The organism is Streptomyces sp. NPDC051064 (assembly GCF_044455985.1).
Lineage (GTDB): Bacteria > Actinomycetota > Actinomycetes > Streptomycetales > Streptomycetaceae > Streptomyces.
This window is the reverse complement of the sequence record NZ_JBITFK010000006.1, coordinates 109,056-556,332: the sequence shown is the minus strand read 5'-3', so window position 1 is coordinate 556,332 and position 447,277 is coordinate 109,056. Positions and strand designations below refer to the sequence as shown.

Sequence of the window (447,277 nt, the reverse complement as noted above, 5' to 3'; positions counted from 1 at the left end):
TCCCTCAAGCTGTTCGCGGTACGTCCCTTCACCGGCGCCGGCGTCGTCAACGCGCTCGTGATGTTCGGGATGATCGGCTCCGTATTCACCCTCAGCCTCTTCTTCGGCAGCGTCCAGCAGCTCTCCGTCCTCGACATCGCCTGGCGGATGCTGGTCTTCAACGGCGTCTCCGTCGTCACCGGCCCGCTCGTCGGCCGTTTGATGGGCAAGGTCGCACCCGGCGTGCTCCTGTGTGTCGGCCTGCTCGGCGTCGGGGGCGCCATGCTGTGGCTGACCGGCCTGGAGACCGACTCCGGGTTCGGCGCTATGGCCGGGCCGCTCGCCCTGTTCGGCCTCGGCATGGGCTTCGTGATGACGCCGATCAGCGCGGTCGCCGTCGGCAGCGTGCCGCACCACCTGGCGGGCATGGCGGGCGCGGGCAACAACACCCTGCGGCAGCTCGGTGGCGCGCTCGGTCCCGCGGTCCTCGGCGCCGTACTCACCAGCCGGCTCACCTCCGCGCTGCCCGGGCACCTCGCGGACTCAGGGCTGACCGCCGCCGACCAGCAGCGGGTGGGCGAGGCCCTCGCGGAGGGTGGCGTGGGCGCCGCGGGCCACCTGGGGCTCGCCCCCGAGGCGGCAGGCCCCGCGCTCGGAGCGATCGGCGCGAGCTTCACCGACGCCGTCCACGTCTGTATGACCGTCGGTGCGGCCGGGATGCTGGCGGCCCTGATCGCCACGGCCACCCTGATCGGCTTCCGCCGCCCGCAGGCGGCGACGCCGGCCCCCGCCGGTGAACCGTCCCCGGCACCCGCCCCGGAAGCAACCAACGGCACGCAGCTGAACCAGGCAGGTCAGGCATCCGTCCAGGAGGGTCCCGCCCTCCATGGCCACGTCCGCAGCTCCACCGGTGCCCCCCGCCCCACGGTCACCCTGATTTCCCTGACGGGGCGTCAACTGGGCCGGACCGTGGCCCGTTCCGACGGTGCCTACGAGCTCGCCGTACCCGGCGCCGGCACCTATGTGCTGATCGCCGCAGCCGACGGGCACCAGCCACAGGCGGCCACCGTCGTCGTCGGCGACGAGCGGCTCGCGTACGACATCCTGCTCTCCGGCGTACAGGCGCTGAGCGGGGTCGTCAGCGGCGCCGACGGGCTCCCGGCCGTCGCCGCCACGGTGATCGTGACCGATGTGCGCGGAGAGGTGCTCGGCACCGGACAGACCGGCCCGGACGGGGAGTTCGCCTTCGGAGAGCTGCCCGCAGGCGAGTTCACGGTCGCCGTGAACGCGGTGGGGCACCGGCCGGCAGCCGTTCCCGTCATGGTCGGCGACGGCGGATCCGGCCGGGTGGAGATCGCCCTCGTCGCGGGCGCCCGGCTCCAGGGCGCGGTGCGATCCGGTGCCGACCTGCGCCCGCTGCCGGACGCCCGCGTCACGCTCGTCGACGCGGCGGGCAACGTCACCGCGACGGCCACCACCGGCGCGGACGGCGTGTACGCCTTCGCCGACCTGGACTCCGGTGAGTACTCCGTCGTAGCCAGCGGCTACCCGCCCGTCGCCACCGCGTTGCGCGTGACGGACTCCGGGGCCGATGCCCTCGACATCGAACTGTCCCACCCCGTGACCTGAGCCCGTCCCCGCCCCGTGCCTGCCCGGAAACCGTTCCCCCGGGTCCTGCGTGACCACTGGTGTTGCCGGCTGAGGTGGGGGGACCGAATGAGGGCTCGGACGATGGTGAGCGTGGCGGTATCGGCCTGTGTGGCGCTGGTGGGGTGCGGTCCGGAGGAAACCCGGGAGGACGCGGACGCTTAGTGGTCTCGGCAGGCAAGCCGATCAGCAGAAATGGATCTTACCTGCGGGAGTCTGCAGCCCTCGCCAAGGCGACTGGGCAGCATGGCCGCATGCCCACCTCGCCGGAGACGACCAAGTCCTCCCCGCCAGGTGTGGGGGCTCAGGAGCCCGGCGTGGCCAAGTAGTCGCCGTGTACTAGGTCATCGAGCAGCGTCGGATGGACGGGAGACCAGCCGACCAGTTCCTGTGTGTGCGCACTGGAGACGGGCGCGTCGTAGCCGTAGACCCTGGCCATGAACGGGCTGACGTAGTGCCCGGCAGCCTGGTCGGGGGTCAGCGAGACCGTCGGCAGGCCCAGGCCCCGGGCGATGGTCTGCGCGATGTCCTTCATGGTGACGCCGCTTTCGGCCGCTCCGTGCAGCACACTGCCCGCAGGAGCCTTCTCCAGTGCCAGTCGGAACAGAACCGCGGCGTCGAGCCGGTGCACCGCGGGCCACCGGTTGGTGCCGTCGCCGACGTAGGCCGAGACGCCGGTCTTTCGTGCGGTCGCGATGAGCATGGGGATGAAGCCGTGATCTTCAGGGCCGTGGACGGTAGGAGCGAGGCGGACCACGCTCGCGCGTACTCCCGGGCGGCGAAGTCCAGACAGGCTCGCTCGCCCGCGATGCGGAAGGCGGCGAGCCCGGCGGTATCGGGCTCGTCCTTCTCGGTGGTCTCCCGGCCGGAGGGCATGACCAGCGTGCCAGAGGTGATGACGAGCGGCTTGCCCGAGTGTTCCAAAGGCCGGCCGAGGGCCTCGATCGCCGTCCGGTCGCGCCTCATCATGTCGTCGCGGTCGGAGAAGTCCCCGCCGTAGGCCATGTGTAGGACGCCGTCGGCGGCTTCGGCGCCGCGGCGCAGGCTGTCGTGGTCGTCCAGGGAGCCGCTGTGTGGTGTGGCGCCCAGCGACTCCAGCCGGGCGGCGGCGGCATCCGAGCGCGCCAGGCCAGTGACGTCGTGGCCGGCCGCGACGAGCTCGGCGACGACGGCGGGGCCGGTCTGGCCAGAACCACCAGTGACAAAGATGTGCATGAAACGCTTTCTCTGTGGGTGTGTGCATCGGGGCCGTTGAACGGGTCCCGTGTGGGTGAGGCGGGACTGCCTACGAGGTGCGCGGTGCTCGACGGAGACCTTGATCACCTCGACGGCGTTCGGACCGCAAGGCCGGGGTCGCTGCAACCAGCGATGAAAACTTCCCACTTGACGCCAGTGACTGGCGTTACGTAGCGCCAGTCGCTGACCTTACGTAGCGCCAGTCACTGACGTCAAGCAATGTCAGCAACAAGCGTCTGCGGTATCTTCGAGGGGTGCCACGAAGCGGAGTAGAAGCGCGCCGCCGCCTGCAGCAGGCGGCTCTGGAGCTGTACCGGGAGCGCGGGTTCGATCAGACCACCACAGCTGAGATCGCCGCCCGGGCAGGCGTCAACGAGCGCACGTTCTTCCGGCACTTCCCTGACAAGCGCGAGGTGCTCTTCGAGGGCGAAGCCGACCTACGTGCCGCGCTGACGCAGGAGGTCGCCGACGCCTCCGATGGCCTGCAGCCACTCGGCATACTGCTGTGCGCCTTCCGGAAAGCCGGACGAATCCTTGAGGACAACCGCCCGTTCTCCGAGCCACGGCTAGCGGTCATCGCCAAGACCCCAGCCCTCCGAGAACGTGACTTGGCAAAGGCCGCAGCCCTCACCGAAGCCGTAGCGGAGGCGCTACGTCAGCGCGATGTCCCCGACCGGCTGGCCAGCCTGGCCGCACAAACCGGCTGGGCCACTTTCCACCACGCTGCCCAAGCCTGGATTGACGACCCCTCACAGAGCTTGGACGCACATCTCCTCCAAGCCTTCGACGATCTGCACGCCCTCTCCGCGACCGTCTCACCGGACCAGGCGCGGCCTGAAAGCTGATACCGCTCCGCCAGCGACCACCTGTCGCTGCGAGCAAACGGCTTCCAAGACCTCGACGAGAGTGGGAGCCGAACCCACCAGCACCTGGCTTCGCTTTCTACCTCGCCAGCAGCGACAGGCACGAAGACACCCTGCTGCTCACAGGCAGCTCCGCAGCAGCCCCGAGGAAGCCCTGGGACTGCGCTGCAGCCTCTACCTCGCCATACCCGAAATCTGACCGATTGCTACTCGCAACAACGGCTCCGGAGTCAACCCCCGAAGGACTTCCGGAGCCGACCACTAACCTCGATCTTTCGTGACGGTCCGCTGGTTCTCCGGCGGGCCGTTTTGGTTTGTCGGAGTCTGGTGGGCAGGCCGGTGGCCCGGCTGTCGCGTCGGGTGAGCGTCGGGTTCCACGGTCCCGATGGGTTAGTGCTGCTCGCAGGGACGGGAGTTGCCTGGTCAGCCGGGGTTGGGAAGGGCTGCGAGTCGTTGGATTGCGGCGGTGATGAGGTCGGTCCAGGGCCAGTGGTGGGCGAATCTCAGATGCCGGCGACGGGCGGTCGTGGTGATCTGAGTGGCAGCGGAGAACAGGCGGAGTCGCAGCCGGCGTGGCTCCCATCTGCGGGCGTCGCCGGTCAGAGCGAGCATGGGCATCCAGGCGAGCAGGTCAAGGGCGATCTGAACGATCTCCAGCCAGATCTGGTTCTGCGCCGTCTTGTGCAGGGGCAGGTTGCGCAGGCCGGTGGTCCGGGCGGCGCGGATGCGGTCTTCGGCGCGTGCCCGCTGGCGGTGCCGTAGTTCGAGTGCGGCAATGGGGCTGTTGGTGGTGTTCGTGGCGAACTCGGTGAGCCGCAGTCCGTCGGTGTCGGTGAACCGCAACTGTGCGCCGGGGTGCGGGCGTTCCTTGCGGACGATCAGCCGCATTCCCTGGGGCCAGCCCTTGAGTGCGTCGCCGTCGAGTTCGGCGACCCATGCTCCGTGTCGGATCTCGCCGTCCGGTTCGACGGCTGGTGTCCAGGCGGTGGGCGGGACGGTGAGGACGGCTTGGTGGATGTGGTGGGTGATGGTCATGCCTACCGAGTACGACAGCCACCTGCCGCGTTGGGCGAGCCAGGCGGTGAACTCGTGGGTGCCGCCGGCGGAGTCGGTGCGGATCAGTGTCCGGCGTCCGCGCCGGTACTTCTTCGGGAGCTGGGCCAGGGCGAGCCGGGCGGTGGCGATGTGGTCGGCGGCGGTGTTGAGCCTGCGTTCCCGGGCCGCAGGAGCGCGGCCACCGGTTCCCCGGTCCCGCTTTTCCCGTGGTCAACGAAGGCCGTCAGGGGGTGGTGTCCGAAGGTTCTCTTCCAGGTCGCGGTGGCGTCCTGTTTCTCGGAGTGCGCCAGTACGAGCACCCCGTCGATGTCCACGATCACCTGCCCGCCGGCGTCCGGAGCCGATGGGCCGGCCAGTTTCCACGCGTGTTCGCGGGCTTGGGCCCGTGCGGTTCGGATTGCGTCCAGTGCTGTCGGCCCGGCAGAAGCGAGGGCATCGATGAGGCGGGACACGGTGGGATCTGAGGCGACCGTACCGAACACGGCCGGTTCGGCCCGCAGCATGCCCGTGTCCGCCAGACAGTCCCCACCGAGCGCGACCGCGAGGGCCACATCCAGCAGGATCTTCCCCGGATCATGCACCGCCCGCGGCTTGCGCCACGGTGTCAGTGCCATCGATATCGCCTGATCCAGACCGGACTTGCGGACCGTCTCCACCAGCAAGACGCCTCCCGCTTGCGCGACCACCGTGCGGCCACCGCCCCCGACGCGAACACGAGGATACGAACCGATACGCTTCTTCACCTGGAGAGTGCTTCTTTCCGTGGAACCGACAGGACCCTAGACAAGTCCCATCGTTGCAGGTCAGGAGTGCTCTCTGCTTATTTGATCAGGGCGTAGACGAGCGCGCCAGCAATACGCGAAGCTGACTAGCGAGAACGAGGATCGTCCAGGTCCCTGCTCCCGCTCCGGTCAAAGACGCTTTCAGGTGAGCGGGCGCGCCAGGTCACATTCGCATGCCCACGTTGAGCGGTGGTCGGGCGGGCGGCACGGGCGGTCAGTTGGCCGCCCTGTATGCGCCGAGGTGGGAGCGGTGCCGGTCCACGATACCCTCGACGATCTTCATCAGGCGGTCTCCCGTCTGATCGATGCTTCCGTTCTGTGTGCTGACCTGCGCCCCTTCGAGTACGAAGGTGATCTCGGCCGCGGCCTGTTCGGGGTCGGGCATCTGGGCTTTGGTGCACATGCCGATCAGCCTGCGTGTCTGGTGGGCCTTGTGGTCCTCGATCACCTGCCGTGCCGGATGAAGGCGGTCGGGCAGCTCGGCGAGGGAGTTGATGAACGGGCATCCCCTGTATGACATCGTCGGCAGCCCCTCGGCGATGAAGCGGGCCAGGCCCAGAATCTGCTCCTCGGGCCGGTCGGGGTATTCGGTTTCCACACGGTCGAAGGCCGCCTGATAATCGGCGGCGACGATCCGCAGCCACTCCGCGACCAGCGCGTCCTTGGTCTCGAAGTGCCGGTAGATCGCCATTTTGGTGGTCTCGGCCTTGTCGGCGATCGTCTGGACCCCCACCTGCCGGATCCCTTCTCTCAGGAAGAGCTCTTCGGCCGCGTCGAGGATGCGCTCACGAGGCGGCAGCTTCGCCACTCTGCTCGGCCTGCTGAGGGTCGATGCCATGACTACTCCGTCACTCCGAACGTGGGGTTCACAACCCCCTACGGTACCAGCAAGACCCCTTCGATACCGTACGGTATCGTTCGACACTCGACGGTATCGGTCTTGTCAGGGAGTGACAGTGAAAGTTTCTGAATACGTGAGCTTCGACGCGGTCGGGCTGGCGGAGCTGGTGGCCAAGGGCGAGGTGCTCCCCACCGAACTGGAGGCAGCCGCACGCGAGGCTGTACAGGCTGTCGATCCGCGGATCAACGCCGTCGTGGAGACCTGGCCGTCCGACGACGAACCTGTCCCCGGCAGCGCACCCCTGGCCGGCGTCCCTTTTCTGATCAAAGACATCGCGGTGGCCATGGCCGGCAGGCGAATGGAGCTGGGAAGCCGTCTGGCGGCCGGTAACGTCGCCGGCTCCGACTCCTCACTGATGCTGCGCTTCCGTCGCGCCGGCCTCGTGACGTTCGGGCGCACCGCGACACCGGAGATGGCCTACGGCATCTCGACGGAATCAGCGTTGTACGGCGCGACCCGCAACCCGTGGGACCTGGAGCGGAGCGCGGGCGGATCCAGTGGAGGTGCGGCCGCCGCTGTCGCCGCAGGGGTGGTCCCGGTCGCCCATGGCACCGACGCCGCCGGATCGCTCCGTGTCCCCGCCGCCTGCAACGGCCTCTTCGGGATCAAACCCACCCGTGGCCGGGTGTCCATGGGGCCCGGCGTCGACGAGGTCTTCAACGGCCTGGCCGTGCACGGCAGCGTCAGCCGTACCGTACGCGACAGTGCGGTACTGCTCGACCAGATACGCGGCCCGGAATCGGGCGACCCCTACTTCGCCCAGCAGCCGTCACGGCCGTACGCGGAGGAAGTCACCCGCCATCCGGGCTCGTTGCGCATCGGTGTCCTCGCCCAGGCGTGGGGAGGACACCGCACCACTGCACCGGTGACCGACGCCCTCTCCCGCACCGTGCGGTTGCTTGAATCCCTCGGTCACCAGGTGGAGGAGGCCGAGGTCGACCTCGGCGCCGACTGGGAGGAATTCGTCCTGGCCAACGCCCGGCTCATGACGGTGAACCTCACCACCCTGGTCGACGGGTTGGCCGCCGCCTTCGGCCGTCCCATCGACTCCTCGACCCTTGAGCCGGCGACCCTCGCCGGCTACCACTACGGGCAGCGGGTCGGCGGCGCGCAATTCCTCACCGCTCTCGCGATGCGGAACCGGGTGGCCCGAAGCCTGGCCCGGTACTTCGACGCGTACGACATCCTCCTCACGCCGACCCTGCCGGAGCCCCCCTTGCCTCTGGGCACTCATACCGAGGGTGCGGAGACACTGGACGGCCTCGGCTGGATCGAGCGCATCAACGACCTGTCGCCGTTCACCATGCCGTTCAACGTGGCGGGCACGCCCGCCATGTCCGTACCTGCGACGGCCGACGCCGGGACGGGGCTTCCGGTAGGTATGCAGTTCGCCGCCGGATACGGCCTTGAAAGCCGGCTCTTCCGCCTCGCCGGCCAACTCGAACAGGCAAGTCCGTGGTCAGGCCGAACTCCCACGGTATGGGCTGGGAACCACCCAGGCCGCTGAAGAACGCTCCTGGCACGCTGCAGCGAGACATCGAAGGATTCTTGTCGGTCTCAGGACCCAAAATTCTCGCGGCGCACGGGACGGATGCCCTCAATGCCGAGGCGAAGCCGCGAGTATGCCGACCTCGACGATCTGGGGCGGCCCTCGTGGTTGCCCCCTTCATGGTGGTGACCCGGCCTCGGAGGATCCTCTCGCACATGCGCTCGCGATCGATCCGCCTGCGGCCCACAGCACGGGAAAGAACATGACCTCCATGCCGTCGGGTCGCGAACCCAGGCGGGCAGGCCGTGAGAAATCCGAGGCGAATGCGGCGCTGATGAAGGAATTCATTCAGACCTGAGCGGCCGCGACACCACGACGCATGAACAGAGATCCCTTGAAGGAGTGTCCGCCATGGTTGAGCGCATCGACGTACGCATTCCCCTGCCCGACGGCATCGAACTGGCCGCCTGGCTGTTCCTTCCCGAGAACGCCGAGAAGCCGTTGCCCGCCATCACCATGGCCCACGGTTTCGGCGGCACCCGCCATCACAGCATCGAGCACACAGCCCGCCGCTTCAGCGAGGCCGGCTACGCGGTACTCCTACACGACCATCGCAACTTCGGCGACAGCGGCGGCACACCCCGCCAGGACATCGACCCCTACCAGCAGATCGCGGACTGGCGATGGGCGATCACCTACCTCGGCACACGCGGGGAAATCGACGAACAGCGTATCGGAGTATGGGGATTCAGCTACGCCGGTGGTCACGCCCTGGTCCTCGGGGCGACCGACCGCCGCATCAAAGCCGTTTACGCCCAGGCCCCCACCGTCAGCGGCTACGAGACCGGACTGCGCCGCGTCCCGCCCCACGAGGTACGCGCCCTGGAAGAGCGCTTCCATCAGGACGAACGCGACCAGTTGGCCGGCAAGCCGCCCGTCTACGCACCCTTCGTCGACACCGACACGAGCCATGGCCCCCCGGCGGCCTACCCACAGAAGGGTGCGGCCGACTTCTACCTGCACCGGGCACCGGACGACACGTGGACGAACGAGGTGACCCTTCAGTCCAGCCGTCGCGCCCGCGTCTACGAACCCGGTCAGTGGATCTCCCGCATCGCCCCCACCCCCCTGCTGATGCTCGTGGCCAAGGAGGACGACGTCGCCCCCGCTGACATTGCCCTCGACGGCTTCAACCGCGCTCACGAACCGAAGAAGCTCGTCCTCACGGACGGCAACCATTTCCTGTCCTACATTCAGCAGTCCGAATTCGCTTCCACGGTCGCGATCGACTGGTTCGACACCCACCTCAGGACCGCCGAGAAGCACGATGCCCGCCCCGACCGGTGAGCCCGCTTCGCTGCGTCCAGCCTCGGCACGGACACTCGGATACCACCCGATACGCTCACTCACCTGAAGAGTGCCTCTCCCCGTGCGGCTGACAGAACCCTGGATGAAGCACATCGTTGCAGCTCAGGGGCACTATCCACTCATTCGGTCACGGCATGGACGAGCACGCTGACGAAAGCGCGAGGCTAAGCCTTCGCAGTCGTTCGCGTCCTCCCAGGCGGAAGAGCCGTCGGCCACGCCGTCGGCGTCCGCCCCGCCCGGGAAGCCGACGGCGGCGCCGACCGGCGACACGCCCGCGCCCAGGACGGAGGAGGGCGCGATCCAGCGTTACGGGCAATACCTCCACGCCTGGGCCGTGAGGACATCGACACGGTCTGCGAAGTGGCTGGGCCCGCCGCGCGGAAGGCGCAGGACCAGGGGCTCGGGCCGTGCACGTCGACGTACGCCTTGTGGTCCAGATGATCTCGCCCGAGCAGAAGAAGGCCCTGGAGACCGCGACGGTCGACCCGCAGCGCATCGTCGTGCGTACGCCCGACGAGATCGAGATGCCGGTCGAAGCGGTCAGGGCCTCCGTGACCTTCTCCGAGAGCGACCTCGGCAGCTACACCCTGGAGTCCATCGAGGACGACTGGTACATCACCGACTGAGAGCGAAGAGGCAATGGCTGCGACCGCGGTCCGTCATACCGGTTCGACCGGGAGCCACAGTTCGCAGGTCGCGGTGCTGAAGTCCTCCGCGCGCTCGAGGACCGCGACGATCGAGGGTCCCGGCCGGAGACGCCAGGGGTTGGAGGGGAACCACTCGGTCGCGGTCGCGGCCCAGGCCGTCTGCAGGGCCTGCGGATGCGGTCCGGCGGTGCGGAAGACCGCCCACCTGCCGGCAGGCACCTCGATGGCGTCGAGGTCGTCGGGGGCCGACGTGTCCCGGGAGACGGCGACCCCGTGCAGGTAGGTCAGTTCGCTGCCCTCCGTCCCGTCGGGGTCGAGGTCGTCGCAGACCTGCAGCAGGCCCCCCGGTTCGGTATCACCGAGGGCCTTGAGCCGGAGGTGCTCCTCCTGCGGCAGTGCGGTGATGTGCTGCTGGATGTGCGGGTTGACGCCCTGGTGGATGAGCGGAACCCGGGCCGCGTGTCCGACCAGCCGGAACCCGGGGCGGTCTACGAGACGGGTGTCCATGGGGGTGCTCCCTTCGACGGTCAGGCGGATCCTGAGCCGTGGTTGTGTGCGCAGGGGGCCTCCGTCGCGGCGCACGTCACGGGGACCGGCGCCGTGCACCGCGCGGAACGCGCGTCCGAACGCCTCGGTCGAGCCGTAGCCGTGCCGGACGGCGATACTCAGCAGATCGGCCTCGCCGCGGACGACCTCGGCAGCGGCGACGGTCATGCGGCGCCGGCGCACATACTCCGACAGCGGCATGCGGGCCAGTGACGAGAACATCCGTCGCAGGTGGTACTCGGTCGTGCCGAGCCCCCTGGCCAGTCCGTCGACATCGAGCTCCTCGGCGAGGTGCTCCTCGACGAGATCGACAAGCCGGTTGAGTACCGAGATCACGAGGCCCCCTTTCGATGTCCACCCTGCCGGATCCACCCCGGCCGCACCCGACCTTTGCGGTCCGATCCGATCAGGTGCCCGGGCGGACACCTGACTGACGACCGCTGCGGACGCCCGGTGCGCGCACGGGGACATGCAGGGCGCGCCCGGCCGGTCGGCTTTCGGCTTCGGGGAGTGATCTCCCGGGAGACGTGCTGGGCCCAGAGGGCCGTGTGCACCTGCTCGGCACGCCGGGGCAGATGGCCGATGTGGTGGGGCAGTCCGGTGCGCGTGCCACGGTGCTCCGTCCATCCGTCGTAGAGGTGGTGCCGGCCGCCAGATCGAGGCGGCCTCGGCGAGGTCGATGTTCCAGTCGTACTGCTCGCTGCCGGCGGAGATCTCGGTGAAGCCCTGGGTGCAGGCGACGATCTTCGAGGCGTTCAGGGCCTGCTCGACCTGGTCGGCGAAGGCTGCCGCGAAGGGCTTACCGGTCGCCGTATCGACGTGCGGGAGCACCTCTGCGGTGATCTCGATGAGGTAGGAGTTCAGGCGCCCGCTGTTCCAGGTGCGGAAGAGCGGGGGAGTACGCCCAGGAGGGTCGCAGTCAGGGCCGCCCTCAAGTTGTCCTTCAGCTCCAAGTGGAAGCGGGCCAGTTCGGGATCGGCCTGGTAGGCGGCCTGCAGACTGGGTGGGGGTGTGCTGTACGCCGACAGCGCGCCGGCCATGACCATGGTTTGCAGGCTGAACAGTGTTGCGTTCTCGCCCAGCTCCGGCAGGTACTTCTGGATCAGGGCCGTCATGGTTGTCAGGCGGTCCAGGGAGGCGCGCTTGTAGCGTGCTACGACCTCGACGGAGACGTTGTGTTCCAGGACGCTGCCCTGTGCGCCGAAGAGGTCGCACAGCACCACTCGGCCGGAGAGTGAGCGGCTGAGGATCTCGGCCACCGCTGCCGCCCGCTCGGCCATGGGCAGTTTTTCGTCGATGACGGCCAGCTCACCTGCCAGTTCCGTCAGCCACTCCTGCAGGAAACGGTCCAGCAGTTCCAGCAGTACTGCCTCGCGCGACTCGAAGTAGCGCAGCACGTTCGGCTTCGCCAGGCCCACCCGGCGGCTGAGCTCGTTCAGGGTCACCGCGGCCACAGGCATCTCGTCGAGCATCGCCGACGCCATGTCGAGGATCGCCCGTCGGCGGATCTCCCGCTGCTCTTCGGTTCGCGCCCGCTGGAAAGTCACGATCGCCACCTTAACTTAGGTACCTGCGGTACGTTGACAACGTACCAAGAGTACTTTAATGTCGTCGGTACAAGATACCTTCGGTACTTTAGTTGGGGAGCCTGACATGGGTGAGAAGTGGACGACGGCGAACATTCCGGACCAGCGCGGGCGGGTGGCCGTGGTGACAGGGGCTAACACCGGACTGGGGTACGAGACCGCCAAAGCGCTCGCTGAGCGCGGGGCGTCCGTGGTACTCGCCGTGCGCAACGTCGAGAAGGGCGAGCAGGCCGCGGCCCGCATGACCGGCGACGTGACCGTGCAGGCGTTGGACCTGACCTCGCTCGACTCCGTCCGGACCGCGGCGGCGGCGCTGCGGGCCCGGCTCGACCGGATCGACCTGCTGATCAACAACGCCGGCGTGATGTACACCCCGAAGCAGACCACCCGGGACGGCTTCGAGATGCAGTTCGGCACCAACCACCTCGGCCACTTCGCGCTCACCGGGCTGCTGCTGGACCTGATGCTGCCGGTGCCCGGCTCGCGCGTGGTGACGGTCAGCAGCACCGGCCACCGCATCCGGGCCGCGATCCACTTCGACGACCTGCAGTGGGAGCGGTCGTACAGCCGTGTCGCCGCCTATGGTCAGTCCAAGCTGGCCAACCTCATGTTCACCTACGAGTTGCAGCGCCGGCTCGCCACGCATGGCACCACCGTCGCGGTGGCCGCGCACCCCGGCATGTCCAGCACCGAGCTCGCCCGTAACACCCCCGCGGTCGTTCGGCTTCCGCTCACCTGGCTCGCGCCGCTGATCACCCAGACGCCGGCGATGGGCGCGCTGCCGACCCTGCGCGCCGCCACCGACCCCGCCGCGCTCGGCGGCCAGTACTACGGTCCCGGCGGACGCAACGAGGTCAAGGGCCACCCCCGGCTGGTCACCTCCAGCCCGCAGTCGTACGAGGCAGCCGTCCAGCAGCGGCTGTGGGCCGTCTCCGAAGACCTCACCGGGGTGAGGTTCCCCGTCGTTCAGTCCAAGCAGCACTCGTTTCCCTTCGGATCGGCCCTCGCGAGTTAGCCTGCGCCGGTAGGAGGCGCCGGCTCGTCGCGGCACAAGCGGGTGGCGCCGAGACCGACGAGGCGCTCGCACTCCCCATCGAGGGCGGCCATCTGTTCGTCGCCGTGCAGGGCGGGTGCGGTGCGTACGCCCACGTGCGGCGGTGCTCCGGGTGGGCCGGGCCCACCCGGAGCATCAGGTCCAGGGCTACGTGTGGTTCAGGCGTCCTGCCCCCGGTGGCCGCCCAGCTTGCGGGAGGCGTTGGGCCGCGCGAGAAGTTCCTGGGCCTTGGCCGTGGCGCCTTCGATGGCGTCGGCGCTTGCGGGGAAGCGCAGGGGCGGCCGACCTGGCCGAATCGGCGTGGGCTCTCGTACGAGGACCGGCGCGGGCAAGTTCAACCCGTACGGCACCTTCCGCATCTTGGCGGATGAGTGGCTCAGCCACTGTTCAACGCTCGCAATCAGCAGTTGGGCGCTGGCTTACGTGTGGCGGGGCGGAGCACCAGAATCCGGGGCCAAGGCCCCGGCTGCCCCCAGCCCCACGCCTGCGGGGCGAGACCGGTGCCGCCCGGTTACGCTCGATGACGTGCTGCGGAACCGATCTACGGAGGCTCGCATGACCCTTGCGTTCGAACCGCGAGATGTGGCTCCTCGTCTCCTCGTCGGCGCGTTCATCCTGAATTCCGGCCTGAGCAAGTTGAAGGCGGACGAAGACACCGCTCAGGGCCTGCACGGCATGGCCTGCACCGCGTATCCCTTTCTCAAGAAGCTCGAAGCCCGTCGCTTCACCCGACTGCTCGCCTGTGCGGAGATCACCGTCAGCGGGGCACTTCTTGCTCCGTTCGTGCCGACCCGGCTGGCCGGGGCGGTGCTGACCGGTTTCTCCGGAGGGCTTGTCGGTCTGTATTTGCGGGTCCCGGGGATGCGACAGGAGGGCAGCCTGCGTCCCACTCAGGACGGCATCGCGCTTGCCAAGGACACCTGGATGCTCGGAATCGGGCTCGGTTTCCTGAGCGCGGGGCCGCGCCGCCAAGGCGCGGCGGCTTCCCACAGCTCTCGGCGCCTGTGCCGGCGCTGACAGTCCGGAGTTCCCGTTGCGTCTTAGGTAGCGCAGGCGGGCGGCCAGGCCGCGGTCGCGTGCCGAGGGCCATCCACCGGCCGGCCATCTGCGGGAGACCTTGCGCACGGACGCCCGTGTGAAGGTCGTCGCGCCGCGGCCGGTGGGAGCCGGCGCTGCGCGCAACTTCGCCCTGAACGAGGTGACCGCCGGCTGGCATGCGCGCGCCAGGCGTCGCGGGCCGAGCGGGACGTACTCAAGCACGGCGGGGAACAGCAAGTTGAGCGAACAACTGCCGGTGATGAGGGGGCTTCGGCCCCCTCATCACCTCGTGTGTCAGCCGGCCTCCTGGGCGTGGGTTCGCCAGAGGTCGTTCTGGGCGCTTGCCTTCTCCTGGAGTCGGCCCACTCCGTCCGGTCCGAGATCGTCGAGCGGTACGAGGGCAGTTCTTCATGACCACGAGATGTCCGTTCTCAGATCCTCAGGATCCAGTGTCTCGTGTGTTCAACATCCGGGGTCAAGGCCCGTCAGTGAGAACGAGCGGCCCTGGCCGCTGATGTGCTTCTCCTGGAACCGAATGTGAGAGCGGTATGTCCTATTGGACTTTACCGAGGCACGAACAGAGTGGCCACCGCTGTTCCGGTGCTCGATCACGTGGCTGACAGGCGATGGAACGTTGTTTGCTCGGCGTGCGGCGGATGGCCGACGACAGGTCAGGCTTGATGCTCTGGTCCTCTCATGGGCCAGCCCTCAGAGTCCGTGAACCTGAACCTTCAGGCTGCGGGCGCGCTACAGAACACCTTGCCGCGCCTGTCGTCGACCCACCGTGAGCGGCACCTACGGCATCATTGCGGCTGTGAAGGAGCCGGAGTCGAACTGGTTGATCGCTGACTGGGCGGCGTCGTGGGACGTGGAGAAGATGCCCGCGTCCTGCTTCGCTGCGGCCGAGGCCAACGTCACGGGCTGACCGATCGGGACGTAGTTGGCGCCGTCGTAGGAGTACGAGGCGCTGAACGAGGTGCCCGACCGGGTGAGCTTTACCCAGATGGGGCGGTAGATGTCGACGCCGGCGCGGGCGTCGGTGTCCAGGTACCCGTCACCGTTGGTGTCCCACTCGAACACGACGCCGTTGCGGGCGGTAACAGCGACGACGGCGTACCCGGCCGAACTTCCAGCCTTGGTCATGTCGTTGCGGACCATGACCCCGGACTTGGCCCAGGCGTCGGCGTCGTTGACGGACACGACCCGGGTGGACACGCTCGAGTCGGCCGCGAACGAGCCGGCCCGGTAGATCGAGCCGAACTGGTCGTCGTGCTGACCGCCGGCGCCCCACACGTCGGCGCCCGCCGCCGCGATCCCGAATCCACCGCCACTCTGGCCGAAGTACGAGCTGACGGCCGAACCTCCGGAAGTGCGGAGGCCGGGTGCGACCGGTGCACCAACCGCGCACCCGCTGAAGCCGAACTGGTTCGCGTTGAGCGACGTCCGGTACTGCGGCGCGACCCCCGCCTGGCATATCACGTCTCGTGCGCCCGCAGGCCAGTTGGCGCCGGTGACCTTCACGTTGTTGATCAACTGGTTGTTGTGAGCCGCGGCGTTCGGCGTCGAGGCTCCGCCTGAGTTGTACCAGTTGTTCTGGATGACGTTGTCGCTGGTGTTGTTGCGGAGGCTGTACGCGTTGGTGAAGAGGAAGGAACCGCTCTGGACGACGTTGTTCTCGTACGTCATCGAGCGCGAGCCCTCGTCGAGGTAGAGGCCGACTCCTGAGATGTTGAACAGGTAGTTCTTGGCGACCACGGTTCCCGGGCTGGCGGAGAGGTTGTAGACCGATCCGCCGTCGGCGAAGCGTGCCTTCGTGTTGTGCACGAGGTTGCCCTCGACGTGGTTGTCCTTGAGCGTGGTCGGCGTCGTGTAGAGCGTGTTCCACTTGTAGTAACCGCGGTCGACGTAGTCGTTCGATCCCCCGGCGTCGTTGATGCCCCAGCCGTAGCCGGTGTCGATGCCGTCATAGGGGACGTTGGAGACCTCGTTGTGCAGGATGCGGGCGTTGGTGACGTAGGTGCTGAGTATGCCGCTGTTGTCCTTGTAGTCCACCGCCACGCGATTGATCGTGTTGTTGGCGATCTGGATGTTGCGGTTGGTCATCCTCGGGTCGCTGGGGTGGTGCGCGTCAGGCAGTACGCCGCCGACCGCGACGCCGTGCCCACTGTTCTCCATGAACCGGTTGCCGACCACGTCGATGTTGTTGGTGCCCAGCCCGACGCCGGTCGTCGTGGCGTTGGCGTCGTTTCCGATGCCCAGCGCCGACTGGCCGAGGTTGGTGAACGTGTTGCCGGTGAACGAGATGCGCCTGGCGGCGGAGACCTGCACGGCGGCGGGCTCCTGGTACCAGCTGGTGCGTGCTCGTTCGAACATCTCGCAGCCGCGCGAACAGCTGGTGAAGGCGTCGGCGGGGCGGTAGTCGTAGGCACCCTTGATGAAGAAACCGTTCTGCTGGTCCGCGTACCCGTCGGTCGAGGGGCCGAGCCAGGAGGTTCCGGAGAACTGGATGCCGTCGAAGGCAAGACCGGTCACGGGCTCGTCGTACGTCCCGCCGATGCTGACCAGTGTCTCCAGGCGGGGCAGCTCGATGTCGAGCTGATTGGGGTCGACCCCGTTCGCCGGCTTGTAGTAGAGCTTCCCGACGCTCGGATCCATGTACCACTGGCCGACCTGGGTGAGGAAGCTCAGTGAGTTGTCGAGGTACCAGCTCGGACCGGCCAGGAACGAGTTCTGGACGGTGTCCCAGCCCCACGTGTTGTTGTCCCACGCCGGCTGCGCCATCGTGATCTCGGTGGCACTGATGCTCTGAACCGGCGAATAGCGGTTCGTGAAGTCGCCGAGGGACTCGAACTCGATGCGCCCCTGGCCGGGGAGCGTGGCGAGGTAGCTCAGGGCCGGGTTCTTGATGGTGAGACCAGTCGCGGTGGGAGTGACGTCCGCGTTGGCCAGGCGGATGGCGGCGCGAGGGGCGATCACGCCGTTCACGTAGAGCTGGCGGGTGTCGAGGCCGCTGGGGGTATCCGCCTCCCAGATGCCTGACCCTGCCCCGGACTTGGACCAGCCGGAGACCTTCGAGGCGCCTGTGATGACGGGGTGGGCGCCCGGGGCGGCGGCCCAGTGGACGGTGTGGTCGCCGCCGTCGTCGCCGGGTCCGAACCGCAGGGGCTCGGAAAGGCGGTAGGTGCCGTCGGCAAGCTGAACGACCACGTCACCATGCTTGGCGGCCGGTCCGACAACATGCTGCGCCCGCTCCAGCGAGCACGGCTGCGACTGGCTGCAGTGTCCAGCGTCCTTGCCGTCCGGCGCCGCGAAGTACTCCGTCCGGGGCGCGGCTTGCGCCTGGAGAGGAATGAGCGCCGATGCGATGACGGCGCAGGCGCCGAGCGCCGCAAGGGTGCCCGCCCTGCGTCCCCATCGTCTGCTCACCGAGCGTGTCGAGTCTGACGTCGATGTCATGTTCGATCGCTTCCTGTGATAAGGGCCTTGATGCCCGCCACAGAGTTAGCATACGTATGATGTTTGCGACAAGATGCATACGACGTTTAACTCAGGCTCTGGAGAACCGACTTGTCCGGACCGGGTCGGGGACGAGCCCTGTGACGTGCAACTCCTCCCACAGCGCCTCCGGGATCGCCGCCCGATACCGCGCGACATTGCTTCGCACGTGTTCCTGAGTGCGCATCCCTGTCACCACCGAGACGACCGCGGGATGGCGCAACGGGTATTGGACGGCGGCCACGGGAAGCTCCACACCGTGCCGCTCACAGACGGCGGCGATGCGGGCGGCACGTTCGACTACGGCCCGCGGCGCCGCCCCGTAGTCGTAGGTCGCCGAGCCGTCCACGGCCGTGCTGCTCAGCAGTCCGGAGTTGTACACCGCCGCGGCGACGACGCCGACGCCGCGGGCGCCGGCGACGGGCAACAGGTCGTCCAGCGCCGATTGATCGAGAAGGGTGAACCGCCCGGCGACCATCACCACATCGACGTCGGTCCGCCTCACGAACTCGGCCAGCATCGCCGCCTGGTTCATGCCGGCGCCGATGGCACCGACGACGCCCTGGTCCCGGAGCTCAGCCAGGGCAGCGATCCCGCTCGACGATGCCGGCCCCCAGTGATCGTCCGGGTCGTGCAGGTAGGCGATGTCAAGCCGGTCCGTCCCGAGCCGCGCCAGTGACTCCTCCACGGAACGAAGGATCCCGTCGCGGCTGAAGTCCCAGACCCGTCTCTTCGTCGCCGGCACGACGAACCCGTCGTCGTCGATCCGGTGAGCCGTGTCCGGGCTGTCCACGAGCAGGCGCCCGACCTTCGAGGAGATGACCGCACCTCGCCGAGCGTCCGCATGCAGGGCGTCCCCCAGGCGGCGTTCGGACAGCCCGAGGCCGTAATGCGGCGCGGTGTCGAAGTAGCGGATCCCTTCCTCGGCAGCGGCTCTGACGGCGCGATGCGACTCGTCGTCGGTCATCTCGGTGAACAGGTTGCCGAACTGGGCTGCACCCAGGCCCAACTCCGTGAGCTGGTGCCCGGTTCCCAGTCCTCGGGTCGGCAGCGTCTGTTCCGTGGATGTGTGGTCGCGCGGCGATGGCTTGCTGGTCACGAGGTCGACTATAACGGCGGACAGCATACGTATTATGTTTCCTGTTAGCCTTACGCAGGGCTGTGGGCCGGTGCGGCCTGCGGCATGGCGAGGAGGAGCCGATCGGCATGTTGGCGGCAAATTACATAGGCGCGCGCACGATCACGGTCGAGGAGCGGGAACCGGCTGAGCCGCGTGCGGGGGAGGTCCGAGTCGCCGTGGCGTACGTCGGAATCTGCGGCACGGACCTCCATGTGTTCCACGGGGACATGGACGGCCGGGTCAGCAGGCCGGCGACGATCGGACACGAGATGTCAGGCACGATCGCCGCCCTCGGCGCCGGCGTGGAGGGCTGGTCGGTGGGTGATGCGGTGACTGTCATGCCGCTCGCCTGGGACGGAACTTGTCCGGCCTGCCGTGCGGGGAACGAGCACATCTGCCAGAACCTGGACTTCATCGGCATCGACACCCCCGGAGCCCTTCAGGAGTACTGGAACGTACCGGCGTCGACACTCGTGCGGCTGCCCCCGGAGATCTCGCTGCGAGACGCCGCGCTGGTGGAGCCCATCGCGGTGGCAGTTCACGACGTACGACGTTCCGGACTTGCCACAGGCGACAAGGCGGTCGTTGTCGGTGCGGGCCCGATCGGCGTTCTGATCGCGATCGTCGCCGCCGCGTTCGGTGCCGAGGTCGTGGTCGCCGAGATCGACCCGACCCGGCGGGCCGCCGCCGAGGAGATGGGGCTGACGACGCTGGACCCCTCGACGGTCGATCAGGTCGCCTGGGTGGAGGAGTGGACGGACGGCGCCGGAGCCGACGTCGTGTTCGAAGTCTCCGGCTCGGCCGCCGCCGTGCTCGGTGCGACCGGCCTGGCGAAGGTCCGTGGCACGCTCGTGGTGGTGGCCATCCACTCGCAACCGCGGCCCATCGACCTGCACCGCGTGTTCTGGCGGGAGCTGAGGTTGCTCGGTGCACGGGTCTACCAGCGCCACGACTTCGAGCGCGCCGTCGAGTTCTTGGCCGAGGGCGCCATCCCGGCCGAGAAGCTCATCACGGGCATCGTGCCCCTGAGCGAGCTCGAATCGGCCTTCGGTGTCCTCGAGGCCGGGCAGGCGATGAAGCTGCTCGTCGAGGTGAGCGTGTCATGAACCCGTTCGACCTGACCGGCCGCCTCGCTGTCGTGACGGGGGCCAAGCGTGGAATCGGGTTCGCCGTCGCCGAGGCTCTGGCCGCCGCCGGTGCCGACATCATCGGACTCTCCGCCACCCTCGATCCCGCGTCATCGGCGATCGGCGACCGCGTGCGCCGACTCGGCCGTGAGTTCTGGGGACACCGCGTCGACTTCGCGGACCGGCGACAGGTGACCCGGTTCGCCGAGGAACTCGCCACAGGCGAACGCCCGGTGGACATCCTGGTCAACAACGCCGGGACCATCCGCCGCGCTCCGGCCGCCGAGCACCCCCTGGAATGGTTCGACGAGGTGCTCGAAGTCGATCTCACCAGCACATTCGTGCTCAGCCAGGCACTCGGGCGGCGGATGCTGGACGCGCGGTACGGGCGCATCGTCTTCACCGCCTCCCTGCTCTCGTTCCAGGGCGGGATCAACGTGCCGGGCTATGCGGCAGCCAAGTCCGGGGTGGCGGGCCTGATCCGGGCGCTCTCCAACGAGTGGGCCGGATACGGTGTGACCGTCAACGGCATCGCCCCCGGCTACATCGCGGCCGACAACACCCAAGCACTTCAGGACGACCCCGACCGGTCCCGCGCGATCCTCGAGCGGATACCGGCGGGACGGTGGGGAACGGCGGAGGACATCGCAGGCGCTGCCGTGTTCTTGGCGTCGGACGCCGCGCGCTACGTCTCCGGGACGATCCTGCCGGTCGACGGTGGCTGGCTCGGCCGATGAGGCTCTTCGAACCCCCGTCGGTGGTGGGGGCAGGCTGACCGGCACGTGCTGACCTTCGGGGAGATGCTGGGGCTGTTCTGCGCCGCCGACGCCGGCGACCTCGCCGAGGTGGCCGACGCCCGCATCTCGACCGGTGTGCGGACAACAACGTTGCCGTAGGCCTCAGCCGGCTCGGCATTGAGGCGGTCCGGGCAGGACCAGTGGGAGCCGACGCCCTCCGTCAGCGGGTTGTTCGCGACATCGGAGGGCAGGGCGCCGAGGCCTGGGCCCGCGAGAGCGTCGACGAGGTGGTGCGGCCGGCGCAGCGGTCCGGAGTGCGCGTGTCCTTCGACGTCAACCATCGCTGCCCGCCGTGGAGGACAGGGAAGCACGCGCCGGTGAAAGACGTGGCGGCCGCCGCGGACCTCGTGTTCCCAGGCGAGGACGCGGCCACCCTGCTCACCGGCACCCGGCCGAGCGACCCCGCACAACTCGTCGCCGCGCCCGCGCATCCCGGTCCGTCGACGACGGTGGTCGAGCGGGTTCGGCCGGCGGCATCGGCCACCACGACGGAGCTGTGCTCGAGCGCACCGCCCTCGCGGTCCCGGTAGTGGACTCGGCGCGTGCGGGCGACGCCTTCGTCACGGCTTCCTTGCCGGCTACACCCAGGCAGCCGGCATGGCGGCCTGCCTGCTGCCAGGAGATGGCCGTCGTGCTCGGCGCGGACGTGGTGCCGAGGCGGCGGGTCATGAGCAGGGTCATCGATCAATAGACCATCGCCTCGGCGCTGGTGGTGCGGCGTGCGTAGTCGCGTGCCGGGCGGCGGCTGCGCATCAGGTGGGCGAAGAGGCGCCCGACCATCCACGCTTGGGCAGGATCACGAAGCCGTGTATGTCGTCGCTGCGCTTGACGATCGTGAGGACCAGGGCGAAGCGGTGGTGCGCGTCGGCAACCCGCTCGAGCAGGACCCGGACGGCGGCGCGGTCGCCGGTGCTGCGGCAGCAGGGTCGGCTTTGTGCCCGCAGCCGACGGCAACCACCCGCAACGGGAATACCGTCCGACGCGCACCGCTCAAGACCGGAACGACAACAGCGGCTCAATACCGATGACAAACATAATACGTATGTCCTATAGTCCTGGCGCGGAGTCGTCAATGAAGTCGACAAGACAAGGACATCCCATGGTTGAAATCCACTCTGTGGCGCGTTCGCGCCGTAAGGCGTCGACCGTCGCCGTAATGTGCGCCGCAACGGCGCTCCTGACCCTCGCTGGTTGCGGCGGCGAAGGCAGCTCGGCGAACGGGGCGTACGGGTTTCCCGAAGCCAAGCAGGAGGCCTCCTCGACGATCACGGTCTGGGCGGACGCGGACCGACAGGCGGCCGCGAAGGCGTTCCAGACGGAGAACCCGGACACCAAGATCAAGGTCGTCACCTATGACGGGTCGGCCAACGGGTCCAACTCCTTCCGGACGAAGATGCAGCTCTTCGACCGCGCCGGCAGTGGCTGGCCCGATGTCGTCTTCTCCAGCCAGAACAACGACGCGGCATGGGCCAGCCAGAAGAGCGGCGGCAAGCAGGCGTTCGCGGCCGTGCTGGACAAGGGTCTGGTCCCGAAGGACACGCTTAGCAATTTCACCGAGGGCTCGCTCAACCCCTGCACGGTGGACGGCCGTGTGTACTGCCTGCGCAACGACCTCGCCCAGGCGGTGCTCTGGTACGACAAGTCCCTGCTGGAGAAGTTCGGCTACGCTCTCCCGACCACATGGGAGGAGTACCAGGCGCTCGGGGAGAAGGTCGCCAAGGAGCACCCCGGCTACATCGTCGGGACGGCCGGGGATGCCTGGACGCCCGAGGTGTTCATGTGGGCGAGCAAGTGCCAGGCCAATGACGTGACCGGTCCCAAGTCCCTCACCGCGAAGACCGACTCGACCGAGTGCAAGCGGGCGGCCTCGATGCTCGACGCCCTCCGCCAGAACGGGACCGTGCCGGTGGTCAGCGTGTTCACTCCCGAGTTCCTGAAGAAGTACTCAGGCAAAGTGCTGATGATGCCGGGTCCGGCCTGGTACGCCGGCGCGATCTTCAACAACCCCGAGTCGCTCAACGTGTCGGCCGGGCGGCTCGGCGTCGCCGCGCCGTTGCCATGGAAGGGCGAGAGCGAGGCCGCGACGGGCAACGTGGGTGGCGGAACCTGGTTCGTCTCCAGCCATTCGAAGAACCTGAAGGCCGCAGAGAAGTTCGTCCAGTTCGTCACCACGGCCGACGCGTATCAGGTCGACGCCGCACCGGGTTACCCGGCGTACGCGCCCGCCGCACAGAAGTGGATCGCCAAGCAGGAGGCGAGCAAGTACTACGCCACCCCGCTGCAGCCGGTGGTGACCGCAGCGTCGCGGGTCTGGGACGGCTGGGGTTACCCCACGTTCAGCCAGGAGGCGATATGGGCGAAGACGATGACCCCGGGGATCACGGGCGGCAAGTCGATCGTGGACCTGCTGCCGACCTGGCAGCAGGCGATCGAGAACCAGGCCAAGGTCAACGGATACGCGGTGAACTGAAATGACCCTCGCTCCTCCGAGTGACCATCTGACCGCAGACGTCTCTGGGCGTCAGCGGTCACGCCGGGGTAGCGGCCGGCCAACTGGCCGCGCCTTCGACCGCAGTCCGATCGGCTATCTCTTCGTCTCGCCCTACGCGTTGTTCGCCATCGCCTTCGGGATCGTCCCTTCGCTCTACGCCGTACTACTGGCCTTCACGAACGCCGATGGTGGATTCGCAGGCTTCGACAACTTCACCAAGGTCCTCGGCGACTTCCGGTTCTGGCCGGCCGTGTTCCACGTGACCGCCTATCTCCTCATCTGGCTCCTCGGGCTGGTCTTCCTCGTCGTCGGCCTGGCGTTGGTGGTCCACGCCGTCAGTACGCGGTGGGTCAGCCCGACCCTGCGCTTCGTCTACTACCTGCCCGGCGCGCTCGCGGGCGCGTCCAGCGTCCTGTTGTGGCTCTTCGTACTCGATCCGACGGCGAGCCCGGTCAGCGGTCTGCTCAGGGTGATGGGGTTCGACAGCTTCGTGCAGGTGATCCAACCCGGCAACCTTCCGGCGATCTTCGCGATCATCGCATTCTGGACCGGAGCCGGCGGGTGGATCATCATCATGTACGGCGCCCTCAACAACATCAGCACCGATGTGATCGAGGCGGCCCGCATCGACGGTGCGAACGCCGTCCAGATCGCGTTTCGGATCCAGCTTCCGATGCTGCGCAAGTGGGTCGCGTACATGGGCGTCATGTCGCTCGCGGCCGGCACCCAGCTGTTCGTCGAGCCACAGCTGCTCAGCCAGGCCAGCAACGCAGTGGTGCCCAACGACTACTCGCTCAACCAGCTGGCTTACCAGTACGCGTTCCAGCAGAACGACTTCAACGGCGCGGCCGCAATCTCGCTGATCCTGCTGGTCGTCGCACTCCTGCTGTCCTGGGTGTTCGTGACCCGCGGCGGCCTCTTCGACAAGGAATGACCATGACAGCACTCTCCGCCGAACGCCGCCGGCCGAGCCTCAGCGGGTGGAGCGGACGGTCCATCGCCGGCGTCCTGCTCGTCGTCTTCGTCCTGTTCTTCGCCGTCCCGATCCTCTGGCTGCTCATCGCGGTCACGAAGTCCTCGAAGGCGCTCGTCGTCGCCGGTCCGTTCTCGCTAGGGTCGTGGTCGGACTTCGTCGCCAACTGGCATCAGCTGTTCGACTTCCAGGACGGTGCGGTGACCACCTGGATCGGGAACTCCGCGCTGTATGCGATCGGCGCTCTGGTGATCACGCTCCTCGTGAGCATCCCTGCCGGCTACGCGCTCGCGCTCACGGAGTTCAGGCTTCGGCAGGCACTGCTCGTGCTGACACTCGTTGTCATGCTGATCCCCAGCACCGCACTGGTGCTGCCCATCTTCCTCGAGCTGAACAGTGTCGGTCTGATCGGAAGTCCGCTGTCGGTGATCCTCCCCATGTCGTTCTTCCCGTTCGGCGTCTATCTCACCTACATCTACTTCTCGACCAGCATCCCTCGTGACATCCTCGCAGCCGCGCGCATCGACGGCTGCAACGGGTTCCAGGTCTTCACCCGAGTTGCCCTTCCGCTGGCCGCCCCGATCGTCGCCCTGGTGGCGTTCTTCAGCTTTGTGCAGAACTGGAACAACTTCTTCCTCCCGTTCGTGATGCTGCCCTCCAGCGACGGCTACCCGATCCAGGTCGGGCTCACCTCGCTGCTGGCGGCTACCCCGGCTTTCAATCCCAGCTCCGCGGGATCCGACTCCGTTCAGCTGCCCACCTTGGCGCTGGGGACGATCGTGTCGATCCTGCCCGTCCTGGTCGTCTTCCTGTTCTCCCAGCGATTCCTTGTCGCGGGCATGACAGCGGGGGGAACCAAGGAATGACCGCTCGCACATGCAAGGAGAACCACCGCCGATGAAGATCACCGGGTACCGCAGCCTGAGCACCGTTCACGACTGGGGCAGAATCACCGGGGACGTCAACGGTGTCCAGCCCGGCCACGCCACGCCGGTCCCCGTCCTCATCATCGAGACCGACACCGGCATCGAAGGAGTAGGCCTCGGATCCCACGCCGACATCGCCCGTGTCTTCCCCGCGATCGAGGGCGATGACCCGCGGTCGGTCGTGGCGCTCTACGACCGAATGCTCGACTGGGTGTTCAAGGCCGGTCATTCAGGATCCACTTTCGGAACCATCGGGGCCGTCGACATGGCCCTCTGGGACATCAAGGCCAAGGCCGCTGACGAGCCGCTCTGGCGGACCCTCGGGGCACGCGAGCGCTTCGTCCCCGGGTACGCGTCCGGTCTCGAGTACGGCCTGACCGAGGACGAACTCGCCGACCTCTATGGTCGGTTCGCGGACCGCGGGTTCAAGGCCGGCAAGCTCAAAGGCGGCCGCGACCTCGACCGCGACCTGCCCCGGCTGGAGATCATGCGCGACGTTCTCAGCCGCAACTCCCGCCGGCCGGCGCTCATGTTCGACGCCAACGAGTCGTGGAACCACGCCCAGGCGGCCCGGTATGTCGCGGCCATCGAGCAGCGCATGGACCTCACCTGGGTGGAGGAGCCGCTGCGCCGGTGGGATGCGGCCGGCATGGCCGCGCTGCGCGGGAAGGTGCGCGCGGCGATCGCAAGCGGCGAGAACCTGACCGGGCTGGAGCAGTACCGCCCCTTGCTGGACGCCAACGCGGTCGACATCGTGCAGGTCGGCAACGTGTGGGGGATCACCCACTTCCTCCGCGTTGCGACGCTCGCACACGCCCACGATCTGCCGGTGAGTCCCGTCGCGTACAACGCGAACCCGGTGGCGCACGCCGCCGCCGCCGTGCCGAACCATCTGGCCTTCGAAGTCCAGGATCTTCTCTTTCCCGTCGGTCTCGACGTCGACCAGCAGTTCGACGACGGAGGCATCGTCCTGGGCGATCGCCCAGGCATCGGGATCGTGGTCGACGAGTCCCAGATGTCACCGGCCGGCGCCGCGACGCCCGGGCCCGCGGCGACCGGACCGCACATTCGGCCCGAACGCGCTGCCCTGCGGCTGGTGGCCGAGCCGGACGTGATGGATGACCCGACGCACCGCGGAGGCCGACCCTCGTGACCCGTCGACCTGAGCGCAGGGCCTTCGTCGTGGGTGTGCGGCCCGAGAAGCGCGAGGAGTACCTGGCGCTGCACCGTGCCGTGTGGCCGAGCGTCGAGCGAAAGCTCACCGAATGCAACGTGCGCAACTACAGCATCTTCATCTTCGGCGACATCCTGTTCGCCTACTACGAGTACGTCGGCGAGGACCACGAGGCAGACATGCGAAGGATCGCCGACGACCCGGCTTCGCAGGAATGGTGGACGCACACCGACCCGTGCCAGATGAGGATCGCCGAGGAGCGTGATCCCGGGGCGCTGTGGCAGCCTGTCGAGGAAGTGTGGCACCTCACATGACTGCCGGCATCGACGCCCATGTGCACCTGTGGGACCGAGCCGTGGACCCGCAGGACTGGATCGACGCGGAGACCATGGCGCCGATCGCCCGCGACTTCGGCGCCTCCGATCTGAGCGAGATGTTGGCCTCGACCGGACTCGACGGTGCCGTGGTCGTGCAGTCGAGCAACAGCCTCGACGAGAGCATCCGGCTCGCCAAGCTGGACTCATCAGCCATCGCCGGCCTCGTCGCGTGGGTCGACCTCGCGGCGGAGGTCGGACCTCAGCTCGACCAGATCCGCAAGAACGCCGCTGTCCCCGTCGTCGGGGTGCGGCATCTGGCCCACATCGACCCGGACCCTGAGTGGATGATGCGCGAGGAGGTCAGCGCGGGCTTCGCCGTACTCGAGCGTGAGGGCCTCTGCTTCGACCTCGTCGTTCGTGAGTGGCAGCTCCCTCAGGCAACCCGCTTGGCCGCGCGCCACGGCGGACTCCGCTTCGTGCTCGATCACCTGGGCGGTCCGCCCGAGCCCGGGCAGGACAGGAGTACGTGGGCGTCGCGGCTGCGGGAGCTCGCGCGGCAACCGAACGTCGTCGCGAAGGTCTCGGGACTCACGTCGGGCCTCGCCCCCGGATCATGGCGTGCAGCCGATCTCGCCGCCCCGGTGACGATCGCCCTGGGATCCTTCGGCCCTGAGCGTCTGCTCTACGGCTCCGACTGGCCGCTGGCTGAGCTCGGCGGGGGTGCGGCGCCCTGGAAGTCCGCTCTGGAAGCCCTGCTCGACGGGCTTTCCGCCTCGGAACAAGCGCGTGTATTCGGCGGCAACGCTGCCGACGTCTACTCGCTCTCCTGATCGAGCGCCCGACCACGCGCCCGTGGCGCGTGGTCGGGCAGCCGACGACGCTCCCACGAGGTGTGGATGTGATCGTGCATCGCCTTCTGGGCCGCCGCGACGTCCTTCCTCGAGATGGCATCGACGATCGCCGCGTGTTCCTTCAGCGTCAGCGCGAACGCATCAGGCGGGTCGATGCCCTGGTAGCGGTTGGACTCCGTGGCTCGCTTGTACAGATGCTTGGCGATGTTCTCAGCCAGCCGGTTGCCGGAGATCTCCATGAGCGCGTAGTGGAACACCACATCCGCCTGCCGGAAGGAGTCCGTCTCGGACTGGCTTTCACGCATCGTGGTCAACGCGTGCTCCAGCCTCCGCAACCCATCTGCGCTGCGAGAACCGGCAACCGCGCCCGCCATCGCCGACTCGAGGCTCGCCCGCACGATCGTCAGTTCGTCAAGGACACCGAGCGTCTCGTCATTGTCGATCAACGCGGACAGCACCACCGGATCGAGCATGTTCCAGTGGCCCGGCGCCCGCACCTGGGTGCCGCGACCCTGGGAAACGATCACCAGGCCCTTCTCCTCGAGCCGCTTCACCGATTCACGCAACACCGTGCGACTCACGCCGAAGTGTTCGCTCAGCGGACCCTCCGGAGGCAGCAACTCGCCTTCCTTCAACTGGCCCGTCACGATGAGGTCGACGAGCTCGGCAACGACTGCAACACCCAAGCGGCCGGCGGGCAGGCGTGGCGGGAACAGACGGGCTGCGGGCTGCGGCTCGGTTGGCATACGTATGACCTTATCGCTCAATCAATCTGCGGTCGAAGAGCCTCCTGGTCCACGACATGCCGTCGATGTTCAACGGGCGGGACGCAGAGGCGTTCGTGACGTACAACCTCGAAGTCGTCGGCAGCGGCATTCCGAGTCAGGGTCTGGACCAGGCGGCCGCCGAAGTCACCGGCACGCGACCGCCGCGCGAGGGTCGCAGTCGGTGCAGACCGGACTGCGAGCCAGGCGCGGGCATGCTCTCCGCCCGTGACGAGGTCGACCACCGGGTCGCCGGGCTGGCTGCCGGCGCCGACGACTATGTCGTCAAGCCGTTCTCCATCGCAGAGCTCGCCGCCCGCCTGCACACCATGGTGCGCCTGCACGAATCGACTGCCGAGCGGCCCTTGGCCATCGGCGACGTCACCATCGAGCCCGCCCGGCGTACGGCCTCCCCGGCCGGGCGGGATCTGCAGCTGACCACCCGCGAGTTCGACCTCCTGCTCGCCCTCGGCCACGGGCCCGTTGCCAGGTCCTGTCCCGCTGCTGGAGCAGGGCTGGGGCTACTCAGCGATCGGAATCGGAGGAGCTCGGCCGCCGTTTCCTGTCTCTCCGGCAGAAGGACGACCACCCCCTGCAGTCTCCTGCTGGGCGGCCGAAGCGCGCAGGTCGGCTGTTCTGGCGTTCAACGTACTGGGGCGCCACAACCGGCTTGCTCGGATCCTGGCGAATTCCTTGGAGGAGGCTGCGGGGCCCGGCTGGAACGCCGATACCAACTTCGATGTCCGTCTCCAGGACGTCCCGCTCACGAATCGGCGTCCGATGTCGTTGTGTACCGCGCGGACACGATCGACATCACGCCCACCCGTCGAGTGGCCTACTCCGACCGCGACCAACGAAGCCTCCCGGGGGACATCCCGGGGACTTTTCGGGGACATTCCGCCAGGTGAGCAGGGAAGGCCCTGACAGCGCTGAAAGGTACGAACGCGCTGGTCAGGGCCCACAGCCTCAGCACTCGACGATGTTCACCGCGAGACCGCCGCGCGCGGTCTCCTTGTACTTCACGTGCAAGAAGAACAACTGTGCCGGGCGGGAGTGGATCGGGCGTTCCTCTCGTTTCGCCGCGGTGCGATGAGGGGAGCGAGGCCCCGTCCGTCACTCTGACCCGTTCAGCGTCCCGATCGCGCCTGGGGCAAACCGCGCCGTCTTCAGTTTTGCCGGTGTCGGTCAGCTTTCGACTTCGGTCTTGTCGCCGCCCCAGAGGGTGTGGAAGGTGCCGTCCTGGTCGGTGCGGTGGTAGGTGTGTGCGCCGAAGTAGTCGCGCTGGCCCTGGGTGAGGGCGGCGGGGAGGCGTTCGGCACGCAGGGAGTCGTAGTAGGCGAGGGTGGCGGCGAAGGCGGGGGTGGGGACGCCCTGGGTGACGGCGGTGGCGATCACGGTGCGCCAGTCGTCCTGGGCGGCGGCGATCTCCTCGGCGAAGCTCTTGTCGGAGAGGAGGCTCGGCATCCGGGGCTGGGCCTCGTAGGCGCTGGTGATCCTGTCGAGGAACGCGGCCCGGATGATGCATCCGCCGCGCCAGATCGAGGCGATCTTGCCGAGGTCGATGTCCCACTCGTACTGCTCGCTGCCGGCCGAGATCTCGTGGAAGCCCTGGGTGTAGGCGACGATCTTCGAGGCGTACAGTGCCTGCTCTACCTGGTCGGCGAATGCCGACGCCTCGTCCTTGCCGAGTGTGCGGGGGGCCGGGCCTGCGAGGTCGCGTGAGGCGTCGCGGAGGTCGGCGTGGCCGGAGACGGAGCGGGCGAAGACGGCCTCGGCGATGCCGGAGACGGGAACGCCCAGGTCGAGGGCGATCTGCACGGTCCAGCGGCCGGTGCCCTTCTGCTCCGCCTGGTCGAGCACGACATCCACGAAGGGCTTACCGGTCGCCGCGTCGACGTGTGAGAGCACCTCTGCGGTGATCTCGATGAGGTAGGAGTCCAGGCGCCCGGTGTTCCAGGTGCGGAAGATGTCCGCGATCTGCGCGGGGGAGTACCCGGCCACGTCGCGGAGCAGGTGGTACGCCTCGGCGATGAGCTGCATGTCCGCGTACTCGATGCCGTTGTGGACCATCTTCACGAAGTGTCCGGCGCCGTCGGGACCGATGTGTGTGACGCACGGGGTGCCGTCCTTGGCCTTCGCCGAGATCTTTTCCAGCATCGGCCCGAGCGACCCGTACGACTCCTCGCTGCCGCCCGGCATGATGCTGGGCCCGTCGAGCGCGCCTTCCTCGCCGCCGGAGATGCCGGTGCCGACGAAGTGGATGCCCTGTTCGCGCAACTCGCGCTCCCGGCGGCGCGTGTCCGCGAAGTGCGCGTTGCCTCCGTCGATGATCACATCGCCGCGTTCCAGGAGAGGCGCGAACTCCGCGATCACCGCGTCCGTGGGCTCTCCGGCCTTCACCATGATGACCAGGCGTCGTGGCCTCTCCAGGGCTGCCACGAAGTCCTCGGCACTCTCTGCCGCGGTGAAGTCACCCTCGTCGCCGAACTGTTCGACGAGTTCGTGGGTGCGGGCGGCCGTACGGTTGTGCACGGCGACGGTGTATCCGTTGCGCGCGAAATTCCGGGCCAGATTGCGCCCCATGACGGCGAGTCCTGTGACACCGATCTGCGCTGTGCTGCTCATTGTGGCTCTGCCTGCTTCCGGTCTCGTGGCCTCCGGCACTTGGGCCGGCCACCATGATGGAACGGGCTGCCGAGCTTACGAGGTGCGGACGACCGCGGGCTGAGAGGCTGCCATGGTGTCGCCCATGTGGCCGTGGACGTGACACGCCCACGGCCACCGTGGTCAGCGGCCGGCCGCCCCGCGGCGCCGCGTGGACGCGTCCGTCAGGGACGGGGGCCGGTAGCCCTCGTCGGCCGCACTGGACGAACCGCAGCGCCAGGTGGGTCAGGGACGGTCCCGTTCCCTCGCGCACGGGCGCGCGAAGGGCGGCCGCGTCAGCGGCCGGGGCCAGGAGGCCCCCCGGTGCACGGCACCGGGGGCCTCGTGCGTCACCGCGCCTGTTCGGCCGCGGCGGCAGGCGCGTCGGTGTCGGATTCGACGAGGAACCCGCCGGACTGGTGGTACCAGAGCTTGGCGTACGCACCGTCGGTGAGCAGGAGTTCGTGATGTGTCCCCTGTTCCACGATGCGACCGTGGTCGAGCACGATGAGGTGGTCCATGGCGGCGACCGTACTCAGCCGGTGCGCGACGACGAGGGCGGTGCGGCCCTCCATCAGTTGCCACAGTGCCTGCTGGACGAGGGTCTCGCTCTCGGAGTCGAGCGCACTGGTCGCCTCGTCCAGCAGCAGGATCGGCGCGTCGCGCAGGATCGCCCGGGCGAGGGCGACCCGCTGGCGCTGTCCGCCGGAGAGCTTGACCCCGCGTTCCCCGACCATCGTGTCGAAGCCCGCCGGGAGCTGGTCGGCGAACTCGGTGACATGGGCCGCGTCGGCGGCAGCACGGATCTCGGCGTCGGTCGCGTCAGGACGGGCGAAGTGGATGTTCTCGCGCAGGGTGCGGTGGAACATGGCCGGTTCCTGCGGGACGTACGCGATCAGGCTCCGCAGGTCCGACTGGCGCAGCCGGCTGATGTCCTGACCTCCGATCAGGATGCGGCCGGACCGGACGTCGGCCATCCGCAGCAGCAGCCGGGTGAGCGTGGTCTTGCCGCCGCCCGACCGTCCGACGAGGCCGATTCTCGCCCCGCTCGGAACGTCCAGTTCGAGGCCGTCGAAGATCGGGTCGCCCCCGTCGTGGGCGAAGGTGACGTTCTCGAAGCGGACGTCCGCGGCCTTCGGGGCCAGCGGCTCGGGGGTCGCGGGGTCGATCACGGTGGGCTGCACGAGGAGCAGCTCGGTGAACTGGGCGGCCTCGGTCATCGAACTCTCGAGGCGGCGGTAGATCTGATTGAACTCGAACATGATGCGGGTCGAACCGGTGTAGTACGTGAAGGCGACCACGATCGCCTCCACGCTGCCGCCGCCGGCGCCGATCCCGACGGCGAGGAGCAGGCCGAGTCCGTTGGTGAGCACGGACAGCGGTGCGACGAGTGTGTCGATGCGGAGATTGCCGTAGTCCCACGAACGCAGCGTCAGCCGCCGGGACTCCGCGACCCGTGACCGGTGTTCGGCGGCCTCACGCTCCTCCGCCGCGAAGGCGCGCACGGTGTCCATGTTCATCAGTGCGTCGGACACGTGGCCCGAGACCCGCGCGATCGCCTCCTCACGCCGGTTGACCAGCTTCTGGCGGCGCCGGATGAGCGGCGCGGCGCACACGGCGGTCAGCGTGATCATCGTCAGCAGGCCGGCCACCAGCAGGGGGTCGTAACTCCACAGGATCACCGTGCCGAACAGCAGCGGGGCCAGGCTTCCGACGATGTTGAACGTGAGGGTGTCGACGAACTCCTCGAAGCGGGAGGCGTAACTCAGCACCCTCTTGGTCAGGGACCCGGCGAAGTTGTCCTGGAAGAACGAGGCGTCCTTGGCGAACAGTTCGTCCATGCCGGTGACGTACAGGTGCTCGATGCCACGGGCGTCGACGCGATTGAGGCAGTGGAGTCCCGCCCGCCACATGGTTTCCGCCAGGAGCAGGACTCCGGCGAACACGCCGACGTAGGGGAGCGCCTCGCGGATGCCTATGGCTCCGTCCTCCGCGATCCGGCCGACGAGCTTGGCGACCACCAGCGGCGCGACGTACGTGATGCCGATGTTGCCGAGGGCCGGGAGCGCCAGTGCGGGAACGGAGAGTCCGCGCTGGCGGGACAGCTCCCGTAAGTAGTTGCGGAGAGCGAGCCGGACCGGGCCCCTGTGCGGTCCGGTGCCGTGAGACTGCTGCGATTCCATGCCGACCTCATGTCGTTATGTCGTTTCGCGGGCAGTTGCTCCGGACTTCACCGCGGTGGGGGCTCCGCCCTGAAGGGCGCGGCACCGTACCGGGCGGAAGCGCTCGCCGCCCGTCCGTGGCGAGAGATCCGGAGAAGAGAAGTCTTCCGTGGCCGGGTGGCCGGCGTCCAAGCGTTTTCGGGGGGACGGGCGGCGCAGCGTCGCATTCCGGCCGGTCCGAGGGTGCTGAGAAGCGGACAAGCCGGGTCACGACCAGCTGTCGCCGTCGATGACGCGGGCTCGGTCGTGAACCCGGTCGAATCGACGATCGTCGCCGTCGCGCGCGTGCCCGTCGGAAGGGCGGCCCCGGGGGCGTCGGTCAGCAGACGGCGTGGCCGGTTCCCCCTGCCTGGCCGCCGCGGCCGGGCAGCCGGTCATGGGGCGGATCATTCGGGCCGCGCAGGATGCATCGGGCGGCTCATTCGGGCCGCGCAGGATCCATCGCCCCAGCACCGGCCTCGTCGGTGCCATGGGCACCCCGGCATCGAACCTGGCGGTGCGCCCTCAGGGCACCGGCTCCTCCCCGAACAGGTCCGTCTCCTCGGGGATCAGGTGCATCGCCGCTTCCTCGGCCGATGCCGCCGCGCCGTCGATGCCGACATCCTGCGCCGTGAGGGTGGACGGCACATGCCCGTCACCCTCCTGCGTGAGCCGGCCCGCGCGGTCCGTTCCCACTTCGGTGTCGTAGAGCTCCCCGTCGCCGTCCGCCAGATCCCCCGGACCGTCCTGGGCCGGGGCGATGTCCTCGGGAATCTCTCTGGTCAGGCGCCTGTCGAGGGACTCGCCCGTGTGCTGCTCCGAGGCGGTGGTGCCCTCGTCGTCGACCGCCCAGGGCCGGTCCGGCGGGGAGTAGCCCTCGTCCAGGACGTCCTCGATCGCGGACGTGTCCAGGGTGTCCTCGAGATCCAGCAGGTCATCGGGGTCGGAGGCCTCCGGCTCCTGCGGCTGGTAGACGTCGTCCCCCCGGTCGCTGTCAGTCATGGCGTGGTCCCTTCCTCCGGGTCCCCTATTTGCAATTCCACTCCGGTCCGGCGAGGGACGCAACGGAAGCCGTTTTCCGTCAGTGGTGACGCTGTTTCAGATGACAATGAAAACGATTGTCGATAACGTGTGTGTGGTCGGGCCGGAAGCCTCCGCGTCAGGGGTGACCCCTGCCCGCCCGCAATCCCAACGGCACTGTGAGAAGGGGGAGCTCGTGGCTCATCTGTTGGTTGTCGAGAGCTGGGTCGGATCGATGAGCAGACTGCTGCCACGGGCCCTGGGGGAGGGCGGTCACCACTTCACCTTCCTCACCCGCGATCTGCACCACTACCTCCGGGCGGCACCGGAGGGGACGGGGCATCCACTGCTCACCGCCCGTAACGTCGTCACGGCGCCCACCAACGACGTCGACGCGCTGCTTCCCCAGGTCGAACGGTTGCACGGTGCTCTGCGCTTCGACGGGGTGGTCACGTCCTGTGACTACTACCTGCCGACCGCAGCCAGGATCGCCGCCCTGCTGGGTCTGCCGGGTCCCTCAGCCGACGCCATGGAGAACGCCTGCCGCAAGGACGCCACCCGTCGCGTCCTGGCCGCCGCCGGTGTCCCAGGCCCCCGCTTCGCGGTGTGCGCGGACGGGGCGGAGGCCGCCGTGGCCGCCCGGGACATCGGCTATCCGCTGGTGGTCAAGCCGGTGGACCTCTGCGCGGGCATGTTCGTACGCAGGGTCGACGACGCGGAACAGCTGGCCGCGGCCTGCCAGGCGCTGGCGGGCTTCCCGCGCAACGCCAGGGGACAGCGGCGCGCACCCCACATCCTGCTCGAGGAGTTCCTCCACGGCCCCGAGGTGAGCGTCGAGACCGTGACCTGCCGCGGCGTCGCGCACGTCGTCGGCGTGACGGACAAGAGCGTCGGCGGGGCCCCGGCCTTCGTCGAGACCGGCCACATGTTCCCGGCCGCCCTGGATCCGGACGACCTGGCCGCCGCGACCGGCACCGCCGTGAGCGCCGGGGCGGCGCTGGGGCTCGACGACGTCGTGGCGCACACCGAGATCAAGCTGACGGCCGACGGCCCCCGGGTCGTGGAGGTCAATCCCCGCCCTGCGGGCAACCGCATCACCGAGCTGGTCCGCCACGTCACCGGGATCGACCTCGCCGCCGCCTGCGTCGATGTGGCGCTCGGCCGGGAACCCGACCTCCGCCGCCGTGACACGGGGCTGCGCAGTGCGGCCATCGGCTTCCTCGTCCCCGGAAGCGCGGGCACCCTCGCGTCCGTGGAGGGAGCCGACGGGGTGCGGGACGCCGACGGGGTCCTGGAGGTCCAGGTCGCCGAGGCGGGCCGCACGGTCGAGGCGGCGGACAGCAACAACGCGTATCTCGGGCACATCATGGCGGGCGACGCCGGCGGACTCGGCGCACGGGCCCGCGTCGAGGCGCTGCTCGCGGACGTACGCCCCCGGCTGGTGCGCTCATGACGACGACCTCGCCCGCCCAGGCCCCGTGTCTCGGCACCCTCCTCCAGCGGGCACTCCACGGCGAACTCGGCCCGGACCCCCTGGCCCGCCGTATCGCCGTGGCCTTCACGACGTCCCAGGCCGTACGGCACGACGGGCGGCGTGGCGGATACCGCAACGAGGTCCTCAGCCTCCGGCTCGGCCGCGCCGTCGGGTCGTGCGCGGTCGAACCCGGGGCGCTTCCCGCCGGAACCGTCGAGGACTGCGCCGGCGCCGACGTGGCCGCACTCCTCGCCCACCCGCTGCTGCCCGTGCGCGTCGCGGCGCTGGACGCCTACCTGATGGACGTCATGCCGCACACGCCGTCCCACGGCGCGCAGCCGGTGACCATCCCCGCCGGAAGCTCGCTGGAGCGTTCGCAGGCGCGGGCCGCCGCCGTGACCGACCTGCTGGACCTGGAGCCGGGATCCACCGTCCTCGTCGTCGGGGTCGTCAACTCCCTCCTGGCCGAGCTGCGTTCACGCGGACTCGCCGGAATCCCCTGCGATCTGAAGGGTGGCACCACCGAGTGGGGCGAGCCCATCACACCGGACGCCCTCGGGGAGATCGGCCGCTGCGACGCGGTGCTGGCCTCCGGCATGACACTCGGCAACGGAACCTTCGACCCGCTGCGCCGGAGCTCCCAGGAGCACGGGAAGCCACTGGTCATGTTCGCGCAGACCGGAAGCGCGGTCCTGCCCCGCTTCCTGGGCGCCGGCGTGACCGCCGTCAGCGCGGAACCGTATCCCTTCTTCTGGCTCGACGGCGGGCCCGGCATCATCCACCGCTACCGCGCGGACGACGGAGGCACCTCGTGACCACGGCATCCCTGCCCGCCCTCGCCCCCAACCGCGAGCTCCTCTCCCTCCTCGGCCGCACCCCGCTGGCCAGGATCACCACCGGGCTGCCCCTGCCCCACCCCGGCTTCTGGGCCAAGCTCGAAGGACACGCCGTCGGCGGGATGAAGGCACGGGCCGCCGTCTCCATGCTCCTGGGCGCTGAGGAACGCGGCCAACTGCTCCCCGGCGCACCGGTCGTGGAATCGACCTCAGGCACACTCGGCATAGGACTCGCCTTCGCCGGGCAGGCCCTCGGGCACCCCGTCGTGCTCGTCGGCGACAGCGAACTCGAACCCTCCATGCGGCAGTTGCTCCGCTCGTACGGCGCACGCCTCGAAATCGTCGACCGCCCGGCCGTGCACGGCGGCTGGCAGGGCGCACGCCTGGAGCGACTGCACGACCTGCTCGGCCGGCTGCCAGGCGCCTACTGGCCCGACCAGTACAACAACCCTGACAACACCGCGGGTTACGCCTCGCTCGCGGCCGAACTGGCCACCCAGCTGGACCGCCTCGACATCCTCGTCTGCAGCGTCGGCACCGGGGGTCACAGCGCCGGGATCACCGGACCGCTGCGCAGGCACTGGCCCGGCCTGCGCGTCGTCGCCGTCGACTCCACCGGATCCACCATCTTCGGCCAGGCAGCCGCGCCCAGGCTGATGCGCGGTCTCGGCAGCAGCATCCACCCGCGCAACGTCGCCTACGACGCCTTCGACGAGGTCCACTGGATCGGCCCGGCCGAAGCCGCCGACGCCTGCCGGCGCCTCGCCCGGGGCAACTTCGTCAGCGGTGGCTGGAGCACCGGCGCCGTGGCCCGCGTCTCCGCCTGGGCGGCCCGCACCCACCCCGGGGCCACCGTCGCCACCGTCTTCCCCGACGGGCCCCACCGCTACCTCGGCACCGTCTACGACGACGACTTCATGACCGCCCACCAACTGGACCCCGCCCGCGCGGTCGGAACCCCCGTCGACGTCCCGCACCCGCGCGCCCCGCATACCGGGGGCTGGTCCAGGTGCACGACCGTCACCGATCCGCTGGCGGAACGACTGGAGAGGCAGCCGTGAAACTCACCCAGCACACCGTTCGGCTCGTCCTCGCCGAGCCGCTGCGCATCTCGCGATCGACCATGACCGCCCGCGACGCCGTGCGCCTCACCATCGAGCACGAAGGGCTCAGCGGCCATGGAGAGGCTGTCACCAGCGTCTTCTACAGCCTCGACACGCCCGCCCTGCAACGCCTCGCCGCCCGTACCGGAGAGCGGCTCACCCGCTTCGCCGGACCGGAGACCGCGCTGCACGCCCTGCGCGTCGGCGAACTCACCCCACCCGGCACCCCGGCCGCCGTGACCGCCGCCACCGAGGCGGCCCTCCTCGACCTGGTCGGCAAGCGCACCGCCACCGCCGTCCACCGCTTCCTCGGCTCTCCCGCCGCACCGAGGGCCGCCACCGCCCGCACGATCTCCCTCACCTCCCCGGGGCGGGCAGCCGCCCAGGCCCGCAGGCTGGCCGAAGCCGGATTCTCCGTCATCAAGATCAAGGCGGGCGACCCGGACGAGGAAGCCGATCTGGACCGGGTACGCGCCGTCCGCGCCGCCGCTCCCACCGCCCGGCTGCTCCTCGACCCCAACGGTGCCTGGTCGGCGGGACAGGCACGCACGCTCCTGCCGCGGTTCGCCGATCTCGGCGTCGAAGCCGTGGAACAGCCCCTCACCCCCGGTGACCCGGAAGCCCTCGCGCGGCTCGCCGCCCGCTCGCCCGTCCCCGTCATCGCCGACGAGGACGCGGTCACCTACGAGGACGCGCGGCGGCTCGCCGGACGCGTCCACGGCATCAACGTCAAACTCGCCAAATGCGGTGGTGTCCACGCCGCTCTCCGTATCGCCGCCCTGATCGAGGGCAGTGGCACAGACCTGATGCTCGGCTGCCTGACCGCCAGCACCCTGGGCATCGCCCCCGCCGTCCACATCGCCGACCGGGCCCGCTGGACCGACCTCGACGGCCACCTCCTGCTCGCCCACGACCCATGGACCGGAATCGGCGGTGACGACGGCTTCGTCGCCGCCAACGGGCTCCCGGGACTCGGCGTACGGCCCCGCGCCGAAGCCGGGGTCTGGAGCGCCGCCTCATGAGGACCGTGCACGAGATCTGCGGATTCCCGCTCGCCATCCGGCTGCTGCTGGTCAATCAGCTGGGCGTCAACACCGGCTTCTACCTCCTCATCCCCTACCTCGCCACCCACCTCGGCGACAACCTGGGCATGTCGGCTGCCGTCGTCGGCATCGTCCTCGGCGTACGCAACCTGAGCCAGCAAGGCCTCTTCCTCATAGGCGGATCCGCCGCCGACCGGCTCGGAGCCCGAGGCGTCATCATCGCCGGATGCGCGATACGCACCGCCGGCTTCGCCCTCTTCGCGCTCGGTGACGGACTGCCCGTGCTGCTCGCCGCCTCCGTACTCAGCGGAGTGGCCGGCGCCCTGTTCAACCCCGCCGTCCGCACCTACCTCGCGCAGGAGGCGGGGGAGCGCAGGGCCGAGGCCTTCGCCCTGTTCAACGTCTTCGCGACGACCGGTGCCCTCATCGGACCGCTCCTGGGCAGCGCCCTGCTGCTGGTCGACTTCCGGGCGTCCGCGCTCACCGCTGCCGGCATCTTCGCCCTGCTCACCGTCGCCCAGGCCCTGGTGCTGCCCGCCCGGGACGTGCCACCGGCCACGGGCAGCGTCACCTCCGACTGGCGGGAAGCCGTCGGCAACCGTGCCTTCCTCGCCTTCGCACTGTCGATGGTCGGCATGTTCACCCTGGAGAACCAGCTCTATCTGCTGCTGCCGGCCGGCGCCCGCCAGGCCACCGGCTGGGACGGAGCCGCCGGACTCGTCTTCCTCGTGGGGACGATCGCGGGCATCGCCTTCCAGTTGCGGATCACCCGCGCGCTCAAGAACCGGGGGACCAGAGGACGCTGGATCGCCACCGGCATGGTGCTGATGGGGCTCGCCTTCGTACCGCCGATGCTCGTCGCGGGCACGGACACACCGCCGGACGGCGCCCTGGACGCCACCCTGCGCGCCCTGCCCGTGCTGGCCGGCGCCCTCCTGCTCCACCTGGGCGTCATGACCGCGCAGCCCTTCGTCATGGAGCTGATCCCGGGCTTCGGCAGGCAGGCGCTGACGGGAACGTACTTCGGGATCTTCTACGCGGTCTCCGGCATCGCGGCGGCCGTCGGCAACGCGGCGGTCGGCTGGGCCATGGACGCCGCCCGGCGAGGCGGGGACGACAGCCCGGCCGAACTGCTCCCCTGGGCCTGCTGCCTCGCGGCCGGGCTCCTCTCGGCGGCCGGAGTGACCTGGCTCCACCGCAAGGGCACCCTGCCACGGACACAGCCCGCGCCTGTGGCGGTGACGGCATGAAGCACCGTACGGGGAATCTGCTCACCGACCGCCCCGAGCTGTACGAGGCCAGATTTCCGGACCCCGAACGCCTCGCCGGACGCTGGGCGGAGGACCTCCTGCGACTCCACGGCGCCGGGCCGGCCGTCCTGGACCTGGGCTGCGGGACCGGCCGGGACGCCGCCGTCCTCCACCGCGCCGGACGCCGCGTCACCGGTGCCGACCTCTCCGGCACGATGCTCGCCCACGCCCGCGCCCACCACCCGGGCCCGGAGTACGTACAGGCCGATCTCAGCCGTTTCGATTTCGGTCAGCGGGTCTTCGACGCCGTGCTGTGCCTGGACAGTTCGCTGCTCTACTGCCACACGAACGAGCAGCTCGACGGCTTCCTGGCGTCCTGCCGGCGCACCCTGGTGCCCGGCGGCCTGCTGGTCGGTGAGATGCGCAACGGCGCGTACTTCCTCGGCCGGGACGCACCCCCCACCGCGCCCGCCGTATCCCGCTTCACCTGGCACGGCACGACCTACCGCTCGTCCACCGCACTGCGCGTCGACCGCGCCGCCCAGCTCCTGCGGCGCACACGCGTCTGGACCACCGACGACGGCGGCCCGCCCGTCGAGGAGCACTCCGCGTGGCGGCTGCTCCTGCCCCAGGAACTGCGCCACTTCCTCACCGCACACGGCTTCGACGTACTCGCCCTGCACGACGGCCCCGGGCCACGCACCGAACCGGCCTGGCATCCGGGAGCCGGCCCCGGCACAGCGGCCGACGGCGACCGGCTCCACCTCGTCGCGAGGAAACGGGCACCTGCATACACCGGCAATTCAGCACATCCAGCAACGGGAGAGCAGCCATGACCGCATCAGCCGACAGACACGAGCGCTTCCCCGGTCTGCGCAGGCGCGGCTTCCTCGCCGCCGCCGGGGGAGCCGCAGGACTCGGCGCGCTCACGCTCGCCGGATGCTCCGCCCCGACCGCCACCAGCTCCGGCAAGGGCGACGGCACCCCCCGGCGCGGCGGACGGGTGCGCGCCGCCTTCGCCGGGGGCGGCGCGAGCGAAACCCTCGACCCGCACCTGGGGAACCTCTTCGCCGACGCAGCCCGCGGCAAGGCCCTCTTCGACAAGCTGGCCGACTACGGCGCCGACCTGGCCGCGGTCCCACGGCTGGCCGAGACATGGGAACCGAACACCGGCCTCGACCGCTGGACCATCACCCTGAGGCAGGCGGAGTTCCATGACGGGAAACCCGTGACGGCCGCCGACGTCCTGTACAGCTACCGTCGCATCGCCGACCCGGCGAAGGCGTACCGCGCCCGCGCGTCCCTGGAGCCCATCGACCTGAAGGCGAGCCGCGCCACGGGGGAGCGGACCGTCGAGTTCGTGCTCAAGCGGCCGACGGCCGAATTCCCCAACGTGATAGCCGCCTTCGGCACCTTCATCGTGCAGGACGGCGCCACCGGATTCGACCGCGAGCCCATCGGCACCGGCCCCTTCCGCTTCGTCTCCTTCACCCCCGGCCGGTCCACCGTCCTGCGGCGCAACGACACCCACTGGGAGGGCGCCCCGCACCTCGACGAGGTCGAATTCGTCGTCGCCAACGAGGAGTCCGCCCGCATCAACGCCCTCCTCGGCGGCCAGGTCGAGTATGCGCACGAGCTCAACCCCGCCACCGGGCGCGCCCACGAGAAGGCCGGCGCCGTCGAGATCGTCCGGCTGCGGAACAGCGCCATGCAGGCGTTCGCCATGAAGACCGACCGCCCGCCCTTCGACGACCCCAGGGTCCGAGAGGCGTTCTTCCTCATCGCCGACCGCGAGGAACTGGTGGACGGCGCCCTGTCCGGCGCGGGCGAGAAGGGCAACGACCTCTTCGGCAAGGGATACGAGTACTACGCGGACGAACTCCCCCAGCGCGAACAGGACATCGGCCGTGCCCGCGGACTCCTCGCACAGGCCGGTGCGCAGGACCTGAGGGTCACACTCGACACCTCCGCCGTCGCCGCCGGCTTCACCGAGGCCGCCGGCATCTTCAGGGACCAGGCGGCACGCGCCGGAGTCACCGTCGACGTACGGATGGGGAGCAAGGACTCCTACTGGAAGGACATCCTCGACTCCGGCACCCTGTGCTGCTACCGGTCCGGGGCCATGCCCATCGAGTCCCACATCTCCCAGCGGCTGCTCACCGACTCCACCACCAACGCCACCAGGTGGCAGGACAAGAACTTCGACGCGCTCTACCGGCAGGCCCAGTCCACCAAGGACAGGACGGCGCGGGCGGCCCTCTACGGGCGGATGCAGCGACAGCTGCACGCCGAAGGAGGCTTCCTGGTCTGGGGCTTCGGCGACTGGATCCTCGGCACATCACGCTCCCTGCGCGGTGTCGCGCGCGAAGCACCCGCCAACACCCTGGACTGGGCACGCTTCGACAAGGTCTGGCTGGCGTGAACGGACTCCGTTCCTGGATCGCCCGGCGGCTGCTTCTCGGCGCCCTGCAGACCGCGGCCGTCGTGCTGCTGGTCTTCGCGCTCACCGAGGCACTGCCTGGCGACGCAGCGGTGGCCTTCGCCGGGGACCAGCCCGACCCGCAGCGCATCGCGGCGGTCCGCGAGGCGATGGGGCTCGACCGCCCCGCCCATGAGCGGCTGGCGGACTGGGTCGTGGGGCTGCTCCACGGCGACTTCGGCACCTCGCTCACCTCCGGGCGGCCCGTCGCCGGATTCCTCACGGACGGCTTCGGCCCCACCCTGCTCCTCGCCACCGTCGCCGTCCTGCTCCTGGTCCCGGTGGGGGTGGGTCTCGGTGTCCTCGCCGCCCGCCACGAAGGGCGGTTCACCGACCGGCTGATCAGCTCCGCGACCCTCGGGGTCTACGCGGTGCCCGAATTCGCCCTCGGGGTACTGCTGGTGAGCGTCTTCGCCCTCCGGCTCGGCTGGCTCCCGCCGACCGCCGTCGGCTACGGCACAGGGCTGCTCGCGCACCCCTCCGTGCTCGTCCTGCCCGTCCTGGTCCTGCTCGCCCGGCCCGTCTGCTCGCTGGCCCGCCTGGTCCGGGCCGGCATGATCGAGGCGCTCGCCGCCCCGTACACCGCCCATGCCGAGCGGTACGGGATCTCCGGCGCCCGCATCCGCTACGGGCACGCCCTGCCCAACGCCCTGGCCCCCGCCACGCAGCAGCTCGCCCGCACCATCGACTGGCTGCTGTGCGGCGTCATCGTCGTGGAGGCCCTCTACGTGGTGCCCGGACTCGGCACCGTCCTCATGAACGCCGTGGCGGACCGCGACATCCCCGTCGTGCAGGGACTCGCGGTGGTCTTCGGCCTCGCCACCGTCGTGCTCAACCTCGGCGCCGACCTCGTCACCCACCGGCTCGCACCACGCTCGGGGGTGGCGGCGTGAGGCGGCTCCGCAGATACGGACCCGGGGCCGCCGTCGCCGCGGTCCCGCTCGGTCTCGCCCTGGCCGGGCCGTTCCTCGTGGGAGAGCCTTCGGCCCGCGCCGCCTCCTTCACCCTCGGCGGCGGCCACCTGCTGGGCACGGACTTCGTCGGCCGGGACGTCGTGCACCAGGTGCTGCTCGGCGGACGGCCCGTGGTCCTCGTCGCGCTGGCCGCCACGGTCCTCGCGTACCTCGTCGCCCTGCCGCTCGGCCTGATCAGCGCGCTCACCCACCGGAGGTGGCTGGAGGAAGTGCTGATGCGTCCGCTGGACGTGCTGCTCGCCGTTCCCTCGCTGCTCATGATCCTGCTGGTCGCCGCCGTCTTCCCGCCCGGCGCGGCGGGACTCGCGCTGCTGGTCGCCTTCGTATCCGTCCCGGACACCACCCGGATCGTCCGGGCCGCCGCCGCCGAGGCGGCGTCCCGGCCCGCCGTCGAGGCGCTGCGTATGCAGGGGGAGAGCTGGTGGCGCCTCGCCGTCGGATACGTCGGGCGGTCCATCCTGCGCACCCTGGCCACCGACGCGGGAATCCGGCTGACCGGCGTGCTCTACCTGGTCGCCACCGCCGCCTTCCTCGGCATCGGGGTCGCCCCGGACGCCGCCGACTGGGCCGTGATGGTGGACCGCAACCGCGCCGGACTGCTCATCCAGCCCTGGGCGGTCGTCGTGCCCGCCCTGCTCATCGTCGCACTCACCATGGGCAGCAACCTGCTCGTCGACGCCGCCATGGAGAACCGCACCCCGTCCCGGAAGGGCCGTCGCCCATGAACGAGAACCCCGTGATCGCCTCCGCCACAGGGCTGACCGTCGAGGTCGACGGGCGGGCGCTCGTCGACCGGCTCTCGCTCCGGATCAGGACCGGCACCGTCACCGCCCTGGTCGGCGCGTCCGGCAGCGGCAAGACCACGACCGGCCTCGCCCTGCTCGGCGAATATCCCGCGGGCGCGCGGGTGACGGGCGAGGTGGCCGTGCACGGCGCCCGGATCGGCTACGTCCCCCAGCACCCCGCGGCGGTCCTCAACCCGGCCCGCCGCACGGGCGCCCTCCTGCACGACATGGCACGTCAGCAGGTGCGGGACCTGCCCCGGCCGCAGCGCCGAGCCGCGGCACGACAGCGCGTCACCCGAGCCCTCGCCGACGCCCAGCTCGACGGCTGCGACGAGGTGCTGAGCCGCTATCCGCACCAGCTGTCCGGCGGCCAGCAACAGCGCGTCGTCCTGGCGCAGGCGCTGCTCCTCGGCGCCCGCGTCATCGTCGCGGACGAGCCCACCACCGGGCAGGACGCCCTGACCAAGCGCCGCATCGTCGACCAGCTCGCGGCGGTGACGACCCGGGGCATCGCTGTACTGCTGCTCAGCCACGACCTCGACGTCGTACGCGAACTGGCCGACGAGGTCCTGGTGATGCGCGGGGGCCGCGTGGTGGAGCAGGGCACGGCCCACCGGATCCTGGACGCCCCCACGCATCCGTGGACCAAGGAGCTCCTCGCCGAACCGAGAACCCTGCCGTACGCGGACCCCGGGCGCACCGGTGCCGAGCTGCTGAGCGTCAGCGGACTCACCGCCCGCCACCGCACCGGCGGCGCCCGCGTCCCCGTGCTGAGCGTGGACCGGCTCTCGCTCCGCAGCGGCGAATGCCTCGCCGTCGTCGGACGCTCGGGCAGCGGAAAGACCACCCTCGCCCGCTGTATCGCAGGGCTCCACCGCGACCACACGGGGCAGATCCTGCTCGACGGCACCGCGCTGCCGCGCAGCCTGCGGGACCGTAGCCGCGAGCAGCTCGCCGCCGTGCAGTACGTCTTCCAGGACGCCCGGGCCGCCTTCGACGAACACCGGCCGGTCCTGGACCAGGTGGCCCGCACGGCGGTACGCCTGCACGGCACCGGACACCGGGAGGCGACGGCGGAGGCCCGGCGCGTGCTGACGGACCTCGGACTGGACGCGGGTCTTGTCAGCAGGCTGCCGGGCCGGCTCTCCGGCGGCGAACTCCAGCGGGCGGCCCTCGCCAGAGCCCTCCTCGCGCGGCCCCGGGTGCTGGTCTGCGACGAGATCACCTCGGGGCTGGACCCGGTGGCGCGGCGCTTCCTGCTGGACCTGCTCGCCACGTCGATCCGCCGCAAGGACGGTCCGGGCGTCGTGCTGATCACGCACGACCTCGAGACCGCGGCCCCGGCCACCCGCGTGGCGGTGCTGGACGGCGGAGAGGTGGTCGAGGAGGGCCCCCGGGAACAGATACTGACCGCTCCCCGGCACCCGTTCACGGTCTCGCTGCTCGGTGCCTCGCGGGGGCGGGGGACCGCCGTGCGCCCCTGAAGCGGAACCGTGCCCACCCGTCCGGCCGTACAATCGCCCTATGGGCTGCACCGGAGTCACAGGGAAGTGCCTGCACAAGGCCTCCCCCGGTGTGCCCGCGAGCTACCGCCTCGCCCTGCACGGACACGGCTAGCGACCTTCAGCGGTTGTCACCGCCCGTCCCGCCTTCTCCCCGCGTCCGCGCCTCACGCGCCACGTCTCCACCTCTTACGCGTTCCACCACCGCAGCTTCGGCGCACCGCCGTCGCGGCGTTCCGGCGACGGCCGCACCACGGCTCGAGCCACCCCTCGAAGGGACCACCTTGAAGCTGAGCGAGCTGCTGGCCGGACAGACCCACCACATCCTCCGGGGTGACCCGGAGCGGACGCGCATCACCGCCGGAACGGCATTCGACGTGGACCGGGTGGCGCCGGGATCGCTCTTCATCGCGGTGCCGGGGCACCTGGAGGGCGGCCCCGCAGCGGTGGCCCCCGCCCTCGCCCGGGGCGCTGTGGCGGTCCTGGTGGAGGAAGGCTGCGTACCGCCGGCGGCGGCGGAGGACGCCTGTGTCGTGCGGGTGCCCGACACCCGGGCCGCGGCCGCCGTCGCCGCCTCCCGCTACTACGGCGAGCCGGGGCGCGGGATGGACATGGTGGCGATCACCGGCACCAACGGCAAGACCTCCGTCTCGTACATGGTCGAGTCCGTGCTGCGGATCTCCGAGGGGGCGAGTGCCGGGGTCATCGGCACGGCCGGCAGCCGCATCGGTGACGAGGTGATCCCGATGCCCCGGTCGGTGCTGTCCACCCCCGAGTCTCCCGATCTGCAGTACCTGCTGGGGTGCATGCGTGACCGCGGTGTCGGCACCGTCGTGCTGGAGGCCACGTCCATGGGTCTGCTGACGCACCGGGTCGACCGCACGTTCGTCGACGTGGGGGTCTTCACCAACCTGAGCCAAGACCACCTGGACGACCACGGCACGATGGAGAACTACCGGGACGCCAAGCTCCGGCTGTTCCAGGGACTCTGCGAGCACGCCGTGGTCAACGCGGACGACCCCGTGGGAGCCCGGATCGGGACGATGATGCCGGGCGCGGTGACCACGTACGCCCTCGACACCGAGGCGGACTACCGGGCCACCGATCTGGTCGTCGACGCCTCCGGCACCCGCTTCACGCTGCATCACGACGGCCGCAAGTACCCGGCCGCAATCCCCGCACCCGGCAGGTTCTCCGTCTCCAACGCGCTGGCCACGGTGGCGGCCTGCCACACCCTGGGGCACGACCTCGCCGGGCTCGTCTCCGCGCTCGAACGGATGCCGCAGATCCCGGGCCGCTTCGAACGTGTGACGACCGTCGACGGCACATCGGTGATCGTGGACTACGCCCACTCCCCGGACTCGCTGAACAAGGTGCTCGGCACCATCCGCGGCTTCGCCCGGTCCAAGGTCATCACCGTCTTCGGTTGCGGCGGGGACAGGGACACCACCAAGCGCGCCGAGATGGGCGCGATCGCCGGGACCTACTCCGACCTGTGTGTCCTCACCTCGGACAACCCGCGCGACGAGGACCCCGAGGCCATCCTGGACCAGGTCGCCCCCGGCATCGAGTCCACCGGCACCCCGTACGAACGCCTCGCCGACCGCCGCCGGGCCATCGCCTTCGCGCTCTCGGAGGCCGAACCCGGTGACATCGTCCTGATCGCGGGCAAGGGCAGCGAGCCGCACCAGATCGTCGGTGACCTGCTGCTGCCCTTCAGCGACATGGCCACCGTGCGGGAACTCGCCGACATCCCGGCCGTACGGACTCAGCCCGCCCTGCGGTAGGTCAGGGCGAAGTCGTGCTCCCACTCACCGCCGTCGAAGCGGACCTCCCAGGCGCCCGTGATGGTGTTGCCGTCCTCGCTGAACGTGCCGGTGAAGCGCTGGCGGAACTCCAGGGGAGTGAAGTCGGGCGACTCCCGCGTGAGCGTCCACACCCCGTCGTCGAAGCTCATCGCGTAGAGGCGGGCCACGCCGCGTGAGTCGAAGTAGTGCTGCGTGTACGCGCCGGTCCCGGGATCGGCGCGTACGACCATGAGGCCGTCCGGCGCCTCGGGCACCGGAATCTCCGTGTGCTGCACCAGGAAATGCCCGTCGAGGGCCCACTCGAACCGGGTACGCGCCACCGGGCCGTCCCCCGCCGGGCCGGGTGGCGACGGCCGGCCCTCGGGGAAGCGCGGTTCCAGATGCCATTCGCCGACGAAGACATCCAGGCGTGCCAGCACTTCCGGCCTGTTCCCGGTCATGACGATCCCTCCGCTCCGACGCCGCGCGTCCTTGTCCCTCTCACGGATACGTCCGATGTCCTGCCTGCCACGACGGCCCTCACTCCGGCCACGGCGATTCGAGAACGGCGCGTACGAAGTCCCCGCGCTCGAAGCCGGGAACGTAGTGCTGGAGAACATCGGCCTTGATGTTGCCGAACGTCGTCTCCGGCTTCGGAGCGACCCCTTCGGTGAACGCGGCGAGAATCCGCCGCTTGAAGTCCGGCCGTGGATGGAGCGTGACGATCGCGGCGCGGTCGGCGTCGGAGACGCCCTCGTAACCGATGCCGAGGACGTCGTACTCCACACCGGCGCTCACCAGTGCCACCTCGGGCTCCATGAAGGCCGGGATGCCCGGAGTGGTGTGCAGGGCGATGGCCGTCCACACCCGCCGCACACTGTCCTCCGGAACCCCGTGGGACTGAAGGAAACGGCGCGCCTCGTCGGCGCTGTCCACCTCGAAGCGCCGGCCGCTGGATCGGAAGCGTTCACCGAGCCCCAGGTCGTGGAACATGGCGCCGATGTACAGCAGTTCCGGATCGAAGGAGAGATCGCGGCGGCGTCCCTGCAGTGCGCCGAAGAGGAAGACCCGGTGCGAGTGGTGGTAGACGAGTTCGCCGGTCATGTCGCGTACGAGCTCGGTCGCCTCGGTCGCGAGCCTCGTATCCGGCACGTGTTCGGCTGCCGGGGACGGGTCGCTTGCCATGGGTGTCACCGAGCTTCCTGTGCGACGGGTCGGGTAGGCGCCTCCAGGATCGGCTCTTCGGGTGGCGGCGCCGGTGCCGACAGGCCGTGGACCGCCCGACTGATTCACATCGTGGACGTGTGGATCGGGGCCGTTCAGGTGTTGGCCCGGGCCGCCCGTCCGGTGCGAGGCTGACACCGGGCCCCGACAGGGGCGGAACGGGGAGCACCGATGGAAGAGTTCAGGACGAAGTCCGGAGTGGTCGCCGGACGGCGGGCCGGCCGAGATCCGGAGGTCGTCGTACTCCGCGGAATCCCTTACGCCGTACCCCCGTTCGGTGCGGCAAGGTTCCGCGCCCCCCGCCCGGCGGCCCCATGGGACGGAGTCCGGGACTGCGCAGGATTCGGGCCCGTCGCCCCGCAGTCCGCCGAGCTGCCCGGATCGCCGGCCTGGTCACCGGGGGACGAGGACATCCTCAGCCTCAACATCTGGACCTCCGGCGGCAGCGGCGACACGCTCCCCGTGCTCGTCTGGATCCACGGCGGCGCCTACGCCTTCGGCTCCTCCGCCCAGCCGGACTTCGACGGAACGGCCCTGGCAGGACATGGACTCGTGGTCGTCACCCTCAACTACCGGCTGGGCTTCGAGGGGTTCGGTCATGTCCCGCCCGCCGACGGCGAGGAACCCTGTCCTGACAACCGGGGTCTGCTCGACCAGATCGCCGCTCTGCGGTGGGTACAGGACAACATCGCTTCGTTCGGCGGTGACCCCGGCCGAGTCACCGTGGCCGGACAGTCCTCCGGAGCGACCTCGGTCGCCTGCCTGATGGTGATGGACGGGGCGCGCGGCCTGTTCCGCCGCGCCATCGCGCACAGCGCCGTGAACGCCTGCGCCTCCCCGGAATCGGCGGCCCGCACCACGGCGGAGGTCGCCGCTGCGGCCGGTGTTCCCGCCACGTACGGAGAGCTGGTGTCCGCCTCCCCGAAGGCGCTGGTCGATGCCTCCGACCGGGTGACCGACCGATACCGGCGCAACCCCGGATCCGGAGCGCGGCACTACGACCCCGCGATCTACGGCCCCGTGGCGCGGAGCGCCACCCTGCCGCTCGACCCGCTCACGGCGTTCGCCCGCGGCGCCGGCCGCGAGATCGAACTGCTGGTCTGTCACACGGCGGAGGAATACTGGCTGCTGGACGAGGTCGGAAGCTGCGCGAAGGTCGCCGAGAAGCAACAACTCGAAGCTTTCGCATCGGACTTCGGGATCCCGGATACGGTGCTGGACGGCTATCGCGGGCTCGCGCCGGAGGCCTCCGTGCACGACACCTACCTGGCCGTGTACGGGGATCTGATGTTCGGCGAGTACAGCTGCAGACTGGCCGAGGCCCACACGCGGGGAGGCGGGAGGAGCCGGCTCTCGCGCTTCGTCCGGCAGCGCGACGGCCGGGGGATGCCGGTCAGGGCCTGGCACTGCGCGGACATCCCGTTCGCCTTCGGGACCGTGGACGACGCACACGTCCACTTCCTCATCGGGGGGCCTCCGGGGGCAGCCGAGCGCGCACTCGCCTCACGCATGACGCGCGCCTGGGCGGAGTTCGCGGCCACCGGCGACCCCGGCTGGCCACCGCTCACCTCGGGGGGCGGGCCCGTACGGCTCTGGGGCACCTCGACGGATACCGCCCCCGCGGGCCGGTGGGATGCGTTCCGTGCGCCATGGCGCGCCTCCGGACTGCCGCTGCTGATGCCCTGACGTTCCGGAACAGCCGCCGCATTCGGACGACGTCATTGGCATGGACCTGCCCGCCGAACTGGACTACAGTCCGTAGCGACAGCTCTGAGAGCGCTCTCAGGCGGCTGTCGGACGCTTCCTGTTCCACCCCCACGATGCTGGAACAACAGAAGGGGCACTCCCTTGAGACATACGACGATGGTGCGGACCGGTCTCTCCGCACTGCTCATCATCGGCACCTGGGCGACCGCCGGCCTCACCCAGGCCTCCGCAGCGGACTCCGCTTCCTCGGCCGAACCTCAGGCGTCGGCCGGAATCATCACGGCCATGCAGCGCGACCTCGGGCTGACGAAAGGTCAGGCGGAGTCGCGGCTCACTGCGGAGAAGGCGGCCACGGCTCTGCAGGGAACGGCACGGAACGCCGCCGGGACGTCGTTCGGCGGCTCCTGGTTCGACGCGGACAGCGGCCGGCTGACCGTCGCCATCACGGACAGTGACAAGGTCGGCGCCGTCCGGGCCACGGGCGCCGACGTCCGGGTGGTCGGTCACACGGCGCGCGAGCTCGACGCGGTCAAGAACAAGCTGGACGCGCTGTCCGCACCCAGCGGCGTCAGCAGCTGGCACGTCGATCCCCGATCGAACAGCGTCGTGGTGAGCGTCGTCGCCTCCGAACAGGGTGACAACGATGTCCGGGCGTTCGTCGCGAAGGCGCGCAAGGCGGGCCCCGTCACGGTGAAGCAGACCGCCGAGGCCCCGCAGACCTTCGCCGCGGGAACGGTCGGCGGCGACCCGTACTACACCGGCAACGTCCGCTGCTCCATAGGCTTCTCGGTGCGCGGCGGCTTCGTCACGGCGGGCCACTGCGGCCAGGCGGGCGGAGCGGTCCGGGGCTGGGACAACTCCGCCATCGGCTCGTTCCAGGGCTCGTCCTTCCCCGACAACGACTACGCCTGGGTGAACGTGGGCAGCGGCTGGTGGACCGTGCCCGTGGTCCTGGGCTGGGGCACCGTGTCCGACCAACTGGTCCGCGGCTCCAACGAGGCCCCGATCGGCGCGTCCATCTGCCGCTCGGGTTCCACCACCCACTGGCACTGCGGCAACGTCCTCGCCAAGAACGAGACCGTGAACTACAGCCAGGGCGCCGTGCACCAGATGACCAAGACCAGTGTCTGCGCCGAACCGGGCGACTCCGGCGGCTCGTTCATCAGCGGCGACCAGGCGCAGGGTGTCACGTCCGGCGGCTGGGGCAACTGCAGCGGCGGTGGCGAGACCTGGCACCAGCCCATCAACGAGATCCTCAACCGCTACGGGCTGACCCTCCACACGGCCTGACGGTGAACCCCGCCGGCCCCGGGTCCGGCGGAACGCGACCGGTCTGCTGCGGCAGCAGGGTGGCCCCCTGCCGCAGCAGACCCATGCACTGCGGTGTAGGCCCAGGGTGGCCGGCCGCCCACCTGCGCCTCGGGGCCCGGACGGGGTTCGGCGTCGTCGTCCGGACATGGCCCACGGCCCCTACGTGGCACGTGGCTGACTCCCGTGCCGAGCGGGCGAGGGCGGCAGCGTTGCCGGTATGGGGGCGGCCACGTTACCGACGGCGAGCTTGAAGTCGGGGCAGTCGACGATCGGCTCGTGGTCGCATGCGGCCGCGTGGCGCAGGCTGTCACGAAGACGCGTGAGCCGGCCGACCTGCTCGTCGAGGGCGCGGGCCCTGGCGGCCATTCGGATGCGCAGGTCGGCGTCGGAGGGCCGCGCCACGAGGAAGCGGCCGATCTCGGCGATCGAGAGTCCGGCGCCGCGAGCGCAGGTGATCAGCGCCAACCGGTCCAGTACATCCGGCCGGTACGTACGGCGCAGGCCGTTGCGGCCCGCCGCGGCGATCAGTCCCTTCTTCTCGTAGAACCGCAGGGCGGAGGGCGCGAGCCCGGATCGCTGGGCGACTTCGGCGATGTCAAGCAACGCAACTTCCATCAAAGCTCCTTGACTTGAAGCGTGCTTCAAGTCGCAGTCTAGGCGATATGAAGATTCATCACTTGAACTGCGGCTCGGTCCGCACGATCGAAGCGACCTACGAGGGCCCGCAGCCCGCGCCCGCCGTCAACCACTGCCTGCTGGTGGAGACCGACGCCAACGGCCTGGTCCTGATCGAGACGGGGCTGGGCCTCGGTGACGTCCGGGACCCGGCGGGCACGCTCGGCGACGACTGGGTCGCCATGGCCCAGCCCGCGCTCGACGAGGCAGAGACGGCCGTCCGGCAGATCGCCCGGCTGGGTTACGCCCCGTCCGACGTCCGCCACATCATCGTCACCCACCTGGACGTGGACCACAGCGGCGGCCTCCCCGACTTCCCCGATGCCCACGTCCATCTGCTCGCCTCGGAACTGACCGCGGCGCGCGCCCAGTCGCCCAGCTTCCGCTACCGGCCGGCCCACTGGGCCCACGAACCTCGCTGGGTTCCCTACGGCCCCGATTCCGATGAGCAGTGGTACGGCTTCACCGCATTGCAGGCGAAGGGGCTGCCGCACGAGATCAAGCTCGTCCCACTCGGCGGTCACACCGAGGGACACACCGGCGTCGCCGTGCAGTACGGCGAACGCTGGCTTCTCCACTGCGGCGACGCCTACTACTACCACCGCGAACTGGGTGCCCAGAAGGAAGTGCACCCCGTGCTCGACACCGTTCAGACCCTTTCGCAGGTGGCGCCCGATCTGCGGCTGGGGACCCAGGCCCGTCTGCGTGAGCTGATCCGTGAGCACGGCGACCAGGTCGAGGTCTTCTCGGCGCATGACCCGTGGGAGTTCGCCCGCTACGTGGATGATGGTGGGCCGACGGCCCGAACGGTCCCGCTGTTTCCCGGGGCCACCGGGACCACATGACCGGGCTGCCCAGGAGCGGGTGATCGCCGGTGCGCATCGGCAGTCGTGCCGATCGGCAGCCCGGGCATCACCCGCGCCGCTCCTACTCCGTCACGGATGCCGAGACCTCGTGCTACTCGGCATCGCATTCGGACTGGGCCTGACGAGACAACGCGGCCATCCCGCCGAGGGGCGGAGAGCCGCCGGTGCGGGCACCCGGCCCGGCCACCAGCGGGGCCTCCGCCCGTACGCCAGCGCGGAACGCACCACCCGCAGGCGGACCCCGGCGTAGGCGTGCGTGTCCGGGCCGTCGCCGTGCGGCCGGCGCAGCGCGGGCCGGGCATGCCTGCCGTGCCCGGCCCCGGGGCGGGGAGCGCCTTGCCGTACAGGGCGCGTTGTACCGCGGCGTGCGCCGCGAGCACCCTGCGGTGCCGGCCGAGGCCCGGTGGCAGCATGAGGTGGGCCAGGCGCACGAGGCGCGGGTAGTGCTCGACGAGCGCCGCCTCGGCCTCCTTCACACCGGGGCGCGCGCCGGTACCGGGGATGCGAAGAGGTGGGGGATGGAGCGGCATGGGGGTGGGGGCCTCCCGAGCCGTGGGCAGAGAACCGTCACCCCGGCAAACGAGCCGATCGTGGGACGGTCGCATCGGCCCCGTCGCACACCCTCACCGTCAGGGAGAGCCCTCCGGGCCCTCGTCGCCCGAGCTCAGTTCCTCGGCCCGCAGGGCCAGATCCTGCAGCACGTCGGCAGAGGTCACGTCCTCCTGTCCGGAGTCGTGGATCTGGGCGAGCGCGATGAAGGCCAGCGTGAACGCTCCTACCAGCTGTTCGACGGCGCCGCCGACCTCGCGGCCCACCAGGGCGGCCATCTCCTCGACGGTGGCGTCGGAGGGGATGGCGATGTGCGGCATCGTCTCGTTGAGAAGGGTCGTCACCATGTTCTCGCCCGCGGCGGGGTCGCCACCGCCCGTCTCCTCATCGGCGTGGCGCTGCATCTCGCCCGCCTCCGTGAGGATGCCGATCACTCGCTTGAGGACTTCGCTCTGCTCCATACGGTGAGCATATGCGCCTGACCTCTCACGTCCGATCGCCCTCCGGTGGTGTGCCGAACGGCGGATGCCCCCCGGACACCGGCAGGTGGGGCTGCCGGACCGGGGGCCCGGGCCGTCGCCCGGGGAACGGGCTCAGGCCGCCTCGCGAGGCCTGTCGCCCGAGAGCTCGCGGATCAGCTCCGCATAGCGCCGCCCGCTGCTCTTGACGGGCGGCGCTGGGTCGCGTGGTCGACGTGGACCAGGCCGAAGCGCTTGTCGTAGCCGTAGGCCCACTCGAAGTTGTCCAGGAGCGACCAGGCGAAGTAGCCGGCCAGCGGTGCGCCCTTGTGTACCGCGCGGGCGCACGCGGGGAGGTGCTCCTCTAGATAGCGTGCGCTCCGGGTCGTGCACCGAGCCGTCGGGCCGGACGACGTCACGGTAGGCCGAGCCGTTCTCGGTGACGTAGATCCGGCGGGCGCCGTACTCCTCGGTGAGGCGCAGCAGCAACTGCTCAAGGCCCTCGGAGTGGACCTCCCAGTCCATGGCGGTCTCCCGGGCGCCGGGCAGTCGTACCTGCCGGGCGTGGGGGACCGGGCCGTGCGCGTCATCGGTGACGTTCTGGCGGAAGTAGTAGTTCAGCCCGATCCAGTCCAGCGGCGCCGCGCGGACGAGGCGACACAGATGACGAAGAAGGACTGGAGCAGGGCCTCACCGATCGGCGCGTCGAAGTCGACGGCGATCTTGTAGTTGTCCAGGCCCGTCCAGGGCGCCGCACCCCAGTTGTTGATGAAGAACTGGGTGAGCTGGCGAAAGCTCATCACGATGCCGAAGATCATCGGGATCAGATGGATGAGGAGTTCGAGCAGGACGGCCGGGAGGAGCAGGAGGTAGGGCAGTCCGCCGCGGCGGATCCGGTCGGGGATGCGCGGCATCCGGCGCCGCGCACCCCCGCTGCCCCGGCTCGTACCACTGGTCGACTTGTCGACTCCGGGGTCGGTGGTCACGGTGGCGGTCATGGACAGAGCCTCACTGCTGCATCGTCTGCTGGGCCTTTTCGAGGCGCGCCTTGACTGATTCGGTGGTGACGGGGGTGCCGGCCGCGGCGTCCGCGAACAGCTCCTTGACCGCGGTGCCCACGGCCGTCTCGAACTGCGACTCGTTCGGCACCCGGGGGAGCGGGGCGGCACTGGTGGCGAGGGTGTCGCGCAGGACCTTCAGCTCCGGGGCGGCGAAGGCGGGGTCCGACTGGGCGGCCTTGACCGGCGGGATCGAGCCGTAGGTCTTGCAGAGGATCTTCTGTTCCGCGTCGCTCCTCATGAACTTCACGAACTTCTTCGCGCCGTCGATGTTCTTGGTGTTCTTGAACACCGCCATGTTGATGCCGGCCACCATGGAGTTGGTCTGCTTGCCCGCGCCCGGCGCACCGGACGGCACGGGGACGGGGGTCGCACCCCAGTCCTCCGGCTTCATGCCCTGGGCGGCGAAGGTGGTGGCGGCGGCCTGCCACAGGATCATGGCCGTCCGGCCCTTGGCGAAGTCCGTCAACGACTGGTTCTGGGCGTACTCCGCGTTGCCCGGAGCGATGATCTTGTCCTTCGCCATGAAATCGACGTACTGCTTCACGGCGGCGACGGCGCCGTCCGAGGTGAAGTCCGCCTTGCCCTCCTTGTCGAAGAAGTCCGCGCCGTGCTGCTGCCCCAGGACGAACGTCTGGTGGATGTTGTTGGACAGGTTGGAACCCTCGGCGTCGAGGGTCCACTTGCCGTCCTTGGAGAGCTTCTTCCCGTCCTCGACGAGCTGGTCCCAGGTGGCCGGCGGCGTCGTGATGCCCGCGTCGGCGAACATCTTCTTGTTGTAGTAGAGGGCGTACGACAGGGAGTAGAGCGGCACCGCGGCGGGAGGCTCGCCCTCCTTGCCGGCGGAGGCGACCGCCGAGTCGATGAAGCGGTCCCGGCCGCCGATCGCCTCGAAGTTCTTGTCGTCCCAGGGGAGCAGGGCGCCGGTGGCCTGCAGCGACGCCGACCAGGTGTTGCCGATGTTCAGCACGTCCGGGCCCTGACCCGACGTGGTGGCGGCGAGGATGCGGTTCAGCAGGTCGGCCCAGGGGACGACCTCCAGCTTCACCTTGATCCCGGTCTCCTTCTCGAACTTCCTCAGCTCGGGAGTGAGGATCTTCTTGTCGGCCTCGATGTTCGGCCCCTGGTTGGACGCCCAGTACGTCAAGGTCTTCGGCGACTCGTTGCTGCCGCCGCCCGAAGTGGTCCCGCCTCCGCAGCCGGTGACTCCGGCGGCGACGGATATGGCGAGGGTGACGGCTGCTGCGGCTCTGAGGTGACGCATGAAAGGTGGCCCCTTTCCGGGGAGGGTGCGGTTCGGGATCCGAACGACCCTTCCGGTCTTAATTTAAGGTGTGATTTAAGAGGTGAAGAAAGTGCGCGTCAAGAGCCAGGGCCGGGGTATGTTGCCGGGGCGAAGGGAGCAACATGGCTGAGCGCAGCAGACGGACCGTGCGTGACCTGCGAAGGGGGAATCGGGCGCGGGTCTTGCAACGGTTGTATTTCGACGGCCCGCTGAGCCGTCAGGAGCTGGGGCCCGCGACCGGGCTCAGTTCGGGATCCATCAGCAACGTGGTCGCCGAGCTGGCCTCCGAAGGGCTCCTGGAGGAGGCGGGCATCGTCGACTCCGACGGCGGGCGCCCCCGCACCCTGCTGCGGACCGCCCCGGGCGGAGGACTGTTCGTGGGCATCGACATCGGGGAGACCCGGGTGCGCGTCGAGCTCTTCGATCTCTCACTGACGGAACTCGCCCGCACCGACCGCCTGCTGGCGCAGCACGGATACGACGTCGAGCGCATCGTCGGCCACGTCCGGTCGGGCGTGGCCGATGTCCTGCGCGACGCGGGCGCCGACCCCCGCATGCTGCTCGGCATCGGCGTCGGGGTGCCCGGGATCATCGAACGCGACGCCCCGGAGGCCGCGGGCGGCCCGGGAGCGGTCGTGCACGGTCAGACCATCGGATGGAGCGCCGTCCCCTTCGAGCGGCTGCTCCGTGAGGCCGTGAACGTGCCGCCCGAGGTGCCGTTCTTCATCGACAACGGCGCGAAGACGCTGGGGCAGGCCGAGATGTGGTTCGGCGGCGGCAGAGGCGCGGGCGCGGCCGCTGTCGCCCTGATCGGCTCCGGGGTGGGCGCGAGCGTCAACCGGGGTGACATCCTCGACGAGGACCTCTCGAACGCGGCCCTGGAGTGGGGCCACACCACGGTGCAGCTGCGCGGCCGCCGCTGCCGCTGCGGCTCCATAGGCTGCCTGGAGGCGTACGCCGGTGCGGAGGCCATGCGGGAGCGCTGGCAGGAGGCGGGCGGCCCGCTGCCCCCGGACGCCGACGACGAGACCGCCCTCGCCGCACTGCTGGCGGCCGCCTACCCGGGTCGCGGGGGCGCTGCCCCTGACCCGGTGGCGGTCTCGATCCTGGACGAGACGGCCGAGTGCCTCGGCGCCGCCCTGGCCGACCTGGTCAACCTCTTCCTGCCCGAACGCATCCTGCTCGGCGGGTGGGCGGGCCTGCTCATCGGCCCCCATCTGCTCCCGGAGATCCGCCGGTACGCCCAGGAGTACGCCCTCGAGCACGCGGTCGCCCGCACCACGATCGACCTGGGCCACCTGGGCCCGGACGCGGTCACGGTGGGCGCGGCGACCCTGCCCCTGTCCGACTTCCTGGCACGCGGCGGTACCCGTCCTGCGCCCCAGCCCCTCCGGGACGCCACACCGGCCCCGGACCGGGCGGCGACGGGCCGCCGCCGGACCGTGGCGGGCTGACCCGTGCCCCACTCCGCCGACGGGTCCCCTCCCGCCCGGCACGGCGGTGAGTCCGCCCGTGCGTTGAACCTCCGGGTGGCGGCCGAGTGCCGCCGCAGACGGTGCGGGCGCGCATCCGGTTCCTGCTGGAGACGCTCTTCGCGCTCGACCGCCGGCCTCGCTCCTGGCGGCCCGGCGGGCCGGGCACGGCGCCGTCCTGGACGCGTGGGGGGCGGACCTGCACCTGATGCGCCATCGCGTCCCGGAAGCCCGCGAGCCTCTCCTGTCCCGCGGGGACGTCCAGCGGCCCGCTGATGGTGGCGATCCGGCGGCAGCCGCGCGCCGGCATATTTCGGCGCTGCACTGCCGCAGATACGCCACCACCTCGTCCCGGGCCCGCGAAGTCTCGGCGAACATCAGCGCCGGGCGCATCCCGCGATAGAGCGCTCTCCCATGGTTGCGGGAGAGGTCGGACGGCGGGAGGGCCCCGGCCCTCGGGGTGGTGGCGCCGGGGTGCGCGGGCGGCGAGCGGCAACTGTTCACTTGTCACCGCCCTTTGTATGCCCATAAGTTGGCCGCTTGCGACGTGTCCTACTGCAGTGGGGGAGCCTGATCATGGCCGCGAACGGACGGCACCGCAGATACCAGCCCAGCCGGATCAACCGTGCCTCGCTCACGGTGACGGCGGGAGGCGCGGGAATCGCGCTCCCGCTCCTCACGGCTGCCTCGGCCGGGGCCGCCTCGACCGATGTGTGGGAGAAGGTCGCCGCCTGCGAGTCGACCGGCAACTGGCACATCAACACGGGTAACGGCTACTACGGGGGCCTCCAGTTCACCCGGTCCACCTGGGCGGCGTACGGGGGCAGCGCCTACGCCGAGCGGGCCGATCTGGCGACCAAGGACCAGCAGATAGCCGTCGCCGAGAAGGTGCTCGGAGGGCAGGGGCCGGGAGCCTGGCCGACGTGTTCCGTACGGGCCGGCCTGAAGCAGGGCGGCGACGCACCCGACATCGTCCCGCAGTCGCAGCGCCAGATCGCAGTCGAGTCGGCCGGGCAGGACGGAGCGCAGGAGTCCGGCCCCGCGAAGAAGGCCGCCGACACCGCGGCGAAGGCGTCGCCCACCGCCGTGCCCGGTCAGCGCGAGTCGTACACCGTCGCGCGCGGTGACTCCCTCTCCGGCATCGCGTCCGCCGAGCGGGTCCAGGGCGGCTGGCAGCGGCTGTACGCGGCCAACCGCACCGTGGTGGGCGCCGATCCCGACCTCATCCTCCCCGGGCAGCGGCTGAGCCTCGACGTGGCAGGGGCGCCCCCGGCAGCCGCACCGAAGCAGAATGCGGCTCCGGAGCAGCAGAAGACCGCCCCGAAGCAGCAGACGGCCCCCAAGGCCGCAGAGAAGGCGGCGCCCCGGGCCGCCGCCCCCAAGGCCACGGAGAAGGCCCGGCCCAAGCCGGCGGCGAAGCCCGCGGCCCAGCCCGAGAAGAAGGCGTCCAAGCCACGGTCCGCCCTCACCGCCCCCGTGTCCGCCCGCACCGGAACGCCGTACCGCCAGGCCGGTTCATGGTCCAGTGGCTACCACACGGGCGTCGACTTCCCGGTGTCCACCGGCACCTCCGTGAAGGCCGTAGCCTCCGGGAAGGTCGTCTCGGCCGGCTGGGCAGGCGCGTACGGCTACGAGATCGTCATCCGGCACAGCGACGGCAAGTACAGCCAGTACGCCCACCTCTCCTCGCTCCACGTGCGCGAGGGCCAGCAGGTCGGCAGCGGCCAGCGGATCGCCCGATCGGGATCCACCGGCAACAGCACCGGCCCGCACCTGCACTTCGAGATCCGCACCGGCCCCGGCTACGGATCCGACATCGACCCCCTGGCCTACCTCAGGGCCGGCGGCGTCAGCGTCTGAACGGTCCCCGTCCGGCTCTCTAAGTCACCTCGGCGAGCAGAGCCGGCGGCCGGCCGGCCGCCGAACTCCACGCGCCCGCCGCCGTGGTCCAACGGCAGTGTCAGCGGGAGGGAGAGCGCCGTCGGGGCCGGGAAAGGGTCCGGCAGTACCGCCGCCCCCTGCGTAGTCGCGGGCTTCGCCGGTTCCGGCAGCACGACCGTATGAGGCACGTCCGGGGCGTCGCCGCCTTCCGGCGTACGCTCCCCGGACTCCTCCCGATCCGCCGTACGCCGCTCAGCTCCCACCCGCTCCGTGGTCAGCAGCACCAGACCCGCCGCCGCCAGCGCACCGCAGCCGAGGGCGAGCAGGGTGCCCGTCATGCCGTAACGGAACTGCTCCCCGAACATCGTGATGCCCACGGCGGCCGCCACGACCGGGTTGACCACGGTGACCGTCGCCAGCGGCGCCGTCAGCCCGGCACCCCGGTACGCGGCCTGGGAGAGCAGCAGCCCCGCGGCTGCGAGCCCCGCGATCGCCAGCAGCGTCGGCAGCCCGGACGTCACCGAGCCGGAGGTCCACTCCACGGCCACGGTCTTGGTGAACACCGACGCCATGCCGAAGGCGACACCGGCCCCGACGGCCAGCACCACGCTGCGCAGCATCGGCCGGTGCAGCCCCTTGGCGAGGACCAGGAGGACCACCACGGCACCGGACGTCCCGGCCGCGAGCATCAGCTGCTCAGACCCGGCCAGCGTGTGGGACCCGGCGCTCCCCGTGAGGGCCAGGAGGCCGGCGAGACCGACCGTGGCCATCAGGGCGCCGCGCCAGGCCGTCCGTCCCGCCCTGCGGTGGACGAAGACCGCCGCCATCGGCAGCGCGAACACGATCGTCAGGGCGCCGAGGGGCTGTACGAGGCTGAGCGGCCCGTACGCCAGGGCCACGACGTGCAGCACCGCTCCCACACCGTTGAGCGCCACAGCCACCCACCAGGTGCCGTTGCGCAGGGGTGCGTACGAGCGGCTGCCACCGGCCGCGGCCACGCGCTCCTGGACGATCGCCCCGGCCGCGTAGGCGACCGCGGAGACCAGTGACAGCAGCACGGAAAGCGCGAGGGAACTCATGTACACCACGATGTCCCGTCGGAGCCGCCGCGTCGTCGTTCCTGAGGCGGCGATTCGGCGTACTGCTCCGGTAGTACGTCCATCCCTCCAGGGTCCTCCTCCTGACGGTAGTCCTGCTTGCCCGAGGGCTCAGAAGTTCACCGGGGAGGTGACGCCATGCTTTCGTACCACCGCACCGTGTGTCCGGAACGCGCCGAATCTTCCGTCGTTGCCGGACCGGGGGCCGTGTCGTCGTCGAGCCCGCTCAGGTGCTGAGCATGAACTCGGCACGGATGCGTTTGCCGACGGGCACCCGCTCCGCCGTGACCCGGTCGCAGAGTGCGACCACGATCTCCATGCCATGACCGCCGAGACGGGCCGGGTCGGGGGAGTAGAGCACCGGGAGCGCCGTGCTGCTGTCGTACACCGTGACGCTGATGCGCCGCGCGTCGCCCTCCAGCTCCAGCAGATACGGACCGTGGCTGTAGCGGTCCGCGTTGGTGATGAGCTCGCTGACCGCCAGCATCAGATCACTGCGGGTGTGCTCACCGAGGACCGCGAGCCACTCCGCCACGAGCCGTGCCAGGAAACGGTCGGCGAGCGCCCGGGCCTGCGCGATGCACCCGGGTTCGCCGTCGAACACCTCGGCGGTGAGCAGAACCTCCGTGGACGGTGACCCCTGGAAGGGGTCGTCCGGCCGTGAGGTGGCCTGTTCGTTCATGTGCTCCAGCCAAGGCGCCGCAGGGGAGGTCGTGGACCTCTTCTCGCCGTTCGTCTACCCGCGTCGAGAGATCCCACTCCGGGAGATCCCTGCAGATCTTACGCGCGCCGGGGCAGCCGGACCACGCTCACGAAGAAGTCGTCGATCTGGCGTACCGCCCCGATGAACTGCTCCAGGTCGACCGGCTTGGTGACATAGGCGTTCGCATGCAGTTTGTAGCTGCGGAGGATGTCCTCCTCGGCCGAGGACGTGGTGAGGACCACGACCGGGATCAGCGCCAGTTCCGGGTCGGTCTTGATCTGCTCGAGCACCTGCCGGCCGTCGTACTTGGGCAGATTCAGGTCGAGAAGGACCAGGTCCGGGCGCGGGGCGTCACTGTGCTCACCCTGACGGTAGAGGAAGTCCAGCGCCTCCTGTCCGTCGCGGACCACATGGAGGGTGTTGCGGATCTTGTTGTCCTCGAACGCCTCACGGGTCATCAGTTCATCACCCGGGTCGTCCTCGACGAGGAGGACTTCGATGGGCTTGTCGGCGTCGTTCACAGCGGGTCTCCCGACCGGGGGGTGAGCGGGGCGGGGGCGAGCAGCTCCGCCGTGGTGTGCGTGGGTGCCTCAGGCAGGACGGGCAGGGTGAAGTGGATCAGTGTGCCCTCGGCGGGCTCCGGGTCCAGCCAGATCCGGCCACCGTGGAATTCGATGATCTTGCGGCAGAGGGAGAGCCCGATGCCGGTCCCCTCGTACTCGTCGCGGGCGTGCAGCCGCTGGAAGATGACGAACACCTTGTCCGCGAATTCCGGCGGGATGCCGATGCCGTTGTCCGCGACCGTCAGATGCCAGTCGTCGCCCTCCCGGACACACGTGACCGTGATTCGGCACGGCACGTCCCGCCGACGGAACTTGACCGCGTTCCCGACGAGGTTCTGCCACACCATGGTGAGCGAGGTCGGGTCACCCAGCAGCTCCGGCAGCGGGTTCTCGCGTTCGAGGACGGCTCCGGACTCCTCGACGGCCAGGGTGAGATTGGACAGGGCCCGGTCCAGGGCCGCGTCGAGGTCCACGGGCTTCCAGCTCTGCTGCACCCGGCCCACCCGGGAGAAGGTCAGCAGGTCGTTGATGAGCACCTGCATCCGCTTGGCCCCGTCGACTGCGAAGTCGATGTACTGCCGGCCGCGTTCGTCCAGCTCCGAGCTGTACCGCTTCTCCAGCAGCTGGCAGAAGGAGGCCACCTTCCGCAGCGGTTCCTGGAGGTCGTGCGAAGCCACGTAGGCGAACTGTTCCAGTTCGGAATTGGACCGGCGCAGCTCCGTGGTCTGCTCGTCCAGCAGGGTCTCCCGCTCCTTGGACTCGGCCAGATCGGCGGCCAGGCGCCGACGCATCTCCTCGGCCGCCGCGGCCACCGCCCTGACGTCCGACGGGCCGCGGACCTCGATCCTGCCGGTGAAGGCGCCTGACCGTACCTTGTCCGACGCGGCGGTCAGCTCGGCCAGGGGCCGGCCGACCACGCGGCGCAACAGCATGCTCAGCGACACGACGGCCAGCACGAAGCCGATCACCAGGGCGATGAGCACCCGGTCGCGGGTGGTGCGCGCGTCACCCAGCTCGGCGCGGGCCGTGTCACGCGCGTCGTCCAGGTGGCTCTGCTGGGTGGCGTACAGACCGCGCAAGGCGTCGAACTCCGCCTTGCTCCGCAGGATCGGTGCCGAGGACTCACCGGCGGGCCCGTTCGCCCGCACCGCTGCGATCAGCGGCTCCGCCCGAACGGTCCGCCACTGCTGGGCGGCCCGCTCGAGCCGGTTCAGGTCCTCGGCGTACGGCTGTTCGTCCCCCATGAGCGAGCGCACCCGGGCCAGCCGCTCCCGCTCGGCCCGCACGCCCGTCTCGTAGGGGTCCAGGAAGGAGGCGTCCCCGGTGAGCGCGAAGCCGCGCACCCCGGTCTCCTGGTCGAGGAGCGAGTTCTGCAGCTGGAACGACGCGGAGCGGGCGGGCTGGATGCGGTCCACCAGATCGGTGGTCCGGTCGGAGATGCGGGAGAGGACGAGCCCGCCCACGACGAGGCAACCGCAGACCACCAGCACGAAGCCGGCCAGGATCAGATGGACCCAGTTCTGCACCGACAGCCGGGATATCGGGCCGGTCGTGCCGGCCCCTGGTTCCTCCGAGCTCATGCGTCCGCCTTCCAGCCCAGGTGCAGGACGGCGACGTCGTCGGCCAGCCCGCCGTACGGAGACGCGCCTTCGGTCGCCTCGGCGACCAGCGCGTCGACGAAGGCGCGGGGTTCGAGCGCGCCGTACTTGCCGGCCATGGCCAGCAGCCCGTCCTCGCCCAGCCGGGACTTGGGCCCCGTGCGTCCTTCGAACAGGCCGTCGGTGAACAGGACGAGCTCGCTGCCGGGGGCGAGCTCGAGCTCCGTGATCGTCCAGCGGCCCGCACCGGGCAGCAGCCCGAGGGCCATGCCCGGGTCGGGCTCCACCCAGGAGACCTCCGTGCCGCTCCGCATCAGCAGCCCGGGATGCCCGGCGCGCGCGATGTACACCCTGTCCCGGCTCGGCGGGAACACGAGCGAGGTCAGGGTGGCGAACACATGGGGATCGGATCGCTCGGCGACGAGTATCCCTTCCAGCAGACCGATCTTCTCCGGCTGCGAGACACCGGTCAGCACCGCGGTACGCCAGGCGACCCGCAGACAGACCCCCAGGGCGGCCTCCGCGGCACCGTGCCCCGAGACATCGCCGATCACCGCGTGCACCACGCCGTCCGCGGTCTGCACCACGTCGTAGAAGTCGCCGCTCAGCAGCCCGTGGGCGCGCCCCGCCTCGTAACGGGCGGCGACCTGGAAGCTGTCGTCCAGCAGCAGCGGGATGGGCAGCAGCGCGCGCTCCAGCCGGGCGTTCTCCTGGGCGATCAGACGGCTGGTCCGCATCGCTGCCGCCGAGCGCTCGGCGTGCTTGCGCTGGAGGGCGTAACGGACCGCGCGGCCCAGCATCTCGGGATCGATCCGGCCCTTGACGAGATAATCCTGGGCGCCCTGCGCCACCGCGGAGAGGCCCGTGTCCGACTCGTCCAGGCCCGTCAGCACGATGACCGCCGCGTCAGGGGCGGACTCGACGAGCTGACGGACGGCGTCGAGGCCGTTCACATCGGGCAGGTGCAGATCCAGCAGGACACAGACCGACGTACGGCAGTCCAGCAGGAACCGCCGCGCCTCGGCCAGCGTCTTGCACCACGTGAGCGGGGCCTCCAGCTCGCTGTCGGTGAGCATCTCCTCGACCAGGAGCGCGTCCCCGGAGTCGTCCTCGACCAGGAGCAGGACACCGTCGACGTCCCAGACGGACGTGTCGGCACCGGCCGGTGCGCTGTGCTGCTGCGGGATCACATCAGGCTGATGCACGCGCGCAGAGGTGTCCAGCGACGAGTCGGCCACGCTCCACCCCCTATCGACGGACGGCACGGACAGTCACGGCCGTATCCGCAGGGAAGCATATGTGACTGAGGCCCGGCACTCGGCCGGGCCTCAGTCAATCCGTGCGTACGTGCGTCAGGCCTCCACGCTCATGCCCTCGCGCAGCCGCTGGACGATCCTGCTGAGCAGGCGTGACACATGCATCTGGGACACGCCGAGCTCGGCGCCGATCTGCGCCTGCGTCATCTCCTGACCGAAGCGCATGCGGACGATCCTGCGCTCCCGGTCGTCCAGCTGCCGCAGCAGCGGAGCCAGGGTGTGCAGATTCTCGACGCTCTCCATCCCCGGGTCGTCGTCCCCCAGAAGGTCGGCGTAGGCGCGCTGGTCGCTGCCCGACTCGCTGTCGGCGTTGGGGGTGTCCAGCGAGCCCGCCGAGTAGCCGTTGGCCGCGACCAGACCCTCGATGATCTCCTCCTCGGGGAGATCGAGGTGTGCGGCGAGCTCCGCGACCGTCGGGTCGCGGTCGAGCTTCGCCGACAACTGCTCCTTGGCCTTGGCCAGCTCGACCCGCAGCTCCTGCAGCCGTCGCGGCACATGCACGGACCAGGTCGTATCGCGGAAGAACCGCTTGATCTCACCGACGATGTACGGCACCGCGAAGGTCGCGAACTCGACCTCGCGCGACAGGTCGAACCGGTCGATCGCCTTGATCAGACCGATCGTCCCCACCTGGATGATGTCCTCGGTGTCGTCACCGCCCCGGTTGCGGAAACGCGATGCGGCGAAGCGCACCAGGGAGAGATTCATCTCGATCAGGGTGTTGCGGGCGTACTGGTATTCGTGGGTCCCCTCCTCGAGGACCTGGAGGCGGTCGAAGAAGAGCTTCGACATGGCCCGGGCGTCCTGAGGCGCCACCTTGCCCGCGTCCTCGATCCACGGAAGCGCAGCCGCGTCGGAAACCGCACCCGCCTCGTCACATCGCGTGGCCGCGCTGCCGATCGCTTCGGTGGTTCGCACTGACATGGCCGTCATCGTGTCGCCCTCCCTGGTGTCCGGTGCAGTGTCGGGCGCATGCCCCGAGATCCGGAAGTAATGCCACCGAGTGCCGAAGATCTTCCGGAAAGATGTGAACGGGCCGGATGGAGCCGCCAGATGTAACGACCCGTGACCGCGTGGCTGCTTCTTGTTCGTGTTCACGGTCGATGTGTGAGTCACGCCTCGTTCCGGGCACCTGTGCTTCCGGAAGCTGAGGAGGTCTCATGAGCGACACCCGCACGGCAGGCGGACCCACTGTCACGACACGGATCCCGGCGCGGCTGGACCGGCTTCCGTGGTCGCGTTGGCACTGGATGATCGTGATCGGCCTGGGAACGGTCTGGATCCTGGACGGACTCGAGGTCACGGTCGTCGGCAACATCGCCAGCCGGCTGTCCGAGGACGGCAGTGGACTGGCCATCACCGACGCCCAGGTGACCGGCATCGCCGCCGCGCTGTACGTGGCGGGTGCCTGCTCCGGCGCGTTGGTCTTCGGATGGCTCACCGACCGCTTCGGGCGCAAGAAACTCTTCCTGATCACCCTCGCCGTCTATCTGGCGGCCACCGCGCTCACGGCCATCTCCTTCTCGGCTTGGTGGTTCTTCCTCTTCCGCTTTCTGACGGGCTTCGGGATCGGCGGCGAGTACGCGGCGATCAACTCGGCCATCGACGAGCTGATCCCCAGCAAGTACAGGGGGCGCGTCGACCTCATCATCAACGGCAGCTTCTGGCTCGGGGCCGTGGCCGGCTCCCTCCTCTCCGTGCTCGCGCTGAACACCGACATCTTCCCGAAGGACATCGGCTGGCGGCTCACCTTCGCGCTGGGCGTGGTCCTCGGACTGGTCATCCTGCTGGTGCGCCGTCATGTGCCGGAGAGCCCGCGCTGGATGTTCATCCACGGGCGCGACGACGAGGCGGAGCGGCTGGTCGACGGCGTGGAGCGGGAGGTGGAGGCGGAGACCGGGAGCTCTCTTCCCCAGGCCGAGCCGCCCATCACCGTGCGGCAGCGCAAGAGCATCGGATTCGGCCTGATCGCCCGGACCGTCTTCCGCTCGTATCCCAAACGGGCCGTTCTCGGGCTCGCCCTCTTCATCGGACAGGCGTTCCTCTACAACGCCATCACCTTCGGCTTCGGCTCGATCCTCGTGAAATTCTTCGATGTCTCCAGCGGTGTCACCGGGTACTACTTCGCCGTCATCGCCTTCTGCAACTTCCTGGGACCGCTCCTCCTCGGCCGTCTTTTCGACACGGTGGGACGGAAGCCGATGATCGCGGGGACGTACATCCTCTCCGGCCTGCTGCTCTTCGGCACCGCATGGCTGTTCGGCTCCGGCCTGCTGACGGCCGTCACCATGACCGGCTGCTGGTGCCTCGTCCTCTTCGTCGCCTCCGCCGGCGCCAGCTCCGCCTATCTGACGGTCAGCGAGATCTTCCCGATGGAGACCCGGGCGATGGCGATCGCGTTCTTCTACGCCGTGGGTACCGCCGCAGGAGGCATTACCGGCCCGCTGGTCTTCGCGGACCTGACTGCGAGCGGCGTGGTCGGCGAGACCGTCCTGGCGTTCTGCATCGGAGCCGCCCTCATGGTGGCCGCGGGTGTCGTCGCGTACTTCTTCGCGGTGGCGGCCGAGCGGAAGTCCCTCGAATCCATCGCGACCCCGCTCTCCGCCGAAGCCGGGCAGGCCGCCGGACCGACCTGAGCAACGCCCGACTCATGGCAGACTTGACCGGGGCATTCCGCCCGTGCGCGCCTGCCCTCGCCGGCTCCCGGCCGGACCACTCCCCACCGAAGCCCGACAACGGCATGAGTGACGAGTGACAGAGGAACGGCAATGACGGTGACAGAGGACAGCCAGGAGTTCGCTCCCGGTATCGACGAGCTCGGTCCCGGTATCGACCCGGAGCGGCTGGCCGTCTGCCTGAGCGTGCTCGACGAGCTGAACACCATCGAGGTCGACCACCCCGACGCCATCGCCGTGCGCCGGGCCACCGCGGGCATCTACCGCACCGTGAAGCAGCGCCGCCGCCAGGAGCGCCGCGCAGCCAAGACCGCGCACGACAAGGCCGTCACCGAGGCCACGGCGACCGGCTCGGCCGAGCGCATCGACGACGAGACGCAGGGCGTCCTCCCGTCCTCCTCGGCCACCGCCGAGATCGCGGGCATACTCCAGCGCCCCAGGTCCTGCTACATCTGCAAGACCCGGTACGTCGAGGTGGACGCCTTCTACCACCAGCTCTGCCAGCAGTGCGCGAAGGAGAACCGCAGCCGGCGGGACGCGCGCACCGACCTCACCGGCCGTCGGGCCCTGCTCACCGGTGGCCGTGCCAAGATCGGCATGTACATCGCGCTTCGGCTCCTGCGGGACGGCGCCCACACCACCATCACCACGCGCTTCCCCAACGACGCCATCCGCCGCTTCAAGGCGATGCCGGACAGCGACGAGTGGATCCACCGTCTGAAGATCGTCGGCATCGACCTGCGCGACCCGGCTCAGGTCGTCGCGCTCGCCGACTCGGTCGCCGCCGAGGGGCCGCTCGACATCCTGATCAACAACGCCGCACAGACGGTCCGCCGCTCCCCGCAGGCCTACAGCGAGCTGCTGAGCGCGGAATCCGCACCGCTGCCCGCGGGCGAACTGCCGGCCGCCGAGGTCATCGGGACCTTCGGCAGCGGCACCGTCGACCGGGTGGCCGCGCTGCCGGCCGCCCGCAAGGAGGGCCAGGGGCTCAGCGCCCAGGACGTCACCGACCTGGCGCTGGTCACCGGATCCGCCTCGCCGGCCCGCATCGCCGCGGGCACCGCGATCGACGCGGGGGGCCTGGTCCCTGACCTGCACGACACGAACAGCTGGATCCAGACCGTCGAGGAGGTCGAGCCGATCGAGCTCCTCGAGGTCCAGCTCTGCAACTCCACGGCGCCCTTCATCCTGATCAGCAGGCTCCGGCCCGCGATGGCCAGGACCGAGGCGAAGCGCGCCTACGTGGTCAACGTCTCCGCGATGGAGGGCGTGTTCGGCCGCGGGTACAAGGGTGCGGGACACCCGCACACCAACATGGCCAAGGCCGCGTTGAACATGCTGACCCGCACCAGCGCCCAGGAGATGTTCGAGAAGGACCACATCCTCATGACGGCCGTCGACACCGGCTGGATCACGGACGAGCGGCCGCACCCCGACAAGATCCGCCTCGCGGAGGAGGGTTTTCACGCCCCTCTGGACCTCGTCGACGGCGCCGCGCGGGTCTACGACCCGATCGTGCGCGGTGAGGAGGGCGAGGAGCTGTACGGCTGCTTCCTGAAGGATTACGCCCCCGCGGGCTGGTGATCACCCTCAGTCGGCTCCATACCTCCGGTCTCTCCAGTACCTCCCGTCACCTGCGATGACAGGTGGCACGGCGGCGGCCCCGCGGACTGCGGGACCGCCGCCGTTCTGTTGGCTGAAAGTGACCCAGGCCACACGTTCTGTCGAGCGCGATGGCGCTCATTTGGTTAGTCTGGGGTGAACGGACGCCACCAAGGGATCCACGAAGCTTCCTCGGCCGTCCTGGGACAGGTCTGTAAGCAGGCCGCCGTCCCACCCCGTACCGGCGCCACCGCGACCGAACTGTTTCTGCCCCTGCCCCGCACAGGGCGGTCGACACGGTTCTCACAGCCGCAGCGTCGCCACCGTCCCGGGGTTACGCGACACAAAGGAGTCCGCGGTGACACCTGACATGACGAAGACCGAGACGCGCCCGTCCGAACTGACCGGAGAGCGGGCACGCCGGCCCGAGAAGCTCCGGAACATCGAGGTGTGGGCAAGGTCGGCACCGATCAGGCTGGCCGGCTACGAGGACGATCTGGCCGAGCCGCACATCCTGCCCGGCATCGACTGACCGCGTCCGGCCCTCTTCGAGCAGCGCCTCATGCTTCTGCCCCCGTCCCCGGACGGGGGCAGAAGCATGAGGCGCCGCTGTCACCGGCGGGGCCCGGGGCCGGGTCCGCCCGGCCGGAGCGGAACGGGCCGGGCCACCGGTCTCATGAAGTCCCGTACATAGCTCCGCTCCCACCAGCATCCGGTGGCCCGCAGCTCCTGCCGGTCCGTGAACCGGTAGTGGAAGACCCTGGCCCGGATATGGGCCGGCGGGCCGTCGGGGAACGGGTTGTGGCCCAGCAGTCGCAGGGTGTCCCGGTCGCCGCGCAGCAGCCGTTCGACGAACGGACCGAACCAGGAGCGGGCGTAGGCGGGGGAGAGCGCCGCGAACCACATCATCCAGTCCAGCCGCAGATGGTACGGAGCGAACTGGCGTGGCAGCCGGCGCGGATCGCCAGGCTTGCCCCGGAAGCCGTACTCCAGCCAGCGTGTCCCCTCGTGGATCACCGGCTCGTCGGTGCCCTCGACCACCACCTCGAGCCGGATCCGGCTGATGCTCCCGAAGGCTCCGTAGGTGTTGACCAGGTGCAGTGGGTCGAAGGAGCGGTTCATCGCCTGCCGGCGGGAGAGCAGATTGCGCGCCGGACGGTAGCTGAGGACCAGGACGAGGGCGGTGACGAGGATGACCGCCACCTCGTACCAGAGGGGCGATTCCGGCTGTGCGGGGGGCGGACCGGCGATCAGCGACCAGTCGACCGCCGCGAGGGCGAGGACGATCGTCAGCCAGTTCAGCCAGGCGAAGTTCCCCGACAGCACCAGCCACAGCTGGGTCAGCACCATCAGCCCCGCCGCGGCGCTCGCCACGGGCTGGGGGGTGAAGAGCAGGAAGGGCACCACGAGCTGGGTGACATGGTTCGCCGCGGTCTCCACCCGGTGCGCGGGCTTCGGGAGATGGTGGAAGAACCAGCTCAGCGGTCCGGGCATCGGCTGGGTCTCATGGTGGAAGTCCAGACAGGTCAGCCGCCGCCAGCACTCGTCCCCCCGCATCTTGATGAGCCCTGCGCCGAATTCCACCCGGAAGAGCAGCCAGCGCAGCAGCCACAGCACCAGCACCGGGGCCGCCGTGGAGTCGTTGCCGAGGAACACGGCGAGGAAGCCCGTCTCCAGCAGAAGCGATTCCCAGCCGAAGCCGTACCAGACCTGGCCGACCTGGACGATCGACAGGTACAGCACCCACGGCACGGCCCACAGGGCCATCGCCGCGCCCAGCGGGAGGTACGCGTCCAGGCCGGCCAGGAGGGCGAGCGACACCGCGGCGCCCGCCCAGGCGACCAGGGCGAAGAAGCGGTCGGAGTAGTGCAGCCGGAACAGACCGGGCGCGGCCCGCCACGAGGTGTGCCGCAGCAGGTCGGGCACCGGGAGCATGCCGCGGGAGCCGATCAGCGCCCGGAACTGGAGCGCCGCGGCGACGAACGCGACGAGGTAGACGCCGGCGAGCGCCCGCTGGAAGATCAGCCTGCTCAGCCAGTAGCCGTCTGCGGTGAACCATTCCATCGCTTCCAGTATCCGGCGTGCCCCGCCCGTCAGGCGGCCGACACGGCGGCCCGGCGCAGTACGGAGGCGAGCCGTCGGGCGTACCACCGCTGGGCCACGGGGACGAGCGGACCCGCCAGCCGGGTGTACCAGGAGGCGGGCCGGGAGAAGGCCATGACGGTGAACCACACCGTCCCGTCGTCCGCCAGCTCCACGACGAAGCTCTCCTCCCCGCACTCCGGATGCCCCGTCAGGGTTCCGTACCCGAAGCCGGTGCGGTCCTTCTCGTAGACGGTCCAGACGATCTCGCAGGGGGCGGCGAGGCGGAGCGGCCCGATGCCCGCCGACACCTCGACGGTGACTCCGGCGGCGGCCCGTGCGGCGGAGGCGTTCACCCTGGCTCCGGTGGCACGGTGCGCGCGCCACTCGGTGACGGCGGCGCCCGCGGCCTCGAAGTCCGTACGGCCCCTGCCGACCGCTGCGCGGTGGTGCAGATGGTTGTAGCCGTCCGGGAGCGGTCCCAGCCGGGTCGCTCCTGCCTCGGGATACGTGAGCGTGCTCATGCGGTCCTGCCTTCCGGGTGGGTGAGGTCCTGGAGCCGGCGCCGGGCGAGCAGCGCACAGAGCGCGAAGCCGAGCGCGTTGCCGAGGCCGTGCGTGGCCGCCATCCAGGTCAGTGCGGGGTGCGGCAGTCCGGTGGCCTCGCCGAGCGCCCAGCTCAGCGCCAGCACCATGGTGACCGCGAGTACGCCTGCCGATACGGCCAGCAGGGCGCGGGTGACACGATCCCGTCCCGCGGCGGGGTGCGTGCGCCAGGTCAGGAGGGCGACCGTCCACATCCCGGCGGTGAGCACGACGGCCCCGGCCAGCTCGGTCAGGTCCCCGGTGAAGTAGCCGACGAGGACGAGGAGGGTGCCGAGCGGCACGCTCAGGGCGGCGAACCGGCCCGCCGCGCCGTCCTCCGCCCGGCAGGCGAGACCGGCGACGAGGGCGGCGGCGAAACCGGCGAAGTGGAAGTGGGGCACGGTCAGCGCCAGGATGCCGAGCCCGAAGCCGAACAGTTCGTGGCCGGAGCGCTCGGCGACGAGGGCGAGGGCCGCGACAGACGGGGCGACCAGCGCGGTGAGCAGGGCGGCCTCCACCGGACGCGCGCTGCGTGTGCGCGCGAGCCGGCGGGGCGCGTGGGTGGCGAGGAGCAGCGTCCCCAGCGCGTAGCAGAGGGCGAGCGCGGTGGCGACGCCGCCGCGTGGCAGCCACAGGGAGACCGCTCCGGGCACCGCGAAGAGCGGCCACAGACGCCGTATCCGGTGGAGCGAGGGGTCGCCGACGAGCCCCAGGCCCAACGGAACGATCACCAGCATGCCCAGCATCACGATCGGCCCGACCAGTACGGACATCGCGCCCACCCCCGTCCACACGCACGACCAACAAGAATTGAACGTGTTCAATTCGCGACGCCGAGCATAGGCGTCATCTTGAACGCGTTCAAGGTGCCGGTTCGGTCGAGGAATCGGACAAATGATGGCAGAGTGGCGCACATGGATGATCGGGTAGCGGGTGCCCTGTCACTCCCGGATGACTGGCCCGCCCACCCGGACCTCAGCCTCGCCCTGAACCGAATGGGCAGCTTCGACTGGGATCTGGACAGCGGCCTCATGCACATGGACGAGCCCGCCCTCGGTGTGTTCGACCTGCGCCCCGACGAGTACGACGGCCGTCCCTCGGGGCTCGCGCAGCGTGTCCCGGCCGACGAGGCGATCCGGCTCGACGCGATGGTCTCGCAGGCCCTCAAGAGCGGCCGCAACAACTACGGCGCGTACTTCCGCAGGACACGGAGGGACGGCTCCCTGTGCTGGACCCACACCCAGGGGTTCATCCGCCGCGACGGCACCGGGCGGCCCCGCCGCATCATCGGGATCATCCGTGACGCCACCCAGGAACTGGCCGAGTCCACCGCCCGCCGGACCGTCGACGAGGAGCGCCGGCGCCGTACGAGCCTGGTCGAGGGCACCACGGCGGCCCTGGCGCACGCCCGGACGGTCAAGGACGTCACCGACGTGCTGAAGAGTTCCCGCGGCCTGGCCAACCTCGGCGCCACCAGCCTCGTCATGGGGCTGCTCGAGTCGGGGCGTATCCATCTGGTGGCGGACGGCCCCGAGGGGGCGTTCGTGCAGGGCACCCGCTACACGCGCACCGACGAGCCCTATCCGATGAGCGAAGTGATCCGCACGCTCACACCGCGTTTCATCGAGACACCCGAGGACTTCGCGACCTCGTACCCCATCCTGTGGCCGCACATCAGCCATCTCGGCATCACCGCCGCCGCCTACATGCCGCTCATCGCCCAGGCCCGCCCGATCGGCGCACTCGGGCTCCTCTACGGCAACAAGGCCGGCTTCACCAGCGACGAGCGGAACCTGCTGGTGGCTCTGGGCAGTTCGATCGCCCAGAGCCTCAAACGGGCGATGCTCTACGAACAGGAGCACGACCTCGCCGAAGGGCTCCAGCAGGCCATGCTGCCGCGCCGCATTCCCGAGGTGCGGGGGGCCCAGGTCGCCGTGCGCTACCGCTCGGCGCGGCTCGGCAGGGACATCGGTGGTGACTGGTACGACATCATCTCGCTGCCCGGCGGCCGGGTCGGCGCCGTCATCGGTGACGTGCAGGGGCACGACACGCACGCGGCGGCCGTCATGGGGCAGCTCCGGATCGTGCTGCGCGCCTACGCGGCCGAGGGGCACAGTCCGGCCACGGTCATGGCGCGCGCGTCCGTCTTCCTCCATGAGCTCGACACCGACCGCTTCGCGACCTGCACCTACGCCGAGGCCGATCTGGCCACCGGAGTGGTGCAGCTGGTCAGGGCCGGACACGTCGACCCGGCCCTGCGGGACATCGACGGGAGCTGCCGCAGGCTGCCGGTCGACGGAGGTCTGCCGCTGGGCCTCTCCGCGGAGTTCGGACAGCTCGAATACCCGGTCAGCACCGTCGATCTGGACCCGGGCCAGACGATGATCCTCTACACCGACGGAATGGTGGAGCTGCCCGGCACCGACCTCGACGAAGGCATGCGGCTGCTGGCCGCGACGGTCCGCGACGGTCCGCAGGACCTCCAGAAGCTGGCCGACCGGCTCTGCGAGGTCGTCGACGAGCGCGGCGGTGAGGACGACATGGCGCTGCTGCTGCTGCGCCGCGACGCGGCCCACGCGCCCCACCCGGGAGGCCGGCTCCAGCAGCACGTCGCACAGAACGACCCGGAGGCGCTGACGTCCGCCCGCCACATGATCCGGGCCGCCGTGCGCGCCTGGGGAGCGAAGGGCCGGACGGACGAGGTCGAGCTCGCCGCCGACGAGCTCATCACCAACGCCCTGATGCACACCGACGGCGGTGCCATCGTCACCATCAGGATGCTCACCGGCCCCGAACGCCGCCTCCGGGTCGACGTCGAGGACCGCTCCAGCGCGCTGCCGCGCCGCAGGGACGCCGGGGAGTCCGGGGTCTCGGGCCGCGGACTCATGCTCGTCGACCGGATGGCCGATGTCTGGGGTGTGGAGTCCCGGGGCACCGGCAAGTGCGTCTGGTGCGAGTTCTTCATCCCGGAGCACCGGTAGCGAGACTGCCGCGGCAGCGGAAGACTGTAACAGTACGTAACATGTCCATACTTGACCGTAACCGATCGTGCGGGATTGACTGCGATCCCGCCGTTCCGCTGTCGAAGACGCGAGGCCCCGTTGACTACCGAGCTTCTGGCACCTCTTGATCTGGCTTTCTGGCACCTCGAATCCGAGGCCCATCCGATGCACCTCGGCGCGCTCGCCGTCTTCGACCCGGTACCGGGCATCGCCCCGCAGGACCTGCTCGAACTGCTCGGAGCCCGCGCCGCCGCGATTCCCCGGCTGCGCATGCGCGTACGCGACGTCCTGCTGCCCGTCGGCGGCGCGGCCTGGTTCACCGACAAGGACTTCGACGTGCAACGGCACGTCAGGCGGGTCGTGCTCCCCGAGGGCGACTTCATGGCGGAGACGACCCGGCTCGCCGGTGAACTCATGGAGCGGCCGCTGGGACGGGGCCTGCCGCCCTGGCAGATGTATCTCCTGGACAGCCCGGGTGACCGCCCGTTCGCCGTACTCGTGAAGCTGCACCACGCGCTCGCCGACGGCATGCGGGCCGTCGCCATCGGCGCCGGCATCTTCGACCAGATCGCCTCCGCCGGCGCGGGCCGCGGCGCGGTGCGCCGTCGGACACCCGTACCGCCCCGCTCCTGGCTGCCCGGCCCGTACGAGGCCGCGGGCATGGCGATCGACCGGCTCGGGGACGTGCGCAGGGCACTGGGGGTCGGGGCCTCCGTCGTACGCGCCAGCCGTCTCGACCTGCGCGCCGGCACGGCACTGACCGCGCGCTCCAGCGGCACGCGCCGGCTGGCCACCGCCGACCTCGACGCCGAGACGGTGCAGCGGATCCGCCGCACCGAGGGCGGTACGGCCAACGACGTCCTGCTCGCGGTCGTCGCCGGTGCGCTGCGTCGCTGGATGCTCGAACGCGGCGAGCCGCTGCCGGGCTCCGACCCGCGTGCCCTCGTCCCCGTCTCCCGGCGCCGGCCCGGCGGAGCGGCCACCGGCAACAGACTCTCCGCCTACCTCCTCGGGCTGCCCGTCGGCGAGCCCGACGCCCGGGAAAGACTGCGCCTCGTACGGACGGGGATGGACCGCAACAAGGTGGCCGGACCGCTGCGCGGGGCGGGCGCCGTCGCCGTACTGGCCGACCAGCTGCCCGCGCTGGCCCACCGGTTCGGAGCCCCGCTGGCGGGGAACGCGGCCCGGATGCTCTTCGACATCCTGGTCACCAGCGTGCCCCTTCCCCGCTCGGCGCTCTCCCTCGGCGGCTGCCCCCTGCGCGCCCTCTACCCCATGGCGCCGCTGGCCCGCGGACAGTCGCTGGCCGTCGCCCTGACGACGTACGGCGGAGGGGTGCAGGTCGGACTGGTCGCCGACGGGAAGGCGCTTCCCGATCTCGACCGGCTCGCCTGCGCGGTCCGCGAGGAACTGCACGACCTGCACTCACTCGTGCCCACAGTGCCCGCACCGGCCTGACGGCCGACGCACCGGGCCCTGTTGACGCGGCGGATTGATCCGATGAATATTCCTCTACGGACCATCAGGGATCACCGGCGGGGGCGGCAGGGCCATGCGGCGCATCAGACTCGGACGCAGTGCGGTCGAGATCACCGAGCTCGCCTTCGGGGCGGCTGCCATCGGCAATCTCTTCACGGAGGTCGATCCGGGGCAGGCCGCCGCCGCCGTGGACGCGGCGTGGGACGAGGGCATCCGCTACTTCGACACCGCACCGCACTACGGCCTCGGGCTCTCCGAACGCCGTCTCGGTGAGGCTCTGCGCGACCGGCCCCGGGACGCGTACACGGTGTCCACGAAGGCGGGCCGCCTGCTCGAACCGCTGCCCGCCGCCGAGACGGCGGCCAACCGTGGGCTGTCCGCCGGATTCGCCGTACCGCACACCCACCGGCGCCGCTGGGACTTCAGTGCCGACGGCATCCGCCGCAGCATCGAGGACAGCCTCGGGCGCCTCGGCCTCGACCGGGTCGACATCGTGTATCTGCACGACCCCGACGACCACAGGGAGGCGGCCTTCCGCGAGGGCTACCCGGCGCTGGAGAAGCTGCGCGACGAGGGCATGGTCGGCGCCATCGGGGCCGGCATGAACCAGACCGCGATGCTCACCCGCTTCCTGCGCGAGACCGACGTCGACGCCGTCCTCTGCGCCGGCCGCTTCACCCTCCTCGACCACAGCGCCCTCGACGCCCTGCTTCCGGAGGCCGTCGCCCGGGGCCGCAGCGTCGTCGTCGGAGGTGTGTTCAACTCCGGGCTGCTGGTCGACCCGCGCCCCGGCGCGACGTACGACTACACGGCGGCCCCCGCGCCCCTCCTCGAACGCGCCGTACGCATCCGGGCCGTCACCGAAGCGCACGGTGTTCCGCTGCGCGCCGCCGCCCTCCACTACTCGCTGGGTCACTCGGCCGTCGCGGGGGCCCTCGTCGGCACCCGCTCCCCGGACGAGGTGAGGGACGCCGCGGCACGGCTCCGCACACCGGTTCCGGAGGCGCTCTGGGACGACCTGCGCACAGAAGGGCTGCTGTGACATGACGCCCCCGCCGGTCATCGACGCCCACCACCATGTGTGGGACCTCGCGGTGCGCGACCAGGACTGGATCACCGGCGAGGAACTCGCCCCCATCCGCCGCACCTTCACCCTCGCCGACCTGGAGCCCGAGGTACGCGCCGCCGGGGTGGCCGCCACCGTGCTCGTCCAGACGGTCACCGTCGCCGAGGAGACCCCCGAATTCCTCGCGCTCGCCCACGACCACACGCTCGTCGCGGGCGTCGTCGGATGGACCGACCTCACCGCGCCCGACATCGCCGACACCCTCGCCGGACTCCGCGCCCTGCCCGGCGGCGACCGGCTCGTCGGAATCCGCCACCAGGTCCAGGGCGAACCCGACCCCGAGTGGCTGCTGCGCCCCGACGTCCTGCGCGGACTGCGAGCCGTCGGCACCGCCGGACTCGCCTACGACCTGATCGTCCGGCCCCACCAGCTGCCCGCCGCCACACGCGCGGCCGCCCTCCTGCCGGAGCTCACGTTCGTACTCGACCACGCGGGCAAACCGCCCGTGGCCCGGCGCACGACGCACCCCTGGGCCGGTGACCTGCGAGCGCTGGCAGCGCTGCCCAACACCGTCTGCAAGCTCTCCGGCCTGGTCACCGAGGCGGACCCACGGACCTGGACGGTGGAGGACCTGCGCCCCTACGCGGACACCGTCATCGAGGCCTTCGGACCCGGCCGGCTGATGTTCGGCTCCGACTGGCCCGTGTGCCGGCTCGCCGCCGGGTACACCGAGGTCCTGGACGTGGCACGCGAGCTGACCGTCCTGCTCGGGGAGGACGGACAGCGGTCCGTCCTCTCGGACACCGCACGGCGGGTCTACGGGCTGCGAACGCCCGCCGCCTGAACACGGCGCGCACCCGGCGGGCATGCGCGAGGTCGTTGCGGCAGGCTGGAGTCATGCCCGAACTGCCGGAAGTCGAAGCCCTGCGGGACTTCCTCGACGACCATCTGGTCGGCAAGGAGATCGCCCGCGTCCTGCCGCTCGCGATCAGCGTCCTGAAGACGTACGACCCGCCGCCCACCGCCCTCGAAGGCGCCACCGTGACGTCCGTGGCCCGGCACGGCAAATTCCTCGACATCACGGCCGGAGAGCTCCATCTGCTCATCCACCTCGCGCGGGCCGGCTGGCTGCAGTGGAAGGACAGCTTCCCCGCGACCCCGCCACGGCCCGGCAAGGGCCCGCTCGCCCTTCGGACGGTCCTCACCGGCGGCGACGGCTTCGACCTGACCGAGATGGGCACCACCAAGCGCCTCGCCGTCCACCTGGTGCGCGACCCGTCGGACGTGCCCGGGGTGGCACGCCTCGGGCCCGACCCGCTGGCCGACTCCTTCGACCGGGACGCGTTCGCGATGGTGCTCGGCGGGGCACGCCGGCAGATCAAGGGAGCCCTGCGCGACCAGTCGCTGATCGCGGGCATCGGCAACGCCTACAGCGACGAGATCCTGCACGTCGCGAAGATGTCACCGTTCAAGCTCACCACCGCCCTCGGCGACGACGACGTCACCCATCTGTACAACGCGATGCGCACCACGCTCCAGGACGCGGTCGAGCGCTCCAGGGGCGTCGCGGCGGGCCGGCTCAAGGCGGAGAAGAAGAGCAGCATGCGCGTCCACGGCCGCACCGGACAGCCCTGCCCCGTCTGCGGCGACACCGTGCTGGAGGTGTCGTTCAGCGACTCGTCGCTGCAGTACTGCCCCACCTGCCAGACCGGGGGCAAGCCCCTCGCCGACCGGCGGCTGTCGCGCCTGCTCAAGTAGCGGCCCGGTCACCGCCACCGGGCCTGGCGGGGAGCGCCACCGGGCGGAAGCCGGCGCGCGTACGCCGCCAAGTGGGCCACCACCACGTCGAACTCGCGCACCTGGACCGCACAAGCGGAACACCCGGCCAGATGCTCCTCGAAACGGCAGGTCTCGGCAGCCCCGAGCACCCCGAGCGCATAGGCTCCGGCGTCGCGGTGGAGTTCGATGGCGCGCATGCACTCAGGTACGCGACGAACCCGTGAATCACTCACGCCATCACACCCCTGAAGCACCTAAACTCCGGCCTCATGCTGCGTGTACTCGCCGTCGACGACGAAGAACCCGCCCTGGAGGAACTCCTCTACCTCCTGCGCGCCGATCCCCGCATCCGGAGCGCCGAGGGCGCCACGGGTGCCACCGAGGCGCTGCGCCGTATCGGGGGCGCCGTCGACGCCGGGCCCGATGACCCCTCGGCGATCGACGTCGTGTTCCTGGACATCCACATGGCGGGGCTCACCGGACTCGACGTCGCCCAGCTCCTGGCCGGGTTCGCCGCACCGCCGCTCATCGTCTTCGTCACCGCCCACGAGGGCTTCGCCGTACACGCCTTCGACCTCAAGGCCGTCGACTACGTGCTCAAACCCGTCCGCCGGGAGCGGCTGGCCGAGGCGGTCCGCCGCGTGGCCGAGCAGGTCGGTGAGCGCTCCGCGTCCGTCCACGACGCGGCAGCCGACCAGGTCGCGGTGGAACTGGGCGGGGTCATCCGGTTCGTGCCCGTCGACGACATCGCGTACGCCGAGGCGCAGGGCGACTACGCCCGGCTGCACACCGCGACCGGCAGCCATCTCGTCCGGATACCGCTCACGACCCTGGAGGAGCGCTGGCGCTCCCGGGGGTTCGTACGCATTCACCGCCGCCATCTCGTGGCGCTGAACAGGATCGACGAACTCAGGCTCGACGCCGGCAGCATGAGCGTCCGCATCGGGGGTGCCGAGCTCGCGGTCAGCCGGCGTCACACCCGTGCCCTCCGTGACCTCCTCATGCGGCAGACCGGCCGCTGACCTGGCTCGACCGGGAGAGCGGCCCTTCCCAGCCGGGCCCTGCGCCGCCTACACTCCGGCCCCATGTCCGCAGAGAGCACGCCCCGTCGCGAAGTGGTCATGGGCGAGCCCCGGCGGGTGCGACCGCTGCCCCGCTACCGTGCCCAGTCGGAGATCGACGAGCAGACCGCACTCGGGGGCGCGTACGTCCGCTCCCTGATGCGCAGCCAGCTCCGTGCCGGACTCACCGCCTTCGCGGTCCTCGCCCTCGTCGCCGGAACACTGCCCCTGGTCTTCGAGGCGCTGCACAGCAACGCCCTCGTCTGGGCGGTGCTCGGTTTCGCCACCTATCCGCCGCTCACCCTGGCCGCCTGGTGGTACGTGCGCAGGGCAGAGCGCAACGAGCGCGACTTCGCCAGACTCGTGGAAGGCCTCCCCGCACCGTGAGCGCACCCGGCCACCCGGCAGCGGTGGCGGCGGTCGCCCTCGTCGTCCTGGCCACCGTCCTCGTCGGCGGTTTCGGACTGCGGATCTCCCGCACCACCTCCGACTTCTACGTCGCGTCGCGCACCGTACGGCCGAGGCTCAACGCCGCGGCGATCAGCGGCGAGTACCTGTCCGCCGCGTCCTTCCTCGGTATCGCCGGGCTGGTGCTGGTGCATGGCCCCGACATGCTCTGGTACCCGGTCGGCTACACCGCCGGATACCTCGTGCTGCTGGTCTTCGTCGCCGCTCCGCTGCGCCGCTCGGGGGCGTACACCCTGCCCGACTTCGCCGAGGGACGGCTCGAATCCCGGCAGGTGCGCCGGCTGGTCAGCGTGTTCGTCGTCGGTGCCGGCTGGGTCTACCTCGTGCCGCAGCTCCAGGGCGCCGGGCTCACCCTGAAGATCCTCACCGGTGCGCCCGGCTGGCTCGGCGACGTACTCGTCGCCTCGGTCGTGGTGGTCGCCGTCGCGGCGGGCGGCATGCGCTCCATCACCTTCGTGCAGGTGTTCCAGTACTGGCTGAAGCTCACCGCGCTGCTGGTGCCCGCGATCTTCCTGGTGCTGGCCTGGCAGGGCGACGGCCGCCCCCGGGTCAGCTTCGACGAGCAGATCTCCGTCTTCCGCGCCGACCATCCGCTGTACGCGACGTACGGACTGATCGTGGCGACGTTCCTCGGCACCATGGGCCTGCCCCATGTGGTGGTCCGCTTCTACACCAGCCCCAACGGCCGCGACGCCCGCCGCACGACGGTCGCCGTGCTCGCCCTGGTCGGCCTGTTCTATCTGCTGCCCCCGGTGTACGGGGCCCTGGGCCGCCTGTACGCGCCCGAACTCATGCACGGCGGCGACGCCGACGCGGCCGTACTGCTGCTGCCCGCCCGGGTGATCGGCGGCGTCGGCGGCGATCTGCTCGGAGCGCTCCTCGCGGGCGGAGCGTTCGCCGCGTTCCTGTCCACGGCGTCCGGGCTCACCATGGCCGTCGCCGGAGTGATCACCCAGGACGTCCTGCCCTCGCGGGGCGTGCGGCACTTCCGGCTGGCCACCGTCCTGGCCATCGCCGTGCCCCTGGCCGGCTCGCTGGTGGTCAGCAGGGTGCCGGTGGCCGACGCCGTCGGCATGGCTTTCGCGGTTTCCGCGTCGTCCTTCTGCCCGCTGCTCGTCCTCGGCATCTGGTGGCGGCGGCTCACCCCGCCGGGCGCGATCGCCGGACTGCTGCTCGGCGGCGGCTCCGCGCTGCTGTCCGTGGCCATCACCGTCAGCGGCGCGGTGCGCCCGCCGGGCTGGCCGCACGCCCTGCTGGCCTGGCCGGCGGTCTGGTCCGTGCCGGTCGGCTTCCTCGCGATGATCCTGGTCTCCCTGGCCACTCCGGGACGGATACCGCCGGGCACCAACGCCGCCATGACCCGCTTCCATCTTCCGGAAGCGCTGACCTCGGGACGGGTGCGATGACCGGGGCCGGGATCGCCGTCATCACCGTGCTCGTCCTTCTGCTGTTCTCCACCGGCTTCCTGCTGGGCCGCACCGCCCGTCCCGTGCGCACCAGCGACGTGGGCACGCCCGTCGAGCACGCCACCTTCGAGACCCTGCACACGGCCTCCCTCGCCGCGCCCCCACTGCGCGCGGGGCTCACCGAGGAGAGCGCGCGCAGGTCGGCGCGCGGACTGCGCTCGTTGCTCGGCACCGATGCCCTGTGCCTCACCGACCGCGACCGGGTGCTGGTGTGGGACGGGGAGGGGGACCACCACGGCAAGGACGTGATGCATCAGGTCGAGGGGCTGCTGGCCAGCGGCAGGGGCACCGCCTTCCACAGCGACTGCGGTGACCTCGACTGCCCGCTGCGCTGGGCCGTCGCCGTCCCGCTGACGGTTGACCACCGGGTGCTCGGCACCCTCGTCGCCTACGCCCCCCGCGAATCGGCGGTCCTGGCCAGAGCCGCGGGGGAGGTGGCCCGCTGGGTCTGCGTACAGCTGGAACTCGCCGAGCTCGACCGCTCCCGTACGCAGCTCATCGAGGCCGAGATCAAGGCGCTGCGGGCCCAGATCTCCCCGCACTTCATCTTCAACTCACTGGCCGCGATCGCGTCGTTCGTCCGGACCGACCCCGAGCGTGCGCGTGAACTCCTCCTGGAATTCGCCGACTTCACCCGCTACTCGTTCCGCAGGCACGGTGAGTTCACCACCCTGGCCGATGAGCTCCACTCCATCGACCAGTATCTGGCGCTGGTGCGCGCGCGCTTCGGTGAGCGGCTCTCCGTGACCCTCCAGGTGGCCCCGGAGGTCCTTCCCGTCTCGCTGCCGTTCCTCTGTCTCCAACCGCTGGTCGAGAACGCCGTGAAGCACGGCCTGGAGGGCGCCGTGACTCCTTCACGGCCCCTCGACGCCGTCCGCGCGGGTGACGCCCCGATCCGCATCACGATCAGCGCACTGGACGCCGGCGCCGAGGCGGAGGTCGTCATCGAGGACGACGGCACCGGGATGGAGCCGGAGCGTCTGCGCCAGATCCTGCGCGGCGAGGGCGGCACCTCCACCGGTATCGGTCTGCTCAACGTGGACGAACGGCTGCGCCAGGTGTACGGGGACGACTACGGCCTTGTCATCGAGACGGGGGTCGGAGCGGGCATGAAGATCACCCTGAGGCTGCCCAAGTACCGTGCGGGCGTCCACGGTTCATGACCGCGCTGTCCGCCTGCCGCTCAGTACAGATGGACCGCCAGGTGACCCAGCGGCAGCCCCAGCTGCCACGCCGGCGTCCACACCCGGGTCTCAGCGTCCTCGTCCTCCTCGCCGTCGGCGTCCACCGGATCCCACGGCGGCGGCCCGATCGCGTCGAGGTCGGCCGCCAGCAGCTCGGTCTCCTCCAGCCACCGCCAGGCGGCCCGTGCCAGCGCGAGGTCGGGATCCGCGACTCCGGCCGGGGCGGTCGGCCGCGCCAGCGCCTCCAGGCGCGCGCAGACCCAGCGCCTCCAGGAGGCGCCGTACGCCGTCAGCAGCCGGAGCTCGTCCACCCGCGCCGCGGGGAGCTCGTCGGCGCCTGCTCCGTCGGAGAGGAAGATCGTCAGGGCGAGCGCGTCGCGTCCCGCACGGTACTCCAGGGTCGTCGGCTCCATCAGGTCGCCGGTCTCCAGGACCTCGTCGGCGATGTACTCGGAGTACATCCAGGCCATCGGGACCAGCAGCCCGCCCCCGCCGGTCCCCTCGTGGTGTTCGGGACGCATCCCGTCTCGCCTCTTTCGTCGACTCTGTACCGGGCTACACGCAGCATTGAACCGGGGGCACGCGCCCCGCGTGGGCAGAAGGGCAGGATCCGTCGGGAGATTCGAGGTGCCATGACCGCCGATCGCGGCGACGGCCCGCATGTGCGGCAGCTACTGGGCGCTTATGTGCTCGATGCCCTGGAAGCGGACGAGAGCGGTGAGGTCGCCCGGCATCTGCAGCAGTGCGAGGCATGCGCGGCGGCCTATGTGGAGGTCGCGGAGGCGGTGTCCCTGCTCGCACTGCTCAATGCGGAGGACCTGCTGGAGTAGCCGGGCAGATTGCGGCTGAGCAGCCGCAGCGCATAGTACGAGCGGGACTTGACGGTGCCCGCGGGTATCCCGAGGGCCTGCGCGGTCTCGCCCACGCTGAGCCCCCGGAAATAGATCTGCACGAGCACGGCCCGGTGCTCGGGGCTGAGCGTGCTCACGGCCTCGCGCACATCGAGGGCGTGGACCGCGGAGTCCGCGGTGTCGTCCTGGGCGGGGGCGCTCTCCAGCACCGCGTCGCTGACCTCCGTCGGACGGGCCTGGCGGGACCTGCGGGCGTCGATGGCCAGCCGCCGTGCGACGGTGAAGAGCCACGGGCGCATCGAGTCGTAGGGAGCGTCGAACGCCTCAGGATGCTGCCAGGCACGTACCAGCGTCTCCTGAAGCAGATCCTCCGCCCGCTGCCGGTCGCCGAACGTCAGGCCCAGCAGGAAGTGGAACAGGGCGGGCCCGTGTTCCCGCTGCAGCTGGGCGAGGTCCCGCTCATCGGTTGTCGCAGTGGTCATCGTGAACGTCCTTTCCCGAAGAGGCCCCTGACGCCTCGCTCCCGCCTGGCGTATACGAACGCATCGGCGCGTGAGGGAACAGGCGGTGCACCGAGGTGTGCGCCGAGCGGTCGCACGGAGCGGCGAGTGGTGCGGTGAACGGTCACCCGGCGCCGATACGGCCGATTCAGGTACTTTGGCTGCTTTGTTCTTGACTCGCCGGTATGAATATATGTGTATTCGGATGGCCGAAATCGTCCGAACTGGGAGTCGTGCAGATGACGAAGCGCATCCGACAGGGCGCGGCGATCGCCGTCGCCGGTCTCCTCGCCACCGCAACAGCCTGTACCGGCCAGCAGTCGTCGCCCCCCGGTTTCGCCGGGCGGCACCTCTCCGCCGAGCAGGGTGTGAACGGCGCGGGCGCCGCAGGAGCGGGGGGTTCGCGCGCTTTCACGCTGCTGGCCTCGGGCGACATCCTTCCGCACTCCTCGATCATCGACCGGGCCGCGGTCGACGCGGGCGGCAGGGGCTACGACTTCCGTCCGATGCTCAAGGGAGCCGCTCCGGCCGTCTCGGGTGCGGATCTGGCCATCTGCCACATGGAGACGGTGTACGGCCAGGACGGCGGCCCTTACACCGGCTATCCGTCCTTCAAGTCACCGCCCGAGGTGGCGACCGCACTGCGCGCCACCGGCTTCGACTCCTGCTCCACCGCCTCCAACCACACCCTGGACGACGGCGCCCAGGGGATCGGGCGGACGCTCGACGCGCTGGACCGCGCGGACGTCGCCCACGCCGGATCCGCACGCTCGGCCGAGGAGGCGGCCCGCCCCACCATGCTCAGAGCGGGCAAGGGCAAGAACGCGGCGAAGGTCGCGCACCTCGCGTACACCTACGGCACCAACGACATCCCGCTGCCCGCCGGGCAGCCCTGGGCGGTCAACCTGATCGACAAGGACCGGATCGTCGCGGACGCCCGGGCGGCCCGCGAGGCGGGTGCCGACGTGGTCGTCGTCTCCCTGCACTGGGGCACCGAATGGCAGGACGACCCCGACGGCGTCCAGCTCGGGCTCGGCCGCGAACTCACGGCCTCCGGCACCGGCGAACGCCCCGACATCGACCTGATCCTCGGCACCCACGCCCATGTCCCGCAGGCGTACGAGAAGGTCAACGGAACCTGGATCGTCTACGGCATGGGCGACCAGGTCGCCGGTGCCATGGTCAACCACGAGGGAGTCCAGGACCCGCGCGCCAACGAGAGCTCGATGGGCCGCTTCACCTTCGAGCCGCCCGCGAAACCGGGGCAGCGATGGGCCGTCAAGAAGGCCGAGTTCATCCCGCAGTGGTTCGACCCCGAGGCGGGGCGCGTGGTGGGCCTGGCTCCTGGGGCCGCAGGCCCGGCGGGGGAGACGGACGGCCGGCTGGGAGAGATCCGCGACCGGATCCAGGCCGTCGTCCTGAGCCGTGGAGCAGCCCAGGACGGTCTCGTGGCCGGCAAGTGACGTCCGCCACCCACCGGGGCGTTCATGGCCCGGCAGTGACCGGCGGGCACCCGTGGGGCGTCACGGCACGACGGTGACCGGCCAGCGCCCGGCCTTCACGAGCCGGACCGCCACCGAGCCGATGAAGCGGTGTCCGGCGGACTCCGACGCGCCCACGACCACGGCGTCCGCCTTCAGCTCGTCGGCGGCCGTCACGAGCCCGTTGTACGGATCTCCGTGGAACGTATGGAACTCCCAACGGACATTCCATATGTCCTTGAGCCGCTCGGTCGCCGTCCTGATCTCGCTCACCAGCCCCTCGGCGACCTCGCCGGTCGCGTCGGCCACGGGGGCTCCCAGGGCGGCGCCGGACGTCATCACCGGCTGGACGTAGACGAGGGCGAGCGTCGCGTTCTGCCGGCGGGCGAGGCCCGCCGCGTACGCCGCGGCCCGCATCGAGGACTGTGAGCCGTCGATGCCCGCGACGATCACCTTGGGGCCGTCGGTGCCGCGCTCGAAGCGGTGGTGTTGCTGGTCAGTCACGGGCCTGAGGGTAGCCGCTCGTGCCCCGCGCCCCCCGGGCGGGCGGTGGAACCAGGAACCTTCCCCTCCGGATTCCACCGAGGCACTCCATCCATCGGGTGCAAAACGCCACATCTCAGGTGTCGGCGTCAAGCGGGGGCGTCACTCCGTGCGAGCAGTTAGTCATGAAGCATGATCAGATTCCGGCGGAACGCCGCACCTTCCTGCGCCTCGCTCTCACACTGGGGGCTGCCATCGCCGTGCACGCCGTAGCAGCGGATCCGGCCGGGACGCCCGCCCGCCCCGGTGGAGAGCCCCTGGCCCCGGCCGCCGGGGCTCCGGCGGGGGCCCGGACGGCCCCAGGCGCCTACCGGCTGTGGCCCATGACCTCGACCACGCCGCCCCGCTTCCGGCCGGCCGCGCCGCCCGTCCGCACCCGGCCCTTCGAGGAGTTGCCGGAGCTGGGGAGCGACGCCATGGTGCTCAGCTTCGACGACGGCCCCGACCCCCGGTACACCCCGGACATCCTGGCCACGCTGCGAAGATACGAAGTCCGGGCGATGTTCTTCGTCTGCGGCGAGATGGCCACCGACAACCGCGACCTGCTCCGCGAGATGGCGGACGACGGGCATGTCGTCGGCAACCACTCCTGGTCGCACCCCCTCATCCCGAAGCTCTCCCGGGGCGCGATCCGCGACGAACTGGGCAGCACCAGCGAGGTGATCGAGAAGACCCTGGGATCCCCGCCGCTCTGGTACCGGGCCCCGTACGGCGCCTGGAACCGCAATTCCTTCGAGATCGGCGCCGCGATGGGCATGGAACCGATGGCCTGGACCGTCGACACGCTGGACTGGACCACGCCGGGCACCGACGCCATCGTCCGCCGGGTCAAGAAGGGTGCGGCGCCCGGCGTCGTGGTGCTGTCGCACGACGCGGGCGGGAACCGGTCGCAGAGCGTGGCCGCCCTCCGCCGGTACCTGCCGGCGCTCATCGAGAGGGGGTACCGCCCCACCGTCCCGCACCGCAGCTGACGGTGTGCGCCGGTGCCCTGACCGGCTACCGCGTCTCGACCAGCCGGGCGAAGACCACCACGTTCCCGTCGTAGCCGTTGGCCTTCGAGTACCCCCCGCCGCAGGTGATGACCCGGAGTTCGGCGTACCCGGTGTCGCCGTACACCAGGGGGCCGGGGAAGTCGTTCTTGGAGAAGACCTCGACGCCGTAGATCTCGAACACCGCGACCCGGTTGTCGTAGCGGGACACCTCGATCTGCTGCCCCTTGCTGAGGGAGCCCAGTCCGTAGAAGACCGCCGGGCCGGCCAGGTTGTCGACGTGGCCGACCACCACGGAGGTCCCACGCTGGCCGGGGGCGATGCCGTTCTGGTACCAGCCGGCGAGGTTCGGATCCTGGGCGGGCGGCGCCTCGATCCAGCCGGCCGGGTCCAGGTTCACATCGACCACGGGTGCGTCGACCTCGATCGACGGGATCTGGATGCGCTCGGCGGGGGCGTACGCGAGCGGCTGCACTGACTCGCCGTCGGCGGGGGCGGACACCGTGGTGTCCCGGGGGCCGGCCACCGAGGCCGCTGCGGCGGGCTGTGGCGGCCCGGGGGACGTCTCCACGCCGTTGCGCATGAGAGCGAGCCCGGTGAGCATCACCAGGGCGATGGCGCCCCACGGTGTGCGTCTGCTCCGCTCGCCGCCCCACTGGTTCCGGCCCATGGTTCTCCCTTCGTCGCGACACCGTCACGCTAGGCGCGGTTGCGCAAGGCGGCGATCAGGGAAGGGCGAACGGGTGGCGGCCGACCGGGCGCTTTCGTGGGCGTCTTCTCTTCGGAGTAATGAGCGGATAAAAATTCTGACGGTCCGTGACCTGCGGCTCCGTCAGATTCCGGCCCAGACCTCGGCGTGTCGGCTCACCGAGGTGGAGCAGTGCCGAAGTGCGACACCTGCGGTATTTGGTGAGGGTTCGTCATGGGACGCGTTCTCGTCAACTCCCGGGGACCAGACTCCGGGGCGCTTCCCGCTGGAGGTTCAAAGATGCGTGCTTCACGCACTCTCGCGGTGACCGCGACCGCATTCGCGGCGGTCGGGCTCGCTGCCCCGCTGGCCGCCGCCGGTGGCGGCCCGGGCAGTAACCCGAGCAACTTCCCGACCAATGTCAGGGTCGACCCGTCCTCGGTCCACCAAGGCGCCACGATGCAGGTCAGCGCGGAGGGCTGCGGCCGCTCCGGCGGCAAGGTGTGGTCGAACGCCTTCCCGACGGTGAACCTCTCGCCGGGCCGGGTCGGCTACGCCACGGCGCGCATCCGGAACAACGCGACGCCTGGTCAGTACAGCCTGTCTGTGAGGTGCAACGACAGCCAGAACAACTTCGGCGGCAACGGAGGCAATGGCGGCCAGGGCGGTAACGGCGGCCAGGGCGGCAACGGAGACGAGCGCGGCCAGGGCGGCCAGGGCGGCAACGGAGACGAGCGCGGCCAGGGCGGTAACGGCGGCCAGGGCGGCAACGGCGGCCAGGGCGGCAACGGCGGCCAGGGCGGCAACGGAGACGAGCGCGGCCAGGGCGGCCAGGGCGGCAACGGAGACGAGCGCGGCCAGGGCGGCAATGGTGGCCAGGGCGGCAATGGTGGCCAGGGTGGCAACGGTGGCCAGGGTGGCAACGGCGGCAACGGCGACCCGGTCGCGACGGCCCGCTTCACCGTGCTGCCCTCCCGGGGCGCGCAGGGCGGCCTCGGCGGCTCGATGGGCCCGAGCTCCGTCGAGATGCAGGTCGGCGGCGGCCTTGTCGCGGCGGCAGCCGTCGGCGGAGCCGTCTTCGTCGTCCGTCGGCGGATGAGCGATGCGGCGATCTGACGCGTCGAACCTCGCGCCCGGCCCGATACGCCCGTCGCCCCGAGTCCTGGATCAGGACCCGGGGCGACTGTCGTGTGTCTCGTATGCGAGCTGTCAGTGCTGGCGAGCGGTGCGGCGCTTGCGCAGGACATAGAAGGCGCCGGCCGAAGCGGCCGCCACCAGTGCGGAACCGGCGGCGATCTCCGCGGGGTCCATCGTGTCGACACTGCCGCCGAGCCCGCCCAGCACGCCGCTCGGAGAGGCGGTGGAGCTGGTCGTGGGGGCAGTGGTGGGGCTGGTCGTGGGGGCCGTGGTGGGGCTGGTCGTGGGGGAACTGGTGGCGCCGCTCGTGATCGTCAGGTTGGCGGACCGTGTGGTGGTGCCGCAGCGGAAGGCCACCTCGTAGACCGCGCCCCGCCTGGCGTCCCGGTCGACCGTGGCCGAGGCGGACCGCCCGCTCGGGATGGTGACCGTGTCGAACACGCCCGAGTACGCGGTCGCATCGCTGGTGCACCCCATGGCGCCGAGAGTCACCTGGCCTCCCGGCGCGACCGTCGACGGAGTGATGGTCGGCGTGAACGAGGTGGATGTGCCGCCGTTGAATACATCGGCCGATGCGGCCGGTGCCATCAGAAAGCAGGCGGCGGCGCCCAACAGGGCGACGGGTGCGACACGTATCGCGCGCATGGTGAATCCTCCGGGTCCCGAGGAGCAGCCGCGGAACGGATTTCCGCGAGGTATGGGAATGCGCCTCGATGACCGAAACGGTAGAAGTATCGCTTATCACCCGCGATCGGTGTCAGGCGAATGGGGCAGCCTTGTCCCCCGACCGGCTCTCCGGCAGAGGGGCAAGGCAGCGAGATACGCGCTCTATCCACCCGTGGCATGCGGGAACAGATCGACGAACGGGGCTGTGGTCGCCGAGATGCCCCGGCCGAAGGGGGCGTCGAAGTCCCAGATGAGGAAGAGCAGGAAGGCGATCAGGACGCTGAAGAGGCCCGCCAGCAGCAGTTCACGGAAGGTTCTGCGGATCTGCAGCGTGAAGATCAATCCGACCGTGACCACGGCCCCGGTGATCAGACCGAACCAGACGACTCCCGGCATGGTCGCGCCCGCGTTCTGCCCCCGGGCCCCCCGTGCGTCGTCGACGGCGGCCACCTGGTCCACCAGCGGCTGGTACGCCTGCCCTTCGTGGTCAGTCTGCGGCTTGTACTCCGTCACGTCGGCCCGCACCCGGTCGAGAAGTCTGGTGCCCTCCTCCGTGAGATTCCCGTGGTCCGTCATCGACTTCCATTCGGCGCCGACGACATGTGCCACATACGCGTCCACGTCGGCCCGGATGCGGTCGCGGACCTCGACCGGGTAGACCGCTGACCGGGCGCTCACCTCGTGCAGTGCCTGCGCCTCCAGGCGTACGGACTCCTGGGCGGCGCTGCGGCCCTCCCAGACGCCTGCGATGGCCAGGCCGAGCACGATCGCGTACACCACGCCGATCATCATCGTCATGTACTCGATGACGTCGGGCGTCTCGGACGGATCGTCGTCCTCGGCGATGCGCCTGTTGCTCAGGACGGCGATGGTCAGCACGACGGCGCACGCCGATGCCATCGCAATGGTCAGAACAAGCCATTCCGACATGGGTTCCCTTCTTCGGTTCAGCGGGACGAGCGGGGCCGCAGTACGGCCACGGCGAAAACGGCGGGCGCGGTGATGAGAAGGGTGAGCGAGACCAGTGACGGCCCGGTCCGGGGCGTCTTGCGGGGAGGCTTTCTGTAGGTGGGCAGCGCGACGGGCGCGGGGGGTGGCGGTGCGGGGCGCACGGTGGAAGGCGGTGGCGAGGGCTCCGGTTCCGGTTCGGGTTCCGGTTCGGGCGGCGCGGGTGCAGGGGGAGGTGGTGGCGGTGGAGGTGGTGGCGGTGGAGGCGGAGGGGGTGGAGGCGGAGGGGGTGGAGGTGGAGGTGGAGGTGGCGGTGTTGGAGGGGGTGGGGGAGGCGGAGGTGCTGGTTCGGGCTCGGGCTCAGGCTCGGGCTCGGCGATGACCGCCCCGCACCGTCCCTCGCCCGCCACGGCGACGGAAGAGCCGCCGTCCCCCTGCCCGATGGAGGCGACGGCGCAGTCGTCACCGGCCGCCGGCAGCGGGACAGCGAGCAGCAGGAGCAGGGTCGCGGCCGTCAGCCGCCATATGCGTGATCCGTACACGCCGGGGAGCATGTTCCCCTCAGCCGCCGAACACGCGGAGGACGGAGCCGATTCGCCTGATGGAGGGGACATTCGGCGATTCGCGTTTGCGCCCGCCGGAACGTGTCCGGGCTCCCGTTGAACACAGAGGTACCCGTCGCCCGTACCAAGGGCCACGGAAGACGCGGACTCGCGTCCCGGACGGCAGAAGGACAACGGGAGTCGACATGAATACCTGGCGGAACGCCTCGCTCGCGGTGACGGCGGCGGCCCTCTTGGCGCTGACGACGGCGTGCGGTCAGGAGAAGGGCACCGCGTCGCCGAACGGCCAGGCCGTGGGGAACGCCGCGCCCGCACAGCAGCCGGCCGACGGCGGCTACGGCTCGGACGGCGGCTACGGTTCCGGCGCGGCACCGGGTGGCACGGCGAAGGAGGCCGGGCAACTCGCGGCGTGGGACAGCAAGAAGCTGGGCAAGGTGCTGACCGACAGCGAGGGGTTCACGCTCTACCGCTTCGACAAGGACACCGCCGAACCGCCCAGGTCGAATTGCGAGAGCGACTGTGCGAAGGCGTGGCCCGCGGTGCCGGCGCAGAACGCCGAAGCGGCCGCGGGCACCGAGGCGTCGCTGATCGGAGAGGTGACCAGGGACGACGGGAGCAAACAGCTGACCGTGGCGGGTTGGCCCATGTACCGCTATGCCGAGGACACCCGGCCCGGTGATGCCAACGGGCAGGGTGTCGGCGGGACATGGTTCGCCGCCGCTCCGGACGGAAAGAAAGCGGCGGTGAACGCCGACGGAGCCGCCGGTGCCCAGGCCGGCCTCGCCGGGCTTTCCGTCCGCGAGGATCCGGAACTCGGGAACATCGTCGTGGACAAGCGGGGTATGACGGTTTACCGCTTCAAGAAGGACTCGGCGTGGCCGATGAAGTCCGCGTGCGCGGGCGAGTGTCTGAAGAAGTGGCCGGTCGTCGGTCCCGTGGAGAAGAATGACGTCGAAGGCGTCACCACGAAGGGATTCGTCACCTTCGACCGTCCGGACGGCGTCAAGCAGCAATCGCTCGACTGCTGGCCCCTCTACACCTTCTCCGGCGACGCGCGGCCGGGAGACACCAACGGCCAAGGCGTCGGGGGCACATGGTACGCGGTCTCGCCCGACGCGAAACTGGTCGGAGCCTCCAAGTAACGCCCGGAAGATCCCCCGTGGTGCCGGTCCGTCGCCGAATGCGCACACGCAGCGACGGATCCGCACATGCCTCCGGTGTGTGACCAATAACGGATCTCTAATTTCCGTTTCCACTCGCTCTCCTGGCGGTCGATCAGTAGCCTCTGGTCAACACTGACCATGAGCATGGCCGGATCGCCGTGGCGACTTGTTGGAGACATCGATGGAGCGTCCCGCCTGGGCACCGCAAGGCATTGACATCTCGGTGCCGAGCGTGTCTCGCATGTACGACTTCTATCTGGGCGGTTCGCACAATTTCGAGGTGGACAGGGAAGCGGCCCGGAAGGCCATGGAGTTCATGCCGGGCCTGCCCAAGGTCATGCAGGCCAATCGTGCCTTTATGCGGCGGGCCGTGCACTACGCCACTGCTTCAGGCGTCAACCAGTTTCTGGACATAGGGTCCGGTATACCGACCTTCGGCAATGTTCACGAAGTCGCCCAGGCTGCCGACCCCGAGGCCCGGATCGCCTATGTCGACCACGACTCGGTCGCGGTCGCACACAGCCAGGCGGTGCTCGAGGGCAACGAGCGGGCCGTCATCGCCGCCGCGGATCTGCGTAAACCCCGGGAGATCCTGGCGGACCCGCAGATCAACGGCCTCCTCGACCTGGACAAGCCGGTGGCGCTGCTCCTGGTGGCGGTGCTCCACTTCATCGAGGACTCCGACGACCCGTACGCGGCGGTCGCGGAGCTGCGCGACGCGCTGGCCCCCGGCAGCCTGCTCGTCCTGACCCACGCGTCGTACGAGGGGATCCCGCTCACCGAGGAGGAGGCGGGCGGGACGGTCGGTGTCTACCGCACCATCCGCAATCCGCTGATCATGCGTTCGCGCACGGAGATCAGCGGATTCTTCGAGGGGTACGAGATGGTCGAGCCCGGACTCGTGGCCATGCCCGAGTGGCGGCCCGAGTCCCCCGAGCAGCTCGCGCAGGAAGACCCGTTCGCCTACTCGGGCTTCGGCGGGGTTGGGCGCAAGGCGTGAGCATTCCCGCCCAGTCGTCAGGCGCGCCTGACGCGGAACCCGACGGCCCCGAGGGCCGGCTCCGGAGATTCGCCACCATCTGGAGCCGGGCGATCTTCCCGTCCACGGCCACCTCCATGTCCCGCCCGGAGTTCGAGGAACATCTGCTGCCGCTCGCCCGGGAGCTGAGCGGCATCCTTCACGCCCGGGTCTTCGACGCGGCACCCGCGCACGGCGTCGGAGCCTCCCTGGTCGCCGCGCACTGCACGGATCCCGACGCCCTCAGCTCCACGCTCGGCGTCGTCGACGCCTACCTGGTGCTCTACTGCGGCGGCAACGGACCGGTGGAGCTGTCCACCGAGGACAGCCGGGCCCGGTGCGCACGGATCCAGCACGCGCTCGCCGGAGGCTTCACCCAGGCGCTGCGGGAGCGGACACTCACCGAGCAGGAGGCGATCGCCCGCTCGGCACTCGCCGCTCGCTCGCACGCCGAGCAGGCGCTGCACGCGACCGAGGCACGCTTCCGCGCCGTGTTCAAGGACGCCGCTGTCGGGATCGGCATCGCCGACCTCGACGGGAACATCCTGGAGATCAACGACACCCTCACCAAAATGTTCGGCGGCCTCGAGAACCACGTCCGCAGCCACAAGGTGAACGAGTGGGTGCACCCCGAGGACTCGCCGTACGTATGGAAGTACTACGACGAACTCGTGCGCGGTGAACGCGAGCACTACAGCGTCGAGAAGCCGTACTACCGCAACGACGGCACCGTGCTGTGGACCAACCTCACCGTGTCGCTCCTACGGGACTCGGACGGGCGGCCGGAGTACCAGCTGGCCCTCCTGGAGGACACCACCGAGCGGCGGCTCCTCAATCTGCGGCTGCGCTACGAGGCCACCCACGACGCGCTCACCGGCCTGCCCAACCGGACGCTGTTCTTCGAGCGCCTGGAGAAGGCCCTCGCGCCCAGGGAAGACATGCGCTTCGGGCTCTGCTACCTCGACCTGGACGGCTTCAAGGCGATCAACGACAGCCTGGGCCACGCGGCGGGTGACCGGCTCCTGGTCGAGGTAGCCGACCGGCTGCAGAGCTGTGCGACCGCCCCCGGCGAGATGGTCGCGCGGCTCGGCGGTGACGAGTTCGTGGCCCTCACGACCGGGCCGCGCACCCAGGACGAGGTGCACGAGCTGGCCGGACGCATCCTCTCCGCGCTCGCCACACCCATCCGTCTTGACGGCCGGGAGTTGACCGTCCGGGGATCCATAGGCGTCGTCGAAGGGCCGTCGGGCGAACGCACCGCAGCCGAGGTGCTCCGCAGCGCCGACATCACGATGTACCGGGCCAAGGCGGCGGGCGGGAACCGCTTCGCGCTCGCCGACGCCGAGGCCGACGCCCGCGCCATCACCCGCCACGGGCTGACCACGGCGCTGCCCGCGGCGCTGGACCGCGGCGAGTTCTTCATCGAGTACCAGCCGCTGGTGCACCTGGGGGACGGCAGCGTGCACGGAGCCGAGGCACTGGTGCGCTGGTGCCATCCGCAGCACGGCGTGCTCAGCCCGGACCGGTTCATCCCGCTCGCCGAGCACACCGGACTGATCGTGCCGCTCGGCCGCTGGGTGCTGGAGGAGTCCGTCCGGCAGGCGAACTTCTGGCAGGAACGCCACACCGACGGCGGGCCTCTGCGGATCAACGTCAACCTCTCGCCGACGCAGCTGCACCACCCGAGGCTGGTCGCCGAGACCGTCGACGTGCTGGAACGCTCGGGGCTGGAGCCCGGCGCCCTCTGTCTGGAGGTCACCGAGTCAGCGCTGATCGGCGCGGACGACGATCTGCTCAAGCCGCTGCGACAGCTGGCGGAGATGGGCGTCGACATCGCGCTGGACGACTTCGGCACCGGGTACTCGAACCTGGCGAACCTGCGCCGCCTGCCGGTGAGCATCCTCAAGCTGGATCGTTCCTTCACCCAGGGCATGCAGCACCACCCGGCCGACCCGGTCGACCTGAAGATCGTCGAGGGCATCGTCTCGCTCGCGCACAGCCTGGACCTCGCGGTCACGGTCGAGGGTGTCGAGACCGGTGCCCAGGCCGAGCAGCTGCGACAGCTCGGCTGCGACACCGCCCAGGGCTGGTACTACGCGCGCCCCGGCGCCCCGGACCGGATCCACGCGCTGCTGCTGGCGGACGCGGTCTGACGGCTCCGTCCTCAGCCGGCGCCCGGGCCCGGCCCGCCGACGGCTGAGGACGCTGCGGGCGGCCCCGCCCCCAGGAGCATCCGCTGGAGTTCCCGCGCCGCGCGCGGCGGTTCGACGTCGCTGCGGTGCGCCAGCGCGATCGTGCGCCGCAGTCCCGGCGAGGCCAGCGGTGTCGTACGGAGATCCTGGCCGGCCCGCACGGCGACCATGCGGGGCACGACGGCGATCCCGAGCCCCGCCCGTACGAAGCCGAGTACGGCGTCCATCTCGCCGCCCTCCACCGTGAACGAGGGCTCGAAGCCCTCCGCCCGGCACGCGGCGACGGTCAGCTCCCGAAGGTCGTAGCCGTGCCGGAACATCACCAGCGGCTCGTTCTCGAGATCGGCGATGTGCACGGCCCCCTTCCGCCCGGGTGCGGGCCGGGACGCCGATGACACCACCACCAGGTCCTCGTGCAGCAGCTCCACCGTGGTGAGCGCCGGCGAGCCCGCCGGCAGGGGCAGCACGAGCAACGCGAGATCCAGGGCGCCCCGTGCCAGCTGCCGTACGAGGTCGTGGGAGCCGCCCTCCTCGATCAGGAGCTGGATCCCCGGGTGCGCGCCGTGGAAGGCGCGCAGCACGTCGGGCAGCAGGCCCGTGCAGACGCTCGGGGTGGCGCCGAGCCTGATCCGCCCCCGGCGCAGCTGTACGAGCTCCTGCACCTCGTGCCGTGCGGTGTCCGCGTCCGCCAGGATCCTGCGGGCGAGCGGCAGCAGCGCCTCGCCCGCGTCGGTCAGCGCGATGTTGCCGCGCGCGCGGCTGAACAGCTCGGCGCCCAGCTCGTTCTCCAAGGCCTTGATCTGCTGGGAGAGGGAGGGCTGCGAGACGTGCACCTCTTCGGCGGCCCGGGTGAAGTGTCTGGCCTCGGCCACGGCCACGAAGTAGGCGAGCTGCTGAAAGTGCATGCGGCCGATGATAGCGAACTCCATAGTCTGTTCCTATGGAGATGAGTCATTTCATGTCTTGGACTGATGATGGTCTTCGGCTCTAGCGTCGTGTCCATGGCATTGGCAACGCGGACGGACCGACGGCCGTCCAGGACGCGTACGCTCTGGGACTCGTCCGTCGGCAAGAAGACGATCATGGCTGTGAGCGGCCTGATCATGCTCGGTTATCTGGCGGTCCACATGCTGGGCAACCTGAAGATCTTCTTCGGATCCGGCGAGTTCAATCACTACGCGCACTGGCTCCGGACCCTCGGCGAGCCCTTCCTGCACTACGAGTGGGCGCTGTGGATCATACGCGTGGTCCTCGTCGCGGCCGTCGTCCTGCACGCCGTCTCCGCCTACCAGCTGAGCCGCCGTGACCTCAGGGCGCGCCCGACGGCGTACGTCCACAAGAAGGCGCGTGCGAGCTACGCGACGCGCACCATGCGCTACGGCGGCATCATCCTCGCGCTGTTCATCGTCTGGCACATCCTGGACCTCACGACCGGCACCGTGCACACCGGCGGATTCCAGGCCGGGCACCCCTACCAGAACGTGCTCGACACCTTCTCGACCTGGTACGGGAACGTCATCTACATCGTCGCCGTGCTCGCGCTCGGCCTGCACGTCCAGCACGGCTTCTGGAGTGCGGCGCAGACCCTCGGCGTGGGCAGCGCGACCCGGGACCGCGTCCTGAAGACCCTCGCCAATGTCCTCGCAGTGGTGCTGACGGCCGGCTTCGTCTCCGTGCCCGTCGCCGTGATGACCGGAGTGGTGAGCTGACATGAGCGACTACACGAACTACCGCACCGGCGACCCCGTCGTCGACGCCAAGGCGCCCGAGGGCCCCGTCGCCGACCGCTGGGACACCCGTCGCTTCCAGGCGAAGCTGGTCAACCCCGCCAACCGCCGCAAGCACACCGTCATCGTCGTCGGCACCGGCCTCGCAGGCGGATCGGCCGGCGCCACCCTCGCCGAACAGGGCTACCACGTCGTCCAGTTCTGCTTCCAGGACTCGCCCCGGCGTGCCCACTCCGTCGCCGCCCAGGGCGGGATCAACGCGGCCAAGAACTACCGCAACGACGGCGACTCGGTGCACCGGCTCTTCTACGACACCGTCAAGGGCGGCGACTTCCGCGCCCGCGAGTCCAACGTCCACCGACTGGCCGAGATCTCGGTCGAGATCATCGACCAGTGCGTCGCCCAGGGCGTCCCCTTCGCCCGCGAGTACGGCGGCCTCCTCGACAACCGCTCGTTCGGCGGCGTCCAGGTCTCCCGCACCTTCTACGCCCGCGGGCAGACGGGGCAGCAGCTCCTCCTCGGCGCGTACCAGGCGCTCTCACGGCAGATCGCCGCCGGCAACGTCGAGCTCCACTCCCGCACCGAGATGCTGGACCTGATCGTCGTCGACGGCAAGGCCCGCGGCATCGTGGCCCGCGACCTCGTCACGGGGAGGATCGACACGTACTTCGCCGACGCGGTCGTCCTGGCGAGCGGTGGCTACGGGAACGTCTTCTACCTGTCGACCAACGCCATGAACTCCAACGCCACCGCGATCTGGCGCGCCCACCGGCGCGGAGCCTGGTTCGCGAACCCCTGCTTCACCCAGATCCACCCCACCTGCATCCCGCGCACCGGCGACCACCAGTCGAAGCTGACGCTGATGAGCGAGTCGCTGCGCAACGACGGACGCATCTGGGTCCCGAAGGCCAAGGGCGACGACCGCCCCGCCGACCAGATCCCGGAGGACGAGCGGGACTACTACCTGGAGCGCATCTACCCCGCCTTCGGCAACCTCGTGCCCCGTGACATCGCCTCCCGTGCCGCGAAGAACGTCTGCGACGAGGGCCGCGGTGTCGGACCCGGCGGACAGGGCGTCTACCTCGACTTCGCCGAGGCCATCGCGCGCATGGGCCGGAAGAAGGTCGAGGAGAAGTACGGCAACCTCTTCGACATGTACGCGCGGATCACCGCGGAGAATCCGTACGAGACGCCGATGCGCATCTACCCCGCCGTCCACTACACGATGGGCGGTCTCTGGGTCGACTACGACCTGCAGACCACGATCCCCGGCCTCTTCGCCATCGGTGAGGCCAACTTCTCCGACCACGGTGCCAACCGCCTCGGTGCCTCCGCGCTGATGCAGGGTCTCGCCGACGGCTACTTCGTGCTGCCGTCGACCATCAACGACTACCTGGCCCGCAATCCGCACACCGAGGAGATCGACGCCGGCCACCCGGCTGTCACCGAGGCGGTCGCCGAGACCGAGGACCGGCTGAATCTCCTCCTCTCGGTCGACGGGGACCGGACCCCGGACTCCTTCCACCGCGAGATCGGCGAACTCATGTGGGAGTTCTGCGGGATGGCCCGCACCGAGGAGGGTCTCCGCAAGGCCCTCGACCGGATCCCGCAGATCCGCGAGGAGTTCTGGCGCCGCATCAAGGTGCCCGGCACCGGCGAACAGTTCAACCAGTCGCTGGAGAAGGCCAACCGCGTCGTCGACTACCTGGAGCTCGCCGAACTCATGTGCCTCGACGCCCTGCACCGCGCCGAATCCTGCGGCGGTCACTTCCGCGAGGAGTCGCAGACCCCGGACGGCGAAGCCGCCCGCCGGGACGAGGAGTTCTCCTACGCCGCGGCCTGGGAGTTCAGCGCCACCGGCGACGCCCCCGTCCTGCACAAGGAAGACCTCGTCTTCGAGTACGTCCACCCCACTCAGCGGAGCTACGCATGAAGCTCACCCTGCGCGTCTGGCGCCAGCAGAACGCCGAGGCGCCCGGCGCCATGGCCACCTACGAAGTCGACGGCATCTCGCAGGACATGTCGTTCCTGGAGATGCTCGACACCCTCAACGAGGAGCTCATCCTCGGCGGGGACGAGCCCGTCGCCTTCGACCACGACTGCCGCGAAGGCATCTGCGGCGCGTGCAGCCTCGTCATCAACGGCGACGCCCACGGACCGGAGCGGACCACCACCTGCCAGCTTCACATGCGGTCCTTCCACGACGGCGACACGATCGACATCGAGCCGTGGCGGGCCTCGGCCTTCCCGGTCGTCAAGGACCTCGTCGTCGACCGCTCCTCCTTCGACCGGATCATCCAGGCAGGGGGATACATCTCCGCGCCCACCGGCACCGCGCCCGACGCGCACGCCACTCCGGTGCCCAAGCCGGACGCCGACTCCGCCTTCGAGCACGCCGAGTGCATCGGCTGCGGCGCCTGCGTCGCGGCCTGCCCGAACGGCTCGGCGATGCTCTTCACCTCCGCCAAGGTCAACCACCTCAACGTGCTCCCACAGGGCGCGCCCGAGCGGGAGACCCGGGTCCTCGACATGGTCGCCACCATGGACGACGAGGGCTTCGGCGGCTGCACCCTCACCGGAGAGTGCGCGACGGCCTGCCCCAAGGGCATCCCGCTGCCGTCGATCACCGCGATGAACAAGGAATGGCTGCGCGCCAACCGCAAGGTGCGCCGCTGATCCCGTCCCGGCGGTGGGGAGTCAGCCCGTCCGCAGTGCCTTCGCCAGGTATGCGGCCGTACGGCTCCCCGCCGCCCGGGCGACCTCACGCGGTGTTCCGGTGGCGACGATCCGGCCGCCCCGGTCCCCGCCGCCGGGCCCCAGGTCGATCACCCGGTCCGCACCGGCCACCACTGCCATGTCGTGCTCCACGACCACCACGGTGTTCCCCGCGTCCACCAGCCCGTGCAACTGCCGCATCAGCACCTCCACATCGGCCGGGTGCAGCCCTGTCGTAGGCTCGTCCAGCAGATAGAGCGTGTGCCCCCGCCGGGCACGCTGGAGCTCCGTGGCGAGCTTGATCCGCTGAGCCTCACCGCCCGACAGCTCCGTCGCCGGCTGGCCGAGCCGCAGATAGCCGAGCCCCACGTCGAGCAGCGCCCGCAGGCTGCGCTCGGCCGCCGGGGTCCCGGCGAGGAACTCCGCCGCCGCCTCCACCGTCAGGTCCAGCAACTCGGCGATCGTGAGTCCGCGAAGAGTCACCTCCAGCGTCCGCGGGTTGTAGCGCGCGCCGTGACAGTCCGGGCAGGGAGCGTACGTACTGGGCAGGAAGAGCAGCTCGACCGAGACGAACCCCTCGCCCTGGCAGGTCTCGCACCGCCCGCCCGCCACATTGAACGAGAACCGCCCCGCCCGGTACTTCCGCTCCCGCGCGGTCTCCGTCTCCGCGAACAGTTTCCGCACGACGTCGAACAACCCGGTGTACGTGGCCAGGTTGGACCGGGGCGTACGGCCGATGGGCCGCTGGTCCACCTGCACGAGCCGGTCCACCGCGTCCAGGCCCTCCGCCGAGGCGCAGTCCCACGCCACCGGCGCGGCAGGGTCCTCCGAGGCCTCCGCCGGCCGCCGGTCGGCGAGTGCCCCGGCCAGGACCTGGCCGACGAGGGTCGACTTGCCCGACCCCGACACCCCGGTGACCGCCGTCAGCACACCCAGCGGGAACGCGGCGTCGACGCCGCGCACGTTGTGCAGGTCCACCCCGCGCAGCGTGATCCACCCCGAGGGCGTCCGCGGCTCGCGCTCCTGCGCCGGTTCCTCGTCGAAGAGGAACCGGCGGGTGGCGGACCCGGCCACCCCGGCGAGGTCCGCCGGAGGTCCGCTGTGCAGGACCCGGCCTCCGTGCTCGCCGGCCAGCGGCCCCACGTCCACCAGCCAGTCGGCCTGCCGCACCACATCCATCTGGTGCTCCACCACGAACACCGAGTTCCCCGCCTCCTTGAGCCTGCCGAGTACACCGAGCAGCGCCTCCGTGTCGGCCGGGTGGAGCCCCGCCGAGGGCTCGTCCAGCACATAGACGACGCCGAACAGCCCCGAGCGCAGCTGGGTGGCCAGCCTCAGCCGCTGCAGCTCGCCGGACGACAGGGTCGGGGCCGTACGGTCGAGGCTGAGATAGCCGAGCCCCAGCTCGGTGACCGGTCCGATCCTGGCCAGCAGATCGGCCGTCAGCACCCGTGCCGTGTCGCTCCCGCCGCCCGCCTCCAGCAGCACCTCGGTGAGGGCGGTCAGGGGGAGCGCGACGAGGTCGGCGATCGTGCGGCCGGCGAACGTGACCGCCATGGCCTCCGGCCGGAGCCGGCTGCCTCCGCACACCGGACACGGCGCGCTCGTCAGGAAGCGCTCCGCCTTCGCCCGCAGCGTCCGGCTCCTGGAGTCCGCGAACGTGTGCATCACATAGCGGCGCGCGCTCATGTACGTACCCTGGTACGGGCGCTGGATGCGGCCCGCGTCGCGCACCGGATGCACCGTCACCACCGGCTGCTCGTCGGTGAACAGGATCCATTCGCGGTCCGCCGGGTCCAGCTCCTGCCACGGACGCCCGATGTCGTAGCCGAGGGCGTCCAGCACATCGCGCAGATTCTTGCCCTGCCAGGCTCCCGGCCAGGCCGCGATCGCGCCGTCGCGGACCGACAACGACGGGTCCGGGACGAGCAGTTCCTCCGTGGTGCGGTGGATGCGCCCCAGGCCGTGGCACTCGGGGCACGCCCCGGCCGCCGTGTTCGGGGAGAAGGAGTCCGAGTCGAGCCGTTCGGCGCCGGGCGGATGGTCACCGGCGCGCGAGAAGAGCATGCGCAGTGAGTTGGAGAGCGTGGTGACCGTACCCACCGAGGAGCGTGACCCGGGCGCGGACCGGCGCTGCTCCAGGGACACGGCGGGCGGCAGACCGGTGATCTCACCGACGTCGGGCGCCCCGACCTGGTGGATCAGCCGGCGGGCGTACGGGGCGACGGACTCGAAATACCGGCGCTGGGCCTCCGCGTAGATCGTCCCGAACGCCAGGGAGGACTTCCCCGAGCCCGAGACCCCGGTGAAGACCGCGAGGGTGTCGCGCGGGATGTCCACGTCCACGTCGCGGAGGTTGTGTTCACGCGCGCCGCGTACCCGGACGTACGGATCATGGGAGGTGGACATCGGCGGTGCGGCTCCGTGGGGGATCGGTGGGGTGGGCATGCTTCTGCCGGTGATCCTCCCGCACGCGGACGGACCACCGGCAGCGCGGGGTGCCGGCCCTACACCATGGGGTCCATGCCGCGGTCCGTCATGGAGCTCTCCTGCTCGCTCTGCTCCCGCAGGCGGCGGGCCTTGTCCTGGAGCCGCTGCCGCTGCTCCGGATCGGTGGCACGTTCCGCGGCCTCGTTCAGTTCCTGCGCCTTGGCACGCAGCTGCTTGGCGCGGCCGCCGGACTCACCTGCAACGCTCATGATCACTCCTGGATCTGTGGGGGAGCGGACCCCACCAGCGAAGCAGCGCCCGGCCCCGCCTGCATCTCGAGCGGCTTCTAAGGTGGGCGTCGTGAGTGACGAGACCCGGCCGCTGGCCGTATTCGACCTTGACGGCACGCTCGCCGACAGCGGCCACCGGCAGCACTTCCTCGAGGGCTCGCGGCGCGACTGGGACGGTTTCTTCTCGGCGGCACGCCTCGACCCCCCGCTGGAGGAGGGTGTGAGCCTGGTGCTGGCGAGCGCCGAGGAGTGCGAGGTCGTCTATCTGACCGGGCGGCCCGAGAAGTGCCGCAGGGACACGCTGGCCTGGCTGGAGCGGCAGGGGCTGCCGAAGGGCAGCGTCCACATGCGCGGCAACGCCGACCGGCGGCCGGCCCGCCGTACCAAGCTGGAGATCCTGGAACGGCTGGGCCGGGAACGTGAGGTGCGCGTCCTCGTCGACGACGACGAGCTGGTGTGCGACGCCGCCGAGCGGGCGGGGTTCACGGTCGTACGCGCCCGGTGGGCCGTCGCGCCGCCGTCGATGAAGGACGCGCAGGAGCGCGAAGGGCGTACCTGACCTCGACCGGCCGCGGTGGCGCCCGGTCCGGTCCCGCGTCCGGACCGGCGTACCGGGTCAGGCCTTCTCGTCGAGGCGGAAACCGACTTTGAGCCCCACCTGGTAGTGGGCGATGCGGCCGTCCTCGATATGGCCGCGGACCTGCGTCATCTCGAACCAGTCGAGATTGTGCAACGTTTCGGAGGCTCTTGCGACGCCGTTCCGGATCGCCGCGTCGAGACCCTCCTCGGAGGATCCTACGATCTCGGTGACCCGGTAGGTGTGATTAGACATCTAATGTCTCCTTTCGTGGTTCCACGGTGCCTCACTCCCGGTCGGAGCGCGAGGTGTCCGCCCGGCGATCCGCGACGGGACGGGGCTTGACCTGCCCATTGGTCCATACCAAACTCCGGTCCATACACCCGTGCGAGCGCCGCCCGCAGTCCCCCCACCCGGGTTCTGTCATTCGTCGTGCCGTTTCGCAGAAGGTGACCCCCGTGAAGATCCGCATACTGGCCGGAGCCGTCGCGCTCGTTTCCTCCGTCGCCCTGAGCGGCTGCGGCTACCTTCCCGGTACGGGCACCGACAGCAGCACCGTGACGGTGTGGCTGATGAAGGGCAGTGCCTCCCAGAGCTTCCTGGACAGCTTCAAGGAGTCGTACGAGGCCGAGCACCCCTCGATCGAACTGGAGTTCGTCCTCCAGGAGTGGGGTGGCATCGGCCCCAAGGTCCTCAAGGCGCTTGAGGGCGATGACGCACCGGACGTCATCGAGGTCGGCAACACCCAGGTCGCCCAGTACGCGGAGAGCGGTGAACTGCGCGATCTCACCCTGGAATCGATGCGAGACCTGGGCGGCGAGGACTGGCTGCCGGGACTCGCGGAACCGGGCAGGGTCAACGGCGGACAGTACGGAATCCCCTGGTACGCGGCCAACCGCGTCGTGATCTACAACAAGGACCTCTTCGCGCAGGCGGGGATCACCGAACTCCCCAGGACGCGCGAGGAGTGGGTGGACGTCAGTGAGCGGCTGAACACGGACGGCCGGCAGGGCATCTACCTCGCCGGACAGAACTGGTACGTACTCGCCGGGTTCATCTGGGACGAGGGCGGCGAACTGGCGGACGACCGCGGCGGCGACTGGGAGGGCACACTCGACTCACCCGCCGCTCTGCGGGGCATGGACTTCTACAAGACGCTTCAGGCGCTCGGCGACGGGCCCAAGGACGCCGACGAGCAGACGCCCCCGGAGACCGATGTGTTCGCCGAGGGCGACGTCGCCCAGATCATCTCCGTGCCCGGAAGTGCCGCACTCATCGAACAGCGGAACCCCGAACTCAAGGGGAAGCTCGGCTACTTCCCCATCCCCGGCAAGAGCGCGAAGAAGCCGGGCGCGGTCTTCACCGGAGGCTCCGACCTGATCGTGCCCGAAGGCGCCGACCAGCGGAGCGAGGGCATCGAGGTCGTCAAGGCCCTCGCGGGGGAGCAGTGGCAGACCGAGCTCGCCCGGGCCATGAGCTACGTACCGAACAAGCCCGCGCTGGCCGGCGTCGTCGAAGGCCAGGAAGGGACCTCCGCGATGGCGGAGGGCGCCACCGAGGGCCGCGCCACCCCCAATTCTCCCTATTGGCCGGCCGTCGAGGCGGACAACCCGATCAAGCCGTACATGACGGCCGTGCTGGAGGGCGGCGATCCGGCGGAAGAGGCGAAGCAGGCGTCCGAAAGCATCACGTCCAAGCTGATCACCGGCTGACGGGGGCGAGGAGGGGCCGCCCAGGAGGGCGGCCAGGCCCGCCCGCGAGCCGGGGATTCAGCCGTCGCACATCCCCTCGCTCCGCAGCGGTCATGTCGAATCCAGCCGGCCACGGAAGAAGTAGGGGGCCGGGCCGTCGCACTCCCGCGGCAGCCGCAGGCCGCCCCGCTGATCCGTCCCCGGAGACCGCCATGACCGTGCTGCCGCTCACCTCCCCCGCCTCCGCACCCCTCACCTCCTCCACCCCCGCCGGCGTACCCGCGCCGCGTCCGGCCGCCGCCGGTGCCCCCTCGGGGTACCGGGTCTCCCTGGCCACCGGCGAGGACGACGTACGGGCCGCCCAGCGCCTGCGCCACCTCGTGTTCGCCGGAGAGCTGGGCGCCCGGCTCGACAGCGCCGAACCCGGCCTGGACAGCGATGCCTTCGACGCCTACTGCGACCACCTGCTGGTGCGCGAGGTGGCCACCGGCGAGGTGGTCGCCACCTACCGGCTGCTGCCGCCCGAGGGGGCGAGGCTCGCGGGCGGCCTCTACGCCGAGAGCGAGTTCGACCTGGCCCGCCTCGGCCCGATCCGCGACGACCTCGTCGAGGTGGGGAGGTCCTGCGTCCACCCCGCCCACCGGGACGGTGCCGTCATCGCCCTCATCTGGGCCGGTCTCGCCCGCTACATGGAGCGCACCGGCTACACCTGGCTGGCCGGCTGCTGTTCCGTACCTCTCGCCGACGGAGGGGCACTGGCCGCCCGTAGTTGGGACACCGTACGGACCCACCACCTGGCTCCCGAGGAGTACTGGGTCACCCCCCACCGCCTCTGGGACACCACGGGCCACCCCGGCGGCGGCGCGGGCGGCCGCGCCGGACTGCCTCCGCTGCTGCGCGGCTATCTGCGCCTCGGCGCCTGGGTCTGCGGAGCCCCGGCCCACGACCCGGACTTCAATGTCGCGGACCTCTACGTCCTGCTCTCGATGCGCCGTACGGACCCGCGCTACCTGCGGCACTTCCTCTCGCTGGCCCCGCTGCGATGAGTGCCTGGCTGCCCGTCGCCCCCTGCACCCCGCGCGACTGCGCACTCCACGAGGGCGCCAGGCGTCCGCCCGCCCGCGCCGTCGCCCTGCTGACCGCAGGATGCGCCCTCACCCTGCTGGGGGTGCTCTGCGTGCCGGCTGTGCTGCTCCTGGGACCGTCGTACCGTGACCTGCTGATCCGCCGGTGGGCCTACGCGGTGGTGCGGGCCTTCGGCGTACGCATACGGGTCACCGGGCACCCGGTGGGACGGGCCCGGCCACCGGCGGGCGAGCTCGTGGTCGCCAATCACGTCTCGTGGCTGGACATCCCGCTGGTGGCCGCCGTGTTTCCCGCCCGGATGGTCGCCAAGAGCGAGATACGGAACTGGCCGCTGCTCGGACCGCTCGCCGCGCTCGGCGGCACCCTGTTCATCGAGCGGGACCGGCTGCGGGCCCTCCCGCACGCCGTGCGGGCCGTCGCCGGGGCGCTGGCCTCCGGCTCGCGGGTCGCGGTGTTCCCACAGGGCAGCACATGGTGCGGCCGGAGCGGCGGCGGCAGGTTCCGGCCCGCCGCCTTCCAGGCGGCGATCGACGCCGGCTCCGCCGTCCGCCCGGTCCGCATCAGCTACCGGACGGCGACGACGAACGCGGCGGGAGCCGCCGCGTTCGTCGGGGACGACCCGCTCGCCGCATCGCTGTGGCGTGTGGTGACGGCGGCGGGGCTCACCGCCGAGATCCGGATCCTGCCGCCGCTCCGCGCGGACGGTGCACCCGGTCGGCGGGCACTGGCGCGAGCGGCTCAGTCCGCCGTGGCCAGCGACAGCGCGAACCTGCCGGCGGAGTCCGTCCACCACTGATCCAGCCGCAGTCCCGCCGCGGCCAGCTCGTCCCGCACCTTCTCCTCACGGAACTTCGCCGAGATCTCCGTGCGCAGTTCCTCGCCCTCCTCGAACTGCACCACGAGGTCCAGCTCCCGGATCTTGACCGTCAGCGCCCGGCGGGCCCGCAGCCGCATCTCGATCCACTCGTGGTCCGGGTCCCAGAGGGCCACATGAGTGAAGTCGTCGGGCGGGAAGTCCGCTCCCAGCTCACGGTTCACCACGGCCAGCACGTTCTTGTTGAACTCTGCCGTCACCCCGGCCGCGTCGTCGTACGCCGCGACGAGGGTCGCCTCGTCCTTGACCAGGTCCGTACCGAGCAGCAGCCCGTCCCCGGGGGCGAGCCGTGCCCGTACGGACCGGAGGAACTCCGCGCGCTCCTCCGGGAGCAGATTGCCGAGCGTCCCGCCGAGGAACACGACCAGCCGGGGGCCGGGGCTCTCCGGCAGCTCCAGGTCATGCGTGAAGTCGGCGACGAGCGCGTGCACGGACAGCCCGGGACGTTCGGCCAGCAGCGCTTCGGCCGCCCCTTCGAGGGCGCTCTCGCTGACATCGACCGGCACGTACGTGTGCAGCGCCGGCAGCGCGTCCAGCAGATGCCGCGTCTTCTCCGAGGAGCCGGACCCCAGCTCGATCAGGGTCCGCGCCCCGGACGCCGCGGCGATCTCACCGGCACGGGCGACCAGGATCTCCCGCTCCGCACGCGTCGGGTAGTACTCGTCCAGCCGGGTGATCTCCTCGAAAAGGTCACTGCCGCGCGCGTCGTAGAACCACTTGGGCGGCAGCGTCTTCGGTTGCCGCGTCAGACCGCTCAGCACATCGGCGCGCAGCGCCGCGTCCGTCGCGTCCGCAGGCAGGGTGCGGGTCAGCAGGAAGGGACTCACGCGGTGGGCTCCTTGAGCGGGGTCAGAAGGACATCGGTGCGCGTCGCGGCCAGCAGGGTGCGGTCCGGGACCTCGCGCCAGTACGGATCGTCGTCGTACGGCTCGGAGGCCACCACCGTGCGGCGGCCCGGCTCGTGGAGATACCAGAGGGAGTCGCCCCAGGTGGTCGCCACGATGGTGGAACCGTCGGTGATCAGCAGATTGAGGCGTGAGCCGGGGGCGGCCGCGCCGACATCGCGGACCGTGTCGGCGACCGCCTGGGCTATCTCGTCACCCTGCGCCGCCCGGTGGAGCACCAGGGCCCAGATCAGCGCCGAGTCGCTCCGCGCCGCAAGGGCGAGCAGCCTCTCGGGGGGCAGGCCCCCGGCCAGCGGTGCCAGGGAGCCCGGCCAGCCCCTCACCGCGCCGTTGTGGCTGAAGAGCAGGCGTCCCTCGGCGAAGGGAGCCGCGGCGGCCTCCCCGTCCGCCCCGGCGAACGTGGCGTCACGGACCGCGGCGAGCAGCGCCGTGCTGCGCACCACGCGGGCCAGATCGGCGAAGGTCTCGTCGCCCCAGACGGGCCCGGTGCGGCGGTAGCGGCCGGGCACGGGATCCCCCTCCGCGTACCAGCCGACCCCGAACCCGTCGGCGTTGACCGTGCCGTACCGCTGACGGCGTGGCTCCCAGGACTGACGCACGAGCCCGTGAGCGGGGGACACGAGCACCTCTCCCAGTGCCACGGGCGGCCCCAGGTAGGCGATATGACGGCACATCAGGCGTCCCTCGCCGTGCGGAAGCCGGAGAAGATCTGGCGCCGGACAGGGAGGTCCCAGTTGCGGAACGTGCCCCGGCACGCCACCGGGTCCACGGCGAACGAACCGCCGCGCAGCACCTTGTGCCCGGGGCCGAAGAACACCTCCGAGTACTCGCGGTACGGGAACGCGACGAAGCCGGGGTAGGGCAGGAAGTCGCTCGACGTCCACTCCCACACATCCCCGATCAGCTGGCCCGCGCCCGACGGGGACCGGCCGGCCGCGTAGGCACCGGCTGCGGCGGGCCGTAGATGGCGCTGGCCCAGATTGGCCCTCTCGGGTGTCGGGTCCTCGTCGCCCCAGGGGTAGCGCAGCGAACGCCCCGAGACGGGGTCGTGCCGGGCGGCCTTCTCCCACTCCGGCTCGGTCGGCAGGCGACGGCCCGCCCAGCGGGCGTACGCGTCCGCCTCGTACCAGCTGACGTGGAGCACCGGCTCGTCCGCCCGCACGGGCTCGGTCACGCCGAAGCGCCGGCGCAGCCACTGGCCCGCGTCCCGGTGCCAGAACAGAGGCGCGGTCAGGTCGTGTTCGCGGACCATCGCCCAGCCCTCGGGGGCCCACCAGCGCTCGTCGGTGTAGCCGCCGTCCTCGATGAAGCGCTGGTAGGCGCCGCAGGTGACCGGCGCGGTGTCGATATGGAAGGCGGCCACCTCGCGTCGGTGCGCCGGGCGTTCGTTGTCCAGCGCCCAGGGCTCGGTGGAGGTCCCCATGGTGAAGGAGCCCCCGGGGACCAGGGCCTCGGACGGCAGTGTGACGGCGCCGGTGGGTCCCGGAGGCTCCGGCGCGTCGAGCACCGCCGGTCCCGAGCGGAGCTGATGGGTGATCAGCATCGTCTCGTCGTGCTGCTGTTCGTGCTGAGCGACCATGCCGAAGGCGAATCCCGCCTGCTCCAGCGGGCGTCCCCCGCCGTTCAGCGGAGCGCCGCCGAGGATGTCCAGGGCCCTGCCCCGCACGTCCGCGGCGTACGTCCGTGCCTCCGCCGGTGCCAGCAGGGGCAGGGAGGGCCGGCTGGCCCTGGAGTGCTCGAAGGCGTCGTACAGTCCGTCGATCTCGGGGCGCATCGCCTCACGGCCGCCGACGGCCCGCAGCAGCCACAGCTCCTCCTGGTTCCCGATGTGCGCCAGGTCCCAGACCAGCGGCGACATCAAGGGGGAGTGCTGCGCGGTGAGCTCGTGGTCGTCGACGCTGTCGGTGAGGAGAGCGGTGCGCTCGCGGGCGGTGAGGAGCGCCGCGAGGGCTCGTTCGCGCAGCCCCTCCGCGTCGAATTCCTGGCCGGTGTGCGGAGCAGAGGTGTCGGTCATCGGACCAAGCCCTTTCCGTGCGGCGCCTGTGCCGGGTCGGGAAAATCGTCGGCCGGACATCGACCCCGGGCCACATAGCGGTCATGGAAGGCGGCGACCGTCCCCAGGACGTGGTCACTCGCCCCGATCCTGGGCAGCGCCTCCAGCGCCGCCGTGAAGCAGGCGGCGGCCACCACCGCCAGCTCCGGATCCCTCAGCCCGTCGCGGGCGGCGGCGGTCCAGAGCGGGTTGCGGGGCGCGGCCGGCATGCCCGCGGTCTCGGCCAGAGGTTTCACGGTGCGGTACACGGTCTCTGCTGCCTCCGGGTCGTCGAAGAGAGCGGTGGTGACGGCCAGGGGCACGAGCCAGCCGTCGGTGCCGGGCTGGGCGTCGATCATGCGCAGCTCCAGGTGCCCGCGCGGGCGCACCGGCGGGAACAGCGTGGTGAGGTGATAGTCCAGATCGGCCCGCACCGGCGGTCTCGGCCCACCGCCGCGGATCCAGTCCCGGAACGTCAGACCGTGCGGTACGGTCCAGGGGCCGTCGTCGCTCCGGACACACATCACCGGTGTGGCGAGCACATGCTCGGCCCAGGCGTCCCGGGGCGCGAGACGGCTCTGCGGCGCGAGCGTCCTGGCCGGATCGAGGCCGGCCCACAACGCCTGCCGGGTCGACTGCCAGCCGGTGCGCCGGCCCTGCCGGAACGGCGAATTGGCGAAGGCCGCGACCAGCACCGCGCCCAGCAGGTTCCCGAGCTGCCAGCGCCGCCCGTAACCCAGTGGGCCCGGCTCCTCCTCACCGGCGTCCAGGCAGACCTGGACGGACGCCGAGGTGCACATCATGGCGCGGCCCTCGGAACCCGACCGGTCGAGGGCGGCTTCCATGGCGTCGTACCGTGGCTCCCGCAGCAGACGGCGCGGCGGATGCCACGGGTCCACGCCCATGCCGGCCAAGGTCAGCCCGGCCCGGCCGAGGGTGTCGCGTACGGAGACCAGATCGGCGGCCGTGGCGTCGACGCAGGCCATCAGGGAGCCCGCCGGCTGGGAGCTGAGCTCCAGCTGACCGCCGGGTTCGAAGGTCAGGGCGGCGTCCAGCGGGGTCGCGCGCACGGCGTCGGCCGCGGCGCGGAGGCGGTCGTGGGAGACGGCGACCTCGGGATGTTCACGGTCGTGAATGAGCCATTCCAGCTCCACACCTACCGTCCGGGGCGGTCCCGTCTTGAAACATATGCCGCGGAGCAGATCCTCCGCTTCTTCCTCGCCGAGCGGCGCCGCGCCGACGGGCGGGCCGTGCTGGCCGAGAGTGTCCGGGGGCATGCTGGGCCTCCTCTTCGGGTGCTTGCTTCCCACCCAAACCCTTACCGGGAGTTCGCACAAGGGTGCCCCTGTGCGACGGAAAACCGGTTGCGTCCATGCCGCCACGGCGCCCAGCATGCCCCGTATGCACCACACGGGGGCGCGCCCATGAGCGCACGACTGCGAGGCATCGCACGAGAGACCGAGTCCATCGTCCTGGCCGGCCGGTACCGCACGCCCGAGGGGCGCGAGGTGACGATCGAGCGCGCCCTGGCCGCCGCGCTCTCCGGCACCCGGCTGTACGGGCCCGAGCCCGTCCACGTGGCCGTCCTGGACACCGACCGCAGCCCGGTCGTCGAGGTGACCGGCGAGACGAGCCTTCAGGCGGCACGCCGGATGGCGGACGAGTCGGCGACCAAGGTGGTGGTGCTGAACTACGCCTCCGCCCGCAATCCAGGCGGCGGCTATCTGAACGGCGCGCAGGCCCAGGAGGAGTCCCTTTGCCGGGGCTCCGCGCTCCATGCCACGCTGCTGCGGGCCCCCGAGTTCTACGCGCACCACCGCGCCGAACGCAGCGCCTTCTACACCGACCGTGTGATCCACTCACCCGGCGTGCCGGTCTTCCGCGACGACCGGGGAAGGCTCCTGGAAACCCCGTACTCCGCCGGATTCCTCACCTCGCCCGCGCCCAACGCCGGAGTGATCCGCAGCAGGGACCCTGACCTGGTTCCTCGCATACCCGCCACGCTGGCGAGCCGCGCCGAACGCGTGCTCGAGGTCGCCGCCGTCCGCGGGTACCGACGGCTGGTCCTGGGCGCGTGGGGCTGCGGCGTCTTCATGAACGACCCGGCCGAGGTGGCCGCCGCGTTCCGTGCCCTGCTCACCGACGGCGGGCGGTTCGCCGGCCACTTCGAGCAGATCGTGTTCGGCGTCCCGGACCGCGATCCCGACTCCGCCGTCCGGGCGGCCTTCGCCCGTGCGTTCGGGGGTCAGCTCCAGCCGTAGCGCTCCCGCAGCCGCCCCACGACCAGGTCGTACCTTCCCCGGTCCAGCTCACAGGCCTCGCGCCGCATCCCGTCCTCGTGCACCCGCAGGACCCGGTCCAGGTCCACCCAGGACGGCCGTCCCGAGCTGTCCCACGGCCCCGCTCCCAGGGAGACCCACTCGTGGTCCCCGTCGTGCTGCTTGCTGGACAGCTGCACGGCGAGAAGCGTCCCCCGCTCCTCCCGGGCCACGACGAGAACCGGCCGGTCCTTGCCGCGCCCGTCGTTCTCCTCGAACGGCACCCAGGTCCAGACGATCTCGCCGGGATCGGGATCACCGTCGCGATCGGGGGCGTACGAGGTGCGGACGGGTCCCGCATCGCGTGGCTCTGTCTCCGTGGTGGCGGCCGGGCCGCTGCGGCCGGGGAAGTCGGTCGTGCTGTCGCTGCTGTGATTGGTGTGCTGGAACGTCATCGCAACACCGTAGAACCTGTACGGCCCAGTCCGTGGAGCGGGTCGGCGAAACGGACCGCAGGCTCGACCTCATGATCATCCCCTTCGTCGTCCCGCTGTCCCGCGCCGTCACGGTCGCCGGACTCCTCGCAGCCACGCTGCTGCCCACGGCTTCTGGCGCTGCGTCAGCCCCGCTTCCGGAGCCGCCCCCGGCGCCTGCCACCGCGTCAGGCCCGTCCGTCCGCCCCTCCGCGCCCGCCCCGAGAACCGTGTCGGCGTGGCTGCCCTACTGGGACCAGGAGGGCGCCTACCAGGACGCACTGCGCCACGCCGGCCAGCTGCACACCGTCAGCCCGTTCTGGTACGAAGCAGTCTCGGCCGGCCGGATCGACCCGCACCCAGGTGCGGGCGAGCGCCGCGTCATCGACGGACTGCACCGGGCCGGGACGAAGGTCGTCCCCACGGTCATGGAGACGATGAAGTCCGGTGCCCTGGCGGCGATCCTCACCAGCCCCGCCCGGCGCACCGAGCACGTCGACGCGCTGATGCGCACGGTCGCCACCCGCGACTACGACGGCCTCGACCTCGACTACGAATCCATCGCCGCCACCGGCGACGCCACCTACGCCTCGGTGCGCGACGGGTTCACCGCCCTGGCCACCGACCTCTGCCGGCGCCTGCACACCCTGGGCAAGCAGTGCGTGATGACGGTCTTCCCGAAGACCGCCACGACCGGCCGTATCTGGGACTACGCGGCCCTCGGGCGTGTCGCCGACCGGATCCGCATCATGGGCTACAACCTGCACTGGTCGGGCGGTGACCCCGGGCCGCTCGCGGACACCCGCTGGTACGACGACATCCTGACCCGCGCCACCGCAGTCGTGCCGCCCGCGAAGCTGGAGATGGGCCTGCCCGCGTACGGCTGGGACTGGCCCGCGGACAGCGCGAGCACGGCCGCCACCAAGCACGTCACCTGGAAGGAGGCGGAGGCGCTGCGCGCCGGGCAGGGCGCCCCCTACCGGTTCGACGAGGCCTCCGGCACCCCGTACTTCACCTACCGCGACGGCAGCGAGTCCCGCGAGGTCTGGTACCAGGACGCGCGGGGGATCGCCGCCCACCTGCCGGTGCTGCGCAAGCACGGCGTGACGAACACAGCCCTGTGGGCGCTCAACTTCGAGGACCCGAAGATCTGGCCGGTACTCGCCGGCGGCTGACGACCCTTTACGGAGCCCCGGCCCACCGGCGGGCCGGAGCGGTCTGGAAGACTGCCGGACGCCATGAGCCAGTTATCCGAGCAGCCCGCCGGCATCTCCGTACCGACCAGCGCCGACGTGGCGCGGCTCGCAGGAGTCTCCCGGGCCACCGTGTCCTACGTACTGAACAACAACACGACCGTGCGGATCAGCGAACCCACCCGGCGCCGGGTCAGGGAGGCCGCCGCCGGCCTCGGCTACGTCCCGCACGCGGCGGCGCGGAGCCTTCGCGCCGGACACACCGGCATGGTGCTGCTGCCCGCCACGCAGGCTTCGGCGGGCCCCCTGTACCAGCGGTTCTTCACCGGGCTCGAGGCCGGCCTGCGCCGTCTCGACTACATCGTCGTGCAGTACGGCAGCGTCGGCCTGGACGCCGACGAGGCGGCCAGGGCCTGGGCGGAGCTCCGCCCCGTCGCCGTCGTGTCGCCCGGGGGCATCGCCCTCACCCCGTACGGCATAGGAGTGCTCAACCGCTCCGGGGCCAAGGCCGTGATCACCCTGGGCCCGCAACCGGTCGAGGGCGCGCACGCCCTCGTCATGGACCAGCGCGAGGTCGGCGGCTGCGCGGTCCGGCATCTGCTCTCGCGCGGACGGCGCAGGATCGGGGTGGTCATGCCCCAGGAACCCGGCCTCGCCCTGTACGCCGGCCCTCGCCTGGCCGGGGCGGTCCGCGCCGTGGAGGAGTCGGACGTGGACGCCCGCGTCCAGCCACTGCCCCTGCGGTACGACGAGGAGTCGGCCGAGGACCTCGCCGCCCGTTGGCGCACGCTCGGCCTGGACGCCGTGTTCGCGTACAACGACGAATACGCCATGCTGCTGATGAGAGCGCTCCAGGACGCCGGTGTCGACGTACCCGCGGAGACGGCCGTGATCGGTGCCGAGGATCTGATGCTCGGCAGGCTCCTGCGGCCCCGGCTCAGCAGCGTCACCATGGAACTGGCCACCGCGCAGCCACCGGCCGAGATGATCGACCGCCTGGTGCGGAACCCGGGCGGCGCACCTGAGCGCCACTATCTGCTGCGGGCCGCAGCGGTGACACGGGAATCCAGCTGACCGGTCTGGCCGGGCGGCGTTGCGACATGCGCGGGTGGCCGGGGATGTCTAGCGTCGACGGCATGAGCCATCCGCAGAGCTACGAGATCCTGCTGTTCCCGGAACCGGAGGAGCCCGTCACCGGGGCACCCGCGCCCGGCACCGCCATCCGTTCCGCGGTCGTGGCGGCCACCGGCGAAACCGGGACATCCGGCTATCCGCGCTATGCCGGGGGCGGCATGGAGGCGGACATCGACCCTGCCTCGCACACGGTGGAAGCCCTGCTGGTGGACGGCTCGGAGCTGGACTACGGGCTCACGGCCAGGATCGCCGAGCGCATCCTCGGTACGGAGGTGGCGGAGCCTGAGCAGGCCGGCACGGAGGTGGCGGAGCCTGAGCAGGCCGGTACGGAGGTGGCGGAGCCTGAGCAGGCCGGTACGGAGGTGGCGGAGCCTGAGCAGGCCGGTACGGAGGTGGCGGAGCCTGAGCAGGCCGGCACGGAGGAGGCCGAGCCCGAGCAGGCCGGCACGGAGCAGGCCCGGACGGACAGCTGAACCATCACCGGTGGCCGATGACGAAGGCCCGGCCGTCCGGCCGGGCCTTCATCACGTCTGCCGCACATCGACAGGGACTACTGCTGCGCCTGCTGTGTCTGCTTCTGCTCCTCGACGGACTTGCGTACCTCGTCCATGTCCAGATTGCGCGCCTGGCCGATGACGTCCTCCAGCGCCGACTCCGGGAGCGCCCCGGGCTGCGAGAAGACCGCCACGTTGTCACGGACGATCATCAGCGTGGGAATGGACTGGATCTCGAAGGCAGCCGCCAGCTCCTGCTGCGCCTCCGTGTCGACCTTGGCGAAGACCAGGTCGGGGTGGCGCTCGGACGCCGAGTCGTAGACCGGGGCGAACTGCCGGCACGGACCGCACCAGGAAGCCCAGAAGTCGATCAGCAGGAATTCGTTGTCGCTCACGACCTGATCGAAGTTTTCCTTGGTGAGCTCTACGGTGCTCATACTCTGTTACCTCTTCCTGGGACCGTTCGGACCTGTCCGGCACAACGGTGACGTCACTTGCGCTATTCCGCCTGCCCATGTGGCCGCCGCGCACACCCACGAGGACACTGTTCGCATGACTGTTGATGAGGGTGCACGGAACAGCGAATACGACGTCGTGGTCATCGGGGCCGGCCCGGTGGGGGAGAACGTGGCGGACCGCGCCAGAGCGGCCGGACTGAGCACGGCGGTGATCGAGTCCGAGCTCATCGGCGGCGAGTGCTCGTACTGGGCGTGCATGCCCAGCAAGGCGCTGCTGCGCCCCGTCGTCGCACGAGCCGACGCGCGCCGTGTACCAGGGCTGAGCGGCGCGGTGCGGGGGCCGCTCGATGCGGACGCCGTCCTCGCCCACCGTGACGAGCAGACCTCGCACTGGAAGGACGACGGGCAGGTCGCCTGGCTGGACAGTGTCGGTGCCGACATCTACCGGGGCATGGGCCGGCTGACAGGGGTGCGGCAGGTGTCCGTCACGGCCGCCGACGGGTCCGAGCAGCACCTGACCGCGCGGCACGCCGTCGCCGTCTGCACCGGAAGCCGGGCCGTCGTCCCCGCCCTCCCCGGCATCGCGGACGTCCGGCCGTGGACCAGCCGCGAGGCGACCAGCGCCAAGGAGGTCCCGGGCCGGCTCGTCGTCGTGGGCGGGGGAGTGGTCGGAGTGGAGATGGCCACCGTCTGGCAGGGGCTCGGTGCCGAGGTGACCATGCTGATCCGCGGCAAGCGCCTGCTCCCCAAGATGGAGCCCTTCGCGGGCGAGCTGGTCGCCGAGGCCCTGACCGAATCCGGCGCGCGGATCCTGACGGGAGTCTCCGCCAAGGAGGTACGCAGGGCGGGGCACGACGGCCCCGTCACCGTCGAACTCGACAACGGGGAGCGGCTGGAGACCGACGAGATCCTCTTCGCCACCGGCCGGGCCCCGCGCACCGACGACCTCGGCCTCGACACCGTGGGCCTCCGGCCCGGGTCCTGGCTCTCCGTCGACGACAGCTGCCTCGTGGAGGGCAGCGACTGGCTGTACGCCGTCGGAGACGTCAACCACCGCGCGCTCCTCACCCACCAGGGCAAGTACCAGGCCCGCATCGCGGGAGCCGCGATCGCGGCCCGCGCGCAGGAGACTCCTCTGCTGGAGACGGACCGCTGGGGCGCGCACGCGGCCACAGCCGACCACGCGGCCGTCCCCCAGGTCGTGTTCACGGACCCGGAGGCGGCGTCGGTCGGCCTCACGCTCGCCGAGGCGGAAGAGGCGGGCCACCGGGTCCGCGCCGTCGACTACGACCTGGCCTCGGTCGCCGGTTCCGGCTTGTACGCGCAGGGGTACAAGGGCCGGGCCAGGATGGTCGTCGACCTGGACCGCGAGATCGTGCTCGGCGTCACCTTCGTCGGACCGGGCATCGGCGAACTCCTGCACTCGGCGACCGTCGCCGTCGCCGGCGAGGTGCCGATCGAGCGGCTGTGGCACGCGGTCCCCGCCTACCCGACGATCAGCGAGGTGTGGCTGCGGCTGCTGGAGACTTACCGCGGTTGAGCGTGGCGGTTCCTCCCTGAGCGCCGGGGCGAGGACGCGCTCGCCGCAGTCAAGGCTGTGGGCGGGCGCGTCATCGCGTGGACGGACAAGTGAGAGGGTTCGCGTGCAACTGGCCTCCTGACGCGGCCCGTACACCGGCATCGGGAAGAGTCCCCCGGGTTCTGCGAGATGGTCTCCCCATGAGTGAGATCATCTTGGTGTCGGGTCCGGGGGTCGCCGCCATACCTGTTGCGGAGTGCGGTGAACGTCTCGTGGACGTCCGCCGGGGCGGTTCGCTGCTGATGAAGGCCGGGGGGCTGCTCCCGCAGGGCTTGCGAGGTCAACCCCGGCGCGACCGTCTCCCACACGTGGACACAGGCGCCCCGGGCGTCTCCGACCCGGCTGTCAGGACCGCCTGATACGGCCCTCCGGCGCTCTCACCACCTCATGGAGGGAGCCCGGCGGCCCGGGCGGCGCCGGCCCACCGTGAGACGGGGCCGGCGCCGCGGCGGGTCAGCCCGGCCAGACGCCCGTCAGACGACGCGTGGCGACGGCGCCCGAGCGGTCGACTGCCGCCTTGACCACGGCGAAGATGGCGCCCTGGAGAGCGGCGGCGACCAGGATCTGCTGCCAGGACCGGTCCTCGTCCGTGGCATCGGGTGCGTCGCCCTCACCCTCGATGACCTTCCACGTCTGCTTGAACGCGGCACTCGCGATCATGCCGCTCGCCGCACCGAGGGCCATCCCGACCGGCTTGTACGCCATCTTGGACACCTTCATCGGCGTCCTCGACGGTGGCGCACCAGCAGGACAACGGCGAGCAGCGCACCACCCGCGAGAAGCGGGTTGCGGTTGGCGCGTGCGAACGACGTGGCCCGGCCCGCCTTTTCGAGCAGCGGGTCGGGAGCCTTGTCCGCCGCGTACTGCCCTGCCCGGGTCGCGGTCTCCCGTACGTGGGACGCGGCCTCGGCCGCCTTCTCCAGAACGGGATCGGGCGTCTTGTCCTTCACGAGTCGCGTGGCCTGCTCCGCCTTGCCACGGACCTGCTCGGCCACCAGGGCAGCCTTCTCCGCGGCCTGTTCCCTGGCGGCGGCGGACTTCTCCCTCGCCTGTGCCTTGACGTCGGCCTTGGCCGCCAGTGCTTCGACGGTCTGCCCGAGTTCGTCGCGGGTGCGCTCGACCTGCTCGCGCAGCTCCTCGGGGTTGGAGGCGTCGGGGACGGGGGTCCCTATGTTGGTCCGGGATTCCTTGCTCATCGGTGTGCCTTTCCCTTGATCTCGGCCAGATCGGCCTTGACGCTGCCGGCGGTCTGCTCCGGGGCGGGGGAGCCGGCCTCGGCTATCTGCTTCTTTCCGGCCAGGGCGGCCGCCGCTGCGGCCGCAGCCAGCACCGCCGTGACGATGAGGGCCGACGCCCACAACGGCAGCACCAGTGCAAGTGCCGCGATGCAGGTCGCGACCAGCGCCTGGGCCGCCAGGATGCCGATGAGGCTCGCGGCGCCGTAGAGGCCACCGCCCTTCCCGAAACGCTTGCCCTTCTGGGTCATCTCCGCCCGGGCCAGCTGCATTTCCTCGCGGACCAGCTCCGAAATCTGCTGCGAAGCGCGCGAGACCAGGACACCCAACGAGTCGTCGGTGGTGTCGGTCTGCCGCTCTGCCGTGCTCATGGCCAGGTCACCTTGCCTTCCTCGATCTGTCGGGAACATCGGCTGCCCCAGGGCGCCGTCCGTCCGGTGAGGCAGGACGGTGGGCCTCGTTGCGCAGCCATGAAGGAACCTCCTCGTCGAGCCGTGTATGCGGACGTCTCGGCTCGACTACCCCGCAACTGCTCCAGCACCCGTCCCGCCGGTAAGGGCGTCCGGACCCGCCACACGCGTTAGTCCAACACCCGCCCCTCCTTTGTCCATGGGCGCGTTCACCCCGAGCGGCGCATCTTGGCGTGCACAGATGCCGTCCAGCGCCAGGAGAACGAGCATGCACGCACAAGATCCCGGACCGAGCCGCAGGACCGTGGTGGCCGCCACCGCACTGGCGGGGGCCGGACTGGCCCTCACCGGCCCGGGCACCGCGTTCGCGGCGCAGCGGGAGACCGTGCTGCGCTCCCGCGAACTGGAGGTGCGCGTCGATCCGGACTTCCCGCGCATCGTCTCGTACACCGACCGCGCCGGAGGCGCCGTACTGCACGGTCAGGAGGACCCGGTCACCTCCGTGCTGATCGACGGCACCGCCCGCACCCCGCGGGTCACCTCACGCTCCGGCCCCGACACGGCGTCGTACACCCTCGCCTTCGACGGCGGCACCGAGATCCGGGCCGAGATCCGCGTCGCCGGCCGCCGGGTCGAGTGGCGGGTCACCAGGATCACCGACGCACCGGACCTGCGCGTCGGCACGCTCCAGATCCCGTCGCTGGCGTTCCTTTCGGTACGCAGCGACCAGCCGGGCGCCGCGCTCCTCGCGGCCCGGATCCAGCTCGACAAGGCCACGAGCGGCGACACCCTGGTCCAGATCACACCGGACACCGCCCCCGACGCGGCGCCGACCGGCTGCGCGTACGCCGTCGTCGCCCATGACCGGCTCGGGGGCGCCCTGGAGACCAACACGACGTACGACAAGCCCGACAGCGCGCCGGGCGCCACCTGGGAGAACGGCCGGCTGTGGCGCCGGACCGTCAGGAAGGACGGCTATGTCAAGGCCGAACTCGCCTGCGGGCAGTGGACGCACAGGGCCGCGACCGCGCCTCCGGACGCCACCGAGCCGCTCCCGTACGCCACCGTGATCATCACCGGTGACCGTAACGGGGACGGCGTCGTGGACTGGCAGGACGCCGCCATCGCCTTCCGCGACATCATGGTCGACCCGCTGGGCGCCGAGGAGCAGCACCTGCGCGTCGTCCCGCACATCCCGTTCAACTTCGCCAGCCAGGCCACCAACCCGTTCCTCGTGACGCTCGACAACGTCAAGCGGATCTCCCTCGCCACGGACGGCCTGCGCCAGTACACGCTCCTCAAGGGCTACCAGTCGGAGGGCCACGACTCGGCCCACCCCGACTACGCGGGAAACCACAACGAGCGCGCGGGCGGCCTGAAGGACCTCAACACGCTCGTGCGCGAGGGGCGACGATGGGGGAGCGACTTCGGCGTCCATGTGAACGCCACCGAGTCCTACCCGGTCGCGCACGCGTTCTCCGAGACGCTCGTGGACAAGAGCAACGAACAGTGGGACTGGCTCGACCAGAGCTACCGGATCGACCAGCGTCGCGATCTCGTCTCCGGCGACATCATCAAGCGCTTCCAGGACCTCAGGGACGCGACCGATCCCGCACTGAACATGCTCTACATCGACGTGTTCCGCGAGTCCGGGTGGACCTCCGACCGGCTTCAGCGGGCCTTGCGGGAGCAGGGCTGGCAGGTCACCACCGAGTGGGGCCACGGTCTCGAACGCTCCTCCCTGTGGTCCCACTGGGCCACCGAGACCGACTACGGCGCGGACACGTCCCGGGGCATCAACTCCCAGCTGATCCGCTTCATCCGCAACCACCAGAAGGACGTCTTCGCCGACAAGTGGCCGACGCTCCTCGGGATACCGCGCACCGGCAACTTCGAGGGCTGGGTCAACAAGACCGACTGGAACACCTTCTACCGGCAGATCTGGACCGACAGCCTGCCCGCCAAGTACCTCCAGGCGTACCCGATCAGGAGCTGGGGCGCCCACGAGATCACGTTCTTCGGCCCGACGAAGACGTCCGTGGACGACACCGACGGCACCCGCCGCATCACCACCGACGGCCGGGTGGTGTACGAGGGGGGACGCTACCTGCTGCCCTGGGAGCCGCGCGAAGCCACCGACCCTGACCGTCTCTACCACTACAACCCGGTGGGCGGCAGCAGCACCTGGCGGCTGCCGCGCGGCTGGGCCGGCGGGTCGAAGGTCTTCGTCCACCGTCTCACCGACCAGGGGCGGGCATCCGTCCGTGAGGTGCCCGTACGCTCCGGCCGCGTCACCGTCGAGGCCGAGGCCGGGCAGCCGTACGTCGTCCACCGCACCCGGATGCCTGCGAACCGGGACCCGGAATGGGGGCAGGCGACACCCCTCCACGACCCGGGCTTCCACTCGGGCTCCCTGGACGGCTGGCACGTGGACGGCCCGGCGTCGGTCGAACTGAGCGCCCTCGGCGACTACGAACTGGTCGTCGGCTCCGGCCCAGCGGCAGCCGTCGGACAGCGGATCGCCCGTCTCGCACCGGGCACCTACGCCGCCTCCGTACAGGTGGAGGTGGGCGAGCGAGCGGGGGAGCGGCGACGGGCCGCGCTCACCGTGCGGACCGCCGACGGCACCACGGCCGAGAACTGGACGGACGCCTCCACCGCCGTCAACCTCGTCGCGGCGGACCGCAAACACGACACCCGCTTCCAGCGGATGTTCACGTACTTCACCGTGCCGGACGGCGGCGGTCCCGTGGACCTCACCCTGCGCGCCGAAGCCGGGGACGCCAGGGTCCGCTTCGACAACGTGCGGATCGTCGCCGCGCAGCACACCACCAAGGCAGGAGCCGTGGCCTTCGAGGACTTCCAGCACGTGCCCCAGGGCTGGGGGCCGTTCGTCAAGGGCGACGCGGGCGGCTCGACGGACCCGCGCACCCACATCGCACAGCGGCACGCCCCGTTCACCCAACGCGGCTGGAACGGCAAGGTGATCGACGACGTCGTCGACGGAACCCAGTCGCTGAAGTCGCGCGGGGAGAACGACGGCCTCGTGTACCGGACCGTGCAGCACACCGTCCGCTTCGAGGCGGGGAAGCGCTACCGGGTGACCTTCCGGTACGAGAACGAGAAGGCCGGCCAGTACGCGTGGATCACCGGCGTCGACGCACCGGCCTCCCGCGAGCTCGACCGCACGGACCTTCCCGTGGCCACCTCACCGGCCGTGCTGAGTCACGAGTTCACCGCGCCGTCCGAGGGGGAGACCTGGGTCGGTCTGCGCAGGACGGGTGACGACGGGACGGCGGAGTTCGTCCTCGACTCCTTCGAGGTGCGCGAGGTGTGACGGGCCGGCCGCCCCGTGCCCCGGCGCCCACGAGCGGGTCCGGGTGCGGGGCGGCGGCACCTCGGTGACCGTGGCCGCGCAGGCGACGGGCCGGGCCTCGTGCACGGGGATCATCCGCGTCCGCAGCTCGTGCCGAGGTCGACGCCGGTCAGATCGCAGCTCACGTCCCACAGCCGCGCCGCGACCGAGCGATCGGCGAGATGGTCCCACACCGCTTCACGCCGGGGCTCACCGCGCAGGCCGAGGACGCGCGGTCCCCACAGCCCGCCTCCGCACGCGGCCGGGTCGAGCACCGCCCGGACCGCGGGCCACGCGCCGGCGTCCTTGCCCTGGAGGAGAAGGGTCGCCGGTGCCGCGCCCAGCCGTGCGCCGGTGGTCCGCACATGGACCGGTGGCCGTGAGGGGGTGAGGGAGTCCAGCGCCCCGCCGGGATGGGCCAGCACGCTCGACACCGTGCTGCCGGCAGCACGCAGACGGCGGTCGAGTTCGAAGCCGAAGTACATCTGTGCCAGCTTGGAGCGTCCGTAGGTCCGCTTGGGCCGGTAGTCCTTCCGGGACTGCAGGTCGTCGAGGTCGAGCCGTTCGGACTTCGCCGCGAAGCTGCCCATGGTCACGACGCGGGCCGCCGGGGCGGCGGCCAGCAGCGGCATCAGCGCATGGGTCAAGGCGAAGTGCCCGAGGTGATTCGTGCCGAACATGAGTTCATGACCGTCCACGGTCTCCTGGCGTGGCGGGTCGTCGAGCGCGACGCCGGCGTTGTGGACCACCGCGTCGAGGTGCTCCACCCCCAGCGACTCCACCGCCGTTCCGAGCGACGAGAGGTCGGCGAGGTCCAGCCGTACGGCCCGTACCCGCGCGCCGGGGACACGCATACGGATCGAGGCCGTGGCGGCCTCGGCCCTGGCCGGACTCCGGCTGCCGAGTACGACGGTCGCGCCGGTCGCCGACAACTGCTCCGCGACGAAGTACCCGATGCCGGCGTTGCCGCCGGTGACCAGGAAGACGCGGCCGGTCGCACCGGGCAGCCGATGGACGTCCCAGTGCGGGGTGGAGGATGTGAGCGACACGGCGACGGGCTCCTTTGTTCTCGAAGGAGACTGCGGCTGCTCCCTCGGGCTGCTCACACGGTTCCAGTGGCCACCGACACATCGCCTACGGCTCACCGACAGCCCCGTCGGACGGCCGGCGATCCCAGGACGCGGTGCGGGCCCGTCGTCGCACCGTCGCACCGTCCCGCAGGCCCGCCCTCAGCCGAGAGTCAGCCGGCGGTCACCCGAGCGCTCCAGCTCCAGGACCCACACCTCGTTCGCACCCTCGCGCAGCAAGGGTCCCGGAACGTACAGCGACTCCTGGGGCCCCACGCTCCAGTAGCGCCCCAGGCAGAAGCCGTTCACCCAGACGAAGCCACGCTCCCACCCCGGCAGGGCCAGCCCGGCGTCACCCGGACCGCGCACGTCGAACGTTCCCCGGAAGAAACCCGCGGCGCCCTCCTCCGGGGAACGGAAGGGAACCCTTCCGAGTGCCTTGTCCTCGAACGCGTCCAGGGCGAGCCCCCGCGCCCGCACGCCGTGCAGGTACTGCCGCTCGTGCAGGACACCCCCCGTGATCCCCTTCGGCTCGGCGAGACGCGGCCCGTAGTTGACCCGCCCCAGCGACTCCACCCACAGCTCCACCTCCGCCGGCCCCGCGACCGTCCCGTCCAGCGCCGTGTACGAGCCGGCCTCGGCCGGGCCGCCTCCCAGTACCCCCGCCCGCGCCCCGTCGACGTACACCACCGCGCGGTCCCGGAGCCCGGTCACCCCGAGCTGATACGGCGGACGCGGCCCCGGCACCTCCACCCGATAGCGGACCACTCCCCGGTCCACCCCCAGCTCCTCGAACGTCGGTGGCACCGCCCGCTCGGTCTCCGGGCCTCCGAGGGCGTCCATGACGTCGCCCAGTGGTGCCCACTCCACGAGCTCGGCGCCCACCGGGCCGGCCAGCGCGGCGGGCGGAGCCGGCACGTCGGGCAGCGGGGCACCCCCCTCCTGGTGCCGCGCGAGGATGTCCCGGAACAGCCAGAACTTCTCGGTGGGGCGGCCGTACTCGTCGACGGGGGCGCCGTAGTCGTACGACGTCACGATCGACCGGAGCTCCCCGCCGTGCAGTTCCCCGGCACGGTTCGCCCCCGACCAGCCGCCGAAGTTCGTACCGCCGTGTGCCATGTAGATGTTGACGGACGCGCCGCACCGAAGGATCTCCTCCAGCGCCGAAGCCGCGTCGGCCGGCTCGCGTACCACCGGCTCCGCCCCCCAGTGCCCGAACCAGCCGCACCAGAACTCCATGCACATCAGCGGGCCGTCCGGTCGGTGCCGCCGCAGCGTCTCGAAGCCCTCCCGGGCCCCCGATCCGAAGTTCGCCGTCGCCAGCACCCCGGGTACCGAACCGCCCGTCAGCATGTGGTCCTCCGGGCCGTCGGACGTGAACATCGGAACCGTCACACCGAGGTCGCGCAGCAGCTCCGTCAGACGGCCCAGATACACCTGGTCGGAGCCGTAACTGCCGTACTCGTTCTCGACCTGCACCATGATCACCGGGCCGCCCCGGCCGATCTCCCGCCGCACCACCTGCGGCAGCAGCCGCCGGAACCACCGCTCCACGTGCCCGAGGTACTCCGGATCGCGGGTCCGCACCCTGGTGCCCAGCGTCCCCGTCAGCCAGTGCGGCAGGCCGCCGTTCTCCCACTCCGCGCAGATGTAGGGCCCCGGCCGCACGATCGCCCACAGCCCGGCCGCCTCCGCCGCGTCCAGGAACCGGCCCAGCGCCTCCACGTCGCGGTGGCGCCCCTGCTCCGGCTCGTGCAGGTTCCACGGGACGTACGTCTCCACACAGTTGAGACCCATGGCACGCAGCATCGCCAGCCGGTGCTCCCACTGGCCCTCGTGCACCCGGAAATAGTGCAGAGCACCCGACAACAGCCGTACGGGCCGTCCGTCGAGCTCGAAATCCCGCTCACCCACCGTGAACTCAGCCATGGTCCCCGCCTCTCGTTCCACCACCGCCCCCACCTCACCCCCTGGCGGCGGAGGGGTCCATGGACAAAGATCAGCTCTGTTTGGACACAACGGAAGGCCGGACCGACCGGACGGGGAGGAAACGGAGCCGGATGTACCACACCTGGATGCGCTATTTCACGCCGGGCCCCACCCACCACAAGCTGGGGCTGGTCTGCCTCGGAGTAGGCCTCCAGCACGGCACACTGCCCACCGTCGGGCCCCGCACCCTCGACCACCACGTCGCCGTGGTCATCAGCGCGGGCAGCGGCTGGTACCGCTGCCCGGACGGAGAACACACCCCCGTGACGGCGCCCGCGCTGATCTGGCTCGTACCGGGCATCCCGCATCACTACGGTCCCGACCCCGCCACCGGCTGGGACGAAAGCTTCGTCGACTTCACCGGCCCGGCCACCGTCGCGTACACCGAACTCGGCTACATCGAGACCGACCGCCCGGTCGTCCCCCTCGCGGACACCGCGCCCGCCCGCGCCGCCGTGAGCCGGATCGCCCGTGCCGCCCGCCTCGGCAACCCCCTCCTCGAAGTCGAGACCGGCGCCGCCGTGCACGAACTGCTCGTCGCCCTGCGACGCGCCCGCGCCGATGTCGGAGCCGACGGAGACCCCGTGCTCAACGCCCTCGCCCGCGACGCCTTCCAGCCCCTGTCCGTCGCCGAACACGCCTCCCGCCACGGCATGACCCCCGCCGAGCTGCGCACCGCCGTACGCCGGGGCGCCGGATGCAGCCCCAAGGACTACCTCCTCGGCATCCGCCTCGGGCGGGCCAAGGAACTCCTCGCCACCACCGAGCTCCCCGTGGCCGCTGTCGCCCGCCGCGTCGGCTACGACGACCCCGCCTACTTCTCCCGCCTCTTCACCCGCCGCGTCGGCATGGCCCCCGTCCGCTTCCGCGGCCAGCAGGGCCGGGCGGTCCCCGGCGGCTGGAGCGACCGGATCCCGGACCCCGCACACCCCCCGACCATCACCACCCCGCACGCGGCTGCTGACAGCCCCTCCCCGCTTTCCCCGTCCCGTGTGGCGGACGTCAGGGGCACGGCGCAGACTGGCGAGCAAGGACAGCAGTCCAGAGGGGCCTGGGACGATGGGTGACTACGCGGACCTTCCTGGTGTCAGGACGTGGTACGAGACCGAGGGGACCGGCATTCCGCTGGTCCTCCTGCACGGGGGCTTCTGCACCAACGAGACCTGGGGCGAGCTCCGCGCCGACCTCGCCGTCGCCTACCGCGTGCTCCTGCCCGAGCGGCGCGCGCACGGGCACACCCCTGACGTCGAAGGGCCGCTCACCTACCAGGACATGGCCGACGACACGGTGGCCTTCCTGGAGACGGTCGTGGGGGAGCCGGCGCATCTGGTGGGCTGGAGCGACGGGGGAGTCGTCGCGCTCCTCGTGGCGGCCGCCCGCCCGGACCTGGTGCGCAAGGCCGTGGTGATCGGGGCCAATTTCCGGCCCGGCCCCGAGTGCTTCGTCGAGCCGGCGATGCTCGACACGATGGCCCCGGACGGGGACGACCTGGCGTTCTTCCGGGAGATGTACGAGGCCGTCGCGCCCGACGGCGCGGGCCACTGGCCGGTGGTGGCGGCGAAGATGATCGACATGTGGCGCACCCAGCCGACGCTCACCACCGGGGACCTGGCCCGTATCGAGGTGCCCGTCCTCACCATGGTGGGAGACGACGACCTGATGACGCTGGAGCACACGGCAGCCCTGTACCGTGCGATCCCGGGGGCACAGCTGGTGGTCGTCCCCGGTGCCTCCCACCTGGTGCCGCTGGAGAAGCCGGCCCTGGTCGGCCGGCTGATCCTCGACCATCTCGCACAGGACGCGGTGGAGACGATGATGCCCGTCCTGCGCGCGCCGACACCGCCGTCCCACTGAAGAACCCGCTGTGCGCGACCGTGGACACCCGTCACCACCCGATCCAGGCATGTCGTCACGTCGACCGGTCCTGGCCGGTCGGGTTACCCGTCACCAGCGGCACCGTTGACACCTTCACCACCCGTCACTACCGTCGCGGCAGGTTTTCGGACGCGAGACGAGATTTCGAACGTGACGAAGAGGCAACTTCCCGCGCAAGGAGCCGCATCGACATGACGATCAGCAGCGCCGGACACGACGGCGAACTCCGCCGGGCCGGCGAAGGCGGCCACCGGAGCAGGTCCGGACCCTGAGGTCCCGTTCGGTACGCCGACGACATCGAACGGAACTCGACACGCCTACGTGCTGTGCGCCGCACCGACGCACCGCAGTACGGCCATTCCTAGGGGTCCACTGCATGCAGCAATCGCCTTCCCCCCACCAGCCGGCCGACCTGCCCCGGAGCGTCAGCCGTCGCCGGCTTCTGGAGGGCGGAGCCGCCGGCTTCGGCGCGCTCGCCCTCTCCGCCCTCCCCGCGTTCCTGCCCACCGGCCCGGCCGCACGCGCCGACTCCGCCCCCGCCGCCGTGAACCCGCCGGCCAACGGCTACCCGGAGTGGAACAACAACATCGCGGTCTTCGACGTCGGTTCGGAGCCGCCCCACACCACGCTCATGCCGTACGCGGACGTCTCACAGGCCCTGGCCTGTGACCGGACACGCTCCCCGTGGCGGCTCGACCTCGACGGTACGTGGAAGTTCGCCTACGCCGACCGCCCCGACGACCGCGACCCCGACTTCCACCGGACCGACCTCGACGACCGCTCCTGGGACACCATCCCCGTGCCGTCCTGCTGGCAGCTGCACGGCTACGACTTCCCGATCTACTCCAACATCACGTACCCCTGGTCGGGCGCCAACGGCCTGGGCGAGGACGCCCAGCCACCCTTCGCTCCGACCCGCTACAACCCCGTCGGCCAGTACCGCCGCACCTTCACCGTCCCCCGGGAGTGGGAGGGGCGGCAGGTCTTCCTGCAGTTCGAGGGGGTGAAGTCCGCACACTACGTATGGATCAACGGCAAGCCGGTGGGCTACCGCGAGGACTCCTACACCTCCGCCGAGTACGACATCACCCCGCACCTGGAGCGAGGACGGAACCAGATCGCGGTGGAGGTCTACCGCTACTCCGACGGCGACTGGATGGAGGACCAGGACATGATCCGGCTGAGCGGGATCTTCCGCTCGGTCCACCTCTTCTCCACCCCCACCGTTCACCTGCGGGACTTCAAGCTCGACACCCCGCTCAGCGACGGCTACACGGCCGCCGGACTCTCCGTCACCGCCTCCGTGCGCGCCTACGGCGATGCCCCCGGGACGGGGGAGTACACCGTGGAGACCCAGCTCTACGACGCCGACGGACACCCTGTCTGGTCCCGCCCGCTGAGGCAGCCCGCCGACCTCGGCTCCGCCCCGGCGGGACAGGACGTGACTGTACGGTCGACCAAGGCCGTGCCGAAGCCGGAACTCTGGTCCGCCGAGCACCCGAACCTCTACACCGCCGTGCTGCGACTGCGCGACCCGGCGGGCAGGGTGACCGAGACGCTGTCCCACCGGGTGGGCTTCCGGGAGTTCGCGATCGCGGACGGGCTGATGCGCATCAACGGCAAGCCCGTCTCCCTGCGCGGCACGAACCGGCACGAGATGCACCCCGTGCGGGGCATGGCGCTGACCCGCGCCGACATGGTCACGGACATCGAGATCATCAAACGGCTGAACATGAACAGTGTCCGCACCTCTCACTACCCGAACAACCCTCTGTGGCTGGAGCTGGCCGACGAGTACGGGCTGTACCTCGTGGGCGAGACCAACCTGGAGACCCACGGCATCCGCGACACCTACCCGGGGGACCACGCCGACTGGACCGAGGCGTGTGTGGCCCGCGCCAGGAACATGGTCCACCGAGACAAGAACCACGCCTGCGCCGTCATCTGGTCGCTCGGCAACGAGGCCGGCACCGGTTCTGCCTTCGTCGCCATGCACGACTGGATCCGTTCGTACGACCCCACCCGTGTCATCCAGTACGAGGGTGACGACCGGCCCGGGATCAGCGACATCCGCTCGGAGATGTACACCAAGCCCGACCAGGTCGAGCAGCGCGCCCGGGACACCACCGACACCCGGCCCTTCGTCCTGATCGAGTACTCCCACGGGATGGGCAATTCGAACGGCAACTTCAAGAAGTACTGGGACATCATCCGCCGCTTCGACGTTTTGCAGGGCGGCTGGATCTGGGACTTCGCAGACCAGGCACTCACCTGGCCCACGCCGCCACGCAAGCTGTTCACGGAATCCGGGCCCGGCGCCGTGACCGGGGAGATCCTCGCCCCCAGCGGCACCTTCGACCGGGAGAAGGGCGTGTACGGGGGCACCGTCTTCGCCCGTGACGCAGGCCTCGACATCACCGGCTCCCTGACCCTGGAGGCCTGGGTCACACCGAAGGTGACCGGCTCTCATCAGCCCATCCTCGCCAAGGGCGACACCCAGTACGCACTGAAGCAGACGGACGGCAACCTGGAGTTCTTCATCCACTCCGGCGGCCGGTGGACCACCGCGAGCTGGACGCTGCCGAAGGACTGGACAGGCACAGAGCACCACATCGCGGGTGTCTTCGACGCCGAGAAGGCCACCCTGACCCTCTACGTCGACGGCGAGACCAGGGCCACCAAGGCCGCGCCCCGGCCGCCCGGCAGCAACAACGCACCGCTGGCGCTCGCCACCGACGGGGAGAACCCGACCCGTGAGTTCAGCGGCACGATCAGGCGGGCGCGCGTCTACGCCCGTGCCCTGAGCGCGGCCGAGATCGCCTCCGGCTCCCGGCGGCCGGGCGACGACGGCGTGCGCTTCTGGTTCGACGCCGCCACAGTCGCCTTCAAGGAGCGCAGGCCCACCGAGCGGACGTTCCTCGCCTACGGCGGTGACTGGGGCGACAACCCCAACGACGGCAACTTCTCCGGCGACGGCATCGTCACCGCCGACCGCGGGCACACCGGCAAGGCCACGGAGATCAAGCGGATCCACCAGGCGATCGACGTGACGGCGGACGACGCTCCCGCCGGGCGGTTCACCGTGAGCAACGAGTACCTCTTCACCAACCTGCGGGAATTCAACGGTGGCTGGGCCCTGGTGGCGGACGGCGAGGTCGTGCAGCGGGGAAAGCTCACCCGCGCCCAGCTGGACATCGCCCCCCTGGCCCGCAAGGCCGTCACCGTCCCCTTCACGCTGCCCGACGACCCGGCGCCCGGCACGGAATACTTCCTCCAGCTGTCTTTCACCACCAAGGAGTCCACGAAGTGGGCGAAGGCCGGCTTCGAGGTGGCCGGGCAGCAGCTCGCCGTCGACGCGGGCAGCCCGGCCGTGACGCCCCGGCCGCTCGACTCCGTACGGCGGCTGCGCCACCAGGACGGCGACGGCTCCGTGACGGTGACCGGGGAGGACTTCTCCGTGACCGTCGACAAGGGCAGCGGCGTCATCACCTCCTACGAGGCGGGCGGCGACCGGCTCATCGCCTCGGGGCCCGCCCCGAACTTCTGGCGGGCCCCGACCGACAACGACATCGGCAACGGACAGCCCGCCCGGAACGGCACCTGGCGCTACGCGGGCAGCGGCCGGAAGGTGACGGGGGTCCAGGTGAGCGCGGTGGGCGACCGGGCCGTCGAGATCACCGTCAGCGGCACCCTGCCCACCTCGACGGAGTCCAGGTACACCACGACGTACACGGTCTTCGGCAACGGCGAGATCAAGGTCGACAACACCCTGCACCCGGGCGCCGCCGGCCTCCCGTACATCCCGGAGGTGGGCACCCTGCTCCTCCTGCCCGGCAGGCTGGAGCATGTGCGCTACTACGGCCGCGGGCCGGACGAGAACTACTGGGACCGCGGCAACGGAACCGACGTGGGCCTCCACACCTCCACCGTCCCCGGGAAGCGGACCCCCTACCTCCGCCCGCAGGAGAACGGCAACAGGACGGACGTGCGGTGGGTGGCGCTGACGGACGGCAGCGGCAAGGGACTGCTCGCGTCCGGCGAGCCGCTGATCGAGTTCAGCGCCTCGCACTTCACCCCGGAGGACCTGTCGGCCGGTGTCCGCCACGACTACCAGCTGACACCCCGTGACGAAGTCGTACTGCGGCTGAACCACCGGCAGATGGGGGTGGGCGGTGACGACAGCTGGGGGGCGCACACACACGACGAGTACAAGCTGTTCGCGGACCAGGACTACGCGTACACCTACCGGCTGCGCCCGCTGAGCAGCCCCGACGACGCGATGGCGGCGTCGCGCCGGCCGACGTCGACTGAGTCCGACGCGTAGCCCGGCGACGATCCGGACGCTTCGTCACCGGGAACGGGACGGCTGAACCGGACTCGGCACGACGGCCCGCCAGGTCTGCCCGGCGGGCCGTCAGCCGTGTACCGACGACAGCGGCTCCGGACCGGGCCTCAGATCCGCCGCAGCTGCCAGATCTGCGGCCCCAGCCCGTTGCAGGTCCACTGCTGGACGTTGGCACCCGGCGCACGGGAGCCCTCGGCCACGTCGAGGCACTGGCCGCTGGACCGGGAGACGAGCCGGTAGTACCCGCGGCCGACGCTCTCCGGACGCCAGTCCTGGGCCGACCGGGCGTTGCAGTACCACTGCCGGACGTTCGCACCGGGCGTCGTGGAACCGTTCTCCACATCCAGGCAGTGCCCGCTGTTGCGGCCGGTGAGGGTGAAGTGGCCGCCGCCGCGCGCGCGGAGCGTCCAGTCCTGCGGTCCCAGCCCGTTGCAGGTCCACTGCTGCACGTTGCCGCCCGGCGTCCGGGAGTCCGCCGCCACGTCGAGGCAGTGCCCGCTGGAGACGTTCTTCAGCCGGTAGAGCGCGCCGTCCGCCACACCGGCCGGGTCACCGCTGCCATTGAGGGAGCCCGTCGCGAAGTACGGCCGGCACACCGAACCGTCCCAGTCGGTGGCGATCTGCAGCAGCCGGCTTCCGTCGGCCGACGGAAGCAGCGGGGAGCTGTAGTTCTGGCAGTAGTTCACCGCGGGTTCGGTCACCCGCACGGGCGAATCGATCTCGTACCAGGGGCCGCTGCCGTTCTCCGTGTTGACGAGAATCGTACGGCCGCTGTCCGCGGAGGGGGTGCCGTCCCGGTTGAGCAGCCGCTGGCCCACCAGCAGGATGCGGCCGTTCGGCCCGCCGTCGGGTGACGGAGCCCACGCGATGGTCGGCGCGGCCCTGAAGTACTTGCCGTCGACCGTCTCCGGACGGTTGCCCAGGGCGGTAGGGTCACCCCAGTTCCAGCCGTCCGCCGACGTCCGGAAGTGCACCACGCACTGGTACTGGCCTCCGGGATTGCAGATCTCGAAGCTCATGAAGTAGGTGCCGTTCGGAAGCTTGCGCACCACGGGCATGCCCGGCCGGTCGGGTGTCCAGCTGCTGGCCACGGTGTCGTGGTGTCCCTGCCAGGTGACGCCGTCGTAGCTGCGTGACGCCACCAGCTTCTGACTGTGGGCGGGGTCCGTCTCGTCGGCGTAATGGCAGACGAGCGCGCCGTCGGCGGCAATGGAGAACTCCGGTTCCCACAGGCCGCCGGTGCCGCTCGCGACGGCACAGGCGGAGAGGTAGGACCAGGTCCGGCCCACGTCACTGCTGCGCCAGATGCGCAGCGCCATACGCCGGTCCTGCTCGTCCTGGCCCGCGGACGAGGCCCAGAGCAGCGTGCCCGGCGCGAGAGCACCCACCTGGCGTGGCAGCTCGAACAGGGTCGCGCAGCACAGTCCCTGGCCCGCCGCGGACTCGGGGTCGGCGACCCGGCCGACCTCGCGGAAGGTCGTGCCCCCGTCGGTGCTCTCATGGATGGCGCCGATGCCGTTGTCGCCGTCGAAGGTGACGACGCTCGCGAGCACGCGCCCGTCAGCCGCACCGCTGTGGGCGAGCCGCACGGCGCGGGGATACAGACCCGTGCCGTCGCGCAGGGGTGTGCCCGTGGCGGCGGGGGAGGCGGTGGTCCCGGGGGAGGAGCCGAGGGAGGCGCTGCCGGCCGCGGTCGGCACCGCGAGGGCCAGCAGGCTCAGTACCACGGCTACGCAGAGCAGGAGCCGTCGTGCTCCGGCCCGCGGGCGGGACGCGGCCGCACCGGAGAGCCGGTCGTTCCCTGGTGAGGTGTGGCAGTGAGGCCGTGGCCGGTGCATACGCATCAGGGATTCCTCTTCTCGGGTGACGGGCCGCAGCAGGCCCGGTGGAGGTGGCCGCCGAGGCGAGTCGGGCGATGCGGGGGCGGACGGGCATGCCCCTGCATCCCCGGCTCGGCGGCGTCGGAGTGCCCACGGGGAATGTACATCGATGTAAATGCGGGCCGTAAGGGTTCGGACGGATCGAGACTGTGGCACACCCGTGTGGAGGGCGGGAAGAGGTGGGGCGCACGTGGCTGATCCCCGGTGCGGCACGATGGCGAACAGGCCGGGAACAGCCTTCCTCTACTGCCGGGAGCCTGCTCCCGCCCGGTTCACCAGGTCGAAGAACGTGTCGCCGCGGACGACTTCGAACGGCTCGCCGAGCAGATCGCAGAGTTCGGCGATGTCGCTCGGTGTCCAGCTCCAGGCGTTGACGGCGCCGGCGATGAACAGCGGCGCGGCGCGGTCCCAGCCCTCGATGACGAACGGGATTCATCCGTCGCCTGCCGCATTGCGGGGGTTGTACGCGTAGACCAGGTCCATGCCGGTTCGGCGCAGGAAGTGCCCGGTGAGTTCCGTGTACGCGTCCAGGGGCCTGGCACGGGGCTCCCATGACACACGCCATGAAAGCCCCGTGGGCCCGGCCCGCGACGCACGACGAGAGCGTGCTCCCCGTTCGTCCCGGTGAGGGTCACCAGTCGTGGACCGTCCCGTCGTGCAGCCGGTTGACCGGGAGGTAGGCCGCCTCGTACGGGTGCGCGGCCGCCAGTTCCTCGTTCAGCTCCACGCCGATGCCCGGCGCCTCGCCCGGGTGCAGATGGCCGTCCACGAAGGTGTACGCGTGGGGGAACACCTCCTCGGTGAGCGCCGTGTGGCCCGAGTACTCCTGGATGCCGAAGTTGTGTACGGCGAGGTCGAGGTGGACGGCGGCGGCCATGCCGACCGGGGAGATGTCCTCCGGGCCGTGGATCGCACTCTTGATCTGGTACTGCGCGGCGAAGTCGAAGAGCTTGCGCAGCGGGGAGACGCCTCCGAAGTGGGTGACGGCGGAACGCACGTAGTCGATCAGCTGCTCGGTGATCAGGGACTGGTAGTCGTAGACCGTGTTGAAGACCTCGCCGATGGCCAGCGGTGTGGTGGTGTGGCGGCGGACCAGGCGCAGAGCCTCCTGGTTCTCGGCGGGCGTGCAGTCCTCGAGCCAGAAGAGACGGTACGGTTCCAGGTCCTTGCCGAGGCGGGCGGCCTGGACGGGGGTGAGCCGGTGGTGTGCGTCGTGCAGGAGGGGGAGATCCGGGCCGAACTCGGCGCGCACGGCCTCCAGCACGTCCGGCATGTGACGCAGATAGGCGTCGGTGTCCCAGTCCTCCACCAGTGGCCGGGCCTGCTGGTGGAGCACGGGGGAACCGCTGTCGTCCGTGCTCGACACGCCGTAGACCGCCTTCAGCCCGGGGATGCCGGACTGCACGCGTACGGCGGGGTAGCCCTCGGCGAGGCGGGCCCGGACCGAGTCGAGGAGTTCGGGGATGTCACGGCCGTTGGCATGGCCGTAGGTCCCCACACGCTCCCGGCTCGCCCCGCCCAGGAGCTGGTAGAGCGGGAGGCCGGCGGCCTTCGCCTTGATGTCCCAGAGCGCCACGTCGACGGCGGCGATCGCGGCCATCGTCACCGGTCCGCGCCGCCAGTAGGCACCCCTGTACAAGGACTGCCAGGTGTCCTCGATGCGGTGCGGGTCCAGCCCCATGAGGAGGGGCACCACGTGGTCCTCGAGATAGCTGACCACGGCCAGTTCCCGGCCGTTGAGTGTGGCGTCGCCGAGGCCGGTGAGACCCTCGTCGGTCGTCAGTCTGAGCGTGACGAAGTTACGGCCGGGGCTGGTGACGAGGACCTTCGCGTCGACAATTTTCATGGGGGTACTTTCTTCCGAATGCGGTGGTGAGGGGCCGTTCAGCCCTTGGATGCGCCGGAGGTCAGACCGGCCACCAGGTACTTCTGTCCGAGGACGGCGGCCAGCACGACGGGGACGGTGATGAGCGTCGCGGCGGCCATCAGGCCGCCCCAGTCGGTGCTCGCGTACGAGATGAAGTTGAAGAGGGTCACCGGCACCGTCTGGGTGCGGTCGTCGGCGAAGATCAGCGCGAACATGAAGTTGTTCCAGCTGAAGACGAAGGCGAGCAGGGAGGCGGTCGCCGTCCCCGGGGCCGCGAGGGGCAGCGCGATGCGGCGGAAGGCGCCGAACGCGCTCAGCCCGTCGGTGCGCGCGGCCTCCTCCAGTTCGACCGGCAGGCCGGCGAAGAAGCTGATCATGATCCACATGATGAGCGGGACGGAGACGAACATCTGGCTGAGGACCAGCACGGTGTAGGAGCCGACGAGTCCCATCTGCGCGAACAGGTAGTACCAGGGCACGAGCAGCGAGATCGCCGGCACGATACGCGCGACGAGGATCAGCGAACCGGTGCGGCGCATGCCGAACCGTCCGACCGCCCAGGCGGCGGGCACCGCGATGACGGCGGAGAGCACGGTGGAGACCACGCCGACCAGCAGGGAGTTGCCCATCGACCGCAGGATCTGCCCGGTCTCGACGATGCTGCGGAAGTTCTCGAGGGTGGGGCTGAACCACAGGCCCACGGACGGATCGGTCACTTGGACGTTGGTCTTGAAGGCGGCGGCGAACATCCACACCAGGGGCAGCGCGAAGACCAGCGTCACGAGGCCGATGGCGATGCCGCGCAGCCACGAGCGGACCGCGCGCCGGCGCAGGTGTGCCGGGACGGGCGTGGGGGTGACGATGGCACTCATGCGGTCTTCCTTCCGCTCCGGCGGCGCAGCAGCACCACGACGCCGATGATGAAGAGCGTGAACAGGACCAGGACGGCGGCGGCCAGGCCGTACTCCTGGTAGTCGAAGGTCAGCCCGTAGGCGTAGACGTTGAGGGTCTCCACCTCGAAGTCCGAGCCGCCGCCCGCACCCTTGGTGGCGTAGAGGATGTCGAAGGTCTTGAGCGCGTCCACCGCGCGCAGCACCAGGGCGGTGGCGAGCGTCGGTCCGAGCATGGGCAGCACGACGTGCCGGAACCGCTGCCAGCCGTTCGCCCCGTCCACGCGGGCGGCCTCCTCCGGCGCCTCGGGCAGCGTGGTCAGCCCGGCGAGCAGCAGCAGGGTCATCATGGGCGTCCACTGCCAGACATCGATGAGCATCAGGGTCGGCAGCGACTGGCTGACGGAGCCGAGGAACTCCTGCCGGGGCAGCCCGACTCCGGCGAGCAGATGGTTGGCTATGCCGTTGGTGGGGTCGAGGATCAGCAGCCAGAGGATGCCGATCGCCACCGGAGTGGTGAGCAACGGGATGATCAGAACCGTACGCACCCATCGCATGCCCCGGAACGGCTTGCGCATGAGCATCGCCAGGGCGAGACCGAGCACCGTCTCCAGGATCACCGCTCCGACGGTGAAGACCAGTGTGCGCTGCGCGGCGGGCCAGAAGCGGCGGGTGTCGCCGAGGGCGTCGGTGAAGTTCCGCAGGCCCACATGCTCCTTACCTGCGTTCACCGCGCCGAAGGCGTCGGTCAGGCTGAGGTTGACGGTGTAGACCAGCGGAAAGACGATCATCAGGCCGACGAACAGCAGTGCGGGGGCGAGCATCGCCCATTTCAGCCGGCGGTTGGCCTGTTCGAAGGTGCGAGGGCGGCGCGCGCGGGCCGGACGTGTGCCCGGCGCGGTGGCGGGCCGGGCCGGGGAGACCTCAGTGGTGGACATCAGGACTCCTTGTGGCGGTTGTCGCGGACGAGGAAATCGGCGAACTCCGCATCGGCGTCACGGGCCACCGGACGTACGTCGTCGCCGAGGATGCCCGCGACCAGGGGCCTCCCGACGATGTCCCTGGCCCGGCCGACCTGAAGGACCCGGGGCCGGTCGTAGCCGAGGCCCCGCTCCGCGTTGAGCCGCATGGCCTCGGCGAGATCCGGGGGGAAGGAGGCCAGGGACGCGGGGTCGGACCACACCGAGCTACGGGCGCCGGGGATGCCGTCCTTCTGGAGGGCGGCGGTCACCTCGGTACCGGCGGCCCACTTGATGAACTCCCAGGCTTCGTCGCGCAGCAGACTGAACTTGCTGATGCCCAGACTCCAGGACGGGATGTTGTGCGGCCGGGCGCCGGCCGGTCCGGCCGGGAAGGGTGCGAAGCCGACGGCCTCGCGCACGGTCGACACCTTCGGGTCGAGGAAGCTGCTGTAGATCGCGTCGGCGTCGATGTAGAAGGCCGCCTTGCCCTGCGCGAAGATCGGCATGGCCTGTTCGAGGCTCATGTTGGTGGCGCCGGGCGGTCCCGTCCTGGCCAGGAGGCTGCCGTAGTACTCGTACGCGGCGAGGGCCTCGGGTGTGCCGATACCGGACTTGCCCCGCACGACGAAGTCCCCGCCGTGCGAATAAAGGAAACTCGACCACTGGGACACGGCGCCGCTGCGCTGGCCCCGGCCGACGAATCCGTAGAACCCCTTCTTCTTGTCGGTGAGTTCCCGGGCCGCCGACATCAGCGCCTCCAAGGTGCGCGGCGGTCCCCCTAGGTCCTCCACCAGGTCCTTGCGGTAGTACAGCGCGGGGCGCTCCGTCACCACCGGGACGCTCAACACCTTGCCCGCCGTCACCGAAGCCTCGCGCGGGGCCTTTTGGAAGTCGGGCCAGGCGAACTCCTCGTCCTGGGTGACGCGGTCGCTCAGGTCGGCCAGCCAGCCGTTGTGCGCGAAGAGCAACTGCTCCTGGAGCGCGCGGACCATCATGACGTCCACGTCGGTGCCCGAGGCGTTGAGCTTCACGTTGTAGCTGCTCGCCAGCTGGTCCGCGGTGAGCAGGGTCATGGAGACCCGCCGCCCGATGCGCTCCTCGAACTCCTTCGTGCGGCGGCGGATCGCCTGGGACCACACGTGGTTGATCGCCATGATCCGCAAGGGTGTGTCGGCGGATGGCCGCCCGCCCCTGCTCGTACACGCGCCGAGCGCCCCCATCCCGGCGGCTCCCGCGACCCCTGCCGCCAGCCTGCCGAAGGAGCGCCGGCTGAGGAGCTGGCTGCTCGTGGACATCGTCGTCCTCGTCTTTCTGCGCTGTCGTGCGTCCTGCTCACCTGAGGCGTTTCGTCGCCGCGGGAGCTGCCGATCCGTCTGGCCCAACTGGTAGGACCAGTTGAACCAGACGGACGTTAGCAGGGGAGAGGCGTGCCGAACAGCCCTTGGACGGGCCGGATTCACCGGAAAGCGGGTTCGTGGGCGGTCAGCGGTGGGAGGCGCTACTCGGCTGTCCTGCCGGCGCCGTACCGGTTTCCGGTCCCGTCCAGCAGCGTTTCGATGTGGTTGCGCGCCATGATGTCGACCTGGATGTCGAGATCCTTGCCGTAGGTGCGCAGGCCGAGCATCAAGTGCTCGCGCATCCGCTCACCGGCCAGTTCCACGTCGCGCGCCTCGATCGCCTCGAAGATCTCGGGGTGGTGCGGAACACCGGGCTCACCGATCGAGGGGTCGGAGTTGGAGCGGAGCATCATCTCGAACATCATTCCGCTGATCGACGAGAGCATGATCCTGAGGACAGGGTTCTTGCTCGCCTCGGCGACGGCGTCGTGAAAAGCCATGTCGGCCCGGGCCTTGACGACGACGTCGCTCGCCGACTCCAGGGCGTCCCGGGCGGACCTCAGCGCCTCGATGTCCTCGTCGGTCGCGTGCTCGGCCGCCAGACGTACCGTCTCGACCTCGAGCGGCAGCCGGGCTTCGATCAGCTGCCGGACGGTGGGCCGGCCCGCGCGGTACAGGGCGTCGTACCCCCTGGCCTGCCCCGAGGTCTGCTCGCGCACGAAGGACCCGCGACCCGGCGCCACCTCGATCAGGTGCTGGGCCTCCAGTCGCCGCAGAACCTCGCGTACGACGTTCCTGCTGGCCCCGAACTGGGCGGCGAGCTCGCGCTCCGAGGGGAGTTTGGTCCCGACCGCGATGTCACCGGACCGGATGTCGTGCTCGAGTTCCCGCGCGATCCGTTCCGTCAGGAGACCACGCCGTTCGGGGGCCGCGGCCTGGCCGGAACGCGCGGGGAAGGAAGAGGCGGACGGCTGCATCCCCGCAGCGTACAGGCTGGTCATGAGCGGGCGGAGCAGGAATTCCCGCAGCCGGAGGAGCGGTTCGGTCTACGGCCTCCCGGGGACGGACCTGCCCGCCCGTGTGGCGTCCGCGCCCCAGCTCGCCAGCAGGCGCAGTGCGTCGGCGGACGCGGAGCCCGGCTCCGGGTGATAGGCGATCACCGACTGCTCCGCGTCGTCGGGCAGAGCGAAGGTCTCGAAGCAGAGCGTCAGCTCACCCACCAGTGGATGGTGCAGCCGCTTGACGCCGTGGCTCTTCTCCTTGACGTCGTGCCTGGCCCACAGCCGCCGGAAATCCTCGCTCTTCACGGACAGCTCACCGACCAGCGCGGAGAGACGCGGGTCGTCGGGGTGACAGCCCGCGTCCATCCGCAGGTAACTGACGATGTCCGCCGCCTTCTGGTCCCACTCCACGAAGAGGTCCCGGTACTCCGGCTTCAGGAATGTCAGCCGCGCCCAGTTCCGCTCCTGCGGCGGAAGCTGTGACCAGTCGCCGAAGACCGCCGCCGCCATCCGGTTCCAGGCCAGGATCTCGGAACGCCGCCCGATGACGTACGCGGGGACGCCCTCCATCGTGTCGAGCAGCTGACAGAGGGTGCCGCGCACCCGCTGCTGCCGCGTCGACGGCTTCTTCCTGTGCTGCTTGGGCTTCGCAAGGTGCGTGAGGTGCGCCTGTTCGGCGCTGGTCAGCCTCAGCGCCGACGCGATCGCACCCAGTACCTCCCCGGACACGTTCTGTCCGTTGCCCTGTTCCAGACGTGTGTAATACGCCACGGACACCCCGGCCAGCTGCGCGAGCTCCTCGCGCCGCAGCCCCGGGACCCGGCGATGGCGCCCGAAGTCGGGCAGACCCACATCCTCGGGCTTGAGCCGCGCCCGCCGGCTGCGCAGGAACTCGCTGAGCTCGGCGCGCCGGTCGAGGGCGTGCCCCACACCGTCACCGGGGACATCCGCGGACTGCCGCTCGGGTACAGACTGCTCCTCCATGGCTCCAGTATCCATGGTCGTACGCACACCATCCTGACCCCGCCAGTAGTAGGACCACTGGACGTAGGCAGAGCTGTGGCCTGGGTGAATGCGTGGAGACAGGGCAGGCTGGACGACGTGCCCGGACCGAAAGCCGCCGGGCGCAGGACCACTCCTTAGGAGAATTCCCGCATGACCACTGTCGCTGCGTACGCCGCCCCTTCCGCGAAGGCTCCGCTGGAGCGCACCACCATCGAGCGACGCGCGGTCGGCGAGTTCGACGTCCTGATCGACATCAAGTTCGCCGGCATCTGTCACTCGGACATCCACCAGGCCCGCGACGGCTGGGGCGAGGGCATCTTCCCGATGGTGCCCGGCCACGAGATCGCCGGCATCGTCACCGAGACGGGCTCCGGCGTCACCAGGTTCGCCGTCGGCGACCGCGTCGGCGTCGGCTGCATGGTGGACTCCTGCCGTGAGTGCGAGAACTGCAAGGCCGGCCTGGAGCAGTACTGCGTCAAGGGCAACGTCGGCACGTACAACGCCCTGGACAAGAACGGCGACCCCACGTACGGGGGCTACTCCACGCACATCGTCGTGGACGAGAACTACACGGTCCGTATCCCCGACGGTCTCGCGCTGGACGAGGCGGCGCCCCTGCTCTGCGCCGGCATCACCACGTACTCCCCCCTGAAGCACTGGAACGCCGGCCCCGGCAAGAAGGTCGCCGTCCTCGGCATGGGCGGTCTCGGGCACGTGGGCGTCAAGATCGCGCACGCGCTCGGTGCCGAGGTGACCGTTCTCTCGCAGTCCCTGCGCAAGCAGGAGGACGGGCTGAAGCTGGGCGCCGACCACTACTACGCCACCAGCGACCCGAAGACCTTCGAGGACCTGCGCGGCACCTTCGACATCATCCTGTCCACGGTGTCGGCTCCGCTGGACTTCGGCGCGTACCTCTCCCTCCTCAAGACGGACGGCGCGCTGGTGAACGTCGGCGCTCCGGAGGAGCCCATCTCCGTCAACCTCTTCTCCCTGATCGGCGGACGCAAGTCCCTCTCGGGTTCCGGGATCGGCGGCATCCAGGAGACCCAGGAAATGCTGGACTTCTGCGCCGAGCACGGATTCGGCGCGGAGATCGAGCTGATCGGCGCGGCCGAGATCAACGAGGCGTACGAGCGCGTGCTGAACAGCGATGTCCGCTACCGGTTCGTGATCGACACCGCGACCATCTGAGACCCGTCACCCCGATCCCGGGTCCTGCCCCGGGGTCGGGGTGCACGCGGCTCTCAACCGTCCCCGTTCCCAGCGAAGAGCGGCCACCAGTGCCTCGCTCGCCGAGCACCAGACCTGTCGGGCCCCGCCGAAGCCCTGTTCCAGGGACAGCAGTCCGCCGGCCGGCAGGTTGATGCCGACGGGCAGGCGCAGCAGATCGCGGTAACGGCCCCTGCGCGACGCCAGGTTCGGCTGCGTCTCCCGGTGGTGTCGATGAACACCGGCCGGCCCGGCGGGTCGACCTTGCCGGGTGGCCGCTGCCCGGTTCGTCGTCGCCTCTGACCCCACGACCTGATATGCCCCGTACATCGCTCGCTGTGGCGCTGCGGATTGGCCGGACCGGTGAGCACGCCGGACGGGAACGCCTCCGGCGAACCCGCGCATCAGAGGCTTTCCGCATGCCGAGACGGCCCGGCATGCGGAGGGTCCTCGTCCCTATATTCGTACGCATGTCTGCATCGGCCCTGTCACTGTGCCTCGCGCTCTTCGCGCACTCGGCGTGGTGCGTCGACGACGGCCTCTGTCGCGGCTGAGCCCCGCGTCGGCGGCGCGTGCCGCGCTGTCGACAGCCAATGCCGCTGTCCGCCGAGCATCATCCCGGAGACCTTCGTGACCACCGCGCCACCTGCCGGGCGGGCCGCGCCGCCGCGCGCACTGCCCGCCCTGTTCGACCCCTCTCCCACCTCCGTGCCGCGACCGGAGGCGCCGCCGCTGCCCCCGGTACGCAGGACCCCACTCGTCGTGGCCGGACTGCTCGCCATCGCCTTGACCGCGTACGTGTGGTCGGCGCACGGCGCCAAACCGGGTGTGCTGCTCCTGCTGGGGCTCGGACTGGGCGTCGCGCTCTTCCACTCCCGGTTCGGCTTCACCTCCGCCTGGCGGCAGCTCATCGCCGTAGGCAACGGCACCGGGCTGCGCGCGCACGCGCTGCTGCTCGGCACCACGGCCACCCTGTTCGCGCTCGTCATCGGCACGAGCACCGGGTTGTTCGGCTCGCAGCCGGCACCGTCCGGCGGAGCGATCGGCGTCGGTCTGGTCGTCGGCTCGCTGCTCTTCGCCGTCGGGATGCAGCTCGGCGGTGCCTGCGCCTCCGGCACCCTCTTCGCCGTCGGCTCGGGGCAGACCTCGGTGCTTCTGACCCTCGGTGGCTTCATCGCGGGGGCCACGCTCGCCGCCTGGCAGTTCGACCTGTGGAAGGACCTCCCCGCCTGGGAGCCGGTCGTGCTCTCCGACCACATCGGCTGGCTCGGCTCGTGGGCGGTGACGATCGCCGCGCTGCTGCTGGTGGTCGTGGTCACCCGACGCGTCCAGGCCCGACGTAACCCGCCGCCGCTCGGCGCCGTACCCTCGGCGCGCACCTCGGTCGTACGGGCCTTCCGCGGCTCCTGGCCGCTGGCCGCCGGCGCCCTGGTGCTGGCCGTCCTCGGCGCGGGAGTGCTGCTGGTGTCCGGCGGTGCCTGGGGTGTCACGAGTGCGTTCAGCCTGTGGGGCTCGGAACTGGTAGGCGCCCTCGGCGGCCACCCGGAGAACTGGACCTGGTGGCGGCAGCCCGGCAACGCGGAGATGCTGTCGGGCCCCGTGCTGGCCGACAAGACCAGCCTCACCGACATCGGCATCATGATCGGTGCGGCGGTGGCGGCCGCGCTCGGCGGTACCTGGGCCCTGCACCGTGGCGTCCCGTGGCGTACGGCTGTCGCCTCGGTGCTCGGCGGTGTGCTGATGGGCGTGGGCGCACGGCTGGCCGGAGGCTGCAACATCGGCGCCTACCTCGCAGGCGTCGCCTCGGGCAGCCTCAGCGGCTGGCTGTGGGGAGCGGTCGCACTGGCCGGCACCTGGATCGGGCTCAAACTGCGTCCCCTGTTCGGCCTGGGCAACCCCAAGCCGGGGGACGGCGTCTGCTGATCGCGGCCGCCTCCCGCAGGCCGCCGGACCTGCCCTTTCACACGGCAGAAGCCGGCGGCTCGGGGCCCTCCTCTACGATCACCCCCGTGTGCGCAAACGTCATAGTCGCGGAAGACGACGCGAAACAGGCCGAGCTGGTCCGCCGCTACCTCGAACGCGAAGGCCACGCGGTCACGGTGGTGTCCGACGGCCTCGCCGCCCTCGAACAGGCGCGGCAGGGGGCTCCGGACCTGTTGGTGCTCGACGTGATGATGCCCCGGGCGGACGGGCTCGACGTGGTCCGCATCCTGCGCTCCGAGAAACGGGAGTTGGCGGTCCTCATGCTGACCGCCCGGGCCACGGAGGACGATCTGCTGCTCGGGCTGGACCTGGGCGCGGACGACTACATGACCAAGCCCTACAGCCCGCGGGAGCTCATGGCACGCGTACGCACCCTTCTGCGGCGCACCCGACGGGACGGCGGACGCGAGGACAGCCACGTCCTGCGGGTGGGATCGCTCGCCGTCGATCCCGTACGTCACGAAGTGGCGGTCGAGGGCATAGGAGTCGAGTGCACACCGGGGGAGTTCAGGCTCCTCTCGGCGATGGCCGCGGAGCCCGAACGGGTCTTCACGCGCGAGCAGCTGCTCGCCGAACTCCACGGGTTCGACCGGTACATCAGCAGCCGGACCGTCGACGTGCACATCATGAACCTCCGCAAGAAGATCGAGCGCGCCCCCCGGCGGCCGGTCCGGCTCCTCACCGTCTTCGGAGTCGGCTACAAGCTCATGGACCCGCAGAAGGGCGCCCCGCGTGCCGAGGCGCGCTGAGCGCGGCGGACCGCGCCTGCGGCTCCCGCTGCGCAAGAGCCTCCTCGGCCGGCTGCTGGCGGTGTCGGCCCTCGTCGCGGCCTGTTCGGTCGCCGCGACCGCGTGGCTGGCCGTACAGACCACATCCGGTGCGATCGAGCAGGAGCAGGGCCGTAACCTCGCCGCGGACACCCGCGTCCTCGACGCCCTCCTCGCCTACGCGGCCGAACACCCCTCCTGGGACGGGGTGGGGGCCACCGTGAAGGAGCTGGCCGACGCGTCCGACCGGCGGATCACGCTGACGACGCAGAGCCGGCAGATCCTCGCGGACTCCGCCGCGGCATCCTCCTCGCCGCCTCCGGCCCTGCCTCCCCAGGCATCGGCGGTCGTGGACCCGCTGTCCGTGGCCGCCCCCTCCGAAGCCGATTCGGGCTCCGGCTCCGTGACGGTCGCGGCACCCGGCACGGACGGGGCGCAGCGCTCCGGCAACGACAGGGTCGACCCCCGGGCCGTCGGACCGTTCAGGCTGCCCGAGGCCGAACGTACGTCGTTGAGGCGTACCGCGGACGAGGCGGTTCAGTGCCTCAGCCGGTCCGGGATCGCCTCCGACGTCGTCGAGGGGCCCAGCGGGCGGCCCCGTATCCAGGTCGTGGGCAACGATCCGGACCGCATGCGCGGCAGCCAGTGCTCCACCGACGCCCTGGACAGCCCCACCACAACCGAGACGAAGGCGCTCACCGCCCTCAACGAGCTCGTCAACGCGTGCCTGGACCGGCAGGGGCGCGAGGCCGTACAGCTCGATCTCGACCTCTCGTGGAGGACCGACGAGGAGCCGGCCGCCGCGACGGCCGTCCCCGAGCCGACACCCGTGCCCAGCATCAGCGTTCCGCGGGAGGCCCTGCCGACACAGCTCTCCACGCCCGCGCCCCTCGACAGCGAGAACGACCGCGACATCGCCTCATGCGTCGGCATCGCCCGCCAGGAGCAGCTCAGTTCGTACGTCGCCTCACCCGCCCTGCTGTTCATCAGCGACCCGGGCGGGGGCGCCGTGCCCGGCTTCGAGCTCTCCCCTGCGAACACGGCGAAGATAACCGGGGTCGCGGCACTCGTCCTCGCCCTCACCGTCGGCGCCTCGATCCTCGCCGGAGTACGGCTCGTGCGGCCGCTCCACGCCCTCACCGGAGCGGCCCAGCGCATGCGGGACGGCGAGGAACCCTCGCATGTGGTGGTCGCCGCGGACAACGAGATCGGCCGGCTGGCCACCGCCTTCAACGACATGTCGGCGCACCGCGCCCGGCTGGAGGAACAGCGCAAGGTGATGGTCAGCGATGTCGCGCACGAACTGCGCACACCGTTGAGCAACATCCGCGGATGGCTTGAGGGTGCCGAGGACGGCATCGCCGATGTGGACGCGATGTTCGTCTCCTCGCTGCTGGAGGAGGCGGTGCAGCTGCAGCACATCATCGACGACCTCCAGGACCTGTCGGCGGCCGATGCCGGTGTCCTGCGCCTGCACCCCGAACCCGTACGGATCGAGGAGCTGCTCGCCCATGCGGTGGCCGCCCACCAGGCCCAGGCCGATGCCGCCGGGGTCGGCCTCACCGTGACCGTCCCGGACGGACACGGTGCGGTCCCCGAACTCACCGCCGACCCCGTTCGGCTGCGGCAGGCGATCGGCAACCTGGTGTCCAACGCCGTACGCCACACCCCGGCGGGAGGGCGGGTCACCCTGCGCGCCTACGCGACCGGGTCCGGGGAACCGCACGAGGAGGTGGTGCTGGAGGTCGCCGACACCGGAAGAGGCATAGCGCCCGAGGACCTGCCGTACGTCTTCGACCGGTTCTGGCGCGCGGAGAAGTCACGCAGCCGGCGTACGGGTGGCAGTGGCCTCGGGCTGGCGATCGTCCGCAAGCTCGTCGAGGCGCACGGCGGGTCGGCCGGAGTGGTCAGCACGGTGGGCGAAGGGTCGGTGTTCACCCTGCGGATGCCGCCGGCCGGCCCTGATCCGATGAACATGGCGGTCTGACAGCTTCCTCACAACTTCGCTCCAGTCTGTGGGCATGCCCGGCGCCCGACGCGCATCCGTGCGCGGGCACCACCAACGCCGAGCTGGAATCGGAGTTCTTCATGTCCCTTCGTCCGACCCTGCGCACCGCCGTCCTGGCCACTGTCGGCCTGGGCGCGGTCCTGCTGCCGTCCACCGTGGCCGTCGCCGATGCCACGCCCACGCGGGCCGCCGCCGAGCGCAGCGCGACCCCCACCCCCGCGCCCGAAGGCGCCGAACCCACCGAGCTGGCTACGCCCGTCCCCGCCGAGTCCGTGCCGGCCGGCACGGTTCCGCGCGGCGGCGTCGACGCCGGTGAGCGCCCGGCCCAGGGCGCCGGTGACACCGCGCTCTACGGTTCCGCGGCCGGAGCGGTGCTGCTCGCGGGCGCCGGTGTCCTCGTGCTGCGCCGCCGGTCCGCCGCACAGCGCAACGGCTGATCCCGCCCGGTGGCGTCGCTCCCTCAACGGGGCGGCGCCACCCGCCGTTCTTCCTCCCGCTTCAGCTCGCCCCGCACCCGGAGTGCTCATGCCCCTCAATCTGAACCCGTCATGGCGGACGGCCGCGTCCGTGACGGCAGCCGCTCTGCTGCTCGCCCCGCTCACCGGCTGCGGTGCGTCCGACACCCCCGAGCCGTCCGTCAGGGCGGCCTCCGACGCGCCCCCGTCCGAGGAGGCGCCCAAGGCACCGGCGCCCACGCGGCTGACCGTCCCGTCGCTCGGGATAGACAGCGCGCTGCTGCGGCTGGGACTCAACGAGGACGGCACGGTCGAGGTCCCGCCCGCGGACAAGGGCATGACGGCCGGCTGGTACGCGGGCGGAGCCGTGCCCGGCGAGCCCGGTGCGGCCGTGCTGATCGGCCACAACGACACACGGTTCGGCAAGGCCGTCTTCCACGACCTGCACGCCATCGACAAGGGGGCGGACATCGCCGTGTCCGGCGGGGGAGGGGAGGAAGCGCACTTCACGGTCACCGGGACGGAGACCGTGAGCAAGAACTCCTTCCCCACGCAGAAGGTCTACGGAGCCACAGACGAGCGCGTGCTCCGGCTGATCACGTGCGACGGGGCCTTCGACGCTGACGGCCACCCCGTGGACAACCTCATCGTGTACGCCGAACTGCGCTGACGGCGAGCCGGCCGGCCGCAAGCGTCACACCCACGCGCACGCACCGGAACGGGGGACGCGCCGGAGACGCGCGGGCTCGTGATCACGTGCCCCGAAGGAGCACCAGCGCCCCCCGATCCGCTGCCGGGGCACGACCGATACGACGGCACGAAGTCCCCGCACGGCCTCAACTCCTCGCCCACCACGGGCGTGCAGCCGTCGAGGGGTCGGCCGGTTCGAGTGCGTCACAGCGATCGAGGACGAGCCCACCGGGCATCAACTGTGCCCCATCGGGCAGTTCATCCTGTCCACGCGGCCGGTGACGCCCCGTCTCCCGCTTGTTAGCGTCTTGGCGTGAGACGATACAGCCCGCCGATATCACGCCCCGCCCCGGCGCCCTCGTGGAGCCGGCCCGGCACGTGACCAAGGACAGGGAAGGCACGGCGTTCCCCCACCCGGTGGGAACCACCGCGCACGACGACGGCCTTCAGCCGCGCCCCGCAGCACCGCACCCCGATCCGGCGGAGAGCCTCCTGGGGCGGCCCGGAGCGACCGGGCACGAACCCACGGGGGACGACACGGCAGAGCCCGGACCGAAGCCGCCCGCCACGGGGTCGGCCAACACCTTCCCGGCCGTCGACGCGTCCGACAGCCGCACGCCCCCACGACGTAGGCGCGGCCCCCGCCCCGTCACCCTGATCGTGCTGCCCAGCCTGGTGATAGTCCCCGGAGTCGCCATCTTCCTCGCCCTGACCGGCGGCCTCGACCTGGCCCCGCCGCAGGACCCGGGCCCGAGCCAGTCAGCTGTCAGCAATGTGGACGGCTCCTACGTCCCCTGGCTGCGCAGGGCGACGGCGGACTGCACGGGAGTGACCCCCGCACTCCTCGCCGCGCACATCGACCAGCTCTCCGGATGGCAGGACAACACCGCGAGCCTCTCCGAGCAGGGCATCGCCCGTTTCACGGACGCCGGCTGGAAGAGCTGGGGTCGGGACGACGACGGCAACGGCAGTTCCTCGCCGCGCGACGCCGGGGACGCGATCATGGCGCTGGGGCGGCAGGACTGCTCCCTGGCGGAGAAGGTGACCGCGCTCCGTACCAAGGGCACCGTCAACGGTGACGTCGCCGACCTCACGCTCGCCGCGTATGCGGCCGGGGTGGACCAGGTCAAGAAGGCCGGCAAGGTCCCCGCCCCGGCCCGCACCTTCGTCGCCGACGTCAAGAAGCGGCTTCCGCAGTACGACGCACTGGTCCGGCGGAACCCCGAGCAGAACGGCCCGGCCTCCGGCGCGCTTCTGGCGCCGCCCGTCACCACGCTCACCGTCACCTCGTCGTACGGTTCGCGCACTCACCCGCTGACCGGGGTCACCAAGCTCCACACGGGCGTCGACTTCGGCGCGCCGCAGGGCGCTCAGGTGTCCGCGGCACGGGACGGACGTGTCGAGTTCGCGGGCATGACCTCGGCCTACGGCAACCGCGTGGTGATCGACCACGGCACCATCGACGGAAAGCGGCTGGAGACCACCTACAGCCATCTGTCCGCCCTCCAGGTGACGACCGGCCAGAGCGTGACCACGGGCCATCCCGTCGGGCTGGTCGGCTCGACAGGTCTGTCCACCGGACCGCATCTCCACTTCGAGGTGCTCTTCGACGGCCAGTACATGGACCCGATCGCCTGGCTCGCCAACGGCGGCTGAGCCCGCCGCCTGTCACCCGAACATGGAACGGGCCGCCGGTGAACCGACGCCCCGTCAATAAGGAGCGGGGCCGGGCGGCCCGCCGGCTTCCTCGACCGTCGGTGCCTTCGGCCACGGCATGGTTCCGGGCCTGCCGATGGCAGTGTTTCTGCGCTCAACAGCATGGTGCTCCCAGTGAAGTTGCACGTCAGGGGGCCGGGACCGAAACTGATGACCACAGGGGGCGCTGCCATCGACCGACTCGCGCGCAACGTCTGCCAGGACTTCATGGACCCGAAGCGGAAGTCGGCGTTCCAGGAGTTCCCTGCTGCGCCGGCCGAGTCAGAGTCTCAGCCAGTCGATCGACGCCGTAGCCGCTGATCAGAAGGCGTTCCTTACGGTTGCCGGTGAGCAGTTGGCTCCAGTCGACGAAGCCGCCGTCGGCGACTTCCAGGTAGTGGCCGTCCACGCTGGTGCAGATCTTGAAGCACATGCTCGTGTAGTAGCCGCGTCCGGTCGTACGGTCCGGGTCCTCGATCACGGCGATGCCCGGCAGCGCGGCGAGATCACCGCGAATCCGATCGATGACCGGGCGGCACGCGTCCTCCAGGCAGGTGAGCCGGATCTCCGTGTGCTCCGCCCCGGCGGCGGCCAGCGCTCGAGCGGCGAACCGCAGATGGTCGGCCAGCTGCTGGTGTTCGAAGGATCGGTTGCCGGTATCCCGACCGGCGGTCACCAGGCCGAATATCTGGAAGTGGGCGAGCATCCCGGGAGCGTCGAAGTGCTGTGCCCGGGCCACTCTCTGACTGGCGGCCAGCCTTACCGGCACCGTTGAACGAGGATCGGCGGCCAGGGCCACCGAGCGTCGCAGGGATGCCTCCAGGGCCAGCGCATTCGTCGGGTCAGCTGCCACCTCGCTGCCGCGAACCGTTGCGATCACCTTGCGCGGATCCACGGTCGCGACGGCCGAATGGGCTGCCAGAGGCAGGACAGGGGCAAGCACGAGAGTCTCGAACCCGTCGGGCAACGCGGACACCAGAGCGTCCTCGGTACGGCGAAGTGCGGTGAAGCCGGTCGGTGCGGGTGCTACGAACCGGTCGTCGCGGTAGCGCCGCATCACCTCCGCCGGCGTGCGCTGCTCCGCTCGGCGCCGGAACACTTCGAGCAGCAGTGTGGTCAGATCGGCACCGGACATACCGTTGCTCAGCAGGTCCAACAGTCCGGGGACGCCGGGCCTTCCCAGCACTCGTCGTAAGGCCGGGTTGGCCGGGCTGTCTGCATCGGGCTCATGAGGCCTCATGAGGGCGATTATCGGCTGAAGGGTTCCGGACCGGCCACGGATTTTCTTGCACGCCGCCGGATACGCCGATGCGGAACAGGCGGGGCGATCGGCGTGCTCCTGCTCGTCGCCTGACCGCGCCAGGTGGCGGAGACGGTCAGCGGCGGTACGCGGCCGTCGCGATCTCGATGAACGAACGGATCAACGGGTTGCGGTCACCCTCGTTCCACACCGCCACCACCCGGCTCGGCGCCATGTCGGTCAGCGGCACCGCGGCCAGCCCCGCGGGCATGTCGTGGCCGAGCGGGGCCAGGCCGACCGTGCCGTTCCACAGCACGGCCTGCAGGCACTCCTGGACCACGCGGACCACCGGCCCCTCGCGTGGCTCGCCGCCGTTCCAGTACGACCGCCACAGCGGGTCGGTCCCCTGCGGGAACTGGAACCAGCGGCGGTCGCTCAGGTCGGCCAGCCGCAGGCTGTCACGGCGGGCCAGTGGATCGTCGGCGCGCAGGACCGCTCCCACCGGATCCGAACGCAGCTCCCGCACCGTCAGGGCGGTCTCGTCGAACGGCGCCCGGGTCAGGGCGACGTCGACAAGTCCGGCGCGCAGACCGCAGGTCGGGTCGGTCAGTTCGGCGTCGCGGATGCGGATGTCGATACCGGGGTGGCTGCGACGGTAAGCGGCGGCCAGCCTGGTCGCCGCCACGTCGGTGCTGTCGCCCAGAATGCCGACGGTGATGGTGGCGCCGGCGGCCGCCGCGGTCACGTGCAGGCGTACGCGGTCGGCGTGGTCGAGCAGGGCGCGCGCCTCATCGAGCAGCAGGGTGCCCACCGCGGTGAGGGTGACGCCGGCAGGCGAGCGGACGAGCAGCAGGGCCCCGAGCTCGGCCTCGAGCTGCTTGACCGCCCGGCTCAGCGGCGGCTGGCTCATGTGCAGTCGCGTGGCGGCCCGACCGAAGTGGAGTTCCTCGGCGACCGCTACGAAATACTGCAGGGTGCGTAGCTCCACGCTGCAACGATATCCGCAAGGTATCGACCTGGCGGAACAGGTCTTGGACAGTCGCAGGGCGCCGCCGGTGCACTGGAGCCATGAACATCGCATACTGGATCATCGCCGGGGTGCTCGCCCTCTTCTACCTGTACGCAGGCGCGCTGAAGGTGATCCGCAGCCGCGATCAGCTCCGCCCGATGATGGCCTGGGTCGACCGCGTACCCCTGCCGGCCGTCAGGGCGCTGGGAGTGGTCGAAATACTCGGCGCGACCGGGCTGATCCTTCCTCCGCTGACCGGCATCGCACCCTGGCCGGCGCTTGCGGCGGCCATCGGGTTCGTGCTCCTGCAACTCGGCGCGATCGTCGTCCACAGGACAGGTGAGGATCGCCGGATCACACTCAACGTCGGGCTCCTCGCGGCCGCGGCCGTGGTCATGTGGCCGGCCTCCACCTGGCTGTGACCGGGCGCAGACGCAGACCGGGTGCACGGAGAAACACGTTCGCCGGAGCCCGGGGTGCGGTTACGCGTGCGCCTGGTCCGGTTCTCCGCCGGTTTCCGCAGCGGCGGCTTCCTGCGGGGACCGCGTTCGTGTGCCCCAGCGTTCGACCGTGGGGCCGACCGCCCCCACGGCCGCGAAGAACGCGCCGAGGAGCAACCAGCCGGTCGTGCCCATCCCGAGCACGACGGTCGTGAGGAGGGCGGGAGCGAGCGCCTGGCCTGCGCTGAAGCCGAGCCCGAGAAGCCCTTGGTACTGGCCTTGGGCATGGTCCGGTGCCAGGCCGAAGCCAAGGGCGAAGCCGGCCGAGGACTCCCAGATCTCCCCGAGGCTGTGCACGGAGATCGCCGCGACCACGAGGCCGGCGGCCGCCCACGCGGGAGCGTGCGCCGTCAGGGCCATCATCGGACAGCTGAGGAGGAAGAGCAGCCCTGCCGTGCGGAACGCCCTGCCGCCGTCGAGAGGGGTTTCGATGCGGGATCCGATCCTGGTCTGCAACAGGACGCAGACTCCGGCATTGATCGCGGACACGGCGGCCACGGTCCAGCGAGGCGCGTCCGTGTGCTCCGAGATCCAGATTGGCAGAAGCAGGGAGACCACCGGATATTGGAGCCCCATGGCACCGTGGAGCACTGTGAAGGCCACGAACGGACGGTCGGTGAGAGCGATCCAGCGGCGGCCGTCCTGCGACGACGGCGCCAATGCCCTGTAGTGGGGGAGCAGGAACAGGAGGAGGGCGCACAGGGCGAAGCTGGCCGCGTTGCCGAGAATCAGCACGATGTAGGCAGCACGCGTGTTCGCCGCGACCGCGAATCCGGCACCCACGGTTCCCAGGACGACGCCCAGATTCACGTACGTACGGAGCTTCGCCCTGAACAGTGCCGGGCGGTCGGTGCCGACCCTGACCACCAGGGCTCCCCAGGCCGCGCCGGCAGTGGCTGCGGCAAGCTGGTCAACGGCAGCGATGACGGTGAGACCGGCCCAGCTCTCGACGAGCACGAGAGCGGACATCGCCACGGCCTGGACCGCCAGGGCGAGCATCATGACCGTGCGCGGGCCACGTCTGTCGGCCAGATGGCCGCCCGGTATCCCCGAGAGCAGGCCGATCAGACCGGCGATGGTGAGGGCGGCACCCACCTGCACCGCCGGGAGATCCACGACCAAGGTGAAGTAGAGCGCGGACGCCGTGTTGAAGAGCCCGTTACCGACCCGGTTCACGAAGCTGGCCAGGATCAGTACACGCTCCGACCTGTTGCTCCCCGCTATGTGAGCCATACGGCCGGGCGGTCGTCCCTTGGTCATGGGCGCAGGCTAACAGCGGTCGTACGCACGGTCAGCGGTGCGAATTCTGCGGGTGGGCGGACGAGGATCAGGCAGTGGCCGGGGCTTCAGGTCCGGCCCCCTGCGCCGACGTTCGTGTCCGGGGCAGGAAGAGATGGGTCTGGGCCAGACCCGACCGGGCTCAGCACCGCGCCCGCCAGGCCGGTCCAGCGCGGAGCGCCGGCGAGCGCTGAGCCGCCCGCCTGCCGCAGCTCTTGACGAGTACACGCATGCGGACCAAGAATGATCGCGCAGTGCGCATGACAACGTTGTCTACGTCCGAGAGGCGCTCATTCCATGAGATGGACCCACTGGATTCGCGGGGCGGGGGCGGTGGCCGCCACGGCCGCCCTCCTCGGCGGCGCCGTCGCCGCGCCTGCCGCGGCGGACGGAGAGGGGCACGCCGAGCGCGCCCGGCTCACCGATCTCGTCAACCCGTTCATCGGAACCGAGAACGAGGGCAACACCTACCCCGGCGCCGCGGTGCCCTTCGGCATGGTGCAGTTCTCGCCCGACACCGGGCACAACACCGGCTACGACTACTCGGAGACCCACATCAGGGGCTTCTCCACCGTCCACATCTCCGGTGTGGGCTGCGGCCTCGGCGGAGACCTCCCGGTGCTTCCGACGACCGGTGACATCACGTCGACGGACAACGCCGCATACGCGGCGGAGTTCAGCCACGACGACGAGAAGGCGAGCCCCGGCACCTACGAGGTCGGTCTCAAGACAGGCATCAAGGCCGAGCTGAGCGCCACCGAGCGCACCGGAGTGCAGCGCTACACCTTCCCCGCCACGGACAAGGCCAACGTCCTCATCAACGCGGGCCAGTCGCTGCACAAGACCGTGGACACCGACGTCGAGATCCTCGACAACCGCACCGTACGCACGGCCATCACCGGCAGCGGCTTCTGCCAGGACACCAAACCGTACACGGTGTACACGATCACCCGCTTCGACCGGCCGTTCACCACCTCCGGCACCTGGAAGGGTGACAAGGTCACCGAGGGCTCGAAGTCCTCGTCCGCGGCTGCCGAGCGCAACGGCGCCTTCGTGCGCTTCGACACCTCCGAGGACCGCACCGTCGAGGCGACCACCGCGATCTCGTACGTGGACGCCAAGGGAGCCGCCCTCAACCTGCGTGCGGAAGGCGGCCGTTCGTACGACCGCGTCGCACGCTCGGCCCAGGCCGCCTGGGAGGACCGCCTCGACGACGTCCGGGCGAAGGGCGGCAGCGAGACCCTGCGCCGGACCTTCTACTCGTCCCTCTACCGCTCGTTCCTCGCGCCGAACATCGGCAGCGACGTCGACGGCCGCTACACGGGCTGGGACCAGAAGATCCACCGTGCCAAGGGATTCACCTACTACCAGAACTGGTCGCTCTGGGACACCTACCGGACCCAGGCCCAGCTCCTGTCGCTGCTCGCACCGCACGAGTCCCGCGACATGGCGATCTCGGTCATCAAGATCGACGAGGACAGCGGCTGGCTGCCCAAGTGGGGCTACGGCACGGTCGAGACGAACATCATGATCGGCGACCCCGTCACGCCGTTCCTCACCAACGCCTACCAGCAGGGGTTGCTCAAGGGATACGAGGAACAGGCGTACCGCGCCCTGAACAAGAACGCCGACGACGTGCCGCCCGCCGAGTCCGCCCCCGTGGGCCGTGAGGCCAACAAGGAGTACCTCGCTGACGGTTTCGCGCCGTACATCAAGGGCCGGGCCCATGTGAAGCCGGGCGACTCCGACTACGACCACGGTGCCTCCGCGACCCTGGAGTACGCGCTGTCCGACGCGATGCTCGGGCAGATGGCGAAGGAACTCGGCCACGACGAAGACGCCGCGCGCTATGCGGAGCGGGCGCAGAACTACCGGAAGATCTTCGACAGTTCGACCGGCTTCTTCCGCGCACGGGACGCGAACGGCGCCTTCACGGGCCCCGCCGACCCGGCGCAGAGCGAGGGCTTCCACGAGGGCACGTCCTGGCAGTACCAGTGGCTCGTCCCGCAGGACCTGCCCGGCATGGTCTCCCTGATCGGTGGCACCGAGTCCGCCAACGAGCGGCTCGACTCGTTCTTCGCCTACGAGCAGTTGCTGCAGGACCCGGCGAAGACCGCCCGCGAGGTGTGGGTGAACGGACCGTACGACTACTACAACGCGGACAAGTACAACCCGCAGAACGAGCCTGACCTGATCGCCCCCTACACCTACCTCTCCACGGGGCAGCCCTGGAAGACGACCGACGTGGTGCACGCCGCGCTCACGCTCTTCACGGACACCCCGACCGGCATGACCGGGAACGACGACCTGGGGACGATGTCCGCCTGGAACGTCCTGTCCTCGATCGGGATCTTCCCGGTCCAGCCGGGCACCGACACCTGGGGCCTGTCGACCCCCGTCTTCGAGCGGGTGGACCTGACCCTCGACCGGCGCTACTACCCCAAGGGCCGGCTGACGGTGAAGGCTCCGGGCACCTCCGACTCGGCGCGCTACATCCAGTCGGCGCGGACGGACGGCGCCGCCTACGGCAAGACCTACCTGACCACCGAGGACATCCGCGGCACACGCGACCTGTCGTTCGAGGTCGGTACGGAGCCTTCCCGGTGGGGAACCTCGGCGGACGCGGCACCGCCCGCACTCAAGTGAGCCGCTGAACAACCTCTGTCCGCAGCCGGGCCGGCCGGGGCGCACCCAGCGCCCCGGCCGGTCCGGGCCGTCAGGACGTCGAGAGCTCGCCTCGCACGGCGCGGGCCGCGGTGTCGAGGTTCACCAGGGACGCGCGGCTCTCCGGCCGGTCGTCGCGGACGAAGGACCAGGCCAGCATCGTGGCCGGCCCGGTGGGCATGCCCTTGACGGGACGGCCGGTGAGGGACTGGGTGTACGTCGTCCAGCCCACCGCCATCGGCCCGGGGCGGGAGATGTCGCCGGCCAGGACCGGCGACGGACATAACGGGTGCCGTAGGACTGGACCCAGCCGTGCCGGGTCGCGAGACAGCCGGTCACCCGCTGCACCCACCAGCTCACGGGGCCGTACGAGGACGCGGTGCGCCAGGCCCAGGATGCGGATGGTGTCGGCGCCGGCTCACACGGGACCCGTGTTCCTGGCCCATACGCGCTGAACGGCCCGGTGGTCGATCAGCGTGACGCCCTCCCGGGCCACGGCATCCCGGGCCTCCGGCGACGTGAGGAACTCATGGTCCGTACGCCGCACATGGCGGTCGCTGTCGGCGCCCCGTGACGCCCGGCCGGCGAGACCGGGATGGACCGCCCATTCGCTGAGCCCGGCAGGCAGGTCGTGGAGCAGTCGGCCGTAACGCGCCGCCTTGCCCTCGACCGGGAGGGAGAAGCTGTCCAGGAAGTCATGGTCGATGACGGGCAGTCCCCTTCGCCGCATGGCCCGCAGCCCCGGCTCCAGCCAGACGCGGACGGCGAGGCCGTACTCGGCGGCCAGCCCCACGGCCAGGTCGAGGATGTCGTCGCGGCCTCCGTCGGCCAGGCAGTGGAAGTCCAGGTGGGTCGGCGTGAGGCCGGCATCGGCGACGGCGTCGATCTGCGCGCGGAACTCGGTCTCGACCTCGTCGGGCCGGGCGCGGCCGAGCAGGGCGGTCCGCCCTGCGGTTGTCGGCTCGAAGAAATTGCCCGCCGGGTCGAGCAGGGAGGGAACCTTCTCCCTGGCCGTCAGGGGACCCCAAGGACGGTCGGGCGTCTCGCACACCGTGGTGAGGTGGATCCCGAACGGAATCCCCGGCCTCCGCCGGAGCAGCCGCATCGCGTCCGCCGCCGCCGGACACACGGTCATGAGGCTGCACGAGCCGGCGATCCCCTCCTCGATCGACTCGATCACCCCTGCGTTGACCGCGGGGCACATGCCGAAGTCGTCGCAGTTGACGATCAGCAGGCGGGCATCGGCCGGGAACCCGAGAAGCCGGTTCCACCGCGCCGGCGACGTCACGATCGCGGGTCCGACGCCTTCTTCATCCATGCCCGCAGTCTGGTCCCCGACCTGACGGTTACGCACGCGGATTTCGTCGAAGCGCTTCGACTACAGCTCTCCAGGGACGCTCGGAATGTGCCCAGGGCTTCCTCCGTGGAACTCCGCTCCCTCGAATTCTCGCATGTGGACCCCACTTCTGGCGGGTCTATTGACACACCTACGCCGGACTGCCATCTTCGAAGCGTTTCGACGATCATGGCCTTGGGACGCCGTCCTGGCCCGAGCCTGAGGACAGCCCGTGGTGCTCTTCGACAATCCCGTGATACCCGGCTTCAGCCCGGATCCGAGTATCTGCCGCGTGGGCGAGGACTACTACGTGGCGACGTCCAGCTTCGAGTACGTACCCGGGGTACCGCTGTGGCACAGCCGGGACCTGGTGCACTGGCGGCTGATCGGACACGCCCTGGACCGTCCGTCGCAGCTGGCCCTCCCTGACACGGCTCCGTCGTCGTGCGGTGTCTACGCCCCCACGCTGCGGCACCACGACGGCCGCTTCTGGATGATCACGACCGTGGTCGCCGGTGCCGGCAACGTCCTGGTGACCGCCGAGGACCCCGCGGGTCCGTGGTCGGACCCCGTGCGGGTCGGCATACCCGGCATCGACCCCGATCTGGCCTGGGACGACGAGGGGGACTGCTGGTGCGTGTACTCCGACGGCGGGATCCGAGGGGTGCGTATCGACCCGGAGACGGGCGAACTGCTCGGCGAGCCGGTGGAGATGTGGTCGGGGAGCGGGCTCCAGTACCCCGAGGGCCCGCATCTCTACAGGATCGGCGACTGGTGGTATCTGCTGCTGTCGGAGGGCGGAACGGAACGCGGGCACGCGATGTCGCTCGCCAGGGCCCGCTCGCTGCCGGGGCCCTTCGAACCGCACCCGGACAACCCCGTCCTCTCCCACCGCAGCACCGGACACCCGGTGCAGAACACCGGCCACGGCGATCTGGTGCAGGCGCATGACTCCACCTGGTGGATGGTGCTGCTGGGCACCCGGCCCCGCGGCGACACACCGGGGTTCCACGGCATGGGACGGGAGACGTTCCTGGCGCCGGTGCGGTGGGAGGACGAGTGGCCGGTGCCGGGGCCACTGGAACTCCGCGCGGAGGCGCCGGGCCTGGCTCAGCACCCCTGGCCCGCCGAGCCGCACCGCGACGACTTCGACTCGCTGGTGCCGGCACCCTGCTGGGTGACTCCGAGACGCCGCGATCCGGCTGACGTACGCCTCGACGAGCGGCCGGGCCACCTGGTGCTGCACGCCCGGGCGGACGGCATGGACAAGCCCGGCGCGCTGTTCGTGGGGCGGCGCCAGCGCGACCCCGACTGCGAGGCGCGGACGCGGGTCGACGTCGGCGAAGGAGGCCGGGGCGGCCTCGCCGTGCGGCTCGACGAGGCCCACCACTACCAGGTGGAGACGGAGGACGGCGTGGTCCGTGCGGTCGCCCGCATCGGCCCGCTGCGCCAGACGGTCGCCGAACGGTCCGTGCCCACCGGACCTTTGACGCTGCGCGTCGACGTGACCACCACGGAAGTCCTGCCGCCCACCGTCACCGTCCGTCCCGAGGACCCCGATGCCGCCGCGGGCCTCCGCGTCGGCGGCCCCGACACCCTCCGCCTGGGGTACGAGACCGACGACGGCGCCTTCGAGATCCTCGCCGAACTCGACGGCCGCTACCTCACCACCGAGGTCGCGGGCGGATTCACCGGCCGGGTCATCGGCATGTACGCGACCCGGGGCACCCTCGCCTTCGACTGGTTCGAACTGCGGCCGGTCTGACGGGAGCGCCGCCACCCGGCCGCCGTCCGGGCGGGCGGCGGCGCGGGTGCTCAGCGAGCCAGGGTGGTCTCCAGCCACTGGAGGATCTCGGGCGTGACCGGGTCGGTGATGTCGGAGAACTCCTCGTGCTTCTTGAGGAACTTGGCCACGTACGGGCAGACCGGCACGATCCGCTTGCCCGTGTCCCGTACGTGGCTGAGCGCCTCCCGCACGAGCACGGAGGCCAGTCCCCGGCCCGCGAAGGCGTCGTCGATCTCGGTGTGGAAGAAGACGCGCTGCGCGTCGCGGTCGCGGTAGGCGGTGAACCCCGCGCTCGCCTCGTCGACCAGGATCTCGTAGCGGTGCCTGGCGTCGACGTTACGGACGACGGGGGCGGCGGCCTGGGTCATCGTGTGCTCCCTTTCGGGCGTGTCGGGTTGCCACGCGGTGCGATGGTGGCGTTGGGAAGAACCGGGGCGGGGATGCGGGCGCCGGGATAGCCGTCGACGTGGCCGAAACGGTCGGAGCCGGCCTCCCACTCCTCGCGTGCCTCGACGATGTCGTCATGACTGCGGCCCACGAAATTCCACCACATGACGATCTCTTCGTCGAACGGCGTTCCGCCCACGAGCACGGCCCGGGCGGGAGTGTCGGTCTCGTTGACCAGGGTGACTTCGCCGTGTCCCGGGCCGAGGTAGCCCAGTTCGGCCGCTCGCAGCAGCGTTCCGTCCAGACGGATGCTCCCCTGGTCGACGAGAAGGCCGTGCTCGAAGGCGGTGTCCGTGTCGAGGATCGCGGTCGCGTGCGGTTCGAGGACGATCTCGGCGCCGAGCAGAGGGGTGAAGGCCGGGACCGGGGAGGTGTCTCCGGCGAGGGAGCCGAGGAACACCCTGATCACGGCGCCGTCCCGGCGGACCGGGTCCGGCACATGGTGCCGGAAGTCGCGCCCCGCGTCCCGGTGCTCACCGGGAAGCGCCACCCACAGCTGGACACCGTGCAGGACCGTGGTGCCGGGGGTGGAGACCTCCGTGTGGCTGATGCCCCGGCCACCGGTCATCAGGTTGAGCTCTCCGGGGCGTACGAAGGCGTGACTGCCCAGGCTGTCGCGGTGCTCGATCTCGCCGCTGAACAGCCAGCTGACGGTCTGCAGGCCGATGTGCGGATGCGGGGCCACATCCATCCCGCCCGTCACGGCGACGTCGTCGGGGCCGTAGTGGTCGATGAAGCACCAGGCCCCGATGAGCGTGCGGGCCCTCTGCGGCAGCGTGCGCCGTACCGTCATCGCCCTCGGACCGCCCAGCGGTACGTCCCGCGCCGTCAGTACCTCCACGCCCGGGCGGGGCGCCTGGCCCCGGCCCCCGGTGCCCGGGGGCGGCGTGACCCGGTCCGTGCCGGCGCCGCTCATCGAGGCCCCCCCGGCGCTCCACAGGTGTTTGCATGTTCAACAATCATGCTTCATCATAAGCCGCCGCGCACTCGGGGCGCACGGCACGGCGAGGGGACGGGTACGTCCCGGTGAGGAGTCCAGGAATGAACGGTACCGAGGCGGAGCGTACGAAGAAGCGGGTCTACGTGGACAAGCAGAGTCCCGAGGCCTACAAGGCTCTCACCGCCACGGCCGAAACGGTGCGCACGGTCGCCCAGGAGGCGGGGCTCGACCGCACCCTGGTCGAACTGGTCAACCTCCGGGTGTCACAGATCAACGGCTGCGCGTACTGCCTGGACGTGCACACCAGGGCCGCGCTGCGGGCAGGCGAGACGACCCGGCGGCTGGGAGTGCTGGCCGCCTGGCGTGACACCGAGGTGTTCACCGCGCAGGAGCGTGCGGCCCTCGCTCTGGCCGAGGCGACCACCCACCCGGCCGACGCCGTCCTGCAGGAGGACGCCTACGCCACGGCACGCCTCACCCTGTCCGACGACGAGACGGCCGCGGTGATCTGGGTGGCCGTCACCATCAACGCCTTCAACCGGGTCTCCATCATGAGCAAGCACCCCGTGCGCGGTGTCCCCCGGCAGTGAGGCGGCCACGCTCCCTTTCACCGGGAGATGTACCGGAACGACAGCCCGGGGCGGCGTGACCGGAGCTCCGGCATCGTCGTGACGCTCGCGCACGTCCTGTCCGTGGGCGCGGTCTGCGTGGCCGAGCCGACGCGGAGATCACCCGCCCCCTCGACGATGTGAGGGGCCTGCGCCCGCTCACCGTGGGGCGTCCTGGGTGTCCGACAGCGGCTGAGCCCTCGGCCGACAGCTCCGTACGCCCGCCCCCGGAAGCCCGGGGGCGGGCGAGCCGCTCCGCCGTGCCCGGCTGTCCCCCTTCGGCGCCGTGGTTCCGCCCGCCGTCCGGGTGAAGTCCCCGCCGAACAGGCAGGGCGACGGGCAGGGATAGGGGCATCCGCGGTCCTCGCGGCCGGAACCAGCGGTGGACGCGGAAGCGGACAACCGAGCGAAAGGGGCTGTCCATGCTCGGTCCACGGGCGACGCGGGCAGGCACCGGCGGAGGCTCCGGGCCCCGCCCCGACCTCGGCGGAGGCCTCCGCCCGGGTGGTCTCCCGCACCCGGCGGACGAGGCGGCCGCGGCCGTCGACGCCGTCCTCGCGGAGCATCTGCACACCAGGCTCCGGGAGGCCCGGCGCGTGGACGCGGTGTTCGCCGAGGAGGTGGCCTCCCGGGTCGCCGCGTTCGTCCTGAACGGCGGCAAACGGCTGCGGACCGCCTTCGTCCGGTGCGGATGGCTGGTCGCCGGGGCCTCCGGCGACCCCGGGACCCCGCTGCGTATCGGCGCCGCCCTGGAACTGCTGCAGGCCTGCGCACTGGTCCACGACGACGTCATGGACGAGTCGCCGGTACGCCGGGGCGCACCCGCCGTGCACGCGGACTTCGCGCACATGCACCGGACGAGCCGCATGCGCGGTTCCGCCGCGTCCTTCTCGGGGACCGCCGCGGTGCTCGCCGGGGACCTGGCGCTGGCGTGGGCCGACGATCTGTTCACCGAGACCGCCCTGGCGTCCCTGTACGGCGAACAGCTTCACCGGGAGTGGCAGGCGATGCGAGGCGAGATGGTCGCCGGGCAGTACCTGGACATGCGGGCCCAGGCGACCGGCTCCTCCGACCTCGCCCGGGCCAGGAACATCGCTACGCTCAAGAGCGCGCTCTACACCGTGGAGCGGCCTCTCGCACTGGGCGCGGCACTGGCGGGCGCCGATGCCCGCGTCATGGACGGACTGCGGGCCGCCGGACGCTGCGCGGGACTCGCCTTCCAACTGCGTGACGACCTGCTGGGCGCTTTCGGGGACCCCGCCGTCACGGGAAAGTCCTCGGACGAGGACCTGCGGGCGGGCAAGCTCACCTGTCTCCTCGCCGTCGCCCTCCGGCTCGCCGCCGAGTCGGGCGACACCGAGGCCCTGGCCGTACTCGGTGCGGAAGGCGGCGACGGAGGCACGGTCGACCGGATGCGCGCCGCTCTGGAACGTACCGGCGCGCGGGCGGCGGTGGAGGAGGAGATCGCCGAGCTCTCGGCGTCGAGCCTGCGTCACTTCGCGGCCGCCGGGACGGACGCCCGTGCCCGGCGGGAGTTCGCCGCGCTGGTGGCCAGGGCCGTGGGCACCACCCGTGACGGGGAGGGCGCATGAGGACCGTGTCAGGCCCCACGGACCATGTGGTGGTGGTCGGCGCCGGCCTGTCCGGCCTCGCCGCCGCCCTTCACCTGCTCGGCGCGGGACGCCGGGTGACCGTCGTCGAACAGGGCTCCGGCCCCGGGGGCCGCGCGGGACGGGTGGAACTCGGCGGTTACCGGGTCGACACAGGGCCGACGGTGCTGACCATGCCGCACCTGGCCGACGAGGCCTTCGCCGCTGTCGGGGACAGCCTCCACCGACGCGTGGAGCTGATTCCACTGCATCCGGCCTACCGTGCCCGCTTCGCGGACGGAAGCCGGCTGGACGTCCATACGGACGGCGACGCCATGGAGGCCGAGGTCCGCCGCTTCGCCGGGGGAGCGGAGGCCGCGGGGTACCGCAGGCTGCGGCGCTGGCTGGAGCGGATGTACCAGGCGCAGATGCACCGCTTCATCGACACCAACTTCGACTCGCCCTTCCAGCTCCTGCACCCGGATCTCGCCCGGCTGGCGGCCCTGGGCGGCTTCGGCCGGCTCGACCCGCAGATCGGCAGATTCCTCTCGGACCCACGGCTGCGCCGGGTGTTCTCCTTCCAGGCGCTGTACGCGGGAGTCGCCCCGGCCCGTGCGCTCGCCGCCTACGCCGTCATCGCCTACATGGACACGGTCGCGGGCGTCTGGTTCCCGAAGGGCGGCATGTACGCACTGCCCCGGGCGATGGCGGACGCGGCCGCCGACGCGGGAGGAGAGTTCCGCTGGTCGGCCGAGGTGACCGGGCTGGAGCGCGCCGCCGGGCGGGTACGGGCCGTCCGGCTGGCCTCGGGCGAGCGGATCGCCTGCGACGCGGTCGTCCTGACACCGGATCTCCCCGTGGCCCACAGGCTCCTGGGCCGCGCTCCCCGACGCCCCGTGCCGCTGCGTCACGCGCCGTCGGCCGTGGTCCTGCACGCCGGCACGGACCGCACATGGCCCGAACTGGCGCACCACACGCTCTCCTTCGGTGCCGCCTGGGAGCGCACGTTCGACGAACTCACCCGGTCGGGACGGGTGATGAGCGACCCGTCGCTGCTGATCACCCGTCCGACGACGCACGACCCGTCACTGGCCCCGGAGGGCAGACACCTGCACTACGTCCTGGCCCCGTGCCCCAACACCACGACGGGCCCGTCGGCGGGCACCTGGCGTGGCCTGGGGCCGCGCTACAGGGACGCCCTGCTTGCGGAGCTCGAGCGCCGGGGGCTCGACGGCTTCGAGGCGTCCATGGACCGGGAGCTGCTGATCACGCCGGTGGACTGGACCGCCCAGGGGCACGCGGCGGGCACCCCCTTCTCCGTGTCCCACACCTTCGCGCAGACCGGCCCCTTCCGGCCACGCAACCTCGTACGCGGCTACGACAACGTCGTCCTCGCCGGGTGCGGGACCACACCCGGGGTGGGCGTGCCGACCGTACTCGTCAGCGGCAAGCTCGCCGCAGCCCGCATCACCGGCCTCCCCTCCGCGAAGAGCGCGCACCGTAGACCCCCAGTCCTCGAAGGGCAGAGCCGATGAACCACCGTGAACTGGACGCCGCAGGGGTCACCGGGCCCGCCCTGCGCGCCGCGTACGCCCGGTGCAGGCAGCTGAACGCGCAGCACGGCCGGACGTACTTCCTCGCCACCCGGCTGCTGCCGCTCGAACGCCGCAGCGCCGTGCACGCGTTGTACGGCTTCGCCCGGTGGGCCGACGACATCGTGGACGACCTGGACCGCCGGCAGCCCGCCGCCGAACGCGACCGCCTGCTGCGTCTGCTGGAGAGCGACCTGGCCCACGGACTGCGCACAGGAGGCGGGGAGGAGCCCGTGGTCAGGGCCGTGGCGGACACCGCACGCCGCTACGCCATCGACCACGGTCTGTTCGCCGACTTCCTGGTGTCCATGCGCAGCGATCTGACGGTCACCGACTATCCCACGTACGCCGATCTGTGCGCCTACACGCACGGTTCGGCAGGGGTGATCGGCCTCCAGATGCTGCCCGTGCTCGGGACGGTCGGGGCCAGTGAGGAAGCGGCTCCGCACGCCGCGGCGCTCGGCGTGGCCTTCCAGCTGACCAACTTCCTGCGGGACGTGGGCGAGGACCTGGACCGCGGGCGCGTCTACCTGCCGGCGGACCTGCTCGCCGCCCACGGCGTGGACCGCCGCCTGCTGGAGTGGAGCCGCCGCACCGGGCGGCACGACCCGCGCCTCCGGGGCGCCTTCGCCGAAGCCGACAGGCTGATCCGTTCCGTGTACCGGGAAGCGGAGCCGGGCATCGCCATGCTGGAGCCGAGGGCGCGTCCCTGCATCCGTACGGCCTTCGTCCTGTACAGGGGCATCCTGGACGCGATCGCCGCCGACGACTACCGGGTGACGTACCGCCGCGCCGTGGTGCCACGCCGACGGCGGGCCGCCACCGCGGCGGGTGGACTCGTACGGATCCTCGGGGCCCGGATGCGGACCCGCCCGCCCGCCGCGGTGCCGGACACGGTCGCCGGTGCCGAAGGGGCCCCGCGATGAACACCCGGCGGAGAAGCAGGTCGTGGACGACACCCCTGCGGGTACGGCGCGCGCCCCGCTGGGAAAGACAGGCCCCGACCTGGCGCGAGGCGAAGCCCACCGTGATCGCCGAGGCGCTGAAGCGGGCCACCGCCCGCCCGTCGGGCAACTGGTACGCCGTCGGAGCCTCCCGGGCGATCGGGGCGCGGGACCGCCCGTACAGCCGGTCGATCGCCGGACTGGAAGTCGTCCTGTGGCGGTCCGAGGACGGGGCGCTGCGCGCCGGCCCGGGGGAGTGCCCCCACCTGGGAGCGCCGCTGCGCGACAGCCGCGTGGTGTGCGGGACGCTCCTGTGCCGGTGGCACGGCCTGGCCCTCGACGGCGGGCCGTTCGCCGGGTGGGAACCGTACCCGGTGTACGACGACGGGGTCCTCGTCTGGGTGCGGCTGGACCGGGCGGGAGGTGAGCCCCCGCTGGACCGCCCGGTCGTGCCGCCGAGGCCGCGACCGGTGGACGCGGTGGACGCGGTGTTCACGGCCGTGGGCCGGTGCGAGCCCGAGGACGTGGTCGCCAACCGGCTCGACCCCTGGCACGGTTCGTGGTTCCACCCGTACGCGTTCGTCGGCCTGAAGGTGGCCGGCACCCCCGAGGACGGCGGGGGCGACGGGTTCGCCGTCGATGTGTCGTTCAAGGTCGCCGGCCGCCTGGTGGTGCCGGTGCGGGCGGTGTTCACCGCGCCCGGGCCGCGCACGGTGGTCATGCACATCACCGACGGGGAGGGCGCCGGGTCGGTGGTGGAGACCCATGCCACGCCGCTCACCGCGCCCGGCGCCACGGAACCGCGGACAGCGGTCGTCGAGGCGGTCGTCGCCGCCTCCGACCGGCGGGGATTCGCCCTGGCACGCGTCGCCGCGCCCGCCCTGCGCCCCCTGATGCGCCGGACCGCGGGCCGTCTCTGGCGGGACGACCTGGCCTACGCCGAGCGCCGCTGGTCGCTGCGGAGCACCGGGCGCTTCCCCGGCTGACCGTCAGCGCCGCGCGGCCAGGCCGGCGAGGGCGCGCAGGGCACGGGAGCGTCCGGCGCGCGGGACGGTCCAGAGCACCTGCCCCCGGACTCCCCAGCCGGCGAGGAGCGCGTTGGCGGCCAGGAATCCCGAGGTCGCGGCGCGCTCCATCAGGGCGACGGGGAGGCCGGTGCGGACCAGGTCGCCCGCAAGTGTGACGCCGGGGTGAGGCGTTCGCACGGCGGGCCGCCGACCGTAGCCGCCCACGGGGAAGAGGGGGCAGTCGGCGCGCCATTCGTGGCGGACGTCGACGACTCCGGCGTCCGCGGTCTCGGGATAGACCTCGTGCAGCCGGTCGAGCATCCGGCGCTGGACCTGCTTCCGCTCGGCGCCCTCGTCGACGGCGTACGCGTGGAGTTCGACCACGGAGCCCCCTGTTCGCGCCGCCCAGCGGGCCGACTCGCCCTCCCAGCGGTCGAGGACGCTGACGTTGTCGAGGCCGTCGAAGCCGCTGGTGCCGAGGAACCCCGCTCGGTGCTCGCGCACGGGCCGGTCGAGCCACAGCCGGGACACGAGGAACGGCGGCGCCGTGCGCAGGGCCGCGATGTCCGCGCGCCAGGACGCGTCCCCCAACTGCTCGGAGGCGCCCACGACATGGCGCAGGCCCCGGGTGTCCAGGGCGAGGACCACGGCCTGGTGGCGGTCGGCCGCCCCTTCGGTCTCCACGGTCAGGTCCCCGCCGGCGGCCGGCCGGACGCGGTGGACCGGGGTGCCGGTGCGCACCTCGGCGCCGAGCCGCCGCAGATAGCCCCCCAGCGGTTCCCAGAGCGCCTGGGGGAAGGGCTCGCGCGGCACGTCGAAGAGGAGCCCCTCGGACGACCCGAGGAAGTAGATGTGGAACATCAGCAGCAGTTCGGCGGCGGACAGTTCGCGCGGGTCGGCGAAGAAGCTGCGGGAGAACACCTCGAAGGCCAGGTGATGGGCCGCTTCGGGGAAGTTGATCCGGTGCAGGAACTCCTCGGCGCTGACCCCGTCGAAGCGTTCGTACACCTCGGGGACCCGCACGTCGAGGAGCGGCAGGGCCTCGCGGGGGTTCATCGCGACGAGGTCGCCCCAGCCGAACGCCGGGCTGAGCGCCACGAATCCGAGCGCGCTCCACGGCGGGGTCCTCGGCACGCGGGCGAAACTGTCCGACATCCCGTCCCGGTGCCTCAGCGGGTAGTCCGGCAGAGGGGTGAGCGCCGCCAGCCCGGGATCCGAACGGCGCAGCAACCCGCGCAGGTTGTAGTACTGCCGGAAGAACGCGTGGAAGCCGCGGCTCATCGTCAACCCGGAGCCGTCGGCGAGACGGACAGGCCACCCGGCGAGACGGCCGCCGAGCGCCTCGCCCCGTTCGTAGAGAGTCACCCGGACACCGCGTTCGGCGAGCGCGGTCGCCGCCGCGAGCCCGGCGATGCCGCCGCCGATGACCGCGGCCGAAGGGGCGTCGCCGGTGAAGCGCTCGCGCCCGGGTTCCGGCAGGAGCACCTCGGCCCGGCGGTCACGTCCGTGCCGGGCGGGACCGGGCCGGCGCCTGCGGGAGCTCATGACGCCTCGGGCCGTACGACGTCCACGCTCCGGGCCAGGAACACATGGACGATCCCGGTCTGCCGGCCGCCGACGGGCACGGTCCGCACGAAGGGGAATCCGGCCCTGGCGATCCGTCGCTCGAAGACGGGCGCGGTGTCGAAGACAAGGACGCTGCGCCACAGGTGGTGGTAGAGCGCGCGGTCGCCGGTCAGCGTGCCCGCCGGGACGATGACACCCCGGCAGACCGTGTTCCACACGGCCCGGTGCACGGGCGAGCCGCTGAGGCTGTACTCGTGGGCCAGCAGACGGCCACCTGGACGCAGGAGAGCGCGCACGGCATCGAGGACCGCACCGGGTTCGGCCACGTTGCGGAAGAGACAGTCGGCGAAGACGGCGTCGTACGAGCCGTCGTCGTCGGTGGTGGCGAGGTCCTCCGCGGACCGGTGCACGAAGCGGACGTCCGCGGGCCAGCGCTTCGCACGCGCCCGCTCCAGCATGCCCGCGGAGGCGTCGACCGCCGTGATCTCGGCGTACGGGGCCGCCCGCAGCAGCGCCCGTGCGGAGGCGCCCGTCCCGCATCCGAGATCGAGCACCCGATGTCCCCTTCCGCCGCGCGGCAGCCGGAGCCGGTGCGCCGAGCGGAGGAGGTCTGAGCGGTGGCCCGGATTCAGCGCGGTGAGCCGGTCGTACGTGTGTGACGCGTGATCGAAGGCGTGTGCCAGATCGTGGTCCCGCAGGAGGGTCATCGAGGGCTCTCTTCGGATCGGCCGGTGGCCCGGCGGGTGAGGAAGGGGAGTTCGGCCGCGGTGCGGAGCATCGGGCCCACAGGCGTACGCAGGCCGATCCCGAACTCCTCCCACGGCGTGCTCCCGCCGTCGAGGAAACGCAGCAGCCGCTCCGTGGGGATGCGGCGGAAGAGGTCGGTGAAGAAGCGCGGCCCGTCCACACGCCCGGTGTCGAGGGCCCGGAGCAGCACGGCGTCCATGGCGAGCGCCCTGCGGCCGTGCGGCGGCGGCACCCCCGGGGACCCGCTCTGCAGGGCGGCGGCGATGGCGCGGCTCTGGCGCTGCACGGCCGCGAAGGTGTAGCCGGTCGCCGGGCGGGTGGCGCCCCCGGCGGCCCCGATACGGAAGACGGCGCGGCCGGTCCTGCGGGGGAAGCGGGCGTCGGTCATGGGGATGACACCCTGCTCGGCCGACTCCACGGCGAACCGGCCGAGGCGCAGGACCTCCCCCGTGTACTGCCGCAGGGCCGCCCCGTACGCGGCTGTCGTGAGCGGGGCACGGGAGAACTCGGTGTATTCCACCAGCGCCAGGTCCGGTGCGAGCGGCAGCACGTAGCCGAACGCGAGACCGTGGCGGGGCTGCGGGACCCGGAAGTCCATGAGGTCCGCCACGCCGGGGTCGAAGCGGGGGAGGGCGGTGCGCACGAACCAGCCCCGGAAGTGCTGCAGCAGCAGTGTGCGGTGCGGCGGTGTACCTCGCACGGGCCGCGAGTCGAAGACGTATCTGCCGCGCAGGGTGAGCGATCCACCGGCGCCCGTCGTGCAGCGCACCGCGGCGCCGTACGGTGTATCGCGCACCTCGTGTGCGGTGGCACGCACGACGCGGGCCGCCGGGCACGCCGCCAGCCGGGAGTGGACCAGCCGTTCGAAGGGGCCGGAGCGCACCATGCGGTAACGCAGGGGTGCGGTGTCCGACTCGATGACGCCGCCGCCCGGCTCCCGCACCCGCAGCCGCTCCCAGGAGGCGACGACGGCGTCCTCGAACTCGCCGGCGCCCGCCTCCCAGTAGCACCAGGTGCGCTCCGGAGGGCGCAGCGGCCCGTCGGGGGCCTCGACCAGCGTCACTGCCGTACCGGTCCTGATGAGCCGGTCGGCCAGGCAGAGTCCGGCGGCGCCGCCGCCCACGACGACGGCGTCGTCCACGCGCCCCCGGAAGCGTCCGCTCACGTCCCGGGGGTCCGCGCCGCCGCACGGTCGGCCAGCACCTCGCGCGCCGCCCTGCTCCCGGAGGCCAGCGCGCCCTGCACCGAGCCGGTGGCCCGGTGATCCCCGCAGACGTACCGGCCCGGCGCGAAGCGGGTCGTACGGCTCAGCGGCCAGGGAGGCCGCATGGCGGGCAGGGCGCCCTCCACGGTGTACGCGGCGACCGTGTCCCAGGTGCTCGTGTCCACGTCGTACAGCTCGGCGAGGCGTGCGCGGACCGTCGTGTCCCCGCCGGGCGGGCCGGAGCCGAGCACGGAGGTCGACATCAGTGCCGTGCCCGGGGGAGCGTAGGAGGGGGCGACCTCGGTGAGGACGCAGCTGTTCAGGACGGCGAGGCCGCTGTCCACCAGGAGGGTCGGTTCGGTCAGCGGTGACCGCTCGGCCGCGTGGTAGTACGTCGTCACCGTACGGCTGTCCGGTACCGGCAGGCCGGGCAGCAGACGGGCGGCCGTGGCGGAGTCGGTGGCCACCACGACGGAGGCGGCCGGCCGCTCACCGCCGCCGGCCAGGAGCACCCCGAAGTCCGTGACCTCGGCGACGGCCGCACCGAGCCGGAGGGCGCCCTCCGGCAGCCCGGCGGCGAGCTGGGCAGGTACGGAGCCGATGCCCCGGGCCGGCAGGCAGAGCGTGCCGCGCGCCATGCTGCGCCAGACCAGGTGCAGGAAGCGTGCCGAGGTCTCCAGCCCCTCCTCCAGGAACACCCCGGAGAGGAACGGCCGTAGCAGGTCCTCGATCGCGCGCGGCGAGAGCCCGGCCCGCACGAGAGCTTCCGACGCGGTGCGGTCGGGCATACGTCCCAGGCGCTTCGCGGGAAGCAGGACGTCACGCGCGGTGAGTACGCCGAGGGCGGCGAGGTCACGGGCCGGGAGAACACGTCCGGACAGTAGTTGTGCCGCGTCCTCCGGCCGCCGGGTGGGGTCGGTGACCCGCACCCGCCCGGCGGGCGTACGGGCGATGAGACCGGGGGTGAACGGCCGCAGGCGCAGCGCGCGCAGGTCGAGGCGCCTCTTCACCTGTGGGTAGGAGGTGTTGAAGACCTGGAAGCCGCGGTCCAGGAGGAATCCGTCCTTGCGGTCCGTGCGCATCCGGCCGCCCACTCCGTCGGAGGCCTCCAGCAGCTCGACTCGGAGGCCGGCGCCGCACAGGTCGAGCGCGCAGGCCAGTCCCGCCAGGCCCGCGCCGACGACGACGGCGTCCGGTGCCGGCGGGTGCTGTCGGTTCGTCATCCGTGTCCCTCGGCTCGGCCCCATACGGCTGACGGGGTGTCAAGCCGATCACGTTCCGGGCTCCGAAGCCAGCAGCCGCCACGGGTATCGCCTCTTCGTGTGACCCGACTGCGCGCCCGTGGCCCCGTGCACCGGATCAGGAGCCGCCGCGCCTCTTCCGCAGGGCGCCGGACCTGTGCACGGCGGACCGGCCGGACTTGTCGCTCTCCACCTCGTACTGCGGTTCCTCCTCGGAGGCGTCGACGGTCCGCCCCGCGGCACGGGTGCGGCCCGTGCTCAGGTCGTCAGGTGACGCAGAACGGTGCCCATGGCGCGGTGCACGGCGTCGCGTGACTCGTCGGTGCGGTCGATCGTCTCGAAGGCGTGGTGGCCGTTCGGCACGTCGACCACTTCGATGTCGGCCCCGCACCGGTATGCGGCGGTCAGGAACTCCTCCACGGTGACCGCGATGTCAGCGGTCTCCAGCCCGGCCCGGACGAGTACGAGAGGCAGAGACCCCGCGTGTGCGACCGCGTCCGACGGGTGGAACCGCCGGTCGAGCCGCCCCCAGTTCGGCAGCGGCGCCATGATGGGGTAGTCGGCCGCCAGGCAACGCAGCCACGACGGGGGCTTGGCCATCCAGTCCGCGGTGAGCGGGCCGCTGCCGGAGAAGAACCACAGGGCGACCCGGTCCGGGTCCACCCGGGGATCGGCCCGGACCCGTTCCACCGCGTCCGCCACATCGGAGGCGGCCCGCTCGTAGTCGGTCACGGCGTGCAGACGGTGGTCCAGGGTCACCCCCACCACTCCGTGGTCGGCGGCGTACCGGGCGTATCCCGTGAGGACCGGCCAGTCCCGGGGGGTGGGGCGTGCCTCCGCGGGCACCGGGCCGCCGTGGACGAACACCACCGCCGGACGGGGGCCGTCGGTGCCGGGCGGCAGATACAGATCGATGCTGCCCGTCCGCTCGCGGGGCAGCTCGGGCACGTCCAGCAGGAACGGCAGCAGGTGTGAGGGCGGTTTCGTGGCGTCCACCGGGGTCAGCCGCTGCCCCTCGCCCGCCGCGGCCTCGAGCAGCGTCACCGCCAGTGCCGTGGGACTCGACAGCATCGGCCAGTGACCCGTGGGCAGTTCGAAGAAGGTGACCCGAGGGCCGGTCAGCGCCCGCAGGCTGGGTTCGCCGAGGTTCACACGGGCCTGGACCATCGCGATGCTCGCTCCGTTGCCGGTGCACAGCACCCCGGCCATGGGCACCTCGGCCGCCGCACCCGTCAGCCGCAGTGGCTGGAGCAGCGTGCCCAGGGGGTGCGGCGAGGCGAGTGCGGTGAGCCGGTCGAGCGCCGTGCCGGGCACGCCGGCGGTGCTGCCCCAGAGCTGCCACGCGTCACGGGCCGGAGACGGCAGCGCCGCGCCGGGCGTGCCGCCCTCGGCGGTCCGCAGCGCCTCCTCGCGCGTGCCCTGGTCGGGTACGGCGGCCAGGGCCGGGACACCGTCCTGGGGCAGCCCGGAGTCCACATACACGATCCTTGCGACCGACCCCGCCCGCCGGTCGGCGGCTCCCACGACCGGATGGATGCCGTAGTCGTGGCCGACCAGCACGATCTTCCGTCCCGCCCCCTGTCCGACCGAGTCGATCACCGCGAGGACGTCCGCGATGTGCGTCTCCAGGTCGATGTCCGTACCGGCGGACGGGCGGGCCCCTCCGAGCCCGGTCAGGGCCACCGCATGGACCTCGGCCCCCGCCGAGGCCAGACGCGCGGCTGTCTCGTCCCACACGTGCGGGCCGGTGAACACACCGGACACCAGGATGAACGCGGTCATGGTCTCTCCTCGATACGCCGTCGTCCCCGGACCGGCCCGATCGGCCGGCCCCTCTCGCGGGTACCGTAGGAACTCCCCCTGAGGGAGGTTCAAGTGTTCTCGTCGTACGACGGACTGTGCGGCATCGGTGAACTCGCCGAGCGGGCGGGAGTCAGCGTCAAGACGGTCCGCTTCTACTCCGACAACGGCCTGCTGCCCGAGGCGTCCCGCAGCGTCGGCGGTCACCGCAGGTACGGTCCCGACTCTCTCGAGCGGCTACGCATGATCCGCTCCCTGCGAACCATGGACCTGCCGGTCTCCGCGGTGCGCCGGGTCCTGGACGAGGAGGAGACCGCGGGGCGTGCGGGCGGAGCCCTGGAGGACGCCGTCGCGGGGCAGTTGCGCGAACTGGGCTCCCAACTGAGGGCGCTGCGCTGGCGAGAGGCGGCGCTCCGCTCGGTGCAGGAGTGCCCGGCGGCCGAACGCCCGGACCGGCTGCGCCTGATCGGCGCGGTGTCCGCGCCGCCGGACACCGGACCCCTGGCCCGCTTCTGGCGCGGCTGGCTGCCGCCGCGCATGCCGGCCAGGGCCGTCACCGCGTTTCTGGAGATCGCGGTACCGCAGCCACCCGAGGATCCCGATCCGGCGCAGGTGCTCGCCTTCGCCCGGCTGTACGCGATGGTGTCCCGCCCGTGCGGCGGGGACGAGCCGACCCAGCCCCACGCGCACAGAGCCGTGGGAGCCCGTGCGTCGGCCGTGCTGTACGCGGGCCTGGCCGAGGCGTACGACCTCGCGGCCACCGAGATGCGCCGGGACAGGGCGCCCTTCCCGGGGGAGGCGCTGGACGGCTTCGTGGACGCGTACGCGAGCGCCCGGAACACGGCGGACACTCCGGGCTTCCGCCGCGCTCTCGCCCGGCAGCTTGCCGCCGACCCGCGCATCGACCGGTACTGGGAACTGACGGCCGAGCTGGTCAGCCCACCGGCGGGCCGGCCCGAGCCGACACCCGGGTCCGCGCACGACTGGCTTCTCGCCGCACTGGACTCCCGGTCGGGGACCGCGCTGACCGCCTAGGAGCGTGTCCCAGTAACGGGCAAGCGGCTGGTTGGCCGTGTTCGGTGGGGCCGGTCGTGGCCGCCCCCGTTGCCACCGGTGAGCCCGTGGGTTGGGTCCTGTCCGTCGGACGTGGTCTGGCGGGGGCGGGGGTGGTCAGCTCGTTGCGGTGACCAGTCCGGCGGTGCCGACGTGTCGGAAGATCTTGCGGAGGTTGTGGCAGGCGGCCAGCAGTCGCCACTCTCCGCCTGCTTGGGGTGGATGCCGGTGTTCTGGGCGCACTGGTCGAGCATCGTGGTGTAGCTCAGCGTGGCATGGCGGCGGGCCTTGGCGGCGGCTTCGGCCTCGATCTGGGCGCGGGCGGCCTGCAGTTTGGCCAGGCGCTTCTCGCGGCGGTCCAGCTCGGCGGGCAGGTCGGTATCCTTGCCGTCGACGCCAAACGTGGCGTCCTCGGCGGCGTCGCTGGCTTCGGCGTCGGCCAGCAGGGCTGCGGACATCGCCTCCAACTGGGCGATCTCGGCCTCGGTCCGCTCCTCCTTGTCGATGAGCCGGACGTAGCTCATCGCCTTGTGCTTGGAGGCGCTGGCCTGGAGCTTGGTGCCGTCCAGGGCGACGCGGCCCATCTTGACCATGCCCAGCTTCTGCACGAGGTGCAGGGGCTGGGTGAACAGGTCGGCGAGCGCGTCCAGGTGGCGGCGGCGGAACCGGGAGATCGAGCGGAAGTCCGGGGCCTGGTCGGCGGCCGGGAAGCGGAACGCGATGTCGTCGGCGCACTTGCGCTCGATCGCCCGCGAGGAGCGGATGCCGGTGGTGTAGCCGTAGATCAGCAGGCGCACCATCAGCCGCGGGTCATACGGCGGATAGCCGCGCTTTTCGGTGTAGTCGGCCCGGACCGCCGACAGGTCCAGCACGTCGTCGACCAGATCAGCGACGAACCGGGCCAGGTGTCCCTCGGGCAGCCAGTCGTCCAGCGGTGGCGGCAGGAGCAGGACCTGGGTCGAACGCCCGGAACCGCTTGATCCACCGCCGCCGGACCGCCCGCGGCTGCTGCATCTCGACCGGCTCGACCTCGAACAGCCTATCCCCACCACGCATACAGGCATTATTTCGCATGAATGGAGGCGAACCGAGGGTGGGGCGCCGATGACGGCCCGTGCTCAATCTCCTCGCTTGTCCCGTGGCTCTTCGCGGTGGACCACTGGCTTCGTCAGGCTGTCTGGGAGCGGAAGCTGTGGCCGAGTTCGGGGCCGAGTCCGTAGTAGTGGCGAAAGTTGTAGATCAGCGGGCTCCACGCGGCTGGGTCGATGTGCTGGGAACCGGAAACGACGATCCGGGGATCGGCGTGCACCTTGAGCACATGGGCTTCGACGATGAGGAACTCTCCGGAGGCATCGGGTTGGGCCCGGGCAACGCGGGCTTCCAACTGCATCGGGCATTCGGCGACGCGGGGCGGCCGAACCAGCTCGGAGGGCTGAGGTCGCAAACCGGCGGCGGCGAACTTGTCCGGCTCGAAACGGAAGGAACCACGCTTGTGCACGGGTACCGGGGTGCGCCCGGTCAGCGGCGCCAAACGTTCCACCGCCGGCCACTGCGCGGGCGCGGGAAGGTTGACCACCAGATCATGGCGGCTGCGGAGATTGTGCGCGGTCTGTCCCTCGACGCCCAGACCGAGGACGATCACGTGGCCCAGTGCCCAGGCCGAGGACATCGGCGCAAGGTTGAAGGAGCCGTTCTCGTTCTCCGTGGAGAGCAGTACGACCGGCGTTCCGAAGTACAGGATGCTCGGCGTGAGGGCCACGTGTTGGGACGACAGGTCGGTGGGCACGCTGCTGGGCGTCGCGGTGTTCATGGGCCGACCGTAGGGCGCGGACTCTTCGGCGGTCGCCGAAGGATCGCAGGTAGACAATGGACAGCGATGAACAGCCATGACGCTCACGTCGAGAGCCCTGACCTGGCCGCCCTGGCCATATTGCTGGCCGACGGCACCCGGGCCAGCTTCTGCCTGGCCCTTTTGGACGGCCGGGCGTGGACGGCGATCGAGTTGGCGCGCCATGCCGCAGTGGCCGCCTCGACGGCGACCGGGCACTTGAACCTCCTGGTGCGCGGAGGACTGCTCACGCAGGAGCGCCAGGGCCGCCATCGCTACGTTCGCCTGGCCGGCCCCGACACGGCCGAACTGATCGAAAAGCTTGCCTCGATGGCGCCTCGACGCGCCGATCTGCCCCCGCTCACTGCCTGCTGCCAACCGCAGCCGGGCGCTGGCTCGCGCCCGCACGTGCTACGACCACCTCGCCGGTGCTCTCGGGGTCGCGATCACCGAAGCGATGACCGATCGGGGGCTGCTGGACTGGGAGCAGGGGCTGACTCTCACCAGCGACGGGACCGCCTGGCTCGCTGAACTCGGCATCGCACTACCGCCCGCCACGCGGCGCCCGCCGGTTCGCTCGTGCTTGGACTGGACCGAACGTCGTCCCCACCTGGCCGGCGCCGTCGGCGCCGCCCTGTGTCGTCACACCTTCGACGCCGGCTGGATCACCCGGATCGGCACAAGCCGCGCCATCGCTCTCACCGACGCCGGCCAGCGCGCGCTCAAGGACCATCTCGGTCTTGCCGACGAGACGCAGACTCCGATCAGGTAAACACCAGCCCCTGGGCCGGACGCTACGGCTACCCATGCCTCACGGCGGCACAGCCAGTCTTCGTTACTGACCCGCGCTCCTAGGGGAGCGGGCCGGTTCACGGACGTACGGTCAGGCCCTGGGCGGTGCCTTCCACGACCGTCACATAGGCGCGGGGCGACCTCGGAGACCGGCGTGCCGCCCGCCCCCATGCTCTCCAGGGTCTCCTTGATCCAGCCGGGGCTGATGAGATTCAGACGCAGATTCCTCGGCAGCTCAGGAGCCGCGTTGCGGACGAAGCCCTCCAGGCCGGTGTTGATGAGCGCACCCAGTGAGCCGCCGGCCAGCGGGGCGGAGAAGGTGCCTCCGGTCAGCGTGACCGACCCGCCGTCCCGCGGATGACGTACGGCTCGCCGGACGAGTGCGACCTGGCCCAGCAGCTTGCCCCGCACCCCGTCGGCGGCCTCCGCGTCCGTCACCGAGGCCAGATCCACCAGCGGGCCGTTGGCGGCGCAGCACACCACCGCGTCGAGACGGCCGACGGCGGTCAGCCGTCGGGGCGGATGCACCTCCGCCCCGACGGCCGTCCCGCACGCGCACTCTCATTGCGGCCGTCCCAGGGACCAGCCCGACACGTCGGCCAGACGCCCACGCCAGAGGGGCAGCCGCAGGGACCCTGTGCCACCGAGGACCAATGTGGCGTCGCTGAGATGAATCCAGCGCGGCAGCTGCGTGGTGCCGTCCCCGGTGCTCAGCTCTCTGATCCCTTGGTCCACCGTCTCCGGGAACTCCGCCATCAGGTTCGCGCCCTCACCCTCGACCTGGCGCAGGCTCCGCGCCCAGTCCGCCTTCCACGCCTCGTGGCCGATCACGTCTCCGTGGAGTACGCCACCGGCTACGGTGAGGGTGATCGGCAGGCTGGACCGCATTTCTCTGTCCAGTAGTTGGATCAGCAGCTGGAGCTGCAGATCGGGCACGGGCTCCGTCATCACCGCGGTCGTCTCCGGCCGTGTCTCGACAGACTCGCTCATGGACCACTCCCTTCACCTGACAAGCGGCAGGTGACAGCCCGTATGCCCCCGGCGGCAGCCGTCACACCCTCAGGAACCGGGTGATTGGGGCATCGCAAGAGGGGCACCCGCACTTCACCGCAAGCACACAGCACGATGAACCGACGGGAGAGAGTGATGTCGCACTACGACAGTTCGTCCATGGCCACTCCCAGGTCCGGGACCAATGGTCTCGCTGTCGCGAGCCTGGTCTGCGGAATCGTGGGGCTCGTCTTCTTCAGCGTGATCCTCGGCCCGGTCGCCATCGTTCTCGGCGCCTTCGGCCTGCGTCAGGTGGCCGCGAAGGGCGGTGCCGGCATGGCGAAGGCCGGACTCGTCCTCGGCATCATCGACGTGATCCTCTTCGTCGTCCTGATGGCCGTGGCCGCCTCGTCCGGCGGCTTCAGCTGGTACGTCGGCGGCTGACGGGCCGCGCGGGAAGCACGGACGGGCCACCACGGCTCGTGGTGGCCCATCCGTATGTACGCGTCACAGCCACCGGCGGATCGGCAGCACCGCGGCCTCCCGGATCCTCTGCGCGGGCGAGCGGCGTTTCCACCGCGCGCCGTCGATCAGGGTGCTCCGCTCCATGTCCTCATCGAAGTGACCGTCGAGCGTCGCGGTGAACTCCCGGTCCAGGACGGCGAGCATCACCTCTTCGTCGTGGTCGAGGGAGCGGCGGTTGAAGTTTGTTGACCCGATCAGTGAGGCGATGCCGTCCACCGTCAGCGTCTTTGTGTGGAGCATGGTCGGCTGATACTGGTAGATCTTCACACCGCAGGCGTTGAGCTCCTCGTAGTGGTGCTGCCCGGCGAGCCTGCACACCCGCTTGTCCGTGTGCGGCCCGGGGAGCAGGATCTCCACCTCGACGCCCCGGCGGGCCGCGTCGCACAGCACACCGATGAAGTACGGGTCGGGCGCGAAGTACGCCGTGGAGAGCCGGACCCGCTCCTCGGCCGACTCCAGAACGACGCGCAGGAGGGTCTGCATGTCCTGCCAGCCGAAGCCGGCGGAGCCGCGCACCACCTGGACCACGGCGTCGCCGTGATCCGCGGCGTCGACGAACCTGTCCCGATCGGTGAACAGCTCGTCGTGGCACTCCGCCCAGTTCTGCGCGAACGCGGCGGCCAGTCCGTCCACCGCCGGACCCTGCACGCGCACATGGGTGTCGCGCCACTCCTTCTCGTCACGGGCGTCGCCGCACCATTCCTCGGCTATCCCGACCCCGCCGGTGAACGCCGTCTCCTCGTCCGTGATGAGGACCTTGCGATGGCAGCGGTGGTTCTGCCTGAGCGGCGAGAGATACAACGGCTTGCGGAACCACGCCACCTCCACCCCGGCCTCGTCCATCATCGCCAGCTGGTCCTTCTCGATGAGCCGCGAGCCGAACCCGTCCAGCAGCAGCCGCACCCGCACTCCGGCGCGCGCCCGCTCCGACAGCGCCTCGGCGAACTCGCGGGCGATGTCCCCGCGCCAGTACACGAACGTCATCATGTCCACGGTGTGTTCCGCACCACGGATGAACTCCAGCATCGACGAGAAGATCTGGTCCCCGTTGCGGAGCGGAACGACCTTGTTGCCCTCGGTCGCGGCGATGCCGATCAGACGTTCCAGCCGCCGTCGGAGCCGTTGCGCCCGCGCGGCGTAGAGGTCGGCATCGGGTCTGTCGTGCGAGGACCGCTCATCTATGTGGCTGGACATCTCTCACCTGGTGGACCTGGGGCGACTGGGCAGGGCGACTGTACTCCTGGGGAGCGCCCACTCCGGTACGGCCCACCGAGGTCCGGCCACCTGCGGGCCGGCGGACGGCTCCGGGGCCCGACGCGCGACGGAGTTTCCGATCCACGGTGCGGCGCGGCCTTCTAGGATGCGTCCATGCCGGAAGCCCAGCCCCGCCCCGAGCCGTTCGTCCAGCAGACCGATCCCGCCGCGCTCGAAGACCTGCGCACGCGGCTCCGCGCGACGCGCTGGCCCGACGCGCCCGAGGACGCCGGGTGGTCGCTGGGGACCGATCTGGCCTACCTCCGTGAACTCGTCGCCTACTGGGCGGAGGACTTCGACTGGCCGGCGCAGGAGGCGACGCTCGCCCGGCTTCCCCGCTTCCGCGTTCCGCTGGGCGGCCTCGGGATCCACTTCGTGCACGCCAGGGCCGCCGCGCCTGCCGGGCAGGCCCTGCCCTTGGTCCTCAGCCATGGATGGCCGGACTCGTTCTGGCGCTACTCGAAGGTCATCCCGCTCCTCACCGACCCGGGCGCGCACGGCGCGGATCCGGCCGACGCGTTCGACGTCGTCGTGCCCGACATTCCTGGTTTCGGATACTCCGACCGGCCCGTCGGGCCGCCCCTCGACTCGATCGCCGTCGCCGGCCTCTGGGCCGAGCTCATGACGGTCCTCGGCTACGAACGGTTCGGCGCGGCGGGCGGGGACGTCGGCAGTCACGTGAGCCGCTTCCTGGGCCTGGACCACCCCGCACGGGTCGTGGCCGTCCACCGTACGGACGGCGGTCTGCCGAGGTTCACCGGCGACCCGGCAGACCTCGCGCCGGAGGAGCGGGCCTGGATCGAGTCCGCCACGGCCTGGGGCGGGACCGAGGGGGCCTACGCCGCGATCCACCGGACGAAGCCTCAGACAGCCGCCTTCGGGCTCCACGACTCACCGGCGGGCCTCGCGGCCTGGATCCTGGAGAAGCTCCGGGCCTGGAGCGACTGCGGCGGTGACGTCGAGCGGAGCTTCACCAAGGACGAGATCCTGACGAACATCACGCTCTACTGGCTGACCGGCACGATCGGCTCGTCCATGCGCATGTACCACGCGAACGCCGCCGTCCCGCCCGCACAGTACGAACGGAGGGTCGAGGTGCCGTCCGGCTTCTCGATCTTCTCCGGCGACGTCGTCCGGCCGCCGCGGGCGTGGCTCGAGCGCACGACGAACATGGTGCGCATGACCGAGCCCCCGCGTGGCGGACACTTCGCGCCGTTCGAGGAGCCCGAGATCTACGCGGAGGAGCTCCGGGCCTTCTTCCGCCCCTACCGCACGGCGGCGGGAGCCTGAGGGCGCCGCCGCCCCGGGGGACCATGTGCCCGTCGGCTCACGCCGTCGTCCCAGTTCTGTGACAGGGCGGGACCGGCCGGCTGAGGCGCCGTAAGTTGTCCTGGCATGAGCCCCCGTATCGCCGTGATCGGCAGTGGCCCCGCCGGCCTTACTTTCGCCCGAGTCCTGCACCGTCATGGCCATCCTGTCACCGTCCTCGAACGCGATCCCGCCGGCGACGCCCGTCCCGCGGGCGGCACGCTGGACCTGCACGAGGGCCTGGGGCAGCTGGCGCTGGAGAAGGTGGGGGTGCTGGAGGAGTTCCAGGCGCTGTCCCGTCCCGAGGGGCAGGCCATGCGCATCCTGGACGTGGACGGGACCGTCCTTCGCGACTGGCAACCTCGTCCGGATGAGCGGGCCAATCCCGAGATCGACCGCGGGCAACTCCGTGACCTGCTGCTCGGGCCTCTGGACGTCCAGTGGGGGCGGGGCGTGACGGAGGTGGTGCCGGTGAGCCGGGACGGCGCGCTGGTCCATTTCGCGGACGGGCGACAGGAGACGTTCGACCTCGTGATCGGTGCCGACGGTGCCTGGTCCCGGGTCCGCCCGGCGGTCTCGTCCGTGACGCCGCAGTACACCGGCGTCACTCTGGTCGAGACCTCCGTGGACGACATCGACACCCGCCACCCCGATCTCGCCCGGCTGGTCGGCGACGGTTCCGTGGCTGTCTACGGAGTGAACCGCGCGCTCGTCGCCCAGCGCAACAGCGGCGGCCACGTCAAGGTGTACGCCCAGTTCCGCGTGGAGCTGGACCGGCGCACGGACGCGGACCGGCTGACGGGTCCGGCCGATGTCGAGGCCGTGCGATCGGAGCTGCTGGCCCGGTTCGACGGCTGGGCCGCTCCCGTCCTCGACCTCCTCCGCCACGGCACCGCTTTCGCCCGCCGCCCCCTCTACGCCCTTCCCGTCTCCCACACCTGGGCCCACGTCCCCGGGGTGACGCTCCTGGGCGACGCCGCTCACCTGATGCCCCCGCTGGGGGCGGGCGCGAACCTCGCGATGCTGGAAGGCGCCGAACTCGGCGAGGCCGTCGCCGCCGCCGGCCCTGGAGATCTGGACGAGGCCGTCCGCGCCTTCGAGGAACAGATGTGGGCACGGGCCGGCAGATGGGCGGCCATCACGACGGCCGGTCTGGACCGCCTCGTGAGTCCGGATCCCTTCGAAGCCCTCGCCCTCTTCGACGAGGTCCAGCCCTCCTGACTGCCGGGCAGATCAGGTTGCGGGGTACGGACTGCCGGTCAGCAGCCGTGCCAGATGGGCCGCGTTGACGGCAAGGGTGCGCGTCGTCGAGGCGACCGCCTCCGGGGGACCGTCCAGGTCCTTGTAGTCCGTGCCCTGCACGGCCTCGAGCCCCACTCCCGGCCGGATGTCGTGGTCGGCCACACGGACCACCTCGCCGCCCACCCCGAGGCTCTCGAACTCGGCCATCACCTGGCCGGCGATGACATGGCTGCTGGAAGGGGTGGGTGAGGAGTGCAGGGTGCAGGCGAAAGCCAGAGCACGCATCGCTGGGAACACTCTCTCGGGCGGGGTTGCACGTCGGGTTCGGCGCCACTTGTCCCCTCCGACTGCCTGATCCACTCGGTAAGGCCGCAGAAATGCCCCGTACGGCACCACGGCTGTACCGGTCGTACCCGCGAGAGCTGGACATCAGAATTCGACGTCCACGGCCTTCCGGATCGACGCGCCCATATTGCGCTCCATCATCTGGAGGGATGCTTTTGCCAGATCCGGATGGATATGGGCGACGGCATCGTCGGGAATCGTCACACTCAGGTGGCGGATGTGGGCGTCGAGGGCGGAATACAGGACGCACTGCTCGGTGACCTGACCACAGAGGACCACACGGCCCACGTCCAGCTGCGACAGAAGGTAGGTGAGCGGCGTCTCGTAGAAGATCGAGTGCCTGGCCTTGACGACGAACAGCGAATCGTCGGCCGGCAGCACGGGCTCCACCAGCTCGCTGTACGGCCCCGACAATGTCGTATCGATGATTTCGCCGTGGTGGGACCGCCACTCCCCGAAATTGTCATTCACGTAGATCACCGGCACAGCCCCGTCACGGGCGCGTTCGATGAGGTCCACGATGCGGGGGAGTGCCTCGCGTACGGAGGGAATGAGGACCTCGGCATCCGGGTGGCTGTATGTGTTGAGCATGTCGATGACGATGAGGGCACTTCGGCTCATGGTTCCTCATTCTCGCCGTGCCAGGTCACGAGGCGCGGCGGCGACACGAGCCGGCGCTTCCGCAGGCTCACCGGGGCCGGGGCGCGGGCGGCCGCTTCCGGCAGACGGCGGCCCTGACGCGCCGAGGGCCTCACTGCCAGCAGAGACAGAACGGATGCCCCGCCGGGTCGGCGTACACGCGGAACCTGCGCTCACCACCCCGGTCGTCCAGGTCGAGGGGTGTCGCACCGAGCGCCAGCACCTCCTCCTGCGCGCGCTCGACATCCGGCACGTCGAAGTCCAGGTGTGCCTGCTGCGAGTTGCGGTCTCCTCGCGGCCACTCCGGCGGCCGGTGGTCGGCCGCCCGCTGGAACGCGATGTGGGCGCCGCCCGGAACGCGCAGGTCGTACCAGTCGTCGTTGTACTTCTTGATCTCACCGCCCAGAACGCCCTGGTAGAAACCGGCCAGGGACCAGGGGTCGCGGCAGTCGAGAGCGACGAGTGTGTACGTGGCGATGGGCATGTGTCCGGTCCTTTCCGTCGTGTCGCGTGTGAACCTCGGTGCCCCGCGCGGTCGCGTCCCAGGGCCCGCACCGTCCGCAAGGTCGGGTCGGCCGGGCCGGGGACGTTCATTCCCGCCTCGATACCCGACCGCAGATACCTGAGCAGGGGCTCGGTGAGCCGTTCGCCGGGGAGGACGGTGGGGGTGCCTGGCGGGTAGGGGGTTATCGTCTCCACGGCGTCGCGTCCCACGGCCTTCTCCACCGGACGTCCTCGGTGGCGGCGAAGTAGGCGTCCCCGGGCAGACACACCTGGTCCGGGAGCAGTTCAACCCCGCTCCGGGGATCTCGACGACGGGCGACGGGACGCATGAACCGCGCCCTTCCCTGGGATCCGTCGGGGCATTCACCGTCAGGGCAGCGGCGTACCGCCGGTCGCGTTCATGATCTCGCCGGTGATGAACGACGCGTTCGAGGACGCGAGGAAGACGTAGGCCGGCGCCATCTCGGCAGGCTGCGCGGGGCGGCCCAGAGGGCTCTGCTTCCCGAACTCCGTCGTGTCGGGCATGGTCGCGGGGATGAGCGGCGTCCAGACCGGCCCAGGGGCGACGGCGTTGACGCGGATTCCGTCGGACGCCAGCATCTGGGCGAGCCCTTGGGTGAAGGTGACGATGGCACCCTTGGTCATGGCGTAGTCCAGCAGATGAGGGCTGGGCTTGTAGGCCTGTACCGAGGTGGTGTTGATGATCGAGCCCCCTGCCGGGATGTGGGGCAGAGCGGTCTTGCACAGCCAGAACATCCCGTACAGGTTGGTACGCACCACCCGGTCGAACTGGGCGGTCGAGATGGCGGCGATGCCCTCGGGCTGAGACATCTGGTAGGCGGCGTTGTTCACCAGGACGTCGATCCTGCCGAACTCCGACACGGCCTCCTCGATGAGGGCCCGGCACTGCTTCTCGTCACGGATGTCGCAGGCGACCGCCACCGCCCTCCGGCCGGCTTCCTCGACGAGCCGGGAGGTCTCCTCCGCTTCGCTCTTCTCGGCGGGCAGGTACGTGAACAGCACGTCCGCCCCTTCCCGCGCGAAGGCCAGGGCAACAGCCCGGCCGATGCCGGAGTCGCCGCCGGTGACGACCGTCCTGCGGTCGAGCAGGAGACCATTGCCCCGGTAGGAGTCCTCCCCATGGTCCGGTGTCGGATCCATCGCGCCGGTCCGGCCTGGATGCTCCTGCTCCTGTTGGGGGAAATCGGGCTGCGGATGGCGCCGTGTCGGGTCCTGCGGCTGTTCGGCGTCTGTCACCGGTGTCTGCCTCTCTCCGTTGACGGCTACGGGTGTGCTGCCATGTGCCGCCGCGTTCCCCGGAGGCGGCTGGTCAATCATCTCGGGCGGATGAACGGCGGGCATGTCGGGCGGAGTGGCCTCGCTGGAACCGCGGAGACTGTAAATTCGAACAATGAGCTCCACCACCGAGCCGCCCCCTCACCCGTCGGGAGGCCGTGGCCGGCTCCTCGCGGTCAGCGATCTCCACGTCGGGATCGCCGACAACCGGCCCATCGCCGACCGGCTGCACCCGACTTCCGACGAGGACTGGCTCATCGTCGCGGGGGACGTGGCCGAACAGGCGGAGGAGGTCGAACGCGCGCTGGGACTGCTCGCGGGCCGATTCGCCCATGTGGTGTGGACTCCCGGGAACCACGAGCTGTGGACCGTGGACAAGGACCCCGTACGGCTGCGTGGCCACGCGCGGTACGAGCACCTCGTCCAGGTGTGCCGCGAGCTCGGCGTGACCACACCCGAGGACCCCTACCCTCTGTGGCAGGGCCCGGAAGGGCCCGTGGCGGTGGCCCCTGTGTTCCTTCTGTACGACTACTCCTTCAGGGCCCCGGGGACGACGACCAAGGAGGAGTCCCTGGCCCGCGCCCACGAGGCGGGCGTCGTCTGCACCGACGAATACCTGCTGCACCCCGACCCCTATCCGACCCGTGACGACTGGTGCCGGGCGCGAGTGGCACTGACCGAGCAGCGGCTGGCCGCGCACGACCCGGATGTACCGCTCGTCATCACGGGGCACTGGCCTCTGCTGCGCGAACCCACCTCCGTGATGTGGTATCCGGAGTTCGCCCAGTGGTGCGGAACGGAACTCACCGCCGACTGGCACCGCCGCTTCAACGTCGCGGCCGTCGTCTACGGACACCTCCACATCCCCCGGACGACCTGGCACGACGGCGTACGGTTCGAGGAGGTCTCGATCGGCTACCCCCGGGAGTGGCGGAAGCGGGGCCACCCGCGCGGGCTGCTGCGGCAGATCCTTCCGTACGACGGAGAGCGGCCCACGGCCGTGAAGGGCGACGCCTCGTGATCGAACGGCTCCTGCCCGCGTACGTCGCGTGCGCGGACACCTACGAGGCGGACGCTCCGGCAGGCAGCCTGTACCCGGAGGAGGCGCGGCTGGTGGCCGCGAGCGTGGACCGGCGCAGGCACGAGTTCGCGGCGGTCCGCGCCTGCGCGCGTCGCGCCATGGCCACCCTGGGGCTGCCTCCGGCCCCTGTGATGACCGGCCATCGCGGGGTGCCGCTGTGGCCGGACGGGATCGTCGGCAGCATGACGCACTGCGTGGGTTATCGCGCGGCGGTACTGGCGAGGGCGTCCGAGGTGCGCGCGGTCGGAATCGACGCCGAGCCCAACGAGCCCCTTCCGGCCGACGTGTGGGAGGCGATCTCACTCCCTTCGGAACGCGCGAGGGTGCCCCTGGACACGGACAGCCCGGCGATCCACTGGGACCGGCTGCTGTTCAGTGCCAAGGAGAGCGTCTTCAAGACGTGGTTCCCGCTCACCCGGATCGAACTCGGCTTCGAGGAGGCGGACATCAGCTTCCGCATGAGCCCGGATACCGCCACCGAAGGCACGTTCGTCGCGAAACTCCTGCTGACGGCGCCCGGGATGCCGAGGTCGTACGAGGGCAGGTGGCTGATCGACGACGGCTTCGCGGTGACCGCGATCGTGCTCCCGGAGAGTGCTTCCGTGTGACGCCGGGCGCGTCCCTTCTCACCGGACCGCGCTGTCGGACCACGGCGCTTCGTCTCCCGGGGAAGTGCCGGGCCAGTCGACGCGGTAGTGCTTCAGCCGGTCGTCCACCGCGACCAGACGCATGCCGGCCGATGCCATGACGCGATGGGATCCGACGTTGTCCAGATCTGCGTCGCCCTTCACGGAACGAACCCCCTTGGACCGGGCGAAGGCCAGCAGCGCTCTGAGCGCCTCGGAGGCGTAGCCCCGGCCGCGTGCCGAGCTGATGAGGCCGTATCCGATGGTGACCTGGCCTGCGGCGTCCGGTCTGCCGTGGAAGGCCACGCCGCCGATCGCCATCCCGTCCGTACGGCGTCGTATCTCGTACGGGCCGAAGGGCTGCGGGTTTCCGGTGCTCGCGCAGGCCGCCAGGAAGCGGCGGGCGCCTGCCCGGTCGCCCTCGTCGGGGTAACCGTACGCCCACCGTGCTCCGTCCGGAGGGGTGTGCGTTTCGCCGGTGTTCACCACCGCTGCCTGCGCGGCGGTCAGTGGATGCAGGGCGAGGCGGGTGGTCATGAGGGTGTCCAGGTCCATGACGCCTGACTATCAGCGGCCGGAAGGCGGGCGCACCCGAGTATTCGCGCCCGGCGGGGGGTAGCGGCGCTATTAACGTCGCTACGGTTCTGAGATAGCGACGCTACTGATTTGGCGTTAGCGTTGTTCCTCTCAGGGTTCGTGGAACCGTCGGCAACTTCTTTGCCACAGGAGCAACGTCATGACCGAGCAGCACACCACCCCCGCACGCAGGGTCGCGCTTGTCACCGGAGGATCGCGTGGTATCGGCCGCGAGAGTGTCGAGCGGCTGGCGGCGGACGGGTTCGCGCTCGTCGTCAACTACGCCGGGAACAAGGCCGAGGCCGAAGCGGCCGTGGCCGCCGTCGTCGCCGCGGGCGGCGAGGCGGTCGCGCACCAGGCGGACGTCGCCGACGAGGTGGCGGTCGCCGGTCTCTTCGACGCCGCCGAGGAGGCCTTCGGGGGAGTCGACGTGGTCGTTCACGCCGCGGGCGTCATGTCGCTCTCCCCGCTGGTCGACCTCGACCTGGACGAGCTGGACCGGATGTACCGCACCAACATCCGTGGGACCTTCGTCGTCGACCAGCAGGCTGCGCTCCGTCTGCGCGCAGGCGGGGCGATCATCAACTTCTCCAGCTCGGTGCTGGCGCTGGCCATTCCCGGATACACCGCCTATGCCGCCACCAAGGGGGCTGTGGAGGCGATGACGCTGATCCTCGCCCGTGAGCTGCGCGGCCGGGACATCACGGTCAACGCCGTCGCCCCCGGACCCACCGCCACCGCGTTGTTCCTGGACGGCAAGGACGAGGAGACCATCGCGAGGATGGCCGCCCAGCCTCCCCTCGAGCGGCTGGGAGCCCCCCAGGACATCGCGGAGGTCGTCGCCTTCCTCGCCGGCCCCGCCCGCTGGGTCAACGGCCAGGTGCTGCGTGCCAACGGCGGAATCGTCTGACCGGGCGGCCGGTCCGGCCACGCCCCGATACGCCGTGGGCCGACGTGCTGACGGGCAGGCCGCGGAGGGCGGGCCGCCCCCCATCATCCGGTACGCCCCGTGCAGCGCTTGATCGCGTCCCTCCGGTGAGTACACGAGCGCGCATCCTCGAAGTCGCGGCCCGGCTGGTCGCGGAGTCCCCCGACGGGGACATCTCCACGCGCGCCGTGTGCGAGGCGGCGCAGGTCGCAGCACCTGCCCTCTACCGGTACTTCGGGGACAAGGAAGGCCTGCTGTCGGCGGTCGTCGACCATGGCTTCGACGCCTATCTGGCGACCAAGCGGGAGCGGGGCGAGACCACCGATCCCGTCGAGGATCTCCGTAACGGCTGGGACAGCCACGTCGATTTCGCTCTCCGGAACCCGAATCTGTACCGGCTGATGAACTCCCCGGCGATGCGGACGCCGCCGGCGGCCGCCTTCGAGTCGCACCGCATCCTGACCCGGGACCTGGAGCGTGCGGCCGAACAGGGAAAGCTGCGGGTAGCTCCAGAACTGGCCACCCAGATGATCATGTCGGCCACGACGGGCGTCGCGCTGATGCTGGTCTCCCGGCCCACGACCTCCCAGGACGCCGGGGTGTCGGAGCGTGTCCGCGACGCCGTGCACGCCGCCGTCTTCACCCCGGACGCGCGAGCGAGCCGGTGGACACCGAAGTCCCCTCCGCCGCCGCCCGGCTGGGCGCCCTGCTGCGCCGGTCGCACGGATCCGGGCTCAGTACGGCTGAATCGGCGCTGATGACCGAATGGCTGGACCGGGTGTCGAACGCAGAAAGGTGACCCGGCCGGGGGAGTGGAGCGTTGCCCCCGGCCGGTCTCGCGTGTCACCCCTGGTTCGGCTGCTCCCGCGCAAGAAGCTCGGGGTCGAGGTCCCCGGTCATCGCCTGGGCCATCCGGAGATGGGGGGCCGCCTCCGCGTGCCGGCCCTGACGCTCGAGGGTGCGCCCGAGCATCAGCCGCGCATAGTCCTCGACAGGACTGCGCTCCAGCACCTCGCGCAGCTCCGCCTCGGCCTTGGCGAGCCTGGCCGAGTGGTAGTAGGAGCGCGCCAGCAGCAGCCGCGGCGCCACCTGCTCCGGTACCTCCTGCACCAGCCCGCCGAGGATCCGAGCCGCGGTCAGGTACTCCTTCGCCTCGAAGAACAGCTGGGCCCGGTCCCAGCGGTCGGCGGGCGTACCGAATTCGTAGTAGGTGTCGTCCACTTCTCCTCCTCGGCCGTAATGTCTTCAGACCTGTCAACACCGCACAGTGGTTGAACATTCCACTAAAATTTCCGCGTGGGGACCGCCGCTCCATGGCCGTACGGGAATAGGTTGTGCGCCATGAGCAATCTCGATCGCCAGGCCGCTCTCTCCGTCTGCGGAGGACGCGGCTTCGTCGTCGCCGAACCGGTACGTGAACTCCTCACCCCGCGCCATGTCCAGCTCGGCGAATCCACCGAGGTGCGCAGACTGCTGCCCAATCTGGGACGCCGCATGGTCGGCGCCTGGGCGTTCGTGGATCACTACGGCCCCGACGACATCGCCGAGGAGCCCGGGATGCAGGTGCCGCCGCACCCCCACATGGGGCTGCAGACGGTCAGCTGGCTGCACGAAGGGGAGGTGCTGCACCGGGACAGCCTGGGCAGTCTTCAGCAGATCCGGCCCCGGGAGCTGGGCCTGATGACCTCCGGCAGAGCCATCAGCCACTCCGAGGAGAGCCCGAAGCCGCACGCCAGGTTTCTGCACGGTGCCCAGCTCTGGGTGGCCCTGCCCGACGCCCACCGGCAGGTCGAGCCGCACTTCCAGCACCACACCGACCTGCCCGTCGTCACAGCGCCGGGCGTCACCGCCACCGTGATCCTGGGTGAGCTCGACGGAGCCGTATCGCCCGGCCGCATCTACACCCCGGTCGTCGGGGCCGATCTGGCCCTGACCACCGGCGCGGAAGCCCGGCTGCCGCTCGATCCCGACTTCGAGTACGCGGTGCTGTCGATGTCCGGCGAGGCCCATGTCGACGGTGTCCCGGTCCTCCCGGGGTCGATGCTCTACCTCGGCTGCGGCCGCACCGAACTGCCGCTGCGAGCCGAGTCGGATGCCGGGCTGATGCTCCTCGGCGGCGAGCCGTTCGAGGAGGAGATCGTCATGTGGTGGAACTTCGTGGCCAGAACCCACGACGATATCAGGCAGGCCCGCGAGGACTGGATGAACGGTGATCGGTTCGGTGCCGTACGTGGCTACGACGGCCCGCCCCTCCCGGCTCCCGCACTGCCCGATGTGCCCCTAAAGCCGCGTGGACGTGTGCGCTGAGCTGGGGGTTCTTACGGGTTCTTGGCTTTCGAGGTGTGCTCAATCATGCCTGTGTCGTACTGCGGGCGGGGGATGCCTGGAAGCGGCTGAGAGCGCCTCAGGGGGGAAGCCTTCCGCTGAACCAGCGTTCCCATCTGCGCCCGCGTCTGACCTTGTGTGCCAGGAACTGATCGATGGGTGGGCTCGAGAGTTCTGCTATCGCGCTGCCGGCACCTTCCTTGCCGGGCGTCGGCCTGCAGCTTCACCAGCCGACCAGATCCATGGACCTCCGAGCGAGCCAGTCCGTGAACGACACGGGCTGACCGCCCAGGTTCAGAGGCAGGATCTGGTCGCAGGTGGCCCGGCCGTCGAACCACAGTGAGCCCCGGTGCGGACCGGTGACAACGAGCAGGGTCGAGAACCCACAGCCGTTGTCCTGGATGAATACAGCGCCGGACGTCTTGCGCTCCTGGAACACCTCGTATTCGGCGTCCCACTGCTCACACGCTGCCTGGTAGGCGTTGTGGTCCGGGAAGTCCTCCGCCACTGGCTCGCGTGCGTCCAGCTCGTCCTCGTAAGCGCCGTAGGAGTCGGGATGCGGGAAGGCAGTGGTGAGCAGGTCGTAGTTGGTGTCCGAGTCCCCCTGCCAGCCCCAACCTGCCGGGGAACGGCGTAGGCGGTTCACCGCGCCGCCGGCGTCCTGCCGGAGCAAGTACGCGCGGTACTGGTCCGGGAATGCGATGCCCAGCTCCGCCTCCGCTTCGCAGATCTCGGCTTCGGACAGCGGCGCCGCCGGGCGGGCACCCTGCCGCGAGGGGGGAGAGCTGAGCTCGTCAAAGCGCCGCCCCCGGGCTATGCGTTGTGCTTCCGCTATCCAGTCCGTCGCCATACGGGTGAGGTTAGACCGCGGTAGGTCATGCAGAACGAACTGCCGCTCCCCTTACATCTCGAAGGGCCTGAAACCGCCACCGGAGAGCGGAGGTGAACAGGACGGAGATGAGGAGGAGGGGCGATGGAGCTCGTCGTTCTGCTGGTGCTGGTTGTGCTGGCACCGTCTGTGAAGAAGCTGGTCAAGAGCCTGGCTGCCCGTCATCGTGCTGAGGGGGAAGCAACTTTGATCCGGGCCCAGGGGTGGGCCGACAGTTCTCGGGCCCTTGCCAAGGCCGAGATCGTACGAGCGAAGGCAGCGGAAGTACCGCGGACGAGGAGCGTTGTCGTCCATCCTTTGAACCATCGCGAAGGAGCCGGCAAGCGACGGGGGAAGAAGCGCCGTGGTTGAACCGCGCCGGAGGGCAGCAGCCGCGCTAGCTGCGATGTACGTGGACAAGGAGAGAGATCTCTTCGCTCACGCTCGTCGGTGTCTTGCGCAAGAGAGCATTCCCGAGTCTCGGCTGGGGGCCGAGGACCTGGTGCAGGAGGCGATGGCCGTCACCTTGGCCAACTGCTCCAAGCAGCCGATCGACAACCTCGCCGGTTACGTGTACAAGGTCATCTCGAACAAGGTCCGCGACGAGAGCCGGCGGATCGGAGTGGCTCAGCCGATCGACACGACCCTCCACTCCGTGGATCAGAACCGCTTCATCCACGTCTCCGCTCTCGAAGAGGTCGGGCAGGACGACGCCGCAGGCTACCTCGATCTTGAGGAGGCTCTGCTGACCCTGCCGAAACAGCAGCAGCGCATGGTCATGCTCGCCAAGGGGTTCGACTACACCCATGCCGAGATCGCCGGCATCACAGGTGTTCACAGGGGGACGGTCGCCCAGCACGTCAGGCGGGGGACACGTGCGCTGACTCTCCTCCTCACCGGCACGGCAGGCAGCCTGGCCTTCGCGCTCGTCACCTGCTTCGCGTCCTTCGGCGGAGGCGAGCTCATTCCTGCCAGCAGTCCCGAGATCAGGGCTGCCGTTCGACGGTTTGATGGGTACTCGCCGTGGGCTACGACTCTCTCGGTACTGGTCCTGAGCGCCCTGCTGGGACTCGTCTGGACCATCAGGAGGGCCACCATTCGCAGGGCCGAGGCCAGGAATGCACACCTGCTTCGGATCGTCCGGCAGATGGAGGAAGTGCAGAGGTACGGAGGCGCACTCAGCAACCTGGGTCGCGAACCTACGGACGAAGAGTTCGCGAGGGAACTGGATGTCGTGCCGGAACTCATCGTGGAGGCCAGGCTCTACGTCAGCCACGAGCTCAAGGACGTCAACGGCAGAGGCGTAGACATTCGGACATGGACCAAACTCCATGACCCCAAGACTCACAGGGGATGACTTCGAAAAAATCTGGCCGACGCGTCATGCAGACCACGCTTCTGCTCCCCTGACCCCTGTGGGCCTTCACGACAGCAGTGCTCTGCTCGAGCCACCTGGATACCGCACCGGCCTCGTGCATCCTGCTCCCGCTGGCGCCCTCCTGGGCCGACCTGTGCGTGCCGGTGATCTGGCTGTCGGGCGCAGAGTAGATGTCAGTGAGGCGCAGAGTTCTGTCAGTGGCCCCGCGGCGCGTACATGATCACGGCCATGCCCGCGAGGCAGACCAGGGCGCCGGTGATGTCGTACCGGTCGGGACGGTAGCCGTCGGCGACCATGCCCCAGGCGATCGACCCGGCGACGAAAATCCCGCCGTACGCGGCGAGGATGCGCCCGAAGTTGTCGTCGGACTGGAAGGTCGCCACCACGCCGTAGAGGCCCAGCGCGATGACGCCTGCGCCCATCCAGATCCAGCCCTTGTGCTCGCGGATGCCCTGCCAGACGAGCCAGGCGCCGCCGATCTCGAAGAGGGCGGCGGCGACGAACAGGGCAACGGAACGAGCGACGGTCATACCGGCCGACCCTACCGACGGTCCGCGCCGCTGATCTTCAGCGGGTCACCGGACGCCTTGCAACCGCACCCGTCCCCACCAGCAGCCTTCGGCCCGCAGGCGCAGGAGCGGCGGCGCTGGCCGAACCACCAGGTTCCGGCTGCGAGCACGACCAGGACGGCGGCGAGGGCGGGCAACCAGCCCACCACCGCCCCGGCACCGGCGCCCACGACACCCGCCGCGATCAGGACGGGCAGCGCGCAGCACGCCACGCAGGCCAGGGCGGCAAGGCCCCCGAGCGCCTTCGGGGCGCGATGGGGGCGGGGGTCAGCAGCAGGGGCCGGCATGGCGGTTCTCCTCGGCGAGGTCGGTGAAGGGGATGGGGCAGCAGGCACTGCCGGCGCAGGCGGTCAGGTCGTCGCAGCCAGCCGCGAGGGCGTCGGCCAGCGCGGTGCGGATGGTGGTCAGGTCGGCGATCTTCGCGTCGACTTCGGCGAGCTTGGTCTTCGCGCGTTCTTGAAGACCGGAGACCGGGCGGCCGTGGCGGTGGCGGCCGGTTTCCAGCAACTCGGCGACCTCGTCCAGCGTGAAACCCAGGCGCTGGGCCGCTTTGATCACGCGCAGCGCGGTCACCGCGTCGTCGCCGTACAGGCGGTGGCCACCGGTGCTGCGCTGCGGCTCGGCCAGCAGTCCGCGGCGTTCGTAGTAGCGCAGGGTCTGGATGTTCACCCCGGCCGCCTCGGCGACCTGACCGCTGCGCAGGCCCTCGCTCACGGCCGTTCCCCGGGTCCGGCGAAGGTGTCGACCCGGTTGGCGAGTGCGCTCAGGACCGGCTCGTGCGCCTGGTCCACCGCGATGTCCAGGTGCACCCGAGCCTCACCGGCGGTGGTGGTGAAGGTGAAGAACGAGCAGCAGCCGCTTTCTCGCTCGGCCAGGTCACGGACCCGCTCCTCCAACCCGGCGCCGCCGGCCAGCTCCAGGCGCAGGCGCAGCGGTCCCGGCCGGGACATCTCTGTCAGCTGCTCGGTGAACAGCGCGTCCCACTCCGCCACCCGCAAGGGCCGCTCCGTCGTCGGCAGGGTGCAGGACTGCGGCACCCATTCCAGGTCACTCATCACGCTCACTCCCGTCACCACGTCCCCGAACGGTGGAAGGCGGGGACATCTCCGACGGTAAACCTGTACCTGGGTACCGGATGCAACCCGAGGGGTGGGCAGCAGTCCTGGCCGCCCACCCCTGCAAGCCTGCCGGGGGCCCGGAGACCCGGCGTCAGTTGCAGCAGTCGCAGCCGGGGCGGCAGCCGCAGGCGTCCGTCTCATGTCGCTGGGCGGAGATGGCGACGGCCGGGGCCGCGCAGCAGCCCTTGCCCTGCCAGGCGTCGCGGCCTTCCTTGACCGCGATGGCGGCGATGACCAGGGCGGCGCTCGGGTCGGCCCACGACCAGCCGAGGGTGGCGTTGAGGACCAGGCCCACCAGCAGGACGGCGGACAGGTAGGTGCACAGCAGGGTCTGCTTGGAGTCGGCGACGGCGCTGGCGGAGCCGATTTCGCGTCCGGCCTTGCGCTGGGCGGCGGACAGGAACGGCATCACGGCCAAGGAGAGGGCGGCGATCACGATGCCGGGGACGGAGCGTTCGGCCTCCCCGGTGCCGGCCAGCGCACGGACCGCATCGACGCTCACATACGCAGCGAGCACGAAGAACGACACCGCGATGATCCGCAGGGTGGTCTTCTCCCGGGCCTCGCGCACGGCGTGCTCGCGGGCGGAGAACTGCCAGGCGACCGCGGCGGCGGAGGACACCTCGATGACGGAGTCCAGGCCGAAGCCGATCAGCGCCGTGGAGGAGGCGATCGTCCCGGCGGTGATCGCGACGACCGCCTCGATGACGTTGTAGGTGATGGTCGCGGCGACGAGGAGCCGTATGCGGCGGGCGAGCACCTCGCGGCGGGCCGGGGAGGGCCCGAGGGATATCGCGGTCATCTCAGCAGCAGCCCTTCGTCTCCGCGTCGGGGCAGGACTTGTCCGCCTCGACCGCCACCACGGCGTTGCGCAGGTCGTCGAGAGCGTGCCCGAGGCGTTCGTCGGCCAGCTCGTAGCGAGTCCGGCGCCCGACGGGGACGGCGACGACCAGGCCGCAGTCGCGCAGGCAGGCCAAGTGGTTGGACAGCCGGGTGCGGGAAATCCCGAGGGCGTCGGCAAGGTCGGAAGGGTGGGCCGGGGCCTCGCGCAGCGCGAGCAGGAGCCGGCAGCGGATGGGGTCGGCGAGCGCGCGGCCGAAGCGGGCCAGCACCTCGATGTCGGAAGCAACAGTCAGCACCCACCCGACAGTACAGATAACAATGAATTCAGGGAATCCTGAACTGTTGAGGTGGTGGTGGACTGGTCAGGGGGCGGCCCGGACGGAGCCCGACGCCGTGGCGGCGGCTTCGTCGTACGCGGCCAGTGTCCGGTACAGGGTGGAGCGGGCCGACGCCGTGGTGCGCGGCGATGGCGTGACGGACTCCTTCGCGTCGCGGCGGGCGAGGGCGACGGCGAGCAGGTCGCCGTCGACGGCCGGCGGGCGGCCGCCGTGCTTGCCGTTCGCCGCGGCGGTGTCCAGCCTGACGAGCGTCCGTTCGTGGATGAACTCCCGCTCGACCTCCGCCATCGCGGCGAAGACCACGAAGAGGACCTTGCCCGCGCCGTGCGGGTCGTAGATGCCGGCGAGGGGGCCTGTGCGGATCTCCAGGCGGTGGCCGCGCTCGGCGAGGTCCTGCGCGCTGGTGATGAGCTCGACCATGTTGCGGCCCAGGCGGTCGAGCATGGTGACGGTGAGGGTGTCGGCCGGGCGGAGGTCGCCGAGGGCGGCGTTGTACTCGGGCCGGATCTTCTCCCGGGTGCCGACCTTCTCGACGTAGATGCGGACGCACTCGGCTTCCTTCAGCGCGCGGACCTGTCCGGCGAGGTCCTGGCCCTTGCTGGACACCCGGGCGTAGCCGATCCGGTCGCCGGTACGCTCCAGCGCGGCGAGCAGGCCCGGGTCGGGCTCGGGGCCAGCGGCCCGAGCTGATTGCAGGGCGGGCGCCCTGTTTCTGGTGAGCTGGAGGTCGTATGGGCCTGGACAAGCGGCGGGTACAGACGGCGGTGACCGGCGCCCCCGATTCGGAGTCGCCGGTTGTTCTGCCCATGGAGGCCATCGAGGTCGACGAGTTCAGGCGCCAACATGCTGGCGAGCTGGCGAGACCTACTGGTGCGGCCTCTGGCTGGGCGGTTGCGGGCAGCAGCTCACTACCCGACTTTGTACCAGCCGGGCCTGCCACTTTGCTCATCACCCGCACGCCAGCATCGCGTCCAAGTGCAGGCGCACGGCCTCAGGGGTGGCCAGCGCAGACCACCTATACATCAAACAAAACCTGCTCCGCTGGCTCGCTGACCAGGACAATCCCACCACCGCCGAGATCGAGCGAGCGGCGGACGGCACGGTAGCCGGCTCCGTCCGGTTCACCCCACAGGACGGAACCGGGCTTCGGGTACTGCTCTCCGACGACCACCGCCACCAGCTCGGCGACCAGAACATCCCCCACGTCCTGATCGCAGAGAACATGGCAGAGCACCTGGACAGCCCCCTGCTCCGCCACGGGTACGTCAACCTCGTCCGCTGCGTCCCCGACGGCACCCGCCGACGCCCTCAGATCGGCACCAAAACCTACGGGGGCACGACCTGGTACGAGCTGACCGAATGCGAACTCACCCCCGACGGCCTCACCACCCCCGGCGTCGAAGAAGTCCACCGCCAACGCGCCTCACGGCGCCTCCTCGGCCAACGCTCCGCCGCACAATCCGCACCGCAGACCGCCGCACCCGTCATCGGCGGCGCAGTCAACGATCCCCAGGGCTACGACCGGGCCACCGCCATGCGCGAACTCGAGGAAGCCACCACAGCCGGCCGCAGCGTCACACGCATCCGCCTGTGCCCGGACCGCGCAGAAGCGGCCACCCGCCAGGGCGCAACCCTGGAAGAGAACGAACTCATGCGCGCCGCCAGCGACACCCTCCTGCGCCTGGAACGCGGAGTCGGCCTCCGCCCTAGCCCAGCACCCAAGCGATCAACACCGAAACTGCGCCGTGTACAGACCCGAACCGGCCCCGTCCGGCCCCTCGAACCTCGGTTGCGCAGCGGCCCCGTAAGCGCCGGACTGCCGGCCCCACGCCGCACCAGCCCCGACAGCACTGCCCCGAGACCGAAGAAGGCGCCGCCACCCGCTGAACGACTTGACGCCCTGACCGAGCAGGAGAAGGCACATGCTGCACGGCTGAAGATCGGGGCAGCCGCTATGCCCAAGCTCCCGCCGGGAGACCAAGCTGAGCTGCTGTACCAGGTCGACCGCGAGACAGCCAAGGACGAGCCATTGCTGTCGACGACCCTCGCCGTCTCCGACCCAACGATCATTCCGGCATTTAGAACGGCCGCTGCACGCCTCGGGATCGATCTCCCGGATCATCTCGAAGACCTCCGAGACGTCCTTGAGGCCGACGTAGAAACGCTGCATGCTCTGTGGCGACACCGCTAGGCAGCCGCCCAGCCAGGGCCGCGCGATCACCGCACCCCACCTCGTCGCCCTCGTCCGCAACGGCGCCCGCTTCAAGAACGGTCACCTCGTCGAACGCCCCGAAGTCACCGCAGCCTGAACAACCCCACTGATCCACAACTCTTGACAATTACTCCGGCCTCCCGGGTATGGGTGGGGGTGCACTATCCGCACGATGTTCTCATCGGATTCGCCGTCGGCGCCCTCGTCGCGCTCCTCGCCACTTGGGCGGTGAGGCGCAGGCAGAGCGCGTTCGCCGCCCGTCTGAAGGAGGGCCCACTGCGTCCTCTGCTGGCCGCGGCGTAACCCGTCGCACATCAGCCGCGGCGGCCCCGCGCGCGGTCAGGACGCAACCGCTCCGGGCCACCGCGTGCGCTGGACAGGACAGGTCGGTCCGCCACGTAGGCGAGGCCCGGGGCCGCTCCCTCAGACGGAGGTAAATCCTGGTGCTGAGTCTCCGTTCAGGGCCCACAGAGCGGCGGTGTACCAGAGGAGGGCCACACCGAGCACGAGCAGGGCGCCCATCGCCGGAAGGAGCCAGCCGGGCAGGCGCCTGCTGCGCACGGCGATCACCTTCGCCACGAACGCACCGTAGAGCGCGCAGCCGGCGAAGGAGTGGATCGTGACCCGTGGGGATGTTGTCTCGATCCCGTAGGTCACAAGGCAGTGGTAGGCGATCGGCAGTGAGAAGAGGAAGATGAGGAACCCGAGCACGCGGTGTCCCAGCGGCACCGATCGGGGCGCGGAGCGGGCGCCTGGCACGCGGCCGTACATCCACAGGGCGAGGCCGAGCTGGATGAGGGTGAGGCCGAGTAGTGCGGTGCTGAGTCGGGCTTTGAGGTCGACTGCGGCAGTGCCGTGCTCACCGAAGAGTCCGTTGTCGTAGTTCGGTGTGTGGTGGGTCCCCAAGAGGTAGATCCCGACCCCGGCCGCGACAGGGGCCAGGACGGCGAGTACGGCGACGGGCGCGAGGCTCCTGCCGCCGTCGTCGCCGCGCTGCGAACCCGTGTGGTTCAGCCGACTCAGCTCTCGACCTTATTGCCCTTGACGTCAAGGACATACCACTCGGCGCCGAACTGGTTGAGGCCCTGGCCGTTCGTCTGGCCGTGCTTCGTGTCGCCGACGTAGTGGTAGAGGGGGTGTCCGTTGTAGGTGACCTGCTCGTCACCGCCGGAACGCTTGGTGACGTCGAGCAGCTTCTTGTCCACGCCGTTGCCGACCTTGGCAGCCCCCTTGGTGAGCAAGGGAGGCCACGCTTTGGCGCAAGCATCCTTGCAGTTCGACTTGTTCTTCTTGTCGGCGAGGAAGAGATAGAGGGTGTTGCCCTTGTCGTCCACGAGGATGCTGCCGAGCTTGCCGGCGGACTTCGTGTCCACGGTGGCCGGCGCCGAAGGCGAGGCGGTGGAGGCGGTGGGCCCGTGTCCCTCCCCCGAGGTGCTGTCGGAGCAGCCGGTCAAGACGGCGGCGAACAGTGCGGTGGCACAGGTGGCCGCTGTGGCGGTGCGTTTCATCGAAGGCTCCATGGACGAGAGTGCGGCGGGCCCTCTGTCTGTCCCCGCCTATGCCCGTCCGCTCACTGCATCCTCGTCAAGACCACTCACCCGGAGGCACTCCGAAGAGCCCGCGCGCAAGGAAGACGGCCTTCGCGCCACCCGATTTCCGCTCTATTGTCCACCGCCGTGCCGCCCAGTCCCCTTCCGCCGTTGCCGGCCTGTCCGCTACGGGCCATACGGCACCGCGAGGTCCACCAGCGGTCCCGCCGGTTTGGGCGCAAGGTTTTCCTGCGGATGGCGAGGCCGTGTGCGTCAGGCTGCTCGACGAGACCGAATGGGTCACCCGCAGCCGCGTCTCGACGAAGGCGACCGTGCTGACCGCCTCCTCGACCTCGCGCTGGCCCGCCTCAAGGAGTCCGGCCTGGTGCGTGAGCGCACCACACAGCGCACCGACTGCACCCATGTCCTGGCCGCGGTGCGCGACCTGACCCGCCTGGAGCTAATCACCGAGGTACGCGCCGTACCGGAAGAGGTCGCCGGCACTTCCCCTCACCTGCTGGACGAGCTGGTCGACGAGGAGTGGGACGCCGCTACGGCCGACCGGTCCACTTGGGCAAGAACCCCACCAAGCCCAAGGCCCCACCCGCCAGCATCGCCAGAATGAAGGCTTCGGCCGGGACGACTTCCACATCGACTACGACCGCCGACAGGTCACCTGCCCCCAGGGCGTCGTGAGTGGCCAGGGCTCCGGCGCCTTCGGTGACCACCGATATGTGGTCGACGTGTCCGGCAACAGCGTCATCGGCCGGGCCGATCAGACCGGAGGCGGGTATTGACGCCGCGCCCCGGCGGAGGGGCTGGAGTACTGTGAAGGCATTGAGGGAATTGTCGTTGGCTGATGTGTCGTGGGCGCTCTCGATTGATGAGAGGGCCGGAGGTGATCGCCTGTGACCATGAGATGTATGCCCGGCGAGAGGGCCCATGCCTAACGTTGACGAGTCCTCCCGGAGCCCGGTCGGAGCGATCGGAAGAATCACCGTAGGGATTCCTTCGGACGGACCGGGTGAAGTCTTGGTGGCTGTGCGCGGGGGCTCGGAGACCTACGCGGCGTGGTCGCGTACCTACACCCCTCTCGCAAGCGGTACGCGGGTCATTGTCGTCGACTCCATTTCGGCGCGCTCGGTGATGGTCGAGCTGCTGCCTTCCTGAGTGGTCCTGCACATGGCCTTGGAAAGTATGTTGCGTCCCGATGTTCGACGGGAGTTCTCCCATGCTGTTCTGGCAGGTCCCCGCGCCCAATGAGGCCATGCTCATATCGGGTACGAAACGGCAGGCGCAAGAAACGCAGTTCCGTATCGTCACAGGTCACGGCAGTTTCGTACTGCCTGTGAAGCAGAAGGCACGCATGCTGTCCCTGGCACTGCGGGAAGCGGAAATCGCGGAGGACTGCGTCACCCAGCAGGGCATCCGGCTGAGTGTGCGCGCGGTCTGCGTGTTCAAGGTCGGTGACGACGCGGTCTCGATCGCTAATGCAGCCCGCCGCTTCCTCTCCGAACAGGAACAGATGGAGGAGCTTGTCGGCCGGATCTTCGCCGGACACCTCAGGTCCATCGTCGGCGGACTGACCGTCGAACAGATCATCCGGCAGCGAAATCGGGTCGCCCAGGAAGTGATGGCGGGCAGTCACAGCGAGATGGAGAAACTCGGCATCGTCGTCGACGCGCTCCAAATCCAGGAAATCGAGGACGCCACCGGTTACATCAACAATCTCGCCGCTCCGCACGCCGCCGCAGTCGCCGGCCAGGCGCGAATCGCCCAGGCCAAGGCCGACCAGGAGGCGACCGAACGCGAACAGCAGGCGGCCGCCCTCAAGGCGGAGTACGAGCGGGACACCGCGATCAAGCGGGCCGGGTTCCTCGCCGAGACCGAGCAGTCCAACGCCCGAGCCGCCCAGGCCGGACCGCTTGCCCAGGCCAGGGCGTCCCACGAGGTCATCGAAGAACAGACATCACTCGCCCAGCGCCAGGCCGAACTGGCGGGCCAGCGCCTCGAAGGAGACGTCAGGCGCCCAGCGGACGCAGAGGCATACCGACAGCGCACCCTGGCCGAAGCCGCCCGGGACAGGGCCAAGTTCGAGGCGGACGGCAACGCCTACACCGAGCGGACACTCGCGCAGGCCCAGGCCGACGCGAACACCGCCCGTGCCCTTTCGCTGCGCGACGGCAACCAGGAACTGATCGCCGCCAACCGTGTGGTGGAGAACCTGCCGGCCCTTGCCGACGCCGCCGCCCGTGGTATATCGGGAGCCAGCCTCACCGTTCTCAACGGCACCGAGGGTGTCAACCAGATGGCCGCAGGCGTGGTGGGCCAGGGCCTGGCCATTCTTGACTCACTCCAGAACACGAAGAATCCCGCCGTCAACGGAAAGAGGAGCCTGCGGATTCCCGGTCCGACCCCGTAGAGGCCGTCCCGTAGCCGGATCCCTCTACGGGCTGCGGTGGGGAGGCTTCGGCGAGGAGTACTTCGCCTGGCCCGCGGCCCTGCTCCGTGCCATCGGCGAAGCCCGCCTCATCACACCCCTGCGCTCCGCAGGCAGCCACCGTTGAACTGCACCGGGTTTCGTAGCGGCCCTGAAGCCGGGCATGATTGATCCGGCAGATGGGAAGCACAGGTCTGATGCCTGCACCCCGGAAGTATCCCGACGAGCTCCGTGAGCGAGCCGTCCGTGAAGTACAGAACTCGGGCCGTCCGGTCGCCCACGTGGCCCGGGATCTCGGGATCCATAAGGAAGCCTTGCGGCTGTGGGTCCGCCAGGCCGAGGCCGACCACGGCAGCCGTCCCGACCTGCTCACCTCCGCCGAGCGGGCGGCGCTCGTGCAACTCCGCAAAGAAGCGGCTGAGTTGCGACGGGCGAGAGCAATGCTCAGGACTTGTGGATCGGCCTCGGGAGGGGTGCTTCGCGGAATGCGGAGGGCGTACCTTCCCGAGTGATCGATTGATGGTCACCGAGTAGACCCGCGTTGCACCGCGGGTTGGGAAGGCACGCCCGTGCTCAGCGTAGTCAACAACGAGGGAACCACCGAGACCGGCTCCCTGATGGACGACATCGTCCGCGAGGGTGCCCGGCGGATGCTAGCCGCGGCCCTGGAGACCGGTGAGCGCAAGCGGTTCTCGTCGAAGATCCTCGCGCCGTGGTGCCGCAAGTCCCCGAAGATCAGCGAGGTGCTGCCCCTGCTCTACCTCCACGGACTGTCCTCCGGGGACTTCGTGCCCGCGATGGAGCAGTTCCTGGGCTCCTCGGCCGGCCTCTCGCCCGCGACGGTGACCCGGCTGACGAAGTCTGATGCGCCGTGGGCGGTGCATGGGCGCCTCCTGCGAAACCAGCGAGGGGAGCTGGGCGCTGCCTCTTGCTGCGCTCGTCCTTCAATCACTGGATTGTCGTCGGCCACACCGCAGCGAGAACGGTTAAATGCATCGAGCAGGTCGAGATCGCCGAAGACGTCCGGCGCATCGACAACCGGCCGACTTCGGTGGGCTTCGACTTCGACTACGAGGCCCCGCTGCTGGCCCAGCTGCCGTTCGAGGACTTCGACATCGGGCTGACACTGACGCCGAAGGGTCGACAAGACACCCCGGATCACCGTCCGGCAGAACAAGTACTCCGTCCCGGCCCGCTTCATCGGCATCAACGTCCGCGTCTCACTGGCGGTATCGACGGCTTACGGAGGCGATCGGTGATCAATGAGCCCATACATGCCACGCGGGGTGGCGGGCGTGGATGCAATCGGACAGCCCTCATCAGGACCCGCGCTGCCCCACTCAGTCCATGTCGGGCAGGCGATCCGATTCCAGAGCTTGCATGGCGTGCGATGCGTTGAACGGCAGGATCGTGACTGCAACGTGCGGCAGTTGCTCCAGCGTCCTCGACATCTTCTCGCCGGTGCCGCGGTGGAGGAGTTTACCGAGGGCGTTGGCGTACATCCGCCGGGGCACGAGCACCGTCAGGGATGTGTCACCGTCCTGGGTGGTCCGGACGGCCAGTTCCCGCATCGCGTGACGCAGTCGGCGGTCGGGGCAGGCCACCAGTTCCAGCTCGGCCGAGGTCGCGGACGTCGACGCCCAGAGGGCGGACAGCCCGCGTGCGTGTGTCTCGTCGATCGCGAAGTGCACTGCCCGGACCTTGTCAGGCCGCAGCTCGTGGGCATACCGCAAGGCTTTGAGTGTGGCCAGGTCCAGCGTCTCGACAAGGACGAAGACCTGGTGGCGGCGCGTACGCGGCCGGTCCGCGCCCGTGGGCAGCCGTTCCAGGGCGGCGGCCTCGCGACGGTACTCGCGGTTGATCCGGATCAGTACCCAGACCCCGAGCGGGAAGACCACGACGACCAGCCAAGCGCCTTCGGTGAATTTCGTGACAGCGAAGATCAGCACGACGGCGGCGGAGACGATCGCCGCGAGTGCGTTGACCGCGATCTTCACCCGGCGCAGTGGCTCACGTCTGCGCAGGTGGTGGGCGGCGAGGCCGGCGCCTGCCATGGTGAAGGCGGTGAACACGCCGATCGCGTAGAGGGCCACGAGCTTGTCCACGCTGGCGCCCGTGATGAGCAGCAGGGCCAGCGAGAGAGCGGAGAGCGCGACAATGCCATTGGAGAAGGCCAGCCGGTGCCCGCGCCGGGTGAGCAGCCGTGGCAAGAACCGGTCCTGTGCGACGAAACTGGCCAGGAACGGAAACCCGGTGAAGGGGGTGTTGGCACCGGTGTAGAGGACCAGCGCGGTCGCAAGCTGGACGAAGACCAGCCCGATCGTCCCAACCGTTCCGTTTCCGAAGGCGAGCCTTGCCTCCTGTGCGATGACGGTTGGGGTCCCGTCGGTGTACGGGACGGCGTGGGTGAAATGCGCGAGGGTGGAGACGCCCAGGACCAGGACGGCGAGCACGCAGCTCATGGTGATGAGGGTGTGTCGGGCGTTGCGGCCCTGCGGTTCGCGGAAGGCGGAGATGCCGTTCGAGATCGCTTCGAGCCCGGTGAGGGAGGAGCCGCCGTTGGCGAAGGAACGCAGCACGATGAAGAGCGACGCACCGTAGAGCCAGCCGTCGCCGGGAGTCCCCAGAGGCACGACACCATGAGCGTTCAGGTCAGCATGCGGCAGCTCGCCCGTCAGTGCGCGCACCGCCGCGACGAGGAAGACCAGGCCCATTGCGGCGATGAAGAGATACGCAGGCAGCGCGAACATCCGGCCCGCCTCGCGGACTCCGCGAAGATTTCCGTACCCCAGCAGCACGATCACCGCCACGGAGACCGGCAACTGGAGATGATCCAGCCCCGTCCAGCCATTGCCGACCAGATGGGCGAGCGAGATCAGCGCGTTCGTGCCGGCCGATACCTGGACGGCAACGGTGACGATGTAGTCGACCAGCAGGGCGACGGCGGCGACCTGCGCGACGTTTGGCCCGAAGTTCTCCCGGGCCACCACATAGGAGCCGCCGGCCCGGGTGTAGATCGTGACGACATCGCTGTAGCAGAGCGTCAGAAGCAGCAACACCAACAGGATCGCACCGGTCACCGGCATGACCATCGTGAAGGCGGCTGCTCCGACAACCGGCACGAGGACCCGGAGCATCTCCTCGGAGCCATAGGCCGACGAACTGATGCAGTCGGACGCGAGCACACCGAGCGCCGTCCGGTTGCCCAGCTTCTCCTCACTGACACGTTCCGTGGTAAGCGGCTTGCCAAGGAGCCGCCGCTTGACGCGGTACATCGGCCGATCAAGGGTCATGCGACCATCAGAACCGGCGGCAACTCCAGGACTGTGTAGGCACCACCGGCAGGCACTCACACATACTCGCCAGGCGGCCCTTCTCCCTGACGCTGCCCCTCTCTGCGCAGAACCGGGGCCACTCCTCAACCACGATTAGAAACAAGTTCTGACGCTCTCACGAGATCGATCGTCCTGGGTTCGATGGCAATCAGCCGGCGTGACGAGCATGGACGGAATCGGTGGGCCCGCGTCGTTCTCGTGGATGCCGCGGCTGCCCCCTGGGAGGACCCGTCTTCGTACAGGCAGTGCCTACAAACTCCTCCGCCGCTGCCGTACCTGCGGCTGCGGCGCCCGTAGTCCGGGCTGATCCACTCTGACCGGTTTCCGGGCCTGCCCCCAATCCAGGCCGGCCGCCAGGGTGCGGTGTGCTGCGGCATCCAGCAGGGCTCGGGGCACCGGCACGCCGGCCTGTCCGGCTACGTTCAGAAGCGACTCCGCCGATGCCTGCTCTGCGGGCAGGACAGCCTTGTACGAGTGGGTCAACGTTTCCAGCTGGTGCATGCGGATCGGGCGGAACCGATGGTTTCTCCGCCCGGGAGTCTGGTGCTCGGGCACGTCGGTGACGAGACCACCCCGTGCCAGGCTCACCGCCTGTGGTGCGGCGAGAGCGAGCTGCCAGCCCGCAGCGGGCAGCCGGTACAGGGCAGAGGCGAGGTCTCCGGCGCCCCGCGCGTCGGCGAGGATCTCCGTGCCTTCCCGCGGGTCGGGACGGGTCGCGGCTTCCGGCCGCCACTCGGGTCCGTACAGCAGCTGTCCCACTCGGACTGCTGGGGTGTGGGCGATCAGGGTGCAGGGGTGGGGGATGACCCGTGGCAGACGTACCACCTCTCCGCGGCCGACGATCTCGTAGCTTGGAGCGGGCAGCTTGGGGTGGGATCGCGGGTCGGCGATGTCCACGATCCGGTGCCACGCCGTTGCGGACTTCTGCCAGGCCTGCGCGGATCCGCGCAGTGCTCCCGCACTCTCCCGAAGGGCCGCAGCAGCCTCGTCCGGCAGTTCTCCGGCGACCTGTAGCAGGACGCGGCCGGCCAGCAGGCGCTGCATGGCTGTCCAGCGCGCCAGCTGCTGGAGGTCCGATCCGCTCATGCGGTGCTCGGAGCGGTGGTGCAGTGTTTCGAAGGCCGCCCGGGACAGCCGGTCGCAGTCCTCAGCGAGGTTCGCCGGCCTGGCACCCGGCTGAAGCCGAACTGGACAGGCGGCGGGCGGAGGCGGACCCCGCGGGTGGTCGGCGTTGACAAGTACGCGCCATGTGTGGTGATTTGCCTGTCTCTATGGGCAAAGAGTTGTTTTGTCGGAGTCGGTGAAAGTAGTGCGGAACGGCTCTTCCAAATGACAAACTCCCAGTTCAGTAAGAGTGCTCCCCGCGCCCGCGGGGATGTGCGCGGCCGGGTACGGCGGAGCACCTGGCTTCCCTGCCCGGCATCACCGTCCTGGATCTGGACCTTGCCGCGGCGCTGGCCGTGGCGCGGCAGGAGACCTGGGCGGCCGCCCACAGTCAGTACGCGGCGCAGCCGACCCCCGACCGCCCGGACGGGGCGATCATCGCGACGACTGCACCGGCCCGGTGGGCCGGCGAACCGGTCCGGGTCCTGGACCTCACGTCCTGAGCATGCGCCGGTAGGAGCGCGGCCCCGTCTCATCCGGCGGGGCCGTCGTGCGTCACCGGGTGGGGTGGAGGTGCTGGCGTCGGTCGCTGACCAAGGCCCGCCATCGACGGCGGGTGACTTCGGGGCCGTCGATCCACCGGGTGGCCGACGGGGTCCCCAGGGCAGTGCGCCGCTACCTGTCCGCCGAAGCTGCCCGCGCCATCGCCGTCCAGATCGCGAACGCCACCTTCGCCGCCCGCAGCACCGAGCTGTGGGGCCAGGGCTCGACCGCCGTCGCTTCCGACTCCACGCACGTCCGCGCCTACGCCCAGAACCTGTTCACCGAGTGGCACTCGCGCTACGGCGGCCGCGGAGTGCTCATCTACTGGCACGTGGAGAAGAAGTCCCTGGCCATCCACTCCCAGCTGATCAACTGCACCGCCTCCGAGGTCGCCGCGATGATCGAGGGCGCCATGCGACACGGCACCACCATGGATGTCGAGGCGAACTACACGGACTCGCATGGCCAGTCGGAAATCGGGTTCGGCATCACGGGACTGCTGAACTTCGACCTGCGGCCCAGGATCAAGCCGATCAACAAGGTCAAGCTGTACCGGCCGGTGGCCGGCGAGCCGGACGCCTACCCGCATCTGACCCCGGCGCTGACCCGCCCGATCCGCTGGGAACTCATTACCCAGCAGTACGACCAGATGATCAAGTACGCGACCGCGATCCGCACTCGGACCGCGTCCACCGAGGCAATCCTGCACCGCTTCACCCGCAACGCCTCACACCCCACCTACGCGGCGATGCTGGAGGTCGGCCGCGCCCAGAAGACCATCTTCGTGGCCCGCTACCTGCGGCTTCGGGACCTCCAGCGGGAGATCGAGGAGGGCCTGAACGTGATGGAGTCCTCCAACGGCGCCAACTCCGTGATCGCCTACGGTAAGGGCGGGGAGATCGCCTCCAACCGGCGCGACGAGCAGGAGATGTTCGTCCTGTGCCTGCGCATCCTGCAATCCGCCCTGGTCTACGTGAACACCCTCATGCTCCAGGACGTCCTTGGTGAACCGGAGTGGGCCGACCTGCTCACGCCCGCCGACCAGCGCGGCCTGACCCCGCTGTTCTGGTCCCACGTACGCCCGTACGGCGAGGTCAACCTCGACATGGGCGCACGCCTCAACCTCACTGCCGTCACTGAGCCTCCGCCAACTTGAAGCCGCAGGTCAAAGGGCTGGCATGACCGGCTCGCGGGGTGCTCACGCTGGTCGTGGGCGACAGACAGTCTGCGCAGTAGATCATCTGTCAGCGGTTGACTTCGAGGTTTGTCAGGACGAGCAGGGCGCGTAGGAGACGGTCGACGGGCGCAGTACCCATGGCGCCGACAGGGCCCGGCCGGCGGCATCGATCAGCCCAGCGATGCAGTTGCCGCACGCAGGTCTTCCAAGGCTGCCAGTGCATGTGGCGCGAGTCCTTCTGCGTCATCACGAGGGCTTTCGGACCACTGGGCATAGCCTCGCTTGAACGCGAGGACTCCCAGCTCGCCCGCGAGATGCGCGGTCGATTCGGGGACACCGCGGGCGATGAGCGCGGCTGTCATGGCGGCCGCGAGACCGATGCTCTTGAGGGCATCGCGCTCCTGAAGTTCTGTGCTGGCTGCCACCGCTGCTTTGAGGCGGGGGCCGAGTTCGCGGTTCGTCGGTCCCATGGCGCTCGATGCGCGCTCGAGGCCGACTGCCACCGCCTGAAGCGGGCTGGCGTCCGCCGGAGCCTCGGTGATGCCGTCGGCAAGCAGCCTGCTGAGCGTCTCCTGACCAGCGACCAGTAGCTCGCGCTTGTCGGAAAAGTGCCGGAAGAAGGTGCTCTTGGTGACGCCGGCGCGCTCGGCGATCTGCGCCACCGTGGTGGCGTCGTAACCCTGCTCGGTGAACAGGTCGACGGCCGCGACGACGAGTCGCTGGGTCGCCCCTGGTTGCCATCTAGCCATGAGACCAGGATAGGCGATGGGACTGCTGTCCCGTCACCGTGTAGAGTCAGTGATGGGACAACGGTCCCATCACTTTCGAGGAGGGCTCATGCACGTCTTTGTCACCGGCGGTACCGGAACCATCGGATCCGCTGTCGTCACCGAACTGCTCGGCAACGGTCACACCGTTCTCGCGCTGGCTCGCTCGGACGGCTCCGCGCAGGTCCTCGAGAGCGCTGGTGCCACAGTGTTGCGAGGAGATCTGGCGGACCTCGACGTCCTGCGGTCCGGCGCTGCGCAGTCCGACGGCGTGATCAGTCTGGCGTTCGGACGCGACTACGGCAGTCCGGATGCGCTCGCGAAGTCCATCGCCGAGGAGAGCGCCGCTCTCACCGCGCTGGGGCAGGAACTCATCGGAAGCGACCGCCCGATCGTCACGGTCTCGGGTACGCCCTGGGTGCCGGGACGCGCCTCCACCGAGGCCGATCCGCTGCCGACCGACGGACCGGTGGGCGGTCGAGGCCGTTCGGTCACAGCGCTGCTGGATCTCGCCTCGCGTGGTCTGCGCAGCATGGCTGTCCGCATGCCGCGCACGGTCCACAATGAGGGTCAGGGCGGATTCGCCGGCCTGTTGGCTGATGCAGCGCGCCGCACCGGGGTGGCGGGCTACCCGGGCGACGGCACCCAGCGCTGGCCGGCCGTGCATGCGCTTGACGCAGCGGTCCTGTTCCGTCTGGTCCTGGAGTCGGCACCGGCCGGGACGGCCTGGCATGCCGTCGCCGACGAGGGCGACACCGTGCGGGACATCGCCGCAGTCATCGGCCGGCGACTGGGCCTGTCGGTCGAGGAGGTTCCGCAGGAGAGCTTCGGCCCGTTCGGCCCGATTTTCGCCATGGACCAGCCGGCGTCCAGCGCCTACACCCGCGATGCCCTTGGGTGGCAGCCGACCCACCCCAGCCTCCTCAAGGACCTGGAAAACATTCAGCCCTGACGCACCCTCGCTCGAAGGGGACCGTCTGGGGCTGGCTCAATGGGTTGCTGGCAAAGGGCTCGTATACCCGGTTCACGGGGCACACGCATTGGTCGTGGGCGACTGTCTGCTGAGTAGATCCGTCAGCGGTTGACTTCTTCGAGTTCGTCCAGTTCCGCACGCCGCGCGGTGATCCGTTCCAGCAGCTCGGGATCCAACATGCATCGGATGGTAGAAGGCCGTCCGGCTACAACGAGTAGGAACTGGCGAATCGACCACTCCGCCAGATGATCTACTCCGCAGACTGTCGCCCACGACCAGCGTGAGCACCCCGAGAGCCGGTCATGGCAGCCCTTTGACCTGCGGCTTCAAGTTGGCGGAGGCTCACTGTGCCTGGCCCCCGCACATCGGAGGATGAGGGGCTCGGTCAAAGCACTCCCATCGCGACTCGGCCTGAGCGACGATGACGGGATGACGTTGAAGCGCGTGGTGTTGGTCGTGACGTGCGTGGTGGTCGCTGTCCTGGGGTGGATGTTCGCAGTCTCGCAGTGGGAGACAGCAAGCCGGATCGCGACGGTGGCCTCCGCTCTCGCAGGTGTGGCAGCGGTGGGCATCGGAATCTGGGCAGCGCTCCCCGGCGCCAGCCGATCAGCCATTGTCGTTCGCGAAACCAGCACCGCCAAGACAGCAGGCAAGGGCAACGCGGTCACGGGGTATCACGGGAGCGGCTCTGCTCGTCCCGTCACCGTCGAGCGGACAGGCGATGCCGAGGCGACCGGAGATGGCGACGCCATCAGCGGATACAGCGAGAAGTAGCCCAGGGCAGTAGGAGGGGGAGCGGTATGGCAGGACGGCGGGGGATCGAGGTTCGGGACACAGGTCAAGCGACTTCCGGGTCGGCAGGAGTGTCGATCAGCGGGTACCACAGCGGAGACATCACGACCGTGCACGTGCATGGGCGGGAACCGGTGCCGTGGCCGCACCAGGTCGGTGTCCTCCCCCGCGAAGCGGCGGCCTTCCAGGGACGAGACGAGACCAACCAGCTGCGGGCCGCGGTGACCAACTGCGGCATTGCGGTGCTGTGCCAAGTGCTACGCGGCACCGGCGGCGTCGGCAAGACTCAGCTCGCCGCCCACTACGCGCGGCAGGCGTGGACTGGGGACGAATTGGATGTGCTGGTCTGGGTCAGCGCCAGCAGCCGCCCCGCCATCGTCTCCGCCTTCGCCCAGGCTGCCGACGAGCTCCTTGCCCTCGAATCTGGTGACCCCGAGCGATCCGCACGGGCGTTCCTGAGGTGGCTCGAACCCAAGCCGCCAGGATCCGAGCCCGTGTGTCGATGGCTGGTTGTCCTGGACGACGTCGCCGACCCCGCTGACGTGACCGGGCTGTGGCCGGCGAAGAGCCCGTACGGCCGCACGGTGGTCACCACGCGGCGCCGCGACGCCGCTTTACCTGGACATCGGATCGATCTCGGGGTATTCACTCCGGATCAGGCAGTTGCCTATCTGGTTGACTTCCTTGCCGAACACGGACGGCACGATGACCCGAACGAGATCCGTGCGCTGGCCCAGGACCTCGGGCACCTACCGCTAGCCCTCTCGCAGGCTGCTGCCTACATCGTCGATGCCGACATTCCCGTCGGCTGCTCGCGATGTACCCACCGGCAGTGCCCCAGCTACCACCGTCGGCTCGCCGACCGCGCCACCAGCCTCGCCAGCATGCTCCCCGAGCCCAGCACACTGCCTGACGACCAGAACACCACCGTGAGCGCCACCTGGTCGCTGTCAATCGAACGCGCTGACAGCCTCAACCCCGCCGGTCTCGCCCGCCCCGCGCTTCAGCTCGCTGCAATGTTGGATCCGAACGGCATTCCCCAGAACGTCCTGACCAGTGGGCCTGCCCGGCCCTACCTCGCTCAGCACCGCGCCCAGGCTGTAGCCGAGCAGAGCACCGGAGATGAAGTGACGGAGCTGGACGTGTGGGGCGCACTCCGTGCTCTGCACCGTCTGAGCCTCATCGACCACAATCCCGACTCTCCACAGCAGTCAGTGCGCATTCACCAGCTCATTCAACGCGCTACCCGCGACACTCTGAGTCCTCAGAGGCGTAGCCAGGCAGCCCGCGCCGCTGGTGACGCCTTACTCGAGGACTGTGAGAGCTGGCCCGAGCCCCACCTCCCGCTGGCTCAGACGCTGAGAGCCAACGGACAAGCCGTCATCCACTGCGCTGGAGATGCCCTATTCAGCGGGAGCAAGCACCATCACCTGTTTATGCATGTTGGCGTCAGTTTGAGCGACGCGGGTCAGTTCACTGCTGCCGCGGAGCACTTCCAGGATCTGGTGAACAGGGCTCGGGCATCTCTCGGTTCGGACCACCCCGAGACAATGCTTGCTCGGGACAACCTTGCCGCGAATCGAGGAGAGGCTGGCGATGCACGCGGTGCGGTAGATGTTCTAACTGAGCTTCTTACCGACCGGCTCCGGATCCTAGGGCCCGACGACCCCAGTACTCTGAACACTCGCTACGGTCTTGCTCGATGGCAGGGAGAGGCCGGAAACGCGTCCAGAGCTGCGGAGGCATACGCCGAACTCCTGACCGACCAGCTACGGATCCAAGGACCCGATCACCCCAGGACTCTGAGCACTCGCTTCGGTCTTGCTCGATGGCGGGGAAGTGCTGGAGACGCGGCCGGAGCTGCGGAGGCATACGCCGAACTCCTGACCGACCAGCTGCGGATCCAAGGACCCGACCACCCCGACACACTGGAAACTCGCCACCTCAGCGCGGAGTGGCGCGGGCGCGCGGGGGATGCCGCTGGAGCTGCGGAGGCCTTGACCGAGCTTCTGACAGATCGAGTTCGGGCTCTCGGCCCTGACCACCCCCAGACCCTGCATGATCGGTGCTGCCTGGCAACGTGGCGCGGCAGGGCTGGAGACGCGGCCGGAGCCGCCGTGTCGCTGGCCGCACTACTCACCGACCATCTGCGGATTCAGGGACCCGACCACCCCGAGACTCTCAGCACTCGCTTCGCTCTTGCTCTATGGCGGGGAGAGGCTGGAGACGCGGCTGGAGCCGCCGAGGCATACGCCGAGCTACTCACCGACCACCTGCGGATCCAGGGACCCGACCACCCAAGAACCTTGCGAGCCCGCCTTGGGTTTGGCATCTGGCAGGGAGAGGCTGGGGACGCGGCCGGGGCTGCCGAGGCCCTAGCTGAACTGCTCACCGACCACCTGCGGATCCAGGGACCCGACCACCCAGACACTTTGGAGGCCCGCTATTGGCTGGCCAGATGCCGGGGCGACGCTGAGGACACGGCCGGAGCTGCCGAGGCCCTAGCTGAACTGCTCACCGACCACCTGCGGATCCAGGGACCCGACCACCCAGACACGTTGAGTGCACAGAACGAGCTTGCTTACTGGATGGCTATACGACGGGGCGAGGCTGGAGACTCGGTCGGAGCTGCCAAGGCCCTGGCTGAACTCCTTGTTGTCCGGTTGCAAAAGCATGGGCCACACCACCACAGCACCCTGAGAACGAAAGACCAGCTCGCCCACTGGCGGAGGCGAGGCTCGATAGAAGCAGACGGTCATCTATCGACCGATTGACGAGCAAGATCGACAAGCGGCGGCGCGCGGCCGGATCGACGCCAGATCATGCCCATAAAACGGTGTCAGAAAGGCAACGCGCTCAAGAACTTGAGGAGCACCCTTTTCTGTACGATCTGGCAGGTGCAGCCACCCCAGGACGACGACACCGCTGATCTCCTCGCACCCGTTCCGGCCGTACGGACCGGAAGCCTCGTGGGATACGCACGCGTGTCCACCAAGGGACAGTTGCTCGACCGGCAGATCCATGCACTCAACACAGCGGGCTGCATCCGGATCTTCTCCGACAAGAAGTCCGGCAAGAACGCCGAACGCGAGGAACTGTGGAAGGCCCTCGACTACCTGCGCGAGGGCGACACCCTCGTCGTCCCATCGCTGGACCGGGGTACGCAGGAGCGTGATTCAGGTGCTGACCTGCGGGTGTACGGGGCTGAGGTAGTGGACGGTGCTTCCAGCGGCGTGCTCGGTGAGCAGGTCCTGCAGTTCACCGGCGGCGGTCTTGAGGAGGTGTCCGTCGCGTGCGGCCGCCAGGGTTTCGAGGACGAAGGCGGCGTGGGTGGAGTCTTCGGTGACACGGGTGCGGTGTGCGTCGCGGTGGTTCCAGTGGCGGGTGAGCACGTCGGTGGTGTCGGTGTAGATGATCTCGCCGGGCTTGGGGTTCTCGACGGTTTCGGGTTCGCCGAGCGGGGTGAAGGTCTCGGTGCCGTCGGCGTAGCGGATCTCGACGTCGCCGGTGACGTGGTCGAGGTCGAAGGCGCCGGCGGGCAGGCTGTGGCGGATGGAGACCGTGTTGTAGGAGTCGACGGCCGGGTTGATGCGGGGCAGGGTGCCCTTCTTGGCCATGCGGCGGCCCAGGGCGTCGACGCTGGGGCGGATGCGGCGCGGGTTGGTGCCGAAGGAGCGGTAGGCGGTGTGCCACGCCTCGATACGCGGGTCGGCCTCGTCGGCGGGGGCCCAGGTGCCGTCCGCGAGCTGCCGCTCCAGATCTTCCAGGGCGGTCGTGGTGGCCGGCCAGGGTTCATGGCCGCGTAGACCGGTGGCGGTGACGACGGCGATGAGGGTGTCGGGGAAGGCGTCCGCGACGGCGGGGCTGATGCGGAAGGTGGTCACAGGGGGGGTCCGTTCCGGGAGTGCGGGGCGAGGCGGAGTCAGGCTTTCCAGGGGCCGATGCGGTCCAGGCGGCGCAGCTGCTGCTCTGCGGCGGGCGCGTCCAGGCCTTGGCCGCGTTCGGTGAGCCGACGGGCGGTGTCGGTGCGCTGCTCGACGGGTTTGTGGTCGTCGTACTTGAACTTCGCGCGGACTTCGGTGACGTCCAGGCGCAGGCCGCGGATGCCGGGCAGCATCCGTCCGTAGGGCGGCTGGTCGGGGTCGATGGGGGCGTGGTCGCCGTCGGGCTGGAAGTGCGCCATCTGCCGGCGCAGCAGTTCGGCCTTGGCCGCCGGGTCGTCGACGATGGTGGCCTGGCAGGTGAACTGGACGGCCGCGTAGTAGCTGGTGGGTACGCCGTCGGTGGGCGGGATGCCGGGCTTGGCGCGCCAGGGGCCGGGGATGAAGGCGTAGTCGCTGGTGACGGTGAAGGTGACGTTCGGGTCGGCCTCGATCGTCTTCCAGACGGGGTTGGGGCGGGCGAGGTGGACCAGCAGGGTCTGGCCGTCGACGGTGAAGTGGGTGGGCACGACGATCGGCGCCTGGCCGGGCAGTCCGTTGACGCTGAGGAGGCCGAAGTCGTGGCCGTCGGCGATCCAGGTCTGCCACTCGGTATCGTCCAGGGCGGCGTCCCAAGGCTGGATGAACATACGCGGGTCCTTCCAAAGAGGAGCGGGGGTCAGGTGAGGGCGAGGAGGCTGACGGCGATGGCAGCGGTGCCCAGGCCGATGAGCTGGGTGCGGTAAATCCGTTCGGCGAGCACGGTGCGGGCGAGCAGGACGGTGCCGGCCGGGTACAGGGCGGTGATCACGGCGACGACGGCCAGGTCGCCGCTGCGGGCCGCGAGCAGGAACAGCAGGTTGGCCACCGAGTCCAGCACGCCCGCCGCCGCCGACATCGCGTAGGCGGGCTTCTCCGAGCCCAGCCTCCGGAACATCGCCCCGGCCGCGGCCAGCGTGACCGCGGAAGACACAGCCCGTCCGATGATGAGCGGTCCGACGCCGCTGTCGGGGGGCGCCTGGTGCAGGAAGACCAGCTGCAGGGCGATGGCTGCCCCGGCGCCGAAGGCCAGCAGCAGCGCGGTGCGCGAGGGGCGCACGCTGCCGGCGCCGTAGCCGGCGCTGACCAGCACCACCGCCGCCAGCGCCAGCGGCAGGCCGATCAGCCCGGCCAGGCCCAGGTGCTCGCCCTGCAGCAGTCCGACACCGACCGGCAGCATCGCTGAGACCAGCGCGGTGATGGGCGAGAGCACGTTCATCGGGCCGATCGCGAGCGTGCGGTAGAGCAGGGCGAAGGCGGCGGCCGACGCGACACCGGAGGCGGCGCCCCACGCGAGAGTCGCGGGGGCGAAGGAGGCGCCGAGGAAGGGCCACAGCAGCAACTCGACGGCGAGCGAGGCAGGAGCGGCGATCATCACGGTGCGCAGAACGTGGGCCTTGCGGGCGCCGAGGCCGCCAAGGAAGTCGGCGCATCCGTAGGCCAGGGAACTGCCCAGGGCCAGCAGCAGAGCAATCACGAGTACATCCCTTACTATCAATGGAACGACTACACTGTACAACGCACCGACCGGAAATCGTCAACCGAACGACCGCACGGTGCAGTGCAGTGATCCATCTACCAAGAGGGGTGACAGCGATGACCGAGACCGAAGCGGCACTGCGGACGCTCGCGCACAACGTCCGCGCGGCCCGTACCCGCGCCGGACTGTCCCTGGACGAACTCGGCCGCCGCGCCAAGGTCAGCAAGGGAGCCCTGGTCGCCCTGGAGAAGGCCCAGGGCAACCCCAACTTCGCCACCCTGGTCCGCCTCGCCGACACCCTCGGCGCCTCCGTTTCCGCCCTGATGGAGGGGCGGTCCGAGGAACGCGTCCGGGTGGTGAGCGCCGCCACCGTCATGCCCCTGTGGAAGGGCGAGCGCGGCAGCGAAGCCCGGCTCATGCTGACCACCAGCGGCCCGGCAGCCACCGAGGTCTGGCGCTGGACGCTGGAACCCGGCGAGGAATACCCCAGCCACCCCCACCAGGCCGGCGTCGTGGAGACCGTCAACGTCACCGCCGGACAGATGGTGCTCGTCGTCAACGGCACCGACCACCCCGTCGAGGCGGGGCAGACCGCCACCTTCGACGCTGACGCCCCCCACACCTACCGTGGCTCAGGCACCGAGACCTGCCACCTGATCATGACCGTCCACCTGCCCCCCGGCCCCGCGTAGTCCTGGGCGGGCCAGGGTGTCCACACCGAACCATCCCTGTCTGTCGGCAAACGATGGCGAGCTCAAGCGGTCAGCGCATCACTGCTGTTCAGAAGGTCAGCGTAGACCTCTGCTGGAGTGCGGTAGCCGTGGGTCTTGCGTGGACGGTGGTTGAGTTTGTGGGCGATGGCGTCCAGGTCGGCCTGGCTGAACGTGCGGAGGTCCGCGCCCTTGGGGAGGTATTGCCGTAGCAGCCGGTTGGTGTTCTCGTTGGTGCCGCGCTGCCATGGGCTCCGTGGTTTGCAGAGGTAGATCGGCATCCGGGTCTCGGCGGTTATGGCCTGGTGCTCGGCTATCTCCCGGCCCCGGTCCCAGGTAAGCGTTCGCCGCAGTTGGGGCGGGATGCCGAGGAGACTCCTGGTGAGGTGTGGGGTGACCTGCTCTGCCTTGATGCCGTCCGGCAGCGCGACGATGGTCGTGCAGCGGCTGGTGCGCTCGACCAGCGTGGCCACGGCCGAGGGCCGGGTGCCCATCACGAGGTCGCCTTCCCAGTGGCCCGGAACCTTACGGTCCTCGACCTCGGCGGGACGGGCGCTGATGGACACCATGCCGCGGATGATGCCCCGCCCGGTGTGCCGGCGGGCGAGCTTCGGGCGGCGCATCGGCCTGCCTGACCGCAGCCGCTGGGTGAGGTTGCGGTCGATCGCCTGGCGTCGGCGGGGGTCGTAGAGCGAGAGGTAGATCGCTTCGTGCGAGATCTGCATGGCGGCGTCAGCAGGGAACTGCCGTCGCAGCCATCCCGCGATCTGCTCGGGTGACCAGCACAGAGCCAGCTTGGCTTCCACCAGGGCGCGAAGAGCAGGCCGTTGGGCGAGCTTGGCCTGCTTGGGGCCGCGCCCGCGCTTGTAGGCGGCTGCATCGGCGGTGGCGGCTCGGTAGCGGTCCCGGCCGCCGTTGCGGGCGATCTCGCGGGAGACGGTTGAAGGGGATCGGCCCAGCCGCTTGGCCAGCTGCCGGGCCGATTCCCCGGCGGCGATGCCGCGGGATATCTCCTCGCGCTCGCTGCCGCTCAGCTGCCGCTCTGACCGCGTCTGCGGGGTCAGGCGGACGCCGCAGCTCTGGTACAGGAAACGGCGGGCGTGCTGCATCGGTGCCCCGAGCGCCCTCCCGATCAAGCTGAACGACTGCCCTTCGCGCCAGTGTCTCCAGATCTCATCCTGTTGAGCTGGCGAAAACCCGTAGTCACGCACCTGTGCCTCCACGATCACCATGATCATCCGTGGGTGGTGCGTTGATCACTTGAGGGTGCCCTCCCGCATCCGCGTCTGCCCTGCACCGGGGGCGCGGTTGTGGTGGTGCAGAGCGGCCGCCACGCCCTCGAGGCCGTGCAGGACCGGGGCCACGGCTTCGATCGCATCGGCCTCGACCCCTTGCAAGCGCTCGATGAGATGGCCGAGCGGGTCGGTCACCGTGAGCGGAGCTCGCAGACTCGTCACGAGGAATCCCTGCCGGACGAGATCGGTCAGCATGCTGCGGATCTGCGCCGGGCCGGCGCCGGGAAAGACCTCCGAAAGGCCCTCGAGTACGGCGCTGAACCGGGTCGGCGTAGACGCGCAGGTCTCGAGCGCTCGCACCGCACTCGTGTACCTGATGCTGGCACCCTGGGGGCCGCCGTGCGGGACCTGGAGGCGCCCGCCCCGCCGGGCGGCGAGGTTGTTCAGTACGACGTCGAGACGCTCGCGCAGCTCCTGGCAGTCCCCTTCCGCCGGCCCGCGCCTGGTGGCTTTCCTGCGCGGCCAGCAGGCCGCCGCTGCGGCGATGACCGACGCCCGCCACACCGCCCTGGGCTGGCTCAAGGAGGCGGAGAGCGCACTGTCACGCGCCGACGACCGGCGCGATGCCGTCGGCGGATACGACCAGGCCGCCTACTTCTTCCACGAAGCTCACGCATTGGCACCTGGGCGACCACGAAGCCTCGATCGCTTCCCTGCACCGGTCAAACGCTGCTCGCTCCCCGCTGGAGCGGCAAGGGCGCCTGCACTGCACGGGCCTGATTGCCGAGCGACAGTTCCGTATGCGCCATATCGAAGCCGCCCGCCAGACCTGGGGAACCTTCCTTGACGAGCACGTGACCATCTCGTCCGCCCGCGGAGACGAGCACTTGAAGACCATGCTCAAGGCCCTTCCCGCCTACCGTCGCGTCCCAGGAGTCCAGGAACTGGAAGAGCGCGCCCGCCAGGTTGCCACGCTCAAGGCGGCCCCGTTTGAGCTGTTTGTTTCCTCTCCGAGACGGTTGCTCGCCACGGATCGACGAGCCCGAGCTGCGGGTTGCCGGGGCGAGGCCGGCATAGGCGGCGAGGTGGGCGGCGGACGGACCAGGCTCGGGACGACCAGCGCGGCCGCATCGGTTCCCGGGACGACCACGGTCTGCTCGTTCAGCGCGGTGAAGATCTCCTCGACCAGCCGCTCGGCCATCCGCGGCGCCTTCGGCCGCAGCAAGGTCACGAGTCGGCGGCGTCCGGCCTTGCGGATCTGGGCCGGGGACCCGAACCGCTCGGTGCGGAACGCGGCGTGGAGGTTCTTCAGGTCGGGGGTGGGGAGGCGGTTGGCCATGTCGCCTCTGCTCTCGTGAGATGTGCAGGCACGTCGTGTGGTTATCGGGATCTTCGGGTGCGCACAGGCGCGCCGAAGACCGCGGGCAGTGCCGCGGGGCGAGGTCGTGAAGCGTTGAGCGCAGAGCGGGCGGTGGACATGGCCGCCCGACGGCGTCAGTTCGAGATGCGGATGGCTTCTATCGCCGTGTCGTAGAGGTCGAACAGCGGCGTCGAGCCCCGAAGCCGCAGCCATTCCTCGGTGGCGGCCTGCAGGCAGGTGATGGCCGTCGCAACGATGGCCCTGGCCGCAAAGCTCCGCGCCTCGGAGGCCGGCAGCTTCGGTTCGATCAGGGGGGCGAGCAGGTCGGTCCACCTCGCCTGCTTCTCGGCGTGGCCGGCCCGCAAGGAGTCGTTGTCGAACAGCATCGCGACGAGCTCGAGGCGGTTCTCGGGGCTGGCCTCGATCTCGTCGAGCACCACGAACGAGTGACGCAGCGAGACCCAGACGTCTTCGTCGGCGGGCCGGGTGCCCAGGCGCGCCGCGATGGCGTCACCTTGCTCGGACAGCCCGCTCAGGGCCAGGTCTTCTTTCGTGCGGAAGTAGTTGAACAGGGTGCGGCGCGAGACTCCGGCGGCTGCGGCGACCTCTTCGACGGTCGTCTCGTCGAAGCCCTTCTCGGCGAACAGCTGCATCGCCGTCTGTGCCAGAAGTGAGCGGACGACGGCTCGGGTCTGCAAGCGGATGGAGGAGGGCGGCACGGTCATGCACTGAGAGTACGACAGTGCAGCCTGCGAATCAAGTTGCACTCAGTGCAGAGATATGCATAGAGTGTTCCTGTGAGTAAAAGCGACTACACCGCCCAGACCGTCATCGTCGGCGGAGTCGGCTCCGACGACGGCGCGCCGGTCGCGCGCCAGGTGAACCGGCTGGAAAAGCCGGCCAGCGAACTTGCCTGCGACCTGCCTGCCCGACGTCGGGACGCCTGAGCGCGCCTTCCGTGTCAGGAATGCCCGCAAATAGCCCTAAAAGCGAAAAATAATACTTGGAGTTCATGATGGGTATGAATCGACCGGTAGCACTGGTGACGGGTGCGTCCTCCGGCATTGGAGAAGCCACCGCCCTCGCCCTCGTCACGGCGGGCTTCGAAGTGGTCGGCACCAGCCGGAACACCGCGAACGTCGCCCCGCGCGAGGGCGTGACCTTCCTCGACCTCGATGTGAGCAGCGATGACTCGGTCACCACTCTGGTCCAGCAGGTCATCGACCGGTTCGGCCGGATCGATGTCCTGGTCAACAACGCCGGCATCGGCTCGTCGGGCGCCACCGAGGAAAGCTCCGTGGCACAGCACCAGCGCGTCTTCGACATCAACGTTCTCGGTGTCATCCGTATGACGAAGGCGGTGCTGCCTCACATGCGGGCCCAGGGCAGCGGTCGCATCATCAACATGTCGTCGTTCTACGGGTTCGCACCCCAGCCGTTCATGTCCGCCTACATCGCGTCCAAGCACGCGGTCGAGGGGTACTCCGAGTCGGTGGACCACGAGGTCCGCGAGTACGGCATCCGCGTCCTGCTCATCCAGCCCGGCGCGACCAACACCTCCTTCGAGGGCAACCTCGTCCAGCCCGACACCCCGCTTCCCGTCTACGCGGACCGGCGGCGCGTCGTCGACCAGGCCGTCGGACAGGCGGTCCGGGGTGGCGACGACCCCTCCGTCGTCGCCCAGGCCGTCGTCACCGCGGCCACCACCCACAAGCCCAAGCTGCGCTCGCCCGCAGGGCCGTTCGCCAAGCGCATGAGCCTGGCACGCCGCTTCGCACCCGCCCGGATCTTCGACCAGCAGATCCGCAAGTTCAACAAGCTGCCGGGCTGACACCGCACGGCCCCGGCCCCGTTCCCCGCAGAAGGAGTAGAGACATGAGTGAGACCCCAGGCCCCGTCATCGCGGGCGTCAACCACATCGCCCTGACGGTCACCGACATCGACGCCAGCATGGCCTGGTACCAGCGCGTGTTCCGCACGGACCAGGTACTGGGCAAGTTCCCGCACCTGGAGAAGGAGGAGACCGGCTACGGCCTGCTCCTCCTGGAACCGCGCTCGGGAGTGATCCTCGCGTTCCATACCAACACCGGCAACCAGAAGGAACAGTTCGACGAGGTCCGCACGGGCCTTGACCACCTCTCCTTCTCGGTGACCTCGCAGGAGGAACTGCAGGCCTGGGCGGACTGGCTCGAGGAGCTCGGCATCGAGCACACCGGCGTCCGGCATGTCACCGAGCCGTTCCCCATCTCCACCGTCGTCTTCCGCGACCCGGACAACATCCAGCTCGAGGTCGTCACGGCCGGCTGACAGACACCCTCACCCCACTGAATGCGTGAACCCCCATGAACCAGCCCAGCACCCTCCGCCTTGAGCGCCCGACCCGGCAGATCGCCAGGATCACGTTCGCCAACCCGCCCGTGAACCTCGTGATCCCCGAGTCTGTGGTGACCTTGCACCGCATCGTCACGGAGCTCGGCGAGGACCCCGACGTCCAGGTCGTCATCTTCGACAGCGAGGTCCCCGACTACTTCATCAACCACTTCGACGCCGCCGCCGCCGACGACCTCCCCGAGCCCGAGCACCAGGGCGACAACCCGGTCTGGACCGACATGGTCCTGCGGCTGAGCAAGGCCCCGTACATCAGCATCGCAGCCATCCGCGGCCGCACCCGCGGCGGCGGCAACGAGCTCGCCCTCGCCTGCGACCTGCGCTACGCCAGCCGGGAGAAGGCACTCTTCGGCCAGCCCGAGGTCGGCATCGGCATGGTCCCCGGTGGCGGCGGCGCCCAGCGACTGCCCCGCACCATCGGCCGCGACCGGGCCCTCGAAGCCATCCTCACCAGCGCCGACTACGGCGCCGACCTGGCCGAGCGCTGGGGCTGGGTCACCAGGACCCTGCCCGACGCGGAACTCGACGCCTTCGTCGACGCGACGGCCGCCCGCCTTGCCTCCTTCGACCGGCAGGCACTGGCGAGCGCGAAGGCCATGGTCAACCGGGTCACCCTGCCGCCGGACGCCGAGCTGGTCACCGCCTACGGCGAGTTCGAGGAATCGATGACCCGCCCGGGCTTCCTCGCCCGCGCGGCCGGCATCGGCGCCCTCGTCGCCGACCAGGGCCTCGACGTCGAGTACCGGCTCGGCGAGTACATCGGCCTGGCCAACCAGGCCCCTGAACCGCCTCAGGACGCGACGCCAGACCGCTGAGAAACACTCCACCAGCAAGAGAAGGACGACGTCATGAGCACCTACCTGGCAGACAGCGCCAAGGACCTCACCGTGGAAGGGCCTTCCGCTACCTTCACCTACCGGCGCATGGGTCCGCAGGGCGGAGTCCCGCTGGTCCTGCTGCAGCGTTTCCGCGCCACCATCGACTGGTGGGACCCGGAGTTCCTGGACTACCTGGCCGCCGACCACGACGTGATCGTCTTCGACAACGTCGGCACCGGATACACCACCGGCGAACCGCGCGACTCCCTCGACGGATTCGCCGAGGGCGCCATCGAGTTCATCGAGGCCCTCGGTCTCGCCCAGGTCGACCTGCTCGGTTGGTCACTGGGCGGCTTCGTGGCCCAGCACGTGACCCTGCACCGCCCCGATCTGGTGCGCAAACTCATCGTGGCGGGCAGTCACCCGACCGCCTGGGCGCCCGGCGCGCCGCCCATGAGCGAGAGGGTCCTGGGCATCATGGCCAAGCCCGGCGGCGGCGACCAGGAGGACATGCTGTACCTGTTCTACCCGGAGACCGCCACGGCCCGCGCCTTGGGAGTCAGCCACTTCGACCACTTGTCCACCCGGCTCACCGCCGGCGCCCCCGTCGTCTCCGACGCGGCGGCGGGCGGCCAGCTCACCGCGGCGACCACGATCCAGGTAACTCCGTTCGAGCAGGTGGCGTCAGAACTGGAAACCATCAAGCAGCCCGTCCTGTTCGCCAACGGCGTCCACGACGTGATGCTCCCGGCCTTCGGCTCCTTCACCGCCGTCCAGCACCTCGACAACGCCACCCTGGTGCTCTACAGCGACGCGGGCCACGCGTTCCTCTTCCAGCACGCCAAGGAGTTCACCACCCAGGTGGGCAACTTCCTCGCCGGCTGACGAAGCCGGACAGGGCCTCGCCACCGACCGATACAGGGCGGCGGGCCAGTGGCACACCGGATCAGGGGCCACCCCAGCCCTATGGGGCGACGCCGTCTCCCCGAAGATCAAGAACACAAAGCCGATCGGAGAACCGAAGACATGACCAACAAACTGACTCTGAGCATCTTCACCGTGCCGCCGCGCGCGGTAAACGTTCCCCTCCCCGTGCCCCCGCCGGAGGGCGGCTGGACCTGGCCGCCGACTGCGGCGACGCTGATCGCCGGTGAGCGTGAAGCCATCCTCGTCGACACGGTGCCCACGGTGGAGGATGCGCTGAAGCTGACGGAGTGGGTCGAAGCCAGCGGCAAGGACCTCACCACCATTTACATCACGCATGGCCACTTCGACCATTTCCTCGGCACGTCGACTCTGCTCGACCGATTCCCCCGGGCCCGAGTGGTGGCCACCGAAGCGACCGTGCGCCTCATCGAGGCAGAAGTTGAATCCGGAGATGATCGGAAACTCTACGGACAGATGTTCGTCGACGAGCTCAGCTCCACCGTGGTCGTGCCAGAGGTTCTCACCGATCACCGCCTCGATCTGGAAGGCCACGAGGTGATCGCGGTGCCAACCGGCCAGTCCGACGTCGACGATTCCTCGTACGTGCACGTTCCCAGCCTCTCCGCTGTCGTGGTCGGAGACATCGCGTACAACGCCAACCTGAAAATCGCTGGTCAGCAGGGCTGGTGTGACCGTGTTCCGGGGTGCTCGTGCTGGTCGTGGTCGGGAGTCTGCAGAGAAGATCGTCCGTCAGCGGTTGACTTCGAGGTTCGTGCTGGCGTGGAAGCCGGTGACGATCACGGGGTCGCGTACGTCGTTGTCCAGACCGCGGAAGCCGAGGTCCGCGAGGGCCCCGAGGCCGGCGGCGCGCAGGTGGGCCAGGATGTGGCCGTGGCGGGCGGCGGTGTTGTCGTGCGTGCGGCCGGGCCGGGCGGCGGATATCCAGATCAGGCGGTCCCTCTCGTCGGTGAGGGCGAGGAAGTGCAGGCCGTGGTGGCGATGTTCGCCGGAGTAGTTCTTGCGGTCGGCCTTCCCGGTGCGGCGCTGGGTGGGGATGAGGGTGCCGTCAATCAGGACCACCTCCCCACCCTGCCGGACGATCTTCTTGAACGCGCGGTCCAGGCGCGGGGCCTGTGCGGCGAGCAGTCCGATCGCCTCGTCGCGCCAGCGTCGGACGGTGGACTCGGAGATGTTGTTGCCGCCGGCCATGTCGGCCAGGCGCCGGTCGTGACGCAGTACGGCCAGGACGATCACCGCGATCTTCCCGGGCGGCAGGATCCGCCACCGGGACCGGATCGCCTTCAGATGGCGCCGCAGCAGACCGGCGAGGTGGTTGACGGTGCGCGTGGACAGCGGCAGACGGCACTGGTAGACAAGCGGGCAGGTGCCCTCGGCGTGCTCTTCGGCTCTCTTCACACAGAGCCCAAGGGCCGCCGGGGGCACCGTGGTTACGTTCGTGCTGCACCATTCCAGGCTGCTCTTGTCGGGCTCGCCCCGAGCGCCGATGCCAGTCAGCAGGTCCGTGGGGTATCGCCGTCCTGATCGGCCGAGTAAAGCAGCTCGATGACACGTTCCTCGTACCGGACGCGGGCCGGGGAGAAGTCGTACGGCATCTTGCCGATGGCCTCCACCACGCTCATCCTCGCCTCGCCTTCCTCCTCACCAGCGTGCTCGTCGTCCTGGTCCAGGAGGACGTTTAGCGCCTCGTCCAGGCCGGATCTGTCGATGGTGGCTCCCAAGGCGGTCTCATGAGCACACCGCTGGGCAGCCAGGTCTTCGATGCCGGGGTCGTCGGGGGACATGGTGTCGTCCAGGGCCCCCTGGGCCTCGGCCAAGCGGTCTTCCTCGGCCCGCAGTTCGGGGTGGGTGGCCAGGGCGATGAACCGGTTGGCCTGGATTTCGGCCCCCTGGGGGCCGAAGATACGCTCCGTGACCAGAAGGGTATCGAGATCGGCCGGGCGCAGGGATCCGGGCGGCAGATCGTGCAGGCGGCCACTGACCAGCGGTGAGAGCAGGCCCAGGGGGCTGCCCGCCTCGCGGAGGCGGTGCACGGCGGCCTGCTGGGCTTCGATGGCGGCCGCCTTGGAGGCGAGGGATTCCTCCAGCCGGGCCAGGGACTGCTCGATGCCGGTGGCGCCCTCAAAGCTGGCCCGGATGTCATCCAGGGAGATACCCGCATCAGCCATCTTGCGGATCCACAGCAGGCGGATCATGTCGTCGTATCCGTAGCGGCGGCGGTCGTCGCTGCCGCGTTCCGGTTCGGCGAGGAGCCCGATGGCGTGGTAGTGGCGGATGGCGCGGGGTGTGGTCCCGGCGAACGCGGCGGCATCGCCGATCTTGACCCGGCGGGGAATCGCAGGAAGGTGCATGCGAGGGAACCTCTCAATGTCGTACTTGCCGCCTACTGGACCACGTGCCGCTACGGCACATGCAAACCCCGCTGCCGCAGGCTCGCCCCGCGCTCCCGCACCATCAAGGGTCGTACGGATCGCTGCACGGGCAGAGAAAACGTCCCGGATGAGCAGACTTGGGAACAGAACAGGGGTGGGGAATTCAGTCAATGAGTGCCATCAGGGCGGCAGCGTCCCTGGTCACAGGCGAGTGGTGAACCGGCGTTCGGCCCTTTCCGAAGCCAGCCGCGGGCGGCCAGCCTGACCAGCTTCCCGCGTAACGGCTCCAGTCTGGCCGGCACGCTGACGTCCACCCCCAGCACCTCGCCGACCTGCCGAGCCATTCCCGGCAGCCTCCCGCACGACGGCCAGGATGCGCTGGTAGTCCGGCGGGAGCATCGTCTCCTCCACGCCGGACGTGCGGTGCGGGATCATCATCACCGCCCGGCCGCCCACCTGCCCGGGCGCCGGCCCGGCCGAGGCCCGCTCCTCGGCAAGCTGCTCGCTCATCCGCTCAAGAACCTTCTCGGCGACGGCGAGTTCGTCGCGCTCGGCTCGGGCCTCCGCCAGCTGCTTGGCCAGCTGTTCTTCGAGTTCGTCCAGTTCCGCACGCCGCGCGGTGATCCGTTCCAGCAGTTCGGGATCCACACACCGGATCGTAGAAGGCCGTCCGCCTGCCGCGAGCAGGAACCGGCAAGCCGACCGCTGACGGACGATCTACAGCGCAGACTCCCGCCCACGACCAGCACGAGCACCCCGGAACACGGTCACACCAGCCCTGCTGACCAGCGGTTTTCAGGTTGGCGGAGGCTCAGTGGATCATCACACAGAACTGATGTGTGCCACTGACGATCAGCGATTACGCCGGGCGACGCGTCCCGACGCACCATGGCGCAAGAGTGAGGCCGGCGGTTGAAGGGCTGCGCGGCTGGCAGCCAGCACGAAGGGCGCCGTCTACCAGGTCGGCGCGCCTCAGCCGTAAGTGGAGGTTACCCTCACTCCGCCAGAGGTTGCTGGCGCGTATGCCGCCAGGCGATGCCGGAGCGGGTGTGGGCGTCCTGGGCCGGCTTCGGGTGCGATCGGTGTGTGATTCCTGCCGAAATGCTGCGCTTCCCCTCTACCACCTGCCCGCTCGCCTGGCCCACCACGCACGGCGCCGCCACCTGCGCATCGAGCGCACCTGGCCCTGGGCCCAGGCGCCGTCTCCGGGCCCGTGGAACCCGGCGCACCCCGCACCGACACGCGACGGCTCGCCCTCACGCAGCGAGGGATATTACGGGCGTACCGCTGCGACACTCGGCGGCGCGACCCCGATGAAGAATCGAGGTTGACGCCCGTCTCTGGGTCGAGGCCGGCGTGCGCTGTCCGGCCGGTCACCTCAAGCCGGTAGCGCGAGACACCCTTGCGCTCGACCTTCAGTGCGCCGCCAGTTCCCGCGGCCTCCAGGACGAGCACCGCCCGGCATCGCTGCGCCTCCTCTTCGAGCAGTCTCCGCGATGTCGACGGCCCCACCTCCTCATCGCCCGTGACGAGGAGCGAGACGCGGTCGAAGATGCCCTCACCGTGCCGGCGGCGCAACACCGCAAGAGAGTGCACCGCCTGGACGAGACCGAGCTTCATGTCGAAGCAGCCGTGCCCGGTCCGTGAGGGCCTGCAGGATGCGCTGGTAGTCCACCGACAGCACCGACCAGGCCAGCCCCTCACGCCACACCGGCACCTGCGACTTCGTCTTCGCCGCATCCGGTACCTGCAACGACTTTCCGGTCTGCTCCTCGGCGGCCGGCGCGGTCCCCTCGGCCCGGGCGGGGTCCTGCCCGCTCTCGTCCACGGGGGCCAGCACCTCGCCGACCCGCGAGCAGGCGATGGCCCACTCCTTCCATTCCCGCTCGGCCACGGCCAACTCGGCCTGGAAACGGTCGGCTTCCTCCCGCAACTCGTCAACACGACGGCGAGCACCCAGCTCACGCTGTTCCAACAGCCCAACCACCGATGGCATCCACGACCTCCCGGGCAGCAACAGCACGACAGGCCACAACTCCCACGGGATCGCCGACCCTATGCCGACCAGCGGAAACGCAGTCCTCAAGTCCGGAAAGACAACAGCTTCTCACCGAATCGGATCCATGCTGAGCGGCGCTGAACTGCGGTGGATCAGATTCGGTGAGACATGAGGTAGCCGACCATATGCCAATGAAGTTGATCCGCCTCTGGTCAGACGGAAACAAGGCCTCAGCGGCGGTCAGAGACGCGCCGAGCACCGTTGCGGATGGCCGGCACGGTCAAGCCTGTTCCGGCCATCCGCTATACGGGTCCAGACGCCGGCGCGGCGGCTTCGCGGGCGTAGTCGGTGAGGTCTTTTGGTTGGCGGCCCGGGGCCTCCTGGACGTGGATCTTTACCTCGCCGTCGACCGGCGGCCTCTCGACAACCAGTGTGCCGGTGTCGGCCTTGGGCACGCCCCGGGAGCTTCGTGACTACTTCAACCGTTGGCGGATGCGTTGCCGTGCCCAGAGCGCCGAGACCGTGGGCACGATCGCGGGGCGTTCATCGCGGCCGGAGGCTCAGGAACCAGCCACGTTTGTGGGCGCGGTCCAGCCGGTAGCTCGGATCCACTCGACCAGGTCCAGGGTGGCCGGCTCGATCGAGCGCACCACCGCGAGGTCCGAGGGGTTTTCCTCCGCCTTCGCGAAATGGCGGAACATCGCCTTGTCGAGGTCGTTGGGAAGCACGCTCAACGGGAGGGTCTCGTACCGTGCCGGGAGCCCGGCGCGCGCGCCGAACGCCGCGGCGATCTGGGGGCCCGTCAGCTCGTCGCCGACGAGCTCGACGGCTCCGCCGGGCGCCTCCGCGGTGTCGAGCAGGAGCGCGGCGGCGACCCGGCCGATGTCCCTGACCGAGATCATCTTCAGGGCGACGTCCTCCGGCAGCGGGAGCCTCAGCACGATCTCCTCATGCTCCAGGCTCGGTGCCATCACGCTCGCGAAGTTCTCCATGAAGGCGGTCGCGCGAACCATCGTGGCCCTCAGGCCGGACTTCCTCAGGTGCTTTTCGATCCAGTGCTTCGAGTCGTGGTGCGGCACACCCGACTCCCGGTCCGCTCCGAAGACCGAGTTGAACACGACGTGCGGGACGCCCGTCTCGGCCGCCGCGTCGACGAGCGCGGTACCGACGCGGATCTCCGCCTGGACCTCTTCGAGGCTGTTCGCCTCCGGGGTCATGAAGTAGAACCCCTCGACCGTCGCCAGCGCGGCGGCCAGCGACGCCGGGTCGTCGGCCCGGATGGCTGCCAGCTCGACGCCGCGGGCGGCCAGCGCCTGAGCCCGGTCGGACTGCGGGTTGCGGACCAGAGCCCGCACCCGCGCCTTGTGGTCCAGCAGCGCGTCGACCACCGCCCCGCCCTGTTGCCCCGTCGCGCCGAAGACTGCGATCGTGCCGGTCGTTTGTGTGCTCATCGCTGTCACCCTTCACTAGTTCATGCCGTGAACAAAACTAGTTCACGGCATGAACTGTGGCAAGGGGTGGGTGTAGCGGGACCTCACGGTGTGATGGGTTGGTTCGAGGTGGGCGAAGAGAGGTCCGAGGTGTCCACGATGGCGGTGGCCACGCGCTCGAAGTCGCGCTGGTCGTCGGCGTCGAGGTTCCTCGCGATCTCGGGCAGGCGCTTGGTGATCTCGGCGTAAACGGCCTCGGCGAGCACCTTCCCCGTGGGCGTCGCACTGAGCATGACGATCCGCCGGTCCTGCGCCGAGCTTGCCCGGCCGACCAAATCGCGCCGCGCGGTGCGATCGACCAGCTGGCTCAATGCGTTCTTGGTCATACTCAACGACGCGGCGAGGTCAGCCATCTGCCGCGGCTCGTTCCTGACTGCGCAGAGCAGCGTGGCCTGCGAGGGGGTCAGGTCGAACTCGGCGCAGATCTGCGCGTACTTGCGTTGAATCACGACCGAGAGCCAGAAGAGCTTGTCGCCATAGTCCACGCCGGTCTCCCCTGTCCGATAACGAACGATCAGCCTACTCGTCGCGGGTCGGCAGACCACGCCACTCACCAGGAGATGCACACCTCTGCGAGGCCGGCCTGGCACTCCTGCCCAACCACTTTGATCGACTTACCCTGTCCCTTCACTCTCAGTATCCGGCAAAGGTTATCGACATCCTCCACTGGCCCCCGCAGCGGGCGGATCGGAACCGATGAGACGGATCAAGTACGGATCAGATCCGGTGAGAAGAGACCAGCTCAGCTGAAAATCCACACACGGAGGTTGATCACGACACCCCACCATGTCAGCCCGCCGGCCCCAGGCTGATTCCGAGCCGCTTTCACTCGCGTGTGGCGTGTGCTCGGTCGATCGCCGGCCACCCCGCCGCGATGTCGCCCGTCCCGGCCTGGTGCGCGGGGGCCAGGCGGTGAGCGTCGCGTACGAGCTCCCTCCGGAGGCGTATGCGCCGATCCCGGACGACGCCGCGGCCGGTGGGGTGTCCAACATCGGGACCAGGCTGTTCGTCGGCCGCGCCGATGAACTCGCACTGGAGGAGGCGTTCGCCCGGCCCGGCGAGGTTGTCGTGCACGCGGTGCACGGGCTCTGGGCGGGGTCGGCAAGTCGGCCCTCGCCGCCCACGGGGCGGCCCGACGGCACGAGAAGGCGCACCGGTAAATCACCGCCGACACCGCGGCCGCGGTCGAGGCGGGGATGGCCGCGCTGGCACGGGCCCTGCAGCCCGGACTGCCCGCCGAACTGCAGATAGAGCGCGCGGTGGCCTGGCTCGCTGGCCATGACGGGTGGCTGCTCGTGCTGGACAACGTCGAGGACCCCGGCCACATCCGCCCGCTCCTGGACCGCCTGCCGGGCGACCGGGTTCTGGTCACCACCCGCCGCGCCACCGGCTTGCACGACGCCACCGCCATCCGCCTCGACGTGTCCAACCCGGGCGAAGCCCTCGACCTGTGCACCCGCATCCTCACCCACCACAGCCCCCGCACCACCGACGGTGCCGACACCGTGTGCGCAGAACTCGGACACCTGGCCCTCGCGGTGAAACAGGCCGCCGCCTACTGCGCCGAGACCGGCACAAACCCTCACGACTACCTAGACATGCTGACTCAATGGCCCGCCACCATGTTCGCCACCAGTGCGACGAGCACCGACCCCAAACGCACCATCGCCCGGATCTGGCGCCTCACCCTGAACCACCTCACCGACACCCCCCTCGCCGGCAGCCTCCTGCGGATCCTGGCCTGGTACGCCCCCGACAACATCCCCCGCGACCTGCTCTACACCTCGCCGAACCACCCCAGCTCGCCGCCGCGACCGGCCGACTCACCGCCTACAGCATGATCACCGCCAACCACGACGGCACCCTAACCATCCACCGCCTTCTCCAGGCCCTCGCCCGCACCCCCGACACCGACGACCCCCACCACACCCCCGAAGCCGTCAGCCACGCCCGCGACCAGGCCGCCGCGCTCCTCGCGGAAACCTTCCCCACCGACACCGGCCACCCCGAGACCTGGCCCCTGCTCCCGCACACCGACACCCTCACCCGCCACCACACCCCGACCACGACACCACCCACACCGCCCGCGCCCTCGACCGCGCCGCCGCCCACCGGGCAGGACAGGGCTCCCTTGCCCCGCCACGACGCAGCCGCCGGTCACCTCCGCGCTCGGCGACGACAGCGACGAGAACGCGGCCCCGGACACCACCCGCGGCGGACCGCCGTCGCCGCAGCTCTGTCTGCTGGTGGTGTGCCTCGGCTGACCCGGGCGTCCCTGCCGTGGGCGGGTGGCGGCACCGGCCCCGCCCAGTTATGTGGCATCCGTTTCACGAGCAGCGGTCGCGGCGTAGTCGGTCGGGGTCCGGCCGTAGTACTTGCGGAAGGCTCGGGCGAAGTGCCCGCTGTCGGCGAACTGCCAGCGGGCGGCTATCTCCGTGACGGTCATGCGCCGGTGCGGTGCGACGAGCTCGCGGCATGCCTCCTCGAGGCGGCGGCGCCGGATGTAGTTGCTCAGCGGTCGGCCTTCCCTGGCGAAGGCCCGTTGGAGGGTACGCGGGGAGACGTTCAGCTCCCGGGCGAGAGTCGAGGGGGACAGAGCGGGGTCGGTGAGCCGGCGGTCGGCCAGGTCCCGCGCGGCTTGGGCCAGGGCCGGCGACAACAGGGGCTCCACGTCGTCCAGGCCGCACCCGGCGGCGGCCCGGGCCAACTCAGCCAGGGTGCCGCGGGCAGCGTCGACCCCGGCCGGCCCGAGACGGTCCAGCATCCGGCCCACCATGGCGGCGTGCGTCGTCAGCAGCCGCACCTCGGCGGTGTCGGCCGGACCGGAGGCCGGCCCGCCCCGCCCGGGCCGCACCTCTGCGGCGGGCAGGACGAGTACCTGCACGACGGTGTGTGGCGCCGCGGAGAAGTGGGACAGCCTTCCCGTCTGTACCAGCAGGCGACCGGCCGGTGCCGTGTGCTCGACTCCTCCCGGTTCCTCGAACCGCCAGGTCCCCCGGTGGACGATCCACAGGCGTACGTGATCGTCGGCCCCGACCCGTCGGCCCACCGTCCGCAGGGGGGCCGCGGTCGCGAAGCGGTTGAACATCATGTCCCGCACCCGGAACCCGCGGGACCGCGCCGAGAAGCCGGACACGGTCGTCCGGCGGAAGGGCGCCAGCGCGAAGGTCTCGCCCATCCGGCTCCGCCACTCGTGTGCGAAGTCGCTGAAGGCGTTCGCGCCGCTCACGTCTGCCGAGAAAGTGCCGCTCATCGTTGTCGCGAATCTCCTGTTCGGGCTGACGCGCCGGTCCAAGGCGCCGAGACCACACGCTTCATACGGTTGTTCCGGCATGCATCGAAGGTCCGACATCCGCAGTCCGGAATGTCGATACAAGGGTAACGAGGTGGCGAATTGAGCACGCTCGCGATCGTGGGCGCAGGTCCGCAGCTGGGGCGCGCGATCGGCCGGCGGTTCGCCGCCAAGGGGTTCGACGTGGCGCTGATCGCCCGCAACCGTACGACGCTGCAGGCGGTGGCCGACGATCTGTCCGACACGGGCGTGCGGGCCGAGGCGTTCCCCGCCGACGTGACCGACCGTCCCGCTCTGCACGCGGCGCTGACCGCCGCCGAGGAGCGGCTGGGGCCGATCGACGTACTCGAGTACTCGCCCGCGCCGTCCCTGGCCGACCTGCGCCGGGCGCCGCTGGTCGAGGCCACGAAGGTCACCGTCGACTCGGTTCTGGCCCAGCTGGATCTCTACCTGCTCGGCGGTGTCGCGGCGGTGCAGCACGTCCTGCCCGGCATGCTGGAGCGCGGCACGGGGACGGTCCTGGTCAGCAGCGGGGCGGGGTCGGGGCCGGTGATCGCCCCGCACGTGGCGAACGTCCAGATCGCCACCGGTGGGATGCGCAACTGGATCCTCAACCTGCATGCGGCGCTCTCCGGTACCGGCGTCTACGCCGCGCACGTGGCGATCGCCGCCTTCATCGGCCAGGGGGGCCACGACTCCCAGCCTCAGACGATGGCCGACGCCTACTGGCGGCTGCACACCGAGCGCACCGAAGCCGAGCTCGTCATCCAGGACCTGCCGGACGACTACCTGGAACGGGGCCTGGCGGACAAGTTCGTCGAGTCCTGAGCCGCTGACGGCTTCGCGGGGCGTTGTCAGGCGCGTGAGATCGGGACCCGGCGCCGTGGGCGCCGGTCTGCCGCTCGGCCAAGTCGCGGTTCGCCGCCCCACGGCCCGGGAGATCGCCAGGCCCGCGGTCCGCAGCGCCGTCCGAGCGGCGGCGGCCCGGGTCCCGCCCTCGTCGGGGGCGACCAGGCCCGTCGAGGCGGGAGCGGACGGCGTGGAGATCCACGGCGCCAACGGCTACCTGCTCCACCAGTTCCTCGCCCCGGGAGCCAACCAGCGCACCGATGAGTACGGCGGCTCCCCCGAGAACCGGGCTCGCTTCGTCGTCGACGTGGTCACGGAGGTCGCGAAAGCTGTCGGTCCCGAGCGGGTCGGGCTGCGGATCTCACCGGAGATCGTCCTCTCGGACGTCTTCGAGACCGACCGGGACGACGTCCTGGCCACCTACGGCACCCTGGTGGACCAGCTGCGCCCGCTGGGCCTGGCCTACCTCTCCGTCCTGCACGGAGAGCCGGGCGGCGAGCTGGTGCAGGAGCTGCGGCAGCGCTTCGACGGCAAGCTGATCGTCAACAGCGGCTTCCTCGGGGGGCAGACCACCCGCGAGGACGCGATGCAGCGGATCGAGGCCGACCACGCCGACGCCGTGGTCGTGGGCCGGGCTCTGATCGCCAACCCCGACCTGGTCGAACGCTGGCAGAACGGGCACCCCGAGGACGAGCCGCGGCCGGAACTCTTCTACGCACCGGCCGCAGAAGGCTACACCGACTACCCCTTCCTCCAAGCAGTTGAGGCTCACGGTCACGCCTGTCCATACTGCAGCGCCCTCACATGGACAGGCGCACGACCGGCGACACGACGCCCGATTCTTCAAACCGACGGTCACCGTCACGACCGGCAAGAACGCGGGCAGGGTTCACGAGCTGCTTGTCCAAGGTCACTCACGCCGGGCGCGCGTCGGACCGGGCGCCGGCCCTGTACCGGGCCATCTCCATTGGACCGGCCCGGGCCTATCGAGAACGTATCGGGAAATCGAGAAGGCCCGAAATCACGGCCCGCCGTTGACTCAGGGCACCACCGAGCGGCATCCGCCGCTGTGTTCGAGATGCCGCGCCGCTGGCCATCGCCGTTGGCCTACGATCCGGCCGGCTCCCGACTGATCCCCACCTTGCCAGATCCGGACCGAAGGCCCTGACCGCTGTCCACCCTGCGCGGGCCGAAGTGCGCCAGCGGGTCCGGCGATTGGCCGGGAGGCAGGGGCCGGCTGCCGACGGGAAGGTGACGGTGGACATCGACGGCGTACGTCATCGCCCACTCCGAGAAGCAGGACGCGGCACCGACCTGGAAAAAAGCCCTTCGGACACCACCCGCTGCTGGTGTTCGTCGACCACGGGAGAAGACGGGTCCGGGAAACCGGTGGCCGCGCCGTTGCGGCCCGGGAACGCCTCAAGTCAGGTGGCCGAGTTTGTGGTCTTGTCTCTACGCACATGACGACAGCGCTGAGCGGACTGTGGGTAGGCCCTCGGTGAAGATGCCGCTCCGCGCCAACGCTCTGCGGGCGAGGCTCGGGGCGTTGACTCTTCGGCGCACCGACGCGCGTCCAGCGATGGCCTGCGCAACCGTCCCGCAGAGATCTACAGGGTTCTGTCGCTGAGATTCCGGCGCAGTGATCCGGGCGCACGCAAGGCTTTCTCGATTTCCTCGAGCGACCTCTTTCGCGTCTCGGGCACCTTGAGCAGGACGAAGGCGATGCATAGGACGTTCATGGCTGCGTAGACGAAGAAGGTTCCGGACCGGCCGATGGCGTTGATCGCGCTGAGCGCCGTGATCGCGATCACCAGGTCGAACCCCCACACCGTGAGAGTGGCCAGGCTCGTCGCCGGGCCGCGCACGCTCAGGGGGAGGATCTCCGGGGCGATCAGCCACACCACCGACTGCATGCCGATGCCGTTGAAGAGGATGTACGCGAACAGCGAGATGATCACGGTCCAGCGTTGCGCGGGAGAGTCGTCCAGGAGGAAGGCGATGCCGAGCACTGTCATGGCCAGCCCGGACAGCGGCAGGAAGAACAGCATGGTCCGGCGTCGACCGATGGCATCCACGGCGATCGCGCCGGTGGCGCCGGCGACAACGAGCATGGTTCCGATGCCGATTCCGGTGAGAAGTGCGACGGAGTGGCCGAATCCGGCATCCGACAACATGGTCGGGGCGTAGTAGACGACGGCGTTGATCCCTGTCAGCTGGGAAAAGGCTGCCACCCCCAGCGCGACGACCAGTGCCGGCCGTACCCAGGGCCGCGTGAGTGTGCGGTAGCTCGCCCGCGGGGCCGAGGTGGAGATCTCACGGACACTGGCGATCTCGGCGTCGACGTCCGCGCCGACCGGCCGCAGTCGGCGCAGGACCGCCTTCGCGGTGTCGTGGTGCCCGTGCTCCACCAGCCAGCGAGGACTCTCCGGCAGCCTGAGCATGCCGACCGCCAGTACCGCCGCCGGGATGACGGCCAGCGCGAACATGATCCGCCACCCGCCGCTGCCGGCGAACAGCCATCCACACACGTATGCGATCAACTGGCCTATGGCCACCATGAGTTGAAACACCACTATCAAGCGACCACGGATGGCTGCGGGTGCCACCTCAGCGATGTAGACCGGGACCATGTTGGATGCGCCGCCCACGGCCAGGCCGAGCATGAACCGTGCTGCGATGAGAGATCCGGTCCCGGGGGCGACCGCGGCTCCGACCGCGCCTGCGGCGAAGACGACCGCCACCCAGAGGACCACCCGGCGCCGTCCGTAGCGGCCCGCGAGGCGTCCCGAACAGAGGGCTCCGATCATCGCGCCGACCAGGATGATGCTGACGACGATCTCCTGGCCGCGCGAGGACAGGCCCAGGTCCTCACGGAGGTAGAGCAGGGCGCCGGAGATGATGCCGGTGTCGTATCCGAAGAGCAGTCCGCCCAGGGCGGACACGGCTGCTACCGCGTATACCTGCCGGGGCTGACGGACGGCGCCGGCGTGTGGGGCCTTCGGTGCCGACGTGGTGGCCTCAGGCATCTCCCATGACCAGACCCTCGATGGTGTGCTTCTGCGTCATGGGCGTCAGTTCGTCCACGACGGGGCAGTCGAGGTGTCGGCGCACCCGCGCGGGCAGGGCCTCCCAGTAGGTGCGGGTGACAGCCGTGTCGTGGCGGTCGCCGTTGTTCGCTTCGGGTCCGTCGATTCCGAGGATGAGGACGGGGCGGGGCTCGGCGGAGTGGTTGGTCGTACCGCGATGGATCGTCAAAGCGGTCCGGGCGGAGATGTCGCCGCGCTGGGGGTACTTGCGGACCGCTCGCTCCTGGTAGCGGGCGTAGTGCGACTTGGGCGGGAACATGCCGTGCTCGAACTCCGGGCTGTCGTCCCATTGAGTGCCCGGGGCGATCTCGAACGGCCCCATGTCCTCGGCCGTGTCGACGGTGGTCACGTTGAAGGCGAGTGAGGTGAGGCGCTGTTCACGCCGTGTTTCGTCGGGGATGGGGAAGTCGCGGTGCCACGGCTGGTTGACAGCGCCCTCCAGCGGGACATCGAATCCGAGCTCCACGATGCGGTAGTCCGGTCCCAGCGTCGCGGCGCACAGGGAACGCACCCAGGGATGTTCCACCAGCTCTACGAAGCCCCTGATCTGCTCGGGGTGGATCTCGACGTAGAACCGGTTGGGGCCACGGCCGACGGCGCCGCCGGGGCGGCTCAGGGCGTCCTTGAACGCCTTGTCCACGTCCTCACCGAGTTGATCTGCCCATGCCTTGGTGAAGGCGCCCTTACGTGCGGTGATGCCGTCCCTGTAGAGGGCCTCCATGTCCGACGACACGTCGACATCCAGTTCACTGGCGGCGATGCCCGGGAAGATCTGCGCGCTCATGTTGCGCCTCCTTGCGCTCCGATGACTGCGCCCATGCTGCAACGTCGCATGCGACGTTGCAATAGCTGGCTTGGAATTCTGGTGCCCGTGATCGTCACGTGGGAGGATGTCGGCCGTGAGTAGCCGTCTGAAGGATGTCGCCGCCCTCGCCGGGGTGTCGACGCGAACCGTTTCCAACGTGGTCAGTGGCACGGGGGCCGTGGCCGAGGAGACGCGTGCGCGGGTCCAGATGGCCCTGGACGAACTGGGCTATCGCCCGAACGTCGCCGCCCGTAACCTGCGTGCCGGCCGTACCGGGCTGATCGGCCTGGCCATCCCTGAGCTCCACTCGCCCTACTTCGGCGAACTTGCCGGTCTGATCGTCGAAGCCGCCCAGCAGCGCTCGTGGACCGTCGTCATCGATCAGACCTTCGGGGACCGGGAGGCGGAGAGGAGGCTGCTGGAAGGTACCGGCGGTCGTCTGGTCGACGGCCTCATCATCAGCCCGTGGTCACTCGGCCCGGAGGAGCTGACCGGTCGTTCCCGGGATGTGCCGGTCGTGCTGCTCGGTGAGCAGCAGGCTCGTGGGCTCGCCGACCGTGTCGCCGTCGACAACGTCCTCGCCGCCGATGAAGCCACGACGCACCTACTGGGAACCGGGCGCAGGCGCATCGCCGCAATCGGTGTGCAGCCCCACCTGCGCAACGAGACCGCCCGGCAACGGCTGGCGGGCTACCGACAGGCACTGCGGCGCGCAGGGCTGGAGCCGGATCCCGCCCTGGAGCAGTCGGTGACGACGCTGCACCGCAGGGACGGAGCGGAGGCGATGGCCGCTCTCCTGGACGCGGACAAGCGGCCTGACGCCGTCTTCGCGTTCAGCGACGAGCTCGCTCTGGGTGCGCTTCATATCGCCATCGAGCGAGGCGTGCGCGTTCCGCACGACCTCGCCGTGGTGGGATTCGACGGGATCGAGGACGGACGGTACGCCAATCCGCCCCTGACCACGGTGGTCCCGGACAAGCCGCAGATCGCCGAGCGGGTTCTGCAGTGCCTCGCGGACCGGATCTACAGTCCCGCCTCGACGGTGCCGCCCCTCGACGTCGTGATCCCTCACCACCTGGACAAACGCGCCAGCAGCGGTTCGACGGGCTGAAGGGAAGTGGTCAGAGGCGCCGTTCCGCCCGTTGTTTCATCCCGGATTGCATGATTGTGAGTAGTTCATGCTCCGCGCCATGGTGAGGTGGCTTCACCGGTGAGTCTGCGGGCAATGAGGTTGATCATCGCGAGGCGAATCATGGCTTCGGCCACCCAAGATCATCAGTGATCCGGCAGCTTCTGCTCCATCACCCGTGGCGAAGCGCAGTGTGTTGATCAGCGTCCCGTCCATCAAGGGGAACCGCCGACAGTCGCCGCTGACACTCTGGCGGCCTCAGCAGCGCCACGCGCAGGGGGTGGTCAGGCGCTCGCGGATGCCCGCGGACCGGCGGTGGGGCGGCGCGGGACCATGTCACGGATGCCGCCGGCAGCGGGACGAGCCAGAGCTGTCAGCATTGCGTGGTCCGGGGAGAGGGAGCACGCTGGGTCGGTGCGGGTGGCGTCGCCGGTCAGGGCGAACGCCTGGCACCGGCAGCCGCCGAAGTCCATGTTTCGCCGGTCGCAGCTGCGGCACGGGGAGGGCATCCAATCCGTCCCCCGGTAAAGGTTGAAGGCTTTCGACTTCTCCCGGATCCAGCGCAGGGAGTGGTCCTTGGCGTTGACCGGATCCAGGCCCGGCAGGGTGGCGGCCGCCGGACACGGCAGGACGGTGCCGTCGGGGGCGACGGTGAGCGAGACGGCTCCCCACCCGCGCATGCAGAGTTTGGCGACGCCGTCGAAGTAGTCGGGTGTGACCCAGACGATTTCCAGACGTCCCTTCAGCTGCTCGCGCCACCGGTCGACGGACTCCACCGTGCGGGCGAGCTGGTCGCGACCGGGCATGAGGCATCCCGGTTGAGCAGGCCCCAGCCGTAGAACTGCGTGTTGGCCAGCTCGATCCGGTCCACGTCCCATTTCAGCGCGAGTTCGACGAGAGCGTCGATGTCGTACCGCGAGCGCCATGCGGTCGAGTGCGAGATCAACCGCCTCAAGGCGCAGAGCAGTGGCCCGAGGTACCACAAGTTCTCCGTCCGCTACGAGGAGACTGTGCGGTCGCAGCCGTGAACGAGTGGTGTGACCAGCACCGTCGCAACAGCCCTCAGACGACGTCGAATTCGTTGCCCTCGGGGTCCTGCATGGCGGCGGCGTACAGCCCCATGTCCGGCTCATCCTTGCTCCGCAGCACGGTGGCACCAGCTTTTACCAGGCGTTCCACCGCAGCCTTGACCCGCTGGGTGCAGACGTCCAGTGGGACGTCACGGCCCCCACCGACCTCAGGTCGAAGTGCCACCGGTTCTTGGCGAGATCCGGGACCTTCATTAGGCAAGTCCCTTGTCGGGATGGAAGCTGTCGGATTTGAGATACCTCGTAAACAGGGGCGTGTTGGTCAGCGGCACCGCTCACCGGCCCTGGGCTGGGAGGACCCTCATGCCGGATCCGGTGTACCCGTACTTGGTTCTCTACGGACGCGGTGCGTGAAGGCCGCGGTCCCGGCCCCGCACGGAGGAGCACGAGAGCGGGGACGACACCGCCCCACGGTTGAGCGACTGTTTCCGACGCTCAAGGTTTCCGCGAGGGCGCGCAGATCAGATTAGGTGGGCTGAGACGGGCCTGGGGGTCCCTGTCAGTACCTGTAACGACAGTGCCTCCCGCGCGCGTGTGAAGTGCGGTTTCCTCGATAGCGAGGACAGCCCGCAGATGCTCCGGACCGGGTTTCAGAAGCCACTGCGGCTGCCGCGCAGGCCGCTCTCGACGAGAGTGGTCCCGCCTGAACGTGTTCGTGTCATCGCAAGGAGTAATTACATGGCCAAGATGTCCGCGCCCAAGGAACTGGCCCAGATCGCACCGAAGCTGGTCGAGGTCACCGACAACGTGCTCTTCGACGACATCTGGGAGCGCCCCGGTTTGTCCCAGCGCGACCGGAGCCTCGTCACCGTGAGCGTGCTGGCCGCGCTGTACCGCAGCGAGCAGCTTCCGTACCACCTGGGCAAGGCCCTGGAGAACGGGCTGAGCGTCGAGGAGCTGTCCGAGGCGATCACGCACCTGGCGTTCTACGCGGGCTGGCCCAATGGCATGACCGCGATGAACCAGCTCAAGAAGATCGCCGACCAGCAGCCCTCGGCCTGACCCACCCCCGGGTGGCAGTGCCCGGCGTGATCGACACCCCACGGTCGCCGCCATGCTCGAAGACCAGACCGAGGAAGTCGGCGGCCGGCCTGTGGCTGTACAGCCCGGCCGCCGACTTCGTCGGCGGTGTCGCGCCGCCCATCGACGGCGGCTGCACAAGCCACTGAACACCCGGAGCACCCGACCCCTCCCGGGTGCGGACCGAGATGCCAAGGAGATCGAAATGCACACACGTACATTGGGCCAGGGCCTTGAGGTCTCGGCCATCGGCCTGGGCGCCATGGGCATGTCCCAGGGCTACGGACCCAACCCCGGCAGCCGCGACGACATGATCGGCGTGCTGCGCGCCGCCGTCGACCGGGGCGTCACATTCTTCGACACCGCCGAGGTCTACGGGCCGTACGTCAACGAGGAACTGGTGGGCGAGGCGCTGGCCCCCGTACGGGACCAGGTCGTCATCGCGACGAAGTTCGGCATGCGCATCGAGGATGGGGCGATCGGCGGAGTCGACAGCCGGCCGGAGCAGATCCGGCGCGTCGCCGACGCCTCTCTGCGCCGCCTGCGCACCGACACCATCGACCTCTTCTACCAGCACCGTGTGGACCCCGACGTTCCCGTCGAGGAGGTCGCCGGGGCGGTGGGCGAGCTGGTGAAGGCGGGCAAGGTGCGCCACTTCGGGCTGTCGGAGGCCGCTGCGGGCACGATTCGCCGCGCCCACGCCGTGCACCCCGTCACCGCGGTCCAGAGCGAGTACTCGCTCTGGACCCGCGATCCCGAGCCCGAGGTACTGCCGACGCTGGCCGAACTCGGCATCGGCTTCGTGCCGTTCAGCCCGCTGGGCAAGGGCTTCCTCACCGGCACCGTCGACGCGGCCACCAACTTCACCGAAGGGGACGTCCGGACGACGATCCCGCGCTTCAGCGAGGACAACCGGACGGCCAACCAGGCACCGGTCGACCATGTCGCCGCGCTGGCCAGGGCCAAGGACGCCACCCCCGGGCAGGTCGCTCTTGCCTGGCTGCTCGCGCAGCAGCCGTGGATCGCGCCCATTCCCGGAACCCGCCGCATCGAGCGTGTCGAGGAGAACGCCGCGGCGACCCAGGTCGGCCTGTCCGCCGACGAGTTGGCCGATCTCGACGCGTTGGCGTCCCGCGTCGGCGTGCAGGGCGACCGCTACAACGAGATGCACATGGGCCTCGTGGGCAAGTAGGCCCACGAGGAAATCGGCTGTACATCACCAACGCCGGCCTCCACGCACCCCACCTCCAGCGCGGGACCGTCAACCCCGGCCAGCTGCTCACCTACTCAGGCCCGCAGCACCGCTGAACCGCCGGCCACCCGGTACGGAGGCCGGCCAGATCCCGCAAGGCCGCCACCGCGATGTCCCTCCCTCGCCATGAGGAACTGCCATCCGGCCGCGCCACCGCACTATCCCCCGCACCAGCACGACAGAAAGGCGTACCGACCGTGTCCCAGAACATCCCCGACGTCACGCTGAACAACGGCGTCCAGATGCCGATCCTCGGCTTCGGCGTCTTCCAGGTCCCGGCCGAGGAGACCGAGCGGACCGTCACCGAGGCGCTCGCCGCCGGCTACCGCCACATCGACACCGCCCAGGGCTACCAGAACGAGGAGGCCGTCGGCCGCGCCATCGCCAAGAGCGGCATCCCCCGGGACGAGCTGTTCATCACCACCAAGCTGTGGATCCAGGACGCCGGCGAGGAGCGGGCCAAGCGCGCCTTCGACACCTCGCTGCGCAAGCTCGGCCTCGACCGTCTCGACCTCTACCTGATCCACCAGCCTTTCGGCGACATCTACGGCTCCTGGCGGGCCATGCAGGACCTCTACCGGCAGGGCACGATCCGCGCCATCGGTGTCTCCAACTTCCTCCCCGACCGGCTCATCGACCTCATCGACCACAACGAGATCACCCCGGCGGTCAACCAGATCGAGACCCACCCGTTATTCCAGCGGACCCTCGACCAGGAGATCATGGACAAGCGCGGGGTGCGGCTCGAATCCTGGGGCCCGCTCGGCCAGGGACGCGACGACCTCTTCACCAACCCCGTGCTGAGCCAGATCGCCGCCGCGCACGGCAAGACCGTCGCCCAGACCGTCCTGCGCTGGCTCGTCCAGCGGGATGTCGTGGTCATCCCCAAGTCCGCCCGCCCCGAGCGGATGGCCGAGAATCTGGACATCTTCGACTTCACGCTCTCGCCGGAGGAGATGGCCCGGATCGCCACCCTGGACACCGGCGCCAGCAGTGTCATCGACCACCGGGACCCCGACGCGGTCGCCTGGCTGGGCAATCGCCGCTTCGACTGACCGCCGCTGCCCGCCGCCGACGACACCACGGTGTCGTCGGCGGCGGGCTCGCCGCGTCTTGTCGTCCTGCCCGAGCGCGGCGAGTCCTCGCCTATTCGGTGAATTCGGTACGGGACACGCGCAGTGCGGTGTCGTGGGCGCCGCGCCGCAACGCCGGGTCCTCCTCGGGACCGGCGCCTTCACTGCCGGCGCGCAGGAACTCCAGAGGGGTGTCGTGGGGCAGATCGGCCCAGCGCACCACGGGCGGCAGAGCGAGACTCTGTACGACGAGGGTGACGACGATGACGCCCGAGGTCACGAAGATGATCGTGTCGCGGTCCGGGAAGGGTGCGCCGGAGTCCAAGGCGGTCGGTACGGAGAGCGCCAGGGCGAGGGAGACGGCGCCGCGGACGCCGCACAGAGCGCCGACCACCCGCGAGCGGTGGCCGACACGGCGCAGGCGTTGCGCGGGGTGGTGATCCAGGAGGCGGATCAGACCGACGGTGACCAAGAGAAACGGGAGGCGTACGGCGACGAGCACCACCGAGACGACCCCGACCGCGATCAGGGCATCGGTGAGATCGTCACTGGTCAACCCTCTGGACGCCGCCCGCAGTTCAAGGCCCACCAGAATGAACAGGGCGCCGTTCAGCGCATTCGTGGCCACCGACCAGAACGCAGTCATGTGCAGGCGGGTCCCGGTCGCGGGCAGACGCGGTCCGGTCTGGCTGACCCGACGCGCCACGGCTCAAAGGAGAGTGATACCGGTGTATCGAGCCAGAGCGTCGACGAGTTCTTCCTGGAACGCCTCGTCCTGGGTGGCCGGGGCCGGCTGCTGTTGTGCTTGGTGGAACCAGTACCGTCCGGTGACGTGCACGTCGGGGTCGTTGCTTCCAGCGAGCCATGCCTGGGTGACGTGACCGAGACGGAGGTCGTCGCTCGCCGCTGCGCCGCCCATGCGGGTGGGCACCCACCCCGGGTCGACAGCGTTGGTGAACACGTCCGGCCAGGTGCGGGCGATGAAGAGCGCCAGTGCTGTGACCAGCAGCTTGCTGTCGGAGTAGGAGTGCGTCCTGCGCGCGCCTGACCAGTCCACGTCGGTGAGGTCCGGCCGCCCGCCTCGGTGCATTCCACTGCTGACGTACACGAGCCGTGCCGGCCGCTCGATGAGCGCGGTCAGCACGTACGGCGCCACCACGTTCACCGGGAGAAGCGATGCGCCGTGCTCGACGCCCGCGTTATGGATCACCGCGTCCATCCTGCCCAGGCGGTTCACGCCTTTGGCGACAGCCCGGACATCGTCCATGTGCGCCAGGTCGCCGATGACGACGTGTGCTCCCTTGGCGGCGAGGTCGTCGAGCGCGTCGGCGCGCCGGTCGTTTCGGGCGTGCAGGACGAGCTCGTGACCGTCCGAGATCAGGTCCTCGGCTGCATTGCGGCCGAGCCCTTCCACGGAGCCGGTGACGAAGATGCGGGCCATGAGATGTTCCTTCCTGTTGCTGTGTAAATCGATGCCGCAGCCGGGGACGGGTCAGCGCTCGGTGCCGGGTTGCGCGGCGGCGTCCTGCTCCTGGGTGGCGGCCCAGCTGGCCAGGAGTTTGAGGGCGTCAGCCCCCGCAGTGCCCGGGTCGGCGCTGTAGACGGTGACGCAGAGTCCTCCCTCGCCGGGCAGGTCGAGGGACTCGTGGACGAGTTCCATGTCGCCGACCGCAGGGTGGTGGAACCGTTTGGTGCCTTCGGTGAAGACGTGGACGTCGTGGGCGCCCCACAGGGTGCGGAAGGCGTCGCTGCGGGTGGACAGCTCGCCGATCAGGTTCGACAGCTCGCGGTCGTAGGGGTCTTTGGCGACGGCGACCCGCAGGGCCCCGACCCCGTCGTGGGCCACGCGTTCCCAGTCGGGATAGAAGCGGGTGGCGCGCGGATCGAGGAAGACGTAGCGGGCGTTGTTGGCGGGGTCCTGCTCGAGGGCCTCGTGGTGCAGGGCGCGGGCGAGAGGGTTGGCCGCCAGGATGTCCAGGCGGTTGTTGCGCACGTAGGCCGGCTGGTCGTGGAGCCCTTCGATGATGCGCAGCACGCTGGGCCGCACGGTGGGCGCCTTGGGGCGCCGGCGTAGGCGGGACGGGCCCGCATTGGCCGCGCGGGCCAGGACGTGGAGATGATCGCGTTCGGTGTCGTCCAGGCGCAGGGCCTTGGCGAGGGCGTCCAGGACGCTTTCCGAGACACCGCCGAGATTTCCGCGTTCCAGGCGCGTGTAGTACTCGACGCTGACCCCGGCGAGCATCGCTACCTCGCCGCGGCGCAGCCCGGCACACGCCGCTGCCCGTACACCGGCAGGCCCGCCTGCTCGGGGGTGATCTTCGCGCGGCGGGATCTGAGGAATGCACTGACTTCGTCCCGGTTGTCCATGCGTCCAGCGTAAGAAACCGAAAGGGCCGGTGGGGGTCCCTGTCAGTACCCCTCACAGCGTGAACTCCCTCGCGCGGATGAAAACCGGTTCTCTGTTCATTGCCCTCATGTGCCGGTCGAGCCTGCAGGACCCTTCCTGCAGAGCTCGGGGCACCGAAAGATTCTGGAGATCACCATCAAGCTCCTCACCGGCCGCATCGGCTCGGCAGTGCTGCGGCGCCTGGTCGCCGACGTGCACCGCCCCGCCAGGCCCTCCGCGGAAGAGCCGGGCCACGGCCCTCACCGGCTTCCACCCCTACCTCCCCGAAAGACCCTCTCGTGTCCACTTCCACCAGCCCAGCGGTGCGGCCCACCACCCCCTCGCGGGGCATGACCCGCTCGCTGACCCTGCTGTTCGCGTTCGCCGGCGGCCTCGCCGTCGGCAACCTGTACTGGGCCCAGCCCCTGATCGACTTCATCGCGGGCGACCTGCACGCCTCCCCGGCCATCGCGGGCTGGCTGATCACCGTCACCCAGATCGGCTACGCCGCCGGAATCGTGCTGATCGTGCCGCTCGGCGACGTCCTCGACCGCCGCCGCCTGATCCCGCTCATCACGCTGGCCTCGGCCGTCGCCCTCGCCGCCTGCGCGCTCGCCCCGTCCTTCGGGGCCCTGGCCGGGGCGATCACCCTGCTCGGCATGACGACCGTCTCCGGTCAGCTGCTGACCCCGCTCGCCGGAGACCTCGCCGCCGACGAGAACCGGGGCGCCGTCGTCGGCACCGTGGTCTCCGGACTGCTCACCGGCATCCTCGTCTCGCGCACCATCAGCGGACTGGTCGCCGAAGCCGCCGGCTGGCGCGCCGTCTACGCCGCGGCCGCCGTCCTCGCCATCCTGTTCGCCGTGCTCCTGTACCGCTCCATCCCCTCGATGGAGCCGAAGACCCGCATGCCGTATCCGGCGCTCATCGCCTCCGTCGGCCAGGTGATACGCCGCGAGCCGGCCGTGCGCTGGACGCTGGTCCTCGGAGCGATCGGCTTCGCCGTCTTCCAGATGTTCTGGACCGGCCTCACCTTCCTGCTCAGCAACCCACCCTTCTCCTACTCGGTCTCCGTGATCGGCCTGTTCGGCCTGTTCGGCCTGGCCGGCCTCGCCGGAGCCCTGGCCGCACAGCGCGCCGGGCGCCTGCACGACCGGGGCTGGTCACTGCCCGCCACCGGCGCGGCCCTCGTCCTGGCACTGATCGCCTTCGGCATCTCCGCGACCGTCGGCGCCTCCGTCGTCCTCGTCATCATCGCGATCGTCGTGCTCGACGTGGCCGTCCAGGGCCTGAACCTGCTCAACCAGGCCCGCCTCTTCGCCGTCTCGCACGAGGCCCGCTCCCGCCTGAACACCGCCTTCGTCGCCAGCAACTTCGTCGGCGGCGCCATCGGCTCCGCCGCCGCAAGCATCCTGTGGGCGCACGGTGGCTGGAGCTCCATCTGCGCTGCCGGATCGGCCCTGATCGTGCTGGCCCTCCTGGTCTGGGCTGCGGGCCGCCGCACGCTGAAGGCCGCGACCATCACCCAGAACTGACCCCGCCTCACACCCCACCGAAGGAATCCCATGGAAACTTGATCGCGTCGCCGAGCCGGCGCGGACACACCGCCCGCCAGTATGTGCAGACGACCGGCACAGCACCGGGAATCCACGACGGCCACCTCGTAAGAGCGCGAGCTGTGGTGCCCCCGGCCCGCCCGTTCCCCCGCCGGATGAAAAAGACATCATGCGCGCCACTGTGAGGCGCGCCCCTGTGAATCAAGGAGCAAACGACATGATCTCCCGTGAAGACCGCCGTGAGGCTGAAGACCAGATCGCCCGCCTGATCTACACCTACTGTCACCGGCTCGACGGTGCCGACCTCGAAGGAGCGGCGTCGCTGTTCGAGAACGCGAGGTGGCAGCTCTCCCCGGAAGTCGTCTGTCACGGCAAGGCCGAGCATCTTGCCGCTCTGGAAGAGCCCATCATCGTGTATGGCGACAAACTGGGCACCCGCCATATGGTCGGCAACCTCATCACCGATGTCGCCGACGACGGCCTGACCGCGCACAGCATGTCCTACGTGCTCAGCTTCCAGGTCGCAGAGGGCTTCCCCCTCCAGCCCATCTTCCAGGGGCGCTACGAGGACACCTTCGCCCTCGCCGACGGGGAATGGCACTTCGTCTCCAGGACAGTTCACGCCGACGGGATCGGAGATATGAGCCACCACCACAAGAGCGCCTGAAGCGATGCGCTCCCAGCCTCCTCGGGGCTTCGCGCAGCGCGGTGTGCGGGGTGAAGTTCTGCGCCTTGGCCCGTGCCCGGAACTCGTCCACGAGCTCTTTGCGATCGCCGTGGACGATGTCGGGCCGGCTGCGCGGCTGTGACGCGTCGGTCCGCCGCCCGCCGTCGGCTCAGGTACGGCCCGTGCCTTGGTAGACGTCGAGTTCACCGTCGAGTTCCAGTGCGAGCACCGTTGCGTATGCGTCGACGTCCCGCGAGGCCGGCGCGTCGATCCAGGCAACGCCTGGCACGTCGTGCAGACCGCCGACGACGCGATGCGCGAGGGGCGCGCCTGTGCCGACGACCGACACCCGCTTCACGCGGCTGCGCAGCCCCCGCACGGCCACGTACTCGCGCGGCGGGTCGAAGCAGAAGAGGTAGAGGGTGCGACGGTCGGCGGACAGGGTGCTCGGCCCGTAGTGGTGCCCGGCCGGCAGGCCCGCGACGGTCCCGTACACCGCTTCGCGGTGCGCCGCGATCCAAGCACCGAGCCCTTCGAGGCGTGCCGCCTGCTCGTCCGTGACAGTGCCGTCCTCCCGCGGGCCGACCCCGAGCAGCAGATTGCCGCCCGTCCCGATCGTCTCCGCGAAGTACCGCACCAGCTGCCGCACCGACTTGTGGTTCGTGTCGCCGGGCTGGAACCCCCATGAGTCGTTCACCGTCAGGCACAGCTCCCATGGCCCGTCCGGTGCGCGCAGCGGTACTCCCTGCTCGGGGGTGGCGTAGTCCCCATGGCCGATCAGCCGCGCATTGCACACGATGTCCGGATCGGCACCGAGAACACGGGCGGCGAGCGCGTCCGTGCCCCACTGCTCCTTGGTGCGTTCCCACTCGCCGTCGAACCAGAGGAGATCCGGGCGGTATCGGTCGACGAGTTCGCCGACCTGGCCGTCGCGGTAGGCGAGATAGCGGGCCCAGGCCTCCGGGTCTTCCACGCCGCCCCGGGGCGCGACCCAGCGGCTGGTCAGCACGTCCTCGTGGGTGGAGGAGGGGCTGGGGTGCAGGACGCTCGCATAGTCGGGGTGGTTCCAGTCGGAGTGGGAGTAGTACAGGCCCACCTTGAGACCTTGCTCGCGCAGCGCCGTGGCGTACGGTCCGACCAGGTCACGCCCGGCAGGCGCGTGCCGTACGACGTCCAGGTCTCCGTACCCGGTGTCCCACAGGGCCACCCCGTCGTGGTGACGTGCCGTCAGGACGGCGTAGCGCGCACCGGAACGCGCGAAGAGGGCGGCCCAGCCGCGCGGGTCGTAGCGTGCGGCGGTGAAACCGCCGAGCTGCTTCATGTACTGCTCGTGCGAAACCTGTCCCGTGTAGAAGGCCCAGGACTCGGGGACCCCCTCGACGGCGTAGATGCCGTAGTGGACGAAGATTCCGAGCTTCGCGTCGGAGAACCAGGACTGCATGGGCATCGGGCAACACCTTTCTCCGGTGAACGGCGACTGGCGGGGCGGCCTCGTGCCGCCCCTGGCCGACGGAATGCCGGGCGCCGACCAGGACGCGCCGGGCCGGCTCAGCCTCCGCCGGTCCATTTTGCCCGCCGACGAGCAGACGTTGTACGGAAGCGACAACCAGGCGCAGCTCAGCTGGGCCGAGCCCGGCATCCGGGCATGGCGGCCCGGGCCCGTCAACAGCGCTACGGTACGGCCTGACCGCTCGGACCCCGGTCTCCCACACGATGACGCAGGAGCGCTGACGACATGACGAACCGCTGGGCCGGAGTGACGATCGACTGCCTGGACGTGGAACGGGTGGCGGGATTCTGGAGCACGTTGCTGGACCGACCCCGGGGACCGTCCGAGCCAGGCTGGATCTACCTCGGTCTCCGCGACGACCCCCAGCCCCGCCTCGTTTTCCAACCGGTGACCGAGCCGAAGCGTGGCAAGGTGCGCCTCCATCTCGACGTCGCGGTCGACGACATCGAGCGGGGAATCGCCCAGGTCATCGCGCTCGGCGGCCGGTACACCGGCGAGCGCCATGAATACGACGAGGGCGTGATCGTTGTCATGACGGATCCCGAGGGACACGAATTCTGCATGGCCCAGTACTACTGACCCTGCTGGCATTTCCCTCGGTGAGGGTCTGCCCGTCAGGTCTGTCCCTTCAGGGATCTGCCTGTCCACTCCAAGACCGCGCGATCTCGGTTCGGGTGCCCAGGACAGAGTGTCACTCGGCGATGACTTTGCTTGAAGGCGAGAGTCTCTTCATCGAACGCCTTGTCGGACACCCTCTGCTCGGGTGCAGTGCAGGTACGACTCACAAAGGAGGCACGTCCACATGTCTGGTTCGAATCCGGTAGCAGGCCGAAGCCCGGGAGCTGAGGTGTGGCCACTGATCTGTGCTGAGCGAGCCGCACTGGCAGCCGATCTTGCAGGCCTGTCCGACGAGCCGTGGGCGACGCCCTCACTGTGCGACGGATTGACGGTACGTGAGGTGCTCGCGCACCTCACTGCCGGGGCGAGCCTCAATTCGGTGCGCTGGCTTGCGGGCGTGATCCGCTGCCGATTCGACTTCGACAGGCAAGTGGCCATGCGGCTGGCCGAACATCTCGGTGCGACCCCGGCCGAGACGCTTGACCGTTTCCGGCGCATCGTCCCCAGCAGAACCAAGCCTCCTCTCCCTGCCATTGCCCTGCTCGGCGAGACGATCGTGCATGCGGAGGACATCCGGCGCCCGTTGGGCATTCGCCGCGACTACCCGATCGAGACGGTCACACGGGTAGCGGAGTACTACCAGGGTACGGACCTCGTTGTCGTTGCCAAGGGGCGCATCGGCGGCCTACGACTCGTCGCGGACGACGGCCCCTTCAAGACGGGATCCGGGGCGCTCGTGTCCGGCCGTACCTTGGCCCTGACGATGGCCATGACCGGGCGCGAGGCATACGCAGACGACCTGGAAGGCACCGGTGTCGAGCTCCTCCGTGAGCGCTGCGGAATGGCCTGACGGTCAAGGCGGCCCACCGCCCGCGGGTGCGCCTGTAACCGATCGCGGCAGTGGCGCTAGGTGTACTGACCCGAGAGGTTAGGGACGCGGCTGGCGGGTGGCAGCCCCTGCAGGGCGGTGTGTCTCCTGTGATGGTTGTAGGTATGGAGCCAGCCGGGGTACGCGTCGCGGCGTTCCTGCTTGCTGAGGTAGGGCTTGGCGTAGGCCCATTCATCGAGCAGGGTGCGGTTGAAGCGTTCGACTTTCCCGTTGGTCTGTGGGCGGTAGGGGCGGGTGCGTTTATGGGTGATCCCCGCGTCGGCCAGTGTGATGGCCCAGGTGCGTGAGCGGTAGCAGGAGCCGTTGTCGGTCAGGACGCGCTGGACGGTGATTCCGGCCTGGCCGAAGAAGTTCTGCGCCCGGGTCCAGAACGCGGAGGCAGTCTCCTTCTTCTCGTTGGCGAGGATGTCGCTGTAGGCCAGGCGGGAATGATCGTCGACGGCGTTGTGGAGGTAGCTGTAGCCCCCGCCGATCCGGTTCTTGCGACCGGCTTGGCGGCCCAGCACTTGATGGCCGCCGCCGTTGGGAATGTTGCCGAGCTTCTTGATGTCGACATGTATCAAGTCGCCTGGTGCGGCGTGCTCATAGCGGCGGATGACACGGCCCGTGGCGCGGTCCAGGTGCGACAGCCGGGCGATCCGGTATCGGGTAAGTACCCGATGCACGGTGGAGGGATTGAGGCCGAGCAGGTAGGCGATGCGGGCTGGGCCCCAGCGGCGCAGGACGCGGACTTTGATGATGCGCCGCTCGGTGCGGGTCGGCGTTTGACGCGGGCTGAGGTGCGGCCGGCTGGAGCGATCCGTCATCCCGGCGGGTCCCTGCTCGCGGTAGCGGTCGGCCCACCGTTTCGCTGTGGTGGGTGAGACTTGGAAGCGTTCCGCCGCGCGGCGGAGTGGCCATTGGTCGTCGACGACGCACTGCGCCAGGCGCAGGCGGCCGGTCTCGGTCAGGGGTGCGTTGCGGTGGACCATGCGGGTCCTTCTGGCTCAGAAGATGACGATGTCCGGGTGCACGAGTGATGTCTCGTGCACCCGGCCGTTGGATGGGCGCCGGCAGGTGGTGAGGTCGGTAGCGGGTTGTGAAGACGTGGGTGGGCTCGCGCGGAATGCATGCGCTATTCGCGGGTCGCCAGCTCGCCCAGACGGGGCTCGCCGATCACGCTGAGCATGTCCGTGTGGTGTGGGGTCCACCCCAGTTCCTGGCGGGTACGTGACGCGCCCACTGCCACCTCAGCGCTCTCGCGCGCGCAGAGTTACCAGGCGACGGCTCCCTTGTCGTCGAAGAAGCCGCCTCGGGGGCCGTCGTCGGGCAGGGTGGCGAGGCGAAGGGCGATCGCGGCGCCCTGCTCGGGTGTTCGTTCTCCGGCGAATCCGGTGAAGTCGGTTGCGACGTACCCGGGGCATGCCACGTTCACGACGATGTTCGTGTCAGCGAATCGGCGGGCGTACTGTGCTGTGACGCTGTTGAGCATCGACTTGGAGGGTGCGTAGGCGGCCATGACCGGGCCGGTCTGCAGCGTCAGCGAGCCCATGTTGCTGGACATGTTGACGATCCGGGGCGAGGCGGCGCTGCTGAGCAGCGGGAGCATCGCGTTCGTCACCCGTACAACCCCGAACACGTTCGTCTCCAGGACTGTGCGCAGGACATCGAGTTCGAGGGTCGTGGGGTCCTGCGCCCCGTCCTCGAACCGGCCGGAGATTCCTGCATTATTGACGAGGACGTCGAGTCGCCCGGCTTCCTTCTCGATGCTCGTGGCCGCTGCGGCGACACTGCCGTCCGAGGTGACATCGAGCGCGACTCCGAACGCATCGATTCCTGCGGCATGCAACCGCTCCACGGCCTCCTCTCGTCGGGCGTCGTCACGCGCCCCCACGGCGACGGTGAAGCCAAGGGTTCCGAGGCCCTGAGCGACGGCGAAGCCGATTCCCTTGTTCGCGCCGGTGACCAGCGCAGTCTTGGTGTTCACGCTGACCATGCTCAGCGCGGGGCTTCCGTTTCGTCCAATATCGATCCAGTACGCTGTGATACCCGGCGGGTATCACGAGGTGGATAGGCTATGCGCATGGACGACCTGGAGACCCGTGAGCTGTGGTACTTCGTTGCGGTCGCCGAGGAGCTGCACTTCGGGCGCGCGGCCCAGCGGCTCGGGATCGCGCAGCCACCGCTGTCGCGCGCCATCCGGCAGATGGAACGTCGGCTCGGCGTCCAACTTCTGGACCGGGATCGACGGGGGGTGGCCCTCACCGGCGCCGGCGAGGTGTTGCTGCGGGAAGCCCGGGTGTCCCTCGATGCGGTCGCGGCTGCCACGCGCCGGACCCGGCGGGCAGCGGATCTCCAGCAGCCGCTGGTACTGGTGACAAAATCCGGCGCATCACGCGAGCTGCTGCAACGGCTCCTCGCCTCGTGGGCAGACAACACCGATACGGCACCGGTCGAAGTCGTCCTTTGCGAGGTCGGTGAGCAGGCACGGTACCTGCGCAACGGGCGCGCGGATGTGGCCCTCATGCACCGGCCGGTCGACGACCTGGCCGGGTTCGATACCGAAGACCTCTGCACCGAAGGCCAAGTCGCCCTCCTCCCGTCCGGCCACCCGCTCGCCGCACGTCCCCAGCTCACCCTCGCGGACGTCAGCAACGTGCCTGACCTTCCCATCGCCCGATGGCCCCAGCTCGACGGCTCCTACCCCGACGGCCCCGGGCCAGAGGTGCACACCCAGTCACAACTCGCTCAGCTCGTCGCGCTCAGCAAGACCCTGCTCGTCATCCCGGCCTCCAGCCGCGCCTGGCAGTGGCCCGACCATGTCGCGGTGCCCGTCGTCGACGCCCCGGACATCACAACCGTGCTTGCATGGCCAGCTGGCCACCACTCATCGGCCCTCGCCGCACTGGCCCGAGCCGCGGCCGAGCTTCGCAACAGGCCACCAGCTGCGCCCACGCCCTGAACCTCCTCGCCACCCGACTCCGCGGATGTCAACGGGAGGCCAATCAGAGCTATATTGTCACCAACCTCTGTGAACAGAACAGCTAGGCTCCCGGAAGAAAGAGGCAGAACGGATGGCCGTGCGGGTCGCGGAGGACCCGTACATCCTTCTGCGGCTGGTGATCCTCCACCGTGGCGCCCAGGGCACATGCTCGCTCGGTCTCCGCCTCCAGGTCGTCCACCTGTAGATCCAGGTGAGCCTGCATCTGCTGGGTACCAGGGCGCTGCGGCCATGTCGGAGGCGTGTGATCGGGCTCCAACTGGAAGCTGAGGCCTGGGCGTTCCTGTTCCACCGCCCTCAGGCGGACCCACTCCGGGGTGCGCTCCACCTCCTGCCAGCCGAGCAGGGCTCGGTAGAAGTCGGCCAGCGCGGGAGGGTCGGGAGTGCCGAGGACAAAGGCACCTAGTGTCGTCGTCATATCTCCAGCTCTGCCCCGGGCGCTCACGCCCACACTTCTGTGCGCCGAGCGTCGCCGGGACGGACCATGATGCGAGTGGCGGGCAGGTCCCCGATCAGACTGACCGTGGAGGTAGTGGACGCAGGGCCGGGCCGTGAAGGACTTCGCCGTCGATGCCGAACCGCGAACCGTGACAAGGGCACTCCCACGCGGTTTCCGCCTCGTTGAAGGCGGACGAGACAACCGAGATGCGTGCAGCGCGCTGACAGGGCGTGGGCGACCCCGCCCTCGTCGCGGTAGACGGCGCAGCGCCGCCCCTCGACCCGGACGACCGCGCCCGAGCCGGGGGCGATCTCGGCGACCGAGTCGACGTGGGTGGTCTTCAACCTGTCACCTACGAAGTGCCGCGCGACCTCCGCCTGCTGCTTCAGCAGGGCCGTACCTTCACGGAGTGTGCTCCACAGACGACGCGGGTCGTACAGACCCGCCCACTCGGGTTCGGTGCCGGTGAGCGTCGACGCCAGCAACTGCCCGGCCACTCACACACCAGGACGTCCCTGTTCGGCCCCGAAGAACAGTTCCACCGTTACCTGGGCTACTGCTTCGCCATATTCACCATGCCGAACACCCTCGGGCTCTCCCACGAGCTCGTGTTGTGGAACAGTCCGGGGAAGGCCGCAGCGCCCTACGCCGTCGGCGGCGATGACGAGCTGCACGCCTTCATGAACTTCCACCGACCTGAGGTTCCGCTCGATGCCCTCAGGAATCCCGGCGCCCAGCGGGACCTCGTCGCCACGGTCTTCGCGGACGTGGGATGGGAGGTCCCCGCCATGGTCGACGCCATGCGCGAGGCGGATGACCTGTTCTTCGACACGGCCGGCCAGATCCGCATGCCCCACTGGTCCAGAGGCCGCGTCGCGCTCGTCGGTGACGCCGCGTACGCTCCCTCGTTCCTCACGGGGCAAGGCGCGAGCCTCGCGCTGGTCGGCGCCTACATGCTCGCCGACGCCCTGTCCAGGAACCAGGACCACACCGAGGCGTTCGCCGCTACGAACGGGACGCCCGCGATTTCGTAGCCATGAACCAGGCACTGGTCGACAACGGTGAGGGCCCTTGAGCAGCGCAACACCATGCTGCGTGACCTCGTCACCATGCCCGCCCCGGCGGCACAACCGGCCCACTCAGCCCTTACGCTGCCCGAATTCCCTGGCCGTGCCCGGCCGGGCGGGAGGGGCCTCTCGATGGATCCAGGTGAACGCCCCGTCGCTGATCACGATGCGCTCGCGTTCACCGGACGGAGAACGCACCGGCAGCCGCAGCCAGCGCCGCCGCAGCGGCGGCCTGCTCCGGCAGCCGCCGATCGGGATCGGCGCGCAGAAGCACCAGCTGGTGATAGACCGGCGCCGTGGCGGCGATCAGCAGGCTCTGCGCGTCCGTGTGCCGCGAGGGGAGTTCCCCCCGTTCGACAGCGCGGTCGACGAGAACTTCGCACTGGGTGTACCGGTCCGCCCACAGCTTCTTCTGCGCCCGCGCGGCCTGCTCGGAGTGGAACGAGACGGCCATCAGGGCGACGGCGAACGACGGCTGCACGGCCAGGGACTCCTGGATCTCCTGGTTGAGGGCCGTCAGATCGCCTCGCAGGGAGCCGGTGTCCGGTGGCTGCCAGTCGATCTCCCCGGCGGCGTCGATGACATCGACGAGCAGGCCGCCCACGTCGCGCCAGCGCCGGTAGACCGTGGTGCGGTGGACTCCCGCACGGGCCGCGACACCCTCCATCGTGAGTCCTTCGTGACCGCCTTCGGTGAGTTCGGCGCGCACCGCGTCGAGGACCTGGGCGCGGATGCGCGCGGTGCGACCGCCCGGACGGCGGCCCGGCTTCGTGGCCGGTGGTTCTGTCATCGGGAATCCAGTATCCGCTTGATCAACGTGCCGTGGCTGTGTCAGCATCTTAATGCAACGGTCGTCGCACTAATATCCGGCCCGCCCGAGAGGAACCGCCTTCCCGATGCCACCCGTTCCCGCCGACCCCACGGTGCTTCACCCGATGCCCGAGCATCCGCGCGTCGTCCTGCTCAGACCGTTGGTGAAGTCACCGCTGATCGAGGTCGGTGACTACTCGTACTACGACGATCCGGACGACCCGACCGCGTTCGAGACGCGCAACGTCCTGTACCACTACGGGCCCGAGCGGCTCCTCATCGGCAAGTACTGCGCGTTGGGCACGGGCACCCGGTTCATCATGAACGGCGCCAACCACCGCATGGACGGCCCGTCCACGTTCCCCTTCCCCACGATGGGCGGATCCTGGGCCGAGCACTTCGACCTGATCACCGGCCTGCCGGGCCGGGGCGACACCGTCGTCGGCAACGACGTCTGGTTCGGCCACGGCGCGACGGTCATGCCCGGCGTACGGATCGGCCACGGCGCGATCATCGGTGCCGGCGCCGTGGTCACCGGCGACGTCCCCGACTACGGCATCGTCGGCGGCAACCCCGCCCGACTCATCCGTACCCGCTACGACGCCGAAAACGTCGCCCGGCTCCTCGCGGTGGCGTGGTGGGACTGGCCTGTACAGCACATCACCGAGCACGTGCGCACGATCATGTCGGGGTCGGTCGCGGAACTGGAGGGGGCCGCCACGCTCATCGGCCGTCCCTGACATCCGGGCGTGCCGTCGTGCCGGCGGACACGTCCCGGCCTCACCTTCCTCGCCGCCCCGCCTACTGGAAACGAGTGATCGGCCGTGCCTCGCCCCCGTGCCCATATCGCGATGGTCGGCGTACCCATCGTCAGCCACGTCTTGCCCAGCCTCGCGATCATCCGCGAACTGGTGGCCCGCGGACACCGGGTCACCTACGCCAACGATCCGATCGTGGCCGACCGGATCCGGTCTGCGGGCGCCGAACTTGTGCCCTGTACCTCCGTGCTGCCGGTCGCCGACATCAAGTGGCCCGACGACCCCATTGCCGCGGCGAGCCTCTTCCTCGACGACGCCGTCCAGGCACTCCCACAACTGCGCGCCACCTACGAAGACGACCCGGCCGACCTGTACCTCTACGACATCGGCGCCTACGCCGCGCGCGCCCTCGCCGAGGGGCAGGGCCGCTCCCTCCTGCAGCTGTCCCCGACGTTCGTCGGCTGGGACGGCTACGAGGAGGAAGTCGCGGCTCATCTACGGAAGTTGCCGGGGGCCGACGCGTACCGGGAGAGGTTCGCGCGGTGGCTCGCCGACAGCGGGGCGGTCACCACGGACGTGGACGCCTTCTCCGGTCCGCCCGCACGGGCCATCGCCCTGATCCCGCGAGCGATGCAGCCGCACGCCGACCGGGTCGACACCGGGACCGTGACCTTCGTCGGCCCCTGCTTCGACGCCCCTGCGGACACGGACAGCTGGACGCGCCCGTCGGCTGCCGGCCATGTGCTGCTGATCTCGCTCGGCTCCGCGTACACGCGTCAGCCGGAGTTCTACCGCCGGTGCCTCGCCGCCTTCGGCGATCTGCCCGGCTGGCACGTCGTGCTCCAGATCGGCAGGCACACCGACCCCGGGGAGCTGGGGGACATCCCGTCCAATGCCGAGGTGCACTCCTGGGTTCCGCAGCGGGCGATCCTGGAACAGGCGGACGCCTTCGTCACCCACGCCGGCATGGGTGGCTGCGGCGAAGGGCTCCTGGCAGGTGTTCCCATGATCGCCGTGCCGCAGGGGGCCGAGCAGTTCATGAACGCCGACCGGCTCGTGGAACTCGGCGTCGCCCGCCGTGTGGACACGGTAGACGCCACCGCCGAGACCCTTCGCGCGGCGCTGGACGACCTGGTCGGGGACCCGGAACGAGTCGACCGGTCCGAGCGGTTGCAGGCTGCCGCACGGGCCGAGGGTGGCACCGCGCGCGCCGCCGACCTCATCGAGAACATGCTGGCCGCCGCCGGGAACCCCGCCCTCTGAACACCGCAGCTTCCCGCTTCGAGCACCTCGCGGGACCCGGGCCGCGTCACGCTACTTCGGTGCGGCGACGGGCCGTGCAGAGGCAGGCGACCGCGGACCTACGTCTCGCACGTAAGGGGGTGGGTCTCTTCACCCTCACCGTCACCGGTCAGGAGGCACACGCGGCCTCGCCCTGGACGCCGGTGCCAGTGCGGTCGAGGAACTCGCCCATCAGATACTGCGGTCGGCCGACCTGCGTGACCGGGAGACAGGCACCTCACTCACCGTGGGTGTGATCGAAGGCGGCCCCCGCAGCAACGTGACGGCGGGCCGGGCGGCCGCCCGCCTCGATGTCCGGGTCGCCACCGCCGCCGAACAGAACCGTATCGGCGCGGCGCTGGCCGTGCTGCGCCCGGTGGACCGGCGTACGCCGGTCGAGGTGACGGGCGGCTGGCACCGTCCCGTCTTCGAACGCGCCGCACACGTGGCCGAGTTGGCGGATCCGGCCCGCACCTGCGCGGTCCCGTCGCGGTCGGTCGGCCGCAGGAGGGGTTCAGGCGTCGGACAGGGGCGTGAGGGCCGTCGCGGTCAGTACCGCACGCTCCACCATGCCGGTGACCGAGGTGTTCTCCGAGCGGGCGTGGGCTCCGGAGCCGACCGCGCCGATGCCGTCCAGCACCGGGACACCTGCCGCGACGACGAAGTCGCCGTCGCTGGCGCCGCCGACCGCCGTCTCACGGGCGGGGCGCGATCACGCTGTGCTGTGGGGTGCCCCCGCCCCCGTCCACGACGATCAGGGCCCTGTCGAATCCGACGCGTAGGGCACGACCACGACCTGTACGTCGTCCTCGTAGACGACCCGCCCCGGATCCACGGAACGCAGCACCCGGCAGTCGACGCCGTGAGCGGCCAGGATCTCCAGATAGCCGGGGACCCGGGCGAGGAGATGCGCGGCTGACGGCTTGAACCACGCGGCTGCCCCAGGGTTGACCTCATCGTCGTACACCGTGGGGTCGACTGTCGAGGGGTCGGTGTACGCGGCGTCGTACCAGCGATTGTTGCTGCGGCGGAAGGACTCCTGTTCGTCCGAGAGTCTCCCCTCCCGCGCCAGAGTGTTGACGAGTCCGAAAACACCCGTGAAGTGGCCTCGGCCGTTCCGGTGCGGCGACTGGAACCGTACGTACTGGACGGTCTCGCCGTCGGTCATCCCCATCGGGTCATGCTCTCACCCGCCCTTCGTTCCAGGGCAGTTGGTGTTCCGCCTTCAGGACACCTTGTGTTCAGTGCGCCGCGGCGAGGTGCTCGAAGGCCCACGTGGCGAACGTCGTCACCGGGATGTCCATCGCCTGGGCGAACTCCGGGCGGGCCGGCTGACCGACGACGTCGCTCCACTCGTGTCCGGCCCCCCATGCGGGCATTCCCGCAGCGAGGGCCTCCGAGAGGCTCATCGAGGGTGCCGGTACCTCGACGCCCCATACCTTCGAGAGGGTCCGGGCGATCTCCTTCATGGTGAGCCGGTCACCGGCCAGTTCCAGCTCGATCCCGTGGAAGCGGTCCGGATCGCTGATGGCGTGCGCGGCGGCAGCGCCTATGTCCGTAGCTGCCACCAGAGCCAGTTCCGTGCCCGGCTGCAGAACGGTCGCCAGGCCCCCGGTCGGTCCGTGGGGCGCCAGCTGAGGCAGGTTCTCCATGAAGAACGCCGGTTTGACGACGCTCCAGCGGTCGAAGCCCGCACCGCGCACCAGTTCCAGGATCGCTTGCTTGGTCTCGAAGTACGGCTGCATGGGCGCCCAGCGGCCCTCGGCCCAGCCGGGAGCCCGAGTGTGTTCACCGACTCCGCTGGTGGAGGACTGTACGAACTGCGGCACCCCCGCTTCCCCGGCCGCGTGTACCAGGTTGGTGGCCTGGGCCAGTTCCGCCGCGAAATCGACGCCGTCCTCGCTCATCGGCGGCATCTGTACCGAGAACACCGAGCGGACACCGCGGACGGCGGGGTCCAGCGAGGCCCTGTCGTTCAGGTCGCCGGTGACGAGTTCGGCGCCCAGGGCCTCGACGGCCTTCGCGCTCTCCTTGTGCGGATCACGCACCAGAGCGCGGACCGGAATGCCGGCGGACAGCAGCGCACGGGCCGTCGCGCCGCCCTGACGGCCGGTGGCACCGGTAACCAGAACAGGGGCTGAGGTGAGAGTCATGATCACTCCTGCTGATGAGTCGTAGATCGATCGACAACAAACGGCGTGGCCCGCCGTTTCTCTTCGGCTACGATATGGCGGAGGCCACCACTTAGCAAGCGAGGGAGAACATGCCCGGTCAGCGCGCAGACGCACGCCGCAACTACGCCCGCATCCTGGAAGTGGCCGAAGCTGAGGTCTCCACCCACGGCGCCGACGCCTCCCTCGAGCAGATCGCCCGTACGGCAGGCGTCGGCTCAGCCACCGTGCGCCGTCACTTCCCCACCCGGCAGGCCCTGCTGACAGCCGTCTTCCACGAGCGCATCGAGGCCCTGTGCGAACGCGCGCGGAAACTCGAGGAGGCTCAGGACAGCCGCGCGGCACTCCTGACCTGGCTCCACGACCTGCTCGCATACGCCGTCTCCGCCCGCGGACTTGCCGACGCCCTCACCTACGAGCCCCCCACTCCCGACCCCCGTCATGACTCGTGTGGTGCCGCCCTCGAAGCCGCGGGTACACCGCTGCTGCGCCACGCCATCAGCGACGGCTCGGTCAAGGAGACCGTCACCTTCCATGACCTGATCACCCTGACGGTCGGCATCGCCCTGGCCACCGAACAGCACCCCGGCGCCGCCGAACAGGCCGACCGCCTTCTCCGGCTCGCGGTCGACGGAGTCAGTCCCCGGAGCACCGCGCACTGAGCACGGCTTGCGGGGAGGTGTGTGTTCCGTCCGTCAGGAGGTGGACGCGTCGGTGGGGGCCACCGTCATCGGGCGGCGCACCTTCGACCTCGGCCTGGGTCCGTGGGGCGGCACGCCGTGGCCCGGCGTCCCCGGCTTCGTGGTCACCCACCGCACCAGGGAAGACCTCCTCGGCGACAAGGGCCCCGCTGATCCAGCAGGGAAAGCCCGCCGGGGGGCCCGAGACCCACCTGCGCCACCGCGTCCCGAAGCAGTAGGTATCCACCGGCCGTCGGCGAGGGGGTGTCACCGACGGCCGGGGTGTGCGGGTTCAGTTGACGTAGACCTCGGCACGGTCGACGCTCACGAAGGACCCCTGGGACTGGGCGTTGTGCTGCCCGGTCACCCGGATGCGGAGGGTGTGGTCGCCGTTTCCGAGCCGTGGGCTCCTGTACTGCACGGCTTCTCCGATGCGGATGGTTCCGTGGAAGTCCACTGTCTGCTCCGGCCCGCCGTCGATGCTGATGGCCGCGTAACCGTTGCCCGTGTCCTTCACGGACAGCAGGGTGATGCGGGTGCCGGTGAAGGAGAACGTCGCCGTGGCGCCCGCGCTGCCGCTCCAGTGGTCGTCGCTCCAGAAACACTGGGTCGCGCAGCCTGTGCCGGAGTTCCAGGCGCCGCTGTAGGTCACGCCGCCCGCCCCGCTGGAGCGGCCGTCGTCGTTGATCCAGTAATTGCCGGAACCGGGATCGCCGGAGGGCAGGTCCTGAGTGGCGCCGAGGGCGAGGGGCCGGCCGAAGTCAGGAGTGCCGTCGGCGCGCCAGGTGAACTTCTGCGCCCGGGTGGTGCGGTTGGTATAGGTGGACACGGACGTGGTCTTGGCGTGATAGACGATCCAGTCCTCCGTGCCGTCCGGGGAGCGGAAGAAGGCGTGGTGGCCGGGGCCGAACACGCCCCGTTCGTCGGCCCGTGAGAACACCGCGTCGGGATGCTGGTACCAGGCGCCCGGTACCAGCGGGTCGGCGTCCGCCGGCAGCGACATCATCCGGATCTGGTAGTCGGGCTTGCCGGTGTCGCAGGCGGAGTAGGTCATCCATACACGGCCGTTGCGGTAGAGGAACTCAGGCCCCTCGCGTACTTCTGGGCACCCGCCTGCCGCATCGAAGGCGACGGCGTTCCCGGAGACGGTGTACGGGTTGGACATCGGGGCGATGTTCAGGCCGTTGTGCTGATACCGGTTGATACCGCTGTAGGCGAGGTAGAGGCGGCCGTTCATCTGGAGGATGCCGGCGTCGATGGCGAATTCGTCGGCGTGGTTGGGCGGGGCGAGCTTCGCCTTGAAGTGGTAGGGGCCGGCGGGGTCGTCGCGTTCCGACTCCAGGACGTAAAGGCGGTGGTGGTCGTCGATGCCGTCGTCCGCCGTGTAGTAGAGGTACCAGCGGTCGCCGAAGCGGTAGAACTCCGGAGCCCAGATATTGCGGTTACGGGAGGGATCGGAGTCGGTCCACACCGTGACGGGGTCGGCGGCGGCGAGATTTCCGAGGGAGGACGAGCGCCACATCTTGATGCTGTCGCCCTGGGTGGTGGTGAGGTAGTAGTTCCCGCTCCAGTGGGTCATGAACGGGTCGGGTCCGGTGTTGAGCGGGTTGCGGAACGTGCCGGCCGCGGCGGCGGGCGCCGGTTCCGGTGACGGTGCTGCCGCGGCCGGGGCCGTGACGGCGGGAAGCACGCCCAGGACCAGTCCGAGGAGGGCGGTGATGAGGGTACCGATGTGTCTTGTGGGGCGTTGGGGCGGTTGTGAGGGCATGAGGCGTCCTTCCGGGCGAGCCCGTTGGGGGATGGGGACCACACGCACTTTTACATCGATGTAATGACGGGGCGCCACGTTAAGTACGGGGCGGTCGCCGTGTCAATGCCTGGCGCAGGCGGGCGCGTTGGGGGCGCCGCAGCCCCGGGTAACCAGCGCGGCGGGCGGGTCGACGCCTCGTGCGGCGTGGGGCCGGGCGGGGGCGGTCCGGAGCGGGTCCGGCGGCCCATAGGCTGACCCCCATGTCTGTCACGTTGAGCTCCACCAAGACCCGCGCCGCCCTCCGCGTTTCGGCCCGCGTCTCAGGCGAGTTGCTGATCGTCCTTGCCATGACCGCAGTGGCGGTGTGGGCGCTGGGGCGGATGTGGTCGGTCGTCTGGCCGCTCATAGTCGGCCTGCTGCTCACCACCCTGACCTGGCCCATAGCGCGATTCCTGCGCCGGCGCGGGTGGCCCCCGGCCCTCGCGGCTTCGGTCGTGACGGTGCTGTTCCTCCTGGTCGCCGCAGGGGTCGTGGCGTTGATCGCGGTACCGGTGTCCTCCCAGTCCGGGCAACTGGCCGACGGCGTGGTCGAAGGCATCCAGAGGCTGCGCGAGTGGGCCTCCGGGCCTCCGCTCAACATCAGTGACGACCAGATCACCGGTGCGTTCGACTCCGCGACCGCCCGCATCCAGGACAGCCTGGGCAGCATGGTCACCACCGTCGTCACGGGGGTGAGCACGGTGGTCAACGGTGTGGTCACCGTCGTCCTCGCGGTCTTCCTGATGTTCTTCATGCTCAAGGACGGCCCCCGGTTCCTGCCGTGGCTGGAACGTCAGCTGCCCGGTCGGCTCGCCACCGATGTTCCTGCCGTGGCGTCCCGTGGTTGGGAGACCCTGGGTGAATTCGTGCGCTCCCAGGCCTATGTCGGCCTGCTCGACGCGGTCCTCATCGGCCTCGGCCTGTGGATCGTGGGGGTGCCGCTCGTGCTCCCGCTGGCGGTGCTGACCTTCGTGGCAGCGTTCGTGCCGATCGTGGGAGCCCTGTTCGCGGGTTTCGTCGCCGTTCTCATCGCCCTGGTGTCGAACGGACTCACCGACGCGCTGATCGTGCTGGCGATCATCGTCGTGGTACAGCAGCTCGAGGGCAACGTTTTCCAGCCCATGATCCAGAGCCGCGGGCTCGGTCTGCACGCCGCGGTGATCCTGCTCGCCGTGACGCTGGGGGGCAGCCTCGCCGGCATCGTGGGCAGCCTGCTCGCCGTACCGGCCGCCGCACTGATCGCGGTGGCCTGGAACTACCTGCGCGAGCAGCTCGGCGAGGAGCGGCAGGAGCCGGACGCTTCACTTGGCGGCGACCCGTCATGAAGCCTCCCGGCTCGTCCCGACGGGCGGGACGAGCCGGGGAGCCGCCTCCATGCCTCGGAGGGCGCCGTACGGGATCAGGACTGTACGCCGAGCTCCAGCGGCGGCGGGCGGAGCCTCATGCGGGACTCAGGTCCGGGCGCCCTCGGTGCCCCCCACCAGGGAGAACGGGGCCGCCGGTGAGGGCGGAGCCGAGGCGGCCCGTCCGGTCGGCACGTGCTGGTCCCCGTCCCGGAGCCGGCTGGTCGCCCACACGCTGGCCAGGCCGGTCAGCGCCAGGTAGCCGCAGGCCCACCACGGGCTGCCCGTACCGAGAGCCAGGAGCGCGGTCATGATCAGAGGGGTGATGCCGGACGCGAAGATGCCGGACATCTGGTAGACGAAGGACATGCCCGTGTACCGGACCGGCGTGGCGAACAGGGCCGCGAACAGGGTGCCCTGGGCACCGTAGAACGAGCCGTGCACGATGCCCAGCGTCACGACGAGTGCCGCTGCGAACGCCCAGGTCCCGCCGGTACCGAAGAGCCAGAACGCCGGGAAGACCGAGAGGGTGAACGCGGCCATGCCCACGAGGTAGACCCGGCGGGCCCCGTAGCGGTCGACGGCGGTTCCCGACACCGGAATCAGCGCGGCCATGACGAGCGCCGCGGCCGTGACCGAGAGCAGCACCGGGGTGCGCTCCAGCTCGAGCGTCCCCGTCGCGTACGTGATGGCGAACACCGCCCAGGTGTTGAAGGCCGCTCCCTCGCCCCACCGCGCGAGCATGCCGAGCAGGACGTGACGGCGCGCGGCCGGCTCACGCCACAGCTCCACCAGCGGCGCCGCGCGGGGCAGTTCCTGGAGGCGGCGTGCCGCACGGAAGGCGGGCGTCTCATCGATCTTCAGACGCACGGTCAGTCCGACCACGACGAGCACGAGGCTGATGAGGAAGGCGATCCGCCATCCGTAGTCGAGGAACGCCGACTCGCTGAGCACATTACTCAGCAGCGCGAACACGCCGGTGCCCAGCGCCAGCCCGATGGCGAGCCCGATCTGCGGAAAGCTGCCGAACCGGCCCTTCCGCCCCGCCGGCCCGTACTCCACGGCCAGCAGCACCGCCCCTGCCCACTCCCCGCCCAGCGCCACGCCCTGTGCGACGCGCAGGACCAGAAGCAGAGCGGGGGCGAGAACACCGACCTGCGCGTACGTGGGCAGCAGACCGATCAGCGCGGTGGAGACCCCCATGAGGCCCATGGTGAAGGCGAGGGTGTGCTTACGGCCGATCCGGTCACCGAGGTGCCCGAAGAGCAGGCCGCCCACGGGACGGGCGACGAAACCCACCGCGAAGGTAGCGAACGAAAGCATCGTGCCGACCGTGCCGTCGGCCGTGGGGAAGAACAGCTTGTTGAAGACCAGTCCGGCAGCTGTGCTGTAGAGGAAGAAGTCGTACCACTCCACCGTGGTGCCGAGCAGGCTGGCGAGCACCACGGTCCTCAGCCGCCGGGGAGACGTGGAGCCTTGCTCCGGTTCCGGAGCACTCTGCCGTGCCGGGGGCACGGGCTCGGCGCTCACCGGCCGGCGAACGGGACGATGCCCGCCTCGACAGTGCGCGGACCGGCCGGGTGCTGCCACAGACCGCGCTTCTCCAGCAACGGCAGAACGCCCTCGCCGAACCAGTACGCCTCCTCCAGGTGAGGCACGCCGGACAGGACGAACTCGTCGATGCCCAGCCGGTGGTACTCCTCGATGAGGTTCGCGACCTCCGTGTGACTGCCGACCAGCGCCGTGCCCGCACCGCCGCGGACCAGGCCGACGCCCGCCCACAGATTGGGGTAGATCTCCAGGTTGCCGGTGTCCCCGCTGTTGTGCAGCTCGCGCATCCGCCGCTGTCCTTCGGACTCGCTGGTCGCGAGGCCGCGCTGCACCGCCTTGACACGTTCCGGGTCCATGGCGGCGAGGAGCCGCTCCGCCTCGGCCCACGCCTGAGCCGATGTGTCCCGGCTGATGGTGTGCAGGCGGATGCCGAACCGTACGGAGCGTCCCTGGGCGGCGGCCAGCGAGCGCACCCAGTCGATCTTCTGCTTCACCTGCTGCGGCGGTTCGCCCCAGGTCAGATACACATCGGTGTACCGTGCCGCCACCTCACCGGCCGCGGGCGACGAGCCGCCGAAGTAGATCTGCGGCACCGGATCGGGCAGCCTGGTCAACTCGGCTGCCTCGACCCGCAGATGCTCGCCGTGATGGTCGACCGTCTCCCCGGCCCAGAGCCGCCGCACGATGTCCAGGAACTCCCCGGTACGGGCATACCGCTGGTCCTTGTCGAGGAAGTCACCGTACGCGCGCTGTTCGGCGGACTCGCCTCCCGTGACGACGTTGAGCAGCAGCCGGCCGTGGGACTGCCGCTGGTAGGTCGCCGCCATCTGCGCCGACAGCGTCGGGCTCATCTGGCCGGGGCGGAAGGCGACCAGGAACTTCAGCCGCTCGGTGACCTGGGTGAGCATGGCCGTGGTCAGCCAGGCGTCCTCGCACCACGCCCCCGTGGGGGTGAGCGCTCCGACGAAGCCGAGCTGTTCCGCCGTGCGGGCGATCTGGCCGAGGTACTCGATGGAGGCCGGCCGGTCGCCGCCGGCGCTGCCGGGCGTCGAGCCGTGGCCGCCGCCGACGACGTGGCGGCTGTCACCGGTCGTGGGCAGGAACCAGTGGAAGGTAAGAGCAGACATGCGGGAGCTCCCGAGGGGTGCGGAGGACGGCGTGCCGGCATGCAGGGCAGGGCATGCCGCGGCTGCCCGGCGGCGTACGGTCAGGTACGGGTCGAGGCACGCGGGGACACGGGGAGAAATGGCCGCGGCGCGGTCGTGGTGCCGCGGGGATGCGGATGCGCGAGAAGCTCAAGGCCGGTGGCGCTGAGGCGCCGTGGGCCCGGCAGGCGTCAGCGGCGACAGGTCGCGCTGGACTGGCGACACAGGTCGACGTGCAGGCGCGCCACGAGGAGGTCGGCAGCAGCGGTCATGTCAGGCATTGTGGGGGAGCCGCACCGCCCGGCTCAAGTCCTGACCGGCAGGTGTTCCAGCAGGTGAGACCGGCGGCGGCCGAAAGGTGGTAGAGCGCGAGTGCCCCGGCGGGCCGCGATGGGGCCTCCGCCCGGCCTGTGTCAGGCATCACGGAGGCCGGAACAGAGGCCTGGAGTAAGGTCGGTGCAGTGCGCGACGGTCGCATCGTCCGGCGCCACCGCGTGGCGCGCCTCCGCCTGCCGGACCCGGTGGATGATCTCGGCGGGACCGCTCGACGCCAGGACGGCCATGACTTCCGGCCAGTCGGACAGCTGGAACAGGTCCACGAGGCGGCCGGCCCCGTTGCTGAGCAGGGCGGCACCGGACAGCCCGGAGACCGGACAGCTTCCGGTGACCGCCTCGTCGGCCGCCCGCGGGTCGTCCTTGGCCACCCAGAAGCCGCCCGGCCGGTTCCGGTTGGCGCGCAGGTCCCGGAGAATCCGGTGGTACGCGTCGCTGCCCTCGGCGGTGGCGTCGAGCGCGGACCGGTACGACCGGCTGATGACCACCTCCCGGGGATCGGAGACGACGAGCGGCGTCCCCTCCGCCGTGTCGAGCACGAGGACCGCGTCCCCCAGGACCAGATACTCGGCGATGCCCTCGGACACGCGCAGCACGGCGACGGCCGCCGACGGGCTGACGGGGTCGGCGACGTCGCAGGTGTCCCGGTGATCATCCGTCACCTGCTCGATGGCCGCGGCCAGCAGCGCCGGGAGGCCGCGGTCCCTGGAGAGGCACAAGAGGCCGAGAAGGCTGCCTCCCAGACGCGTGGCGTACCAGGCCACGCCGTGCGGGCAGATCGATCCGGTGCCGGGGATGCCGGCCCCGTCGACCAGTACCGCCGCCGTCGGCACGGCACCGGTGAAGTCCTCGTTCGCGTGGCCGGGCCGTGCCGCCGCGCTCGTCATCGTCACCCGCATGTCGTGCTGCCGCCTCCTGCCGGTCGATGCGTCGACGGTACAACCGCGGACACACACACCGGCAGGAGGACGTCGGCCCGAGGGTCAGAGGCGGCCGCCGGGGACCACTGCGAACGTGGCGGGTCCCGCCGGCAGGTCCACCGTGTACTGGCTCAGGTAGGTGTCCAGGTACGGTGAGCGGGCACCGCCGGTGGGAACGTCGTCGGACGGGTCGTCCAGGGCCAGTCGGAGCCGCGCGTCCTTGACGTCGATCGTCTCGCCGGACGGGGTGTCGCGCCACGAGCCGGTCCGGATGGAGCCGACCTCCACCGCGAGGACGTGACCGGCCGCCAGCGTCCAGTCGGTCGCCTTGAGATCGACGGTGAGCCTGCCCGTGGAGAGCAGCGAGACCTGCTCGTCGAACATGACGGCGGTGCCGTCCGGGGCGACGTCGTACAGCTTGAGCATGACGTTGCCCTCTCCCTCGGCTCTCAGGGAGATCTGCGGGGTCCCTGTGATCCGCACGGACTTCTTGAGCGCCTCGGACCACACGAAGAAGCTCGATGTGACCTTCCCCGCCTCCTGGAGCAGGGCTTGCCCCTCGGCCAGGCCCCTCGGTGCCGCCGGGTCGGTGGTGGGCGCGTTCTCCATGTCCCATTCACCGGACGGCTTCACGCGCTCCTGGAGGGACGGCAGCCCGGACGTCGCCAGGGCGGCGAGGGAGGAGAGGCCGCCGTCGTCCACGTACGAGCCGCCGCCCAGGGGGAGGGTAACGGAACGATCCACGACCGGCCATGTCTTCTGGGCCCGCCACGCACCGGTGGAGTCCTCGACCGAGTAGGCCGGGTAGCGGACCTCCGGCCTGATGCCCTTGAGGTACTGGTCGTAGAAGGAGAGCGTCTCGTCGTACCAGCCCTCACGCCCCATGGACAGGCGCCCGTCGCTGGTGCGGTCCCCGCCGCGTACGTGCTCCCACTGGCCGACCCAGCCGCGCTCGGGGCCCTTGTGGTTGTCCAGGTACTCCTCCATCTCCTCGGGCTTGGTGTTGTTCTCGATGAAACCCTGGGTCACGAAGAGCGGGGTGTCGGTGCCCTTGGCCGCCTTGGCCAGGTCCCGTGCGGTCCAGAAGGCGTCGTCCTGGTCGGCTATCCGGTAGCCGGCCGCGTTCTGCGTCAGGCACTCCGGATGGGATTGCTCGTAGCGGGAGTTGGCCAGGTAGCGCGGGTCGTCGTCCGGCAACTGGGCCAGCGTGGCGATGGAGTTGTAGGCGTTGGCGGTGCCGGTGACGTTCGGGCGGGGCACGCCGTTCGAGTAGATGTACTGGTACATGTCCCAGAGCGGCTCCTGGGCGACGACGGCCTTGAGCGCGCGCTGGTCCAGGTTGTTGCCGATCAGACCGGTGACGGCGTCGTACGACTTGCCGTACAGGCCCACCGCACCCGTGGACCAGGGCTGTTTCGCGGCCCAGTCGATCGCCGCCCTCACGTCCGCCTGCTCGCCGGGGCCACCCCAGTCGAGGCAGCCGGTGGAGCCGCCGAAGCCACGCAGGTCGACCATGACGAAGGCGTAACCCCGGTCGAACAGGTCGGTGCCCTCGATGAAGTCCTGGAACCGGTCGGAGGGGCCGGTGTGGGTCCAGCCCTCGGCGCCCGACTGCCCCGAGTGCCCGAAGTACGGGCCGACCGACAGGATGACGGGCACCTTCGCCTTCTTCGGCAGCCCCTCGGGCAGCAGCACGTCGGCATGCAGTTCCGTGCCGGAGCGGTCCGAGGAAGGGAAGTAGTGCTGCGTCCAGAGGGAGCCCTCGGGGACGCGGTCGTTCTCCTGATGTGTGACGGGGCCGGTCGCGGTGGCGGCCGGCCCCGTCCGCTCCTGTGCCGCAGCGGGCCCGGAGGCGGCTGCGGGGCCGGCGAGGACGCCGGTCAGCGCGAGGGTGGTGACGAGTGCTGAGGCGGCCCATCCGGCCGTACGACGTGCTCTCACATGCTGCTCCCGGCTTGGTGGATACGGGGTGTCGCAGTGGTGCAGGCCGAGCAGCGGCCCCCGGGCCCGCCGTGATGAGCGCAGCGTTGGACGCGCACGTCCGCGGAGCTGGATCACAGTCGCGGACGCGAACCGGAGCCGACGGCGGTGGAGTCTATGATCACTCCGAGAAAGCTTCAACAGGCATGTGTGTCACGCGTGTTACTGATTCCCGGGACCGGGCGGCGCGGGGACGGGCGCACTGGCCAGGCCGTTGTGGACCAGGGCCAGGAACTCCTCCTCCGTGAGGCCCAGTTCGCGCGACTGGTTGATGACGCCGTGCACGGCCTCGGTGAGCCGGGCCCGGCCCGCGGCTCCGGGCGCCGCGGTGATCACCGCGCCCCGGCCGCGGCGCAGCTCGATCAGGTTCTCGTCACGGAGGCGCTGATAGCCGCGGAGCACGGTGTGCACGTTGACGCCCAGCGACTCGGCGACCTCACGGGCGGGCGGCAGCCGCTCACCCGGGGCCGCCGTGCCGTCGGCGATCGCCCCGCGCACGCAGGCGGCGATCTGCTCGCCCAGCGGTACGGGCGAGCCTGGGAGTACCCGGAACAGCATCGCTAGTCGCGCTCCTTTGCGTGACGGTCCGTCAGGCCGTTGAGGAGCGCGGCCGCGGTGGTCGAGTCGTCGACAGTGACCACGTATTCGCGTCCCCCAGCCGTACGGACCGAGAGCGCCTCGCCCGAACGCAGCAGGACACCTCGCCGGTTCGGTCGTATCCGGTAGCCCCAACCGCCGAATTCTCCCATGGCGTCGACCTCGACGCTGTGGGCGCCGACGATGCTGCCGAGCGGCAGGGCGAGCCGAGGCCTGGGCAGGACCGCCGAGGTGACCGTGACGCCCCGCCGGTCGACGGTGACCCGGACACCGGTGAACGCGGCGCAGATCAGGCCGAGTGCGAGCAGCGGCAGGCCCGTCTGCAAGGAGCCGAACACCAGGGCGGACAGACCGGCGAGTGCGACCGCCCCGGCCGCCGGCAGCAGTGCGCGGGACACCATGGTGCGGCTCCAGGCGGCAGCCTCACCCTCGGCGAGAGGCAGCGAGGGCGTGGGCGGTGCGGGCTCCGGGCGCGGCCCCGCATCCATCAGCCGCCAGACCAGGGCGCCGGTGGCCACACCCCCTGCGAGCAGTACGGCGAGATGCCACAGGGGCAGTTGCACCTCGGCCGTGTCCCGGACGTCCGCGTTGACGAGAACGGTGACGACCAGCGGATAGCCGACCGTGAACGCCGTGCCGGCTCCGACGGCGGCATTCAGCCGCGACCCCGTGCTCTTCCTGGAGGACAGGGTCATGGCGGTGAACATCAGCCCGAGAGCGACGAGCAAGGCGAGCCCGGACCACAGTGCGGTGGACCGGCTCAGGTAGTCGTTCGCCCCGCCGCCCGCCGAGAAGTGCGTGGCTATCCGACCGGGCAGCCGGTCCCGGTTCGCCAGAAAGACGCCGGCGTACGCGGCGGTGGCGACGCCGAACGGCACTGCTGTCAGGACGCCCCTTCTGATGGCGGTCATCTGACTTCCCCCCTGGAGTTGTTCGTATTGAAGTAGAACAATAGCACCATGCTTAGGGCCCGTGCCCGGAACGGTGCCCGTCCTACCCGGGGCCGGGGGACCGGGTGGCGTCGGTGACGCGGTCGAGCCGGTAGTAGTCGGCGACGCACCCTCCGGGCCAGTACGAGCGCCCCCGTCGGCTGAACGGCTCCAGCATCTGACTGATCACGAGTCGCTCGTACGGGAGGACCCTGGCGCCGGCGCTCGCCCCCTCGCGCAGCCGCCGGTCCTGGGCATCCCACTCCGCGGCCCGAGCACGCATGTTCGTGTCGAGGTCGAGCAGTGCGACGGCCGGCGCGAAGCAGACCAGGACGCAGAGCACCGCGCACGCCGCCTGAAGGGGGCCGGTCCTCCGCGCACGCTGCCGGGCCGCCAGCCCCAGGAGCGCACCGGCAGCGACGAGCAGGGCCACGTAGACCAACAGGTAGTCGTTCCAGAGCCGGTTGGCGCTCGGATCGCTCACCCGGTCCTGGAACACCGGATAGGTCACGACCGTGCAGAGGAAGCCGGACACGAGGAGCGCGCCCACCGCCGCACAGCCCGTCAGAAGCCGGTGGGCGGGCGGGTGGGGCGGACTCCCGTCCGGGCGACGGCACAACAGTCCCAGGAGCACCCCCACCGCGACCGCCCCGACGTACTGCCATGTGGTGGCCACGGTCAGCGCGATCTCCGCGAATCCGCGCGACGAGGCGGCGAGCGACTCCGGCGCGACCATGGACGTCGTGCCCGCTCCGAACCGGTCACGCCGGGCGTTCGAGCCGGGTGAGGTGATCAGCACGAGGGCCCCGGCGGCGACCCCGGTGACGCCCGCCGCGCACCAGAGGCGGAGGAAGCGCCGGAAGGGGCCGGCGGCAGCACGGCCGCTGAGGACGAGGACGGTGACCAGCAGCACCGCCACGACGATCGCGGTCTCCTCCGAGAGGGTACCGATGACCAGGCCGGCGACGAGGGCCACGGCGAGAGCCGCACCCCTGCCACGGGGCGAGCGGGCCACCAGGAACGGGAGCAGCGCTGCAGTGGCCAGCACCGGTGGCATCGTGTGCGAGACGGACGCGGCCGGCCAGTAGAACGTCTTGTACGTGTTGGGCGTGACGAACAGGAAGAGCGCGGTCGTCATGGCCGCGACCAGCAGCGGCAGTCCGCGCGGCACGGCGAGCCGGAGACGCCGCAGCGCGAGGACCGCCGCAGCCCACAGCACCGCCAGTGTCAGCACACCGGTGACCAGGCCGAACCACTGGTGGCCCGCGACCTGGAACTTCGCGTAGGCGCCGACCAGTACGGCGTTGGCGACCCGCCCGTTGTCGTCGAAGTAGAACCGGCCGATGAGGCCGGTGACGCCGTGGTCCCGCACCGTGGGCAGGAAGCACCAGTCGTCCGCGCCGGGCCGGACCGACCGCCCGAACCACGCTGCCGCGGCGAGCAGGGCCAGGGGCGGGAGTGAGAGGGCGGTCAGCCAGAGCGAGGCCCGCGAGCGTGGCCGGGAGCCGTGCTGCGGACGCCGGGGCAGACCTCGAGGGTCGTGCACCGTGGCGTCCGGCCGGTCAGGGGCCGCGGACTCCGGTGTGCTGTCGGACATTCCCGCTCACCGGTCCTCGGAGGCGCGGAGGGGGAGGTCGGGGACCGGCGTGCCCGCGGGCGGCTCGGACTGCTGCGTGGACCGCCCGGCCGGGGCGGGGGCCTCGCGGCGGCCCGACATGATCGCCCACCGGGCCAGCAGGAAGGAGACCGGGGTGACGAGGACACCGGCGACGAGCGCGGCCACGTTCTTGTCCATGCCGAGGCCGCTGACCGCCCCGTAGAGCAGAGCGCCCGAAGCCACGAGGTTCACCAGGCTCGACACGGGATAGCGCACGAAGGCGCGCCACGTCGGCTTCGTACGGCAGGTGACGTAGGAGTTGAGCAGGAACGAGCACACGATACTGACCGCGTATCCGAGGACATGGGCGACCAGGTAGGGGATCCAGCGGTTCAGGACGGCGTAGACACCCAGATAGACAGCTGTGTTCACGCATCCCACCAGGACGAAGCTGGCGAACTGGCGCGCGGTGCGGCCCCGGGGGGAGGCGGGCGCGGTCACGTCGGGCGGAGGGCGGTCCGACGGCTCCGGACAGCTCTCGTCGGTCTCGCGCACCACATAGGGCGGCCGGTGCTTCGCCTCGTGATAGATGCGCCCCACGTACTCGCCGATGACTCCGAGGGTCACCAGCTGGATACCGCTGAGGGCCACCACCGCGGTGAGCAGCGTGGCATAGCCCGGTGTGTCCGCGCCGTGCAGTACCACGGTCACCACCGTCCACACCGCGTAGGCCAGGGCCGAGAGAAAGACCCAGAAGCCGGTGTAGATGGCCAGGCGGAGCGGGCGGTTGTTGAAGGACAGGAGTCCGTCGATGCCGTAGTTCAGCAGCCGCCGGCTGCCCCATTTCGAGCGGCCTGCCACGCGTTCGCTGTTCCGGTAGCGGAAGCTGACGGTGTCGAAGCCGATCCAGGAGAAGATCCCCTTCGAGAAGCGATTGCTCTCCGGCATGGACAGGACGCTCTCCACCGCCCGCCGCGACAGCAGCCGGAAGTCTCCCGTCCCGTCGAGGAGCTCCACGTCCACACAGCGGCGCACGACCGCGTAGTAGGCGTGGCTGAGTGTGCTGCGCACCATGCCCTCGCCCGAGCGGTCACGACGTGGGATGACCTGGTCGTAACCGTGCCGGTGCAGTTCGAGCATCCGGGGGATGAGCTCGGGCGGGTGCTGGAGGTCGGCGTCCATGATCACCACGGCGGCGCCCCGCGACATGCGGAGCCCGGCCAGCATGGCTGCCTCCTTGCCGAAGTTCCGGCTGAACGCCGTGTAGCGGGTCCGCTCGTCCTGGGCGGCGAACGCGTTGAGCAGCAGCCGTGTGCGGTCGTTGCTGCCGTCGTCCACGTAACAGATCTCGAAGGTCTCCTCGAGTCCTTCCAGGACGGCGATCAGCGCCGCGTGGAAGGAACCGATGCCCTCGGCCTCGTCGAAGCAGGGCACGACGACCGACAGCTGAAGGCCGGTCACGCGACACCTCCGGACGTGCGGGGACCCGGAGCGGCGGGTTCGGCGCGCTCCGCCCCGCAACAGTCGCGCATCCGGCGGAGAAGTCCTCCTCCTACCGCTCCGGACGCGCGAGCCGTCGGCCTCTTTCGCACGAACGGCGCATGGTCAGGCGAGGTACGGGGCGCCCGGCGGCCGGATCACCGGTGGCCCACGACATTGACGACGCGGCCGTTGGGGTCACGGACGAAGAACCGGCGCACACCCCACTCCTCGTCCTGCAGGGGATGCACGATCTCGGCGCCGTTCGCCCGCATCACCGCGTAGGCCGCGTCCACGTCGTCCACCTCCACGCTCACGTCGGGCACCACCGGTGCCGCCTTGTCGTGGCTCATGAAGGTGATCTGTGCCGTGGGGTTGGAAGGAGAGGCGAGCGTCATGACCCAGCCCAGGTTCATGACCTCCTCGAACCCCAGGAGTTCGTAGAACCCCCGGCTCTCCTCCATGGCCTCTGAACGGATGTCCGGCACGACGCGGCGGATGGACACGGTGGACTCCTGCTGACGGACGAAGGCGGATGTGCCTCTGATTCTGTCCAGAAGGGTGCCGGGCCGCACCCTTCTGCGTCCGCATCAGCCGCACCTCGCCCGCGGGCGCGGCGGTGGACGGTCGGCGGTGCGGCTCCGGTCGCCGGCCGGAGCCCGCACCGCGCGGTCTCAGCGTCGCGTGCGGACCAGCAGGTACAGGAAGTACGGAGCACCGATGACGGCCGTCATCAGACCGGCCCCGAGCTGGGCCGGGGCGATCACCGTGCGCCCGACCAGATCCGCCAGGCAGACCAGCACCGCACCGAGGAGGAGCGAGACCGGGACCACCCGCACGTGCCGTCGGCCGACGAGGGCGCGCGCCGCGTGCGGGGCGACCAGTCCGACGAAGCCGATCGTGCCCGCGGCCGCGACGGCGGAGGCGCTCAACAGGACGGCGACCACGAGGAAGCCGAGACGTGCCCGGGGGAGACCGAGGCCCAGAAGTCTCGGGGTGTCCTCGTCGAGCGCGACGAGGTCCAGTTCCCTTCGGCGTACCACCGCCAGGACGATGCCGACGACGAGCACGACGGCCACAGGCAGCGCATCGGGCATGTTCCGCCCGTACGTCGAACCGGACAGCCAGATGAGGGCCTTCGTCGTGTCGAACGGGTCGCTGAGCACGATGATCAGGCTGATCAGCGCCGCCGCGGCGGAGGACACCCCAATGCCGAGCAGCACCAGCCTGTTCTGCCGGAAACCGCCCCGTGCGGCCAGCCCGAAGACGAGCGACGCGGTGACGGCGGCTCCGCCGAACGCCGCTCCCGCAACCTCCCACGAACCGGGGGACTGCGCGGTGGTCACCAGCAGGACGGCGCCGAGACCGGCGCCTCCGGAGACTCCCAGGACGCCCGGTTCCGCGAGCGGATTGCGGGTCACGGCCTGCACCAGGGTGCCGGACAGGGCCAACGCGGCACCCGCGAGGAGCGCTGCCGTCACCCGGGGCACCCGGGTGTCGAGGACGAACGTGACGACACGGCCCGCCCTGCCCTGCGCCCAGTTCACGACATCGCCGAGCAGCAGCTTCGAGTCGCCGAGGAGTACCGCTGCCACCAGCACGCCCACGAGGATGACGGCGAGCACGGCCACGGTCACCAGGAACGCGGTCCGTCCGGGGATCCGCAGCCGGTCCGGCGCGTCCGCGGCCGCGGTGTCACGGGTACGGAGCGCCATGACGACGAGGAACACGCCACCGACCACGGTCGTGACGACGCCGGTCGGCACCTCGACGGCGGTGTCGGCGGGCACGAGCGCGCGCAGCAGTACGTCCGAGCTCAGCACGAGCGCGGCGCCCACGAGCCCCGCCACGGGCAGGCTCACCCGGGAGCGGACGAGCCCCCGGAAGCGCCGGGTGAGAGGGCGTACGAGCGCGGGTGCGCAGAGGCCGATGAAACCGATCGGGCCCGCGAGCGTGACCGCTGCCGCGGAGAGCAGGGTGGCGAGCACGACCGTGGTGACCCGGGTGCCACGGACGGGCACGCCCAGTCCACGGGCGGTGTCGTCGCCCAGGGCCAGGGCGTCGACGCGTCGGGCGACGAGCATCAGCCCGACGAGTCCGACGCCGATGACCGGGGCCATCTGGAGGACGCCGTCGAAGCCGTTCTGGCCGACGCTTCCCTGGTTCCACCGGTAGAGCCCCTCGGTCTGCTGGGGGAACAGCAGGAGCAGCGCTTCGGTCACCGCGTTCAGTCCCAGCGCGAGCGCGCTGCCCGCGAGGACCAGACGGACGGTGCCCTTGCCGAGCCCGGACAGCCCCAGCACGACGGCCGCGGCGGCGAGCCCGCCGACGAACGCGGCGCCGGACGAGGCGAGGAGCGGGAGGGTGGTGCCGGTGACGGCGAGCACCCCGAGCGCCAGGTAGGAGCCGGCGTTCACGGCGAGGGTGTCGGGTGAGGCGAGGACGTTCCGGCTGACCGCCTGGAGGGCGGAGCCGGCCATGCCGAGTGCCATTCCGATGAGGACGGCTGCCACCATCCTCGGCAGCCGGGAGGCGACCACCACGGAGGCGTCCCCCGCCTCGGCCTTTCCGACGATCGCGTTCCAGACCTCCGACGCCCCGACATCGGCGGTGCCCTGGGTGATGTCGACGGCGGCGAGGACGGTGACCAGCAGCACGAGCGTGGCCGCCACGGCGACCGCGCCCGTCGTGGCCGCGGTGGAGCGGTCACGGCCCACCGCGGTCCTGTCGATGACGGCCACGGCGCGCTACTTCGTCAGCGCGTCGACGAGGGAGTCGGCGTACGCCTCCATCGAGCGGGGGCCGCCGAACATCCAGACGCCGTCGGGCAGACGGTGCACGTTGCCGTCCTTCACGAAGGGGAGCGACTTCCACACGGCGTTCTTCGCGAGGCTGCCGGCCAACGCGTCGCCGTCGACGTCGTTCGCGATGTACGAGAACTGGACGTCGCCGAGGCCGGTGAGCCCTTCGACGTCGGTGGTGGCGAGGCCGTAGCTCTTGTCCCCCTTCACGGTCCAGGCGTTTTTCAGACCGAGACGCTCGTTGACCGCGCCGAGGAGGGAACCGCCGGTGAAGGCGCGGACGGAGACCTGGTTCGACGCGACGTAGCCGTCCGCCGAGGCGATCTCGGCGCCGCCGAGGCCGGCGTCCGCGAGGGCCTTCCTGCCCTCGGCGAGGCTCGCTTCGAAGTCCTTCTTGACGACGTCCGCCCGGTCCTCCTTGCCGGTGGCCTTCGCGATGAGGTCGAGGCCCTCCGTCATCGTGCCGATCTGGTCGGCGGCGTCGGCGGACGTGACCTCCAGGACGGGTGCGACCTGACGGAGCTGCTTCACCACCGCCGGCGCGAGGTCGCTGGTGGCGACCACGAGGTCGGGTGCGAGGGCCGCGACGGTGTCGATGCTCGGCTCGCCGCGGGTGCCGATGTCCTTCGGGTCGCCGGTGAGCGGGGCCGCGGTGTTCCACGCGGTGTAGCCCTTCACATCGGCGACGCCCACGGGGGCGACTCCGAGGGTGACCAGGTCCTCGACCACGTTCCACTCGGTGGCGACGACCTTCGTGGCGGGGCCGTCGAGGGTCACCTTCGTGCCCTTGGCGTCGGTGAGGGTGATCTTCCCGGCGGGCTCGGCCGAAGCCGCGGGGTCGTCGGAGGAGGGCTCCGTGGTTCCGCAGGCGGCCAGGGACAGGGCGGCGACGGCGACGGTGGCCGTGGCGAGGATGCGGCGTCTCATGAGGAGGTGCTGAGCCTTTCGGTTCTGGAATGGTGGCGGCCGATCGCGCGGGTGCGGAGCCGGCCGGTCGAGGGATCGGTGTCCACGTCGATGCGTATGCCGTAGACGTCCGACAGGAGTTCCGGCGTGAACACGTCCTCGGGCACACCGTCGGCGACGATGCGTCCCGCCTGCAGCAGAGCTACGCGGTCGGCGACCGCCGCGGCCTGGTCGAGGTCGTGGAGGACGACGCCCACGGCGATGCCGTGGGCATCGGCGAGATCGCGGATCAGGTCGAGGAGTTCGACCTGATAGCGGAGATCGAGATAGGTGGTCGGTTCGTCCAGGAGCAGGACATCCGTCTCCTGTGCGAGACAGCTCGCCAGCCACACACGTTGGAGCTGCCCGCCGGAGAGCTGTTCGACGCCCCGCCCGGCGAGGTCCTCCACCCCGGTGAGGCCGAGGGCCCGGTCCACCGCGGCGGTGCCGCGGGGATCGGGGCGGCCCCAGCGGCCCCGGTGGGGGTAGCGGCCGAAGTCGACCACGTCCCGGACGGTGAGGCCGCCCGGCGTCGACCGGGACTGCGTCAGGAGCGCGACGCGACGCGCGAACTCGCGGGCCCCGAGCGCGAAGCCGTCCGTGGCCCCGTCCGTGCCCGGGCCCACCGTGAGCGAGCCGGCGCGGGCGGTCTGAAGCCGGGCGAGCGTGCGCAACAGCGTCGACTTCCCACTGCCGTTGGGGCCCACGAGTGCGGTCACCTCTGCGGGCCGCAGGGCGATGGCCGCCTCGTGTACGACGTCGACCCGCCCGTACGCCACGGTCACCCCGTCGGCGGACAGTCCGTGACCACGCGCACGCGGCAGACCGGTAGCCATGGGGGCATCCACAGCGCGGGAAGTGCTCTCACCAGCTCTCATGCAGCTTAGGTTAGCCTGCCCTTATGTGGAAGCTGACCGCCCCCTCCCGTTACGCAGAGCCATCGGACCGGGCGGCTCCCGCGGGCCGCTCGGCCCACGCGGGTGCGAGCCTTCAGGGGGTGCCCTGCGGCGGCTCCCAGACCGAGGAGTCGTGGGCGAAGAGCACGCGGCGCGGGTCGAAGGCGGCAAGCCGCTCCAGCCAGGGCCGGTAGGCGGGCAGTGGCTGTTCCACCCCGTCGAGCGCGGCCTGGCGGGCCAGTTGGTCCGAGGCGAAGTGGGACGCGAAGTCATGGGCCTGCCCGGCGAGGACCACGGTGCCGTCGCTCTGTCGTAGGACGAGCGACTGGTGTCCGGGGGTGTGACCGGGCGTCGGGAGGATCCGGACGCCCGGCAGGACCTCGGCTTCACCGGACAGCTCCTCGTAGGCCGCGCCGGGGAAGTCGACAAGTTCTTCGACGGTGTGGTCACCCTGTCGGGCGGCGGCCAGCTCGACGTCCTGGACGAGGACGGGTGTGCCTGCCAGGAGGGGATTGCCTCCGCAGTGGTCGAAGTGCAGATGGCAGTTCACGACCAGGGAGATGTCCCCGAGGGTGGTGCCGGCCGCCGCCAGGGCGTCCCGCAGCGCACGGCGCCGGGGGCGGTAGTGGGCTTCCGTCCCGGGGTCGGCGAATCCGATCCCGGTGTCGAAGAGGATCTGTCCCTGGGGGTGCCGGACGAGATAGGCGAGCACCGGCTCGACCCGAGGCTGTGGTCCGCCCGTCTCCGGAGCGGGTCGCACGAAGTAGCCCAGGTCCAGCCGACGCACAGTCATGTTCTGCCCCATCGAGCCATCCTGGCACGCTGCGGCAGGCCCGTCGCCCGGATCTGCCGTCAGCCGAACGCGGTGTCAGGCCGCTTGTCGCAGCCCCGCCACGAGGAGCTCGACCAGTTGACGTGCGTCGTAGCCGCGGTTGCCTCCGGCGCCCGCGCAGAGACCCCCGACACCACGCATGAGCGAGTAGGCGTCCATGCCCGGACGGATCTCACCCGAAGCGGCCGCCGCGTCGAGCAGTTGGCCGCACACGGGTACGAGCCGCTCGACGAAGTAGGAGTGCAGGGGGTCGAAGCAGGGGTCGTCGGACTGCAGCACGGTGGCCAGTCCCTGTTTCGTGACCACGAAATCCACGAAGAGGTCGATCCATCGCCCGAGCGCGTCGTACGAGGACGGGCCCGTGGCGAGGAGGGAGGGGCCCGCCTCGGCGAGCGCCTCGACCTGGTGGCGGTACACGGCGACGATGAGGTCCGCCCGCGTAGGGAAGTGGCGGTAGATCGTGGCTGTCCCCACGCCTGCCTCGGTGGCGATGTCGCGGATCGGCGCCTCCACGCCCGAGGTGACGAAGACCGCCGCGGCCGCGTCGAGCAGGACCCCCTCGTTGCGTCGCGCGTCCGCCCGCTTCGGCTTGGACGCATCACTGGTGCCCTGCTGGCTGCCGCCCACCGCGCCGGCTCCTTCGCTGTCGCTCGCTAAACGGGACAGTGTCCCGTATGTTTTATCCGGGACGCTGTCCCGTTTTCTATGATGGCAGATCCGATCGAAGGAAGACCATTCCATGGCTGCTTCAGAAATGGCGACGGCCGCCGACGTGTCCACACCCGTCATCTCGGTGAAGCCGGTGGTGCTGGAAGCGCCGGGGCGGGGTGAAGATCTGCGGGTGAGGGTCTCGGCGCCGGCGACAGGCAGCGCACTGCCGGTCATCGTCTTCGCCCACGGCTTCGGTTCGTCACTTGACGGCTACGGCCCCTTGACCGACTTCTGGGCCGCTCACGGTTTCGTGGTGATCCAGCCCACCCACCTCGACTCCAGGACGGTCGGCCTGTCCCAGGACGATCCCCGCACGCCGCGGCTCTGGCGATTCCGTGTCGAGGACATGAAGCGCGTCCTCGACCGGCTCGACGTGCTGGAGGCCGCCGTGCCCGGCCTGGGTGGCCGCCTCGACCGCAGCCGGATCGCCGCGGCGGGCCACTCCTTCGGCGGCCAGACGGCGGGCAATCTGCTGGGCCTGCGCGTCCTCGACCCGGTGAGCAAGCAGGAGGAGGACCTGTTTGACGCGCGGATCGGAGCGGGGGTGCTCCTCGCCACCGCCGGAAAGGGCGGCGACGACCTGACGCCGTTCGCGGCCGAGCGCTTCCCGTTCATGAATCCGAGCTTCGCGAACATGATCACGCCGACCCTGGTGGTCGCGGGCGATCAGGACGACCTCCCCCTGTCCGTCAGGGGACCGGAGTGGCTTGCCGACCCCTACTTCCTGAGCCCGGGGGAGAAGAGCCTGCTCACCCTGTTCGGGGGTGAGCACTCGCTCGGCGGGATCACCGGATACGAGGCCAGGGAGACGACGGACGAGGAGCCCGGACGCGTCTCCCTGATCCAGCGGGTCACATGGGCCTACCTCCGTCACGCGCTCGACATCGAGCATGCGAGCTGGGCGGCGGTGCGGAAGGCTCTGTCGGAGAGCGCCGATCCCATAGGCCGGATCGAGTCGAAGTCCTTCTGAGGGGCGCACGGCCGTCGGCGGGCAGCGTGACGTCAGGGGCGGCCCGTCAGGTACCCGCCCATGATGGTGAACTACTCCGTCGCGGGCGCTTCCCGGCCGTCCTCGGTGCGTACGCGTGTGACGGCCACACCGTGGACCAGGTGTTGGAGGTCCTCCGCGGGCCAGGTCCAGTCGATGCGGATGTCCTCGGGGCCCGCTTGGGGGAGAAGGTCGCCTGGCAGCGGCCCTGCCGGGCGAACCCCGTCCGTCCTGACGCGATCAGGCCGGGTGCGCCGATGGTGACCGGGCCGACGAACATGACGACCCGCATCGATCCTCCTCGGCGCAGGGACTGACGGCAGCTCAGTGGAACGAGGCTTGCCTTGGTGTGCAACAGCCGTCGCTGGCCGAACTGTCGCTGGTGGGCGAACACCGACGTGGCCTTGGCGGGCTCTACGCGGCGGTGGCCCGCGGCCGGATCGATGCCGGCCGGCTGCAAGGGCCCTGGCCTCAGTGCCGCTGCCGCGTGCTGTCCAACGGACCCTGGGCAGGTCAGTGTCCGATGGCCTCTTGGAGAAGCAGCACGGTGCCGCGCCCTGGGCGGGGCTCCGCGTTGAGGATGAGCAGGCGGTTGACGGCGCTGGGCATCCCGTACACCGCCTGGGCGCGGGCGTTCTCCAGCGGGAGGGCGTGCTCCTCGACGCGGCGCAGCGCTGTGCTCAGGTCAGGCACCACCTTCTGCGCGCCGACGATCCAGACCGCGTGGGCGGCGCCACCCGCGTTGGCGGGGAGTTGGCTGCCGCTGCCCGAGGCAAGAACGAGCGAGCCGGTCTCGGTGACCGCGGCGACGCTGTTGACGACGAATTCGGGGCTGGCGACCAGCCTTCGGATCTCGTCCGCGCCGGTGGCACGGTCGATGGCCAGGACGCGTGGCCTGATGGCGTCGTACCGGCCGCCAGCGTTGATGTCCTCGTCGATGCCGGACAGTCGGAGGGTCTCGCTGGCTCCGGTGAGCACGCTGGCTCCCTCAGGGACCAGGTCCTTGATGCGGGCGCACGCGGCCGCGGCGTCGTCGAGGATCTCGGCGGCGAAGCCGTTGGCACGCAGCGCGGCGGCTACCCGTTCCAGTCGTTCGGCCGATGCCGGGCAGGCGAAGGATGTGGCCGGAGCCGGGGTGGCTGTGACGTCTGCTGGGTTGGTCCCGGAGCTCTGCGCCGCGTGAGGCGCCGCGCCCGCTAGCGGGGAGGTGTCGAGGTACCTGACCTCGTACACCCGCTCGGCGAACTTCCAGCCCTCCGTGGTGCGCTGGTAGCGGTCGTGGTAGACGGCGTAGTTCAGGCCCTGGCGTCCGTCGAGGGTGCGCGCGAGTTCTTGGATGTAGGCGCGGCCGCTCGCGGTGTCGCCGTCGAGCAGGATCGTGCCGGGGTGTGTGGTCTGTACGAAGAAGTCCCACTGGCTCTGCAGCCGCTCGCCCCCGGCACGGATCTCCTCGCGGCCGACCTGCTCGGCGGGGATGTTGGGCATGCGCAGGGCACCGTCCGGTGTGAACAGCGACGCCAGGCGGGGTCGGTCGCGCATCATCGCCGCGTCGGTGAACTCGCCGCGCAGTGCCTCGATCTCGACGCGATCCGCGATGGCCTGGAAGTCGTTCATCGGAGTTCCTCCCCGTCGTGTTGTCGTCCTCACCGTTACGACAACGCAGCCCTACGGAATGTGAGGCGGCGCGTCGGCCTCACATTCCGGTGCGCTGACTTGTCGTAATGGGTAGAGGCACAGAAGCGAGCGAGGGAGACGCCCGACCATGACCACCAGAGCCGAGCCCGGCGACGATCAGAGCGATCCGGGCCTGAGCACGATGATGAGCGAGCGGCGGCAACTGCTCAGTCTCGCCTACCGGCTGCTCGGGTCCCTGGCCGACGCGGAGGACGCTGTCCAGGAGACCTACACACGCTGGTACGCGATGTCCCGGGCGCAGCAGGAGGCTGTCGAGTCTCCGGGCGCCTGGATGACGAAGGTCTCCAGCCGCATCTGTCTGAACCTGCTCGGTTCGGCGCGCACCCGGCGGGAGACCTACGTCGGAGAATGGATCCCGGAGCCGCTCCCCGACTCGGCCGAGTGGATGGCCGGGGCGGCGGGCGGCGCCGTGGACCCGGCGGACCGGATCACCCTCGACGAGTCGGTGACCATGGCCTTCCTGGTCGTGTTCGAGTCGATGACCCCGGCCGAGCGCGTCGCGTTCGTGCTGCATGACGTCTTCCGCTACCCGTTCGCCGAGGTAGCCGAGATCGTCGGCCGCAGCCCGGCGGCGTGCCGTCAGTTGGCGTCCTCGGCCCGCCGCCGCATCGCCGCAGCGCGAGTCGAGGCGAGCCCGAACGCGGCCCGGCAGGCGAGCGTCGTCCGGCGATTCAAGGCAGCCTGGGAGGCGCAGGACATCGAAACCCTGCTCAGCCTCCTCGATCCGGACGCCACCGCAATCTCCGATGGCGGTGGCCGCGCCATCGCCCACCTGCTCCCGACCGAGGGCGCGGAGCAGATCGTCCATCTCTACCTCAAGATCGCCCGGTTCGCGCCGCCCCGCACGATCCTCGAGCGCACGGTCAACGGGCTGCTGGGCCTGGTGGTCGAGTCCGAGGGCCGGATCGAGACGGTGTTCGCGTTCGAAGTTGCCGACGACGACCGGATCACGCACATCTGGGCGGTGCGCAACCCGGACAAGCTCCGCCCATGGCAGCTGTCGTGACCGTCCTCATGGGCAGGCGGCGGTGGGCCCCGGAACCGAGGGGGTTCCGGGGCGAAAGGGCTTTGTGCTCGATCAGCGGCCTCCGATCGCGGGGGAGTTACTTCGCCTGGCCGCACGGACGAGCATCCGCAGACGACCTGGTATGAGCGCCGCGCCCGGCGTGAGACGGGCGTGGTTGTCATATAAGCGGCGAGCTGGTCGTCTGGGACGCCGTCGAGCCGGAATCGAAACCCAGTTCCTGCGCCAGGAACTCCCACTGGATACCGGTGTAGAGGACGAATAACACACCCTGCAGCGTCCGACGGTCATCGGCAACGTCACGCGCTGCGGCGCGGTGGCTTCGTTGATCTCTGAGAAACAGCGTTTGCCGACGGCTTTCGGAGGCAGCTGACGATCAACCGGATCGTGAATGTCGACCAGATGTGACGGCGCTGCGGCGTTCGTGCACGCGGGCCCGCCGCTTGTCAGGATGGCTGGCCGTCGAAGGTGGGCGGCGCCGGACGTCTGCCGGCCCTGGGCATCCGTCGTCGTTGCCATCGGCACCTGGACCCTGGGTGACCTGACCGTCACCAGATTCGGCTACGGCGCTATGCAGCTCGCCGGCCCCGGGGTCATGGGACCGCCTGCCGACCATGACAGGGCACTCGGCGTCCTGCGCGAGGCCGTCGATCTCGGCATCACCCATATCGACACAAGCGATGCCTACGGGCGTCGCCAAAAATCCTGCTGATTCCCGGCACTTCCTCAGCGGAGCACCTGCGCGAGAACGTCGCCGGCGCGGGACTCTCGCTCTTCGACGAGGAACTTGCCGAGCTGGACAAGATCGGCCGTTAGCCTCAATACCGGTAACTTAGGTGCAATCTGGTTGTTGTTGGTGGTGTGCCGAGAGCGGGTCGGCTGAAGTCATCTGGGGAGCGTCTGTCGGACCGGGTTGCGGTCGGGGTGCTGACGCAGGCGTTTCCTCCGGGGCTTGTGGATGAGGTGTGGGCGGAGACGGGCCGGGTACAGCAGCGGAACCGGCTGTTGCCGGCCCGGCTGGTGGTCTACTTCGTCTTGGCGATGTGCCTGTTCTCGGGGCAGAGCTACGAGGAGGTCACCCAACTGCTGACCGCGGGTCTGCAGGGTGCGCGACGCTGGCGTGCGTCGTGGGTGGCGCCGAGTACGGCGGCGATCTGGAAAGCCAGGTCGCGGTTGGGAGTGGCTCCGCTGCGGCAGCGGCCGTCCGCCCTTCGGGCCGCATGGGACCGGCCCGGCGTCGCGGAGCATCACGAGGTCCGAGCGCAGGCGTCCGACCAGGACTACGGGCAGGTCTGCCAGGGCGTGGGAGAGGAAGGCGATGTCGTAGCCGGAGTCCATGACGACCCAGATCTCCGGGTCGCCCTCTCATGGGGTGTTCGTCGACGGGGTCGGCGTTCGGTCCCATGCCGTGCGCTATCGACAGCTCCCGAAGATGAGCTTAGGCTCACCTAAATTGCGGCGGGCCGCTCCGTTCGGTGTGCCCGGCCCTCGGCACCCCGCGCCTCCGGGCGGCTTCCCCGCACGATGGGAGTGACATGTCGCAGGTTCGGCCTGGCGACGCACCACAGGTCCACGGCCTCATCGGCATCGGTTTCGGACCGTCCAACGGGGCCATGGCGATCGCCATCGCCGAGCACAACGCGGGGGCGGGCGCGCACGAGCCGGTCACCGCCCGCTTCTTCGAACAGCAGCCGCGCTTCGGCTGGCACCGCGGGATGCTGATCGACGACGCGACCATGCAGGTGTCCTTCCTCAAGGACCTGGTGACGCTCCGGAACCCCGAAGGGGTGGAGCGCGGTGACCGTGTCCGGCACAACTCCGACCTGCCGGCGAAGGCGGACGGCCTGAAGGGCACCTCGCCCTCCCGGTTCGTCGTCGTGGGCGCCGGGCGGAGCGCGGCCGAGAACGTCGCCTGCCTGCACCGCCGCTTCCCGGAGGCCGAGGTCCGCGCGGTCTTCTCGCGCTACGGCTACACCCCCGCCGACCACAGCAGTTTCGCCAACCGGATCTTCGGCCCCGGGGCCGTCGACGAGTACTTCGCCGCACCCGGAAGCGTCAAGCGCAGGGTGACGGACTACCACGGCAACACCCACTACTCCGTGGTGGACATCGACCTGATCGACGACCTGTACCGGAAGACGTACCAGGAGAAGGTCCTCGGCACCGAGCGGCTGCGCTTCCTCAACGTCTCCCGGCTCGCCGCCGTCGAGGAGGCGAGGTCCGGCTGGTCGCGGAGGGCACCGCCTGCTCGACCGCACGGATTCGCCTCCCGGCCCGCGCCGGGCGCCCAACTGCCGATACGTACCGCGTAGATCAAAGGGAGATCGTACGTCGCCATGAGCACGACTGCAGTGGAGCGGCCCGTTTCCAGGGGCACGACAGAGGCCCGCCGAAGACGGGTTGTGGGCTTGGGCGCTCTGGTGGCGGTCCTCGTGATCGGGTTCGCCGCGTCGCTGGCCGTCGGGGCGCGGCCACTGAGCCCCGCCGAGGTGTGGCACGGGCTGTTCGCCGCGCCCGACCCCGACCAGCGCCTCACCGAGATCAGGCTCATCGTGCGGACCGTGCGGGTCCCCCGGACGGTGCTCGCGATCGTCGCCGGCGTCGCGCTGGGCATCGGCGGGGCGCTGATCCAGGGGTACACCCGCAACCCGATCGCGGACACGGGGCTGCTGGGCGTGAACTCTGGGGCCTCGTTCGCCGTGGTGACCGTGATCGCCGTCTTCGGCTTCGCCGACCCGTTCCAGTACGTCTGGTTCGCCTTCCTCGGCGCGGCGGTCGCCGGTGTCGTCGTGTTCGGGCTGTCCAGTGTCGGCCGGGGGGCCGGCAATCCGCTGACGCTCGCGCTGGCGGGCCAGGGGGTCACGGTGTTCCTCGCGGCGATGACCACGGCGGTCGCGCTGTCGGACCTGAAGTCGCTGAACGCGCTGCGGTTCTGGAACGCGGGCTCCGTGGCCGGCGTCGGCTTCGAAGTGATCTGGCCGGTCACGGCGTTCGTCGCGGTCGGCGTGGTGCTGGCCCTGACCACGCTGCCCTCCCTCAACCTGCTCAACCTGGGGGACGACGTGGCGCGGGGGCTGGGCGTGAACATCGCGCTGAGCAGGACCGTCGGCATCGTCACCATCACCCTGCTCGCGGGAGCGGCGACGGCGGCATGCGGCCCCATCGCGTTTCTCGGGCTGATGGTGGCCCACGTCGCCCGGTATCTGACCGGGCCGGACTATCGCTGGCTGGTGCCGTACGCGGGTCTCCTCGGAGCGGGCGTCCTTCTGGTCTGCGACATCGTGGGACGCGTGGTGGTGCGGCCGGGTGAGTTGGACGCGGGTATCGTCGTCGCCCTTCTCGGCGCCCCGTTCTTCGCGGTTCTCGTGTGGCGAGGAAAGTTCAGGAGCGCATGAACGGGACTGATGTGGAGCGGCGGGTGACGCCCGGCGTGCGGCTCGGTCAGGTGTCGTTCGTCTGGCGGCCCTGGATGGTGAGCGTCACCCTGCTGCTGGCGGCGGTCACCTTCCTGGTGTTCTGTCTGTCCATCGGGGTCGGCGACTTCCCCATAAGTCTCTCCCGGGTGATCGCCACGATCCTGGGCCGGGGCGAGCAGGTGGACGAGTTCGTGATCATGGACCTGCGGATGCCGCGTGCTCTGGCGGGGCTCCTCGTGGGAATGGCTCTGGGGGTGTCCGGGGCGATCACACAGTCCGTGGCCCGTAACCCACTGGCCAGCCCTGACATTCTGGGGATCACCGGGGGAGCCAGTGCCGTCGCGGTGTTCCTCGTGACCGTGTCGGGCGGGACCGCAGCCGCGGTCGTGAGCACGGTGGGCCTGTCGGCGGCGGCGCTCGCGGGCGGCCTCTGCACGGGGCTGCTGGTCTACTTCCTGGCGTGGCGGCGCGGGATCGACGGTTTCCGGCTCATCCTCATCGGCATCTCGGTGACCGCCATGATGGAGGCGATCACCACCTGGCTCCTGACCGCCGCGGACATCAGGGACGTGGCGCGGGCACAGGCGTGGCTGGTCGGGTCGCTGGACAACCGGTCCTGGGACGAGGTCCGGGTGGTCTTCTGGTGCACGCTCGTCCTCATGGCGGTCGTCGCGGCTGCCGCGTTCCAGTTCAAGCCCATGCACCTCGGCGACGAGGTCGCCGCGGGGCTCGGCGTCCGCTTCTCGAGGGTGCGGGCGGTCCTGCTCCTGTGCGCCGTGCTGCTGGCCGCCGCTGCGGTGAGCGCCGCCGGCCCGGTCCCGTTCGTGGCACTGGTGGCGCCGCAGGTCGCCATGCGCCTGGCCGGATGCCCGACACCTCCACTGGTCGCCTCCGGCCTGGTGGGCGCGTTGCTGCTGATCGGCGCGGACCTGACCGCGCGCTCGGCGCTGCCGGTCACCCTCCCGGTCGGCGTGGTCACGGCCGCGATCGGCGGGCCCTTCCTTGTATATCTGCTGGTGCGGGCGAACCTCAGATGACTGACCGACACGACCGTACGAACCGGGCAACGGGGGGACCTGTGGGCGCTGAGCACATGACGAGGACCGATTCGGCGGTCGACGACGTCCCGCGGCTGGCGGCGAGGAGCATCACGGTCGGCTACGGCGGCCGGACCGTCATCGACGGTCTCGACGTGACGGTCCCGCCCGGACTGATCACGACGATCATCGGCCCCAACGGCTGCGGGAAGTCGACCCTGTTGCGCACGCTGACGCGGCTGCTCAAGCCGACGGCGGGTGCGGTCGTGCTGGACGGCGAGGACATCGTCAAGCTCAGGACCAGGGACGTGGCGAGGAAGCTCGGTCTTCTGCCGCAGGCCCCGGTCGCGCCGGAAGGGCTCACGGTGGCCGACCTGGTGGCCAGGGGGCGCCATCCGCACCAGAGCTGGCTGCGGCAGTGGTCGTCCGACGACGCCTCCGTCGTGGAGCGCGCGCTGGCCATGACCGGAGTCTCCGAGCTGGCCGACCGTCCCGTCGACTCGCTGTCCGGCGGGCAGCGCCAGCGCGTGTGGATATCGATGACGCTGGCTCAGGGCACGGACCTGCTGCTGCTGGACGAGCCGACCACGTACCTGGACCTCGCCCATGCGATCGACGTGCTCGATCTGGTGGACGACCTGCACGAGTCGGGCCGCACGGTGGTCATGGTGCTGCACGACCTCAACCTGGCCACCCGCTACAGCGACAATCTGGTCGTCATGCGGGAGGGGGCGATCCTGGCGCAGGGGCACCCGCGTGACGTGATCACGGCCGATCTGCTGCAGGAGGCGTTCGGGCTGCGGGCCAAGGTGATCGACGACCCGGTGGGGGACCGCCCGCTCATCGTGCCCATCGGCCGCACGCACGTGCAGCTCAACTGAGGTTCTCGTCAAGGAAATACGTCAGTTAGGCTAGGCTAACCTCACTTGGCGTGGGTAAGGTTTGCCTGCCCTCACACGGGGTGTAGCGGACAGTGCGAAAGCAGGGGATTCTCGGATGCTCTTCCACAGATCGACGTTTCAGAAGCCAGGGCGGCTGCTGGCGGCGACCCTCACAGCCGTGACGCTCGGCGTCGGCCTCCTCGCGGGATGCGGTTCCGGCTCGGAGGAAGGGACGAGCGACAAGGCCCCGGCCGCCGCCGGCGGCGCGTTCCCGGTGACGGTGGAGCACGCGTTCGGGTCCACGAAGATCGACAAGGCTCCTGAGCGGGTTGTCACCGTCGGCTACACGGACGATCAGGCGGTCCTGGCCTTCGGCATCAAGCCGGTCGGCATGGTCGACCAGTACCCGAACCCGGCGGGCGAGTCTCCCGACATCAACACCCAGTGGCCCTGGGTGAAGGACAAGTGGGGCGACGCCCGCCCCGAGGTCGTCATGAAGAACGGCGACGCGGGCCCCAACTACGAGAAGATCGCCGCCCTTCGGCCCGACCTGATCATCGCGGTCTACTCCGAGATCGACGAGGCCGCCTACGGCAAGCTCTCCAAGATCGCTCCCACGGTGGGCCGCACCAAGGGCGAGAAGGACCTGTTCAGCGCTCCGTGGCAGGACAACGCGGTCCACATCGCCAAGGCGCTCGGCAAGGTGGACGAGGGCACCGAACTCGTCAAGGGCATCCAGGACAAGCTCGACGCGGCGCGCGAGGCGAACCCGGAGTTCGGCAAGGAGACCGCTGTCGCGGTGTCCTGGTACAAGGACTCGATCTCGGCCTTCACCACCACCGACGTACGCGGACGGCTGCTGACGGGCATCGGCTACAAGGGCGCGACCCAGATCGACAAGGTCGCCGGCGGCCAGTTCTCCACCGAGCTCTCCCCCGAGCGCGTCGACCTGATCGACGTCGACCGCATCTTCGTCATCAACGACCAGGCGGACACGGACGCGCTGAAGAAGTTCGAGCTGTTCGACAACCTGTCCGCGGTCAAGGACGGCAAGGTCTCCTACCTGCTGGACAGCGAGGGCCCGGCGGTCGGCGCGGCCCTCTCCCAGGGCACCCTGCTCTCCCTGCCGTACGCGATCGACGAGCTCGTCAAGTCGGCCGGCCAGTGACACACGCCGCCCGGCCCCGTCGCCGCCCCGGGCCGGTGCCCGGGTGAGCGCCACCGCCACTCGCGTCGCCCCGGCGGCCACCCTGCGCACGGCGGCCGGGGGCGAGTCCACCCGCTGGGTCGCCGCGCGCTGCCGCGAAGTGCCGTGGCTGACGGCCGCCACCGTGCTCACCACGGTGGCCGGGGCGGCGCTCCAGGTGCTCCCGGTGCTCCTGCTCGGCCGGGTGGTCGACGGCGTGGTCGGGGGCGACGGACGCTCGGTCCTGGTCACGATCGGGGTCCTCATGGGAGCCGCCGCGCTGCTCGGCGCGGCGGCCACCGCCGTGTCGACCTACCTGACCGGGCGGCTGGGCGCGGATCTTCTCGCGCGGCTGCGGGAAGCCGCCGTCCGGGCGGTGCTGGGGATGCCCAGCGCACGGGTCGAGCAGGTCGGCCGGGGCGACGTGCTGTCCCGGGTCGGCGACGACGTCGCCGTGCTGTCCAGGGGCATCCGTACGGCCGTCCCCACGGTGTTCTCGGCCGGCGTGCTGGTCGCCATCGCCACGGTCGGGATGTTCGGGCTCGACTGGAGGCTCGGCCTGGCGGGCGCCGGCGCGCTGCCCGCGTACGCCCTGGCCCTGCGCTGGTATCTGCCCCGGTCCGCCCCGCTGTACCAGCAGCAGAGAGCGGCGCAGGCCGACCGTGCGCAGGCGCTGATCAGCGGACTGAACGGGATCGACACCGTCCGGGCGTACCGCCTCGAAGGTGCCTTCCGCGAGAAGGTCACCGTCAAGTCGTGGCGCGTACGCGACCTCGGCATCGACGTCTTCCGGATCTTCGGCCGGTTCGTCGGCCGGGAGAACCGTGCAGAGTTCATCGGGCTGGTCCTGATCCTCGTGGTGGGGTACGTCCTCCTGGAGGCCGACGCCGCGAGCCTGGGCGAGGTGTCGGCGGCGCCGCTGATGTTTCACCGGCTGTTCACGCCCCTGGGCGCCATCATGTTCACCTTCGACGAGGCGCAGAAGTCGGGCGCGAGCCTCACCAGGCTGGTCGGGGTGCTGGGGGAGTCCACCGAGGACCGGCTGGTGGGCGACGCCTCCGTGGCGTCGGCGGACGCCACCGATCACGCGGTGACGGTGGAGGGGCTGACCTTCACCTATCCCGGTGCCGAGGAGCCGGTCCTGCGAGACGTCAGCCTGACGATCCCGGCCGGCGGTTCCCTCGCCCTGGTGGGGGCCACAGGAGCGGGCAAGTCGACCCTCGCCGCCCTGATCGCCGGCATCGGGAGCCCGCAGGCCGGTTCGGTGCACGTCGGGCCGTACGACCTCGCCGGCACGGACGAGGCGGGCGCGCGCGCTCTGGTCAGCATCCTGACGCAGGAGACGCACGTGTTCTCCGGCACGCTCGCCGAGGACCTGCGGCTGGCCGCACCCCGAGCGACCGACGGAGAGCTGATGGACGCCCTGCGCACCGTCGGCGCCGAACACTGGGTCTCCGCGCTCCCCGACGGGCTGGACACCACGGTCGGCGAGGGCGGCCAGCGCCTGGACGTCACGAAGGTCGCCCAGATCGCCCTGGCCCGGCTGGTGCTGAACCGGGCACCGGTCGTCGTGCTCGACGAGTCGACCGCGGAGGCGGGCAGCGAGGGCGCCGCCGAGCTGGAGAGGTCCGTACGGGCCGCCTGCGCGGGCAGGACCACGCTGTTCGTGGCGCACCGGCTGACCCAGGCGATGGCCGCTGACCGGATCGCCGTGCTGGACGAGGGACGCGTGGTGGAGCAGGGGACCCACGAGGAGCTCGTGGCCCTGGGCGGACGGTACGCACGACTGTGGCGGGCCTGGCGCGAGGGCAGTTGAACCACCCCTGAGTTGAGTTGGTCCCATTTCATACGCCGGAAGGACGATGGGTCTTCGATGACGGATCCCACAGCTCGCCCCGTGTCGCTCTCCCCGACGAGCCTGGACGGCGTACGCCGGCGAACCGGTGACTACTCCGACAGGACCATCACCGAGGCCTGCGCCATCGGTCTGTCGTACTGGGCGACGGGCCGTAGCCCCGACGGCATCGATCTCACCTCGGGCACGCTCTTCCCCGACGTCCTCCGATGGGTGGACAACGGGGGTTCCGCACCCGTCGGCTGGGAGGTCGGCGCCGACGGACGGAGCATCCACGCCCCCGAAGGCGTCGCGTCCGCCGACGCACAGCTCGCGCTGGACGACCTGGCCGACTTCCCGGACCGGCCCCTCGGAACCATCGGCCCCTTCGGTCCGGCGGCCAGGATCAAGGCCCTGACCGAGTGGAACGACACCGGGGCCGAACGGATCCGCCCGACCGTCGTCGAGATGTTCCGCGAGCAGGCACGGACGAGGCCGGACGCCGTCGCGATCGTCGACGAGCACCGTTCACTGACGTACCGTGAGACGGCCGAGCTCTCGGGCCAGCTGGCCCACCACCTGATCGAACGCGGGCTCACCGCCGAACAGGTCGTCGGCATCTCGCTGGGCCGCTCGGCCGACATGGTGATCGGCCTGCTCGGCGTGCTCCAGGCGGGGTGCGCGTTCGTTCCGCTCGACCCGCAGTGGCCGGCCGAGCGCCGAGCCGTCGTCATCGAGGACGCCCGGGTCGTGCTGCAGCTCAACGACTCCGGTGAGCCCCCGGGGGGCGAACCCGCGGCCGTGCCCGTCTCCATCGGGTCCTGGCGCTTCGGATCCCGCCCCTCCGAGGGGCCCGAGGTCACCGTCCCAGGGGCCGCGCTGGCGTACGTCATCTTCACGTCCGGTTCCACAGGCCGGCCCAAGGGGGCCATGATCCGGCACGAGGCGATCAGTGAGCGCCTGCTGTGGCAGTCCGGGGAGATCCTGGGCTTCGGCCACGACGACGCGTCACTCTTCAAGGCGCCGCTGTCCTTCGACATCTCCATCAACGAGATCTTCCTGCCACTGGTGTCCGGCGGCAGACTCGTGGTCCTGCGGCCCGGCGGCGAACGCGATCCCCACCATCTGCTGAGTGTGCTGTCCGAACAGCGCGTCACCTTCACCTATCTGGTGTCGTCCATGCTCGACGTGCTGCTGGAGATGGAAGGCGGCTCCGGGCAGCTGGACAGCCTGCGGCACGTGTGGTGCGGCGGCGAGGTGCTGACCCCGGAGCTCTACGAGCGTTTCCGTACCCGGCTCGGCATCCCCATGTACCACGGGTACGGCCCGGCCGAGACGACGATCGGCGTCTCGCACGTCATCTACCGCGGCGCGGCAGAGCGCCTGTCGACGTCGATCGGCAAGGCGAACCCCAACACCCAGCTGTACGTGCTCGACGACGAGCTGCGCCCGGTCCCGGTCGGGGTCGGCGGCGAGCTGTACGCCGGAGGGCTGCTGCTGGGACGCGGGTACGTCAACGCGCCCGGCCTGACCGCGTCCCGCTTCGTCGCGAACCCCTTCGCGGCGGACGGGTCCCGGCTGTACCGCACCGGTGACCTCGCGCGGTTCGCCCCGGACGGATCGCTGGACTTCCTCGGCCGGGCCGACAACCAGATCAAGATCCGCGGCATGCGGCTGGAGATCGAGGATGTCGAGCTGGGCCTCGCGGAGCACCCTTCCGTACGGCACACCTGCGTCGTGGCGAAGAAGAACACGGCGGGCGGCACCTATCTGGTGGCGTACGTCATCCCTTCCACCGGCAGCGAGGAGCTGCACGCCCACGAGGTCAGGGCGTGGGCCGAAGAGCACATGGTGGAGTACATGCTGCCCGCCCATGTCGTCGTCCTGGAGGCGTTCCCGCTCACCGCGAACGGAAAGGTCGACCGGGCAGCGTTGCCGGAGCCCGTCACGGGGACCGGCTCCGTCGTGGCGCCTGTGACCGGGAACGAGCGTCTGGTGTGCGCGGCGGTCGCGTCGGTCCTGGGTCTCGACGAGGTCGGCGTCGACCAGGACTTCTTCCGGCTCGGCGGAGACAGCATCCTGGCGATCTCGCTGCTGAGCGCGCTGCGCGCCGCGGGTCTCCACGTCACGGCCGGGCAGATCTTCACCCACAGCGTCGTGGGCGCGCTGGCGGCGGTCGTGAGCGGTGAGGACGTCTCCTCCGCGGAGGACGGGGACGAGGCGACCGGCTCGGTCGTCGGTTCACCCATCGTGCAGTGGCTCGGCCGGACGACGGACGCGATCGACGGCTTCGTCCAGTCGGTCGTGCTGAACACCCCGGCGGACCTCACCGCCGACGCCCTCGACACGATCCTCACCGCCGTGGCCCGGCGCCACGACATGCTGCGCGCCCGACTGGTGCGCGGCGACCGCTGGGGCTTCGACATCCCGGAGGCGGACGGAGCCGTCGTGGGATGGCAGGAGAGCGGCCTGCCGGCGGACGCCTGTGCGGCGCTCGCGACGGAGGGGCTCGATCCGGACCACGGTGTGATGCTGCGCGCCGTCTGGCGCCGCGAGGCACGGCAACTGGTCGTGGCCGTCCACCACGTGGTCGTCGACGGTGTGTCCTGGCGGATCCTCATGGAGGACCTGGCCACCGCATGGCGGCAGTTCACCTCCGGCGTGCCCGTCGAGCTGCCCCCGGTGGGGACCTCGTTCCGGCGCTGGACGCAGCTGCTGGGGGGCGCCGAATTCGAACGGGACCGCGCTGCCTTCCGGTATTCACTCCCGGGACCGGACGGTCCGCTGGGCAGGCGGCCGCTGACCGAGACCGACACCGTCGCCCGGGAACGGAGCCGGACCGTATCAGTGGGCGCCGAGGCCACGGCCGCGCTGCTGGGGGAGATACCCGCGAGGTTCCACGCCGGCGTCAACGACGTCCTGCTCACGGCTCTCGCCGTCGCCCTCGCCCGGTGGCGCCGTGACCTCGGGCAGGACCAGTCGTTCGCGCACATCGAACTGGAGGGGCACGGCCGCGAAGGCCGGTTCGTGGCGGAGACCGTCGGCTTCGAGCCGGACCTGTCCCGGACCGTGGGATGGTTCACCACCCTGTTCCCGGTGGTCGTGGACCCCGGTGCGGCGACCGACCCGACCGCCCCCGCGTATCTGGCCGCCGCGCTCAAGGCGGTGAAGGACGACCTCAGCCGGGTCCCCGGCAACGGGCTCTCCTACGGTGTCCTGCGGTATCTCACCGACACCGGGCTCGACACCCCGGCACCGCAGGTGCTGTTCAACTATCTGGGCCGCCTCGACTCGGGCACCTCCGCTGACTGGCGGTTCGCTGGGGCCGCAGGGCAGTTGGGCGAGAAGCGCGACCCGAGGATGCGCCTGCCGCGCGCCCTGGAGTTCAACGCGGTCGCCGAACCCACCTCGAACGGCGAGTACGAGCTGGTGACCACCATCTCCTGGCCCGACGGGATGTTCACCGACGACGACACCGCCACCATCGGCGCATATCTTCGCGAGGCCCTGACCGGGCTCGCCGCCCTCGACCACGGTGGCCACTCTCCCGGCGACTTCGCCCCCGTGCCGCTCACACAGGCCGACGTCGACGCCCTGGACAGCCCGGCGCTGCGGGACATCCTGCCCCTGACCCCGCTGCAGGAGGGCCTCTACTTCCACTCGGTCTTCGACGACGACGCCGCGGGCAGCTACGTCGAGCAGCAACTGCTCACCCTGGAAGGCGAGGTGGACGCGGACCGGCTGGCATCGGCGGCGACGCGTCTGCTCGCCCTGTACCCGAATCTGGCCGCACGGTTCGTGACCCTCGCCGACGGCCGGGTGGTCTCCGTGCTGGAGAGGGGTGTGGAGGCCCCCTTCACCACGCTGGACCGGCCCGGCATCACCGACGCCGAGATCCGCGACCACGCCGAGCGGGACCGGCGTGCGGGGTTCGGCCTGTCCACCGGTCCGCTGATGCGGTACACGCTCATCCGCGCGGGCTCCGGCAGGAACGTGCTGGTGCAGACCGTCCACCACATCGTCGCCGACGGCTGGTCGGTGCCGCCGATGCTCCGCGCGCTGCTGGCCGAGTACCACACGCCGGGGGCCCGGTACCCGCTCGGCGGCTTCCCCGACCACGCGCGCCGGATCGCCATGGCCGACGACGACGAGAGCGACCGGGTCTGGCGCGACCAGCTCGCCGGCCTGCCCGGCCCCTCCCTTGTCGCCGAGGGGCACACCCCCTCCGACCGCTTCGCCGACACCGCTGTGGAGCCCGAGGAAGACATCGACGCGGCTGTCCGGGCGGCGGGCATCCCGCTGAGCGTGGCGGTGCACAGTGCCTGGGCCGTGACACTGGGCGGCATCCTGCGGAACAGGGACGTGGTCTTCGGCTCCACGGTGTCCGGCCGCGACGCCGAGGTGCCCGGCATCGAGGACATGGTGGGCCTGTTCATCAACACGATCCCGCTGCGCGCCCGTTGGGACGGAGACAGCACGGCCCACGACCTGCTCGCCTCGGTGCGGGAACACCAGGGCGCCGTGCTGGCGCACCAGCACGTCTCGCTCGCGAGGATCGGCCGCCAGGCCGGTGGCGGCGCCCTGTTCGACACCCTGGTGGTCTTCGACGTGGCGACCGACGTGGGGACTCTGCGGCAGCCCGGCGACGAGCTGGTCATCACCGGCATCGTCAACGAGGGCGCCCCCCACTACCCGCTGACCCTGGTCGTGGAACGCACACCCGCCGGGCGCCCCCGCTTCAACCTGATCCACGACAGGGAACTGCTCCGCGAGGAGAGCGTCCAGGCGATCCTTCGCACGTTCACCGGGACGCTCACCGGCCTGCTCACCCGGCCGGACGCCCTGGTCGACGAGCTGGCGCCCCAAGGGGCCCGGCGCCCCGCCCGGATCGCCCCGACCACCCTGGGCCAACTGTTCGACGCGGCCGCGAGCCGCGCCCCGGAGTCCACCGCGGTCACCCACTGCGCACTCGACGGCGGAACGAGGTCCCTGACGTACGGCGAACTGGCCGACGCCAAGAACGCGCTGGCATCGGCACTGCGCGCTGCCGGTGTCGCGCCGGGCACGCGAGTCGCCGTGGCCCTCCCGCGCTCCGTGGAGCAGGTCGTCGCCCTGGTGGCGATCGTCACCGCGGGCGGTGCGTACGTACCCCTTGACCTGGCCTACCCGGACGAACGGCTGGAGCACATCCTCACCGACGCCGCTCCGCAGGCCGTCCTCGTGGACCGTGAGCAGCGGGACCGCTTCACGGAACTGCTGGGCCGGGGACCGGGTGTGCCGCCCCGCGTCATCGTGCTGGGGGAGGAACTCCCGGAGGAGCGCGAGCCCGCGCCCGTCACCACCAGGGCCGGATGGCACGACCCCGCGTACGTGATCTACACGTCCGGCTCGACCGGCAGACCCAAGGGTGTCGTCGTCCCGCACTCCAGCGTGGTGACGCTGCTCGCGAACACCCGGCCCACCATGGGCTTCGGCCCCCAGGACGTGTGGGTCCAGTTCCACTCGTACTCCTTCGACTTCGCGGTCTGGGAGCTGTGGGGCGCGCTGGCGCACGGCGGTGAACTGCTGGTGCCCGATTACGGGCTGACCCGGTCCCCGGCGGACTTCCACCGGCTGGTCCGCGAGCGCGGAGTGACCGTGCTCAACCAGACCCCCTCGGCCTTCTACCGGTTCGTCGAGGCGGACCGGCACGCTGCCGAGCCCCTGCCCGCCCTGCGCCGGATCATCTTCGGCGGCGAAGCGCTCGATCCCGCGCGGCTGCGCGGCTGGGTGGAGCGGCACGGCACCGGCTCGCCCGAGCTGGTCAACATGTACGGGATCACCGAGACCACGGTCCACGTCACCCACCGGGTGCTCACCGACGAGGACTTCGACGAGGACGTCAGCCCCATCGGCGGTCCGGTCCCCGGGCTGGCCACCTACCTCCTCGACGACCGGCTCCGCCCCGTGCCGCCGGGCAGGGTGGGTGCCATCTACGTGGCCGGTGACCAGGTGTCGCTCGGCTACCTGGGCAGACCGGGTCTGACGGCGGGCCGGTTCGTGGCGAACCCCTTCGCGGACGACGGCTCCCGCATGTACCACACGGGCGACCTGGCCCGCCGCACGCTCGACGGGGAGCTGGAGTTCGCCGGCCGCGCCGACGACCAGGTGCAGCTCAAGGGTTTCCGTATCGAGCTCGGCGAGGTGGAGGCCGCCGTCAGGGAGCTCGACGGAGTGGTCGACGTGGCCGTCACCGTGGCCGGCAGCGGTGACCACCTGGTCGCGCACGTGGTGGGTGAGGTGCCGGGCGACCTCACCGGCCGCCTGTCCGCGAAGCTGCCCGCGCACATGGTCCCGGGCCGGGTCCTCCGGGCCGACGCCCTGCCGCTGACGGTCAACGGCAAGCTGGACCGGAAGGCCCTGACCGAACGCGCCGCGGAGGATGTCCCCGGGCCCGCCGCGAGCGGCTCCGCGCCCGCCGCGACCGGCTCCGCGCCCGCCGCGACCGGTTCCGCGCCCGCCGCGACCGGTTCCGCGCCCGCCGCGACCGGCTCCGCGCCCGCCGCGACCGGTTCCGCGCTCGCCGCGCTGGTGGAGATCTTCGCGGAGACGCTGCCCGGCCCCCTGTCCGTGCACGGGGACACCGACTTCTTCTCCGCCGGGGGCGACAGCATCGTCGCCATCACCGTGATCAACCGGGCCAGGGCGCTCGGCCTGTCGATCGCGCCACGGGACGTGTTCCTCTTCAGGACACCCCGCGCGCTCGCCGAGCACCTCGGAACGCGTACACAGCCAGCCGTGGCATCCACGCCCGCACTCCGTGCGGACGGTCCGCTGGCACTCACACCGGTCATCCTGCGCCAGCGGGAACTGGGCGGCTCACTCGCCCGGTTCGCCCAGGCCAGGACGGTCGTGGCGGCCGAAGGCACCGGGTTCGCCGACGCCGAGGCCGCGGCGAACGCGGTCGTGGCCGCACACCCGGCGCTCAGGCTGCGGCTCCACGTGGAGCACGGCGTGTGGGCGCTGCGTACCGAGCCCGCCCGCGACATCGCCGTCGTCCGGACGGTCACCACGGACGTGACGGCAGCGGCGGAGGAGGCCGCCGGGCGCCTCGATCCCGAGGCCGGAGAGGTCATCGCGTTCTCCTGGCTGGAACCGAGCCGGACCCTGGTGGTCACCGTCCACCACATCGCCGTCGACGCCGTGTCCTGGCTGGTCCTGCTGGACGACCTGGCCACTGTCATGCGCGGGGCGACGCTGCCTCCGCCGACCACCCCCTACGCCGAGTACGCCGAAGCGCTGAGCGCCAGGTCCGCCCAAGTCACCGAAGGTCTGGGCCACTGGATCACCACGCTCCAGGCGCCCCCGCTGCTGCCCGCGGCCGAACGGTTGCGGCACACGACGGTCGTCCTCGCGCCCGAGGCGAGCGACCGGGTGACGCGCACCGCGCCCGCCGCACTCGGTGTCGGCCTGACCGAGTTGCTGTGCGGCGCGCTCCGGACCGCGCTGACACACGTACAGCCGACGCCCACCGACCTCGCCGTCGACCTGGAACGGCACGGCCGGGTACCGGCCCTGGAGCACCATGACTACACCCGCACGGTCGGCTGGTTCACCTCCATCGCCCCCGTACGGCTGACCGCGCACACCGACCCCGTGGCGGCGGCCCGCGAGGTCACCGAACGCCGGCTCGACGAGTGCGGACACGTCGCCTACGGCCAGCTCCGGTATCTCAACCCGCAGACCGCCCCCCTGCTGAGGGCTCGCCCCCAGGTGCTTTTCAACTACCTCGGCCGGGGGAGCGAGTCCCAGGCACCGCACATCACCGGTGGGGACCAGGGCAGCCCGTACGCCGTCGAGGTCAACGCCTGGACCGACGAGGCGAGCGGAAGCCTGCACGCGGCCTTCACCCTCGCCGACGGCATTCCCGACGAGGTGACCGGGCACTGGCTCGACGCACTCGAACGCCTCGCGGACGCCTCCGCCACGGCCGAGCGCACGGCACCGGTCACCCCGCTCCAACGGGGTCTCTTCTTCCAGGCCCAGATGGCCGGTCCGGCCGGACACTACGTCGCGCAGAGCTACTTCGGCTTCGACCGGCGCCTGGACACCGACGCGCTGTCCGAGGCGATGGCGCACGTCATCGCGCGGCACCCCGTCGTGGGCGCCGGCTTCACCACCGACGACGACGGCAACCCCGTCCAGGTACTCGCCGCGGGGCGGCGGGTCGACGTCCGTACGGCCGACCTGCTGACGGACGCGGATGTCGAAACCCTGCGCGCACGGGACCGCGACACGGGATTCGACCCCGGCGAGCCGCCGCTGATCCGGTTGACGGTCGTACGTCTGCCCGGCGGACGCGACGGCCTGCTGCTGAGCTACCACCTGCTGCTGTGGGACGGCTGGTCCCGCGAGATCCTGCTCCGGGACCTGTTCGACGCCTACCAGACGGTCCTCGCGGGCGAGGAACTGGAAACCGCCCCGGCGACGCCGAGCTTCGAGGACCACGCCCGGGCCCTCGCCGCCCGGGACCCCGAGGTGTCGGAGCGCTTCTGGGCGGAGCACCTGGCAGGCCTGACCGGTCCGACGCTCCTCGCCGGACCGGATCCCTCCCTCCCGGACACCCTGCCGCGCGCGCTCGTACACACGTTTTCCGCCGGGGAGTCGGACCTCCTCCGGGAGACGGCGAAGGCGCACGGCGTCACACTGAACACGGTGCTGACCGGGGCGTTCGGCCTTCTGCTGGGCGCGCACACGGGCCGGAGCGACGCGGTGTTCGGCGTCACCGTCTCCGGCCGGGAGGGCGAGAGGCTTTCGGGCATCGTCGGCGTGCTCCTCAACACCGTTCCCCTGTGGACACGGGCACGGCCCCAGGACACGGTCCAGCAGTACCTCTCGGGCGTCCAGGCCGCCAGGGTCGAGGCGATGGAGCACGAGCACCTGGGGCTCGGGGAGATCCAGCGGGCCAGTGGGCACGGGAACCTGTTCGACAACCTGTTCGTGCTCCAGAACTTCCTGGACATGGACGCGTTCGCCGCGATGAACGCCCGGCACGGCATCACGTCGGTGAAGGCCGACGACTCGACGCACTATCCGTTCACCTGGGTCGTCACACCCGGGGAGCGGCTCACGGTCAAACTGGAGCACCGGGGCGAGGACACCGGGAGAGCCCGGCGTCTCCTCGACGACTACCTGCGCCTGCTCGGCGACCTGGCACGGCGGACCGGACCGATCGGCGCGCTGCGCGGCCCCGGACCCGAACCCGAGCCCGCCGGGCGCACCGACATCGGCACGGACACCGTCGTCGACCGGTTCGACCGGGCGGCGGGCCGGGATCCGCAGCGGGTCGCCCTCGTCGCCCACGGCTCGACCATGACCTTCGGCCGGCTCCGCGACCGCAGCCGTGCGGTGGCCGGGGTACTCGCCCGGCGGGGCATCGGCCCGGAGACGACGGTGGCCCTCGCCGTCCCGCGCTCCCTCGACTCGATCGTGGCACTCTTCGCCGTACTGCGGACCGGTGCCGCCTACGTGCCGCTGGAGCTGGACCACCCGGACGAACGGATCGCCGCGATCGTGGACGCCGCACGCCCGGACGTGATCCTCACGGTCAGCGCCGTGTCGCCCCGGCTGACCGGTGACCTGATCGAACTCGACCGGCCCCTGCCCGAGTCGGAGCCGTACGTGACGTTCGCGCCGGACGACCCGAACCGCCTGCGGCACCCCGCGTACACGATCTACACCTCCGGATCGACAGGGAAGCCCAAGGGCGTGGTGACCGAGTACGCCGGGCTCACCAACATGCTGATCAACCATCAGCGCCGCATCTTCGAACCGGTGCTCGCCGAGCACGGGCACCGGACCTTCCGGATCGCGCACACCGTGTCGTTCGCGTTCGACATGTCCTGGGAAGAGCTGCTGTGGCTCGCCGACGGCCACGAGGTGCACATCTGCGACGAGGAACTGCGCCGCGACGCGCCGCGGCTGGTCGAGTACTGCGCCGCGCACGGGATCGACGTCATCAACGTGACCCCGACCTACGCACAGCAGCTGATCGCCGAAGGCCTGCTCGCCGATCCCGCGCGGCGCCCGGCGCTGGTGCTGCTGGGCGGGGAGGCCGTCACCCCCACCTTGTGGCAGCGGCTCGCGGAGACCGAGGGGACGGCCGGCTACAACCTGTACGGACCCACCGAGTACACCATCAACACCCTGGGCGTCGGCACCTTCGAGTGCCAGGACCCGGTGGTGGGCGTGGCGATCGACAACACCGACGTGTACGTCCTGGACCCCTGGCTGCGGCCGCTGCCGGACGGAGTGCCGGGTGAGCTGTACGTGTCCGGCATCGGCATGGCGCGCGGGTATCTCGGGCAGCCCGCCCAGACCGCGGACCGGTTCGTCGCGTGCCCCTTCGGCGAACCCGGCGAGCGCATGTACCGCACAGGGGACCTTGTCTCCCGACGGCCCGACGGGCATCTGATGTACCTGGGCCGGACCGACCAGCAGGTCAAGATCCGGGGCCACCGGGTCGAACCGGGCGAGGTCGAGGCCGCGTTCGCGGCACACCCGGCGGTGCGGTTCGTCGCCGCGGTCGCGCAGCCCGACCCGCAGGTCGACGGCGCCTACCGGCTGGCCGCCTACCTCGTGCTGAGCGACTCCGACCTGGCCGCGGTCGCCGCCGAGGTCGGCGCAGGGCTGCCGGACTTCCTGCGTCCCACGCACTACGCCCAGGTCGACGGCATCCCGCTGACCGTGAACGGCAAGGCCGACACCAAGGCCCTGCCGGAGGCCAGGCCTCTGGGCGTGCTGACCACGGGAGGCGAGCGCGGGCCGGAGACGGAGACCGAGACACTGGTCTGCGAGTTCTTCGCCGAGGCGCTGGACCTGGACGACGACGAGGTCAGCGCGGTGAGCGACTTCGTCTCCCTGGGCGGGCATTCCATGCTGGCGGTGCGGCTGACCGGGCTGCTCCGCCGGGAGTACGGTCCTGTGATCACGATCCGTGATCTGCTCACCCTTCGAACCCCGGAAGCGATTGCCCGCCACCTTGATGACAACACCTGACGTGCACCGCCCCCGCCCGGGCGCCGACATCCTCCGGACCGCCCTGCGCCGCAACGCCGGCGCGGTGGTCCGGGGCACCGTCCTCATGGGCCTGTACCAGGCGGGTGAGACCGCCTTCCCCATCGCGCTCGGCCTGATCGTCGAGCACACGATGCGGGACCGGAGCCTCGGCTCGCTCGGCCTGTCGATCGCCGCTCTGGCCCTGATCATCACGACCGTGTCGCTGTCGTGGCGGTTCGGGATGCGTGTCCTGCAGAAGGCCAACACGACCGAGGCACACCGCTGGCGGGTGCGCGTGGCGGCCTGCGGTCTCCAGCCGGTGGCCAGGGACGTCGGCCTGAAGTCCGGCGAGGTGCTGACCATCGCCACCGAGGACGCCGACCAGACGGCCGACATCGTGGAGGTGGTGCCGTTGTTGGTCAGCTCGCTGGTCGCGGTGGCGGTCGCCTCGGTCGCGCTGGGCCTGGCGGACGTCCGGCTCGGTCTGCTGGTGGTCGTGGGGACGGTCGCGATTCTGTCGATCCTGAGCGTCCTGTCCAAGCGGATCGGCGCGAGCACCCGCGAACAGCAGGCCCGGGTGGCCCGGGCGGGTGCCAAGGTCGCCGACCTGATCTCCGGCCTGCGCCCGCTGCACGGCTTCGGCGGCAACCACGCGGCGTTCCAGTCCTATTGGAAGGTCAGCACGGAGGCGAGGCGCCAGGCGATCACGGTCGCCAGGGTCAACGGTCTGTACGCGGGCACCGCGCTGGCCCTCAACGCGGTCCTCGCCGCCGCCGTCACCCTGACGGCGGGCTGGCTGGCGTACGGAGGCCGCATCACCATCGGGGAACTCGTCATGGCTGTGGGGCTGGCGCAGTTCGTGATGGAGCCACTGAAGATGTTCTCGGAGATGCCGAAATACGTGATGATGGCGCGTGCCTCGGCCGAGCGGATGGCGCTGGTGCTCGCCGCGACGCCGCTCACGGCCCCGAACCAGGGCAGTCCCGCCACCGGCGGGGACCTCGAGGTCGACGGCGTCCGCCACGGGTCCCTGCACGGGCTCACGTTCCGGGTGCGCGCCGGCGAGTTCGTCGCCGTCGCCCCCTACCAGCCGCGCGCGGCCGCCGATCTCGCCTCGGTCCTGGGGGCGAACGTCCCGCCCCAGGCGTACGAGGGCGAGGTGCGGGTCGGCGGGCGGGAGATCGCGGAGCTGTCCGTCGAGGCCCTGCGCGAGCACATGCTGGTGAACCCGTACGACGGCGAGATCTTCGCGGGCAGCCTCCGCACGAACATCGACCCGTCGGGCACCAGCCGGATGGTCCCCGAGGCCGTGGAGGCGTCGCTCCTGACCGACGTCGTAGCCCTGCACCGCGAGGGGCTCGACCACGGGGTACGTGACCGTGGCGCGAACCTCTCCGGGGGACAGCGCCAGAGGCTGTCCCTGGCGCGTGCCCTCGCCGCCGATTCCGACGTACTGGTTCTGCACGACCCGACGACAGCGGTCGACGCGGTCACCGAACAGCTGATCGCCCGAAACATCGCGAAACTGCGCAAGGGCCGCACCACTGTCGTGATCACCAGCAGCCCCGCTCTCCTGGACGCCGCCGACCGTGTGCTCGTCCTGGACGACGGTGCCGTCACGGCCGACGACACCCATCGCCACCTCCTCGCCACCGACGAGGCCTACTGCAGGGCCGTGGCCCGGTGACCGCTACCGGGCGAGCGCCCAGGCGACATCCCTGACGAGCGCGTGCCGCCAGCCCGCCCGGTCGTGTCCCGAAGCCGACCGTGAGACGCGGACGGCCGCACCGGCCTGCTCGGTCAGGGTCTCGGCGAGCTCGCAGTGGGGGAGCATCCGCGCCTCGTGTTCCCCCACGTCGAACGCGACCCTCAGCCCGGACAGGTCGGGGCGCTCCCGGAGCCGCGCGGCGATGGCGCCGCCCATGGGGCCCTCCATGAGATCCGTCCGGTCCAGGGCCCCGGGCGCCCACCAGAACGACGGGGACTGGCAGGCGACGCGGGACACCAGACCGGGGAACTCCAGCGCCGCGTACATCGCGCTGAGTCCTCCGAGGCTCTGTCCGGCGACCACCAGCCGGCCCCAGTCGGCGGGCACACCGGATTCCGCCACCAGGTGCGGCAGTTCGTCCCGAACCGCCTCCCACAGCTCGGGCCTGCACTGGAACTCGGCTGCCCTGTCCCTGGCGGGCAGGAAGACCAGGGTGACAGCCGGCATCTCGCCGGCTGCGAAGGCCGAGTCGAACGCGGTCATGGCCGGGTGGAGATACAGCCAGTCGTCGCCGTCGAGCAGCAGGACCACCGGACCGCCGCCGCCCACCGGATGGACCCGCACGGTGCGGCGTCCGCCGAGCCGGCCGCCTGCCCAGCGGATACGGGCCTTCGGCACGGGCAGGACGTCGTCGGCACCCACGGCGGGCCAGTGCGGGTGGTGAGGGGCGTCCGGCGTCGCGACGATGGACCGGTCACCGCCCGCCCCGACCGGGTTCAACGGATCGGCGTACGCCACGTCGTCCACGAGGAACCGATAGGTCACCCGCAGCCGCGGGGGCATGCGCACCTCGGCGTACCAGCAGTCGGTGTCGCTCCATCGGCGCAGGGGGAGGGGCTTCGACCAGCTCTCGAAGACGATGGTCGCGGGCTCCCCGCGCCACAGGAACGACGTCACCCAGCCGCCGTCGTCGCCGGGCACCGACGAGGGGGACCGCGCAGCCGCCCAGAACGCGTCGGAACCGGGGCTGCCGGACAGCCCGAACGCGCCGAACGCGTTCTCCGAGCCGGCCGCGAGCACGGACGCGGGTTCGCTCATGGTCGGCCCGCCGGAGCCGCTGAGGGGCATGAACGTCTCCTTGTGAGAGGGGAGTTGCAGAGATGAGCCCGCAATGATTAGGTGAGCCTAACCTAACAATTGCCTTGGCTTCCATCCCCCGCCCACCTCCGAACGGTCACGCCGCAGCCCGTCCCCTTGTCGAACGGGCTGCGGGCCACGAAGCCCCGCCTGCGTCCCGGCCGTGAGGCGGACGCTGCCGCACTCGCGGACCTGGCCCGGCCGTTCGTGCACTCGGGGGCCTTGCGTGAGCGGCCAGTCGCGCTCTATGCGGCCCGCGCGGCGGACTTCCTGGTGACGGAGGGGAGCGGGGGAGAGGGGCACGGCAGGACGGTCCCTTCCGATTCGGATGTGACCAGGGGTCAGGGGAATCCGCGCGAGAGGCCGACCGCCCTGTGTTCAGGGCGCGTCGGGAGTCCCACGGGCAGGACCGGGCGCGTCGGGTACGACGACGAGGCAGGCCGGCGGGACACCCCACAGATCGCGGCAGCGTCGAAAGTGGCTCCAGTGAGCCGCGCGCGGGCCCAGGCGATGGACGGGTGCGAGGGCAGCGCGTCCGCGGTGTCAGCCGGTGCGCGGCCAGAGCGCGCCGGCGATTCGCACGGGATCGACGTGGCGTCGTCGCGTGCACTCCTGGCAGCGCTTCATGCGGGTGATCCAAGCGGCACGGCTGACACCCGGTCAAGACCGGCCGGATCGAGTGGACTTGCCTGTCGCCGTGTTCCCGTCAGGCGGTGCAGGGTGCATCGACGCCCGCGTGGACAGGCTCGCGAGCCCGAACCGACACCCCTGCCGAGCCCGCGTCGTCAACGGCGACGGGCCTTTCCTCGGCGGCGGTTGCGCCGCCGTCCGCACGGCCCGGAATCATGGGTGCCGGGCGCCGCACCACGAACACGGCCCCGTGACACGACCGAGAGGACCCCGTGGCCGACCCCAGGAGCTACATCATCGAGTCATTGGACACAGGGCTGCGTCTGATGCGTCTCTTCCTCACCCACGACACACTGTCGGTCACCGACGCCGCCAGAGAGCTGGAAGTGGCCCGCTCCACCGCGCACCGGGTGCTCAGCACTCTTGAGTCGCGAGGCTTCGCCACCCGTGACACCTCGGGCCGGGGCTACTCCGCGGGGCCCGAACTGGTCGCCCTGGGCCGCCCGGCCGGCTACGGCCCCGGGATCCGGGCCCGCCTGCAGGTGGTGCTGGACGCGGCCGCCACCGCCACCGGGGAGACGATCAGTACCGCCGCCCTGATCGGCGACCAAGTGATCATCACGGATGGCCGGGAATCGCCTCACCCTGTGCGTGCCGTCCTGGAGACCGGCCGTGCCCACCCCGCACACGCCACCTCGGCGGGCAAGGTGCTCCTTGCCCAGCTGACCACCGAACAGGTCTGCGCCCTCTACCCGGAGGAGCAGCTCCCCGGTGTCGCCGGCCACGCCTCCGTCTCCCGTGACGCCCTGCTGTCGGAGCTGGCCGGTATCCGTACCCTCGGCCGTGCCGACAGTGCCGGGGAGTGGGTGCCGGGGATGAGCGCGGTCGCCGTGCCGCTGGCGGGCACCAGCTGGCGCGACCGGCTCGCGCTGATGGCGTCCATGCCGGCGGACCGCGGCGGTGAACCCGAGCTGGCCCGGCACGCCGTGGAGCTGCGGCGTGCGGCGGGGCTCCTGCCGCCACCGTCCTCCTGACCCGGCCGCCTTCCGGCGGGTGAACTGACGGGAGACGACGGCGTACTGGCTTTGCGCAAGAATCTGAAAGGGCTTGCAGAAATCCTTGACGGCGGTACGGACGGAGCGGCAGGCTCCGACACGTTCCCCCCACGGCAGCCTGGCGCGTGGCTGTCTTCGAGGGCACAGCTGTGCCCTGTCGTCGAAGGAGCCGCACATGCAGCACCGATTCCGCCTGATCGGCGGAACGCTGGCCGGAGTCATGACCGTCGCCGGTCTCACCCTGCTCGCCCCCTGGCAGTCGCAGGCGACACCGCCCGGCGAGAAGACCGTCACCGTCACCATGTTCGAACGGCCGTACGCGGATGTGGCGTCCGCCTGCACCGACCAGCTCGGCCCCGCCGGTTACGGCTACGTACAGGTGTCACCCGCCACCGAGCACATCCAGGGCGGCCAGTGGTGGACCTCGTACCAGCCGGTCAGCTACAGGATCGCGGGCCGTCTGGGAGACCGCGACGCCTTCGCCGCCATGGTGGAGGCCTGTCACACCGCCGGGGTCAAGGTCGTCGCCGACGCCGTGGTCAACCACATGGCCGCCGGGTCCGGGACGGGCACGGGAGGGACGGCCTACACGAAGTACGGCTACCCCGGGTACTTCGAGGATGCCGACTTCCACGCCTGCCGCACCGCCATCAAGGACTACACCAGCCGCAGCGACGTACAGAACTGTGAACTGGTGGGGCTGTCCGATCTCGACACCGGCAAGGAGGAGGTCCGCTCCACCATCGCCGCGTACCTCGACGACCTGCGGTCGATGGGTGTCGACGGCTTCCGCGTCGACGCGGCCAAGCACATGGCGGCCGATGATGTCGCAGCCATCAAGGCGAAGATGAGCGATCCCGGGTTCTGGGTCTCCGAGGTCATCCACGGCGGCGGGGAAGCCGTACAGCCCGAGGAGTACGCCGGAATCGGCGACGTCGACGAATTCCGTTACGGAGGCCACCTCAAGAGCGCCTTCCAAGGAGGCGGCATCGCCCAGCTGAAGTCCGTCGCCGACGGAAAGCTGAGCAGCGGCTCCGCCCGTACGTTCGTCGACAACTGGGACACCGAGCGCAACGGCTCGACGCTGACCTACAAGGACGGCGCGGCCTACACCCTCGCCAACGTCTTCATGCTCGCCTCACCGTACGGTTCACCGAACGTCTACTCCGGTTACGAGTGGTCGGACAAGGACGCCGGCCCGCCGAGCGGCGCCGACGGCTGGACGGACACGCACACCCGGCAGGCGGTCACCGGCATGGTCGGCTTCCGCAACGAGGTGGGTCCGGCCGAACTGACCGACTGGTGGGACAACGGCAGCAGCGCGATCGCCTTCGGCCGGGGTGACAAGGGGTTCGTCGCCCTCAACAACGCGGACGGCGCCCTGGAGGAGACCTTCACGACCTCTCTGCCCGGCGGCACGTACTGCAACGTCGCCGCCGCCTCGCCTGACGACTGCGACGGCAACACCGTCACGGTCGGCGACGACGGCACGGTCCAGGCCACGGTGCCGGCCCGCGGGGCGCTGGCGCTGCACACCGGAGCCCAGGCGGGCTGACCGGGACGCATCACGGACCGACGACGCGCAGGACGGAGCCCGCTCCGTCCTGCGCGTCGTGGGCCGACCGGACCGACCGGCCACACCATGAGTGATCCCCCTGAAGCGAGAGGCACGACCACCTTCATGCACAAGCAGACCGACGTCCTCGTCCTGGGCGGCGCGGGCGTGGACACCATCGTCCATGTCCCCGAACTCCCGCTCCCCTTCGCGGACAGTTACATGATCCGGCCGGGCATCGAGACCCGCGCGGGACAGAGCGGGGACTTCGTCGCCCTCGGGCTGCACGCTCTCGGCCTGCGTACCCACCACCTCGACGTGGTCGGCGACGACCACGAGGGAGACCTGGTCCGCGCCCTCCACCGCGACCGGGGCATCCCGCTGACCGAGGCACCCCTGCCGGGCGGTACCAAACGCGCCGTCAACCTCGTCGGCCCTGACGGGCGGCGGCTCTCCCTGTACGACGCCGCCCGCTCGCAGGAATCGGACCGGTTCGAGGAAGCGACGGTCCGCGAACTCGTCGCCGCGGCCCGTCACGCCCACGTCGTCATCACGCATCCGTGCGCCTTCACGCTGCCGGTGCTCCGTGAGGCCGGCGTGACCGTCTCCACCGATCTGCACAACTGGGACGGCGTCGACACCTACCACGAGCCGTTCGCCCTCCAGGCGGACCACGTGTTCCTGTCCACCACCGCTCTGACCGACCCTGAGCGCACCATGCGTGACATCGCCGACCGGGGGAGGGCCCGGACCGTGGTTGCGACCGCGGGCGCCGACGGGTCGTACCTGCTGTACGAGGGGGAGCTGACGCACACACCCGCCGTCACTCCGCCCGCTCCGGTGGTGGATTCCAACGGTGCCGGTGACGCCTTCGTCTCCGGGTTCCTCCTCGGCCTGCTGAACGGTGAACACCCCCGGCGCTGCGCCCTGTACGGGACCGTGGCCGGCGCCTACGCCTGCACCGTGCCCTCGACGCGCACCGATGCCATCGGTCTGGGGGAGCTTCTCGCCCGGGTCGCCGAGGGGGAGAAGGACAGCGCGGCTGACAATCGAAAGCGTTTCGAAACTTTCGAAAAATAACACTGCGGTTCTGCTCCAGGAATCAAGGCTCCCGGAGGATTTCCCCGGGCCGGTGTCATCGACTAGAGGCTTGAACTGCTGTTATCTGCATAGATGGAATGCTGGGCCGATCGAGAGTTTCGTGGTTCGTGCGGAAACTGTTGACTCTTGACGGGTACCGCTCAACACTGTCGGAATCGCCAGGCCACAAGCCCCGGCGGTCCCGGGCCGTGCGCACGACCCGGTCTCCTGGGCCGTCCCGCAGGGCCGTCGGGCCCCAACGCGCCACCTGGCTCCCAGCAAGCCGTCACAAGGAGGAAGCATGAACATGGACAACACCCGGCCGGTGAGCCGCAGAGGCTTCATCGGCCGGGCCGGCGCCCTGGCGCTGGCAACGTCCGGACTGATGCTGCCTGGCACCGCTCGCGCCGACACGGTCATCACCACGAACCAGACGGGCACCAACAACGGCTACTACTACTCGTTCTGGACCGACGGCGGCGGTTCCGTCTCCATGAACCTGGCGTCCGGCGGCAGCTACGGCACCTCGTGGACCAACTGCGGCAACTTCGTCGCCGGCAAGGGCTGGGCCAACGGTGCACGCCGGACCGTGAACTACTCCGGCAGCTTCAATCCGTCCGGCAACGCCTACCTGACTCTCTACGGGTGGACGGCGAATCCCCTCGTGGAGTACTACATCGTCGACAACTGGGGCACCTACCGCCCGACGGGCACGTACAAGGGCACGGTCACCAGTGACGGCGGCACGTACGACGTCTACCAGACGACCCGCGTCAACGCCCCCTCCGTCGAAGGCACGAAGACCTTCAACCAGTACTGGAGCGTCCGCCAGTCGAAGAGGACGGGCGGGAGCATCACCGCCGGCAACCACTTCGACGCCTGGGCCCGCTACGGGATGCCTCTGGGCAGCTTCAACTACTACATGATCATGGCGACGGAGGGCTATCAGAGCAGCGGGAGCTCCAGCATCTCGGTGCGCTGACCCCCCGTGAGCCACCCCGGCCGGGCACGGCGCCTCTCGGTCACCGTGCCCGGCCGGGTGCCCTTCGGACGCCGTCGGACGGGCGCCACCGTACGGTCGGTGTCCGCCGGGCGGCGGTTCCCGTAGAGCTCCCTCTCGATCTCCTCCAGGCTCCTGTTCGACCACCAGCGTCTCACCCATGCCGAGTTCCCCGAAGGTGCGGGCCGCTACGTGCCGACCGACTTCAGGTCCGTGCCGCGGGCGGTCCTGCTCGGCGAGACCGACGCGGGCATCTGGCACACGGTCGACTCGCTGCTCCCGCTTGACGCGGCCGGTCTGACCACCCCCCTCAACGCCCCGGACGCGGTGGCACTCGCCCGGGTCATCTCCGCCGCGGTCCTGGTGGCGACCCAGGACAACATCCCTGGCGTCCTGCTCTCCCGCGCCGCGGACGCGGGGCGGCGACCTCCTGGTCGCCCCGTCCGCCCCGTCCCCGACGGAGCTTCCCGGCGGGGAAGCCCCCCCTGCGGCTCCAGGTGTGAGCGACGCCGTCCCCGGCGGTCTCAGGCGAGGAACGGGCGCACCAGATCAAGGAGTGCCTCCGGGCGGTGCAGCGGAATCATGTGACCGCAGTCCTCGACGACGTGACCGGTGAGATCGTCGGCGACCGGGCGCAACTGCTGTTCCAGCGAACGCCCCACCGGCCGGGCGCCGACGGCCATCGTGGGCACCGACAGCCGGCCGGCCTCCACGGCTTTCCGGATCTGCCCGCCGCTCGTGGGCATGGCACGGTAGTAGGCGAACGCGCACCGCAGGGCCTCGGGGCCGGTGTACGCGCTGACGAAGGCGTCCCGGATCTCCGGCGCGATCCCTTCCCCCAGGGTGCCCTGGTCGAGGAACCAGTCGATGTACGCCGCCTCGTTGCCCGGCAGTACGGTCTCCGCGAGGCCCGGGACCGAGTGGAAGCCGAACCACCACGGCGCACCTCCCGCCAGGAACCCTTCCGCGCCGGGGAGCGGTCCCAGCAGTGACTCCATGAGAACCAGCCGCCTGACGCGCTCGGGGCTGCGCATGGCCATCAGAAAGGCGGGCGGGGTGCCGGCGTCGATACCGATCACGGCCGCAGACCGCTCGCCGCACGCGTCCAGGAGCGCCAGGAAGTCCCCGGCGAGCGTCTCGGCGTCGTAACCGTCCGCAGCGCGCGTGCTCGCGCCGAGGCCCCGGAGGTCGGGGGCGATCACCCGGTGCTGTCCGGCCAGGCCGCCCATCACGTCGGTCCACAGCCGCCACGTATGGGGGAACCCGTGGAGCAGCAGAACGGCGGGCCCCGTGCCGGCGGTCGCCACATTGAGTTCCACGCCGTTGACGGAGACGCGGCGGAGTTCGGTTCCCGGCACCGGGCCGGGCGGGGCGGGGTTCGGAGCGATGGGCATGATGACGCTTCCTTCGGTTACCAGTGGTGACAACAGAACGATAGGTAACTACGCTGGAGCCGCCAAGACCGCACTTTCATCCCAGGTGGTGAGCTCCAGGTGACCCCTCGGACCACGCGTCCGGCCGTAGGTGCCCGCGGCGATCTGTTCGACCCGCTGTGTCCGACCCGCCGGCTCCTCGACCGGATCGGCGGCAAGTGGACCTCGATGGCCGTCAAGGTGCTGGCGGAAGCCTCCCCTGACGAGGTGCGCTTCGCCGAGCTGCAACGGCGCATGGCCGGCGTCTCGCAGAAGATGCTGTCCGTCACGCTGCAGGCCCTGTGCCGTGACGGCCTCGTCAGCCGGCGGGTGGAGTCCAGCGTGCCGCCGCGCGTGTACTACGGCCTCACCGATCTCGGACTGTCACTGGAGGTCCCGCTGGCCGCTGTCCGTCAGTGGGCCGAGGAACACATGGTCGAGATCGACCTGGCCCAGCAGCTGGCGGACGAGCGTGCCGCCGATTCCTGAGGAACGGCCGGCCACGGTCATCGCTACCCGGTACGCGGCCGGAAGGAGCGGTGACAGAGGATGGTCGGATCCTCCTCCGGATCCCCGACACCTGGAGACACGTGTGGCCGGTCGTACCCTCTCCCCGCTCTTCCGTCGCATGCGCGCCTCCGGTGTGGCAGCGGGTCTTGCCTCCGCACTCGGAGCATGTGTGCTGATGGGGTGCTCCGTCGCGAGCGGCTCACCCGCCGGTGACGGATCCGAGCAGCCGACGAAGGCTGCCGACGTGGCCCGACCGACCGCCGGCATGGAGTTCGACTACCAGATCGGCGGGGGCTACACGCCGCCCGACGGGGTGCGGGCTGTATCGCGCGACCGTGAGGACGAGCCGGCCCCCGGCCTGTACAACGTCTGCTACGTCAACGCCTTCCAGACGCAGCCCGGCGCGCTGGAGTGGTGGCAGGACACCCACCCCGACCTGCTGCTGCGTGACGACGACGGAGAGCCGATCATCGACGAGGGCTGGGACGAAGTGCTTCTGGACACCTCGACGCCGGCCGGGCGGGCCGAGCTCGCGGAGATCGTCGGTGTATGGATCGACGGCTGCGCGGACAGCGGCTTCCAGGCGGTGGAGCCGGACAACCTCGACTCCTTCGAACGCTCGAAGGGGAAGCTGACGGCGGATCACAACGCCGCCTTCGCCGAATCGCTGGCGGAGCGGGCGCACAGCGACGGCCTCGCGATCGGGCAGAAGAACACCACCGACCTGCTCGACCGGCACACCACGATCGGCTTCGACTTCGCGGTGACGGAGGAATGCGCCCAGTTCGACGAATGCGGTGCGTACGCCGACGCGTACGACGACCGTGTCTTCGCGATCGAGTACGAGGGCGAGGGCGCCGTGAGCTTCGACGAGAGCTGCTCGGCGTGGGACGGCAGGGTCTCCCTCGTCCTGCGGGACCTCGATGTGCTCCCCGCGGGCCAGAAGGGGCACGTGTACCGGACCTGCTGAGCTCCGGGCGTGCGCCGGAACCGCTGGGCCGGGTCGGCCGGTGACTTGCGCTGGAGTGGACTCCAGTCCGTAGGGTCGGGACATGACCGAACCCCGCGGAACGGGCCCCGCCGGCATCCGGACCGTGTCCGAGCTGACCGGCCTGAGCCTCGACACACTGCGCTGGTACGAGCGCGAAGGGCTGCTGCCGCTGGTGGAGCGCGGCCCCGGCGGGCGCCGCCGCTACTCACCGGCCGCGATCCGGTTCGTGCGCCTCGTCCAAGTGCTCCGACGCACCGGAATCCCGGTGGAGGAGGCCCGGGTCCAGGTGCGCGACCCCGCCGCGGCCAGGAGGCCGCGAGCAGCAGGGGCCGAAGGGGTGCGGGGGGCTAAGTTGTCGTTTTCGCTCGCCCTCGTGTCAGCCGGATTCCCCGCAGGAACCGATCGACTTCCTTGACCACCTCGAAGTTCTCGTCGACCACGGTCCAGTACCGGGTGCCAGACGGCAGCACCACACGAAAAGCCCTCACTTTCGCTCTGCCTCCACGGATCGATGCATCATCTGCCGCAGAGCCACACCCCCTGAGACCCGTTGCGATAAAACCCAACGAACGGTCTTCGCAACGTCACACCACGGCCGTCTCCGCAGGCACCCCTTGGACCACGCCACCAGGAGGAACCAGTGTCATACCCGCAACTGCTCACCCCCGAGGAGAAGCTCGCCGACGCGAAGAAGCTGTTGAGCCTCCCGCGTATCGTCGTGATCTGCGGCTCCACCCGCTTCATGACCGAGATGAACGAGGCCGATCTGCGGGAGACCAAAGCCGGAAAGATTGTCGTCAAACCGGGCTGTGACATGAAGTCGCCGCACGAACCTTGGTCCGATCCTGTCGAGGCCGCGGCGCTGAAGGTTCGACTCGACGATCTGCACCGGGCGAAGATCCGGCTCGCTGATGAGGTGCTCGTAGTCGGCGACTACATCGGAGACAGCACCCGAGCCGAAATCGCCTACGCCCGGTCGTTGGGCAAGCCCGTGCGGTTCACGCACCCCGAAGTCGGCCCTGACGCCTGACAGCCCGCTGCCACCTCGACAACCAGGGCCGGCCAGCCCGCCGCCTGACCGTCTCGCGGTGGCTTCGGCCGCCCACCCCACACCCTCCGCAGGCATCCCTTGGAATTGATCATCTAGGCCGGCGGCGTGCGCAAATGAGCTGCTGGATGACCGTTGCGCTTTCGTCCGGGTGGTGCAGCAGGTCGATGGCCTCGACGCGGAAGCCGTACTCGGTCAGCAGGTTTTCCCACAGATGCGGTGCCAAGATCCACATCTGGGTCGGTAGCGGCGGGTCGTCGCGCAGCAGGATCATCTGCTCTCGTGGTGCTACTTCCGTGGAAGGGGCGCGGCCGTGGAGGTCGGTGTGCAGGAGCGAGAGGATCAGGGGAGCACTGGGGCGCAATCCGTCGCGCAGTGCCGGCAGCGCTCGGTGCGGGTCGATGAAGGCCAGCGTGCCGATGGCGTATGCGGCGTCGAACGGCTCGACCCCGGTCAGGTACTCGGTCACGTCTCCTTGGGCGAACTGGACACCCTGGACGTCCGCGTGGGTGGATGCGGCGCGTTCGTGCTGGGTGGGAGACAGCTCGATGCCGGTGACGTGAGCGCCGTGAGTCTGGGCGAGATGGACGGCGTGGTGGCCGGCGCCGGAACCGATGTCCAGGACGCGGCGGCCGGTGATGTCGCCAAGGACTTCAGCTCCCGGTCCGACCCCCTTCCAGGGCACCCAGGGCATCTGGTCGGGGATGGGCGGGGTGTAGGCGCGGGCCAGTTGGCGCTGGCCGTAGACCTTCCAGGCTTGGGCGTTGGTGTCCTCGACGGGCACGATGCCTCCTCGGTGGCTCGATGGGGATCAGGTGTGCGTAGTGAGATAGGCGGGTCCCTCGCCGTACCTTGCTCGTTCGACCGCCTCGAGACGGGTGAAGCCGCGGGGCGCCATCAACTCCTGCCAACGAGCGAGGTCGTGGACGGCCCACATGTCGTGCTCGGCTGGGTCGAGGCGGATTCGACGAAGCTGGTCTGCGGTCAGCCGGCCTCCGTCGAAAATGAGACCCACCTTGTTCAACGGCATGCGGGGTCCGGCCGGCAGGAAGTGCTCAGGAGTAGTCTCGGCGCCTCCAGGCCGAGCTCGAGGCCGGGGTCTGCGCCGAGGCCAGGTCATCACCGGGACGGTGACCGAGATCGCCAGCTTCGGTGTCACATTCGTGGACATCGGCGGCTTCACCGCGGTGATCAACATTCCCGAATTGTCCTGGCGGCACATCAACTCCCCTTCTGACATTGTCACTGTCGGCCAGGAGATCACCGCCGAGATTCTCGACGTCGACATGGCGTCGGAGCGTGTGCCGCTGTCGCTGAAGGCACTGCAGGCGGATCCGATGCAGGATCTCGCGCGGCAGGTCGGTCAGATCGTCACCGGTCCTGTCACGAAACTCGTACCGTTCGGCGCCTTCGTCCGCATCGAGGAATCCGAAAACGGCTTAGAGGGACCGGTCCACAACATCGAGCTGGCCGACGGGCACGTGGAAAGACCCGAAGACGTCGTCCGGCTCGGCGAAGCACTCACCGTCAAGATCCTCGAAGTCGACCCCACCCGGCGCCGTATCGCGCTGTCACACAAGCAGGCACTCGACGGCGCCCCAAAGGGCCACCGTCACACGTGATGAGGGAGTCGACTCGATGCACCCCCAAAGCGGGCGTGCAGAAGACTGCAGACATCAGCGCAGACAACTACGGAATCCGACACTTGAAGTCGTCGCTCACGAGCCCTGACTGTTTCATGAGGGTGTTTCAGGCGTCCAGTCGTTTGCAACGACTCATGAAACATGATCACCGCAGGTGGACTGCCGGACGATCACGCGTTTCACAAACGACCACCTATGAAACGCCCGCGCCGCCGCGCCCGGTTAACTTGCCGCTGCGGAGACCACCCCGCGAGCTCGGCGACCACATGGCGCGCCAGTTTTTCGGCGGGCTGCGAACCGTGGAGTACCTCCGCGAGTGCGGGGACAACGGGAATCAACGGTGTCATCGTGAGTCCCGGGCCGGACACTACCTCTGGGGGGCCGCCACGCCTTGATCGGGCGGCCCCTCGGCGTCCTTGGCGGCGCGGGTCAGCGCTGCGATCGGGATTCCGCCGCGGACAACCTCTCCGGTGCCGTACCCCCGGTGACGCTCAGGTCCTGGGTGCCTATCACAGACAGCAGTTCCAGCTGCTCGGCTCCCCGGCTTCCGGGCGGCGCGGTGAACCACAGCAGGCGTTGGCGTCCGTCCTCGCTGAGCAGGTTGTAACAGTCGAGTTCGATGACGCCGAGCGTGGGGTGGACGATCTTCTTGTGGTCCATGCGGCGCACCGCGACGTCGTGGGTGTCCCAGAGAGCTGCGAACTCCTGGCTACGGCGGCGTAGCACGGCGACCATCTTCGTGGCCTCCGTGTCCCGGCCGCGCCGGGCAGCCGCTGCCTGGAGGTCGGCCACGAACACCCGGGAGTGGTGCGGGTAATCCTCGGGCGGGAAGATCTCGCGCGCCCGCGGGTCGGTGAACCAGCGGTACACGAAGCTCGCCGCCGGGCCGCGGTGTGCCGGGGACTTGCCGAGCAGGGCCAGGGCCAGGTCGTTCTCCACCAGGGTTTCGTGCAGGTCGGTGATGACACGCGCGGGGGTGTTGGACAGCCGGTCCAACAGTCCGAGAAGCGCGGGCTGCACGTGTGCCGACGGTCCGTGTGCTGACGGGGGGATCGGCCGTTCGGCCAGGTGGAACAGGTGGTCGCGCTCGTCGCCGTTCAGGCGCAGGGCTCGGGCGAGGGCGGCCAGGGTCTGGACCGAGGGCTGCACGCCGTGTTTTCCACTGCCGCGTTCCAACTCGGTGTAGTAGTCGGCCGACAGCCCGGCCAGCTGGGCGACTTCCTCGCGGCGTAGCCCGGGGACGCGCCGGCGCGGGCCTTGGGGGAGACCGACCTCGGCGGGGCGGATGCGGTCGCGGCGTGTCCTGAGGAAGGCGCCGAGTTCTGGAAGGTTCACCCCTCCATAGTCGCTCGCGCGCCAAGCCGTAGCCAGGGGGCGGCATCCCCTGGGTAGACGCAGCCCTGGCTAGGGGCGGGGGACCGGCCGATCGTGGAGGAGGCAGCAGGGCGACGGCGAGACCGCGGCCTGATCCGCATCCACCGCAGGAGTCAGCAATGCCTATCCCCACTTCCCTCGACGGTGCCGCTGCCCCGGCCCAGCCCTCCGCCTCACCTCGTGTCGCGATCGTCACCGGCGGCTCGCGCGGCATCGGCCGCCGGACCGTCGGTCGACTGGCCGCCGACGGGTACGCCCTCGTGGTCGGCTACGCCTGCAACCAGGACGAGGCCGAATCTGCCGTGAAGGAGGCCGTCACCAGAGGTGTCCGGGCGATCGCAGTGCGTGCCGACGTCGCCGACGAACACGCAGTCGCAGCCCTGTTCGGCGCGGCCGAAGCAGAGTTCGGCGGTGTCGACGTCGTCGTGCACGCGGCCGGGCGGATGCACATGGCGCCGATCGCCGAGCTGGACCTGGCCGTCCTGGACGACCTGCACCGCACCAACATTCGCGGCACATTCGTCGTCGTCCAGCAGGCCGCGCGTCGGGTGCGCCCCGGCGGTGCGATCGTGACGTTCTCCACGTCCGTGGTGGGGCTGGCCTTCCCGAACTACGGCGCGTACTCCGCCAGCAAGGGCGCGGTCGAGGCGCTGACGCTGATCCTGGCCCGGGAGCTGCGGGGCCGGGACGTCACCGCCAACGCCGTCGCGCCCGGCCCCACGGCCACCGACCTGTTCCTGGACGGCAAGGACGAGGAGACCATCGCCCGCCTGGCCGCCCAGCCCCCGCTGGAGCGACTCGGTACCCCGGCCGACATCGCCGAGGTCGTCGCGTTCCTGGCCTCCCCGGCCGGCCACTGGATCAACGGACAGGTCGTCCGAGCCAACGGCGGAATCATCTGAACCGCCCGCAGCCACCCCATCGATCAACGGAGGACCCTGTCATGAGGAACGACGACACCGGGAAGATCATCCTGGTCACCGGAGCCTCCAGCGGTATCGGCGCACTGTCCGTGCGCGCTCTGGCCCGCGCCGGTCACACCGTGTACGCGGGCATCCGCCAGACCGCGACCCGTAACGCGACCGCGGTGGCCGACCTGGCGCGCTACGGCACCCACCACCAGGTCGCCGTCCACGCCGTCGAGCTGGACGTCACCTCCCAGGACTCCGCCGACGCCGCAGTCGACCGGATCCTCGCCGAGCACGGCCGGCTGGACGCCGTCGTGCACAACGCCGGACACATGGTCCTGGGCGCCGCCGAGGCGTTCACCGCCGATCAACTCGCGGACCTGTACGACGTGAACGTCCTGGGCACCCAGCGCGTCAACCGCGCCGCCCTGCCGAAGTTGCGTGAGCAGGGCTCGGGGCTGCTGGTATGGATCGGCAGCTCCAGCACCCGCGGCGGCTGCCCGCCGTTCCTGGCCCCGTACTTCGCCGCCAAGGCCGCGATGGACGCCCTGGCCGTCAGCTACGCCGCCGAGGTGCTCCCGTTCGGCATCGACACCGCGATCGTGGTACCCGGCGCGTTCACCGCCGGCACCAACCACTTCGCCAACGCCGGCGCCCCCGCCGACGTCGACTGTGCGGAAGCCTACGACCAGCGTCACCGACCCCTGACGGACGATCTGGGCAAGCGCCTGGCCGCGCTCATCCCTCCAGACGCCGATGTGACCGAGGTCGCTGAAGCCGTCGCGCGCCTGGTCGCGATGCCGCCCGGCACTCGGCCTCTACGCACCCACATAGACCCCAGCCGAGACGGCAGCGAAGTCGTCTCCGCGGTCGCCGACCGCGTTCGCGCCGACTTCTTCCGCCGCATCGGACTGGACAGCCTGCTCACCGCAGGCAGCTCCCTGTGACACCCCTCGTAACGCCCCACTGAGAGAAGGAACGACCAGCCATGCCTTTCGCGAACTTCAAGGTCCCCGAGAAGACCCTCACCCCGAAGCAGAAGGAGGAGATCGTCACCCGCACCACCGAGCTGTACGTCGAGATCTACGGCGAGCGCGCCCGCAACAACACCATGGTTCTGGTCGAAGAGGTCGCCGACGGCGGCTGGGGCATCGCCGGCAACGTGCTGACCCTCGCCGTGCTCGGTGAGGCGACACCGAGCGACACCAGCGACGCCTGACCGCACCGGCCGTCATTCGGCCAAGACAGCACCTTGAAGCCGAGGGGCGCCGATCGTGCCCGGCGACCCTCGGCCCCCGGGGGCGTGGAAGACGCTCACTGACATCCGCCATACGCCGCGTAGGCAACCAGCGCTCGTTCCGAGCCATCACGATCCGGAGCCGCTACAGCCTTTCGGTCACGAGGCGCTCGACGTCGTCGACGGCTCCGCGGGGTCCGGACACGGGGACCGGAAGCCAACCCCGGGTGTACGGCGGTGCTACCGTCGCTCTGATTCTCACCCGCCGTCCGGGCATCCTCGGATCACGGGGGGAACGTGACGGAGCGCGCACGATGACTGCCGAGGAACAGACCGCGGCGCATGCGACAACACCGGCTGGCCGCCCGGTCGGGGCAGGTTCGACCACATCAGAACTTCCAGGCAGACCGGGGAACGCAGGACGGTGGCCAGCCACAGCCGTCTTCTTTTTCAACGGGCTCATGCTGTCGACGTATGTCGTCCGGCTGGGGTCGCTGAAGGTCAAACACCATCTGCATGACGGGCAACTCGGGCTCATCGGCTTGGTTTTTGCCGTGGCGGCCCTCACCTGCATGCAGGGGGTGGGCCCTCTGATGGCGCGAGCTCGTGGCACTCGGCCTGACTGGCACGGCCCTGATGGTCTGTGAAGGTGCCGCCCTCGGTTGGAGCGCGATCTTCCTGCACGACTCTCGGGGCGCGTCGCTCGGTCTAGCGGCGACGGCGGTGACCGCTTACACCGGTGCTCAGGCCCTCGGCCGGGTGATCGGCGACCGCCTGGCCCTCCGCTACGGCGCCCCGGCCCTTTTTCGCACCGGCGGCGTCGTCGCGGCCTGCGGGCTGGCGATGGCAGTGCTTTCGCCGAACCCGGTCACGGCCATCGGCGGGTTCGCCGTCGCGGGCGCGGGTGCCTCGGTCCTGATCCCGCTGGCCTACAGCGCGGTCGGGCAGGCGAAGGAGGACAGCCCGGAAGCCGCGACGCTGATCTCCCGATTCACCACCTTCACCTACGCGGGGACACTGTGCGGCCCCGCTGCGATCGGCTGGGCCGCCGAGTTCGTCGGCCTGACCTGGACGCTGGCCGCGCTGATCCCTGTGCCGTGTGCTGTCGCGTTCCTGAGCCGACTGCCTGGCCGCCCACAGCGCTGAAGCCGCTGCAGGAGCGCCTCCCCGACACCTCGCGCCCGGATGCATGGCCCCCTGACTCCTTGAACTCGCATCATCGCTTGCCACTCCCTGCGCATCCGGTCCCGTACGCCCACCTGCGCTGGCGCAACGCGAACGCCCGTCACCGCGACGTCCTGGTCACCGACCGCAAGGAACGCGTCCGCGTCCGGCGACACAGCCATGCGCCGGGACTGACCGGCGCAGCCTGAACGACCCGGCGAACCTCGTCCGCCGAGGCCAAGTACCGGGGGGTGTGCGAGCACTCGCCCGGGGTGGAGCTACTCGCGCCGGGTGACGGCGAGCAGCGCGGCGTCGTCCTGCAGTGTTCCACCGGTGTGCAGGTAGACCGCGCTGAGGAGGGCGTCGAGGACGGTGTCCGGATCGGGAGGGAAGGGTTGGGAGAGCACCGGAATGGGGTCGAAGAAGACACCGTCTGTGTTGCGGGCTTCGTCGATGCCGTCGGTGAACAGCACCAGGGTGGAACCGCTGGGCAGGTCGAACCGGTCGACTGGAATGTTGTCGTCGCCGAGGATGTTCAGGCCCAGCGGCAACGACGGCGTGGCCGGTTCCAAAGGACTTACCTTGCCGTTGTGGACCAGGAGCGGTGCCGCATGGCCCCGGTTGGCGAGGCGCAGTACTGAGTGATCGGGGGACGTCTCCGCAATGACGGCAGTGGCGAACGACTCTGCCTCCGCTCCGGTCGCCTGCGCGACGCCTGCTTGCATCCGGTCCTCTATCTGCTTCACGATGCCCGGAAGGTCTGGTTGGTGATCGCAGGCTTCGCGGAAGGAGCCGAGCAGCATGTTGACCGTACGGACCGCTTCAAGCCCTTTGCCGCGCACGTCGGCGAGGAGGATCCGGGTGCCGTGAGGAGTGTCGTGGACTGCGAAGAGGTCCCCTCCGATGGCAGCCTCCTCGTGGGCTACCTCGTACCGGGAGGCCACGGCCAGCGGTCCGACACGATGGGGCGGATCCGTGAGTACTGCGCGCTGAACCGCCGCGGCGACTTCGCGGCTCGTCTTCAACTGCCGCCGGTCGCGTGCCAGCAGCACATTGAGGACTGCTGCGATGACGGTGAGAATGATCAGAGTGTTGAACGGGACGAGGTCATCACGGGTCGGCTCCCCTTTGAAGTACACCAGCGCAAGCCCCGTGAGAATCGCCGCAACTCCAGTGGCGATCGTCCCGCGCAGGGAAAGGACTGGCGCGGCCACTCCGGGGGCGGCCGCGAGCGCAGGGAACGTGTTGACGCCGCCCCGGGTGGCGATGCCGAGAACGAACCCGCCCGCGATCACTGCAGCAGGCAGCCAACGGAGCCACTTCCGCTCTGTCGAGTCCTTGCGGCTGTTGCGCATCCCATATGTCCCTATGTGATAGTACTGCGAGCTCTAAGAGGAGCAATCAACTACCGCGCGAGGCCTCCAGCAGGCAAGGAGAGGCCCGCCGCGTGCCCTCCTCCTCACCCCTCCCGGCACATCATGCAAGCCCGGTCCCACAACAAAGGGCACCCCACGCTTTTCCACCAGCCGTCCGGCCTACGCAGCGATCAAAATGCCGCTTGCACCTGCCTGGACGAGAGGTACGAGCAGGGTCTGACAACGCAGCCGACCCGGTCGCCGCCTGCCGCACGCAGGACCTGGGGAGGTCCGGGCCGGCTGATGTCCTACTGAGCGGCTTCGTACTGCACGGTCGTGTCCGGGCAGGCTTCGGCGAGCTTCACCAGTGCGGCCGGCTCCTTGTCGTCGGCGTTCAGCTGCCACCGCAGCTTGGTTCCGGTCCAGTCCGCGGCGTACAGGCAGTGGGCGTCCTCGGCGAGCGGCAGCCAGCTGGCCGGGTCCCGGTCGGATTTGGACCGGTTCGACTTCGCGGTCACCGCGACCAGCGAACGCTCGGCGCCGAGGTCGTTTGCGTAGGCCTCTCGGCGTTCAAGGGTCCAGCCGAACGCCCCGCTGTCCCAGGCTTCGGCGAGCGGGACCATGTGGTCGATGTCCAGTTTCCTCGCCTCGTGGCAGGCCCCCCGGGCCGCGCCGGACGGACCCTTGGCCCCGGACGGTTTCGAGTCGGCGTCGTCCGCGGCCCGGGGGCTGCATCCGGCCAACGACACAGCGAGCAGTATGGGCGGCGGGCAGGATGCGGCGAGGGTTCACGAGCGGACTCCCTGGTGGGTGCGGGGATACGCGCTCATGTTGGCAGCGTCGGCTCGCTACTGACGGACGGTCATGTGTGCTGGTCGTAGCCACATCGGGAAGCACCCCCATGTCCCGCGAGGATGCCGTCAGCGCGGCCGGGGGTACGGGCCAGAGTTCGGTGGCCGGTGGTATTGACCCGCTCTCCATGAGGCAGCAGTAGCAGGAAATCCATACGGGAGCGCAGCAAGGCATGTCAGATCGCACGCCTAGGCTGTCGCAGAGTTTCGATTGAGGAGCAGAGTAGTGCGAATAGAGCGTCATCAGGTGGGCGAGGCCGTCGTGTCGGCAGCGCGCGAGGACTTCACGAACCGCATCGGGGGCGAGGTTCGGTCCATGTCGAGGGCCGGCCGGATGGCCACCTACGAATGGCAGTCCATCGCCGACCAATTCCTCGACTACCTGGGCGCCCTCTCCGTCGAGACACCCGACCTCGATACGGCGGAGGCCAAGGCAGCCCTCAAGGACGCCTCCGAAGCAGCAGCCGGCGCCGTCGCCTACGCCGCGTACCACCCGCACGGCAGCTTCCAGGTCTTCCTGGAGTACGTGAACTTCGGCATGAGCTACGCCCCGGGCGAGGAGGCCCCCGAGGAGAGCATCACGGCCGGGGAGTGGATCGACGCCCTCTGCCTGACGATCCTCAGGGACAAAGCGAAATGGCACGGCGAGGCCTTCCACTTCGCCCGCGACAAGTTCGCCGCGCAGGCGAAGGGAACGCCCGCCAGCGAGCTCGCCACCGGATTGATGGCCGTGGTCCTGGACGACACCGGCGACGACGAGGCGTACCCGCCGAGCGCGCAGGCCAAGCTCGCCGCCATCGACGCGGCCCTCGACCGCGTCCGTACCCGCGCTGCTGAGACCGGAGAGTCCCTCCTGGACCGGCCGGACAGCACGGCGCTCCACATTCTGCGCGCCATGGTCGTCGAGGACCGGGAGGCCTTCGACGCCGCTCTCGCTGACCTCTTGGTCGGGCACGCCACTCTGCATGGCCCTGCGGCCTCCCCGCGCACTCTCCTCCCGCTTGTCCCCATCGCTCTCGCCGCGCTCGCCTACCGGATGCTGGGCTGGGCGCCGGCCGTTCGTACCGACTACCTCCCGCACGCTCTGATCACCGGCTTCGAGACGCGGGGCCCGCGGGTCGTGGGGTTCGGCCGCAACCGGCGGCCGGACGCGGTCGCCGCGCTCGCCGCGGGCCCGCTCGTGGTGGAACGGCCCGCCTGCGAGCGCGATGGGGTCCCGCAGATCGAGGCCATGTACGAGGAGCACCTGCGTGAGGCGTTCACGCCCGCCGACGGAAAGCCCCCTGCCGTCTGGCGTCTTGCCAGCGTCATGGGGGATCAGGAGCGTCTCTTCAAGTGGCGGGCGGGGAGCCCCGGCGATGTCACGGACGCCCAGCTCGCAACCCTACGGCTGGCATCTCGCATAGGGGCGGCCCTGTTCCGCATCGCACTGGCTGAGCCGGGCACCGAGGCAGAGGTGACCCTCGACGGCCGCACGCTGCGCTACCCGGCCGAGCGGGGCGAGGAAGCCAATGCCGGCAACTGGCACACGGCCGTTGCCTTCGCCCTGATCACCGGTGCACGTGAGGACCTCGCCCCGCTGGTCCTCACTGGCCCCGCCTTCGCCCGCCCGGACGGCTCCGCCTTTACCGCGTACCGCGAAGCCCTCCACGCCTACCTGAAGGGCGCTGATCCCGAAGCGGCCGCGCAGCGGGCGCTGCAGGAGGCCGAGAAGGCCAAGGACTGGCCCTTCGCGATGCCGCCGGCCGTGCTGCTGTCGCAGCTCGTGGAGGGCGACGAGGAGAGCTTCAACCTGGCCCTGGCCGACGCGCTCGAAGCCCACCGCGCCTACTGCCAGGTCGCCGACCGCGCCGACGATCCCGATGTTTCCGTCAACCTCGACGTCCTCGCCCTGGCCTGCCACGCCCGCCGCCGCGGCTGGGCCATCCGCGTGGAGTCCCCCTACCTCCAACGCAAAGTCCTGCGAACCGCTGAACCCTTCTAGTCCTCAGTCCGGACTTCTGGTCACGGCTTGAGGCAGGCGGGCGCGCAAGCCCAGAGCTCGGTGGCTTCGGTGAGCAAGCCGGTGTCGGAGCGGAGGAGATCGACGCGTGGGAGGAGGGACTCCTCGACTAGGAAGAAAAAGACGAGGACGAACCGTCCTCGTCAGCGAGCTACGCGACGTATGCGGCGATGGCCGCAGCCCAGGCTGCGGAGCCTGAGGAGATCAACTACAGGAGCGATCTGTCGATCGCCCCTGGTTGGAAGGTCGGCGGCTTTGCTTCATGGCACCTGACCGACCCCGCTCCGGTCGACTGCGGGGTGTGCGGGGCAGCGATGCCGCCCCTGCTCACCGTGGCCATGTGGGAGTGTGACGGGGCCTCACGCAGCTGGCTGCCGATCGAGGACCGGGACTCCGGCAACGACCCATACGCGACCAACCCGACTGACGTCTACCGGGTCCCGCGTCCGAATCGCTCCGCGGGGCATCCCGTTCTTGGTGTCCTCACTGTCAGGCGGCTGTCCCGAAGCCGGAGGCGGCCGGCTGAGCTGGGTGAGGACGCGGGCCGGTGCCGCGGCTGTCCCGAATGCCGTACGTGCTTCGAGGGCGTCGGCGACGACACCCCTGCATGCGTGGTGAAGCACCCACCCAGCGGCATCAGTGATCACAGGCACGGCGATGGGACCGTCCCGAGTTGGACCAAACAGGACAGGTAGGCCAGCAGGGACGGCCCCGCGCGCACGACCGGGTCGGCGCGGCGCAGGTCGTCGGCGAGGAGCGGTACGGGTACGAGTTGGGTCAGCGGCTCAGGTAGCCGCACCTGGCCCGGTACGACAGGAGACCGTGCGCCCGCCGGACGGAGAGGTCCCCCTCGTCCTCGCTCTCGAAGCCGACCGCGACCGGTTCGTCGCCGTCCGCCAGCAGGTGAATGGTGCTCTGCGTCAACGTGTCACCGGGCGAGACCCTGCCACCGGACCCACCGGGCGGGCAGGCGGCAATCTCCTTTCGTCGTCGACCATGTAGGCCGGCGCGCCTCCGATCCGCTGACTGCCCTCGGTCGGGAGCACGACCGCTGCTCGGCCGGTCAAGGGAGAAGCACGGCAGGACCCTGCTTTCAGCGGTGCCGAGACGGCCCCGCTTCCTCAGCCCTTCGAGGTCGAGGAGAAGCACTACACCGACCGGCCGACGGCCGAACGAGCGAACCTGAATGCCTGACACCCAGCACCCCACCAGGTGAACCCCACGCCGGCGCGTCCTGCCAGGCCGGGCCGGGCACCTCCGCCGCACCCACACCGCCACGGAGATGAACCGGTCGAAGCTCCCCAGCAATTGCCGACGAAATAGCCCCGAACAGCAGAAATGTGACCACCCGGTGGTAGATGTGTCGATTATGAAGGATCACCGCTCGAACCGCTGCCCCTGCCGTGGGCCCGCTCCGGGAGGACAGCGATGAAATCTGCCGCGCAGGGTGAGTCCGCCACGGACTCAGGGCCACCGGGCCCCATCACCAGAGCGATCATCGCGGCGCTGTGGGCGCGGACGTTCGACTCCGACCCGGCGAACTCGATGTACCTTCCGCGGATCATCCGCGACGGTTACCCGGAGTGGGGGCTGCCCTCCTACGACCCCGCGGCGCCCGGGGGGACGAGCGCGCCGATCGACATCCCGAATGTTCCCGACGGCGTGGGCGACTCGGCGTGCGCGCGCTACGACCTGCCGTACGCGCCGATCTGTACGACCGCGCCGGCTCTGCAACTGACGAACATCTCGTTCGCCAACCTCAGTGTCATGACGCCCGTGAGCCTGAGATTCTCCGACACGGATCCGGTCTTCACGACCGTGGTCAGCGTCGGCACCGTCGCCCAGCCGTTCACCCTGGACACCGACGACCCCTCCAAGCCGAACTACCTCTTCCAGATCGGCTGCTGCGAGCCCGTCACGCCGGACTCACGCGACTGCGGCGAGCGGCGCTGGATCACCGACGCCAGCGGGAGGTTCGTCGCCAAGGCACACGACGCGATCCTCACCCTCATCATCCGGTTGAACACGAGCGAGCCCGGGCCCATGACGATCAATGTGCTCGGCGTGGGCCTCACGGTCGACCCCAAGGCGGTCACCATCAAGTTCGACGTGACGGGTGAGGAGTGGGTACAGCGACTCGCCCGGATCGTGGTGAACGAGGGCGTGGGCAACGAAGGGCTGGTGAACGGCATGCGGACGTTCCTCAACCAGCCCGACGTGATCGAGAACATCGAGACGTTCGCCAACGAGGCACTCAAGTACATCCTGGCCGAGATGCCCTATGCCTGAGTCAGTGGTGACGCACCCCTACGACCGGGCGCGCTCGCTGGTGGCGGCGGAGGTCGCGGCCCTCGACGCACGGCTCGAGGACCTCCTCGACGGACAGCGCTGCTACCTGTCCGACGCAGAGCTCGCGTTCCACCGCGGCGGCAAGCGCCTGCGCCCGCTACTGCTCCTGCTCAGCGCGCACGTCGCCGCACGTACGCCGGTCGGCGTGCTGCCCGCGAAGGCCGTGGCGGCAGCGGCGTCGCTCGAGCTCGCGCACGTCGGATCGCTCATCCACGACGACATCGTCGACCGCGCGCCCACGCGCCGCGGCCTGCCCACGGTGAGTGCCTCCCGCGGTCACGAACTGGCGCTCATCATGGGCGACCTGCAGTGGGTGCAGGCCACCCGGACCATGTCGGCCCACGTGGAGACCCGGGAGGACATCGCCCTCATGCGCGACTTCCTCGCCTCGGGTGAGGAGATGTGCCGCGGCCAGCTCGACGAGATGCTGGCCGCGCGGCCGGGCGACCGCTCCGAGCTCGTGCGCCGCTACTTCCGGACCGTCGACCGGAAGACCGGGCGGCTCGTCGCCTTCGCGTGCGAAAGCGGCGCCCGCCTGGTCGGCGGCCTGCCTTCGGCGGTGGGCGGACTGCGGCGCTTCGGCGGATGGCTCGGCCGCGCCTTCCAGGTCGTGGACGACGTACTGGACGTCGTACGGCCCGAGTCGGCCGCGGGCAAGGAACCGCTCACGGATCTGCGGCAGGGCCGGCTCTCCCTGCCTCTGCTCTACACCCTCGACGACCTGCCGGAGGACCACCCGCTCCACGGGATCACCGAGGGACGGCAGCTGTCCGAGGACGAGCTGGAGGACGGCTCGCGGGTCGTGCGGCACGGGAACGGCTGGGTCCGTGCGCTCGGGGACGCGCGCGCGATCGTCCTCACCGCCCGGGCCGAGCTCGCGCTGCTGCCCGAGGGCCCGCACCGAGACGCGCTCGACGCGCTCGCAGCCCACCTCGTCGACCAGCCGTTCCTGGACTCCTACGGCACCGCCGACGCCAGCTCATCCGAGAAGGGACCACCACGGCCATGACGCTCCTCCCCGGCGCGGGCGACAACACCGACTGCGATCTCGTCGCCCGCCTGTGGCAACTGCTGAACTCGCCCTCCTCGGGAGAGTGGTATCTCGGCTCGATCATCAAGAACGGGCTGCGTGTTCCCGCTCTGGGAATCGACATCCCCCCGTTCCCCGACGTCGCGATCGGTGACATCCCCCAGCAGACGATGTTCGACTGGGCGGCCGAACACCTCGGCATCGCGATGTCCGACACGGTACTCACCGGACTGGGCACGTTCAGCGGCGGCGACGTCGTGTGCGAGCCGGTGAGCGGCACCGAGACGGACGTCACCCTCACGCTCCAGTTCTCGCGTGTCGATTTCTACGGCGGCTACGACGTCGGCGCGTCGGGTCTCACGGGGTGCGCCCTGGCGTACGCGGCGGCGCAGCTCGGCTACCCGCCGTCCAGCGCCGGCGAGGGTGGAGACCCGCGGCTCGAACTCGCGGCGTGGTACCGCGACGACCCGCGGGGCCTGGGGCAGTCGGAGAACGGCAAGGTCCTCGTCGGCACCTACTACCTGCACGAGGACACGATCGACGCGGTGACGACAGCGCCGGCGTCTGAGGTCCCGGCGGCCGGACTGTACCGGCAGGTGCTCTCCCAGCAGAAGCGGAGTGCCGACGCGGTGAACGCCTCCACCGCCTACTACCAGCAGCAGGAGTCCGGCGAGGATCCGCCCGGACGGCCGCCGGAGATCGGCGACCGACCGCAGTACGACGGCGGGTTCAAGACGTACGTGTACCTCAACATGGCCGTGCAGCAGATGCGCGAGCAGGCGGGCCTGCCGCTGGAGCCGGGCAACGAGTTCGCCGACCTGCAGAACGCGATGGCGCAGTTCGACGACCAGATCATCGCGTACCAGGAGGACAACCCGGGCGAGCACGACACGCGAAAGATCATGGAGTACGTGGCCGCGGCCGGTCAGTTGCCGGACGAGAAGCGCGCCGCTCTCGGACTGCGCGGCATCCCGGTGCACGCGCCCGGCAGCGAGGAGGTCGTCGGCCATGTGCAGCCGTGGCCGGTCGACCGCGACCGCGCGCTGCGCGCCCACGCCGCGCGCGCACCGCGCGCACAGGCCGCCGACGACTGGTTCCACGTCCTCGGGGAATTCATGGACCGCTCCCAGGAGCTCTCGCTGGAGGTGGCCGCCGCGTTCACCGCGACCTCCGACAACAAGCTGCTCGCCCGGGCGAAGTCGATCACGATCAGGATCGGGGCGCTGTACATCATCCTCGGCAACGAGGGCGGGTTCAACAGCCGGCCGGGCCTGTACGACCAGGTCACGTACTGGATCGCGAACACGCCGAGCTTCCAGGACCTGCTCATCAGCAAGCTGAACGCCGGCCTGAACAGCAGAACTGTGCTCGACCACCTCAGCGACGCGTTGAACGCCGGACTGAAGAAGCTCGGGCTGCAGGAGCGACATGCCGCCACATGACCTGAACGAACTGCTCACCGCCGTCCAGGAGTGCATCACGGGCGGCGGTGCGGACCGCCGGTTCGCCATGGCACCCGGCTACCTCGGTTCCCCCGCGGTCGCCTCGCTCATCGCCGGCTCGTTCCCCCTGACCGACGGCGACTGGGTGCTGCAAGCCCCCGGCGATCCGCGGATCGAGGGCTCCGCCGTCGTCCTCATGGGCACCATGGACCTGCTGCTCGGCCTCGCCCCGGCGCGGCTGCGGGTCTCCTTCGACCTCGCCGACGCGGGGCTGCCGAGTCTGCTCGCCGAGTTGGCACCGCTCGACCAGCCGCGCCCCCTCCCGGCGTGGAACCTCGGCAACGCCTTCCCGGTGTGGAGCGAACAGCGGTCGGTCCTCACACAGCTCATGTTCGATGCACCGGCTTTCTGGTACAGCTCGATCGAGCGGACTGCCGCGGACGACCGGGGGGCGGTCGCCGTGGGCCTGACGTTCTCCGCCGCCGCGCTGAAACTCGACGGTGTCCTCGGCGCGCTCGCGCACCTGCCGGGTCTGCAGCTGCTCGATCTGGACGGTGCGATCACCGGTCCGGCAACCGCGCCGCTCATGCAGCTCCAGGCCGCTCCGGTCACGCCCCTCCCGATCCAGGGCCTCGACCTGCCGCTCGTGTTCACCGCCGTGTCGGCGCCGCCGTCCGGGAACGGGAAGATCCAGGTCCCGCCCCCGCCGGTCGAGAGCTACCTGCAGTTCGTCTCCGAGGTGCAGATCGGCAGCGCCCCGTCGATCCCCGTGTCGCTGCGCTTCGTGGGAGTCGGCGCCATGCTGACGTTCAGCGCCGACCTGCGGCAGATCAGCCAGTACGCGATGAGCGACCTGCAGGAGTTCGTCCGGGGCGCGCCGATCAGCACGATGCTCGACGACGTCTTCGAGATCGGCAGCTACGTCGGACTGCGCGACCTCAGCGTCCATGTCGGCATCGCCCCGCCGTCACTCGCGGCGATCGGACTCGGTGTCGGCACCACCAAGCCGCTGAACATCGTGCCGCACCTGGTCGAGATCCCGGACGTACACGTCGACTTCATGGTCGACAGCCCGGCCGACTCCCCGACGGTCACCGCACTGCTGAGCGGCACGTTCACCTTCCTCCAGGACATCCCGGTGACGATCACCGCCGCGTACCCGGAGATGGTCTTCACCGGGAGCCTGCAGCCGGATCCGCCGATTCCTCTCGCCCGCATCGTCCAGGCGTTCGTCCCGAGCGTCACGTCGTTTCCCGCGCTGGACCTCGACCAGCTCTATCTGGCCGCCGACTTCGGTCAGCAGCGGTACGCGTTCCAGCTCGCGATCCTGAGCGCCTGGAAAATCCCCATCGGGGTCGCGAAGTTCGAGCTCGAGCAGGCCTCGCTCGCCCTGGGGTACGACGGCGCCGCGGCAGAAGGCGGGTTCAGCGGTGAGATCACGGCGAACGCCGTGCTCCTCGGAGAGGACGACGCGGAGATCGCGCGCTTCTTCGTCGACTGGAAACTGCCCGGCGCCGACTTCGTGCTGCAGGGCACCTTCCCCGAGATCGACCTCACACGGCTGGCGACGGTACTCACCGGAGGCGGCGTCCCGAACGCCGAGGGGGTCCCGGAGATCGTCCTGCGCGACTCGCTCGTGCGGCTTCGGATGGAGGAGGCAGCCGGCCGACGGCAGCGGCTGACCGGGACGACGAGCTATCGCTTCGACCTCGCCACGACGGTCGACGTCGTAAACATCGGCCAGGTCGCGCTGGCGTTCGAAGTCCGCCGGGGCACGGACGAACAGCAGGGCTTCGCCGCCGGCCTGGTGCTCCAGCCCGACTGGAAGCCCGACCAGCTCTGGAGCGGACTGCGCAGCGTCATGGAGGTACTCGAGGTCCAGGACGCGGGCCTGGTCCTCTCCTCGATCACCGACCAGCAGTTCACCCTGCCGGGCTTCGACCGCCTGCCCTACGTGCCCCCGGTGATCCAGCCCGGTGTGACGTTCTTCAGCGCGGTCGAGCTCAAGGGCGACGTCTTCTCCCTGCTGCGCAGCCTCTTCGACCACGACCTCGAACTGGACCTGTACGCGCGCATCAACCCCTCGGACATCGTCGACTCGGAGATCAAAGCCTCCCTCCCGGGCGACGGGGGCAGGAACGCGGTCACCTTCACCGGCCTCGAGGTCGACATGAAGCCCGGGGCAGGCCACTTCTCGATCACCGCCGGCGCTCGGTTCCTGATGTTCGGGGAGCCGCTGACGCTGCGTGGCATCGGCGTCATCGATCTCGGGCCGCCACCGAGCGCGACGTTCGCCATCAGCGTCACCGACTGGCAGCACCCGTTCGGCATCACCGGCCTGACGATCCGCACGTTCGGCCTCGGCGTCACGCTCGACGCGGAGGGCCTGGGCGTCGGCGTACTCGGGGACTTCCTCATCGGCGACGACCCCGCGACGCAGTTCGAGTTCTCGGTCGGCGGCGACGTGAAGGACTTCGAGGTTCCGGACGCGTTCGTCTGCGCACTGGAATCGGTGTCGCACCGGGCCCTGAAGGTGACCGACCTCATCAAGCAGTACACCTCGATCGATCTGTCGGAGGTACCGCTCCTCGACGGCCTGGCCTTCACCGAGCTCGACTTCTACATCGTCGCCAACCCGGCCGGGTGGACCGGACCGAACGGCTACTTCCCCGCCGGAATCGGCATCCACGCGGACCTGACGCTCTACGACTGGCAGCTCACGCTCAGCCTCGAGGTGGACGAGAAGCACGGAATCCTCGCCGATGGCGCTCTGAGCAAGCCGGTCGAAATCGCCGACCTCCTGAAAATCTCCGACGCGGACGGGGTGAAGGGGCCGCGGATGCAGATCGACACCAGTGCGCTGACCGGCATCCCCGTACGCAGCCGCATCGACGAGATCACGTTCCGGCGCGCCCGTCCGCTGCCCGACGGCGTGGCGTACGCGGTCATGCCTGTCAACCCGTACGCCGTTCTCACCACCGGGGCTTCCGACAAGGCGTACTTCACGGCGTCGGGCGCGGTGCAGGTGCTCGGCCTGCAGGAGTCGTTCTCCGGATCGGTCACCGCCGACGGCTTCGAGGTCAACTTCCACACCCAGCTGGCGAACCTGTACCGCGCGCAGTTCATGGCGTCGTTCTCGAAGGGGTCGGGGTTCGAGGGGCACGCACAAGGCTCGTTCGACTTCTCGCTCGACTTCCCGGACGGCGTGCGGATCGACGGCTGGCCGGTGTTGCCGCCGATCGTCGTCGACGGGCCGAACGCGTCGCTGGCGATCGACCTCGTACTCAAGACGACCGAGGCCGGCGTCGCTCTCGACCTCGACCTCCGGTGGAGCTCGTTCCACTTCCACCCGAAGTTCTCGCTCGACGCCGGCCAGGTCAAGGACATGCTCACCGACCTGTGGGGCCACATCGTCACGTGGATCAGGAACAACCCGAAGGTGTTCTTCGCCGACCTGCTGGCCGATGCCGCCAGGTACGTGCAGGCACTGGCCGACGGCCTCATCTGGGCCGGCCAGAGCGCGATCGAGATCGCCCAGGCGCTCTACCACGTATTCCGTATCACGAACGTGGTGGCCATGGCCGGTTACCTCGTCCAGGCCGCTCGGCTCGGCTTCACGGACATGGTCGACGCCCTCATCGAGGTGCTCGGGGTGAGCTACGACGACGCGGTACGCGCGCTTCGGGCTGTCGGCAGGGCCTGTGCCCTGGCCAGCAACGAATCGGTGATCTACAGCGGCGCCACGCGCCCGGCGGGAGGCGCACGATGACGTCGTACGACATTGCGGTGGGACTCGACGAGGCGGCCATGTCGCAGGCCATGGCGGCCGTCTACCACCAGCTGTATCCCGACGTGTTCACCGGGTCACAGCTCGTCGACAAGGCGGGCCTCGTGTTCGACGTCTCGTGGGATGTGACGGCGCCCCCGACCGTGGCACTCGGGCCGCCGCCCGAAGGGCGCCGCATCGTCGCCCAGCACCTCGGCGCGCACCTGGATCCTCCTCCGGGCGTCACCGTCGAGCAGCTCGTCGACGCCTACGTCACGACACTCGAACACACGACGTTCCGGGTCGTCGCCGACGACATGACCATGACCATCCAGGGCGGCGGCGAACACGCCACCGTCCCGGTGAAGGTCGTCCTGTACGTCCAGGTCGACTCGTTCGGCCCGCATCTGAGGCTGCGTCCGCTGAAGGCGACCGGCACGACCGGCAACCCCACCGACGACTGGTTCCTCAACAACATCATCCTGCCCGAGGCGATCAAGGTCGCCCAGGAGTTCCTGCCGGAGATCGACCTGCCGCCCCTGACGTTCGCCGGCGTCGGCCTCACCGCACCGGCCGCCGACGTGACGCCCCGGCATGTCGTCGCGCTCGCCGCACTCGCGGGCAGGCCGGTGCCCACCCCGCCGTTCCCCGAGAACTGGCCGCAGAGCCCGTTCTTCGCCGTCATGAGCGACGAGGCCAAGCTGGCGATCGGCCGTGCCGGCGTGCGGTCCATGGTCGGCAGGACGTTCGGTGACAGCGGGAAAGTGAACATCGGGATCGGCACAGCCGAGTACGCGGCAACGGCACGGATCGCCGCGATCGACATCCGCCTCGCCGACCAGGGCGCGCCACAGTTCGCGTTCAACGCGGCGATCACCGGCAACGTACGGGCCGGAATCACGATCGGATGCACGACCTTCGGCCTGAACTACACGCTGTACGCGGCCCCGCCGCCGACCGGCAGGATCGGCCTCGAACTGAGCGGCACCCGGGTGAGCGCGAGGACCCAGCACGTCAACCCGTTCGTGCTGCTGCTCAGCCCCGACGGCAATCCGATCGAATGGCTGCTCTCGGCACTCACCGCACCGCTGTTGCAGACGGTCACGGCGGTGTTCTCCCCGCTCATCACCAAGGCGTTCGAGGGACTCGCCTTCCCGGTGACGACCCTACCGAGCCTGACCCTCGACACCAGCGGCGTGCGCCTCGTCGTCACGCCGGCCGACGTGCGCTTCGCGACGTTCGCCGGCCGGACGTCGATCGAGGGCACGGCCCGGATCACCGGAGGCTGACCACATGCCACCCACCAAAGTCATCCGCAACAGCGGGACGAAGCTCGGCAAGGGCCCCAAGCTCACCGTCGACTTCATCGACTCAGGCCAGGGCAACGCCGTCCTCGTCACCTACCCGAACGGCAACTACATGCTCGTCGACTGTGGCTCACAGGCGACAAGCACCACCGGCTGGCCGTTCACGCACGTGCAGAACTACATCACGAGCGTGACAGGTGGCAACGCCATCTCCTGCGTGGTCCTCAGCCACGGCGACGACGACCACACCGCTTTCATCCCCCACATCGCGGAGGCGACCAGGCCGACCTACGTGCATTACGGCGGATCGATCAGCGAGTACAGCAAGGAGGTCCAGGACTGGATCGCGAAGCAGGAGGGGCAGAAGGGCCAGTTCGTCTACAAGTACAAGAAGGACACCTGCATCTCCCAGCCGGACGCCGACTTCGCGTCCGAGACCACGCCGGGCGAGGCCTGGACGATGGTGCTGTCCGCCAGTTTCGGCAAGTCTCCGAACAGCAAGAGCATCGTGCTGATGATCCGCTTCGGTGAGCACACGGTGATCCTCCCGGGCGACGCGGACACCACCACCGAGACGTTCATCCTCGGCAAGGTTCCGAAGAAGCTCCTCAACCGCTCCACCGTCCTCATGCCCGGCCATCACGGCGCCTTCGAGTCGACGGGAGCCGCGTGGGCCAAGAGGCTGGACCCCGACGTCGACGTGATCTCGGCGAGCGGAACGAACAAGGCCTACGCCCACCCCAGCTGTGCGACGATCAAACTGCTGGAGGAGTACTGCCTCGCGGGCGCCCTGAGTCACGACGTCATCTGTTCGGACGGCAAAGGCTCCGACTTCAAGAGATCGGCCACCGTCGAGTCGGTTCTGACCACCGCCACCAACGGAGACGTGCGCTTCGTCTCCGACGGCACGAACTGGAAGCTCATGGCCAGTTCTACATCGGCCGACGAGCTCGCGCAGGAGCAGCCCCACCCGCTGTTGCGCTCGATGGTCACCAACGCTCCCTGGACCCGGCGCCCGGCCGACCGGCAACTGGCGGTGCGGGTACAAGGCCCGGTCCCGGGCCTCGGGCCACTCGCCGAACCGGAGGTGCACGCCGCCATGCCCGGGGCCCCGAACGGCTCGCCCAGCACTCCGGGACCCTGATCACCTGGCGTCCGCAAACGGCTGGATGCCGACGAGACCAGGTCAGGCAGCCCGCGTCGGCCGGGTCGGGGTGGCAGGCCCCCGCACTCTCCTGAGTGCGCTCTCAGAACTGCCTCGCACAACATGCGGGTTTCGAGAGGACTTTCGCGAATGTGTGCCAGAGCCTGAGTTTGGGCGGCACTTGTTGATCTGAGAGCCGCAAGACATCGCCGATTTTTGGGTTCTGGCACAGATCTTGGGGAGCGGTCACAGAGGGTGACGATGCCGTTCGATTGAAAGGGTCGTCATGAGCCCGGCTGTCCGGCTCAAACGCTCACCTCGTAGCCTCCGCATATGACTGATGATCCGTTCCGGTGTCGCTGCGTCCTTTGCCATGACTACGGTGACCGGGACGAAGCGGATCGCCTTGGTCTGACGATCACCGAGAATGTGCAGCAGCACGGATGGCACGTCGTGATGGTTCCCGAGGACGAGGTCGGTCCTGGATTCGCCTACACGATCGGCCTCGTCCACACTCACGGTGTACCTGAACTCGCCATGTTCGGGCTCGATATCAACGCCATGCACCGCATGCTCAACAGGCTCGGAGCGAAGGCCGCCACGGGCGCTGTACTGGCTGATGGCCAGAGACATTCTGATGTTGCCGACGGTCGCCAGGTCGCGCTCAGGCAGGTGGATCTCCGCTGGTACCGGACCTTCTTCGGGCGAGCCATCGGGTTCTACCGGCGGCCTCCTTTCCGTGTGCTGCAAGTTGCGTGGCCTGAGAAGCCGTTGTCGTACCGATCTTGGTGAGCATGGGTTCGAATGCGGCAGCTCGGTCGGGCGATCTTCGGTCTGTCCGTGCATGAAGACAGAGCCTCTGGTGCAGCTCGGGGTTGTCGAGACCTTGAGCACACCAGGAGGCCCTACCGACGGCATCCCGGCACCTCCACCGCAGAGACGACACAACACCTCTTCTCTGCCGCCGAAACACCGACCCTATGTCTGACCAGCGCAAACGCACCCGTCACTCTCGGAAGGACAGCGGCTTCTAACCGGCCCGCACGGGAATCGTGTCAGAAGTCTGGTCTAGGTTTGGCCTGTGAACCACAGCAGCTCCAAGGCCGGGGCGCCCCGCGAGCCTGACTGGCCGCCGTATCAGGTAGTCCTAGCGGAGACTGATTGGGGCTCGCTCCAGACGGCTTTCGGGAACGGTGAGTGCCTTCCCAAAGTCCTGGCACGGTTGCTGGAGCCTGATCCCAAGGTGCAGGTCACCGCTTTGTCGGAACTGAGTGAGCTGGTCGGCCACCAGAACAGCATCTACGAAGCCACAGCCCCCGTCGCCATGTATGTCGCCGGCATCCTCACCCACCCGGCGGCCATGACCCTCGGGCCGTATCGCAACGTCCCCATCCGCGCGACATTGTTGAACTGGTTGGTTTCCACGGCCTGCGACGCCTCCGACGAGATTGTCGACCGCACCGAGCAGTACTTCCCTGGCTTCCTCACCCACGACACCACGCTGGCGGCCTTCCGGGACCTGCGCCCGATGCTTTATCGAGCCGTCGCGCCCTTCCTGCAGGACAGTCACGAGGACGTGCGCGAAGCCGCCGGCCTCGCCGCGCTCATCCTCGCAGAACACCCCGCGCTCGCCCAGCACCGCGATCACCTCGCCGTGCACGCGCGCCGCATCCTAGACACCAGCAGCGACGAGCCTAACCGGCGCGTTGCCTGGAAGGCCCTCGACGCATGGGGCCACGACGTCACCGACATTGAACCTTTCCAGGAGGAGCCCTGGGACTGCGGGCCACATAGCGATGGCCGCGGCGATCTCGAACCTCCCTTCTGACTGATAGGCGCACGGCCCGCAGGTTCGAACGGGGCCCGGATCGGGTGAGTTTACGGTTGGCAGAGCATGAAGGAAGGGCCTCCTGAACAGCTTGTGGTTGTCGAAGCCCGAGCGCCAGGAGGTGCTGTTGTCGCAGTTGTACGTGGTCGTTCCGGTGGAGTCCAGCCTGTTCACCCCGGGGTGTGACTGTCTTGCTCACAGGTTCGGGAACGCGGCCGACAAACCGGGCCGCCGACCTCGCTACCCGTCGGACATGACGGACGCGGAGTGGGCCGTGGTGCGGACGATGCTGCCGGTCCCGGCATGGATGGACGGCCGGGGAGGCAGGCCGGAGAGCTACTGCCACCGGCAGATGGTCGACGCGGTGCGGTATCTGATCGACAACGGGATCAAGTGGCGGGCGATGCCGGCGGACCTCCCGCCCTGGGACCGGGTCTACGCGTTCTTCCGACGCTGGCGCGCCAACGCTCTGATCAGGGAGTTCCACGACCGGCTGAGGGAACGTTTCCGCGAGGCGGAGGGCCGGGACGCGGAGCCGACCGCGGGGATCGTGGACTCGCAGTCGGTGAAAGGGGACGCCGTGGTCGGCGCGGCCTCCCGCGGCTTCGACGGCGGCAAGTTGGTCAACGGACGCAAGCGGCACCTGGTCGTGGACTGCCTCGGCCTCGTCCTGGCGGTGCTGGTCACCCCCGCGTCGGTGACGGACCGCAACGCCGCCTGCGGGATGCTGCCCGCGCTGCGGGAATGCTTCCGCCGGCTCCGGCTGATCTGGGCGGACGGCGCCTACACCGGCGACGTCCTCACCGAAGCCGCCCACCGGCTCGGCCTGCGCCTGGACATCGTCCGACGCAGTGACGACAGCCGCGGGTTCACCGTCCTGCCCCGCAGATGGGTCGTCGAGCGGACCTTCGCCTGGCTGATGCGCAGCCGACGGCTCGCCCGCGACTACGAACGGCGCTCCGACACCAGCGAGGCGTTCGTCCAGTGGTCGATGACCATGGTCATGAGCCGCCGCCTCGCCCGCCACGCCACCCGCCGCCAGCAGCAACGGCGGAAACTCGCTCCGGCAGCGTGAAAATACCCGGCCGGCTCTCCGCCAGCCAGCCCCGCTCGACCAGCCGCTTCAGCCTGCCCCGCGCACCCTCCACCCGGGCCGGAACCGAAACGTCCCAGCCCAGGCCCACCGCCACTTGCCGCGCCGACAATCCGTCACCGCCCGCCTTTTCGAACACGGCCATGATCCGTCGGTAGTCCGGGCCGAGAACGTCGACCTCGACCCCGTCCTTCCTGCGGGCCACCACCCGCCGAGCCCTGGCCGTCGACGGGGCCGCCGCGTCGTCCACCACCGGCTCACGAACAGGCTCAGGCTCGGACGGCCCTGAAGCCTCGGCGGGCTCGGCGGGCTCGGGACCTTCCAGTTGGGTCAGCGTCTCGAGATACTCCTCCAGGCCGATCACCCGGCGGTTCAGCACCTCTTCCGCGTCGGCGAGAGCCGCCCGCACCCGCTCGAATTCGGCACGCAGTTCCTCCACTCGCGCCAGCGCGGCCCTCTCACGGCTCTCCATCACAGCCCGCATCGACGGCATCCGCCACCTCACGTCATCCACGACGAATCAGACGGCCCCAGCCTGCCTCGACAACGCGCACATCACACCTGACCTGCGGAAACACACATCAGATCCGGAAAAGCAACGGCTTCTAACGCGGATGGCCGCCTTCACTGGGAAGAACAGGCTGAGGAGAGGCATCGGGACTCGCAGCCTCAGTTGTGGCTGCCACCGGCTGAGCACCCTGTCGGGGTCTGGACGACCGAACTATGACCCGTGCCGACCAGCGATGGAGCAACACCCGTCGCGAAAGCTACTGAAGCAAGATCATTTTGCGAAGCAGTTCGAATCCGGCTCGACCGTAGAGCTGCCGCTTGATCTTCTTGATGCGGTTCACGGCGCCCTCGATGCTGCCTGAACTCCAGTCCAGTGTGAGCCCGGCTGTCACAGCGTCGAGATCCCGGAGCAGGTGGAGCGCGAAGCCAGTGAGGCCGGGTAACTGGCTGGCATCGACTGCGTCGATCCAGGCAGGGAGCGTGGAGCCGAGGCGGCCGGTGAGTATCTCGCCGAAGTCGCGGACGTGTCCGGCGGCAGTGTCCAGTTCGGGGCAGCGGGCCAGGACCTCCTTCAGGCCGGCCCGTCCTCGCTCAGCGCATTGGGGTGCCGGGTGAGCCGGCCGGTCACCTGCCGCACCGTCGGCGGCCCGGGCGGCGCCTCGGACGGAGCCCCGCGCAACGTGGCGATGTGCGCGCGGACCATGCCGTAAGTGACAGGAGCGTGCTCGGCAACCAGCTCGTTGTGCAGTCGGGTGACGCTGGTGCATCCCTCGGCGAAGCGCCGCTCCAGGTAGGGCTTGTAGGGGTCCAGCCTGCTGGGCCGGGGCCGGTTCTCGCGGAGGGTGTCCTGCCAGCGTGCGGCGTTCGCGTATCGGAGCACGGTGTTGAGACCCCAGCCCAGGTGCCGGGCGATCGCCCGGCGTGAGTGACCCTGGGCAAGCATCTCGTGGACCAGGGCGTGCACTGCCTTCTTCCGCTCGGCCCGCCGGCCAACGGGCTGCGAGTCGTCCTGCGGCCGGCCGGGAGCCAGTCGAGCGGCCTCTGGACACATGCCGCTGGGCGTCGGGGTGCGCAGGCAGTCGCGGTGGGCGGCGACGCAGGTCTCCACGGCCCGGCCGAGACCCTGCCACAAGATGGAACCGGTCAGCGACCTGCAGAGCGTCAGGGGCACCGCGGCGGGCGCCCTGGGCATAGGCGCCCGCCCGGTCCCGGCAGATGATCTCCACGCCGGGGTGGCGGATTAGCCAGGCGGCCAGTGGCCCGGCTTCACGGGTCGGCAGCACGTCGACCACGCGGTGGTCTTCGACGCTGGTCAAGACGGTGGAGTAGGTCTGGCCGCGGCGGATCGCGAAGTCGTCCACGCCCAGCACCCGCGGCGTTCTGAACTGCGGATCGGGTAGTGCCATGACCCTGCGTAACAAGGTCATCCTTCCCGCGCCGAAGCCCAACCGGGCGGCCAGCCTGGCACCGGCCCGCCCGGCCAGAGCGAGCCCCACTCGCTCCAAGGCGTGGTTGAGCCGCGTGGTGAACCGTGCGTGCGGAGCGGCCAGCCAGGGAAACTGCTCGGCGAACGTCCGGCGCGGGCAGTCCAACGATCCGCAGATGAAACGCCGGACCGTCAGCCGGATCACAAAGCCTTGCTCAGCGAGCGGAAGATCCTTCAACCTGCGCTGGTAACGGTCGTGGACCGGTCCGAGAAGCATCCGCAGTCCGGACATGCAGAGCCGGCCGCGCGGCCTCTCGCCACCACCTCGACCGTGCCGAACGCGGCCGAAACCGCCTCGACCTCCACATCGTCGATCCCGTCGAACACCAGCGAGTCCCAGAACGGCGTATCGGTCTGCATGACCAGCACCATCACCGTCCACAGCCGACAGACACCTGAGGGAGCGTCACTTACGGCTGTCGCGGGACAAGGCGTACGTGGTCTCACGCGAACAGTCCCCTCGCAATCGAGTAACGCTCCGCGATCGCTCCCCAAGATCTGTGCCAGAACCGATTTTTGACGTCATTCAGGGTCAGTCGTTGGCGGCGCCGTAGCGCAGTACTCCGTCTTGCGGAAGGAGGTAGCCGATGCCCCGTGACTCCGGCATCCGGCCGTTCAAGGTGGCGGCGTCGGTGCAGCCGGAGGTCTCGAAGCCGATGTAGCCCGCGTGGAAGTCAGCGGTGCGGAATGCCTCGGTTCCCACGGCAGCGAGCCAGTCGTCAAGAACCTGGGACCTGAAGAATTGTTGGCCGCTCTTGTGGTAGGCGATGCCGGTGCGGTCGAGGGCGCCGAGAGGAATATAGAAGTCCAACCAGTCGATGGTGCCGGCTCCGTCTTCCAGAATCGCCACGCAACCACAGACCACGAGCTGGCCCGTCGGCAAGCGCACCTGCCCTTGCAGGTGCCCGAACCTCGTCAGAGACTCCACCGTGCACTCAACGGGCTCTTGATCCTGGGGCTCATGGGACCGGTCACCGAAACACCCCTGAACGCCCGCTGCGGACCACACCGCGGTCAGGACGCGCTGCAGCCGGGCATCGCACCGCGGCCCCACCTCGATCGCCAGCTCGTAGGAGCCGCCTGCCCAGTTGTCGGCCGCGCGGAACGCGTATGGAGTACTCATGGCGCGATCATGACTGATCAGCGGCTGGACCGACATCCCATTACCTCGCCCGGAGCACCACGGGGACTGTAAAACATTCGGCTCTGTTCCGTAGTCGGTGGTGACGTTCTGTTGTCACGACAGAAGGGTGCGGTGGCGGAGGAGGTCGAATCCTGCTCGGCCGTGCATCTGGCGCGTGATCCTCTTGGTGCGGGTGTTGACGCCTTCGGTGCGGCCGTTGTGGAAGCGCAGGGTCAGGCCGGCGGTGACGGCTGCGCGGTCGAGTTCCAGGCCGTTGCAGAAGCTGTGCAGGTGGGGCAGGCCGACCGCATGGGCGGTGGTGATCCACTCGGTGAGCCGGGTGGCGTTGTCCTTCGCCGGGGTCAGCGGCTGGGCGAACTCGGCGACGGGTCTGGAGAGTTCGGCCATTTCGGGGCATGCGGTGGTGAGGGTCGACAGGAGCGCGGTGTCCTTGGTCCACAGGTGTTCGGGGTGAGTGAGCAGGAGCCGGGTTGCGTGGCGTGGGGTGGTCACCAGCCGGTTACCCTCGGCTCGTCCCTGGGTGAGGTAACGGACCAGAAGGTTGTGGCTGCCGGTACAGCCCTGGGTTTTGATCTCGCGGAACAGGTGCGTGACGGTCACCGCGGGCTCGGCCGCGCGCCGGGTGCGCAGGTGCTCGCGGTAGAGGTCGACCAGGGTGGGCCGGTAGCGGGGGCGATGCGTTCGGCCGGCGGCTCGGGGATGCGGGAGTAGCGCTTGACCGTGTTCAGGGCCAGGTTCAGGCGGCGGGAGCATTCCAGGAGTCCGACACCCCGGCCGAGGAGGTTGTGGACCTTGTGCCAGCGCTCGCGGGTGGTCTGCTCGTGGACCCCGCCGGGGCGGGTTGGGTTCACGGTGGCCCAGCAGGGGCGTGGGCGCGTACTTCGGCCAGGACCTTGCCGCACAGATTCCGCCACAGGTGCCATCGGTCGCTGCCCTGCACCGCGTCGGGCAGGGCCCGGCGGATCGCCTCGGCGTAGGTGGCCGACCCGTCCCGGCACACGATCTCGACGCCGGGATGCGTGCGCAGCCAGGCTTCCAGGCCGGCGGCCTCACGGTCGGGCAGCACGTCGATGCGCGCGCCTGTTTCGGCGTCGACGATGATCGTGGCATACCGGTGTCGGCGGCGCAGGGCGAAGTCGAGCGACGCGAGCCCCGAAAACACTGTTTCCACAAGGGAGTTGACGTCACGCATGTCATGTCGACGAGACTCGTCACATGCCGTCACCACCGACTACGGAACAGAGCCCGTTTTACAGTCCCTCGGCGTGATGGGGGAGATCCGTGCTAGCGCTCTTGGCAGGCGGCTGTCTGCGTTCCTGATCGTCTGCCGGGGCAGGTGGGGCAGTTCGCTGGTTCGCCCGCGCTGGTGCCGTGGACCTTCCCACGATCTGGGCGTGGCACCCGGCGGGCTGAGCAGTTGAGCTGCGGCGTCGTCGAAGGCCGAAGCCGCCTTGGTCCGGCCGGTCAGGCCGAAGGCCTCTTGATCAGCCGCTCGCTCAGCTCCCACAGACGCTGGGCGGACCGGGGGTCGATGGAGTGTGGTACGACGTCGGCCGGGACCTCGGTGGCGGGATCGGTGAGATCGATGGGCTTCGGGTCCTCGTCCAGCGGTGAGATGTCGCTGTTGTTGAGGTAGACGCCACCGATGTCGGCGAGCAAGGGGCTGGTGGCCGCGAACACGATGGTCGCGGCGCCCTGCTCCGGCGTCTTCTTTCCACGGTCCGGGTCGATGATCGGCTTACCGGATTCGTCGATGAGGCCCATGGCCCGCTGTGCCTCCTCGCCCACCGACCTGTTGAAGGCAGTGGCGGGCACGATGCCCGGGTGCGGGGCGTAGGCACGGATTCCGTCGGCGGCCCAGCGTTGGTCCAACTCGACCGTGAACAGCACATTGGCGGTCTTCGACTGGGGATAGGCGAGGCTGGGGTCGTACCGGCCGGTGGTGAAATGCGGGTCGTCCCACAGAATGTCGGACATTCGCTGGGCGCCCGACGTGGTGTTGACGACCCGGGCGCCGCCGGCTGCACGCAGTGCGGGGTACAGGCCCAGCGTCAGCTGAAAGTGGCCGAGGTGGTTGGCCGCGAACTGCGCCTCATAGCCGCGCGCGTCGCGCACGATCCCGCCCGAGCCCGGGAAGCCCGCGTTGTTGATCAGGATGTGGAGCGGCCGACCGGAGTCGACGTAGCGGGCGGCGAAGGCGTCGATCGAAGCCGGTTGGAGCAAGTCCAGCTGCCGGACCTCGATGTCCGCGATTCCGGCGACTGCCTTCTCGGCACGGTCGGTGTTGCGGGAGCCGACGGTGACCGTGGCGCCGGCCTTGGCCAGCGCGCGTGTGGCCACCAGTCCGAGCCCGGAGTGGCCGCCGGTGATGATCACGTTCTTGCCGGTGAGGTCGATGCCCTCCAGGACGTCGTCGACCGTCGACGCGGGAGTGAAGCCGGATCCGATGGGCCGCTGATCGTGCGTGGTGCTTGGTGTCATACCTTCAGCCTGCGCCGCGGCGCGTGAATTCTGAATGCTTGTCGATCCGCATTTCTTTCGCGACAGTACGGAGATGGACAAAGATCAGCTCTCCGAGGTGTTCGACCTCATCGAGGTCCGCGGTGTGCTCTCCGGCGGGTTCGCGGCACGCGGCCCGTGGGTCTCGCGCGGGGCGCTCGCGACCCCGTTGAAGTTCTTCGCAATGGTCAGTGGTTGTGCGCGGCTGACCACGGACGGCATCGACTCGTCGGTCGAGCTCGAGCCGGGCGACGTCGCCGTGCTGAACAACCGGTCGTGGCTGGAGCTCGAAGGTGGCACCGGCGCCGCGCCGCGCCGCGAGATCCTGCCCGAGGAGAACGACCCCTCGACCGATCTCCTCGGTGTCGACTTCGGCACCGACGACGTCGTGGTCGGTGGCCGAGTCGAGCTCAACCCGACCGGTCAGGCACTGCTGCAGCAGGCGCTCCCACCGGTCGGGCACGTCCGGGGATCAGCCGCAACCGCGAACAACCTGCGCGGCACCATCCATCGACTGTTCGACGAGGTGAGCACACGCCGGATCGGCGCGGAGTTCGCGATCCGCCAGCACGTACAGCTCTTGGTGCTGGAGATGGTGCGCGCCTATGCCTGCCAGGCCGAACTGCCCCCGGGCTGGCTGCGAGTGCTGACCGACGAGCGGCTGCGCCCGGCGATCGGGCTCATGCACGCCGACCCCGGAAAGCCCTGGGGCTTGGACGAGCTGGCCCGCGCCGCGGCGATGTCACGCACCTCATTTGCCGAACGCTTCCGGACCGTGGCGGGCGTCCCACCCTTGGCCTACCTCGGTCGCTGGCGGATGCTGCTCGCGCAGCAGGCGCTGCGCGACGGCGACGTCCGGGTCGGAACCCTCGCCTCGAAGCTGGGATACACGTCCGAGAGCGCGTTCAGCACCGCGTTCAAACGTCAGGTCGGACTGTCGCCCCTTCGATATCGGCAGCGCCTACGCACGCAAGAGCTCGGGGGTCCGCGATGCACCGGATCGTAGGAGGACCCACGGCACCGGCGCGGGCAAACCAGCGAACTGCCCCGCCCGCCCCGTCAGGCGATCAAGAACACAGAAGCCGCCTGCCAAGAGCGCGAGCACGGATCTCCCCCATCCCGTATCGCGTCGGTCAGGGCGGGCGCGAGGGCGGCCAGGAGTGCGACAGCCTCGGTGACATACCGGTAGGCGGTCGTGATCCCGACACCGAACCCGGCCGCGAGCTGGGCATACGTGGGTCCCACCCTCAGGTGGGCGAGCGTGAGCAGGGCCTGCCGGCCAGCGCTCAGACGCCGCCAGTGGGAGCCGATCGCACGACGGTGCTGCCGCAGACGGGTGGACAGGAAGCGTAGGGCAGAACTTAGGGCAGAACTGGACACGTCGACGCCCGACGGGTAGACAAGCATGCGAAGCCTCTGGTGGAGACGGTTCTCTTGGTCGAAAACCCGTCTACCAGGGGCTTCACCACATTGCCAGCCCAACCACCCTGTCGTTGCCGCAGGTTGGGAAAAGCTCATGTGCTTCCCAGCCCTCCCGGTCAACACCCGGTCGCTCCCGGTAAAGGTCTATAGACCCGTGAATGCTTCAGATCCGCACGTTAACGCCTTCGCCAAGATCTTCGGCGATCCGCCGGCCGACTACGCCGTACCTGTCGACTGGGCGGCAGTCGAGTCCTGGTTGGGGACGAGCCTGCCCGCCGACTACAAGGCCATCGCCGCCGCGTACGGCCCACTCGACATTGGCGCCTGGCTCTGGTTTCACATGCCATGCGTCAACCGCGGTTGGTTCGACTATGGGGCCTGGGTCCAGCAGACTCGGCGTGACGCCCCCGGCGTCCTTCCCTTCGGAGCCACCCGTACCGCCGATACCCTCTACTGGGACACCACAGCATCCGACGACCCCGACCGGTGGCCGGTCGTCATGCACTGTCAGGACGACGAGAACGCCGGCCGCGACCCCTGGCGGCGCTTCGCGACCCCGCTCGTGCCGACGCTGGCCTGTCTCGTGGCCGACGGCATGCGCCCCGTGGCCACCCGAAGTGGCATGCAAACCGACCTGGAGCACACCCTGTGGACACCGCCGCCTCGGCGACCGGAGCCAACCACTCAGCAGCGGGCGGCGCTCACCACAGGCAGCGGGCTGGAGACTTTGATCGCACTCATCCCGCCGCCGGAGACACCCGCGCTCGGTAAGCACAACTGGGACTGGCTGTACGAACGGCTGGGTACACGCCTGCCCGGCGAGTACATACAACTGATGGAACGGTACGGGGCCGGCTCCTGGTGCGGCTGGCTGCGCTTCAACATCCCTTTCGGCGAGGACCAATACGCGCTCGCACCGTGGGCCGAGTGGTACGCGGAGACCTACCAGGGGCAGCGAGCCGAGTTCCCTGAGTATCATCCCCTGGCTGTCTATCCCGAGCCCGGGGGATTCCTACCCTTCGCCGACTCCATCGACGGCGACCAACTGTGCTGGCTGACCGAAGGTGCCACGCCGGACGACTGGCCATTGATCGTTGTACCGCGCCATGCCGACCAAGGCCCACCGCTCAACCCCGACCTCACCAAAACCCTGCTGGAATGACTGCGCGGCCGGTTCGCGACCGAGGGCCTGCCCCCGCTCGGACGCCGCGACGAGGACCCCCTCGACTACATCGAATTCGAGCCCTACGACGCAGAACCAGCCGCTGACGACCAATGATTCAGCGCCGCATTGGTCGAGTTGCGGGAGCTGAGGTGTTCCATCATCCGCATCACCACCCTGGTTCAGGCCGTCCTTACTTGCATCTGCCCCGGCCAGACCGAGGATGAAAAACGCTGACTGCCCGGCAGACTGGCTCTCCGCACAGAAGCGATCAAGGGGGAAGCATGGAGTTGGAGCCCACCGAATTGTCCGAGGCGATCAAAGCGGTGCGTGGGGGACTAGCGGCCGCGCAGCAGGACGGGGACGGGTCACCGGTCCGGTTCACGGTCAAGGAGGTCGTACTGGATCTGGGCATCGAGCTGCGGCACACCGCGTCGGCCGGCGGAGGGGTCAAGGCGTTCGTGGTCTCGCTTCGCCGACGTACCGGCGGATGAAATGCCCCGTGAACAGCGGCAGGAACTTGCCGCCCACTACAACGGCGGCCCCTACTGGCAGGATGAGAGCGCCCAGGCCTACGGCCGCGGCTTCGACAAGAACCTGGACGAAGCAAGGAGTGCTCTGAAGTGACCGGCGCGCTGCGAGGGCCGTGGGGTGTGCTCCTTATTCTCGCGAACGTGCTCAACGCCTACATCGCCTACGGTGCACTGATGATTCAGCCGCAAGAAGCCTGGGACGACAGCACCCTGACGGGAATCGGGTTCGCGTCCGGGCTGCTGATCGTGCTCGGCGTTCTCACAGGGCTGCTCACTCTGTTCCCTGTGTTGCGGCGATCCCTCAGCCGTTGGTGGCTGGTACCGCCGCTGATTTTTCTCGTAGCAGGCTTGGCGCGTCTGCAATACATCGAGTACGCCTACCCGGCAGCCCCCGGCGGCTGAGGACACAACAGCCCCATGCGCCGCGGACCGAGGATCGGTCCCCGGAAGCCAAGGAGGCATCTGCGTCAGGGCCGGCTGGAGACGAGGCGAGTCAGGCACCTCCACTTAACCTCCGGCTTTCCGCGCCTCGTACACGAGACCAGCGCATCGTCTGGCAATCCCGTAGCCTGCCCCCATGCTGACCGAGAACAGCCCTGACAATGTGGCTGCGCCATCTTGAAGTGGCCGGTCAACAGGGGTGGCGTGACCCCGTTTCGGGGTGCTCGTGCTGGTCGTGGGCGGCAGTCTGGGGTGTGGATCGTCCGGCGGGGTGGTTTTGCCGATGAGTTCACCGTCCTCGAACGGTCTACCCAGCGACACGACCGTTCTCGGCAGGAGTGCCATGTCCACCATCCAGCCAGTGATCATCACTGCCGACCAGGACATCCTGGCCGGCTTCTACACGAAATTGTTCGGCGCCGAGGAGATCTTCCGGATCCCGGCGGAAGGCCCGGCCTTCTACCTCGGCTTGCGCATCGGCGACACCGACCTCGGGCTGGTGGCCAAGACGAACCCGGGGACCGGGGCGGCACCGCGGATCCTGCTCAGCATCGGTGTCGACGACGTCGACGAGACGCTCGGCCGGGTGACAGCGCTGGGCGGCTCGGTCCGCAGCGGCCCCAGGAACATGCCGTGGGGACAGCGCGTCGCCCACATCCAGGACCCCGACGGCAACCCGGTGAACCTCACCCAGCCGATCCCAGCTCAGTGACGCTGCTCCGGGGCGCTTGTGCTGGTCGCAGGTCGCCTGTGGTAGAGATCAATTTCCTGTAGTGGCCTCGATGTTCGTCAGTACGAGCAGCGCGCGAAGCAGGTGGGTGGCGCAGGCGGGGTCAGTGCGGAGCTTGGTAAGGATCCGCCAGTTCTTCAGGTTGGCGAACCCGCGCTCGACAGGCGCGCGTGCGGCGGCCAGAACCCGGTTCGCCGCCTTCTGCCCGGGGGTGAGCTTGCGGTAGCGGGTGGCCTTGAAACCGGTCACGATGACCAGGTCATCGGGGTCGTCGGCCTTGTCCACGCCGAGGAAGCCCAGGTCGGCGAGCGCGCCGAGGCCGGCCGCCTTGAGATGTTCGACGAGGTCGTGCCGGGCGGCGGTGGCGTCGTGGGTGCGGCCGGGCCGCGCGGCGGAGATCCAGATCAGGCGGCCCCTCTCGTCGGCCAGGGCGAGGGAGTGCAGGCCGTGACGGTGGTGCTTGCCGGAATAGTGTTTTCGGTGGTCGCGGCCAGTGCGGCGCTGGGTGGCGATGAGGGTGCCGTCGACCAGGACGACTTCCCCGCCCCGCTTCGCGATCTTCCTCAGTGCCCGGTCCAGGCGCGGAGCGCGGGCGGCGAGCAGGTGGATCATCTCGTCGCGCCGGCGGCGGACGGTGGACTCGCCGAAGTTGTTGCCGTCGGCCATGTCGGCCCGGCGCTGATCGTGGCGGAGCACGGCCAGGACGATCACCGCGATCTTCCCCGGCGGCAGCGACCGCCAGCGCGAACCAGTCATTGCTCTTCGCGGCGACCTGGCGCTGGGCAATCACGGTCTGGCAGGCGTGGAGCGCGGCGGCGAGCAGGTGGACGGCTGCGCCGTCGGTGCGGGATCCGCGCACCGTCTTGCCGTCCACGGCCAGGCCGACCAGCGTGCCATCGGCCTCGTCGACCGGGTCGGCGGCATACCGGGCGAGCCAAGTGCCCACAGCGTCGTCGAGCGCGTCGCCGTCCAGACGGGCGAGGAGTCGTCCCCGTGTGGAGGCGTTGGGTGTGCTGGAGGTCAGTCCGAGTTGTTCGCGCAGGTCGGAGTCGGTATCGGCGGCGAAGCGGGCGATGGCAGCCAGGGACGTGGCTCCGCCGAGGATGGCGACCAGGCACAGCGCGAGCAGGGAGCCCAGGCGGTAGCGGCGGCCCCGGATACGGCGGGGATCGGGTAGTTGGCCCAACACGTCCGCCAGGCAGGCGAGCTGTGACAGTTCCGGTTTTGGGAAGGCGGGATCAGTGCCTGCGCAGTGGCGCTGCAGGACACGGGCCAGGGGGACGGCACGCGAACGCGACCTCTGTTCGTGATCAAAGGCTGGCCAATGGCTCTGCGCATCGGACGTGGCCGTCTTCGCAGGCCACGTGCTATCGGCCTTGTGGGTCGATGCGGTGACCAACAAGGAAGGCGGCGGTGCCGCTTGCTGTGGCGTCGAAAGGTCAGGCGTGGAGCAGGTCGGTCGAGACCGTCCAGAGGCGCTTGGCGGTGGCGGGATCGAGCGCCCATTCCTTGACACCGTGCGGGTGCTGCGCGAGGTCGGCGTCGTTCGTCACGGTGTAGGCCTCTTGTGAATCGTCGAGGTAGTGGCCTCCGGAGTGCGCGAACTCCGAGGCGACGGCCGCGACGATGCTGGTGGCAGCCCCCTGCTCGACCGTTTTGTATGTGAAGACTCCGGCGGCTTCGGCCGCGTCGAGCGACTCCTTCTGTTGCGTTGTGAAGTTCCGCTGCAGTCCCGTCGCGACACCGCCGGGGTTCACCGCATTGGCAGTGATGCCGTCGGACGCCCAGAGGCGACTTGCCTCGACGGCGAATAGAGAGTTCGCCGTCTTCGACTGGGCGTAGGCAATCTGCGGATCGTAGCTGCGACGCTCGAAGTGGAGGTCGTCGAAGTCGATGCCGGCACGCATGTGCGCCGTCGAACTGACCGAGACGATCCGTGCTCCGTCGCGGTCGGCCGCTCCCCGGGCCAGGGCGCCATGAAGACCGGTGGCCAGGGCGAAGTGGCCAAGATGGTTCGTCGCGAATTGCAGCTCCCAGCCCTGACGTGTGCGTTCGAGGCCGCCAGTGACCACGCCCGCGTTGTTGATCAGCAGGTGCAGCGGGCCGCCCCACGCGTCAACGAATCGCGTGACGGTGGTCCTGTCGGCAAGGTCGAGCCGGACGACGCGGGGCCGTATACCTCTGGTCGACTTCTCAATCGTCTCAGCGACGGCGTCCCCCGCCGTCGTGTTCCGGACAGCGAGCGTCACCTCCGCCCCAGCAGCGGTCAACGCGCGAGCAGTCTCGATCCCGATACCGGAAGAAGCGCCCGTCACGATCGCGTGGACGCCGGTGAGATCGACGCCCCGCAATACCTCGTCCGCAGTGCTGGAGGCGGTGAAGGGCGTGGAGATGGGTTTGCGGGTAGTCATGGGGGCGACTATACGCACTAGTCTCAACTTGTATAGTATGACTCTTGCTCGTATGCTCGGTCCTATGAACAGTCCCGATGCCGGCCACCCGCCGTCGACAGTCGCCGACACCGGCCGTCGGACCATGGTTCTGGACTCCGCCATGGTCACGTTCGCGCGATTCGGTTACCGGAAGACCTCGATGGAGGAGGTGGCGCGGGCGGCGGACATCTCCCGGCCCGGGCTGTACTTCCTCTTCTCCTCGAAGGAGAGCCTGTTCCGCGCCGCCGTCACCCAGGCATTGGAGCGCGACATCACAGCGGTCGAACACGTCCTGGCCGACACCGGCCGCCCCCTTGCGGAGCGCCTCCTCGATGCGTTCGACCAGTGGGCGGGCCGCTATATCGGCCCGTTGACGCGCGATGTGGCGGTGGTCATCGAGGACAACCCTGGCCTCCTGGGGGAGATCGTCGAGACCACGCCGCGACGTTTCGAGCAACTGATCACAGACGCGATCGCGGTCGAGGCAGGACAAGCGGCGGCCCGCCAAGTCGCCCAGACGATGATCAGTGCATCGACCGGCCTAAAGCACCAGGCCGCATCACGGGAGTTCTACCTCGAACGACTGGAGGTCGCTATCGATCTCCTGGCGCGCTGAAGACGCTTACCGAAGCCGCGGGAGAGACCCCGGCCGAACAGCCAGGTCCGCACGGCCGGCCAGAAATGGCACCGATACCCCGCCACTCGACGATCCTCCGGCACCCGGAACGTAGGCCAACCCGCCAGGCGTCGCCCCCTGTTCGGCCCACTTCAAAACGTCGACCCAACAGGGGTGATGGCGCAGGCGATCAGCCAGTCTCGTCGGCTGAGAACGCATCAGCCCTGGGGGCTGGCCGCCGTCCGCGCCCCGGTCGAGCGCCGCTTCGCGCACCTGGAGAACTGGCGCGTGCTGGCCAAGTCCGCACCGACCCGCGCCTCACCGGTCGGGGCTCTGCTCGTCCTCACCGACCAGGAAGTGGACCGCTGACCGATGATCTCCACGACGGCCTCCCGCCCCGATCGGCACGAGCACGCCCCGAGAGCCGTTCACACCAGACCCGTGACCTGCAACTTCACGATGCACATCGATCAGTGAGGGTGGGGGCGGTACGGCCCGATGTCGCGGCTCGATGACATCCGTCGGTCGGTGGTGCGTGCTAGTGATGGGATATTCATAACTGCGCCGCCGGGTGCCTGCCCAGGCTTCAAACTGCGTGAGACATGCAATGTTTGATGTGTGCAGATACGTGCATGGTTCATCAAGTCGCGCAAGCCGGGTGCCTGTTGATCTATTTCATCCCTTCAAATTGGTTGACATTCAGGGGTGGAATGTCGGACGTTCAGCCGTGACCCACCGATGCGCAACAGGGCCGGAGAGATGGCACGCAGATGACTTTCAGAGACAGGAACCCGAAGCCGGGGTGCGGGAGGCGCCCGGCGGCGCTTGCCGCGGTGACGACCCTGCCGGCGGCTCCGTCGGCAGGGCTGGGCGGGACCGAGACCGCGCAAGCGGCCACGGTGGACGCGGGCTCCTGGTATGAGCTGATCAACCAGGGCAGCGGCAAGGCGCTGGACATATCCGGCGCAAGTACTGCTGAGGGAACCGCCGTTCAGCAGTGGACCCGCAACGGCGGTGCCCATCAGCGGTTCCAGTTCGTCGACTCGGGCGACGGCTACTACCGACTGAAGGCCCAGCACTCGGGCAAGGTGCTCGATGTCCACGGCTGGTCCGGCGCCGACCACGCGGACATCGTGCAGTGGGGCGACACCAACGGCTCGAACCAGCAGTTCCGGCTGGAGGACTCGGCGGACGGTTACGTCCGTCTGATCAACCGCAACAGCGGCAAGGCCGTCGAGGTCCGGAACGCTGCCGCCACGGACGGTGCCAAGGTTGTGCAGTTCACCGACTGGGGCGGCGCCAACCAGCAGTGGCAACTGGTCCCCGTGAAGAGCGTCTCGGAGCAGGTGCACACCGCAGGGCGGGTCAAGGACCTGGGGAAGACGTTGCAGTTCAGCTGGCCCGGGGTGTACTTCGAGGGCCGCTTCCGCGGGACCGGCCTCGGGGTGGTACTCGACTGCGCGGCCGCCGACTACGACGTCCAGGTCGACGGGGCCACCGTCGCCACCCTGGTCACACCCGGCGACACCACGCACTGGATCAACGGCCTGCGCGACGGCGAGCACACGGTCCGGGTCGTCAAACGCAACGACACCCCGGGGGACACCAGCACGTTCGGAGGCTTCGTCGCCGCGCCCGGGGGCGCCGTACTGAGCAAGCCGGCGCCCCGGGCCCGCCAGATCGAGTTCATCGGGGACTCCCTCACGGTGGGCTACGGCAATGTGTCGGGCACCAGCGACTGCAATCCGGAGCAGGTCAAGCGGAACACCAACAGCGACGTGAGCCACGGCGCCCTCACCGCCCAGCAGCTGGACGCCGATTACCAGATCAACGGCTTCTCCGGCCTCGGTATGGTGCGCAACGTCGCCGGCATCTGCCCGGACGTCACGTACCGGACCTACTACGACCGCGCCCTGCTGAACGTGGACGGCGACGTCTGGCAGAACCCGGGGACGTGGCGCCCCCAGATCGTGGTGGTCAACCTCGGCGCCAACGACTTCTCCGACCTCACCCCCGGTGAACCGTGGACGCCCGACAGCCTCGCGGCCGCCTACCGCACCGCCTACGGCGAGTTCCTCCGGAAACTGCGGACGCGTTACGGTGCCGGCACCACCCTCGTGGCCGTCGGCTTCGACGGAAACGCCGAGCATGTGCGGCAGGTGGTCGAGGCGCGCAACGACGCCGGCGACAGCGGGGTCCACTACTGGTTCCTCGATCAGTCGGGCCTGGACTTCCTCGGATGTGACCGGCACACCTCGGCTCACGACGACCGGGTGATCGCCGACCGGCTTGCCCCGTTCCTCAGCAGCCTGCCGACGAGATGGTGAGGGACATGACCACCCGTGAACCGGGCCAGGGCCTGCTGCCCCCGCCGTCGCCTCCGGCACCCCCTGCGTGTCCGGCCGCTGGGCGACTCGATCACCTGGCTCACAGGCCAGGTGAATCTTCGTGGCCCAGCCGCCGCGGGACCTGCCCAAGCCGTGATCGTCAGGTTCGCTCTGGTGGCCGCCCGGCGGTTCCTTCTGTGCTTGGCCGTCCCGCCGGGCACCGGCCGCGTGCTGATGTGCCCGGCAGATCGTGGAGTCGACGTTCACCTCCCAGGTGATCAGCCCGACTGCGTCCGCCCGCGCTTGCAGTCTGGTCAGTACCGACCAGACCCCATCGCGTTGCCAGCGGCGGAAGAGCCCGTAGACCGTCTGCCACGGACCGTACTCCGCCGGCAGATCCCGCCACGGGGCTCCGTTCCGAACCCGCCAGCGGATCCCATCGATTAGCTTCCGCCGGCTCACCGACGGCCTGCCCAACACCGCGACCGGCAGCGACGGGCACAACACTGGCCACTGATCATCAGAAAGAGTGCTTCCCGCACCCGCGGGGATGGTCCCGTGATCGTCCTGCACACCACGGAGGGCAGCTCGTGCTCCCCGCATCCGCGAGGATGACCCCTCCCAGCCGCGTGCGTCGATGGGTCGTCTCATGTCTCCCCGCACCCGCGGGGATGGCTCCACCGCCAAGCTCCCCACGCTGGGGCTGTCGCGCAACCTCTTGGGTTCCCACGTCAACAACCCGCCCCCAGCCGTTCCCTTCAAGCCGACCCGTCCACGGCGGCAGCACCAACGCCCACCCCGCCACCGGGCCGCTGGCGGATCAGTACGTCGCCCGGCCTCCGCTGGCGTCGTAGACCGCGCCCGTGGAGAAACTGACCTGCTCCGAGCAGAGCCACCCGATCAGTTCGGCGATCTCTTCCGCCCGGCCGAAGCGGCCCATAGGTGTCAGGGACTGGGAGCGGGCGAGCACCGCCGGGTCGGTGTGCGCGTTCATCGGTGTGCTGACGGCCGCGGGCGCGACGGCTTGACCAGTACGCCGGTCGTGGCCAATTCCTTGCCGAGGGACTTCGTGAGCGCGACGACAGCCGCCTTCGACGCGGAGTAGGCGCTCTGCGTGGGGTTGCCGTCCTTGGCCGCGATGCTGGCCAGGGTGACGATTGTTCCACTCCCGGGGTTCCCGAGGAATGGATGGTCTCGTCAGACACCGTCGCCGGCCTCGCTCGCGCCTGCGGCATCGACCCGGCCGGCCTGCGTCGCACGCTCCGGCGCTTCAATGCTGACGCCCGTACCGGCGTCGACACCGAGTTCGGGCGCGGTGCCAGCGAGCAGGACCGGCACCTGGGCGACCCGGTCAACACCCCCAACCCGTGCCTGGCACCAGTGGAGAAAGCCCCCTTCTACGCTGTGCCCGTCCACGCCGGCGTGCTCGGCACCGCGGGCGGCCTGCGCACCGACCTCGACGGGCGTGTCCTGAACGGCCACGGGGAGCCGATCGACGGGCTGTACGCGGCCGGGAACTGCTCGGCGACCGTCTTCCACGACGCCTATCCAGGCGGCGGCGCCACCCTGGGCTCGGCAGTCACTCGTGGCTTCGCCGTCGGCGGACACCTCGCCGCCACTGCGTCCACGTGAGGTCCGGGGTGACCGCGACGGCGGTTACTCGGCCGGGTGGCACCGGACGCTTCCCCGTGCGCACGCGACCGAGAGGCGCCTGGCGCCGACGACCCCGGGCAGTTGCCCGCCGTTGTCGAGCACTGGGTGAGGTCGTGATGCTTCATGGGGTATGCGAGCCGGGTTTGGATCTAGCCGGCCGGAAGGAGTGTTTTTTCTCATTCGGTGAAAGTTGCGCGGAATGGCTATCTCAAGTGACAAACTCGCAGTTCAGCAAGAGTGCTTCCCGCACCCGCGGGGATGGTACCGACTCGGTATCGACCACTGAGCCCGTTTCATCGTGCTTCCCGCGTCCGTTCGCGGGGGTGGTCCTCAGCTCATGGGCGTCCAGGGCTTCTCAGCCCAAGCCGGTCTGCGGGTTGCAGATCTGGCAGGCCTCGATGTCGGGTTCGATCAGCGCGATCAGCGATTCCTCATGCGCCGGAAGGAGCGCGGCCCCGTCTCATCCTTGAGTTCTAGTGATCGCCGCAACACCCCAGCTCAGGGGATGCGATGGAATTCAAGGTCCGGGACCGCTCGGTCAACCGCGGGATCCGTGCTCTGACGGAAGAGCGCCGGGTCTACCTTCAGCTGGTGGATCAAGGTGTGGGGTACGCAGAGGCAGCCCGGATCGTGGGCATCAACGTGCGGACGGGCAAGCGGTGGCGCAACGGGCGTACCGCGTCCGGCGGCACCGTCGCGGCACTGCCGATCGACCCGTCAGGGGCGTCACCGAAACCTTCGGGGACGCCCCTGGACGGGCCGTCCAGGTATCTGGGCGAGGCAGACCGGATTCACATAGCCGACCGGTTGAGGGAGAAGGCCACGGTCCGCGCGATCGCGGCCGAGCTCGGTCGCAGCCCTTCCACCGTCAGCCGGGAGATCCGCCGCAACCGGACCGTCCTGCCCGGCGGCAGATGGTACTACCGTCCGCACGCCACCCAGCGCCGAGCCGATCAGCGCAACCTCGCCCCAAGCCCGGCAAGATCGGCCAGAACCCCGAGCTGCGGGACTTCGTCCAGCACCATCTGACGATGCGGTGGAGCCCCGGGCAGATCTGCCACGCTCTGGGTCATGATCAGCGACCGGCCTGCCGAAGCCGCCGACCGCGCCGTGCCCGGGCACTGGGAAGGCGACCTGATCATCGGCAAGGACGGCAAGTCGGCGATCGGCACGCTGGTGGAACGCTCCACCCGCTACGTGATGCTGCTTCACCTGCCCCTCGGCCACACCGCGGCCGCCACCAGGAACGCCCTCGTCGAGATCCGTGCAGACGCTCCCGCCGCACTTGCGGCGATCCCTCATCTGGGACCAGGGCTCAGAGATGGCGGCCCACCGCGCGTTCACCGTTGCCACCGACGTCCCGGTCTACTTCTGCAACCCAGCCAGTCCCTGGCAGCGCGGCTCGAACGAGAACACCAACGGCCTGCTGCGGCAGTCCTTCCCCAAGGGAACCGACCTGTCCGTCCACGCGCGCGAGGACCTGGACGACTCCCAGAGCGTCAGGGCGGCCGTGGCCGCAAACGGCACCTGGTGGTCGACACCCGCGGGCTGCCCCTGCTCGTCATGGTCACCCCTGCCTCGGTCACCGACCGCGATGCCGCCAAGGAACTCCTCTTCCGCCTCCGCCTGATGCACCCCGAGATCACCATCGTCTGGGCCGACTCCGCCTACGCCGGAAAGATCGTGACCTGGGCAAAGAAGTACCTCAGCCTCACGATCAAAACCGTGAGCCGTCCCAAGGACACCTCCGGGTTCATCGTGCTACCCGCCGCTGGGTCGTCGAACGAACATGGGCCTGGATGATGCACGCCCGCCGGCACGCACGCGACTACGAACGCCTCGTCCAGCACTCCGAAACGCTCATCACCTGGGCCGCCATCACCCTCATGACCCGCCGAATCACACGCACCCCGGCCCGCGCCAAGCGCGGCTGCCCTGCCAGAACCCATCCCGACAACCGCGAAGCCCGGACCGGTAGGGCTCGAGCGATTGCTGATGCGGTCCCACCCGGCTCCGACGTTCAGAGGCATTCAGTCAGCAGCTCTCGCGGCTGGCAGGTGCCGTGACCAAACCCCGATGGTGCTCAGGCCTACTTACTGATGGTTTCAAAATGAGGTCCGGAGGCGGCGAAGGCACATGAGGCACTTCCGGTTGAGGCAAGGACCCGTCCGGCCTGCCCACGTAGCTCTGTCTCGCGGCCTGACCACGCCGGTCGGCGCCGCACCGACTCGCCCGTCCGGTCTAGGCACCGTGCATAGTGTGCTCATGGATCGATTCGTGAGTCAGGCCCGCCTCGAATGGTGGGCCAATCACTCGACATGCCTTGAGATGTACGACGTCGACATCACCGTCACTGTCGACGCGGCCGGCAAGTGGCGGGCAACCGGTCGGCACGCCAACGCTCTCGACACGACCCAGCGCGAGGGCTGGGACTTCCTCATGGAGATGGATCCCCACTTCTCCATTGCGCTTCCCGGCGAGGATCGCGGCGGGATCACGGTGCGAGTCGTCGAGGCAGAAGATGGAACCCTCACGCTCATGGAGGCACCGGACTGGAGCGGCTCCGTGAACGTCACCTTCGACCTCACCTGAGCTCAGCCCCCAAGGGCAGGAACCCGACTTGGCACCCCCTACACCGACTCCGGCTGTCGCCCCATGCTGATCATTCAGAAGGAAGTTTGGAGGCGGCGAAGGCATATGAGGCTGCAAGCCAGTTCGAGTAGTCCCTGGTGTAGATCCGCGCGTCGTTCGTAGCGAATGCGGAGCCGCTTGAACTGGTGCAGCCAGGCGAAGGCGCGCTCGACGACCCAGCGCACCTTGCCCAGCCCGGAGCCGTGTGCGACGCCGCGTCGGGCGATCATCGGCTTGATGCCGCGCTTCCACAGCAGGCGGCGGTACTTGTCGAAGTCGTAGCCCCGATCGGCATACAGGCGCCGGGGCTTGCGGCGGGGGCGTCCTCGCAGACCCTGAATTGCTGGGACTGCGTCCAGCAGCGGCAGCATTTGGGTGACATCATGTCGGTTCCCACCGGTGAGCGTGACAGCGAGCGGTGTGCCGTGGCGGTCGACGATCAGATGGTGCTTGGAGCCGAGACGGGCACGGTCGACGGGCGAAGGGCCGACGTGATCCCCCCTTTCAGGGCCCGGACATGCGACCCGTCCACGGCGCAGTCGTCCAGGCCCAGAAGGTCAGCGCGGCGTAGTTCTGTCAGCAGGGCGGCATGCAGACGCGACCAGACGCCAGCCTCGGTCCAGTCCCGCAGCCGGCGCCAGGCCGTCACCCCGGAGCAGCCCACAGTCTCGGCCGGAACATCGCGCCAGGCGACGCCGGTCCGCAGCACGTACATGATGCCCGCGAGGGCAGCCCGGTCCGGAACACGCAATCGACCGGGGTGGTGGCGGCGGCGTTCGGGAGCGGGCGGCAGCAGCGGAGCGACCCGCTCCCACAGGTCATCCGGAACAAGATCAGCGCGCACCCGGACACCCTGCCTACCAAGATCGCCGAGCGCAAGGGCCAAGGCTCAACTCATTTTGAAACGATCAGTTATTGTCGATTCTTCCAGTGAACTCCAGGATTGTGACCGCGAGTGCTTCGGGAGCTTCCTGCGCGATGAGGTGGCCGACCCCCTCAAGATGCACCGCGGTGACTTCGCCGACGGTCACCTGACGGAAGGTCATCTCGGTGATCCTTCCATGGCCGGCACCCTCAACGGTGAGTACCGGGACGGCGATCGGGTGCGACTCGGCCAGAGCCTTGGTTGCGCCTTCGTCGGAGAAAAGGCCTCGGTAAAGACCCTCCGTACCTCGCCAGGCGTTCGGGCGCGCGTAGCTTCGAACGAACTCATCGACGTCGCTTTCGCCAATGGAACCCTCCGTCCCGTTCATCAGCGGGAAGGCCCAGTCGGTCAGGAGCTCGCGCTCATGGCCCGGAAGGAGCATTCCGGGTATGCCCGGAGCGCCGAGGAATCCGACGTGCCAAGAACCGTGGTTGTTCACGTCGGCAAGAGCCTCGAATCCGAAACCGGCCAGGGCCGTCTCGATTCCGATGAAGCTGATGACGTCCTCGGGGCGCGTTGCCGCGAAGCGGAAGCCTGTGCCGCCGCTGATGTCCTGGCAAAGGATGTGAACGGGACCCGCGCCGATGTGCTCGACGAGATGGTGTAGGTCCTCGGCTGCGACCGCCTCGCCGTACTCGGTGTCGGCGTTGCTGGAGTCGCCGAACCCGCGGAGGTCGAGGGCGAAGACCCGGTGAGTCTGCGCGAGCAGCGGAATCAGCTTGCGGAACGCCCACCAAGTCTCCGGCCAGCCGTGCACCAGCAGGATCGGAGAGCCGTTGGTCCCGGCGGAGACGTAGTGCAGTTGCGTTCCGTTGACGTCGGCGAGGTGATGCGTGACGCCGGGAAGGGTCGCGCCGGAGGGCGTGGTTGTGGTCACGAGAAGCTCCCAAATAGGCAACCTGGTTGCCAACCAAGGTAGGCAACCAGGTTGCCCTTGTCAAAGGTGGCCGTATGCTGGCTGCATGTCCAGATCAGGCGCCGATCTCGCCCTGCTCCTGCTCGCCGGCTTCCGCACTTTGGCGGATCGAGCCACCGCCGAGCTTGCCGAGCGCGGATACGAGGACGTCCGGCCGGTGCACGACTTTGCCCTCCACTCGATTTTGTCCGGCGCCGACAGCGCTTCCGAACTCGCCCGCAGAATGTCGGTGACGAGACAAGCAGCCGCGAAGACAATCACCGCACTGGAGGAACGCAATTACGTAGCGCGCCAACCTGATTCAGCCGACCGTCGACGGACGCGACTTCGCGTCACCGAGCACGGACTCGCAATGTTGCAACAGGGCGAAGCGATCTTCGACGAGCTGCGTGAGCAGTGGGAGAAACAGGTGGGTGCAGCGTCGCTCTCAGTACTCGAGGAGACACTGCGATCGCTCGTTGGGGACAGTGCGATCCGGCTCGATTCACCGGGCTGGATCGCGCGCGACCCGGATGTGGAGTAGGCCCTCCTGCGCCTCCCGCGTCACGCCGCTCAACTGCTCCAAGCGAACAGACAAGCGAAAAATGCGGGCGAGCGGTTGGTCACGGGGGACCTGGTCGCCGGCCCGGGTCGGTCGGCCTCCTGTGGCGGCGTTGCCCTGTCGGTCTGCCTTGTACTGGCTCAGGATGTGGCGGGGCCAGTGCTCCGCCCCGCCTACTGTGGGCAGGTGCTTCGTCAGGAGTGGGTGGGATTTGTACTTGTCCCACGAGCGCGCGACACACCCAGTGCGTCAGCGCACTCCCTGTGGTCCAGGAGGTCCTGTTCGTCGTCCTGGGTCGGCAGCGGGGGAATGGGTTTGCCGGCACGGTAGGCGTCGACCCGTTCGCTGTCGTACAGGCGGATCCGGGCGCCGGCGGAACCTTGGCGAGCACGGAGTCAGGGGGAGCTCGGCAATGCCGTACGGGGGAGCCTCGGTCGGAGGGCCGCAGCCGACGAGCTGCGGTCTATCCGGGAAGCTCGGCCAAGTCCCGCATCAACTGGCTCACGGTGAGGACGCGGAATCTTGCCATGCGGCAAACGAGTTGCGAGGCAAGGAGAGTGGGGAGGTTCGGGTGCCCGTAGGGGAGGGGCTCCCTGGGCTGCGCCAGAACCTCGACCCTGCCGTCGACCGGGCCGTATATCGTGCCCAGGACTCCGTACACGGGTGCGCTCGTGGCCAGGAACACGACGGGGGCTGCCCCGAGGTATGGGCAGAGGGCGGCGGCGGTTGCGACATGCCTTGCGCACACAGGGGGCTGGTTGGTGAGGAGCGGCGCTTCGTGGCTCCGGTAGTCAGCAGGGCCGGCGAGGAAGATGCTCCCCAGAGGGGTGACCGCCGAGGCAGCGCAGATCTGGCAGCGCATGCGCTCCATCGTGATCCGTTGCCGGAAGGGGTGCATGAGCTTCCACTCCGGTTCCCCTGTGGGCTGCTGCCGCTGGTCGTACGGGTTGAACGACACCCGAGCCCACAGAACCTGCCGGAGGTCGCGGTCGAGGCGAGCCTCCTCGTCCGCGTAGAACAGGCGGTAGCGCCCGCGGCCGCGGCTGCTCCTGGACGGCAACAGGACCAGGTTGTCCGGCGCTGCCTGTTCTCCTACTCGCTGCGTGACGTAGGGAACGACGGCCGGGGGAGTGGTGGGGCGCACAGGGCGGTTCGTCTCTCTCGTCTGCGTCTGCGTCTGCGTCTCGGTGAGGTGTTCGCGGTGCGGACTCATGCCGTGTCCACTTTCGTGAGCTGTCTGGTCGCCAGCAGTCGCTCGAGAAGTTCGTTCACGGTCCAGGCCATGCGACGGAGGTGACCGACGGCTCTCCGTGGATCTCCTGGCATGGCCTCGGAGCGAACGTCGCGGGCGCGCTCGATCATGGCGAACGCGGTCGCGTCCTTCACATCGGCATCACCACCGATCGCGAAGTCGACGAGCCGCATGAGGTGCCCACGGAGGCGCTCAGCGAGTTCTTGCTGGTACTCCTCGGCAGGTGGTACGTCATCGAGCGCCGTCCCGACGTCGTCGAGCAGGGCGTCGGCCGATGGGGTGCTGAAGACCGGGATGTACGCCGCGGTTCTGGCCGTGCCGCGGTACGAGGACCTGACGGGGCGTCTGGAGGCGGTATCGGCCGGGCGGAGGTGCACGTGGGCCGGTCCGACGTGGAGACCGTCCGTACCATGACCGACAAGGTCGCCGACATCCTGGACCAGGTCGGGGCCGGGCACGCCCGCCCGATGGCCGCGGCCTTCCTCGTCAACACAGCCGGGCCTTACCTCCGCGCCGGCGGTACGGACAAGGTCACCCGCGACATGCGGGCCGCCGTCGCCGACTTCGTGTACCTCACGGGGTGGATGGCCATGTACGAGGACCAGCAAGGTCTGGGTCAGAAGTACTACCTCCGCGCCCTCGACCTCGCCGGCGCCGCCGAGGACGACCTCACCTACTGCCGCACCCTGCGCGGGATGAGCCTGCAGGCGACGCACCTGGGCCCACGGCAAGAAGGGCCTGGAACTGACCGAGGCCGCCGCCGAGGCAGCCCCTTCCGCCGGCCCGCGCCTGGTGGCTTTCCTGCGCGGCCAGCAGGCCGCCGCTGCGGCGATGACCGACGCCCGCCACACCGCCCTGGGCTGGCTCAAGGAGGCGGAGAGCGCACTGTCACGCGCCGACGACCGACGCGATGCCGTCGGCGGATACGACCAGGCCGCCTACTTCTTCCACGAAGCTCACGTGCATTGGCACCTGGGCGACCACGAAGCCTCGATCGCTTCCCTGCACCGCTCGAACGCTGCTCGCTCCCCGCTGGAGCGGCAAGGACGCCTGCACTGCACGGGCGTGATCGCCGAGCGACAGTTCCGTATGCGCCATATCGAAGCCGCCTGCCAGACCTGGGGAACCTTCCTCGACGAGCACGTGACCATCTCGTCCGCCCGCGGAGACGAACACTTGAAGACCGGGTTGCCACGCTCAAGGCGGCGTAGCACCGCTGCGCTGTCGCGCCGGGGCGCTGTCGTCTTCCTTCCGTCGGCTGGCGACGGCAGGGCGGCACCCGGAGCCTTGCTGGCCCATGGCGATGGCGGCGGCGCTGATTTTGGGCCTGTGCCCGAAGTACGCCGCCGCACAGCCACGATGTCGATCGACAACTATGGCTGGACTGGACTACTGCTCGCCTTCACCCGCATCGCCTGCAACCTCAGGTGCCACGATACGAAAGGGTGCGCGAGGTGGCTGATCATCGTCCCGGCCGTCGGGATGGGCCCGTCAGGCCCTTGACCGGATGCCGCTTCGACGGAGGATGGGGGAAGAGAGCGGGTCTGCGTGGTGAAGTGTGGGCCTCCGATAACTCCGACAGCAGGGAGCGTTTCTTCCGATGACCGCACAGCCCATACGCTCTGAGCGCAGCGGTCCTGAGACCGCCTCGGTCATGGATGACTCGCCGTTCAAGCCTTCTCTCGTCAAAGCGGTGTTCAGGGACGTGACCCCGATGCAGGTCTCTCGGTCGGCCGCGTGGGCCGCCGCGTCGGTGACGCGGACAGTGCTGACGGGGATCATCGACGGCGCGAGGAGAGCCGCGGCGGAGGAGGCGCGGAAGAAGCTGATTCCCGGGGACCTTCTCTCGGCGATCGACCGGGACGTCGAGCTCGAGGTGGGGGACAAGTGGTACGACCACAGCCCGACGTTCAAAGGCCTGACCGGTGTCCTGTACGACGCCGAGGGTGTCATCGTGCCTTCTCGTAAGCGCAGCGGGTCGCGCAAACCGAGTGCTGTGGTCGGCGCCCACAGGTTCGAGGCCGGGGTCAAGAAGCTGCTGTGGAGCCAGGGGGTGACGGCCGTCCCAGCGATGGTCCGCGACCTGGACGGAATCGCGAGCGTGCTCCTGACGGACCTCGCCCGCGACGCGGCCATGGTCGTCCGCGAGGGCGGGGTCAAACGTTTCGGTACGGGCACCCTGGTGATGTCGGGCGAACCGGCACCACCCCCGTTCCTCAAGGATTCCCTCCGGGCCCTGCCCGCCCGCAGGGGGGACAGTCGGACCATCGGCAGGGATGACATCCTGGCCGCCACGACGATTCAGTTGTTCGGCGGTAGCCTCAGGCAGCGAGCCCTCACCGAGGCACGCGAGCGACACTGAACACTTCGGCCAGTCGAGTAGCAGTCAGTTTCCGACGAGTTCGTAAGCACGCGGCTCAACGGGCTGGGCGATGTCGAGCAAGGCGCGCCGCACGCGGTCGCGGCGTTCTCTAGTGCAGCGCGTCGCAGGTCCTTTGCTGGTTGAGTGTGCCGGATCTGGCTACGGGTGGTAGTCGGCGAGGTGGGCGAGGGCGGCGGTGTCGAACGTCGGTGTAGGCGTCGGTGGCACGCAAGTACATGGCGAAGCCCCGAGCGTTGTCGTCGCCGAGGTATTCGATGCGGCACAGCGGGATGCGCACGTCCTCGCCCTCTTTCTCGACGATCGCCGTGAGGTAGCCGAACGAACCGCGCCACCGGGTGTCAACCTCGGCCAAGGCGGGCCAGCTTTGCAGCTGGAAGGCGTGGTGGTCGACGGTATCGTCGACCTCTTCCTTGAGGCGTTCGGGGGGAACCAGCATGGTGATCACCCAAGCTCCCGGCTGGTGCTCACGTCACGTTGCCGCGCAGCAGCGCCGTCGCCGCGCGCGTGGCGCGGGTGGCGACATCCTCGGGGGAGAGGCGGGAGCGCGTCAGGAATTCCTCCGTGTCCAGGGTGACGTAGCCGTGGGCTAGGGCGAAGAGCTGTTCGAGTAGGAGCAGTGCTTGGGAAGGGTCGGCGTGGCCCGCTTGCCGGGCGAGGTCGAGCAGCAGCGCCATCAGGTCCCGGCCGGCCCGGGCCACGTCGGCGTCGCGCAGCGGCCTCAGCTCCCGGGCGAAGATCACGTCGAGGCCGGCGCCGCGGTCGGACACGTGGCGCACGTATGCCCCCGCGGTGGCCGCGAGCCGGTCGATCGGGTCGGGGCCGGCCGCCTGCGCGGCGGCCTCGATGGACCTGGTGAGCTCATCGGCGGACTGTGCCGCGACGACGGCGAGCAGCGCGTCACGGTGTGGAAAGTGACGGTACGGGGCGGCCGTGCTCACCCCGAGCCTGCGTGCGAGTTCGGCGACGGAGAAGCCGGCCATCCCCGTCTCGGAGAGCAGCACGAAGCTCTCAGCGATTAGCGCCGAGCGGAGCTGCCCCCGAGCAGGCCGCTCACTCCCCGCCCCACTTGCTGCGTCAGTCACTCGGTCTACCTCCTTGACCATAAGTAAGAGACCACTTACTTTATAAGTGATAGCCCTCTTACTTCTAGCATCGGAGGCCGAGCATGACAGGGATCGACGGCAAGGTGGTGGCCATCACGGGCGCGGGCAGCGGGATCGGCGAGGCGAGCGCGCTGCTCCTCGCGTCGCGTGGTGCGAAGCTCGTCCTCGGAGCGCGTCGGAGCGACCGGCTGGAAGCGCTCGTCGCCCGTATCGAGGCCAATGGCGGCACGGCCGTCTGGACGACGACGGACGTGCGTCGCCGCGGAGACCTCGCGGACCTGGTGGCGTACGCCTGCGGGCACTACGGCGCGCTCGACGTCCTCGTCAGCAACGCCGGGATCGGCCCCATCTCGCCGTTCGACGAGCTGCGCGTCGAGGACTGGGATCAGATGATCGACGTCAACTTCCGCGGCGTGCTGTACGGGATCGCGGCAGCGCTCCCCGTGTTCCGCAAGCAGAGCAGGGGGCAGTTCGTCAACGTCGTCTCGACCGCCGGGCTGCGCATCGTGCCGAACCAGGCTGTCTACGCGGCGACGAAGAACGCAGTCCGCACCGTCTCCGAGGGACTGCGCCAGGAGGCCGGGCCCGACCTGCGGGTCACCATGATCTCGCCCGGCTACGTCGCGACGGAGTTCGCCGACTCGGTCACCAGCCCCACCGTCAAGTCGCAGGCCCCGGCGGTCGACTTCGCACTCTCCCCCGACGACATCGCCCGCGCTGTCGCCTTCGCGATCGAGCAGCCGTCGAACGTCGACGTCGGCGACATCGTCGTCCGCCCCACGGCACAGAGCTGACGCCTCGCGGGTCTCTCTGGGCGAACTCGTCGACGCCCACGTGCGTTTCCTTGGAGGATGGGCCTGACCGGGGATGTCCCGGCTTCGCCCACCTGTCCAACATGGAGCGAAGCGCAGAAGGCTGCCAGCGATTGATGATCACCCCGGCTCCCGAGGAAAAGGCCTGTTGTCGGGCCTCTTCCCGGCAGGCATGGCGCTCTTGATCAGGGACATGTAGTTCCTGATCGTCGAGACTTTCAGACCTCGCCGCATCAGCAGGGTGCCGTACTCGGTGTACGTGGCCGTGGTGCACGGCACGGCTACGCGGCCTTCCTCGGCGCACCACGCCTTGAACGCCACCACCGGGCCGCTGTTGGTCGTGTCCTTCGCCTCGAGGACCTCGGCCGTCTCGGGGCTGACGTACAGGTCCCGCTCGGTGTACCGCTGGGCATCGGCCGCAGTTGGGATGGCCTGCCCCGGATACAGCACCGTGTGCTGGTCGACGAGCAATTGCGTGGGCGGAGCATGAAGGAGGCTCAGCGCGCCCTCGTCATCGGCGATCTCGGCGTCGATGACGACGTCGTCCTGATCGCGGAGGTTCATTTCCTGGTCACCTGCCTTGCCACGTCCAGCAGTCGGGCTTGCAGTCGCCTACGGCGGGGCCCTGAGGGAGCCGGATGTCCGTGCAGAGCTTGCACCACCCGGTCCACGCGGTACGGGCGCGTTGCGGTTGGTCACGCATCTCCTTGTTCTTCCAGGAACTTGCTCACTTCGCTGGCGAGGGAGTCCTTGGCGCGGGTGGCCCGCTTGGACGTTCTGGTGGCGGATTCGGGCACATCGGCGCCACCGACCCACACGTACGGAGTAGACGGCTCATCGTCGATCCGCATGTGGACCTGGATATCGATGACGTCCAGGCGACGGGCGGGAGCGGCCGCATGGAAAGTCGCTGAGGCTCGGCGCAGCGGGTACAGCTTGAAGCCCTCGATCTCCCGGGAGTTGTAGTCGAGGTAGACGGAGTCGCCGTCCTTGCCGGCCCGCACATCGAGGTGGCGCCGCTCCAGCTCGACCATGAACCACTCCTCGGCGCGGTTCTCGACCGTAACGCGGAAGCTGAAGTAGGTGAGTCCTTTCGCGTCGCTGTCCCGGCCTTCCGGCGGGACGTCCCCCTTCTTGAGCGAGTGGACGCGGACCCGGATTCCCTTGTGGCCGTCGTCATACTCGAGCCAGACGCCGACGCCGACCGGCGAGCTTTGTCCCCGTTGTTCTGGACCCACGTGAACCCTTACGGCCGGTTCGAGCTGGACATGAATTCCCACCTCGACCTCGCTGTTGTGGCGTAAGCCTAGGTGGCCCGTCCTGAATCGTCGGTCAGAGCAGCCGCGGTCAAGGTGAGGTGCTGGACCAGGACCGCGGCTGCGGTGTCGGCGTCGCGGGCCAGCACCGCCTCCTCCAGCCTGCGGTGTTCCTCGGCGCCGTCCCGGTGGGGGTTGCGGTGCGCCGACCAACGGCGGGCCAGCTCACTCGCGGTCCACAACCGGTCGAAGGTCTCCAGCAGTGCGCGGTTGCCACACCCCTCCAGCAACGTGCGGTGGAAGGCCCTATGGGCCTCGGCCCAAGCGCCGGTGTAGTAATCGCCCTCCTCCGGCACGTACGCCGGAGTGCGCACCAGACGATGGTGGGCGGCCCGCACACGGGCCTCCCAGTCGACGTCGCCGCGCTCGATGGACATGCGCAGTACGACCGGTTCGACGGTCCGGCGGGCTTCCGCGATCTCCTGCCAGCGGCGGTCGGAGAAGGACGGGACTGCGAAACCGCGGTTGGGCAGCCGGTCGGCGAGCCCCTCGCCGACCACCCGCACGAGCGCCTCGCGCACCACGGCCAGGCTCACGCCTTGCTCCTTGGCAAGATCCTGCGGCTTGAGGGGAGCGCCAGGGGAATGGTCCCCGCGCATGATCGCGTCCCGCAGGTGTGCGTAGACCTGCTCGGAAAGCATCTGCTTCCCCGGCGGGGTCGAGGAGTGCGCCGTCTGAGTCATGCGCTCATACTAGACGATCCACCGGATAATCGATTATCCGTGTTATGGTCGATTCATTAGCCGATGAAGACGTTCTCGTCCGGAAAGGACGACCGCTGTGCCTGCCAACGACCCCTTCGCCCGCCTCCCCCAGGCGGCCTCGTTCACCGTCACCAGCACCACCGTCACCGAGGGCGCCGCGTGGCCGCCCGAGCAGTACTCCTCCGGCCTGCCCGGCGGGAAGGACATATCCCCGCAGCTGTCCTGGAGCGGCGCCCCGGACGGCACCAAGAGCTATGCCGTCACCGTCTACGACCCCGACGCCCCGACCGGGTCCGGGTTCTGGCACTGGGCGGTCGCCGACATCCCCGCCACCGTCACCGAGCTCCCCGAGGGCGCCGGCGACGACACCGGCTCACAACTGCCCGAGGGCGCCTACCAGTTGCCCAACGATGCCCGCGTGGCCCACTACATCGGCGCCGCCCCGCCAGCCGGACACGGCCCGCACCGTTACTTCATCGTGGTGCACGCCCTCGACATCCCCGTCACAGGCGTTCCGGCCGACGCCACACCGGCCGTCCTCGGCTTCACCATGGCCGGTCACACCCTCGGACGCGCCGTGTTGATCGCCACTGCCGAAACACCCGCCTGACAGCGCCGCCCGACTCCCGGAGACACCACCGTGATGCACCTCGACGCCCTTCCCGACTCCGCCCGCACCGGCGACGGCCCGATGGACCTCAACGCCGTCCGTGACGTCAGCCGCGCCGTCAGCGCCGCCCACCTGTTCATCTACCTTGCCCCCGAGAGCGCCGAGGAGGCGGCCGGGCTCGGCGTGACCGACCGCGGGCCGGCATATCTGGCCTTCCGGTCGGCCGCGATGGGCGCGGTCCCGTGGCACGTCACGCTTGCGGCCTTCTACAACTTCAGCCCGCGGGCAGTGAGGGCCATGGCGGGCGTGTGGGACGCCGCGTCGCCCGAGCGGTGGCAGGCCGCCCGCTTCCTGGCCGCCGGACGGGCGATGCGGCGTGTCAACGTACATCTCACGGACGACCACCTCGCCGAGGCGCGCTCGCTGATCGACCCGGTCATCGCCAGTGCCAACCACGCCGGCAAGGTGCTCGCCGCCGCGAACGCCTCGGTCCCGCTTCCATCCGATCCTCTTGTCGCACTGTGGCAGCAGATCACGGTGGCGCGCGAGTGGCGCGGCGACGCCCATCTCGTCGTACTCGCCGACAACGGCCTCGGGCCATGCGACTGCCTCGTTCTCCACACCGCGACCGGCCGCCTCCCGACAGCTCTCGCGCGAGCGACCCGTCAGTGGGACGACGAGGAGTGGAGCGCTGCGACGGCACGCCTCGTCGCGCGCGGCTGGCTCGACTCCCACGGCGTTGTCACCGACGCCGGCAGTGCGGCACGCGAGCGCATCGAAGTGGAAACGGACGAGCACTGCGCCGCGCTATGGGCGCCGATCGGCACCGCGGGTGCCCGCCGCTTCGCCTCGCTCATCGCGCCGATCACCAACGCGTTCACCGCGGCGGGGACGTTCCAGACCGTTCATGGACAGTCTGATCTCGCGTAAACGGTCGTTTATAAGAGTGGCTGACCTTCTCAGCGTAGGCTCGGTGTCGTACGTGGGGTTGCCGAAGCCCTGGTTCGGGCACCGAGGAGCCGTCGATGCTGGACCAGGATTTGCTGCGCGCCGCGCGCCTGGCTGGTTACGGGGCCGTGAGCACTCTGCTCTCCTTGCTGAGCGACCACCGGCTCGGGAAGGTCGTCGCAGCCGCTACCCCGCTCGGGTCGGGCATCGGCGGCAGGTCGGCAGAGCTGGACATCAACGGAACGCGTGTCTTCGTCAAGCGGATCCCTTTGACGGACACTGAATTGCGCCCGGAGAACGCGCGGTCGACCGCGAACGTCTTCGAACTGCCGATGTTCTACCAGTACGGGGTGGGCTCGGCCGGGTTCGGTGCCTGGCGGGAGCTTGCCGTGCACACCATGACCACGAACTGGGTTCTCGGCGACGAGTATGCGGGATTCCCCCTGATGTACCACTGGCGGGTTCTGCCTGACTCCCCTCCCGAAGGATTCACCGACGAGTTCGGGGGCCTGGAGGGAGCCGTGGCGCACTGGGAGGGATCACCTGCCGTTCGTGACCGGCTGGAGGCCATCGGCCAGTCCTCGTGCAGCCTGGTGGTCTTCCTGGAGCACGTGCCGCACACGCTCGCCGGATGGCTGGCCGGCCAGCGCAAAACCGCCGTGCCGGAAGGCGGGGACGGCTCGCCCTTCTGCTGGGTGGAGGAAGCTCTGATGAGCGGAGCTGCCTTCATGACTTCTCGCGGACTTGTCCACTTCGATGCTCACTTTGGCAACATCCTGACCGATGGCCGCCAGCTCTACTTCGCTGACTTCGGACTTGCCCTGAGCTCCCGCTTCGACCTTTCGGCGGATGAGTCCAACTTCCTCTCGGACCACCTCGCGTACGACCACTGCTACACCGCGAGCCACCTGCTGCAATACCACTTGCTCGACGGCGTGCGCGGTGACACAGAGCGCGAAGCCTTCCTGTACGACTGGATCGCGGGCCGGCGACCTGGCGACATCCCGCCCGAGATCACGGCCATCATCGACCGGCACGCACGCCCTACCGTCGTCGTGGACTCCTTCTTCCGCCGTCTGCTCACCGAGAGCAAGCAGACGCCGTTCCCAGCCGCGGAGATCGAGCGGCAGTTGGGCGCTGGCGCCACAACCCCGAGCTGATCCGCGCCCTCGCCTCCGGCAATACGGCATCGGCTGCCGCGGCCGCTGCCTACCGATGGCCTCTCGGTGCGCCTTCCCGGGCTCTACGACCGTCCGGCAGTAGCTCGGGTCACTTGTAGCTGTGACCTCGCTCTGCGGACTGCGTGGGCCAGACACTGGCGCAGCCGCAAGCCCCAGGCGGCTGTTCATGTCCAGCTCGAACCGGCCGTACGGATTCACATGGGTCCAGAACAGCGGCGACAGCGCCCGGCGGTCCGCGTCGGTGAGCTTGTCGGCCCACTTCGGATCGGCCAGGAGCTCCTGTATCAGCAGCGTGTTGACGTGCGCTGTTGCTCTCCGGCGAGGAATTGCCGGATGTCGGAAGCCAGGGAAGCCATTTGCTCGCCGGCCTCCAGCCAGGTGGTCACCGATGCGGCCCAGCCGCCCGCGGCCTTCGGCCATGGGTGCAAGGTCCAGGTCAGTCCGACGTACCCGCCGGAGCGGAAGACGGCCGTCACGGCCAAGTCCCGGTCATTGGTCTGCCAGCTCCGTTCGCCGTCCCATCCTCGGTAGTCGGCGGCGAGCCCTTCCAGGAACGGGGCGAGATCCCTGTCCCAGATCCAGGCGACGACCTCGTTGACGCGAGCGGTCAGACCCGGGGCCTCCAGCTCGACGGCATAGTGCACAGAGTCTGCGTCGAAGCTGAACCGGTCGCAGAACGCCACACCGATGGACGCATTGGCCTGGCAGCGGATCGTCACACGGGGCCCAGTGCTGTCGTCGGGAGAGGTCATGGGTAGAACGCTAGGTCAGGACTGCGTGCGCCGTCATTCGGATTCATCGCCGTCGGCCGGCTGAACCTCGGAGGTGGCTTGTCAGCCTGCGGTGGTTCCCAACAGCCCCCGCTGTCACTGGTCCCCCGTACCGTCTGGGCATGGTTGATCAGCAGTGGAACGGTGTACGTCAGCGCGTGGCCGCGTTGGGTACCCAACCGGCGAGTGCCAAGACGTTCGGCTCGCTCGGGCACAGGTGGACTCTGGAAGACCCGCTGGCAGATGACGAGCTTGCCGAACTCGAAGCCCAGATGGGTGTGCGGTTGCCGGATGACTACCGTAATTTCCTCACCTCCGTGGGCGCAGGCGGCGCGGGTCCCGCATACGGCCTCTTCCCCGTCCGCCGCGTACAAGGCCGCTGGCGCTGGGAGGGAGATGGCGCCGACCTCGCCGACCTGACCATGCTTGCCCGGCCCTTTCCCGACCACGGCCCGGACCCCGAAGACCTTGAAGCACTTCTCGTAGTGCGCCCGGAGGAAGAGGACTTCGAGGAGATAGAGGACTTCGACGACGCCATCGAAGCGTGGGACGAACGCTGGGAACCCCTGATGTACGCTCCCGAGCGCACCGCCGGCGCCATCGTGATCTCTCACCTCGGCTGCGCCCAGAGGGAGTGGTTGATTATCAGCGGCATCCACCGCGGCACCATCTGGTCCGACTGCCGAGCAGATGACACCGACCTCGTCCCGCTCCTCGACCGGGCCGGGAAGCCGGTCACCTTCGCCCGCTGGTACATCGACTGGCTGCAAACGGCGGAGCTCACCGCACATCAGCCACCTACGGACGCCTGACACTGGGGCACTCGGGTGCACGGCGCTGCGCCGTCGTGACGATGAGCGTTGTTGTTGTCCACACGGGTCACTACAACGCTCGGTCACACCAGCCACAGGACTTGGTGAGCCGCTCCGTCATGGACGCGACAGGAGCAGCGCGCCAGGGCGCAGTGGTGCGCCGAAGACCTGCAGGACCAGGTTGCGGTGCGCGGAGTGCAGGGTGCGTACGGCGGCCCGGGTCAGTCCGGGCTTGGGTGGTTCCTCGCCGCCGCGGACGGCCAGGTTTCGTGGGGATCCAGAGGTAGCCGGGGTCGCTGCCTTCGAGCTGGCGGGTGATGCCGGCGCGGACCTTGAGCCAGCGGCGCAGGATGTCGGCGGTGTCCTTGTCGAGCGGGTGGGTGGCCGATTGAGGTGGAGGCGACGCCAGGGCGGGGTGCTTTCCGCCCGTGGAATACCCCCCTGGGTATGACTGTTAGGGTGGGTATCCGATACCCCGGGGGGTACACCGTTCAAGAGGAGTCGTAGTCGTGTTCTTCGTCGACACCCTGGAATTCGAGGGTCTGGGCAACCGCAGCTACCTGGCCGGCGGCCCCGGTGCCGCGGTGGTCATCGACCCGCCGCGCGACATCGATCAGGTCATCGCCGCAGCCGCCCGGCGCGGGGTGCGCATCGCGTACGTCGCCGAGACCCACGTGCACAACGACTACGTCACCGGCGGCCTGGAGCTGGCCCGCGTCACCGGCGCCCAGTACCTGGTGCCGGCCGGGGCGTACGTGTCCTTCGCCCGCACCCCGATCGCCGACGGTGGCACCGTGACGGTGGACGAGGGCCTCACACTGCGGGCGATCGCCACGCCCGGTCACACCCCGCACCACACCTCTTACGCCCTTGCCGAGGACGGGCGTGGTGTGGCGGCGTTCACCGGCGGGTCGCTGCTGATCGGCAGCGTGGGCCGCCCGGACCTGGTCGAACCGAGGCTGACCGAGCAGCTGGCCCGTGCCCAGTACGCCTCCGCGCACCGGCTGGCCGACGAGCTGGACGATGACGTGCCGGTGCTGCCCACGCACGGGTTCGGCAGCTTCTGCTCCTCCTCGCAGGCCGAGGGGGATGCGAGCACGATCGGCAAGGAGCGCGAGACCAACGACGCGCTGACCCTGGACGTGGACACCTTCGTCGCGCAGATGCTCGCCGGGCTGGAGGACGTGCCCGCGTACTACGCGCACATGGGCCCGGCCAACGCCGCCGGCCCCGCGCCGCTCGACCTGACCCCGCCCCAGCGTGCGGACGGCGAGGAGATCGCTTCCCGGCTGGCCGCGGGTGAGTGGGTGGTGGACCTGCGCAGTCGTATGGCGTTCGCCGAGGGGCACGTGGCCGGGTCGTTCAACTTCGAGGGCGAGGGCAAGCTCGCCACGTACCTGGCCTGGCTGATCCCGTGGGGCAAGCCCGTCACCCTGCTCGCCGACACCCCGGAACAGGTCGCCGACGCGCAGCGTGAGCTGGCCCGGGTGGGCATCGACCGCCCGGCCGCCGCCACCACCGGCGACCCGGCCGACTGGGTACGCGCCGGCGAGCAGCTCGCCTCCTTCCCCCGCGCCCGCTTCGCCGACCTCGCCCAGGTGCGCGAGCGCGGTGACGACGTGGTCGTCCTCGACGTGCGCAGGGACGCCGAGCGCGCGGGCGGCTACATCGACGGCTCGGTCCACATCCCGATCCACGAGCTGCACGGCCGCATCAGTGAGGTGCCGGACGGGGTGGTGTGGGTGCACTGCGCCGGCGGGATGCGCGCGGCGATCGCCGCGTCCCTGCTGGATGCCGCAGGCCGTGACGTGGTCGCCGTCGACGACGGCTTCGACGCTGCCACCGAGGCGGGACTGGCCCTCACCCGCCCCGGCAACACCAGCTGACACGCATCTCCGCACCATCTGCACGAAGGTGATCCACGATGTTCTCGTTTCTTCGACGCGGCCCCGGCCGCCTCACCCCCGCCCAGGCCCACCAGCAGACCAGTGACGGCAAGGCCGTGCTGCTGGACGTCCGCGAAACACCGGAGTGGGAAGCCGGGTACGCTCCCGGCGCGCTGCACCTGCCGCTGTCCCGTCTGACGGCCGGGGCATCGCTCCCGGCCGTCGCGCAGGGCAAGCCGGTGGTGGCGATCTGCCGCTCCGGGAACCGCTCCCAGCAGGCCGCCAAGCTGCTGGCCGGACGCGGTGTGGAGGCCACCGACGTCACCGGCGGCATGACTGCCTGGGCCCGTGAGGGCCTGCCGGTCACCGGCGGCCAGAGCGGCGGCGGTGTCATAGCGTGAGCGCGCTGATCCTGGCCCTGGCCGCCGGGGCGGTGGTCGGGCTCGCGCTCGGCGCGCTCGGCGGGGGCGGCAGTGTCCTGGCCGTCCCGGCGCTGATCTACCTGCTCGGCTTCACCCCGGCCGCCGCCACCACCGCCAGCCTGATCATCGTCACCGCCACCTCGCTCACCGCTCTGTACGCCCACGCCCGCACCGGCAACGTCCGCTGGAAGGCCGGTGCCCTGTTCGCGGCGGCCGGACTCCTGCCCGCCGCCGCGGCCGGTGCCGCCGCATCCCGCCTGCCGCAATCGCTGCTGACCGCCACGTTCGCCGCCATCGCGGCCCTCGCCGCGGTGAAGATGCTGCGGCCCGGCCGCAGCGGCGGCGACCGCAGCACGACGGTGCGGCCAGCGAAGGCGGCTGGGACCGGAGCCGGTCTCGGGGCGCTCACCGGGCTGCTCGGCGTCGGCGGAGGCTTCCTCGCCGTCCCCGCCCTGGTCGGTGTGCTCGCCTTCGAGATGCAGGCCGCCGTCGGCACCAGCCTGCTGGTCATCTCCGCGAACTCCCTCGCCTCCCTGGCCACCCGAGGCGCCGCCACCGCAGGCATCGACTGGGCGCTCATCGGCCCCTTCACCGGCGCCGCGATCCTCGGCGCCTGGGACGGCAAACGCCTGGCCACCAAGGTCACCGGCACCCTGCTGCAACGCACCTTCGCCGTCGTCCTGCTGGCCGTGGCCGCCCTCATGCTCATCGACGCCCTCACCTGACCCCGGCCCGCGAGGGGCCGGGGTGACGCTCAGGCCAGAGAAAGGAACAGCTTCTCCAGACGGGCACGCATCTGCTCCCGGTCACCGGAAGCGGCCATGTCCGCATCGGTCAGGCAGTGCTGCAGACCGGTCGCGATGATCGCGAAACCCGCCTTGTCCAACGCCCGGGAGGCCGCCGCGAGCTGCGTGACCACGTCCTCGCAGTCCCGCCCCTCCTCGATCATCTTGATCACACCGGCGATCTGGCCCTGCGCCCGGCGCAGCCGGTTGACCACCGTCTTCAGTTCCTCAGCCGCCATCGCCAGTTCCACAACCACACTCCTTCGAGATACCCCCTTGGGTATCCTATCGAAGGGGTAACCCCAACCGAGCAAAGGAAAATCCCCCGTGGCACCCACCACCACCCTCACCGCCGACCAGGCCAACGCCCGCCTGAACGAGCTGACCGTGATCGACGTCCGCACCCCCGGCGAATACGCCTCCGGCCACCTGCCCGGCGCCCACAACATCCCCCTCGACCACCTCGACGCGGCCCTGCCCGCCCTGAAGACCGCCGCCGACCGCGGCGACCTCCTCGTCGTGTGCGCCTCCGGCGCCCGCTCCGCGACCGCCTGCCGGCGCCTGGCCGATCAGGGCATCGCCGCAGCCACCCTGGGTGGCGGCACCACCGCCTGGACCCAGCTCGGCCACGAGACCACCCGCCCCGCCGGCACTCGCACCCCCTGGGCCATGGACCGCCAGGTCCGCCTCGCCGCCGGAACCCTCGTCCTGACCGGCCTCACCGCCGGACAGCGCTGGAACGCGGCACGCTGGCTGTCCGCGGGCGTCGCCGGCGGCTTGGTCTTCTCCGCCCTCACCAATACCTGCGGCATGGCCAAGATCCTCGCCAAACTCCCCCACAACCAGCCCGATGTCGACGACCTCGACGCCACCCTCGCAGCCCTGATCAGCTGACTTCGCCAGCACACCGGTGAGCCGCCGCACACAGCCGTCTACGGTTCGCCACCCACGCGCCATCGCCGACGCCTTGGGCGGCCTGGGTCAGCCCAGGTCGCCCCTCGTCGTCGGCGAGGACCGAAATCGTCCTCCCCGATGACCGCGGCCGGGTCCGCCTGCCGGTGGGCAAGCTCGGTGCGGTCGCACTGGACTCCTCTCATGAACGGTCGTTTGTGAGTGGGCTGCGCGCATCCAGTCTTTGCTCTCGCTCGGAGAGGATCCCCACGGGGCGGTCGGCGGAGCCGTGAGTGACGCCATAGTCTACGCAACGACGATAAAAATCGACGTTGTGTAGAGTTAGAGGTGAGGGAGCAACCCAGCCCCTCGCGGGTCTCCTCTGGAGGAGCAAATGCAAAAACAGAACTGGCTCATCACCGGCGTCAGCACGGGCCTCGGCCGTGCCTTCGCCCAGGCCGCCATGGCCGCCGGGCACACCGTCGTTGGAACGGTCCGTTCCGAGGAGGACCTGCGGGTCTTCGAAGGGCTGAAACCTGGGTACGCTCACGGCCGCATCCTGGATGTGACTGACGGCGACGCCGTGTCGAGTGTCGTCGCGGAGGTAGAGCAGGGCGTCGGTCCTTTGGATGTCGTCGTCGCCAACGCCGGCTACGGCCTGGAGGGCACCTTCGAGGAAACCCCGCTGGCCGAGGTGCGGCGGCAGTTCGAGGTCAACGTATTCGGGGCAGTGGCCACCCTGCAGGCAGCACTGCCCCACATGCGCCGGCGCCGCCGCGGACACCTGATGGCCGTCACTTCCATGGGCGGGCTCATGGCCGTGCCCGGCATGTCCGCCTACTGCGGCAGCAAGTTCGCTCTGGAAGGCATCCTGGAAGCGCTGGGCAAGGAGGTCGCACAGTTCGGGATCCACGTGACGGCGATCGAGCCCGGCTCCTTCCGCACCGACTGGGCCGGACGGTCCATGACGCGCGCTGCGCAGTCCATCGATGACTACGACGAGCTGTTCGCCCCTATCCGTGAAGCGCGGCAGAAGGCCAGCGGGAATCAGCTGGGTAATCCGGCCAAGGCTGGGGACGCCGTCGTGCACATCACGTCGGTCGACCAGCCACCGGCCCACCTCGTCCTTGGCTCGGATGCACTGCGACTGGTCACTGCCGCGCGCACGGCTGTGGACGAGGACATCCGCGTATGGGAGTCCCTCTCCCGTACGACCGACTTTGCCGAGGGTGCTCAGCTCTGATGCCCAGCCACCACTCTGCGCGGAGCCGGCGCGCCACCGAACGCAAGGGCGATGTCCGGGAGCGGGCCATTCTGGACACCTGCGAGGCTCTGCTGGTGCAAAAGGGCTACGACGCCATGACTGTCGGCGACATAGCTCAGGGCGCCGGCATCACACGCGGCGCCCTGTATTTCTACTTCGGCTCCAAACAAGAAGTGGTCACGGCACTCGTGGCCCGGACCGTTGAGCATCTGTGGGAGCGGTCCCGGGCCACTGCGGAGACCGACGAGCCGCGCCAGGCCATCGCAGCAGCCATGCAGCGCACGGTTGAGCTGTGGGATGAGCACGGTCTGGTCATGCGCACGGCGATCGACCTGTCGTTGACCGTGCCGGAGATCGGCAAGCTGTGGAGCCACACGGCTGACTTGTTCATCACGGCCATCACCGCTGTCCTGGAACGAGCCGGCGTTCAGGCCGGCACCGAACCAGAACAAGCCTCAGCGATGGCACGCGCCCTGTGCTGGATGATCGAGCGGACCTTCTACCACGCCTCGCAGGAATCCCGCGAGAAGTTGCAAAAGGCATCTTCGACCTGCGAACACATCTGGCTGACCAGCGCCGGTCTCGCCACCTGAATGAGGCATCTGGCGTGGAAGTGAAGGCGCAGACCTGCTGGCGCCGGCACATCCCAGCCCAAGATCAACCTCATCGAGAACCGCCGTAGTTCGCGGCCCTACGCTACTTCGCGCTCAACGGCACCGACCACCGCAGCCACGACGAGCAGAACGCCGCCAGGGGACGTCCGGGCGTCGAGATCGAGGGGGCCCGACGAGGCATCGGCCCGACAGAAAGCTGTCCTACTCGAACTCGACTACTCCGAAGCCGGGTTCGGTAACGTTACGAGATCTACAAGAGCGAATCCGGTCGCGACATCCTGGCCTCGAGGGCCGAGCCGTGCTCAGGGAACTGGCTGCGCCGCACCGGGTGACAGTCAAAGCAGTGCCCTCGGCCCGTCGGCGTCGAGGGCCGAGATGCGTTCCCGTACGGCGGTGACGAACGCGTCGTCGTCCGCGAGATCCCGCGCACCCAGTACGGCGAGCAGCCCGCGCACCGGGCTGTCGCCGGACCCTGTCCATGCCGCACGGATGCGGTCGGCGGCAGGGTCGTCCAGCTGCTGGTCCCGGGTGTGGCGCATCCACGCCGCGAGGGCACCGGTGAGGACTGTCGAGGGCATTCCCGCGATCTGGATCTCGCGCAGCGGGGTGAGCCACCGTTCGGGGATCTTCTGCGAGCTGTCCGTGGCGATCTGCCGCAGGAGGTGCCGCATGGCGGGGTTGGAGAAGCGCAGGACGAGTCCGTCGACGTACCCCTCGACATCGAGGCCGGCCGGCAGGCTGCAGGCGACCTCGGCGGCGTAGGCGCGCAGGACCGGCTCGCCCCACGGGGCAGCCATCGCATCGGCGACGCTCTTCCGGCCGTCCGCGATGCCCAGGCAACTCAGCAGCGTGTGTGCACCGTTGAGCAGGCGCAGTTTCATCACCTGATAAGGGGCGACGTCGGGAACGAAGAGTGCGCCCGTGTCCTCCCAGCGGGGCCGGTCGGCGGCGAACGTGTCCTGCAGCACCCACTGGGTGAACGGTTCGCCGATGACCGCGCCCTCGTCGCGGAGACCGAGGACGGCGCCTGCGGCGTCGCGGTCGGCCGTGGTCGTGGCGGGGACGATGCGGTCGACGACCGTGGAGGGGAAGGCGACCGCATCCGCCATCCACGTCAGGAGCGCGTCGCGGTCCACCCAGCCGGAGGCATCGATGTACTCGCCGACCAGCCGGGCGACGACGGTGCCGTTGTCGGCCATGTTGTCGCAGGGCACCACCGACAGCGGCGCGCCGGATGCGATCCGACGGGCACGCAGACCCCGCGCCAGCTGTGCGACCACGGTGGCCGGGACCGGGGCCCCCGCCAGGTCGGCGGCGACCAGGGGGTCACCGGTGTCGAGGCTCCCGTCGGCGGCCCGCCGGTAGCCCTTCTCGGTGACCGTGGTCGTCACGATCGTCACGTCCGGCGAGGCGAGCAGCTCGCGCAGCCGGGCCGCGTCGTCCGCGGCGTGCCGGATCTCCGTGACCTGCCCGATCACTCGGGTGCGGGGGCCTTCCGGGGTGCGCAGGGTCAGCGAGTACAGCCCGTCCTGCGGGGCGAGTTGCTCGACGACGGAGCGGCCGCGCTGCGAGAAGCCGGCGATGCCCCATCCGCCGCCGTGCAGCGCCTCCGCCTGCTCGGTGTGAACGGCCTGATGGGCCCGGTGGAAGGCGCCGAGCCCCAGGTGGACGATCCGGGTGCGCAGTGCCCGCGGGTCGACGAGCGGTCCGGTTCCGGCGGGCAGGCCGCCGAGCGTCGCGTACGAGAGCCTGGTCACCAGTCGTGCACCGATCCGTCCGAGCGGCGGCCCACCGGCAGGTACTTGGGGTCGTACGGGAAGCGGGCCGCTGCCTCCTCGTCCAGCTCGACACCGAGGCCGGGGGAGGCGGAGGGGTGCAGGGCGCCGTCGCGGAGCTCGTAGGTGGGGCGGAACACCTCGTGGGTGACGGGGCTGTGCTCCATGTACTCCTGGATGCCGAAGTTGGGGACCGTCACGTCGAGGTGGACCGCGGCGGACATGCTGACCGGCGACAGGTCGGTCGCGCCGTGCGAGCCGGTACGGACCTGGTACAGCTCGGCGAGGTTGAAGATCCGCCGCAGATGGGTGATGCCCCCGGCGTGGGCGACGGAGCAGCGGATGTAGTCGATGAGGCGCTCGGTGATGAGCTGCTGGCAGTCCCAGATCGAGTTGAACACCTCTCCGACGGCGATCGGTGTCGTCGTGGCCTGCCTGATCTGCCGGAAGCTCTCCTGGAGTTCGGCGGGGGACGGGTCCTCCATCCAGAACAGTCGCAGGTCCTCCAGGCGTGCGCCGAGCCGGCCGGCCTCGGTGGGGGTGAGGCGGTGGTGGACGTCGTGCAGCAGATGGAAGCCGAAGCCGAACTTGTCCCGGATCTCACCGAGATAGCGGGGGGCGAAGTCCAGGTACCGTTCGGTGTCCCAGAGCTGCTCCTCGGGAAGGGCCGCTGCGGCCGGCTCGTAGACGGCGCCCTTGCGGACTCCGTACGTGCCCGCCACACCAGGCACCGCGGCCTGGGCGCGGATCGCGCGGTAGCCGTCCTCCCTGAACCGGGCCACGTCCTCGATGAGTTCACCGACCGTGGCGCCGCTCGCGTGGCCGTAGACCAGGGCGCCCTCGCGGGCCTTGCCGCCCAGCAGGTCGTACACGGGCATGCCGGCGACCTTGCCCTTGATGTCCCAGAGCGCGGTGTCGACGGCGGAGATCGCCGTCATGGTGACCGGGCCGCGACGCCAGTAGGCACCCTTGTAGAGGTACTGCCACATGTCCTCGATGCGGTCGGCGTCACGGCCGATGAGCAGCGGTACGAGGTGGTCGTTCAGGTACGACGCGACGGCGAGTTCACGGCCGTTGAGAGTGGCGTCGCCGAGGCCGGTCACACCGTCGGAGGTGGTCAGCTTGAGGGTGACGAAATTGCGGCCCGGCGAGGTGATGATGACCTTCGCCTGGGTGATGGTGGCCATTGGTGCAGCCCTTCAGGGAGCGGGGTGATGGATCAGTTGCGGGCGAGGGACTCGGCGCGCGGGGCGGCGGTCTCGGCGCCCGGGGCTGCGGTCTCCCCCCGGCCCCAGTCGGCGTACTCGATGCCGCCGCGCTTGCCGGGTGCCGTCTCCGGCATGAAGAGCAGGGCCACGATGCTGACCGAGATGAGCGCGGCCACGTAGAGCGCGACCCAGGTGTAGGAGCCGTCGCCGGCGATCAGCAGGGCGGTGGCTACGACGGTGAACGGGCCGCTGGCGATCATCGAGCCGAACTGCCAGACCACGGAGACGCCGCTGTAGCGGGCGCGGGCCGGGAACAGCTCGGGGAAGTAGGACGCCTGCGGCGCGTAGGTTCCGGCGTGGCCGAGCGCGAGGCCGGCGATCAGCAGGAGCACGACGAGGACCATGCTGCCGCTCTCGATCGCCTTGAACGCGGGGACGACGAGCACCAGGTTGAGGACAGCGGCGGCCAGGTACACCGGGCGGCGGCCGACCTTGTCGGTGAGCCTGCCGATCAGCGGGATCGCGACCAGCTCGCAGGCGATGGCGATCATCACGGCGTTGAGGACCATGCTGTCGTCGATGCCGTGCTCCTTGGCGTAACTGACCAGGAAGACGGTGTAGAAGGGGAAGACCGCGGCCTCGACGAACTTGGTGAACAGACCGCCGAACACCTCCCGCTTGTGGTCGCGGGCGAGCAGCTTCAGCGGAGCGACCTGGTGCGCCTGCGTCTCCTTGGCAGCCTTGAAGGTCTCCGACTCGTTGACGCGCATGCGCACGAACAGGCCGATGAGGACGACGAACGCGCTCAGCAGGAAGGGTATGCGCCATCCCCAGGAGACGAACGCCTCCTCCGAGAGCAACGACGTGAGCAGGGCGAACAGCCCGGTCGGGATCAGGTAGGCGGCCGGCGAACCGAGCTGCACGAAGCTGGCGAGCAGGCCGCGCCTGCCCGGTGGTGCCGCCTCCGCGGTGAGCAGGACGGCGCCGCCCTGCTCACCGCCCACGCCGAATCCCTGGATCAGGCGGACCAGGACGAGGATGACGGCGGCCCAGATGCCTATCTGGTCGTAGGTCGGCATCAGGCCCACCGCGAATGTTCCGAGGCCGGTGAGGAGCAGGGTGAAGACGAGCGCCTTCTTGCGACCGACACGGTCACCGATGTGGCCCCACACCAGGCCGCCCAGCGGGCGCGCGAAGAAGCCGACGGCATACGTCGAGAACGCGGCCAGGGTGCCCACCGCGGGATCCACCTCGGGGAAGAACACCTTGTTGAAGACCAGCGCCGACGCGGTGCCGTAGATGAAGAAGTCGTAGTACTCGGCGATGGTGCCGACCACGGAAGCGCCTACGGTCCGGCGCAGCTCCTTGGGTGAAGCCTCGCCGGGGGTGGCCCCGGTGGGGGTGGTCCCCTTGGGGGTGTGCTCGCTCATCTGCCTGCCTCCTTGCAGGTAAAAGATCACGTGGCCGATCGCATGAAGGACCACACAATCTAGATTGCGTCGGCTACCATACAAGTACTTCAGGCAACGTCAAGAGGGGGAAGAGCAACGATGGTCTTGTCCACAGGACTGCATGCCGCCCGAGCGCGGGGACGCAATACCCGGCAACTGGTGCACGAGCTCCTGCGCACGCGGATCGTGCTCCTGGAGATCCTGCCGGGCGCGGCCCTCTCGGAGAACGACCTGGCCGTCGAGCTCGGCGTCAGCCGCACCCCCGTACGGGAAAGCCTGATCCTCCTCGCGGAGGAAGGGCTGGTCGACGTGTATCCCCAGCTCGGCACGTTCGTGGCGCGGATCAGGGAGCGGGACATCGCCTCCGCCCAGTTCGTCCGCGAGGCCCTGGAGCTGGCCGCGCTGCGGGACTCCGTGACACGTGCCGGTGCGCGGGACGTGCTGGAACTGCGCGCACTGCTCGCCGCGCAGTCCGACGCGGAACAGCAATCCGACCCGGAGGCCTTCTTCAAGCTCGACGAGGAGTTCCACGCCCGCCTCATGGCTGTCGGCGGACACCCCGAGGTGTGGTCCGTCGTCAGCCACGCGAAGGCGCACCTCGACCGGGCACGCCGCCTTTCGCTGCCGCTCGAGGACCAGCTGCCGCTCCTCATCCGGCAGCACACCGACGTCGTCGACGCGCTGGAGCGCCGGGACGTCGACGGTGCGGACGCAGCGCTGCGGGGACACCTGCGGCAGGTCTTCGCCGATGTCGACACGATCCGCACGAGACACCCCGACCTCTTCGGCGACACCGACGAACCGCCGCGCCCGCGCCGCGAGCCGCGCCGACGCGCGGGGGGCTGACGACCGTCCGCGGCACGCGCTGCGGCACCGGAGCGAGGCAGTCGGACGAGCCGAGTGGACGGTGTACCGGGAGCGCCTGGAGACTCCCGGGCTCTTCGTGCTGCTGGGCGGCGAGCGCTCGGCCGGAATCGCGGTGCCGCTGATGCGGCCGCACTCCACCGGTGTCGGGTCCACGATTTGGCCAGTGGTGGCCTTCCATCGTCGTAGCGGTTGTAGGTGGCTCGCAGCCGGCGCGGGGACCGTACTCGGCGCCATGCTTTGCCCTTGCGGGGCTGGAGGCCGAGCGGGCCGGACTCATCGACGCAGACTTCTCGGCCGTCCGCGGGCGGAGCATCATAGAGCTCCAGCACGCGGTGCGTCTTGGCTATGAAGTGCGGGTCGTTGGAGGACTTCCAGGCGGTGGTGGTCTGCCAGGAGACTCTGGGGTCTCCGGGTAGGCGGCGAGGTAGCCGGGGTGGCTGGGCGGATTCGCCGATCCCGCGAGCGCGGCGCGGCACTCGCCGAGCGACTCCACCAGGTGATCCAGCTTTTCCCTGAGGGCCGTCTCGTGGGTGTCCGCGTAGTCCTGGGCGATCAGGGTGAGGAAGTGTCCGGCGTAGTGGCCGCGCAGATTGCCGTCGGCGGTCTCCCAGCCGCCGGGTGGCTGGGCACTGCGGGTGTCGAGACCGGCGTTGGCACGGAAGACGGCCAGGATGCGGTCGGCGGGATAGGCGCGTGCTCGCGTCACCCTGAACGACGTGGCACGGCTCGCGGGCGTGTCTCCCGCTACGGCGTCCAAGGCCCTCAACGGGCGCAGTCAGGTCCGCGCCGAGACGCGCGAGCGGGTGCGCCTGGCCGCCGAACGGCTCGCGTTCCGCCCGCAGGGTGCCGCGCGTCCGGCGATGCCCCGCCCGCCCGGCGGTCCCACCGGCACCGTCGGACTGCTCACCGGCGACCTGGAGGGCCGCTTCTCGCTGCCCATCCTGATGGGCGCCGAGGACGCCTTCGGCGCCGGCGAGGTCGCCGTCTTCCTCTGCGACGCCCGCGGCGACACCATCCGCGAACGGCACCATGTGCGCGCCCTGCTCGACCGCCGCGTCGACGGTCTCATCGTGGTCGGCGCCAGTACGGATCCACGCCCGTCGCTCGGCCGCGACCTGCCCGTCCCCGTCATCTACGCCTACGCGCCCTCGCGTGACGCCGCCGACCTGTCGGTCGTCCCTGACAACGTGGACGCCGGCAGGATGGCCGCCCACCACCTCATCGCGTGCGGCCGCACGCGGATCGCCCACCTCACCGGCGAGTCAGGCTACGCCGCCGCCCAAGACCGGGCCGCCGGCGCGGCCGAAGCCCTGGCCGAGGCCGGCCTCACCCCCTCGGTGACCCGCGCTACGGCGCCTGGACGGAGGATTGGGGCCGCGCCGCCACTGCCATGACCCTTCACCACCACCCCGATGTCGATGCCCTGATCTGCGGCAACGACCAGATCGCCCGCGGCGCCCTGGACATGCTGCGGGAGGCGGGCCGCCGCGTCCCGCACGACGTCGCGGTCATCGGCTTCGATGACTGGCACCCCCTCGCCACCGGCGCCTGCCCTCAGCTCACCAGCGTCGACATGCGCCTGAAGGAGCTGGGCCGCCGTGCAGCCCAGTCGCTGTCCGAGGCCATCGAGAGCCCCGGTGGAGCGGGGGCCGGCAGCCGGAACTCCGCGGCCGTCAGCCGCATCACCCTGCCCGTCCGCCTGGCGGTCCGCGCCTCCACGGCGCCCCTCTGACAGGTCGCGATACGTTCCGCGTGGCGCGTACGGACGGGCGCCGGCGAGGCAACTCTCACGGCGCTCCTTCGGCGAGGTGGAGTCGATCGTGGCCCGGCGGCTACCGAACCGGGACGCGCGATCGCGGTTCGACTCGAAGGCGTGCGGATTACGTGGCGGTGCAGGCGGATCTCGCCGGCGTTCACGTCGTGTTCGTCGGCTGCGGCCGACAGCGCCGGGAGGCGACCGGACGGACTGACGCCCTTGTCTTGCTGCCCGGGCAGGTCCGTCATGGCCTCGCCGTCATCGACGAGCATCACCGCGAGATCAGTGCAGATCCGCTGTGGCCCGTACATGGTGGCCGAAGCGCTCCCCATGGGCGCATTGTTCGGCAGGCAACCTTGCGGGCGGTGGCGGCGACTCGAGGGTGGAATCCCGTCCCCTACCCAGGGAGTCACCATGCGCAAGTGCCTTGCGCGTCTGGTCATCGTTCTCGCCGCCCTGGCCGTGTTCATCGCCACGCCCGGGACGTCGGCGTCCCCCGCGCAGGCCGCCGACGATTGGAACCCACCCGCGAACCTGGTGCAGCCGTTGGGCGAGGTGTGGAACCATGTCGAGTCGACCTACCCCGACCTCCATGGTTTCCGCAACTACGGCTGGGACCAGGTCATGGCCAACAAGGGAAGCATCAACTACTGCGTCCGATGGGAGTCCGACGCCCCGGTCGGTGCAGCCCTGCGCGACCGGGTCCACGCCGCGCTGAAGAAGCAGTTCGGTACATGGATGACGGCCATGGTGGAGAACGGCAAGGGCCATAACGCCTGGCCGTACACCACTGTGCCGGTCAACATCGTCGGCTGGGCGGTGAAGAACCGCTCGACACTCCAGTGGACGGACAACTCCGTCGACATCTACGCCGGAAACCTCGACGACGGCGGCGCCCCGCAGTGCGCGCCGGACTGCGGCCGCTTCTTCCACCAGGACGGCAACTATTCACGCTGCCCGGGCGGCGCGGCCCGCCACTACGACCAGTCTCTGTGGCTGACAAAGGGATTTCAGGGCGGTGCCGGCGGTGACTGGGGACAGCGCGTGGGACAGGAATACTTCACCGGCGCGCTGAATCAGGAAAACATCCACATCTACCAGCACGAAGTCGGCCACACCTTCGGCCTCGACGACTTCTACGACTGGACACCGACCGGCCAGTGCTGCTTCCTCATGAACGCGGGCTCTGCCACGCAGATCACAGAGTTCGACAAGTGGATGTTCCGAGATTTCTGGCGCCATCTGAAGAGCCGCTACGGCTACTGACGATCACCCCGGGCGGCCGCGGTTGACCGGGGCATCCGCGGCCCCCGACCCCAAGCGGCCCGTCGGGTCGACGACGCCGACAGCCCGAGGCCCTGCCCGCAACAACCGAGTTGCAGCGGGTGAACGGAGCGCGGTGCAGCATGGCCCGGCCGCGCTGGTGGCGGTCGTCGCGGTAGGTGAAGTGGAGGGGGCGTCGGCGCTGTCTGCTGATCTTGTGCCTGATGACTGTGGGAACGTATAGCCCCGCTGTTGCCGGTTCGTCCGCCTCGGCGGCACCGGTACCCGGTTGCCTGCCGATGACCGTGGTGCTCTGCGGGGCATCGTGTACGTGTTGCGCAAGGGTGTGACCCGGCGGGATGTTCCCGCGGAGATGGTGGGCTGCAGTGGGGTGACGGCCTGGCGGCGTCTGCGGGACTGGACCGAGGCCGGTGTGTGGCCCCGCCTGCATGAGGTTCTCCTGGCGGAACTGCGTAAAGAGGGCCTGCTGGAGATGGACGACGCCGCGATCGACGGCTCGCACGTCAGGGCCCTTGCAGGCGAGTGGGAGGAGTCCGAGGTGGAGGTCGGCGCGTATCTCGTAACGGATGCGAAGTCGTTCGAACTGGTGGAGCCAGGCGAATGTACGCTCGACGACCCACCGTGCCTTGCCCAGTCCCGAGCCGTGTGGGGTGCCGCGGCAGGCGACCACCACGACTCCGGTCCTCATTCTGAAACGATCAGTGAGGACCGCCGGGTCGAGCAGGTCCCGCCAGGCGATGACGGAGAAGTCGGCCGGCCGGCTCGCGCGACGGCCGGCCCGGCGCTCAGAAGTCCACCGGCTCGCGGATGAGCGGGCAGGTCATGCAGTGCCCGCCGCCCCGGCCGCGGCCCAGCTCCCCACCGACGATGGTGATGACCTCGACTCCCGCCGCGCGCAGCAGATCGTTGGTCTGGGTGTTGCGGTCGTAGGTGAACACGACCCCTGGTTCGAGGGCGACGGCGTTGTTGCCGCTGTCCCACTGCTGGCGCTCGGAGGCGTACACGTCGCCGCCCGTCCCGATCACCCGCAGGGCGGGCAGACCCAGGCTCCTGGCGACGACGTCGGTGAACGGACGCGATCCCTCGTCGATGACCTCGACGCCGGGTGAACGGTCGCTCGGGCGGAGGGAGAAGGTGTGGACGGCGTCCATGATCTTCGGATAGACCGTGACGATGTCGCGGTCGGCGAAGGTGAAGACGGTGTCCAGGTGCATGGCCGCCCTCAGCTTCGGCATGGCGGCCACCACGACGTGTTCCGCGGCCCCATGGCTGAACAGGGAGGCTGCGACCTGGGTGATGGCCTGTCGTGAGGTGCGTTCGCTCATTCCCATGAGGACGACACCGTTGCCCACCGGCATGATGTCACCGCCCTCGAAAGTGGCCCGGCCCCAGTCGGCCTCCGGATCGCCCCACCAGACCTTGGCGTCGGAGAAGTCCGGATGGAAACGGTAGACCGCCTTCATCAGCAGCGTCTCGTCGTGACGCGCGGGCCAGTACAGGGGGTTGAGCGTCACCCCTCCGTACAGCCAGCAGGTGGTGTCGCGCGTGTAGAGCGTGTTCGGCAGCGGCGGCATCAGGTACTCGCGCGCCCCGGCCGACTCGCGGGCGAGTGCGAGATAGCCGGACCGGTACGCGTCGGGCAGGTCCGCGGTGGCCATGCCGCCGATCAGATACTCCGCAAGCCCGTGCGGCTCCAGTGACTCCAGAAAGGCACGGGTCGGATCGACGAGCCCCGGGCCGACCTCGTTGGGGGTGATCTTGCGGTCGAGCAGCCACGCCTTGGCGGCGGAGTCCGTGAGTGTCGCTGCCAGCAGGTCGTGAAGCTCCACCACCTCGACGCCGGCCTGCTGGAGCTTGCCGACGAAGTCGGCGTGGTCACGCTGTGCGTTGTCCACCCACATCACGTCGTCGAAGAGCAGGTCGTCGGCGTTGCTCGGGGTGAGCCGGCGGTGCGCGAGGCCAGGCGCGCAGACCAGCACCTTGCGCAGCTTGCCGACTTCGGAATGGACGCCGTGCGCGAGGCCGGGGTCCACGGCGGATGCGTTCGTCATGTGGGCTGCCTTTCGGTCGGGGGCCACTGCGCCCGCTCGTGGAGGGGCCGGGCAGGTGCGGGCGGAACGGGTGGGACCTTCAGAGGCTGATCCAGCCGGAGGCCAGTGCGGCCACGCCGATCACGGCCCCGGCGACCGAGAGCACGCAGATGACGAGCTCGGCGGGGGAGAAGACCCGGCGGCCCTGCTCCCTGCGGGCCATCGCGAACAGGATCGTGGCGGGGGCGTAGACGATGAAGGAGACCAGGACGAATTTCAGCCCGGCCGCGAACAGGAGGAAGGCGGTGTAGACCGTCGCCACGATGCTCACGGCGAGGTAGCGCCCCTGGCTCCGGCCCCTGGTCAGCTCGTCCGGGCGCACCATGATCTTGACGGCGAACGCCGCGGCGAGGAGGAAGGGGATCAGGGACAGGGCACTGGTCAGATCGAGGGCGAAGTTGAACGCGTCGTCCGAGAAGAGGGTGATGACCAGGACGACCTGGGACAGCAGGGTCGTCATCAGCAGCGCCGGCACAGGCACGTCGGCGGAGTTGGAGCGCCGCAGGAAGCGCGGCATGTCGTCGTCCTTGGCGGCGACGAAGAGGACTTCGGCGGCCATCAGGGTCCAGGCGAGATAGGCGCCGAGCACGGACACGATCAGGCCCACGCTCACGAAGACCTGCCCCCAGGTCCCGACCGCCTCCTCCAGGACCGCCGCCATGGACGGCTGGCGGAGCTCGGCGATGTCGGCCATCGGCATGATGCCGTACGACACGATGGTGACGGACGCGAAAACGGCGAAGACGCTGAGGAACCCCAGGACGGTGGCTCTCCCGATGTCCTCCCGGCGCTTCGCGTGGCGCGAGTAGACGCTGGCGCCTTCCACCCCTAGGAAGACGAACACCGTGGCCAGCATGGTGCCGCGCACCTGGTTGAACAGGGAGCCCGCGTAGTCCGCTCCGCGGAAGTTGTCGGCGAAGACCTTCGCGTCGAAGAAGAACAGGGCGAGGATGACGAAGACGATGATCGGGACCACCTTGGCCACGGTCACCACCCTGTTGATGGCCGCGGCCTCCTTCACACCCCGGCGGATGAGGAGGTAGAAGGCCCACAGGCCGGCCGTGGACACGATGACGGCCAGTACGGTGTCGCCGTCGCCCAGGGCCGGCCAGACGGCTCCGATCGTCGACGTGATCAGCACCCAGTACGTCACGTTGCCGACGCAGGCGCTGGCCCAGTAGCCGAAGGCGGAGAAGAAGCCGAGGTACTCGCCGAATCCCGCCTTCGCGTAGGCGTAGACACCGGCGTCGAGATCGGGCCGGCGTACGGCCAGTGTCTGGAAGACGAACGCGAGCATCAGCATGCCCGTGCCGGCGATCGTCCAGGCGATCAGTGCCCCGGCGACACCCGTCTCCTGCGCGAAGCGTGACGGGAGGGAGAACACCCCGGCGCCCACCATCGAGCCCACCACCATGGTGGTGAGCGTGAGCAGCGTCATCTTCACCGCGGTGGTGGGTCCTTCGGGGACGTCGGTCCCGGTTCGGGAGCTGGTCATCCTGTCCCCTCATCTGATGCAGATACGAGGGAACTTTAACGGCAAACAGTACCTAAAGCCCGATAAGGTGCATGGCTGACGGCGGGTCGGGTGGTGCGGCCGGGGCGGGCCGGCGCTCTCGCGGTACAGCGTCGCTGACGGCCTGTCAGTCGATGGCGGTGGCCGGCCCGGCCTTCGGCTGTGCCACGGCAGCGCCATGACCGGCAGCGCGGTGCCAGGCCGGTTCGCGCAGCAGCCGGAGACCGTTCAGGCCCACGATGACGGTGGAGCCCTCGTGCCCCAGGACGCCCAGCGGGAGCGGCAGATGGCCGACGAGATCCCAGACGACCAGGCCCGAGATGAACACACCGGCGACGACCAGATTCTGCACGACCAGTCGGCGGGTCGCCCGGGACAGGGCCACCACCGTGGGCACGGTCGTCAGCTCGTCACGGATGATGACGGCGTCCGCGGTCTCCAGTGCGAGGTCGGAGCCCGCGCGCCCCATCGCGATCCCGATGTGCGCGGCGGCCAGCGCCGGCGCGTCGTTGACACCGTCGCCCACGACCAGCACTTTGCGCCCGGCCCGTTCCAACTCGCGGACGGCCGCCGCCTTGTCCTGGGGGAGGAGCCCCGCCCGGACATCGGTGATGCCGGCCTCGGCGGCCAGTCGTGCGGCGGAGCGCGGATGGTCGCCGGTCAGCAGTACCGGGGAGATGTCGGTCAGTCGGGCCAGAGCGGCGACCGTCGCGGAGGCGTCGCTCCGGATGCGGTCGGCGATCCCGAGCAACCCGACCGGCAGGCCGTCACGGAGGACGAGCACCGCCGTGCATCCCGTCTCCTCCAGGGCGGCGGCCTCGGGTACCGCGGAGTCGCGCAGGAGACGGGCGGGGGAGCCGACCGCGATCCGGTATCCGCCGACATCGGCCGCGACGCCGGTTCCCGGTGCCGAGGTGAAGTCCGAGGCGACGGGCAGGGGCAGTCGTCGCTCCTGGGCGGCGTTCACGACGGCACGGGCCAGCGGGTGCTCGCTGGGGTGTTCGGCAGCGGCGGCCAGGGCCAGCAGTGAGTCCGCGGTCAGCCCGGACCCGGGCAGCGGGTGGACGCCGGTGACGCGCGGGGTGCCCTCAGTGAGGGTGCCGGTCTTGTCCAGGGCCACCGCGTCGGCCTGCCCGAGGCGCTCCATGACGACGGCGGACTTGACCAGGACGCCGTGGCGCCCCGCGTTGGCCATCGCGGAGAGCAGGGGCGGCATGGTCGCCAGGACCACGGCGCAGGGGGAGGCCACGATCATGAACGTCATGGCGCGCAGCAGACTGCCCGTCACGTCATCACTGAAGGCGAGGGGCACGAGGAAGACGGCCAGGGTGGCGGCCACCATGCCGAGCGAGTAGCGCTGCTCGACCTTCTCGATGAACAGCTGGGTGGGCGCCTTCGTCCGGGACGCCTCCTCGGTCATCGCCACGATCCGGGCGATCACGGATTCGGAGGCGTCCCGCTCGACGGCGACCTTCAGTGTGCCCGTGCCGTTCAGCGTTCCGGCGAACACCTCGTCCCCGGGCTCCTTCGCCGTGGGCAGCGGCTCACCGGTGATGGTGGCCTGGTCGACCTCGCTCGCCCCGTCGAGGACCCGCCCGTCGGCACCGACGCGCTCTCCCGGCCGGATCCGGATGACGTCGCCGACCACGAGCTCCGCCGTGGCGACGCTGTCCTCGCCACCGTCGGCGGTGATGCGGGAGGCGGTGGCCGGAGCCAGATCCAGGAGCCCGCGGACCGCGTCCTGGGTGCGCGCGGTGGCCAGTGCCTCCAGTGCGCCGGAGGTCGCGAAGATGACGATGAGCAGGGCCCCGTCCATCACCTGTCCGATCGAGGCGGCTCCGAGCGCGGCCACGATCATCAGCAGGTCCACGTCCAGGACCTTCTCGCGGAGCTCCCGCAGTCCCGACAGGGCCGGCTCCCACCCGCCTGCGGCGTACACCAGGGCGTACAGCGGGCCCCAGGTCCATACCGGGGCGCCGGTGAGCTCCAGGGGGAGTGCGAGCAGGAAGAGCACCAGAGCCGCACCCGCCCAGCGGGCCTCGGTCAGCGCGAGGACGCGCGTGCGACGCCGGGGAACCGCGCCGGCGCGGGCTGCGCCGGCCCGTGAGGGGCGCGGGAGGACATCAGCGGGCATGACGGAACGACCCCTCATGGGTGGCGGGACGAGACGCCCTCACCGTACAGGAATATATGAACAGGTCTTCATGTGTCATCCGTAGAATGGGCGGCATGGGTCACGGACGCGACGAGCAGACGACCGCCACCACCCGCGAGCGCCTGGACGCCGTAGGGGCGGCGGGTGTCGCCGCGACCCTCCAGGCGCTGGCCACTCCCTCCCGGTTGCGCATCCTGGCGCGCCTCCAGGAAGGTCCCTGCGCCGTCGGTGATCTCGCCGAAGCGGTGGAGATGGAACCTTCCGCCTGCTCCCACCAGCTCCGTCTCCTGCGGAACCTCGGACTGGTCGCGGGGGAGCGCCAGGGGCGCTCCATCGTGTACGCCCTGTACGACCATCACGTCGCCGAACTCCTCGACCAGGCCCTCTACCACGTGGAACATCTGCGCCTCGGGCTCCGTGACGCGCCCGCCGAGATCGCCGCCGCGTCGTCGCGCCGCTGACCGCGAGACGGCTCCGCGGTGCTGAGCGTGCGGCCGCGTCGCGGTGCCGGCCGTGCGGTGGTGGGAATCCCGGCGTGCCGAGTGCGTTGAACCATGCGTGAGCTCTTCCATCGCATCGACCCGGTTCTCCTTCCTCGACCGCTCCCGCACCCGCGAGGGGTACGACGACCCGCAGGCGCTGCGGGACACCGTCACGCTGGCGGGCACCGCGGAGGCCCTCGGCTACCACCGCTTCTGGGTGTCCGAGCACCACGGCGTGCCGGGCGTGGCCGGTTCGGCACCGACGGTGCTGGCCGCCGCCGTGGCCGCCGCGACCTCGGCCATCAGGGTGGGAACCGGTGGCGTGATGCTCCCGAACCATCAGCCCCTCGTCGTGGCCGAGCAGTTCGGGGTGCTCGCCTCGCTCTTCCCCGGCCGGATCGACATGGGGCTGGGGCGCTCCGTCGGCTTCACCGACGGGATCCGCAGAGCGCTCGGCCGGGACAAGGAGGACGCCGGCGCGTTCGCGGCGCAGCTGGACGAGCTCCTCGGATGGCTGGACGGCAGTCAGCAGGCCCACCCCCAGGTTCACGCCCGGCCCGCCGAGGGGCTGCGCATCCCTCCGTACGTCCTGGCCACCGGTGAGGGTGCCGCCATCGCCGCGGCTGCCGGTCTGCCCCTCGTCGTCGGCGACCTTCGCGGCCGCGACAAGCTGGTGAGGGCGGTCGAGGACTACCGCACCGGCTTCCGCCCTTCCGCGTGGGCCCTGAAGCCCTATGTGATCGTGGCAGGCACCGTCGCGGTCGCCGGCACCGAGGAGGAGGCGCGACGGCTGCTGGTCCCCGAGGCCTGGTCCATGGCGTACTCCCGCACCCGCGGAACCTTCCCGCCGCTGGCGCCGGCCGAGCGGATCGAGGCGCTGGCCATGACGGAGAAGGAGCGGGGCCTGTTCGAGAACGGACTGCGCGGACACCTGGCGGGCACCGAGGAGACCGTGGCCGCCGGGCTGGAGCTGGTGATCAAGGAGACCGGCGCGGACGAGGTGCTGGTCACCACGAGCACGTACGACCGTGAGGCGCTGGTGGACTCCATGCGGCGGCTCGCACGGATCGCGGGCCTGGGATGAGGTCAGCCGCCGGCGGGGTGGCCGAACAAGAGGTCGTACCCCGGGGGCAGTTGCAGCAGTACGCGCTGGAGCAGTTCCTCACCGGCCGCATCGGCCACCACACTGAGCACGGCACCCGTGTCCCAGGCCGCCGTCTGCTCGTTGGCGCCCTCGATCCAGGCGGAGACCGCCCGTACGAACCGCTCGGAGCTGAGCGGTTCGGCGGCCTGCAGCGGGTTCAGGAGAATGAGCGCGAACGTCTCAGGCAGCCGGGCGGCCAGCTCGTTACGCTCCTCGCCGACCAGATGCGCCCCCAGCAGGGCCAGCACCACGCGGGACGTCCGCTCCGCCTCCAGGCCCGATGGATAATCGCCGCGTTCCTGGACGGCTTCCAGGAACGGCTGCCACCTCATGTACGTCACCGGTTCCCCTTCGCGGAGCGCGGGCGGAGAGCGGGGCGGGGGAGGGGAAGCCCGTGCCCCGCCCTCCGCGTATCCACCGCATGTCACCTCAATTCCGGTCTTAACATGTGATCCCGGTGGCGGCAAGCGGAGCCCGGACCCGCAGCCGCGCGAGCCGCGACACCGACTACTCCATGGGGTAGATGTCCCCGCTCGCCATGCCGCTGACCTGCACGCTCTGGGATTCGAGCCGGTGCGCCTCGTCCTGGAGGCGCCGGCGCTCCGCGGGATCGGTGGCCTGCTCGGCGGCCTTCTCGAGATCCTCGGCCCGGCCGCGCATCTGCTGGAGACGGCCGCGTACGTCCTCTGACTCGCTCATGATCACTCCCTGGCACTGGGCGGAGCGGACTCCTCCACCGAACCAGGCACCCGGGGGTGCGCGCATCTCAGCGGGTGTGCCGGAAGCGCGGAGTGACCGTGCGTGCGGTGCGCTACTCGAACCGGGAGACGTCCCCGGCTCCCCGGCGTACGACCTCCAGCTCGCCCCCGGAGAAGTCGATGACGGTGGTCGGCTCGGTGCCGCAGTCGCCGGAGTCGAGCACGATGTCCACGACGTGGTCGAGACGCTCCTTGATCTCCCAGCCCTGCGTCAGCGGCTCCTCCTCGTCCGGCAGGAGCAGCGTGCTGGAGAGTAGCGGCTCACCGAGCTCGGCCAGGAGTGCCTGCGTGACCGTGTGATCCGGGATCCGGACGCCGACGGTCTTCTTCTTGGGGTGCAGCAACTGCCGCGGCACCTCTTTGGTGGCGGGAAGGATGAAGGTGTAACTCCCGGGCGTCGCCGCCTTGATCGCGCGGAACACGTCGTTGTCGACCTGGACGAACTGGCCGAGCTGCGCGAAGTTCTGGCACACCAGGGTGAAGTGATGGCGGTCGTCGAGGTTCCGGATGGACCGGATGCGGTCGATCCCGTCGCGGCTGCCCAACTGGCAGCCCAGGGCGTAACAGGAATCGGTCGGATATGCGACGAGGGCGCCGGACCGGATGCTCTCGGCCACGTTGGTGATGGTGCGGCGCTGGGGGTTCTCGGGGTGCACGTCGAAGTACTTGGCCATCCGGCGAGTCTAAGGCCTCCGGGCATACACGTTCCGCTTACGGCGTGCGGGGCGCAGGAGTCGAGCGGATCCGCGCCCGGACCGGCCGGCCGGGGCGCGCACACGCGTACGCGGCCGAGCGCCGGTCCGTCCTCGCGGGCGCCCTGCGCCGACCCCGGCCGGGTCCGGTCACGGACCGGGCCCGCTCCGCCCAGGACGTGGGACCGCTGTTCCGCCCCTGGACAGCGCCGCGCCCCCGGCGCCCCGTCGAAGGGGTGCCAGGGGCGCGGAGCGGCTCGCCGGCTGTCAGGCTCCGGAGGCGTCCAGCATGGCCGCACGCTCGACGACCTTGACGCGCTCACGGCCCTGTTCGGCGCCGAGCGCCTGCTCGTGGGCGTCCAGGCGGTGCCAGCCCTCCTTGGTGGTGTACCGGACACCGCGCTGCTCCAGGAAGTCGACGATCGCGTCGGGCCCCGGCTGCGTGGGGACGGGCAGCCGCCCGGCGGCGTGGTCCTCCAGCAGGCAGGCCACGGTCTCGTTGGCGTCACCCTTGGTGTGCCCGATCAGGCCGATCGGACCGCGCTTGATCCACCCGGTGACGTACACCGAGGGCATCGGCTCGTCGCCTGCCAGTACGCGTCCGGCCGCGTGCGGAACGGTGCCGGAGACCACGTCGAAGGGAAGCTTCGCGAGCTCCTCCGAGTAGTAGCCGACCGCGCGGTAGACGCTCTGCACGTCCCAGTCCGTGTGACGGCCCGTGCCCTTCACGTTGCCCGTGCCGTCCAGCTCCGTGCGCTCGGTGCGCAGCGCGACGACGCGGCCGTCCTCGCCGACGACCTCGACCGGGGACTCGAAGAAGTGCAGGAACAGCTTGTGGGGGCGGTCGCCCACGTCCCGGATCGCCCAGTTCTCCAGCGTGGAGGCGACCATGTTGGCCTGCTTGTTCTCCCGCCGGGTGGCGATCGAACCCTCGTCGTAGTCGATGTCCTCGGGGTTGACGATGACCTCGATGTTCGGCGAGTGGTCCAGCTCGCGCAGCTCCATCGGGCTGAACTTCGCCTGGGCCGGCCCGCGACGTCCGAAGACGTGCACCTCGAGCGCCTTGTTCGCCTTGAGCCCGTCGTAGACGTTCGCGGGGATCTCGGTCGGGAGCAGCTCGTCCGCCGTCTTCGCGAGGATGCGCGCGACGTCCAGGGCCACGTTGCCGACACCGAGCACGGCGACCTTCTCGGCCTCCAGCGGCCAGGTGCGCGGGACCTCGGGGTGCCCGTCGTACCAGGCGACGAAGTCGGCGGCACCGTAGGAGCCCTCGAGCTCGATCCCGGGTATGTCGAGGGCGCGGTCGGCGTCGGCGCCGGTGGAGAAGATCACGGCGTCGTAGAAGGAGCGCAGGTCGTCCAGGCCGATGTCGTTGGGGTAGTCGACGTTGCCGAACAGCCGCAGCTGCGGCTTGTCCAGGACCTGGTGCAGCGCCTTGACGATGCCCTTGATCCGCGGGTGGTCCGGAGCCACTCCGTACCGGATCAGGCCGAAGGGCGCGGGCATGCGCTCGAACAGGTCGATCGATACGCCCGGCTCCTGGGCGGCCTCGGACTTGAGAAGCGCGTCCGCTGCGTAGATTCCGGCAGGACCGGCTCCGACGATGGCGACGCGGACGGGGCGTGTCATGGAGTGATGTTCCTTAGGGCGGGCGAGCACGGGCAGAGTGCAGCGGGGTAAGGCTTGGCTTACTCCGCTGCCCCCACGGTACGGCCTGCCCCCGGAAGCCCCTGGATCGGGGCGAGTGCATATTTCGGAAATAAAGGGACGTATCAACATCAAGCGACCCGGATTCTGTGAGCGGATTCCTCCTCCGCCGTCTCACGGGGTTCCAGAGAATGAGACGGCAGCCGACGGGCAGGCTGTACGCCGGTGTCCCTGCGCGCCGCCGGTCCATGGCGGCGCCATGATGGGCACACGACCGCAGCACTCCGACGAGAGGACACGTGTCATGCCGATCGAGGGCGAATACGAGCCGAGCCCGACGACGTGGGTCCGTGAGCAGGTCGAGCTCATCGAGAGCTCCGGCGGAACCCAGGGGACCACCTTGCGCGGCAGGCCCGTCATCCTCCTGACCACGCTCGGCACCAAGAGCGGCAAGCTCCGCAAGACCCCGCTCATGCGGGTCGAGCACGATGGGGAGTACGCCGTGGTCGCCTCCCTGGGCGGCGCCCCCAAGCACCCCGTCTGGTACTACAACGTGCAGGCCCACCCCGAGGTGGAGCTGCGGGACGGGACCGTGAAGCAGGACATGGTCGCCCGCGAGGTCACGGGGGAGGAGAAGGCCCTGTGGTGGGGCCGCGCCGTCGAGGCGTTCCCCGACTACGCCGACTACCAGACCAAGACCGACCGGGAGATCCCGGTGTTCGTCCTCTCCCCGGCAGGGAAGAGCTGAGGCTCCGGCCGGCGAGCTGACCAGCCGGGTCCGGAGGGCACACCGGGCGGGCTGATGCCGGGGCGGGCCCGCCGGAAGGCGGAGGGCGTGGTCCGGCCCGCGGTCGGCGTCGGGAACCCGCCGCCCGGGGGCCGGCCCGCCCCGGCATCGTCGGATTCGGCGGGCTGGGCAACCTCGTCCACGCCGGCATGAACACCTGCTTCAAGGCCCAGGTGCTCACCACCTCCGCCCACTGGCCCGGCCCCGACGGCATCTGGAACCGGCTTGGCGAACACCTCTTCCTCACCGTCGTCTGCCTGCTGATCAGCTGTGCCCTCGTCCTGTTCTCGATCCCCCCGCTCCTTAGCACCTGCAGAACGCCGACTACCTCGTCCCCGTCCTGAACCGCGCCCGGGCGGGCAGCGCTGGGGTGCGTGACGCCCTGGGGAAGCTCAGCACCGCGCTGACGACGGCCGACCTGGCCCGGATGAACGAACAGGTCGACAGCTGGCGCGGGCTTCCCGAGGACGTCGCCCGGACCTTTCCGGAGTCCCGGAAGCTGATTCCGAAGAGCTGAGCACGGGCAGTACCGCGGGGCGAGGGCTGTGGCGTGCGTTCCGGGGAGACGTCCTCGGCATGACCGAGCTGGAGAAGCCGCCCGCGCCGGCAGCGCGAGGCGGCTGCTGGTTCCGCGAGGGCGGTCTGGAATTCCACCTGGGCGTGGCGGACGACTTCCGTCCGAGCGGGAAGGCGCATCCGGGCATCCTGGTGAGCGCGTTGGACGTGCCGGCCAGGAAGTTGCGCGACCACGGGGTGGGCGGCATCCAGGACGACGGCATCCCCGGTACCACCGCTTCTGCGCGCTCGACGATCTGGGCAACCGGCTCGAGTTCCTGGAGCGTGCCCCCGGTCCGGCCGGTTCCCATGTACGCGGAACCCGGGTCCGAAGCAGGCCTGACCGTCACCAGCGGGTCCGCACCGGAGACGGTCCGCGCCGCCGTCAGGCCGGTACCTCCGCAGGCTGTTCCGGGAGTTCCTCCGGTGCCCAGCCGGGCGCATCGCCGTGCAGCGCGCCGTAGTACGGATCGCCGGGTCCGATCTCGCCCGCCCGTACGGTGCCCCCGGTGAAGGCAGCCTTGTAGAGCGCGGCGACCAGCTCCAGGCTCTTCCGGCCGTCTGCGCCGCTGCTCCGCGGCCTGCGCCCGGCCCGCAGGTCCTCCAGGAGTCCCTCGAGCTGCGCCTCGTGCGAGCTCGGCACATCGGGCCCGAAGTCCCGCCAGACGTCCGCCACTTCGGAGGTGACTCCGGGAGCGGGTGTGATCCGCCAGTCCGCGTTGCGGTGTCCGTACAGATGGGTGAGTTCGACCGTCGCGCGTTCGCAGTCGATCCGGATCCTGCTGACCTCGTCCGGGCTGAGCACGCTGTTCACCACGGTGGCCACCGCACCGTTCTCGAAGCGGACGAGCGCGGTGGAGACATCCTCCGTCTCCACGTCGTGCACGAGCCGCCCCGCCATCGCGCGGATCTCCGCCCACGGGCCCAGCAGATCGAGCAGCAGATCCATCTGGTGGATGCCGTGCCCCATCGTGGGCCCGCCGCCCTCGCTGCTCCAGCGGCCCCGCCAGGGAACGGCGTAGTACGCCTCGTCCCGGTACCAGGTCGTCTGGCAGTGAGCCACCAGCGGCCGCCCCATGGTCTGACCGGCGAGCAGCTCCCGGACGTGCCGGGCGCCCGAGCCGAAGCGGTGCTGGAACACGATCGCCGCGTACGGACCGTCACCGCCGGCGCCCTCCGCCGCCTCCATCGCGTCGAAGTCCTCCAGCGACGGGCATGGGGGCTTCTCGCACCACACCCATGCCCCGGCACGCAGCGCCGCCACCGTCTGGTCGCGGTGGAACCGGGGCGGGGTGGCGAGCGTGACCAGGTCCGGGCGCTGCTCGGCCAGCATCCGGTCGAGGTCGGTGTACGGGTGGGCGATCCCCGCCTCACCGCAGAACGCCTCGACCGAGGCCGGGTCGACATCGACCGCGGCGACGATCTCCAGCGGCTGGCCGGCGGCGAGCGCGGTCAGCGCGGGCAGATGACTGCCCCGCGCGATCGCGCCCGTGCCGACGATCGCGACCCGCACCGGCTTCCGGTGCGAAGGATTGCTGGTCGTGACAAACACCCCTTCAGGCGGAGAGAGGCGCTCACCCGGCAGTAAGCGCTTTCCACCCGGGAACCTAGGCTCCGCACACGGGGCGGGTCAAGAGGTGCGGGCCGCGTGCCTCCGTCAGGCCTTCAGCAGCCGCGGGAGCCGCGTGAGCTGTACGGCGTGCTGGAACGGGCCGCCGCCCTCGTGGTCGTTGAAGTCGTACACCTCGATCTCCTTCGTGGCGTGCGCGTACGCGTTGAACGCGGCGAACACCGTGGACGGCGGGCAGGTCAGGTCCTCCATGGCCGCGGAGAACAGTGCGGGTGCCCGCCCACGTGCGGCGAAGTGGACCCCGTCGAAATAGGCGAGGGTCCTGGCGGTCTGCTCGGCCCGGCCCCGGTGCGTCTTGAGGTAGTCGCCGATCTCGCGGTAGGGCTTGCGGTCGGTCATCCGGGTCGCCCGGGGGAAGTCGCAGAGGAACGGCACGTCGGGCGCGACGGCCGCCAGGTCCGGCACCAGCCCGCCGACGGCGAGCGCGAGGCCGCCGCCCTGGCTCGCGCCGATCGCCGCGGTGCGGGACGCGTCGGCCAGCGGATGCGAGCGGGCCGCCTCCACCGCGCGTACGGCGTCCGTGATCACCCTGCGGTAGTAGTACGTGGCCGGGTCCTCGATGCCCTGGGTCATGAACCCGGGCAGGGACGGGCCGGAGCCCACCGGGTCGGCGGTGTCGCCGGGGGCCCAGCCGCTGCCCTGGCCCCGGGTGTCCATCACGAAGTGGGCCATGCCGGCCGAGGCCCACAGCAGGTGGGTGTGGGGGAGGCTCCGTCCCCCGCCGTACCCGATGAACTCCACGACCAGGGGAAGGGGTTCGGTGGTCCCGGCCGGTATGACGAACCATCCCTTGACGGGGTGGCCGCCGAAGCCGGCGAACGTGACGTCGTACACGTCGACCGTGACGAGGCCTAGACCGGTGCGCAGCTCGAAGCGGGCGTCCAGATCGTGGGTTCTCGCCTCGTCGAGCGTGGCCGACCAGAACGCGTCGAAGTCCTCGGGCTCCACCGACCGGCTGCGGTAGGCGTGCAGTTCATCGAGAGGGAGATCGAACAGGGCCATGCGGGACCGCCTCATGTCGTGAGGGTGAATGAATGGTCACACCGTACGACGGTCGGCCCGAACGTCAACAAGCTCTCGAATGGTGGGAAAAGGCGTTGCCCGTCCTGCGGGACCGCGTCCCCACCGAACGCGAGGTCAACGAGGCTCTGCTCACGGTGCACGAGGACTGCTCGGTTTTGCGCCGCTACCTCGTGGTGGCCTGCCTGCTCGAGCGGCCCGGCGACGGCAGCAGCTACCGCCGGGGACGGTAGTCGGCGGGCCCCTTTCCGCGTATGCGGAACGCGGCCGGGCGGGCGCACGGCGCCTGCCCGGGCCCGATCGATCCACGGCCCGGACGGGCCACCGGTCAGGGTCAGTTGAGTGTGTCGGGGTCCGGACCCGTGCGCATGCCACGGTCGAGGCCCGCGATCGCGTCCATGTCCGCGGCCGACAGCTCGAAGTCGAAGACGTCGATGTTCTGCCGGATGCGAGCGGGCGTGACCGACTTGGGGATCACGACGTTGCCGAGCTGGAGGTGCCAGCGCAGGACCACCTGGGCCGGCGTCTTCCCGTGGCGTTCGGCGAGGGAGACGATCGCCTCGTCCTTCAGCAGCGCGCCCTGGGCCAGCGGGCTCCACGCCTCGGTGGCGATCCCGTACTCCGCGTGCACGGCCCGCAGCTCGCTCTGCTGGAGGCCGGGGTGCAGTTCGATCTGGTTGACCGCCGGGACCAGGGAGCTCTCCTCGCGCAGGCGGCGCAGGTGCTCCGGCTGGAAGTTGGAGACACCGGCGGCCCGGATCCGGCCGTCGGCCACCAGCTTCTCCAGCGCGCGCCAGGTCTCGACGTAGAGGCCGCGGGCCGGGGTGGGCCAGTGGATGAGGTAGAGGTCCACATGGTCGAGGCCGAGCTTGGCCAGGCTCGTGTCGAAGGCGGCGAGTGCGGCGTCGTAGCCCTGGTCCGCGTTCCAGAGCTTCGTGGTCACGAACAGCTCCTCGCGGGCGAGTCCGGACTCGGCCAGGGCGCGGCCCACGCCCGCCTCGTTGCCGTAGACGGCCGCGGTGTCGATGGAGCGGTAGCCGGCCTCCAGTGCCGCTGTGACCGCCCCGGTGGTCTCGTCGTCGGGGACCTGGAAGACACCGAACCCGAGCTGCGGAATCGGGACGCCGTTGTTGAGTGTGACGGTGGGGACCGTGGACATGGTGGGGCCTCTCGTGATGTCGGACCGATCCGACCTGCGTACGATGGTTACTGGCGTAGACAATAATTGCACACGCGGGTTAATGGTAAACGCCGGTAAGCTGGCGGAGTCTGTCGGCCATCCGCAGCGGGATCTCAGGCATCCGCGATCGAGTCGAACCGCACCTGTCGCGCCCCACCCCCCGTGCGTCCGCGTCCACCGACCGGCGCAGCGCCTCGTGGAGCTTCGCCGGGGTCAGGACGCCGAGGAACCTCGCTCCGTCCAGGACCGCGACCCATCCGGCGTCGTGCTGCAGCATCTCGCTGAACGCCTGCTTCAGCGGGGACCCGACAGGCACCCACGCGTCCATGCGCCGCGCCGGACCGCCCACGGTGCCGTCCTGGCCCGCACCATGCAGGGCGTCCGCTGCCACCCAGTCGTGCAGCTCGCCGCCGCCGTTCAGGACGACAGCCCAGCGTGCGCCCGGGGCGTCCAGGCGCTCGGCGGCCGCATGCGCGGGTTCGTCCGTGCGGGCGACCGGAGGCTCCTCCAGGTCTTCGGGCTCGATCGCGGTGACCGACAGCCGCTTCAGACCACGGTCGGAGCAGCATGGTCTTCCTCACCCTCGACTGGAGGTTGAGGAATTCGTTCTGGAGGCGCTTGCGCACCACCGGGTCCACGGCTCCGAACGGCTCGTCCATCAGCAGTACCGGCGGGTCCGCGGCCAGATGTCCTCACCGCCCACCAGGATCCGGCCGGAGGTCGGCAGCGGTCGTGCCGTCCGGGTAGGCCTTGCTGGTCTGCTCGAACCGGATCATGAGTGCACGGTAGGAGCCACCGGGGCGGGCCGCACACGGGCCGAGACCGACCGGGTCACGGCCGTGTGCTGAACTGTCCGGGAAACACCGGATCCAGGAGTTCCCTTGAACAGCTACAGCCAGCCCGGCATCGTCCTCACCGACCGACGCTTCACGGTCCCCCTCGACCACGACGATCCGGGCGGCGAGACGGTCGAGATCTTCGCCCGTGAAGCCGTGGCGAGCGGGAAGGCGGCGGAGCACCTGCCGTGGCTGGTCTACCTGGAAGGCGGTCCCGGCTTCGGTGCCCGCCGCTTCGTGGGTACGGAGGCCTGGCTGGGGCGGGCGGTTCAGGAATTCCGCGTGCTGCTCCTGGACCAGCGCGGCACAGGTCTGTCCACCCCGGCCAACCGGCAGACCCTGCCGATGCGCGGCGGCGCCCGCGAACAGGCCGACTACCTCGCCCACTTCCGCGCGGACAGCATCGTCCGCGACTGCGAACTGATTCGCCCGAGGCTCACGGGCGGTGCGCCCTGGACCGTCCTGGGGCAGTCCTTCGGCGGCTTCTGTGCCGTCCGCTACCTGTCGGCCGCCCCGGAGGGACTCGAGGCCGTCCTCATCACGGGCGGCCTGCCCTCCCTCGACGCGCACGCCGACGACGTCTACCGGGCCGGCTACCCGCGGATCGAGCGCAAGGTGGCGGCGCACTACGCCCGCTACCCGCAGGACGTCGCCCGCGCCCGCGCGATCGCCGCGTATCTCGCCGAGCACCGTCCGGACAGCGCCGGGCACACGCTGACACCCGAGGGATTCCAGTCCCTCGGCATCATGCTGGGCGGCGGCAACGGCAGCCACCAGCTGCACTACCTCCTGGAGAACGCCTTCGTCGAAGGCCCGCACGGCACCGAGCTGTCCGACGCCTTCCAGGAGGCCATGCGCACCGCCACCTCGTTCGCCGGCCACCCGCTGTACGCCCTCATGCACGAGGCGATCTACGGCCAGGGTGCGCGGCCCACCGACTGGGCCGCCGAACGCGTCCGCGCCGAGTTCCCGCAGTTCGACGCCGCCGCAGCACTGGCGGGCGACGGCCCCGTGCTCTTCACCGGCGAGAGCATCCACCCCTGGCACTTCGACGTCGATCCCGCGCTGCGTCCCCTGCGCGAGACCGCGGAGCTGCTCGCCGCCCGCACCGACTGGCCCGTCCTGTACGACGCGGAGCGGCTCGCGGCCAACGAGGTCCCGGTGGCCGCGGCCGTCTACCACGACGACATGTACGTGGACACAGGCCACGCGCTCCGCACCGCGTCCTCGATCCGCGGCCTGCGTACGTGGGTGACCAGCGAGTACGAGCACGACGGCGTGCGCGCGGGCGGTCCCCGTGTACTGGACCGGCTGCTCGCCCTCGTCCGGGGCGAGGCCGACCGCTAGGGCCTCTCGGTCAGCCCTGCAGGGCTTCGAGCGTGGCGTCCAGGCCGGCCGCCGAGTGCGGCGCGCGGTTGTACGGGAGCTTGGAGAGGGCGGCGGCCATGCCGCAGGTGTTGCTCACCGCGGAGTAGACGAGTCCGGCGCCGATGCCCGCCGACAGCCACCGCGCCGCCGGGAAGCGACGGCCCGCGACGAGGCCGGCCACGACCAGCGAACCGGCGGCGAGGCGCACCTGGCGCTCCATCGGCCAGGTCGCCCTGGCGCCCACCGGACGGTCGAGCCCGCGCCCGTCGCCCTCCCAGGCGGATGTCCCGCCGGTCAGGGTGGCCGCGTCGATGTCCGCGTCGGCGAGGATCTCGCACGCCCTGGTGGACCGCACACCCGAGGCGCACACCACCAGCAGTGAGCCACGGGCGGAGGCCGACTTCAGGGCGGGCACCGCCTCGGTGAGCCGGTCGAGCGGAATGTTCAGAGCGCCGGGCACGTGCCCGGAGGCATACTCACCGGGGGCCCGGACGTCGATGACGGTGAACTCCTCCAGTCGGGCTGCGGCCTCGGAGGGGGAGAGGGAGGCGGGGCTGATCACGAGCGGGGTTCCTTTCGGTCGCCGGAGCGGGGGCGGCGCGGGGTTCTGCTCACCCCGGCGCCCCGGAAGGCAATAATACCCCTAGGGGTATTCCGCTCCAGCTCTGAGCGGCTGGTCGTACGGCGCGTCCGTCCGGAGCGGCTCCTTGCTCCCTGCCCCGAACCGCTGCCGGAATGCACGCATCCGTCACCTTCCGCTGGATAGCCTGCCGGGTATGACAGAGCAGCTGGAACCCATGCCCACGGACTGGCACCGTGCCCTGGCCGTGGTCGCCCACCCCGACGACCTGGAGTACGGCTGCGCCGCCGCCGTGGCCGGCTGGACCGACGGGGGGCATGAGGTCACCTACCTCCTGGCGACCCGTGGAGAGGCCGGGATCGACACGATCGCCCCTGCTGAGTGCGCTCCGCTGCGCGAGCGGGAACAGCGCGAGAGTGCCGCAGCCGTCGGTGTCGCCGCCGTGGAGTTCCTCGACCACCGGGACGGCGTCATCGAGTACGGCACGGCTCTGCGACGTGACATCGCCGCGGCCGTCCGCCGTCACCGGCCCGAGCTGCTCATCACCCTCAACCACCGGGACACCTGGGGCGGCGTCGCGTGGAACACCCCCGACCACCGCGCGGTCGGCCGGGCCACCCTGGACGCCGCGGGCGACGCGGGAAACCGCTGGATCTTCCCCGAGCTGGGTGAGCAGGGACTGGAGCCGTGGGACGGGGTGCGCTGGGTCGCCGTCGCGGGCACCGACCGGCCCACCCACGCGGTCGACGCGACGCCGGGGTTCGAGCGCTCCGTCCGGTCGCTGCTGGCCCACCGCACGTACATCGAGGTGCTGACGGACGAGGACCCGGAGGCGTACTGCCGTACGTTCCTCACGGGCACCACGGAAGCGGCTGCCGAGCGGTTCGGCGGCCGGCCGGCCGTCACCTTCGAACTCTTCGCACGCTGACCCGTCCGGCGGGCGCGGCTACGGGTGCCTGATTGACAAACAAGGTTGCTGATTCTGCAATGGGGTCATGAGTGAACAGAATCAGGGCGACCCCGAACTCGACGCCGTGCTCACCGGGGTGGGTCCGCGGCTGAGGCGGCTGCGCAAGGATCGCGGTGTCACGCTCACGGGGCTCTCCGAGGTCACCGGAATCTCCGTCTCCACCCTGTCCAGGCTCGAATCCGGTGGCCGGCGCCCCAGTCTGGAGCTGCTGCTCCCCATCGCCCGGGCCCACGAGGTGCCGCTCGACGATCTCGTCGGGGCGCCGCCGGTCGGCGATCCGAGGGTCAAGGCGAAACCGATCGTGCACGGCGCGAAGACGTCCCTGCCGCTCACCGCCCGGCCGGGGGGCCTCCAGGCGTACAAGGTCATACAGGAGGCGTCGTGCACGGAGGCGCCCGAGCAGCGCACGCACGAGGGGTACGAGTGGCTGTACGTGCTCAACGGCCGGCTGCGCCTCAAGCTCGCCGAGCACGACCTGGTCCTGGCCCCCGGTGAGGCCGCCGAGTTCGACACCAGGCTCCCTCACTGGTTCGGCCCGGCGGGCGACGAGCCGGTGGAATTCCTCAGCCTGTTCGGGCCGCAAGGGGAGCGGATGCATGTGAGGGCCAAGCCGAAGCGGTCGTGAACGGGTCCGGGCCGGGTGGCCGCGAGGTGTTCCCAGAAAGGCAAGCGACCGCTTAGTATGCGGCGGAGCAGTGGTAATGCCGACAGTGTTGTGGAGGCCCCTCATGCAGGCATGGCGAGTGCACCGGAACGGCGAGCCGAGCGAGGTGATGGAGCTCGAGGAGACGGACCGGCCGACCCCCGGGGACGGGCAGGTGCTGCTCGAAGTGCGAGCGGCGAACATCAACTTCCCCGACGCGCTGCTCTGCCGCGGCCAGTACCAGGTCAGGCCCCCGCTGCCCTTCACCCCCGGTGTGGAGATCTGCGGCGTGACAGAGGACGGACGGCGCGTGCTCGCCACCCCCGCACTCCCGGAGGGCGGTTTCGCCGAGTACGTCGTGGCGGACGAGGCGTCCCTGCTGCCGGCTCCCGACGCCCTGGACGACGCGGAGGCCGCCGCACTGCACATCGGCTACCAGACCGGCTGGTTCGGGCTGCACCGCCGCGCACATCTGCAGGCCGGTGAGACGCTGCTGGTCCATGCGGCCGCAGGCGGGGTCGGAAGCGCGGCCGTCCAGCTCGGCAAGGCCGCCGGGGCCACTGTCATCGGGGTCGCCGGCGGGCCCGAGAAGGCCCGGATCGCCCGCGAACTGGGCTGTGACCTGGTCATCGACCGCCGGAGCGAGGACATCGTCGCGGCGGTGAAGGAGGCCACGGGCGGGCGCGGCGCGGACGTCGTCTACGACCCGATCGGCGGAGACGCCTACGCCAAGTCCGTCAAGTGCATCGCCTTCGAGGGCCGTGTCGTCGTCGTCGGCTTCGCGAGCGGCGTCATCCCCACGCCCGGCCTCAACCACGCCCTGGTGAAGAACTACTCGATCGCCGGACTCCACTGGGGCCTGTACAACACCAAGGACCCCGCAGCCGTCCGCGCCTGCCACGACGAACTCACCAAACTCGCGGCGCAGGGCGTCATCAAGCCGCTGATCAGCGAGCGTGTCCCCATGGCCGAGGCGGCGCGGGCCGTCCAGCGGGTCGCCGACGGCACCAGCACAGGCCGCATCGTCGTCCTGCCGTCAGGAGGCACCCGATGAGCACCGCCATCGACGCGGCACAGATCCGCCGCCTCACCCAGGAGCTGCTGGCGGCCCACCCGCCGGCCACCACCGACCGCACCGACTTCCTCAAGGCGCGCTTCGACGCCGGCCTGGCCTGGGTGCACTACCCCGCCGGGCTCGGGGGCCTCGACGCGCCGCGCTCCCTGCAGCCCGTCGTCGACGCCGAGCTCGCCGCCGCGGGCGCCCCCGACAACGATCCCCGCCGTATCGGCATCGGCCTCGGCATGGCCGCTCCGACGGTCCTCGAATACGGAACCGAGGAGCAGAAGCAGCGCTTCCTGCGCCCGCTGTGGGTCGGGGAGGAGGTGTGGTGCCAGCTCTTCAGCGAGCCAGGAGCCGGTTCCGACCTCGCCGCGCTCGGCACCCGCGCGGTCCGCGACGGCGGGGAGTGGGTGGTCGACGGGCAGAAGGTCTGGACGTCGAGCGCCCATGTGGCCCGCTGGGCGATCCTGATCGCCCGCACCGACCCGGACGTGCCCAAGCACCGCGGCATCAGCTACTTCATCTGCGACATGACCGACCCCGGTGTCGAGGTGCGGCCACTGCGCCAGATCACCGGCGAGGCCGAGTTCAACGAGGTCTTCCTCACCGGCGTACGCATCCCGGACAGCAGGCGTCTCGGCCCGGTCGGTGCCGGCTGGAAGGTCGCCCAGACCACCCTGATGAACGAGCGCGTGTCCATCGGCGGAGCCCGCATCCCCCGCGAGGGCGGCATGATCGGCACCGTCGCGAAGACCTGGCGCGAGCAGCCCGGTCTGCGCACCCACGACCTCCACCAGCGGCTGCTCACCCTGTGGGTCGAGGCCGAGGTCGCCAGGCTCACCGGTGAACGGCTGCGTCAGCAGCTCGTCGCCGGACAGCCCGGGCCGGAAGGCTCCGGCATGAAGCTCGCGTTCGCCCGCCTCAACCAGGAGATCAGCGGACTCGAGGTCGAACTCCTGGGTGACGAAGGCCTGTTGTACAGCGACTGGACCATGCGCCGCCCGGATCTGGTCGACTTCACCGGACGCGACGCCGGCTACCGCTATCTGCGGTCCAAGGGCAATTCCATTGAGGGAGGCACGAGCGAGGTCCTCCTCAACATCGTCGCCGAGCGTGTCCTCGGTCTGCCCGTCGAACCGCGTAACGACAAGGACGTCGCCTGGAAGGATCTTGCCCGATGACCGCACAGACCGAAGCCGCCCAGGCGCCCGACCTGCTCTACTCGGAAGCAGAGGAGGACCTGCGGTCGGCCGTGCGCTCGCTGCTCGCCGACCGTGCCGACGCGCCGACGGTGATCGCCGGGATCGGGTCCGACACGCCGTACGACCTGCGGCTGTGGGAATCGCTCGCTGTGGGGATCGGGGCAGCGGGGCTGCTGGTTCCCGAGAAGCTCGGCGGCCAGGGAGCCACCCACCGCGAGGCCGCCGTGGTCATGGAGGAGCTCGGCCGCAGCGCCGTCCCGGCGCCGTACCTGACGAGCGCCGTCGTCGCGACCGAGATCCTTCTCGCGCTGGGTGCCGATGACGGCCCGGCCGCCGGACTCCTCGGTGAGCTGGCGGCGGGCAGCCGGATCGCCGTGCTCGCCCTGCCGTTCGCCACGCCCCCCGCCGACGGGGGCACCGCGATGACCGGCACCCTGGAGCGGACAGTGACCGGTGTCGCGGAGGCGGCGGCGGCCGACGTGCTGCTGGTGCCCACCGCGGAAGGGCTGTACGCGGTGGAGACCGGCGCGGACGGTGTCGCCGTCCAGCCGCTCGTGCCGCTCGACCTGACGCGCCCGCTCGCCACGGTCACCCTGACCGGGGCCACCGGGACCCTGCTCGCGGAGGCGGCGCCGGCGGCCACCGCCGTGAGCAGGGGCCTGCTCGCCGGTGCGGGGCTGCTCGCGTCCGAGCAGCTCGGACTGGCCGAGTGGTGCCTGACCGAGACCGTCCGGCACACCCGCGAACGTCACCAGTTCAACAGGCCGGTGGGCTCGTTCCAGTCGCTCAAGCACCGGATGGCCCAGCTCTGGCTGGAGGTCGTCTCCGCGCGCGCAGCCGCTCGTAACGCAGCGGACGCGCTGGCGACCGGCAGCCCCGACGCGCCGCTCGCGGTGGCCGTGGCGCAGGCCTACTGCTCCAAGGTCGCGGTGCACGCCGCGGAGGAATGCGTACAGCTGCACGGCGGCATCGGGATGACCTGGGAGCACCCTGCGCACCTGTATCTGAAGAGGGCCAAGGCCGACTCGATCGCGTACGGAACCGCGGGTCGCCACCGTGAGGCCGTAGCCGACCTGGTGGAGCTTCCGGCTCCGTGAGCCGGCGACGGGGCGGGGGCACGTGATCGCACGTGCCCCCGCCCTGTCATACCCTGCGGACGACCGGAGCGGTGAGCAGGGGAACAGCAGACGCAGCGCAACCGACGTGCGGACGAAGGGCGTTCCAACTCTTGGCAGGTACCTGCCTATCGGTCGTTCCGCGCCTCCATAATCGTCGCGTCCCCCCGCCCGCTCTGCCCGCCCGACCGCTTCAGGGAGACCCCATGGCACACCTGACCCGTCGCAGAGTCGTCACCACCGCCCTCGCCACCGCAGCCGCGGGCGCGTTCATCCCCGCCCAGGCAGCGGCCGCGGCACCTACCGCGACCGCACGCCCCCGTGGGCCCCGGCCGCTGGCCCGGGCCCACGCCCACAACGACTACCTGCATCCGCGCCCTCTCCACGACGCGCTCGCGCACGGCTTCACGAGCGTCGAGGCGGACATCTTCCTCGTCGACGGCGAACTGCTCGTCGCCCACGAGGCCGAGAGCCTCGACCCCGCACGCACCCTCGTCTCGCTCTACCTCGACCCCCTGCTCGCCCGGGTCCGCGACAACCACGGCACCGTCCACGCCGGAGACCCCGCCCCGCTGCAGCTGCTGATCGACATCAAGACCGACGGCGCGGCCGCCTACCTCCAACTCGACCGGGTGCTCCGCCGCTACCGGCCGATTCTCACCCGCTCCGTCCACGGCCGGGTCCGCACCGGCGCGGTCACCCCCGTCATCTCGGGAGACCGGGCCGCCCGCGTCCCGATGGAGCAGCAGACCACCCGGTACGCCTTCTACGACGGCCGCCCGGAGGACCTCGGCACCGCCGCTCCCGCCTCCTTCGTCCCGCTCATCAGCGGCAACTGGGCCACGAGCTTCAGCTGGCAGGGGACCGGCCCCTTCCCCGCCGCCGAGCGTGCCAGGCTGGGCACCTTCGTCGCTTCGGCCCACGCGAACGGGCAACGAGTCCGCTTCTGGGGCACGCCCGACCTCCCGGGCCCGGCACGCGACGCCGTCTGGACCGAGCTCGTCGCGGCCGGCGTCGACCACCTCAACACCGACGATCTGGCAGGGCTGGAGGCCTTCCTCCGCGGACACCGGGGCGGCGGCCGGCGAGACGGCTGACCGTCGCCGGCAGCCGTCTCCGGTCACCGTGCGTCAACACCCGTTCGGCGGACACGCCGGTGCGCCGAACGGCCCCTCCGCTGCGCCACACTGGCGGCCGAATGCCGCAATTCCGGCGCGGCGGAGGAGGTTGGCCATGGCCATTTCGATCTCAGTGGTGCTGCTTCTGCTGGTCCTCGCAGCGATCTTCCTGCGCAACGGCGGACTCAAGCTGTCGCACGCGATCGTCTGTGCGCTGCTCGGCTTCCTGCTGGCCAGTACGAGCATGGCCCCCACCATCCATGAAGGGATCACCGCCACCGCGAACGTGGTCAGCGGCCTGAGGCCCTGACCCCGCACGCACCGTCCGGGTGCGGGAGAATGTCTGCCCGATCGCGGCACAGTGCCGCAGGGGACCCGACCGGGGCGGTACCGTCGTCCGAGGGCCCCTGCGCGCGCTTCGTCGACATGGCTTGGACCTGACCGATCCTCGCCACGTACCTGGAGAACGCATCCATGTCATTCCCGCCCCCCGGACGGCACTCGGGCGCCGCCCACCACGAGTACTGCAACAACGCCCTGTGCTGCCGCTGCCAGCAGCGCCAATGGACGACGAAACTCGGCGACGAGCGCCTCTGCGGCCCGTGCGCCGCCTGCTGCCGCGACTGCGGCCGCGCCCCCGCGCCCCATCTGGACGGGCTCGACGACGGACTCTGCGCCGAGTGCCGGGGCCGCTGCGGGCGGTGCCAGCGGGCCCTGCCCGCCGAGGGCACCTGCACCTGCCGCAAGTGGCGCGAACGCGCGGCCGGCGATCCGGTCACCTACATCCTTCAGGCCCTCCCGCAACCGCTGGTCCAGGCACTCGGCCACCGCCACCCCCGTACGGTGCACGATCTGATCCACCAGGAACTCGCCCGGCGAACCCCGGACCAGCTCCTGGAGCGGCTCGAACGCAGGTGGAACGTCCGCTGGTCCCACGCCCTCCACGAGAAGGAGGAGGACGGCCGCCGCCGCTGGGCACCTCAGGAGATCGCCGAGGCGCTCGTGAGCCCGGGCCGCTGCGCGAATCCGCAGTGCGAGGACGGCTACCTGATCACCACCGACACGCCGTGTGGCCAGTGCCTTCGCCCCACCCACCGCTTCGTCACATCGGTCGCTGACCGGACGGCCACCTCGGAACACGCCCGTGCGACCGCCGCGCAGATCCGGCGCGCGCTCGTGGAAGGCCGCTCGACCAAGCCGGGCAGGCGGCGGCCCGCCGGCTGAGCCCGCTCAGCCCTTGTCCAGCGCGCCCCGCACCAGTGCCGCGGCGAGTACGGCCGGGTCCTCGTCCTTCGCCAGCCGGATGAGCTTGTCCGGCGTGGTGGGCAGGCCGAGCCGTTCCGCTCCCTGGAGCGCCTTCGCGTCCAGATAGGGCGACGCCTCGGGCCACACCGTCTGGACCTCGCGCAGGAAGATGTCGGCGCCCGCCGGGCCTATGCCGGGAAAGCGGCGGAGACCGGAGCGCAGCGTGTCCGCATCGCCGTCGGCCTTCCGGCGCAGGCGCCGCAGGTCACCGCTGTACTCGTCGAGCAGGAGCTGGGCACCGTCCCCCAGCTGGGTCGCCGTCCGTTCGTCGTACCGGCGGTAGCCGCCCTCGCCGAGCGCGTCGACGCGCTCCTGCCATGTGGCGTCGGCCATGCGGCGCGGAGTGCGCAGCCGGTGCGAGAACAGCGCCTGCGCCGCGGCCACCGCCACCTGCGCGCGGATCCGCGCGCTCAGCAGATGGCTCAGGACGAGCAGCTGGTACAGGGGCTGGGGGGTGTCACGCAGCCGGATGCCGGCCTCGGCGGCGTATGTGGTGCCGTGCCGCTCCAGCAGCGACTCAAGAGTCCGGCGGGCGCTCACGTGAACCCGAAGATCCGCGCGATGAAGTAACCGGCGACGACGAGTGAGCCCAGCAGCACCACGGCTGCCCAGAAGACCGGGTGTTCCCAGATCCCTCCGTCGGCGCGTTCGACGTGCGCTTCGCTTATGCAGCCCTCGGCCGGAGGTGTCTCCGTGGGGGGCGTGAGTGAGATAGCCATGTATCCACCTTCTCTCCTGGCGCACGTCCCCGCGAGGCCGGTGCCGATGGGGCACGCGTACGTCCGTACGGAGTCCGACCGGCCCCCGAAGCGCTGCGGTGCCGTGGAACGGGGCACCTTCAAGGAATGCCTGCAGTTTCCACGCCCGAGCCCGTCGTCAAACTCGTCCAGCGCACCGCCGAACCGGCCGCGGCCCAGACACTGCGGTCGACGGCGGCGGCCGTCATCGCCTTCGCCGTGGCCCAGGCCGTACTGCCCGAGCCGCACCCCGCACCGCTCACCGCCCCTCTGACCGCCCTCCTCGTGGTGCAGGTGACGCTCTACGCCACTCTGACCACCGGGATCCGGCGTGTGAACGCCGTCGTCGTCGGAGTTCTCATCGCCAGCGGGTTCAGCTCCCTGGTGGGCCTCAGCTGGTGGACCCTTGGCCTGACCATCTTCACCTCCCTGCTGATCGGGCGGCTCGTACGGGTCAACGAGTTCGTACCCGAGGTGGCCATCAGCGCGATGCTCGTCCTCGGCGTCGCGCAGGTCGCGGACACAGCATGGGAGCGCGTGCTGGAGACGCTGATCGGCGCGGGAGTCGGCCTGCTCTTCAACCTGCTGCTGGCACCGCCCGTCTGGGTCGAGTCGGCGGGTGCCTCCATCGGCGGCCTGGGAGAGCGGATGGGCAAGATGTTCCGGGCCCTCGGTGAGGAGATCGGCGGCAAGCACCCGGTGCGCGAGGCGGCCGCCCGGCTGCACGAAGCCCGCCGTCTGGACCACGACATCGTGGAGGTCGACGCATCCCTGAGGCAGGCCGAGGAGAGCTTGATGCTCAACCCTCGCGTCAAGCAGGGGCTGCTCTACCGCGTCGTCCTGCGGACCGGGCTGGACACGCTGGAAATCTGCGCCGTGGTGCTGCGCGTCCTGACCCGCACGCTGACCGACCTCGCCAAGGCGCGCACCGACGAGGCGCTCTTCCCGGAGGACGTGGCCACGGACCTCAGGGAGCTCTTCGGGCACATGTCCAATGCCATCGAGGGGTTCGCGCTGATGATCACCACGCCGATGGCCGAGAGCGGCGAGGAGGCCGAGGACCGCCTGGCCGACGCCCTCGCCCGCAGTCGCGCGACACGCGACCGCGTGGCGGATCTGCTGCTCGAAGACGTCCAGGAGCACCCGAGGCAGTGGCAACTGCACGGCGCACTGCTCGCGGAGGTCGACCGCATCCTCGACGAACTCGACATCGACAAGCGGACGGAGCGCCTGGCCGAGGAGCTGGACCGCCGTTCCGCCGAGGCCCACGAGCGCCACCCACGGCTGCGGGAGGTGTCCCGCCGGCTGCGCGGCGCGACGCAGGTCCGGCTGCGGGCCGGCGAGTGAGGGACGTCAGTCCGCCCGTCGGCGCGGCTCATCGCCGGACCGCGTCCGGCGCCGGTGGCTGGTGTCGCACCACGGATACATCCGGCTGCGCCGGCACATGCAGACGGCCACGACGAACCGGTCGGACACGGCCACACTGCCGTCCGCGCACGTGACTTCCACGGGCCCCTCGACCAGAAGAGGGCCCTCGTCGCCGAGGGTGATCCGGCACGGGCGTTCAGGCTTGTTCGGCACGTATGACCACCAGTTCCTCCGCCGTCTCTTCCTCGTTCATCAGCCCCGTCGCCCGAAGCCACCGCAGTCTGGAGCGCAGCACGGGCCCGAGGGGCACCAGGGCGCGGGAGCTGACATGAGCCCGCATCCCGGCATCCGAGAGGCGCCGCAGGGTCACTTCGCTGTCGCACAGGCCGGAGTGCACGAGGAGGAGGCGCCCTCCGGGGCGCAGCGCCGCCGGGGCGGTCTCACAGACCCTGTCCAGGATCGCCCGGCCGTCGCGCCCGGCCTCCCAGGCCCGCGCCGCACCGCGCCCGGGAAGCCGGCCCAGGGGGGACGGCACATAGGGCGGGTTGCAGATCACCAGGTCGTAGGACCGGCCGGGCAGGGCCGAGAGGAGATCGCTGCGTCGCACGGTGACGCGCCGGCGGTGCAGCAGCGCGTTCAGGCGGGCCGTCGCCACGGCTCGCCACGCGACGTCCACGGCCGTCACCCGCGCTCCCCGCCGCGCCGCGTGCAGGGCGAGGGCACCACTGCCCGTGCCGACGTCCAGGACCTCGGTGCCCGGGCCGATGTCCTCCCGGTTCAGTGCCGCCATGAGCAGGAGAGTGTCGTGCTGGGGTGCGTACACCCCAGGGAGGGTCATCAAGCGGGCATTACGGGTGTCCTCGGCCATGTCTGCTGACATCTGCGACTCCATTCGGTGCTTCGCCGGCGGTGCGGACCAGGGCTGTGGTTCAGGCCTGCCAGTCCGCGAGCAGCCGGTCGCCGAGCCGGTCCTCGAGACAGGAGGTGGCGGTGATGCCGAACGCGATGTCGGCCGCCAGTTCGGGTTCGTCCTCGAGCAGACCGCCGATCACCTCGCGGCGCACCACCTGCTCGTGCACCGCGTCCGCTTCGACGTGCTCGGTGTAGAAGAACTCCGCCGCGGGACCCGCGCCCGTGCGCTTCATGGCGTCGGCGAGGCGCCGGGACGCGGGGGAGGAGGTGATCTCGACAGCGGCGAAGTGACCCACCAGCGCTCCGCGCAGCCGACGGTGCAGGCCGAAGAGCGACATGAGGTTCACCAGGGCCAGCATGGGCGCGCAGCCCTCGTCCAGATAGCGGCCGTACGTCGTGTCGAGGCCCAGATCCGTCATGAGGTCGGCGAACAGCTGAGCGTGGACGCGGTCCGCGCGCCCGGCGCCGAACTCGTCGTACTCGATCGCCGCCATGCCCGCCTTGGCCCGTCCACTGAGGCGGGGCAGCACCCACGCGTGCGGGTCGGCCTCCTTGAGGTGGTAAAGCGAACGTTGCGCCGCGTATGCGCGCAGATGGCGCAGCTCGCCCCGGTCCTGGAGGAACCACGAGACGCCGGATCCGCGGACCGGCTCCACGAGAAGGCCGTCCAGGATCTCGTCCAGGCTCGCGTGCACCGGGGCGTCGCGCCGGAGAGCCGTCAGGAAACGGTCTTCCAACGCTGCGCGTACGGCGAGCAGGGGCGGGTCCCACTCCCATTCGGGGCGTACGCCGCTGAACCCGCGATAGTGCAGCTCGTAACAGACGTACAGGGCGAGCTGCAGGTCGTCGCCGTACGGCTCGGCAGCCCCGGCGGCCTCCGGGTCCGGTAGAGCGCCGTCGTCCCGCAGGTAGCCGATGACCCCTGTGGACAGCGCGCCGCGTCCCCGCGGAAGTGAAGGTCCTGTGCGTTGTCGTGACATGGCTTTCCTCCTGCCCCGGCATGCCCCGGAGTCACATGGACAACCGTGATCGACTGTACGCCGAACGCCCGCGACCAGCCTGTCCGCAGGGACGCGCCCCTGCGCGGGGCCCTACGGACGGGGCTTCCGTGCCGTCCAGTCCAGGAGCCGTTCCACCGGCCAGGTGGTGACCACACGGTCCACGGGTACTCCGCACTCCTCCGCCCGCGCACACCCGTAGATCTGCCAGTCCAGCTGCCCCGGGGCGTGCGCGTCGGTGTCGATCGAGAGGAGGGCACCCGACGCGACCGCCTGCCGCAGGAGGTCGCGCGGGGGATCGAGCCGCTCCGGGCGGCAGTTGATCTCCACCGCAGTCCCGGCCTCGGCACACGCCGCGAAGACCCGCTCCGCGTCGAACTCCGATTCCGGACGCTTCTTCCCGCCGAGGAGGCGCCCCGTGCAGTGCCCCAGGATGTCCGCGTGCGGATTGCGTACGGCGGCGAGCATCCGCTCCGTCATCGCCCGCGCGTCCATGCGCAGCTTCGAATGGACCGAGACGACCACCACGTCGAGCCGCTCCAGCACGTCGGGGTCCTGGTCCAGCGAGCCGTCGTCGAGGATGTCGCACTCGATTCCGGTGAGCAGTCGAAAGGGCGCCCACCGCTCGTTGAGCTCGGCCACGACGGACAGCTGATCGAGCAGGCGTTCGGTCGAGAGCCCGTTGGCCACGGTCAGTCTGGGGGAGTGGTCCGTGAGCACCGCCCACTCGTGGCCCAGCTCGGCCGCCGTCCGGCCCATCTCCGCGATCGGGCTGCCCCCGTCGGACCAGTCCGAATGCAGATGGCAGTCCCCGCGCAGGGCCGAGAGGAACGCCTCACCGCCGGAGGCCAACGGTGCGGACGCCTCTTCCTCCAGCACCTCGAGGTATTCGGGCGTCGTGCCTTCCACCGCCTCACGGATCACCTTGGCCGTCTTCGGCCCGATGCCGCGCACCGTCTCCAGCGAACCGTGCGCCACCCGCTGGGCGACCTCCTCGCCGTCCATGGAGCTGATGGCCTCCGCCGCCGTGCGGAAGGCCTTCACCCGGTACGTGGCCGCCTGGGACCGCTCCAGGAGGAACGCGATCCGCCGCAGTGCCTCTGCCGGATCCATCGTCAGGGCCGCGCGGTGTGATGAGGATGCCCGTGCGTACGGCGGGCTTCCTTCATCTCCGCCTCGTAGAGATGGCGCCGCCCACCCGCGAGCTCCCGGCGTACCCGCTCCTCGACCGCGACGAACGGCCGGTAATAGGTGTCGTCGTACGCCTCGACGATCTGGAAGGTCCAGCAGCCGGGGATGACGTTGCGGCCCAGGATCTCCCGCTCCACCAGGTCGGCCTGGGCCGCGTGACCACCCATCCGGAGCAGCTCGACCGCCCGGTCCAGCGTCAGATCCGCACCGCCCGTGAGCTGGTGAAACCCGTAGAGCTGCCCCCGTGCACGCTCCACCCGTTCCAACGCCTCCGTCAGCGCTCCCAGCGCCTCGACGATCGTGTCGTCGACCCCGGACGGCCGAACGTGGACTTCCTCGGGCCCGTCGGGGCCACGGCTCTCACTCATGCCTACGACTCTGCACGCGTCCCGGGCGACGCGTCCCGCCGGAACGGCGAAAGGGTGAGCGCTTCTCCGGCCGCCCCCGTCCGTCGAGGTGCGGCGGAACCGATTCTGATCAGACTGGACCTCATGGCAGAGAACCGTCGCGCCCGATCCGGGCACACAACGAAAACGGCAGCCCCACGTTCCTCGTCCCGACGCGGCCCCGAGCACGCTGCCCGTGCTGCCTGCGAGAGCCTGGAAAGACTGATCTGCCACCCCGCGGAAGGGGTGTCGGCGGTGAGGCGCAACGACGACGGATGGTGTGTCGTCGTCGACGTGCTCGAAGTGGCCCGCATCCCGGACACCACGAGCCTGCTGGCCTCCTACGAGGTGCAGATCGACGAGCGGGGCGAACTCACGGAGTACAGCAGAGTCCGCCGCTACCGGCGTGGCTCCGCCGACGAATGACCCGTTTCGCCTCTCACCCGGAAGGACGCTCCATGACCACGACCATGTACGCCGACGAAGTCGCCCCGTGCCCGCCCAGGGCCGGCACGCTCTACGACGTTCTGGAACTCATCCTCGACCGCGGCATGGTCATCGACGTGTTCATCCGGGTGTCGCTGGTCGGCATCGAGATCCTCAAGATAGACGCGCGCATCGTCATCGCGAGTGTGGACACCTACCTGCGCTTCGCCGAGGCGTGCAACCGGCTCGACCTGGAGCGCGACTCGGGCAGCACCACCATCCCCGAGCTGCTCGGCGGACGCGCCGCCAAGTCCGTGGGCAAGCGCAAGGTGCGCAAGACGGCGGAGTCCGTCGGCGACTCCGTCCGTAAGGCCGTGGGGAGCGGTGACGATGACGACGATGAGAAGGAAGAGCGGCCGAAGAAGCGCCGGGCGCCCGCGCGCGACGGGGCGAGCCGACGCCAACGCGCGGAGGCGTGAGCCGTGACCGAGAGCCGTGTGTACGTGTACGCGATCATCCGGGCCGGAGCGGAGCTTCCGGCCGACGCGGTCGGCGTGGGCAGCCCTCCCGCCGCGCTGCGGCTGGTCGGTGACGGGCGGGTCACCGCCGTCGTGAGCGACGCGCCGGAGCAACTGCGGGCGCGCCGCCGGGACCTCATGGCGCACCAGGAGCTGCTGCTGCGCCTCTCGGACAGGGGCCCCGTGCTGCCCATGCGGTTCGGCGTGATCGCACTGGACGAGGCGTCGGTCCGTGCCCAGCTGGCTGGATCGGAGAGCGAGCACCTGGCGACCCTCCACCACCTCGACCGGAGCGTGGAGATCAACGTGAAGGCGCTCCCCGCCCAGGACGCGCTCGCGGCTGTCGCCGCCGAGGAGAAGAACGTACGGCGGCTACGCGAAGAGGTCCGCCGCCGCCCCGGTTACGAGGCCAACGTGCGGCTCGGTGAGGCGGTGGCAACCGCGCTGTCCCGCCGAGCTGCCGATGCCGGGGGGAAGCTCCTTCACCAGCTCACGCCCATGGCCCGGGCGGTGGCTGCCGGGCCGGAGGTTCTCGGATGTGCGCTCAATGTGTCGTTTCTCGTCGACCGTAAGGAGAGCGACGCCTTCCGGGCAACGGCGCAGCGGTTCGCCGACGCGCACAGGGAGCGTGTCGAGCTTCGCGTCGCGGGTCCGCTGCCCTGCTACAGCTTCGTCCCCTCCCGTGCTCCGCGGGCGACGGTCTCGAGGGTCTGAGATGGGACTGTTCACCGGCCTCCTCCTGCTGCCCCTCGCTCCGGTCCGCGGCGTGATCTGGGTCGCCGAGAAAGTGAATGACGCGGCCGACCGCGAGCTGCACGACCCGGGTGTGATCCGGGCCCAGCTCGCCGCGCTGAACCAGGAGCTCGAGGACGGCAACGTCGGCCTGGAGGAGTTCGAACGGGAAGAGGCGGAGTTGCTCGACCGGCTCTATGCCGGACAAGCCCGCCCCGCGCCGAACCATCGAAGGTGACTTACTCATGGAAGATCAGACAAAGGTGACGCTCGCCGCAGCCGTTGTGGGCGGATACGTACTCGGTCGCACGAAGAAGGGGCGCGTGGCGCTCTCCGTCGCGACCTATCTGGCAGGCAGACGCTTCGGCCTGGAGCCACGCCAGCTCGCCGCCGAAGGCATGCGCCGGCTGGGCGAGATGCCGCAGTTCGCTGAACTTCAGGACCAGTTGAAGGGCGAGGTCCTCGACTCCGGCAGGAAGGCACTGACAGCGGCGGCCGACAGGGGCATGAACTCGCTGGCCGACGCCCTCAGTGACCGGACGGCGCGGCTGGAGGAGTCCGACGAGGACGAGGACGAGGACGAGTACGACGAGGACGAGGAAGAGCAGCCGGAGGAGGAAGAGGAGGAAGACGAGGAAGAAGAGGAAGAAGAACCGGAGGAGGACGAGGAGGAAGAGGAAGAGGAAGAGGAAGAAGAACCGGAAGAGGACGAGGAGGAAGAAGAGGACGAGGAGGAGCCGGAGGAGCCGCGGCCGAGCTCTCGCAGGGGCAAGTCCTCCGATGAGGCAGCCGGCAAGAAAGCGGCGGCGAAGAAGCAGCCCGCTGCGAAGAAGGCTGCCGCCAAGAAGGCACCGGCGAAGAAGTCCGCGGCGAAGAAGTCCGCACCGGCCAAGAAGACCGCTGCCAAGAAGACCGCAGCGAAGAAGCCGGCAGCGAAGAAGGCAGCACCGGCCAAGAAGAAGGCGGCGGCCAAGAAGTCGGCACCGGCGAAGAAGTCCGCAGCCAGGAAAGCGCCTGCCAAGAAGTCGGCTCCGGCCAAGAAGTCGTCGGCCAAGAAGAGCACTTCAGGCAAGAAGGCGACGTCATCGAAGCGAGCCGCGTCCCAGCGCGGCGCACGGCGGAGGTAGGCAGCAATGGCCAGGACGGACAAGGACGAGCCCGAGTCGGAAGCCTCGGGCATGGACCGCCTTCGCGAGGAGCTCTCGAACTTCGTCAGCGCACAGACGGGGAAGCTCGCGCAGAAGGCCGGCGACAAGCTGACCGGGCTCACGGGGCAGCTCACCGACGTCGCCGAGAACGGCGGCTCGCTGCCGTCGGTCGCCTCTCGCGTCGTGCAGGGCGAATCGCCGGTAAAGGCCTTTGTCTCGGAGAAGGCCGGGGACGTCAAGGACAAAGTCGTGGACAAGGCCAAGGACGTGTTCGGGGGTGGGAAGGGCAAGAGCCAGTCCGGCGGGGGTAAATCGATGAACATCATCGAGGTCCTCGATGTGGGGGTGCCGCTGCGGGACGCGTACGACCACTGGACGCGTTACGACAAGTTCGGCAGCTTCACCAAGGGCGTTCAGAGCGTTTCGATGGATGAGGAGATGTCGAGCGACTGGAAGGTCAAGATCGGCCCTTCCTCGCGCGGTTTCAAGGCAACGGTCCAGGAACAGATCCCTGACGACCGCATCGTGTGGACCTCCGAAGGAGCCAAGGGCTCCACGCGTGGTTGTGTCAGCTTCCACGAACTGGCGCCGAGCCTCACCCGGATCGTCCTCGTGATCGAGTACTACCCCTCGGGATTCTTCGAGAAGACCGGCAACCTGTGGCGGGTACAGGGCCGGCGGATGCGACTCGACTTCAAACACTTCCAGCGGTTCGTCACGCTCACCGATGAGGAGCCTGAGGGCTGGCGCGGCGAGATCCGCGACGGGGAAGTCGTCATGACGCACGAAGAGGCCGAGGAGAAGGAGGAAGCCGAGAACGAGGAGTCCGAGGACTCGGACTACGAGGACGAAGAGGCGCCGGAGGGGGACGAGGAGGAGGAAGAGGAGCCGGAGGACGAGGAGGAGGACGAAGAAGAACCCGAGGAGGAGTACGAGGACGACGAGGAACCCGAGGACGAAGAAGAGGAAGGCGAAGAGCCCGAGTACGAGGACGAAGACGAAGAGCCCGAAGAAGAGGAAGAAGAGGAACCCGCCCCCAGGAAGCGAAGCGGACGGAGGGCGTCGAGGTGACTGATCTCGACGTCGGGCGGGAGGCGTACCCCATCCCGGGGCCGCAGAACACCAACCTCGCGGACATCCTCGAACGCGTCCTCGACAAGGGCATCGTCATCGCGGGTGACATCAAGATCGACCTTCTCGACATCGAGCTGCTCACCATCCGGCTTCGCCTCTTCGTGGCCTCCGTCGATACCGCGAAGAAGGCCGGTATCGACTGGTGGGAGACGGATCCCGCGCTGAGTTCGCGCGCTGCCCGCAACTCCCTCCTGGACGAGAACCGTGAACTGCGCGAGCGTCTGGAAGCGCTCGAGTCCAAGACGGACGAGACATCGGACAACTGATGAGCAGGGAGAATCGAACCACATGACGGAGCGGGGACCCGGACAGCCTTCGGACAGAAGCGCCCTCTATGTATTCGCGGTGTGCGACGCACCGGATCCGGCGGTGTTCGCGGACCTGCCGGGTGTCGCGGCCGGCCAACCGCTGCGCCTCTTGCGGTTCGGTGAGCTGACCGCGATCGTCCAGTCCGTCCAAGCGGCCGATTTCACGGACGAGGTGTGGCAGGTCCGTATGTCGGACCGGGACGAGCTGGAACGATACGCGCGCGCGCACCACGACGTGGTGTCGGCAGCCGCCGCGTCGTGCCCCACCGTCCCTGTCCCGCTCGCCACCCTCTATCACGGGGAGGACCGGGCCCGGCAGGCCCTCCTCGACGAGTCCGTCCGCTTCAGCACCGCTCTGGAGCGCACGGCGGGCCACTCCGAATGGGGAGTGAAGGTCTACGCGGCCGATTCCCCGGTGCCCGACCCGGGCCCCGCTCCGCTCCGGCCGGAGACACCGGCCGGGCGTTCCCGCCCCGCCCCCGGAGCCGGTCTGGCCTATCTCGAACGCAAGCGAGGAGTGCAGGTGCGGCGCGAGCAGCGACATGAGGACGCCCTCCGGCTCGCCGAAACGGTGGACGCGGCGTTCGGGAACCTTGCCGCCGCGGGGCGCCGTCTGCGGCTGCACGCTCCCGAACTCGTGGGAAAGGGGCGCGTCCAGGTGCTCAACGCCACCTACCTCGTGGCGGAGCACCGCGGGGCCGAACTCCAGGAGCTCACCCGGGCACTGAGGGACGCGACCGGGGCCGGGATCGACATCTCCGGGCCCTGGGTGCCGTACTCCTTCGTCGGTGAGGTGTAGAGATGGAGCGCGAGGTGGTGCCCTGGGACAACCCCGAGCCACTGAGCGGACCCATCGGGGTGCCGCTCGTCGATCTGCTGGACAGGGTCCTGGCGACGGGGGTGGTGATCAGCGGAGACCTGGTGATCGCGATCGCGGACGTTCCGCTCGTGCGGCTGTCGCTCCACGCCCTGCTCTCGTCCGTCAACGAACGCGTCCCGGCTCCCTGGGCGGACGGAGGCCCGCTGTGACCACTTCACGACTCGACGTCGACTCGGACCAGTTGGGGCGCGATCTCGTCGCCCTGGTGCTGACAGTGGTGGAACTGCTGCGGCAGCTGATGGAGCGGCAGGCCATCCGCCGTATCGATCAAGGGGACCTCACCGACAGCCAGGTGGACGAGATCGGCACCACGCTCATGCTGCTCGACCAGCGGATGGCTGAGCTCTGCGAACAGCACGGGGTGCGTCCCGAGGACCTCAACCTGGATCTGGGTCCGCTGGGCACCCTTCTGCCCCGCGACTGACGCAGGCGAAACCCGGATGTTCACAGAAGCAACTGAATGAGCTCGGGTCTGGGCGTGGTGACGGCAAAGGCATATGCTCATATATGTCCACAATATCCGCACGGGGTGTTCGTTCCGGAGGTAGCCATGATCATCATCGGAGCCATCCTTCTGATTCTCGGCCTGGTGACGGGTCTCGGCGTGCTGTGGACCATCGGGATCATCCTGCTCGTGATCGGGCTCGCCCTGTGGCTCCTGGGTGCTGTCGGGCACGCGGTCGGAGGTCGCCGGCATTACTGGTGATGTCGCCTCGCCCGTGTTTGAGGTGAGAGTGGCGGGGCAAAGCCCAAGTGGCGCGGGAGCGCTCCCACGCCGGTGGATCCCCCCCACCTCCCCTCGAAATGGAGATCGCACCATGATCTGTCATGATCGCGTCAACTTAGGCGGCTGGGTACTGCGCTTGGGCGGCGTATTCGTCGCCGCTCTCCTCTGTCTCCTCCCGTGGACAGGCACCGCGGACGCCCACGGCTCCGTCGTCGACCCGGCCTCCCGCAACTACGGCTGCTGGCTCCGCTGGGGCGATGACTTCCAGAACCCGGCCATGGAGCAGGAAGACCCCATGTGCTGGCAGGCGTGGCAGGCCGACCCGAACGCCATGTGGAACTGGAACGGGCTGTACCGCAACGGATCCGGCGGCAACTTCCCGGCCGCCGTGTCCGACGGTCAGCTGTGCAGTGGTGGCCGGACGGAGAGCGGACGGTACAACTCCCTCGACACCGTGGGCGCGTGGAAGACCACCGACATCACCGGTGACTTCACCGTGAAGCTGTACGACCAGGCCAGTCACGGCGCCGACTACTTCCAGGTGTATGTCACCCGGCAGGGATTCGACCCCGCCACGGAGGCGCTGACCTGGGGTGACCTGCAGCTGGTCGCGGAGACGGGCAGCTACGCCCCCAGCCAGAACTACGAGATCCCCGTGAGTACCTCAGGTCTCAGCGGCCGTCATGTGGTCTACACGATCTGGCAGGCGTCGCACATGGACCAGACGTACTTCCTCTGCAGTGACGTGAACTTCACCTGACCCTGCGCCGTGCTCCCGACCTGGACCCCGTCGGCCGTTCCTGACCGGCGGGGTCATCGAACGATCGTGCACCCGGGCGTGTGTGCGTCTGTCAGGTGATCGATTGGCGGTGCGCTCGGGGCCGACCTAACGTCGATGAGTGAACGTTTCCGTTCTCCCCTGACTTGTTTGGCGACTAGTGCTATGACCGGATCGCAAGCGAAGTCTCCGCCTGTTGCCGGATCCCCGGAGCGGGGCCACGGCAAGGGGATCGCCCTGCTCGTCATCGCCTCGTGCCAGCTGATGGTGGTCCTCGACGTCACCATCGTGAACATCGCTCTGCCGCACATCCAGTCCTCCCTCGGGTTCTCGACCGAGAGCCTGTCGTGGGTGATCAACGCCTACACCCTGACCTTCGGCGGGCTGCTTCTGCTCGGTGGACGGCTGGGTGACATCCTCGGGCGCCGCAGAGTATTCATCTTCGGTGTGCTGCTCTTCGTGGTGGCCTCGCTGCTGGGCGGACTCTCGCAGGATTCCTGGCAACTGCTCGCGGCGCGCGCCCTACAGGGCGTCGGCGGCGCGATCGCCTCACCGACCGCGCTCTCCCTCATCACCACGACCTTCCGCGAAGGACCCGAGCGGAACCGGGCGTTCGGTGTGTTCGCCGCGGTGTCGGCGGGCGGAAGCGCGATCGGCCTGCTCGCCGGCGGTCTGCTGGTCGAGTGGCTCGACTGGCGCTGGGTGCTCTTCGTCAACATACCCATCGGCCTGCTGATCGCCCTCGGAACGCCTCGCCACATCAAGGAGTCCGAGCGGCACCCCGGCCACTTCGATCTCCTCGGGGCACTGACCTCCACCGTTGGCATGGTGCTGCTTGTCTACGGCTTCATCCGGGCCTCCGAGGACGGCTGGAGCGACAGGCTGACCCTCGCCTCCTTCGGCGCCGCCGTGGTGTTCCTCCTGGTCTTCCTGGCCGTCGAGCGCCGGTCGAGGCAGCCCATCACACCCCTGCGCATGTTCAGCGACCGCAACCGCTCCGGCGCCTACGGGATGATGCTGTGCCTGGCCGCGGCGATGTTCGGCATGTTCTTCTTCCTGACCCTCTTCGTGCAGAACATCCTCGACTTCAGCCCGCTGCGCGCCGGGCTGGCCTTCCTCCCAGTGAGCGCGATCATCGCGATCAGCGCGGGTCTCGCCTCGCGGCTGCTGCCACGATGGGGCCCCAAGCCGTTCATGGTGACGGGTGCGGTCCTGGCCGCGGTGGGGCTCGGCTGGCTCACGCAGACCGATGTCCACAGCACCTACCTGGGCAGCATCCTCGGACCCATCCTGGTCTTCGGATTCGGTATGGGCATGCAGTTCGTGTCGCTGACCCTGATGGCGGTCTCGGGTGTGGCGCCGCGAGAAGCGGGGGCCGCGTCCGGAGTCCTCAACGCCACCCAGCAGGTCGGCGGTTCGCTGGGGCTGTCCATCCTGGTCACGGTGTTCGGTACGGCCAGCCGCAACGAGGCGACGGATCAGATACCGCGCTTCCTCTCCGAAGCGACCCCCGCGCAGCAGCTGGAGTTCCGCAGGACCGGTGAGCTCCCCGCACCGTGGGGTGACCAGGTACTGGCTTCCGGCGTCTCCAGCGCGTTCATCGCCGCCGCCGTCTTCTCCGTCGTCGCGGCGCTGGTGGCTCTGCTGGTCATCCAGGTCCGGGCCTCCGACCTGGAACGCCTGCGGGGCGGAGGGGCCATGGGCCCACCGACGGCCGAGCAGAACGCTCCGGAGGCAGTCGCGGGCGCAGGGGACCCGGATTCGGGCCGCGCCGGCGATCCGCGCGACGCCGGAGTTCCGACACGAAAACGAGACGGAGGCGAAGGTTCCCCTCCACTTGGATAGGGTGCCGTTCGCCATCAGTGTCCTTCGGGGGAGATACAAGTAGATGAGTGGTCAGCAGCAGGACCGGGGCAACGGCTCCCAGATCTTTCAGCCACTGGCTGGGGACGACCCGGCGACGATCGCCGGATACCGGATCGCGGCCAAGCTCGGCGCAGGCGGGATGGGCAAGGTCTACCTGTCGTACACACCTGGCGGGCGCCCCGTAGCGATCAAGGTGATCCGGCCCGAATTCGGCGAGGACGCGGAGTTCCGGCGCCGCTTCGCCCAGGAAGTGCAGTCCGCGCAGCGGGTGCAGGGTCTGTTCACGGCGCCAGTCATCGACGCCGACACCGAGGGCACGCAGCCCTGGCTGGCGACCGCGTACGTGCCCGGCCCCTCCCTCGCCGACGCGGTCGCCGCGCACGGAGCACTGCCCGTACAGGCGGTGCTCCTGCTGATCGCGGGCATGGCGGAGGCCCTCCATGTCATCCACGGCGCGGGCATCGTCCACCGCGACCTGAAACCCTCCAACGTGCTGCTCGCCGCCGACGGGCCCCGGGTCATCGACTTCGGCATCGCCTACGCGGCCGACGCGACGTCGCTCACCGGCAGCGGGGTGACCATCGGCACGCCGTCGTTCATGGCGCCCGAACAGGCCGCCGGCCGCAAGGTGACCCCGGCCACCGACATCTTCGCCCTCGGGCAGGTGGCGGCGTACGCGGCGACGGGCATCCCGGCCTTCGGCGAGGGGACCTCGCACGGAGTGCTCTACCGGATCGTGCACGAGGAACCGGACCTCACCGGGGTTCCTGAGCGGCTCACGGAGCTCGTCACCCGTTGTCTCACGAAGGACCCCGCGGGCAGGCCGTCGATCGCCGAGATCATCGAACTGTGCCGGACCGCGAACGCGGAGACGGTCCTGCGCCGTCCCGAGGACTGGCTTCCCGCGCCGGTGGCCGCCGACATCACCGTACGCGCGGCCGCTCCCGCTCCTGTCCAGACCCCGCCGCCCCCGGCCACCGCCCCGGGTGCGGCGTACTCACCCACCGCGCCCGCCTCCCCGGCACCGGTCGCGCAGGCCCCCGCCACACCGCCCCCGGGGTTCGGGCCGCCGCAGCCCTACCCGCACCACCAGCCGCAACATCCCACGCAGCCGACCGGTGCGCAGGGCCGTGCCTACGCACCCACCCAGCATCCCTCGCCTTCGCATCCGCAGTCGTATCCCGGGCCCGGGCGTCCCATGCCCGCCCGCGTGAACCAGGCCGCCGCGCCGAAGAAGAGCACGGGCAGACGCGCTCTGTTCATCGCTCTCGCGGCCGCACTGGTCTTCGGTATCGCGGGCGGTGGCACGGCGTACCTGCTGGGCAAGGACGACGAGAAGCAGACACAGGGCGGGAGTTCGCCCCAGGGCGGGCAGAAGGGGACGGCGAGCGGGACGCCGGACCCGGACGCGAAGCCCGCGGACACCTCGGACGACGACGCGGAGGAGAAGCCCGCCCCCGAGCCCGCCGAGTACAACGGCATCAACCTCACTGCCGGCTACCACCTGACCCTCGCGGACGAGGACGTACGGCCCCAGGAAGGCGAGGACGCCGGGTACGAACTCTCCTACGACACAGGCGGATACCTCGACGCGGAGAGCACCGACGGCAAGCTGGTGCTGCTCGACCCGTCCCAGGAGGGTTCGCTCGAGGCCTGCCGGGCGGACACCAGGTTCACCGAGAACATCGACACCGAGAAGCTGTCGAAGGGCCGTCAGGTCTGCGTGTTCACGGGCAGCGGCCACATCGGTCTCGTGACGGTGCAGGGCTTCTCGGTAGAGGACTCACCGAGCAAGTACATGACTCTGGACCTGACGGTCTGGCGCAACGCTGCCGTCTGACGGACCGTGCCGACTGACGGCGGACGGTGGGGCGTTCCCGGCCCCACCGCCCGCCTTCCGCCGAGGCGGGTGTCAAGCCAGATTCACGAGACGGATGTAGCGCACCCAGTCCCAGTGGACCCCGGGATCCGTGTGGTCGCTGCCGGGCACCTCGTGATGACCGATGATGTGCGCGCGGTCCTTGGGCAGGCCGTAACGGTCGCAGATGTCCGCCGTGAGCCTCGCCGACCGCTCGTACATCGGGTGGGTGAAGTACGACGGCTGGTCGACCCAGCCCTCGTGCTCGATGCCGATACCGGGCGTGTTGTAGTCCCAGTTCCCCGCGTGCCAGGCGACGTCCCGCTCCCGCACGCACTGGGCCACGAGCCCGTCCCCCGAGCGCACCACGTAATGGGCGGACACCTTGCTGGCCGGGTTCCGGAAGATGCCGATCGTCTCGGTGAACGTCTGCTGGGCGACATGGATGATGACGCGGTCGACGGAGTACTCCGAAGGACGGTTCGCCACTGTGTAGTTGGACGTGGACGCCGGAGCCCACTGGGCACCGGGGTGGTCCGTGTCCGCCGTCGGCGCGGCCACGGCACGGGCCGAGGCCGGAAGGAGCGCCGCGGTGGCCGTCACCGCGGCGCTCTGAAGAATCCGTCTGCGTTGCATCGGTGCTCCTGTGCGATGGACGTGCGTCCGGTCTACGGCACAACACGCCCCGCCCCACCCGTACGGTTCCGCCCCGGAGAGGACCGTACGTGCCGGGGTGCACCGGCGACCCGCGCGCCCCGGCCCTCAGGAGCCGGACTGCACCCCGGCCAGAGCTGCCGCGGGATCGTCCTCCGCCGGGCCTGCCGGGACCCACCGGCCGCGCTCCTTGACGTACGGCCACCATCGCCCGTCGGGCCCGTACCGCAGCTGGGCACCGGAACCGACCACCGTCCAGCGGTTGTCGGCGGCACGGAGCTGCGGGCCGTCGCCCTCCTCCCACGCGGAGGCGAGCTGCGCCCGGGCGCGTGCGAGTTCGTCGGGGCCGGGCAGCCACTTCCCGTCGCACACCGCCAGCGCGGCCGTCCCGCCGTACCTCCAGGCCCGCACCGCTACGTCGAGACCGGCCGGTCCGCGTTCGGCCGCCGCACCGAGACGGGCCGCGAGACGGGCGTCGGGCCGGCCGTCGGCAGCCAGCCGCACGGCGTCCTGCTCCGGCGTCAGCACGGCTGTCAGGGGCTGCTGTCCGTGCCCGACCGCGAGCGCCTCCGCGAGCATCGCGAAGGCCCGTACGGCGCTGTCCGCCGCCAGGAACTCCAGAGCCGAAGGGTCGACGCCCCCGGCCGGATCCGTCTCCGTGTCCAGCGAGGGCGGCACGCCCGGCTCCGCCGGCAGGGGCGGGGGAGGGGGCAGCGGCGGCAGGATGTCCCGCGCCGCGTACGCCTCGTCGGCCCGCACCCCGCGCGCCGCCGGAATCCCGGCCGACGACTCGTCACGCGTCCCGCGGACGGCACGCGCGGCGCTGCGCACCTGCAACTCGTCGAGCAGCCGCCGCTCGTCGCGCCCCCGCAACAGCAGGAGCACGAAGGGGTCCTGGTCGAGCAGCCGTGCCACCTGGTAACACAGGGCACCCGTATGCGGACAGTGGTCCCAGGCCTCGCAGCTGCACTCCGGCTCCAGGTCGCCGATGCCCGGCAGCAGTTCGAGGCCGGCGGCGGCCGCGTCCTCCACCAGGTGCGGCGGCATCTCGCGGTCGAGCAGGGCGGCGATGTGCCCCGACCGCTCGGACGCCATGTCCAGGAACCTGTCCCACTCCTCCTCGGTCAGCCCCTGGAGCAGCACGTCACTGCGGTACGCCGTCGAGTCGCGGTCCTGCACGACCGCTGTGATCCGGCCGGGCCGGACGGAGACCGCGCCGACCCTGCCCTCCCGGGCCAGCCGCCGCCCCTTCTTGAGCTGCTGACCGTCGAGTGCGGTGTCCTCCAAGGCCTTCAGCCACGCCTGCCCCCACCAGGAAGAGGCGAATCCCCGGCCCTGTGCGGGCGGCAGTGCGGCAAATGTGCGCTCCGGCTCGTAACCCTCGTTCATCGTGCGCCCCCTCGCAGCTCGACCAGCCCGGCCAGCTCCGCATCGCTCAGTTCCGTCAACGCGGCCTCGCCGCTGCCGAGTACCGCGTCCGCGAGCCCTTGCTTCCGGGCCAGCATGGCGGCGATCCGGTCCTCGACGGTGCCCTCGGCGATCAGCCGGTGCACCTGCACCGGCTGGGTCTGCCCGATCCGGTACGCGCGGTCGGTGGCCTGCGCCTCCACGGCCGGATTCCACCAGCGGTCGAAGTGCACGACGTGAGCGGCCCGGGTGAGGTTGAGCCCCGTACCCGCCGCTTTGAGCGACAGCAGGAAGACCGGTACCTCGCCTGCCTGGAACCGGTTCACCATGGCCTCCCGCTCGGCGACCGGCGTGCCACCGTGCAGGAACTGGGTGGGGACCCCGCGCGCAGCCAGATGCTGTTCCAGGAGCCGGGCCATCTGTACGTACTGGGTGAACACCAGCACCCCGGCGCCCTCGGCCAGGATCGTGTCGAGCAGCTCGTCCAGCAGCTCGACCTTCCCCGAACGGTCCACGATCCGCGGCTGTTCCTCCTTGAGGTACTGCGCCGGGTGGTTGCAGATCTGTTTGAGCGCCGTCAGCAGCTTCATGACCAGCCCGCGCCGGGCGAAGCCGTCCGCGCCGGAGATCTCCTCGAGCGTCTCGCGTACCACCGCCTCGTACAGGCCGGCCTGCTCCACCGTGAGCGACACGGCGCGGTCGGTCTCCGTCTTCGGCGGAAGCTCCGGAGCGATTCCGGGGTCGGACTTGCGGCGCCGCAGGAGGAACGGGCGGACCAGAGAGGCGAGCCGCTCGGCCGCGGCGGGGTCGTTGCCTCCCTCCACCGCGCTCGCGTAGCGGGTGCGGAAGGTGCCGAGCCGCCCGAGCAGCCCGGGGGTCGTCCAGTCGAGGATCGCCCACAACTCGGAGAGGTTGTTCTCCACCGGCGTACCGGTGAGGGCGACACGGGCCCGCCCACCGACGGCGCGCAGCTGCCTCGCCGTCGCGGAGTGCGGGTTCTTGACGTGCTGTGCCTCGTCGGCGACGACGATGCCCCAGGACGTCTGGGCCAGGCGCGCGGCGTCGAGACGCATGGTGCCGTAGGTGGTGAGGACGAACTCGCCGTCCACCAGGCCTTCCAGCGAACGCGACCCGCCGTGGAAGCGGCGTACCGGTGTCCCCGGGGCGAATTTCTCTATCTCCCGCTGCCAGTTGCCCATCAGGGAGGTGGGGCACACCACGAGCGTGGGCCCGGCAGCGGATTCGATGCCCTGCCGGTGCAGATGCAGGGCGATCAGTGTGATCGTCTTGCCGAGTCCCATGTCGTCGGCGAGGCAGCAACCGAGACCAAGTGAAGTCATGGTGTGCAGCCAGTCGAGGCCACGCAGCTGGTAGTCGCGCAGACTGGCGTCGAGCGCGTCCGGCTGCCCGACAGCCCGGCGGTCCTCCGACTCGGGGTCGGCGATCCTCTCGCGCAGCTGCTCGAGCCAGCCCGTCGCCGCCACTTCCACCCGGTGCCCGTCGACGTCGGTGGTTCCGGTCAGCACGGCCCCCAGCGCGTCGATGGGGGTGACCTTGCGGTCCTGGGTCCCGCGGGCCCGGCGGGCGTCCTCCGGATCGATCAACACCCACTGGTCACGCAGTCTGACCAGTGGTCTGCCCGCCTCCGCGAGCTGGTCGAGCTCCGCGCGGCTCAGGTTCCTGCCGCCCAGCGTGAACCGCCAGTCGAACGCCAGCAGTGCGTCGGCAGACAGGAAGGACGGAGTGTCCCCTCCCGTCCGCGCGGTCGGCGCGCCGTCGTCCTGCGGGCCGATCACCGCTCGCGCGGTGAGCTTCCTCGACAGCTCTCTGGGCCAGTGCACCTGGACGCCCGTCGAGGCGAGCGCCCTGGCCGCCGGGCCCAGCAGTTCGGCGATCTCCTCGTCGGCAGGCTCGACCGCGTCCGGAACCGCCGCCGACAGAAGGGGCGCCAGCGGGGGCCAGGCCCGGGCGGCGCGCCGCAGGGCGAGCAGGGCGTCCATGCGGGCGCGCGGACCGAACAGCGAGGCGGCGGGGGAGCGGTCGGCCCACACGTCCGCCGCGTCGGCGACGTGGGCGGGGTCCTGGACGCTGTGAATCTGCAGGACCGCACGGAACGAGGGGGCGCGGCCGGCGTCCTCCACGCCCTCTGCGTCGACCGCAGAGCCCAGTCCCGAGACCTCGACACGGAGGGAGAGCCGCACGCCCGCATCGTGACCGGCCGCGACGTCGGCGGCCCACGTCCGGAGCCCTGGCAGATGCTGCGCCTCCGGCGAGGCGAACGCCGGTGTGCCCGTGGCCAATCCGGCCGCCGGGGTGCGCGGGAGCCCGTCCACCACCGCGTCGAGGAACGACCGCAGCAATGACTCCGGTTCGGCGAGCATCACGGGCTCGGCCGCGGGATCGATCGGCACCGCATGAGCATCGGGCGGCATGGAAGCCGCCAGCACCCGGATCCGCTCCAGATCGTCCGCCGTCAGCGGACCGGCCCGCCAGGCATCGCGGTCGGTGGGGCTCAGTCCGGGCAGCAGCAGTCCACGCGCGACGAGTTGGAGCGCGAGGACGCCGGCAGCGCCCCAGAACGCCGCGGAAGGGGACGAACGGGAGTCCGCCCGCGCCCGTGTCAGGACCGGCAGCGCGTCGCGCACAGGCAACAGCAACGCCGGGACCGCACAAGGGCGGACGTCGCCTCCGACGACCGTCAGCTCCGCCGGACTCCCTGCTTCACCGGGAGGGGTGCTACCGTCCGCATTCCAGAACGCGATCAGGCCGGTACGGGCCGGATCCGCGGGGAGGAAGACTGCGGAGCAGCGGGACAGTTCAGAGATCTCGTTGAGCGTTGCCGCAGGGAGCCTGTGCACAGCGATGTCAGATTCCTCAAATTTGACTAGTGAGCCCGGGGTTCGCCGAGGGTACTCCACCCACGGCCCGTTCCGGGAGAAATGCACAGTGATCCACCTCACTCATTTCTGCCTTCTGAAGCCTGGGGTGCAGCCCGCGACACCACCGGACAGGGGGCTTTCCCCCGTATGACCGGGGTGATGGCGCCATGGCTGCCGCAGGCCCGCTCTCCGTACGTTTGACGAGGTCAGCGCAGATGCCCAGAAACCGGAGACGTCATGCCCCAGGCGGTAGCAGCCACCGTTGCGCAACACATCGGCGACGGATCGGAGGGCCCGGCGGTCCCGCCGGCCACCGGAAGTGATTTCGCACCGCTCCTGAAGACCGTCAAGGGGCAGGGGCTCCTGGAACGGCGCACGGGCTGGTACGCGGCGGGGATCGCCGCCAACATGGTCGCTCTCGGAGCCGTGATCACCAGCATGGTGCTCCTCGGTGACACCTGGTGGAACCTGTTCCTCGCCCTGCCGCTGGCCGTCCTGTGGACCCGCACGGCGTTCTTCGGGCACGACGCGGGCCATGCCCAGATAACCGGCGACCGCAAGGCCGGCCGGATCGTCGGTCTCGTCCACGCCAATCTGCTCCTCGGAATGAACGAGGCCTGGTGGAACGACAAGCACGTACGCCACCACGCCAACCCCAACCACATAGACAAGGACCCCGACGTCGGGGTGGGCGCCCTGGTGTGGACCCAGAAGCAGGCCGCTCAGCGCGAGGGTTTCGCCCGCTGGCTCACCCGCAACCAGGCGCGGCTCTTCTTCCCGATGCTGCTCCTCGAAGGCATCGCGCTCAAGATCTACGGCTTCCAGTTCCTGCGGCGGCAGCCCGCCCGTGAGCGCGTACTGTCCGGCCTTCTGCTGACCGGTCACCTCGCGCTGTACGCCACGCTGCTCCTGACCGTCATGTCTCCGGGCAAGGCCGTCGTCTTCGCCCTCGTGCACCACGGTCTGTTCGGTCTCCACCTGGGCATGGCCTTCGCTCCGAACCACAAGGGCATGGAGATGCCGGACCCCGACGGTGACCGCTGGGGGCACCTGCAGCGCCAGGTCCTCACCTCGCGGAACGTGAAGGGTGCCGTGCTCACGGACTGGTTCCTCGGCGGCCTCAACTACCAGATCGAGCACCACCTCTTCCCGAGCATGCCCCGCCCCCACCTCCGGCTCGCCCAGCCGCTGGTGAAGGCGCACTGTGCCTCGATCGGGATGCCGTACGCGGAGACCGGCATCATCGAGTCCTACCGGCAGGCCCTGGAGCACATGCACGAGGTCGGCGAGCCGCTCCGGTAGACCGTCGCGCTGCTCGTGCCGCGAAGCCGGAACCGACGGACGCTCGCAGGCGTTCTCTCACCAGGAGCGGCCCCGGCCGCGGAGGAGGCACGATCATGTCGAACGGTGCAAAGATCGCCATCGGGGGAGTTGTCGCAGCAGTCGTCCTGATTCCGTTCATCGGATTCTGGTGGTCGCTGCTGGTCCTCATCGGCGTACCCACGGTCGGGTACCTGATGCTCGACCCGTCGCAGAGGCGCAGGCTCCGCAGGATCAGCCGTAAGGAGATAGGGCGCTGAGCAGCACGGTCATCGCGGTCAGCAGCAACGGCGAGTACTCCTTCACCAAGCCGAACAGGGAAAGCGTCACGCTCCTCGCCGGTCTCGGTGTGGAGGGGGACGTCCACGCCGGTGTCACGGTGAAACACCGCTCGCGGGTCGCCCAGGACCCGACGCAGCCCAATCTGCGTCAGGTGCATCTCATCCACCAGGAGCTCTTCGACGAGCTCAGGGACGCGGGATTCGAGGTCGGCCCGGGCGGCCTCGGGGAGAACATCACCACCAGCGGAATCGATCTCCTCTCGCTCCCCGTGGGCACGCTGCTCCACCTCGGCGGCGAAGCCGTGGTAGAGGTGACCGGCCTGCGGAATCCCTGCCTGCAGATCGACAACTTCCAGAACGGACTGCTCAAGCAGGTCGTCGGCCGCGCGGACGACGGCGCCGTCGTCCGCAAGGCCGGAATCATGGGCGTCGTCACGGCGGGCGGAGTCGTGCGGCCCGGCGACGCCGTCGAGGCGGAGCTGCCCGTCGGGCCGCACCGTCCACTGGAGCGCGTGTAGTACACACGGGTCGTGCCCGGCGAGCCTCGCGCGGCTCGTGTGCGCGCCACGCGTCAGGACGGCCGGACGGCCAGTTCGTCGAGCGACTTCAGCAGGCCCGGCAGCTCCGGGCCGCGGCCGACCGGCATGATCTCGCCCGGCTCCTCGTCCAGCAGGATGAACGCGATGTCGTCGGTCCTGGCCACCAGGGACCAGCCGGGGCCGTCGGCCCGCAGTGTCCGGGCCCCGCCAGGGGCGAACGCGGAGCGGATCCGGCCGGGCGGGGGCGGAGATTCGAGATACGCCCGGGCCGCTTCGAGCGCCTTGCGTACGCCGGGGTGCTGACCGGACGCGGCGGGCTCCGCCGTGGCCCTCGCTTCCCCGGCCGGAGCTTCCCCGTCAGGAGCCTCGGTGCCCGGAGCTTCTCCCGCCGGAGCCTGGCCGTCCGGAGCCTCGCCGTCCGGCCCGGGTTCCTCGGGCCGGACGAACGCGGTCTCGTCGTCGATCTGCTCGCGCCACGCGGCCCACTGCAGGGCTATCTCGTCCGCGCCGAGGCGCCGCTGCGGAGCCCCCCAGACCTCGGTGTCCGGCGGCGTCAGCGGCGCCGGGCCCTCATCGTCCGGGCCGGGCAGCGGGTCATGCGGCTCGGGGACGCCGGGCGCGGCGACCGACAGTGCGAGCGGCCACCCCGGGAGCGCGCAGACCACCGAGCGGTCGTCGGGGGAGAGGTCGTACTCCATCCCGCAGTCCCACGAGGCGATGGCGACGGCCACCAGTGAGACGTCCTCGATGACCACCGTCCACCGGGCACCGCCGCTGTCCTGGCCGAGCACGAGGCCGTACCCCTCGGCATACGGCTCCAGACCGAGCGCGGCGCACGCGGCCACGTAGTCGTCGCCGAGCACGCTGGGGAACTGGGCGGGCGTCAGCAGCACCGCGGTCAGCACAAACAGCGCGTCGTCGTCGGCGACCGTGTCGTCCGTCGCAGCCACAGCACCCACCCTCATCCCTGATCGCTCGGTCCGTCGGCGCACCTTAACTACTCGGTAACCCTGTCGTCGAGGCCCTGACAAGCGATAACGGCCACGTACCCGGAGCGCGCCACCGGCCACCGGGGCACGCCGCAGCGCCCCTCGTGCCGTGGTGCCGGCTGCCCGGCACACGTAGGGTTGTGGCTCCGGCCGACGAGGGGGACAGCATGGTGAAGCGGTTCGAACGTCTGAAGGAGATCCAGCGGCTGGACCCGGAGCGGGACTTCCTCGAGATCTACCGGCTCACCGTGTCGTACGAGTTCCCCTGGGACATCACCCGCGCTCTCGAACTCGCCCTGTACCGCACGTACGCCGTCCCCAGCATCGGCCGACTGCTCGCCGAGACGGGTGAACTGACGGAACGTTCACAGAAGAGGTACGACGACACCGCACTTCTTCTCGACGCCGTCGTCGAGCACGGTTTCGACAGCGAGGAGGGCCGTACGGCCGTCCGGCGGATCAACCGGATGCACCGCAGCTACGACATCAGCAACGACGACATGCGTTACGTGCTGTGCACCTTCGTCGTCACCCCCAAACGCTGGCTCGACACGTACGGCTGGCGCAGGCTGTCCGGCCACGAACTGCGGGCCTTCGCCGCGTACTACCGCACGCTCGGCGCCCGGATGGGCATCCAGGAGGTGCCGCAGACGTACGAGGACTTCGAGCGCGCCCTGGACTCGTACGAGGAGGAGCACTTCGGCTGGGACGAGGGCGCACGCGCGGTCTCCGACGCCACCCTGGCCCTGATGGGCTCCTGGTACCCGCGCCCGCTCGCTCCCGTGGTCCGCAGAGCCAGCCTGGCTCTCCTGGACGATTCGCTGCTCCGGGCGTTCCGGTACGAGCGCCCGGGCCCCCTCGCCCGGGGGCTGACCCGCGGGGCCCTGCGCCTGAGGGCCCGCGCCGTACGGCTCATGCCGCCGCGTTCGACCCCGCATTACGCCCGCCAGAACCCGGAGATCAAGGGTTACCCGGACGGCTACGAGGTGGCCGGGCTCGGCACGTTCCCCACACCGGGTGTGCGCGGCTGCCCCGTGCCGCACGGGCGGCCCTCGGACGCACCGGCCGAGTGACCGGGAGGGTGGCAGACGGGACGGAGGGGCCCCAGCGCCCGGGGGCCCGACGGCGACCGCTCAGCCGGTCCTAACGGCCAGTGCCAGGAATCGGCTGTCCTCGTCGGTGTAGGCGTCCAGCCGCCAGCCCGCGTCCGCCAGCAGGGGCGTAAGGCGGGGCTCCGCCCTGCGGTCGTCGTCCGAAACGACCCGGCCGTGCCGAGCGGCCAGCGCGGCACGGCCTATGGGGTGGAACAGCGCGAGCCGGCCACCCGGCCGCACCACCCGCGCCAGCTCCGAGAGCCCTTGTCCGGGGTGCGGGAGATGCGAGATCAGCCCGGCGGCGAAGACGGCGTCGAGGGACCCGGCGCGCAGCGGAAGCCGCGCGGCATCGGCCCGCAGCAGGGTGCCGCTCGCCGCCCTCCCTGCCCGCCGGGCCGCATCCAGCATCGCGGGCGTCAGGTCGGCCCCGAGAACCGTCCCACCGGGTCCGACGGCGGTACGCAGCGCCGCCAGCGCGCGCCCCGTACCGCACCCCGCGTCGAGCACGGCGCCGCCGGGACGCAGACCGAGCTCCCCGACGGCGACGGCGAAGGCCGGACCGTCATCGGGGAAACGGCTGTCCCAGTCCGCCGCCCGCGCGGAGAAGAAGTCCTGCACCTGTGTCCGGTCATCGGCCATACGGACATGATCGCGCAGCCCGCACCCGAGCGGAACGGCACGAAGCGGTGCACATGTTCGAACGTTGCCTGATCGTTCGGGAACATCTCTCTGTCATATCCCAGCACCTTTCGAAATGCGCCCCTGGTGTGCGCCCCGGTGCGGGCTAACGTCCCGGATCCATGGGACACCTGGACCACGCCACCTTCGGCTGGCTTACCCCCGTGCTGTCGTACGCGATGGCAGCGATCGGCGCCGCACTCGGACTCCGCTGTACCGTGCGCGCGCTCGGCACCAGTGGCCGTTCACGCCGCAACTGGCTCGTCACGGCCGCGTCCGCCCTCGGCACCGGCATCTGGACGATGCACTTCGTCGCCATGCTCGGATTCGGCGTCACCGGCACCGACATCCGCTACGACGTGCCGCTCACCCTCCTCAGCCTGCTGGTCGCCGTGCTGGTGGTCGGGGCGGGAGTCTTCACCGTCGGCTACGGCCGCGACCGCACCCGGGCCCTCTTCGTCGGCGGCCTCACGACGGGCCTCGGCGTCGCCAGCATGCACTACCTGGGCATGGCCGCTCTGCGCCTCCACGGCACCGTCGCCTACGACCCCCTGCTGGTGACGGTCTCCGTCGTCATCGCCGTCGTCGCCGCCACCGCCGCCCTGTGGGCCGCACTCCACATCAGGTCACCCGGGGCCGTGGCCCTCGCGTCGCTCGTCATGGGCGCGGCGGTGAGCAGCATGCACTACACGGGAATGCTGGCCGTCGGCGTGCGGGTCTCACCGTCGGGATCCGAACTCCCCGGAGCCACGGTGATGCAGTTCATCTTCCCGCTCGCCGTCGGCCTCGGTTCGTACCTCTTCCTGACCTCGGCGTTCGTCGCCCTCTCCCCGCCCGCCCGGAACCACACGGCCGAGGCGTCGACCGCGGCCGAGGACGCCTCCGCAGAACGGCCCGCCGAGGCCGCCGCCACCTGACGGTCGCCGCACCCGCAGCTCACCTGCCGTACACAGCGATTCGGGGCACAGAGCTCCCCACCCGGAACGAGGAGGCCATGCGCACACCCCGTACGACGACCCCGGACCCCGGCGCGCACACCGGCAGGCCCGTGACACCGCCGCGCGGACGGCGCGCACACGCCGGACCGCCCGCGTACGAACGTCCCGTGCCCGAGGCGGAGCGGCCTTCCCCCGCCGGGCCCGAACCGGGACGCGGGTCCCTGCACCCCCGGACCGTACGGGCAAAGATCATTTCACTCCTGATGGTGCCCGTCGTCTCTCTGCTCGCCCTCTGGGGACTCGCCACCGTCACCACGGCGCAGGACGTGGCACGCCTGCGTGAGGTCCAGCGCGTGGACAACACGGTACGGGCCCCGGTCGCCGCGGCCGTCGGGGCGCTGCAGAGCGAACGCACGGCGGCGCTGCGCCAGCTCGTCGCCCCCGGCGCCGGGCACGCCGGGGCCCTGCGGCAGCGGGGCGAACGCACGGACACGGCACTTGACGCCCTGCGCCTGGGCGACGCGTACACCGTCGCCGACGCCGGCATCCTCTCCGCAGGAGCCGCCGGCCGGCTGAGCACGTTCCTGGACCGGGCGCAGCGACTGCGGACCCTGCGCACCGGGATCCTGGACCCGCCCGAGGGGGATTCCGGCACGTCCGAGGCCACCGACGACGAGACGCGGACCGCGTACACGCGGTACACGGAGACCATCGCCGCGGCCTTCGACGTCTCCGGGGCCCTGACCGGCACACAGGACGCAGGAACCGGATCGGAGGCCCGTGTTCTCCTCGAACTGGAGCGGAGCGGGGAGATGCTGGCCCGCGAGGAGGCCCTGCTGGCGTCGGCCCTGCCGACCGGCAGATTCGACGGGGAACAACTGCGCCTGTTCACCGGCGCCGTGGCGACCCGCCGGGCTCTGGCCGGGTCCGCCGGAGCCGATCTGCCGGCCGCCGGACGGGAGGCCTGGCGTGCCCTCACCGACCGCACCGCCTACCGGCGGCTCACGGCGGCCGAGGACACCGTGCTGGCCGCACCCCCCGGCCGCCGCGCGGCAGAGGCGGTGCCCGACGCCTGGGAGCGGGACGTGGCGACGGTACGCACGGAGCTGCGCGCCATCGGGACGCCGGCCGACGACCGTGCGTCCGACCGCGCGGGCCCCTTCGCACATGCGCTGTTCAGCCCGGCGGGGGCAGCCGTCCTGCTCGGATTCCTCGCCGTCGCCGCCTCGTTGGTGATCTCCGTGCGGATCGGCCGCGGGCTCGTCGTCGAACTCGTCGGCCTCCGGGACGGTGCGCTGGAGATCGCCCGGCACAAGCTTCCCCACGCCATGCGGCGCCTGCGTGCCGGTGAGGAGATCGACGTACGGGCCGAGGCGCCGCCCGGACGGACGTCCCACGACGAGATCGGCCAGGTCGGGGAAGCCCTGGACACCGTGCACCGTGCGGCCCTCGACGCCGCGGTCGAACGTGCCGAACTCGCCAGTGGCATCTCCGGGGTCTTCGTCAACCTGGCACGCCGCAGCCAGGTCCTCGTCCACCGCCAGCTCACACTCCTCGACGGGATGGAGCGCCGTGCCGACGACCCGGGCGAACTCGGTGACCTGTTCCGCCTCGACCACCTCACCACCCGCATGCGACGGCACGCCGAAAGCCTGATCATCCTCTCCGGCGCCGCCCCGGGGCGCGCCTGGCGGATGCCCATACCGCTGACCAACGTCGTACGCGCGGCGGTCTCGGAGATCGAGGACTACGCGCGCGTGGAGGTGCGGGCGCTGCCCGACGCCGGCGTGAAGGGCGCGGCGGTGGCCGACCTGACCCATCTGCTGGCCGAACTCGTGGAGAACGCGGCCCAGTTCTCGCCACCGCACACCAAGGTGCGGATCAGCGGGGAACCCGTGGGCAACGGTTACGCCCTGGAGATCGAGGACCGCGGGCTCGGCATGGGCAAGGAACTGCTCGACGAGGCCAACCGCCGCATCGAACAGTCCGAGGCGCTCGACCTCTTCGACAGTGACCGGCTCGGCCTCTTCGTGGTGAGCAGGCTCTCCGCCCGTCACCGCGTCAGGGTCCAGCTGCGCACATCCCCGTACGGGGGCACGACCGCCGTGGTCCTGCTGCCGACCGCGCTGCTCCAGAGCGCGCTTCCGGAGGGCTCGCCGGCCGGCTCGGCAGAGGCCGCGACCCGGACGACGACGGTGGCCAGGGACGACGACGGCCCCGGGCCCGGGCGGCTCGCCCCGCACCCCGCCGCCCGGCCCCGCCCCACCGCCTTCCCGGTACCGGCCGCCGTGCCCGCCCTCGAGCGGGGTGCGGCAGCGGCTGCCGGGCCCGGGCCGCGGCCCGGACCGGCCCCGGTGACCACCCTGCACCGGCGCCCTCGCTCCACCGAGGAGGACGGCGAGCTGCCCCGGCGCGTCCGCCAGGCCAGCCTCGTACCCCAACTGCGTGAGCAGCCGAAGCCGGAGGAGGGCGAGCCGAACCCCGACGGAGGGCCCACGGTGGGACGCACGCCCGAACAGGCCCGTGACCGCATGACCGCCTACCGGGACGGATGGGCCCGCGGGGGCGGCAGGGCGCCGGGGAGCAACTCCTCGGGCCGCTCCGCACCCGTATCCCCGTTCCGCCGGCACACCGAAGGAGAGCAGACATGATGGTGAACGAGAGGCCCGGACGGGCGCCCCGCGGTTCCGGCGAACTCGACTGGCTGCTGGACGATCTGGTCGCGCGGGTCGCCGAGATCCGGCACGCCGTCGTCCTGAGCAACGACGGCCTGGCCGTCGGCGCCTCCCTGGCGCTGAGCCGTGAGGACGCGGAACACCTCGCAGCCGTGGCCTCGGGCTTCAACAGCCTGGCCAAGGGCACGGGACGGCACTTCGGCGCCGGGGGCGTACGCCAGACGATGGTCGAGATGGACGACGGCTTCCTGTTCGTCGCCGCCGCCGGGGACGGCTCCTGCCTCACCGTCCTGAGCACGGCGTTCGCGGACATCGGCCTCGTGGCGTACGAGATGGCGCGGCTGGTGAAGCGGGTGGGCGAACACCTCGCCACCCCGGTGAGGCTCGCCGGGCCACCGGCGACGGGCTGAGGACGGGCGCATGCGGATGAGCGAGGGCGGGGTGCCGCCTGGAAGCACGGGCGGAGTGCCCCCGGGCAATGGCTCCGTACCGCCGGGAAGTCAGTGGTACGACGCCGAGGCGGGCCCGCTGGTCCGCCCCTACGCCGTCACCGGCGGCCGGACACAGCCGGGGCCCAGCGGGGTCCGGTTCGACCTGATCGCACTCGTGGCGGCCGACGACGGAGCAGGCGGCCGTCAGGACGAGGCGCTGCTGGGCCCCGAGCACCGGGCTTTGCTCGGCCTGTGCCACGACGAGGTCCAGTCCGTCGCGGAACTGTCCGCCGACGCCGATCTGCCCGTAGGAGTGGTGCGGGTGCTTCTCGGAGATCTGCTCGAAGCCGGTTGTGTCCGGGTCAGCAGGCCCGTCCCGCCCGCCCAACTCCCCGACGAGCGCATCCTGCGCGAGGTGATCGACGGCCTGCGGGCGCTCTGAGGGCTCCTGTAGTTGTCGTGCGCACCACCTACTCAGGACGGATAGCGACCTCATCCGGGCATTGAACGAACCGGTCCGGACACATAAGTCAAAATCCGTTCTCTGTCTTCGGCGACTGCCTCTGATTGTCATGCTGTCGCCCTACTGACGGCACTCGCGAGAGAAGTGATCGATGTCCTCCGAGCATGTGGACAGCACAGACCAGGAAGAGGCCGGGGACTCCACGGCACTCGCCCTGAAGATATTGGTCGCAGGCGGCTTCGGAGTCGGCAAGACGACCCTCGTCGGCGCGGTGAGCGAAATCCGGCCGTTGCGGACCGAAGAACTCCTCAGCGAGGCCGGACAGTCCGTCGACGACACCGGTGGGGTGGATCAGAAGACCACCACCACGGTCGCCATGGACTTCGGACGGATCACCATCCGCTCCGGACTGTCGCTCTACCTGTTCGGCACGCCGGGTCAGGACCGCTTCTGGTTCCTTTGGGACGAACTGTCGCAGGGGGCGCTCGGAGCCGTCGTCCTGGCCGACACCCGGCGACTCGAGGACTGCTTCCCCGCCGTCGACTACTTCGAGCACCGCCGCATTCCCTTCGTCGTCGCGGTCAACTGCTTCACGGGTGCGAGGACCTACGCCGAGGACGACGTCTCGCGCGCACTGGATCTGGACCGGGGCATCCCCGTCGTCCTGTGCGACGCGCGTGACCGTGCCTCGGGAAAGGAAGTTCTGATCCGCATGGTCGAGTACGCGGGGCGGATGCATACCGCGCGGCTGCTGGACTCGGTCGGCCAGGCCGCCGGCCCGGCCTGAGACGGGCGCCCCGGCAATATCATCCGTAGCCCAGGCCGAGGTCCGTGCGCCCCTCCCCGGGGCCTGGCGGACGGTGGCGCGAAGCAGCGCCCCCGCGGCGGGGAGGCGCTTGCCCGCAGGGGAGCCGTACGCAAGGCTTGCGCGGTAGGCGGGGGAACGGATGAACGGGGAGGACGAGCACATGGCGCTGGACCGGGGACTTGACTGGCTTCTTGACGATCTCACCAGCCGGGTGGAGCACATCAAGCACGCGCTGGTGCTGTCGAACGACGGGCTGGTGACCGGGGCCAGCACAAGCCTGGCCCGGGAGGACGCGGAGCACCTCGCGGCGGTTTCGTCCGGGCTGCAGAGCCTGGCCCGAGGATCGGGGCGTCACTTCGGTGCGGGAAGAGCACGCCAGACCATGGTGGAGTTCGACGAGGCGCTGCTGTTCGTGACGGCGGCCGGGGACGGCAGCTGCCTGTGCGTACTGACCGCCGCCGAGGCCGATGTCGGCCAGGTCGCCTATGAGATGACCCTGTTGGTCAATCGGGTGGGCGAGCACCTCGGCGTGACGGCGCGGTAGGGCTCCGAACGGCTGGACAACCTCTGACCTGGTTTCCTGTGGATTTCCGGGAGTTATCCACAGGCTCTGCGGGTGATTCCTCCCCGGGCTACCGTGGTCACAGAGAGTATTCGACCTCACGGGGGAGGACGGCCATGACCGTTACGGAAGCCACCCGCACGCCCATCGCCGACGCGGCGGTACCCGGCTGCCTGTCCGCCGGACGCGCGGCTCAGGAACTGACCTTGAAACGCGGCGAATTCGATCTCGCCGTCCATCTGGGACTGATCCTTACGGAGCCGACGACGGCCGGGGCGAGGCCCCGGATCCGTCAGCAGGAGATCGACCGGCTGCGCGGGCTGCCGGGGTTTCCCGGATCGCTCCGGGACCAGGTGCGTACGGCGGGCACGGCGGAAGGCGCCACGCTCCTCGGAGTCAGGCCCGTGCGCTTCACCGGCCTGGCCCGCATCGGGTGCATCTCACCGGTCGCGTTCTATCTGAACCGCTACCGCGCGGTGGTCTGGCTCTATCTGGTGGACGAGCTTCTCGCCTTCGCCGCGAGAGAGCCCGATCTGATCGGCGGGAAGAACCCGGTGGGGATGCGGACCATGCTGGAGGGCGGCACCGACTGGCGTGCGCGCAACTGGCGTTCACGCAGGATCGACCGCCTGCTGAGCCGCGCGGGTGACCCGTGGACGCGCGCGGCCCTGCAGGCCTCCGCCCTGGACCCCGTCCAGCTCGCGGAGGTGGTCGAGGACCCCTACGAGCGGGCCTACCTGGCGCGTATGCAGCCGGACTCCGTCTTCGGGCGCCCGGGCTCCGTGTCCGGGAAGGAGGCCATGACGAGGCTGATGCTGGCGGATGATCCGGACGAGATCCTCTGGCGCCGGGTGAATCTGACGCTGGAGCTGGAACAGGCGCGTGAAGTCCGCCCCGCGCCGCGACCCGGGTTCGACCCCGCGATCCGTCCTGCTCCGGTCC

General features: G+C 70.1%; 411 protein-coding genes and 50 pseudogenes (2 of these 461 only partly in view). 248 read left to right on the top strand and 213 right to left on the bottom strand.

What is annotated here, in order from left to right; genetic code table 11:
- A protein-coding gene (locus ACIBCU_RS24125) for an MFS transporter (protein WP_399233818.1) crosses the window boundary here: on the top strand, positions 1-1,608 show its 3' portion. Its footprint begins 786 nt before the window's first position; 1,608 of the gene's 2,394 nt are visible here — the last part of the coding sequence; its start codon lies beyond the left edge, outside the window; the stop codon is at positions 1,606-1,608.
- Positions 1,609-1,930: 322 nt separating this feature from the next.
- Here the strand turns inward: ACIBCU_RS24125 and ACIBCU_RS24120 are convergent.
- Positions 1,931-2,841: pseudogene (locus ACIBCU_RS24120) on the bottom strand (SDR family oxidoreductase).
- A 275-nt stretch (positions 2,842-3,116) separates the two neighbouring features.
- On the opposite strand from ACIBCU_RS24120, the gene ACIBCU_RS24115 reads away from it, so the two are divergent.
- On the top strand, positions 3,117-3,707 hold the full coding sequence (locus tag ACIBCU_RS24115; RefSeq protein ID WP_399233816.1) for a TetR family transcriptional regulator: 591 nt from the start codon (positions 3,117-3,119) through the stop codon (positions 3,705-3,707).
- Between the two features lie 441 nt (positions 3,708-4,148).
- On the opposite strand, the pseudogene ACIBCU_RS24110 reads toward ACIBCU_RS24115, so the two are convergent.
- Positions 4,149-5,524: pseudogene (locus ACIBCU_RS24110) on the bottom strand (IS1380 family transposase).
- A gap of 253 nt (positions 5,525-5,777) precedes the next feature.
- Entirely contained in the window at positions 5,778-6,401 is a 624-nt protein-coding gene (locus ACIBCU_RS24105; RefSeq protein WP_399233814.1) for a TetR/AcrR family transcriptional regulator, read from the bottom strand.
- 118 nt (positions 6,402-6,519) lie between these two features.
- Here ACIBCU_RS24105 and ACIBCU_RS24100 point away from each other — a divergent pair, with 118 nt between their 5' ends.
- From ACIBCU_RS24100 to ACIBCU_RS24090, 3 genes are all read left to right on the top strand, one after another.
- Positions 6,520-7,971, top strand: coding sequence for an amidase (locus tag ACIBCU_RS24100; RefSeq protein WP_399233812.1), 1,452 nt, complete (start codon positions 6,520-6,522; stop codon positions 7,969-7,971).
- Positions 7,972-8,364: 393 nt separating this feature from the next.
- Positions 8,365-9,300 (top strand): alpha/beta hydrolase, encoded by a 936-nt coding sequence (locus ACIBCU_RS24095; protein WP_399233810.1) that lies wholly within the window; start codon positions 8,365-8,367, stop codon positions 9,298-9,300.
- A 428-nt stretch (positions 9,301-9,728) separates the two neighbouring features.
- On the top strand, positions 9,729-9,947 hold the full coding sequence (locus tag ACIBCU_RS24090; RefSeq protein WP_399233808.1) for a hypothetical protein: 219 nt from the start codon (positions 9,729-9,731) through the stop codon (positions 9,945-9,947).
- A gap of 33 nt (positions 9,948-9,980) precedes the next feature.
- Here the strand turns inward: ACIBCU_RS24090 and ACIBCU_RS24085 are convergent, their stop codons facing one another.
- The 3 genes and pseudogenes from ACIBCU_RS24085 to ACIBCU_RS24075 form a co-directional block, all read right to left on the bottom strand.
- Positions 9,981-10,850 carry a GyrI-like domain-containing protein gene (locus ACIBCU_RS24085; protein WP_399233931.1) on the bottom strand — a complete coding sequence of 290 codons (870 nt, stop codon included), beginning with the start codon at positions 10,848-10,850 and terminating at the stop codon, positions 9,981-9,983.
- 324 nt (positions 10,851-11,174) lie between these two features.
- Positions 11,175-11,345 (bottom strand): annotated as a pseudogene (locus tag ACIBCU_RS24080) (hypothetical protein); the annotation flags it as partial.
- 29 nt (positions 11,346-11,374) lie between these two features.
- Positions 11,375-12,061: a TetR/AcrR family transcriptional regulator gene (locus ACIBCU_RS24075; protein WP_399233806.1), complete on the bottom strand. Its 687-nt coding sequence runs from the start codon at positions 12,059-12,061 to the stop codon at positions 11,375-11,377.
- 106 nt (positions 12,062-12,167) lie between these two features.
- On the opposite strand from ACIBCU_RS24075, the gene ACIBCU_RS24070 reads away from it, so the two are divergent.
- Entirely contained in the window at positions 12,168-13,115 is a 948-nt protein-coding gene (locus ACIBCU_RS24070) for an SDR family NAD(P)-dependent oxidoreductase (protein WP_399233804.1), read from the top strand.
- 197 nt (positions 13,116-13,312) lie between these two features.
- Here ACIBCU_RS24070 and ACIBCU_RS24065 read toward each other — a convergent pair whose 3' ends face one another.
- Positions 13,313-13,492 (bottom strand): hypothetical protein, encoded by a 180-nt coding sequence (locus tag ACIBCU_RS24065; protein WP_399233802.1) that lies wholly within the window; start codon positions 13,490-13,492, stop codon positions 13,313-13,315.
- Positions 13,493-13,709: 217 nt separating this feature from the next.
- On the opposite strand from ACIBCU_RS24065, the gene ACIBCU_RS24060 reads away from it, so the two are divergent.
- Complete coding sequence (locus tag ACIBCU_RS24060; protein WP_399233800.1) at positions 13,710-14,171, top strand: hypothetical protein; 462 nt, start codon at positions 13,710-13,712, stop codon at positions 14,169-14,171.
- An 816-nt stretch (positions 14,172-14,987) separates the two neighbouring features.
- Here the strand turns inward: ACIBCU_RS24060 and ACIBCU_RS24055 are convergent.
- A complete protein-coding gene (locus ACIBCU_RS24055; protein ID WP_399233797.1) occupies positions 14,988-17,399 on the bottom strand; it encodes a right-handed parallel beta-helix repeat-containing protein in 2,412 nt (803 codons plus the stop codon).
- Positions 17,400-17,541: 142 nt separating this feature from the next.
- On the opposite strand from ACIBCU_RS24055, the gene ACIBCU_RS24050 reads away from it, so the two are divergent.
- Positions 17,542-17,667 carry a hypothetical protein gene (locus ACIBCU_RS24050; RefSeq protein ID WP_362938676.1) on the top strand — a complete coding sequence of 42 codons (126 nt, stop codon included), beginning with the start codon at positions 17,542-17,544 and terminating at the stop codon, positions 17,665-17,667.
- A gap of 72 nt (positions 17,668-17,739) precedes the next feature.
- Here ACIBCU_RS24050 and ACIBCU_RS24045 read toward each other — a convergent pair whose 3' ends face one another.
- Positions 17,740-18,738, bottom strand: a complete 999-nt coding sequence (locus tag ACIBCU_RS24045; protein ID WP_399233929.1) for an aldo/keto reductase — start codon at positions 18,736-18,738, stop codon at positions 17,740-17,742.
- Between the two features lie 155 nt (positions 18,739-18,893).
- On the opposite strand from ACIBCU_RS24045, the gene ACIBCU_RS24040 reads away from it, so the two are divergent.
- From ACIBCU_RS24040 to ACIBCU_RS23995, 10 genes are all read left to right on the top strand, one after another.
- Positions 18,894-19,913 carry a zinc-binding dehydrogenase gene (locus tag ACIBCU_RS24040; protein ID WP_399233794.1) on the top strand — a complete coding sequence of 340 codons (1,020 nt, stop codon included), beginning with the start codon at positions 18,894-18,896 and terminating at the stop codon, positions 19,911-19,913.
- On the top strand, positions 19,910-20,671 hold the full coding sequence (locus ACIBCU_RS24035; RefSeq protein ID WP_399233792.1) for an SDR family oxidoreductase: 762 nt from the start codon (positions 19,910-19,912) through the stop codon (positions 20,669-20,671). Before ACIBCU_RS24040 ends, ACIBCU_RS24035 begins: the two co-directional genes overlap by 4 nt.
- A gap of 200 nt (positions 20,672-20,871) precedes the next feature.
- On the top strand, positions 20,872-21,261 hold the full coding sequence (locus ACIBCU_RS24030; protein ID WP_399233790.1) for a hypothetical protein: 390 nt from the start codon (positions 20,872-20,874) through the stop codon (positions 21,259-21,261).
- A gap of 276 nt (positions 21,262-21,537) precedes the next feature.
- A complete protein-coding gene (locus tag ACIBCU_RS24025) occupies positions 21,538-21,759 on the top strand; it encodes a hypothetical protein (protein WP_399233788.1) in 222 nt (73 codons plus the stop codon).
- Between the two features lie 71 nt (positions 21,760-21,830).
- Positions 21,831-23,201, top strand: coding sequence for an ABC transporter substrate-binding protein (locus ACIBCU_RS24020; protein WP_399233786.1), 1,371 nt, complete (start codon positions 21,831-21,833; stop codon positions 23,199-23,201).
- Between the two features lies 1 nt (position 23,202).
- A complete protein-coding gene (locus ACIBCU_RS24015) occupies positions 23,203-24,156 on the top strand; it encodes a carbohydrate ABC transporter permease (RefSeq protein ID WP_399233784.1) in 954 nt (317 codons plus the stop codon).
- Between the two features lie 2 nt (positions 24,157-24,158).
- Complete coding sequence (locus ACIBCU_RS24010) at positions 24,159-25,061, top strand: carbohydrate ABC transporter permease (protein ID WP_362938658.1); 903 nt, start codon at positions 24,159-24,161, stop codon at positions 25,059-25,061.
- A 31-nt stretch (positions 25,062-25,092) separates the two neighbouring features.
- Positions 25,093-26,274, top strand: coding sequence for a mandelate racemase/muconate lactonizing enzyme family protein (locus ACIBCU_RS24005; RefSeq protein ID WP_399233782.1), 1,182 nt, complete (start codon positions 25,093-25,095; stop codon positions 26,272-26,274).
- Positions 26,271-26,609, top strand: a complete 339-nt coding sequence (locus tag ACIBCU_RS24000) for an L-rhamnose mutarotase (protein WP_362938652.1) — start codon at positions 26,271-26,273, stop codon at positions 26,607-26,609. Before ACIBCU_RS24005 ends, ACIBCU_RS24000 begins: the two co-directional genes overlap by 4 nt.
- Positions 26,606-27,442 (top strand): amidohydrolase family protein, encoded by an 837-nt coding sequence (locus ACIBCU_RS23995; protein ID WP_362938649.1) that lies wholly within the window; start codon positions 26,606-26,608, stop codon positions 27,440-27,442. Before ACIBCU_RS24000 ends, ACIBCU_RS23995 begins: the two co-directional genes overlap by 4 nt.
- On the opposite strand, the gene ACIBCU_RS23990 is transcribed toward ACIBCU_RS23995, so the two are convergent.
- Both ACIBCU_RS23990 and ACIBCU_RS23985 read right to left on the bottom strand, forming a co-directional pair.
- Positions 27,427-28,209, bottom strand: coding sequence for a FadR/GntR family transcriptional regulator (locus ACIBCU_RS23990; protein WP_362938646.1), 783 nt, complete (start codon positions 28,207-28,209; stop codon positions 27,427-27,429). The two genes, ACIBCU_RS23995 and ACIBCU_RS23990, sit on opposite strands and share 16 nt — an antisense overlap.
- A gap of 17 nt (positions 28,210-28,226) precedes the next feature.
- Positions 28,227-28,703, bottom strand: a complete 477-nt coding sequence (locus ACIBCU_RS23985) for a hypothetical protein (protein WP_399233779.1) — start codon at positions 28,701-28,703, stop codon at positions 28,227-28,229.
- 181 nt (positions 28,704-28,884) lie between these two features.
- Between ACIBCU_RS23985 and ACIBCU_RS23980 the strand changes: the two are divergent.
- Positions 28,885-29,054: pseudogene (locus ACIBCU_RS23980) on the top strand (Uma2 family endonuclease); the annotation flags it as partial.
- A 358-nt stretch (positions 29,055-29,412) separates the two neighbouring features.
- Here ACIBCU_RS23980 and gndA read toward each other — a convergent pair.
- The 3 genes from gndA to ACIBCU_RS23965 all read right to left on the bottom strand — a co-directional run bounded on the left by gndA (position 29,413) and on the right by ACIBCU_RS23965 (position 34,073).
- Positions 29,413-30,852 carry an NADP-dependent phosphogluconate dehydrogenase gene (gene gndA, locus ACIBCU_RS23975; RefSeq protein ID WP_362938640.1) on the bottom strand — a complete coding sequence of 480 codons (1,440 nt, stop codon included), beginning with the start codon at positions 30,850-30,852 and terminating at the stop codon, positions 29,413-29,415.
- A gap of 368 nt (positions 30,853-31,220) precedes the next feature.
- Entirely contained in the window at positions 31,221-33,053 is a 1,833-nt protein-coding gene (locus ACIBCU_RS23970) for an ABC transporter ATP-binding protein (protein WP_399233776.1), read from the bottom strand.
- 543 nt (positions 33,054-33,596) lie between these two features.
- Entirely contained in the window at positions 33,597-34,073 is a 477-nt protein-coding gene (locus tag ACIBCU_RS23965; protein WP_362939713.1) for a DUF5709 domain-containing protein, read from the bottom strand.
- 214 nt (positions 34,074-34,287) lie between these two features.
- Between ACIBCU_RS23965 and ACIBCU_RS23960 the strand changes: the two genes are divergently transcribed.
- The 11 genes from ACIBCU_RS23960 (at position 34,288) to ACIBCU_RS23910 (ending at position 47,324) form a co-directional block, all read left to right on the top strand.
- On the top strand, positions 34,288-35,544 hold the full coding sequence (locus ACIBCU_RS23960; protein WP_362939710.1) for an ATP-grasp domain-containing protein: 1,257 nt from the start codon (positions 34,288-34,290) through the stop codon (positions 35,542-35,544).
- Positions 35,541-36,380, top strand: a complete 840-nt coding sequence (locus ACIBCU_RS23955) for a Rossmann-like domain-containing protein (protein WP_399233772.1) — start codon at positions 35,541-35,543, stop codon at positions 36,378-36,380. Before ACIBCU_RS23960 ends, ACIBCU_RS23955 begins: the two co-directional genes overlap by 4 nt.
- On the top strand, positions 36,377-37,462 hold the full coding sequence (locus ACIBCU_RS23950) for a PLP-dependent cysteine synthase family protein (protein ID WP_399233769.1): 1,086 nt from the start codon (positions 36,377-36,379) through the stop codon (positions 37,460-37,462). Before ACIBCU_RS23955 ends, ACIBCU_RS23950 begins: the two co-directional genes overlap by 4 nt.
- On the top strand, positions 37,459-38,526 hold the full coding sequence (locus ACIBCU_RS23945) for an enolase C-terminal domain-like protein (protein WP_399233767.1): 1,068 nt from the start codon (positions 37,459-37,461) through the stop codon (positions 38,524-38,526). Before ACIBCU_RS23950 ends, ACIBCU_RS23945 begins: the two co-directional genes overlap by 4 nt.
- Complete coding sequence (locus ACIBCU_RS23940; protein WP_399233765.1) at positions 38,523-39,797, top strand: MFS transporter; 1,275 nt, start codon at positions 38,523-38,525, stop codon at positions 39,795-39,797. Before ACIBCU_RS23945 ends, ACIBCU_RS23940 begins: the two co-directional genes overlap by 4 nt.
- The gene (locus ACIBCU_RS23935) at positions 39,794-40,633 is read left to right on the top strand and encodes a class I SAM-dependent methyltransferase (protein WP_362939694.1); all 840 of its coding nucleotides are present in this window, start codon (positions 39,794-39,796) and stop codon (positions 40,631-40,633) included. Before ACIBCU_RS23940 ends, ACIBCU_RS23935 begins: the two co-directional genes overlap by 4 nt.
- Positions 40,630-42,219 (top strand): ABC transporter substrate-binding protein, encoded by a 1,590-nt coding sequence (locus ACIBCU_RS23930; RefSeq protein WP_399233763.1) that lies wholly within the window; start codon positions 40,630-40,632, stop codon positions 42,217-42,219. The genes ACIBCU_RS23935 and ACIBCU_RS23930 overlap by 4 nt, the downstream gene beginning before the upstream one ends.
- Complete coding sequence (locus ACIBCU_RS23925) at positions 42,216-43,169, top strand: ABC transporter permease (protein ID WP_362939688.1); 954 nt, start codon at positions 42,216-42,218, stop codon at positions 43,167-43,169. The genes ACIBCU_RS23930 and ACIBCU_RS23925 overlap by 4 nt, the downstream gene beginning before the upstream one ends.
- Complete coding sequence (locus tag ACIBCU_RS23920) at positions 43,166-43,975, top strand: ABC transporter permease (RefSeq protein WP_362939685.1); 810 nt, start codon at positions 43,166-43,168, stop codon at positions 43,973-43,975. The genes ACIBCU_RS23925 and ACIBCU_RS23920 overlap by 4 nt, the downstream gene beginning before the upstream one ends.
- Positions 43,972-45,519 carry an ABC transporter ATP-binding protein gene (locus ACIBCU_RS23915; protein ID WP_399233759.1) on the top strand — a complete coding sequence of 516 codons (1,548 nt, stop codon included), beginning with the start codon at positions 43,972-43,974 and terminating at the stop codon, positions 45,517-45,519. The genes ACIBCU_RS23920 and ACIBCU_RS23915 overlap by 4 nt, the downstream gene beginning before the upstream one ends.
- A gap of 302 nt (positions 45,520-45,821) precedes the next feature.
- A complete protein-coding gene (locus ACIBCU_RS23910) occupies positions 45,822-47,324 on the top strand; it encodes a UDP-N-acetylmuramoyl-L-alanyl-D-glutamate--2,6-diaminopimelate ligase (RefSeq protein WP_362939679.1) in 1,503 nt (500 codons plus the stop codon).
- Here ACIBCU_RS23910 and ACIBCU_RS23905 read toward each other — a convergent pair.
- Positions 47,306-47,785 carry a hypothetical protein gene (locus tag ACIBCU_RS23905; RefSeq protein ID WP_399233755.1) on the bottom strand — a complete coding sequence of 160 codons (480 nt, stop codon included), beginning with the start codon at positions 47,783-47,785 and terminating at the stop codon, positions 47,306-47,308. The genes ACIBCU_RS23910 and ACIBCU_RS23905 overlap by 19 nt on opposite strands.
- Before the next feature lie 79 nt (positions 47,786-47,864).
- Positions 47,865-48,509, bottom strand: a complete 645-nt coding sequence (locus ACIBCU_RS23900) for an HD domain-containing protein (protein ID WP_399233753.1) — start codon at positions 48,507-48,509, stop codon at positions 47,865-47,867.
- A gap of 210 nt (positions 48,510-48,719) precedes the next feature.
- On the opposite strand from ACIBCU_RS23900, the gene ACIBCU_RS23895 reads away from it, so the two are divergent.
- Positions 48,720-50,234 carry a carboxylesterase/lipase family protein gene (locus tag ACIBCU_RS23895; protein ID WP_399233751.1) on the top strand — a complete coding sequence of 505 codons (1,515 nt, stop codon included), beginning with the start codon at positions 48,720-48,722 and terminating at the stop codon, positions 50,232-50,234.
- 177 nt (positions 50,235-50,411) lie between these two features.
- A complete protein-coding gene (locus tag ACIBCU_RS23890) occupies positions 50,412-51,545 on the top strand; it encodes a S1 family peptidase (protein WP_399233927.1) in 1,134 nt (377 codons plus the stop codon).
- A 180-nt stretch (positions 51,546-51,725) separates the two neighbouring features.
- On the opposite strand, the gene ACIBCU_RS23885 is transcribed toward ACIBCU_RS23890, so the two are convergent.
- A complete protein-coding gene (locus tag ACIBCU_RS23885) occupies positions 51,726-52,181 on the bottom strand; it encodes a MerR family transcriptional regulator (protein WP_362939667.1) in 456 nt (151 codons plus the stop codon).
- 47 nt (positions 52,182-52,228) lie between these two features.
- Between ACIBCU_RS23885 and ACIBCU_RS23880 the strand changes: the two genes are divergently transcribed.
- Positions 52,229-53,086 (top strand): MBL fold metallo-hydrolase, encoded by an 858-nt coding sequence (locus ACIBCU_RS23880; protein ID WP_362939664.1) that lies wholly within the window; start codon positions 52,229-52,231, stop codon positions 53,084-53,086.
- Between the two features lie 650 nt (positions 53,087-53,736).
- On the opposite strand, the gene ACIBCU_RS23875 is transcribed toward ACIBCU_RS23880, so the two are convergent.
- The 4 genes and pseudogenes from ACIBCU_RS23875 to ACIBCU_RS23860 form a co-directional block, all read right to left on the bottom strand.
- Positions 53,737-54,117 carry a hypothetical protein gene (locus ACIBCU_RS23875; protein ID WP_362939662.1) on the bottom strand — a complete coding sequence of 127 codons (381 nt, stop codon included), beginning with the start codon at positions 54,115-54,117 and terminating at the stop codon, positions 53,737-53,739.
- 132 nt (positions 54,118-54,249) lie between these two features.
- Positions 54,250-54,759, bottom strand: a pseudogene (locus tag ACIBCU_RS23870) (family 1 glycosylhydrolase); the annotation flags it as partial.
- Positions 54,760-54,770: 11 nt separating this feature from the next.
- Positions 54,771-55,112, bottom strand: a pseudogene (locus tag ACIBCU_RS23865) (sugar ABC transporter permease); the annotation flags it as partial.
- Between the two features lie 10 nt (positions 55,113-55,122).
- Positions 55,123-56,436, bottom strand: a complete 1,314-nt coding sequence (locus ACIBCU_RS23860; protein ID WP_399233747.1) for an ABC transporter substrate-binding protein — start codon at positions 56,434-56,436, stop codon at positions 55,123-55,125.
- Between the two features lie 143 nt (positions 56,437-56,579).
- Here ACIBCU_RS23860 and ACIBCU_RS23855 point away from each other — a divergent pair, with 143 nt between their 5' ends.
- Positions 56,580-57,911, top strand: coding sequence for an ROK family transcriptional regulator (locus ACIBCU_RS23855; RefSeq protein WP_362939657.1), 1,332 nt, complete (start codon positions 56,580-56,582; stop codon positions 57,909-57,911).
- Positions 57,912-58,140: 229 nt separating this feature from the next.
- Here the strand turns inward: ACIBCU_RS23855 and ACIBCU_RS23850 are convergent.
- Positions 58,141-58,328: pseudogene (locus tag ACIBCU_RS23850) on the bottom strand (LacI family transcriptional regulator); the annotation flags it as partial.
- A 177-nt stretch (positions 58,329-58,505) separates the two neighbouring features.
- Here ACIBCU_RS23850 and ACIBCU_RS23845 point away from each other — a divergent pair.
- The gene (locus tag ACIBCU_RS23845) at positions 58,506-59,789 is read left to right on the top strand and encodes a transglycosylase family protein (protein ID WP_399233744.1); all 1,284 of its coding nucleotides are present in this window, start codon (positions 58,506-58,508) and stop codon (positions 59,787-59,789) included.
- Here ACIBCU_RS23845 and ACIBCU_RS23840 read toward each other — a convergent pair.
- The 6 genes from ACIBCU_RS23840 to ACIBCU_RS23815 form a co-directional block, all read right to left on the bottom strand.
- Positions 59,759-60,889, bottom strand: a complete 1,131-nt coding sequence (locus ACIBCU_RS23840; protein ID WP_362939652.1) for a DMT family transporter — start codon at positions 60,887-60,889, stop codon at positions 59,759-59,761. The two genes, ACIBCU_RS23845 and ACIBCU_RS23840, sit on opposite strands and share 31 nt — an antisense overlap.
- Before the next feature lie 244 nt (positions 60,890-61,133).
- Positions 61,134-61,589, bottom strand: coding sequence for an ATP-binding protein (locus tag ACIBCU_RS23835; protein ID WP_356714606.1), 456 nt, complete (start codon positions 61,587-61,589; stop codon positions 61,134-61,136).
- Positions 61,590-61,687: 98 nt separating this feature from the next.
- Positions 61,688-62,131, bottom strand: coding sequence for a response regulator (locus ACIBCU_RS23830; RefSeq protein WP_362939650.1), 444 nt, complete (start codon positions 62,129-62,131; stop codon positions 61,688-61,690).
- Positions 62,128-63,753, bottom strand: a complete 1,626-nt coding sequence (locus ACIBCU_RS23825; RefSeq protein ID WP_399233740.1) for an ATP-binding protein — start codon at positions 63,751-63,753, stop codon at positions 62,128-62,130. Before ACIBCU_RS23825 ends, ACIBCU_RS23830 begins: the two co-directional genes overlap by 4 nt.
- On the bottom strand, positions 63,750-64,958 hold the full coding sequence (locus tag ACIBCU_RS23820; protein ID WP_399233925.1) for a PP2C family protein-serine/threonine phosphatase: 1,209 nt from the start codon (positions 64,956-64,958) through the stop codon (positions 63,750-63,752). Before ACIBCU_RS23820 ends, ACIBCU_RS23825 begins: the two co-directional genes overlap by 4 nt.
- A gap of 165 nt (positions 64,959-65,123) precedes the next feature.
- A complete protein-coding gene (locus ACIBCU_RS23815) occupies positions 65,124-66,020 on the bottom strand; it encodes an RNA polymerase sigma factor SigF (protein ID WP_362939642.1) in 897 nt (298 codons plus the stop codon).
- A gap of 227 nt (positions 66,021-66,247) precedes the next feature.
- Here ACIBCU_RS23815 and ACIBCU_RS23810 point away from each other — a divergent pair, with 227 nt between their 5' ends.
- The 3 genes from ACIBCU_RS23810 to ACIBCU_RS23800 all read left to right on the top strand — a co-directional run bounded on the left by ACIBCU_RS23810 (position 66,248) and on the right by ACIBCU_RS23800 (position 69,896).
- On the top strand, positions 66,248-67,723 hold the full coding sequence (locus tag ACIBCU_RS23810; RefSeq protein ID WP_362939639.1) for an MFS transporter: 1,476 nt from the start codon (positions 66,248-66,250) through the stop codon (positions 67,721-67,723).
- Between the two features lie 132 nt (positions 67,724-67,855).
- Positions 67,856-69,346 (top strand): SDR family NAD(P)-dependent oxidoreductase, encoded by a 1,491-nt coding sequence (locus tag ACIBCU_RS23805; protein WP_362939636.1) that lies wholly within the window; start codon positions 67,856-67,858, stop codon positions 69,344-69,346.
- A 376-nt stretch (positions 69,347-69,722) separates the two neighbouring features.
- Positions 69,723-69,896: a hypothetical protein gene (locus ACIBCU_RS23800; protein WP_362939725.1), complete on the top strand. Its 174-nt coding sequence runs from the start codon at positions 69,723-69,725 to the stop codon at positions 69,894-69,896.
- Positions 69,897-69,976: 80 nt separating this feature from the next.
- Here ACIBCU_RS23800 and ACIBCU_RS23795 read toward each other — a convergent pair whose 3' ends face one another.
- The 3 genes from ACIBCU_RS23795 to ACIBCU_RS23785 are packed head-to-tail and all read right to left on the bottom strand — an operon-like array spanning position 69,977 to position 72,803.
- Complete coding sequence (locus ACIBCU_RS23795) at positions 69,977-71,428, bottom strand: lipase maturation factor family protein (protein ID WP_362938411.1); 1,452 nt, start codon at positions 71,426-71,428, stop codon at positions 69,977-69,979.
- 29 nt (positions 71,429-71,457) lie between these two features.
- Positions 71,458-71,970 carry a DUF1990 domain-containing protein gene (locus tag ACIBCU_RS23790; RefSeq protein WP_362938414.1) on the bottom strand — a complete coding sequence of 171 codons (513 nt, stop codon included), beginning with the start codon at positions 71,968-71,970 and terminating at the stop codon, positions 71,458-71,460.
- A complete protein-coding gene (locus tag ACIBCU_RS23785) occupies positions 71,967-72,803 on the bottom strand; it encodes a YndJ family protein (RefSeq protein ID WP_399233736.1) in 837 nt (278 codons plus the stop codon). The genes ACIBCU_RS23790 and ACIBCU_RS23785 overlap by 4 nt, the downstream gene beginning before the upstream one ends.
- Before the next feature lie 141 nt (positions 72,804-72,944).
- Between ACIBCU_RS23785 and ACIBCU_RS23780 the strand changes: the two genes are divergently transcribed.
- The 5 genes from ACIBCU_RS23780 to ACIBCU_RS23760 all read left to right on the top strand — a co-directional run bounded on the left by ACIBCU_RS23780 (position 72,945) and on the right by ACIBCU_RS23760 (position 79,335).
- Positions 72,945-75,011: a SpoIIE family protein phosphatase gene (locus tag ACIBCU_RS23780; RefSeq protein WP_399233734.1), complete on the top strand. Its 2,067-nt coding sequence runs from the start codon at positions 72,945-72,947 to the stop codon at positions 75,009-75,011.
- Positions 75,012-75,131: 120 nt separating this feature from the next.
- A complete protein-coding gene (locus ACIBCU_RS23775; protein ID WP_399233732.1) occupies positions 75,132-76,490 on the top strand; it encodes a wax ester/triacylglycerol synthase family O-acyltransferase in 1,359 nt (452 codons plus the stop codon).
- A gap of 94 nt (positions 76,491-76,584) precedes the next feature.
- Positions 76,585-77,553: an aldo/keto reductase gene (locus ACIBCU_RS23770; RefSeq protein ID WP_399233730.1), complete on the top strand. Its 969-nt coding sequence runs from the start codon at positions 76,585-76,587 to the stop codon at positions 77,551-77,553.
- Between the two features lies 1 nt (position 77,554).
- Positions 77,555-78,421 (top strand): amidohydrolase family protein, encoded by an 867-nt coding sequence (locus tag ACIBCU_RS23765; RefSeq protein ID WP_399233728.1) that lies wholly within the window; start codon positions 77,555-77,557, stop codon positions 78,419-78,421.
- A 53-nt stretch (positions 78,422-78,474) separates the two neighbouring features.
- A complete protein-coding gene (locus ACIBCU_RS23760) occupies positions 78,475-79,335 on the top strand; it encodes an Fpg/Nei family DNA glycosylase (protein WP_399233726.1) in 861 nt (286 codons plus the stop codon).
- Positions 79,336-79,343: 8 nt separating this feature from the next.
- On the opposite strand, the gene ACIBCU_RS23755 is transcribed toward ACIBCU_RS23760, so the two are convergent.
- Positions 79,344-79,553, bottom strand: a complete 210-nt coding sequence (locus tag ACIBCU_RS23755; protein ID WP_399233724.1) for a zf-HC2 domain-containing protein — start codon at positions 79,551-79,553, stop codon at positions 79,344-79,346.
- A 72-nt stretch (positions 79,554-79,625) separates the two neighbouring features.
- On the opposite strand from ACIBCU_RS23755, the gene ACIBCU_RS23750 reads away from it, so the two are divergent.
- The 4 genes from ACIBCU_RS23750 to ACIBCU_RS23735 all read left to right on the top strand — a co-directional run bounded on the left by ACIBCU_RS23750 (position 79,626) and on the right by ACIBCU_RS23735 (position 83,514).
- On the top strand, positions 79,626-80,378 hold the full coding sequence (locus tag ACIBCU_RS23750; RefSeq protein WP_399233722.1) for a LytR/AlgR family response regulator transcription factor: 753 nt from the start codon (positions 79,626-79,628) through the stop codon (positions 80,376-80,378).
- A 63-nt stretch (positions 80,379-80,441) separates the two neighbouring features.
- The gene (locus ACIBCU_RS23745) at positions 80,442-80,804 is read left to right on the top strand and encodes a hypothetical protein (RefSeq protein ID WP_104783032.1); all 363 of its coding nucleotides are present in this window, start codon (positions 80,442-80,444) and stop codon (positions 80,802-80,804) included.
- Entirely contained in the window at positions 80,801-82,291 is a 1,491-nt protein-coding gene (locus ACIBCU_RS23740; RefSeq protein WP_362938439.1) for a cation acetate symporter, read from the top strand. Before ACIBCU_RS23745 ends, ACIBCU_RS23740 begins: the two co-directional genes overlap by 4 nt.
- On the top strand, positions 82,288-83,514 hold the full coding sequence (locus tag ACIBCU_RS23735) for a histidine kinase (RefSeq protein ID WP_362938442.1): 1,227 nt from the start codon (positions 82,288-82,290) through the stop codon (positions 83,512-83,514). The genes ACIBCU_RS23740 and ACIBCU_RS23735 overlap by 4 nt, the downstream gene beginning before the upstream one ends.
- A gap of 20 nt (positions 83,515-83,534) precedes the next feature.
- On the opposite strand, the gene ACIBCU_RS23730 is transcribed toward ACIBCU_RS23735, so the two are convergent.
- Positions 83,535-84,056, bottom strand: coding sequence for a hypothetical protein (locus tag ACIBCU_RS23730; protein WP_399233718.1), 522 nt, complete (start codon positions 84,054-84,056; stop codon positions 83,535-83,537).
- Between the two features lie 111 nt (positions 84,057-84,167).
- Here ACIBCU_RS23730 and ACIBCU_RS23725 point away from each other — a divergent pair, with 111 nt between their 5' ends.
- On the top strand, positions 84,168-84,365 hold the full coding sequence (locus tag ACIBCU_RS23725) for a zf-HC2 domain-containing protein (RefSeq protein ID WP_362938448.1): 198 nt from the start codon (positions 84,168-84,170) through the stop codon (positions 84,363-84,365).
- Here ACIBCU_RS23725 and ACIBCU_RS23720 read toward each other — a convergent pair.
- Complete coding sequence (locus tag ACIBCU_RS23720; protein ID WP_362938451.1) at positions 84,299-84,868, bottom strand: sigma-70 family RNA polymerase sigma factor; 570 nt, start codon at positions 84,866-84,868, stop codon at positions 84,299-84,301. The genes ACIBCU_RS23725 and ACIBCU_RS23720 overlap by 67 nt on opposite strands.
- A gap of 257 nt (positions 84,869-85,125) precedes the next feature.
- On the opposite strand from ACIBCU_RS23720, the gene ACIBCU_RS23715 reads away from it, so the two are divergent.
- Entirely contained in the window at positions 85,126-86,349 is a 1,224-nt protein-coding gene (locus ACIBCU_RS23715; RefSeq protein ID WP_362938454.1) for a CapA family protein, read from the top strand.
- Positions 86,350-86,409: 60 nt separating this feature from the next.
- Here ACIBCU_RS23715 and ACIBCU_RS23710 read toward each other — a convergent pair whose 3' ends face one another.
- Positions 86,410-86,871 carry a universal stress protein gene (locus ACIBCU_RS23710; protein WP_399233715.1) on the bottom strand — a complete coding sequence of 154 codons (462 nt, stop codon included), beginning with the start codon at positions 86,869-86,871 and terminating at the stop codon, positions 86,410-86,412.
- A gap of 164 nt (positions 86,872-87,035) precedes the next feature.
- Between ACIBCU_RS23710 and ACIBCU_RS23705 the strand changes: the two genes are divergently transcribed.
- Positions 87,036-87,881 (top strand): polysaccharide deacetylase family protein, encoded by an 846-nt coding sequence (locus ACIBCU_RS23705; RefSeq protein WP_362938460.1) that lies wholly within the window; start codon positions 87,036-87,038, stop codon positions 87,879-87,881.
- A 25-nt stretch (positions 87,882-87,906) separates the two neighbouring features.
- On the opposite strand, the gene ACIBCU_RS23700 is transcribed toward ACIBCU_RS23705, so the two are convergent.
- On the bottom strand, positions 87,907-88,569 hold the full coding sequence (locus ACIBCU_RS23700) for a class F sortase (protein WP_362938463.1): 663 nt from the start codon (positions 88,567-88,569) through the stop codon (positions 87,907-87,909).
- 318 nt (positions 88,570-88,887) lie between these two features.
- Here ACIBCU_RS23700 and ACIBCU_RS23695 point away from each other — a divergent pair, with 318 nt between their 5' ends.
- On the top strand, positions 88,888-89,703 hold the full coding sequence (locus ACIBCU_RS23695; protein WP_399233712.1) for a hypothetical protein: 816 nt from the start codon (positions 88,888-88,890) through the stop codon (positions 89,701-89,703).
- Between the two features lie 93 nt (positions 89,704-89,796).
- Here the strand turns inward: ACIBCU_RS23695 and ACIBCU_RS23690 are convergent, their stop codons facing one another.
- The gene (locus ACIBCU_RS23690; protein ID WP_362938469.1) at positions 89,797-90,369 is read right to left on the bottom strand and encodes a hypothetical protein; all 573 of its coding nucleotides are present in this window, start codon (positions 90,367-90,369) and stop codon (positions 89,797-89,799) included.
- A gap of 183 nt (positions 90,370-90,552) precedes the next feature.
- The gene (locus tag ACIBCU_RS23685) at positions 90,553-91,320 is read right to left on the bottom strand and encodes a hypothetical protein (RefSeq protein ID WP_362938472.1); all 768 of its coding nucleotides are present in this window, start codon (positions 91,318-91,320) and stop codon (positions 90,553-90,555) included.
- Between the two features lie 766 nt (positions 91,321-92,086).
- Between ACIBCU_RS23685 and ACIBCU_RS23680 the strand changes: the two genes are divergently transcribed.
- The 3 genes from ACIBCU_RS23680 to ACIBCU_RS23670 all read left to right on the top strand — a co-directional run bounded on the left by ACIBCU_RS23680 (position 92,087) and on the right by ACIBCU_RS23670 (position 96,235).
- Positions 92,087-93,043 carry an SCO0930 family lipoprotein gene (locus ACIBCU_RS23680; protein WP_362938475.1) on the top strand — a complete coding sequence of 319 codons (957 nt, stop codon included), beginning with the start codon at positions 92,087-92,089 and terminating at the stop codon, positions 93,041-93,043.
- Between the two features lie 202 nt (positions 93,044-93,245).
- Positions 93,246-94,064, top strand: coding sequence for an SAM-dependent methyltransferase (locus ACIBCU_RS23675; protein WP_362938478.1), 819 nt, complete (start codon positions 93,246-93,248; stop codon positions 94,062-94,064).
- Entirely contained in the window at positions 94,061-96,235 is a 2,175-nt protein-coding gene (locus ACIBCU_RS23670; protein ID WP_362938481.1) for an EAL domain-containing protein, read from the top strand. The genes ACIBCU_RS23675 and ACIBCU_RS23670 overlap by 4 nt, the downstream gene beginning before the upstream one ends.
- A gap of 11 nt (positions 96,236-96,246) precedes the next feature.
- On the opposite strand, the gene ACIBCU_RS23665 is transcribed toward ACIBCU_RS23670, so the two are convergent.
- Positions 96,247-97,179 (bottom strand): LysR family transcriptional regulator, encoded by a 933-nt coding sequence (locus tag ACIBCU_RS23665; RefSeq protein ID WP_399233708.1) that lies wholly within the window; start codon positions 97,177-97,179, stop codon positions 96,247-96,249.
- 96 nt (positions 97,180-97,275) lie between these two features.
- Here ACIBCU_RS23665 and ACIBCU_RS23660 point away from each other — a divergent pair, with 96 nt between their 5' ends.
- Genes ACIBCU_RS23660 through ACIBCU_RS23650 form a run of 3 tightly spaced genes read left to right on the top strand, consistent with a single transcriptional unit; the run spans position 97,276 to position 100,677 of the window.
- On the top strand, positions 97,276-97,983 hold the full coding sequence (locus tag ACIBCU_RS23660) for a succinate dehydrogenase (protein WP_399233705.1): 708 nt from the start codon (positions 97,276-97,278) through the stop codon (positions 97,981-97,983).
- Between the two features lies 1 nt (position 97,984).
- Complete coding sequence (locus ACIBCU_RS23655) at positions 97,985-99,934, top strand: fumarate reductase/succinate dehydrogenase flavoprotein subunit (protein ID WP_399233703.1); 1,950 nt, start codon at positions 97,985-97,987, stop codon at positions 99,932-99,934.
- Positions 99,931-100,677 carry a succinate dehydrogenase/fumarate reductase iron-sulfur subunit gene (locus ACIBCU_RS23650; protein ID WP_399233701.1) on the top strand — a complete coding sequence of 249 codons (747 nt, stop codon included), beginning with the start codon at positions 99,931-99,933 and terminating at the stop codon, positions 100,675-100,677. The genes ACIBCU_RS23655 and ACIBCU_RS23650 overlap by 4 nt, the downstream gene beginning before the upstream one ends.
- A gap of 21 nt (positions 100,678-100,698) precedes the next feature.
- Here the strand turns inward: ACIBCU_RS23650 and ACIBCU_RS23645 are convergent, their stop codons facing one another.
- Together ACIBCU_RS23645 and ACIBCU_RS23640 are read right to left on the bottom strand one after the other, a co-directional pair.
- Positions 100,699-103,125 carry an ABC transporter gene (locus ACIBCU_RS23645; RefSeq protein ID WP_399233699.1) on the bottom strand — a complete coding sequence of 809 codons (2,427 nt, stop codon included), beginning with the start codon at positions 103,123-103,125 and terminating at the stop codon, positions 100,699-100,701.
- A gap of 98 nt (positions 103,126-103,223) precedes the next feature.
- The gene (locus ACIBCU_RS23640) at positions 103,224-103,415 is read right to left on the bottom strand and encodes a DUF6381 family protein (RefSeq protein WP_104782993.1); all 192 of its coding nucleotides are present in this window, start codon (positions 103,413-103,415) and stop codon (positions 103,224-103,226) included.
- Positions 103,416-103,506: 91 nt separating this feature from the next.
- On the opposite strand from ACIBCU_RS23640, the gene ACIBCU_RS23635 reads away from it, so the two are divergent.
- A complete protein-coding gene (locus tag ACIBCU_RS23635; RefSeq protein ID WP_362938496.1) occupies positions 103,507-103,995 on the top strand; it encodes a hypothetical protein in 489 nt (162 codons plus the stop codon).
- A 57-nt stretch (positions 103,996-104,052) separates the two neighbouring features.
- Here the strand turns inward: ACIBCU_RS23635 and ACIBCU_RS23630 are convergent, their stop codons facing one another.
- Positions 104,053-104,268, bottom strand: a complete 216-nt coding sequence (locus ACIBCU_RS23630; protein ID WP_362938499.1) for a dodecin — start codon at positions 104,266-104,268, stop codon at positions 104,053-104,055.
- Between the two features lie 203 nt (positions 104,269-104,471).
- Between ACIBCU_RS23630 and ACIBCU_RS23625 the strand changes: the two genes are divergently transcribed.
- The 3 genes from ACIBCU_RS23625 to ACIBCU_RS23615 all read left to right on the top strand — a co-directional run bounded on the left by ACIBCU_RS23625 (position 104,472) and on the right by ACIBCU_RS23615 (position 107,586).
- Positions 104,472-105,725 carry an extracellular solute-binding protein gene (locus ACIBCU_RS23625; RefSeq protein WP_399233696.1) on the top strand — a complete coding sequence of 418 codons (1,254 nt, stop codon included), beginning with the start codon at positions 104,472-104,474 and terminating at the stop codon, positions 105,723-105,725.
- Between the two features lie 191 nt (positions 105,726-105,916).
- Positions 105,917-106,750 carry a GNAT family N-acyltransferase gene (locus ACIBCU_RS23620; protein ID WP_362938505.1) on the top strand — a complete coding sequence of 278 codons (834 nt, stop codon included), beginning with the start codon at positions 105,917-105,919 and terminating at the stop codon, positions 106,748-106,750.
- Positions 106,747-107,586 carry a lysophospholipid acyltransferase family protein gene (locus ACIBCU_RS23615; RefSeq protein WP_399233693.1) on the top strand — a complete coding sequence of 280 codons (840 nt, stop codon included), beginning with the start codon at positions 106,747-106,749 and terminating at the stop codon, positions 107,584-107,586. The genes ACIBCU_RS23620 and ACIBCU_RS23615 overlap by 4 nt, the downstream gene beginning before the upstream one ends.
- Here the strand turns inward: ACIBCU_RS23615 and egtD are convergent.
- Genes egtD through egtA form a run of 4 tightly spaced genes read right to left on the bottom strand, consistent with a single transcriptional unit; the run spans position 107,529 to position 111,878 of the window.
- Positions 107,529-108,491, bottom strand: coding sequence for an L-histidine N(alpha)-methyltransferase (gene egtD / locus ACIBCU_RS23610; RefSeq protein ID WP_362938511.1), 963 nt, complete (start codon positions 108,489-108,491; stop codon positions 107,529-107,531). The two genes, ACIBCU_RS23615 and egtD, sit on opposite strands and share 58 nt — an antisense overlap.
- Entirely contained in the window at positions 108,488-109,243 is a 756-nt protein-coding gene (gene egtC / locus ACIBCU_RS23605; RefSeq protein ID WP_362938514.1) for an ergothioneine biosynthesis protein EgtC, read from the bottom strand. Before egtC ends, egtD begins: the two co-directional genes overlap by 4 nt.
- Positions 109,243-110,583 (bottom strand): ergothioneine biosynthesis protein EgtB, encoded by a 1,341-nt coding sequence (egtB, locus tag ACIBCU_RS23600; RefSeq protein WP_399233690.1) that lies wholly within the window; start codon positions 110,581-110,583, stop codon positions 109,243-109,245. The genes egtC and egtB overlap by 1 nt, the downstream gene beginning before the upstream one ends.
- Positions 110,580-111,878, bottom strand: coding sequence for an ergothioneine biosynthesis glutamate--cysteine ligase EgtA (gene egtA / locus ACIBCU_RS23595; protein WP_399233688.1), 1,299 nt, complete (start codon positions 111,876-111,878; stop codon positions 110,580-110,582). The genes egtB and egtA overlap by 4 nt, the downstream gene beginning before the upstream one ends.
- Before the next feature lie 147 nt (positions 111,879-112,025).
- On the opposite strand from egtA, the gene ACIBCU_RS23590 reads away from it, so the two are divergent.
- Entirely contained in the window at positions 112,026-112,862 is an 837-nt protein-coding gene (locus ACIBCU_RS23590; RefSeq protein WP_399233685.1) for a TIGR02452 family protein, read from the top strand.
- Here the strand turns inward: ACIBCU_RS23590 and ACIBCU_RS23585 are convergent.
- Complete coding sequence (locus tag ACIBCU_RS23585; protein WP_399233681.1) at positions 112,847-113,314, bottom strand: type II toxin-antitoxin system PemK/MazF family toxin; 468 nt, start codon at positions 113,312-113,314, stop codon at positions 112,847-112,849. The genes ACIBCU_RS23590 and ACIBCU_RS23585 overlap by 16 nt on opposite strands.
- A 71-nt stretch (positions 113,315-113,385) precedes the next feature.
- Here ACIBCU_RS23585 and ACIBCU_RS23580 point away from each other — a divergent pair, with 71 nt between their 5' ends.
- The 3 genes from ACIBCU_RS23580 (at position 113,386) to ACIBCU_RS23570 (ending at position 116,132) form a co-directional block, all read left to right on the top strand.
- Positions 113,386-114,507 carry a glycosyl hydrolase family 18 protein gene (locus tag ACIBCU_RS23580; protein WP_362938529.1) on the top strand — a complete coding sequence of 374 codons (1,122 nt, stop codon included), beginning with the start codon at positions 113,386-113,388 and terminating at the stop codon, positions 114,505-114,507.
- A gap of 63 nt (positions 114,508-114,570) precedes the next feature.
- A complete protein-coding gene (locus tag ACIBCU_RS23575; RefSeq protein ID WP_399233679.1) occupies positions 114,571-115,599 on the top strand; it encodes a LacI family DNA-binding transcriptional regulator in 1,029 nt (342 codons plus the stop codon).
- Between the two features lie 62 nt (positions 115,600-115,661).
- Positions 115,662-116,132, top strand: a complete 471-nt coding sequence (locus tag ACIBCU_RS23570) for a hypothetical protein (RefSeq protein WP_399233677.1) — start codon at positions 115,662-115,664, stop codon at positions 116,130-116,132.
- A 77-nt stretch (positions 116,133-116,209) separates the two neighbouring features.
- Here the strand turns inward: ACIBCU_RS23570 and trxA are convergent, their stop codons facing one another.
- Positions 116,210-116,590 carry a thioredoxin gene (gene trxA, locus ACIBCU_RS23565; protein WP_362938538.1) on the bottom strand — a complete coding sequence of 127 codons (381 nt, stop codon included), beginning with the start codon at positions 116,588-116,590 and terminating at the stop codon, positions 116,210-116,212.
- 115 nt (positions 116,591-116,705) lie between these two features.
- On the opposite strand from trxA, the gene ACIBCU_RS23560 reads away from it, so the two are divergent.
- On the top strand, positions 116,706-118,151 hold the full coding sequence (locus tag ACIBCU_RS23560; protein ID WP_362938541.1) for an NAD(P)/FAD-dependent oxidoreductase: 1,446 nt from the start codon (positions 116,706-116,708) through the stop codon (positions 118,149-118,151).
- A gap of 492 nt (positions 118,152-118,643) precedes the next feature.
- Here ACIBCU_RS23560 and ACIBCU_RS23555 read toward each other — a convergent pair whose 3' ends face one another.
- From ACIBCU_RS23555 to ACIBCU_RS23545, 3 genes are read right to left on the bottom strand one after another with little or no spacing between them, the layout of a single operon-like run.
- Positions 118,644-118,910, bottom strand: coding sequence for a DUF4235 domain-containing protein (locus tag ACIBCU_RS23555; RefSeq protein WP_362942652.1), 267 nt, complete (start codon positions 118,908-118,910; stop codon positions 118,644-118,646).
- Positions 118,907-119,386 carry a DUF3618 domain-containing protein gene (locus ACIBCU_RS23550; RefSeq protein ID WP_399233674.1) on the bottom strand — a complete coding sequence of 160 codons (480 nt, stop codon included), beginning with the start codon at positions 119,384-119,386 and terminating at the stop codon, positions 118,907-118,909. Before ACIBCU_RS23550 ends, ACIBCU_RS23555 begins: the two co-directional genes overlap by 4 nt.
- On the bottom strand, positions 119,383-119,796 hold the full coding sequence (locus tag ACIBCU_RS23545; protein WP_399233672.1) for a phage holin family protein: 414 nt from the start codon (positions 119,794-119,796) through the stop codon (positions 119,383-119,385). The genes ACIBCU_RS23550 and ACIBCU_RS23545 overlap by 4 nt, the downstream gene beginning before the upstream one ends.
- 307 nt (positions 119,797-120,103) lie before the next feature.
- Between ACIBCU_RS23545 and ACIBCU_RS23540 the strand changes: the two genes are divergently transcribed.
- On the top strand, positions 120,104-123,172 hold the full coding sequence (locus tag ACIBCU_RS23540) for an endo-alpha-N-acetylgalactosaminidase family protein (RefSeq protein WP_399233670.1): 3,069 nt from the start codon (positions 120,104-120,106) through the stop codon (positions 123,170-123,172).
- Positions 123,173-123,282: 110 nt separating this feature from the next.
- Here the strand turns inward: ACIBCU_RS23540 and ACIBCU_RS23535 are convergent, their stop codons facing one another.
- Together ACIBCU_RS23535 and ACIBCU_RS23530 are read right to left on the bottom strand one after the other, a co-directional pair.
- The gene (locus tag ACIBCU_RS23535; RefSeq protein ID WP_399233668.1) at positions 123,283-124,239 is read right to left on the bottom strand and encodes an SDR family NAD(P)-dependent oxidoreductase; all 957 of its coding nucleotides are present in this window, start codon (positions 124,237-124,239) and stop codon (positions 123,283-123,285) included.
- Between the two features lie 180 nt (positions 124,240-124,419).
- Positions 124,420-126,186, bottom strand: coding sequence for a beta-galactosidase family protein (locus tag ACIBCU_RS23530; RefSeq protein ID WP_399233666.1), 1,767 nt, complete (start codon positions 126,184-126,186; stop codon positions 124,420-124,422).
- 131 nt (positions 126,187-126,317) lie between these two features.
- Here ACIBCU_RS23530 and ACIBCU_RS23525 point away from each other — a divergent pair, with 131 nt between their 5' ends.
- The 3 genes from ACIBCU_RS23525 to ACIBCU_RS23515 all read left to right on the top strand — a co-directional run bounded on the left by ACIBCU_RS23525 (position 126,318) and on the right by ACIBCU_RS23515 (position 132,445).
- Complete coding sequence (locus ACIBCU_RS23525) at positions 126,318-127,313, top strand: AraC family transcriptional regulator (RefSeq protein ID WP_362942670.1); 996 nt, start codon at positions 126,318-126,320, stop codon at positions 127,311-127,313.
- Positions 127,306-128,100, top strand: a complete 795-nt coding sequence (locus ACIBCU_RS23520) for an alpha/beta fold hydrolase (protein WP_399233664.1) — start codon at positions 127,306-127,308, stop codon at positions 128,098-128,100. Before ACIBCU_RS23525 ends, ACIBCU_RS23520 begins: the two co-directional genes overlap by 8 nt.
- 397 nt (positions 128,101-128,497) lie before the next feature.
- Positions 128,498-132,445 carry a glycoside hydrolase family 2 TIM barrel-domain containing protein gene (locus tag ACIBCU_RS23515; protein WP_399233662.1) on the top strand — a complete coding sequence of 1,316 codons (3,948 nt, stop codon included), beginning with the start codon at positions 128,498-128,500 and terminating at the stop codon, positions 132,443-132,445.
- 128 nt (positions 132,446-132,573) lie between these two features.
- Here the strand turns inward: ACIBCU_RS23515 and ACIBCU_RS23510 are convergent, their stop codons facing one another.
- The 9 genes from ACIBCU_RS23510 to ACIBCU_RS23470 form a co-directional block, all read right to left on the bottom strand.
- Positions 132,574-134,310, bottom strand: a complete 1,737-nt coding sequence (locus tag ACIBCU_RS23510) for an RICIN domain-containing protein (protein WP_399233660.1) — start codon at positions 134,308-134,310, stop codon at positions 132,574-132,576.
- Between the two features lie 279 nt (positions 134,311-134,589).
- On the bottom strand, positions 134,590-134,766 hold the full coding sequence (locus ACIBCU_RS23505) for a hypothetical protein (protein ID WP_399233923.1): 177 nt from the start codon (positions 134,764-134,766) through the stop codon (positions 134,590-134,592).
- 12 nt (positions 134,767-134,778) lie between these two features.
- Positions 134,779-134,904, bottom strand: coding sequence for a hypothetical protein (locus tag ACIBCU_RS23500; protein ID WP_399233658.1), 126 nt, complete (start codon positions 134,902-134,904; stop codon positions 134,779-134,781).
- Positions 134,905-134,977: 73 nt separating this feature from the next.
- On the bottom strand, positions 134,978-136,192 hold the full coding sequence (manD, locus tag ACIBCU_RS23495; protein ID WP_362943612.1) for a D-mannonate dehydratase ManD: 1,215 nt from the start codon (positions 136,190-136,192) through the stop codon (positions 134,978-134,980).
- A gap of 38 nt (positions 136,193-136,230) precedes the next feature.
- Positions 136,231-137,085 (bottom strand): carbohydrate ABC transporter permease, encoded by an 855-nt coding sequence (locus ACIBCU_RS23490; RefSeq protein WP_399233655.1) that lies wholly within the window; start codon positions 137,083-137,085, stop codon positions 136,231-136,233.
- Positions 137,082-138,041 (bottom strand): carbohydrate ABC transporter permease, encoded by a 960-nt coding sequence (locus ACIBCU_RS23485; RefSeq protein WP_399233653.1) that lies wholly within the window; start codon positions 138,039-138,041, stop codon positions 137,082-137,084. Before ACIBCU_RS23485 ends, ACIBCU_RS23490 begins: the two co-directional genes overlap by 4 nt.
- A complete protein-coding gene (locus tag ACIBCU_RS23480) occupies positions 138,041-139,360 on the bottom strand; it encodes an ABC transporter substrate-binding protein (RefSeq protein WP_399233651.1) in 1,320 nt (439 codons plus the stop codon). The genes ACIBCU_RS23485 and ACIBCU_RS23480 overlap by 1 nt, the downstream gene beginning before the upstream one ends.
- Positions 139,361-139,563: 203 nt before the next feature.
- A complete protein-coding gene (locus ACIBCU_RS23475) occupies positions 139,564-140,379 on the bottom strand; it encodes a FadR/GntR family transcriptional regulator (protein ID WP_362937052.1) in 816 nt (271 codons plus the stop codon).
- 69 nt (positions 140,380-140,448) lie between these two features.
- Positions 140,449-141,387: a helix-turn-helix transcriptional regulator gene (locus ACIBCU_RS23470; RefSeq protein ID WP_362937049.1), complete on the bottom strand. Its 939-nt coding sequence runs from the start codon at positions 141,385-141,387 to the stop codon at positions 140,449-140,451.
- A 171-nt stretch (positions 141,388-141,558) separates the two neighbouring features.
- Here ACIBCU_RS23470 and ACIBCU_RS23465 point away from each other — a divergent pair, with 171 nt between their 5' ends.
- The 7 genes from ACIBCU_RS23465 to ACIBCU_RS23435 all read left to right on the top strand — a co-directional run bounded on the left by ACIBCU_RS23465 (position 141,559) and on the right by ACIBCU_RS23435 (position 150,176).
- Entirely contained in the window at positions 141,559-142,599 is a 1,041-nt protein-coding gene (locus ACIBCU_RS23465) for an NAD(P)-dependent alcohol dehydrogenase (RefSeq protein ID WP_362937046.1), read from the top strand.
- Positions 142,600-143,247: 648 nt separating this feature from the next.
- A complete protein-coding gene (locus ACIBCU_RS23460; RefSeq protein ID WP_399233648.1) occupies positions 143,248-144,540 on the top strand; it encodes a YeeE/YedE family protein in 1,293 nt (430 codons plus the stop codon).
- An 86-nt stretch (positions 144,541-144,626) separates the two neighbouring features.
- Positions 144,627-145,349, top strand: a complete 723-nt coding sequence (locus ACIBCU_RS23455; protein WP_362937040.1) for a response regulator transcription factor — start codon at positions 144,627-144,629, stop codon at positions 145,347-145,349.
- Entirely contained in the window at positions 145,333-147,354 is a 2,022-nt protein-coding gene (locus ACIBCU_RS23450; protein WP_399233645.1) for a sensor histidine kinase, read from the top strand. Before ACIBCU_RS23455 ends, ACIBCU_RS23450 begins: the two co-directional genes overlap by 17 nt.
- Positions 147,355-147,455: 101 nt before the next feature.
- Positions 147,456-147,812: a hypothetical protein gene (locus ACIBCU_RS23445; RefSeq protein WP_362937034.1), complete on the top strand. Its 357-nt coding sequence runs from the start codon at positions 147,456-147,458 to the stop codon at positions 147,810-147,812.
- Positions 147,813-147,900: 88 nt separating this feature from the next.
- Positions 147,901-148,500, top strand: coding sequence for a class F sortase (locus ACIBCU_RS23440; protein WP_399233643.1), 600 nt, complete (start codon positions 147,901-147,903; stop codon positions 148,498-148,500).
- 512 nt (positions 148,501-149,012) lie between these two features.
- Positions 149,013-150,176, top strand: coding sequence for a M23 family metallopeptidase (locus ACIBCU_RS23435; RefSeq protein ID WP_399233921.1), 1,164 nt, complete (start codon positions 149,013-149,015; stop codon positions 150,174-150,176).
- 265 nt (positions 150,177-150,441) lie between these two features.
- Here the strand turns inward: ACIBCU_RS23435 and ACIBCU_RS23430 are convergent, their stop codons facing one another.
- Together ACIBCU_RS23430 and ACIBCU_RS23425 are read right to left on the bottom strand one after the other, a co-directional pair.
- A complete protein-coding gene (locus ACIBCU_RS23430) occupies positions 150,442-151,455 on the bottom strand; it encodes a hypothetical protein (RefSeq protein WP_399233641.1) in 1,014 nt (337 codons plus the stop codon).
- Between the two features lie 136 nt (positions 151,456-151,591).
- A complete protein-coding gene (locus tag ACIBCU_RS23425; protein WP_399233919.1) occupies positions 151,592-152,428 on the bottom strand; it encodes a LysR family transcriptional regulator in 837 nt (278 codons plus the stop codon).
- Positions 152,429-152,523: 95 nt separating this feature from the next.
- Here ACIBCU_RS23425 and ACIBCU_RS23420 point away from each other — a divergent pair, with 95 nt between their 5' ends.
- A complete protein-coding gene (locus ACIBCU_RS23420) occupies positions 152,524-152,886 on the top strand; it encodes a DoxX family protein (protein WP_399233639.1) in 363 nt (120 codons plus the stop codon).
- Between the two features lie 60 nt (positions 152,887-152,946).
- On the opposite strand, the gene ACIBCU_RS23415 is transcribed toward ACIBCU_RS23420, so the two are convergent.
- Entirely contained in the window at positions 152,947-154,224 is a 1,278-nt protein-coding gene (locus ACIBCU_RS23415; RefSeq protein ID WP_399233636.1) for an MFS transporter, read from the bottom strand.
- Positions 154,225-154,539: 315 nt separating this feature from the next.
- Between ACIBCU_RS23415 and ACIBCU_RS23410 the strand changes: the two genes are divergently transcribed.
- Positions 154,540-156,888 carry a GH92 family glycosyl hydrolase gene (locus ACIBCU_RS23410; protein WP_399233633.1) on the top strand — a complete coding sequence of 783 codons (2,349 nt, stop codon included), beginning with the start codon at positions 154,540-154,542 and terminating at the stop codon, positions 156,886-156,888.
- Positions 156,889-157,030: 142 nt separating this feature from the next.
- Here the strand turns inward: ACIBCU_RS23410 and ACIBCU_RS23405 are convergent.
- Positions 157,031-157,242 (bottom strand): annotated as a pseudogene (locus tag ACIBCU_RS23405) (5-methyltetrahydropteroyltriglutamate--homocysteine S-methyltransferase); the annotation flags it as partial.
- Between the two features lie 82 nt (positions 157,243-157,324).
- Positions 157,325-158,224: a polysaccharide deacetylase family protein gene (locus tag ACIBCU_RS23400; RefSeq protein ID WP_362937013.1), complete on the bottom strand. Its 900-nt coding sequence runs from the start codon at positions 158,222-158,224 to the stop codon at positions 157,325-157,327.
- A 250-nt stretch (positions 158,225-158,474) separates the two neighbouring features.
- On the opposite strand from ACIBCU_RS23400, the gene ACIBCU_RS23395 reads away from it, so the two are divergent.
- Entirely contained in the window at positions 158,475-160,007 is a 1,533-nt protein-coding gene (locus tag ACIBCU_RS23395) for a glycoside hydrolase family 43 protein (RefSeq protein ID WP_362937010.1), read from the top strand.
- A 50-nt stretch (positions 160,008-160,057) separates the two neighbouring features.
- Here the strand turns inward: ACIBCU_RS23395 and ACIBCU_RS23390 are convergent, their stop codons facing one another.
- Together ACIBCU_RS23390 and ACIBCU_RS23385 are read right to left on the bottom strand one after the other, a co-directional pair.
- On the bottom strand, positions 160,058-160,396 hold the full coding sequence (locus ACIBCU_RS23390) for a GNAT family N-acetyltransferase (RefSeq protein WP_362937007.1): 339 nt from the start codon (positions 160,394-160,396) through the stop codon (positions 160,058-160,060).
- Entirely contained in the window at positions 160,393-161,391 is a 999-nt protein-coding gene (locus ACIBCU_RS23385) for a pirin family protein (protein ID WP_362937004.1), read from the bottom strand. Before ACIBCU_RS23385 ends, ACIBCU_RS23390 begins: the two co-directional genes overlap by 4 nt.
- A gap of 125 nt (positions 161,392-161,516) precedes the next feature.
- Here ACIBCU_RS23385 and ACIBCU_RS23380 point away from each other — a divergent pair, with 125 nt between their 5' ends.
- The 6 genes from ACIBCU_RS23380 to ACIBCU_RS23355 all read left to right on the top strand — a co-directional run bounded on the left by ACIBCU_RS23380 (position 161,517) and on the right by ACIBCU_RS23355 (position 167,134).
- Complete coding sequence (locus ACIBCU_RS23380; protein WP_362937001.1) at positions 161,517-162,005, top strand: carboxymuconolactone decarboxylase family protein; 489 nt, start codon at positions 161,517-161,519, stop codon at positions 162,003-162,005.
- Positions 162,006-162,032: 27 nt separating this feature from the next.
- A complete protein-coding gene (locus tag ACIBCU_RS23375; protein WP_399233629.1) occupies positions 162,033-162,167 on the top strand; it encodes a hypothetical protein in 135 nt (44 codons plus the stop codon).
- Positions 162,168-162,445: 278 nt separating this feature from the next.
- On the top strand, positions 162,446-163,615 hold the full coding sequence (locus ACIBCU_RS23370; protein ID WP_399233626.1) for a polyprenyl synthetase family protein: 1,170 nt from the start codon (positions 162,446-162,448) through the stop codon (positions 163,613-163,615).
- Positions 163,612-165,147: a phytoene desaturase family protein gene (crtI, locus tag ACIBCU_RS23365; protein WP_399233624.1), complete on the top strand. Its 1,536-nt coding sequence runs from the start codon at positions 163,612-163,614 to the stop codon at positions 165,145-165,147. Before ACIBCU_RS23370 ends, crtI begins: the two co-directional genes overlap by 4 nt.
- The gene (locus ACIBCU_RS23360; protein ID WP_399233622.1) at positions 165,144-166,130 is read left to right on the top strand and encodes a phytoene/squalene synthase family protein; all 987 of its coding nucleotides are present in this window, start codon (positions 165,144-165,146) and stop codon (positions 166,128-166,130) included. The genes crtI and ACIBCU_RS23360 overlap by 4 nt, the downstream gene beginning before the upstream one ends.
- Positions 166,127-167,134 (top strand): DUF5914 domain-containing protein, encoded by a 1,008-nt coding sequence (locus tag ACIBCU_RS23355; protein WP_399233620.1) that lies wholly within the window; start codon positions 166,127-166,129, stop codon positions 167,132-167,134. The genes ACIBCU_RS23360 and ACIBCU_RS23355 overlap by 4 nt, the downstream gene beginning before the upstream one ends.
- A 3-nt stretch (positions 167,135-167,137) precedes the next feature.
- On the opposite strand, the gene ACIBCU_RS23350 is transcribed toward ACIBCU_RS23355, so the two are convergent.
- From ACIBCU_RS23350 to ACIBCU_RS23325, 6 genes and pseudogenes are all read right to left on the bottom strand, one after another.
- Positions 167,138-168,700 carry an FAD-dependent oxidoreductase gene (locus ACIBCU_RS23350; protein WP_399233617.1) on the bottom strand — a complete coding sequence of 521 codons (1,563 nt, stop codon included), beginning with the start codon at positions 168,698-168,700 and terminating at the stop codon, positions 167,138-167,140.
- Positions 168,697-169,428, bottom strand: a complete 732-nt coding sequence (locus ACIBCU_RS23345; protein WP_399233615.1) for a methyltransferase domain-containing protein — start codon at positions 169,426-169,428, stop codon at positions 168,697-168,699. Before ACIBCU_RS23345 ends, ACIBCU_RS23350 begins: the two co-directional genes overlap by 4 nt.
- Positions 169,425-170,633: a lycopene cyclase family protein gene (locus ACIBCU_RS23340; protein WP_399233613.1), complete on the bottom strand. Its 1,209-nt coding sequence runs from the start codon at positions 170,631-170,633 to the stop codon at positions 169,425-169,427. The genes ACIBCU_RS23345 and ACIBCU_RS23340 overlap by 4 nt, the downstream gene beginning before the upstream one ends.
- Positions 170,630-171,895 (bottom strand): NAD(P)/FAD-dependent oxidoreductase, encoded by a 1,266-nt coding sequence (locus tag ACIBCU_RS23335; RefSeq protein ID WP_399233611.1) that lies wholly within the window; start codon positions 171,893-171,895, stop codon positions 170,630-170,632. The genes ACIBCU_RS23340 and ACIBCU_RS23335 overlap by 4 nt, the downstream gene beginning before the upstream one ends.
- Positions 171,896-172,031: 136 nt before the next feature.
- Positions 172,032-172,169, bottom strand: a pseudogene (locus ACIBCU_RS23330) (DUF2945 domain-containing protein); the annotation flags it as partial.
- A gap of 2 nt (positions 172,170-172,171) precedes the next feature.
- Positions 172,172-173,695: an alpha/beta fold hydrolase gene (locus ACIBCU_RS23325; protein ID WP_399233609.1), complete on the bottom strand. Its 1,524-nt coding sequence runs from the start codon at positions 173,693-173,695 to the stop codon at positions 172,172-172,174.
- 93 nt (positions 173,696-173,788) lie between these two features.
- On the opposite strand from ACIBCU_RS23325, the gene ACIBCU_RS23320 reads away from it, so the two are divergent.
- Positions 173,789-174,748 (top strand): MerR family transcriptional regulator, encoded by a 960-nt coding sequence (locus ACIBCU_RS23320; protein ID WP_399233607.1) that lies wholly within the window; start codon positions 173,789-173,791, stop codon positions 174,746-174,748.
- Positions 174,749-175,038: 290 nt separating this feature from the next.
- Here the strand turns inward: ACIBCU_RS23320 and ACIBCU_RS23315 are convergent.
- Together ACIBCU_RS23315 and ACIBCU_RS23310 are read right to left on the bottom strand one after the other, a co-directional pair.
- A pseudogene (locus tag ACIBCU_RS23315) lies at positions 175,039-175,804 on the bottom strand (transposase); the annotation flags it as partial.
- 130 nt (positions 175,805-175,934) lie between these two features.
- Positions 175,935-176,576 (bottom strand): flavin reductase family protein, encoded by a 642-nt coding sequence (locus ACIBCU_RS23310; protein ID WP_399233605.1) that lies wholly within the window; start codon positions 176,574-176,576, stop codon positions 175,935-175,937.
- A gap of 66 nt (positions 176,577-176,642) precedes the next feature.
- Between ACIBCU_RS23310 and ACIBCU_RS23305 the strand changes: the two are divergent.
- Positions 176,643-177,342: pseudogene (locus ACIBCU_RS23305) on the top strand (winged helix-turn-helix domain-containing protein); the annotation flags it as partial.
- On the opposite strand, the gene ACIBCU_RS23300 reads toward ACIBCU_RS23305, so the two are convergent.
- Positions 177,237-177,839, bottom strand: coding sequence for a hypothetical protein (locus ACIBCU_RS23300; protein WP_399233917.1), 603 nt, complete (start codon positions 177,837-177,839; stop codon positions 177,237-177,239). The pseudogene ACIBCU_RS23305 and the gene ACIBCU_RS23300 sit on opposite strands and share 106 nt — an antisense overlap.
- Positions 177,840-177,947: 108 nt before the next feature.
- Positions 177,948-178,376, bottom strand: coding sequence for a hypothetical protein (locus ACIBCU_RS23295; protein WP_362936963.1), 429 nt, complete (start codon positions 178,374-178,376; stop codon positions 177,948-177,950).
- 156 nt (positions 178,377-178,532) lie between these two features.
- Here ACIBCU_RS23295 and ACIBCU_RS23290 point away from each other — a divergent pair, with 156 nt between their 5' ends.
- On the top strand, positions 178,533-178,820 hold the full coding sequence (locus tag ACIBCU_RS23290) for a DUF4190 domain-containing protein (protein ID WP_362936960.1): 288 nt from the start codon (positions 178,533-178,535) through the stop codon (positions 178,818-178,820).
- A gap of 63 nt (positions 178,821-178,883) precedes the next feature.
- On the opposite strand, the gene ACIBCU_RS23285 is transcribed toward ACIBCU_RS23290, so the two are convergent.
- A complete protein-coding gene (locus tag ACIBCU_RS23285) occupies positions 178,884-180,095 on the bottom strand; it encodes a phosphatidylserine/phosphatidylglycerophosphate/cardiolipin synthase family protein (RefSeq protein ID WP_399233602.1) in 1,212 nt (403 codons plus the stop codon).
- A 174-nt stretch (positions 180,096-180,269) separates the two neighbouring features.
- Between ACIBCU_RS23285 and ACIBCU_RS23280 the strand changes: the two genes are divergently transcribed.
- Together ACIBCU_RS23280 and ACIBCU_RS23275 are read left to right on the top strand one after the other, a co-directional pair.
- Positions 180,270-181,445 carry an epoxide hydrolase family protein gene (locus ACIBCU_RS23280; protein WP_362936954.1) on the top strand — a complete coding sequence of 392 codons (1,176 nt, stop codon included), beginning with the start codon at positions 180,270-180,272 and terminating at the stop codon, positions 181,443-181,445.
- 105 nt (positions 181,446-181,550) lie between these two features.
- The gene (locus ACIBCU_RS23275) at positions 181,551-182,684 is read left to right on the top strand and encodes an FAD-dependent oxidoreductase (protein ID WP_399233599.1); all 1,134 of its coding nucleotides are present in this window, start codon (positions 181,551-181,553) and stop codon (positions 182,682-182,684) included.
- A 12-nt stretch (positions 182,685-182,696) separates the two neighbouring features.
- On the opposite strand, the gene ACIBCU_RS23270 is transcribed toward ACIBCU_RS23275, so the two are convergent.
- The 5 genes and pseudogenes from ACIBCU_RS23270 to ACIBCU_RS23250 form a co-directional block, all read right to left on the bottom strand.
- Positions 182,697-182,990, bottom strand: a complete 294-nt coding sequence (locus tag ACIBCU_RS23270; protein WP_399233597.1) for a hypothetical protein — start codon at positions 182,988-182,990, stop codon at positions 182,697-182,699.
- Positions 182,991-183,134: 144 nt separating this feature from the next.
- Positions 183,135-183,671, bottom strand: coding sequence for an isochorismatase family cysteine hydrolase (locus tag ACIBCU_RS23265; RefSeq protein ID WP_362936945.1), 537 nt, complete (start codon positions 183,669-183,671; stop codon positions 183,135-183,137).
- 130 nt (positions 183,672-183,801) lie between these two features.
- A complete protein-coding gene (locus ACIBCU_RS23260) occupies positions 183,802-184,173 on the bottom strand; it encodes a VOC family protein (RefSeq protein ID WP_362936942.1) in 372 nt (123 codons plus the stop codon).
- Between the two features lie 155 nt (positions 184,174-184,328).
- Positions 184,329-184,388, bottom strand: a pseudogene (locus ACIBCU_RS23255) (hypothetical protein); the annotation flags it as partial.
- 174 nt (positions 184,389-184,562) lie between these two features.
- Positions 184,563-185,450 (bottom strand): SDR family oxidoreductase, encoded by an 888-nt coding sequence (locus tag ACIBCU_RS23250; protein ID WP_362936939.1) that lies wholly within the window; start codon positions 185,448-185,450, stop codon positions 184,563-184,565.
- A gap of 154 nt (positions 185,451-185,604) precedes the next feature.
- On the opposite strand from ACIBCU_RS23250, the gene ACIBCU_RS23245 reads away from it, so the two are divergent.
- Positions 185,605-186,510, top strand: coding sequence for a metallophosphoesterase family protein (locus ACIBCU_RS23245; protein WP_399233594.1), 906 nt, complete (start codon positions 185,605-185,607; stop codon positions 186,508-186,510).
- Positions 186,507-187,178, top strand: a complete 672-nt coding sequence (locus ACIBCU_RS23240; protein WP_362936934.1) for a 4'-phosphopantetheinyl transferase superfamily protein — start codon at positions 186,507-186,509, stop codon at positions 187,176-187,178. The genes ACIBCU_RS23245 and ACIBCU_RS23240 overlap by 4 nt, the downstream gene beginning before the upstream one ends.
- A gap of 18 nt (positions 187,179-187,196) precedes the next feature.
- Here the strand turns inward: ACIBCU_RS23240 and ACIBCU_RS23235 are convergent, their stop codons facing one another.
- Complete coding sequence (locus tag ACIBCU_RS23235; protein WP_399233591.1) at positions 187,197-187,751, bottom strand: GNAT family N-acetyltransferase; 555 nt, start codon at positions 187,749-187,751, stop codon at positions 187,197-187,199.
- A 181-nt stretch (positions 187,752-187,932) separates the two neighbouring features.
- Here ACIBCU_RS23235 and ACIBCU_RS23230 point away from each other — a divergent pair, with 181 nt between their 5' ends.
- Together ACIBCU_RS23230 and ACIBCU_RS23225 are read left to right on the top strand one after the other, a co-directional pair.
- Positions 187,933-188,682 (top strand): SDR family oxidoreductase, encoded by a 750-nt coding sequence (locus ACIBCU_RS23230; RefSeq protein WP_399233589.1) that lies wholly within the window; start codon positions 187,933-187,935, stop codon positions 188,680-188,682.
- 125 nt (positions 188,683-188,807) lie between these two features.
- Positions 188,808-189,499 (top strand): annotated as a pseudogene (locus tag ACIBCU_RS23225) (TetR/AcrR family transcriptional regulator).
- A 44-nt stretch (positions 189,500-189,543) separates the two neighbouring features.
- On the opposite strand, the gene ACIBCU_RS23220 reads toward ACIBCU_RS23225, so the two are convergent.
- Entirely contained in the window at positions 189,544-189,921 is a 378-nt protein-coding gene (locus tag ACIBCU_RS23220) for a tetratricopeptide repeat protein (protein WP_362936928.1), read from the bottom strand.
- A 120-nt stretch (positions 189,922-190,041) separates the two neighbouring features.
- Here ACIBCU_RS23220 and ACIBCU_RS23215 point away from each other — a divergent pair, with 120 nt between their 5' ends.
- Positions 190,042-191,007: a pirin family protein gene (locus tag ACIBCU_RS23215; RefSeq protein ID WP_362936925.1), complete on the top strand. Its 966-nt coding sequence runs from the start codon at positions 190,042-190,044 to the stop codon at positions 191,005-191,007.
- A gap of 241 nt (positions 191,008-191,248) precedes the next feature.
- On the opposite strand, the gene ACIBCU_RS23210 is transcribed toward ACIBCU_RS23215, so the two are convergent.
- Positions 191,249-191,875, bottom strand: a complete 627-nt coding sequence (locus ACIBCU_RS23210) for an SMI1/KNR4 family protein (RefSeq protein WP_399233586.1) — start codon at positions 191,873-191,875, stop codon at positions 191,249-191,251.
- Between the two features lie 123 nt (positions 191,876-191,998).
- On the opposite strand from ACIBCU_RS23210, the gene ACIBCU_RS23205 reads away from it, so the two are divergent.
- Together ACIBCU_RS23205 and ACIBCU_RS23200 are read left to right on the top strand one after the other, a co-directional pair.
- Entirely contained in the window at positions 191,999-192,265 is a 267-nt protein-coding gene (locus tag ACIBCU_RS23205; protein ID WP_362936919.1) for a hypothetical protein, read from the top strand.
- Complete coding sequence (locus tag ACIBCU_RS23200; RefSeq protein ID WP_399233583.1) at positions 192,258-193,250, top strand: sigma-70 family RNA polymerase sigma factor; 993 nt, start codon at positions 192,258-192,260, stop codon at positions 193,248-193,250. Before ACIBCU_RS23205 ends, ACIBCU_RS23200 begins: the two co-directional genes overlap by 8 nt.
- Before the next feature lie 215 nt (positions 193,251-193,465).
- On the opposite strand, the gene ACIBCU_RS23195 is transcribed toward ACIBCU_RS23200, so the two are convergent.
- From ACIBCU_RS23195 to ACIBCU_RS23165, 7 genes are all read right to left on the bottom strand, one after another.
- Positions 193,466-193,801 (bottom strand): YnfA family protein, encoded by a 336-nt coding sequence (locus ACIBCU_RS23195; protein ID WP_362936913.1) that lies wholly within the window; start codon positions 193,799-193,801, stop codon positions 193,466-193,468.
- A gap of 11 nt (positions 193,802-193,812) precedes the next feature.
- The gene (locus tag ACIBCU_RS23190; protein WP_399233581.1) at positions 193,813-194,127 is read right to left on the bottom strand and encodes a hypothetical protein; all 315 of its coding nucleotides are present in this window, start codon (positions 194,125-194,127) and stop codon (positions 193,813-193,815) included.
- On the bottom strand, positions 194,108-194,554 hold the full coding sequence (locus ACIBCU_RS23185; protein WP_362936907.1) for a MerR family transcriptional regulator: 447 nt from the start codon (positions 194,552-194,554) through the stop codon (positions 194,108-194,110). Before ACIBCU_RS23185 ends, ACIBCU_RS23190 begins: the two co-directional genes overlap by 20 nt.
- On the bottom strand, positions 194,551-194,895 hold the full coding sequence (locus ACIBCU_RS23180) for a hypothetical protein (RefSeq protein WP_362936904.1): 345 nt from the start codon (positions 194,893-194,895) through the stop codon (positions 194,551-194,553). The genes ACIBCU_RS23185 and ACIBCU_RS23180 overlap by 4 nt, the downstream gene beginning before the upstream one ends.
- Positions 194,896-195,049: 154 nt before the next feature.
- Positions 195,050-195,760, bottom strand: a complete 711-nt coding sequence (locus ACIBCU_RS23175) for a cation transporter (protein WP_362936901.1) — start codon at positions 195,758-195,760, stop codon at positions 195,050-195,052.
- 1 nt (position 195,761) lies between these two features.
- Positions 195,762-196,097, bottom strand: coding sequence for an ArsR/SmtB family transcription factor (locus ACIBCU_RS23170; protein WP_399233578.1), 336 nt, complete (start codon positions 196,095-196,097; stop codon positions 195,762-195,764).
- A gap of 66 nt (positions 196,098-196,163) precedes the next feature.
- Positions 196,164-196,760 (bottom strand): recombinase family protein, encoded by a 597-nt coding sequence (locus ACIBCU_RS23165; protein ID WP_399233915.1) that lies wholly within the window; start codon positions 196,758-196,760, stop codon positions 196,164-196,166.
- A 94-nt stretch (positions 196,761-196,854) separates the two neighbouring features.
- Here ACIBCU_RS23165 and ACIBCU_RS23160 point away from each other — a divergent pair, with 94 nt between their 5' ends.
- Genes ACIBCU_RS23160 through ACIBCU_RS23150 form a run of 3 tightly spaced genes read left to right on the top strand, consistent with a single transcriptional unit; the run spans position 196,855 to position 198,654 of the window.
- Positions 196,855-198,330, top strand: a complete 1,476-nt coding sequence (locus tag ACIBCU_RS23160) for a competence protein CoiA family protein (protein WP_399233576.1) — start codon at positions 196,855-196,857, stop codon at positions 198,328-198,330.
- A complete protein-coding gene (locus ACIBCU_RS23155; protein WP_399233574.1) occupies positions 198,308-198,448 on the top strand; it encodes a hypothetical protein in 141 nt (46 codons plus the stop codon). The genes ACIBCU_RS23160 and ACIBCU_RS23155 overlap by 23 nt, the downstream gene beginning before the upstream one ends.
- A 23-nt stretch (positions 198,449-198,471) precedes the next feature.
- Entirely contained in the window at positions 198,472-198,654 is a 183-nt protein-coding gene (locus ACIBCU_RS23150; RefSeq protein WP_399233572.1) for a phosphatase PAP2 family protein, read from the top strand.
- Positions 198,655-198,774: 120 nt separating this feature from the next.
- Here the strand turns inward: ACIBCU_RS23150 and ACIBCU_RS23145 are convergent, their stop codons facing one another.
- Complete coding sequence (locus ACIBCU_RS23145; protein WP_399233913.1) at positions 198,775-199,293, bottom strand: DUF6529 family protein; 519 nt, start codon at positions 199,291-199,293, stop codon at positions 198,775-198,777.
- A 77-nt stretch (positions 199,294-199,370) separates the two neighbouring features.
- Positions 199,371-199,859, bottom strand: coding sequence for a hypothetical protein (locus ACIBCU_RS23140; RefSeq protein ID WP_399233570.1), 489 nt, complete (start codon positions 199,857-199,859; stop codon positions 199,371-199,373).
- Between the two features lie 316 nt (positions 199,860-200,175).
- On the opposite strand from ACIBCU_RS23140, the gene ACIBCU_RS23135 reads away from it, so the two are divergent.
- The 5 genes and pseudogenes from ACIBCU_RS23135 to ACIBCU_RS23115 all read left to right on the top strand — a co-directional run.
- Positions 200,176-200,505: a hypothetical protein gene (locus ACIBCU_RS23135; protein ID WP_399233568.1), complete on the top strand. Its 330-nt coding sequence runs from the start codon at positions 200,176-200,178 to the stop codon at positions 200,503-200,505.
- A 585-nt stretch (positions 200,506-201,090) separates the two neighbouring features.
- A complete protein-coding gene (locus ACIBCU_RS23130) occupies positions 201,091-202,302 on the top strand; it encodes an SPFH domain-containing protein (RefSeq protein ID WP_399233566.1) in 1,212 nt (403 codons plus the stop codon).
- Between the two features lie 197 nt (positions 202,303-202,499).
- On the top strand, positions 202,500-202,832 hold the full coding sequence (locus ACIBCU_RS23125) for a transposase (protein ID WP_399233564.1): 333 nt from the start codon (positions 202,500-202,502) through the stop codon (positions 202,830-202,832).
- 57 nt (positions 202,833-202,889) lie between these two features.
- Positions 202,890-203,177: pseudogene (locus tag ACIBCU_RS23120) on the top strand (IS256 family transposase); the annotation flags it as partial.
- 285 nt (positions 203,178-203,462) lie between these two features.
- Positions 203,463-203,579, top strand: a pseudogene (locus ACIBCU_RS23115) (hypothetical protein); the annotation flags it as partial.
- 81 nt (positions 203,580-203,660) lie between these two features.
- Here the strand turns inward: ACIBCU_RS23115 and ACIBCU_RS23110 are convergent.
- Both ACIBCU_RS23110 and ACIBCU_RS23105 read right to left on the bottom strand, forming a co-directional pair.
- On the bottom strand, positions 203,661-205,613 hold the full coding sequence (locus tag ACIBCU_RS23110; protein WP_399233561.1) for an APC family permease: 1,953 nt from the start codon (positions 205,611-205,613) through the stop codon (positions 203,661-203,663).
- A gap of 291 nt (positions 205,614-205,904) precedes the next feature.
- Entirely contained in the window at positions 205,905-206,741 is an 837-nt protein-coding gene (locus tag ACIBCU_RS23105; RefSeq protein WP_399233559.1) for a hypothetical protein, read from the bottom strand.
- A 293-nt stretch (positions 206,742-207,034) separates the two neighbouring features.
- Between ACIBCU_RS23105 and ACIBCU_RS23100 the strand changes: the two are divergent.
- Positions 207,035-207,262: pseudogene (locus tag ACIBCU_RS23100) on the top strand (hypothetical protein); the annotation flags it as partial.
- Positions 207,263-207,375: 113 nt separating this feature from the next.
- Positions 207,376-208,458: a transposase gene (locus tag ACIBCU_RS23095; protein ID WP_399233556.1), complete on the top strand. Its 1,083-nt coding sequence runs from the start codon at positions 207,376-207,378 to the stop codon at positions 208,456-208,458.
- Between the two features lie 191 nt (positions 208,459-208,649).
- Here ACIBCU_RS23095 and ACIBCU_RS23090 read toward each other — a convergent pair whose 3' ends face one another.
- Entirely contained in the window at positions 208,650-209,228 is a 579-nt protein-coding gene (locus ACIBCU_RS23090; protein WP_362940303.1) for a helix-turn-helix domain-containing protein, read from the bottom strand.
- Positions 209,229-209,316: 88 nt separating this feature from the next.
- Between ACIBCU_RS23090 and ACIBCU_RS23085 the strand changes: the two genes are divergently transcribed.
- The 4 genes and pseudogenes from ACIBCU_RS23085 to ACIBCU_RS23070 form a co-directional block, all read left to right on the top strand.
- Positions 209,317-210,198 carry an SDR family oxidoreductase gene (locus ACIBCU_RS23085; protein WP_399233553.1) on the top strand — a complete coding sequence of 294 codons (882 nt, stop codon included), beginning with the start codon at positions 209,317-209,319 and terminating at the stop codon, positions 210,196-210,198.
- A gap of 450 nt (positions 210,199-210,648) precedes the next feature.
- Positions 210,649-210,993 (top strand): hypothetical protein, encoded by a 345-nt coding sequence (locus tag ACIBCU_RS23080; protein WP_399233551.1) that lies wholly within the window; start codon positions 210,649-210,651, stop codon positions 210,991-210,993.
- Positions 210,994-211,082: 89 nt separating this feature from the next.
- On the top strand, positions 211,083-213,785 hold the full coding sequence (locus ACIBCU_RS23075; protein WP_399233549.1) for a tetratricopeptide repeat protein: 2,703 nt from the start codon (positions 211,083-211,085) through the stop codon (positions 213,783-213,785).
- 48 nt (positions 213,786-213,833) lie between these two features.
- Positions 213,834-214,109: pseudogene (locus ACIBCU_RS23070) on the top strand (recombinase family protein); the annotation flags it as partial.
- Positions 214,110-214,187: 78 nt separating this feature from the next.
- Here ACIBCU_RS23070 and ACIBCU_RS23065 read toward each other — a convergent pair.
- Genes ACIBCU_RS23065 through ACIBCU_RS23055 form a run of 3 tightly spaced genes read right to left on the bottom strand, consistent with a single transcriptional unit; the run spans position 214,188 to position 216,447 of the window.
- The gene (locus ACIBCU_RS23065; protein ID WP_399233547.1) at positions 214,188-214,895 is read right to left on the bottom strand and encodes a B3/4 domain-containing protein; all 708 of its coding nucleotides are present in this window, start codon (positions 214,893-214,895) and stop codon (positions 214,188-214,190) included.
- A 38-nt stretch (positions 214,896-214,933) separates the two neighbouring features.
- Positions 214,934-215,581 (bottom strand): FMN-binding negative transcriptional regulator, encoded by a 648-nt coding sequence (locus tag ACIBCU_RS23060; protein WP_399233545.1) that lies wholly within the window; start codon positions 215,579-215,581, stop codon positions 214,934-214,936.
- A 29-nt stretch (positions 215,582-215,610) separates the two neighbouring features.
- Complete coding sequence (locus ACIBCU_RS23055) at positions 215,611-216,447, bottom strand: EamA family transporter (protein WP_399233543.1); 837 nt, start codon at positions 216,445-216,447, stop codon at positions 215,611-215,613.
- A gap of 119 nt (positions 216,448-216,566) precedes the next feature.
- Between ACIBCU_RS23055 and ACIBCU_RS23050 the strand changes: the two genes are divergently transcribed.
- The gene (locus ACIBCU_RS23050; RefSeq protein ID WP_362940282.1) at positions 216,567-217,142 is read left to right on the top strand and encodes an XRE family transcriptional regulator; all 576 of its coding nucleotides are present in this window, start codon (positions 216,567-216,569) and stop codon (positions 217,140-217,142) included.
- A gap of 62 nt (positions 217,143-217,204) precedes the next feature.
- Here the strand turns inward: ACIBCU_RS23050 and ACIBCU_RS23045 are convergent, their stop codons facing one another.
- From ACIBCU_RS23045 to ACIBCU_RS23030, 4 genes and pseudogenes are all read right to left on the bottom strand, one after another.
- The gene (locus ACIBCU_RS23045) at positions 217,205-218,269 is read right to left on the bottom strand and encodes an IS30 family transposase (RefSeq protein WP_399233541.1); all 1,065 of its coding nucleotides are present in this window, start codon (positions 218,267-218,269) and stop codon (positions 217,205-217,207) included.
- Positions 218,270-218,416: 147 nt separating this feature from the next.
- Positions 218,417-218,977, bottom strand: a complete 561-nt coding sequence (locus ACIBCU_RS23040) for a lantibiotic dehydratase (RefSeq protein WP_362940276.1) — start codon at positions 218,975-218,977, stop codon at positions 218,417-218,419.
- A gap of 404 nt (positions 218,978-219,381) precedes the next feature.
- A pseudogene (locus ACIBCU_RS23035) lies at positions 219,382-219,677 on the bottom strand (transposase); the annotation flags it as partial.
- 212 nt (positions 219,678-219,889) lie between these two features.
- Positions 219,890-220,480, bottom strand: a complete 591-nt coding sequence (locus ACIBCU_RS23030; RefSeq protein ID WP_399233538.1) for a TetR family transcriptional regulator — start codon at positions 220,478-220,480, stop codon at positions 219,890-219,892.
- Between the two features lie 72 nt (positions 220,481-220,552).
- Between ACIBCU_RS23030 and ACIBCU_RS23025 the strand changes: the two genes are divergently transcribed.
- The 6 genes and pseudogenes from ACIBCU_RS23025 to ACIBCU_RS23000 form a co-directional block, all read left to right on the top strand.
- Entirely contained in the window at positions 220,553-220,702 is a 150-nt protein-coding gene (locus ACIBCU_RS23025; protein WP_399233535.1) for a hypothetical protein, read from the top strand.
- A 68-nt stretch (positions 220,703-220,770) separates the two neighbouring features.
- A complete protein-coding gene (locus ACIBCU_RS23020) occupies positions 220,771-221,586 on the top strand; it encodes an oxidoreductase (protein ID WP_399233532.1) in 816 nt (271 codons plus the stop codon).
- A 44-nt stretch (positions 221,587-221,630) separates the two neighbouring features.
- Positions 221,631-222,062, top strand: a complete 432-nt coding sequence (locus ACIBCU_RS23015; protein WP_362940264.1) for a VOC family protein — start codon at positions 221,631-221,633, stop codon at positions 222,060-222,062.
- 35 nt (positions 222,063-222,097) lie between these two features.
- Positions 222,098-222,958: an enoyl-CoA hydratase/isomerase family protein gene (locus tag ACIBCU_RS23010; RefSeq protein ID WP_399233530.1), complete on the top strand. Its 861-nt coding sequence runs from the start codon at positions 222,098-222,100 to the stop codon at positions 222,956-222,958.
- 33 nt (positions 222,959-222,991) lie between these two features.
- Positions 222,992-223,846 (top strand): alpha/beta fold hydrolase, encoded by an 855-nt coding sequence (locus ACIBCU_RS23005; RefSeq protein ID WP_399233528.1) that lies wholly within the window; start codon positions 222,992-222,994, stop codon positions 223,844-223,846.
- An 81-nt stretch (positions 223,847-223,927) separates the two neighbouring features.
- A pseudogene (locus ACIBCU_RS23000) lies at positions 223,928-224,536 on the top strand (MBL fold metallo-hydrolase); the annotation flags it as partial.
- Positions 224,537-224,638: 102 nt separating this feature from the next.
- Here the strand turns inward: ACIBCU_RS23000 and ACIBCU_RS22995 are convergent.
- From ACIBCU_RS22995 to ACIBCU_RS22965, 7 genes and pseudogenes are all read right to left on the bottom strand, one after another.
- Positions 224,639-225,097, bottom strand: coding sequence for a transposase family protein (locus ACIBCU_RS22995; RefSeq protein ID WP_399233911.1), 459 nt, complete (start codon positions 225,095-225,097; stop codon positions 224,639-224,641).
- Between the two features lie 302 nt (positions 225,098-225,399).
- Positions 225,400-226,257, bottom strand: a complete 858-nt coding sequence (locus ACIBCU_RS22990) for a MerR family transcriptional regulator (protein WP_399233525.1) — start codon at positions 226,255-226,257, stop codon at positions 225,400-225,402.
- A 222-nt stretch (positions 226,258-226,479) separates the two neighbouring features.
- Positions 226,480-226,926: a hypothetical protein gene (locus ACIBCU_RS22985; RefSeq protein ID WP_399233523.1), complete on the bottom strand. Its 447-nt coding sequence runs from the start codon at positions 226,924-226,926 to the stop codon at positions 226,480-226,482.
- A 979-nt stretch (positions 226,927-227,905) separates the two neighbouring features.
- Positions 227,906-228,274 (bottom strand): annotated as a pseudogene (locus ACIBCU_RS22980) (hypothetical protein); the annotation flags it as partial.
- Positions 228,275-228,837: 563 nt separating this feature from the next.
- Positions 228,838-229,728, bottom strand: a complete 891-nt coding sequence (locus ACIBCU_RS22975) for an NmrA family NAD(P)-binding protein (RefSeq protein ID WP_399233521.1) — start codon at positions 229,726-229,728, stop codon at positions 228,838-228,840.
- Positions 229,729-229,811: 83 nt separating this feature from the next.
- Positions 229,812-230,252 (bottom strand): MarR family winged helix-turn-helix transcriptional regulator, encoded by a 441-nt coding sequence (locus ACIBCU_RS22970; RefSeq protein ID WP_399233519.1) that lies wholly within the window; start codon positions 230,250-230,252, stop codon positions 229,812-229,814.
- A 340-nt stretch (positions 230,253-230,592) separates the two neighbouring features.
- Positions 230,593-230,841 carry a hypothetical protein gene (locus tag ACIBCU_RS22965; protein WP_399233517.1) on the bottom strand — a complete coding sequence of 83 codons (249 nt, stop codon included), beginning with the start codon at positions 230,839-230,841 and terminating at the stop codon, positions 230,593-230,595.
- A gap of 122 nt (positions 230,842-230,963) precedes the next feature.
- Here ACIBCU_RS22965 and ACIBCU_RS22960 point away from each other — a divergent pair, with 122 nt between their 5' ends.
- Positions 230,964-231,608, top strand: coding sequence for a hypothetical protein (locus tag ACIBCU_RS22960; protein WP_399233515.1), 645 nt, complete (start codon positions 230,964-230,966; stop codon positions 231,606-231,608).
- Between the two features lie 23 nt (positions 231,609-231,631).
- Here the strand turns inward: ACIBCU_RS22960 and ACIBCU_RS22955 are convergent, their stop codons facing one another.
- Together ACIBCU_RS22955 and ACIBCU_RS22950 are read right to left on the bottom strand one after the other, a co-directional pair.
- Positions 231,632-231,799: a hypothetical protein gene (locus ACIBCU_RS22955; protein ID WP_399233513.1), complete on the bottom strand. Its 168-nt coding sequence runs from the start codon at positions 231,797-231,799 to the stop codon at positions 231,632-231,634.
- Between the two features lie 279 nt (positions 231,800-232,078).
- Positions 232,079-233,020 (bottom strand): helix-turn-helix domain-containing protein, encoded by a 942-nt coding sequence (locus ACIBCU_RS22950; protein WP_399233511.1) that lies wholly within the window; start codon positions 233,018-233,020, stop codon positions 232,079-232,081.
- 141 nt (positions 233,021-233,161) lie between these two features.
- Here ACIBCU_RS22950 and ACIBCU_RS22945 point away from each other — a divergent pair, with 141 nt between their 5' ends.
- The 3 genes and pseudogenes from ACIBCU_RS22945 to ACIBCU_RS22935 form a co-directional block, all read left to right on the top strand.
- A complete protein-coding gene (locus tag ACIBCU_RS22945; protein ID WP_399233509.1) occupies positions 233,162-233,887 on the top strand; it encodes an SDR family NAD(P)-dependent oxidoreductase in 726 nt (241 codons plus the stop codon).
- Between the two features lie 34 nt (positions 233,888-233,921).
- Positions 233,922-234,581, top strand: a pseudogene (locus tag ACIBCU_RS22940) (alkene reductase); the annotation flags it as partial.
- Positions 234,582-235,007: 426 nt separating this feature from the next.
- Positions 235,008-235,342, top strand: a pseudogene (locus tag ACIBCU_RS22935) (transposase); the annotation flags it as partial.
- A gap of 173 nt (positions 235,343-235,515) precedes the next feature.
- Here ACIBCU_RS22935 and ACIBCU_RS22930 read toward each other — a convergent pair.
- Complete coding sequence (locus ACIBCU_RS22930) at positions 235,516-236,934, bottom strand: sugar porter family MFS transporter (RefSeq protein WP_399233507.1); 1,419 nt, start codon at positions 236,932-236,934, stop codon at positions 235,516-235,518.
- The gene (locus tag ACIBCU_RS22925) at positions 236,927-237,778 is read right to left on the bottom strand and encodes a phytanoyl-CoA dioxygenase family protein (RefSeq protein ID WP_362942756.1); all 852 of its coding nucleotides are present in this window, start codon (positions 237,776-237,778) and stop codon (positions 236,927-236,929) included. The genes ACIBCU_RS22930 and ACIBCU_RS22925 overlap by 8 nt, the downstream gene beginning before the upstream one ends.
- 115 nt (positions 237,779-237,893) lie before the next feature.
- Between ACIBCU_RS22925 and ACIBCU_RS22920 the strand changes: the two genes are divergently transcribed.
- A complete protein-coding gene (locus ACIBCU_RS22920; RefSeq protein WP_362942759.1) occupies positions 237,894-238,910 on the top strand; it encodes a LacI family DNA-binding transcriptional regulator in 1,017 nt (338 codons plus the stop codon).
- A 302-nt stretch (positions 238,911-239,212) separates the two neighbouring features.
- Here the strand turns inward: ACIBCU_RS22920 and ACIBCU_RS22915 are convergent, their stop codons facing one another.
- From ACIBCU_RS22915 to ACIBCU_RS22905, 3 genes and pseudogenes are all read right to left on the bottom strand, one after another.
- The gene (locus ACIBCU_RS22915; protein ID WP_399233504.1) at positions 239,213-239,734 is read right to left on the bottom strand and encodes an SPASM domain-containing protein; all 522 of its coding nucleotides are present in this window, start codon (positions 239,732-239,734) and stop codon (positions 239,213-239,215) included.
- The gene (locus ACIBCU_RS22910; protein ID WP_399233501.1) at positions 239,671-239,883 is read right to left on the bottom strand and encodes a hypothetical protein; all 213 of its coding nucleotides are present in this window, start codon (positions 239,881-239,883) and stop codon (positions 239,671-239,673) included. Before ACIBCU_RS22910 ends, ACIBCU_RS22915 begins: the two co-directional genes overlap by 64 nt.
- 107 nt (positions 239,884-239,990) lie before the next feature.
- Positions 239,991-240,202, bottom strand: a pseudogene (locus ACIBCU_RS22905) (VOC family protein); the annotation flags it as partial.
- Positions 240,203-240,694: 492 nt separating this feature from the next.
- Between ACIBCU_RS22905 and ACIBCU_RS22900 the strand changes: the two are divergent.
- The 3 genes from ACIBCU_RS22900 (at position 240,695) to ACIBCU_RS22890 (ending at position 243,343) form a co-directional block, all read left to right on the top strand.
- On the top strand, positions 240,695-241,018 hold the full coding sequence (locus ACIBCU_RS22900) for a carboxymuconolactone decarboxylase family protein (protein ID WP_362942762.1): 324 nt from the start codon (positions 240,695-240,697) through the stop codon (positions 241,016-241,018).
- A 223-nt stretch (positions 241,019-241,241) separates the two neighbouring features.
- Complete coding sequence (locus ACIBCU_RS22895; protein ID WP_399233499.1) at positions 241,242-242,228, top strand: aldo/keto reductase; 987 nt, start codon at positions 241,242-241,244, stop codon at positions 242,226-242,228.
- Positions 242,229-242,497: 269 nt separating this feature from the next.
- Positions 242,498-243,343 carry an aldo/keto reductase gene (locus ACIBCU_RS22890; protein WP_399233909.1) on the top strand — a complete coding sequence of 282 codons (846 nt, stop codon included), beginning with the start codon at positions 242,498-242,500 and terminating at the stop codon, positions 243,341-243,343.
- 91 nt (positions 243,344-243,434) lie between these two features.
- Here the strand turns inward: ACIBCU_RS22890 and ACIBCU_RS22885 are convergent, their stop codons facing one another.
- The 3 genes and pseudogenes from ACIBCU_RS22885 to ACIBCU_RS22875 all read right to left on the bottom strand — a co-directional run bounded on the left by ACIBCU_RS22885 (position 243,435) and on the right by ACIBCU_RS22875 (position 245,728).
- Positions 243,435-244,007, bottom strand: a complete 573-nt coding sequence (locus tag ACIBCU_RS22885) for a cation:proton antiporter (protein WP_399233497.1) — start codon at positions 244,005-244,007, stop codon at positions 243,435-243,437.
- A gap of 63 nt (positions 244,008-244,070) precedes the next feature.
- Entirely contained in the window at positions 244,071-244,802 is a 732-nt protein-coding gene (locus ACIBCU_RS22880) for an SDR family NAD(P)-dependent oxidoreductase (RefSeq protein WP_362941005.1), read from the bottom strand.
- A 51-nt stretch (positions 244,803-244,853) separates the two neighbouring features.
- Positions 244,854-245,728 (bottom strand): annotated as a pseudogene (locus ACIBCU_RS22875) (helix-turn-helix transcriptional regulator).
- A gap of 318 nt (positions 245,729-246,046) precedes the next feature.
- On the opposite strand from ACIBCU_RS22875, the gene ACIBCU_RS22870 reads away from it, so the two are divergent.
- Both ACIBCU_RS22870 and ACIBCU_RS22865 read left to right on the top strand, forming a co-directional pair.
- Entirely contained in the window at positions 246,047-247,282 is a 1,236-nt protein-coding gene (locus ACIBCU_RS22870; protein ID WP_399233494.1) for an MFS transporter, read from the top strand.
- Between the two features lie 238 nt (positions 247,283-247,520).
- Entirely contained in the window at positions 247,521-247,970 is a 450-nt protein-coding gene (locus ACIBCU_RS22865) for a nuclear transport factor 2 family protein (RefSeq protein WP_399233492.1), read from the top strand.
- 169 nt (positions 247,971-248,139) lie between these two features.
- Here the strand turns inward: ACIBCU_RS22865 and ACIBCU_RS22860 are convergent, their stop codons facing one another.
- Entirely contained in the window at positions 248,140-249,417 is a 1,278-nt protein-coding gene (locus ACIBCU_RS22860) for an alpha-L-fucosidase (RefSeq protein WP_362941018.1), read from the bottom strand.
- Between the two features lie 288 nt (positions 249,418-249,705).
- On the opposite strand from ACIBCU_RS22860, the gene ACIBCU_RS22855 reads away from it, so the two are divergent.
- The gene (locus tag ACIBCU_RS22855; RefSeq protein ID WP_399233490.1) at positions 249,706-250,059 is read left to right on the top strand and encodes a VOC family protein; all 354 of its coding nucleotides are present in this window, start codon (positions 249,706-249,708) and stop codon (positions 250,057-250,059) included.
- 223 nt (positions 250,060-250,282) lie between these two features.
- Complete coding sequence (locus tag ACIBCU_RS22850) at positions 250,283-250,948, top strand: maleylpyruvate isomerase family mycothiol-dependent enzyme (protein ID WP_399233488.1); 666 nt, start codon at positions 250,283-250,285, stop codon at positions 250,946-250,948.
- Between the two features lie 56 nt (positions 250,949-251,004).
- Here ACIBCU_RS22850 and ACIBCU_RS22845 read toward each other — a convergent pair whose 3' ends face one another.
- Both ACIBCU_RS22845 and ACIBCU_RS22840 read right to left on the bottom strand, forming a co-directional pair.
- Entirely contained in the window at positions 251,005-251,958 is a 954-nt protein-coding gene (locus tag ACIBCU_RS22845; RefSeq protein ID WP_362941027.1) for an IS481 family transposase, read from the bottom strand.
- A gap of 281 nt (positions 251,959-252,239) precedes the next feature.
- Positions 252,240-252,962, bottom strand: a complete 723-nt coding sequence (locus ACIBCU_RS22840) for an SDR family oxidoreductase (protein WP_399233485.1) — start codon at positions 252,960-252,962, stop codon at positions 252,240-252,242.
- Positions 252,963-253,049: 87 nt separating this feature from the next.
- Between ACIBCU_RS22840 and ACIBCU_RS22835 the strand changes: the two genes are divergently transcribed.
- Positions 253,050-253,928, top strand: a complete 879-nt coding sequence (locus ACIBCU_RS22835; protein ID WP_399233483.1) for a LysR family transcriptional regulator — start codon at positions 253,050-253,052, stop codon at positions 253,926-253,928.
- 82 nt (positions 253,929-254,010) lie between these two features.
- Here the strand turns inward: ACIBCU_RS22835 and ACIBCU_RS22830 are convergent, their stop codons facing one another.
- Both ACIBCU_RS22830 and ACIBCU_RS22825 read right to left on the bottom strand, forming a co-directional pair.
- Positions 254,011-254,385, bottom strand: a complete 375-nt coding sequence (locus tag ACIBCU_RS22830; RefSeq protein ID WP_362941037.1) for a VOC family protein — start codon at positions 254,383-254,385, stop codon at positions 254,011-254,013.
- 94 nt (positions 254,386-254,479) lie between these two features.
- Positions 254,480-254,903: pseudogene (locus tag ACIBCU_RS22825) on the bottom strand (Rieske 2Fe-2S domain-containing protein); the annotation flags it as partial.
- On the opposite strand from ACIBCU_RS22825, the pseudogene ACIBCU_RS22820 reads away from it, so the two are divergent.
- A pseudogene (locus tag ACIBCU_RS22820) lies at positions 254,898-255,569 on the top strand (FAD-dependent oxidoreductase); the annotation flags it as partial. The pseudogenes ACIBCU_RS22825 and ACIBCU_RS22820 overlap by 6 nt on opposite strands.
- A gap of 82 nt (positions 255,570-255,651) precedes the next feature.
- Here ACIBCU_RS22820 and ACIBCU_RS22815 read toward each other — a convergent pair.
- Positions 255,652-256,263, bottom strand: a complete 612-nt coding sequence (locus ACIBCU_RS22815; RefSeq protein ID WP_399233481.1) for a TetR/AcrR family transcriptional regulator — start codon at positions 256,261-256,263, stop codon at positions 255,652-255,654.
- Positions 256,264-256,369: 106 nt separating this feature from the next.
- On the opposite strand from ACIBCU_RS22815, the gene ACIBCU_RS22810 reads away from it, so the two are divergent.
- From ACIBCU_RS22810 to ACIBCU_RS22800, 3 genes and pseudogenes are all read left to right on the top strand, one after another.
- On the top strand, positions 256,370-257,023 hold the full coding sequence (locus ACIBCU_RS22810) for a CatB-related O-acetyltransferase (RefSeq protein ID WP_399233479.1): 654 nt from the start codon (positions 256,370-256,372) through the stop codon (positions 257,021-257,023).
- Positions 257,024-257,107: 84 nt separating this feature from the next.
- Positions 257,108-258,304: a macrolide family glycosyltransferase gene (locus tag ACIBCU_RS22805; protein ID WP_399233477.1), complete on the top strand. Its 1,197-nt coding sequence runs from the start codon at positions 257,108-257,110 to the stop codon at positions 258,302-258,304.
- A 172-nt stretch (positions 258,305-258,476) separates the two neighbouring features.
- Positions 258,477-258,608, top strand: a pseudogene (locus tag ACIBCU_RS22800) (peptidase dimerization domain-containing protein); the annotation flags it as partial.
- Here the strand turns inward: ACIBCU_RS22800 and ACIBCU_RS22795 are convergent.
- The 4 genes and pseudogenes from ACIBCU_RS22795 to ACIBCU_RS22780 form a co-directional block, all read right to left on the bottom strand.
- Complete coding sequence (locus ACIBCU_RS22795; RefSeq protein WP_399233474.1) at positions 258,561-258,740, bottom strand: hypothetical protein; 180 nt, start codon at positions 258,738-258,740, stop codon at positions 258,561-258,563. The pseudogene ACIBCU_RS22800 and the gene ACIBCU_RS22795 sit on opposite strands and share 48 nt — an antisense overlap.
- A 96-nt stretch (positions 258,741-258,836) precedes the next feature.
- Positions 258,837-259,022, bottom strand: a pseudogene (locus tag ACIBCU_RS22790) (M20 family peptidase); the annotation flags it as partial.
- A 54-nt stretch (positions 259,023-259,076) separates the two neighbouring features.
- Complete coding sequence (locus ACIBCU_RS22785) at positions 259,077-259,496, bottom strand: hypothetical protein (RefSeq protein ID WP_362941052.1); 420 nt, start codon at positions 259,494-259,496, stop codon at positions 259,077-259,079.
- Positions 259,497-259,563: 67 nt separating this feature from the next.
- Positions 259,564-260,475, bottom strand: coding sequence for an NmrA family NAD(P)-binding protein (locus ACIBCU_RS22780; RefSeq protein WP_362941055.1), 912 nt, complete (start codon positions 260,473-260,475; stop codon positions 259,564-259,566).
- A 110-nt stretch (positions 260,476-260,585) separates the two neighbouring features.
- On the opposite strand from ACIBCU_RS22780, the gene ACIBCU_RS22775 reads away from it, so the two are divergent.
- The gene (locus ACIBCU_RS22775; protein WP_399233471.1) at positions 260,586-261,155 is read left to right on the top strand and encodes a TetR/AcrR family transcriptional regulator; all 570 of its coding nucleotides are present in this window, start codon (positions 260,586-260,588) and stop codon (positions 261,153-261,155) included.
- Between the two features lie 310 nt (positions 261,156-261,465).
- On the opposite strand, the gene ACIBCU_RS22770 is transcribed toward ACIBCU_RS22775, so the two are convergent.
- Complete coding sequence (locus ACIBCU_RS22770; RefSeq protein ID WP_399233469.1) at positions 261,466-262,941, bottom strand: family 43 glycosylhydrolase; 1,476 nt, start codon at positions 262,939-262,941, stop codon at positions 261,466-261,468.
- A 242-nt stretch (positions 262,942-263,183) separates the two neighbouring features.
- Here ACIBCU_RS22770 and ACIBCU_RS22765 point away from each other — a divergent pair, with 242 nt between their 5' ends.
- On the top strand, positions 263,184-264,287 hold the full coding sequence (locus tag ACIBCU_RS22765) for an AI-2E family transporter (protein ID WP_362941065.1): 1,104 nt from the start codon (positions 263,184-263,186) through the stop codon (positions 264,285-264,287).
- Between the two features lie 126 nt (positions 264,288-264,413).
- Here the strand turns inward: ACIBCU_RS22765 and ACIBCU_RS22760 are convergent, their stop codons facing one another.
- From ACIBCU_RS22760 to ACIBCU_RS22690, 15 genes are all read right to left on the bottom strand, one after another.
- Entirely contained in the window at positions 264,414-265,751 is a 1,338-nt protein-coding gene (locus ACIBCU_RS22760; RefSeq protein ID WP_362941068.1) for an MFS transporter, read from the bottom strand.
- An 80-nt stretch (positions 265,752-265,831) separates the two neighbouring features.
- On the bottom strand, positions 265,832-266,983 hold the full coding sequence (locus tag ACIBCU_RS22755; protein WP_399233466.1) for an LLM class flavin-dependent oxidoreductase: 1,152 nt from the start codon (positions 266,981-266,983) through the stop codon (positions 265,832-265,834).
- Between the two features lie 209 nt (positions 266,984-267,192).
- Positions 267,193-267,282 (bottom strand): putative leader peptide, encoded by a 90-nt coding sequence (locus ACIBCU_RS22750; protein WP_362941074.1) that lies wholly within the window; start codon positions 267,280-267,282, stop codon positions 267,193-267,195.
- 132 nt (positions 267,283-267,414) lie between these two features.
- The gene (locus ACIBCU_RS22745; RefSeq protein ID WP_399233463.1) at positions 267,415-268,233 is read right to left on the bottom strand and encodes an integrase; all 819 of its coding nucleotides are present in this window, start codon (positions 268,231-268,233) and stop codon (positions 267,415-267,417) included.
- 84 nt (positions 268,234-268,317) lie between these two features.
- Positions 268,318-270,195, bottom strand: coding sequence for a CocE/NonD family hydrolase (locus ACIBCU_RS22740; protein WP_399233461.1), 1,878 nt, complete (start codon positions 270,193-270,195; stop codon positions 268,318-268,320).
- Between the two features lie 201 nt (positions 270,196-270,396).
- Positions 270,397-270,792, bottom strand: coding sequence for a GntR family transcriptional regulator (locus tag ACIBCU_RS22735; RefSeq protein ID WP_362941083.1), 396 nt, complete (start codon positions 270,790-270,792; stop codon positions 270,397-270,399).
- Between the two features lie 2 nt (positions 270,793-270,794).
- The gene (locus ACIBCU_RS22730) at positions 270,795-271,742 is read right to left on the bottom strand and encodes a DUF1648 domain-containing protein (protein WP_399233459.1); all 948 of its coding nucleotides are present in this window, start codon (positions 271,740-271,742) and stop codon (positions 270,795-270,797) included.
- 82 nt (positions 271,743-271,824) lie between these two features.
- A complete protein-coding gene (locus ACIBCU_RS22725) occupies positions 271,825-273,357 on the bottom strand; it encodes a DUF6056 family protein (protein ID WP_399233457.1) in 1,533 nt (510 codons plus the stop codon).
- Between the two features lie 6 nt (positions 273,358-273,363).
- Positions 273,364-274,818, bottom strand: a complete 1,455-nt coding sequence (locus ACIBCU_RS22720) for a glycosyltransferase (RefSeq protein WP_399233455.1) — start codon at positions 274,816-274,818, stop codon at positions 273,364-273,366.
- Between the two features lie 176 nt (positions 274,819-274,994).
- Positions 274,995-275,342 carry a VOC family protein gene (locus ACIBCU_RS22715; RefSeq protein ID WP_362941095.1) on the bottom strand — a complete coding sequence of 116 codons (348 nt, stop codon included), beginning with the start codon at positions 275,340-275,342 and terminating at the stop codon, positions 274,995-274,997.
- Positions 275,343-275,510: 168 nt separating this feature from the next.
- Positions 275,511-277,577 (bottom strand): iron ABC transporter permease, encoded by a 2,067-nt coding sequence (locus ACIBCU_RS22710; protein ID WP_399233452.1) that lies wholly within the window; start codon positions 277,575-277,577, stop codon positions 275,511-275,513.
- Positions 277,578-277,583: 6 nt separating this feature from the next.
- A complete protein-coding gene (locus ACIBCU_RS22705; protein WP_399233450.1) occupies positions 277,584-278,564 on the bottom strand; it encodes an ABC transporter substrate-binding protein in 981 nt (326 codons plus the stop codon).
- Complete coding sequence (locus tag ACIBCU_RS22700; RefSeq protein ID WP_399233448.1) at positions 278,561-279,460, bottom strand: ABC transporter ATP-binding protein; 900 nt, start codon at positions 279,458-279,460, stop codon at positions 278,561-278,563. The genes ACIBCU_RS22705 and ACIBCU_RS22700 overlap by 4 nt, the downstream gene beginning before the upstream one ends.
- A gap of 112 nt (positions 279,461-279,572) precedes the next feature.
- Positions 279,573-280,271 (bottom strand): N-acyl homoserine lactonase family protein, encoded by a 699-nt coding sequence (locus tag ACIBCU_RS22695; RefSeq protein WP_399233446.1) that lies wholly within the window; start codon positions 280,269-280,271, stop codon positions 279,573-279,575.
- Between the two features lie 75 nt (positions 280,272-280,346).
- Positions 280,347-280,937, bottom strand: a complete 591-nt coding sequence (locus ACIBCU_RS22690) for a TetR/AcrR family transcriptional regulator (protein WP_362940817.1) — start codon at positions 280,935-280,937, stop codon at positions 280,347-280,349.
- Positions 280,938-281,049: 112 nt separating this feature from the next.
- On the opposite strand from ACIBCU_RS22690, the gene ACIBCU_RS22685 reads away from it, so the two are divergent.
- Both ACIBCU_RS22685 and ACIBCU_RS22680 read left to right on the top strand, forming a co-directional pair.
- Positions 281,050-281,991 carry an alpha/beta hydrolase family protein gene (locus tag ACIBCU_RS22685; RefSeq protein ID WP_399233444.1) on the top strand — a complete coding sequence of 314 codons (942 nt, stop codon included), beginning with the start codon at positions 281,050-281,052 and terminating at the stop codon, positions 281,989-281,991.
- A 379-nt stretch (positions 281,992-282,370) separates the two neighbouring features.
- Positions 282,371-282,516: pseudogene (locus tag ACIBCU_RS22680) on the top strand (transposase); the annotation flags it as partial.
- A gap of 6 nt (positions 282,517-282,522) precedes the next feature.
- Here ACIBCU_RS22680 and ACIBCU_RS22675 read toward each other — a convergent pair.
- Positions 282,523-283,623, bottom strand: a complete 1,101-nt coding sequence (locus tag ACIBCU_RS22675) for an LUD domain-containing protein (protein WP_399233442.1) — start codon at positions 283,621-283,623, stop codon at positions 282,523-282,525.
- A 148-nt stretch (positions 283,624-283,771) separates the two neighbouring features.
- Between ACIBCU_RS22675 and sigJ the strand changes: the two genes are divergently transcribed.
- Positions 283,772-284,710 carry an RNA polymerase sigma factor SigJ gene (sigJ, locus tag ACIBCU_RS22670; protein WP_399233440.1) on the top strand — a complete coding sequence of 313 codons (939 nt, stop codon included), beginning with the start codon at positions 283,772-283,774 and terminating at the stop codon, positions 284,708-284,710.
- Between the two features lie 211 nt (positions 284,711-284,921).
- On the opposite strand, the pseudogene ACIBCU_RS22665 reads toward sigJ, so the two are convergent.
- Positions 284,922-285,026, bottom strand: a pseudogene (locus ACIBCU_RS22665) (IS5/IS1182 family transposase); the annotation flags it as partial.
- A 153-nt stretch (positions 285,027-285,179) separates the two neighbouring features.
- Here ACIBCU_RS22665 and ACIBCU_RS22660 point away from each other — a divergent pair.
- A pseudogene (locus tag ACIBCU_RS22660) lies at positions 285,180-285,425 on the top strand (aldo/keto reductase); the annotation flags it as partial.
- 164 nt (positions 285,426-285,589) lie between these two features.
- Positions 285,590-285,913 (top strand): annotated as a pseudogene (locus ACIBCU_RS22655) (transposase domain-containing protein); the annotation flags it as partial.
- Between the two features lie 45 nt (positions 285,914-285,958).
- Here ACIBCU_RS22655 and ACIBCU_RS22650 read toward each other — a convergent pair.
- Positions 285,959-286,066, bottom strand: a pseudogene (locus ACIBCU_RS22650) (hypothetical protein); the annotation flags it as partial.
- Between the two features lie 197 nt (positions 286,067-286,263).
- On the opposite strand from ACIBCU_RS22650, the pseudogene ACIBCU_RS22645 reads away from it, so the two are divergent.
- The 8 genes and pseudogenes from ACIBCU_RS22645 to ACIBCU_RS22610 form a co-directional block, all read left to right on the top strand.
- Positions 286,264-286,941, top strand: a pseudogene (locus ACIBCU_RS22645) (SidA/IucD/PvdA family monooxygenase); the annotation flags it as partial.
- A 123-nt stretch (positions 286,942-287,064) separates the two neighbouring features.
- Positions 287,065-288,123, top strand: a complete 1,059-nt coding sequence (locus ACIBCU_RS22640) for a FecCD family ABC transporter permease (RefSeq protein WP_399233438.1) — start codon at positions 287,065-287,067, stop codon at positions 288,121-288,123.
- On the top strand, positions 288,120-289,181 hold the full coding sequence (locus tag ACIBCU_RS22635) for a FecCD family ABC transporter permease (protein ID WP_399233436.1): 1,062 nt from the start codon (positions 288,120-288,122) through the stop codon (positions 289,179-289,181). The genes ACIBCU_RS22640 and ACIBCU_RS22635 overlap by 4 nt, the downstream gene beginning before the upstream one ends.
- A gap of 56 nt (positions 289,182-289,237) precedes the next feature.
- Positions 289,238-290,062 (top strand): ABC transporter ATP-binding protein, encoded by an 825-nt coding sequence (locus ACIBCU_RS22630; RefSeq protein ID WP_399233434.1) that lies wholly within the window; start codon positions 289,238-289,240, stop codon positions 290,060-290,062.
- A gap of 115 nt (positions 290,063-290,177) precedes the next feature.
- Positions 290,178-291,230 (top strand): iron-siderophore ABC transporter substrate-binding protein, encoded by a 1,053-nt coding sequence (locus ACIBCU_RS22625; RefSeq protein ID WP_399233432.1) that lies wholly within the window; start codon positions 290,178-290,180, stop codon positions 291,228-291,230.
- A 43-nt stretch (positions 291,231-291,273) separates the two neighbouring features.
- Positions 291,274-293,064: an ABC transporter ATP-binding protein gene (locus ACIBCU_RS22620; RefSeq protein WP_399233430.1), complete on the top strand. Its 1,791-nt coding sequence runs from the start codon at positions 291,274-291,276 to the stop codon at positions 293,062-293,064.
- Positions 293,065-293,121: 57 nt separating this feature from the next.
- Complete coding sequence (locus ACIBCU_RS22615) at positions 293,122-304,119, top strand: amino acid adenylation domain-containing protein (protein ID WP_399233427.1); 10,998 nt, start codon at positions 293,122-293,124, stop codon at positions 304,117-304,119.
- Complete coding sequence (locus tag ACIBCU_RS22610; RefSeq protein ID WP_399233425.1) at positions 304,106-305,806, top strand: ABC transporter ATP-binding protein; 1,701 nt, start codon at positions 304,106-304,108, stop codon at positions 305,804-305,806. Before ACIBCU_RS22615 ends, ACIBCU_RS22610 begins: the two co-directional genes overlap by 14 nt.
- A 3-nt stretch (positions 305,807-305,809) precedes the next feature.
- Here the strand turns inward: ACIBCU_RS22610 and ACIBCU_RS22605 are convergent, their stop codons facing one another.
- Positions 305,810-306,925 (bottom strand): alpha/beta hydrolase-fold protein, encoded by a 1,116-nt coding sequence (locus ACIBCU_RS22605; protein WP_399233906.1) that lies wholly within the window; start codon positions 306,923-306,925, stop codon positions 305,810-305,812.
- Between the two features lie 941 nt (positions 306,926-307,866).
- Here ACIBCU_RS22605 and ACIBCU_RS22600 point away from each other — a divergent pair.
- The 4 genes from ACIBCU_RS22600 (at position 307,867) to ACIBCU_RS22585 (ending at position 312,266) form a co-directional block, all read left to right on the top strand.
- Positions 307,867-308,628 (top strand): IclR family transcriptional regulator, encoded by a 762-nt coding sequence (locus ACIBCU_RS22600; RefSeq protein ID WP_362940850.1) that lies wholly within the window; start codon positions 307,867-307,869, stop codon positions 308,626-308,628.
- A gap of 196 nt (positions 308,629-308,824) precedes the next feature.
- Positions 308,825-310,204 carry an alpha-amylase family protein gene (locus ACIBCU_RS22595; protein ID WP_399233422.1) on the top strand — a complete coding sequence of 460 codons (1,380 nt, stop codon included), beginning with the start codon at positions 308,825-308,827 and terminating at the stop codon, positions 310,202-310,204.
- A gap of 126 nt (positions 310,205-310,330) precedes the next feature.
- On the top strand, positions 310,331-311,284 hold the full coding sequence (locus ACIBCU_RS22590; RefSeq protein WP_362930358.1) for an adenosine kinase: 954 nt from the start codon (positions 310,331-310,333) through the stop codon (positions 311,282-311,284).
- Between the two features lie 301 nt (positions 311,285-311,585).
- Positions 311,586-312,266 (top strand): glycoside hydrolase family 11 protein, encoded by a 681-nt coding sequence (locus ACIBCU_RS22585; protein WP_399233420.1) that lies wholly within the window; start codon positions 311,586-311,588, stop codon positions 312,264-312,266.
- A 542-nt stretch (positions 312,267-312,808) separates the two neighbouring features.
- Here ACIBCU_RS22585 and ACIBCU_RS22580 read toward each other — a convergent pair.
- The gene (locus ACIBCU_RS22580; protein WP_399233417.1) at positions 312,809-313,678 is read right to left on the bottom strand and encodes an alpha/beta fold hydrolase; all 870 of its coding nucleotides are present in this window, start codon (positions 313,676-313,678) and stop codon (positions 312,809-312,811) included.
- 99 nt (positions 313,679-313,777) lie between these two features.
- On the opposite strand from ACIBCU_RS22580, the gene ACIBCU_RS22575 reads away from it, so the two are divergent.
- From ACIBCU_RS22575 to ACIBCU_RS22560, 4 genes are all read left to right on the top strand, one after another.
- Positions 313,778-314,185, top strand: a complete 408-nt coding sequence (locus tag ACIBCU_RS22575; RefSeq protein ID WP_362930146.1) for a helix-turn-helix domain-containing protein — start codon at positions 313,778-313,780, stop codon at positions 314,183-314,185.
- A gap of 103 nt (positions 314,186-314,288) precedes the next feature.
- Positions 314,289-315,176: an endo alpha-1,4 polygalactosaminidase gene (locus ACIBCU_RS22570; protein ID WP_399233414.1), complete on the top strand. Its 888-nt coding sequence runs from the start codon at positions 314,289-314,291 to the stop codon at positions 315,174-315,176.
- 82 nt (positions 315,177-315,258) lie between these two features.
- Positions 315,259-315,612: a MerR family transcriptional regulator gene (locus ACIBCU_RS22565; RefSeq protein ID WP_399233412.1), complete on the top strand. Its 354-nt coding sequence runs from the start codon at positions 315,259-315,261 to the stop codon at positions 315,610-315,612.
- 225 nt (positions 315,613-315,837) lie between these two features.
- Positions 315,838-316,227, top strand: coding sequence for a hypothetical protein (locus tag ACIBCU_RS22560; protein WP_399233410.1), 390 nt, complete (start codon positions 315,838-315,840; stop codon positions 316,225-316,227).
- Between the two features lie 109 nt (positions 316,228-316,336).
- Here the strand turns inward: ACIBCU_RS22560 and ACIBCU_RS22555 are convergent, their stop codons facing one another.
- Together ACIBCU_RS22555 and ACIBCU_RS22550 are read right to left on the bottom strand one after the other, a co-directional pair.
- Positions 316,337-317,029, bottom strand: coding sequence for a class I SAM-dependent methyltransferase (locus ACIBCU_RS22555; RefSeq protein ID WP_399233407.1), 693 nt, complete (start codon positions 317,027-317,029; stop codon positions 316,337-316,339).
- 27 nt (positions 317,030-317,056) lie between these two features.
- On the bottom strand, positions 317,057-317,275 hold the full coding sequence (locus ACIBCU_RS22550; protein WP_362930152.1) for a hypothetical protein: 219 nt from the start codon (positions 317,273-317,275) through the stop codon (positions 317,057-317,059).
- Here ACIBCU_RS22550 and ACIBCU_RS22545 point away from each other — a divergent pair.
- Positions 317,181-317,867, top strand: coding sequence for a S1 RNA-binding domain-containing protein (locus tag ACIBCU_RS22545; RefSeq protein WP_399233405.1), 687 nt, complete (start codon positions 317,181-317,183; stop codon positions 317,865-317,867). The genes ACIBCU_RS22550 and ACIBCU_RS22545 overlap by 95 nt on opposite strands.
- Before the next feature lie 450 nt (positions 317,868-318,317).
- Here ACIBCU_RS22545 and ACIBCU_RS22540 read toward each other — a convergent pair whose 3' ends face one another.
- Positions 318,318-319,223, bottom strand: coding sequence for a helix-turn-helix domain-containing protein (locus ACIBCU_RS22540; protein WP_399233403.1), 906 nt, complete (start codon positions 319,221-319,223; stop codon positions 318,318-318,320).
- Between the two features lie 158 nt (positions 319,224-319,381).
- Between ACIBCU_RS22540 and ACIBCU_RS22535 the strand changes: the two genes are divergently transcribed.
- From ACIBCU_RS22535 to ACIBCU_RS22515, 5 genes are all read left to right on the top strand, one after another.
- Positions 319,382-320,164: an SDR family oxidoreductase gene (locus tag ACIBCU_RS22535; protein ID WP_399233401.1), complete on the top strand. Its 783-nt coding sequence runs from the start codon at positions 319,382-319,384 to the stop codon at positions 320,162-320,164.
- A gap of 41 nt (positions 320,165-320,205) precedes the next feature.
- Positions 320,206-321,117: an SDR family oxidoreductase gene (locus ACIBCU_RS22530; RefSeq protein ID WP_399233399.1), complete on the top strand. Its 912-nt coding sequence runs from the start codon at positions 320,206-320,208 to the stop codon at positions 321,115-321,117.
- Positions 321,118-321,158: 41 nt separating this feature from the next.
- Entirely contained in the window at positions 321,159-321,389 is a 231-nt protein-coding gene (locus ACIBCU_RS22525) for a tautomerase family protein (RefSeq protein WP_399233396.1), read from the top strand.
- Positions 321,390-322,013: 624 nt separating this feature from the next.
- Positions 322,014-322,553, top strand: a complete 540-nt coding sequence (locus tag ACIBCU_RS22520; protein ID WP_399233394.1) for an MFS transporter — start codon at positions 322,014-322,016, stop codon at positions 322,551-322,553.
- 77 nt (positions 322,554-322,630) lie between these two features.
- Positions 322,631-322,780, top strand: a complete 150-nt coding sequence (locus ACIBCU_RS22515) for a hypothetical protein (protein WP_399233391.1) — start codon at positions 322,631-322,633, stop codon at positions 322,778-322,780.
- Between the two features lie 69 nt (positions 322,781-322,849).
- On the opposite strand, the gene ACIBCU_RS22510 is transcribed toward ACIBCU_RS22515, so the two are convergent.
- Complete coding sequence (locus ACIBCU_RS22510) at positions 322,850-323,926, bottom strand: PP2C family protein-serine/threonine phosphatase (RefSeq protein WP_362930166.1); 1,077 nt, start codon at positions 323,924-323,926, stop codon at positions 322,850-322,852.
- A 308-nt stretch (positions 323,927-324,234) separates the two neighbouring features.
- Positions 324,235-324,576: pseudogene (locus ACIBCU_RS22505) on the bottom strand (HNH endonuclease family protein); the annotation flags it as partial.
- A 448-nt stretch (positions 324,577-325,024) separates the two neighbouring features.
- On the opposite strand from ACIBCU_RS22505, the gene ACIBCU_RS22500 reads away from it, so the two are divergent.
- Positions 325,025-326,761 carry an immunity 49 family protein gene (locus tag ACIBCU_RS22500; RefSeq protein ID WP_399233902.1) on the top strand — a complete coding sequence of 579 codons (1,737 nt, stop codon included), beginning with the start codon at positions 325,025-325,027 and terminating at the stop codon, positions 326,759-326,761.
- A 795-nt stretch (positions 326,762-327,556) separates the two neighbouring features.
- Here ACIBCU_RS22500 and ACIBCU_RS22495 read toward each other — a convergent pair.
- Positions 327,557-327,703 carry a hypothetical protein gene (locus ACIBCU_RS22495; protein ID WP_362930170.1) on the bottom strand — a complete coding sequence of 49 codons (147 nt, stop codon included), beginning with the start codon at positions 327,701-327,703 and terminating at the stop codon, positions 327,557-327,559.
- Between the two features lie 504 nt (positions 327,704-328,207).
- Here ACIBCU_RS22495 and ACIBCU_RS22490 point away from each other — a divergent pair.
- The 9 genes from ACIBCU_RS22490 (at position 328,208) to ACIBCU_RS22450 (ending at position 340,720) form a co-directional block, all read left to right on the top strand.
- The gene (locus ACIBCU_RS22490; protein ID WP_362930172.1) at positions 328,208-329,068 is read left to right on the top strand and encodes a hypothetical protein; all 861 of its coding nucleotides are present in this window, start codon (positions 328,208-328,210) and stop codon (positions 329,066-329,068) included.
- Complete coding sequence (locus ACIBCU_RS22485; protein WP_399233388.1) at positions 329,061-330,137, top strand: polyprenyl synthetase family protein; 1,077 nt, start codon at positions 329,061-329,063, stop codon at positions 330,135-330,137. Before ACIBCU_RS22490 ends, ACIBCU_RS22485 begins: the two co-directional genes overlap by 8 nt.
- Entirely contained in the window at positions 330,134-331,600 is a 1,467-nt protein-coding gene (locus tag ACIBCU_RS22480) for a hypothetical protein (RefSeq protein ID WP_399233386.1), read from the top strand. Before ACIBCU_RS22485 ends, ACIBCU_RS22480 begins: the two co-directional genes overlap by 4 nt.
- Positions 331,587-335,369 (top strand): hypothetical protein, encoded by a 3,783-nt coding sequence (locus tag ACIBCU_RS22475; protein WP_399233383.1) that lies wholly within the window; start codon positions 331,587-331,589, stop codon positions 335,367-335,369. Before ACIBCU_RS22480 ends, ACIBCU_RS22475 begins: the two co-directional genes overlap by 14 nt.
- Positions 335,366-336,655: a hypothetical protein gene (locus ACIBCU_RS22470; protein ID WP_362930179.1), complete on the top strand. Its 1,290-nt coding sequence runs from the start codon at positions 335,366-335,368 to the stop codon at positions 336,653-336,655. Before ACIBCU_RS22475 ends, ACIBCU_RS22470 begins: the two co-directional genes overlap by 4 nt.
- A gap of 4 nt (positions 336,656-336,659) precedes the next feature.
- The gene (locus tag ACIBCU_RS22465; protein ID WP_399233380.1) at positions 336,660-337,817 is read left to right on the top strand and encodes a ComEC/Rec2 family competence protein; all 1,158 of its coding nucleotides are present in this window, start codon (positions 336,660-336,662) and stop codon (positions 337,815-337,817) included.
- A gap of 333 nt (positions 337,818-338,150) precedes the next feature.
- Positions 338,151-338,609, top strand: coding sequence for a DUF4262 domain-containing protein (locus ACIBCU_RS22460; RefSeq protein ID WP_399233378.1), 459 nt, complete (start codon positions 338,151-338,153; stop codon positions 338,607-338,609).
- 289 nt (positions 338,610-338,898) lie between these two features.
- Positions 338,899-339,645: a hypothetical protein gene (locus ACIBCU_RS22455; RefSeq protein WP_399233376.1), complete on the top strand. Its 747-nt coding sequence runs from the start codon at positions 338,899-338,901 to the stop codon at positions 339,643-339,645.
- A gap of 253 nt (positions 339,646-339,898) precedes the next feature.
- Complete coding sequence (locus tag ACIBCU_RS22450; RefSeq protein ID WP_399233374.1) at positions 339,899-340,720, top strand: IS5 family transposase; 822 nt, start codon at positions 339,899-339,901, stop codon at positions 340,718-340,720.
- On the opposite strand, the gene ACIBCU_RS22445 is transcribed toward ACIBCU_RS22450, so the two are convergent.
- The 6 genes and pseudogenes from ACIBCU_RS22445 to ACIBCU_RS22420 all read right to left on the bottom strand — a co-directional run bounded on the left by ACIBCU_RS22445 (position 340,647) and on the right by ACIBCU_RS22420 (position 346,359).
- Complete coding sequence (locus tag ACIBCU_RS22445) at positions 340,647-341,231, bottom strand: hypothetical protein (RefSeq protein WP_399233372.1); 585 nt, start codon at positions 341,229-341,231, stop codon at positions 340,647-340,649. The two genes, ACIBCU_RS22450 and ACIBCU_RS22445, sit on opposite strands and share 74 nt — an antisense overlap.
- A gap of 274 nt (positions 341,232-341,505) precedes the next feature.
- Entirely contained in the window at positions 341,506-342,951 is a 1,446-nt protein-coding gene (locus tag ACIBCU_RS22440; protein ID WP_399233370.1) for an ISL3 family transposase, read from the bottom strand.
- Positions 342,909-343,094: a hypothetical protein gene (locus tag ACIBCU_RS22435; protein ID WP_399233367.1), complete on the bottom strand. Its 186-nt coding sequence runs from the start codon at positions 343,092-343,094 to the stop codon at positions 342,909-342,911. Before ACIBCU_RS22435 ends, ACIBCU_RS22440 begins: the two co-directional genes overlap by 43 nt.
- Positions 343,095-343,266: 172 nt before the next feature.
- Positions 343,267-343,893 carry a hypothetical protein gene (locus ACIBCU_RS22430; RefSeq protein ID WP_362930182.1) on the bottom strand — a complete coding sequence of 209 codons (627 nt, stop codon included), beginning with the start codon at positions 343,891-343,893 and terminating at the stop codon, positions 343,267-343,269.
- A gap of 78 nt (positions 343,894-343,971) precedes the next feature.
- Positions 343,972-345,016 (bottom strand): annotated as a pseudogene (locus ACIBCU_RS22425) (ISL3 family transposase); the annotation flags it as partial.
- Positions 345,017-345,342: 326 nt separating this feature from the next.
- Positions 345,343-346,359 carry an SDR family NAD(P)-dependent oxidoreductase gene (locus ACIBCU_RS22420; RefSeq protein WP_399233365.1) on the bottom strand — a complete coding sequence of 339 codons (1,017 nt, stop codon included), beginning with the start codon at positions 346,357-346,359 and terminating at the stop codon, positions 345,343-345,345.
- A gap of 34 nt (positions 346,360-346,393) precedes the next feature.
- On the opposite strand from ACIBCU_RS22420, the gene ACIBCU_RS22415 reads away from it, so the two are divergent.
- Positions 346,394-347,383, top strand: a complete 990-nt coding sequence (locus tag ACIBCU_RS22415; protein ID WP_399233363.1) for a cupin domain-containing protein — start codon at positions 346,394-346,396, stop codon at positions 347,381-347,383.
- 113 nt (positions 347,384-347,496) lie between these two features.
- Here the strand turns inward: ACIBCU_RS22415 and ACIBCU_RS22410 are convergent.
- Positions 347,497-347,784: pseudogene (locus ACIBCU_RS22410) on the bottom strand (transposase family protein); the annotation flags it as partial.
- Between the two features lie 169 nt (positions 347,785-347,953).
- On the opposite strand from ACIBCU_RS22410, the gene ACIBCU_RS22405 reads away from it, so the two are divergent.
- The 5 genes from ACIBCU_RS22405 to ACIBCU_RS22385 all read left to right on the top strand — a co-directional run bounded on the left by ACIBCU_RS22405 (position 347,954) and on the right by ACIBCU_RS22385 (position 350,647).
- Positions 347,954-348,961 (top strand): SMI1/KNR4 family protein, encoded by a 1,008-nt coding sequence (locus ACIBCU_RS22405; RefSeq protein ID WP_399233361.1) that lies wholly within the window; start codon positions 347,954-347,956, stop codon positions 348,959-348,961.
- 284 nt (positions 348,962-349,245) lie between these two features.
- The gene (locus tag ACIBCU_RS22400) at positions 349,246-349,455 is read left to right on the top strand and encodes a trypco2 family protein (protein WP_399233359.1); all 210 of its coding nucleotides are present in this window, start codon (positions 349,246-349,248) and stop codon (positions 349,453-349,455) included.
- Position 349,456: 1 nt separating this feature from the next.
- The gene (locus tag ACIBCU_RS22395; protein ID WP_399233358.1) at positions 349,457-349,588 is read left to right on the top strand and encodes a hypothetical protein; all 132 of its coding nucleotides are present in this window, start codon (positions 349,457-349,459) and stop codon (positions 349,586-349,588) included.
- On the top strand, positions 349,585-349,896 hold the full coding sequence (locus ACIBCU_RS22390; protein ID WP_362930192.1) for a hypothetical protein: 312 nt from the start codon (positions 349,585-349,587) through the stop codon (positions 349,894-349,896). The genes ACIBCU_RS22395 and ACIBCU_RS22390 overlap by 4 nt, the downstream gene beginning before the upstream one ends.
- Before the next feature lie 382 nt (positions 349,897-350,278).
- Positions 350,279-350,647 carry a VOC family protein gene (locus ACIBCU_RS22385; protein ID WP_362930194.1) on the top strand — a complete coding sequence of 123 codons (369 nt, stop codon included), beginning with the start codon at positions 350,279-350,281 and terminating at the stop codon, positions 350,645-350,647.
- Between the two features lie 48 nt (positions 350,648-350,695).
- On the opposite strand, the gene ACIBCU_RS22380 is transcribed toward ACIBCU_RS22385, so the two are convergent.
- From ACIBCU_RS22380 to ACIBCU_RS22370, 3 genes and pseudogenes are all read right to left on the bottom strand, one after another.
- Positions 350,696-351,421 (bottom strand): transposase family protein, encoded by a 726-nt coding sequence (locus ACIBCU_RS22380; protein WP_399233355.1) that lies wholly within the window; start codon positions 351,419-351,421, stop codon positions 350,696-350,698.
- A gap of 187 nt (positions 351,422-351,608) precedes the next feature.
- Positions 351,609-351,854, bottom strand: a pseudogene (locus ACIBCU_RS22375) (transposase family protein); the annotation flags it as partial.
- Positions 351,855-352,104: 250 nt separating this feature from the next.
- Complete coding sequence (locus tag ACIBCU_RS22370) at positions 352,105-353,076, bottom strand: SDR family NAD(P)-dependent oxidoreductase (RefSeq protein ID WP_399233353.1); 972 nt, start codon at positions 353,074-353,076, stop codon at positions 352,105-352,107.
- Positions 353,077-353,140: 64 nt separating this feature from the next.
- On the opposite strand from ACIBCU_RS22370, the gene ACIBCU_RS22365 reads away from it, so the two are divergent.
- The 3 genes from ACIBCU_RS22365 (at position 353,141) to ACIBCU_RS22355 (ending at position 356,040) form a co-directional block, all read left to right on the top strand.
- Positions 353,141-353,713: a TetR/AcrR family transcriptional regulator gene (locus ACIBCU_RS22365; protein ID WP_362930200.1), complete on the top strand. Its 573-nt coding sequence runs from the start codon at positions 353,141-353,143 to the stop codon at positions 353,711-353,713.
- Positions 353,714-353,890: 177 nt separating this feature from the next.
- Entirely contained in the window at positions 353,891-354,082 is a 192-nt protein-coding gene (locus tag ACIBCU_RS22360) for a hypothetical protein (protein ID WP_399233351.1), read from the top strand.
- 401 nt (positions 354,083-354,483) lie between these two features.
- Positions 354,484-356,040: an RICIN domain-containing protein gene (locus tag ACIBCU_RS22355; protein ID WP_399233348.1), complete on the top strand. Its 1,557-nt coding sequence runs from the start codon at positions 354,484-354,486 to the stop codon at positions 356,038-356,040.
- 111 nt (positions 356,041-356,151) lie between these two features.
- Here the strand turns inward: ACIBCU_RS22355 and ACIBCU_RS22350 are convergent.
- Both ACIBCU_RS22350 and ACIBCU_RS22345 read right to left on the bottom strand, forming a co-directional pair.
- A pseudogene (locus ACIBCU_RS22350) lies at positions 356,152-356,643 on the bottom strand (IS5 family transposase); the annotation flags it as partial.
- Between the two features lie 217 nt (positions 356,644-356,860).
- Positions 356,861-357,204: pseudogene (locus ACIBCU_RS22345) on the bottom strand (SDR family oxidoreductase); the annotation flags it as partial.
- Between the two features lie 24 nt (positions 357,205-357,228).
- Here ACIBCU_RS22345 and ACIBCU_RS22340 point away from each other — a divergent pair.
- The 4 genes and pseudogenes from ACIBCU_RS22340 (at position 357,229) to ACIBCU_RS22325 (ending at position 360,285) form a co-directional block, all read left to right on the top strand.
- Positions 357,229-357,672, top strand: coding sequence for an FAD-binding protein (locus ACIBCU_RS22340; RefSeq protein WP_399233345.1), 444 nt, complete (start codon positions 357,229-357,231; stop codon positions 357,670-357,672).
- A gap of 531 nt (positions 357,673-358,203) precedes the next feature.
- Positions 358,204-359,239: pseudogene (locus ACIBCU_RS22335) on the top strand (IS30 family transposase); the annotation flags it as partial.
- Positions 359,203-359,603 (top strand): annotated as a pseudogene (locus ACIBCU_RS22330) (transposase); the annotation flags it as partial. The pseudogenes ACIBCU_RS22335 and ACIBCU_RS22330, both read left to right, overlap by 37 nt.
- Before the next feature lie 355 nt (positions 359,604-359,958).
- Positions 359,959-360,285 (top strand): hypothetical protein, encoded by a 327-nt coding sequence (locus ACIBCU_RS22325; RefSeq protein WP_399233343.1) that lies wholly within the window; start codon positions 359,959-359,961, stop codon positions 360,283-360,285.
- 74 nt (positions 360,286-360,359) lie between these two features.
- On the opposite strand, the gene ACIBCU_RS22320 is transcribed toward ACIBCU_RS22325, so the two are convergent.
- Both ACIBCU_RS22320 and ACIBCU_RS22315 read right to left on the bottom strand, forming a co-directional pair.
- Positions 360,360-361,168, bottom strand: a protein-coding gene (locus tag ACIBCU_RS22320; protein ID WP_399233900.1) for an IS5 family transposase whose coding sequence is annotated in 2 segments (ribosomal slippage) — positions 360,360-360,829 and positions 360,829-361,168 — 810 coding nt in all. Because the reading frame shifts where the segments join, the coding sequence is not laid out codon by codon here.
- A 64-nt stretch (positions 361,169-361,232) separates the two neighbouring features.
- Positions 361,233-362,126: an alpha/beta fold hydrolase gene (locus ACIBCU_RS22315; protein ID WP_399233340.1), complete on the bottom strand. Its 894-nt coding sequence runs from the start codon at positions 362,124-362,126 to the stop codon at positions 361,233-361,235.
- An 85-nt stretch (positions 362,127-362,211) separates the two neighbouring features.
- Between ACIBCU_RS22315 and ACIBCU_RS22310 the strand changes: the two genes are divergently transcribed.
- Positions 362,212-362,688 carry a MarR family winged helix-turn-helix transcriptional regulator gene (locus ACIBCU_RS22310; RefSeq protein WP_399233337.1) on the top strand — a complete coding sequence of 159 codons (477 nt, stop codon included), beginning with the start codon at positions 362,212-362,214 and terminating at the stop codon, positions 362,686-362,688.
- A 481-nt stretch (positions 362,689-363,169) separates the two neighbouring features.
- Here the strand turns inward: ACIBCU_RS22310 and ACIBCU_RS22305 are convergent, their stop codons facing one another.
- Entirely contained in the window at positions 363,170-363,919 is a 750-nt protein-coding gene (locus tag ACIBCU_RS22305; RefSeq protein ID WP_399233335.1) for a hypothetical protein, read from the bottom strand.
- On the bottom strand, positions 363,916-364,416 hold the full coding sequence (locus tag ACIBCU_RS22300) for a DUF6415 family natural product biosynthesis protein (RefSeq protein WP_399233333.1): 501 nt from the start codon (positions 364,414-364,416) through the stop codon (positions 363,916-363,918). The genes ACIBCU_RS22305 and ACIBCU_RS22300 overlap by 4 nt, the downstream gene beginning before the upstream one ends.
- A 334-nt stretch (positions 364,417-364,750) precedes the next feature.
- Between ACIBCU_RS22300 and ACIBCU_RS22295 the strand changes: the two genes are divergently transcribed.
- Positions 364,751-365,461 (top strand): hypothetical protein, encoded by a 711-nt coding sequence (locus tag ACIBCU_RS22295; protein ID WP_399233331.1) that lies wholly within the window; start codon positions 364,751-364,753, stop codon positions 365,459-365,461.
- A 97-nt stretch (positions 365,462-365,558) separates the two neighbouring features.
- On the top strand, positions 365,559-366,320 hold the full coding sequence (locus ACIBCU_RS22290) for a hypothetical protein (RefSeq protein ID WP_399233329.1): 762 nt from the start codon (positions 365,559-365,561) through the stop codon (positions 366,318-366,320).
- Between the two features lie 109 nt (positions 366,321-366,429).
- On the opposite strand, the gene ACIBCU_RS22285 is transcribed toward ACIBCU_RS22290, so the two are convergent.
- Together ACIBCU_RS22285 and ACIBCU_RS22280 are read right to left on the bottom strand one after the other, a co-directional pair.
- Positions 366,430-366,786 (bottom strand): hypothetical protein, encoded by a 357-nt coding sequence (locus ACIBCU_RS22285; RefSeq protein WP_399233327.1) that lies wholly within the window; start codon positions 366,784-366,786, stop codon positions 366,430-366,432.
- 19 nt (positions 366,787-366,805) lie between these two features.
- Positions 366,806-367,423: a TetR/AcrR family transcriptional regulator gene (locus tag ACIBCU_RS22280; RefSeq protein WP_399233325.1), complete on the bottom strand. Its 618-nt coding sequence runs from the start codon at positions 367,421-367,423 to the stop codon at positions 366,806-366,808.
- Positions 367,424-367,506: 83 nt separating this feature from the next.
- On the opposite strand from ACIBCU_RS22280, the gene ACIBCU_RS22275 reads away from it, so the two are divergent.
- Positions 367,507-368,238 (top strand): SDR family oxidoreductase, encoded by a 732-nt coding sequence (locus ACIBCU_RS22275; RefSeq protein ID WP_399233323.1) that lies wholly within the window; start codon positions 367,507-367,509, stop codon positions 368,236-368,238.
- A gap of 138 nt (positions 368,239-368,376) precedes the next feature.
- On the opposite strand, the gene ACIBCU_RS22270 is transcribed toward ACIBCU_RS22275, so the two are convergent.
- The 3 genes from ACIBCU_RS22270 to ACIBCU_RS22260 form a co-directional block, all read right to left on the bottom strand.
- On the bottom strand, positions 368,377-368,820 hold the full coding sequence (locus ACIBCU_RS22270; protein WP_399233320.1) for a hypothetical protein: 444 nt from the start codon (positions 368,818-368,820) through the stop codon (positions 368,377-368,379).
- A 131-nt stretch (positions 368,821-368,951) separates the two neighbouring features.
- Complete coding sequence (locus ACIBCU_RS22265; protein WP_399233318.1) at positions 368,952-369,494, bottom strand: hypothetical protein; 543 nt, start codon at positions 369,492-369,494, stop codon at positions 368,952-368,954.
- A 68-nt stretch (positions 369,495-369,562) separates the two neighbouring features.
- Positions 369,563-370,255, bottom strand: a complete 693-nt coding sequence (locus tag ACIBCU_RS22260; protein WP_399233316.1) for a GntR family transcriptional regulator — start codon at positions 370,253-370,255, stop codon at positions 369,563-369,565.
- 97 nt (positions 370,256-370,352) lie between these two features.
- On the opposite strand from ACIBCU_RS22260, the gene ACIBCU_RS22255 reads away from it, so the two are divergent.
- The 3 genes from ACIBCU_RS22255 to ACIBCU_RS22245 all read left to right on the top strand — a co-directional run bounded on the left by ACIBCU_RS22255 (position 370,353) and on the right by ACIBCU_RS22245 (position 372,994).
- The gene (locus ACIBCU_RS22255) at positions 370,353-370,886 is read left to right on the top strand and encodes a YbhB/YbcL family Raf kinase inhibitor-like protein (RefSeq protein WP_399233314.1); all 534 of its coding nucleotides are present in this window, start codon (positions 370,353-370,355) and stop codon (positions 370,884-370,886) included.
- A 33-nt stretch (positions 370,887-370,919) separates the two neighbouring features.
- Entirely contained in the window at positions 370,920-371,816 is an 897-nt protein-coding gene (locus ACIBCU_RS22250) for a hypothetical protein (RefSeq protein WP_399233898.1), read from the top strand.
- Positions 371,817-371,911: 95 nt separating this feature from the next.
- Positions 371,912-372,994 carry a protein kinase family protein gene (locus ACIBCU_RS22245; protein ID WP_399233311.1) on the top strand — a complete coding sequence of 361 codons (1,083 nt, stop codon included), beginning with the start codon at positions 371,912-371,914 and terminating at the stop codon, positions 372,992-372,994.
- Positions 372,995-373,299: 305 nt separating this feature from the next.
- On the opposite strand, the gene ACIBCU_RS22240 is transcribed toward ACIBCU_RS22245, so the two are convergent.
- On the bottom strand, positions 373,300-373,767 hold the full coding sequence (locus ACIBCU_RS22240) for a DUF6228 family protein (protein WP_362930247.1): 468 nt from the start codon (positions 373,765-373,767) through the stop codon (positions 373,300-373,302).
- A 140-nt stretch (positions 373,768-373,907) separates the two neighbouring features.
- Here ACIBCU_RS22240 and ACIBCU_RS22235 point away from each other — a divergent pair, with 140 nt between their 5' ends.
- From ACIBCU_RS22235 to ACIBCU_RS22220, 4 genes are all read left to right on the top strand, one after another.
- Positions 373,908-374,597 carry an SMI1/KNR4 family protein gene (locus ACIBCU_RS22235; RefSeq protein ID WP_399233308.1) on the top strand — a complete coding sequence of 230 codons (690 nt, stop codon included), beginning with the start codon at positions 373,908-373,910 and terminating at the stop codon, positions 374,595-374,597.
- A 509-nt stretch (positions 374,598-375,106) separates the two neighbouring features.
- A complete protein-coding gene (locus ACIBCU_RS22230; RefSeq protein WP_399233306.1) occupies positions 375,107-376,483 on the top strand; it encodes a rhodanese-like domain-containing protein in 1,377 nt (458 codons plus the stop codon).
- Between the two features lie 38 nt (positions 376,484-376,521).
- Positions 376,522-376,884, top strand: coding sequence for a rhodanese-like domain-containing protein (locus tag ACIBCU_RS22225; protein WP_399233304.1), 363 nt, complete (start codon positions 376,522-376,524; stop codon positions 376,882-376,884).
- Positions 376,881-377,630, top strand: coding sequence for a sulfite exporter TauE/SafE family protein (locus ACIBCU_RS22220; RefSeq protein WP_362930255.1), 750 nt, complete (start codon positions 376,881-376,883; stop codon positions 377,628-377,630). Before ACIBCU_RS22225 ends, ACIBCU_RS22220 begins: the two co-directional genes overlap by 4 nt.
- 29 nt (positions 377,631-377,659) lie before the next feature.
- On the opposite strand, the gene ACIBCU_RS22215 is transcribed toward ACIBCU_RS22220, so the two are convergent.
- Positions 377,660-377,941 carry a metal-sensitive transcriptional regulator gene (locus ACIBCU_RS22215; protein ID WP_018845516.1) on the bottom strand — a complete coding sequence of 94 codons (282 nt, stop codon included), beginning with the start codon at positions 377,939-377,941 and terminating at the stop codon, positions 377,660-377,662.
- A 76-nt stretch (positions 377,942-378,017) separates the two neighbouring features.
- Between ACIBCU_RS22215 and ACIBCU_RS22210 the strand changes: the two genes are divergently transcribed.
- The 3 genes from ACIBCU_RS22210 (at position 378,018) to ACIBCU_RS22200 (ending at position 380,438) form a co-directional block, all read left to right on the top strand.
- A complete protein-coding gene (locus ACIBCU_RS22210; protein WP_362930257.1) occupies positions 378,018-378,584 on the top strand; it encodes a rhodanese-like domain-containing protein in 567 nt (188 codons plus the stop codon).
- A 391-nt stretch (positions 378,585-378,975) separates the two neighbouring features.
- Positions 378,976-379,824, top strand: a complete 849-nt coding sequence (locus tag ACIBCU_RS22205; protein WP_362930259.1) for an oxidoreductase — start codon at positions 378,976-378,978, stop codon at positions 379,822-379,824.
- Positions 379,824-380,438: a TetR/AcrR family transcriptional regulator gene (locus ACIBCU_RS22200; protein ID WP_362930261.1), complete on the top strand. Its 615-nt coding sequence runs from the start codon at positions 379,824-379,826 to the stop codon at positions 380,436-380,438. Before ACIBCU_RS22205 ends, ACIBCU_RS22200 begins: the two co-directional genes overlap by 1 nt.
- A gap of 356 nt (positions 380,439-380,794) precedes the next feature.
- On the opposite strand, the gene ACIBCU_RS22195 is transcribed toward ACIBCU_RS22200, so the two are convergent.
- The 3 genes from ACIBCU_RS22195 to ACIBCU_RS22185 are packed head-to-tail and all read right to left on the bottom strand — an operon-like array spanning position 380,795 to position 384,872.
- On the bottom strand, positions 380,795-382,216 hold the full coding sequence (locus ACIBCU_RS22195) for a mannitol dehydrogenase family protein (RefSeq protein WP_362930263.1): 1,422 nt from the start codon (positions 382,214-382,216) through the stop codon (positions 380,795-380,797).
- Positions 382,213-383,421 (bottom strand): D-mannonate dehydratase ManD, encoded by a 1,209-nt coding sequence (gene manD, locus ACIBCU_RS22190; RefSeq protein WP_399233299.1) that lies wholly within the window; start codon positions 383,419-383,421, stop codon positions 382,213-382,215. Before manD (ACIBCU_RS22190) ends, ACIBCU_RS22195 begins: the two co-directional genes overlap by 4 nt.
- A 32-nt stretch (positions 383,422-383,453) precedes the next feature.
- Positions 383,454-384,872 (bottom strand): MFS transporter, encoded by a 1,419-nt coding sequence (locus tag ACIBCU_RS22185; RefSeq protein WP_399233297.1) that lies wholly within the window; start codon positions 384,870-384,872, stop codon positions 383,454-383,456.
- 180 nt (positions 384,873-385,052) lie between these two features.
- Between ACIBCU_RS22185 and ACIBCU_RS22180 the strand changes: the two genes are divergently transcribed.
- A complete protein-coding gene (locus tag ACIBCU_RS22180) occupies positions 385,053-385,739 on the top strand; it encodes a GntR family transcriptional regulator (RefSeq protein ID WP_362930269.1) in 687 nt (228 codons plus the stop codon).
- 364 nt (positions 385,740-386,103) lie between these two features.
- Here ACIBCU_RS22180 and ACIBCU_RS22175 read toward each other — a convergent pair whose 3' ends face one another.
- Positions 386,104-386,466: a beta-L-arabinofuranosidase domain-containing protein gene (locus ACIBCU_RS22175; RefSeq protein WP_399233295.1), complete on the bottom strand. Its 363-nt coding sequence runs from the start codon at positions 386,464-386,466 to the stop codon at positions 386,104-386,106.
- A 1-nt stretch (position 386,467) separates the two neighbouring features.
- Between ACIBCU_RS22175 and ACIBCU_RS22170 the strand changes: the two are divergent.
- From ACIBCU_RS22170 to ACIBCU_RS22160, 3 genes and pseudogenes are all read left to right on the top strand, one after another.
- Positions 386,468-387,492: pseudogene (locus tag ACIBCU_RS22170) on the top strand (LacI family DNA-binding transcriptional regulator).
- Between the two features lie 438 nt (positions 387,493-387,930).
- Positions 387,931-388,782, top strand: coding sequence for a hypothetical protein (locus ACIBCU_RS22165; RefSeq protein ID WP_362930277.1), 852 nt, complete (start codon positions 387,931-387,933; stop codon positions 388,780-388,782).
- 199 nt (positions 388,783-388,981) lie between these two features.
- Positions 388,982-389,314, top strand: a pseudogene (locus tag ACIBCU_RS22160) (transposase); the annotation flags it as partial.
- On the opposite strand, the pseudogene ACIBCU_RS22155 reads toward ACIBCU_RS22160, so the two are convergent.
- The 4 genes and pseudogenes from ACIBCU_RS22155 to ACIBCU_RS22140 form a co-directional block, all read right to left on the bottom strand.
- Positions 389,315-389,470: pseudogene (locus ACIBCU_RS22155) on the bottom strand (transposase); the annotation flags it as partial. It lies immediately after the preceding pseudogene.
- Positions 389,471-389,585: 115 nt separating this feature from the next.
- The gene (locus ACIBCU_RS22150) at positions 389,586-390,851 is read right to left on the bottom strand and encodes an arginine deiminase (RefSeq protein WP_362930279.1); all 1,266 of its coding nucleotides are present in this window, start codon (positions 390,849-390,851) and stop codon (positions 389,586-389,588) included.
- Positions 390,852-390,930: 79 nt separating this feature from the next.
- Entirely contained in the window at positions 390,931-392,385 is a 1,455-nt protein-coding gene (locus ACIBCU_RS22145) for a basic amino acid/polyamine antiporter (RefSeq protein ID WP_399233291.1), read from the bottom strand.
- Positions 392,386-392,530: 145 nt separating this feature from the next.
- Positions 392,531-394,537, bottom strand: coding sequence for a heavy metal translocating P-type ATPase (locus tag ACIBCU_RS22140; RefSeq protein WP_399233290.1), 2,007 nt, complete (start codon positions 394,535-394,537; stop codon positions 392,531-392,533).
- 95 nt (positions 394,538-394,632) lie between these two features.
- On the opposite strand from ACIBCU_RS22140, the gene ACIBCU_RS22135 reads away from it, so the two are divergent.
- The gene (locus tag ACIBCU_RS22135; protein ID WP_362930285.1) at positions 394,633-395,019 is read left to right on the top strand and encodes a metalloregulator ArsR/SmtB family transcription factor; all 387 of its coding nucleotides are present in this window, start codon (positions 394,633-394,635) and stop codon (positions 395,017-395,019) included.
- 97 nt (positions 395,020-395,116) lie between these two features.
- Positions 395,117-396,124 carry an MsnO8 family LLM class oxidoreductase gene (locus ACIBCU_RS22130; RefSeq protein WP_399233287.1) on the top strand — a complete coding sequence of 336 codons (1,008 nt, stop codon included), beginning with the start codon at positions 395,117-395,119 and terminating at the stop codon, positions 396,122-396,124.
- A gap of 2 nt (positions 396,125-396,126) precedes the next feature.
- On the opposite strand, the gene ACIBCU_RS22125 is transcribed toward ACIBCU_RS22130, so the two are convergent.
- From ACIBCU_RS22125 to ACIBCU_RS22110, 4 genes are all read right to left on the bottom strand, one after another.
- The gene (locus tag ACIBCU_RS22125; RefSeq protein WP_399233896.1) at positions 396,127-396,516 is read right to left on the bottom strand and encodes a DUF2267 domain-containing protein; all 390 of its coding nucleotides are present in this window, start codon (positions 396,514-396,516) and stop codon (positions 396,127-396,129) included.
- Positions 396,517-396,691: 175 nt separating this feature from the next.
- Complete coding sequence (locus ACIBCU_RS22120) at positions 396,692-396,883, bottom strand: DUF6381 family protein (protein ID WP_104791486.1); 192 nt, start codon at positions 396,881-396,883, stop codon at positions 396,692-396,694.
- 112 nt (positions 396,884-396,995) lie between these two features.
- Positions 396,996-397,616 carry an L-threonylcarbamoyladenylate synthase gene (locus ACIBCU_RS22115; protein ID WP_362930291.1) on the bottom strand — a complete coding sequence of 207 codons (621 nt, stop codon included), beginning with the start codon at positions 397,614-397,616 and terminating at the stop codon, positions 396,996-396,998.
- Between the two features lie 285 nt (positions 397,617-397,901).
- A complete protein-coding gene (locus ACIBCU_RS22110) occupies positions 397,902-399,263 on the bottom strand; it encodes an FAD-dependent oxidoreductase (protein WP_399233284.1) in 1,362 nt (453 codons plus the stop codon).
- A gap of 322 nt (positions 399,264-399,585) precedes the next feature.
- Here ACIBCU_RS22110 and ACIBCU_RS22105 point away from each other — a divergent pair, with 322 nt between their 5' ends.
- From ACIBCU_RS22105 to ACIBCU_RS22090, 4 genes and pseudogenes are all read left to right on the top strand, one after another.
- Positions 399,586-400,029 carry a nitroreductase family deazaflavin-dependent oxidoreductase gene (locus tag ACIBCU_RS22105; RefSeq protein ID WP_362930295.1) on the top strand — a complete coding sequence of 148 codons (444 nt, stop codon included), beginning with the start codon at positions 399,586-399,588 and terminating at the stop codon, positions 400,027-400,029.
- A gap of 146 nt (positions 400,030-400,175) precedes the next feature.
- A pseudogene (locus tag ACIBCU_RS22100) lies at positions 400,176-400,256 on the top strand (ABC transporter permease); the annotation flags it as partial.
- Positions 400,242-400,352, top strand: a pseudogene (locus ACIBCU_RS22095) (ABC transporter permease); the annotation flags it as partial. The pseudogenes ACIBCU_RS22100 and ACIBCU_RS22095, both read left to right, overlap by 15 nt.
- Positions 400,353-400,375: 23 nt before the next feature.
- A pseudogene (locus tag ACIBCU_RS22090) lies at positions 400,376-400,585 on the top strand (glycine betaine ABC transporter substrate-binding protein); the annotation flags it as partial.
- Between the two features lie 423 nt (positions 400,586-401,008).
- Here the strand turns inward: ACIBCU_RS22090 and ACIBCU_RS22085 are convergent.
- Both ACIBCU_RS22085 and ACIBCU_RS22080 read right to left on the bottom strand, forming a co-directional pair.
- The gene (locus ACIBCU_RS22085; RefSeq protein WP_362930297.1) at positions 401,009-402,175 is read right to left on the bottom strand and encodes a Gfo/Idh/MocA family oxidoreductase; all 1,167 of its coding nucleotides are present in this window, start codon (positions 402,173-402,175) and stop codon (positions 401,009-401,011) included.
- A gap of 105 nt (positions 402,176-402,280) precedes the next feature.
- Positions 402,281-403,255, bottom strand: a complete 975-nt coding sequence (locus tag ACIBCU_RS22080) for an acetylxylan esterase (RefSeq protein ID WP_362930372.1) — start codon at positions 403,253-403,255, stop codon at positions 402,281-402,283.
- Between the two features lie 107 nt (positions 403,256-403,362).
- Between ACIBCU_RS22080 and ACIBCU_RS22075 the strand changes: the two are divergent.
- A pseudogene (locus ACIBCU_RS22075) lies at positions 403,363-403,506 on the top strand (DUF2087 domain-containing protein); the annotation flags it as partial.
- A 101-nt stretch (positions 403,507-403,607) separates the two neighbouring features.
- Here ACIBCU_RS22075 and ACIBCU_RS22070 read toward each other — a convergent pair.
- Positions 403,608-404,432: an aldo/keto reductase gene (locus ACIBCU_RS22070; protein ID WP_399233280.1), complete on the bottom strand. Its 825-nt coding sequence runs from the start codon at positions 404,430-404,432 to the stop codon at positions 403,608-403,610.
- Between the two features lie 134 nt (positions 404,433-404,566).
- Positions 404,567-405,139 (bottom strand): annotated as a pseudogene (locus ACIBCU_RS22065) (ABC transporter ATP-binding protein); the annotation flags it as partial.
- 195 nt (positions 405,140-405,334) lie between these two features.
- Here ACIBCU_RS22065 and ACIBCU_RS22060 point away from each other — a divergent pair.
- Positions 405,335-406,636, top strand: coding sequence for an alpha/beta fold hydrolase (locus ACIBCU_RS22060; protein ID WP_399233277.1), 1,302 nt, complete (start codon positions 405,335-405,337; stop codon positions 406,634-406,636).
- A gap of 10 nt (positions 406,637-406,646) precedes the next feature.
- Here ACIBCU_RS22060 and ACIBCU_RS22055 read toward each other — a convergent pair whose 3' ends face one another.
- Entirely contained in the window at positions 406,647-407,219 is a 573-nt protein-coding gene (locus tag ACIBCU_RS22055) for a rhodanese-like domain-containing protein (protein WP_362930303.1), read from the bottom strand.
- Positions 407,220-407,433: 214 nt separating this feature from the next.
- Between ACIBCU_RS22055 and ACIBCU_RS22050 the strand changes: the two genes are divergently transcribed.
- The 8 genes from ACIBCU_RS22050 (at position 407,434) to ACIBCU_RS22015 (ending at position 414,569) form a co-directional block, all read left to right on the top strand.
- On the top strand, positions 407,434-408,165 hold the full coding sequence (locus ACIBCU_RS22050) for a PIG-L deacetylase family protein (protein WP_399233274.1): 732 nt from the start codon (positions 407,434-407,436) through the stop codon (positions 408,163-408,165).
- A gap of 67 nt (positions 408,166-408,232) precedes the next feature.
- Positions 408,233-408,832, top strand: coding sequence for an XRE family transcriptional regulator (locus ACIBCU_RS22045; protein ID WP_362930307.1), 600 nt, complete (start codon positions 408,233-408,235; stop codon positions 408,830-408,832).
- Positions 408,833-408,935: 103 nt separating this feature from the next.
- Positions 408,936-409,904, top strand: a complete 969-nt coding sequence (locus ACIBCU_RS22040) for an NADPH:quinone oxidoreductase family protein (protein WP_362930309.1) — start codon at positions 408,936-408,938, stop codon at positions 409,902-409,904.
- On the top strand, positions 409,901-411,091 hold the full coding sequence (locus tag ACIBCU_RS22035; RefSeq protein ID WP_362930311.1) for an acyl-CoA dehydrogenase family protein: 1,191 nt from the start codon (positions 409,901-409,903) through the stop codon (positions 411,089-411,091). The genes ACIBCU_RS22040 and ACIBCU_RS22035 overlap by 4 nt, the downstream gene beginning before the upstream one ends.
- Positions 411,088-412,209 carry an acyl-CoA dehydrogenase family protein gene (locus ACIBCU_RS22030; protein WP_399233271.1) on the top strand — a complete coding sequence of 374 codons (1,122 nt, stop codon included), beginning with the start codon at positions 411,088-411,090 and terminating at the stop codon, positions 412,207-412,209. The genes ACIBCU_RS22035 and ACIBCU_RS22030 overlap by 4 nt, the downstream gene beginning before the upstream one ends.
- 224 nt (positions 412,210-412,433) lie before the next feature.
- The gene (locus ACIBCU_RS22025; RefSeq protein WP_362930315.1) at positions 412,434-413,324 is read left to right on the top strand and encodes a phosphatidylinositol-specific phospholipase C/glycerophosphodiester phosphodiesterase family protein; all 891 of its coding nucleotides are present in this window, start codon (positions 412,434-412,436) and stop codon (positions 413,322-413,324) included.
- A gap of 136 nt (positions 413,325-413,460) precedes the next feature.
- The gene (locus tag ACIBCU_RS22020; protein WP_104782659.1) at positions 413,461-413,655 is read left to right on the top strand and encodes a hypothetical protein; all 195 of its coding nucleotides are present in this window, start codon (positions 413,461-413,463) and stop codon (positions 413,653-413,655) included.
- Positions 413,656-413,819: 164 nt separating this feature from the next.
- On the top strand, positions 413,820-414,569 hold the full coding sequence (locus ACIBCU_RS22015; protein WP_399233269.1) for a hypothetical protein: 750 nt from the start codon (positions 413,820-413,822) through the stop codon (positions 414,567-414,569).
- Positions 414,570-414,575: 6 nt separating this feature from the next.
- Here the strand turns inward: ACIBCU_RS22015 and ACIBCU_RS22010 are convergent, their stop codons facing one another.
- Both ACIBCU_RS22010 and ACIBCU_RS22005 read right to left on the bottom strand, forming a co-directional pair.
- Entirely contained in the window at positions 414,576-415,190 is a 615-nt protein-coding gene (locus ACIBCU_RS22010) for an endonuclease (protein WP_399233267.1), read from the bottom strand.
- Entirely contained in the window at positions 415,187-415,369 is a 183-nt protein-coding gene (locus ACIBCU_RS22005; protein WP_104782654.1) for a hypothetical protein, read from the bottom strand. The genes ACIBCU_RS22010 and ACIBCU_RS22005 overlap by 4 nt, the downstream gene beginning before the upstream one ends.
- 126 nt (positions 415,370-415,495) lie before the next feature.
- Between ACIBCU_RS22005 and ACIBCU_RS22000 the strand changes: the two genes are divergently transcribed.
- On the top strand, positions 415,496-416,734 hold the full coding sequence (locus ACIBCU_RS22000) for an aromatic acid exporter family protein (protein WP_399233265.1): 1,239 nt from the start codon (positions 415,496-415,498) through the stop codon (positions 416,732-416,734).
- 6 nt (positions 416,735-416,740) lie between these two features.
- On the opposite strand, the gene ACIBCU_RS21995 is transcribed toward ACIBCU_RS22000, so the two are convergent.
- The 5 genes from ACIBCU_RS21995 to ACIBCU_RS21975 form a co-directional block, all read right to left on the bottom strand.
- Positions 416,741-416,968 carry a CDGSH iron-sulfur domain-containing protein gene (locus ACIBCU_RS21995; protein ID WP_362930323.1) on the bottom strand — a complete coding sequence of 76 codons (228 nt, stop codon included), beginning with the start codon at positions 416,966-416,968 and terminating at the stop codon, positions 416,741-416,743.
- Positions 416,952-417,635 (bottom strand): HemK2/MTQ2 family protein methyltransferase, encoded by a 684-nt coding sequence (locus ACIBCU_RS21990; protein ID WP_362930325.1) that lies wholly within the window; start codon positions 417,633-417,635, stop codon positions 416,952-416,954. Before ACIBCU_RS21990 ends, ACIBCU_RS21995 begins: the two co-directional genes overlap by 17 nt.
- A gap of 49 nt (positions 417,636-417,684) precedes the next feature.
- Entirely contained in the window at positions 417,685-418,647 is a 963-nt protein-coding gene (locus ACIBCU_RS21985) for an iron-containing redox enzyme family protein (RefSeq protein WP_362930327.1), read from the bottom strand.
- A gap of 111 nt (positions 418,648-418,758) precedes the next feature.
- The gene (locus ACIBCU_RS21980; protein ID WP_399233262.1) at positions 418,759-419,778 is read right to left on the bottom strand and encodes a PHP domain-containing protein; all 1,020 of its coding nucleotides are present in this window, start codon (positions 419,776-419,778) and stop codon (positions 418,759-418,761) included.
- A 2-nt stretch (positions 419,779-419,780) separates the two neighbouring features.
- Positions 419,781-420,224 carry a hypothetical protein gene (locus ACIBCU_RS21975; protein ID WP_399233260.1) on the bottom strand — a complete coding sequence of 148 codons (444 nt, stop codon included), beginning with the start codon at positions 420,222-420,224 and terminating at the stop codon, positions 419,781-419,783.
- 123 nt (positions 420,225-420,347) lie between these two features.
- Between ACIBCU_RS21975 and ACIBCU_RS21970 the strand changes: the two genes are divergently transcribed.
- The 14 genes from ACIBCU_RS21970 (at position 420,348) to ACIBCU_RS21905 (ending at position 430,599) form a co-directional block, all read left to right on the top strand.
- The gene (locus tag ACIBCU_RS21970) at positions 420,348-420,668 is read left to right on the top strand and encodes a gas vesicle protein (RefSeq protein WP_362930333.1); all 321 of its coding nucleotides are present in this window, start codon (positions 420,348-420,350) and stop codon (positions 420,666-420,668) included.
- 32 nt (positions 420,669-420,700) lie between these two features.
- Entirely contained in the window at positions 420,701-421,147 is a 447-nt protein-coding gene (locus ACIBCU_RS21965) for a gas vesicle structural protein GvpA (protein ID WP_362930334.1), read from the top strand.
- A gap of 3 nt (positions 421,148-421,150) precedes the next feature.
- Positions 421,151-421,900 carry a GvpL/GvpF family gas vesicle protein gene (locus ACIBCU_RS21960; protein ID WP_399233258.1) on the top strand — a complete coding sequence of 250 codons (750 nt, stop codon included), beginning with the start codon at positions 421,151-421,153 and terminating at the stop codon, positions 421,898-421,900.
- A 1-nt stretch (position 421,901) separates the two neighbouring features.
- Entirely contained in the window at positions 421,902-422,156 is a 255-nt protein-coding gene (locus ACIBCU_RS21955; RefSeq protein WP_362930336.1) for a gas vesicle protein GvpG, read from the top strand.
- A gap of 7 nt (positions 422,157-422,163) precedes the next feature.
- A complete protein-coding gene (locus ACIBCU_RS21950; protein ID WP_362930337.1) occupies positions 422,164-423,045 on the top strand; it encodes a histone protein in 882 nt (293 codons plus the stop codon).
- A 6-nt stretch (positions 423,046-423,051) separates the two neighbouring features.
- Complete coding sequence (locus ACIBCU_RS21945) at positions 423,052-424,137, top strand: SRPBCC family protein (RefSeq protein ID WP_399233256.1); 1,086 nt, start codon at positions 423,052-423,054, stop codon at positions 424,135-424,137.
- Complete coding sequence (locus tag ACIBCU_RS21940; protein WP_362930339.1) at positions 424,134-424,466, top strand: gas vesicle protein; 333 nt, start codon at positions 424,134-424,136, stop codon at positions 424,464-424,466. The genes ACIBCU_RS21945 and ACIBCU_RS21940 overlap by 4 nt, the downstream gene beginning before the upstream one ends.
- A 22-nt stretch (positions 424,467-424,488) precedes the next feature.
- Positions 424,489-425,307 (top strand): GvpL/GvpF family gas vesicle protein, encoded by an 819-nt coding sequence (locus tag ACIBCU_RS21935; protein WP_399233253.1) that lies wholly within the window; start codon positions 424,489-424,491, stop codon positions 425,305-425,307.
- A 2-nt stretch (positions 425,308-425,309) separates the two neighbouring features.
- The gene (locus tag ACIBCU_RS21930; RefSeq protein WP_033302348.1) at positions 425,310-425,537 is read left to right on the top strand and encodes a gas vesicle protein; all 228 of its coding nucleotides are present in this window, start codon (positions 425,310-425,312) and stop codon (positions 425,535-425,537) included.
- Positions 425,534-425,812 (top strand): gas vesicle protein K, encoded by a 279-nt coding sequence (locus ACIBCU_RS21925; RefSeq protein ID WP_104782631.1) that lies wholly within the window; start codon positions 425,534-425,536, stop codon positions 425,810-425,812. Before ACIBCU_RS21930 ends, ACIBCU_RS21925 begins: the two co-directional genes overlap by 4 nt.
- 126 nt (positions 425,813-425,938) lie before the next feature.
- Positions 425,939-426,094, top strand: coding sequence for a DUF6131 family protein (locus ACIBCU_RS21920; RefSeq protein ID WP_167359481.1), 156 nt, complete (start codon positions 425,939-425,941; stop codon positions 426,092-426,094).
- 112 nt (positions 426,095-426,206) lie between these two features.
- Positions 426,207-426,875, top strand: a complete 669-nt coding sequence (locus tag ACIBCU_RS21915) for a lytic polysaccharide monooxygenase auxiliary activity family 9 protein (protein ID WP_362930344.1) — start codon at positions 426,207-426,209, stop codon at positions 426,873-426,875.
- Positions 426,876-427,058: 183 nt separating this feature from the next.
- On the top strand, positions 427,059-428,738 hold the full coding sequence (locus ACIBCU_RS21910) for an MFS transporter (RefSeq protein WP_362930346.1): 1,680 nt from the start codon (positions 427,059-427,061) through the stop codon (positions 428,736-428,738).
- Positions 428,739-428,781: 43 nt separating this feature from the next.
- The gene (locus ACIBCU_RS21905) at positions 428,782-430,599 is read left to right on the top strand and encodes a serine/threonine-protein kinase (protein ID WP_399233250.1); all 1,818 of its coding nucleotides are present in this window, start codon (positions 428,782-428,784) and stop codon (positions 430,597-430,599) included.
- Positions 430,600-430,671: 72 nt separating this feature from the next.
- On the opposite strand, the gene ACIBCU_RS21900 is transcribed toward ACIBCU_RS21905, so the two are convergent.
- The 3 genes from ACIBCU_RS21900 to ACIBCU_RS21890 all read right to left on the bottom strand — a co-directional run bounded on the left by ACIBCU_RS21900 (position 430,672) and on the right by ACIBCU_RS21890 (position 435,536).
- A complete protein-coding gene (locus ACIBCU_RS21900; protein WP_362930350.1) occupies positions 430,672-431,253 on the bottom strand; it encodes an N-acetylmuramoyl-L-alanine amidase in 582 nt (193 codons plus the stop codon).
- A gap of 126 nt (positions 431,254-431,379) precedes the next feature.
- On the bottom strand, positions 431,380-432,660 hold the full coding sequence (locus ACIBCU_RS21895) for an SWF or SNF family helicase (RefSeq protein ID WP_399233248.1): 1,281 nt from the start codon (positions 432,658-432,660) through the stop codon (positions 431,380-431,382).
- Positions 432,657-435,536, bottom strand: coding sequence for a DEAD/DEAH box helicase (locus ACIBCU_RS21890; RefSeq protein ID WP_362930354.1), 2,880 nt, complete (start codon positions 435,534-435,536; stop codon positions 432,657-432,659). The genes ACIBCU_RS21895 and ACIBCU_RS21890 overlap by 4 nt, the downstream gene beginning before the upstream one ends.
- Before the next feature lie 258 nt (positions 435,537-435,794).
- On the opposite strand from ACIBCU_RS21890, the gene ACIBCU_RS21885 reads away from it, so the two are divergent.
- From ACIBCU_RS21885 to ACIBCU_RS21875, 3 genes are all read left to right on the top strand, one after another.
- A complete protein-coding gene (locus tag ACIBCU_RS21885; RefSeq protein WP_399233246.1) occupies positions 435,795-436,859 on the top strand; it encodes a fatty acid desaturase family protein in 1,065 nt (354 codons plus the stop codon).
- Positions 436,860-436,954: 95 nt separating this feature from the next.
- On the top strand, positions 436,955-437,137 hold the full coding sequence (locus ACIBCU_RS21880) for a hypothetical protein (protein WP_028442276.1): 183 nt from the start codon (positions 436,955-436,957) through the stop codon (positions 437,135-437,137).
- The gene (locus ACIBCU_RS21875) at positions 437,134-437,676 is read left to right on the top strand and encodes an MOSC domain-containing protein (protein WP_399233894.1); all 543 of its coding nucleotides are present in this window, start codon (positions 437,134-437,136) and stop codon (positions 437,674-437,676) included. Before ACIBCU_RS21880 ends, ACIBCU_RS21875 begins: the two co-directional genes overlap by 4 nt.
- A 53-nt stretch (positions 437,677-437,729) precedes the next feature.
- Here ACIBCU_RS21875 and ACIBCU_RS21870 read toward each other — a convergent pair whose 3' ends face one another.
- The gene (locus ACIBCU_RS21870; protein WP_362940522.1) at positions 437,730-438,647 is read right to left on the bottom strand and encodes a hypothetical protein; all 918 of its coding nucleotides are present in this window, start codon (positions 438,645-438,647) and stop codon (positions 437,730-437,732) included.
- A 206-nt stretch (positions 438,648-438,853) separates the two neighbouring features.
- On the opposite strand from ACIBCU_RS21870, the gene ACIBCU_RS21865 reads away from it, so the two are divergent.
- Positions 438,854-439,759: an oxygenase MpaB family protein gene (locus tag ACIBCU_RS21865; protein WP_399233243.1), complete on the top strand. Its 906-nt coding sequence runs from the start codon at positions 438,854-438,856 to the stop codon at positions 439,757-439,759.
- A gap of 60 nt (positions 439,760-439,819) precedes the next feature.
- On the opposite strand, the gene ACIBCU_RS21860 is transcribed toward ACIBCU_RS21865, so the two are convergent.
- Entirely contained in the window at positions 439,820-440,419 is a 600-nt protein-coding gene (locus tag ACIBCU_RS21860) for a class I SAM-dependent methyltransferase (protein WP_399233240.1), read from the bottom strand.
- 161 nt (positions 440,420-440,580) lie between these two features.
- Between ACIBCU_RS21860 and ACIBCU_RS21855 the strand changes: the two genes are divergently transcribed.
- The 7 genes from ACIBCU_RS21855 to ACIBCU_RS21825 all read left to right on the top strand — a co-directional run.
- Positions 440,581-441,375: an MHYT domain-containing protein gene (locus ACIBCU_RS21855; RefSeq protein ID WP_399233238.1), complete on the top strand. Its 795-nt coding sequence runs from the start codon at positions 440,581-440,583 to the stop codon at positions 441,373-441,375.
- A gap of 77 nt (positions 441,376-441,452) precedes the next feature.
- Positions 441,453-444,047, top strand: a complete 2,595-nt coding sequence (locus ACIBCU_RS21850) for a nitrate- and nitrite sensing domain-containing protein (RefSeq protein ID WP_399233236.1) — start codon at positions 441,453-441,455, stop codon at positions 444,045-444,047.
- The gene (locus tag ACIBCU_RS21845; RefSeq protein WP_362940537.1) at positions 444,044-444,481 is read left to right on the top strand and encodes a roadblock/LC7 domain-containing protein; all 438 of its coding nucleotides are present in this window, start codon (positions 444,044-444,046) and stop codon (positions 444,479-444,481) included. Before ACIBCU_RS21850 ends, ACIBCU_RS21845 begins: the two co-directional genes overlap by 4 nt.
- A 16-nt stretch (positions 444,482-444,497) precedes the next feature.
- Positions 444,498-444,944, top strand: coding sequence for a DUF742 domain-containing protein (locus ACIBCU_RS21840; RefSeq protein WP_399233892.1), 447 nt, complete (start codon positions 444,498-444,500; stop codon positions 444,942-444,944).
- Between the two features lie 172 nt (positions 444,945-445,116).
- On the top strand, positions 445,117-445,752 hold the full coding sequence (locus tag ACIBCU_RS21835; RefSeq protein WP_362940540.1) for an ATP/GTP-binding protein: 636 nt from the start codon (positions 445,117-445,119) through the stop codon (positions 445,750-445,752).
- A gap of 181 nt (positions 445,753-445,933) precedes the next feature.
- Positions 445,934-446,317, top strand: a complete 384-nt coding sequence (locus ACIBCU_RS21830) for a roadblock/LC7 domain-containing protein (protein ID WP_362940612.1) — start codon at positions 445,934-445,936, stop codon at positions 446,315-446,317.
- 134 nt (positions 446,318-446,451) lie between these two features.
- A protein-coding gene (locus ACIBCU_RS21825) for a DUF6397 family protein (protein WP_399233233.1) crosses the window boundary here: on the top strand, positions 446,452-447,277 show its 5' portion. Its footprint extends 167 nt past the window's final position; only the first 826 of its 993 coding nucleotides appear in the window; its start codon is at positions 446,452-446,454; the stop codon falls past the right edge of the window.

Excerpts from the sequence above, each read along its gene's own strand:
- ACIBCU_RS24105 (WP_399233814.1), bottom strand. The coding sequence starts at position 6,401 with ATGGCATCGACCCTCAGCAGGCCGAGCAGAGTGGCGAAGCTGCCGCCT.
- ACIBCU_RS24095 (WP_399233810.1), top strand. The coding sequence starts at position 8,365 with ATGGTTGAGCGCATCGACGTACGCATTCCCCTGCCCGACGGCATCGAA.
- ACIBCU_RS24070 (WP_399233804.1), top strand. The coding sequence starts at position 12,168 with ATGGGTGAGAAGTGGACGACGGCGAACATTCCGGACCAGCGCGGGCGG.
- ACIBCU_RS24060 (WP_399233800.1), top strand. The coding sequence starts at position 13,710 with ATGACCCTTGCGTTCGAACCGCGAGATGTGGCTCCTCGTCTCCTCGTC.
- ACIBCU_RS24050 (WP_362938676.1), top strand. The coding sequence starts at position 17,542 with ATGAGCGCCGATGCGATGACGGCGCAGGCGCCGAGCGCCGCAAGGGTG.
- ACIBCU_RS24040 (WP_399233794.1), top strand. The coding sequence starts at position 18,894 with ATGTTGGCGGCAAATTACATAGGCGCGCGCACGATCACGGTCGAGGAG.
- ACIBCU_RS24035 (WP_399233792.1), top strand. The coding sequence starts at position 19,910 with ATGAACCCGTTCGACCTGACCGGCCGCCTCGCTGTCGTGACGGGGGCC.
- ACIBCU_RS24020 (WP_399233786.1), top strand. The coding sequence starts at position 21,831 with ATGGTTGAAATCCACTCTGTGGCGCGTTCGCGCCGTAAGGCGTCGACC.
- ACIBCU_RS24015 (WP_399233784.1), top strand. The coding sequence starts at position 23,203 with ATGACCCTCGCTCCTCCGAGTGACCATCTGACCGCAGACGTCTCTGGG.
- ACIBCU_RS24010 (WP_362938658.1), top strand. The coding sequence starts at position 24,159 with ATGACAGCACTCTCCGCCGAACGCCGCCGGCCGAGCCTCAGCGGGTGG.
- ACIBCU_RS24005 (WP_399233782.1), top strand. The coding sequence starts at position 25,093 with ATGAAGATCACCGGGTACCGCAGCCTGAGCACCGTTCACGACTGGGGC.
- ACIBCU_RS23995 (WP_362938649.1), top strand. The coding sequence starts at position 26,606 with ATGACTGCCGGCATCGACGCCCATGTGCACCTGTGGGACCGAGCCGTG.
- ACIBCU_RS23990 (WP_362938646.1), bottom strand. The coding sequence starts at position 28,209 with ATGCCAACCGAGCCGCAGCCCGCAGCCCGTCTGTTCCCGCCACGCCTG.
- gndA (WP_362938640.1), bottom strand. The coding sequence starts at position 30,852 with ATGAGCAGCACAGCGCAGATCGGTGTCACAGGACTCGCCGTCATGGGG.
- ACIBCU_RS23970 (WP_399233776.1), bottom strand. The coding sequence starts at position 33,053 with ATGGAATCGCAGCAGTCTCACGGCACCGGACCGCACAGGGGCCCGGTC.
- ACIBCU_RS23965 (WP_362939713.1), bottom strand. The coding sequence starts at position 34,073 with ATGACTGACAGCGACCGGGGGGACGACGTCTACCAGCCGCAGGAGCCG.
- ACIBCU_RS23955 (WP_399233772.1), top strand. The coding sequence starts at position 35,541 with ATGACGACGACCTCGCCCGCCCAGGCCCCGTGTCTCGGCACCCTCCTC.
- ACIBCU_RS23940 (WP_399233765.1), top strand. The coding sequence starts at position 38,523 with ATGAGGACCGTGCACGAGATCTGCGGATTCCCGCTCGCCATCCGGCTG.
- ACIBCU_RS23935 (WP_362939694.1), top strand. The coding sequence starts at position 39,794 with ATGAAGCACCGTACGGGGAATCTGCTCACCGACCGCCCCGAGCTGTAC.
- ACIBCU_RS23930 (WP_399233763.1), top strand. The coding sequence starts at position 40,630 with ATGACCGCATCAGCCGACAGACACGAGCGCTTCCCCGGTCTGCGCAGG.
- ACIBCU_RS23915 (WP_399233759.1), top strand. The coding sequence starts at position 43,972 with ATGAACGAGAACCCCGTGATCGCCTCCGCCACAGGGCTGACCGTCGAG.
- ACIBCU_RS23905 (WP_399233755.1), bottom strand. The coding sequence starts at position 47,785 with ATGACCGGGAACAGGCCGGAAGTGCTGGCACGCCTGGATGTCTTCGTC.
- ACIBCU_RS23900 (WP_399233753.1), bottom strand. The coding sequence starts at position 48,509 with ATGGCAAGCGACCCGTCCCCGGCAGCCGAACACGTGCCGGATACGAGG.
- ACIBCU_RS23895 (WP_399233751.1), top strand. The coding sequence starts at position 48,720 with ATGGAAGAGTTCAGGACGAAGTCCGGAGTGGTCGCCGGACGGCGGGCC.
- ACIBCU_RS23890 (WP_399233927.1), top strand. The coding sequence starts at position 50,412 with ATGGTGCGGACCGGTCTCTCCGCACTGCTCATCATCGGCACCTGGGCG.
- ACIBCU_RS23885 (WP_362939667.1), bottom strand. The coding sequence starts at position 52,181 with ATGGAAGTTGCGTTGCTTGACATCGCCGAAGTCGCCCAGCGATCCGGG.
- ACIBCU_RS23880 (WP_362939664.1), top strand. The coding sequence starts at position 52,229 with ATGAAGATTCATCACTTGAACTGCGGCTCGGTCCGCACGATCGAAGCG.
- ACIBCU_RS23875 (WP_362939662.1), bottom strand. The coding sequence starts at position 54,117 with ATGGAGCAGAGCGAAGTCCTCAAGCGAGTGATCGGCATCCTCACGGAG.
- ACIBCU_RS23860 (WP_399233747.1), bottom strand. The coding sequence starts at position 56,436 with ATGCGTCACCTCAGAGCCGCAGCAGCCGTCACCCTCGCCATATCCGTC.
- ACIBCU_RS23855 (WP_362939657.1), top strand. The coding sequence starts at position 56,580 with ATGGCTGAGCGCAGCAGACGGACCGTGCGTGACCTGCGAAGGGGGAAT.
- ACIBCU_RS23845 (WP_399233744.1), top strand. The coding sequence starts at position 58,506 with ATGGCCGCGAACGGACGGCACCGCAGATACCAGCCCAGCCGGATCAAC.
- ACIBCU_RS23840 (WP_362939652.1), bottom strand. The coding sequence starts at position 60,889 with ATGAGTTCCCTCGCGCTTTCCGTGCTGCTGTCACTGGTCTCCGCGGTC.
- ACIBCU_RS23835 (WP_356714606.1), bottom strand. The coding sequence starts at position 61,589 with ATGAACGAACAGGCCACCTCACGGCCGGACGACCCCTTCCAGGGGTCA.
- ACIBCU_RS23825 (WP_399233740.1), bottom strand. The coding sequence starts at position 63,753 with ATGAGCTCGGAGGAACCAGGGGCCGGCACGACCGGCCCGATATCCCGG.
- ACIBCU_RS23815 (WP_362939642.1), bottom strand. The coding sequence starts at position 66,020 with ATGACGGCCATGTCAGTGCGAACCACCGAAGCGATCGGCAGCGCGGCC.
- ACIBCU_RS23810 (WP_362939639.1), top strand. The coding sequence starts at position 66,248 with ATGAGCGACACCCGCACGGCAGGCGGACCCACTGTCACGACACGGATC.
- ACIBCU_RS23805 (WP_362939636.1), top strand. The coding sequence starts at position 67,856 with ATGACGGTGACAGAGGACAGCCAGGAGTTCGCTCCCGGTATCGACGAG.
- ACIBCU_RS23795 (WP_362938411.1), bottom strand. The coding sequence starts at position 71,428 with ATGGAATGGTTCACCGCAGACGGCTACTGGCTGAGCAGGCTGATCTTC.
- ACIBCU_RS23790 (WP_362938414.1), bottom strand. The coding sequence starts at position 71,970 with ATGAGCACGCTCACGTATCCCGAGGCAGGAGCGACCCGGCTGGGACCG.
- ACIBCU_RS23785 (WP_399233736.1), bottom strand. The coding sequence starts at position 72,803 with ATGTCCGTACTGGTCGGGCCGATCGTGATGCTGGGCATGCTGGTGATC.
- ACIBCU_RS23780 (WP_399233734.1), top strand. The coding sequence starts at position 72,945 with ATGGATGATCGGGTAGCGGGTGCCCTGTCACTCCCGGATGACTGGCCC.
- ACIBCU_RS23770 (WP_399233730.1), top strand. The coding sequence starts at position 76,585 with ATGCGGCGCATCAGACTCGGACGCAGTGCGGTCGAGATCACCGAGCTC.
- ACIBCU_RS23765 (WP_399233728.1), top strand. The coding sequence starts at position 77,555 with ATGACGCCCCCGCCGGTCATCGACGCCCACCACCATGTGTGGGACCTC.
- ACIBCU_RS23760 (WP_399233726.1), top strand. The coding sequence starts at position 78,475 with ATGCCCGAACTGCCGGAAGTCGAAGCCCTGCGGGACTTCCTCGACGAC.
- ACIBCU_RS23755 (WP_399233724.1), bottom strand. The coding sequence starts at position 79,553 with ATGCGCGCCATCGAACTCCACCGCGACGCCGGAGCCTATGCGCTCGGG.
- ACIBCU_RS23750 (WP_399233722.1), top strand. The coding sequence starts at position 79,626 with ATGCTGCGTGTACTCGCCGTCGACGACGAAGAACCCGCCCTGGAGGAA.
- ACIBCU_RS23745 (WP_104783032.1), top strand. The coding sequence starts at position 80,442 with ATGTCCGCAGAGAGCACGCCCCGTCGCGAAGTGGTCATGGGCGAGCCC.
- ACIBCU_RS23735 (WP_362938442.1), top strand. The coding sequence starts at position 82,288 with ATGACCGGGGCCGGGATCGCCGTCATCACCGTGCTCGTCCTTCTGCTG.
- ACIBCU_RS23730 (WP_399233718.1), bottom strand. The coding sequence starts at position 84,056 with ATGCGTCCCGAACACCACGAGGGGACCGGCGGGGGCGGGCTGCTGGTC.
- ACIBCU_RS23725 (WP_362938448.1), top strand. The coding sequence starts at position 84,168 with ATGACCGCCGATCGCGGCGACGGCCCGCATGTGCGGCAGCTACTGGGC.
- ACIBCU_RS23720 (WP_362938451.1), bottom strand. The coding sequence starts at position 84,868 with ATGACCACTGCGACAACCGATGAGCGGGACCTCGCCCAGCTGCAGCGG.
- ACIBCU_RS23715 (WP_362938454.1), top strand. The coding sequence starts at position 85,126 with ATGACGAAGCGCATCCGACAGGGCGCGGCGATCGCCGTCGCCGGTCTC.
- ACIBCU_RS23705 (WP_362938460.1), top strand. The coding sequence starts at position 87,036 with ATGAAGCATGATCAGATTCCGGCGGAACGCCGCACCTTCCTGCGCCTC.
- ACIBCU_RS23700 (WP_362938463.1), bottom strand. The coding sequence starts at position 88,569 with ATGGGCCGGAACCAGTGGGGCGGCGAGCGGAGCAGACGCACACCGTGG.
- ACIBCU_RS23695 (WP_399233712.1), top strand. The coding sequence starts at position 88,888 with ATGCGTGCTTCACGCACTCTCGCGGTGACCGCGACCGCATTCGCGGCG.
- ACIBCU_RS23690 (WP_362938469.1), bottom strand. The coding sequence starts at position 90,369 with ATGCGCGCGATACGTGTCGCACCCGTCGCCCTGTTGGGCGCCGCCGCC.
- ACIBCU_RS23685 (WP_362938472.1), bottom strand. The coding sequence starts at position 91,320 with ATGTCGGAATGGCTTGTTCTGACCATTGCGATGGCATCGGCGTGCGCC.
- ACIBCU_RS23680 (WP_362938475.1), top strand. The coding sequence starts at position 92,087 with ATGAATACCTGGCGGAACGCCTCGCTCGCGGTGACGGCGGCGGCCCTC.
- ACIBCU_RS23675 (WP_362938478.1), top strand. The coding sequence starts at position 93,246 with ATGGAGCGTCCCGCCTGGGCACCGCAAGGCATTGACATCTCGGTGCCG.
- ACIBCU_RS23665 (WP_399233708.1), bottom strand. The coding sequence starts at position 97,179 with ATGCACTTTCAGCAGCTCGCCTACTTCGTGGCCGTGGCCGAGGCCAGA.
- ACIBCU_RS23660 (WP_399233705.1), top strand. The coding sequence starts at position 97,276 with ATGGCATTGGCAACGCGGACGGACCGACGGCCGTCCAGGACGCGTACG.
- ACIBCU_RS23655 (WP_399233703.1), top strand. The coding sequence starts at position 97,985 with ATGAGCGACTACACGAACTACCGCACCGGCGACCCCGTCGTCGACGCC.
- ACIBCU_RS23650 (WP_399233701.1), top strand. The coding sequence starts at position 99,931 with ATGAAGCTCACCCTGCGCGTCTGGCGCCAGCAGAACGCCGAGGCGCCC.
- ACIBCU_RS23645 (WP_399233699.1), bottom strand. The coding sequence starts at position 103,125 with ATGTCCACCTCCCATGATCCGTACGTCCGGGTACGCGGCGCGCGTGAA.
- ACIBCU_RS23640 (WP_104782993.1), bottom strand. The coding sequence starts at position 103,415 with ATGAGCGTTGCAGGTGAGTCCGGCGGCCGCGCCAAGCAGCTGCGTGCC.
- ACIBCU_RS23630 (WP_362938499.1), bottom strand. The coding sequence starts at position 104,268 with ATGTCTAATCACACCTACCGGGTCACCGAGATCGTAGGATCCTCCGAG.
- ACIBCU_RS23620 (WP_362938505.1), top strand. The coding sequence starts at position 105,917 with ATGACCGTGCTGCCGCTCACCTCCCCCGCCTCCGCACCCCTCACCTCC.
- ACIBCU_RS23615 (WP_399233693.1), top strand. The coding sequence starts at position 106,747 with ATGAGTGCCTGGCTGCCCGTCGCCCCCTGCACCCCGCGCGACTGCGCA.
- egtC (WP_362938514.1), bottom strand. The coding sequence starts at position 109,243 with ATGTGCCGTCATATCGCCTACCTGGGGCCGCCCGTGGCACTGGGAGAG.
- egtB (WP_399233690.1), bottom strand. The coding sequence starts at position 110,583 with ATGACCGACACCTCTGCTCCGCACACCGGCCAGGAATTCGACGCGGAG.
- egtA (WP_399233688.1), bottom strand. The coding sequence starts at position 111,878 with ATGCCCCCGGACACTCTCGGCCAGCACGGCCCGCCCGTCGGCGCGGCG.
- ACIBCU_RS23590 (WP_399233685.1), top strand. The coding sequence starts at position 112,026 with ATGAGCGCACGACTGCGAGGCATCGCACGAGAGACCGAGTCCATCGTC.
- ACIBCU_RS23585 (WP_399233681.1), bottom strand. The coding sequence starts at position 113,314 with ATGACGTTCCAGCACACCAATCACAGCAGCGACAGCACGACCGACTTC.
- ACIBCU_RS23580 (WP_362938529.1), top strand. The coding sequence starts at position 113,386 with ATGATCATCCCCTTCGTCGTCCCGCTGTCCCGCGCCGTCACGGTCGCC.
- ACIBCU_RS23575 (WP_399233679.1), top strand. The coding sequence starts at position 114,571 with ATGAGCCAGTTATCCGAGCAGCCCGCCGGCATCTCCGTACCGACCAGC.
- ACIBCU_RS23570 (WP_399233677.1), top strand. The coding sequence starts at position 115,662 with ATGAGCCATCCGCAGAGCTACGAGATCCTGCTGTTCCCGGAACCGGAG.
- trxA (WP_362938538.1), bottom strand. The coding sequence starts at position 116,590 with ATGAGCACCGTAGAGCTCACCAAGGAAAACTTCGATCAGGTCGTGAGC.
- ACIBCU_RS23560 (WP_362938541.1), top strand. The coding sequence starts at position 116,706 with ATGACTGTTGATGAGGGTGCACGGAACAGCGAATACGACGTCGTGGTC.
- ACIBCU_RS23555 (WP_362942652.1), bottom strand. The coding sequence starts at position 118,910 with ATGAAGGTGTCCAAGATGGCGTACAAGCCGGTCGGGATGGCCCTCGGT.
- ACIBCU_RS23550 (WP_399233674.1), bottom strand. The coding sequence starts at position 119,386 with ATGAGCAAGGAATCCCGGACCAACATAGGGACCCCCGTCCCCGACGCC.
- ACIBCU_RS23545 (WP_399233672.1), bottom strand. The coding sequence starts at position 119,796 with ATGAGCACGGCAGAGCGGCAGACCGACACCACCGACGACTCGTTGGGT.
- ACIBCU_RS23540 (WP_399233670.1), top strand. The coding sequence starts at position 120,104 with ATGCACGCACAAGATCCCGGACCGAGCCGCAGGACCGTGGTGGCCGCC.
- ACIBCU_RS23530 (WP_399233666.1), bottom strand. The coding sequence starts at position 126,186 with ATGGCTGAGTTCACGGTGGGTGAGCGGGATTTCGAGCTCGACGGACGG.
- ACIBCU_RS23525 (WP_362942670.1), top strand. The coding sequence starts at position 126,318 with ATGTACCACACCTGGATGCGCTATTTCACGCCGGGCCCCACCCACCAC.
- ACIBCU_RS23520 (WP_399233664.1), top strand. The coding sequence starts at position 127,306 with ATGGGTGACTACGCGGACCTTCCTGGTGTCAGGACGTGGTACGAGACC.
- ACIBCU_RS23515 (WP_399233662.1), top strand. The coding sequence starts at position 128,498 with ATGCAGCAATCGCCTTCCCCCCACCAGCCGGCCGACCTGCCCCGGAGC.
- ACIBCU_RS23510 (WP_399233660.1), bottom strand. The coding sequence starts at position 134,310 with ATGCGTATGCACCGGCCACGGCCTCACTGCCACACCTCACCAGGGAAC.
- manD (WP_362943612.1), bottom strand. The coding sequence starts at position 136,192 with ATGAAAATTGTCGACGCGAAGGTCCTCGTCACCAGCCCCGGCCGTAAC.
- ACIBCU_RS23490 (WP_399233655.1), bottom strand. The coding sequence starts at position 137,085 with ATGAGTGCCATCGTCACCCCCACGCCCGTCCCGGCACACCTGCGCCGG.
- ACIBCU_RS23485 (WP_399233653.1), bottom strand. The coding sequence starts at position 138,041 with ATGTCCACCACTGAGGTCTCCCCGGCCCGGCCCGCCACCGCGCCGGGC.
- ACIBCU_RS23480 (WP_399233651.1), bottom strand. The coding sequence starts at position 139,360 with ATGTCCACGAGCAGCCAGCTCCTCAGCCGGCGCTCCTTCGGCAGGCTG.
- ACIBCU_RS23475 (WP_362937052.1), bottom strand. The coding sequence starts at position 140,379 with ATGCAGCCGTCCGCCTCTTCCTTCCCCGCGCGTTCCGGCCAGGCCGCG.
- ACIBCU_RS23470 (WP_362937049.1), bottom strand. The coding sequence starts at position 141,387 with ATGGAGGAGCAGTCTGTACCCGAGCGGCAGTCCGCGGATGTCCCCGGT.
- ACIBCU_RS23465 (WP_362937046.1), top strand. The coding sequence starts at position 141,559 with ATGACCACTGTCGCTGCGTACGCCGCCCCTTCCGCGAAGGCTCCGCTG.
- ACIBCU_RS23445 (WP_362937034.1), top strand. The coding sequence starts at position 147,456 with ATGTCCCTTCGTCCGACCCTGCGCACCGCCGTCCTGGCCACTGTCGGC.
- ACIBCU_RS23440 (WP_399233643.1), top strand. The coding sequence starts at position 147,901 with ATGCCCCTCAATCTGAACCCGTCATGGCGGACGGCCGCGTCCGTGACG.
- ACIBCU_RS23430 (WP_399233641.1), bottom strand. The coding sequence starts at position 151,455 with ATGAGGCCTCATGAGCCCGATGCAGACAGCCCGGCCAACCCGGCCTTA.
- ACIBCU_RS23420 (WP_399233639.1), top strand. The coding sequence starts at position 152,524 with ATGAACATCGCATACTGGATCATCGCCGGGGTGCTCGCCCTCTTCTAC.
- ACIBCU_RS23415 (WP_399233636.1), bottom strand. The coding sequence starts at position 154,224 with ATGACCAAGGGACGACCGCCCGGCCGTATGGCTCACATAGCGGGGAGC.
- ACIBCU_RS23410 (WP_399233633.1), top strand. The coding sequence starts at position 154,540 with ATGAGATGGACCCACTGGATTCGCGGGGCGGGGGCGGTGGCCGCCACG.
- ACIBCU_RS23400 (WP_362937013.1), bottom strand. The coding sequence starts at position 158,224 with ATGGATGAAGAAGGCGTCGGACCCGCGATCGTGACGTCGCCGGCGCGG.
- ACIBCU_RS23390 (WP_362937007.1), bottom strand. The coding sequence starts at position 160,396 with ATGACCCAGGCCGCCGCCCCCGTCGTCCGTAACGTCGACGCCAGGCAC.
- ACIBCU_RS23385 (WP_362937004.1), bottom strand. The coding sequence starts at position 161,391 with ATGAGCGGCGCCGGCACGGACCGGGTCACGCCGCCCCCGGGCACCGGG.
- ACIBCU_RS23380 (WP_362937001.1), top strand. The coding sequence starts at position 161,517 with ATGAACGGTACCGAGGCGGAGCGTACGAAGAAGCGGGTCTACGTGGAC.
- ACIBCU_RS23375 (WP_399233629.1), top strand. The coding sequence starts at position 162,033 with ATGTACCGGAACGACAGCCCGGGGCGGCGTGACCGGAGCTCCGGCATC.
- ACIBCU_RS23370 (WP_399233626.1), top strand. The coding sequence starts at position 162,446 with ATGCTCGGTCCACGGGCGACGCGGGCAGGCACCGGCGGAGGCTCCGGG.
- crtI (WP_399233624.1), top strand. The coding sequence starts at position 163,612 with ATGAGGACCGTGTCAGGCCCCACGGACCATGTGGTGGTGGTCGGCGCC.
- ACIBCU_RS23360 (WP_399233622.1), top strand. The coding sequence starts at position 165,144 with ATGAACCACCGTGAACTGGACGCCGCAGGGGTCACCGGGCCCGCCCTG.
- ACIBCU_RS23355 (WP_399233620.1), top strand. The coding sequence starts at position 166,127 with ATGAACACCCGGCGGAGAAGCAGGTCGTGGACGACACCCCTGCGGGTA.
- ACIBCU_RS23350 (WP_399233617.1), bottom strand. The coding sequence starts at position 168,700 with ATGAGCTCCCGCAGGCGCCGGCCCGGTCCCGCCCGGCACGGACGTGAC.
- ACIBCU_RS23345 (WP_399233615.1), bottom strand. The coding sequence starts at position 169,428 with ATGACCCTCCTGCGGGACCACGATCTGGCACACGCCTTCGATCACGCG.
- ACIBCU_RS23335 (WP_399233611.1), bottom strand. The coding sequence starts at position 171,895 with ATGACGAACCGACAGCACCCGCCGGCACCGGACGCCGTCGTCGTCGGC.
- ACIBCU_RS23325 (WP_399233609.1), bottom strand. The coding sequence starts at position 173,695 with ATGACCGCGTTCATCCTGGTGTCCGGTGTGTTCACCGGCCCGCACGTG.
- ACIBCU_RS23310 (WP_399233605.1), bottom strand. The coding sequence starts at position 176,576 with ATGAACACCGCGACGCCCAGCAGCGTGCCCACCGACCTGTCGTCCCAA.
- ACIBCU_RS23295 (WP_362936963.1), bottom strand. The coding sequence starts at position 178,376 with ATGAGCGAGTCTGTCGAGACACGGCCGGAGACGACCGCGGTGATGACG.
- ACIBCU_RS23290 (WP_362936960.1), top strand. The coding sequence starts at position 178,533 with ATGTCGCACTACGACAGTTCGTCCATGGCCACTCCCAGGTCCGGGACC.
- ACIBCU_RS23285 (WP_399233602.1), bottom strand. The coding sequence starts at position 180,095 with ATGTCCAGCCACATAGATGAGCGGTCCTCGCACGACAGACCCGATGCC.
- ACIBCU_RS23280 (WP_362936954.1), top strand. The coding sequence starts at position 180,270 with ATGCCGGAAGCCCAGCCCCGCCCCGAGCCGTTCGTCCAGCAGACCGAT.
- ACIBCU_RS23275 (WP_399233599.1), top strand. The coding sequence starts at position 181,551 with ATGAGCCCCCGTATCGCCGTGATCGGCAGTGGCCCCGCCGGCCTTACT.
- ACIBCU_RS23270 (WP_399233597.1), bottom strand. The coding sequence starts at position 182,990 with ATGCGTGCTCTGGCTTTCGCCTGCACCCTGCACTCCTCACCCACCCCT.
- ACIBCU_RS23265 (WP_362936945.1), bottom strand. The coding sequence starts at position 183,671 with ATGAGCCGAAGTGCCCTCATCGTCATCGACATGCTCAACACATACAGC.
- ACIBCU_RS23260 (WP_362936942.1), bottom strand. The coding sequence starts at position 184,173 with ATGCCCATCGCCACGTACACACTCGTCGCTCTCGACTGCCGCGACCCC.
- ACIBCU_RS23245 (WP_399233594.1), top strand. The coding sequence starts at position 185,605 with ATGAGCTCCACCACCGAGCCGCCCCCTCACCCGTCGGGAGGCCGTGGC.
- ACIBCU_RS23235 (WP_399233591.1), bottom strand. The coding sequence starts at position 187,751 with ATGGACCTGGACACCCTCATGACCACCCGCCTCGCCCTGCATCCACTG.
- ACIBCU_RS23230 (WP_399233589.1), top strand. The coding sequence starts at position 187,933 with ATGACCGAGCAGCACACCACCCCCGCACGCAGGGTCGCGCTTGTCACC.
- ACIBCU_RS23215 (WP_362936925.1), top strand. The coding sequence starts at position 190,042 with ATGAGCAATCTCGATCGCCAGGCCGCTCTCTCCGTCTGCGGAGGACGC.
- ACIBCU_RS23210 (WP_399233586.1), bottom strand. The coding sequence starts at position 191,875 with ATGGCGACGGACTGGATAGCGGAAGCACAACGCATAGCCCGGGGGCGG.
- ACIBCU_RS23205 (WP_362936919.1), top strand. The coding sequence starts at position 191,999 with ATGGAGCTCGTCGTTCTGCTGGTGCTGGTTGTGCTGGCACCGTCTGTG.
- ACIBCU_RS23195 (WP_362936913.1), bottom strand. The coding sequence starts at position 193,801 with ATGACCGTCGCTCGTTCCGTTGCCCTGTTCGTCGCCGCCGCCCTCTTC.
- ACIBCU_RS23190 (WP_399233581.1), bottom strand. The coding sequence starts at position 194,127 with ATGCCGGCCCCTGCTGCTGACCCCCGCCCCCATCGCGCCCCGAAGGCG.
- ACIBCU_RS23180 (WP_362936904.1), bottom strand. The coding sequence starts at position 194,895 with ATGAGTGACCTGGAATGGGTGCCGCAGTCCTGCACCCTGCCGACGACG.
- ACIBCU_RS23175 (WP_362936901.1), bottom strand. The coding sequence starts at position 195,760 with ATGACCGCGATATCCCTCGGGCCCTCCCCGGCCCGCCGCGAGGTGCTC.
- ACIBCU_RS23155 (WP_399233574.1), top strand. The coding sequence starts at position 198,308 with ATGCTCTGTGGCGACACCGCTAGGCAGCCGCCCAGCCAGGGCCGCGCG.
- ACIBCU_RS23140 (WP_399233570.1), bottom strand. The coding sequence starts at position 199,859 with ATGAAACGCACCGCCACAGCGGCCACCTGTGCCACCGCACTGTTCGCC.
- ACIBCU_RS23135 (WP_399233568.1), top strand. The coding sequence starts at position 200,176 with ATGGGTCACCCGCAGCCGCGTCTCGACGAAGGCGACCGTGCTGACCGC.
- ACIBCU_RS23130 (WP_399233566.1), top strand. The coding sequence starts at position 201,091 with ATGTTCGACGGGAGTTCTCCCATGCTGTTCTGGCAGGTCCCCGCGCCC.
- ACIBCU_RS23125 (WP_399233564.1), top strand. The coding sequence starts at position 202,500 with ATGGGAAGCACAGGTCTGATGCCTGCACCCCGGAAGTATCCCGACGAG.
- ACIBCU_RS23110 (WP_399233561.1), bottom strand. The coding sequence starts at position 205,613 with ATGACCCTTGATCGGCCGATGTACCGCGTCAAGCGGCGGCTCCTTGGC.
- ACIBCU_RS23105 (WP_399233559.1), bottom strand. The coding sequence starts at position 206,741 with ATGAGCGGATCGGACCTCCAGCAGCTGGCGCGCTGGACAGCCATGCAG.
- ACIBCU_RS23090 (WP_362940303.1), bottom strand. The coding sequence starts at position 209,228 with ATGGCTAGATGGCAACCAGGGGCGACCCAGCGACTCGTCGTCGCGGCC.
- ACIBCU_RS23085 (WP_399233553.1), top strand. The coding sequence starts at position 209,317 with ATGCACGTCTTTGTCACCGGCGGTACCGGAACCATCGGATCCGCTGTC.
- ACIBCU_RS23080 (WP_399233551.1), top strand. The coding sequence starts at position 210,649 with ATGACGTTGAAGCGCGTGGTGTTGGTCGTGACGTGCGTGGTGGTCGCT.
- ACIBCU_RS23060 (WP_399233545.1), bottom strand. The coding sequence starts at position 215,581 with ATGTTCATCCAGCCTTGGGACGCCGCCCTGGACGATACCGAGTGGCAG.
- ACIBCU_RS23050 (WP_362940282.1), top strand. The coding sequence starts at position 216,567 with ATGACCGAGACCGAAGCGGCACTGCGGACGCTCGCGCACAACGTCCGC.
- ACIBCU_RS23045 (WP_399233541.1), bottom strand. The coding sequence starts at position 218,269 with ATGCAGCACGCCCGCCGTTTCCTGTACCAGAGCTGCGGCGTCCGCCTG.
- ACIBCU_RS23030 (WP_399233538.1), bottom strand. The coding sequence starts at position 220,480 with ATGACCGTGCCGCCCTCCTCCATCCGCTTGCAGACCCGAGCCGTCGTC.
- ACIBCU_RS23020 (WP_399233532.1), top strand. The coding sequence starts at position 220,771 with ATGGGTATGAATCGACCGGTAGCACTGGTGACGGGTGCGTCCTCCGGC.
- ACIBCU_RS23015 (WP_362940264.1), top strand. The coding sequence starts at position 221,631 with ATGAGTGAGACCCCAGGCCCCGTCATCGCGGGCGTCAACCACATCGCC.
- ACIBCU_RS23010 (WP_399233530.1), top strand. The coding sequence starts at position 222,098 with ATGAACCAGCCCAGCACCCTCCGCCTTGAGCGCCCGACCCGGCAGATC.
- ACIBCU_RS23005 (WP_399233528.1), top strand. The coding sequence starts at position 222,992 with ATGAGCACCTACCTGGCAGACAGCGCCAAGGACCTCACCGTGGAAGGG.
- ACIBCU_RS22995 (WP_399233911.1), bottom strand. The coding sequence starts at position 225,097 with ATGGCCGGCGGCAACAACATCTCCGAGTCCACCGTCCGACGCTGGCGC.
- ACIBCU_RS22990 (WP_399233525.1), bottom strand. The coding sequence starts at position 226,257 with ATGCACCTTCCTGCGATTCCCCGCCGGGTCAAGATCGGCGATGCCGCC.
- ACIBCU_RS22975 (WP_399233521.1), bottom strand. The coding sequence starts at position 229,728 with ATGAGCACACAAACGACCGGCACGATCGCAGTCTTCGGCGCGACGGGG.
- ACIBCU_RS22960 (WP_399233515.1), top strand. The coding sequence starts at position 230,964 with ATGGCCGCGCTGGCACGGGCCCTGCAGCCCGGACTGCCCGCCGAACTG.
- ACIBCU_RS22950 (WP_399233511.1), bottom strand. The coding sequence starts at position 233,020 with ATGAGCGGCACTTTCTCGGCAGACGTGAGCGGCGCGAACGCCTTCAGC.
- ACIBCU_RS22930 (WP_399233507.1), bottom strand. The coding sequence starts at position 236,934 with ATGCCTGAGGCCACCACGTCGGCACCGAAGGCCCCACACGCCGGCGCC.
- ACIBCU_RS22925 (WP_362942756.1), bottom strand. The coding sequence starts at position 237,778 with ATGAGCGCGCAGATCTTCCCGGGCATCGCCGCCAGTGAACTGGATGTC.
- ACIBCU_RS22915 (WP_399233504.1), bottom strand. The coding sequence starts at position 239,734 with ATGCCCGGTCGCGACCAGCTCGCCCGCACGGTGGAGTCCGTCGACCGG.
- ACIBCU_RS22900 (WP_362942762.1), top strand. The coding sequence starts at position 240,695 with ATGGCCAAGATGTCCGCGCCCAAGGAACTGGCCCAGATCGCACCGAAG.
- ACIBCU_RS22895 (WP_399233499.1), top strand. The coding sequence starts at position 241,242 with ATGCACACACGTACATTGGGCCAGGGCCTTGAGGTCTCGGCCATCGGC.
- ACIBCU_RS22885 (WP_399233497.1), bottom strand. The coding sequence starts at position 244,007 with ATGACTGCGTTCTGGTCGGTGGCCACGAATGCGCTGAACGGCGCCCTG.
- ACIBCU_RS22880 (WP_362941005.1), bottom strand. The coding sequence starts at position 244,802 with ATGGCCCGCATCTTCGTCACCGGCTCCGTGGAAGGGCTCGGCCGCAAT.
- ACIBCU_RS22865 (WP_399233492.1), top strand. The coding sequence starts at position 247,521 with ATGATCTCCCGTGAAGACCGCCGTGAGGCTGAAGACCAGATCGCCCGC.
- ACIBCU_RS22860 (WP_362941018.1), bottom strand. The coding sequence starts at position 249,417 with ATGCCCATGCAGTCCTGGTTCTCCGACGCGAAGCTCGGAATCTTCGTC.
- ACIBCU_RS22855 (WP_399233490.1), top strand. The coding sequence starts at position 249,706 with ATGACGAACCGCTGGGCCGGAGTGACGATCGACTGCCTGGACGTGGAA.
- ACIBCU_RS22850 (WP_399233488.1), top strand. The coding sequence starts at position 250,283 with ATGTCTGGTTCGAATCCGGTAGCAGGCCGAAGCCCGGGAGCTGAGGTG.
- ACIBCU_RS22845 (WP_362941027.1), bottom strand. The coding sequence starts at position 251,958 with ATGGTCCACCGCAACGCACCCCTGACCGAGACCGGCCGCCTGCGCCTG.
- ACIBCU_RS22840 (WP_399233485.1), bottom strand. The coding sequence starts at position 252,962 with ATGGTCAGCGTGAACACCAAGACTGCGCTGGTCACCGGCGCGAACAAG.
- ACIBCU_RS22835 (WP_399233483.1), top strand. The coding sequence starts at position 253,050 with ATGGACGACCTGGAGACCCGTGAGCTGTGGTACTTCGTTGCGGTCGCC.
- ACIBCU_RS22830 (WP_362941037.1), bottom strand. The coding sequence starts at position 254,385 with ATGACGACGACACTAGGTGCCTTTGTCCTCGGCACTCCCGACCCTCCC.
- ACIBCU_RS22815 (WP_399233481.1), bottom strand. The coding sequence starts at position 256,263 with ATGACAGAACCACCGGCCACGAAGCCGGGCCGCCGTCCGGGCGGTCGC.
- ACIBCU_RS22810 (WP_399233479.1), top strand. The coding sequence starts at position 256,370 with ATGCCACCCGTTCCCGCCGACCCCACGGTGCTTCACCCGATGCCCGAG.
- ACIBCU_RS22785 (WP_362941052.1), bottom strand. The coding sequence starts at position 259,496 with ATGGGGATGACCGACGGCGAGACCGTCCAGTACGTACGGTTCCAGTCG.
- ACIBCU_RS22780 (WP_362941055.1), bottom strand. The coding sequence starts at position 260,475 with ATGACTCTCACCTCAGCCCCTGTTCTGGTTACCGGTGCCACCGGCCGT.
- ACIBCU_RS22775 (WP_399233471.1), top strand. The coding sequence starts at position 260,586 with ATGCCCGGTCAGCGCGCAGACGCACGCCGCAACTACGCCCGCATCCTG.
- ACIBCU_RS22770 (WP_399233469.1), bottom strand. The coding sequence starts at position 262,941 with ATGCCCTCACAACCGCCCCAACGCCCCACAAGACACATCGGTACCCTC.
- ACIBCU_RS22765 (WP_362941065.1), top strand. The coding sequence starts at position 263,184 with ATGTCTGTCACGTTGAGCTCCACCAAGACCCGCGCCGCCCTCCGCGTT.
- ACIBCU_RS22755 (WP_399233466.1), bottom strand. The coding sequence starts at position 266,983 with ATGTCTGCTCTTACCTTCCACTGGTTCCTGCCCACGACCGGTGACAGC.
- ACIBCU_RS22750 (WP_362941074.1), bottom strand. The coding sequence starts at position 267,282 with ATGCCTGACATGACCGCTGCTGCCGACCTCCTCGTGGCGCGCCTGCAC.
- ACIBCU_RS22745 (WP_399233463.1), bottom strand. The coding sequence starts at position 268,233 with ATGCGGGTGACGATGACGAGCGCGGCGGCACGGCCCGGCCACGCGAAC.
- ACIBCU_RS22735 (WP_362941083.1), bottom strand. The coding sequence starts at position 270,792 with ATGCTGTTCCGGGTACTCCCAGGCTCGCCCGTACCGCTGGGCGAGCAG.
- ACIBCU_RS22730 (WP_399233459.1), bottom strand. The coding sequence starts at position 271,742 with ATGACCGCCATCAGAAGGGGCGTCCTGACAGCAGTGCCGTTCGGCGTC.
- ACIBCU_RS22725 (WP_399233457.1), bottom strand. The coding sequence starts at position 273,357 with ATGTCCGACAGCACACCGGAGTCCGCGGCCCCTGACCGGCCGGACGCC.
- ACIBCU_RS22705 (WP_399233450.1), bottom strand. The coding sequence starts at position 278,564 with ATGAGACGCCGCATCCTCGCCACGGCCACCGTCGCCGTCGCCGCCCTG.
- ACIBCU_RS22700 (WP_399233448.1), bottom strand. The coding sequence starts at position 279,460 with ATGAGAGCTGGTGAGAGCACTTCCCGCGCTGTGGATGCCCCCATGGCT.
- ACIBCU_RS22695 (WP_399233446.1), bottom strand. The coding sequence starts at position 280,271 with ATGACTGTGCGTCGGCTGGACCTGGGCTACTTCGTGCGACCCGCTCCG.
- ACIBCU_RS22685 (WP_399233444.1), top strand. The coding sequence starts at position 281,050 with ATGGCTGCTTCAGAAATGGCGACGGCCGCCGACGTGTCCACACCCGTC.
- ACIBCU_RS22675 (WP_399233442.1), bottom strand. The coding sequence starts at position 283,623 with ATGAACGACTTCCAGGCCATCGCGGATCGCGTCGAGATCGAGGCACTG.
- sigJ (WP_399233440.1), top strand. The coding sequence starts at position 283,772 with ATGACCACCAGAGCCGAGCCCGGCGACGATCAGAGCGATCCGGGCCTG.
- ACIBCU_RS22640 (WP_399233438.1), top strand. The coding sequence starts at position 287,065 with ATGAGCACGACTGCAGTGGAGCGGCCCGTTTCCAGGGGCACGACAGAG.
- ACIBCU_RS22635 (WP_399233436.1), top strand. The coding sequence starts at position 288,120 with ATGAACGGGACTGATGTGGAGCGGCGGGTGACGCCCGGCGTGCGGCTC.
- ACIBCU_RS22630 (WP_399233434.1), top strand. The coding sequence starts at position 289,238 with ATGACGAGGACCGATTCGGCGGTCGACGACGTCCCGCGGCTGGCGGCG.
- ACIBCU_RS22625 (WP_399233432.1), top strand. The coding sequence starts at position 290,178 with ATGCTCTTCCACAGATCGACGTTTCAGAAGCCAGGGCGGCTGCTGGCG.
- ACIBCU_RS22615 (WP_399233427.1), top strand. The coding sequence starts at position 293,122 with ATGACGGATCCCACAGCTCGCCCCGTGTCGCTCTCCCCGACGAGCCTG.
- ACIBCU_RS22610 (WP_399233425.1), top strand. The coding sequence starts at position 304,106 with ATGACAACACCTGACGTGCACCGCCCCCGCCCGGGCGCCGACATCCTC.
- ACIBCU_RS22605 (WP_399233906.1), bottom strand. The coding sequence starts at position 306,925 with ATGAGCGAACCCGCGTCCGTGCTCGCGGCCGGCTCGGAGAACGCGTTC.
- ACIBCU_RS22595 (WP_399233422.1), top strand. The coding sequence starts at position 308,825 with ATGCAGCACCGATTCCGCCTGATCGGCGGAACGCTGGCCGGAGTCATG.
- ACIBCU_RS22590 (WP_362930358.1), top strand. The coding sequence starts at position 310,331 with ATGCACAAGCAGACCGACGTCCTCGTCCTGGGCGGCGCGGGCGTGGAC.
- ACIBCU_RS22585 (WP_399233420.1), top strand. The coding sequence starts at position 311,586 with ATGAACATGGACAACACCCGGCCGGTGAGCCGCAGAGGCTTCATCGGC.
- ACIBCU_RS22580 (WP_399233417.1), bottom strand. The coding sequence starts at position 313,678 with ATGCCCATCGCTCCGAACCCCGCCCCGCCCGGCCCGGTGCCGGGAACC.
- ACIBCU_RS22565 (WP_399233412.1), top strand. The coding sequence starts at position 315,259 with ATGACCGAACCCCGCGGAACGGGCCCCGCCGGCATCCGGACCGTGTCC.
- ACIBCU_RS22545 (WP_399233405.1), top strand. The coding sequence starts at position 317,181 with ATGTCGTGCTCGGCTGGGTCGAGGCGGATTCGACGAAGCTGGTCTGCG.
- ACIBCU_RS22550 (WP_362930152.1), bottom strand. The coding sequence starts at position 317,275 with ATGCCGTTGAACAAGGTGGGTCTCATTTTCGACGGAGGCCGGCTGACC.
- ACIBCU_RS22535 (WP_399233401.1), top strand. The coding sequence starts at position 319,382 with ATGCCTATCCCCACTTCCCTCGACGGTGCCGCTGCCCCGGCCCAGCCC.
- ACIBCU_RS22530 (WP_399233399.1), top strand. The coding sequence starts at position 320,206 with ATGAGGAACGACGACACCGGGAAGATCATCCTGGTCACCGGAGCCTCC.
- ACIBCU_RS22525 (WP_399233396.1), top strand. The coding sequence starts at position 321,159 with ATGCCTTTCGCGAACTTCAAGGTCCCCGAGAAGACCCTCACCCCGAAG.
- ACIBCU_RS22510 (WP_362930166.1), bottom strand. The coding sequence starts at position 323,926 with ATGCGCAACAGCCGCAAGGACTCGACAGAGCGGAAGTGGCTCCGTTGG.
- ACIBCU_RS22490 (WP_362930172.1), top strand. The coding sequence starts at position 328,208 with ATGAAATCTGCCGCGCAGGGTGAGTCCGCCACGGACTCAGGGCCACCG.
- ACIBCU_RS22485 (WP_399233388.1), top strand. The coding sequence starts at position 329,061 with ATGCCTGAGTCAGTGGTGACGCACCCCTACGACCGGGCGCGCTCGCTG.
- ACIBCU_RS22480 (WP_399233386.1), top strand. The coding sequence starts at position 330,134 with ATGACGCTCCTCCCCGGCGCGGGCGACAACACCGACTGCGATCTCGTC.
- ACIBCU_RS22475 (WP_399233383.1), top strand. The coding sequence starts at position 331,587 with ATGCCGCCACATGACCTGAACGAACTGCTCACCGCCGTCCAGGAGTGC.
- ACIBCU_RS22470 (WP_362930179.1), top strand. The coding sequence starts at position 335,366 with ATGACGTCGTACGACATTGCGGTGGGACTCGACGAGGCGGCCATGTCG.
- ACIBCU_RS22465 (WP_399233380.1), top strand. The coding sequence starts at position 336,660 with ATGCCACCCACCAAAGTCATCCGCAACAGCGGGACGAAGCTCGGCAAG.
- ACIBCU_RS22460 (WP_399233378.1), top strand. The coding sequence starts at position 338,151 with ATGACTGATGATCCGTTCCGGTGTCGCTGCGTCCTTTGCCATGACTAC.
- ACIBCU_RS22450 (WP_399233374.1), top strand. The coding sequence starts at position 339,899 with ATGACGGACGCGGAGTGGGCCGTGGTGCGGACGATGCTGCCGGTCCCG.
- ACIBCU_RS22445 (WP_399233372.1), bottom strand. The coding sequence starts at position 341,231 with ATGCCGTCGATGCGGGCTGTGATGGAGAGCCGTGAGAGGGCCGCGCTG.
- ACIBCU_RS22440 (WP_399233370.1), bottom strand. The coding sequence starts at position 342,951 with ATGCTTCTCGGACCGGTCCACGACCGTTACCAGCGCAGGTTGAAGGAT.
- ACIBCU_RS22435 (WP_399233367.1), bottom strand. The coding sequence starts at position 343,094 with ATGCAGACCGATACGCCGTTCTGGGACTCGCTGGTGTTCGACGGGATC.
- ACIBCU_RS22430 (WP_362930182.1), bottom strand. The coding sequence starts at position 343,893 with ATGTCGGTCCAGCCGCTGATCAGTCATGATCGCGCCATGAGTACTCCA.
- ACIBCU_RS22420 (WP_399233365.1), bottom strand. The coding sequence starts at position 346,359 with ATGACACCAAGCACCACGCACGATCAGCGGCCCATCGGATCCGGCTTC.
- ACIBCU_RS22415 (WP_399233363.1), top strand. The coding sequence starts at position 346,394 with ATGCTTGTCGATCCGCATTTCTTTCGCGACAGTACGGAGATGGACAAA.
- ACIBCU_RS22400 (WP_399233359.1), top strand. The coding sequence starts at position 349,246 with ATGGAGTTGGAGCCCACCGAATTGTCCGAGGCGATCAAAGCGGTGCGT.
- ACIBCU_RS22395 (WP_399233358.1), top strand. The coding sequence starts at position 349,457 with ATGCCCCGTGAACAGCGGCAGGAACTTGCCGCCCACTACAACGGCGGC.
- ACIBCU_RS22385 (WP_362930194.1), top strand. The coding sequence starts at position 350,279 with ATGTCCACCATCCAGCCAGTGATCATCACTGCCGACCAGGACATCCTG.
- ACIBCU_RS22380 (WP_399233355.1), bottom strand. The coding sequence starts at position 351,421 with ATGACTGGTTCGCGCTGGCGGTCGCTGCCGCCGGGGAAGATCGCGGTG.
- ACIBCU_RS22370 (WP_399233353.1), bottom strand. The coding sequence starts at position 353,076 with ATGACTACCCGCAAACCCATCTCCACGCCCTTCACCGCCTCCAGCACT.
- ACIBCU_RS22365 (WP_362930200.1), top strand. The coding sequence starts at position 353,141 with ATGAACAGTCCCGATGCCGGCCACCCGCCGTCGACAGTCGCCGACACC.
- ACIBCU_RS22360 (WP_399233351.1), top strand. The coding sequence starts at position 353,891 with ATGGCGCAGGCGATCAGCCAGTCTCGTCGGCTGAGAACGCATCAGCCC.
- ACIBCU_RS22355 (WP_399233348.1), top strand. The coding sequence starts at position 354,484 with ATGACTTTCAGAGACAGGAACCCGAAGCCGGGGTGCGGGAGGCGCCCG.
- ACIBCU_RS22340 (WP_399233345.1), top strand. The coding sequence starts at position 357,229 with ATGGTCTCGTCAGACACCGTCGCCGGCCTCGCTCGCGCCTGCGGCATC.
- ACIBCU_RS22325 (WP_399233343.1), top strand. The coding sequence starts at position 359,959 with ATGGATCGATTCGTGAGTCAGGCCCGCCTCGAATGGTGGGCCAATCAC.
- ACIBCU_RS22310 (WP_399233337.1), top strand. The coding sequence starts at position 362,212 with ATGTCCAGATCAGGCGCCGATCTCGCCCTGCTCCTGCTCGCCGGCTTC.
- ACIBCU_RS22305 (WP_399233335.1), bottom strand. The coding sequence starts at position 363,919 with ATGAGTCCGCACCGCGAACACCTCACCGAGACGCAGACGCAGACGCAG.
- ACIBCU_RS22290 (WP_399233329.1), top strand. The coding sequence starts at position 365,559 with ATGACCGCACAGCCCATACGCTCTGAGCGCAGCGGTCCTGAGACCGCC.
- ACIBCU_RS22275 (WP_399233323.1), top strand. The coding sequence starts at position 367,507 with ATGACAGGGATCGACGGCAAGGTGGTGGCCATCACGGGCGCGGGCAGC.
- ACIBCU_RS22270 (WP_399233320.1), bottom strand. The coding sequence starts at position 368,820 with ATGAACCTCCGCGATCAGGACGACGTCGTCATCGACGCCGAGATCGCC.
- ACIBCU_RS22260 (WP_399233316.1), bottom strand. The coding sequence starts at position 370,255 with ATGACTCAGACGGCGCACTCCTCGACCCCGCCGGGGAAGCAGATGCTT.
- ACIBCU_RS22250 (WP_399233898.1), top strand. The coding sequence starts at position 370,920 with ATGCACCTCGACGCCCTTCCCGACTCCGCCCGCACCGGCGACGGCCCG.
- ACIBCU_RS22245 (WP_399233311.1), top strand. The coding sequence starts at position 371,912 with ATGCTGGACCAGGATTTGCTGCGCGCCGCGCGCCTGGCTGGTTACGGG.
- ACIBCU_RS22240 (WP_362930247.1), bottom strand. The coding sequence starts at position 373,767 with ATGACCTCTCCCGACGACAGCACTGGGCCCCGTGTGACGATCCGCTGC.
- ACIBCU_RS22235 (WP_399233308.1), top strand. The coding sequence starts at position 373,908 with ATGGTTGATCAGCAGTGGAACGGTGTACGTCAGCGCGTGGCCGCGTTG.
- ACIBCU_RS22225 (WP_399233304.1), top strand. The coding sequence starts at position 376,522 with ATGTTCTCGTTTCTTCGACGCGGCCCCGGCCGCCTCACCCCCGCCCAG.
- ACIBCU_RS22205 (WP_362930259.1), top strand. The coding sequence starts at position 378,976 with ATGCAAAAACAGAACTGGCTCATCACCGGCGTCAGCACGGGCCTCGGC.
- ACIBCU_RS22200 (WP_362930261.1), top strand. The coding sequence starts at position 379,824 with ATGCCCAGCCACCACTCTGCGCGGAGCCGGCGCGCCACCGAACGCAAG.
- manD (WP_399233299.1), bottom strand. The coding sequence starts at position 383,421 with ATGGCCACCATCACCCAGGCGAAGGTCATCATCACCTCGCCGGGCCGC.
- ACIBCU_RS22185 (WP_399233297.1), bottom strand. The coding sequence starts at position 384,872 with ATGAGCGAGCACACCCCCAAGGGGACCACCCCCACCGGGGCCACCCCC.
- ACIBCU_RS22165 (WP_362930277.1), top strand. The coding sequence starts at position 387,931 with ATGCGCAAGTGCCTTGCGCGTCTGGTCATCGTTCTCGCCGCCCTGGCC.
- ACIBCU_RS22150 (WP_362930279.1), bottom strand. The coding sequence starts at position 390,851 with ATGACGAACGCATCCGCCGTGGACCCCGGCCTCGCGCACGGCGTCCAT.
- ACIBCU_RS22145 (WP_399233291.1), bottom strand. The coding sequence starts at position 392,385 with ATGACCAGCTCCCGAACCGGGACCGACGTCCCCGAAGGACCCACCACC.
- ACIBCU_RS22140 (WP_399233290.1), bottom strand. The coding sequence starts at position 394,537 with ATGCCCGCTGATGTCCTCCCGCGCCCCTCACGGGCCGGCGCAGCCCGC.
- ACIBCU_RS22135 (WP_362930285.1), top strand. The coding sequence starts at position 394,633 with ATGGGTCACGGACGCGACGAGCAGACGACCGCCACCACCCGCGAGCGC.
- ACIBCU_RS22125 (WP_399233896.1), bottom strand. The coding sequence starts at position 396,516 with ATGAGGTGGCAGCCGTTCCTGGAAGCCGTCCAGGAACGCGGCGATTAT.
- ACIBCU_RS22120 (WP_104791486.1), bottom strand. The coding sequence starts at position 396,883 with ATGAGCGAGTCAGAGGACGTACGCGGCCGTCTCCAGCAGATGCGCGGC.
- ACIBCU_RS22115 (WP_362930291.1), bottom strand. The coding sequence starts at position 397,616 with ATGGCCAAGTACTTCGACGTGCACCCCGAGAACCCCCAGCGCCGCACC.
- ACIBCU_RS22110 (WP_399233284.1), bottom strand. The coding sequence starts at position 399,263 with ATGACACGCCCCGTCCGCGTCGCCATCGTCGGAGCCGGTCCTGCCGGA.
- ACIBCU_RS22105 (WP_362930295.1), top strand. The coding sequence starts at position 399,586 with ATGCCGATCGAGGGCGAATACGAGCCGAGCCCGACGACGTGGGTCCGT.
- ACIBCU_RS22080 (WP_362930372.1), bottom strand. The coding sequence starts at position 403,255 with ATGGCCCTGTTCGATCTCCCTCTCGATGAACTGCACGCCTACCGCAGC.
- ACIBCU_RS22070 (WP_399233280.1), bottom strand. The coding sequence starts at position 404,432 with ATGTCCACGGTCCCCACCGTCACACTCAACAACGGCGTCCCGATTCCG.
- ACIBCU_RS22050 (WP_399233274.1), top strand. The coding sequence starts at position 407,434 with ATGACAGAGCAGCTGGAACCCATGCCCACGGACTGGCACCGTGCCCTG.
- ACIBCU_RS22045 (WP_362930307.1), top strand. The coding sequence starts at position 408,233 with ATGAGTGAACAGAATCAGGGCGACCCCGAACTCGACGCCGTGCTCACC.
- ACIBCU_RS22040 (WP_362930309.1), top strand. The coding sequence starts at position 408,936 with ATGCAGGCATGGCGAGTGCACCGGAACGGCGAGCCGAGCGAGGTGATG.
- ACIBCU_RS22035 (WP_362930311.1), top strand. The coding sequence starts at position 409,901 with ATGAGCACCGCCATCGACGCGGCACAGATCCGCCGCCTCACCCAGGAG.
- ACIBCU_RS22030 (WP_399233271.1), top strand. The coding sequence starts at position 411,088 with ATGACCGCACAGACCGAAGCCGCCCAGGCGCCCGACCTGCTCTACTCG.
- ACIBCU_RS22025 (WP_362930315.1), top strand. The coding sequence starts at position 412,434 with ATGGCACACCTGACCCGTCGCAGAGTCGTCACCACCGCCCTCGCCACC.
- ACIBCU_RS22020 (WP_104782659.1), top strand. The coding sequence starts at position 413,461 with ATGGCCATTTCGATCTCAGTGGTGCTGCTTCTGCTGGTCCTCGCAGCG.
- ACIBCU_RS22015 (WP_399233269.1), top strand. The coding sequence starts at position 413,820 with ATGTCATTCCCGCCCCCCGGACGGCACTCGGGCGCCGCCCACCACGAG.
- ACIBCU_RS22005 (WP_104782654.1), bottom strand. The coding sequence starts at position 415,369 with ATGGCTATCTCACTCACGCCCCCCACGGAGACACCTCCGGCCGAGGGC.
- ACIBCU_RS22000 (WP_399233265.1), top strand. The coding sequence starts at position 415,496 with ATGCCTGCAGTTTCCACGCCCGAGCCCGTCGTCAAACTCGTCCAGCGC.
- ACIBCU_RS21990 (WP_362930325.1), bottom strand. The coding sequence starts at position 417,635 with ATGTCAGCAGACATGGCCGAGGACACCCGTAATGCCCGCTTGATGACC.
- ACIBCU_RS21985 (WP_362930327.1), bottom strand. The coding sequence starts at position 418,647 with ATGTCACGACAACGCACAGGACCTTCACTTCCGCGGGGACGCGGCGCG.
- ACIBCU_RS21980 (WP_399233262.1), bottom strand. The coding sequence starts at position 419,778 with ATGGATCCGGCAGAGGCACTGCGGCGGATCGCGTTCCTCCTGGAGCGG.
- ACIBCU_RS21975 (WP_399233260.1), bottom strand. The coding sequence starts at position 420,224 with ATGAGTGAGAGCCGTGGCCCCGACGGGCCCGAGGAAGTCCACGTTCGG.
- ACIBCU_RS21970 (WP_362930333.1), top strand. The coding sequence starts at position 420,348 with ATGGCAGAGAACCGTCGCGCCCGATCCGGGCACACAACGAAAACGGCA.
- ACIBCU_RS21965 (WP_362930334.1), top strand. The coding sequence starts at position 420,701 with ATGACCACGACCATGTACGCCGACGAAGTCGCCCCGTGCCCGCCCAGG.
- ACIBCU_RS21955 (WP_362930336.1), top strand. The coding sequence starts at position 421,902 with ATGGGACTGTTCACCGGCCTCCTCCTGCTGCCCCTCGCTCCGGTCCGC.
- ACIBCU_RS21950 (WP_362930337.1), top strand. The coding sequence starts at position 422,164 with ATGGAAGATCAGACAAAGGTGACGCTCGCCGCAGCCGTTGTGGGCGGA.
- ACIBCU_RS21945 (WP_399233256.1), top strand. The coding sequence starts at position 423,052 with ATGGCCAGGACGGACAAGGACGAGCCCGAGTCGGAAGCCTCGGGCATG.
- ACIBCU_RS21935 (WP_399233253.1), top strand. The coding sequence starts at position 424,489 with ATGACGGAGCGGGGACCCGGACAGCCTTCGGACAGAAGCGCCCTCTAT.
- ACIBCU_RS21930 (WP_033302348.1), top strand. The coding sequence starts at position 425,310 with ATGGAGCGCGAGGTGGTGCCCTGGGACAACCCCGAGCCACTGAGCGGA.
- ACIBCU_RS21920 (WP_167359481.1), top strand. The coding sequence starts at position 425,939 with ATGATCATCATCGGAGCCATCCTTCTGATTCTCGGCCTGGTGACGGGT.
- ACIBCU_RS21915 (WP_362930344.1), top strand. The coding sequence starts at position 426,207 with ATGATCTGTCATGATCGCGTCAACTTAGGCGGCTGGGTACTGCGCTTG.
- ACIBCU_RS21910 (WP_362930346.1), top strand. The coding sequence starts at position 427,059 with ATGACCGGATCGCAAGCGAAGTCTCCGCCTGTTGCCGGATCCCCGGAG.
- ACIBCU_RS21905 (WP_399233250.1), top strand. The coding sequence starts at position 428,782 with ATGAGTGGTCAGCAGCAGGACCGGGGCAACGGCTCCCAGATCTTTCAG.
- ACIBCU_RS21900 (WP_362930350.1), bottom strand. The coding sequence starts at position 431,253 with ATGCAACGCAGACGGATTCTTCAGAGCGCCGCGGTGACGGCCACCGCG.
- ACIBCU_RS21895 (WP_399233248.1), bottom strand. The coding sequence starts at position 432,660 with ATGAACGAGGGTTACGAGCCGGAGCGCACATTTGCCGCACTGCCGCCC.
- ACIBCU_RS21885 (WP_399233246.1), top strand. The coding sequence starts at position 435,795 with ATGCCCCAGGCGGTAGCAGCCACCGTTGCGCAACACATCGGCGACGGA.
- ACIBCU_RS21880 (WP_028442276.1), top strand. The coding sequence starts at position 436,955 with ATGTCGAACGGTGCAAAGATCGCCATCGGGGGAGTTGTCGCAGCAGTC.
- ACIBCU_RS21865 (WP_399233243.1), top strand. The coding sequence starts at position 438,854 with ATGGTGAAGCGGTTCGAACGTCTGAAGGAGATCCAGCGGCTGGACCCG.
- ACIBCU_RS21860 (WP_399233240.1), bottom strand. The coding sequence starts at position 440,419 with ATGGCCGATGACCGGACACAGGTGCAGGACTTCTTCTCCGCGCGGGCG.
- ACIBCU_RS21855 (WP_399233238.1), top strand. The coding sequence starts at position 440,581 with ATGGGACACCTGGACCACGCCACCTTCGGCTGGCTTACCCCCGTGCTG.
- ACIBCU_RS21850 (WP_399233236.1), top strand. The coding sequence starts at position 441,453 with ATGCGCACACCCCGTACGACGACCCCGGACCCCGGCGCGCACACCGGC.
- ACIBCU_RS21845 (WP_362940537.1), top strand. The coding sequence starts at position 444,044 with ATGATGGTGAACGAGAGGCCCGGACGGGCGCCCCGCGGTTCCGGCGAA.
- ACIBCU_RS21840 (WP_399233892.1), top strand. The coding sequence starts at position 444,498 with ATGAGCGAGGGCGGGGTGCCGCCTGGAAGCACGGGCGGAGTGCCCCCG.
- ACIBCU_RS21835 (WP_362940540.1), top strand. The coding sequence starts at position 445,117 with ATGTCCTCCGAGCATGTGGACAGCACAGACCAGGAAGAGGCCGGGGAC.
- ACIBCU_RS21830 (WP_362940612.1), top strand. The coding sequence starts at position 445,934 with ATGGCGCTGGACCGGGGACTTGACTGGCTTCTTGACGATCTCACCAGC.